The sequence below is a fragment of the Candidatus Nitrospira salsa genome (assembly GCF_965152625.1).
Genome location: NZ_CBCUCO010000002.1, coordinates 1,670,257 through 2,131,629 on the forward strand (window position 1 = coordinate 1,670,257; position 461,373 = coordinate 2,131,629).

Consider the following 461,373-nt stretch of genomic DNA (forward strand, 5'->3'; position numbering starts at 1 on the left):
GCACCAATTTGAATGGACATGCGTCCGGCAATTTCACTCATCGGACGAAGCATTGAGAGTTCTCCGTGAGCCGTTTCCGTTGTTTCATAGGCAATGGCCGTACATCCTGAGGCCATCAACGCCTCAGTCAAAGATTGAGAGGCTGCAAGATGGAGATAGGTAAAAATGGTATGATGACGTTGAATATACTGATATTCTTGAGGCTGGGGTTCTTTAACCTTCAGGATGAGTTCGGCATCGCCGTACACATCTCGAGGTGATTCAACAAACTTTGCTCCGGCCTCACGATACTCGTCATCCCAAAATCCACTCCCCTCGCCCGCCCCTTTTTCCATGAGGACCAGATGGTCAAGCGAGACCAAATGCCGAACGGCACTTGGCGTCACTGCCACGCGAAATTCATGATCTTTCACTTCTTTGGGAACACCGATGACCATTATGAACCCTCCTCGATTTCACGGATGGTAGGCATGACAGCGGCTGGACACCTAGAGGAACCCTCAGGTAAGATCGCTGACCATTGTGAGTTTTTCCATCGATTTTCATTGATATCTTAAAGAAAATGGGAGCTTTCAAACACCACATCTTTATCTGTATTAATCAACGTCCCAAAGGTGATCCTCGTGGATGCTGCGCAGATACAGGGTCGGTTCAACTCCATGCCTTTTTTAAAAAGGAAGTTGAACGATTGGGGCTCAAGGGGATTGTCCGTGCTAATAAAGCTGGATGCCTTGACCATTGTGAATATGGACCGAGTATCGTCATTTATCCTGAAGGCGTCTGGTATTGGGCTGGAACCGAAGCGGATGTGACAGAGATCATGGAGCGCCATATCGTTAAAGGAGAAATCGTTGAACGCTTGCTCATGCCTGGACACGATGCACCCAAACAACTCCTCAATCCCCAATGATCTGACGCTCCGAAATCGATCAATTTTGCCTCCATTCACATGTACCCAAGCATAAAATGAGAGACCGTTATGTCAATTGAAGCCAAATGGAAAGCCAATCAAGACAAGGCCGCCTATCTCAAAAAATTCCCAGGCCTCCTCTCCTCGTGGGAACAGACCGTCGGTCAGACGGTCGAACATGTGGTGCCACTCACATCTGACACTGGCACAGCCATGATTGTGTTTTCCAATGCCACATTCGCGGTCTCTCCTCCAGTAACGCTTGAACCTCGGGACCTCAAAGCCGGGCTGTCCGCAGGACGTGCGATCTTAGAAGCAAAGCTTCCTGAAGCTTTTGCTGAATATGACCGATTGGCGCTATTGGACCAAGAAGCCGGACGGAAAGCTCGAATGGAAAATATTCTTGGCGCCATCACGAATAATCTAGAGCAAATACCTGAATTAAAAGATCATATCCGAACCTTAGTGCAAACCTGGGATTCGTAGGTACATCGCATGAATATGTTTGAACTGTTTTCCCAGGGTTTATTTGAAGGAGTCACTCCCATGATGGTAACTAGAGATCATCTCGTTCGTCACCCAGACCGTTGTGCCCATAATGCCGTCTGTATTCCCGTATGCCCAACCGGCGCATGGCTTTCCACTCCCCCGTTTAAATTCGATTCGTCTCGCTGCTTGGAATCCTGCCGACTCTGCCTTGAGGCCTGTCCGACTCAGGCCATCTACACCGTCTTCAGAAAGGGCGAAAAAGTCCTTCTTCCCCCCCAAGACTAGATTCATGGGTCGCTCGCGTCTGTGCCCTGTAGCGCTTACAGCCTTCGTAGCTACTTCGGCGGAGTAGGCCCGGCGCGCAAGCGTGATTCGTGGCTTGTCGCTCGCAAGAAAAATCAAAACAAGCTTTTCACGAAATACGAGATACGTTTCACGAGCAACGAGATACGTTTTTATCCCTCACACCACACGTTTCCGCAGATAGCCCCAATAGGCGGTTCCAACAGAACCACATCCGCCAGACAATGTCGTCATCGCCATTATTCGATACACTTCCCCACGAGAGACTTTCTGGGAAATAGCTGGATCAAGGATATGGGGTGAGGTAGATAACTGCTGAAGCGTCCGGAGGCCAATCAAAATTGGCCACATACAAGCCAGCCGCAATCGAACTTCAAGACGAGGAATCGCCATCGTATAGCTCCATCCTTGATCTAAGTGCTCAAGAGCGACGGCAATCAATTGCTTGAGAATCGGACGAAGACGCTGAGCATTTCGTTGATCGAACAAATCTTCCGGCTGGAGATGCGCTTCATTCAAAAGATGTTGAGGAATATAGCATCGACCAAGACGAAGGTCCTTGGCCACATCTTTCAAAATATTGACTAACTGCAATCCTTTCCCATACCGAACTCCTGTAGGAACCATCACCGACGAATCCCAATGGGAAAGGCGAGGAAGATGGGCACACATAATCTTCGTCCAAAACTCCCCGACACACCCGGCAACAGCATACGTATAATAATCCAATTCTTTTGTCGTTGGCAGTGCCGTCACACGACCACCAGATTGCTGAGGAAATTGAACAAGGTCAAATTCCATCCCTTCGATAATTGTTGGGAGCAAGTCAGCAATGCGTTGTTGATCTTCATGTGGCAGGGCTTCATACAACGCGAAACAGCGAGGAAGCTCTTCAAGTAAGATCCTCTCACTCGGATCCCGCTGCAGCGAGGCAGCCAAGGCTTGGATCGACTGCACGTCGGCTGCGTGGACTGGGCCATGTCGGAACTGCGCCTTGAATTGCTGCAGACAACGAAGTCTGGCCTCCTGATTGAGTTCGCCCGTATCCGCAATCGTATCAGCCGCTCGAGCAAACAAATACGCAAGACCAACTTGCGAACGAACAGCAGTAGGCAGCACAGCCAGCGTGAGATAAAAAGATCGAGAGACACGCTTGAGAATGGTCTGGAAGAGATAGGTGTCTGCTTGTGACGAATCCATCTGGAGGAAAATCAGCGAACGGTGAGCATGCCTTCCATGCCTTCTTCACGATGGTCAGGGAAAAAGAGCAGCTGTTTATTACAGTAAAAAACATGAGGCCCGCTCTGAGTTGGAGTGAACTGAATCGTGGCCTGCTCTCCACTATCAACATTGGCCTCAATCAGGCGAGTACCATCAGGTGAATCCAACAGAAAATTGTGTGGAACGAGAAACGACTCATTCTTCAGCAGAAATTCAATAGGTTGCCCAACTTCAGCGATCAACGTATGCGGTGTAAACGTATAACTCTCCATGGTAATCGTGATGAATTGCGCTCCTGTCCCAGACATATCCGTCCCCCCGGTTTCATCAGCCCACACAACCTCTTGCCCCAGGAGGAGTCCATTGAGCATGACACACACCACGAATACAATCTCATGAAGCCGGGGCCATGGGAAATATTTCACGAATCCATCTTTCAAGAAAATTGGGGATATTCAAATTTATAGAAACACAGTATAATACCTGCAAGAGGAGTGAGAATCACCTATTTTTGCCAGATTCCCTCTTGACTTGTCAGAAAAAATTATTATCTTTCAACTAGATAGTGCATTTCATTGCAGAGATTCGAGTCACGTTCGATAAGATTCACTATCAAGGCGTATCAGCAAGTATTTCTATAAAGGGGGAGATTCGATGAAAAATCTGAAAGGTATAGGATTGTTGCTCCTCGCCAACATCCTAATTTTTGTCACGCTATCTATTACATTCACGGTGTTGTCTGAATTTATCCTTCCAGCGTTTGGAATTGACATCCGTGGATCAATTGGACAGCAGGATTTGCTGTGGGCGTTTGTCTTTGGTTTTGGCGGCGCCTTCATCAGTTTGGCATTCTCTAAACAAATGGCCAAAAGCATGATGAACTGCCAGCAAATTACCCAACCACGCACACAAGCGGAGATGCTGGTCTTTGATACCGTTCGAAAAATTTCAACACGCTTAGATGTCAAAATGCCAGAAGTGTACGTGTATGAAGGAGAAGATCCTAACGCTTTTGCAACCGGGCCATCCAAAAACAATTCGATGGTGGCCGTCTCAACCGGCTTGCTCAACAACCTCAATGAGAATGAAGTCCGGGCTGTGCTTGCACACGAAATGGGACATGTCTATAACGGTGATATGTTTACCACCACGATCTTAGCCGGCCTCATGAACACCTTCGTCTATTTCATTAGCCGTTGGGTGTATCGGCAAGTCGCGGAACGGAACCCCATGCTCGGCTTTGGAGTCTATATTTTCTTACAAATTGTCTTATCGTTCTTGGCCATGATTCCGATTAGCTGGTGGTCACGTCGACGAGAATTTGTCGCCGATCGCTTTGCCGCCAATACCGTCGGCAAAGAACATATGATTTCCGCCCTGCAATCCATTGATCGTTGGGTCAAAGGCGTCCAATATCAGTATAGTACTGAAGACGCACTTGCCACGATGAAGATCTCGGGACAAACCAGAAGCATGATGCAAATGTTTGCCACGCACCCGCCAATCGAAGCACGGGTGGCCGCTTTGCAACGCTTATAATTTTTGAAAATAGCGTACTGTTCTTCGAAAAAGAGGCTCGGCGTTAGCGAGCCTCTTTTTCATTTCCAACTATTTCTTGCTCCCTTTGGGCAAGTGCGTGAAGGAGATTACAGCATGCTGAACTCTAGCGGTATAAGATTCAAACCTCGTGTACTTCAACGACTATTTGTTGCCAGTTTCTTGATCTGTCTCTATGCCTCCTTGTCGGCCTGTGCCCATGGTCCATGGGACATAGACTCTTATATTCAAGCCCTAGAACGGGCCGAACGCGATGAATACCAAAAACCCGATGAAGTACTTTCAACTCTCAATATCAAACCAGGAATAGCCATCGCCGACATCGGCGCGGGGTCAGGTTATTTCACACGACGTTTTGCTCAAGAGGTTGGAGAGGCCGGAAAGGTTTTTGCCATAGATGTCGAACAAAAGATGCTGGACTACAACCAAAAGGAAATTAATAAACTAGGGCTTTCAAATAGAACTGAATTTATTCTCACACAACCAGGGGATCCATCATTACAAGATCATTCCGTGGACCTAATCTTCTTTTGCAATGCCTATCATCACTTGGAAAACCACTCAGCCTATCTCACAAAAGCCAAATCTGCTCTCAAGACTAACGGCCGAATCGTCATTATCGATTTTTATCACGATGAACGATCCGGCAAACTCAGCTTCCCTAAACACCATCTGGTTCCCAAAGAGCAGGTCATTGAACACATGAAACAAGCCGGTCTCATTCTCTCCAAAGAACACACCTTCCTTCCACGTCAATACTTCCTTGAGTTCGTGCCCGACAAATAAAGACGGCGTGGTAGCCAGCAAAGTATATCGGAAACTCACCCACACGTTTGAGTCCAGCGTTTGCACTGCGCGGAATGGTCCGTGCAACAACGTGAATGATCTGTCTATTTAATGGAGATTCTCTCAAACACTTATATCTCTACGGGACTTTCAGACTCTAAGTTTCGTGCGGATCATGTGCATCAAGCCTCACCTCTTTAAAACGACATAATCACGGGCTCAACAGCGGCGGCGTCAAGGAGCGTTACCCTATATCGGTTCGTTGGGCGCCTCTCATAGGAAGCTTCCGTGATTCCAGTAGGACCTTTCCTTGATAAACACGCACCTCACTGATCGGGACGCGGACACTACGCAGGAGCCCGTCTACGAACTCCTGACATTGTGTTCCCGGAGGCAAGACCTCTGATGGGCGCTCGACACCGTCCGTTACGATGCAAATCTTGATCTCATCGTCCTCATCTCGACCTGCTCCTGCGCGAACTACTGTAGGGTGGCCGATGCTCTCTCTCGGCCCTTTGTCCCAACCACGGGCATCATCATCCTTGATCCAAGGGGGAGCAGGTCGATTCACATGCTTATAGATGTCAATTATCGCGCTGCGCCCAACATCGATCCCCTCGTCTGCTACAGTAGCTTCGGGAAAAAGATCAACCTCTTTAACGAATCAATGCATATAGTCTTTTCTACTCTCAAGGAGCATGGCGACTCTCTGCCAATTTCCCGACCCCCAGTTCAATTTAGGAAGGTTCATTTGTTTTATCGCCTCATTAAGGCGTTTCTTGAAGCTGTATGAGATGGAGTCATCTCCTGTTGCATCCTGGCAAGTAACTTTCAAGTGCAGTCCACACAGACATGACGCACCAGCGAACGTAAGTACCCCGCCGATCCGATGTTGTTGCACGCCTGACGAGCTAAGGATCTGGCGTGCAAAGCGTCAGTCCACACATGCTAGTGAGGCGTCGTGACAATCTTAGAGAATTGAGTCATCTGTGGAAGCCTCCATGTAATAGCAGAGGAGCAGCATTTCCCCCTGAATTCCAGCTCATTAGAAGGGATGAGAAACTTACAGCACTAAGAGGAAGTGGCTTTCGCCCCGGTCTTGCTACTCAAACACAAAGTGACTTCGACGATTATGCTGCCAACATGTCAACGAATGTTGGGAACAAAATGGTTTCGTTTTGCCATAACTCAACACATCCATATTTTCAGGCGGAACGCCAAGATCTGCCAAATAGTCTTTCACTGCTTGCGCTCGTCGCACGCCAAGGGCCAAATTATACTCTTCGGTTCCACGCTCATCGCAATGACCTTGAATAATGAGCTTTTTATTCGGGTAATGACCTAAAAGTATCTTCGCATTGGTTTGCAATGCAATCAGATCGTCAGCCCTGAGTGTGTATTGGTCATAGTCAAAAAAGACATCCGATAATGTATATGGAATGTCCTCTAGATCATCAGGTTTGGCTAATTCAGAAATCGGCACGGATTCTGGGATACTGGCCATAGGTTCTTCCTGTGTGGCCTCACCAGATGAGTTATAGACATCATTGGTATTCCCGGGCTCAACTGGTTGAATAGTCTGCGGCTGACCCTCTGGTTGTCGAGACCGTTCAGTCTCTGGCGTTGGAACTGGTAAAATAGGAAGAGGAGCCTCGATAGATGTTTCCTCAAGCTGAGCAATGGTCGTTTCATTATCTGGCGACAGACTATTCACGCGGGTGTGCTGCCGTGAACTACACCCTGTCATGAGAACCAACAGACTCAAGACGAGCAGCCCTAGACGGATGCGCGATGTCATTTCAGATCGATTTCCCGCACAATGAACCATGACGCTCTCTCTATCATAAAAACTAATAAATTGTCTTCATTTCGCACATGAAAGATCATGGTTGAGGCCTATTCCAATCAGTCATCAATGGCTTGACACGTTCTTTTTCACTTTATCATACTGAAGTGTCGATTCGTATCAAATTTATACCCAACATCGTTTCCTTCAAGGAAGACTTGACGGTATTTTGAGAAGGCCGTTATGATCCATTCGTTCCTCCTTCCATGTAACAGACACGAACAGCGTTAGCCCTTACCAAGAATTCACACACCAAGGCCCGTTGTTATCGATTATGATTGAAGTTCAGCACGTCACAAAACGATATGGCCCGCTCACAGCCATTCAGGATATTTCATTTTCCGTTGCCAAAGGGGAAATTGTGGCGTTTCTTGGCCCAAATGGAGCTGGCAAAACGACGACCATGCGCATTTTGACGGGCTATATGCCAGCCACAAACGGCTCGGTCCGTGTCGCAGACTTTGACTGCCATGAATCGCCACTGGAAGTGAAACGACGGATTGGATATCTCCCAGAACATCCCCCATTGTATCTTGAATTAACGGTTCGTGAATATCTGACCTTCGTTGGACGTATGAAAGGTGTTGAGATGGGACAGGTCGTTCAACGGATGGAGCGAGTCATCGAACAAACTGGCCTAGGTGAAGTCAAGAAACGTGTCATTGGGAATTTATCGCGAGGATACCGCCAACGGGTCGGCTTAGCGCAGGCACTCATCCACGATCCCCCTGTACTGATCCTTGATGAGCCGACTGTCGGACTTGACCCCAATCAAATCATCGAAATTCGTGACCTCATCAAAAGCCTGCGAGGCTCCCATACCATTATCCTGAGCACACACATTCTGCCAGAAGCCACGGCACTGTGCGAACGTGTGATTATTATTCATCGGGGAAAAATTGTCGCCATTGATACTCAAGAACAACTCGCCACTCGTCTTCGCCGATCAGAAAAACTTCGAGTTACCGTTAAAACAGAACTGCCTGACATGGAAGACCAGCTACGAACGGTTCGAGGGGTCATCAATGTCTCTGCCGGGGAATCAGTTAACACCTATCTGATTGAGGCAGAACTCGGACACGACATTCGAGAAGCCATAACTGAATTTGTCATGACCCATCAGTTAGGTCTTCTTGAACTCGCCGTTGTCTCCATGACTCTTGAAGATGTCTTTATTCAACTCACGAAGCAGGATACATCGCCCCCTCATGCAGGAAACGACCAATCACCATGAGACCTGTCACCACCCTCCTCGCGAAAGAGTTGCGCTGCTACTTCGTCTCACCCATCGTGTACGTCATTGCAGCCGTGTTTTTAGGCCTGGTCGGACTGCTGAGTTATTGGGCTGTGGTCAATGCCAGCGGGCAAGCCTTGCGAATGATGCAAGTGTCTAACACCTATGCTCAAATTAACTTGAATGACCTGGTCTTTCGCCCCATGTTCTTCAGCATGAACCTTGTCCTGATGTTTGTCTTACCCCTCTTGACGATGCGAACCTTTGCCGAAGAACGAAAACTCCGAACGTTTGAGTTGCTGCTCACGTCTCCAATCGGCATTAATGAAATTGTTTCAGCCAAATTCCTCAGCGTGTTAGTCATTTATCTGATTCTTCTGGTTTTCACAGGATTGATACCGTTGGTGCTCTCAGCCTACGTCAGCTTCAATTGGGACCCCATTTTGACAGGGTTTCTGGCCCTCCTTCTTCAAGGCGCATTCATGCTCGCCATTGGCGTCCTGGCATCAGCCATGACCGAGAATCAAATCATTGCGGCATTTTTGAGCTTTGGAATCATTTTGCTTATTTGGCTGCTCGGCCTATTTGCCACAGTCCTTGGCGATTCGACATTAGGACACCTCTTCTCGTACCTCTCATTCACCGAGCATTACGAACGCCTGGTTCGAGGACTCGTGAGTATGAAAGATATCGTGTATTACCTCTCAGGCATGGCCTTTATGTGGTTTGCGGCACATCAAGTGATTGACGCTCATCGATGGAAATAAGTCGTTTCATCCCCATTCTCGGTGGTTTCGGGATCATCCTCGCACTTGCAGGCGTGATTGTCCCGCTTCTTATTCCTCAAACCCATTGGATCACGACGGTGTGTGAAATCGTTGCATTGCTGTGCTTAACGATCGTCTGCTTCTATCACATCACATCTATTAAAAACTTTTCACAGCAACGCTCCACACGAATGGGGCTGAACAGCATCGTGGCGGTGATGATAGTTGGAGCGATTCTGGTAATTATAAATTTCCTCGCCGCTCGTCATGCCCCGGAATGGGACTATTCTGAAACCCAACACTTCACCCTTTCCAGACAGACCTACCAAGTCTTGCGAAAGTTAGACCAACCGGTTGCCATTAAGGTCTTTGCTCATGAGCGAAGTCCCAACTTTGCGGCGTTTCGCGATTTGCTGAATACCTATACGAAAGAAACGTCAAAGGTCTCTGTGGAGTTCATCGATCCCGAGCGGCAACCAGACATTGCCAAAACATATGCCATCACGCAGGTTGATACGGCAGTCGTCGAAAGCGGAGCGCAAAAAATCTATCTCAGCGAAGCTTCAGAAAATGAAGTCACCAATGCCTTACTCCGCGTGACCCAAACAGCTAAAAAACGTCTGGTCTTTCTGACCGGCCATGGAGAAAAGGGATTGACCGATCAACAATCATCCGGCCTCTCGCGTGCTCAAGATGCGTTAGAAAAGCAGGGTTATCAGATCGACGCCATTCCCAACATGACGAGTGAACATATCCAGACAACAACCACCGTCATCATGGCCTCACCCCAAGAACCGCTGACGGAAGACGAACAGACCAACCTCCAACTGTATCTTCAGCAAGGAGGCCACCTGCTCTTACTCGTTGACCCTCAGAATCAGGACTCAGTCGATGCCCTCACTCGGCATTGGGGCGTGACACTGGGAAAAGGGATTGTGGTCGATGAAGAACATCGGCTTGGACGCGGCAGTCCCACAGCGTTACAAATTCGAACATTTACCGGTCACGACATTACTGATGAGTTTACGGTACCGATCCTGCTTCCCGTCTCTCGATACATTGACTTTGACATGGAAAAAGATCAAGACTGGGACTTCGTGTCACTCGCGCAAACATCAGAGAACAGTTGGGCAGAAATGAATACGACGAAAACCACTCCAGAACTCAACACCGATGAGGATGTCGAAGGACCGCTCACCATTGCCGCGGCCTTAACAGCAACGACCTCATTCCAGAAGGATAAGGCTCCGGCCAGAATTGTGATTGTCGGCAACTCATCGTTTGCGACAAATGGCTATTTAACGTATCCAGGCAACACTGACTTCTTTTTAAAAACCGTTGCCTGGCTGGCAGATGAAGGACACCTGGTCTCCATCACCCCCAAGGAACCGGCCTTCCGTCCATTTGTTCCCAATCCGTCTCAGGAACAAGCCCTTCTTTTTTTCCAAGTCTTGTTCTTGCCGTTATTTACGTTATTCCTTGGCTTTTCGGTCTGGAAAAAGCGCCGTCAGCTGTAACAACCCATGCAACACTACGCCTTATGACGCTATACCTATTTCGGTCCAATCATCACCACGTTCTGTCGTAGGAAATCATGACCAATGTCATTCAACAATCAACGCAAGGCAAGTGTGAGTTTCGCCAAACCCACGAAATTCGTACGGAGCATGAAAAAGTAACCGTCATCAAATAGGATGCGTATCACCTCAGTAAATGGAGTTTCAGCAGAATGTCTAGCTCTTATCGATTGACGATCATACTCGCGGTCATCCTGCTGGGTATCGGAGGATACGTCTATTTTGTCGATGTCCCGGCATCCGAGCAGGCCATTCAGGTTAAACAAGAAAATCGGAAACTTATTCCATTTGATGACCGTCACATCACCCAGCTCACCTTGAAGACCGCCAAGGAACACATTACCTTTGACCGAGGCGAACGCGGCCGCTGGCTGATTACGACGCCGTTGACAGCTCCAGCTGATGGACGAGAGGTCAGAAAAATTCTCCGTGCGTTAACCCTTGGAAAAATAGAACGCGTCATTCAAGAGCAGGCAACCGACGTTAAACAATACGGCCTTGAACCTCCCCATATGACCGTCACCGTCACAGATGAAGAGCAAACACTCACGCTCGACTTAGGGAACCCCGGCCCATTTTCCTCTTCTCTGTATGTGCGCAAAGAAGCGGATAATAGCGTCGTCCTCACCACTCTCGACGTCTTGACGTTCGCCAAAAAAAACTTGTACACGTTTCGGTTAAAAGACGTGCTCTTTTTTAATCACGCCCAAGTCGAACAACTCGAACTCCAGTCTCAAGATCAAAAAACGGTGCTCTACCGCGTTCCCGGTGTTCATGGAATGAGCCCCAACTGGCAATTTGAACAACCAATCGAAGGACCAGCCGATAAAACAACCGTGGGCATCTTATTAATGGCGCTAGAAGACCTTAAGGCAGAAAAATTTGTGGATACGGAGACGGAAAAGCTTGCCCTCAGACAAAGCTTAGGGAAGCCCGTCGCCACGGCCGTCATGAAAACAGGAAAACACATGCACCCTGTGTCATTTTATCAAAACGCCGAGCAAACCTATGCTCTCACTTCACCAGAGAAACCGCTGTACCTGGTTCACTCACAAATCGTGAAAGAAGTCTCAAAAGGACTGTTTGGGTTACGCGACAAGCGGCTATTAGGCATTCCGGTCGATGAACTGACCATCGTCCGTATTACGACTCCAAAAGAAACCTATGGACTCATTAATCAAAATGAGACATGGTTATGGGAAGAAGGCCCTGCCACACCGCTGAACCAAAAAGTCGTGAAACTCTTAGTCAGTCGCCTCGCAGACTTGCCGGCAGAACATCGTATCGCCAAAGAAGAAACAGCACTTGACCAATATGGGTTAGCTCAACCCACCTTTAGCATTGTCGCAACCGATCAACGTGGACAAGAGCGAGGGCGCCTCCGTATCGGAAATGCGGACCATGGACTCGTCTACGCTACTGGCGCCGGACTTCCCGGCATAGTCCAGGCTCGCTCCACCATCCTTACGCAAATACCCGCCCTAGAGCAACTCATCGAACACGCGCACGATCGCGAGTAACTCCATACGACAGAGGCCAAACACTTGATGATGGACTCTTACCGTGACTCAAGGAGACAAAACTCATGATTTCCAACGAGTAAGAAGAATGCTACCATCAGCACAAGAAGAAAGAGATAAAAACCTATCGCCGAGAACTTCCATGTTCGCCTAGGAGGAATCGAAGGTTTCTCTGCTCAGTCATTGCAGGCAGATTTCTCACAACCCGCATGAACGCATCGTCGTCGTGATCCGTACTTCGATCCCCACATGAATATCATCATTCAATTTTGGCATAGCCTGAAAAATGTATGGTTAAAGTTTTTTTCTGATAATGGTCCATTTTTGGCATCAGGGCTATCATTTGATCTTATCCTCTACTGCCTCCCACTCCCTGTACTGTTTGTCTCAGGATTAGGATACACCCTCATCGGATCAGATCGTGCATTAGAGTGGGCTCAAGATATTATCGAACGTCTGCTCCCGGAATTCCAAGAACCTTTTCTGGGATTGCTCTCCTCATTAATCGATAATCGAGGCATTCTTGGATTCACAGGGTTCTTTTTATTTTTCCTCTTTAGCAGTGCCGTTTTTTCCTCTGCCCGTCATGTGCTCAATAAAGTCTTTCACGTGGGGGAGGGTCGCGGATTCCTAAAAGGCAAAGGCAATGACTTTCTGCTCATGGTGGTCCTGTCGTTACTGATGATCGTGATTGTGTTGGTCAATTCGGCCTTAAGCCTGCTTCAATCATATGGAGAGAGCCTCCCCGCAATCAAAGAGCTCTTAACCCCTCTCTGGTTTGTCATCGGAAAGGTTTTCGGATTTACCTGTCTCGGGGCCCTGTTCTATCTCTTTTATGGTTTTTCAACGCCCACTCGTCTCAGTCAAACGTCACTGCTCGTCGGGTCACTCACCGCTGCCGGCCTGTTTGAAATTTCTAAGTGGGTCTTTTCATTATATGTCGACCTCGCACAGATTCTGACGGCCTTTTATGGTGTACTCAGCGGATTCATTTTCTTTTTTCTGTGGGTATACTATGCTTCCGTGGTGTTTATCTTGGGAGCTGAAGTTGGATGGGAGCATGAACGAAGGAAGAATAATGTAGAAGAGCGGTAGTGTCGGATTCGATTCTGGCGCAGCACTCGCGACGGTTGTGGAGTGTTAGATGTAGTGCCGGTGATGTTATCAGTATTAGGTCTAAACGAAAAACCGTTATTCCAGCTCCAGCCAAGCTCTAACTTTTCCAACACCAAAATTTTCCATTTAGTCCCGCAGACGATTCCGCCTGAGAATTTCTATTTCAATAACGTAAATTCTGAAGATGTCCCTGCTGCACGATCAAATGTGACGGTCGTCAAACAACTATGAGCTTCATTAATTCGACTTAACAGGTAGTCTGCAAAATCTGCCGGCCCATTTCGATAATCTTCCAAAGCTTTCCACACAACATGTGAAGACTCAACTCGTAACTCTGCCACACGCAACAGCTGTTCAAGGGTTTTGATGAGGTTATCCTTCGACTGATCATAGCAGCCGTCTAAAATCCATACCGTTTCACACAAAACTAAATGATTAAGAAATCCAGGGTTCTCCCGAGTACACTCCTTCTCAATAAGGTAAGTGGCTGCTTTAGCCTGGGGTGGGTCATCTTGTACTAAATAGCGCACAAGAACATTGGTATCGATTCCCGTCACCGACGTCTGCCCCGACGACGAATAGCCGCTCGCATGGCCTCAAGCGTCACAGGTTTTTTAGGTTTGGGAATCATGCCTTTCAAAGTCTTGACATCGGAGGTCACCGGCCACACCGTAATGCGTCCGTCAGATCCAACGAGAAACTCTACTCGATCTCCAGGATCAAGCTTGAGTTGGTCGCGAATTTCCTTTGGTAACGTGAGTTGTCCTTTGCTGGTCAGAGTTGCAATAGCCATACTACTCTCCTTACTTTACCATATTCTCCTTACATGAAGTAAGGAGAAAGTCAAGTCTCGACAGCTTTGCTCACATACCTTATTAAGTTTTTTTGACAGATGATATAACAACTTTGTTGAGAAGCGAAGCTCCTCTTACACTGCACTTTTAAGGTGTCGGGCTAGAACACGGTACGGGTCAGTCAACGAGCACACGGTAGGCAACCTCGGTGGAAAATTCATAACCTTACCAACATTTTGATTATAGGTGTGCTAGAACACGGTCCGGGTAAGTCGACGCGCATATGAAAGAACAGCCTTGCGTGGAACCCTTATGTTCAGTACTTAAAACCTGACGCCTACAGGCTCTAGCCGTCCCAATGAAAAGCTATAAATTTGATGTGGGAATATCATTGCTCAAAGAGTCATTCCTTAACTGCACGTTTCAGCCGTGTGAACAGCCCACTTCTTCTGACGATTACCGCAATGGCCTCACCTGTTCGGTGACTTCTTCGTAAATGCTTCGACGATGACCTATGGCAAAAATGCGAATGACCTTCCTTTTTCGATCAATCGCATACACAATCCGAAATCGCCTGACACGATACTTCCATAATCCTTCTAATTCTTTGACCAGAGGCTCGCCTTCAGTTGGCGTCGAACAAAGGGTTCGAACTGCTGACTTGATACTTCGCTTAATATCGGGCGGGAGTCGGCGAATGATTTCTGCAATGTGCGGTGGGATATCGAGTTGAAAGGAAGCCATTACCGCAGACGTTTGGAGGAAAGCGCAAGAGGTTCTCCAAATACATCTTCAAAAGACAACGGTTTTTTCTTGGATACATAAAATGTCTGACTTTTGCGAAGCTGACGCATCAGGTCCGAGTCACTGAGGATATCAATGGTTTCACGCACTCGTTCGTATTCGGCATAATTAATTAAGACGGCTGCCGGCTTTCCATTTCGAGTGACCACGACTTCTTCTTCACGTTCAAGTACGCCGGTGACGAGTTCAGGCAATCTGGCTTTCACTTCAGAAATTGGCAATGTTTTCCCCATAAACTTACACGTACACCCTCCATCTCAAGTTGGTCATAATTTTGGTCATACTCGTACTGTACGAATTCCCCTGAAATCTGTCAAGCGAAAGAAATTTAATGCGAGATAGAGAGCAATGATACCTTGTATGACTTCAGGGCCCTAGTATATGGATCGGGAAGGTCTATCACCTGACGGAAGTAATTAAGTGGAAAGTTCATGACCTTACCAACATTTTGATTACAGGTGTCCGGCTAGAACACGGACCCGGTACGTCGACGCGCACATGGTGGGCAACCTAGGTGGAAAATTCATGCCCTTATGAACACCTTTATTACAGGTGTTCTAGTAAGGGAAATGCTGTTGGAAGCAGTCGGAGCTGCGGATGCCGAGGGACTGATAAATCCTCAATGTCGCTTTGGATTTATTTAACGTATAGAAGTGAATGCCCCGAACTTTGTTATCGATCAAATCGTGAACCTGCTCGGTTGCCCAATGGATTCCGACATGCTCGGCTTGATCGTCAGTTTCCGCACGTTCCATGGCTCGAAGTAATTTACCTGGAAATCTAGCCCCTAACGCCAGCTCGGACATGCGGCCCATACCTTTCCGTGAGGTAATCGGCATAATCCCTGCGATGATTGGGACTTTAATCCCCGCCATTTCACAGCGTTCGCAATAATCGTAAAAATCACGATTATCAAAAAATAGCTGCGTGCAAATGTAGTCGGCTCCGGCATCAATTTTTTTCTTCAAATGATCAATCTCGGTCAATCGGTTTGGCGTTCCAGGATGGCCTTCTGGAAATCCAGCCACCCCCACACCCATGTGTGGAAATTGTGATTTGATGTACACCACCAAATCCGAGGCATAAGCAAACCCATCAGGAGGCGGCTCGGCATGGATTTCTCCCTTGGGTGGGTCGCCTCGCAACGCCATAATATTATCAATCCCATTGGTATCATACTTCGCTAAAATCTGTTTGATTTCTTCTTGGCTTGATCCCACACAGGTTAAGTGAGAAACAATCGTGAGGTCCGTTTCTTTTCGGAGTTTAACCACTAAGTCATGCGTACGCCCACGAGTAGTCCCACCCGCACCATAGGTCACACTGACATACGCCGGTTGTAACGGCATCAACTTAGAAATGGTTTGAAAGAGTTCGTCTGATGCGGCCTCGGTTTTTGGCGGAAAAAATTCAAAGCTGATTGCGGGGTTATTCTGAGCGAGAACATCTGAAATATGCATGAATGATCCTTGAAGTAAGACAGAGGGTACTCCCCTCATACTCGGCAAGATACCGAAAACATTAAGATGTCACTGCACTATTGCGGGATAATGTGACATATCGACCACCGAGATACAACCCCACACCCATAATCCCCACAACACTGATGACCACGAGCCAGGAAAGTTCGACGAATTCTGCTCGACCTCCATTGATACTCATCCAGACTTTCCTGACTTCTTCACGTACCAGGACCATGAACACGATGGTCAAGAGCAGACTTCCTATTCCGCCCCAGACCAATCCCCGTTTGTGTGGAACCATAAGTGACGAATTGAGCAACACCAAGGAAAGGAGGGTTAATGTCAGACTGACAAAAAAGATTAAGGAGACGACAGTCGTTCCATCGACCAAGTGAAATCGCACGTCTGAGGGTAACATCAACATGAACCAAGGCCCCACCACCACTTGAGGGACGGTGCCTCCAAGAACCCACCCCACGCCATATCGGACCAATCTCGTATCATAGGGAGCAGGATCAGCGTCATGGTCTTCTCGACATTGAGGTCGAAGACTTCCATAGATCGTGAGCGCTATTCCAGTGACGGCAATTCCGCTGAGAATTGAATGAAAAAACCGCGGCCAGATTGTTGGCTCATTCAAGTCTTTCGTCGTACCAGTTAACAGCGACTCTGCACTGGAAGAAAGCGCGAGTGTCCCAACATGTGAAGTGACAAATAACGCCGTGATCGCCACCATACACACTATCACAAGGCTCCCCATTGCCCATTGATTTCCTGAGGCATCATGATAAGTCCGCGACATGTTCATAATACCCCAGAACCCAATTAGCAGGAGAGTCACCAGTACAATCCACCCTAACGCTATCGACCCGAGTAACGGCGACAACGTCCAATTATACTGGATGCGAACACTAACCCACACAACAAAACCAAACATCACCGCAAGGGCAAAGGTCATCGGAGCTAATTTGCTCATGCCCTTGGCCAGCCTCAGGTAATAGGCATTTCCATCACCAGAAGATCCACGATAGTAGGTCATCATCAAAATAGGAATTCCACCAATGACCAAGCTCTTCAACACTCCATGAATGAGAAAGCTTGTCGTCAGAAATATTTGCGTGAACGTATCCATGTCTCAAAAACTCTTACACTGAAAGAATAGGGAAAATCTCAAAGTAAATAGATTTGCTCCACAGGGTGTTTTCCCATACCATTTGATTAAAGTGCAAATATTATAGCGAATCCAATTAATTTCCAGCTGGGCATATCAACTAACTCAGCGCAAAATATTCACTTCAAACATACGGAAGTTATAGCCGTTCCTTTTACCTTTTGCTTGTACAATATGGGTGGTTGCGCTGTGTACGTGATGCCAATTCGGCTTCGAGTTATACATTGTAAAACAGAGTCATTTCGCTTTCTCCTATGAATGCGCTTGATTTCATTATTCTCCTTTTGTTTATTCTCTACGCTTTGGCGAATGGACTTCGATCTCGGTCGATTGCCTCCCAAAACCTTGAAGAATACTTTCTGGCAGGACGTACTTTAAGAGGTTGGCAGGCCGGCATCAGTATGGCGGCGACTCAATTTGCAGCAGACACGCCCTTACTGGTCACCGGACTCATCGCCACAGCAGGGATTTTTTCGTTATGGAGACTGTGGATCTACGCCTTGGCCTTTTTACTGATGGGCTTTCTCCTCGCAGCAAGTTGGCGTCGGGTCGGCGTCCTGACTGATGCAGAACTCACTGAAATTCGATACGATAGTCAAGCCGCCCCACTCCTGCGAGGGATCAAAGCCATCTATTTTGGCACAATCATTAATTGTACAATACTTGCAATGGTTCTCCTGGCGGCGACCAGGCTCGCCGAACCGTTTCTCCTCTGGCATGAATGGCTTCCGCCATTTCTGTATGATCCACTCGTCCACCTTGTTCAATGGATCGGCGTCCCGTTTACCCTCGAAAACATCACATCAGAACACCTCTGGATACTCTCCACCAATAATCTGCTTTCGATTGGCATCGTCATCCTTGTCACACTTCTGTACTCAACAACAGGCGGCCTCCGAAGTGTCGTCGCCACCGATATTGTGCAATTCAGCATTGCCATCATCGCCAGTCTTATCTTCGCAGGGTATGTGATTTTCCACGTAGGAGGATTCACAGCGCTTCACGAACAACTCTTGACAATGTACACACCGGTCGGACCAGCCAATCTAACCTTCAAGCAACTCGTCGCCTTTACCCCAACCGAAGCGAAAGATGTATCCTTTGCGGTCCTGCTCGCCTATAGTTTTCAATGGCTCTTTCAAATGAATGCCGATGGGACTGGATACCTCGCGCAACGCTCGATGGCTTGCCGGAGCGATCGTGATGCGAAATATGCAGCCGTAATCTTTACCATCGCACAAGTGTTAGGCAGAAGCTTGATCTGGATTCCACTGGGATTGGGGCTCTTAGTCGTCTTTCCTCCAACCGCAGGAATTATCGACGCCAATTATACGGCAGACAGAGAATTCACATTTGTGCGCGGCATTGCTGAATTATTGCCAAATGGTCTGCGCGGACTCATGCTCGTCGGCATGCTCGCGGCCCTCGCGTCAACCATTGACACTCATCTAAATTGGGGATCTTCGTATTGGACCAACGACATCTACAAACGATTTATCTGCCCACGGTGGTTCAAGCAAACGCCTTCCGACCGCTCTCTGGTCTGGGTTGCCCGAGGGGCCAACCTCCTCATTCTCACGCTGGCATTATTGCTCGTTCCTACCCTCGCGTCCATTCAGACGGCGTGGCAGATGAGTCTCCTCTTAGGGTCTGGAATCGGAGTCACCCTGATTCTTCGCTGGATTTGGTGGCGCATGAATGCGTGGGGAGAACTTGCCAGCATTGCCGGCTCAATGGTGCTTGCCCCGCTGTTACTCTGGAATCCAAATGGCACCGACGAAGCTCAACGTATCCTGATCATGGCACTTGGGGCAACCCTCGTGAGTATTCTCACAACGTTACTCACCAAACCAGAAAGTCGGACACATTTAAAGGAATTTTATCGGAGAGCTTGCCCCCCAGGCTTTTGGGGACCAATCGCCGAGGAATGCGAGGACTCACCACGTGCCCCACACACGAGACTCTGGAGAGCCGCCCTGGCAACAATCCTTGCCGCTTTCTCCATTTTTTGCGTACTGACCGGCATTGGGTCGATCATGGCTCACAGTCCAAGCCCCTCATGGTTCCCATGGGAGACGGGATGGATTGTCGGTATCTTGCTCACAGGTGTTGGGCTCGTGCCTATCTGGTGGCGACTGGCCTTCGCAACCGACCCTCACCTAACACCAGGTTCAACCTGATGGGTAAAGGGGCACAAGGATACATGAGGAACACCCCCCATTCATAAAAAACACAGACTGCTATTCAAGTCGTCATGTGTTAGACGATCGCTGTCAACGGTCCACGCAAGACGTTTCGACTTAACTCACACCGGAATAATAGCGTAAGACATCAGAGACTGACACGACACCAATAATCCGATCATTTTCCGTCACAGCCAAATGACGAGTCGCCTTCTCTTTCATTAACCGCACAGCTTCTACGATTGCATCGCTGCTCTCAATCGAAATAACTGGTTCTCGCATACAAGTTTTGACCGTCGTCGTGTTGGCATCGACGCCATCCCCAACAACCTCTCTCGTGAGTTCGGTCTCTGTAATATAGCCAACAAATTCATCCCCACCCTGGACAAGCAATGATCCAATTTTCCACTTCGTAAACGACTGCCCAGCCTCTTTCAGCGTGGCATCCATGGGAATGGCACGAATCGATTTCGACATATATTCCGCCACGCGAGGACCGGATGAGCGCTTTCGTCGAGCGCCTTGGGTGGCCGCAGACCGACGTGCCTCTAAATCCGCCACGCAACTTTCTAAAATTCGCAAGCGTTGGCGGATATTTTCTCGCTCCGACTCATGGGTCATCCCTTCCGGTGCTTCATCAGGCCAATTCATGAGTCCGGCGGCTTCTCCCACAGTGGCATACTCATACCCTTCGATCATCGGCGAAGAGCTGCCTAAAATGTCACTAATCAGATCTACAGTCTTTGAATCGAACTCCAATAAGTCCTCAGAAGAGGGCTCAGTTCGCAAGTAACCTTTCAAGGTGGTCAATTGGGTTCGTAAGCGCTCAATATCACGATCAAAAGGAACTCCGGTTTCCGTTCGATTGACGACCGACTTTTCCATAAGGCCTCCTCCTGTGGTGATAATAATGAAGGTCAAGATAGTATCTCACCATGTGAGGCACAGGCAACATCCGATTTTTCAAAGTATGTTTCGACCCGTTCCAGCACCAGGAGGGTAAAAAACGCTACGGGGCTTGAGATAGCGCTGTGACACAGATAGAACTAAAACTCGAGAAATTTTGAAAACACCGTCGCCAAACCAAGGAAACTGAAAAACCCAACGATGTCTGTGACGGTCGTGAGGACAATTGAGGATGATTGTGCGGGGTCCTGCTTAAAGGCTTTGAGCGTCAGAGGAATAATCGCACCGGATAATCCGGCGATGACCATCGAGACGATCATCGAAACACCAATGACCAGAGTGAGACCAACGGAATGACTCCAGAGCGCCACCGCCACGCAAGCCGTTAACGCAATCGCAATACTGTTCAAAAATGACACATACACTTCCTTGCCACTCACCGTTAGCCATTGCGAGGGACGGATGTCTCGTAACGCAAGTCCCCGCATCACCACCGCCAGCGATTGCGCACCGGTATTTCCCGACTGCCCGGCCACAACGGGTAGCAGCACGGCCAACGCCGTAATTTTGGCAATAGTCTCTTCGAACATTCCCACCACAAAGGCGGCCACAAAGGCAGTAAACAAATTAATCTGTAGCCACGGAAGTCGTTTTCGAACAGAAAACCACGCCGGTGACAAGGCACGTTCATCCTTACTCGCTCCCACCATAGTCTGCAAGTCAGCCGTGGCGTCTTCTTGGCTGGCCTTCACAATATCTTCATTTCGAATCACGCCTAACAACTTGCCATCAAGGTCCACAACTGGAATGGTAAAGAGATGTCGTTCGCTAAACAGCTCAACAATTTGCTCACGGCTTTCCAGCGGGTGAATGGCCGGCAAATCTTGATGCATAACCGACTGGAGGCGTTCGTCGGGTGAGACCAAAAGAAGATCGCGCAACGACAACTTCCCGACAAGCGTATGACTCCGATCAATGATATAGAGATCATGAAGATCTTTTGAGGCTTTTTTCCGAATCTGAACAATGGCCTCCTCCACCGTAAAGTCTTCGGGAAGGACAAAGGCCGAAGGATCCATCAAACTCCCGACGCTCTCAGAAGGATATTCCATATGCGCCCGAATTTCATTGGCCGTTTTTGACGCCGTACGACTGAGAATGGCAATTTGCAGATCTTCATCCACACGATGAAGCAGCGACGCAGCAATGGCCGGAGATAATTCAGACAACGTTTTTGTAAGAAGATCGCTCGGCATGGCGGTTAAAATTTCCGCGGCGAGCGACGGACTTAAGCAGGAAAGAAGGTTAGCGGAATTTTTTCCACTTGTTGATTGCAACAAGCGGAGAATGTCTGAGACTGTAAAGGTTTCGAGAATTTGTGCCGCTTCTTCATGGTGATCCGTAAAAAAGGCTTCATGAATCACTTGATGCGACATTAGTGCCTGTCTTTCGGATACGTCACCGAGGTGTTGGATTTTTCACCCTCTTGTGTACCCATGGTTTTCACCATATCTGTCATCATGCCAATCCCAGCCAACGAATACACTTCCCACAATTGTATCAAGGCTTGACTCAGCGGACCGGGGTCAGGATTATGAACCTGGTCCTGCTCAATCCCGCGAAGCGTGCGGTATCGCAAGGCTCCTAAGAACGTCCCCCATCGATCAACGACAGGCAAGGTATGAAACCGTTCCCATTGTGGATGTTGGAGAATTTCGTCAATACTCGCCTCCGCAGAAAGTGTCACCACTTTTGCGGTCATCATCGATGCAATTAATTGATCAGTCTCGTTGGCGAGTAACTGCTTCAGTGTGACAAGACCTTCGAGTTTCGTGTCGCGATCAATCACATACACATAATAGGTGGCATGCCGCACGTCTTGCTTCGTACGAACCAAGGCTTCTTCAACCGTCACATCCGGCGGTAACGTAAACACTCGAGGGTCGGCTAAATTCGCGGCCGTATGAGGAGGATACCGCATGGCTCGACGCAAGCTTGCTCCAATGGCCTTTTCCAATCGATCTAACAAATCAAGACGAAGGGAATCATCAAATTGCCGAAGTACGCCTATCGCTGAAGAGGTGGAGAGTTCCGTAATCACATGACACGTCATTCGTAAGGTGAGGTTCGACAACACTTTTGAAGCGGGACCGGGCAAGCAATGCTCTAAGACAGACGCGACATCCTCAGCTGGTAACGGCGCCAGAAGTTCAGCCGACTCATGAGGTTTCATCGCTTCCAACCGTCGAGCGGCTTCTAACGGATGGGACCGGACATAGCCTAAGGTCAAACGATCTGCAGGCTCCATCATGCCTTAGCCTTCTGGCCTTGAGATAATGGCCGTTGTTTCATTGAACTGTGACGCTGGAATGACCACTCGGCCTTCTTCCGTTTCCAGCACAACGGAAACCGGCGTCATCGCGACAACTGTCCCGTAAATCGTTCCCATTCGAACATGAAGCCCCACGCGAACCACCGACTGCAGGTAATGCGCGGCAATCAGATTGGAGACAGCTGCACGTGATCCAAGACCAAATGACAATGCTGCACCGGCAATCAGACCGGCGACAATTAAAATAATGGTATTGTTGAGTAAGCTTGTATCAATGCCTAATTCATTAATGGCCGTGACTACAACGAGAAGAATCCCAGCAACATAAAATGCTTGAGCGACAATGGCCCCTTGCGCAATACCAGCTGAACTACAGGCAAGGAGGATCAATTCTCGAACAAAGTTGGTGGCCATCAACCCTAACACCAAAATAAGAATGGCAATCCCAACCTTGGGAATGTAGTACACCAAACTCGTTAAGGCTTCAGATACGATCCCCAAGCCAACAGACTTGGACGCCGAGATCAAAAACAACAGAAAAATAAGCCAGAAACCGGTGACACCTAATATTTCAGAAATCTGTTTTTTGGTACCTGACCGTTCAAGCAATGTTTGAATCGTCGTCCGCCCCAAGAGTCGATCAAGACCAAAAAACTGAAACAACCGTGTCGCAGCAGATCCCACAACCTTGGCCAGCAAAAACCCTAATACTAACAGCAACATCGCTTCTAAAATCGATGGGAGAAACGACAGGACATCCGACACACTGGCCGCAAACGATTGCGTGATACGTTCAGCCCAATCTGTCATACTTGCCTTTGAAAACTTCAAGAATGTGATCATAGAGAATCATCAACCTTACGAATGTTTCGAGATGAGACAGAAAAGAGACCATCACGCTCTTCCAAGCCTTGGCATACAGTCTGTTATCTTGGCATGTCCTTTACGAGGGTCGCAAGCAACGGCGAAGACATTGACATCAACTCATCGTAGCCTACCACATGTCGCGCGCTAACGGAGTCACACCGTATCACGATGCGGATGAACGGCCTGCATGAATGAACGGATAGACGTACTTCTTCTGAAGGATTCAAACGACTTCGTCAGCCTGAGTTGCCAGGACGGGTACGCCTCAATTTTTGCTCCCGGTAAATTCGGAGCCTCGAATTCCCCCAGAAGATCTTCAAGAGGAATCATCAAGAGTCGACAAGGCGTTTGAGCCAGATAGGTATAGACGGCCTGCACGAAGGTAAACGGAGCATCGAGAGGAAATGATGCTGATACTTCCTTAGGAAGAATTCCCTCGTCCACCAATGCTTCGAGTAACGCCACTCGATCTCGCATGCGGGCCTCGCAATCCTGTTCCATTTGCTGCTCAGTGGTATACAGACCGGCTCGGGCTTTGACTTCGATATCACGACCAGCCCAATAACCGATGAATGTTGGAAGATCATGTGTCGTAAACGACACCATGGCCTGTTGAGGGTATTGCTTGGGAGCACGGAATTTCCCCATGGACGTCTGTTCAAACGGCATGAGTCGATAGGAAAGGATACCGGATTGCGTTAAGCGCGCACGTATTTCCGGCGTGACAGTCCCAAGATCTTCACCAATCACCATCACCTGATGTCTCACACTTTCTAATGCCAAAATAGCCAGGACTTCATCGACATACGTTTGTACATATGTCCCGACCTCTCCTGTTTGCCCCTCAGGAATCACAAACAGCCGAAAAAGGCCGAGGGCATGGTCAATTCGTAACATTCCCCCGAATTGCATATTACGACGAAGCGTCTCAATAAACAGGCGATACTCGGCCGTACGCATTCGCCAGGGAACCGGAGCCATCAACCCCCAGTTTTGTCCTTGAAGATTGATAGAATCCGGTGGTGCTCCCAAGGTAATGCCCGACCCAAACTCCTCATGAAACATCCAGGCATCCGCTCCATCAGGATGCACCCCGACAGGTAAATCATGATACATGCGAAACGCCAGGTTGAGACGCCTTGCCAATCGATCAAGCCCGACTAATTGCTGTTCACAATGCCATTGAACATATTGCACAAATTGGACACGATCCGCGCTTGCGTGCAAGAAGGATTGAACCTCTGGTGAATGTGGCGTGTGATACTCCTCCGGCCACTCACGCCACGCTGATGTCTGGAAATGTTCAGACAACACTTGAAAGAGACTGTACAGTTCAAGATACGGCCCTTGTGTACGACGATAGTTTTCAAATGCTCGAAATCGAGAGGTTTGAGGTTGCACATGCTGCTGCTTAAATGTTTGATATAAGCTCTCTAATACTTCGAATTTCAAAGCTCGGACCCGTTCATACTGAACCAATTGACTCGTCCGTAAGTGCTCTAACGTTTGTTGAAAGCGTCGGCTATGAAAGCGTTGTTGCACGGATGGTGATGAACGAAATTCCGGTATAGACTCGAGGTCTAAAAATAACGGATTAAAAAATAGTCGACTTGACGGTGAATATGGGCTCGTCACTCCAACGGTTGGATCATGGAGAGGACTGACCCCAACTGTTGACACGCGCAAATCATTTCCCGACCACCGAAGTAATCTCTTCAAATCACGAAAATCACCAATTCCCCAATTTTTTGCGGTACGAATATTATATAATTGCACGCTCACCCCGACACTTCGGGATGGGGTGCAAGGGGTATAACATTGACGAGGCGCTACAATGATAAACGTCTTCCCGCTGAACGACTGATGAGCGACTTTGACTGAAAGGGATACCCAGTGATAACCCAAAGATAGAGGAGCCTGAAGAGGAAGAACGACACGCACATAGCGTGTGTGATCAATCACGGTCTCCTCGAGCAATTGGCAATCCTGACATGAACGTGAAAAGACTTGCGTACCGGACTGCTCATCGGTGATTGTCCATGAAACCCAGACATCATCTAACGTGAGAGCTTTCAATGGTATCGACATCACCAGAGAAGGCGTTCGAGTGCCCTCTTCGATCACTTTCACTTCATCCACAACCTGCTTCCACTTTTGACCACGAATCTGCTCTAAGCTTTGAGCCATCGATTCATGCGACTCGGAAGGAACACCCATAGCCGTCAAAATTAAGGCAAGCGTTTCCGACGTCATTGTGCGCGCCGACCCAATTCCGTCGGTATAAGCAGAAGCCATGCCATAGCAGTCAGCTAAATCAAACACATCTGGTTCTCGCTCGTTCGATTTCAGTGTCATGAGAAATACGATGATCTTAGAGCACACAATAGATAATAGACACGTGCCTTTCCGGCAAAATTGACTAAGAAACACATGGGCCTATTCTTGATAACGTGTTGGTTTCCCTGGAAGAAAATCATTCAGTTCCAGATACCACACCCCAGTCCTTACCGCAAGAAAATTTACGTATAAACCAGTATCAAGGCAATCGAATGTTCACTTCGTCCTCCATCATTATGCCAACAAATAGATATGGCATGCGATTTTTCAAAAATGCACTTGACCTTTCTCTCATATTGGAGCAGAATCAAATTCCTTTATGAAATACTTATAAGCCCTAGAGGTGTATTGAGGCTTATCAAATGTCTACTTCCCCCCCTCGTGAAAAAAGTTTTGGCATAACCGCTTCATCAACTACATATGACCGGAGCCAGGGTTCACAACTCGGATCGTATATTTACTTTCTTCCTTTTCTACCTCCTTCTCTTTTCCGCCATTATCTTAACTCATCCAAGTTTCGAAGATTGAACGATCCATTGCCTCTTCTTTTTACCGTAGATGAAGAGTCTGGAGTATCGGAAATGTCTTTACACACAGAGAGGCTTACTGACTCATCTCAGGAGACATTGATGAGACAACAGAAAGCCACATCACTGCCGTTCGATTGCTAACAGACGAGAACATCTCGTCGACAAGACCCGTTGCAATGACTTCGAACGGCCACCGCGAGAGAGGAGAAACGTGACTCTCATTCTCTAACGAAGGGGACATTACTTTCTATGCCCTCTTAGAAAGGAAGTCATCATGCCTACCACGCAACGTCAACAGCTTCCATTATGGTCGGTCATTCTTACTGGGGAAGAACACCATGACGTACCGCCCCTCAGCACCCAATGGCTCGGCTACAATAAGCCAACACCCTTCTGTACATTTGTGGGCTCTCGATCGATGCTTCAACATACATGGGATCGCGCTGACCAACTCAGTCATCCTAATTGTAAAATTACGGTTGTTGAAAAATCATACCTTCATGAAGCCTGCACACAGCTTGGAGGTCGCGTCCCAGGCATTATCATGACCGAGCCACAGCACCAAAGCATGGTTGTCAGTCTGTTCCTGGCCTTGACCTATTTACAAGTCAAAGACCCACAGTCGCTGGTGGTCGCCTACCCCTCTGATCATTTCGTGTATCCCGAAGACCTCTTCCTACGAACCGTTCAACGTATCATTTGGGCAACAGAAGAAAGCGCTGATCATATCTTCATTCTTGAGGCTGCGGAGTCCAACGATCAGCCCTCTGGTTGTAACGTCATTCTTGACCATCAACTTGGCTGGATTCATGGAACTCCGGTATATGGGGTGAAGGACCTCTCTCAAGAACCCGTGCGTCACGAACATGAAAGTCTTTTCTCTCAGACACATCATCTTTCAACGACCTCTATCCTGGTTGCCAAATCAGAAATACTCTGGAACCTCGGATGGCAATACCATCCCCAAATGATGGAGATCTTTGATGAGTTTCAGGATGCTATTGGCACATCTTATGAACGGACGGTTCTGGAAAAAACATTCCAAAAACTTAAACTCTGCGATGCCTCGCTTTTGGCCCTCCTCCAATTGGCACCGAACTTAGCGATTATCGAACTTGAGCACGTACGCTGGAGTCATTGGGGAGAACCAGGACATATTCTGGAAGATTTAGCCGGAATTGGTAAACAACCAGCTTTTCCGATAGAATATGCTTAAGCGTAGAAGATCATTACATTTACTGAAAACCGAGTCCTATTAGGAGGTCTCACAACAAGTCAGAAAGGAGATTCGCGCATGGACACCGATACACGTTATGTTTTATTTGGAGGACTCGCGTTCATCACAGGCCTTGTTCTTGGCACAGGCATGGGAGTATTAATGGCCCCTCAATCGGGCACAAGAACACGTCGAAAATTGCGAAATTTCGCTGAAGATGCGGGAGAACGAGTGAACGAATTCACTGAAGACGCACGTGATGCCGTTGATCATTTGATGGAACGCGGAAAACGGTTTGTTGGAGATCGAGGCTAATTAACTCCGTGAATCGTCGTTCGTGAATCGTATCTCGTAAAAAACAGTAAGGTTTTTTACACGAGATACGAAATGCGAGCGACGAGATTTGTAAGGCCCTGCTAGCGTTTCCGCAAGAGTACAAATCCACGTGAGGAAAGTGCATAGGGATACCCACCTTTAATGAGTTTGCGTCGTTTTTGCGTTTTTTGTTCTGGGGAAATCGAGGTGTCAAACACAACCTCCCACCGTATACCTTTTTTATGAGCTGGCAAGGTAAATGACACATCTTCATGGTGCGCATTGAGCAACAACAGAAATGTATCGTCAACAATCGCCTGACCGCGTGTATCTTTTTCTCCAATCGCATCACCAGCTAACCGAATGCCGATGGTTCGAAACCCCATATCCCACTCTTCATCCGTCATCTCTTTCCCATGCGACCCAAACCACGCCAGATCCTTGACCTCCGAGCCACGGATTCGACGACCTTGGAAAAACCGTCTCCGTCGAAATACAGGATGAGACTTCTTTAAATGAATGAGGAGCCGGGTAAATTCGTATAAGTGTTGTTCCGATTTTGAAAGATTCCAATCAAACCAACTAATTTCATTGTCTTGACAATACCCATTGTTATTTCCGCCTTGAGTTCGCCCGATTTCATCACCGCCACAGATCATCGGAATACCTTGCGAGAGTAACAGCGTCGCCAGAAAGTTTCGTTTTTGCTTCTCTCGCAACTCATGAATGACCACATCATCGGTCGGCCCCTCGACGCCACAATTCCAGCTCAGATTATCGTCGGACCCATCACGATTCTCCTCTCCATTAGCTTCATTTTGCTTCTCGTTATACGAGACTAAATCATGAAGCGTAAATCCATCATGAGCGGTCACAAAATTAATACTAGCGTATGGTTGTCGACCACTCGCGCCATACAAATCACTACTCCCCGACAATCGATGCGCCATCTCACCAAGTAGCCCACCATCGCCCTTCCAATATCGTCGAATATCGTCACGATATTTTCCATTCCATTCGGCCCACCCTGGAGGAAAATTTCCAACCTGATAGCCACCCTCTCCCAAGTCCCATGGCTCGGCAATGAGTTTCACCTGAGATAACACCGGGTCTTGATGGATAATGTCAAAGAATGCACTGAGCCGATCAACATCATGTAACTCACGGGCTAATGCCGAAGCCAAATCAAATCGAAACCCATCGACGTGCATCTCGCATACCCAATACCTCAAACTATCCATAATCAGTTGAAGCGTTCGGGGATGACGGACATTGAGAGTATTCCCACAGCCCGTATAATCCATATAATACCGAAGGTTATCGGGCACCAATCGGTAATAGGAGGCATTATCAATACCTCGAAATGAGAGCGTGGGACCAAGGTGATTGCCTTCACCAGTATGGTTGTACACGACATCTAAAATCACTTCGATCCCTGCGCTATGAAGCGTTTTGACCATCGTCTTGAACTCATACACTTTCCGACCCAAATCTTGATAAGCGGAGTACCGAATATCGGGCGCAAAAAACCCGATAGAATTGTAGCCCCAATAATTGGTCAAGCCCCGCTCCTGAAGAAAGTTATCATTCACAAAATGATGAATAGGCAAGAGCTCCACAGCTGTCACACCCAATGACTGAAAATATTCGATCATCGGTGGTGAGGCTAGACCGGCGTACGTCCCGCGTAACGACTCCGGGACGTCGGGATGCTGCATGGTCAGTCCTTTAACGTGCACTTCATAAATAATGGTTTGCTCCCATGGAATATCCAGAAGCCTATCCCCACTCCACGTGAAGGCCTGATCGATCACGATGCCCTTCGGAACATTCCCGGCATTATTGCTTTTGTCTAATGAAAGGTCTTCCCCTGAATCACCAATGCGATAGCCAAACATCGCCTCTGACCACTTTACGACTCCGCTCAACGCCTTGGCATAGGGGTCAATCAACAACTTCGAAGGATTAAATCGATGACCTTCTTGCGGCTCATAGGGACCATGCACCCGATACCCATAAAATTGTCCAGGTCGGACTTCCGGCAAATACACATGCCACACTTGATCCGTCCGTTCCTCGATGCGAATTCGATGGGTCTCCTGATCCTGCAACTCATGTCCAAAGAGACATAATTCGACACTCGTGGCATTTTCAGAAAACAACGCAAAGTTGACACCCTGACCATCCCACGTCGCACCAAGGGGATACGGGCGCCCCGGCCACATTTTCATAGTTTCGGCTCTCCTGTACGAGGTTATCACTCTACAATGCAGACGGTATGAAAACTGAAATGAGTTTCACTATACTGAAAATTCAAAACTGGCGCAAATCCAAATTCCAAGGCATAATCAGAATGATGGGTACCCACCATATTTAATATATAAGAACAATTATCTCTTAACTCAAGACAAGATGTTGCAAGGACACGAAATTCATTATGACTAACACACGTACAACCGAGCAGAAAGTCACCACGCACGCGTATGACTCCGGAGTCACCATTGTGGATGACTCGACGGCATCATTTAAGGTATGGGCGCCACGAGCCCAGTCAGTCGCTGTCAACATTTTGGACCGCACTGAATCGCCTCTGAGTCTCACCTCGCAACCATTCGGGTACTGGCAGACGACGATTGAAAACGTGCCGCCCGGGACGCGCTACCATTATATCCTCAATGATGAGACCGTGCGTCCAGATCCAGTTTCTCGTTTCCAACCCGAAGGGGTACATGGGCCATCAGAAATCGTCAACCCATACGCCTTTCCGTGGACCGACCAGCAATGGAAAGGTCTCCCACTCCAAGACCTCATTATCTACGAGCTTCATCCCGGCACGTTCACGAAAGCGGGAACGTTCGATGCGATTATCCCATTCTTGTTGTATCTTCGTGACGAAGTGGGCATTACGGCTATTGAACTCATGCCGATTGCGCAATTTCCCGGCGTCCGAAATTGGGGATATGACGGCACCTACTTATTTGCACCACAAAATAGCTACGGAGGACCGGCAGGACTCCATCGCCTAATTAATGCCTGTCATGAAGCAGGACTCGCTGTAATCCTTGATGTCGTCTATAACCACCTCGGTCCTGAAGGAAATTATTGGGGAGAGTTTGGTCCGTTTTTTACCGATCAGTATCGAACACCATGGGGAAGTGCGGTTAATTACGATGGCCCCTATAGCGATGCCGTACGCAACACCATCATTGATAATGCCGTTTATTGGATTCGAGACTATCATATTGATGCACTCCGCTTAGATGCCATTCACAGTATTTTTGATTTCAGCGCGAAACACATTCTCGAAGAACTCACGACAGCGGTTCATATCGAAGCCGCTAGGACTGGTCGAGCCGCGCATATCATTGCAGAAAGTGACCTGAATGACACAAGAATCATTACTCCAACCTCAAAGGGTGGCTATGGGTTAGATGGACAATGGAACGACGATTTTCACCACGCACTTCATAGTCTAGTTACCGGTGAGCGGCGGGGCTACTACTCAGACTTTGGGTCACTCGATCATGTCGCCACGGGATTCAAGAAACATTTTGTCCTTTCGGGACAATACTCACAGCATCGCCACCGACGTCATGGGAACTCTGCGTCCCATCTACCTGCGACCTCGTTTGTGGTGTTTGCCCAGAACCACGATCAAATTGGCAATCGCGCCCAAGGCGATCGACTTTCAACGCTCATCCCGCACTCAGCGCAGCAAGTGCTGATGACCTCGATTCTTCTATCCCCATTCATCCCAATGCTCTTTATGGGTGAAGAGTATGGTGAACATATGCCATTTCAATACTTTATTGATCACGGGGATGAACAGTTAATTGAAGCCGTACGCAAAGGACGATTGGCAGAATTCAAGAAGTTTGGTTGGAAAGAGGTGCCAGATCCCTATGATGTGAAAACATTTGAAGCCTCGCGACTCACACCACTTGACGAACAGACTGACCTTCAGCATCGTATGGCAGCATGGGTGACGCAACTCATCACACTCCGCAAACAACACCTGTCATTAGGCCCTGGCGTCAAAGGACATCAGCTACGTGTATGGACGAACAAAAAATCCAATACTCTTACCATCTATCGCAAACACCCGACCGCACCAGCCATGTTGCTCGTACTTGGATTTAACGACAAACCAACCTCACTGACCTTGCAACAACCTAAAAACCGCTGGTCACTCCTGCTGGACAATGGGGCTCAAGCCTACGCCTCTCCTAATCATGATCGTCCTTCTCCAGCTCCCACGAATTTCGATCTCACAGAACAAAAATATAAAACTTCGCTTCCAGTATTTCCGGCCTGGATCTACCGTCAGGAAAACGTAAACAGCACCTCATAGCTTGAGACCTATAGCCGTGTCAGTTATACCGAAACGATAACGCACTCACTTGTATAATATTGCTAAGCAATACGTGATATAAACGTCAATCATGGCCAGTCAATCCAAGCGGGTATAACCTTTCGATGTTTGAAGTGAGTAATAGCGCACGGTTAGTTGATAGGCCTCAGCTGGACCTGGACACATGTAATTGATACTTCAGGTCGATGGCCGAATCACGCAGTTGAATGCTATGCAAGATTGCACCTTCTTGCATGGTATCGTGTCCAGGCATTCCAACTGGTGGATTCGCTATAGCGCTCAATCAACAATGAGGTTAAGTTCACATTTCCAATGAACAACTGATTGCGAAGAAAAAGAATTTCGTTGAATGACGTCTTCTACCCCTATCTCAACAGACAAATTCCCACTCACGATTTACCAGGCTTTTTCTGGGCTCGACTTGCGTCGGGCTTTCTGGAAACTTGTTCTGCCTTGAGGGTAGACTTGCCGACGAGACCGCCGCGCTCGGTCACACGAACGTGTATAAAGCCGTTCAAATGAAGAGGGCTGTGATTCAAGCAAAGACGATTACGTCGTAGAGGCAATTAGACCGAGCTTCAGAGACGCCTTTTTATATAGAGAAAGGCCGGGGCCTTCTTATTGACCAAGAAGGCCCCGGCCTCGTTATTTCATGAAAATTGAATGACTAAAATTGTCAGGGAGGAGAGGGCGTCAAAACTAAAAAGTAGCGCCCCAACTGTCGCCGATAGAATTCACGACAGGATACGGTCTCCGACGGAAACGCACCGCATATACAGCCAGTTAAGCTCGGACACAAGCTGCCGATCCTGTTGCGACCGGCGCTAATCCTTGCTCGTGAATTTTCTCGATAATTTCTTGCAGTTTTTCATTAGCCCTATGATTCTCTATCTGACACGTTCCCGCATTGTGATGTCCACCGCCACCGTACGTCAGGCAAAGCTCCCCAATATTTAATGTTGCACTTCGGTTAACAATCGACTTCCCAATGGCGAACACCGTATTTTGATTTTTGAGCCCCCACATGACATGAATGGAAACATTGCATTCGGGAAACAAGGCATAAATCATAAAACGGTTGACTGCATAGATCGTTTCTTCTTCACGAAGATCTAAGACAACCAAATTCCCATGAACCGTCGAACATCGTTGTATCTGCTCTTTGGCCAATTCGGCATGCTCTTGAAACAACTGAACCCGCTCTTGAACGTCTGGCAAAGCGAGAACTTCATCGACATTCAGACTTTTGCATTGTTCGATAAGTTCCATCATTAACTCATAATTCGAAATTCGAAATTGACGAAAGCGCCCAAGTCCGGTACGTGCATCCATGAGAAAATTCATCAAAGCCCAGCCACGCGGATTCAAAATTTCATCAATTTCATATTGAGCTGAATCGCCCTTATCCACAGCTTCCATCATCTCATTCCAAGCGGCAGGAAATGTTTTATCGCCACCGTAATATTGATAGACAATCCGCGCAGCTGAAGGAGCATCAGGATCAATGATATGATTGTCCCTCCCACCTGTATTGCGAATGGTCTCACTCAGGTGATGATCAAACGCAAGATGCACACCCTCCACATATGGAAGATTCGTCGTAATGTCACAAGCGGTGACTGCAACCTTTCCATCCTGCATATCTTTGGGATGGACAAACTGTATGTCCTGAATAATCCCCACTTCTTTCAGTAGGACGGCACACACGAGTCCATCAAAGTCACTGCGGGTCACTAAGCGAAATTTACCAGTTTCCATAGCGAGGTCCTTAAAAGTCGAAGAAGGTTCATAAGAGCAGACCATGAACATGCCCATGACTCGCTGAAAGCCCATACACCATAATTTCGGTCTCAACGGCTTGGACATTTTAATACATCCTCTATTTCTCGGCATTACAGCATAGATCTTGAGTTCACAACCTTGAGATTTGTACTTACAAATACGGCATAACCGTGCCCACAAAGAAAGAACCATCGGGACGGCAACGCCTCTACTGGAAGAGCACCAGTTCCTCAGAAATAACCACCCACGACAAAAAGAGAAAAATTTCAGATTAGAAACTGAAGACACTGCAAAAATACAATGCAGGATTGTGTTTAAACGGGCTTGAAAAAAACCACGGAAAGTGGGGGAAGGGTCACGAGAAGGGAATAAGGTTGATTATGATAGGGAGTGGGCTCAGCTTCCACGGCTCCGGCGTTTCCCATATTACTCCCACCATAGATCTCAGCATCACTATTCAGTAGCTCACGATACATGCCTGCCTGCGGAACTCCCATGCGATATTGTAAACGTGGGACAGGCGTAAAATTACACGCACACACGACAAGTTCTTTTTGCTCACGAGCATAGCGAATGTACGTCAGGGTTGAATGATCGCTATCGTGTAAATCTATCCACTCAAATCCTTGCCAATCAAAATCGACTTCGTAGAGAGACGGCTCAGATTGATAGAGGCGATTGAGATCTGCCACATAGCGCTGTAATCCCTGATGAGGTGCATACTCCAACAAATGCCATTGTAAGCTGTCATCATGATTCCATTCCCACCATTGGCCAATTTCGCATCCCATAAACAACATTTTTTTACCGGGATGTCCCCACATGTGTCCATAAAGTGCACGAAGATTCGCCATCCTCTGCCAATTATCTCCAGGCATTTTGTCGAGGAGTGCCTTCTTCCCATGCACCACTTCATCGTGTGAAAGAACCAGCACAAAATTTTCTGTAAAGGCATACATCAGACCAAACGTGACTTTATTTTGGTAATATTTACGATGAACTGGATCCATGCTGAAATATTCAAGCGTGTCATGCATCCATCCCATGTTCCACTTAAAGGTAAAGCCTAGCCCTCCGGCATACGTTGGGCGCGAAACACCAGCCCAGGCCGTCGACTCTTCGGCAATCATGACACTCCCGGGATGCTCCTGATGAACCATGACATTAAGCTCTTTCAAAAACTCCACCGCTTCGAGGTTTTCGTTGCCTCCGAAACGATTCGGCATCCACTCGCCAGACTTTCGTGCATAGTCTAAGTACAGCATCGAGGCCACGGCATCAACTCGAAGACCATCAATGTGATATCGGTCAAACCACATCAACGCGCTATTGATGAGAAAGGTTTTCACTTCCGTCCGACCATAATTAAAAATGCGGCTTTTCCATTCAGGATGGTACCCGAGACGTGGATCTTCGTGGTCGTAGAGATGAGTGCCATCAAACCAGGCTAATCCATGGGGGTCGTCAGGGAAATGAGCCGGGGCCCAGTCCATCAGCACACCAAGATTCGCCTGGTGACAGGCATCAATAAAAGCCATAAAGTCTTCTGGAGATCCAAACCGACTGGTCGGAGCAAAATACCCGGTCGATTGATACCCCCATGAGCCATCGAACGGATGTTCAGTGACCGGCATGAGCTCGATATGAGTAAAGCCCATTTCCTTCACATAAGGAATAAGCGTTTCCGCCAACTCACCATAGGTCATCCATCGCGATTCCTCTTCAGGGACTCGTCGCCACGAAGCAAGATGGACTTCGTAAATCGAGTACGGCGTGGCTAATGGATTTTGCTTGCCTCGCCTTTCCATCCACTCGTGATCCTGCCACTGATAACGAGTGGTGGTTCGGATAACCGATGCCGTCTTTGGCCGAAGCTCGGCCGCTGTGGCATAGGGGTCAGCTTTTAAAAACGGAGCATCTCCATTCTGAGAACGAATCTCATACTTGTAGACCTCTCCCTCTTGCAGCTCGGGAATAAACAATTCCCACAGTCCACATCCTCCACGTGATTCCATGAGATGACGCCGGCCATCCCATTCATTGAAATCCCCGACCACACTCACTCGCTTCGCATTAGGTGCCCAGACAGCAAAACTGACACCTTGAACGCCTTGATGCTGACACACTTGCGCCCCAAGCTTGTCATACGCTTTATACAACTTGCCTTCTCCAAATAAATGGAGATCATACTCTGACAGGACCGGGTCAAACGCATAGGGATCACGACGTTCATGTCGCTCCCCATTCTGCTTCACCACTTGAAACCGGTAACCAACCTTTCGAGCGTCAACGGCGCACTCTAATGCAAACAAACCGTCCGACGTCATCGTCTTCATCGGATGGGATTGCGCCTTTTCGTTATCGAACAACACATTCACGCTGGCAGCTTCAGGAAACAGTGCCCGAATGACACTACGAGTTTTTCCAGTCCCCTCTTGGAGATGAGGACCGAGGTAGGCAAACGGATGGCCTTCTTCTCCGTGAATTAGACGCATGGTTTGTTGATCAAGGGGTGCGGACATGGTAAATAAGTGTAGTAATGTCGAATGTTATTCCGTATTATAACCTATCGAGCCTGAAATTTCTCATGTCATTTGCCTTAATTGCCGCTCTGATGATGGTTTTCTTCGCCGTAGCCTTTTCATTGCAGAATGCAAGCGAAATCACCATCCATTTCTTTGCCTGGACGTTTCAGGGATCATTGGTGATCGTTCTGCTCACCACGCTCGCCCTTGGCGTGATCATCAGCCTCCTGGCCTCCCTTCCCGCACAAATGAAAAAAAGCCGAATGATTGCTCAACAGTCTAAACAAATCGAACAGCTGAAACAATCAACAAAACCTTCTCACTCTCCACGGATCCACACAAAATCGCTATGAATGATCACGACGGTTCCAAACCACGAAATCATCAACGAGAGCGCGTGTCCCAGCGAGTCTTAGCCATGATTATGGCCGGGGGAAAAGGTGAGCGGCTCATGCCCCTCACGGAACAGCGAAGCAAGCCAGCTGTTCCCTTTGCCGGAACATATCGTATCACAGATTTTGTCCTTAGCAACTTCCTGAATTCCGGTGTTCTGGCCATGTATGTCTTGGTTCAATATCGTTCTCAATCTCTGATTGAACACCTACGTCGTGCCTGGCGAAGTGGAGGACCACATCGCCAATCGTTCATTACAGTCGTTCCTCCACAAATGAAAGGGCGAGGCAAGTGGTATGAAGGCACGGCCGATGCGATTTATCAAAACATTAATCTCATACGCGATTTTGCTCCTGGATTAGTGGCAGTCTTTGGTGCTGATCATATTTATCGCATGGACATTCGGCAGATGATTCAGTTTCATCTAGATAATCAAGCCGATGTGACCGTTGCGGCCCTTCCGGTCCCACTTCAGGCCGCAAAAGGATTCGGTATCGTGGAGGTCGACCAGGAGCAACGGATTATTGGCTTTGAAGAAAAGCCCAAATCACCAAAACCAATGCCGACCAATCCGGAAATGGCCTACAGCTCGATGGGCAATTATATTTTCAATGTGGATACGCTCATTCAGGCGCTCGAACAAGACGCCAGTGAATCCGGCACGCATGACTTCGGAAAAGATATTATTCCCTCACTGACAAAGACACACCGAGTGTTAGCGTATGACTTCATGAAAAATGTCGTACCAGGGATTCATCCGTATGAAGAATGGGGTTACTGGCGAGACGTTGGCACAATCGATGCTTATTGGCAAGCAAACATGGATGTCCTCGGGGAAACGCCAATATTTGATCTTCGCAACGTGAACTGGCCCATTCAAACCGATGCATCCCTTGAACCCGTGGCCAGCTTAGTCCGAACCCGAGTCGATGATGCCATGGTTGGGCAAGGGAGTCTTGTTGTTGATGCAAAAATTACACGCTCTCTGATCGGACGCAATGTTCGCATTGGAGAAGGAACCGTCATTCAGGAATGCGTCATTCTCGATGGCACGATCATTGGCCCAAAATGCCGATTACGCCGTGTCATTGCTGATCGATTCAATGTTATTTCCGCTGGGACGGAGTTAGGATTCCACAAGTCCAAGGATTCTCCAATTAGTACGGTTGGCAAATCCGGCTTGATTGTTCTTCCGCGAGGTCAATCGTACGGCGGCCGAGCCGTCATCGATCCGATTAACCCTACGTAAGTTTGCATTCCATGCCCATACCCAGTCGACGCATTCCAGTTTCTACCTATCGCCTTCAATTCAACCAATCGTTTACGTTTAAGAATGCGGCCGATCTTGTTCCCTACCTCCACGACCTCGGCATTACGGACTGCTATGCCTCTCCTTACCTTAAAGCGCTCCCTGGTAGCACCCATGGCTATGACGTCATTGACCCCACCAGACTCAACCCTGAACTGGGCAGTGAAGATGACTACCAGCAATTCATCAATGCCTTAGAGCAGTATCACATGGGTCACATTCTTGATGTCGTTCCCAATCATATGGGAATTGATCAATCCGCTAACCCTTGGTGGCAGGATGTCTTAGAAAACGGTCCCAGCTCAAAGCACGCCAAACTGTTTGACATCGACTGGAATCCCGTCAAACCTGAGCTTGAAAATAAAGTATTACTTCCCATTCTAGGAGAGCAATACGGAATCGCGTTGGAAAATCAGGAAATTGCCCTATCCTATTCGGATGGACGATTTTTCTTTCAATATTATGATCATCAATTTCCGATCGACCCTTCAACCTGGACACTCATTCTCACATTTCGCCAGGATGACCTGGCACAACAGCTCAACCCTGACGATGCCCATTTGCAAGAATTTCAAAGCATCATTACGGCCTTATCGCATCTCCCATCAAGAAATGAACATGACCAGGAACGCATTGCCGAACGATATCGAGAAAAAGAAGTCATTCAGCGTCGCCTTTCCAGCTTATGCCAAGAACATTCCGATATCGCCGAGTTCATCAAAGAAAATATTCGTATTTTGAATGGGGTCAAAGGCTCAGATCGAAGCTTTGACTTACTTGATGCGCTCGTAAGCAATCAAGCCTATCGTCTGGCCTTTTGGCGTGTGGCGGCTGAAGAAATCAACTATCGACGTTTTTTCGATGTGAATCAGCTTGCGGCAATCCGTATGGAAGAACCTCAGGTCTTTACAGAGTTTCATCAGTGCGTATTTCATCTACTCAAAACAGGGGCAATTACCGGGCTTCGCATTGACCATATTGACGGGCTGTTTGATCCGAAAGCCTATCTCGAGCAATGGCAGGCATGGGCTCGCGAAGAACTCAACCTTCCATTTGACGCGCAGAACCGATCAATCTTCATCGTAGTGGAAAAAATATTAGGGAAGTCTGAATCTCTGAGTGAGGAATGGCCGTGCCATGGCACAACAGGTTATGAATTCTTGACCTTGCTCAATAACCTCTTTATTGACACACAACATGTACGAAAATTTGACGATCTCTATAACCGTTTTACCAAACCTTCCGGAACATACAACGACCTCATTTATCACTCCAAAAAACTCATCATGAGTAGTGCAATGTCCAGTGAGATTAACGCATTGGGACATCAACTCAGCCTTCTCTCCGAACGGAATCGCCGTTCACGGGACTTCACCTTAAACAGTTTAATTCATGCCGTTCGCGAAATTATTGCCTGCTTTCCAGTCTATCGTACGTATATCACCTTCGATCCCAGTGAAGGCGTCGCCGATCGTGATCGACTATATATCCGTCTAGCCACGGCTCGAGCCAAACAAAGAAATCCGGCCATTAACAATCTGGTCTTTGACTTCATCCGCGACCTCCTCTTGAAGGTGCCGTTTGACGGATCACATCTTGATTGGCGCGACGTCAATAGTTTCATTATGAAATTCCAACAAACCACCAGCCCGGTCATGGCAAAAGGCGTCGAAGATACAGCGTTTTACATCTATAATCGATTAACATCATTAAACGAAGTCGGGGGAGAACCTGACCAATTTGGCATTTCACTCGACCACTTTTACGAACAAATGCTTATACGAAAGAACACATCACCGTATAGTATTTCTGCAACAGCCACCCACGACACAAAACGCGGCGAAGACGTTCGAGCTCGCCTCAATGTGCTTTCTGAACTTCCCCAACAATGGCGAAAACACGTCAGTCGATGGTCACAGCTCAATAAAAAAGCCAAACAGATCATTGATGAACAAACCATACCTGACCGGAATGAGGAATATTTTCTGTACCAAACGATTCTCGGCTGCTGGCCTTTTACGCCACTTGAGGGACCAGCCCTTGAGAAGTTCACAAACCGTATTCAGGAATATATGCTTAAGGCCCTTCGCGAGGCGAAAGTCCACTCAAGTTGGCTCAACCCAAATGAAGCCTACGAATCAGCCATTCAAGAGTTTATCGCCCACATACTGAAACCCACACGTTCTCGAGCCTTCCTCAAAGACGTCCTCTCCTTTCAACACATCGTCGCACACTATGGCATGGTGAATTCACTCTCGCAGGTGTTGCTCAAGATCACCGCACCGGGCATTCCAGATTTTTACCAAGGAACTGAATTGTGGGATTTCCATTTAGTCGACCCTGACAATCGCCGACCTATAGAGTATGAAAACCACCGGCAAGCACTTGAGGACCTCAACCAGACTCAACAACGCGATGGAACCCTGGCATTACTGCGACAATTGCTTGAGCACCCTCATAATGGACACCTCAAACTCTGGACAACCTTGAAGGCCCTTCAATATCGAAAAGCCCATGCCTCCCTATTTCTAGAAGGCGATTTTCAACCTCTGGAGTCCGATGGGCCACAATCGCCACATGTCTGCGCATTTGGTAGAATAGAAGGTGAGCAGGCTGCAATAACGATTATCCCGCGCTTTATTTCAAGTCTCTGCCCTGAGTCGGGACAATGGCCGCTTGGGAAAGAGGTGTGGGAGGGCACGAATCTTTTGCTTCCCGATACATTGGCTGGTTCGCGATTTACGAATGTACTCACAGGAGAATCGATTGCATCGACGGAACACCATGAAAAAGCTATAGTACCGGTACATGAGATTCTTGAACATTTCCCTGTCGCTTTATTAGAGAGGACCGCATGACAATATTAGAACACAACAGCGAACACATTCCGAAAGAAGACAACGAAGCAGATCAAACGTTTCAACAAGCCAACCTCGGATGGGAAGGGCATGTTCACTTTCCAACGGGCGTCCCACTCTGGGAACGAGTTCTTGAGAGCTGGCCGGAATTGAGAACAGGCCTCGCCTATAGTCTTGTGTTTGGAGCTGGCGTGTTGCTAGGAAGTGCCGTAACGACATTCGTTGGGAATAAACAGCAGAGACACTCATAAATCATACCATATCAAGGGAGAGACCGATCATGGATCATCAAGATTATTCAGACGACTCAGGCTGGGTCAATACGTTCGTTTTTATTGCGGGAGTCGCCCTTGGTGCTGGCGCGGCCTTGCTAATGGCCCCCGAACCTGGAACTTCACTGCGAGGACGATTAGTTCGAGGAGCGAAAACGGCTCAGGAAGAGTTCACAGGAATGGCAACCGACACGAAAAGCACCCTCAACACCCTGACAAAGGATACTCAGCAGACATTAAAACAAGCGGCATCACGTGTCACAGCCGCTGTGGATGCAACCAAACAGTCAGTCAAGTCGCCGTCTAACGAAATTTCGATCGACTCCTGAGGCTCAAGGACGCCGATATCCCTGTCGTCACATACATAATATTAAGACGACAGCGAACCTCCTTGTCATCCAATTGTTGAAAAGAGGGTTTAAGGTTTACCGACAAAGGTCGAATATACGGCCATGGCGTTATGTTCTACGGCGTCTGTTCTTCTCATCGTATACTTGTAGAAAGTCTTGATGAGACAGAGAATGAGAAAAGAACTTAACGCGCTCTTCAAATAAATCTCAGTGTCGACCCCATCACCAAACACAAGAAACGGTACAGCTTTATACAAACGCTTCTGCTCTTCTCATGTTGTCTGACCTTTTGGCCAAGAGAATTCTTCAACGTGAAGGAACATCACGCTCGTGACTGGGTCAACTCAAGCCAATAGCTCTCGCTAATCCGATCCCTCTGTCCGTAGGATCAGTCACGAGTCTTCACCATTTACGGTTCAAGATAGTCGAGCAACAACGGTGATATACTTCCGTTCTTGCGTTTTCTATAGAGCGAATTTCCAAACGCTCAGGACAACACTCACTACACAAATTCCCATGTGAGAGGAAAACACAATACGATGAAGGCCTTACTCCTCACCAATGAATATCCTCCGTATAATTATGGAGGGGCCGGTGTACACGTTGAATATCTCAGCCAAGAACTTGCCAAACTGATGCAAGTGGAAGTGCGGTGCTTCGGTGACCAGAGAGTGACTGAACCCAACCTTCACGTCAGAGGATTTGAATTGGATAATAGTCAGTACGGATGTCCCAAGCCCTTAGTTTCCGTATTTGGAGCCATGCAGAGAGGACTCGACTTCAATTCCTTTGGCATCGATGCTAGCCTGATCCACTGTCACACCTGGTATACCCATCTCGCCGGCATTTTGGCCAAATTGAATTATGGGATTCCACTGGTAATCACCACGCACTCCCTTGAACCCTTACGTCCCTGGAAACGGGAACAACTGGGGGGTGGCTATGATTATTCACTATGGCTAGAACGAACGGCACTCGAAATGGCCGACGCGGTTATTGCGGTCTCTCACGGAACGCAACAAGATATTCTTCGCCATTTCTCCATTGCACAAGATAAGATCAAGGTGATTCATAATGGCATTGATCTCTCAGAGTACACAAAACAGACCTCAACCAAGGCCCTTCTCCGTTACGGGGTTGATCCAGAAAAACCCTACGTGTTGTTTGTGGGTCGAATTACCAGACAAAAAGGCATTGTGCATCTGGTTCAAGCCATTGAGCACTTAAACCCAGAGTTCCAGGTCGTCCTCTGTGCCGGAGCACCTGACACACCTGAAATCGAAGCGGAAATGGAACGTGCCGTTCAAGACGCATCCAAGAAAAGACAGGGAGTGATTTGGATTCGTGAGATGCTCGACAAACCAAGTGTCATTGAATTCTATTCACATGCGGCCATCTTCTGTTGCCCCTCGATCTACGAACCATTCGGCATCATTAATCTTGAAGCCATGGCTTGCGAGACGGCCATTGTGGCATCAGCCATCGGAGGCATTCCAGAGGTAGTCGTGGATGGAGAAACAGGCACACTTGTCTCGCTGCAGCAACATCAAGAATCGCCATTTTCGCCCGTCAACCCGGAACAATTCTCCAATGATTTAGCCACGGCCATTAACGAACTGATGGCCAACCAGAACCAGCGCGAACACTATGCCAAAGCCGGTCGGAGACGAGCTGAAGAATTGTTTAGTTGGTCAGCCATTGCACGACAAACTCAAGCACTCTATGAACATCTCCTGACTCTTTCGTAACATCCAATACTTCATCAATTAAAAGATGACGTCAGAAACGATGATGGTTGATCGGCAAACAATACGCTTGGTTAGAATATCCAACCTCACGCTTCTTGTTCTTGCTCATTCAGCAGGATGATGCGAAACTAACACCATGACGACTCCCACGCTCTCCTACAATCAACTTAAAACTCGATTACGTATTGGCATGGCCATCAATGCCATCATTATCGTGGCAGAATTCATTGGCGGATATGTGATTAACAGCATAGGCCTGATGAGCGATGCCGGCCATAATCTTATCGATCAAGGCTCACTCTTCCTCGCGTTATATGCGCATATTTTAGCAGCCAGACCGGCGACTGAAGATCGAACCTTTGGCTATCATCGTGCAGGAATTGTCTCTGCGTTTGTCAACGGATTAGTGTTACTGCTCACGGCAGGAATCCTCGCTGCTCTGGCCATCCATCGACTCACCGATCCTGTCGTTGTTCCAGGAGGATGGATGATCATCATTGCACTCGTCAGTTTTTTGGCGAATTTATCAGTCGCCTTACTCCTTCAACACGGCGCAAAAGACGATCTGAACATTCGCGGGGCCTTTATGCATATGCTCGCCGATGCCTGGGTCTCACTTGGCGTCGTAGCCTGCGGCATTGGCATTCTCTATACTGGCTGGACAGCACTTGACCCACTCATTAGTCTTCTCATTGTGATCGTCATTGCCAGAGGTGCTTGGCCGATTTTTCGCGAGTCGCTTGACGTCTTGTTAGAATCCACACCACCCAGCATCAATCCCACCAATGTGGTGAAAGCCATCGAACGAATTGGCGGGGTTCAGAATGTGCACGACCTCCATATTTGGGCCGTCGAACCACGCCTCATTATGTTGACCTGTCATGTCTTAGTTGATTCGGAACATGAACAGGAAAAAGATGTTCTTCTGAACAGTATTCAATCAATGATTATCGCCGATTTCGGCATCCACCATCATACCATTCAGCTAGAAACTCACTGTACGGAACCTGATACTGTTCATTGCGATTTGAATCGACTGACGAATGGAGAAATGAGCCCAAGCTTTACGCATTCGCATTCTTCTCATTCTTCTCATTCTTCGTAGAAACCTGAACCTTACGTCGCAGGTACGACGGACGGCTCCTTTTCTCGGCCAAACCACGAAGATTTGGCTACAAGGAAACCTATACTCGCCCCAAGCACGAGACCTAACGTCCATCCGGCAAACACATCAGTGACATAATGCGCCCCCAGATAGACACGTGACAAACCAATGAGCCCGACCAGTGGCCAAGTAATCCATGCCGTGCGTGGGTACAACATATGAAGAAAAGCGGCGGCTGTGGCAGAATTGACGGCATGGTTCGAAGGCATGCTCATCGTTCCTCCACATCCGACCAGTTCATGGATACTCGCCAAAACATGACAGGGACGAGCTCGGTCGATAGCAATTTTCAATTGACCGCCGATGAGATCACTTAATCCAATCAACAGCGCCAATGTCGGCCCCGCAATCCTGGCCTCTCGCCAGTTCGTCCATCCCCAATAGATGACGAGGAGACTACATGGAAAGAGCAAGTTTCCCTCTTGCGAAAATTCGTACATCATCCAGTCCAATATTTCAGAGGCCCCAGCCTGGCTATTAATGCTTCTGAATAATTGCTCATCCCAACTCATGACAGACACCTACACACTCGCATCACATTTCCCATCTAAGTCCGCTCGAGTCCAGACTTCTTTGTTCTCATAAAATATGGTACATTCACGAAACTTTTTTACTTATTGAGGTCGTATGCTCATCGATAGTCACGTTCATTTAGATGATGAACGATACAATCCGGACCGTGCTGAAATATTTGAACGTGCTGAGGAAGCCGGGGTCGAATCCTTTATCACGATTGGCTGTGATTTGGCGACAAGTCGTGCAGCGGTTGAATTGGCTGATCGACATGCCAATGTATATGCCACGGTTGGCGTTCATCCACACGAAGTCAAACATATCCAAGACTCGTGGTATCAAGAATTGAAGGAATTGGCCAAACATCCCAAAGTCGTTGGATATGGGGAAATTGGATTGGATTTTCATTATGACCATTCCCCTCGTGAGATCCAACGACAACGGTTTCGCGAACAAATTCAACTGGCCCATGAACTCCAGCTTCCCGTAGTCATTCATACTCGTGAAGCTCAGAATGACACTATCACGATTTTGCGTGAAGAGCACGCGGCGAAAATTGGAGGAGTCATCCACTGCTTTTCAGGAGATGCCACGTTAGCGAACGATGCCTTAGGTCTCGGATTTTATATTTCGTTTTCTGGAATTATTACATTTCGCAATGCTTCCGAACTTCGAGAAATTGTGAGAACCGTCCCTGATGACCGCCTGTTAATTGAAACCGATGCTCCCTATTTGACTCCGGTTCCCTATCGCGGGAAACGAAATGAGTCGGCCTACATTAAACAGGTGGCAGAAAAAGTTGCAAAAGTGAAGGAGGGAGAAAATCCTGAGGCGTTCGAACGAATTGCAAAAATTACAGCCACCAACGCTAAAAGACTGTTCAACCTCAGTTGAAGATTAAAATTTCTTCAACTTTCTCAGACGCTGCCGTACCGCTTTCGGAAGTTTTCGGGGATTCCCTTTTTTGTCAGGTCGACGCATCTGATTCATGTCAGGATCATCGTGTAATATGGCCGATTCGGCATGACGTGAAGACACTGTCTGTTCTCGGAGTTTTGTTAAGAAAACTTGCGATCGAAGCACCATGGCACCATGCGCTTGAGCCGTGGCTATAATTTCATGATCAGAAGAAACCACAACACAGTTCTGACTCTGTGCTCGTACCATACGCTGAATCACCTGATCGGCTTGTTCACCTTGTTTCGTAAAAATCACTGTCACCCCGGTACGATGTTCATGATGTTGAGTGCCTCCATGTTGCCTCCATGCATCAAAAACCACGGTAATGGTATGTCCGACCCGGTGTTGATACGTCGCCAGATCGTGCAGGAGACGCTCACGAGAGGCCTCTCCATCTTGACCTGTCGTCCGAGAGCCACGTTCTGAAGCGCCCAAAAGATTATACCCATCAATGATGACATGCGTTGCCATGATGAATCACAGGCTATCGAACGATTGCTGTACAGTCAAGAATTCTGGAATCCCATCTTTCTGGAAGCTTGACAAGACCGCAAACTTCTGAGAAATAGTTAGATATAGACTACTATGCCACCACTGTCACGAATTCTTATCATCTGGACCCTCTTTATCGTCTTTGGTCCAATTCCTCTTTCAAGCTCTTTTGGGGTGCCCCAACCCGTCTTCCCTCCAGCAAGTCTTACTGATCCAAAAATACAACCCTTCGTCCACCCTGTTGCAACAAAGAAGTCGTCTCGTCCTCAAAAAGCTCGAAAATCGTCGTCATCGATGGTCCAAAACGTTCGCTTTCATAAATATCCAGACCACACCAGACTGGTGATTGATCTCAAAGGCCACATACATTTCAAAAAGCGAAGCACGACGAAACCAGAACAAGTGGTATTTGAACTAGACAATACCCGTCTCAGCACCCAAGCCTACAAGAAGACTCAACGAAAAGGGTTTCCACAAGTGGTTCAACTCGCTCGACAATGGAATAAACCCGTCACGATCACGGTCGATCTTTCGACGCTCGACAAATATCAAGTCTTGACCTTAAAAAACCCGAATCGTCTGGTCTTAGACCTTTTTCCTTCCTCTGCGCCTCCTCCACCTCAAACTAAACCTGCACCGCCTCAGGTGGTCAAAAAACCTGCGCCAAAACCAAAACGCCTCACACCAGTCAAGGTCGTCCCAACCGCAAAGCCACACAACCCACTGCTCATTGTGATTGATCCAGGGCATGGAGGAAAAGACCCGGGAGCGCTGGGCCGAAAAGGAACGAGAGAAAAAGACATTGTGCTGAAAGTTTCAAGACAACTGAAAGCCATGATTGCCGAACGACTCAATGCGAAGGTCCTCATGACTCGAGAAAAGGATATCTTCATTGAACTGGAAGACCGGGCCAAATTTGCTAATAGCAAGAAAGCCGACCTCTTCGTCTCAATTCACGTGAACTCGCATCCCAAACAATCGGTCAAAGGCTTGGAAATCTATCATTTTGGAAAAGCCAGTGATCCTCGAGCCCTCGAAGTGTCTGCACGAGAAAATGGAACACCGTTAAAAGATAATGGCCCGGCCTGGCAATTTATCCTTGCCGATGTCTTGGCAGATAAAAAAATTGACGAATCCAGAGACTTAGCGTGGATTGCACGCAAGGCCTTAGTCGGAAAATTACGAAAACATTACAAGATCAAAGACCACGGGGTCAAAACGGCTCCCTTCTTTGTTCTCCGCATGACGACCATGCCAAGTATTCTGGCCGAAATAGCGTTTGTCTCCAATCCAACAGAAGAAAAACTCATCACAGGCAAGACCTACCAAAAACGCGTTGCTGAAGGAATTTTTCAGGGCATTAAAGCGTACATTACCCCGCTCCAGACCGTTTCACGGTAACACCGACTCGTCACTCGTACCTGCGCGCTGTGCCGACTCCGCCATAGTAGTTTCGTGGCTACGACGGCCGGGAGCGCACCGGCGCGCAAGCGTGAAGCGTATCTCGTCTTTCGTTGAAGATAGCCAGAGCCGTTGTTTTCTCACAAAACCCGAACGACACATCACGAAATACGCTGCTGGTCTTGTTCGTCCCAAGTTTTGTTACTTCTTACTCTAATAGATTATCTTCATAAGCTGCCTAGTGTTCTTCTGAAAAGACCTATGATAGGTTAGAGTCTTCGATTACAACGCATCATGTTTTCATACAGTGATGGTCAGACATGACGACATACAAAGTGACACTCGAATACGATGGCACGAATTACGCCGGCTGGCAGTATCAACCTCAGCAACCGACCATACAAGCGGAGGTTGAAAAGGCGCTCACCCAAATCACGCAAACACGAACATCGGTTATTGCTGCCGGGCGAACCGACGCTGGCGTGCATGCGTACGGACAAGTAGCGAGCTTTCAATCTGAAAAACCACTGTCTTCTCAGGAATGGGTACGTGGGCTCAACGGCCTTCTTCCAGCAGATATTGCCGTACAACAAGTCGAAGAAGTAACGGACACCTTTCACGCCCGCTACAGCGCCAAAGGAAAAATCTACGAGTATCGAATCGCACAAACCCCGCATCGCTCAGCTCTCGAACGATATCGCCTCTGGCATATATCGAAACCGCTAGATCTGAAGGCTATGCAGGAGGCAGGAGCATTACTAGTAGGCACTCATGATTTTTCATCATTTCAAAATTCCCCGACTGATACAAAAAACCCAGTCTGCATAGTCGAGTCATTCACATTGAAGCAAGAAGACATGCTCATCCGCATTCAAATCCAAGCCAACCGATTTCTGAAACAAATGGTCCGGTCCATAGTCGGCACCATAATGGAAGTGGGGTTAGGGAAGCGTCATCCAAGTGATATCAAACAGATTCTCGAGGCTGTTGACCGTTGCGCGGCAGGAAAAACTGCCCCACCTCATGGACTGTATCTCATTAAAGTGTTGTATGACTGAAGTGATAGGGGCAAATCAGGATAGCATTTTATTCTCAGCATAAGATTCCTTGACAGGAAATAAGGAGATTCCCAGAATCAAGGTATGCCGAACATCGAAACCACTCTGACACCAGAAGAATTATCACAAGTCTGGGCTGACCTTGCCCAGGATCATCAGCTCCCTGATTGGTATGAACTCACCGAACATGGAGAAGTGATTATGAGTCTGAGGCCAGAAACGCGCCATCAGCGCATATGTGCCAGCATTGCCTTTCAGCTTCAGCGGCAACTCGGTGGTGAAGCCGTATACGAAGTGGCTGTCCTCACCGCAACTTCTGGTGTTCGCGTGCCTGATGTCGTCTGGATGCCTCAGGAAAGATGGGATAAAGTCTCTGCCACTGATTAACTTCGGAACCCCGACCTCGTCGTAGAAGTCCTCTCCCTAGGTAATCGTTCAACAGAGATCAACCATAAAAATCAGGCGTAGAAATATTCTGGTAGTCGTCTGAAAAGTTCGTCAGGGGAAGATGCCATTTTCAGCAAGACACAACAAAAAGTTGAATGCCCCTTTTCTACATCTAACAATTGCGAAGAACGGCTCGCTGCTGCCGCTTCGTTCTCGGCACTTTTCCATATCGCGCCCGAGGTCAATTACATTGTTATACCGCTGCCTGCTGCCTCAACTGCTTTGAGGAAAATGAATATACCTCAAAGCAATCATAGAATATAGCTTCGAACGCATAACAGTTATTTTCCTCGTCGAATCGAAGGCGATACTTAAACACCTCCTGATTCTCGCCCCTGATTGGTTCTGGGCCAAGAAACTGTCTGGATACCTCTACAGCATCTAGTGTGGGCTGATGCGGAACAACGTTATCGGACGAAATCCCGCTGAAGAAATTGGGGGATTCAACAATCATCGGCAAGCTCCATTTTCGTTTATAGATGTCAAAGAACAGTGCCCTCGCCAAGTGATCAACGCAAGCATCAAAGCGCCTCCGATTGATCTGCAAGACTTGCATTCCTTCAGTAATCGGCCCTCTATCTTCAGCTAATGATCTGAAGACATGCCCACTCCTGTCTACGGCGGGAATCAGTTTTTCATCAAATTGGTGCATTGCTGCCGAACTATTCGGAGCTGTCACGAGTAGGATAACGTAGCGCAAATATTCATCGTCTTTTGATTTTCTGGAATTGTGGAGATCGCACGATGGAACAGTTACGAGATTGCAGCGCAAGTTTCGACCAATACTGTTGGTTTCAGGAAAGAAGCACAACGGCGGAGCGTGCTCACGCGATGTTGCAGAAGAATCACACATGTAACAGGTCGATTCTAGCGTCATTCCGGCACCCTAGAACAGTTTAGTATCGATCTCTAGGTAGTATCCTATCAAACTGACAAGGACTATTCTTCTGCTAGATCATTGCTTTATTTTTCATTTTTGATTTTGTATGCCAAACACCAGCACAAGAACGCAAATATCTCACATTTGACGACTTTTGAAAAATATTACATTCACACCCATAAATGACATGATATTCATACAAATTATGATCATTTTCAAATAAAAAGTATGCCATGCCGAATATCGATTTGGGCGATCCATACGAGACATATGTGAAAGGGCTGCTTCACACCGGCCTGTATAGTACCTATGCGGAGGTGGGCAAGGATGTAATTCGCCTACACATGAACCATGAAACCAATGCCAAGCGTCTGGCATCGATCAATGCGGCCCTAGCCGATGGAGAAGCCGATATTCAAGCCGGACGTGTCAAAACATATAGCCCTAGATTAATTAACCAATTGACAGACGAAGTTTTACATAAAGAAAAAATATATCGTTCGGCTTTCGGAGCGGGCACAAAAGGACTTCAAGGCTATTCAGCGCTACACGTTCAAACGATACGGTGAAAAACAGGCATTGAAATATTCAAAACTGATTAAATCAGGTCTCGAGAAAATTCCTCAAAATCCTGTGCTGTATGGCCACTTTCGCTACGATATTCCTGAACAGTACAAATCTCATCAAGTTGGCAAACACAGCATCACTTACCGCATAGACGAAAACAAAATATTCATCGTTACTATATTGCATAGAAGCATGGATTTTGAAAACCAGCTTTCATGAAATAATCGCAAGCGCTCATCAATACACAGCACCCACCAATAGAGTCAGGGCAAAATTTCCTGCCTAGCGTTTCTCTGCTTGCGCTTGTCGTGATCACATAAGACTCCACACCGTTGTAAAATGGCTAATACAACCTGCCGTTGTCCTCTTATGTTACGATTGACATAGAACTCTTTAACCTTGGAGGGTCTACATGGAAGGAGCAGCCGTTACTGAATTTGACCACCCCACGTTTCACCTTGCTGTGGCGCAATTTGATCAAGCAGCCCAAGCCATGGAACTTGATCCCAACTTCAGAGAACGACTCAAAGCCCCACAACGAGCTTTGACCGTCAGCCTCCCTGTCCGCATGGACGACGGTTCGGTCAAAGTGTTTATGGGCTATCGAGTACAACATGACTCAGCCCGAGGTCCCTGTAAAGGGGGAATTCGCTATCACCCTGAAGTCAATCTCGGTGAGGTCGCCGCCCTGGCAATGTGGATGACCTGGAAAACCGCCATCGCCGGTCTTCCTTATGGCGGCGCTAAAGGTGGCATAAAAGTATCACCCAGCATCCTCTCTCAGGGCGAACTTGAACGATTAACCCGTCGCTACGCGGCGGAAATCTTTCCGATCATCGGACCTAACAAGGATATTCCGGCGCCTGATATCGGAACCAATGCTCAGGTTATGGCCTGGCTGATGGATACCTACAGTGAACAAGTGGGATTTGCGGTTCCCGGTGTCGTGACAGGAAAACCTTTAGCCATTGGTGGAAGCGCTGGGCGGGAAGAAGCCACTGGTCGAGGAGTGGTGAACGTGACGCTGGAAGCCCTCAAACATCTCAATATCGAGCTATCTAAGACCACAGTCGCCATACAAGGCATGGGCAATGTCGGCTCTCATACTGCTCGAATCATCAGCGAAGCGGGAGCCAAGATCATCGCAATCAGTGACCAGAATGGGGGCCTCTACAATTCACACGGGTTAAATATTCCAGACATTCTGAAACGCTACCAGGAAGAGAAACAATCCCTCAATTCCATGCATACACTGGGCGATCCTCTGACCAACGAAGAATTATTAACAACAGACTGTACAGTGCTCATTCCCGCAGCGGTCGCAGAACAAATCACACAGCACAACGCTCGGAACATTCGCTGTCGGATCTTAGTCGAAGCCGCAAATGGACCAACCACTCTTGAAGCTGATTCACTCTTGGCTGATCGGGATATCTTCATCATCCCCGATATTCTGGCTAATTCAGGCGGGGTCATTGTGTCGTACTTTGAATGGGTACAAGATGTTCAGAGATTTTTCTGGAAGGAGGCGGATATTCACGAACGACTAAAAGAAATCATCGTGTCCGCCTTTCAACGAACCTTGGACTATGCACAGGAGAAAAAGACCACTATGCGGATGGCTGCGCTCATGAACGGAATCGATCGAGTCGCGCAAGCCCATCAGTTACGAGGCTTGTACCCCTAAAGCACAAAACGCATTATATAGAATCGAAAACTTCTAGGAAATGCTATAGATTCGACAACTCCCCTGAACAAATCTTCATCACCGTGGAGAAAAACTCCAGGGCTTGAGGTTTTCATGTTGGAAGAAGTCGCGACCTATGATTAGGCAAGTCAAGATGAGACATCCCTCGCTGGTGAATTTGAGTTGGACGAGTGTGATCGTGGTGAATGAGTAACGTTTAGTATAGATTGATGATTCATCTTCATATATAATTAGGCTTAAGGTTATCGTCCCAGCTCTCCAAAAAATTTAAACAGGTACGGCGCTGTCGCCGGACTCCAGACCTCAAAGGTGGATCTAGCTATGTTCGAACAACAGCTCATGAAGGTTCAAAAAGACCAAGGTTTTATCGGGGCTCTCGATCAGAGCGGCGGCAGCACGCCGAAGGTACTCCGACAGTTTGGCGTCAGTGAGGACGAATACTCTGGTAATGACGAGATGTTCGCCAAGATCCATGAGATGCGAACCCGCATCATGACCAATCCGAATTTTAACGGTGACCGTATTCTTGGCGCGATCTTATTCGAGGATACCATCAATCGCAAGATTGACAGTAAGGGCGTCGCCGAGTACCTGTGGGAAGATAAACGAATCGTTCCGTTCTTGAAGGTCGACAAGGGTCTTGCGGACGAGGCGAACGGTGTTCAGTTGATGAAACCGATTCCAGACCTGGATTCGTTGCTCTCACGCGCCAAGGAACACAACGTGTTTGGCACCAAGATGCGATCTGTCATCAAGACTGCCGACGCATTAGGCATACAGGCCATTGTCAATCAGCAGTTTGAAATCGGGTTGCATATTATTGCTGCAGGCCTGATCCCAATAATCGAGCCTGAAATAGACATCCACTGCCCGCAGAAGGCTGAAGCCGAAGCATTGCTCAAAGCAGAGCTGCTCAACCACTTAAACAGACTAAACTCCAATCAGCAGGTCATGCTAAAACTTACGTTACCCGAAGAAGACGGTTTCTACGCCGAGTGCATCGAGCATCCGAATGTCTTGCGAGTCGTGGCACTATCGGGTGGGTACTCGCTGAATGAGGCATCAGAACGTCTCACACGCAACAAGGGCATGATTGCTAGCTTCTCCCGCGCATTAGCCGAGGGGCTGACGGTGCAACAGACCGAAGAAGAGTTCAGCGCGACTTTGAATAATTCAATCGAGAGAATCTTCCAAGCCTCGAAGACCTAAGAACGTCTGCCCAAGCGATATCCGACTCAGAACCTAGCCACTCGTCTTATTCAGGATTATCGATTCGCTTCCGGAGTTCAATGAGTTCCCGTTCCATCGCCTCAAATCGCTCGGCAATAGGATCTGGAATATTTATATGATCCATCGTCGCCTCAGGAATACGCTCCCCTTCATACTTCACGACACGACCGGGATTCCCAACAACGGTTGAATTGGCAGGCACAGAACGCAGCACCACGGCATTAGCCCCGATTTTCACATTGTCCCCGATCGTGATTCCGCCAAGCACTTTGGCTCCTGCCCCCACCACCACATGATTGCCCAGAGTCGGATGGCGTTTTCCACGTTCTTTTCCTGTCCCGCCTAACGTCACCCCCTGAAAGAGTGTCACGTAATCGCCGACTTCTGTCGTCTCACCAACAACGACGCCCATCCCATGATCGATAAAAAACCCTTTCCCAATCTCGGCTCCTGGATGGATTTCAATGCCAGTCAACCAACGCGCGACTTGGGAGATGAACCGTGGGAAAAATGGGATGTGTCGGCACCTGAGTGAATACGCCACACGATGTGCCAATAACGCATGAAAGCCTGAATACGTCAGAAACACTTCCCAGCGGCTTGTGGCCGCTGGATCACGTTCAAACACTGCTTGTAAGTCTTGCGCAATAAACTTAAACATGGGAAGCCACTGCAAGCTATCTCGATCGTGATGGCTTCAGATTTTATTGAAGGCTTTAGATCTCAATAGTCGGGTTATCGCTGTATCAACATATTGCTTACATTGTCCGTACGAATGGGCATGATATCAGACACTATTATCAGTTGAAACCACAATCATGCCGCCCTACCCGCTATTATGAGGAGGAGGTCCGCACCTCGTCAATGAGACAGACCGCTTGCGTGGCAATACCCTCTTGGCGTCCAATCATCCCAATCCCTTCACCACTTTTGACTTTCACATTCACATGCCCCGAATCAACATGGAGGACTTCAGCCATACGTGCAGCCATTGGCTCAAGGTAGGGACCTAATTTTGGAGATTGTGCCATAATCACCGTATCAAGATTGACAAGATAGTACCCTTTTTGTGCAAGCATCTCTGCAATATCCTGCAACATCGTCAGACTAGAAAGATCTTTAAACTGAGGGTTGGAACTTGGATACCGTTTTCCCAAATCCCCTTCGCCCATAGCCCCCAGCAAGGCATCACAGACAGCATGCACTAGCGCATCAGCATCAGAATGCCCATCAAGGCCATGTGTATGCGAGATCTCGATGCCGCCCAATATCAAACGGCGTCCCTCTTTGAGGGGATGAATATCATATCCTTGACCAATTCTCATTATTGATTTACTGACTTTCTTGGGTTGTTCGACTTAAAAGAATCGATTCGCCTAGCGCTAAATCCTCAGGTCGTGTCATTTTCATATTCAGTGAACTGCCATGGACAATTGTAACTGGATAACCAAGCTGCTCTATAAGCCCGGCATCATCCGTCGCATCAAGATTCTTCTCCTCCGCCATCTTATGGGCTTCCACTAACCACGAATAACGAAACACTTGAGGGGTTTGGGCCAACCACAATTGTTCACGAGGAAGCGTTTCCGTGACAACGCCGCGCTCATTGACTCGTTTGACGGTATCTTTCATGGGAATGGCCACAAGCGACGCGCCATGCATACACGCTGATTTCACCGCCTGTTCAACAATTTCACGTGAGACAAAAGGCCGCACACCATCGTGAACCACAACAAAATCAGGCTGATTCTGAAAGGCCAACACCCCGTTTCGAACTGAATCTTGGCGACGACGTCCACCTGGAACAATGTGCGTGACTTTTTGAATATCAAATCGATCGACAACCGCTTCTTGACAATACTGCCTGTCGGCCTCAGGAATCACCACAATAATTTCGGAAATGCTTTCAACCGCATCAAGCGTTTGTAGGGAATACACTAAGAGAGGAATACCGCCAAGAGAGAGAAATTGCTTCGGCGTGGCTCCTCCCATTCGGACGCCTCGACCGGCAGCGGGAACCACCGCAACCACGTGATGAGGAGCCTGTTCGAGATTAGCGATCGTCACGGGAGAGTGCCCAGTACACGGTACAACCAAATCTTTTCAGTGCATAATAGGACACATGGATTCTGAAAATGGACTCGCCTTACTGCCTATCTCTAATTACAGGTGTCCTGGTGAGTCAGAGGTTTCGATTGTTTGAGGCGAATAGTTGTGCTAGGACACGACACGGCTACATTCATCGCGTGCAACTGCGGGATTCCTTAGCTCTGTATGAGCAACCCCTCTCGAATATAGCAATGACAGGTGTCCCCGTAAACGAAAAGGATCGGAAGATATGGTCAATCCAGTGCGCTCGCAGTAGACCGGTCTAATCTTGGACCGGTTCCTACACACGCGCGAAGCTTAACTCCTCCCGTTCAGTTTCTTCTTTGAGGCGAGTAAAGATCATACGGCCGGCACTGGTCTGCAACACACTCGTGACCAAAACATCGACATTCTTTCCGATGGCACGCTTGGCATGGTCAACCACTACCATTGTTCCGTCATCGAGATAGGCAATGCCTTGTCCCGCTTCTTTGCCTTCCTTCAAGACAAACACTCTCAATGTTTCACCAGGTAGGACGACGGGCTTTAACGCATTACATAATTCGTTAATATTCAGAACTTTGACACCTTGCAGTCCGGCAACTTTATTCAAATTCAAATCATTGGTCAGAATCTTCGCATCAATTTTTTTGGCTAACTCTACCAGCTTGGTATCGACTTCTTTGACGTGAGGGAAATCATCTTCAACAATGTCAATTTTGACATTGGCCATTTTCTGCATGCCATTCAGGATGTCCAGACCACGGCGTCCACGTGCGCGCTTTAAGCTATCGGACGAGTCAGAAATATGTTGCAGTTCTAATAAAATAAACTGCGGAACGACCATCGTCCCTTCAATAAAACCCGTTTCGCACAAATCGGCAATACGTCCATCAATGATCACACTGGTATCTAATAGCTTGAGCGTGAAGTCCGGCTCTTTCGAAGCTTCAGCTTCAGTGGCAGCTTGCTCAGCGGACGATACAGCAATCAATGTTTCCGTTCCATAACGCATACCAACGATCAGGCCAAGATAGGGCAATGTTAACATCATCATCAGTCCACCAAAGTGGCCAATCAAAGATGATGAATCGAGCATCAGACCTGCCATGCGAACGAAGAATCCAGCGACCAGAAGACCTCCTCCCAATCCCACGGCTCCCCACACTGACATCGGAAGCGGAACATTCCCCAGACGCTGTTCCAAACCAATCATTCCTGCACAGACGGCAACCCCCAGACCAGCACCGACCAGAAGATACAAAGGCTCTCCTGCACCGACACTGAATCCCACTCCCATCCCTGAGAGTATTCCCACCACCAAAAAGATGGTACGGAGAATCATAAGCTACCCCTCTTTTTTCCTAAGATTGTTGTTCACGTCCGCATACATTCTTGGACCTGTTCGACATTTTCCCGACTCCCAATCACCAGAGGCACGCGCTGATGAAGCATTTTTGGTTGAATGGAGTTGATGGGCTCAACTCCAGTACTTCCTATTCCACCAGCCTGTTCAATCACAAAGCTTAAAGGAGCCGCTTCATACATGAGTCGAAGCTTTCCCTCTGGTTTATTCATCTCCCCAGGGTAGAGATACACGCCACCTTTGAGGAGAATTCGATGAACATCAGCAACAAGGCAACCTGTATACCGCAATCCATAGGGACGATGAGTCGCTGAATCCGTTTGCTTAATATCGTTGATATATTGCTGCATCCCACGGGACCATTTCTGACAATTGCCTTCATTGACGCTATAAATCTTCCCACGTGAAGGCATTTGAATATTCCTGGCCGTCAAGAAAAATTCACCAAGTTCTGGTTCAAGTGTAAATTCATGAACCCCTTTCCCGCAGGTGTAGACGAATACGGTATTGGTTCCGTATAAAAAATACCCACCACCAACTTGCTCAGAGCCAGCCTTCAGAAGATCTTGCTCTTTATGTCCTGAGCTCTCCTCAGATAAGCGATGGAGAGAGAAAATAGACCCTAACGGTGCATCCACATCAATATTGGAAGAACCATCCAAGGGGTCTAGGTACAGCGCATACTTGCCTGAGCGCTGAGCATCAGAAAAGACATGTGGTTTTTCCATCTCTTCAGAGACCATCGTCTTCACGATCTCATTGGCTTTAAATACTTTTATGAAAATCTCATTGGCCCGTTCATCTAATTTCTGAACTTCCTCACCCTGAATGTTAGTCTCACCAGTTGAACCCAACACATCAATGATTCCAGCATGTCGTAAATCGCGGGCAATCATCTTGCCCGCAATCCCTAAATTCATCATGATATGAGAAAATTCGCCCGTGGCTTCGGGAGGAAAGGCATCTTCTTTCAGAATGTGAGACGTAAGCGATATGGGTTCGTGAATCATCCGTGACTCATTATATATGAGAGGAGCGATGGAATTTTACGTATTATAGACCTTTTCATGGATTGGGGCAACGGATGAGGGGAGATCAACCACGATCTTTCTTCTCAGAATTCTCGAAAACCACCGTCGTGTTGGCCTGGGGCTTCGGGTGAGATAGTCGCAAGGTTAACAATAAGACGATCCGTGAGGAACTGTTTTCACCAAATTTCAGATGATTCGATTTATTGATAGCTGTTCTGGAAAACCGACTCGTTCGTATAATTTGTAGGCTTAAGACTTAAGGGAGTGTTGACAGTCCTTGAGTACTGCTTCGAGAAACGTTCGCATACGTTGAAGGTGTTGAGGAGTGGAAGCTTCAAACCGAAGCACCAAAGCCGGCTGAGTATTCGATGCACGTATAAGCCCCCATCCTTCATCAAATGTTACCCGAATTCCATCAATCGTCAAGATTTTTTGAATGGTTAGCGATGGATCATCAGGGTGGGGTGCCTTCGCAAGATGCTGGATACGCTCAATGACCGCATCAACCAATTGAAACTTCTGTTCATCGGAACACTCGACACGAATTTCTGGTGTGACAGAGGTCTGGGGCACATCAGCCAACAGGCTCGAAAGAGATTGTCGAGTTTTCGCGAGAATTTCGATTAACCGACAGGACGCATAAATGGCATCATCGTATCCGAAATATCGATCGGCAAAAAACATATGACCAGACATTTCTCCTGCGAGGGCCGCCTGCTCTTCCTTCATCTTTGCCTTGATCACGGAATGGCCGGTTTTCCACATAATCCCTCGCCCTCCGCGTTTTTCGATATCATCGTATAACAACTGAGACGCTTTGACTTCCGAAATAAACGTACTGCCAGGATGAGACGCCAACACATCTCTGGCAAAGAGCAATAAGAGTCGATCCCCCCAGAGGATATTTCCCTGTTCGTCAATGGCACCAATACGGTCCGCATCTCCGTCGTACCCAATGCCGACGTGCGCACCATGCTGCCTGACGGCTTGAATCAAGTCTTGAAGATTGTCGACCACAGTGGGGTCTGGGTGATGATTCGGGAAACGCCCATCTAAATCACAGTACAATCCTGTCACAGTACACCCCAACTGCTCTAACGCTTCTTTGGCGACAAGGGAAGCCGCCCCATTTCCACAATCAATGACCACATGAATCCCGCTCCCATCAAGCGAGGCAAAGCTGTCCTTGAGATAGGCCAAATAATCTGAAATGATAGGAGAATCAATCACGGTCCCGTTTCCGCTAGAGTATTTTCCAGAGTCGATGATCTGACGTAAGCGTTGAATACCGTCTCCATACAACGCATTTTTTCCCATACACATCTTAAACCCATTGTACTCGGCTGCATTATGACTTCCTGTGATCATAATGCCTCCATCCACGTCACGCTGGAATAATGAAAAATATAAAAGCGGCGTTGCACAGACTCCAATATCGACGACATTGACGCCTCCAGCCGTTAAGCCCTTGATCAAACGATCTCGTAATTCCGGTGATGTCAGCCTTCCATCCCAGCCAACCGCAACGGTCTTGATACCTTGTTCCTGCCCCAAGGTGGCATACCCTCTCCCCACCAGTTCGGCAGTATCAACCGTCAGATCCTGTCCAACAATGCCTCGGATATCATATTCTCGAAAGATTCGCTGATTCACAGATTTCGCATTTAACACACTCATGTCGTCGCTCCTCTACCAAAATCATCTTGAAAACGCACGATATCATCCTCACCGAGGTATGGACCGTTTTGCACTTCAATAATTTCTAATACATCCTGGCCTGGATTCTCTAAACGATGAGGCGTTTCGAGAGGAATTCCGGTGCTTTGACCGGCATTGAGGTCATACACCTCATCGCCACACGTCACCCGCGCTCTCCCATTGATGACCACCCAATGTTCAGTTCGCTTATGGTGCAACTGTAGAGAAAGCCGACGTCCCGGCATGACGGTAATTCGTTTGACTTTATACCCCGGCGCTTCCTCTAACACGGTATAGGCACCCCAAGGCCGCATCACCGTCACATGCTCCAAATGCTCTGGAGCATTTCGTTTCTTTAACTCCTGAACCACCTGTTTAACGTCTTGCGCTCTGGACTTTGGACAGATCAATGTCGCATCGGGTGTATCAACCACCACCATATCAGACAAGCCTATGGTTGCCACCATCCGACGATCTGCAAACAAAACAGAATTGGTACTCCCAATATCCATAATGTTGCCGTTCAAGACATTTCCTGATCGATTACGAGGCGCGACTTCTTCGAGACTCCCCCAACTTCCAACATCAGACCAGCCAAAATCAACGGGTATCACCGCTGCTTGCGAGGAATGTTCCATGACTCCATGATCAATCGAGACAGACTCTAAACGATGATACTGTTTCGCAATGCCTGCCCTTGCTGCACCATCTTGAATCATGGCCGCAATCCGCTTGAGTCCCTTCACCAGTGCCGGCTTTTGCCGTTCAAGTTCCTGCAACACCACCGATGCCTTCCACATAAAGATGCCGCTATTCCAAAAGAAGTTTCCTGATTGAACATAGCGTTGCGCCTTAGATAAGTCCGGTTTTTCGACAAAGCGTGCCACACGATACCCGGTCATTTTTCCTCGACTCCCGACACGAGACCGCTGATTGGGCTGGATATACCCATACCCGGTTTCTGGCCGCGACGGGTGAATCCCGAATGTCACTAAATTTCCCTGCATCGCCATTTGCGCACCAAGGTTCACAGCTTGCTGAAATATTGCTGGCTTGGCAATCACATGATCAGCCGGCAATACCACCATGACGGCATCAGGATCGCGATGAAGTAGTTGGAGCGCAGCCAGCCCAATAGCTGGAGCGGTATTCCGACCTTCAGGTTCGAAGATAATGTTTCCAGACAATTCATCTTTCCAAGTCGCGAGTTGTAAGGTGATTGAGTCAGCTTGATTTTGGTTCGTGACCACCACAATTCGGTCAGCTGACATAGAACGTAGGAGTCGTCGAACCGTCTGCTGGATAAGAGTTTCCTCTCCAATAATTCGCAACAGTTGTTTCGGAAATCGTTCACGGCTCAATGGCCAAAAACGCGTACCGCTGCCACCAGCTAAGATCACACCATACAAATGAGTGTTTGTCATGAATTCATACCATTTATCTTTCTTTAGTCCTGAGTCATGTTCCACACACGACTTTCATGATTTAACTCGGTCTACTTCCCGGATGAATGAAGAGCTTGCTCCATATTTGAGTTACCGAAATAACGGTTGTGCTCCCCGGGTAGATAAAATAAGATCGGCCACTTCGCGGACAGCCCCGTCTCCACCTCCATGACGACAAATATAATGCACAACCCTTCGAACAGGATCCATACCGTCTGCAGGAGTAGCCGCAAACCCAACATGCCGTAAAGCTTCCAGGTCGTTCACATCGTCGCCCATATAAGCGACTTCACTCAGAGACAGATCATACTTCAACACCAGAGCGTGAAGGACTGACAATTTATCTCGGATACCTTGGTGTACTTCTGGAATGGCAAGCTTTTTGGCTCGCCTTTGGACAATTTTCGTCTGTTCCATTGTGACAATGGCCGTAATAATGTTTTCAGCCTGCAACAGCTTGATTCCCATGCCGTCTCGCGTTTGAAATTTCTTCAACTCCTCTCCGGATTCTCCATAATACATCCCACCGTCAGTCAGGACGCCATCAACATCTAAAGCCACCAAACGAATACGCTGCAAGACCTTTTTTCGCGCAGCGGCAGTGAGGACTTTCTTAGATGGACGACGAGTCGACAATCCTGGCATCAATTCCCTCCCAAATGAATTAACACGTTTTGGCCATAGATACACATTGCCTCTGAGTCAAGCAAACACTCTTACATGCCGCTTGCGACCTCACGTGGCCGAAAACTTTACCAGCGTAACAGACTCTTGCCAAGAGGCAAGACATTTCCCTTGGATAACGACCACCGTATCCAAAAATTATTCAAGAGAGGCTTTCATCTTCCATGAATTCAGAATCAGTGATATGATCAAAGGATACGTCGTTATTCAGATGACTGACTCTGCAAGCTTCGAAAAATTCCTTTGGCATATTTTCCACAAAATTTTCGTATCAAAAGAAAGACATTATGGGGAAATATTTTAGTTGGTTCTTACTGATTGGAACGATGGTTTTCCTTGTTGGCTGTTCATCGCAAGAATCTCGTCATGAATCTCAAAGCAGCTTAGACTCTCTTCTGTGCTGGCTTCGTCCCTCGTGTCTTCCCGCTCAATCATCGTCAACGCCTCCCCCATCCCCTGCCCCACAAAAAAAGTTCCCTAAAGACCGACCCTCACCTCAACAGGTGGCTAAGCCCAAAGTACCACCGCCACCGCCATGCGTCACAACGGTCAAGACCACAATTACGAACCAGAAACCTTCCATTACCATTTCATACGTCGAACCAGACACACAAGTTGATGGAACACCATTGCACAACCTTGCCAAAACCACCATTTACCATAATCAGGGAAAAGGATTTATTAAAACCAAAGACGTGCCGGCAACGAATCCCAAAGGAGGCGGAACCATAACGGAAACGTTCTCCATTGATGTCGGTCCTCGAAAAGAAGTTGAAGCCACAATTTGCGTCACAGCCACCAATCAGTCTGGGAAAGAGGGATAGCACAACCGGGAACCGTCACCAGGAAGATGCTGGAAGACGTGTCGGCGTCCGATCAGACCCATGGGCACCATTATTTCCATAGCATCGGGAAAAGGCGGAGTAGGGAAAAGCGTCATCGCGAGCAATCTCGCACTGCAGTTTTCACGGCAAGGTCAAAAAGTTGTGTTAGTCGACCTTGATATCGGAGGGGCAAATCTCCACATTCTTTTCGGAAATCTTTCTCCTTCCCCTACGCTCTCGGATTTCCTCGAACGCCAAACAGATTCGCTCGATGCCGTCGTCCATACCATTCCTTGGGCGGAAGGCCTTGGATATATTCCCGGTACGGGTAATACCCTGGGAGGCGGAAACCTTCTCCATAGTAAAAAACTACGGTTACTCCGTCACCTGAAAAACCTTGATGCCGATATCGTTATCCTGGACTGTGCCCCAGGCACCAACTATCATACGTTAGACTTTTTTCTGGCGGCAGACTTCTATGTCACCGTCGCCACTCCAGATCCGACCTCCGTAATCGAAGTCTATCGATTCATCAAGTTGGCAGCTATTCGGAAAGTCATGACTCATCTTTCCATCCGGCTTCATGGTGAAATACGACAATCGCTGGTGAATCAGGAATTCTCGAATATCCAAGACGTGCTCGAAGCGTTTGCGCCCACAAACGAGGTACAGAAAACTGAAGCCCTCGCTATTCTTAATACCTTTTACCCTTACTTTATTCTAAATCGTGCGAATACTAACAGTAAGTTTTCAACCTCGTCGCTGCAACAAGTCCTCTTAGAATTCTTGGGTACAGAGTTGGTCGTGCTCGGAGAAATTCCGCAAGATGATGTCGTAACACACTCTATCAGAAATTATTTACCCGTAATCGACTGGGCCCCAACCTCACCCGCATCGACAGCCCTCACTCAAACCTTTTATGCCTTACAACAACGTCTTCTCACGCAGAGCCCACACAGGTCACCGTCTACTAAGATTCTCCAACAACCCATCAAAAATTGACGAGCCAACTTGCGCGTCACTCTGGAACCAGTCTGTACCCGTTTGCCTTCATGCATCGGTTGATTTCCAGCCCTAACGATACGGTATCCTTTGACCATCCGTTTTCTCGTCGAAGCTTTTCTTCAGTACACCTCGCATGAACCACATTCGCATTTTCTTGGCCAGGCTCATCCGTCACCCACACCCCCTGCGTACACTGACCATAGGGATGACAAATTCGTTCAGCCCGATCGCGTCCATATTGGGGAGCGGCATAACTCTGCCACGTGTCTGCAATACATCCGTTTAACGCGAATGCCCCCACTACTACACCGAAAATTATTCGCCACTGTATCTCCATACACCATCCCCCATTACGATCCTCTTTAACGTTGTCAATTCCGTCAGAATTGTTGGCTAACAAACCCGAACATGCCTTCAACTGCTATATCGGATATTTGGCGGAATCAAAAGAGGGGAAAATGCTCTCACATGCAATTTGAGTCTTGACGTCAACATCGTCAAGACCAATTGCACTTAACAGACCCATTAAATTTGACCTTGAAGCCACGCCCATGTCATTCCAAGATATTCATGCATGGCCATATCAGCAAGTCGCAAACCAGAAGACCCTGGAATCCAGGACCAAATGGAAAATGTCCGCTCCGGCTTCCAATGTCCAATGGGAGACGGCACGGGAAACAAATTATATTTTGCAAACAATTTCATGGCTCGCGGCATATGATAGGCGGACGTCACCAGGATAAACGGTTCATCTTTCACTAAAGCAGAAACAAAACGGGGATGATCTTTCGTGTCACGAGACTGAACTTCCAACACAATGTCAGACTTCTTCACCCCGTACGTTTGTGCCACGCGGCTCAACACCGTGGCTTCCGGAACGGGTTGAAAGCCAATCCCCCCAGTCAGAATGAGTTGGCTGCCTGGTAAAAGACGATAGAGACGAATCCCTTCTAATAAACGTTCTCGAGACGCATGCAAAATTTGGAGATGGAGGGGCAACGTCGGATCTCCTGTCAAACCACCGGCAAGGACAACAATCTGAGGAGACTTCGATGATTTCGAAGGAACCGACAACGTTTGAATTTGCGATGACGTCAGAGGAACATATTGAGATTCAAGGGTTTGGAGAATTCGACCAGATATCGCTTCGGTACTCAATGCCGTCAATAACACAAACCCGACACTCACCAATATCTTTCCCAACCACTTCTTCTTCGTTACCCACAACAACAAGAGCCCAATACCAGTAAGCTCTAGACACAGCGGAAGCGGTAAGAGCATTTGCCCAACAATTTTCTTCATCAAAAACATCACGCCCTCACAGTTACTCCCACACAAACCCACAACAACAACTTGCTAAAAACCATTGAGAAATGCCGGACAAACAATGAGATCTCAATAGATCATTATTTTTGCATAGTGAATTCTTCGATGGCCTGCCTCATGCATTTTCGTCTATCCCAGATCCTGATGCAATCACAACATCCCACTGCACTAGAATAGACAAATTAGGAACTTCTGACTATAGCGAATGCGAATAATTGCTCGATGAGGGTCTTCTAGAGCAAGACTCAGGCAAAAGCATCCGTACTTGAAAGGTGGCTCTCTTTATTGAACGTACAGAGACAAGACCTCTATGTCTATTAATGGAAACTGCGGCAAATAACGAGAGGAATTGCCAGAAGAAGAATTTATTCAGGGAGAGAGCAGGCGAGAGTCATATCATTGAGACGTTGTGCAAAATGTTGAGTGGCCTGGGCCAACCTCCTTTGGGCTTGAATGACTTCCTTGATGGCCACCCCTCCATGCGACCGATGGTTCACACAATGAATGGTTCCACCGGCAAACCCACGGTTCCCTTTTCGACAGGTTTCTAATCCATCAGGAAACAGCTTCAACGTTAACTTTGATTGGTACACGCGATTATGTTTCTGCACCACATCTTTTCGTGCTTGGCTGAGTAAGGTCATCGACTCAGCACAGGCATAACTCCAAATTTCCGCACTGAGTAAAGTTGGCATGGCCCACAACATCATAAACAGGAGTGCCGTCAGCATATATTTAATGCGATAACCGGAAAACTTCATATACACACCATATTCATGGTTCATGAGCTTCCACTGGGACAAGCTTTATCCCATTTAAAGGTGTTCACAAGCGAAAAAACCATCCCTCTTTTGAGGGGAATTGCAGCAACAGCTATTTAAGGACAATGGCTGGAGGTGCCACTTGACAAGGATTCTCCCAAAATGCAACCATTGGTTGCATGAAGTCCGAAACACTCAAAAAAATACGGAAGAACCTAGGCTTGACGCAACAAGAACTGGCCGATCACTTACAAACAACCCGTACGACGATTGCCCGCTATGAATGTGGAGATCGACGCATTCCTGGCATGATTGAAGTTGCACTCGCCCAACTCGGTGCTCCGCTTCAGGTTCCCATGGCTGGCATCGTCGCAGCCGGAATTCCCATCGAACCGATTCCGCAAACAGAGTTCGTTGAAGTTCCTCATGCCATGTTGACCAGTGAAAAGACTTTTGCGCTTCGCGTGAAAGGGGAATCGATGAAAGACGATGGGATCTTGCCAAATGATTTAGTGATTATCCGGAAGCAAGAAACGGCACAAAACGGTCAAACCGTTGTCGCACTTCTCAACAACGAAGCCACAATCAAAAGATATTATCGAAGAGACAATCAGATAGAGCTTCAACCGGCGAATTCAACAATGGCGTCTATTTGGGTAAAACCTCAGGACGAGTTTCGGCTTGAAGGTATACTCATCGGTGTGATTCGGTACTGTGAATAATCATTCAACAAAAGGGTATCATGCTATGAGCAACATTTTTGCATCAACAACGTCTCGACACATGTGGATGAACAAATTGCGTTCGCTTTTCTTTCAACAAACTCCGTCACACACACTTCCCAGGCCCAACATTCGCCTCAACTATATTCAACTGACCTTACCCTTTCACTGAGACAGGGGACACGGGCTCTGGATACGGAGACCACCCGCCACCAAGGGCTTTGTACAGCTGCACAATGGAGACGAGGTGAAGGCGGTGCGTTTCTGCAAGGGATAATTCCGCATCAAAGAGACTTCGTTTGGCAATGAGCACATCAATATAACTGGTCACGCCACCCTGATAACGAAGACTAGCCAGACGTAAGGCCGATCGTAAGGCCTCGACTTGTTCAATCTGAGCCTGCCGCTGAACACGAGCGGTCTGAACAGCAATCAACGCATCTTCCACCTCTTTGAATGCAACAAGAATAGTTTGCTCGTATTGTGCAAGGGCTTGCCTAGCCTGAGCTTCAGCCACATCTTGTTGGAACCCGAGTGCTTCAGCATTAAGCAGTGGACCGACGAGATCGAACCCAGCCGCACCAAAATCCGCGTCCGACTGAAAGAGATTCGAAAGACGTGGGCTTGCGACCCCAAGAATGCCGGTGAGTGTCACCTTCGGAAAACGATCAGCCTTGGCCACGCCGATTCTTGCCGTCGCCGCAGCCAGTTCTTGTTCAGCCTGGAGAACGTCTGGACGACGTTGAAGTAGCTCGGAAGGCAGGCCGGCCGGGACTTCCGGCGGAAAGACTTGGTCGGTCAGAATTGTTCCTCGCTCAATTTTAGTAGGATTTCTCCCTAACAGAACACTGAGCTCATTTTCTTTTTGTGTCATTGAGCGTTCAAGCTCAGCAACTCGTGCTGCCGCATTGGCTCGTTCTGCCTCGAACTGATCCGCATCAAGCCTTGAGGTGACTCCTCGCTTTAATCTCGCGCTGGCAATCCTCACAGACTCTTCCCAGGACTCAAGCGTTCGTCTCGCAATATCAAGCTGCATATCGAACTGCAAAACATCGAAGTAGGCTTGGGCCACGCCACTCACAAGACCAAGGACCACCGCTCGTCGATTTTCTTCACGAGCCAGAAGATCCGCCAGGGCAGCTTCTGTCGATCGGCGAATCCGTCCCCAGACATCGAGCTCCCAAGCCAGATCGCCAAGAAGCGAATAATTAAACGTGCCAGGCGCTGCCGGAAAACGAAATCCGCCTTTGGTTCTGCCAAGAGCCGGGAATCGTGCACTACCCGTCACCTGAGGGGCAAAGTCAGTCCTGGCCACGTAAAGACGAGCTTCAAATTCTTCGATGCTCGCAACAGCCTGTTGAAGGTCTCTATTTCCCTCGAGGGCCGTCTGAACAAGTTTCTGTAGTGTGGAATCTTTCAAGAGTTCCCACCATGGCAGATTCGCGAGTGATTCCAGAGAACTCGACGTTTCCGACTGGCGAAAATTCTCAGGCACCTCAAGCTCAGGCTGGGAATAGTCCGGCCCCACAGCACAGGCGCCTAAAAATGTAAAAACGATGACAGCAAGAAACAGCATTTTATATCTCTTCTGGTTCCCGAAGTGGTGGCTCTATCGTCGAGGGCTGACCTTGACGAACTTCACGATTGTCCTTTCGAAACTTCATGATCACCACAAAAAAGAGCGGGACGAAAAAAATAGCAAGAAATGTGGCAGCCAACATGCCTCCAAATACTCCGGTCCCGATTGAATTGCGACTCGCAGCGCCAGCCCCAGAAGCGATGACAAGAGGAACCACTCCCAGAATGAAGGCCATCGACGTCATAATAATAGGTCGAAAGCGAAGGCGAGCCGCCTCGAGTGCGGCATCCACCAACGATTGGCCTTCTTCATACTGTTGATTGGCAAACTCGACGATCAAAATGGCATTCTTAGCCGCCAATCCAATTAACGTGACGAGTCCGATTTGAAAGTAGATATCATTGGTCATGTCACGCATCCACACGGCAGCCAATGCGCCTAAAATGCCGAAGGGAACCGCCAAGAGAACAGCAAATGGGATCGACCAACTTTCGTAGAGCGCAGCTAACACTAAAAAGACCATCAGCATGGCAAAGGCAAATACCAAAATAGATTTCCCTCCTGCTTGCCGTTCCTGAAAGGACATCCCACTCCAATCAATCGCATAGCCCTGAGGGGTTAAAATCTCGGTTGCGACCTCTTCTAAAGCATCAAGCGCCTGCTCAGAACTATAGCCTGGCGCGGCTCCACCCAAGACCAACGCCGTATTGAAACCGTTAAAATGTGTGACGGGATCGGGCCCAGTCGTAAATTCGGTCGTAACAACCGTATTTAATGGGATCATACTGCTTCCTGCTCCATTCTGCGCACGCACATACATCTTGCTGATATCTTCAGGACTCGATCGGTACTCCTGTAACGCTTCTGTCTGGACACGATACACACGACCAAACTTGACAAAATCATTAATATAGAGATTACCAAAATATGCCTGCATCGTATCGAACACCTCAGAGATTGGCACACCCAAGGCTTTAGCCCGGGCCCGGTCTATCTTGGCGTTCAACCGTGGGGCGCTAATACGAAAACTGGTATTCGCCGCTGCAATCGCTGGATGCTCAGCAGCCTTCGTCACAAATTCTTGCGCCACCGCTGCAAACTTAGCGAAATCGCCACCGCTTGGATCTTGTAATTGAAGTGAAAACCCACCTGTCGCCCCGACTCCTCTGATTGAAGGGGGATTGAATGCCAAGATCAACGCTTCGGGGATTTTGGCAAATTCTTGAAATGCGGCGGCAATCAGAGAAGGCGCCTGCTCATGCTCCTCCTCTCGCTCATCCCAATGATGTAATGGGACAAACATCGTTGCCTGATTGGCCCCTCGAGTCTGAAAAATGAAATTTTGACCAGCAAGGGTATCCGTCGAGTGTACAGCCGGAACCGACTTGAAATACCCTTCGACTTTTTCTAAAACTCGTATCGTTCGCTCTTGTGATGCCCCATCAGGCAATTGAACAATCGTAATAAAATAGCCTTGATCTTCTGGTGGAAGAAAACCACCTGGAATACTTGAGAAAAGCCCCCATAACGTGAACAATAGTATGGCAAAAATCGCCAGAGACATCAGGGTACGTTGCACCAACACACCAACAGCGCGCACATAGCGAACCTGCATCCAATCAAAGGATTGATTAAACAGCTTCCAAAAGCCACGCGGTTCGCCATGGCGCGGTTTCAATACGAGAGCACAGAGCGCAGGACTGAGCGTCAGAGCCACAAGGCCAGAAATCGCCACGGAGAGCGCGATGGTAATCGCAAACTGTTTATAGAGTTCCCCGGTGATCCCCCCCAGGAAACCTACCGGAACAAACACGGCAGCCAGTACAAGCACACTGGCAATCACTGGTCCTGTCACTTCCGTCATGGCTCGCTTGACCGCATCTTTTCTGGAAAGCCCTCCCTTCGTCATGAGACGTTCAACATTCTCCACAACAATAATCGCATCATCGACTACAATGCCAATCGCCAAGACCATGCCAAACAGGGTTAAGGTATTGATGGAAAAACCTAAGGCCGCCATGCCCGCAAATGTTCCAATCAGGGAGACTGGGACGGCAACAGCCGGGATAAGAGTCGCACGCCAACTTTGAAGAAACAAAAACACCACCAAAATGACCAACACCATCGCTTCGAAGAGCGTCTTGACAACTTCCTCGATAGATACCTCAATAAACTTGGTCGTGTTATAGGGAATATCGTAAGACACCCCAGAAGGAAAACTCTCCGCTAGTCGATCCATCTCGCTTCGAACCCGTTCGATGGTATCAAGGGCATTGGCCCCAGGAGAAAGAAAGGTGATGAGAAAAGTATTGGGCCTCCCATTCCACCGTCCTTGGAGATCATAGGATTGTGCGCCTAACTCAACGGTGGCCACATCTCGCAATCTCACCATTGACCCATCTGGATAAGCGCGAACGATCATGTTTTCAAATTCTTTCACATCGCTCATTCGACCATGCGTGATAATCGGGATCGTTAACTCAGTGCCCTTGGGTGCAGGTTCGCGGCCTATCCGACCTGCAGGAAAATCTCGGTTTTGCTCTCGAACCACAGCAGCAATATCACTCGGGGTCAAGTCGAGCTGCGCCATTTTGGCCGGGTCAAGAATCAGACGCATGGAATAATTTTGCCCGCCAAAAATTGAGGCATCACCGACACCGGGCAATCGCTTGACATTGTCGAGAATACGCAGCAACGCATAGTTCGAAAGAAAGATTGTGTCGTGATTGGGGTCGTTAGAACTCAACGCGACCACTGCCAGCAGGTCTGGAGACTGTTTCTTCACGGTTATACCTTGACGCACGACTTCTTCAGGCAGCTGCGGTTCTGCAAGCCGTTGCCGATTCTGCGTCTGCACCTGCGCAATGTCGACATCCGTCCCAATTTCAAATGTCAGACGCATCGTCATATGACCATCATTGGTACTCGTGGAGTCGTAGTACAAAAGATTGTCAATACCTGGAAGTTGGACTTCGATAGGACGTGCGACAGACTCGGCCACGACTTCGGCACTGGCACCAGGATAGTCAGCTTCGATTTGGACCATTGGTGGCGTGATCTGCGGAAACTGCGCAATAGGCAATGCCTGTAATGACACCAGTCCAATCACCACAATAATGATAGACAGCACAGAGGCAAAGATTGGACGATCAATAAAAAAGTGCGGACTCACGATTTCTCCGAACGACCTGCGTTAATAGGCGGTGAGACAGAAGAGTCCGCGGGACTCTGAAATGGAATCGGGTTCACCTGAGCTCCAGGCCGAACACGATGAAACCCTTCAACGACAACTTGCTCTCCTGCATTCAATCCCTTTTCGATCAGCCAATCTTTCCCGTGCCAGGCACTGGCCATAATTGGACGGAGTTCCGCTTTATTCTCTTCATCGACCACATACACGAACGTTCCTTGAGGCCCCTGTTGAACCGCACGCTGTGGAACTAGCAAAGCATTCGTTCGCATATAGCCCTTGACACGAATTTGGACAAACTGGCCTGGAAACAGTGCATAAATCGGTCGATCATCACGATCACCAGGAATTGAACGCTGCCGAGTATTGGGAAAGACAAAGCGAGACTGGAGCGAACCCGTTTCGGAACGAAATCCTGTTCCCGCAAAATCCAACGTGCCTTCGTGCGGATAGGTGGTCCCATCTGCCATAGTCATTATTCCCTTAAGTTCAAACAGATCTGGACGCCGTACCAGGTCTTCCGACATCTCTCGTTGGCGTCTCAAAATATAACTTTCAGGAACATTCACATTGACATACATGGGATCCATCTGACGGATGCTGGTAAGTAAATCTGTTTGTGCTGAGACTAGACGGCCTTCATAGAGCTGGCTTCGCTCGATTCGGCCTGACACGGGAGCCACAATGAGTGTGTTTTTCAGATCAAATCGAGCTTTTTCAAAATCAGCCTTCGCCGACACAAGAGTCGATTCGGCTGCCAACTCTTCGGCCACCGCATCATCCACATCTTTTTGACTCACCGCCTGCTCGTCAAGAAGCGGTTTTACACGAGCCAATTCCGCTCGGGCCTGCGCCAAACGCGCCACAGCTTGGCCCACTTGACCTCGAGCACTTCCAGCCGCAGCCTTAAAAGGGATAGGATCAATGAGATACAGCCTATCGCCTTTCTTGACATCACGGCCTTCTGTGAAAAAAACTTTCTTAATAATCCCTGTGACTTGAGACCGAATTTCAACAGGCCGAAACGAATCTGTTTGGCCAATAAATTCCACTTCGTCAGGAATCGTTTCAGGAACAACAGTTATCACTTTGACTTCAGGGGGAGGAGGTGCAGGCGGTGGTGCAGCTTCCTGCTTGCAAGCTCCTAAGCTCAAAAGCACGATGACAACAATGGCGAAGACGAGTTTATGTTTTTGTTGTTGTTTCATGGGGAATTGCCTGTATCAGTAAAATCTCTTGCGCTCATGTACCAAAGCATACTTCTATCGAGGCATGAAAAAATCTTCATATATTCTGAATGAAAACAATTTCCTATTGTTAGCAACTTTTAGACCTATTAGCAATTCCCATGTCTTATGACGATTGGGTGCCCTCCGGGTAGAACAGTGAGTTGAGCTCATTAGAACATTACAAGACAAGTGGTTTAATCGGTGCTAAGACGAGCATCGGATTTTCTTTCCATTGAGATGCTGGATCATCAACATACAACTCCACTTCGTTTCCATCAGGGTCCTTTAGGTACAAACTTTGGCTAACAGTGTGGTCACTCATTCCAGCAATGTCTACTCCTGCACGCTCTATGTCGTGCTTCGCAGAACGAAGTTCATCTAGGCTATTCCCAATCTTTATACCAATATGGTAGAGGCCACGCCGAGTCCCCTGTGAGGGACCGGGCGCATCCCCAACCTCGATCAACAGTAACTCATGGTGAGTCCGACCAGACGTTAAAGCCACAGCCTTCCCTTGAAAAATTCGACCGACTTCTTGAAACCCCAAGAGGTCTCGATAAAACTTCAATGAACGTTCGATATCTTTCACATAAAACACCACATGTCCCAAGTACTGTGCTTTCATGGTGCCTCCTTTCTTCCCAGGGAGTTCGTTATTTCTGAGTGATGATCGCCCGCTGATTTGAAGCTGCGACATCATGCATTTCACTGTGGCTAAAGCCCGCGTTGCGAAACATGCAATCGTATTCGCTAAAAGTATAGGCATCGCCTGAAGGGGTAGTGGCCAACATCACAAGGCTGAAATCAGCCATGGTTGGAGGAGAAATTCTATCCTCATTTGGAACAAACTCCAAGGTGATCATGCGTCCTCCATTCTTCAGACAGCCATGAACTTTCTTTAGGAATGTTTCACACGTAGGCACATCAAAATGGTGAAGAAAGTTTGTCAGAAGTACAAGGTCATATCCGTGACCGAGATCGACGTCAAATGCACTTCCCGGAAGTCTACGGAATCGGTCTTGAATGCCTGCAGCCTCAGCATTTTCTTGCGCCACGGTGAGAACATTTGCCCAATCAAGTGCTGTGATTTCTGCCTCGGGAAGGTTCTTTGCGATTTCTACTCCAAAAATTCCATGGCTTGCGGCAACATCTAAGACTTTTCGTATATGGAGCGACTGCTGACTCACCCAATTGGCAATCCAATTCGCCGGGTTTTTCATCAACGGCACCATTGAACGTGCGAATGTCACCCATTCGGGATGTTCAGGTTCAATAGTGCCTTCATCGTTCACTGCCGTTCCACCTTTTCGTACCGCAGTGGTGAGTTGGTTAAACCCTTCCATGAGAGATGGAGATACTAAGAACTCTATGGTGCCCCCCAAATAGCCTGGTGACCGTCTATCAAGAAACATGGCGCATTCAGGAGTCAATGTGTATTCAGAATTCTCCTTGTTAAGGAAGCCGGCATTGGTAAGAAAATCAGTTAACATGCGAATCCCTCGTTCCGATGCTTCGCAGTGCTGTGCCAAGGACGATGGAGTTCGTTTGCCTTCGGCAATTGCCGTGAACAAATCTAACTCAATAGCCGTCTTGAGTGCTGCAGTCTGTTGATAGGCATTGACCGTTTGAAAGAACAGAGCTGGTGAAGGCCCTTCGGGTTGAGACGGTTTTTCCATTGCTGACCTCATTCGGTTAAGAAAGCGTCAATAAGGTGTGGTACTGGTCATTTCGGGAGCAGCAAAAACGTCAACGGGGTTGGCAAATCTCCGGCAGAACCGGTTGTTCATCATATCCTCTTCACCTTACGACCCTACATTCTCGTTTTCGACGTTGCTGCTTTCACCGAGTGAAACAGCCGCCGGGACTTATTTGTTATCCGGTCTCCACGGAAACGGACCCATCCATTCATCAAGAAGAATACGCCACGCGTTCATGGGCAACCATTCTTTGTACATCGCCCAATCTTTATATTTGGGAAGTTGCACGACAGTCGGAATCATCATCGGATTGGTACCTTTCTTAAATTCCGCAAAAATGGCTCCTCGTAAGTCCTGAATAAATTCCATATAATTTTTCACGTCTTGCTTGGTTCCCCCTAATAGCGGTGTGGCATTATTGTTGTGAGAATAGACTGCTTTGTCGAAATCCATTTGTGCAATGACCTTTAGCGACCGCTCCCATTCTTTAATATTGAAGTCTGGCACAATATTAAACATAACTCGATTCGGGACGACGAGGTCGGCAATGTAGGCAATCTTTTCTTTTGGTAAGAGAAACACCGTCATGCCAAGTCCGTGATTCATGCCCAAATAATGCAATTCAACGACGGTGTCGCCAAGGGTAATATCTTTTCGATTTCCTTCCCAACTTTCGTCGGGCACCACCATGTCTGGGCCTGTGTTCGCCTTCATCCATGTATAGGCTTCCTCATGAGCAATCAGCGTAGCTCCGGCATCACGAAACACTTTTCCGCCACTCGCATGATCCCAATGATTGTGGCTGTGCAGGAGATATCGAATGGGTTTATCTGTTAAATCCTTGATGGCTTTGACCATATCTGCGGCGTGTTGGGAGCTCACGGATTCGATTGCGATGACGCCATCCGTGGTCACCATAAACATGGAAAAATAGCCATTGGCTGGGTTCCCATAGCTATACACGTCAGGCGCGATCTTTGCCGTATTTGGAGGAAGGTCGTTAGCGAAAGCTATGTTGGATGTGAAGAGGGCCATGACAAGCATACCAATGAAATGTTTCATACGATTTAACTCCTTTTCTCAACAGGTGATTTCGGAAACAAACTAACGATTAATCAAGCGTCAATAAGTTTGGCTAGAGATCATCTCGAGACAATGTCACACTTTTCTGTTTTGAATCCTGCAATGCTCTCGCGGTGACCTCTTCTACAATGGATTTGGTCATACATCCAGAAGCGATGAGTGTTCCGCCTTGTTGATACATTCGTAGCAGTAATTGCTTGCCGCAATCATCTACATACGTGACTCCCTGGAGATCCACCCGAGCCCTCTCAGTATCATTTTTGGCTCGGATAGCATTCCAACTTTTCTCTAATTCTGTGACCCATAGGCCTGCAAGTCTACCTTCAAGTTTGACGTTCATCTTGTTTCCTACTGTGTCCACTGTGATCTTCAGCATGAGAGCGTATCCTCATTCTCCCTAGAGAGCCTCAGACTGCAGATGGCGCAACATGTCGAGTAACATGAATTTCTTCTGAAGATTTTGCTGACACCCACCTGGCAATTACACGGTCAACCGACCACTTTCCACCTCCGTTGGCGACCAATGCGAGTGCCATACCGATGACAAGTAAATGAAATTCAAACCCCTCCCCCGCTTGCTGGCCAAACCAATTCATAAAGAGCCCATGCGGCCAATGAACCATGGCTACGGCACCAAGCATAATTACCCCGAGACTGGCAGCAGAAAACCGTGTAAATAAACCAAGCGCTATAGCCAGAGCCCCGACGGACTCTCCCATAATCACCAGAAAGGCAATGAGCCACGGCATCCCCATCTGCTGGGTGAAAAATCCCATGGTTCCCTCAAACCCGTTTCCTCCAAACCACCCCAAGAGTTTTTGTGCACCATGAGGAAGAATTACGAGTGCCAACATAACTCTCAAAATCAATCCAGACCATCGATCATCTGTTTCAAAAAATACTTTCATGATTCTGCCCTCCTTTATGTCGCTGCGTTGCCATTGACTATCAAATGTTACGACCAACGTTGTTCGGTGTTGTAATAAGACATAGCATTAGCCGTACCAAGGCATGAAGGCACTAGAATAATAGGTAACTGGTTGATTTACTTAGAGAGTTTCTTGAGTTGCCGAGAAGGAAAAACGAAGTGTCGAAATAAAAAGTGACGACATATCGACAGGTGACGAAGTGACGACATGCCTAAGGGGAAAAATAGATTCAGTCTTCAGCAAGCCAGCTTGGGAGCTACATTGTGTAATCATGCAGGAGGGTTGCAATCAGGAAGATTCGAATTACCGGCACCCCGATCACGTTTTATTCGTGCTCGCGCCACATCCAGATAACTTAAGAGTCCGACAGGACAACCTTCGGCATTGAGCACAGGAACCTGCTTGACGTCTTTCATGTAAAACACCTGTAACGCATCACGGACGACCTGATGATGCTCAAGACATAGTACCTCCATTGAGGCTATACTCTTCACTGTTTCAGAAAATGGTTGGCGATGAGCTGCCGCTCGATGCAAATCTGTTTCCGTCACCAGACCAGCGACCTTCCCATTAGTAGCAACAAGAATGATCACACTCGGAACGTTGGGACCCAATTTCTGAATGGCCTCGCCAATTGTCGCCAACTCTGGCAAACAGATGATTGACGTTTGCATTAGGTCTGTCACTGGCATCTCTAGAAGTTCTTGGGACCAAACCTCAGGATTCAGCACTTCTTCTAAGGGTCCTCGCATCGCCGTGTCGTTGAGTAATTGCTGTAATGACTGGAACAAATCGACAAAGAGCTTAAACTCCTTTGAAGCAAAGACCACTAGGGTCACTGAAGTCTTCGCCGTCACGGTGACCCGACGCACAACACCATGAAGAAACGAGCCTTCGCCAAAATGCTCACCTTGAATAACCTCATCGGTCCATAACACTTTTCCATCGTCATCATATCTCGTCGCCTCGAGAATCCCTTCTTCCACAATGTAAAATGCCTTGCCGCGCTCGCCTTGATGAAAGACGACGTCACCGGGTTCAAGATGCACTCTCGCCATTTTTTGTGTTTTCCTTAGATCCCAGTAATTAAGGTCTGGAGGAAAAAACAACTCGAAGGTCCAATCGATCACCACACGAAGCTTTCGGTCAATACCCGGCAGCTTTAAAAGATGAACCGTCCGCGTCAGCCACCAGGCGAAAAATCCACTGAATTGAAATCCAAGAATCGAACAGACCCCTTTATGGTGTCCTATCGTGGCCATCTGCCCGAGCATCTTGAATCGAAAAGGGCGAAGCGATGCAGTGGTGAATGTTGCGACAATATTATCCGCTGCCTGCTTACCTAACGGCGTCGCAAATTGCGCCGTAGGCGCGCAGCGATTCCCATATCCATCAGGATTCGCGGCTCCATCGCCAATGGCCCAGACATTCTCATAGCCTTTCACTCGTAACCATTCATCCGTGAGAAGCTTGCCTTTTTCATATTCACCCTCCAGTTCGGCAAGCACAGGATTCGGCGCATTGCCAATCGTGCAAATGACATTTTGGGTTTCAAGACGCGATCCATCGTTCAGGCGAAGATAGTCACTGCTCACAGACATCACACGCTGATTCACTAATACGGTCATTCCACGCTCTTCGAGCGTCTGTTGGGTAAATCCGCCAAGTTCTTCACCGAGCTCCGGGAGTAAATGTGATCCAGAATGCACTAATGAAACTCGTAGATCAGTGGGCTCCAAGGTTCGATAAAACCGCCTGGCCTCATATAGTAGATCCAAGATCTCACCAGCGGTTTCGACTCCGCTATACCCGCCACCGACAATGACAAAATGAAGGAGGCGTTTTCGGATTTCCCCACGTGACTCCACACTCGCTTCTTCAAGACGACGGACAATGTGCTCTCGAAGGGATAAGGCGTCAGCCAGGGTTTTTAAAAAGAGGGCATGCTCCATCATCCCTGGAACCGCGCGAAGATTGGTACTGCTCCCAAGAGCCAGAACTAACTGCTGAGCGTCAAGGAGTTTGACATCAAGACCGTCAGTTGAATCAACTTCGACGTGTTGCTCCTTGAGATGGATTTTTTTCACTTCTGCCCGCATCAGCGTACAATGGCGAAGGACAAAACGAATGGGATTCGTCACATGGCGAGGCTCAATACTCGCTCCAATGACTTCTGGCAAAAATGGCTGGAAGACGAAATAATTCTCAGCGTTAATTAACAAAACTCGATGGGCGGCCTTTGCCTTCCATAATTTCTCTAATTGCTTGGCACACGCCAATCCAGCAAACCCACCTCCGAGAATGACCACATCCCACCGACTTTTCATAGATCCTCACTTAGCCTGACTGGCATCAAATCGGCTAATGAGCCAACCTGACCTACTTGATCATTTTCCTTAAAGGACGTTTACTTTTTTGATCAATGCATGTCTTTCTTCAATCTGCTTGCAATTATAAGAGAAATCGAAAGCCTTCTCCTCTGCATCATTCAAACAACGGATTTGACTAGACCCCTAGGCAGGGAGCATGGTGAAGACACAAGTTGTGTCAGAATAATTTTCAAGACATAATAAAAAAACCGAACGTCTTCAACGATTCGTACCAACATGAAAAGGATTGAATTTCAACCTGCTGGTCCTCCGCCCGTCTACGGCTTCATATTTCTTTTTTCCATTGGCTTGCCTATTTTTTTCATATCCTGGCTGCTCGACCCCTCTTATGCTGTCCCGCGGATAACCGGATGGGGGCTTGTCTGCTTTTATCTCGCAATGGGCTTTTTGAGTGTCGGGTTGTTTGGATTGCTCTCCTTTCTCACTCATTTTTTCTTGCGATATCACAACGCTGCCAGGGAATGGCAATTTGGGGTTGGGGCATTCTTGCTTGCAGGCATAGCTTTGTATGTATCGCTGATTTTGTTTGACGCCGGAAATCTCAATTTCTTGACGCATAGGTTCCCATCTTTTTGAATCCACCGCAATAGCTGTACGATCATTTGGCTGTAGGGGAAGCCGTGTCACGCATAACCACAGTACTCGTTCTGTTCTTCAGTGTGAGTATTCCGGGATTCCTTGCATTTCAGAATCCCGAGGTCACACATGCGTACACTCAAGAATGGGATTTAATCGAACGCATCAGTGCTGGAATTTGGTTCATGGCATCGGTTTGGTGTGCTGCTTCCACTGTTCAGGCCCCAAATCATAAACGAGAATGGATCAGCGGTTCTATATTCTTCTTCTTATTAGGTTTTCGAGAACTTGATGGCCACATTTGGCTATTTGGATGGAATCTCGATAAATTAGCCCTCTACTGGAATCCATCCATTCCCTTCCATGAACGACTTCTAGTTTTGTGTCTTGGCGTGACCTTGTTAAGCTGGACTATCTTTGTATTTCCTCCTCGAAGCTGGAAAACCGCTTGGCGGGCTTATCAAGCAGGCGCACCATGGACCCGAGATATTCTCCTCTGGATCCTGCTAATCATAACTACCATACTAATTGATAAATCTGTGTATCTTCCCATGTTTCGTCAAACTTCCTACCAGTATGTTGATGTGCTTCGAGGTATCATAGAGGAATCTTTAGAATTAACGTTGGGCTTGTACACACTCTTCCTTTTTTTCCCTTTGTGGTCCCGAGCCCTCCTTTTCCCCACTTCTACCATTAAGAGTAAACCAAACTCTTAGATGACTGATACGTACAAACTACTTCTGACGCTCCCGTGTGTCCGCACAACACTCATGCTGGCACATTCACAACCTCAGCTGGAGACATCGTCTCAAATGCCTGTTCCTGTTGACGGCGAATCCACTGGGAAATTTTATGGCCTGGCACGGCCTGGTCAGACAATACCGCTTCGGCTAAATCAATCCCTTTTGGAAAACTCCGAGTCACGACAGCATTCATTCCAAGTAAACCAAACTTTTTTCGCTCTTCATCCGTTTCCACCGAGACCAACCGCCTTAAATTCGGATAGCGTGTCTGGACGATTGGTGTCAGCTCTTTTGAAATTTCATATCGAGCAACGGTAATCACCAGAACTCCAGCCTGCGCGATCTCGATGGTTTCCGCCAAACGTAAATCCGCTAAATCCCCGAACGCCACGGGATACCCATCGGTACGTGCATTGACAAACCGTTGATGGTCGAAATCAAATGCCCGATAGGAAATTCCATGAGCCTCCAGAGCATCAACCACCCGGCGCCCCTCGTCAGTCATACCGAGAATAATGACTTGGGCTGGTCCTTTGTTTTCATTCACATCTTGATCCAACACTTGCATCAAATCTTTATTGGCCATTCGCTCGGCAGCCCAATGACCCAAAGCGACAAGGGGTGGAGTCAGGACCATGCTTCCAGCTATCGCCATGATTAGAATTGAAGAAAAATCTGGACCCACTCCCCCCGCTACGGCAGGCACAGCTATCAAAACAAAGGCAAACTCACTGCCTTGTGAGAGTAAAAACCCAAGTTGGATGGCCGTCTTTAGCGGAGTTCCCATAAGCCATGCCGACAATTGCACCAACAGAGTCTTCGTCCCTATCAAGACTGAAAGCACCAACAACACGGTCATCCAGTTGTCGACAAGTACGGTCGTATCTAATGACATGCCAACCGTGATAAAGAAAAATCCCAAGAGCAGTCCTCGAAAGGGCTTCATCTCTGTTTGCACAAGATGTCTGAAGGGTGTTTCCGAAATAATCATGCCACCTAAAAATGCACCAAGGGTCAACGAGAGACCGACGGCTCCGGTTGCCCCGGCTGTCGCAAGGACAATTAGGAGTGCGAATGCCGTAAAAATTTCTTCACGTTTGGTCTTTGAGAGATACGAAAACAGTGGACTGATCACAAATCGACCCAATACAATTGCAGCCATGAATGCCATGACACTCTTCGCCACGGCGCCGGCCAAGGCACTGCCTAACGATGCATCGTGACCACCCAGGGAGCCAGCCAGAATAAGTAAGAAAATGGCGCAGATGTCTTGAAGAATAAGAACGGAAATTGCGGATTGTCCGACAGGACAACGAGATTGATCATATTCGCTTAACGTTTGAACCGCCACAGCCGTCGAAGACAGGGCCAGAGCCGCGCCGACGAGAATCGCATATTCCGTTGAGAGATTGCTGGTCAATGCAAAGATCGTTGCCAACACAGCCGTACACAAGATCATCTGCAAGGGTCCGAGACCAAGGATATCGCGACGCGACGCCCAGAGGTGTGCAAGTGAAAAGTGCAATCCAATATCGAATAACAGAAATACGACACCAAGCTCCGCGAGCAAATGAGTCGTCCCGCTTTCGTGAATCAGTCCGAATCCATACGGACCAATGATCATCCCAGCAAGCAGATAGCCCACAATGGGACTCATATGTAATGACCGCATCAAGACGATCGACACAATGCCGACAAAGAGCAACAAAATTGCAGGCTGTAGGGCTTCGACTTGTTCCATAGATTATCTATCCAAACGATACATGAACGCTGATCAACCCTGACAGTGAAAGTCTAATCAGAGCCCTTCTCTAAAAATCACAACGATGTCGAGTGCTTCAAGGCCACAATACTTTAGATATTTCTAACGGACATACCATGAGACTGCCAGGCATTTCAGTCAAGAGCTTCGTAAGGAACAGCTCACAATCAAGACGACTTACGGCTCCTGACCTGTCCGCATGGCACTGTGGCGCAGTGGATCAAATTGTCTACCTGACTGCGACTGTCCGAGAGAACGCATATCAAGACCGGAGGGCGCCTGATGCGCGCGCAAATCGAATTCAGTCAAGACGGCGAAGATATGGTCAAAGATGTCAGCCTGTATGCCTTCGTAGTCAATCCAGTCAGTGGTCTTGGTAAAGACATAGATCTCCAGTGGGAGTCCGTTAGGATCGGGGTCCTTCTGGCGTACCATCAAAGTCAATTGCTGGTGAACCCGTGGATGCGCCTTGAGATAGACGGTCAAGTATGCGCGAAACGTCCCGAGGTTGGTGAGCCGCCGGCCATTGATCAGAGCAGACAAGTCTACGCGGGCCTCATCGTTATAGCGACAAATTTCCTGGAATTTTCCATCCAGGTATGGAGACAATAAAGATGACTTGCGGAGCCGTTGCATGTCTTCTTCGAGCAGAAATCGTATGCTGCTGGTATCCAGCAGGAGACTGCGTTTAATGCGACGTCCACCGGACTCAGACATGCCACGCCAGTTTTTAAAAGAATTGGCGATTAACGCATAGGTAGGAATGGTGGTGATTGTCTTGTCCCAGTTACGCACCTTGACGGTAGTCAAGCCGATATCAATCACATCCCCATCCGCGCCATATTGGGACATTTCCAGCCAGTCCCCCACCCGGAGCATATCATTTACCGAGAGCTGAATACCGGCCACGAGTCCAAGGATCGGATCCTTAAATACTAGCATCATCACCGCAGAAATCGCTCCCAGGCCACTGAGCAGAATCAACGGCGACTTCCCCATGAGGATCGAGATAACGAGCAGGACGATGAGTACGGCGGAAAGAAGCTTCACACTCTGAATGACTCCCCGTAGCGGGAACGCGTTCATGGCTGGCTTTTGTTGAGATATACGCAGCACAGCATCAAGCAAAGAAAAGAACGACAACAGGCCATACAGCATGATCCAAAAATCAGATGCCGTCTCAACAAGCGGCAATAATACTGACTCAGAGCTCAGCCAGAGACCTGCCTGAATATGAAAAATGACTCCCTGCAGCGTGAACGCAAGCCGGTTATAGAGCATGCTCTCAAATAGTATGTGGCGCCATAGCTGGCGGGCATTCATGGCCCGCTTCGCTACCCATTTCAGAACCACTCGATGCAAAATCAAGTGAATAGCCAGTGAGATGATGGCGATCCACATCAAAATTGCGGCGGTGTACAAGAGGGTTGAATACTCTGGGATGGTGGCGTTCAGCCATTCCATCAAAAGACTTTTAATATAGGTTCTTGCCTGGTCCATCGCGGGTTCCCGATCTGTCAGATAGTGATGAAATAGATTCAAGCGTTACAAGCTATCTGCGATCTATGCATGTTCTGAACGATCCTCGATATTCGTCTGTGTCATCTTCACTACTATGACCACTAGATCGCCAATAAAAAACCCCTCGATCTGCCCATCAATTGGATAGGAGATCGAGGGGATCAGGTTAGTCACGGATAGTACAAATTTTATCGTTTCAGTCTCTGGATAACACTATGAGCATTCTTAGTGTTTCCCCTCTTCATGCTCACCACGATGCAAGTCGATGACCTTGCCGCCTTCATTCACTTCAACCGTGACGACCGTTCCTTCTTCAATATTTTTGGTTTTGATTTCTAATCGATCTAAAGGAAAAGTTTTTTCACCTTCAGATGTCTCCAACTTAATGTGTTTATCCATTTTCCCCATATGGACTAATTTTCCGGTATAGAAGTGATGATGGCCTTCTTCACCCTTGTGGTGAGCTTCGATAACCGTATTGTTCTCGTCCATGACGAGGGTTACTTCATCGCCAACCTTATATTCTGCATGACCATGTTGCTTGGCGTTTTTCTGATTAAGAGGCACATTGCCTGAAGAGGTTTCCACTGTCACGATGTCACCTTTTATCGTGGCCACCACACCAGAGACCTTCCGATGTCCCTCGCTAACGCTGTCTGCTTGTCCAACACCTGCCATAATGAACATGAAACCCATAAAAACCGACACGGCAACGAGATTAAGATTCATCTTACTATTCATGACTGACTTCCTCCCTTTAGGATTGTTGAATGTACATTCTGTTTCTCTAGCAACGAGTGCAGTTATGTTCCGTCCTGATTACGCTCAATCGTTAGGCATACACCATAAACTTGTCCACGCGCCAGCGATCTGAACCCTGAGCGGAAATGAATGAAAACACAAAGCAATACAAAGCTGCAAGTTCACCACCATTTTCGAGTGAGAGCAGGCCCTTAGTTCCATGAACCATCCCAAACGCTACCATAGTTGCATGGGCCTAAAGATGAAATGCTTATTTGCTTCGCCTCCAGCTTGTGAAAGAAACATCGCCCTTTCCTCCATGAAATTGGCATGCCTTACTTATGGGGTATAAATTTCTGTATACATTAAATCCTTATGGATGCCACCACCGCCAGCAAGATTAGCCCCCACTGACGGCATAAACTTTTTCGTTCACGACACCCACACCAAGCCCATGACGGGAAAATCGCCACAAGAAAGACGAACAGCAAAATATACTTATTATTTCTGAGATCATCTTCTAATTTCCCCTTGCAGGAATGAATATCATCATTGGTAAATATCCGATATGCTTGCAAGAAATTGTCGGCGTCTTATCCGTTGAGAGACCAAAATTTCTTTAGCCATGATAGAAATCTTCTCGTATAACTTTTCCATCTTTCCAGGTTTGAACGGCCACCTGTTGCATCGTCACGCGGTTTCCCCCTTTAAAGGTAAGGTCAAATGTCCATTCGACGGCGGCATGATCCCCATCCACCAGCGTCCGTCCGACCTGTGCTCCATGAAATTCCTGAACATTGCCAATAAATTTCTGCTCATGTTCTCGATTCGCCGCCTTTCCAACGCGTTCATCGGTTCGATTATCACTCATCACAACGTTATCCGCATAATATTCGTCAAACGTTTCCAGAAGCTTCCCAGCTAAAATACCATCGATCACGGCTTGCACTTGGGTTTTAATACTCATGGGGATCTCTCCTTTACCGAATAAATATTTCTAGTAAGTTAATAATTTGGATAGAACTCGGAGCCTCACTCTCATCTATGAAGTTATAGAATTCTCAACGCGATCACCTGGAAACTCATCGAAAACCGATACGGCATAACGGTGAAGATTCAGCTTAGGGTTCAGAACTTTCTCTTTTAAATGAGTGAGAAAACATCGTCGACTTTGACTTCCTATGTGCTCCGAATCCATGCGGGAAGTCATTCTTGGCATCCCGCCTGGGTTCAAGACTATAGCAGGGTTCTGTCTCAGTCCTTATGACTCTTTGGTATCGAGACAAACAATGAATTTCGTTAGGACAAGCGATCAAATCCACCCAATCAATTGGCGTCGCTTCTCGCATCAATCAATTTACCGATACCGATGCCCTTTCTTGTGTCCATAGCTCTTTTTCCCTCCATGCTTTTTGCCGTGTACGGCCTTTTTAAGCATTTGCATGTCAAAGTATACCCGCTGTTCCGGAGTCAACAGGCTCCGCAAGGCGACCTTATAGGCATACTTCTTTTGTAGTTTTTCCTTTTTTAATTTCAGAAGCTCTTCAATTTTCTGCTCAATGGCACTTTGGTCAGAACTGTCTTGAGTGACAAGGGTAGCCAATTCGACCTTTTTGACTTTCATTTTGGCCTTTACTAGAAATTTGACTTTCTTGTACTCTAACCGCATTTTGGTGGCTTTGCTTTTCTGCTCTTCGGTCAGTGTCTCTGTCCAACAGGAAACTTCGTGTCTTCCCTTCCCATGTTTCATTTTCCCATGATGAGATTTTGTCGCGTATTCATGCTCTTTTCCGTGTCCCTTACCAGACATATCTGCCAGTCCGACACTCGGAAGAACACACAACATCCCCACAAGCACTGATGATGCAATAAAGTGAAGATTCAACTGACGATTCATGACTGCCTCCTTGTTAGAATGAGATAGTTGAATGTAGATTCCATATTGATTGAATGAGATTGGAATCTTTTGGGTTCTGATTTCTGGCATCAATTTTTTTGTTTGTTGCCAGGCTCACGAGACACTGTAACACCTAAATATGCGTCACACCTTTCACAATCGTAAAAGTTTGTAACAAATTGTAACGGCGTCAATGAGAAGGTCTTACGCTGATGTTTATTATCCCTAACATGTGACCCTCCATCGTAGAACTCATCATGTCCTCCATTGTCTGATCGTTGAACTTTCATTTCCGTTCCTTGATGACCAAGGAGTGCACTTTTGTGTACTCGAGAAGGCTCCATCATTTAGACACTTTCCCTGGAACCGTCCACACTCCAGATGCCGGACCCTTGAGCAGAAATGAAGAGAAAGACAAAACAATACAGGGCGGCGAGCTCTCCTCCATTCAAGAGAGGAAATAACGCTTTCGTGCCATGAGCCATCCAATAGGCTGCAGCCATGAGACCGCTACACAGAAAAGCCGTCCACCGCGTAAACAGCCCAATCATGACAAGAAACCCGCCAATTAATTCAATTGGTCCAGCCACGTAAATGATAAACCCAGGGACTTCCATAGGCATGGCTGTCGGAAATCCAAATAGCTTCTGCGTTCCATGCCATATAAATAGAAATCCAACCACGATACGCATGAGAGCATAGGTCTGAGGATGAAATTCTTTCATAATTCTGTCTCCTAATTGAATATTGGTCTATGAATGTTCTGCCTTAATATTAATCATTCTTGTCATAGAACATGGCATAAACCATGCCACCACAAGTACATATCACAACTACTCATATCCCTTGAATTCGGTTATAGATTTTTCTGAACAGAAGAAACAGAAGAGAAGGATGAGGCGGTGTGTCGAAATCAGACGTGACGATATGTCGACGAATGATGAAAAGGCGACATTATAGCGAATGATAAAATTTCCAGGCGAACCAACCCTTGAATACGATCGGGCAAAGACCAAGCGTAACTGATGGGCAATCTACCGTGACGATGGTATCCTTTAGATGTCACCATTTTAAGTATTCAAGTAACCCAGCGGAATTCACGACTCCAACCATTGGAAGTTTATTGAATCGGCTCTAAGACGGGCGGGAAATACTAAGCTTTTTCATTTTAGAAATCAGGGTTGTCCGTTTCATTCCCAATCGCATAGCAGCTCCTGACGAACCACCAATGACCCATTTGGTTTCGCGAAGAACGTGTACAATGTGGTCACGCTCTACACCTTCTAACGTGGACTTAGGTTGTCGAGAGGAAACGGCCAAGTATTGAGCACTTTTCAGTTCGGTTAATGGAAGCGAGAGCACGGTCCCTGGCGAAAGGATCACAGCTCGTTCGATCATGTTTTCCAACTCACGAATATTCCCAGGCCAATGATAGCGAGAGAGAACTTCCATCGCCTTCGTTGGTATCGTTTCGATCGTTTTGTTCATACGCCGCGCATAGCGTTGGGTAAAATAGCGGACCAGAATGGGGATATCGACCTGCCGTGTCCGAAGAGCCGGAACCGTAATGGGGAAGACGTTCAATCGGTAATATAAATCATTTCGAAATTGTCCGGCTTCAACCATATTGAGTAAGTCGCGGTTGGTGGCAGCGACTAGCCGGACATCGACTCGAATCGTGCGAGTACTCCCCAGCCGCTCAAATTCCTGTTCTTGGAGAACCCGCAATAATTTGGATTGCATTTCTAAGGGGATCTCCCCCACTTCATCCAGAAAGATCGTTCCCCGATTGGCGAGTTCAAATCTCCCAGCCTTTTGTGCAATGGCCCCCGTAAAGGCCCCTTTTTCATGACCAAATAATTCACTTTCCAATAGACCCGTTGGAATGGCCGCACAATTCAGTTTGACAAAAGCCCCATTCGTCCGGGAACTCAGATGATGCAGCGCCCGTGCGATCAATTCTTTGCCTGTTCCCGTTTCCCCTTGAATCAGCACCGTTGAATCAGTTGGCGCCACAATTTCTAATTGTTGGAGAACATTTTTGAGTTCGGCACTTTCTCCGATAATGTCTTCAAAATTGTGTTCCGTGCGAATCTCGTCTCGTAAATAGACATTCTCCTGTTCAAGCTTTTCTTTTAACTCCCGTATCTTTTCATAGGCCAGCGCATTGTCGAGCGCAATGGCCACCTGCCCAGCAACTTGCATAAGGAGCTCAGAGACTTCTTCACCAAACACCTTATCCTGGGAACTGGCCATGTTCAGGGTCCCAAGCACACGGTCCCGTACAATGAGTGGAGCATAAAAGACCATTTTCATACCGGCAGCCAACAATTGCTGTGCTGTAGGCGATTGGTATTTCTTCAGCTCGACGTCAGATAGCAGCACGGCTTTACGGCTGTGAAAAGCTTGTCCTGCAGGAGTATCCTCAAATCCGACAACGCCTCCGGCTTGGAGCAACCCCGTATCCTTTCCGCTCGGAAAATCTAGGATATGTCTTTTAAAACAGTGAGATTCCGGCACGTACAAGAACAGGCTTGTAATTTCGTGATGAATGACACGGCGTAAGGAGGGGCAAATGGACGTAAAGAGTTCGCCTAACTCTAAATTTGACACCACAGCATTATTTACATTCAGCAGGAGTCGAGAATGATCACGTTCACGCGTGAGATCCTGAAAATTCAGCACATTGTCGACAGCGACGGCAATATGTTGGCCCACTTGATCAAGAAATTCAACATCCGATTCGTGGTACGTGTCTTTTTCACAACTGGCAAACACCAATGCTCCAAGCTTCCGTAAAGACGTCGTTAATGGAAGCACGCACAAGGAACAAATTCCATCCTCTCGCATATGTGAAAATGCCTCAGGATACCGTTGGTCGGTTGAGAGATCAGACACCAAAACAGGTTTCTGTGTCTCGACTGCCGTCCCTGCCGGATGACTCTCCATAGTCCATTCTATTCCTCCTTGAATATCAGCAGGCACATTGGCCTGAATCACATAATCCTGAACGATCTTTCGTTCTGGATGGTACAGAACAAGTCCAAGGAAATCGACAGGCACAATCTGAGGAATACGCTGAGCCAGAACTTCAATAAGCGTTGTGAGGTTCCGATGCGCAGAAATCGCCTGAGAAACACTCAGAAGGGTCTTGTACCTCTGGGCATTTGAATGATCAGATAAAATAGTCACCTCCGGGTGATTATGTGGAAGAAAGAATAAACAGGAACATCGTATTATTGTCAAAAAACAGAATATCCCTATCTTATACAATAAGACGTTTGGAGCTGTCCTCAGAAGGGATATGCAAAGTCTTTGATTATGGATGTTCCTAGCAGTTCATTATATTGCTCCTTCGCCTTCCCACACAGCTTCCGATTTGTACAGGAGACGTCACTCGATAGTTTTTCGCAGCAGAACAAGATTGTCGAGAACCAGATTCGATGACCAGATAAACTCGGCATCCGCCTTCGGATCATCGAAGATATCCGTAAAGTTCATGAATGCTGGCTTGTTATCAACCCCGACCGTATCGTTCGTAAACACAGAAGCATGTGGCCAGGCACGATCATCATAATCCGTGGCAAACCAGTTACTGGGAATAGGCCAATGCGCAGCGGAAAATGAACTTCCATCTTGAACACTTTCCGTCGAACAGGAGGAGCTGTCTCTGCGCTGACCCTCCACCTTCAGACATGAGCGATCTTGGAGCGGCGCGATATAAAATGTCTGAGCCTTCCAGCCCGCATCGGTCAGCGCGACAGTCTTTCCGCTTTCGTCTTTGATCACAGCCACAAACCCGGCGTCCCCTGGATGATAGGTCCGTCCCCTGTTTTTCTCTGAGCCCAAGCCAAGATGTTCTTCCCAATCAACAGCGAGGACAGCTACAGAAAATGGGCGATCGACCTTAAATCGAATGACACTGCTATTAAACGGCGTAAAGGGAACCGCATCGACGGCCAACAACCGGCCGTTCACATAAAACTCGAAATAGTTGTCGGCAAAGATATAGACCGTAAAGATCTCTGACCCGCCAGCGTCCGTCATAGGAACCGTCTTTGGATCAAGCTGGGAAAAACGGCGCAACTGGACGCCATTGCATTGATTGAAAAGATCAGATGCCTTCTCCGCACTCTGGAAGTGCGTTTTTGCCGGAACCATCCACTCCTTGCCGTCCTCGGCGCTGATCTTTCCGACCGCACTCACACGTGCTTGAGTGTCAGGACATACATAAAGGCCGGACTCGACCGTTTGGGCTAATCCTTTCGTGAAAGATGGCATCTCTTCGGCCATAACGTTTTGGGCAAAGATAAATGCCACAAGGGCCACAACGATTATCGTTAATCTGAAAGCCGACTGCTCGCACTTAGGGGCCAGTTTCTTTGCACCCATGGTTTCCTCTTTCTTTTTGTTATCGTCAACAGTCTTGCTCTTGATACTCGAGTAGCATACACAAAGGCCACTCATAGCAATCCCCTTTATCTTATTCACACGCAGTGAAGCCGTCGGCCTATTTGATCAGATTATTAGTGCGTGCCAACGGGAAAAATTTTCACCAATCATTTTCAGGCAGCCGGGAAATATGCAAACGGTGATTACCGAAGTCCCTGCCGGCCCTGGGGTATCACTTGTGCCAAAATGTGCCCGAAGGTTGTATACGGAGGGTTGTGTGTTCATTCCGATCGAGAAACAAAAGCCGTCGATTTCCACAGTCTTGCACTAGCAATCAAAGCCTTCTTTACCAATCGTAAAGAATTTTGTGAAACTCACGATGAAGGCCAAGCAGGATATTCAACGACACATATTGAAGGAGCCAATTTGTCCACACCACTTCATCAGAATAAAAAACGATAGAGTGAGAGCAGAGCTTGAAAACGACATTTCTAGGTGAGATTTCCAGGAGGTTCGATACGGAGTACAACTTTGTCGCACCATCATCCAATGTAAACAGCGTTCTGTGTTCAACATATACAGAAAGCGGCTAACTCTTTATGGTTTCCTTGCACTCACGAGAGAATAATAGGCATACGTTGGCGTCACAGACACATCCAGAAATCCAGCCTCCTGCAGCAATTCATCAAGCTCTTGTGCTGTAAACTGCTTTCCCTTCGTCGCCAACAACATCACCATAGAAAATGTACTCGCCACCAGCGGACCATCCTTCGTATCGTCCAAGAGCATTTCATGGAGAAAGATGTGTCCCCCTATAGGAAGAACATTGAAGGCTTTTTTGGCTAATTCAAGACATTGCTCTCGCGTCCAATCGTGGAAAATATTGGCGAAGAAAACCGCATCATGCCCAGCGGGCCACGGATTTCGAAACATATCGGCCGCATGAGTAGTGATTCGATCTTCCAGTCCGTAGTCTTTCACATACGCATCCACTAGCTTACAGACCGGAGCTAATTCCAAAATGGTACACTGCATCTGCCCATGCTGCGAAGCCAAAGCGATACAGAAACACCCTGATCCACCAGCCACATCCAGTATGCGTTGCACGTTTTTAAAAACAGGCTGCCGTGCCACCCCTGTCGCCGCAGGAAACGAATGGCTATGCATGAGACGGGTAAACTGCTCAGCTCGTACTGGATCGACCTGTCCTTTTTCCCAATCTTCCGTATTTGGTGCATCCTCACCAATTGTGGGAGCCACGTGTTCACGGTCTTTGAGCAAAGCCTCCTTAATACCCTGGGGAGTTGGAAAATTCTCTTTGAATCCATGCAGCACCCCTCCCCAGTAAAACGGCCCATGAGGCAGGAGAAAATTACGAGACGCTTCCGTCAGCGTGAATCGTTCATGATAATGCGCAAGAAAACCCAGGGACACCAACATTCCAAGAAAGGCATTAGCCGCTCGTGGGCCAAGCGCCAGTTCTTCCGCAATCTCATTGCTAGACAGGGGACGAGACTCCAAGAGACGAAACACACCCAACTCATCAGCAACGGTTAAGACGGGAAGACGATACACTGAAAGCCATGTGTCCCAAAGCAGTACGTCGGTACAGGTCGGCGGTTCCAGCCGAGGGCCATGTTCTTGCGCACGTATCGCCAATTCTCCATCCCCCTCTTCCTTTTTGTCTCCTGATGAATTACCCTTTTGTCGGTTGAGCGGCTGGAGCCTTTTTCTCTTGAATCACTTCAATTTCTAGCATAATTTTGACTTCGTCACCGACCATGAGACCACCATTGTCCAACATTTTACTGAACTCCATTCCGAAATCTTTCCGGTTTAACGTCCCATCCCCGGTAAATCCTGCACGCATATTGCCCCATGGGTCTTTCGCCACTCCATTAAAAGTTCCCTCAAGCGTCAATTCTTTCGTCACACCACGTAGCGTGATATCACCAATCGCGGTATAGGTGTCTCCCGTTTTTTTATAACTTTTCATTTTGTACGTCATGGTGGGATATTTCTCTACATTAAAGAAATCCGGACTGCGGAGATGTTCGTCCCGCTTTTCATGGTCAGTAAAAACCGATTTCGTCTGGATCGTCGCTTCAATCGTTTTAAATTCTTTGGCCTCAGGATCCATTTCCACCACACCCGTATAGTCTAGAAACTTCCCTTTTGTACTCGACACGACCATGTGCTTGACCTGGAACCCGACCGTCGAGTGATCATGATCAATTTTCCATTTTGACATCTCAGCCGATGCCCATGTCGCACTCAGGAGAATACTCACAGCTGCGAACATGATCACACGCTTCATTCTCAAAACCTGCTTCATAATAGAACCCTCCTTATTAAAAATGATGATCAGGCACTCAAAACTTTTATTGCAACTTACCGTGACAGATCCCCTGAGGACACATCCGGTTCATCGTGGAGAGCGGAACAACGTGTCACCAGCATCATCCATGAGTCGCTGCTGAATTCAACCATGTTTCAATGATCGGAGCAAGGACGTCGATCGACTGATACCCATGAGTCAGGATGGTCGTTTCCGTGTCCTGCTGCGCAAGGAGTGTCGGAAATCCATTGACCCCCCACTGTCGAACTTGATCAAACTCACTCCACACAATCTTTTTCAACTCAGTACTTCGAAACGATTCAAGAAAAGGCTCTTTCGTCATGCCCTGTGATTGAGCCAGATCGGCTAGCACTGTCTCCTTCGTCACATCTACATTCTTCATATAAAACGCTTCTTGGACATCATGTAAATACGGGAATACTCGAGATGCATCAATTTCCCTCACAGCCACAACAGCACGAGCGGCAGGTTCCGTATCATAGGTAAAGTCTGAGGCCATTTGACATGCAAAATTAAAGGGTTGCCCTGTTCGATCATGGACTGCATGCCAATGCCCAAGGATATATTGCCTTCTTTGTTCATCAAAACGCTCAGTATTCCCCGGTCTCAATCCGCCAACCAACACTTGTATCTCCAGCCGATGCTGATATCGTTGACGCACAGCCTCCATTACAGGAGAAAACCCCCAACACCATGAGCACATGGGGTCAGTGACATAGAGAAGCGATCGTGAAGAAGAATCAGACATTGTCATTGTTAGTGTGCAGGAAAGACTTGGCCAGTTAAACGGCCTTCAACACTTTTGCTGTAGGCCATCGCAACTTTCGAAACGGGAACCGGGATATGCCCTCGGAAAAAAGATCCGATTTTCTCCATTGACTCTTCGACCACTTCAGGACTCACGGCATTGATGCGAATCCCTCTCGGCATTTCAATCGAAGCCCCCAGGACAAACCCTTCAAGCCCAGCATTGACAGTTGTGACCGCAGCACCACAGTAGATCGGATCGTGACGTAACACCCCGCTTGTAACAGTAAACGAGCCTCCATCATTCACAAAGTCACGGCCAATAAGCACAAGATTGATTTGTCCCATTAATTTATGACCAATCCCAATCGCAAACTCTTTTTCTGTTAAGGTCTCAAGTGGCCCAAAGTGCGCACTCCCAGCGGCCGACACGACTGCATCAACATTTCCAATTGATTGAAACATGCGCTGTATAGACTCTGCAGACGTGATATCCACGGTGACATCCCCACTACGATGCCCGACTTTCACAATCTTATGACGCGGTTCCAACTCTTTCACTACGGCACGACCAATTGTGCCACCGGCTCCAATCACCACAATCTTCATTCTCGTAAGGCCTCCTCACCCCCAGAAGTCAATGAGGCGGGGGCGTATCGTTCCACAATTGTAATCGGGGAAAATATTTATCGATTTTGGCAACTATCACGCAAACACACTAACAACTCTTGCAACACATTCACGTCACGTTGACTTAATGCTCGCTCAAAATACGGGCGCATCACTTTGACTTGCGCTGGAAAGCATTTATGGTGCACTGTGGCACCTAACTTTGTCAGTTTCACCTTCATACACCGTCGATCGCCGGGCACCACATGCCGCTCAACCAATCCTTTTTTTTCTAGCCGGTCGATAATTCCTGTCAAACTGGCCTTGGCAAGCAATGTTGAGTGAGAAAGTTCGACAGCCGTCATCCCATTCGTTCCCCACAGCTCTGCGAGAACATCAAACTGCGCCGGAGTTAGTCCCATGGAACGTATATGACGATCACCAACTTCAAATATCGCCTGATAAGCCTCGACCAGAGGCCGAAGGACTTTCAAATACGGATCACCTTGAAGATTATACGTCTCCATTAGTATTTATTTATATAGTTAATACATAAACTATTGTCAAGAACACTCTCCATGACGTGACGAAGCCCACTCAACGCAATCGTCGTCCCCTCATGTCACATTCTCTCATTTCGAGAACGACTCTGCCACTCACTTAAGCATTGACCTCCCTCCCAAAGACTCCGACCTTAATCTGTAGGGTAGTTCCTTCAATAACTACTTTCTGGAAAAGAAGCCATACATAGAACGCAAGACGTTTATCTCATTGATTTTCTCAATTATTTTCTTTGAAATTTCCTCCTGGCATTATCTTTGCTCCCCATAAAAGATTGCAGCATATCCATATATTATTCATTAGGACTGAAAGTCCAGACCTCTTATGTTAGTGCACGAACCATGGAGGGTTTTCATGAAAAAAACTGTAGGCGTACTCACACTATGGAGCATACTGGGTTTGACCACTGCGACTTTGGGACTCAGCGCGTCAAACGCTTTTGGCAATGACCTGTTTTCTCTCGGGTCGAATACATTGGAAGGGACATTACTGACGGTTGAAGAAAATATTTATGTCATTATGGATGAAGAAGGAGACGAACAACGCATCCGCGTGGATGGAAGAACTATCGTCACAGGGAATGTCCAGCCTGGAGCAAAAGTGAAGGCCGAAATTACAAATGATGGCCGTGCCGCTGAACTCGAAAAAGTCGTTGATGAATAGCAACTCCCCCAAATATCGAACTGATGAGCTTGCCCATGACAAGCCAGCTCTTTTCAGAGCTGGCTCATTGCTATGTAGACCGATAGGTCTCCTACATAATAAGTTCGACTAATCCATACACAGGAATACTATTTCCACGGTAGGTGGCCGTTCCCTGAACAATGCCCATTGCAAAACCACCGATCACCCAATTCGCGACACGACGAAACTCTGACAGCTCGAGCTGCACACTTCCACCTCCCTGCGCCGTTACCCAACGAATCGCCCACCCCATAGGCCAACGATAGAATCCTAAGCCTTGACTAAAACTCAGCGGCGTCAACTGTAACACTTGAAAGCGCTGAGACTCTTCTTGGATTGACATAAATCCATCGAGCGTCCCCAACAAGGGGGCTAGCCGGTCACTGTGTTGCCTGTGCACATAAAGATCGCCCACGCCATCAAGTGAAAGGTAGAATCCTTGAAATTCCTTCCAGAGGCTCCAATAGGTTCGAGAAAGACGATTAAAGTCTGGAATCATCAGATATTCATAGATTACTCGCCCCGCCAATGTCCGATCCTTCCATTGGAGTGTGGCCGGAGCTGAGCCCATCCACATTTCTCCGCCATCATGGGTTCGAGATAACGATTTCGAAATGGCAGAGATCGTCAGTGATAGGGCATTGGGTTCACTGATAATAGTGATCCCAGTTTCAGGATTGCCATGAAACTGAAATGTCGAAGAATCAGGAATGGAGAGAAGGTCTTTAGCAAAAGTCTCATACGAGCCACTCCCCCGCATCTCGATCCAACCTTCCCGTTCGTCATGAAGCATCACAAAATGTTCGGCCTGGTAGGCCTCATCATCTTTCCCTCGATTGTTATCCAAAGCCAATGCGACATGCCCATGAACATCCTTGCCAATAAATGAAAAATAATCAGAAACATAGACTAAGGACGTTTCTAAAGCACTTTGTGCGTGCGTAAGACCTTCTGAAGGCTGAACCGCAAACGCGTATGAAGGAAGCCAAGTCACGCTCAACAACAGAGCAATCAAGAGAAGGTGGTGGTGGAGATGACGGAACACGTCACGGTGTTGTGACAAACAGATGTGCAAAAAAGAGATAGACAAAAGAAGAAAGGTGAGGAAATCTTATAGTCGCTTTGACAAATTGCCTTATTAGCAGCCTAGCGGGAATCTCCCCATCCAAAAGGACAGGGAGATGTTACAAATTCACAGTCAACTCACTTAAGTCAGTGAGACGTCACAAAACCCAGACTTACCGTACGACAAAATGCACTCGTCGATTTTCCTGCCAACACTCAGAGGTCGGTTCGGTACAAAACGGTTTTTCTTTTCCCAAGCTCATGACGGTTAAGTTCTCACTTGGGATTCCCATATCAACCAAGTAATCCTTGACGGCTCGTGCGCGACGCTTTCCAAGAATCATATTATAACTCTCGGTTCCTCGCTCATCACAATGTCCTTCAAGCACAATGGTACGACCCGCCAGCTGCGATGACAACACATCCGCATTCGTTGTCAATTCAGGAAACTCATCTGTGCGAAGCCGAAATCGATCATAATCAAAAAAAACATCTTTCAATGTAGGGAGCAGTTCTTCTTTTCCTCCATCAGAAGACATGTCTGGTTCACTGGGCTCAAGCTTTGCGATCTCCATTGGCTCTTCATTCAGTTCAAGCCCTGGCAACGATCCGTCAGGCTCTCCTGACATGCTGTTCTGGCCAGACCCACTCGTCTCTTCAGCCATGAAAGAATCCGAAGATTGACCATGTCCTTCTTGAGGCGTAGCAAAAATAGATTGCGTCTGCCCTTCGTCATGACCCGATGGCTCAATCGGGGAATTTATAGACGAAGCACTCGCTGGATCTGCACCTTTGCTCGCTACCATAGGCGTATCCAAGTCGCCATCCGAAGCCTGAATTGATTCTTGGGGTTGAGCAACATCTGAATGTTCACTCATGACTCGAATTTGTGATTTCGCACTACAGCCACCCATCAATACCATCACGAGACCTAGGCTGAGAATGGCTAAAAAACCCTGCTTCAAATTCATCATACTCTCTTTTCCTCCTAAAAATACTACGATTTTCAACTTAGTGCAGGCTATGGACCCAAAGACTTCCAAGTCAAGACTCTCCGCGTATTTTTCTGTCTTTTATACTTCTTCACTCCCATATTTACATAGAAAAGGGCCTAAGCAAACCCGAAAAATTGTATTCCTCAATCAAACTCACCGCCTCATGGATCGTAATAAAATCATATGTTGAGCCTCACGGCCTCCAGACTTGAGAAAAATACGGGAGCGGGAGACGGAAAGAAGGGAAAATATCTGAGAACAAAGAAGAAAATCAACTAAGAAGGAAGGAGAAATTGACATGTTCCAACAAGTCCATCAGTCAGCACTCCTGTAGGATCCTGCCGGTATTCGACAACAATCTGTTCCCGCTGTTTTGTGTTAATACGCGAGTCATGCAGAATATGATCCTTATCATTCAACTGATGAATCATATCAATATCAGGAAGACCTTGGCCTGTAAAATATGTTTGCGTCACAAACTCTGGGTACCCTTGAGCGCGAATGGAAAAATGTAAATGTGGTGGGCGGTACCAACCATCTGCTGCAGGGTAAAATCCAGGAAGAATCGTTTTAAATTGAAATCGTCCCTGCGCATCCGTAATGGCTTTTCCCCAATATTGAAAAGACTCATCATGCACTCGTTCAATAGTATTTCCTGTCTTAGGATGCCGGAAACGAGCGTGCGCCGTCTCATCTCGCTGATGATTATATCGTCCAGAAAAGTTCGCTTGCCAAAGAAACACCAATGCTCCAGCTAATGGCTGACAGACAGTAGACTGCTTCTGATCTTGAGAAGATGACTGCAGAACCTGTCCCTGAAAATAGATGATCTGTCCGTTGGCAATTCCCTCTTTTCCTTTAATAGAGGTCAAATTATGATCATTGGCTTCAATAAGCGATATGTCTTCATTTTGACTTTCTCGAATCGTGTACGAAACCACATGATCATACGGAAAATAGGGGCCACGGGTCTGACGAGGCGTCGTCACAGATGGACAACAAGCCGCGAATCCAACTCCGGAAGTAACCAGTAAGCCAGCAGTTCCGATACCAACTTTTAACAACGACCGTCGTGTAAGCAGAAAAGAATCAGACGGTACCATGGAGGCACCCTCGGAAGAGTGATTGGCTTCAGGAACAACATGATTTTGTTCAGTCATGTATCACGCTTCACCCAAGCAAGAAAAACACGCTCACTTCCGCACACTATCACTGAGAAAACGAAATATTCAAATCCTGAATCTCACGATATGGAAGTAACCAAATGAGCGACTCATCATGAAGATCACCAACTTGAATTCGATTCCCCCAAGGATCGCGAAAGTCACAGCGAAAATTTGGGAGAATGGATAATCCATACTTTCCAGTAATCTTTTCACGAACTTCAAGAATTTGTGCTTCGTCTCGCACCATAATTCCAAAGTGTTTCATTCGATCAGGCTTGAGCTCTTCAACCTCAAAGATTGCGAGGAATTGATGCTCTCCTAATTTACACCAGGCCGCACCCTCCCCACCCCTAAGCATTTCAAGTTGAAAGACATCACTATAGAAATCGACAGCCTTTTGCGCATCGTCAACTTCAATCACAACATGATTCACTCCATAGACTTGAACAGCCATACACACTCCTCCATTTGAATTTCCCTGTACTCCAGGAACAAAACAGCCTGCTAATAGTTCTCATGATTATTGTCCGTGGTTCTTCCCTCAAGAATCAATTAGGCTATCGTGCATTCCCCCAATAATCCACCTAAAACTTAGGAAACCCTCTAAAGATCATGTACTTTACCAACTACAGTTCTTGTGCTGACTGTACTCCCAACCCTACAGTTTCACTATCACCAATGAGAACAGGTAGATACCTGAAGTCATGGCATCTACATGGAGTGCACCTGTAGGGATCCTCCTACATGAGTCAATTAGAAAATCAAACTTTTCCATACTTCTCTTCATGTAAGGCATTGTTTTATATGAAAATTACCATAATAATCCTGACATGGAATATTTATTGCTAAATTTCTGATTTATAAAGCCGCTCAACCCAGAGCACACAGAGCAGGCTTTTTCCTCAAGGAAGAGGGCTTTTTGGTGATTTACTCAAAGACATTCCAATCCAAACAACGGTACTCTTCAGCTCACAATCTTCCTTCCAGTCTATATATTGGGACTGGATCTGTCGACGGTGCCACAGGTAGTGTATTGGGTCACAAAAAATTCCTTCAGTTCGCAGCCTTTGCTGAAAACCTAACAAAGCAAGAGGGCGTAATATCATGTGGATCTTACTAAAAAATACGTTAGACAGCATTAAGCGTAGAGTGAACTCTCATGAAACTGTGATCCATAAGGCTCACAGCGTTGAAGTTCCGTTTGGACCAATCATGAATGATACACGGGCCATGAGAATTCAATTATCTACCGTGTACGCGTACCAGCTACTGAAATAGGCGGAGGGACTGCACCTACTATGGGGACACCGAGATCTAAGCCGCACCGAGGACTCGGTCTCCTCGTCAGCCACCTTCTCGTTAGTCCCTCCGCCACCATTTGCCTGAACATCATCAAAAAAAAATTAGGCATGTGTGCGTTCAAATGTCGATTCTCTCACCTGCATCTACCACATTAGCTTGGGGAAGGACTTTTCATGCTCTTGCAGACTCAAGAACGAGAGATGGTCGTTCTGAGTGATACGCTCGTGAAGCACATTCTTCTTGTCGATGATGATACCACCATTCGGGAATGTGTTCGTGAGTTCCTCGAACTGCAAGGATATCATTGCACCGAAGCCGATAATGGATTCGCAGCTCTAGAAGAACTTGAGAACAACTCGTTTTCCTTAATCATTACTGACAACCAAATGCCTGTCATGGATGGCATCTCATTTTTAGAAGCTCATCATGCCAATGAAAAGATCTCGACTCCAGTCATCATGGTTACGGGCAATCTAACCCCCTCCCTCCAAACACGCGCAGCCAATATCGGGGTCAAATCTGTCTTTGAAAAACCCTGCCCCTTTGAAACACTTATGAGTGCTATTTCTCACGCGATCGAAAACTGAAGCCCTCAACACGTAATGCTTGGCCATCGTGGCAATTCATAACCAAGGCAGAAAAGCTCAAAATTAACCGAATAAAAAGATACCAACGAGAAATAGCTGCCCACCCAACGATGGGCAGGTCTTCAGCTTAAGAATTGTCCGTCTAAGCACGTCCCTACTTCTTCACCACACAACTCTCAGACTCTCTGGCCATTCATCAACTCACGTCTCGAACGAAAGGTAAGCTCGTCTAACCCTGTCGCAGAAGACATATCACAAAATAGTCTCTCTCACATCAACGACAGAAAGGTGGGAATAAAAATTCATCTTTACAAGGACTCAAAATATCCGCTAGGTTCCTAGAAGTAACAATTTCATAGAGGGCAATGACCGGGGATATCCGCTTCAGGAATCCTGGCGCCATTTACTTAATGCAACATGGAGAAAAATATGAAAACTACGATTCACCTTGCGGCCAGCCTTCTCTTGCTCTTGACGATTTGCGTGTCTCCCGTGTTTGCCAATCAAGATGATGGCTCAACCGTACAAATTACCTCACCTCAAAATGGTGATGTCGTTGACAGCTCATTTGAATTGACGTACGAAGTGGGAAAAGGCACTCACGGAGACCACGTGCACACATACCTTGACGGCAAATACCAAAAAGGTTTTAAAGGTATGTTTCACGATCTCACGCAAGGGAAGCATCAAATTGCGGTAAAAGTGGCGACTCATGACCATGATATCTTGGCTGCATCCGATACTATCGAAATTGAAGTGAAATAGTTTCAACATTTTATCTGCCGAGAAAATATCCCTGGCCATTAACGAAAGGACCACGCAGGAATTCTTGATCGTAAGAAACTTTCCTCCTGTCGCCATCTCTCAAGAGATAGCGACAGGGGAAAAACACGTGATGACGTCACAAGCATAATCTCGAAATTCGTACCTCTTCTGAGAATTCAACGGGCCATCAACCATGCGTATGGATAAGAAATGAATAAAAGTAAAAAACAAGTCTTGACGATAGCCGGCTCTGACTCAGGAGGAGGAGCTGGGATTCAAGCTGATCTGAAAACGATGTCCGCACATGGGGTCTTTGGCATGTCAGTCATTACCTCGATTACGGCGCAAAATACACAGGAAGTTACGTCCGTCCATGATCTCCCCCTTTCGATCATCGAAGCACAACTAGATGCGGTCTTTGTAGACTTTGATGTTGCGGCCGTCAAAATCGGGATGCTGGCAACCGCAGACATTGTTCAAACAGTCAGTAAAAAAATTACGCAATACGAGGGCAAGAATCTCATTGTCGACCCGGTCATGGTTTCCAAAAGTGGCCACACCCTTTTACAAACTGACGCCATCCAAGTTCTGAAAACAGACCTGATCCCCATGGCGCTGCTCATCACACCCAATATCCATGAAGCAGAATTGTTGACGGAGACGAAAATTCAGACGCTCGCCGACGTAAGACTCGCATGTAAAACTCTTCAAGCATTGGGTTGTCAGCATGTGCTCATCAAAGGTGGGCACTTCCTCGAAAAGCCTGCGATGGATGTGCTCTATGATGGACGATTCTTTCGAATGTATCCAGGCGAATATATCGATACTCCCCATACCCATGGCACAGGTTGCACCTATGCCTCCGCCATAGCCGCCAATCTGGCGAAAGGGTTACCCCTCCCAGATTCCATCGAAGCCGCAAAACGATATATTACGGCCGCGATCCGTAACGCCCTCGCCATCGGACATGGACATGGCCCAACAGATCATTTCTATTTTCTTCCCGATTATAGCGAATCCAAATAAGCTCCAATTGAGGCATAGTAACTACCCCCACGCAATCACTCATTTCAAACATGCGGAAGTTAATTGAAACGGCTAATAAGATAAATTTCTACGCCTTGAAGGAAATTGGTAGATCACCACCAGGAAAACAAAGAGAGAGGTCAACAAAACAGATACAAGGGATTATCTAACATAACAACGAAAGCGGGAAGATGTACTTAGAGGCGGAGAAAGGTAAGTGAAACGCTGTATTCATCCTTTTATTTCTTGCGATGCATGAAATAAGAAAGAGGAACGCTACGCCGAATAAATACTGAAAAAATATGGCAGAAGCATAGAGACCGCCGTTCATCATTTCGACACCCTTTCCAAATATGTCACAATCTTATCAAGGGCTCCGGCGCTTAACTTTTTCCCATACCAACGAGGCATCACGCGATCTGGATAGCCAGGAACCACATACGCTCCAGGCTCAAGAATTGACTCCATGACATACTCATGAACCGTTGTCGCCTTGCCGTGGTAATTAGGATCCTTAAGACGTTTAGGACCATTGATCCCAAGAACTAAAGGCGGACCTTCCTGGCCTTTGGCTGCCAGAATTCCAGGAATCGTATGGCATGCCGCACAGCCAGATTGAATGAAGAGTTTGGGAATAGGTTCATCACCAGTTGCCAACGGAACATTGGCCGCGACAACCTTAGATTTCGCGGCAGCAGCTTTTCTTGAACGTTGGTCTTTGGCTTCTGGACCAGACGTCGCTGAATTAGGCTGACCGGAAAAAACAGTAAACACCAACGTCACAAAAATGCCACCACACACCACCAGAAGAATTAACCAGGTTTCACGATCTAAAGACGAATTTGAAGGTTTCTTGTTTGACATAAGGCTCCATCATAACGAGAACACGTTTGAACTGTGAGACGAATTCGATTCACACGATCTAGCCAAAGCTAGATAGTTTATATCGCTGAGTGTGTACGTACAACATGGCGTTGTCCGACGGGCACAAATAGCAAATATTGATGTACTACCTCAGAAAAAAGGTCTTGATAACTGCAAAAAGCCTATGCCGTCTGTATCAGCAACCATAAAGTAAAAGATGCTGACAGCCCAATCACCTTAATACACTTAGAGCTATAGCCGTCCCAATAAAAGTCCTCAATCTGTAGTTCATTATGCGCTGTGCAATCAAGATTGCTTCAGCTGGATATTATTAGGTTTCGCTATAGTCCCCCACAGAATCTGTGGACAACATTGTGAATGAACGCTTCGTAAGCCACATGTTCGGCTTATCGGCTGCGCCTCAATGACAAGTTGCACATTTGTTAGGCATTGTGGCCCTCTGTCGAAGACTACCATATCTCGTATTTCGAGTTTACCCCTAGAAATAAATCCTCATTCGTGAGATATCATTATTTTACGAAACGCCTATTTTGCCACAACGACAGATCAAAACATGACCCGTGTTGAATCGGTCTTATGCTAATCACTCCAGCCTTTATACCACACCCTCTCTTAACTGGCCCCCACCGAATGACGCTCATCCCACGATGGATCCCCAGACCACAGCTCCTCAAAAATGTTCCTGTCACGGATCGTCAGTTTTGGGTGGACTCCGACTCGCAGATCGCAGCAAAGTGCCATTGGCAGGAACAAGCCAACCAACACCCCACCTTGCTCATCATTCATGGCTTAGAAGGTTGTACAGACTCCCATTACATGATAGGCATCGCGCACAAAGCTTGGCATGCAGGCATCAATGTGGTCAGACTGAATCAGCGGAATTGCGGAGGAACCGAACATCTGACACCAACACTCTATCATACAGGAATGAGTAACGACCTCCGTGCCATCATGACTGAGCTCATACACCAAGACCAACTTTCAGATCTGTGGGTAGCAGGATTTTCTATGGGTGGCAACCTCACATTAAAGTTGGCAGGTGAAATTGGAGCAACCATACCGGAAATACATGGCGTCGCTGGCGTCTGTCCCAATATTCATCCAGCGGCCTGCGTCGAAGCCCTTCAACAACCAAGAAATTTGATGTATCATCACTACTTCCTTCCAAGACTCAAAGCTCGGCTACGACGAAAAGCTCAGCACTTCCCCAATCGATGGGACCTATCCAAGCTTTCCGGCATCAGATCCATGAGGCAGTTTGATGACGCCTTCACGGCTCCAGACGCAGGCTATCGAGATGCCGAAGATTACTATGAGCAATGTGGAGCTCGCCATGTGTTACACAATATTCGCATACCCACACTCATTGTCACGTCACAAGATGATCCCTTTATCCCGTATGACACCTTTCTCATTGATGGGATTCAATCCAACCCTTTTATTCAACTCATCGCGACAGACGCAGGAGGACATTGCGGATTCCTCCAACAATTTCAGCCAAATGAAGATTATTTCTGGATTGAGAACCGTATTATTCAGTTTGTCCTGACAGGAACCAGATCGAATACACTTTAACGTTCAATGCAAGCCATAAATATTTTTCTGAAAATTGCTTGCCACACCTGGCCTATGTCACCAATGACCCTTCTCAGCAAATTCCAAGACAACTCTTAGGAAAAGAATTCATGACAATTCTGGAAGATCTCTCATATGGCAATTAATATTGCTCTTGGCTTGACCAGCCTTTTGGTTTACGCTAGAACCAGTTCTCCAATATGAAACATCATTCAGTCGCCATCAATCGCGGAGTACTGCTGTGAGAAGTAAATCACCCATACGACGACCAGAGTTTCTACAGCAAGTTCACGAGCCCACAAAAAAATACCTCGAAGAATGGCTCGATGCTCCGGCGCATATTCATCACATTGCCCATCGTATGGCCAATCCGCCAATCGAACGTCCACTCAGTCGCCGTGAATTCAAACAATTACTCGAGAGCCTTGCTATTCCAGCTCAAACCTCGGTTGTACACGAAAAATTTGGATACGGAGTGCGCACCGCTGAAAATGGAGACCAGCTCGTGGTCACGTGGGAAGCCCATACCGAATATTACAGTTATCAAGTCTGGCACATTCCCGGTAATCCGTCAGCCTTGCTGGAATTCGGTCCCATCACATTTCCCGGCTACCACTTTCCATTTTCGCCCCTCGGCATCGCGATTAACTCTCTCGATATCCTCATTACGCCAAATACTCAAGTCACGCCTCAAGCACTCAAGTTGCGTATGCCCGGGCCTCAACTCCATGGCGGGCGTGTGTTCGGAGAAGACATCTCCGTTGTGGCAAGTTTTACCCCCGATGAGAATGGTCGTGAGCGATACTACGTCTGTGCGGCCTCTCGCGAATTACTGCAACCGAAGATCGCAGGATTAATCGACACGATCGTCTCAATTGAAAACTACACCCACTTAATTCTACTCCCCTATCAGGCGTTCACCACAGCAGTCGATCAAGTGCATCAGTTCGAGCAACGGCATCTTTATCAACGAAATGTCATTACGACACAGCTTGAACAGGCCACCTCACAAAAACTTCAAAAATGGCTGACAGTGCTGACTCAGGATTTTATGAAAGTCAGTCGGTTGGCTGAATCCATGCGCTATAAACTCTCGGCGTCCGTCCCCTACGAACGCATCGTAGAAAGTAACCTTCAGGCGTTACAAGAACAGCCCTTACCCTCTTGCCGACTCATCTCTGACTATATCCATCACAAGACCACAGGTGTCTCGGATGGATATCAACAGTTGATGAAACGGATTGATGCATTAGAAAAGGACTTTGAGGGTACGATTTCCGTCATTCGCACAAAAGTTGATCTACTCTTGCAGGATCATAATATTGCGCTTCAGGATCAAAATCTCAAAATGTTAGCCAGTGTCGATAAAACAACGAAAAGCCAAGCCATTCTGCAACATACCGTTGAAGGATTGTCCGTCATTGTTATTGCCTACTATCTCAGCGGTTTAGGAGGTTATGTGTTTAAAGCTCTCCATGAAGCCGGGATCTTACAGAGCTACGCGTTTGCTTCTGGCATCTTTGTCCCCATTTCTCTTCTCATGTCATTCGGACTCGTCTTTATTGGCAGGAAAATTCTTAACAAACGACTGTTTAATGACCACTAGCATCATAAACGAATACCCGTCTCGACAGAACGCCCCGAAAGATTGACATGCAAGAAACCGATTCACTTGCCCCTTGCCCAGATTCTCCCAATTGTGTGTCGTCACAAAGTCTAGATACCGAACACTATATTGAGCCCTTCTCCTATTCAGGTACCCTCGCAGAATCCAAATCAAAATTGCGTGCCTTATTCAAGGATCAACCTCGAACCCGTATCGTCGCAGATACCGACACCTATCTTCATATTGAAATTTCCTCTTTAGTATTTCGATTCATCGACGATGTCGAATTCCTCATTGATGATGAACAGAAACTCATTCACCTGCGATCAGCATCCAGAACCGGATATTGGGACCTAGGGGTCAACCGAAAACGGATGGAAGCCCTACGGACTCAATTCCTTCAATTACCCTAATCCACCCCCCAACTCGTTTTGCCATTTGTCCGTTATCCAAACATCTTTTAGACAAGGAGGTCTTTCATGGAAGAAATGCTCGATCAAGGAATCAAGTTACTCACTACCTATGGACTTAACGTCATAGGGGCAATCCTCATCCTCATTATTGGTCGGTTCGCCGCCTCGTGGGTATCTCAAGCCGTCGACTCATGGCTTCAAAAGTCTGGGAAAGTCGATGAAACCTTACGACCGTTCTTTTCAAGCTTTGCACGCTACATTGTGCTCATCATTACGGTCCTTGCCGTCCTTTCGCAATTCGGCATTGAGACCACAAGCCTCATTGCCGTTTTAGGCGCAGCCAGTTTAGCGATCGGCCTCGCATTACAGGGAACACTGAGTAACGTCGCCGCAGGAGTCATGCTGCTTATTTTTCGACCGTTCAAGGCAGGAGACTATGTCGAAGCGGCGGGTATTGCAGGCACGGTAAAGTCCATTACGTTATTAGTCACGGAACTTGCGACACCGGATAACGTACAAATTCTTGCCCCCAACAGTCAGGTCTGGGGAACCATCGTCAAGAACTATAGCTTTCACTCAACACGACGCGTCGACTTAGTCATGGGTATCGATTACGGTGATGATATCGACAAGGCTATTCAGACCGTGACATCTGTGGTCAATGCCGACACGCGCATTCACAAAGAGCCGGCACCCATGGTCGTCGTCGGCAATCTTGGAGAAAGTTCGGTGGACCTAACGATACGCGTCTGGTGTAACGCTAGCGACTATTGGGGCGTGAAGTTTGACCTCACGAAATCACTCAAGCAACGGTTCGACGCTGAAGGCATCTCGATTCCATTCCCACAACGTTCCTTACATATGGTAAAAGCCGAAGCATCATCATGATCAATTCTTGAAATGTTTCAACACCTTCATATGCTCCTACGCAATAAAGAAGTCGCACTTCTTTTACCTTAAATACGATGCATATGGTAATGTAATGTCATACACATAAATGAAGGGGCTCTATGCGTACAAATATGGTGATAGACGAACAACTACGTGCAGAGGCTCAACGCATCACGGGAATCAAAACAAAGAAAGGCGTGGTTGAAGAAGGACTCAAAGTTCTTCTTCGACTCCAACGTCAACAAGCCGTCAAGAAACAACGGGACAAGCTCAAATGGACCGGCAATCTAGAAGCCATGCGACGTGACACTCAACAATGATTATCGTCGACACATCAGTATGGATTGATTATGTTAATGGAAAGTTCTCTCAAGAAACGGACAATTTGGATGACATGCTTGTAAATCAGGAAATTCTCCTTAGAAACCTTATCGTAACTGAAGTTCTTCAAGGTTTTCAGGAAGATCGCCATTTTCACGAGGCACAAACGATGTTGAATAACTTCCCTATCCCTTCAATTCTAGGACCCCAACTTGCCATTTAGAGCGTTAAAAATTATCGCACACTCCGAAAACGTGGTGTTATGGTCCGAAAAACTATTGATGTCATAATCGGCACCTACTGCCTGGCACACCACATCCCATTACTCTATACCGATCGAGATTTCGACCCAATGGTTCGATACCTTGGGCTCAAGTCATTGCTGTAAGAATCGCCGGTCTTCCTCCTTCCCAAAACCCAACGACATTGAGCCCTATCTTTAGGCTAGAGGTTTCCAGCCACTCAGCAAAAAATCCAAAGCTATTAGCTCTTAAGACTATTGCATCGTTAAGGCTTTGAATTTTTCACATCAACAATGTCACAAAACATATTCCTGCAACTATTACTAAGCTCTCTCAAAATGACAAAAATATTACCAAGTAACAAAGAAAAGACCCAGCAACAAATCAGATAGTTCACAAGCTAAGTAAAGCACCTGATGATACGACCGAAAAGGGAATAGAGGAATTCTCTGTCCTTTTTAAGGAAAACAGAACACGTCAACCTGTTACTTGTGAAAAACATCAACCTACCTCACGAAAAAATGAATACTCATGGATAGTGCGACGATTTTTCTGGTGATCATGTTGATGCTTTTGGCCGGCGTGATCTTTTGGGTGGTCAGCACCCATAACCAATTAATACTCTATCGAAACCGATTTAAGAATGCGTTCGCCCAAATCGAAGTCCAGCTCACCCGACGATATGATTTAATACCCAATCTCGTCGAAACAGCCAAAGCCTACATGAAACATGAGCGAGAAACATTAGAAGCGGTCATCAGTGCCAGGAATCAAGCCTCCAATGCCGCAAAACAGGCCTCTGCTCAACCAGAGGATGTGATGGCCATTCAAGGACTAGTAGGAGCTGAAGGCATGTTGACCGGAGCGATGGGACGATTGTTCGCCGTGATGGAAAATTATCCTGACCTCAAAGCTAACGAAAACATGATGCAACTCACAGAAGAACTCACGTCAACAGAAAACCGCGTAGCGTTTTCCCGTCAAGCCTACAATGACGCAGTGATGATTTATAACACGGAACGAGAACGATTTCCGACGAATCTTGTTGCTGACGGATTTCACTTTCATACGGCATTGTTACTTGAAATTGAGGACGTTCAAAAACGTGAAGCGCCGCAAGTTGTCTTCGCCTAGCCCAATACTGTGGACTTTTTCACCTACCAAGACCAAGCCAAACGCAACTCCAAGTGGCTGCAAGGCCTCTTTGGCGTCGCGGTCATTATCACAATTATTGGAGTCCATTGGGTTCTGACAGGCACCATTGCGTGGTATGAGTGGTGGTCTGCACTAGAGACTGAACAATCTACTCCCTTTTCCTGGTCCTTCATTTGGAGTTGGGATTGGATGCTTTTCTCATGGGTCACGCTATTTTGCCTTATCATCATCCTACTTGGCTGTGCCATAAAGTTCATGGAACTGCAGATAGGCGGTGCATGGGTGGCCGAACTCCTGGGTGGAAAACCGATCACTTCAATCAGCCATTCGGCTGAAGCACAAACCATCCTCAATGTCGTAGAAGAAATGTCATTGGCTTCCGGCATCGCTCCACCGCCTATCTATGTACTTGATCGCGAACAAGGTATCAATGCGTTTACGGCTGGGTATAGACCTGAAGATGCCGTAATAGGAATCACACGAGGCGCTATGACCCAACTCACACGGGATGAACTTCAGGGCGTCATCGGCCATGAGATGAGCCATATCCTACATGGCGATATACGCCTTAATTTTGAGATGATCGGTCTGCTCAATGGGTTACAAGGACTTGGCTTACTCGGACGGACAATGCTGAATTCGTGCCTTAATTATAGTGCCTACAGAAGTAACTTCTTCACACCAGCCCATGGTCTCAGTATTGTATTCAGCTTCATCGTCGGATCGGCTCTGAGAGTTGTCGGATCTATTGGAGTAATCCTGGCCGGCATGGTCAAAGCGGCGATTTCCCGTCAGCGTGAATACCTTGCCGACGCCGCATCCGTACAATTCACTCGAAATCCGGAAGGCCTTGCCAATGCATTAAAAAAAATTAGGAGAATAAAGAACGGTTCTGCCATCCATCATTTCGAGGCTCCGCAAGTCAGTCATCTGTTTTTTTCGCAGGGTATTTTCATGGGATTAGATTCGCTTTTTGCCACCCATCCTCCACTGGGAAAGCGAATTCAACGTCTTGATCCAATGTTTCCGAACGACTCCAAAATTTCCGAAGCCGTCCATGCACCAAAAACCATACGCATGTCCGGGAACAAACGTTTTCTTGCCGCAGGTGAAAGACTAACGCCGGAATCCCTGGTACAACAAATCGGGAAACGACACCCTGTCCATGTGGACTATATGCACAATCTTCTTACCAAAATTCCAGCCGTCATCCAACAAGCCGTCCGTGAACCATTTGGTGCCAGAGCCGTCATTTATACACTCTTACTTTCCTCAAACCCGAAAATACGAACCATCCAACACAATCGATTGGCCACCTATGCCGACGACGCAGTCTATCAAGAAACTCGTAAATTAGAGCCTGAAATTTTGGAGCTTCACCCAGCCGTACGATTACCGCTTACAGACATGGCCATTTCAGCACTGACACGACTTTCTCCTCAACAATACACAACGTTTAATACTAATGTCCTGGTCATCATTCCAAAGAGTGATCACGAAGCTCTCTTTGGCTGGACCTTGCGGCGAATTCTGTTGCGGCACCTCGCTCCTCATTTTTCTCCCTCCGCAACACCAAGCACGAGACACGGTTCCATCAAAGTTATTGCTCATCATTGCGGCTATTTGCTCTCCGCCTTAACCCACTATGGGAAAGGCAACGACAACGACATCCGACAGGCCTTTCGAGCAGGCCAACGTGTATTAAGAATCTCAAGACTCCCGTTGACGCCTGCGAGTCTTTGCACATTTGCATCTCTGGATTTGACGTTACACACTCTGGCCGAAACCTCCCCACGCCTCAAACGAATCATCATCAAGGCCTGCGCGGCATGCGTGCTAGCCGATCAACAGATCACCATTGAGGAAGCCGAATTACTTCGTGCGATTGCAGATTCTTTAGGATGCCCCATGCCGCCGCTATTGATAACACAGCCTGAGAATACTCAAGAAGGCCAGATATTGCCCAGGCCTCTCTCTTCCAAAGAATTATCAATTCTTTCCGAGGATTGGCCCCAGGAATCCTCTCGCAGCCATATCCACGTACACTAACTGGCTTGCGTCCATACATGAGATTACCGGTATGACATTTTGCTTCTACAAGCTTTTTACGCAATAATTAAACAAACTCTAGCAATCATCTGACTCAACCCAGTAAAGTAGACACGATATGAAGAAAAAAACATCGTATCAATCTTTTCAACCCATCACGTTCATTGGTCATTGTTATGTCATTTGTCCCAACGCATGAAATAAGCCGAACTTCGGCCTCCAAACAACGGCAACGTCTACCTGACTGGTTTAAGATTAAACTTCGGCAAGGACCGGACTATCGAGATATTCGTAAGATTATTGACGAACGCGGCTTGCACACGATTTGCGAAGAAGCTCGATGTCCGAATATGTGGGAATGTTGGAATAACCGCACGGCAACATTTCTTATCTTAGGAGATATTTGCACGCGACGCTGCCATTACTGCTCCGTCGAAACGGGTAGACCGACAAGTCTTGACCTCGATGAGCCGCAACGCGTTGCCGAAGCGGTCGAGGCCATGGCTCTCCGGCATGCGGTCATTACCTCAGTCAATCGAGATGAGTTAGAAGATGGTGGAGCGGCGCTCTTTGCGGAAACCATTCGTCTGATTCATGAGAAGATTCCTACTTGTGGAATCGAAGTCCTCATACCAGATTTTCAAGGCAGCGAATCAGCCCTACGGACAGTCTTGGACGAGAAGCCAGACATTTTGAATCACAATATTGAAACTGTCCCTCGGTTATTTCCATCCATCCGTCCACAGGGAAAATACAACAGGTCCATTCAACTCCTGAAGCAAGCCAAGCAATTGGGAGCAACCACAAAATCCGGACTTATCGCAGGCCTTGGCGAAACGACCGAAGAAATTCGTGAGGTCATGCGAGATTTGCGATCCGTAGACTGCGACATTCTCACTCTTGGTCAATATCTCCAGCCCACCAAAGCCCATATGCCCGTCGCCCGCTTTTATCACCCTGACGAATTCGAAACCTTCAAAGAAGAAGCCCAAGCACTTGGCTTTCACCATGTCGAATCCGGGCCTCTGGTCAGAAGCTCCTATCACGCAGAGCAACAGACGGCTAATACAGCCATTTAACACCCCAACCTAGTCTCGCTGGGAGATAATGGTAGCATAGTTAGATCTACACAAGAGAAGTAGCAAAAGGATGGGACAACCAGACACATCTAATGACCAACATACGGAAAGCAAGTAATTCGTGAGTCAATATGAAAAATTATTAGAGCAAATTTTACGAAAAACTTCTGACGCAAATATTTCATTTACAGATCTCAGGTAATTGCTTATCCACCTGGAATTTACAGAACGTATTCGGGGAGATCATCATATTTTCTCAAAACATGGGATTGAAGAAATAGTCAACCTTCAACCAAAAGGGGTAAAGGCAAAGCCCTATCAAGTTAAACAGATTCGAAAATTAATCGTTCGGTATAAGTTAGGAGTAAACGATGGACAGTAGGTTTGAAATCATTATTTACTGGAGTCAAGAAGATGATGCATTTATCGCGGAAGTCCCAGAGCTCTCTGGCTGCATGGCAGACGGGCAGACCTACCAGGAAGCTGTGACAAATGTGGAAACCGTGATCAAAGAATGGATTGAAACAGCCCAAGAACTTGGACGTCCAATTCCTGAGCCACGTGGTCGGTTGCTATTTGCATAACATTTCACAAGATCAATCACAAAATCCATGGAATAAAATAAAAGACGGAATCCTTGACTTCCAAGTAAATGCATCACGCTTAAAGATGGGCCTCCACAAAAAACAAGCCTTCCCCGTACTTGTTTCCGATCGTCCGTCCACAAGGCAAATATAATCGTTCGATTCAATTCCTCAAACAAGCCAAGCAATTGGGTGCCACTACCAAATCTGGACTTATTGTGCCGGTCTGGGAAAAACCACCGGCGAAATTCCAAAGGTCACGCGCAACTTGCGATCCGTGGACTGGGGTATCCTTACGATTGGCCAATATCTTCAATCCACCAAAGTCCATACGACCGCTTTTAACACACTGATGAATTCGAATTTCCATCTAGATTTTGCGATCTATACAAAGAACGACTCTTCCACATAACGAAGAAAGTCGAAGAAAAAATTCAAGAATATGAGCATGGTATTACTTAAGAGCGTGAAATAAGCCCCGCGGTGTCTCCTATCCTGCACCTTCCACATCCATACTCAACGCAATAGCATAGATGCCAAATTGGGGAACCCAGTGGCTATACTTTTTGTAATCATCCCGCCAATATTGCGGTAACTCCATGTGCGTGACAATATGATTCACGTACATGTTTCGGTAGGCTTCATCTCCTGTCATAGTAAAAAGACTCCAGAACCCCCAGGATCGACTAAAGTTCAACCCAGCCGAATGTGGAGTGAGAACGGTTCCGAGAGGTGAAAGAGATAACGCCTTCGAATGAAATGTTCGATACCAGGCTTCACTCTCCTCAGGTGGTAAAATTGAGAGGATCACTCTCGTCCTCTGAAGAGACGCGGCAAAAAATTCATTGATATTATCGTCATACGACAACTGAAGATTCTTGTCGAGCGGCAATAACTGCTCTCTTGTGAACGACACAAGTTTCTCGCTTAAGATGGATTCATTTTTCCATCGACTCCATTCCCACAGATTCAATACCGCCCAGGATAGATTGCCATATTCTCGGCGAAGCGCATGATGAAGAATCTTTTCGTTCGACAAGGTGAAAATCCACTCTTCTAACCGCCGAACCATGTCCGTTGCGAGTGGCAATAAATCCGTTTCACCCCATCGTTCTCGCTCCTGCGCAAGCTTCAGAAACCAGGCATACCCATATGGCAACTCATGATCCAGATCACCGCGTTGCAGGCAATCAAACTCTCCGGCTAAACGTTCGGAAGCCACAATAGGTTCAACAATATCAGCCCAATGAGATTCTCCAGTAAGCCGTGAAGCCGCCAATAAGGCATACATCCCATGCACACTCGAATGCCAGTCGATACAGCCACAAAAAGCCGGATGCGTGGTGTCCACTCGCGTCATCCCACGTTCGACAACATTCGCAAGTGCACCAAGATATTCTAGTCTCAAGTCACAGAATTTCCTCCAAGTGCTCGAATGCTCCTGGATGTCATGTTTTATAAGCATGTGCTAACAACCTCAACAGATATAATCCAATTCTAAGAGGAGAATTATTAATGCCTGGATAAGTAGAAATCAACAACAGACACCCTAAATTCAAGTAGGGGGTACAATGATTGATATAAAGAAGTGGGGTTCGTGGTGGGAGAGACAGTTGCCAGATTTCCCCATATTGCACTTAAGAATTTTGACCAACGCACACCCAAGGAGGGGCAGTCGTAGGCATGCTGTCGGGGATCGAAGTCACAGCGGCTTACATTATTTGCTTCAGACTTGCAGATCCAACCGCCAACGCTGACCTATGGCTATTTGGATTCAGTTCAGAAGGCTTAGGCCCTCCGGCATGATACTCAACCACTTCATCACCTCGACTGTCAGCCGCTTTACACCCGACCGCCACTTGAGGTGCAAACATGGCCAACAATACTCGGCCACCAAGCGAGAATCGAAATGCGTAATAAACGCAGGAACGCATCACGGAACACCTCCTCCTTTCAGTCCTAGCCTATTGAGCCTTCTGGTGAAAAAATCTCACGGCGACCCTTAAGTCATTTGACGAGAATCAAGTAGCTGCGTCAATGCACGTCTCATTCTTTCTCGTGACAAATGAATGCGGTCGCCGTGACCTGGCAGGACCCATTCGAAGGAAAAGTTGCAAAGGCGTTTCGTTGACGTCCGAAGCTGTTCGGCATTCCACACTAAGCGGGAAGGCATGCCGAGCTCTCCTTTCTCCCGATCCCACCACAAATGGTCTCCCGTAAAGAGGAGTTTTTCTTTATAGAGTAAGGCGAGGCTTCCGGCCGTATGACCAGGCACGGGAATAAATAGAAACTCTGGGCTAGCCTGAATCACGTCATTCCCCTTCACGATCCATTCAGCATCCGGCATCGCCTGATGATCGGCTTCATGAATAATACGGGTCGCGTTAAACTTTTCAGCATATCGATCGGCATCTGCCACGTCATCCTCGTGACTCAAAAAGATATAACGAAGACCTCCAAGATTCTGAAACTCATCCACCAGACGACGAATATATCGGGGAGAGTCAATTAACCAGTTACCGTCGGGATGCGTCACAAAATAACTATTCGCGCCAAAGGATTTCTCTGAATTGAATCCGTTGTAATACACCCCACCTGCGAGTTCGATTGGGAAACTCTCCTGAGCCGTCTTACGAAGCTCTGTATTTTTCGTGACGACACCGATCGACCCAACAGGACAGGCCAACAACGCTTGATACGCGTGAAAGAGATCCAACTCATCCTGAGGTTGATGATACACGGCAGAATACTCATCATCCTCATGAAAGGTCTTCGGAGCTAATTGGCGGCAGGTATCGCAGTTAATACATGTGGCATCAACAAAGAAATTGCCGTCGATATTTGTTGTCAATCGTTTATTCAGGTCAGCCATACATTTCACCCTTCTTCAACGTCTCACTGATGCGGCTCTCTCATTGTATCGCAATACCTGAATACACGAAAAGATACACTCCCATTCATGTGCATACGGGGGCATACTTTTCGCGATAAAAAAAGATTCATGTCAAGTCGTAAATTCAATGCCCATGTAAACCTATTTCCATTTCGCTGAAAATAGGTTTACATGGAGCCCTGAGACCTGCGAAGATAAGAAAACAGTCTCTCCTTACATGAAGGATTAAGCACTTATGACCTCAATGACTCGTGCATTTCTCACATTTGCGGAGGAGGCGCCGATGTCCAGTTTTCGTCTCCAAGTGTTGTCTGTCTTTACGAAATATTCAAGCCTACGCATTTGTCAACGTGTACCAATCTGCAATTGGATGTAAATGTCCAATGGTTAAGGCCTCTTCTGTGAATGACCTATTGTCTCTCTATCGCGACATGCTTCTGATTCGCCGATTCGAAGAGAAGTCTGCTGAAATGTATGCTTTAGCCAAAATAGCTGGGTTTTTACACCTCTACATTGGACAAGAAGCTGTCGCGGTGGGATGTATCGCGGCAACTCAGCCTGAAGATTACATCATGACGGCCTATCGCGATCATGGACATTGCTTAGCGAGAGGGTCAGATCCCAAGCAAGTAATGGCTGAACTGTTTGGGAAAGCGACCGGCCTCTGTAAAGGAAAAGGCGGATCAATGCATCTGATCGATGTAGAGCGGAATTTCATGGGTGGCTATGCCATCGTGGGAGGCCATCTTCCCTTAGCCGTCGGATTGGCTTTTGCCGCGCAATACAAGAAAGAGGACAGAGTCGTTCTCTGCTTTTTCGGAGATGGGGCCATCCCGAGCGGCCAATCACACGAAGCCTTTAATCTAGCTGCTCTGTGGAAGCTTCCCGTGATCTTTATCTGCGAGAATAATCGATACGGAATGGGCACACCGATATCACGTGAAATGGTCCTGTACAAAGATGTCGCTGAACGAGCCAAGGCCCATGGGATACAAGCTGAGCAAGTCGATGGCATGGACGTACTCGTCGTACGAGAATTAATGCAGCGAGTTGTGACCCTGGTTCGAAAAGAACCACAGCCGTATTTCATTGAAGCCTTGACCTACCGTTTCATGGGCCATTCCATGTCTGACCCAGCGCATGGACAGTACCGGACGCGAGAGGAAGTGTCAGACGCCCGAAAAAATGATCCTCTCTTGTTACTCAAAGAAAAGATGAAAAAAGACGAGATGGGAACAGAAGAGCAGTTCGCAAGTGTGGAAAAAGAAATCGAGAAAATTATCGGCGAATGCATCACGTTCGCGGAGCAAAGCCCCTTCCCAGCTCCCTCATCACTACATGAAGATGTCTATGTTGAAGACCAGGAAAAGACCTAGGAAAGTCACGCAATGTCGATGAAGGTTATAACGATGTTTCAAAGTCAGGAAAACGGCTAACATGCTCGTAACGTATCGAGAGGCCCTGAATCAGGCCATGCGTGAGGAAATGCAGAGAGACGATCGCGTATTCTTGATCGGCGAAGAAGTGGGGTATTATCAAGGAGCCTTTAAAGTCAGCAAAGGTTTTGTGGAAGAATTCGGACCAGAACGTGTACGGGATACACCGATTACGGAGGCTGGATTCACCGGATTGGCCGTTGGAGCCGCTATGGCCGGACTTCGCCCGATCGTCGAGCTCATGACATTTAATTTTGGCATTCTCGCCATGGATCAAATTGTGAATAATGCGGCAAAGGTTCGATATATGTCAGGAGGACAGTTTTCGGTTCCCATGGTGATTCGCGGTCCCGGCAGCGCCGCGCACCAATTGGCCGCACAACATTCCCAAAGTCTGGAAGCCTGGTTTTGTCATGTTCCAGGACTCAAGGTGATTGCACCCGCCACACCCCATGACGCAAAAGGGTTGTTAAAGAGTGCGATTCGAGATGAGAATCCCATTATCTTTATTGAAGCCCAACTGTTATACGGCACCAAAGGCGAAACCCCTGAGGACGAATACACCGTACCGATAGGAAAGGCTGATATCAAACGGCCTGGAGAGGATGTCACTCTGGTCGCGTATTCTAAAATGCTCTTGCTCAGCCTTGAGGCCGCCGAAGAGTTGGCGGCGGAAGGTATTGAGGCAGAAGTCATCGATCTGAGAACCCTCCGCCCTTTAGACGTCCCAACATTAGCAGAATCGGTCAAAAAAACCGGACGATTAGTGATCATTGAAGAAGGGTGGAAATTTGCGGGGCTAGGGGCACAAATTGCAGAAACCGTCTATTCGAATGTCTATGACTACTTAGACGGACCCATCGTTCGTGTGACAGGAGAAGACGTGCCGATGCCCTACACGCGTCCACTCGAAGATTTAGCCATTCCAGACAAGGCTCGCATCATCGCGGCCGTCAAGCAGGTACTCTAACATAACAATGAGAAAGGGCGTTCAATGATTACCCGTGTGGTCATGCCAAAACTGACGGACACCATGGAAGAAGGCGTTGTCGTGTCGTGGAAAAAAGCAGAGGGCGATGCAGTCGATGCCGGTGACGTATTGGCCGAAATTGAAACAGATAAAGCCGTTATGGATCTCGAGGCCTTTGGATCAGGATTTTTCCGGAAGGCGCTGGCTGATGAAGGAGACACGGTTCAAGCAGGGTCCCTCATCGCTCTCATTGGTGAATTGAATGACGACATTGAACCCTATGTATCCGAAAAAGAGACAGAGAATACCTCCTCTTCTGATTTAGATCAGAATACGAAAAATTCGGCTGAACCTTCGAAATCAAAAGCGTCCAAGACAAAAGCTTCAGCTTCAAAAACCCCAAACGCTTCAGAATCGTCGCAGGTAAAAACGGAAACTCCTCTAGAAGATCAGGTCTCTACTGAATCGGATCAGAACACAGAGAGTTCGGAAGAATCTACGAAACCAAAAGCACCAAAAAGCAAGGCTCCAACTTCAAAAACTCCGAACGCTTCGGAATCATCTCAAGAAAAAACCGAAACCACGACCGAAGAGATGCAGGAAACTACGGACTCATCACCAAAGAAAATTTCCCCACGCGCGAAGAAGAAAGCCAAGGACAAAGGCATCGACCTCTCCAATGTTGAGGGCTCCGGGCCAGGCGGACGAATTGTTGAACGGGATGTCGTCCGGTTTCCACAGCGGGTACCGCAACCCTCAAATGATGTCATCGAACGTCCGCTGAGCCAAATTCGGAAGGCCATTGCACGTGTCACGACCGAAAGCAAAGCACCTGTTCCACATTTTTACCTGACCGCAGACATCAGTATGACAGAGGCTGAACGGCTACGGGCACAGATGAACGAACTTCAAGATACCTCACTGAGTATTACGACGTTGCTGATTCAAGCTGTGACACTGGCGCTCATCGAACACCCCGAGATCAACGTTTCGTATACGGGCGAAAGCATTCGGCAATATCCCACTATTGATATCGGAGTGGCTGTCGCCATGGAGGAAGGATTAATCACCCCCGTGATACGGGATTGTGGACATAAAACGCTTCGAGAACTCTCTCGAGAAAGTTTTCGTCTGATTCGACTTGCCAGAAATCAAAGACTGAAACCGGAAGAATATTCTGGCGCAACATTTTCAATCTCTAATCTCGGGATGTATGCCATCGAACAGTTTAGTGCTGTCCTCGTTCCTCCTCAAGCGGCCTCTCTCGCAGTCGGCACTATTCAAACCCTTCCGGTCGTTGAAAGTGATGCCGTCATTATCGACCAGCGGATGAAAGTCACACTCTCGTGCGACCACCGGGCACTGGATGGAGCACAAGCGGCCAGATTTCTTCAAAAGTTCAAAGATATACTCGAACAGCCGCTTAAACTCTTCCTTCCGCAAAATACGTGAGCGAGAGGATTCTCTGATGACGCGTTTTACTCCAGATCTTTTCCGTGTCCATACCCCTCTGAATGTCCTGCACTATAGCCGTGTGCGCCCATATCACCATGGCTTCCCTTTCCACCCATACCGTGCATACCGCCATTCATGCCACGATCCATTTGTTGCTTAAGCCGATTACGGAATTGTTGAATTTGGTCAGGAGACAAAACATCCTTCAGTTTCAACAACGTATCAACTCGGTACATCATCAATTGCGTTTGCAATCCACCAATGGCATCGACTTGACTCACGATGGCACTTCGATCCGTCTTCTCTTGATCAAGTAACGATCCTAAATCGATCATGGCAACTCGTAAATCCGCACTATTTTTGATCATCGTTTTTCGATAATCCGACTCCACTGGTTCTAGTTTGCTGACCTGCGCATCCGATAACTTCAGCTCTTTCTTCATACTTAACGGAGAGGCAGACATATGATGTTGCATCCCACCATATGCCGATCCTGAATATTTTTCCATGTCTCCAGAGTGATGAGACTTCCCTTGGCCAGCATGTCCATGGCCTTCATCTGCCAGAGCCAATCCCCACGACAGACAGGTTACAGCCAAGGTCAATTTCATCACATGACAACACACGACTTTCTTGGTCATTGAACACTCCTTTCATACGTTACGAGATACGTCTTTGATGACCAACACCCTAGTCATCTCCTGTAGCATAGCAGTTTCGTTTCCCAGGTTAGGCCTGCCAAAGGTACGGCTATATATAGTATAATCAGATAAATGAATTATTAAATAAAGAGCATCAGCGTCTAGAGAAACACCATGGCCTTTTTCTATGAATCACATCACACCCATGAATAGATAAGAAGGATGTTAACACATGAGAGACTTTTTCCCAGGACTAGCTGGAGTTGTTGCGACGAAATCCAATATCAGTTCAGTGGACGGTCAACAGGGCATTCTGGAATATCGCGGCATTCGTATCGAAGAACTCGCCGCTCACGGCACATTCATGGAAACAGCCTATCTGCTCTTATTCGATGAGCTCCCGACATCATCCGCCCTTCGACAATTTGAAGAAGACCTCTTAATCCACCGGCGCATTAAGTATCGCATCACAGATCTCATCAAATGCCTGCCCGAATCTGGACATCCAATGGATGCCATACAGGCCGCGGTGGCGGCTTTGGGTATGTTTTATCCGGCAACGAATGTCCGTGATCCGGAAGCCCGATACTGGGCGGCCATCCGGTTATTAGCCAAACTCCCAACGATGGTAGCCGCCTTTGCTCGGCTTCGTCATGGCGATGATCAAATCCAGCCCAACGATAATCTGTCCTATTCCGAAAATTTCTTTTACATGCTTTTCGAGCAAAAGCCCGATCCCGCTATTGCCAAGATGTTTGACACCAGTCTCATCCTTCATGCCGAACACACCATGAATGCCTCGACCTTCAGTGGCTTGGTCACGGCTTCCACACTTGCCGATCCATACACGGTGATCTCGTCGGCTATTGGTACACTCAAGGGACCACTCCATGGGGGAGCAAACGAAGCCGTCATTCATATGCTCAGGGCCATCGGTTCGGTTGAACAGGTTGCATCGTTTCTTGATCAAAAAATTGAGGCCAAGGAAAAAGTGATGGGATTCGGCCATCGCGTATATAAAGTGAAAGACCCTCGAGCGCTCATCCTGCAGGAACTTGCACAGCATATGGATAAAGACCAAAAGCCTAATTCATTACTCACCATTGCACGTGCCGTTGAACAAGAAATGGAACAACGCGTTGGACACAAAGGCATTCGTCCGAATGTAGACTTTTATTCTGGGATCATCTACCATCAAATGGGTATTGAAACAGATATGTTTACCCCGATATTCGCGATGTCTCGAGTCGCAGGCTGGCTTGCCCACTGCTTTGAACAGTATCAACACAACCACCTCTTTCGTCCTGATCAAATTTATGAAGGACCACATAATCGTCCCTATGAATCCATCGAATCTCGGAAACCTTCAACCTCTGCCATATAGTCACGTTCTTCTCTCGGGTCGGGAGTGTCGTTCAGCAAAACTTCGTATTTTCACTCTTTCATGACCACCGTTCATACATACGACGTATTAGTGATTGGGGCCGGTTTGGCAGGAATGCGTTCCGCCATTGCTGCTCATGAACAGGGAGCAGCGGTAGCCGTTCTCACGAAAGTCCACCCCGTTCGGAGTCATTCGAATGCCGCACAAGGGGGCATTAACGCCGCCCTGACCGATCGAGGCGATAAATGGGAAGACCATGCTTTCGAAACAGTGAAAGGGAGTGACTATCTGGGAGATCAAGATGCCGTGGAGATTCTTGCACAAGAAGCAGGGAACGATATTATTGCCCTGGAACACATGGGAGTCATTTTTAATCGAAATGAAGAAGGACGCTTAGGGACTCGACGCTTTGGCGGACAAAAACGAGCACGCACCTTCTTTGTCTCTGATTTCACCGGACAAGCCATGCTGCACGTGCTGTTCGAACAAATTCTTCAAGCGAAAATTCCCATCTATGAAGAATGGTTCGTTACATCCATTATTAATGATGATGACGGAAAATGTGCCGGCGTCGTGGCCTTTGAAATACGATCGGGAACATTTGCCTTATTCAAGGCCAAAGCCGTCATTCTCGCTGCAGGCGGCCTGGGACGTGTGTACGAACCCAGCACCAATGCATTGATCTGCACCGGTGATGGCATGGCCCTCGCGTATCGAGCCGGGGCCCCATTGATGGATATGGAAATGGTCCAATACCACCCAACAACGCTCAAAGGTAAAGGCCTACTCATTAGCGAAGCCGCTCGCGGAGAAGGCGCTTATCTCTTGAACAGCGAGGGTGACCGGTTTATGGAACGGTACGCACCCAATATGATGGAACTCGCCTCCCGCGATGTGGTGTCACGTGCAGAACAACTAGAGATCAATGAAGGACGCGGCATCAATGGATGCGTGTTTTTAGACTGTCGCCACCTTGGCAAATCCTTCATCAACGACCGGCTGCGTCAAATTAATGAAGAGGCCAAAACCTTTGCCAATATCGATCTCGCTGAAGAACCCATACCCATACGTCCAGGCATGCACTATCAAATGGGTGGTATCAAAACGGATATTGATGGACGGTGTTGGGATATTCATAAACAATGGAAAGGCGTGTTCGGGTTATTTGCTGCTGGAGAAACGGCTTGTGTCAGTTTGCATGGGGGCAATCGTCTCGGAGCCAACTCCTTGTTGGACACCGTCGTGTTCGGTCGACGGGCCGGAACCTGTGCAGCCGAATATGCAAAGACGATCAATGGGCTCAAAGTTTCAGAGGCTCGCGTCGACATCGATCATGATCTCATCACCTCAATACTTAGAAGACCAACCCACGAGGATACGATCGCCAAGATTCGAACCGAAATGGGACAAACGATGAACCGGCATCTATCCGTCTTTCGCGACCAAGAAGGCATCACCACCGCCCAGCAGATCATTCAAGCACTCAAGAACCGATGGAAATCTGTCGGCATCAAAGATAAAGGTCATGTCTTCAATACTGGCCTCGTCAATACCCTGGAACTAGGATTCATGCTGGACTGCGCAGAAACGATCATTATGAGCGCGCTCACGCGCCAAGAAAGTCGAGGAGCCCACTTTCGAACAGATTATCTGGATCGAAACGACGAGAACTGGCTCAAACACATTCTACTCTATCAAACGGCGAATGGATCACCGGCAATCGATTATCTGCCGGTTCGAATCACCCAATGGCAACCACAAACCCGGGTGTATTAGAGAAAGATAAAAAAGAAACAAGTGAAAACGAAACCTAGGGGTATAGCCACCTGGCTTACGTCTGCTAACATAAAGAACGTATGAACACGACCCTACGTATACGCCGGTTTAACCCGGAACAAAAATCCCCATCACCCTTTTTCCAAGACTACCAGCTTGACCTCGAAGCATCCGATAGTGTCCTTGATGGTCTCATCAAAGTCCGAGAAACACTCGACGATTCTCTCGCACTTCGCTGCTCGTGTCGCGGAGCCATTTGCGGCTCATGCGGAATGCGAATTAACGGTCATGCAGCGTTGGCTTGCAAAACAAAAATTATATCAGCAACCACAGAAAGCCACACCATTCAGGTAGAACCCATGAATAACATGCCCGTCATCAAAGATCTCATCACGGACATGTCACTCTTTTGGGAGAAAATACGCCAAATCCAACCATGGCTCCAGCCCGCCAAACCCATTCCGGAAGCTGAACACCTCGCACCAGCAGAAGCGATGAACCATCTTTCCAGCGTGATGACGTGTATCATGTGTGGGGTTTGCGTATCCGACTGTACCGTGTTGGAAGTCGACTCAACATTCATTGGACCTGCGGCTCTGGCTAAAGCGTATCGGTTTGTGGCCGATCCACGCGATGCGGCAACCAAACAACGACTCACGACACTCAACGAACCTGGAGGCATGTGGGACTGCACTCGATGCATGGAATGTATCCAGGTCTGCCCCAAAGGCGTTGGGCCAATGGATCGCATCATGTCATTACGCGCCATGGGATTCGACGAGCATATCCCCTCGACAAACGGTTCTCGCCATGCCGAATCCTTCACGGACATTATTGAACACAAGGGCATGCTAGATGAGCCCATGTTGGCGATACGGACGTTCGGCTTTCGTAATGTTGGGCGTTTAATTGGCATGATCCCCATTGCCATTCAGTCATTTCGACGCAAAAAAATTGCACCATCAGGCCCATTGCATCGGGCCATTCCTGGCATTGACCAAATAAAGCGGCTCTTCAAACGAGTTAGGAGTCACTCATGAAATATGCATTCTTTCCCGGTTGTGTTTCAAAAGGCGCATGTCCGGAGCTCTACCAATCGGTCATGCAAGTCTACCCGAAGATCGGAATTGACCTCGAAGAAATGACCACAGCCGCCTGCACAGGCGCTGGCGTGCTGCAAGAAAAGGATCTTCGCTTAGGCGACGTGTTAAATGCTCGGACATTTGCCCTTGCCGAACAACAGAACCTGCCGATCATGACTATTTGCAGTACCTGTCAAGGCGTCATGAGTCAGGCCAATCACCGCATGACGACAGATGAAGCCTATTTAGCCGAAATCAATCAGGTGCTAGGAGAAGAAGGACTCGAGTATCGAGGGACAACCAATATTCGCCATTTCATTTGGATCTTGTTGGAAGATGTGGGAGAGGACGCACTGAAGCGTGCCATCAAAACACCCTTAATCGGCCTACGCGCTGCTCCGTTTTATGGCTGCTATCTGCAGCGGCCAACCGACGCACTCCAATTCGACCAACATCCTGATCGTCCGCAAGCCTTAGAGCGGGTCATTGAAATTCTGGGAGCAGAGGTGGTCGACTTTCCAGGAAAAAGTCGATGTTGTGGATTTCCCATTCTGACGATTAATGAGAAAAATTCCCTCAACATGGTGGCGACACATACCAACAATGCCAAAACTCATGGCGCTGACATTATGGTGACCCCCTGTCCCCTGTGCCATCTGAATCTTGACGGTATGCAAGCCAAAGCCGGCAAGCAAGAGGATACGTCGATTGATCTCCCAATCCTTCACCTCCCGCAACTCCTGGGCCTCGCTATGAATCTCGACTCGAAATCACTTGGTCTCAATCGCAATTTCGTATCCGCCGATTCGATATTACAAAAACTTGCCGAGGTTGGATCGTCATAAAAATGAACTCGATTCATTGCACTCAATCTCATGAATGGTTTGACAGAGGGAAGGAAAAGAAGACATGAACTTCGACCCAGCCGTCGCGGCACGACAAGCCCTTCAACAGGCTGAACAACACGGAGAACTCGGAGAGCTGGAAGATGATATTCTTGAAGTGGAAGAAACCTTTTCGTCGGTTCAAGGCCCTGAAGCCACACGTGCCTACAAAGCCTTGCAGCAATTTGGAGAAGAATTGCCTCAGGCTCGATACTTCCAAGAGTTTCTTATCTACATTACCTGGCAGCAGGTTACGGAGGGGCCCTTGCCAGAGTTTTTTCAGCAAGGACTCAAGCTGTCGGATCAATTTCTCGAACGCTTTACGCAAGACATTGTCAATACGCCATCCCACGCGCATGTACTCGCCATTCGACAATCCTTTCAAGCAGGACTTGGTATCGAAACAGAAGAAGTCATCGAAGAACACGAAGAAGACGCGTTTGCCGGTGGGGATTAAGGAATCTGTGTGGGACGCACGATAAGTACACCGCCATCACCAGCGAATATCATGCAACTTGGCATGGCCTTCTGGGGCTCGAAAACCCTCCTTAGTGCCGTTGAACTCGAAGTCTTCACCGAACTTGCCCGTCAACCGCTTGATGCGGAATCTCTACAAAAGCAATTAGGCTTGCACGAACGCAGCGCCAGAGATTTCTTCGATGCACTCGTGGCACTCGGCATGCTTGATCGAAACGATGGGAAATACTTCAACACGCCTGAGACCGAACAATTTCTTGATAAAACAAAACCCACATACATTGGTGGATTTTTAGAAATGGCCAATGCCCGCCTGTACCGTTACTGGGGATCGCTCACAGAGGGACTCCGCACAGGATTGCCGCAAAATGAGACCAAGAACGGTGATGATTTTTTCGGGACATTATACGGTAATCCCACGGCACTCCGTGCCTTTCTACAATCCATGACCGGCATCAGCATGGGAGCCAGTCAGGCCATCGCTCAGAAGTTTCCTTGGAAAGACTACAAGACATTCATTGACATTGGCTGTGCTCAAGGGGGATTAGCCGTTCACATTGCACAAACACATTCACATCTGACAGGAGGAGGATTTGATCTAGCGCCGGTTGGCCCCATCTTTCAGGACTATGTGCATTCGTTTGACTTAAGTGATCGAATACGATTCATTCCAGGCGATTTTTTCAAAGAAGCCTTGCCTCAAGCCGATGTTCTCTGTATGGGTCACATCCTTCATGACTGGAATTTGGAAGAGAAAAAACAACTCATTGAGAAAGCATATGACGCGCTTCCCTCAAAGGGAGCTCTCATCATTTTTGAAGCCTTGATCGATGATGAGCGAAAGCAGAATGCGTTTGGTCTTCTCATGAGCCTCAATATGCTTATCGAGTTAGCAGGAGGGTTTGACTATACCGGTGCTGACTGTTCAGGCTGGTTACAAGAAGCTGGGTTCCGTGAAACTCGTGTCGAACACCTCATTGGACCTGACTCCATGGTCATCGGAATCAAGTAAAATCATTCATACGTCATATTCGAGATCCATAACCTACTACATCTTTTTCATTCCATCTAATGCCTTCACGTCAATCTCCGCCTTCTCGTCTACGAACCTGGCCTGTCAAAATGATTGATAAGCCAAGCCTCATCAATGGGAAAGGGCTCTTTGCGGCAGAACCTCTACCAGCGAGAAGAAAGATCGGTGAATTTGAAGGAGAAGTGATCAGCCAGCGGGAAGCTCGACGACGAGCGAAAACTCAACGTCACATTGCCATTGTCGAAGTCAATAACAAAAAAGCCATTGATGCGGCTCAACAAAAACATGGCTTTCGTTTTATCAATCACTCCTGCTCACCCAACACCTTTATGCGAATCTTTCGTGAACGCGCAGAATTCTACACCTTGCGTCGTATCAAGACGGGAGAAGAGTTAACGTGTAACTATGGGGAAACCCATCACGAAGGCATGCTGCGTTGTACATGCCGCAGCCAAACATGCCGTCAATTTCTTTAAATCATCACACCAAAAAATCAGAAATATTTCGCCAACTGTTGAACGGATACTAATACACGCTTCTCTTCAACAATGAACAATATTCTCCGATCAAGAAATCTGAAAAAACACCGATACTCCCTCTAGACATAACACTTTTGGCAATCTCGAAAGGAGACAACCTATGGATGGACTTGCCGCTCTGAACGCTGCCAACATACAAGCACAAACAACGCTTCCTCTGATTGAGGCTGCAACCAACGTGCAATCCACGAGACAACTGAAAGCCCCAACGTCGGTCTCAATTGATGCTGTGACGATCTCTCCTGAAGCCGCAGCCCTTCAAGATTCTCACAAATAGTTTTCATACCCTGAGATACAGGATCTTCGTTAGCATAATGGACTCTTCCCTTAGGTAGACTTGTCTGTCTGAGGGAAGAGAAATTTCCCTATCCTAACAACCTGACTTCTTCCCAGTTTCTTTTCTTATAGCCGTTTCAAATAACTTCCGACATTTGATGCGTCTTATTTCGCTGTCTAGGCGACCTATAATGAACTCTTAAGAGGCAAACCGGCCTCACCATTGGTAAGCACTTCATTGCTGAGAGAGGGTTACAGCAATCATCGCCTAGGCTACCTTCCTCTTAAACTGAGACTTAATTGGATTCGCTATAATTGTCCACTGATGCATATGAATGCTTGAGTTGAAATTGTCAGTGGATTCTATTCTCACTCCTCACTATATGCTTAGACCATGCATGTGGCATGTCGTGAACACTGAATTCTCGAAATAAATATTAGCAGAATCATCCTACACACATTCCAATAGTGATTGATGATATAGTGAATAAATGATCACATCAGGCAGATTCAAAGAAAATCAATACTCAGCCAAAATAATAACCAGAATAGTCCTTACTCCCAGTAATAGAACATTTCTGAATGCCTGATGCCACAACCTCTACGATCAAGACTGTTACTCCAAATAATCTTGCAGAGTCTTGGCAGTATGTGTGAAAAGCCTTAAAAGGCTTAATTCTGACACATTTCTCACAGTCGACTTCTCGCTTTTCCATCCTTTCTACCCTTCTAAAGATATCGACACCAAGATAATGATAAAGGGCCAAGGAATTTCAAGCGTTTCTTACCATGGTCGAACCGTTTCTCGGTTCGACCATGATGAATTGGTATCATGCATGAATCGTGCTTTTTCTGTATATAGATCCCAATATATTTTTGTTTCACATTTCCTAAAAGGAGGAGGCCAGATGTCACCCCACTAGTCATTATGGCAAACGAAGTTTTTGTTGGATCCGTAATCTCTTTTTCAGCTTGCATTGCCCATAATGTAGTGGCCAATGTCGATGACAAATATGAAATGAGACTTGGGATTGATGGAATTACTGAGATATAAATTGGAGCACGATTGATTAAAGATGTGTCAGCTGTGATATTTTTAAAAAATCTTTGCCGTCATCCTGATCCGCATGACGATTTACCGCTTTGTAAAAGAAATCAAACCTGGCTGCCAGATGAGGAACAGATAGCTAACCTAAACATCGATGGTTCTTTGCCCGATAGGCGAGAATATTAATTCACGGTGAGCCTGGAATGAGGAATTTCACATGACTGAGAAGTTTATACGGGATGCCTTGATTTTATGGACGACGATTGACCCAATCGGGACCTTGGCAATTTTTACGGCAATTACCAGTAAATTAAACACAACCCAGCGAAAAAAAACGGCATGGAAAGCCATCTTGTACAGTGCAGCGATTCTGCTGGGAGCCATCGTGCTCGGTCAAATTCTCCTTTCCTCCATGGGTATTCGACTCCTTTCTTTACAAGTAGCGGGAGGAGTCATTCTATTTTTATTCGGCCTTCAAATGGTTTTTGGAAGCGGAGTCACAAGCAATCAAACAACGGAAGAGCCAGGCCACGATATTGCCGTGTTTCCACTGGCCGTGCCATCAATCGCGACGCCGGGAGCCATTCTTGCCGTCATCTTATTAACGGACAACCATCTCTATTCCATTCCTGTGCAGGCGACGACAGCTGCCATACTTCTTGGCATACTGGCCATAACACTCATCTGTATGCTTGCGGCAACTCCCATACTCAAGGTAATCGGAATGAATGGGGCTTCGATCATGGTTCGGGTCATGGGAATGGTCCTGGCGGCCTTATCGACTGAATTCGTCATGGAAGCCTTACAGATCCCACAGTGGATGGGAGCCGAACCGTAACTCCATACGTCTCACGGGAATCTGCCTAATTCATCTCATGAACTTCATCATCGTTTCTTTGACAAACTTATAAATTTTCAGCATATTGCTCATGACATGTCATTTAATGTTAATGTCATCAAGTAAATGATTGCGAGGGCCTACGTATGATCACATGGGTGATACCAGCGTTAAAAGCCGTTTTTCCACATATCGGCACAATCATTTCGGCCACAGCACCAGCATTCACAAAAAGAGCGTCTGATGCCCCTCCTAATCAATCCCATTTGTTGCAACAACAAATTAGCGAGTTGCAAACGGCCGCGTCTCAAAACGCGACACATGTCAAAGAACTTGCCGAACAATTACAAAGTACGGCATTAGCCTTAGAGCAAGCCGAGTCTTTAGCTATAACATATTATCAGCGTTCATGGCAGGTAAGCCTTGGGGCGTTAGCCATCTCGATCATATCACTCTGTATGGTTATATTTTATGGCCTCAGGCTCTAAGTTCTCCCCTCTCGTCGGGCAAATGCATGCACACCAGTGCGCCCCACGAATCTTCTGGGTCCCACCATACTCAAATACATAAATTCCTCTTTACAATAATCGAATGCGAGAAATCCAAGTCAAAAGCCATAAAGTCAATACACTCGTGGGTATCAGGTAAAGAAGTGGGGAGAGAACAACCAAGTGCATGGGGGGACGACACAGGAAATACCCAAGCAAATTAAGTCCTATCGCCTCAGGAATCTATCCGCCCCTTGCCCATATTGTTGCTGCTTGTTAAGCTCATAGCGTCACAAAATCATTCATGTTATTCGTCAAAAAAGGAGTATCCCCTATGGGAGAAGTCGATACTAGCGCAGCCCCACCACCACCAATGATTGATTTAACAGCCGTTGAGGTCAATCCTGCTATAGGTGAACGGTACTATAAGGCAGCCATTGTGCATTCGAAGCAAGGGACAACTTATCGGATGGTGGCCAAGACTCTACCGGATGGCCGGTTAGATCTCGTTCATTTTGTGTGCGATCTTGGCACAGATGGGACGATGTTCGGAAAACGAAGAGTGCGGCGGATTGAGTCCCAGCCCGTGGCTCGGTTTGATGCAGAAATCGACACCATCAAAAAAGACATCACCGATAATGGGGAAGAAATCCAAGGCGTATGGGAACATGACTTAAACAACATTCAGGATGTTGCAGAGCAAGTCAGCAGCTTGGATGCCTGGATGGTGGCAACAGCCAAAGAAATCGTGCCTGCCTAGAAATTTAGGACTTCTGTTATTTCCCTGGCATCGTCCGGGTTTTCTAACTCCTCCATCCCCCTCCAGGAAAAAGGGGGGGGGGAAGCTTGAAGACTTCGCAAACTTTCGTTTCTGCTCGCTAAACTTGGAAAAACCAAATTTTCATACGCGGAAGACTCCTGGTTGAATAACAGAGGAGACCTGTGTTTTCATCACGACATGTATCCGTCGATGGGCTTCTCGCAAGGATTCTTCTACCTCTTCGGGCCGTGTACCTCTGGCTAAAATAAACCCAAGGTATCGCTTTCCTTCCGGCAAAGGAATAAGCGATTCACCTGGCTTTGCTGACATGACTACCTCTTCAATACCAGGAACACGTTGAGCTTCCTCTTGCCCTTCGACCCTCACTAAAATCCCTTCTTGGGGTATCGGGATCATCATGACTCCTCCCGCACGCTTCACGAGATCCAAAGACGGAAGGTCTTGACCAAGTGCGTGAAGCAGAATGAGTTCCTCTAACGATCTAGCAGTCCCAAACTCCAACATTCGAGAGCATTTTCCGCCAATACTCCGTGCAGCCACTTCAATCACCCAAATGCCTTGACCATTAATCCGTAACTCTCCATGAACAGGTCCTTCTCGAAGTCCAATAGCGCGCGCGGCCTTTGCCAAAGACTCCGTAATTCGTGCTTGTGTGTCAGACGGAAGACGTGAAGGCGTCACATAAATCGTTTCTTCAAAATAAGGACCGTTGAGCGGATCGGGTTTGTCAAACAAAGCCAGAGGATGAAACACATTCTTTGTGAGTAACCCCTCCAGCGCAACTTCGATTCCGGGAATAAAGTCTTCAATAAGGATTTGACGGCTCGCAATTTCGTGTTCGAAATTTGAAAAGGTTTTTAACAGATTGGCAATTCGGATAAAGGCTTGCAGGAAACTCTCCTGATCATCCGCACGTATCACACCACAGCTACCCGAGAGCGTGATAGGTTTGAGCACGCAAGGAAAGGTGACGTGCGGAACCACGTCCGCTGGCATCTCATCGACACTCACCACCATAAAGTTTGGGCACGGGAGCCCTTCTTTCTGCAACAGCCTCCGCATCGTGTGTTTGTTGCTCGCAGCTCGTACCGAATCAATCGAATTGGCAAGGTGTCCTAGAGCTTCGGAAATGATCGATGCCAAAACTGCCGTCTGATCATTCACCCCGAGGACGACATCAATAGGAGAGGTTTTGGCATACGCCACAACGGACGGAACAGCGGTGTCAGGATTATGCAGATCGAGTGGGAGAAAGTTTGGGAAAGATTGTTCAAGACAATCTGGCGGAGCGTCACCCGCAATTGTCAGAAATACACCAACCTTGGTAGCGGCTTCCAGAAAAGCTTCACCTCGATAACTCATGGATGGAAGAAGGAGAAGCAGATGGGCCATGGGAGAATCCGAAATACATTATGTCTAGTCACTGATCTAGAAAAGAATAGTGTCTTAGTGATAAGTCGCACCCTTATCCTGGCCACTCAGGAAGTTTCATGACTTCGAAGAGTATTTGACAGAGTGGGATTGATCCGTCGTCGGCTCCGCACAACAAAACCAGGGTTCGGACATTCGTGGAGGACGTACACGATCCGGATTCATAGAAACGGCTTTGTCCGACAAAGAAAAATCAAGCCCCGCGGTGTCATACACCAATTCCCATAAACGATAAAAGGTCTGTTCCGAATCTTCCTTCGTTTTCGTGCTTTCCTCCACAACCTTTGATACCGATTGCTGTAACGAGTCCATACGTGGATCAGGGTGTGACCACTTGTGCTGAAATTTCTCCTGATCAAGCGACCCGAGAAACTGGGCCATTGGTGTCGGATGAGTCTCGGGTGGGGTTAATAATGCCGAGCCAGGGGGGACCAAGAGTCGAACACTGTATTGAACAGGATCAATACAGTCGATGAGACCATACCGTTCAACCAAATCAAACATTTCGACATAATCGTCTAAGGTTGTCCAGGGTGTAAAAGCGACCAAAGAAGGACGAAGGGTAATCCCGGCAGACTGCAGAATGTCGTGCGCCATAAAAATATCGTTGCGCGAATGTCCCTTTTCCAAATGAAGAAGAACATTTTCACTAAATGACTCCACCGCAGAAATGACAAACAGACAGCCGAGTTGACTGATTTCTTGGAAGATCGATTGGTGCTTCAAGATATGTTCAATTTTAGTTGTGAAATCAAACGTCACCTGAGGAAACTCATCATGCAGAGCCCGAACAATATTCAGAGAATGACCAGGTCCATTCAGAAAGTCGGGATCACCAAAGGTGATATGAACGGCACCAGCTTTAACTTGCTGTCGAATATCCGCCAACACGACTTTTGCCGGAAACAAAAAAAACTTCCCTTGGTACACAGGAACAATAGGACAATGTAAACAGCTATGCAGGCACCCTCGACTCGCTTCCACGTATCCTACGACATGGTCCTCTCCCTGATATTCTAAGCGTGCATACTCACAAAGTGGGGAAAGCGAGGTGCGTGCGGGAACAGGAAAGCCACGACTATCTGCCGAATCTTTCCCGACCATATCGGTCGCTGAAACTCGGGATGGCCAACTGATCCGTTTCAAGAAGGGTGGAGCAATTGAATCCGCACAACTCACCCCAACAACTTGCAAGACAAGGTCCGATGCTATGTCATTGGACTCTTGGGAAGATGATTGGAGATTGGACAATTGATCAAGTAGATTGACCAAAGGCGTTTCATATTCACCTCCAATCACAGAATCGGCCAAGTGACGAAGTAAATACTCCGCGTTCAGAGAGGCATAGAGCCCATAAAAACAAATATGTGCGCCTGGATTAATATGACGAATACGTTTAGCTACTTGGCACCCCAAGGAAAGCGCCGTATGCATCGGGACAGAAATTCCCACCACTTGTGCCTGCTCAACGTACGGCACATTAAAATCCTCTACTGACAAATCTAAAGTAGCCGGAGCATAACCTTTCTGCTCGAGAAACCCGGCAGGCTGAGCTAGGCCAATCGGCTGATGCCCTAATTCATAACAAGAAATGAGAAGGATGGCTCCCGGTTGCTGCAGAGACTCACAGGCTTCATTTAATTGTGGCGAAAGATGGTTCATGACGCTTGATTGTACTCGAAAAATTTCACGATGATTGACGTTTAGGAAATCGACGACCATCAGCATTGGCATAAGTCGCCACACGAGCATTCGCCTCACGCCTGGTCTCGAGTTTGTCAACGACCTCAGCAAAGCGATTTGCTGGAATCGTACAGGTCATTTCATCTGGAGACATGCCAGTGCGGATACGGCTCAGCGTACACCCCGTACTCATCGCAATCTGGTTCTGCTCCTTCGCCAGAGGAATAATATGGCACTGTGGCTTGCCAACAATCGACATGTCACCAAATGCATCATGCAACACCATCCCTTGAAACGCACTCAGACGAAGAAGGATGACGTCGGGATCGATGCCCGTCTCGGATACTGGACCATAGGTGATAAACTGATACCGATTCTTGACGACTGGCAATTGCATCGCTTCTTCAGGAGTGACCCACTCACTCTCTAGGAGCCCCTGAACATCCTCGTTCTGCATGACATCACCAAGCTCCTTAAGACCATGCGTGACGCTCCCAACGCTACAGTTAAAATGATCCTCCGCTTTTGTTGTGAAGGTGCGGTTCTCAGATTGAATCCAAAATACACAGCCAGCCGTCACTTTCCCTGTACGGCCATCTGCACTTGGATCTGGCATCTCACCATCATGGAACGGAACACCTTCCGGGACTTCTTGAGAAAAGGTGATGCCAATGGGCGTATGTGAGAGTCCCAAGGCTTGCTTAGTTCGATTGGCTAATTCTTCCCACTTATTGGTGTCCAAAGGTATTCCTCCAGATATAATGACTACAATTTATGAGCATATACCGAGATAGTGTAACATGCCTCATCTCCAGTCGGGAATAAATACCTCGGTGCCAGCACCAAGCAACAAATCTCACCTAAACATCATTTCCTTCTCTACCCTATTTCTTTCATCATTACGACCCCGTAAACTGGGCTTCTCGAAAAAATCTCTCTACACGCGAAGGGATACTCGCCCATGAACATCATCAGATTTCTGGATTCTACAGGGCAGATCAGCTATGGCGAACGAATTGACGACCAGACAGCGACACTCATTAACGGTGACATTTTGAGAACCTACGAGGTCACAGAAAAGACTACGACAATCCAAAAACTACTGGCCCCGATTGTTCCGCCTACCATTCTTTGCATTGGACTAAACTATCGTGCTCATGCCGAAGAAACCGGAGCGAAGCTTCCTGAACATCCCGTGCTCTTTATCAAGGCCGCCAATGCCCTCAATAATCCAGGAGATCCCATTGTGATCCCAACGGTCGCGCCGGGAGAGGTGGACTATGAATGTGAGCTGGCTATCGTCATAGGGAAACCAGCCAAAAATGTGCTTCGACAAAACGCCCTGAATTATGTGCTCGGGTACACCTGCGCAAATGATGTCAGTGCGCGTCGATGGCAGAAAGACGGTGGAGGAAAACAATGGTGCCGGGGAAAATCGTTTGACACGTTTTGTCCACTTGGCCCGGTACTCGTGACCAAGGACCAAATTCGAAATCCGAATGACCTAAGAATCAGGACCGTGCTAAATGGCAAAACCATGCAAAACTCGACCACGTCCGATATGATTTTCAACATCCCAACACTCATAAGTTTTTTAAGCCAAAGTACGACGTTACTTCCAGGTACGGTCATTCTCACAGGCACCCCTCCCGGAGTCGGCTTTGCTCGAACACCACCCATCTTTCTTCAAGACAGGGATCACGTCACAGTCGAAATCGAGCACATTGGAAGACTGAGCAATCCAGTGATGAAAGAAAAGTAAAGACCGAGGGACGAAGACACTTGAGAGACAAGGCTAACCAGATACAGACGACTCAGGAAAATATATTCCCACATCATGGAGAGAAAAAGAAGTAAAATCTCGAATATTGAATGTCAAGAGGACAGAGACTTCTGCCTTTTGAGCACAGAGGGCAATGACCCAATCATACGTTCTTCCACCACTGACATCTTTACCTGGAGCTTCAAGCACGAGATGTTTGTAGTCGTTCTCATCTAGTGCAATACATTTATATTCATTCAGAAAATTACTTTCAATGAGATTTTTGGCATCATGGGAAGAAAGACGATGTGGAGAAGGAAGACGAGTCAAGACAGCGTAAGTTTCTACAAGTGTTGGAGCAGCCACTATCATGGTCTGCCTTCGTTTCAAACGTCGTTCAATTTCTTCGATAGCAGCTTGATGATGTTCATGCCATGAGCAGACGGCAGCAACCATGACACTGGAATCCAATAAAAATGTTGGCATACCTAAGACGTGGAAGATCGACCGTGTCGTACTTGCTGACGAGTTTGCTTGACAGTCTCGTGGGTGAGAGAGGTTATCGGCTTCTCAGGAACAGCAACTAGGAGCCGTCCTCGCTTGGTTAGTTTGACAGGTATGGGAGATGGTTCTATTTCGACCACCCCCTCGCGCCACCGAACTTCAAGGGGAATCCCAGGCTCTAGCCCGGCAACTCTACGAATTTCTTTCGGAATGACAAGACGACCTGACAAATCAATGGTAGTTTTCATGCCATTATTCTACCATCATATTTACCAAAAGCAAACCCTCGACCAATAAGCCTAGACGATAATGATAAATTAGATATGAATATAGGACAACGGACAGTGGAATGCATTTTACATTCTCGATCTTCACATTCGAACAGAAATAATTCACACGGCAAACATTCCTATTCCGCCCCAACCGTTTTCTCTTGAAAATTTTCAGGGAAAGCCACCTGCATTTTTCTGAGTAGTTCATGCGCCATTATCTCATGTCCCTGTTCATTCCAATGCACATCCCCTTCTATGAAATATTTATCAAGAACTCCCTTAGGATCGTCATCAGGCAAGATAAACAACGGGAAAAAATTGAAAAAGTTTACAGAATGTTTTTGAGCCCACTCCTCCCAAAACGTGACTTGCCGGGAATGCAGGTCCTTGTGAACAATCTGATCCGGCCATGGATACACAGCAATCGTCATCTCTTTATGATGTCGCTGGAGTAATTCATAGAGTAAATCTATATGATGTTGTGCCTTTGCTAATCCGCTTTCCCCATATTCCTGAAAAACTATATCGTCAATTGTCCACAGACTTCTTTGTTGATTGATCCCGTACCGTCGTTCCTCTTCAGAACGCAGATCCTCGTGAGTCGGGGCAAAAGTCTTTTGCATATTGACGGCCAAGGTCCAGATATTTTTCAGCAAGCCGGTATATTCATACACAAATTCCTTTATCTTTGAAGTCTGACTCACCAGCCCGACGACGTGTCCATCCTGGATATCGTAACGTTGGACTTCGTCCTCTACATCAGAAATATCTAGAAAGACGATGAGATGATCGAAGTCTAACTCGATAGTTTCGAGTAAATATTTCACTTTCTTGAAATAGATCAACGGCGAATAGGAAGACACCGCCGCATTGAGTACTTCAATATTCCGGCGCGCCAGTTCTGAATCAATCAGCCCAACAAAGGTCTTCTCGTAGTCAATCCCAATCCCTTCTGTAAACGAATCACCGATAACAAGAAAACGAAAGTTGGACGAGGCTAACGGGATTTCACGAATTTCCCGATCTTTAAACCCAAGCGAATTCGTATAAAGTGGATTGGACAAATGTCCCCATTTTTGTTCTTGCTGCTGACCATTGGCCTTGAGCGTATGATGAAAAATCTGCGAGGGAACTCGCAAGGCTTTTCGGTCAGCATACTTGTGAATCGTCCCATACTTTTGGATGTGATAGACCCCGGTGATAACAAAATCAGCCACAAGGACACCGGTGACCACAATCAGCACTAAAACTGTTTTTGAATAGGTCTCAAATCGATTCGACTTTGCTTGCGCCTCCATCATTTTGTTTAACACGACATCGCTTACATGAGAAACTTCATTGTTGTTTGGTAGAGTGGCAACGTAAAAATCGGGAAGTCTAAAGAAACCTTGCCATTCTATTCACTTGAAAACGTTCATAGAACGAATAAAGGCATGTTTAATATCACCGAATGAGCTTCAAGGCTTCTTGATTATTTTTCTTAACTTCATTCCTCAATGCATGCTTAATGATCCAGCGGGTTTCTTCACTCGCATTTTCCCTCCATCGCTTCAGAACTGAAATTGTCCAGGGATAGTTCTCCTTCAGAAAATCATTAAGATTATTCGCGACTGACTTTCTGACATAGGCCGATCTATCTGATTTGAGATTTTCCAGAATGTTGATGACTGGTGAAGGATCATCTGAAAAAATGGAAATTTTCTTTGCCCAAGGCAATCGCGGCCTGAGACCTTCGCTGGCTAAACGACGAACATGAGCATGTTTGCTCTTCGACCATCGATTCATGACTTTTAGTGTTTTCGAGGAATACGTCACGATAAATGGTCGTATGGCATACTCCCCAGTATGGCGTTTCGTAATCTCTTCAATAAACCGAATCGACTCATCAAAATGTTCTGTTCCGTATTTCTCAACATAACAGGCCACCGGCATCAGCCAATACCCCTCTGTAAACATGCCGGTTTCTTTCTTATTTTCTGGACCAAGGATTTCAGTCAATATATTCACGGCTTCAGAATAATCAACAGGTAACTGTCTTGATAACGCGTCAGCAATGGTTTCCACTCGTTGCTTTAACTCTTGTTCCTTCACAGCTAAGACAATGTCTTTTACAAATTCCCTCTTTCTGAAATCTGGATAGACAGGACAGATTTTATCAGCAAGACTCTCGGCAAGATCTTTATCAAAGTAATATTTCAATTGTTTGTATTCACCCACGATTAACTTAATGCTCCTGCTAAACGAGAGTATCCCACCAAGATGCCCATACTGCGTTTTTCAATAAAATGCTCTAACTTGGTCAGGAGATCCGATGTTGGTTAGGTCTGTTTTGTCCCCATACCTAACGCTGGTAAATGTTTTATTCGATGATACGTGAGAGACAATGTTATGCAATGCTTTAATTCCTCAACCGGAATATCCTCATCTTTATGAAACACAATGGCTCTGTTGCCTTCAAACTTGAACGTATCTCTATAACGTTCTTTGAATGTACGAACTAACTTGGTCTTACAATGAAAAAACAGGTAGTATTTATCTGGTTTTGATTTTTTCCAATCCATTCGGATTGTGCTTCCACATTTTGTGAGATAGCTTGGTTCTCCCCATTTTAGAGATTCTTCCAGCGTACCAACATCTTCCGTTTGAGACGCTGTCTCTATGACTAATTGGCGTAAAAACAATAATTTTGGTCGTATGCGCTTGGGATAATGATTAAATACCTTTGCGACTTCAGGATTGTTAATTTTGTCCATTTTAGTTTGGACCATTTTTTCGCATGACGGGCCTGCGAGAGACGCGGCGCGTCTCACTTTGAGAGTTATATTAGGCGCCACCTTGCGTGAAAAACTCTTCCGCACGCTTGTTGATTTCCTCTGATGTGAGATCTTCTTTATGGGTGCCGAGAAACCACACATGCCCAAAAGGATCTTCTAACGTCCCGTTGCGGTCACCATAAAATTGATCTTCCACGGCCTTTACAACCTTTGCCCCTGCATCAACAGCCTGAGCAAATAGAGCATCTACATCCTTGACGTATACATAAAGACCTATCGACGATCCGCCCAGTGACTTCGGGCTACGGAACGCTCCGGTCTCACACGGATCGGCCAACATGATGACGGAATTACCTATTTTGATTTCGGCATGCCCTATTTCCCCGCTAGGCGAAACGAGACGAAACAATTCAGTTGCATTAAACGCATGTTGATAAAATTTAATGGCTTCAGCGGCACCTTGAATGCTCAAATACGGGGTTACGCTATGATAACCATCAGGTATGGGGTTAACAGACATGTCCATTCTCCTTTCGAGTAGAGATGGATGACTACTTAAAGGTTAAAAGCACTGGCAGGTTTTTTTGATGTGGCAATCAGCCAAAAGAGAATGATTATGAGACGATTTACTTCTTTAGCTGATCCACATTGCGAATAGCCCCTTTGTCAGCGCTGGTCGTTAAGGCGGCATAGGCCCTGAGCGCCGAAGATACCACGCGGGTTCTCTTTTCCGTTGGCATCCACGCGTCGTGACCTTTGGCTTCCATTTGGCTTCGACGTTTGACCAGATCGTCGCTGGAAACGTTCAGGTGAATCGTTCGATTGGGAATATTGATCTGAATTTCATCACCTTCTTGCACAAGACCAATCGCTCCACCTTCTGCAGCTTCCGGTGAGGCATGCCCAATAGAAAGCCCGGATGTTCCGCCAGAAAAACGACCATCCGTGAGAAGGGCACAGGCCGCACCTAAGCCCTTGGATTTGAGGTAACTGGTGGGATACAACATTTCTTGCATACCGGGCCCACCTTTGGGCCCTTCATAACGGATAACGACCACATCGCCAGCTGTAATCCTGTCATGCAAAATTGCTTCGACGGCTGAATCCTGCGATTCAAAGACGCGGGCCGGGCCAGAAAAGACCCAGTTCTTTTCGTCAACCCCAGCTGTTTTCACAATGCATCCATCTTCGGCAATATTGCCATAGAGAACAGCAAGTCCTCCTTGCTGACTGTAGGCATGCTGCATATCGCGAATGCAGCCATTCTCACGATCAAGGTCCAACGTGTCATAGCGCGTGTCTTGACTAAACGCGGTTTGCGTCGGAATACCTGCAGGGCCAGCTCGATAGAACTCTTTCACTTCCTCACTGCTTGTCACCGCCACGTCCCAGTGACGTATCGTTTCAGCAAGTGTAGAACCGTGAATGCTCCGCACCTTGGTATTCAATAAGCCGCCTCGATCTAATTCGCCGAGAATTCCCATCATACCGCCAGCACGATGCACATCTTCCATATGGTATTTGTCTATGGCTGGAGCAGCCTTACAAAGATTCGGCACTTTTCGCGACAATTGATCAATGTCCTTTAACGTGAAATTGACCCCGGCCTCCTGGGCCGCCGCTAATAAATGGAGAATTGTGTTCGTCGAGCCTCCCATAGCAATGTCCATACTCATCGCATTGGCAAAGGCATCATAGGACGCAATACTGCGAGGAAGGACCGATTCGTCATCTTTCTCATAGTACCGCTTCGTAAGTGCCACAATCTGACGGCCAGCTTGCAAAAACAATTCCTTTCGGTCTGCATGCGTGGCTAGCAGAGAACCATTGCCTGGTAAAGCCAGACCTAAAACTTCCGTCAGACAATTCATAGAATTCGCCGTAAACATGCCGGAACACGATCCACACGTTGGACAGGCAGAACGTTCATATTCCTCAACTTCACCATCCGAGAGTTTCTCGTCCGCAGCCATCACAATTGCATGTATAAGATTTGTATGATGTTCAGCCAACTTCGTACGGCCGGCTTCCATCGGACCACCGGAAACAAAAACAGTTGGAATGTTTAACCGCAAGGTCGCATTGAGCATTCCCGGAGTAATCTTATCGCAATTCGAGATACAGACTAAGGCATCGGCACAATGTGCATTCACCATATATTCGACTGAATCCGAGATAATATCCCTGGAGGGCAAACTATACAGCATGCCGTCATGCCCCATGGCAATTCCATCATCAACGGCAATGGTGTTGAACTCTTTTGCGACCGCACCTGTTTTCTCAATTTCCCTCGCCACGAGTTGACCAAGATCATGCAAATGTACATGCCCGGGCACAAACTGCGTAAATGAATTGGCGATGGCAATGATGGGTTTTCCAAAATCATCATTTTTCATTCCCGTAGCTCGCCACAGAGCTCTGGCGCCAGCCATATTTCTGCCTTGAGTGGAAGTCTTTGATCGAAGTGGAGGCATATCACGAACTCCTAATGTGTTAAGAAAGAGTCAAATACTTCATCAGTACATGAATAGGTAATTGATGATTGTAACATCATTATTTCATCAAATGCATAGAGCAACCGTTCCTATCATCCTGGACTATGTGTTTGAATTTTCACAATGTTTCGTTTCTTCATGTTCCCATATTCTGCACGTCATCGCTGTCTAGAGGAATCTCAGCAACTCCTGGTCAGAAAGCAAGCCTTCGTAGGTCATGATTTTGAAGTGGCATGACTGGGATACGATATTTCTAACACGATACATTCCTCATCTGTCTTAAAGGGGCCATGGATCTCTCCTGGCGGTCGGCTGGCATAGTCTCCTGCAGAGAGCCATTGATCAAATGCCGCATCATAAAGTCGACCTTTGACAATAAAAATTTCCTCGGGATAGGCATGGCTTTTCGGCCCAAAGGCCGCGGTATCGGCACCAGGCTTAAATCGAGTTAAACGAGTATAGTCACCTGACTCCTCATCAATGGCTAACGTCAGTTGTTCCAATTGGCCATCGGCACCTTCAATGCCTTCCCATTTCTTACCATTTTCTGGAATGAGTGGATTCCAATAGGTCATAGTTGTTTTGGCCATATCTTCCTTTTTTCCCCTACCCTCTTGGACGTTTGACAAGAACACCCATCATCGTTGCAAATGGTATCGAGAGCCTGGGGACCCTTCGTCATCCCTCGCCGCTCTCATTCCCACAGAAAACTATGCTGCGCTTATCAAATTTTGTCAATGCGCAAATCGTCTCGCCATGAAGCTAAAAGTAGATATTGAGAGAAAAACCAAGTATTAGGCTTCATGCAATTTGATACGTTTCAACCTTCCACAACTATACACGGCTAAACGAGAAACCACCGATGGTCTATCGTGTATCGAATCAGATACCGCAGGTTATCCGTTTGGATAAATCAAACGCACGTACCAGTATCTTCTCTTGCTTCCCATTCAGAAAAAATCTTTCATACATCACAAGTTCTCTTTGAATGAAGGGAATCTTTCATAAATTTCTTGCTGGTACTATTCTTGCGCTATTTGGTTTTGCATGGAAACGTTTCTTCTTGAATATGAACATGAAAAATAAAAGTATAGAAATTAGAAAAATACACAAGAGGGATAAATCAGATGAAGATCAGAAAATCACCCCATTATATCGTCACGGTTCATGGTATTGGTGAACAGGCAGAGAATGTTACTTCAGTGGAAGTGGTCCAACGCTTTGCCGAAGCTCGTCAAAAGAAATCAGTTCCTTTGAGCTATCGGAGTCTTCTTCCAGCCAATTTGTCGTCCTATTCAGTCAGGCGGAAGGGTCATGGGCCTGGATGGTCTGAGTTTTGCGGAATTCCTGTGGATGCAAAAGACAAATATACGGATCCCTTTGACGGCACCCGTGAGTCCAAAACTGCCGGTAAGAATTTTCGCTTTGTCGATCTTCGATGGGCGGATATTCTTCAGGATCATCAGGCCAAGTTTTCCTCTCGTGTCGAAGCCTGGACCGGAGCCCTGCTCAATCGTCTGGAACTGCCATTCACACCGGAAAATTGGAGCGAGCCCTGGATGAAACCATTACTCAAGGAAGTTGAGAACACGGTCATTCCTTTTCAACGAATACTCAAATGGTATAAGCCGGCAATTGCCAACCTCATCTTCGACAATATCCTTGGCGACATTCATTTATATGGGGACTATACCCGGACACGAGGGCAGGCGGTTCGCAGATTCCATTCTACCCTGGACCAGATCCATCTTCGTGACTTTGAACAATGGTGTCGATATGAGCGCACCGATCCCCGCGAGCAGTATGCGTCACCAAAGTACACCATCATTGCTCATAGCCTGGGAAGCATCATGAGCTTTGATGCCTTGGTCTATGCCTTTGCCAACTCAAATATCCGCTCAGGACAAACTACGCATGCCAGCGGATCACTTCCCTTTCCTGGCTATACGGAACAAGAAGACCATGAGAAAGATTCGTGGGAATCACTTATAAAGAATCTTCAAAAAAATCCTAAGAATCCGGACTTGCCCGATGGAAAGGAAAACTTCAAAGCCTTCCAAAACATGTACCCGCAAGTAACAAAAGAGTTTCCAGCCGTGCCCCATCTGCTTTGGCGAACAAACGTGGCAAACTTTATCACCTTAGGCTCACCCATCGATAAGTTTCATGTCCTTTGGCATCACAACTATCGGCACATGGGATTGATGCATCACGACTTCCCCGATGAATGGGCTGAAAACTGGCTGGACCAGGAATTGTTCCCGCAAATACAACATTATAATTTGTGTGATGAACAGGACCCGGTCGGGCACCATCTTGAAGTGGCCCAAGAATGCCAGAACTATAAAAAAATATTCGACACGTCTATACCTGTGGCCTATCGGGATGTTGTCTTTCGACGGTATCCTGTTCCAGGCGCAGCACATACGCAATATTGGAAAGATCAAGAACTCTTTGACATCTTGGTCAACTCGATTATCGACTGCCCGAGAGCCCAGCCTCAACCTCAGGAAACACCCGTTTCACTTGCATCTAAGGGTATGGATAGATTTGCCCAGCCATCATTTATCGAAGTGCCCGGGTTCTATCAAAAGGCGTTGGAATGGGCGTACTTTCGTATTCCATTGATTACGGCAGTGATAACAGGTCTGCTGCTGAGCTATGGGATCATCCAATGGCAACGGGAGGGCTTTGCTCTCGCATACCTTTCCGCCATTCTCAGTGCAATATTACTCTGGGGTATGCCACGTCCGTCAAAAGGGTACCAAAAAGAAGTGAATCCCGTAGAGGACAGAAAGGAGGAAAAGGAAGAGGAAGGCATCTCAGAGCCATTACACAGAGAAGAATTCTCTCCATCGACCGAAAAAGAATACTGGTGGAAGCGCTGGTGGGAACGTTGGAAGCTACGCCCAAGTCTCTTTGCGAACCTTGTGCGCGGAGCCGTGACATGGCGGCGGATATTAATTTGGTTAAATCAACATCCGAATCAGGCATTTACGCTAAATGACGCCTTACGCAATGAGGTTCGCCTTTCTCTTAAAAGTTCAGGAGGGTTTATAGCTAACGTCAAACGGAGAGTGGGGGTCGGATTCATCTTTCTATCCCTTTCGTTTGCCGTAGGTATGTTGGGTTGGTGCCCGCTCGTTGCGCCAAACCAGATTTCACCGTACTTGCCCGGTTGGCTGTATGTCCCAACATTGCTCACCTTCATCATTTCTGCCTGTTATCTTTCCGTCATGGCCTATGTAGGTATTGTGTTTACACAGATGAAACAACATTCGTATGAAAGACAATTAATAAAGGTCGTGAACATGAAGAAGCACCAGGCCAGTCCTCAGAAAATGAACGACACTGTTGATCGCGGTTTCTCGTCAACTCAGCATCAACTTTATCCTAAAGCTCAGGATAGACATGAAGAAAAACCACACACAATGAATGTTTGATCAGGAACCCATTATTCTCGTGCGCTTGGCAGGAAAATGGGAGGTTTTCCATAAGTAACCGAACTCTTCAAGAAGATGATCCTGATAAATGTCTAAGCGGTTCTCAGAGTCATCACAAGATTTCCTCCAAGGTTGACCGCCATGGATCCAAGACATCACCAACATATAGTTCAAAACTTGGTCATGGAATCCATGCATCTTTGCTTTCAAATTTTCCAAGCTCATGGCGTTGGATATCAAAAGTTCCATTGATATGGTTGACCTTCAGAATAATACTCCCAAACTTCCACTAACCAGCATTTTAGCCTTGGTGGCCATGGTCAGCGGCCTCTTAGTCTCTCAAGCTCCGTTGAAAACATCACGGCCCATTGGCAAGGAAGTGGAAAGTCCGGTCTTTGTGAAACATGAGCGTGTAGAATCCCGTCTCTGGCAAGATCCCTTTGAAGCTATTACAACCCACCTGAACAAAGAGCATGCGTTTGAGAAAAAGCCTCATACGCCTTCTCATGACCCTCACCGTTTGAGTGAGTTAGCACACACGATTCTTTCGCTAGCACCAAACAAATCATCCTTTACCATTATGCCGGTCATGGTAGATGGAAGTCCGTATTCCAGCGGAGTGGAGTCGCGCCTACGTCATCGTTATGCCATTGTTTCCGCGCTTGGAGCTGCAGAGTATTTGCCCGAGACGTCGGAATATATTCGTTTTTTCAATTGGACTCGGAAGCCCTGTAATTCCTCACAATGTCCATCATTGGTCGTTCCGGTTGAATGGTATAAACCCAAACCCAGCCTTGGTGAGGAGGCGCCGCAGATTTTAATTGTCTGGCTCAAAGGGCAGGACTTCAATGACCAACCGTTAGAAGGACTCGCTCACCTGGTTAAGAATTTCAAAGAAGATTTTTACCCAGCGAGCAGTCGATTTAAAATTTTAGGACCACGGAGATCTGATGCTCTTCGCACTATGGTTAAGGAAATTAAAAGTTCTTTGCCTGCATTGAATCCGCTACAGGGTGTGGAAATCTTTTCTTCTTGGTCCACTGCAGATGACACCTACTTGATAGGAGATTCGCCCATTAACTCTAGAAAATCGTTGACTTCGATAGGAGATCCCTCGACTTGCTCCAAAGATACGTTGGCAACCTCGGCTACAACGACCACAGCATCCGCTGGAATGAGCAAAGTCGTCGAGAAATTCAAACAAGCAGGCATTTCTCTAATTCGGACCATTGGGACCGATGCCAAATTAGCTAAAGAACTCATTGATGAATTGAAGCTGCGGAAGGTCGATGTCACTGCCCCTTGTACGAAACAGGAATGTTCTCATCATGTCGCATTAATTTCAGAATGGGATTCGTTGTACGGACGAGTATTACCCAGAACCTTTGTTGCTGTTGCCGAAAATATGAAAGAAGATGAATCAGGGTCGAAATTCGAAGAACACATTAATATCCTTCGTCGAAACGTTTGGCCGTGTTGGGCACACCATTACTCTTATTTGGCTGGGTTGGATGGCGAGCTTCCGTTTATGTCCGATGGTAAAAATAAAACAGAAAATCTGTTCAATGAAAAAACAGGCGGAAAAGCGAAACGCATACCGGTAGGCATGGAACGCCCAGAAGGTGGAGGGCAGTTAGATTACCTTCGTCGATTAGCCAAAACTCTTAAAAAGGCTGAAGCCAATATTCCTGGAGAATTTCAGGCCATTGGCGTTCTCGGAAGCGATGTCTACGATAAGCTCTTGATCCTCCAGGCGTTACGAAAAAGTTTTCCTCAGGCTATCTTTTTCACAACTGATCTGGATGCTCTTCTTGTCCACCCAGAACAATGGGACTGGACCCGCAACCTCGTTGTCGCTTCACATTTTGGATTGGAACTTCAACACGATCTTCAGCAAACAATTCCCCCCTTTCGAGACAGTTATCAAACCGCGCTGTTCTTTTCCGTACAGCAAGCCTTAAAAGAGAAAGAGGAAAGACAGTTTATGACTGACGTTCCACCAAGAATTTTTGAGATTGGCCATTACGGTCCATTTGATTTGAGTGCACTGACACCCACTGGGCCCCATCCTAAACGCCCAGACCTAGATCCAGACACAGGTTATCCGAATCTATTCAATTGGCTACTCACCTTTCAGATCATCACAGCAATCATTCTTTTGTTGAGCTGCGCAATTTTGATGAGCAGCCATGTATGGACGATGTTTGTAAGGCTTGTGACTCAACGTACGTTTTGGGTCGCGATGGTGGCGAGCCTTAGTCTCATCATCGGGCTAATATATTGGGCCTTAAGTGATGGAGCGGAGGGCGAGCCCTTTGTCCTGACAGAAGGAATCAGTGTCTGGCCAACACAAGGGTTACGCCTCTGGTCTTTCTTTTTATGCGGAGTCTTTTTTCTATATTCGAGGTGGAGTCTGCGTAATAATGAAATTCAATTGAGAGATACGTTCAGCCTACCAGAGCCACCACAAGATCACCCTCAGGGTTCGTGGCGTCAGCAGTTGATGGGTATTCATCACTGGGTCCCCCAACCATTACGGCATCACGATATTGATCAGTTGTGGACCAACTATTTATCACTGGGGCTCTGGAAGAATCGATGGATGCGATTTGGATTACCAGCCATTCTCTATCTCTGCGTAGGTTCCTTATTGATGCAAATGTTTGATTCACCTCATACCCCTTGTCGTGGTCCGGCTTGCTTTTTGATTAACAAAGTCGTCTTAGCATTGAGTGTATTGAGCATGATTCTCTTGATTTTCTTTGTGGTGGATGCCACGAGTCTTTGCCGGCGATTGATTAAACATCTTATCGAAGAATCGATTCAATGGCCGGACGGTTTATTAGAATTTGAGGCCAAGAAACGAGGTGTAAAAAAATGTCATGTCCATGAATGGCTGATTATTGACTTGATTGCCCAGCGGACAGCGGTCATCGGACATCTCATTTATTATCCTTTTATTATTGTGTTTCTTATGGCTGTGGCTCGGCATTCGGATTTTGATCGCTGGGATCTTCCCGTGAGCCTTGCCATTTTAATAACGTTGAATATTGCCTATGCGTTTGGGAACGCCATCGGGTTACGAAGATCGGCGGAGAAAGCCAGAACAATAGCCCTTGCCACATTGAAGACGAAGCTATTGCCGTTAGATGAACAAATCCCATCTGAAAAAGAATCCCGAAAGCAAATTGAGCGTGCTATCGAGGCGATTACCAATAATCATTCTGGCGCCTTTCTCCCGGTTACGGCACATCCCATATTCGGAGCCATCGCTTTGCCTTCTGGTGGATATGGGCTCGTCCTCCTCACTGAATATCTCGCGAATACCATTTGAACTCAATTGGACGCGTGCAAGATTACGATCTTCGAAAAAAGAGGAACCATATGGACAATGCTTGAATAGGCATCATCACATTCTAAACAACTGCCGCTCTTTCCCATACACAATCTTCTGCAAAAAACGAACAGGCACTTCGTTTTATAATTATGAGAAATCTGTCAAACCGCGGACAGCGATCATGGCTTTTAGGCCCAAAAGCTGAGATGTCCGCACCGGGCTTAAATCGAGTTAATCAAGTATAGTCTCCAGACTCTCCATCGAAGCTAACGTCAGTTGCTCTAGTTGGCCATCGGCACCTTCAATTCCTTCCCATTTCTTATCATTTTCTGAAATGAGTATGTTCCAATGGGTCATTGTCTTCTTTGCCATTATTTAACCTCCTTTGTTCTGGAATTATTTTTCCTCGCCACCTAAGGCTTTAACAATTTCCTGAAATAATCCGAGAAAGAAACATGATAACAAACGCTCGAAGTTCGTAGGAGAAGGGCCACGTGTATACTATTGCCATTCAACCGGATGATGTCCCGCTAGCCAGTGGACGACGTCAATCGTTTTCTCATCGCTGGGTAGAATTGTCACGAGCATCCGGATATAACATTCGAATCGTCGATGTGTACGACGAAGAACATTTATTTTCTCAGCTCCAAGGTTCCGATGCGTTTATGTGGGCATTTTGGAATGCATCAACAAGCCGTGAACTCGGTAAACGTATGATGTCAGCGCTCTATCATACTGGAAACTTGATCACCTTCCCGAACTGGCGAACCTGTTGGTTCTTTGAAGATAAAATTTCTCAACGCTATTTACTGGAGGCACGCGGCATTCCAACGCCAAAAACGTGGGTGTTTTGGCGACGTCAAGATGCAATAGATTTTCTAGGACATTCTAAGTATCCCATCGTACTGAAGCTCGCATTCGGAATATGCTCAGACAATGTGTGCTTACTTCGCAATTTCGAAGACGGCGAATATTGGGTGTCTAAACTTTTCAAAGAAGGGGTAGCGTCGTTAAAAATTCCAAACCCAAGACCCTTACTTCGAGAAATTGCAGCACGAGGACGTGATGCAGCAAAAGCATTGTTAGGGATGGACGCACGGTCATATAGCTTACCGCCGGATATCCAGAGAGGTTGTGTCTTATTTCAAGAATTCATCCCAGGCAATGATCACGACTTACGAATTGTTGTGATTGGATATAGGGCATTTGCGTTTCGACGAATGAATCGACCAGGCGATTTCCGAGCAAGTGGCAGTGGATTAATTGATTGGAATCCGCAAGAGATAAACGAAGCATCAATCCATTTGGCATTGAGCATTGCGAAAAAACTTGGGCAGCAGGTGATTACATTCGACATTGTGCATCGAAACCACGAACCGTACGTTGTTGAAGTAAGCTACTATTACGAAGCTTGGACGGTTTTCGAATGTCCGGGACATTGGACCTTGAAAGAACATACTTCCACCAACACACTTCAATGGATTGAAGGAAAGACGAAACCTGAAGATGCGATATTCATTGATCTTCTCAATGAAATAGAGGAAAATCGCTCGGCCAAGTCAGTCGGGGACCAGGGTAGCGGCTAGCCTCAACTGGCTAGGAGAAAGATTCGGTACAACACAAGAGCATCAAAAACAATGTTACAATGTCATTCATCGTAACTCCATCCAAGGTAAAGTATCTACAATTCTTACAAACGAAAAACTTTTTACTCTACCTGACTAGCGCGTTCCCTCAACAATGGTAGTATGGTAATATCCCAAGTACGGTATGGGAATTCAGTATTTCGGTATACGTTTCGCAATCATACCCCCTCCTCCTACAGCGACGCTATTAACATCGGAGGTTTTCCTTCTCCATGAACTCTTCCTTGCTCAAGAGTACTGGCCTTGCCATATTGATTGCCTTAGCCGGGTTTGTGCTGGCCTATCAGTTTGTAGAACCAGCCCCGCCGAAGGTCATCACTCTGGCCACGGGCAGTGCCACTGGTGCCTACCATGCCTTCGGCCTTGCCATGCAGGATATTTTAGCGGACAACGACATCGAGCTCAAACTCCTGAATACCGCCGGCAGCGATGACAATGCGGCATTACTAGCAGAAGGAACAGTCGATATCGCATTGATGCAAGGCGGCACACCAGTGGACTCGGTGCCAGGAGGCGAAAAATTACGAGGGCTCGCCAGTTTGTATTACGAACCCTTATGGATCTTTCACCGAATAGATCCACCACCAACAAAACTCTCGGAGTTGGCCGAGCTACGGATAAATCGAGGAGTTCCAGGCAGCGGGACGAGGAGACTGACGGATGAACTACTCGCGTTAAACAATGTCGTGGGTGAGAAATTTAGCGAATTGAATAATGCCACGGCCAGTAAAGCTCTCCGGGCAGGTAAATTAGATGCGTTATTTATGGTAAGCGGGGAAAAATCGTCGGAGGTTCAAACTCTGCTACGAGCACCAGGAATTGCGCTGATGAACCTGCCACGGGCAAAAGCCTATCACCTGCACCGTCGGTATTTATCTCCAGTAAGCTTACCACCCGGTGCTATCGACCTTGCCAATGAACGTCCACCAACCCAACTGAACTTAATTGCCGTGACAGCCATGCTGATAGCTCGAAAAGACCTGCATCCGGCGTTAGTCGATCTCCTGCTGTTATCGGCACCCAAAATCGTCGGAAGCGCCGGACTATTTCACGAAGAAGAACAGTTTCCATCGGGAGAGTACCTGTCCATCCCGTTGAGCAAAGAAGCCCAGCGCTTTCACAAACGTGGACCATCGTTCCTACAGCGCTTTCTGCCATTTTGGGCCGCCACCTTAATTGATCGACTCGTGGTGATGCTGATTCCGCTGGCGGCGCTCGTCATCCCTCTATTCAAGCTTTTCCCACCTCTCTACCGTTGGCGAGTTCGTTCCCGCATCTATCGATGGTATGAGGATCTACAACGTATCGAGTCACGTCTAGACACCGGCAGTGCCACGTCAGAGGAACTCGCCGAAGCCGTGGTCAAACTAGAAACAGAGGTCAAGCATGTCGAAACTCCGCTGTCCTACGCCGACCAACTCTACCATTTGCGCGACCACATTGATCTCGTCCGCACACGGATCAATCAGGAAACCTCCAAGAGACAACAGTCCTCATAACGTACTATTAATTCGCTAACCAAGAGTCTGTCCGTGTGCTCGATCGAGCTCCTCCAGGGTCTAGTAGGAAAAGACAGAACCAACATGATTGAACTCCCAATACAGGAGATTACGACTCATACCATGTTGGGCATGCGTCGTAATGACGAGGCTAATCCCGGAGTATATATGCATACCTACATAAACAGCGGATTAGCAGTAAATACTCAGTTATAAATAATTCACGAAGAGCTAATTTCTATGAATAGCTCCCAATTTAATCGAGTCTGACTCCTAAAAATGAATGGCATATTTATTCTTTTTTTAAGGCTTCCATGTTTCAATCGTCGCGGTTGAGACGGGTACGATATTTTCTCGAAGGTACTTATCAAAAAACGCCTTGACTCTAACGTCTGCGGCCGTGTTGAAGTTGCCGTGCCCCGCCCCTTTGACGATGACGAAATAACTTGGCACGCCGGTATTGCGCAACACCGCATCTATTCTCACGGCCTGGTCGTAGGGAACCGTGCGATCCTCTGTCCCATGAATGGTCAAGACCGGCGCGTCATTCGGCGTGATGTATGTGATGGGTGAGGCGGCTTTTGCCTTATCGGTGTATTCACGCAAAGGGCCGCCAATGAGCATTGCCTCCGGGGCGTTCGCTTGGGTCCGGTCAATGTCGCTCGGTTGACCAATGATCGCCATGATCTCCGACACGCCGAAGAAATTGGCAACTCCCTGAACTTTACTGCTTACGCCCCTATATGGGCCAATGTCCCCTTCAAGTTCCGGCACGTCGTCACTCACGCCAAGCATCAGGGCCAGATGAGCACCCGCGCTTCTGCCTAAGACGCCGATGTGGTCGGCGTCGAACCCGTACTTCGCGGCATTAGCCCGAACCCAGCGAATAGCCGCCTTGCTATCGTGAATCTGTGCAGGCCATTGCGCCTCGCCGGACAAACGGTATCCGATCGATACGCCTGCATACTGCCCAGAGCGAAGAAAGGGCATCAGCCTGCCTGCCCCATCGGACTTGTCGCCATGAACCCAACCGCCGCCATGGATAAATACAATCACCGGCAATTCTTCGGTTGCTCGTCCTTTCGGCAGATACACATCGAGCCGATGCCGGGGATTGTCGCTCTTGGCATACGGAACGTCGAACAGGAAGGTGATGGGCTCTCCTTTGCGTTCGTCCACTGACATCGTGCCGGACTTGTCGAATTTTCGCTCGTCCTTTGTAGCCCCCTGAGCTAATAGCGGGGCGGCAAAGAATGTTGAAGTGATGACCAACAAGACGACTATGCGCCTCATGGAGGCCTCCTGGGTTAATTGTGCCAGAACGTGCTACGCAGTAGCTGTCTTCCACTTTGAAAAACTTGCCTGACCGCTGAACGCCAACAACTGGTGGTAATGTAAAATAACTGACAACGGAAATGTGTCAGGATCCTTATTGGCCCAATAATCAACGACAGGCTCAACCTCTAATTCAATTCATGCGGCTAACAATCCAGGCTACTAAGAAAATCACTCGGCAAAACGTGCCAGGATAAAGGTTCGATCCCGTTCTTTTTGGCTTAGAAATTCACTCTTACATCCTGATTTCTTTTTTGCCTTCCTCAGTCGATTGGCTTCTTCACGAAAAAATTCGACTAAAGAATTCACCGCTTTCTGAATCTTCCCTGCCTCACTACTTTCGATAGTCTTTTCCAACAATGAATTAATCACCACTCGAAGAAAGTTTCGATTTCTCCCATTCAGAAAGTCAGAAAGTTCTACAGCCAATTCAGGGTGTAATTGTCTAAATCCAGCAATGTTGGTGTATGGTATTTTGGGAAATTTCTTCAAACGTTGGCTGGGTTCACGGTGTCCAAGAAAATTCAATATCCGAACTAAAGAATAATAAGCCTCTTTCGTGAGATCCCGAGAACGGTATACACCATGCATCTTGAATACCGTATTGACGAACGCTTCCGGGTCTGTTGAATAACAAAGATAGAACACACGGTCGTTATATCCTACGCCAAGGGCGGGATACATGAAGGAAAATGCGCCAGAAATATTGAATGTGGGCTTGAGCTCTTGAATGAGTTGGTTTTCCAATAACAACGCTTCTTTTTCAGATTCAACAACATGGAACGTCAAGGCCGTGGCAACCCGAACCATTTCACGCATTTTTCTATGAGCCTTTTTTCTCGTTGTATTTCTGTACTGCCTGAATCGATCGCGTAAGTTCTTCGCTTTTCCAACATAAATCGTTTTCGCTTCAACTTTGAACTCGTACACACCTGGACTCGAAGGCACGGAACCCAGAAATTCTTTTCCAAAGACCTTGTCGAAGAGATTCATTCCCATAAGAAAAGCCTTGCATTCTAGAATAACTTTACACAACTAGCAAAATTGAGTGAATGAAAAAGACCGCACGAACCTTTTCAACCTAGACTCACCGTGACATCGACTCGATTCAGCCTTTCCGATGCATAAAAAATAGTGTAGCCTGCCTTGCAGGATGATATGAAGCACATTTTCTCTCGATCGTGAAAATATGTCCTAACCAAACGCCTTAGCCTTCCAGCAATTCATAAGTCCTCAAATGTATTGACAGTAATTTATTATGGTGAGATGGTTAGAAATATCGTCATAAAAACGTCAGTAAAACCAGTACACCCGTGATCAAGAATACAACACGACGACCCAACAGCTTGATTCTTTCTGTAGCATGCTGCATGACCACCTTGTGGTGGAGTGCATTTATCATAGAAGCCACACACGCACAAAATGACGTCAATACACACAAGGCGGTAGCTGAATCAGAGAAAACCCCGAAGTCTACGTTCAACAGACCGCTTCCTAACCAAGGAGAGAAGAGGCAGATGAATGCGACTCAGGAATTTTCACAGCATGCTTCACCACTCAATGATGCAGATGGCAGAGTTCAAGACTTGCTCATGGTCGATCGCTTTTCGGGCGTAGGTGAGACTCCTCTCTTTGCTGAATTTGCAGACTACAACGCAAAAGTGACCTTGCCTTTGTCTGTTCATCAGTTTGAAGGACACCATGCTCAACGAGATACCACCCGGCATTTTCTGGTTTCTACTGGTCGCTCTTATGCCATGATGCCGCTCGAAATCAATCGGCCAGTCAAACGTATCCTCGATTATTATCAATATGACATTCACAATAGATTTCAACAATACCTTGACCGATTCGAGAAATATAAAAATTTGGTTCAACGTGTGTTCAGAGAAGTCGGGCTACCGACAGAACTTGGTTATCTCTCATTAGTCGAGAGTGGGTTTAATCCTCGCGCCCTCTCGCGAGCACGTGCATCAGGACCCTGGCAATTCATGAAGCCAACGGGAATAACGTACGGGCTGAACGTGACGTGGTATGTGGACGAACGTCGGGATCCTGTCAAATCCACGGTCGCTGCGGCTCACCACCTCAAGGACCTCTTTGATCAATACCAATCTTGGCCGTTGGCGCTGGCGGCTTACAATGCAGGTGGGCCGAAAATTTCGCAAGCTATTCGAAAAAGCGGCAGTCGAGATTTTTGGGAAATTCGGGAGACAGAGTATATCATGCAAGAAACCAAGGACTATGTCCCCAGTTTTATCGCGGCAGTTCTCATTGCGTCAAATCCGACTCGATATGGATTCAAGGTGAATACGACATCACCGTATACCTATGATGAAGTGTTGGTGCATAAGCGTGCTCACCTGAAAGCGGTGGCAGACACGACGGGAATTTCCTTTAAAAAATTGAAAGAACTTAACCCAGAACTTCTTCAAAATATCGTTCCCATCGTAGAGGTTGGCTATTCGTTAAAAGTTCCTCTGGATAAGGGGCTCCTGGTACGAGAACACCACGATCAAATTCAGAAGTGGACCAAACTTCCACCGGAATCTGCCACCTGGTACCACGTACGGTTTGGTGAGACACTCGATGACGTGGCCGAGAAACTCGGTCTGTCTGTTCAGGAACTCAGACGACTGAATAATTTGAAAGAAGACGATTTGATTTTTTGGAAAGACCGGCTTCGGTTACGAACAGACGACGATAGCGCTCCAATCGCAATCGAGGCTGAACCGGCGCCGCCACCCACCTGGTACCATGTACGATTTGGGGAGACACTTGATGACGTGGCCGAGAAACTCGATCTGCCTGTCCAAAAACTCCGACGACTCAATAATCTGAAAAAAGGAGATTTGATCTTTTGGAACAACCGGCTTCGTGTCAGGGCAGACGAGGATGACGATCCTTCGCTTGTCCCAAAATCTGAACCGGCGCCACCACCCACCTGGTACCATGTGCGATTTGGGGAAACACTTGATGACGTGGCCAAGAAACTCGGCCTGTCTGTTCAAAAGCTCCGACGACTCAATAATCTGAAAAAAGGAGATTTGATCTTTTGGAACAACCGGCTTCGTATCAGAGCAGACGAAGATGACAATCCCTCGCTCATCCTGAAAGCTGAATCGGCCTCGCAAGCCGCCTGGTATCGCGTGCGGTCTGGGGACACGCTGACATCCATTGCGAAGCAGTTCGATCTGTCCGTGGCGGAACTCAAACGACTCAATAACTTGAAGAATGATCGTATACGATCGAACGACCGTCTTCGTGTGAGACCAGACAATGACGATCTGCCAGTCGCCCCTACCCCTTAAAAAACAAACCTTAGCCTGACCTTGTCACCTTCACCACATGAGAACACCATGGATCGGCCTGTAGAAGGACTGGACATAGAGTTTGACCTGTAGCAACTCCGTTGTCCTACTCCCAACAGCTCTATCCTTTGGAAACCACAGTGATCTTGTTCAGATACGGATCAACCCAATGGCTTCTGAATCGATTTTCCAAGATACCCAGCAAGAAGTGACAACGGAGACAATCTAGGCATCCCTAATCCATAAAAAACGATGTCTGCTTTTCCAATGTTGCTCCTGATTTCAGCACATTGTGAAGTTGCTTCTTCAGAAAATTGGCATCTATCGCTAGAGCTAACAATAGACGTATGCCTTAATAGCTAATATGGATGAAATAGACAAAAATCTTATTAAATGCAATATTCATACGGATCTATATGAAAAAACTGACCTTTAGAAATAGTCACGGTGAATTGGTTGATATCCCGGAGGTCGCGGCAACCAAGGTCAAGAACAAGTTTGGCTCGATTTTGGTGCAAGCGTCTCACGGAGGCGCCGTGGCGATCACCCGCTATGACATGCCAAAGGCCGTCCTTCTTTTCTATAAGGAGTTCGAATCGTTAGTGAACAACCAAGCCAACACACTTGATAGGTTAAGTGCAGAGTTCGATGATCTGCTCAACAGCATGCAAACCCCCAAATCCCAAAAAGGCATGAAGACCGAATTCCTGGCTTCGCCAACCCAACTTATCCGCGCTGCCGTTAAGGCTGCACGAAAAGCTCGTTAGGCATTACCCTTCTCATTTTCCTAGACACTGACTGGAACTCATTTGATTAATGTCGAACATATACGTATTGGCTGGTACGAACGGCGCGGGGAAGAGCAGTATTGCAGGTGCAACATTATCGTGAATCTAGAGGATCGTACTTCAATCCCGATGAAGTTTCCCGAACGTTGCTCACGGACAACCCTCAACTGACTCAAGCAGACGCTAACAGCTTAGCCTGCCAGGTGGGAATCAGACTGCTCACTTACGCAATAAAGAAACACCTTGATTTTGCCATTGAGACAACGCTTGCCGGAAACACCATCCCACGACTTTTGAGATAGGCTAAGGCCAAAGCTATTCGCATCCATGTGTGGTACGTTGGGCTCTCCACACCTGCGCTCCACATTGAACGAGTGCAATCGAGGATCCGTCATGGCGGTCATGACATCTCGACGAACGTTATCCGTTGACGCTTTGAACACAGCCGCTTAAACCTCATTACACTATTACCTCATCTCACTACCCTTCGCATGTTCGACAATAGTCATTCTGGAGACCCGTTGTTGGGCCACACACCCAAACTTCAATTCATCCTGCACATGGAAAAAAGAAAAATTCTCGCGCCAGTTGATTTCGCCAATACTTCGAGCTGGGCCAAACCGATTGTAGCGTCAGCGATGAAATTACGTCAGAAATAAATCAGTTGAACTCTGCGAAGTCTGATAGGAATTAGGGATGTAGGGAAGTGAAATCTTGAAAGCTGAACTTTTTATTTCTTAATAAAAACTTAGTTTCATGTCGGACAGGCAAGGAAGTGGGAGTATTATAAAGCAAGCGAACGGCCCCCTTTAGACCCCTTCAATTCCATAGATTGTGTGATATTCTCCTCAATACCTAGCCTTCTTGTTTGCATGCCGGGGTTCGTCCCGGCGGCCGAGGCCCTTTTGTTTCGGCAAAAGGGCCCAAAACCAGTGACGCCCAGGCCAGATTCATCGGATGAGCTGAACACCCTTTGAGGGGCGGACCAACTCGCTGCGCTCAAACAAGCCCCGCCCACGATGAGAGGTGTTCACTCAGGGGACTGGCCTGCAGGCATCTAATAACATGTACCGAGAAAAGGTTGAAACGCTATACGACACATGGAACAAGGAAAAATTCTTGCGCCAGCAGACCTTGCCAATACCCCAGCCTGGGCCAAACCCATTGTGGGTTCGGTGATGAAATTATGTCAGGAATAGATCAGTTGTGCCGGGCGAGACATGATGGGGATTTGGTGTGTAGAGAAGTGATAGCTTGATGCTGAACTTTCTATATTTTTAAAAAATTAGTTTCATGTCGAACGGGCAAGGAATGGAAAGTATTATGAAGCAAGTGAACTGCCCCCTTTAATAGCCATTACCTAGGGACCGAGGTCGAGCTTTGCGGACTTCCAGTCTACTCCTTCATCGTCCAAAAAGGCTTTTAGGTCACCAAGCGATGCTTGCACAGTGGCGACACCCTTTGATCTATTCAAAGCGTCTCTAGTGTCTCCGATTCTCTGTCGCGCGAGTTCCGTGTCCGGTATGATGGTGTGAATGTTCAGCCTGTCCTGCGTGAGTTTCGCTTCGTTATTGTATACGTTGATTGCGGCGATCAGAAAAAACAGCGTCGACAACAACTCGGTGTCTTTGGTCTCGGTGAACAAGCCGCTCGCGATAGCTGCAGCAACAGCGTCACTCTGCAGCACAGGATACACGGCGTACCTACTCAACTCCTCCTTCGTAGCGTCGGCAAATGCCGGTTTAAAAAACTGAGCGCGATTTATCAGTAGTTCCGTGGCTAGTGCCTTGACTATCGCCTTACGCGCGTTATGCTGCCGTTGACTTTCAGCTGCTTCAAGCTCAGTTCGAACGCTACGGGTCGACAGTTCCGCCCAGCCTGCCGTAGCAACGAAAGCTAGCACTGCAATCAGAGCGCTCGAGCCTATGGTCACTAACCACAAGCTCCAGTTTGGGAAACTTGACAACCAAGACATGTTGTTGTCCTCGTCTGGCACCCAACATTGGGCAACGAGCTCGTCGTGTGATGTCGGACTTCGTGGGACCGCGTACGTTGCCAATGCTAGAGCCTGTCGGGCGAAGTTCCGGGTCTGGCAGAAGAAAGACTCTTGCTTTGCTCATCCGAAGCCTTACTTTATACGTCCCTTCTTGCCGCCTAACTAGAAATAGACGGCCCAAATGCCGTATTATCTAACGGCATTTGATAGAATATGCTAGATTTTTCAAATTTCGTCAATGTATAGAGCTTCTCCAGGAATTAGGCTGCAATGACGACAAGTCCTTCTGGTACAATTTTTGACCAGGTACGTCAGACTATTCGCGTTAGGCATTATAGCCTGCGAACGGCGGAGACGTATCCTTACTAAATTTGCTTCTGCCTTTTTCAATTAACACCCCCTCTAAGCCTAGGACAAAGGCTTGTTTGTAAAACAATGATGTAGCACTGCTCTATTTCAATGCAGAATTTTCTCAGATTGTCCTTATTTGAAATAGGGGGTCATGTTACTTGTTTTATGACATAGAACCTAACCCTCTGAATCATTTCCACGAACCCTTATTAGGGGCAAGTCGCATGTTTCGTCATACCTGTTCGACGAATTTCTTTCTCTGGCATGCCCACCATGGATTGATATGTGCATGCTGGAGAAACAGGGTTAGGTTTTGCTAAATATACTACTGGAGTAATCACAGTCTATGTCTGACGAGCTAGAAAAGTATTTCATCAAAATAACTTTCCAGCGGTGTCTTCGCCATTAACTTTTGGTGCATCCAGTGACCTAATTTGGAGGCTTTCGATTTCTTTAAGTGTCCTGCTCCAATCCCTTGGAGGTCGCTATACATACCAAAAGTAGAGAGCATGACTCGATCTATTTGTTCTTCCCATTTTTTCAATGTAAGTTCGCAACTAGACTTTAGATATCGCTTTCTCTACAAAGATAAGAGATATAGCTTGCACTCCTATGAGAGAAGATTTTTACACATTCCCCTAATTTGTCAAGATTGGGTCAGAAGAAAATTGCGAGGAGGTTCTGAGGAGGTAGGATCAAAGGCCATCGGAAATTTCTAATGAACACCCAACGGCCTCATTTTCCTACGAATGCTTGGGAATTCTTTTCGCAAGTCGTTCACGGCTCAGCCCACCCTTGATGATATTCACCCTGGAACGTTTTTTCTGCTTACTTTCCGCAACGAGGTCAACCATCACCCCATCACGAATGACCCAGACTGGCGTATTAGCCTGGAATCCTTGTTGTTGGCCTTGGCCGTAGCCCACTGGAACGCAGATCCGACCTTGGCAAAATCAGAATCAATGACAGAAGGGCGTCTTTGATCATCGATTGCTTTTCCCTCATCCAACAACGCGACAAAACTTCGTAAGGCCTTCGATTTCTTGCAGGGTATTGTAGACGATGCCTCTAAATTGACCTAAGCAATATGGCCAAATCGAACTTGGGTTGCAGTGACCACAACGAATTGATTGGGTAGCTGCTCGGAATACTGTTCAAGCACTTTTCTAATCGTGTCGATTTTGTTCGTCGCCCGTTCATCTTCGAGACGCAGAAAAATGAGACCCCGATGTGGGTGACGTTCCCGATACACTTTTTCTCCAAACCCTTTGTCGTTCGTGATGAGAATCCAGTTCTCGGTATACGCCTTTTGGATAATTTCACTATCCGTCATCCCTCGTGCTTCCTCATAGACTGAGAAAACCTCATGGTGTGAGTTTCGTATCCAGCGGGCTACCACAGGCCCTATACATTCATCCACCAGAAAGCGCACTTACTCCTTCCCTGCCAAGGGCATGAACGCGGTGTCTTCTAAAGACTTGGTGGCAAACAACAAACACGCCTGAATATCTTCCTGTGTAAGGCCTTCGTATTCCTCCACCACTTCTGTGACAGTTGTGCCATGCGCTAAAAGATTGAGAATATACTCAACCGTTAAGCGAGTTCCCTTGATGATAGGTTTACCAACCATGATATTGGGATCAATCGTGAGCCGATCAAGTAATTGTTGGTCATTCATGAGTCAAGCCTTTCTGTACGATATATTGAGTTCCTTTGTCAGAACGAGCCTCAATGATTTTGAGCTTTACCAAACATGCGAGACGACATTCCGCCGATACATCACTGGCTCTTGAAATTCCACAATCCTGTAGGATGTTTTCATCGTTCACCACATGCTACGCAACGTATCGACTTGATGCAAGACACGATTGAACCGACTTAACGGTCAAGAAAACTTATCATCCAAATAACTTACCCCCTGACTCCTCTCCTAAAAGGGGACGCTACCCTTTACCATGTCTTCATTCTGCCGCCGGTCAAAAGGATATCTTCCCGACGGTTGCCCGTTGGGTGATATGTGGGGCATCAAAGACGGTTCTTGTAATTCTGGGCATACAAATATACCATGGCCCTCATAAGGGGTAGCGCCCCTTTTAATAGGATCTTAGATGACCCACATCGGTGTATGGAGTCCTTCTTGCCTAACTTTTCTCTGAACAGTATCTGGTCACGCTAAATTTTGGTGAACGAATCTCCTCCTCAAGATGCCTTCTTGCAGTGCATCTCTGGAGCGTCATAGCCCCAGGTAATCGATGCTTCGCCGTGGTGTTCCCAAAAGGTCTCGTTGCGGCCCTGGTATTTCGCACCGCTTCCGCTTGGCTGTACGAACATCAACGAGATGCTGTCTCCGCGTTCAGCGATTAACGTAGAAGGATCGGTTTGGAAGAACGTGGCAACGACCTCATTGGCGAGATTGCCGTCACAAACGAAGCGCACAGGCTCGTTAGATGGCACCAGTCGGTACTGCGCCTGCAATTCGGCGATGCGGCGTCTATACCCATCTCGAACGCATCCGCGCTTGTCATTGCTCTTCCAGCAATCGTTACGTCCTTTGATCCACCCCCGTTCCTCTGCCTTGAGCACAGAAGGATGCTCGTTCGTCGCTTTCTTCGATGCGGCGGCGTAAACGCCGGAGAATTTGCGGTCAAGCGCCGACAACTCCGTATCCCCGCAAATCATGGCTTCGACGTTATCGTCTGGGACACTATCACAGGAGAACGAGGGACCTGTTGAATTCGACACTTGGTCGAAATCATTATTTTTTGCTGATGATGTAAATCTGCTCTGTACAATCTGATCGATATGACGACACCAAGCTTCGCTGTCCCGATTCGGAACATTCGGCTTGTCCCGAATACCAAGCTTGAACTCAACCACCGACTTCCACTCATCTGACCCAATGTCGGGACCGTGCGCTTGTCCATCGCCCGTTCGCACATTCTCTTCTATGAATTGAGACCATGCGTGAGAACAAAGAACCCTCTCCTCCTCAGTCGACTTCTCAGTACGGCTTACCTCGGCACAAGAAGCCGTAGCCATAAGGAAAATAACTAACCACCTATTCATGAAAGTTCCTTCAAGACCACGGTTCCGCCTGCGCGATAGTAATCCAATCCTGCATCTCGCCATGAATTTCTTTCGTTACAAACTCGATGCGAAAAATTGCCACTCTGGTTCTTTCCATCATCTTTCAACATGTCAAATGTCGAGATTGTTTTATAAAGCCTGTGAAGGCTTCCATAGCATTCGCTCATTTTTTCAGATCGGTCTTATTTGTCAAGATGATTTAGGTGCTACATTGAGAGGAGGGATCGAGGAGGCAAGACCAAAAACCTCATGCTAAACGGAAATTTCAAATGACCACCTAACGGTCTCATTTTCTATGAACGCTTAGGGGTTCTCTTCGCGAGTCGTTCACGGCTCATTCCGCCCTTGATAATATTTACCCTGGAACGTTTTTTCTTCTTACTTTCCGCAACGAGGTCAACCATCACCCCGTCACGAATGATCCAGACTGGAGTATTGGTCTGGAGTCCTTGTAGTTTGGCATTCGCCGCAGCCCGTTCTAGCGCAGCCCCTACCTTGGCAAAATCAGAATCTATAACAGAAGGACGTCTTTTGGTCATCGTATATTTTGGCCTTCCTCAACCCAGATGGGGCGTTCTTGGGAATTCTCATAGAGTATCCACCGATCCACCAACGTTTTATAGGTCTGTTCAAAATGACGAGACCCCGCCCGAAATCGTCTTCGAATGACTTCCTCAGGAAGATCATGTCCACCATGAGCCACGCGTCCGACAACCCTCGCAATAGCAATCTGGGGGTGATCTAACCGAAGAAAAATAAGCTTCACAAGATATCCCTTCTTTTGCCACTGCGGAATAAGCCGCGCATATCTCAATCCGCTCAATGTGCTCTCGAACGCAAAGCTCTCTCTCTTGCGAACAAACGATGTCATTTGCTCTACCATCAACCTTCCGGCGCGGATCATCGCAAGTTCCGGATTGAATGGAGACAAGCCATAGGCAATGAGGTCGGCGTTAATAAACCGTGGACAATTCGCATCCTTCGGCAAAAACTCTCGTGCAAGCGTGGTTTTCCCAGCACCATTTGGACCAGCTAGTATCACAATTTTCTTCTGATCTTTACGCATCAATCAATGAAACTTTCCATTATATATTTTCATCCGAATAACTTCCCACTGGTATCACTTCCTTCATCCTTGGGCGCATCCAACGATGTCAGCTCAAGCCCCTCGATTTCTTGCAGGGTCTTTCCGGCGATGCCTTGGAGGTCGCCATACATGCCGACGGTGGATTGCATGACGCGATCGATTTGCTCCTCACGTTTGGCCCATTGCTTCGTTATCACTTTGCGTTCTTTATCCAGATCTTCCTGCATGGAGGTAAAACCTTCCACAATGGCTTGCACGCGCTGACGGAAGCGTGGTCCCATTAAATACTGATAGACCATTTCCATTTTCGTCTGCTGTCCTTCTGACGCCTGTCGTGCTGACGCGACTTCCATGAGTGTATGACGCAAGACAATGGCCACAGGGAAGGCAGCCTTGGGATGCGTGACCCACACGCCATCAACAAGTTCAAACGTTTCCACACCTTTTGGCAGCACCTGACTGACGATCACGGCGATCTCAGACTTGGCCTGCCGCTGATCTTCGCGTAACTTGGTGAGCCAACCATCGCTCCAGTTTTTCGTTCGTTTCGATTCCCACAAAATCGTACCACATGGCTGACCAAACCCACTCATGACTCGTTGCAGCACATCCCCGCCATACTCGCCCTTCGGAACCGGCTGAATCTGATCCAACGGAAACTTGGTCGATAGCAGCGATTCCAGTTCCAACTCTTGCACTTCCCCCTGCAACTGCTGTGAACCCTGCTCGGCTCTTCGCTTGAGATCTTCGATCTGTTTTTGCATCGATGAAATCGTTTGTTCTTTTTCCCTCACTTTGAGACTCAGCGACTCTTCGGCTTCTTTCTTCGCTTGCTCTCGCGTGACAGTGAGTCCTTCTTGCACCCGTTTCTCTACCGTAAGGTCTAACTCACGCTTCGCGTCATCCAATTCACGTTGTTTTTTGATTAACTCGGCCTGGGCTTTCTGTGCTTCTGCAAGTTTTTCGTCGCGCTGCTTGAGAATGGTCTGTAAGTCAGATAGTTCCTTCGCTTTCTGCTCCAGATCAGTTCCGATTGCCAACTTAGCTTTCTTCGCTTCTTCCGCAGAAATTCGAACACGTTCGTGCTTGAGTTTTTCAGCTACCTGACTATCCAGCGTTTCCCGTTCCTTTGCTATTGCCGCTTCCCGTGCACCTAACGCTGCCTCACGTTTGGCTGAATCGGCATCTTTCTGTGCTAACCGCCGTTCATAATCCTGTTTTGTCGTTTGAAGCAGAGGCGCAGCAAGCGACTCAGTAAGTTTGATTTCGGTCTGACACTTCGGGCAGATAATGGTTGGTTCAGTCATAGCGGGTAATGAGGCTCCTCTGAATCGGCCAGTCCCATAGCCTCTAGTAAAAGTAATTCGGTGTCATTGCCTCAGGATTTTGCTCTACATTCATACCATAAAAAAGACAACGTAGATGAGTCGCATGAAACTTTTGGCCCATCCTAGCCAACCCACAATAAAATGTACAGGTTGTCTTTTCTCGGTTGACAAGTCTGTTTTTTGTTGTTTTGATCAGTGAAAGTCTTACCCCATACGAAACCAAATTCTTTCGTTCATTCATGCCACAAAAAATTCTGATTATTGGCAATTCAGATGGCATTGGCGCTGCCGTCACTCATGCACTCGTCACACAAGGTGATGAGATCGTTGGTATCTCTCGCAGTCCGAGCCCGCTGGGGAACAATGGTCCTCGCCATGAGGTGCTTGATGTTTCCACCCCAGAGTATCCAGATCTCTTACAGCGCTTGATCGCAGAAGAGGGTCCATTTGATACCTGCATTTATTGTGCAGCCATTGGCTCAGAACTTACCCTCCCTGACCTTTCCAGAGAAGCCCAAGTCATTGAAGTGAACCTCACGGCAATGGTGAAAACCTTTGCTGCCCTGACTCCAGGCTGGATCAGTCGAAAACACGGACATTTCATTGGGCTTTCCAGTTTAGCTGACGATTTTTATAATGAAGATGCCCCATCCTATACCGCCTCAAAAGCGGCCTTCAGTAACTATTTGGTCGCGATGGCCTTAAAACTTCGCTCACATGGCGTCCATGTGACCAACATTCGCTTTGGGTATGTTGATACGAAACTTCCGAAGGCCGCACGCAAACCATTGATGATGAGCACAGCCCAAGCGACAGACTATGTTTTGCAATGTATGAACACACGGCCTATTCAGCTCAGTGTGCCGAAATTGGCAGGAGCCATTCTCCACAGCCTCCGCTGGATGCAATCTTTCCGAGTCTGGACGTCATGAATGAGAAAAACTAACAGGCATTCACAGAGAGACGATACAGTTTCAACAGGTTTATTCGTAAAAGGAGAAAGCTGACATGACCGATGCGGAACTGATTCAGAATCTCGGTCCCTTAGGACCCCCTAGCTGGAACATGGGAAGGCGATCAGGGTACGGACCTTGCTCCATCAATCACGGAAGGCCAAAGGAAAACACCCTTTCGAGAACAAATCTTTGAACTATTTGGACCAGTGAGCAATGGCTCACAGACACTCTACGCCTTGCGATATCGAACCACACAGCCTGGCCCATGGGCCTTGAGAGCCCCTTTCATGAGGAAGTCGGGTATTGGTTGTGGGATACAGCAGCTAAACAGGTGTTACGCTGCTTTATTGTTCCGAGAGGCATTGCGGTCAATGCTGGGGGAACGGCCGAGGCAAACGGGAAATCATTCACCATGACAGCCGAGGCGGGATCGGAAACGTACGGGGTGCTCTCAAACCGCTATCTTGATACACATGCGAAGACGGTACGGTATGAACTTGCGGTAACGATTCACAGCGAAGACCGCTTTAGCTATGCAGAAGATACCCAACTACAAATCCATGGACAGACACCTATTTTTCATCACACAGACAACAATACGCTGATACGCTGCAAGTAATTCGTTCCAACGAACCGAAGTCTTTACTTAGATCTCACGTTCCAATTCCAAGAATTCTTTTTTCTCAAAATCATAGATCCACACGGTACCAGATTCAATGGAATAGACCCATCCATGCAGTCGGAGATTCTCTTTTTTTAGTTTTGTGGCGACTGCTGGATGGGTACGAAGATGGTCTAACTGCACGATCACATTTTCTTTGATCGTCGCTTCGAACAATTCGTCTCCAGAGAGATGCGTAAAATGATCATCCATAATCCTCTGAGTTGTCTCAGCCTGTTGTAACCACACTTTGACCGCCGGCAATCCTTCAAGCGTTTCCGGGTGGAGTAAGGCTTTCATGGCGCCGCAATCCGTATGTCCGCAGATAATGATATCTTGGATGTTCAACACGGAAAGAGCATATTCCACGGTTGCCGTACTTCCGCCTATCGCAGCCCCATAGGTTGGGATGAGATTGCCGGCCGTTCGAAGAATAAATAATTCTCCAGGTTCGGTTTGCGTGAGCATCGTGGGATCCACCCGTGAATCAGAGCAGGTGATGAACAGCGCCCGCGGTTCTTGCTGACGAGATAACGTATGAAATAATTCTTGTTTTTCCTTAAATACCTGACGTTGAAAAATTCGAAGGCCATTTAACAGTTTTTGCATAGTGTTCTCCAAAACCTAGACACGGAACAGGGGTATCTCTATGAAGAGTGTAATGTATGATCATGAGCCCATGGCACCATCAACCGCTACCTTATGAACTCAGACAATCACTAATGTCGCTCCGACCGGAACGGTCTCAAAAATATACTCTAGATCTTCATCATTGAGTTGGATACATCCGTGCGTAACATTAAATCCCAGCAAATAGGTATACAGTGCCCCATGAATGAAATATCCATCACCAAAACCCAGAGCATAATCACCTAACACGTTCGGTAGCAGTCGGTGCTCGCTGTTCTCTGGGACAGGGTTCCCCTTCTCAATAAACGCCCAATCAGGCCGAATCCATACTGGATCCTTCAACTTATTCTGAATGGTGAACTTTCCTTTTGGTGTTTCAAATGTCCATTTCCTTGAAGGATCTTGCGGGTCGTGTAATATCTTGCCGCTTCCCGTGGCGGCTAAGGCCGTACGAATCACTCGATCACCCCGCTTGACCTGTAACAAATTTTTGGAAAGATCTACAAGGAGTGAAATTTCTTCGTCCATGCTTGTCGAAGAAGGGAGATTGGGTGCATGTCCCGTTGCTGCGGTCTGGGGTTTTTCTCTGGCAGCATGATGAGTGATTTCTTCTACCGTCGGACGATAACGATTGGACTCAGATGGCCCGACACCCTGTTTAAATGATACGTTCACCGAACTCGGCTGTTCCACTGATTCATTCACGGTACCGGCAAACACAAGCGATAAGGTACACGAACACATGAATGAGAGCGTCAATACCGTGCGCCAATGGGTTCGTTCAATCCAACGTAGTACTCGATACACAACCGTCTCCCGTTATCTTTTCCTCGACAACACTGTTATGTTGCACATGACTGACGATAAGGTCTCTCAAAATATCTCAGTGCCTTCCAACTATCCATGCAACCCACGTTCTTACGACCCCTCTCTTTCGGCCTTCTCTATCGCCTGGAGAATCTGTTCACGCACTCGTGAGGCGACATTGTTGGCCGATTCGGCTTTTTCTCGAGCCATCGCATAGTCTGGAGGCGTCATATCTTTGGGGATTTCAGCAAGTGAGGACTCGGCGGAACGAAGATCAATTTCCATGATCTGCAACACCAACTCGACGTCCTTTCCCTCCGGGGCCCTCGTCAGAAGATCGCTCGCCTGTCTCACCATTCCCCGTGCTTCTGTGATGGCACGAATGATCTCCTCCTTTTCACCCTCCGAATCTTCTGAAACCATTTCAGGCTGGAGACTTGCCTGCGCTTGTCCTTTATTTTTTGCCTCAATGGCTGTCACTTTGGCCTGCGTCAATAGATCCTGCGCCTTGGAGTAGTCGCGAAAAATTCCAAACTGATCACCCTGCGCCTGAATCTCATCCGTTGCCTGTTGAAAAAAATCCTCGGCTTGGCCGAATAGATGAGGAGCGGTGTCCGCAGCACCCGCCTGCCGAGCGTCTTCTAAGGCTTGTTGAGTCTCAGAAAGGGATGTTTGAGGTGCGTCTTCACATCCCCACAACAGAGAGAGTGAGACAAAAATGACACAGATGTGCACATAGGAAAAATGCTTCATATTGATGGTCCTCCATACGGTCATATCTCTAGAAAGAAAAATATTATGAATAGAAAAATTCCACAACCTCCCTGCTCTTCACACCAGAACACGCAAAAATCATGCTACGGAGCATGTCTTGCCAAACATTTAGTGTTAAGCGTAGGGCCTTCAGATGAATTTGGCAACCCTCATGTAGGAAGGAGGCCACACTGGATTCTATCAATTTTGGAATTGTGGATACCGGGACCAGAGGTGTTCAGACATGTGTCTCCGATTCTGAGGAAGGTCTGGCTGAACACCGTACACAATCAAGCAAGGGATAGAAGATCAGATCTTATCTCTACAGAATGACTTCTAGGAGGGTCCTGTACGCAAAAGGACAACCTTCGTACGACAAACAGAAAGGCAGGCTTAGAGAGGGGTGGTCAAGAGGGCTTCAATACTTGGATATTCGAGCAAATAATCTTCTTGGCTTCGCCGAATCACTTCATAGGCTTCTTCTCGTCCATAGACTTCGGCAATTTCACAGTGACGGTGAGTCGAACCCGGAATGTCTTTATAGGTGAGAAAATAATGTTTGAGTCGTTCAATCAATGCAGGGGGACACTGTTCAATTTCGTGCCAATCCTCATAAACCACATCCCCTTTCATCACGGCAATGATTTTGTCATCGGCTTCATCACCATCAATCATGCGCAATCCGCCTATGGGCCTGGCTTCTAGAAGCACATCGCCATGGGTAATGGTTTTTTCTGCAATGACACAGATATCAAGCGGATCGCCATCTCCCACGACATTCGGTCGGTCGGTCCGACTGGCACACAACGTTCCAACCTGTTTTCCACAACACGTTCGAGGAATGAGGCCATACAGCGATGGGCAAATATTCGAGAAACGTTGAGGACGATCGACTTTCAAATGTCCCGTCTGTTTGTCCAATTCATACTTCAACGTATCGCTTGGCACAATTTCAATATAGGCGGTGATGACTCGTGGGGCATCAGACCCAATAGGGACGCCGTGCCAAGGGTGAGACTTACACACACGACTCACTAATTCCCAAATCGACTCCAACTCTGGTTGCCTCATCGTTCTTCTCCTGGAATGTGAATAGTCTTGTTTAATGACAAGATGGGTTTTGTTCTTCAGTCTTCACCGGCATGATCCCATGCTTCTTTATGTCGGGATATTCTCTGAAAATCTCAACCCCAAAATATAAAAGATGCGGCTAAAGTCTGATCACGCAGGAGGGTGGATGAAGCTGGATGATAAGAGGTAACGGTCGAGAAAAGGCAAGTTTGTATATTCCTCTAATTTTCATACCGGAATATTCACGACAATGAAATATGGTCATGCAAATAAAGGCCGCACTCCTACTCAAAGCACATGAAAACTCAAACCCATCTATCTCATTAATAACCCAACACCTGACCCGAACGTCCTCCTCTGAGCATAGCAACCACCACCTATTTCTCTTTTATTGGGAATGCGCACTATTCAAGGGTTTTTATCACGGTTTTGAAATAGGCCAAGAGATCTCGAACTGAAATGACACCCACGATTTTATCATCTTCCGTTACGGCCAAGTGGCGAATATGACGATCTGCCATGAGATCACGAGCATATTGAGGAGAAAGTGTTCTGTTGACCGTAATAATGGGACTGGACATGAGCGCCTGCACCGTCAGTTGCGACATATCACGTTGCTCGGCAACCCCTCGAACGATATCAGTCTCCGTAATAATGCCTGAATAGTCTTGCCCCTTCTGAACAAGGAGTGACCCAATCCGCTGTTTCTGCATCAGATTAGCCGCTTCGTGAATACTGGCATCCTCTGAGATCCTACTCACATCTTTTGTCATGAGTTGGCCGACAGTCGACATAGCGTATCCTCCCTTTACTCGCAAGATGCCGTCAAGACATCTCTGCTCCTACATTATGCTCTCTACCCCCAAAAGCACCAACCTTCTCGACATAGGCATTCGATCATTGCTTACATGGGGAACATAAAAACATGGGGTTCTTCTTTATTGAGTAATACACACGGCACTATTCTAATTGACTTCTCCAAACATATCATCTACAAACGTTGCTTCTTTCATATGAATATTTTTTCATGTAACAATTTTCTTAATACGAATACTACGCGCTAATGAAAAATCACACTCCCACGTGCGCCGACAAACTCAAAGCTCTTGCTGACACAACTCGCTTAGCGGTGCTTGAATCGTTAATGGATCAACCTAGACTTGTCAGTGAACTACTGCAGACTTTAGATATCGAACAAAGCCTTCTGTCCCACCACTTGGCTCACTTGCGAGAAGTCGGACTGGTTGAATCCACTCGAAGCGGGAAAACCGTGCGATATCAACTGTCACCTGATGTTGCCATGTCAACGACAGCCAACGCTCTTGACCTGGGATGCTGCCAACTCTCGTTCCCGATCCAACACAAGAAACACCCACAACGATGATATCGTTTCTCCCACAATCACTGACCGTCGCACTCCTCTTTCTGACACTTTCCGCCTGTCAAGACTCCTCGGCAACGTCGTCTGATCATTTTAAACTCGTGATTACCGGCTCAAGCACCATCGCACCGCTTGTTGCGGAAATCGGAAAGCGGTTTGAGACCCAATACCCCGGTTCACGCATTGATGTGCAAACGGGCGGTTCTTCTCGAGGAATCGCCGATATTCGTCAAGGATTAGCAGACATCGGCATGGCATCTCGTTCACTGAGTGCCAGCGAACACGATCTTCATGGAACCCTCTTAGCCCATGACGGTATTGGAATCATTGTCCATCAATCCAATCCACTGACATCTCTTAATCCCGACGAGATCGTCAAGATTTATACCGGCAACGTCAGTAATTGGGAAGAAGTCGGAGGCATCGACGCGCCCATCATAGTCCTGAACAAGGCAGAAGGGCGGGCAACACTCGAACTCTTTTTGCATCATTTTCACCTCACGAGTTCACAAATCAACGCTCATGTCGTCATCGGTGATAACGAACAAGGCATCAAAACCGTTGCAGGAAATCCAAACGCCATTGCCTACGTATCCATTGGCACCGCAGAATACGATGCCGCCCATGATGTGCCCATTAAATTATTGACATTGGGCGAAATTCCCGCCTCCCTTGAAGAAGTACAAGCTGGTCGTTTTCCGCTTTCACGCCCATTAAACCTTGTCACAAAAACGGTTCCCGTTGACCAGGTAAAAACGTTTATCGATTTTGCAACATCAGAGCGCACTCATGACTTGGTCACGCACCATTACTTCGTCCCCCGCCAAGGGTGATCGCATCCTCTTCCACACTCTCAGGTGTGTTGCAGGAATAGCGGGCATCCTGCTCGTCTGCATTCTGATCTTTCTGATCATTGAATCACTTCCTGCCCTTCAACATATTGGTGTGACCGCCTTTTTTACGGATGCATCGTGGCATCCCACAGAAGGCGCCTACAACCTTCTGCCCATGTTCATTGGAACATTGTTCGCCACGATTGGCGCGGTGGTCCTTGCCACTCCCCTCGGTATTTGTTCCGCACTATTTTGTGAATATTATGCCCCTCAAGCCATGACATCGGGCTATCGCGCCTTCATCGAATTACTGGCAGGCATTCCATCTGTCGTGTATGGACTCTGGGGACTTGTGGTCCTCGTCCCACTCATTGCCAGCCTTCATCCACCTGGGCCAAGCCTCTTAGCCGGTATCCTCATCTTAACGATCATGATATTTCCGACCGTGACATTGGTCAGTCTCTCGGCCTTGCATCAAGTGCCAAAAGAATACATCCAGGGTGCGACGGCATTAGGCTGTACACGTTGGAGCATGATTCACCAGATCATACTTCCAAGTGCGAGGCCTGGAATTCTTACGGGCGTGGTGCTGCAAACCGGTCGAGCTCTTGGAGAAACCATGGCCATCTTGATGGTCTGCGGAAACGTGGTGCAATACCCCTCAAGCATGTTTGATCCGATCCGCACGCTTACGGCCAATATTGCATTGGAAATGGCTTATGCGACTGACATACATCGTTCGTCACTTTTTTTAACCGGTCTTTTCCTTCTCACCATGGTGATCGTGTTGATCATGGGCACTCAACGCGCTCGAGCGAACCAGGCCTATGGATAAACACGTCCCATTCACATACAACATGTGGCCAACAGCAATGATCTGGACCATTGCAGGATTAATCGGCTGCGTGTTTCTCTGGTTGATTGGAGGTCTGATCTGGCAGGGTACCGGTCATCTTTCTTGGGAGTTTCTCACCAACCCTCCCGCAGATGCCGGACGTTCAGGTGGAATCAATTCTATCCTTGTTTCGACTGGGCTCATTCTCTTAGTGTGTATGGCCGTTGCACTCCCGATCGGACTTGGAACAGCCATGTTTCTGGCTGAATTTACATCAGAGTCTCACCCGCTTGCTCAATTGACTGGACGAAGCCTCGATATGTTAGCCAGCGTCCCCTCGATTGTGTTTGGCCTGTTTGGCAATGCCTTCTTTTGCCAATTACTCGGACTGGGGTTTTCCATTCTCTCTGGAGGCTTGACCTTAGCATGCATGGTTCTCCCAATTTTAGTCAGGACCACCGAACAAGGTTTTCGAGCACTTCCACAGGAGTATCGTGTATCTGCTGCAGCATTAGGGCTGACCAAACGAGCCACACTCCTTCATCTTCTCTTGCCAGCCGCCATACCGGCGTTGGTTGTGGGATTAGTACTCGGACTCGGTCGAGCCATTGCCGAAACAGCCGCACTCATCTTTACGAGCGGATATGTCAGTCGAATGCCAGAATCTCTCTTCGATTCCGGGCGTGCATTGTCGATTCATATTTACGATCTCTCCATGAATGTTCCCGGTGGAGACCACGCTGCCTATTCGACCGCTCTTGTCTTAATCATTTGCGTGCTGACCCTCAATAGTCTTTCTCTTTGGATTTCAAAACGTTGGATGCACTCAAGGATCATGAGCACATGAGCTCTCCCTCTCAGTTTCCAAAATCACAAACCGCCTCATCATCCAATAGAAATATTGCACCCTGTTGCGATCCCGATCCCCTCATACAAACGACGGACCTTTCTCTCACGTACGGCAATCGCCCGGCTTTTGAACATATTTCACTCACCATATACCGTGGGTGTTTAACCGCAATCGTCGGTCCCTCTGGAAGTGGAAAAACAAGTTTCCTCCTCTGTTTAAACCGGCTCATTGATTTACTTCCAGAATGTAAAGTTTCAGGACAAGTACACATCGAAAACCTCGACATTTTGTCTCCAACGATTGACGTGCTTCAACTTCGACGTCGAATTGGCATGATTTTCCAAAAGCCCAATCCGTTTCCGATGTCTATTCAGAAAAACCTAGAATTTCCACTCAAAGAACACGGCGTCACCGAAAAAGATCTCATTCTAGAACGTACTCAACAGGCGCTCATGGATGTGGGACTCTGGAATGAAGTAAAGGATCGAATGGACACATCGGCCCTACTCCTCTCCGGTGGACAACAACAACGGCTGTGCATGGCCCGCGCACTCGTCCTGTCTCCTGAAGTCTTGCTCATGGATGAACCCTGCAGTGCACTCGACCCACTTTCCAGTGGAACAGTGGAAGATCTGATTTTTAGCTTACGAGGCCAGTACACCGTTATCATCGTAACGCACAATCTCGCTCAAGCTCATCGAATTGCCGATTATGTGGGAGTCTTCTGGAATCAAAAGCAGGCCGGAGAGTTGATCGAGTTTGGTCCGACTCAAGAGATTTTTGAACATCCTCAACAGGATCTCACCGCTGCGTACATCAATGGCGTTCGGGGTTAATTGTTTTCGATCTCCCCTTTTTCGATCTCCCTTTCCTCAACAACTTCACAATTTACGGCACTTTGACTTCTCTGTAACACGAACGTAACAGGTCTCGTTTATCCTCACGTCCAAGATCACAGAACAATTCTCAGCATTTGAAAATTGAAAATTTTTATATCATCACTAACTTGGAGGTTTGAATGATTCTGAGCAGAATGAAAATTCTCATGCCCATACTCTTGCTGGCTTTTGGAGGTGCGGCTCCATTGCCTGTCTTAGCTGGGGACACTCTAGCCGACGTCCTTCGTGAAAAAGGGACCATCTCAAAAGAAGATTACATTCGTATTCAGGCACAGGAAGAGAAAAAGGCTCACGAGATGAGTCAACAGAAAGACGATTCTTCCGTACTCGTTGGCTGGGATAAGAAAGGGTTCACATTTTCAACAGTAGACGGATTGTTTAAAACCGCCATTCAATGGAGATTCCAAGGCCGGTTTACCTACCCGGAACGGGGAGACCCGGACAGCGTTGGAGATTTTTCGGACAATGAGGAAAGCACCTTTGAACTCCGGCGAGTTCGTATGAAAGTCGGTGGACATGGATATCGCCCCTGGCTCAAATACTACTTCGAAGTCGATTGGCAGCCGACTCGATCGGCTGGCGACGATCCAGTTGACTCCTCTACACGAGTAATAGACTGGCGGATTATGCTTGAAAAATATCAATGGATGCAGTTGCAAATCGGTCAATGGAAAATCAACTACAACCGCGAACGGGTAGACTCATCCGGAAAACAACAGTTTGTCGAACGATCAATCGTCAACAGCGTGTTCACGATTGACCGTCAAGTCGGTGTCATGCTCCATGGACATTTAGCGCCAGGGACACTGCTGGATTCACGGTATTATGCCGGTGTGTTCACGGGTTCAGGACGAGGTGAAGCCAATGACGACGATCAAATGATGTATTTTGGCCGTTTTCAATGGAATTTTTTGGGGAGAGATCTCAAATGGGAACAAAGTGATACGGCCTATCATGAGAAACCCACAGGAAGCCTCGCATTCGCCGGATATACCACGACAGGGAAATGTACACGTTGGTCGTCCAGTGGTTGTGGATCATTAGGAACCAATAACTCCCTTGGGCTCGGCTTTACAAGCGATAGCAACGCCGCCGACGGACAGTTTCGCGTCGAAGGGTTGGTAGAAGAATTCGCCTTTAAATGGGCGGGACTCTCGATTCAACACGAATATCACTGGAAGCAAGTCAAAGATTCAGGTGGTGGCATTGGTGGAGTAGCGAACTCAAAGACCAATTTGATGGGTAGTTATGCACAGATTGGGTACTTTCCGCATTACATCATCCCGGTCATTCCGAAGCCATTGGAATTCGCGTTCCGGTATGCCTTTGTCGACCCCAATGTGTCAGTGAAAGACGACAAACTCCAAGAATTCACGTTCGCGACGAACTGGTTCTTCGCAGGACATCGCAATAAAATCACGATGGATGTCTCTCACTTGACATTAGCTCAGCCAGTCGGAAAAGACCTCACAGAACAGCGCGTCCGATTACAGTGGGATGTTTCATTTTAAAACGGAATCTCCATATACGGCACACTCCTGCGCGTCTCTCTTAGACTGCCTCTCTCCCATTAAGAGAGGCGGTCTTTTTTGTGTGATACGAATCACGATTATGGCAACTCTAAATACTTCACTGCGACATGCCAGGGTTTTCCTTTGAGTGTATCGACCCAATCGTTTTCCTCGAGCGGCATCATGAATTCTTCCGGTTCAAAAACCAAGCGGCCAGGTTCTGGAGCCATGGGTTCCAATGGACTTAATCGTTGCGGCGATTCATATTGATCATTATCCTGCCAAATCGATGTTTTGACTCCGTGATTGCTCATAATAATGTACAAAGCCTGCTCCCTGATAAAGACTCCGCCAGAGGTTGTGGCTTCCTGTAGGTCAGAAATTTCGGCGGTTTCAAAAAATGTGACCACTTCCTCAGGTGTCGCCTGCTCAAGACCTCTGACGAATAGAGGGGCAAAAAATTTGATTTCGGCGTCGCTAAAAGCCCGACGACGCGTACCTGACTTTGAAAATGGTGTATACCCGACCTCTACGTAAAGACCCGTTAACACGCTGGTCATTTGTTCGACAGAAACCGATGTCGGGTGGGAATATCCGCCTCCAGCATCTTCTATAGATTTCGTTTGCAGCCGGACCACACGTTGTGGGCTATCATAGATCGTGATAGTAAAGAACTCAGATCTTGCACAACCTATAACAGACAAAGAGAAAACCAGAACAAACAGAACCCAAATCCTTCGACTCATAACACTCCTTTGTTTATTCGTCATCGTATCAAAAGACGTAAAAATAATTGTATCATTTTGAACGAATCCCTATCTGCACCTAGCACAGTATGTGACATGACTACTATAGGAAACATCCAGGCATCAGGGCAAAGAATGTGGTCATTCCTCAATATATTTTACAGAAAAGACATATGATTGTGCTTTAACGGTAACACTGGCGGTGTAATCTTGATACTAGTGAAAAGACGAAAAGGTCAGTGTAACACACATTTTTCATTAAGAAGGGAGCAAACTATGGTTCACATTCATGAGGTGATGAAGCGGGACTTGATCACCGTCGATGACCGAAAGTCCGTGTCAGTCGTAGCTAATTTAATGCGCATACAACGCGTGGGAAGTGTGTTTGTCGAACGAGATGGCGAAATTATTGGCATCGTAACCGAATCTGACATTGTCAGAAAAGTTGTTTCGCTTCATCGCTTTGCCGAATATACACCCGTCAAACGCATCATGAGTTCTCCGGTGATCTGCATTGATGAAGATAGTCCAATTTTTGAGGCAGCGGACTTGATGGAGCGTTCACACATCAGACACTTGGGAGTCGCCAATGAGTATGACGGGATTATTGGCATCATTTCTGTTCGAGATTTATTGCACCCTGTCGCTGTCGACGACTTTTAACCACGATCGCAACCATCACACACAAGGAGAATAATTTTATTATGGCATTTCTTCATTCAGGCGTGGCGGCATTAGGACGTTCATTCGCCATTGACATGACTCAATTTTGGGTTCAGGGCATTAAGGTCATATTGAGTTTATTGATTCTGACCATCTTGACCGCCCTCGCTGGCGGGGCTCTCATGACCTTTGTTGGATTAGAATTACTCTTTACGCAACCCTTAGAAGTTGTCATGCGTCAAGTCATTGTCAATACGCTCATGCTGTTGGCGATAGTCGAAGTCTTGAAAACCACACTGACATATTTTTCAGAGGGCCGAGTGAAGGTCACCTTTATCGTTGATACCATTCTTGTCGTCATGCTCACCGAAGTAATCTCTCAATGGTTTAAAGAAGCCCACCCCTTTCAGTGGGCGATTCTTGGAGGCATCATTGTGACATTGGCGCTCACACGCGTGATAGCGGTACAATGGTCTCCAACCAAAATTGAAGGATAACAAATCCTCCCGTTTTGTTTTGCATACCTACCCCCAGCTCTGGCTTATTAAACTTTCCCTAAATAGGACACACATCGATCGTTCCCTGAACGAAAGACCCAGAAGGAACGATCGAAATCCTGACGTGATGCTATTGCTCATAATCTGACCTCTGATTAAGAACAATCAAGCATTTCTCGATGAGGAACTTTAAATCATCCGGGTTGGGGTAGACGTTGAAGGTTTTCGTTGAAGGACTTTAGCAAAAGGATATGAAGATTTCGTTAAAAGGAATGGAATGGCAGTTTGCTAAACAGTGAGGAGAGTATGGCGAGCGCTCGTTGTGCAAGCGTGGTCAAAGCGAGAGGATTTTTCACTCAGCTAATAGGTGAAACTCAATCATTACTTTACACCTCATCATGACGTTTCGTTTCTTACAGCCCCCTTCATCTTATTCAAAATCCAAGAGCCACATACCCATCCCAGTACGTTGAGCAAATCAATCCGCTTTTTCACTGGGAAAAATTATCGAACCATAGGCCCATACTCCAACGACCATTAAATTTACCAATCGTGGAATACTCCTCTCCCATGTTAGCGCCTCAGTTATGGGTAAAACACATTGGACCAAATATACGGAGCAGACGCACACCAGCGCAGTAATGACCAGTCCCCATAAATAATGAAAAATCATATTCGGTAACAGTTGGAGTTCTCTAAAAACCTCAATTGTCATTCCAGACATAATAACGGAGCAAATTGTGACCCAAGGCACTCCCAATACCATTATCTTCCGAAAAGCTGTTGGCATGAGGAACAGAAGAATTGAGCCAATACGAAATAAATAGTCAGACCGATACCTTGTTGACACGACGGGAGGGAAAAGTGTGTTTATTGATTTATGAATGCAAACAGAGACAATAATTGAATGAGAGGAACACATGGCAATCATTTCTCACCCAAAGCGACAAAAACTAGATCTTCGTCCACTATCATCATTCCTGTACACAGAGGAAAGGATATGTATGCCGCAAACCTCATTCCTCGCAGTAAGTTCATCTGCATATACGCTCGATCATCCTGAAAGGCAGCCATGAAGATTGGTCAGCTGAGTTACAACCGCTGAAACTCTTCGAACGTGTAATAATGCCAGATCTTTGGCCATCCCATAAAAGCCTAAAACAAATTCACCAAAAAATTTACCAAGGACCACGCTATCCGTCTGACTATAGATAACCCAACAAGATTTCTGTTCCAATGTGGCCAGACTCAACTTACACACGTGCATGACTTGTTTTCAATAAATTCGAAGAACTGGCATCCGTCGTGCCAAGCAAAAGATTATAAAGTTTTATGTGAACGCGCTAACAAGCACGGCGATCACGAGTGCCCATACACCAACTCTTTGGATGGCTAAACCGACAACCGTGAAAATACTAACCATCCTCGCAATCATTTCCGCTTTAGAGACCTTATCAAGGTTTGACTCTTTTCTTAATAAATTCTTAGGAACAAGGCGAATGAGCTAAATTAGCTTTGCAGAGTTAGAACGTACTGACAGGCATCCAGCTTGCTCATTTCCTGCAGACTTACGGAAGTGGGGCGTCCATGATTTGAGGCTCGATTCGAGGTGTCACCGGGTTGGGCTTCTCAAGAACTTGAAAGTTTGGGATCATTTGTTGCAAATATTGGATAGGAAATCCTGGGTCACCAAGAGAGAGATTTTGCTCAAGTTCAACAATTCGTTTAGATACCAACATTAAATTCGGTAATGTTTTCGAACGTATCTGCTGTATTTTAGGAACAGGAGATGGTTCGGCCTCCTCATTGTCACCAACTAACTCTTCTTCAAGTTTTTCTCCAGGGCGAAGTCCGATAAAGGTTATCGGAATTTCCTTTTTCGGCACAAAACCCGAGAGACGAATAAGGTTTCTGGCCAGTTCTACCAACTTTATCTGTTCACCCATTTCCAATACATAAGTGGCGCCCTGCTCGCCCAGAGTTGCGGCCTGCAAGACGAGATGCACAGCTTCCGAAATCAACATGAAATACCGTTTGACTGCGGGATGGGTAACCGTCACTGGCCCACCAGCTTTAATCTGCTCTTGAAATCGAGGGACAACACTTCCATTACTTCCCAAAACATTTCCAAATCGGACGGTCAAAAAGCGTGTTTTACTGCGACGAGCCATATCTTGGACCACAAGTTCGGCAACACGCTTGGTCGCCCCCATTACACTAGAAGGATTCACAGCCTTATCTGTAGAAATAAAGACCAATCGTTCAACACCAGAGTGGTCGGCAGCTTCCACCACGGTGCGAGTGCCTAACACATTATTTTTCAAGGCCTCTCCGGGATTTATTTCCATCAACGGAACATGTTTGTGAGCAGCCGCATGAAAAATGATGTCCGGAGAATACTTTTTCATCGTCGCATATAGATGTGGAGCATCTGTGATGTCACCGATCACGGAATAAACAGGCGATGAAGATTTACGGTCAGCTAGTTCATTCGCAATACTGTACAAACTGTTCTCATAACGTTCAAAAAGAACCAAAACGTGCGGCTGAAATTCAAGAATCTGCCGACACAGCTCTGAACCAATGGACCCTCCAGCTCCAGTAACCAATATACGCTTCCCTTTGATCAGTTGTTGGACCGATTGAGGCTGTAAGCCAACAGGTGGGCGGGAAAGCAGGTCCTCAATTTTCAGATGACGGATTTGGCTCACCGTAACTTTACCGTCTAGGAGATCTTGTAGATTCGGAAGCGTCTTAATGGGAATTTTGAACGTTTCTAGCCCAGAGATAATTTCTCGAAGAACTGCTGGATTGATTCCAGGCATCGCCACCACGACTTCTTGTGGTTGCTCTGTTAGAAGAATAGTTGACAGCTCTTCTCGAGTACCGAGAACTTTCACCCCGTGAATTCGCTGACCCACGAGCGATGGATCATCATCCACAAATCCAATGGGGTCGTAATGATAAGACGGATTGGTCTTCATTTCTCGAACGATTTGTTCTCCAGCATCTCCGGCTCCAAGAACCAATATCCGTTTTTTCCCCGCCCAAAGCCCATGCTCTCGATAGAGACGTGAGGGAAGTCGAATCCCAACCAAGAATCCGATTAATAACACACTGTCAACAACAAAGACCGATCGAGGATATGAAATGACTTCAAAGCCCCAATGAACTAAGGCATAGAATACCAGAGTGCTGCTCAACACTCCGCTGACTATACTTTGCAGATCCCAGATGCTCGTATACCGCCAAAGACCTTCATTTAAACGAAATAGTGAGAACGTAATGCCGCGAATTAACACGACCCAAGGGAGCATTGTCGCGAATACATATTTCGCCTCAATCGGAATCTTTCCATCAAATCTCAACCAAAAGGCTAAATAATTGGCTAGGACAATCAGCACGAGATCCAACATCAGTATGACCGGACGTCGATACTGAAGACTGATGCTCCTCAGGAATGCACCATGGCCGTTTCCATAGCGCGTAGCGTGAGAGTAGACCTCTGGAAGTTCAAAAAGCACCACTCTCACTCTCACAAGTTTTAACAAAGTTTGAACAAGGATAGCGAAATCGAATAAAAACGAAGCATGTTGGAGATAGATGGTCGCCAAACGCAGTTTTTCTGGCAGGATTGTTTGGACATACTCAACCTCTGGTTTTTCGGCCTTTTCCAAAATCTCCGCTTCCTCGATAAATCGCAGTGAAGCTAAATCCGTAAGCCCCGGCGGGACTTCTAAGATCTTTTTATAGCCTTCTTTAAATATCTCGACATAGCAGGGAACCTCTGGCCTTGGACCAACCAAGCTCATTTCACCCTTCAAAATATTGAAAAGTTGAGGAAGCTCATCAAGTTTAAACCGACGGAGTATTTCACCAACCCGTGTAATGCGAGGATCATCTCCTAGGGTAACTAGACCACCCCTCTGTGCCGCATCTGTCGTCATGGTGCGAAATTTATGAGTGTGGAACTGCCGAAAGTTTTTCCCTATTCGAACTTGCGTGAAGAATATGGGTCCCAAAGAATCCAACTTTATGAGAAGCGCAATAATCACAAAAAGCGGAGCGCACGCGACGAGCCCAAAGAAAGCCACGAAGATATCAAAGCTTCGTTTCATTATCGTCGGTATTCCGGAAAGAGAATCACCTTAGTCACCCATATGTCCGATCGGATGACGCAAAGGCAGTAGGTACGTTTCCGATGACTGTACGGGAACAAACTCCCTGGTCAAGAATTGGGAAATAGAGAAGAAAATTCGAAAGATAGGATCCCTAGACGGCGTGAACAGCTTTGTCGAGAATCGCGGTCGTCAAAACGGAAAGCAGGACAATGGCACTTCCGATTAGGAAAGGAATTACATCTATTTCATTTTCATGCATTATCTTGGGAATCCATTCCATCACAGCTAACACGATCACCCCCACCCCACAAGAAAGCCACTCGGCGTTACCTGAATGGCCTCTATTTTGCGCAAAGAATAGATAAGACAATATCCCCAGCGGTGAGAGAACAACGAACCAATAAATCCACAGGTATTTCCACCCAAGGAACGCCTCAAATACCCTCAGTAGATACGTTCTGTCATCGAACGCAAGAGTACTATGCACTTGGCCATTAACATACAGGGTTTCCAATCCATCGCGATAGGTGATGAGTACATGTTGAATATCAGCCGTCAGCAGATCATCTTTAGTTTGTAATTGCGGCCTTGTTCCGTTTGGTCCTGAAACTGGGGTGCGAATCCTGGACACAATGTTTCGCTTTGCTTGACCAAGAGTGAGATTTCTAGCTTCCGAGTCAGCCGAATAAGAAACAATTCGTGCAGGTCCCTTTTGATCTATATGAGCTGGAGAAATCCAAACCTCGAGCGTGAGTGCACTTCGCTTACGAAGATTACTCTCAAATATTTTGCTTGCAGGTTCCAAGGATGAGATGATCGTGTTCGTGAGCAACTCAATGCCATTCGGATGCAACCATTTGATGTGGTCCATGTCGCGAATCTGTAAATCAAGCGGCATATCCCAAGACGAGCGATCATGAACAACCGTCCCTCCCCCTTCAGTGAAATCGTAGTAGACCACGAGGCCCTCTTCCACGCGCGTCTGCATAGTAATCGAGACTGATCCAGCCATCCAATTAGTCAGAACCTCTTGGCGAGAAAGAGCACGATCATACATAGCCAATAAGAACATGCTTCCCAGCCACGGACGATCCAATGTACCTTCATTCCCAATTTGCAAGGTAAAGTTAGGGTCCCAATTGCTGAACTTCTGTCCAAGATGAAACGGCACAGTATGTACCCCAAGAAGTCCAATGATATACATGACCAAGAAGCCTAGAAGCATTGGAGAAGCTTGGAGATTCAACCACCATCGATATACTGATCGACTGATGGGAGCGTACAACCACATTGAGATCAGGGCACCTGTGATACCACCAACAACATTCAAAACCACGTCAACTACAGACGGGAAACGAGGGAGAAATAATTGAGCAACTTCCAGAGAGAGACTCACCAGACACACAGTCGCCCCAGCGAGAAAAAGTTTGGCCACAAACCGATATGTGCGAACACCTGGTAAGGAAACAAAGAGAAAGCCAAATGGAATAAAAAGAAGGATGTTGCTAAAGATATCCCAGAAGGGAATACGCCAAAAGACCGAATGGACATCAAACTTCTGAGCCACGAGATCCAATAAGGAACGCGAAGGGTCAAAAGTAATCGTGAAGGGTGACAGCGTAAAGACACTCAAATACAGCAGGTAGACTATGAACACAACCAACACGCATGAAATTCGACCTCGTTCAAACATAACTTTCGTCCCGCACAGCCTTGCCTTGATTCTCTCTCACCGCACTGGAGTATTCTATCCGCCACTACGCACTCTTTGTCCTTTATTCCTTGAGAAGAAGAAAGATGTCTGTGTTTCACCCCCTCTCGCAGATAGTCAGGACACCATACGGAGTCCATCTGGCGTGACTTCCAAGTCAAGCTCACTTAACCATCGATTCACGATGACCTTCCAACTATAGTCTGATTCGACAAGCTTTCTTCCAATCCGGCCCATGGAATCTCGACTTGTACGATCCGCTGCAAATTGTCTTATCGTGGCAGCCAGCCGCTCGGGGTTTTCCGGTTCGACCGTGATTCCGCAATGATGTTCATGAATGACATCAGCAGCTTCCCCACATCCTGCATAAATAACTGGAACGCCACAACTTAACGAAGGAAAAATCTTTGACAATCTCATCGTCCTCGCAACTTCCACATCACGCAATGTGGCAATAGACGCATAACAGATGGAATATAAATCATCCATTTCTTCATACGGTGACTGATCAAAGATCACGTTCTGCAGCCTTAATGTTCGAGCTAGTTCAATGATTCGCCGGCGCTCTGGGCCACTCCCGATCATGAGAAAAGCCACCTGACGCTCTTCCTGTAGTATATTCGCTGCATTAATCACCGTATCGAGACCATGGTAGTAGGCATGTGTCCCCACATAGAGGAATATTTTTTTTTCGTTCAATTTCCATCGGTTGAGCAGTTCAGAACAAACCGGTTTCGGTCTCAGAAAATTGGTGTCTGCTCCATTGGGAAGAAACGTAATCTGAGGCGGCGGCACCCCACGTTCTTGTAAATGTTTTATAAAACGATGCGTCACAGTTGACACCTTCCAGGACTGCATCAGAAAAATATCTTCTAATTGAGAGGCCAGGCGAAGAAACAGTTCGCTTTGAATAAATCCCAGTTGTCGAGCCACGTCAACTTGCAAATCCGGCACGTTGTAAATATACGGAACCCCTCTTATCCATTTCATAAGCATGGCGATGACCCCCAACGACAAGGGTTGTGATTCGACAAACATGACGTCGGGACGGGGACCGAATAACACAGCAAACAGGGCCGTGAATGTAAAACTGAAATAATTTAACAACCGTACGACAGCGGCCTTCCCACTACCCGCATATACCCACATTCGTTGAACCGGCACACCGTCGATCGTTTCTCGAATACTCCACTTCGAGGTTGAATACCCTGGAAAAATTTCACCTTTCGGGTAATTCGGCATGGCCGTGATCACCTCAACATCAATACCCTGAAGTTGCAACTCTTTCGCCAGATGCCTCAAGCGAATTTGTGGTGCCCCTATCTCAGGAGGATAATATTGCGTAAGAATGAGCCACTTGCTCCCAAGTATTTTTACCATGACATCCCCCTATACTCTTTAAACATTAACCGTTCAGGGTGATCGGTCATGCGGACGAGGTCCAGAATGACAAGCCGTTGCCCAAACTTCTGTATGGCCTCTAGAACCCCAGGGCGTTTCTGGCTAATCACCACCACCTCACACTGAGTGAGCATCTGCTCAAACGAATCACATAAGATGTCATTGATTTGAGGTAACTGGCGACTTAGGTAGGCGAGATTGCTCCCTAGCATCTCAGTAGGATTGACATCCGGATCATAGACAAGGACGTTAAATCCATCTTGCCATAAATCTTGAATAAGACGGATGATGGGACTTTCCCGTAAATCATCTGTTCCTGGCTTAAAGCTTAACCCCAATACGCCCACGTTTTTAAACCCAATCTCTTGAAGTTTTAGACGTGCCAGGGTCACTTGCAAATCATTGCTATATAAAATCGCATCTAAAATGGGAACTTCGATTCCCAGTCGACGAGCATTATAAGTGATGAAACGTAAGTCTTTTGGTAGACACGATCCTCCGAAAGCAAACCCAGGCCTTAAATAGGCTGGAGAAATATTTAACTTTGAATCTTCACAAACCAGCTCCATAAGCCTATGGCTGTCGATACGTAAGTGGTCACAGAGCCGCCCTATTTCATTACCAAATCCAACTTTCAAGGCATGGAACGCGTTATTCGTGATCTTTAATAATTCAGCTTCCTCAAGCGTGACATGCTTCAAGGGGGCATTAATTTTCTGGTACAACCGATCAACGAGTTCACCAGAATGCTTATCGAGTTCTCCTATGATCGTGTACGACGGCGTATGAAAATCATTGACTGCCGACCCTTCACGTAAAAACTCAGGGTTCATGACCAGCCCAAAATCCTCGCCTGCCTTTTTTCCAGACTGCTCCTCCAATATGCTTCTCACCAGATGACGCGACGTTCCAGGGAATACCGTACTGCGGATAACGACTACATGGTAATGAGAGATATGGCGTAACCCTCGACCGATGTCCCGACTCACGTTTTCAATCGCGTCCAATCGTGGACGCCCATTTGCGCCATTAGGGGTCCCCACGCAAATTAAGGAAATATCGGACTGCGGAATAAGATTCAGTCCATCTGTGGTAGCCCGAAAATGACTGGATTCAACAGTCGCCCTGACCAGTTCCTGTAATCCAGGTTCTTTGATTGCACACAGTCCATGATTAATTGCTTTAACCTTGGGGTGATGTGGCTCAACACCAATCACCTCATTCCCTAAATCAGCTAAACACCCCGCAGATACCGTCCCCACGTACCCCAGACCCCAAACAAGTATTCGCATAGTAATCCCTCCCGGATAAACGTTTGAGTAAAGAATCCCCTCTCAAAGGCCAGGGGTGAGAATACTGCTCTCGTGAAATGGCTCTTCGATTTCGGTGAAGAAGAGTCACTGGTTCAATATCTTTTTCAATTCTTCGAAGAAAATCGTGGAATTAAGTAGACGGGCGAATCTAAATGGAAGGAACAAGAGCGGGATAAGACGGATCCCCTGCTTATTACTGAATCGCGTGAGAGCAAGCAACACGCTTTTTTTTGAAGACTATAGTGTTTTAACTTTTTCTCAGTGCATATGACTTGACGTCTGCTGGCTAGTCCGTTGAGCGAACGCCTCCAAAACTGGGCGGGGCTAGTTTGAGCAAAGCGAGTTGGCCCGCCCCACCACTATAGCGAATCCAATTAATTTCCAGTTCATTATTAAGACTGCCACAGCGTAATACTACGCCTCAAACATCGGAATTTGTTTGTAGCGGCTATAGGTGTTCAGCTCATCCGATGAACCTGGCCTGGGCGTCAATGGTTTTGGGCCCTTCTGCCGAAACAAAAGGGCCTCGGTCGCTGGGACAAACCCCAGCATGCAGCAAGAGGGCTCATTATCTGTAAAATGGGAGGTGCTTTTGAGTTAGATACTTTTTGAGATAAACGCTTCCAGACGAATATGTCCTAATGAAAAATTAAAAGACTATAGCGTTAGATGACGGTCCGTTTCAGTGCCCCATCCATAACGGCAACAGCGAAGAATTTCTTCTTCGCGCTTCTAAAAAATTCGAAGAACGCCCGCTTTCATGAATGTGTTCTTGAACGACTTTGGAGTGTTTTTTGTTCGTGAGCGAAGAATATGGTGAGCAGGCTTCGAAAGTTAATATAAACTTCAATTCACTCCGAAATTCATCGTAGGATGTGAACCCCTGTCGGACTATCTGGCGGAGTCACATCTTCCTTCACAGAAAGAGTACCATTGAGATACTCCTCAAGGTTGGTATAACCATCGTGATCAGTATCCCAAGAACCATCGGAACCATCCTCGACATTCAATCCATTCCTTAACTCCCAGGTATCCGGCATTCCATCGTGATCAGTATCAAGGGGCGCCGCCTTCGAAGTAAAGGGAGCATATCCTCCTACCTGCGAAGGATCGTTAATGATTCGACCAGTCCCGTTTAAAACATCGTTCACCAAACGTTGATCGATTGCATCGCGGTTATCCAGGACCAAATCTTCTTCAGTGACCAGTCCATTGGCCCCGGCATAGGCCAACACATCGATCTTAGCTTGGGAAGCATCTGTCGTGGTAACGGGTGGATAATCAAATCTGGCTTGAGCCACTGAAAACCCACCATTGATCAACTTCAGAACTTTCGTTTCAGGTTCCGAGTTGTTTGGTCGGTATAGCGTATCTAAATTACCCTTCAAGTAGATCTCTGAAGATGCACTATATAAAGGCCGTCCCCCAAAGGTTTTGCCTCCATACAATCTCACTGGTGGTTTGAGGGGTGATGAAGGTCCGGGAATATAATAGTTCCCGACGAGATTCATTTTGAGTGGCGCATGATATGGTAAATGAACGGAGGCGTGACTTCCCCAATTGTAAATCACATTATTCACAAAATCATGCTTCCCGCCTTGGATTTCAGCATTCCGATCGTCGTTGTGAATTAGCAGATTATGGTGAAAGGTGATTTGTGATGATCCATTGCCAAGTAACACACCCTTGCCATGGCAACCTTCAGGATGGGATGGAGTAGCACAATGAAGGGCCTCCGAGACAATACTCCACTGAACACTGACATTTGATACTTCGTCGGCATTCCCCCACGTACTGAACACTTCATCAACTCCCCAACTCATTGACACATGATCAAGGATAATATTATGGCTACCAGGTCGCGTAACTTGAATAGAATCTGCTCCCTCTGGATTAGGGGCCCCTGGACCTGGACGAACTCGAATATGTCGAATAATCACATCATGAGTCCTCACATCAAGCATTCCTCCCTTAATGGTGATCCCATCACCAGGAGCAGTTTGCCCGGCGACGGTAAGATATGGCTCAGTTATTCGAATCGAATTCTGGAGTTCAATGATTCCCCCCACTCGAAAAATCACTGTTCGTGGTCCCATAGCGCTAAGAGCTTGACGTAAACTTCCAGGACCAGCATCTTTGAGATTCATCACTTCGACAACCGGTCCCCCACGACCACCTTTTGTCAATCGGCCAAAGCCCTCTGCTCCGGGAAACGCTAATAGAGGTTCCTGCGCAGAGGCCTGCGCGACAAACAGCCAAACGGCCACCATGAAATAGCACCAATAGTGCAGCTTTATGTTTTTTCCTATTATTGCCCATTCGTTGAATGTACCCATTGCTTTTTCTTTTCTGCAATTTAAATCTAGATTAGATTGCCATCGGCAATTAGAAAGAACAAGTTGAAAGCGCTAAGTCGTAGTTCAAGTTGATGGATGTTGATCGACTGTTGTATGGTGAACAGTGTGAAGAGACTTATTCTCATTGGATAGACGACTGAAGTCGCCCACACTATTGATAATCCGATAATAATACATCTCTCCGGTATTTCGAACTTGACCAGAAAACGGTTGCCATCCACATTGCTCATAAAATCGACGAGCAATGACATTACTGGGATATACCGAGAGCCGTAGTGATCGTGCAGCTAACTGCTTTGACTGTGCTTCGAAAGATTCAACTAATCGAAGACCAATCTTTTGTCTTCGAACTGATGGCAAGACCGCGAGACTGACAAGAGACATCGTTGGCTCTGGGATAGTGGGCTCTTGATGTGGACAAGCGGAATAGCCCGATGCAAGCTTGACTCGCTCCTCGACTTTCTTTCTGATCCCCGCCTCGAAACATAGCCATGGTCTCATCATCATTGCTCCCAAACCAACCCAAAACAAATCCCGATTCATTGCCTGGACATAGCCCACGGTAGCACCAACTACGTACCCGAGTGGTTCGCCTTTGGCATTAATAGCGACTAGAGCCACTCCATTTTCTGGGCAACGGAACCAATCTAAAAACGCTCTAACGTAACCCTCGCCAATGCGAGCATGTATATAATCCGCGAAAGTGCTCAGGTGTAGTTGAGTAAGTGCAGCAATTACCTCTTTGTTAACCGGTACAACAGAAACTCCCGATCCTACACTCAGCGGGATTTGGTGATCCTTTACCGGTAATCGCTCTAAGCTTTTCATTATCTTTCTCCAAAGTTATGATTCGTCCTATTCTTCCAGTTGCGTTCACGGTTTCCGCAAATTCCCTCAAGATGCCGTTCGTCATTCTCCTTCATGAACCTCTAACCTTATCTGTGGAACCCAACGACTTATCGAACAATGGTCTTGCTTCTTCGGGTACGTGACAATGTGTATGCTGTCTATCAAGCACTGTGCGATACACGTCATTGAGCTTCCTGGCAACATTTTCTAGGGACAGGTCTTGCATCTTTATCCGTCCTTGGACTCTTGAGAACCCACGAATAGCCAACCGGAGTTTTTCAGCTATGTCTTGGCTATCAGGAAGTGTCAGATAACATCCTTGAATGCCTTGGATCCGTTCCCGAACATCTCCTACATCGGTCGAGACTACTGGACTATTACAAGCTAGCGCCTCTTTAACAATATTAGGAGAACCTTCATGAATAGAAGTCAGCAAGAGAACATTGCTGGCATTGAGCCATAACGGGACTTCTGAATGACTCACTTCAAACAGTAAATGTAATTCGATCTCCATTCCATCGTTTCGAAGTCGTTCGACAGCGCTCTGGGCTAAATCATGCCGTTTACGGATGTGCCCGGGATGTCCAGGCACAACAATATGATAAGCCCTTTCTGACCATCCCAATTGTCGGCGCGACTCAGCTTTATTCAAGGGATAAAATCGATCGAGGTCAATCCCGTTGGGAATGATCCAGACCTTTTTCAAGTCAATCGTCTTTGGAAGCGCATGAACTAAGTTCTCAGATTTCACGATGATGCCGTTGACTCTTTTAGTAGCCAATTGAGAGGCTAACACTCCCAAACGGACTGTCACCCACCTAAGGAATGAAAAAAACGATCCACCCAAAAGATCTGTTCCACAAAATGAAACAATCATGGGCTGCTGAGAGACCAAATACGACACCACCTCTGCCATAAGACCGCCATACATGACATGCACAATATCAGGGTTGAAGGATACCAGCTTCGACTGCACGGCTCGAGGCAACTCCCAATAGACTTTCATACCTTTTTCAACTCGATTAACAAATAATACGTCGATCTCTATCCCGATCCGTCTAAGCCCTTGAACTTGTTGTTCTACAAACGTTCCAGAGAACGGACTGCGGCTCGTGGGGTAGAGATTAGTGACAACAAGTACTCGCATGTCATTCATCCAATTGGTATGGTATTAACCCTGACCATATGACCTCTTTAGTAACACCCCATAGATATGACACACTTGCTCGATCACCTGAGCAGACGCATAGAGGCATTTCGCTCGACGCTGTAATTGTTCTCCAAATACTGCACCTCGCGTCGATCCCTGAAGAAGTCGGGTAAGTGCATCCGCAAGTCGAACCGGTGAACGAGGCGGGACCAATAAACCAGCTTTCCCATTGTCTAAAATTTCCGCGCACTGCCCGACCGATGTCGCAACCACCGGCAAACCAGCCCTTCCATATTCCAACAACGTGAGCGGAAATCCCTCTGAGATCGAACTCAAAACTCCGACATCACATGCATTCAGAATTGCAGGCACATCTCGTCGTACTCCCAAAAGTGAGACATGTGGGTGCAACTTCTGTTGAACAATCTCTTTTTGAATTCGCACGAATTGAGACCGATCTCTCGAATCTCCTACGAGTAACAGATGGGCTTTTGGTGTCCGCCTCACTAGGAGGGCCATGGCCCGAAGAAGTGTCAAGTGGTCTTTCTGAGGACGAAAATTTGCCACACAAATAATTCGGAATCCCGAAACACCGGGCAATCCAGAAACCTCTTTTGTATCTTCTCCATGATCGCGAATACAATTCGGCAGATACCAAACCCGTTGCGCTGGCACATGCAGACAACTTCGAGCCCATTCGGCCAATGCCTCACTCACAGTGATCACCGCTCTGACTCTCGTCGCCCCCAATCGATATAGCCATGTGGGACGTTCTTCTTGCCCATACCGTCCATAATGGTCATGCCAAACAACCAAGGGATAAGGCGGAAAAAGTGAAGCGACTCCAGCGATAAATAGTGAAGCTCCATGTGCATGAAGTATTTGAATCTGTTGTTCTCGAATGAAGGCCACTATACGACTCAGTGCCGTGACATCAAATTGCCTCGTTCGAGTAAGTCGGAGCCTTCCAACGTTTTCCTCAACCTGACTTTCCAGAGGTCCGTCTGACCGAGTTGTACATAAGTAACTTCGATAGCCGTGATTCTTAAGGAGATTAGCTAAATTTACGGCAACGCGCTGCCTCCCCGCGGCATGCAGAGAATCGGTGATTTGCATCACCCGGAGATGGGCTGTAGGAGAGTACGGCACGGCTTGTTCCGCTTTCACGAGGGAAGTGCGGGGACCGACCTCTGCGATGATATTATCGAAGCGTCTTGACAAGAAAGAGTTCGCGTGAGGGACCTGGCTGGCATTCTTCCCTTTGGCCAAATCCAGTAGGAACCTCCAACCATAAGTCCTAAAAGGAGTGAAAACTCCTTGGCATACAGTGTATGGACAAGCATCACCTGCCCCAGAACCGACACCGCAACGCCAACCAGACAAAGAGTAAAGGCGTGGTTCTTATAGAACGAAGGAATGCAGAGATACACTTGCCAGACTAAGATAACAAGAGCAAACAATCCCATGACTCCCCAATAGACAGTTATTTGAGCAAAACAATTATGAGTACCTGTCACTTCATAGTCTTTCCAGAGTTTCGTTTGTCGGCCCCACTGTCCATAAAAGTGAGTGATTCCCACACCCGTCAAGGCATAGTCAGGAAAATGCTTCACCACGGCTGAATAGACCCGAGTTCGTCCTTCCTCTCTGGCACCTATCCGCGTGTCACCTGATAATGTGAATCGTTGAAACACAACATCTGGCACCCAAATTGTCATTCCGAGAGCAAGAATTCCAACGGCAATAAAAATCCTTGGTTTCATGATCCCATGCGCATACATGATCAGGGCACACGACAGTCCCAGAACAAGGACTCCGCCTCTGGACATCGGTAAGAAGGTAGCAATCAAACAGAAAACTCCTAGCCCTAAGAATAATCCTCGCAACCAAAGCGATTTAGCCATCAGACCTAACCCGAGCGCCACAACAGCTCCTTGTCCCGCAAAGAAGGCCATGGTATTGGGATCAGCATCCAAAGGATTCTCATCATAGACACTTTCACGGAGATGAGACGCACTTCTGAAATCGTCTGCTTTGGCGGTATTCAATGTCCCGTAGGTTGTTTGGATGAGAATGAATGATAACCAGACTCCAGCAAAGAGGTATCCATAGATTGCCCAGCGTAAGGCTTTTCGATCTCTGCACAAGGTTGCAATGACGATCGCTCCCAACAGCATAAAAAATATGCGTAAAATTTCTGTAAAGCCAGCACTATGATGAGCAAGCTCCATAAAAATTCCAATGGCCACTAAGGCATATCCAGATAAAAACACGGGATGAAGCAAAATCTTTCGCAACATCCCCAACCGAAAGATGAGAATGTAGCCCGCCGAACACGAAAAAACGATAAACCCGATGCTCATGCCTAAAAAGGTCGGATAATACCATTGCAACGGTAGAACACCGATCGTGGCAAAAAGTAGAAACCGTTCTAAAATATTGCTTGACTTGCGAACCACTTTTTTTCAAAGGCCTTGAAGCATACGACGTGAGTCTGGGAAATTCCCTTCACGTGCACAACCCCTATCTCTTGTGAGTTCTAGCAGGCTTGCGATTGGATACGTACGGTCACGGGTGGCTGTCTCAATGTCTGAGCCGCTTTCAAAATGAAGGCTTTAGTGCGGCAAATCGATGAGGACAGCTGTTCTTCAAAGTGAAGACGTGTTGATCGAATGACCGCTGAGTGAGAAGGAAATGTAAGCTCCAATGCTCTAAGCTGAGTAATATGAACCCTGTGATAGTAAGGGCTTGCGAGTGACCTTGAACTGTCATAGAACGACCAGTATTTCGCGTCGTACGTGGGAAGCGCGATAATCAAGGCTTGTAAACTCGCTTCGAGAGCGTCACGTATCTCCACGTGATCTATCAACAGCAACACATCATAGACACCAAATAAGGCACTAATCCAACCATTGAGTACCGTATTCGTCTGATAACGAGGATATTCCTCTAAAACAAGCCCTGTAACCGTGGAACGACTGGTTCCTCCTTCTTCCATAGGCTTAAGCATAAATCGTAACCCCCGCCAAGCCGCGTCGAGATATCGTTGTTCAGAAGTGCTGGAGAAGGCACGAGCGAGAACCGAAATCGCTTGTCCTTGAGTCAAGGCGTTATACGGCACGGTATAGATTGACTTATTCATTGTTGGCATAAACCATGCCCCCGAAACCTCTTGAGCGGTGACCAGCCAATCCGCAAGTGCAAGAAACGCTTGTCGATGGGCTTCCTCTTGTCGAAAGCTGGTTAACCAACAACTCCAATGTCCCAACGCTTTTTGTGCAAACACGAGTGGATCGTGAAAGGGTTTTCCGCTTGGCTCTCGGACGAGTGGAAATTGTGATTGATCCACATCACCATGCCACACGACTTTCGTAGAATAATCTCGATAGTAATCTTGTAATTGGCCAGGTTGAAAGCAGGGACCTAATCCTTGTGAGGCATGCCAATAACTTTGCCCGCATATCATGTTATACCAATGTCGCAACAGCGCCACCCAAAGATCAGACTTCATCACGATTTCCTCATAATAGGAACTGAAAACAATCTTCGAAGTCAGAAGATTGGCATTCAAGCCACCAGGGGAAAGCCTCTTTTTAGATCAAACGCCTTCTTCACCACCCTTTCACCCAAGAAACACAGCCCAACCATGCAATACGCTTTTAACCCGAAGGGAAACAGCACAATCGCCTTCAAATACGATTCTTGTCCTTTTTTCACATTGCCGTGTAGACAATAAAATGCGCCTAGCTCAAGACAACCATAATAGCCAAAATTCTTTTTGAAGATAGAAAGATTTGTTTCATATTTTTGCAGCATCAAGCATAACCCTTCACTTAATGCTTCAAGATTCGTTCCTATCTTTTTTTCATGGATATGATAGATAAACAAAGATTTAGAGATAGACTCAAACTTAAAGACCTTAGAAATGCGAAGCCATAAGTCATAGTCCTGAGAACTCGGCAAACGTTCATCGAATAAACCCACCCGCTCAAAACATTCTTTTCTGAGGAGAATTGAAGATGTTGAGGTAATGCAATTTTTTCTTAATAGTTTTTGAAACAGATTGCCTCGTTGAGTTGGTGTTTTACAACAAACTATCATTCCACTCTCGCGCTCTATTTTTGTGCACCCGGTATAGACACCTCCCACCTCTTGACGGCTCTGGTTCAAAACCTCAACTTGCAACTCGAGCTTTTCTGGCAACCATTCATCGTCATCATCCAAAAAAGCAATGTACTCACCACGGGCATGCCTTATACCCGTATTTCTCGCCGCACTTCCTCCTTTATTAAATTCATGAGCAATATACTGAATTCGGTTATCATCAAATTCCTTAACAACGTCCAGAGTATTATCTTGGGATGCGTCATCAACAACCATCACTTCAAAGTCAGGAAAGGTTTGGGCCAACACACTTTCAAGTGCTGTGCGTAAAAAAATCGGACGCCGATAAGTTGGAATAATAACGCTTACTTGAATCGACATAGACGTCACATCCCCAGAAAAGAATAGTGAATGCCCACTTGAGAGCATGCCATTAGGTCAATCTTGTGATGACGGGCACACGTGCCGAATCATGCCTTTGCCGATGACGCGTTTCTTTGCCCGTCACTTCTCCACACAACACTCTTTCAAAAATTTTAACCAACTGCTCATTTAATTGATTAATGTTATGATGTTTTTCAACCCATGCACGCCCTGTTTTTCCCATGTTGTCCCGCACCTCTGGATGGCCAGCTAAGTATTCGAGTTTTTCCGCCAAAGCAACCGCATCTCTTTCCTGGACGAGAAAACCAGATTGTCTGTCTTGAATGAGTTCGGGAATACCACTGTGGAATGTGCTGATGACTGGCAACCCACAGGCTAACGCTTCCATAAGTACGACCGGAATTCCTTCCTGATCTCCATCTGCTCCGGTTACGCTTGGCGCTAAAAATATATCTACACTCTTTAACAACCTAGCGACATCTTCCTGTGACTTCCATCCAACAAGCTGAATGTGGCTATAGACTTCTAATTGTTCTATCAATTCCGTAAGCTCGCCTCTTAATTTCCCATCACCGACGATCTGATACTCAACATTCGGGTACTTCTTGACAACCTTCGCAACAGCTCGAATCGCATACTCGAATCCTTTTTTTTCTATAAAACGTCCAACAGACAACACACGCACTTGTTCTCGACTCTCCGCTCTACGCGTGTATGCGATCAGTTGTTTAAGATTTACCCCCATTTTGTGAACGATGATTTTTTCCGTCCTACACCCTAATCGAATGAGTTCGTGCTTCCATCGTTCACTAATCGTGAGAAACAGATCTCCATGCACAAATAAGAAATTGTAGACATCATGTCCGTTTTCTTTTATATAACTAGTAATATCATACCCATGGAAAGTCGTAATAACCTTTCCTTGAAGGACACCTATTTCTTTCAGGGCAGCCGCTATTTCCCCATTCAGTCCGAAATGGCAGTGAACAATGTCGTAGAAACCCTTCCCCATAAGAAGGACGCTCCGGTAAAGCAATTCCAATGAAGCCGCCCTTTTCCCATATTTGACGACATTTAAGGACTTGCTCCATTTCTTTTCCCCAGTTTTCCAACATTCGTAAATGACTCGAATTGCTTTAATCAGACGAATCAGTTTATGGGGCGGCATTTTTTGTAGCCCATGATTCAGATAATATGTTCGCTGTTCAAGAGCGTATCCAATCAAGTCAGAATGAGCCCAAGGAAAATCTCCCTTGCTATTTGCATACACATCGATTTCATGACCCCGGTCCAATAGACCAGTAATCTGATTCAACACAAATGTTTCAGATGAGGACGGAAACTTGTCGACAAAAAATGCAATTTTCACGATTTCCTTTTTTGTCTTCCCATGGTCAAAAGAGAAATTGTTGAAAGGGTATCACCCCCACAACTTGACCTTGTTCCGCAGCCGACGGATTTTGCGAAAATACGGATTTCTGCAAATAAAAAATCTGATTGGGGAATATTGATAATTAAATCTCTTAAAAATCATGTAGTAGAGAACCATCCTTTCAAACGGTGATCGAATGTCATGAGCTCTGTGATAATTGACCCAGGCGAAGAACTTTAGTCCTTTTCGCCTTATCTGTGGTTGTTTGTCATGCGTGAGCTCGCACAGGAGATCGAGCAATTCGAGGGAATCCTCACACCAATCATTAACCTTCGCCGAGACGGTCCTCGTTTCAGAATGGACACGCGTACTTGCCTTTATAGCTTTAACATCGACTCTCCCAAATCGTGCCGCTAACACCATTTCTGCTGTAACATCGTCGAATAGAGAATGTTTCGACTTGAACCCCCCTATTTCCTTCAGTCTTTTAGTATTAAACAGCGTACTGGAAAGGTAAGGCCACGTCTTGCCTGCAAACCATCCAAGAATAAAGTCCTCCATGGAAAGACCTCCAACCATGTTGGCCTTCCTAGCAACAATATTCCCCTGGGAGTCGATATGACGAACCCCCGTCCGAATAATGCCGACATTGGTATCGTGATTAACGGCGGTCATGCAAGTTTCGACAAAGTCAGGATCAATAAGGTCATCATCATGAAACAGCAGAAAATATGAACCCCGTGCTTGGTTCACACAAAAATTGTAGTTGTTCTTTGCCCCAATATTTTCAGCATGACGAAAGTATCTGATACGAAGATCAGAAAAGGCACTTACGAATTCTTGAGTGTTGTCAGTGGAGCAGTCATCGGACACAATAATCTCTAAATGAGTATAAGTTTGGCTCAGCGCACTCTGCAGGGTGTGCGGCAAGTACGAATTCGCCCGGTTATGTGTCGTAATGGCGATAGATACTAACGGAGAGTAAGGTTCAATCATTTTGGAATTTAGACTGCAAAATCTTGCGGCCGCTATTGGAATACAGTTGCATGGCGGTATGCTACAGGATTGAAGCCCACGGCGAATCCATGGAAACTATTCGCTCAACATCCATCGTCGAAGCCATAGAAAAGGATACCAGCACACTTATCGTGGGTTAAAAAACTCTTACTGGCTATGGATCGCTGTCCATTGAGATGAGAAGCAATTTCTCCGCTGCCTAATGGGGATTCGGGACACTGAAATCGGCGAATAATTGTGTCAGGAGTGAAGCATGACGCCCTTTAGGACGTGATGAGGAACTACTGGAAACCATATTAGTCCATTATTCGCAAGGTCATTCACACCCAATCACAAGCGGAATTCGATAAGCTCCAGTAAAAGCAAGTAAACAGTATATATTTCGTCATGCTCTTCATGCTCAAGTCGAACGGAACTTTGTAATCTATATGTATTCCATAACACCCATTTCTTGTAACTCCAGCGACTAGACACTTTTGCTCGTTGAGTCGACAAACCAACGTAAGATGAGCAGAAAAGAGTTAGTGGCATGGCTCAAATGGCACTACGGATCACCTCAGAAAGTTAAAGATCGCTGATTCTCCTTATTCACTCGTTAAGGCCTTTTGAAATATGTCATGCTTCCACAACTGATCCTCATAGAGGTCCCGATATTCATGGACATAGTAGCTCATTGTGGTTTTTACCGTATTGACAGTATCCCATTTAGGTTCCCAACCTAAAAGAGTTTGGGCTTTCGTGATGTCAGGAATTCTCCTATCTGAATCTTCATATCCCTTCCCATAGAATTCTTCAGGAGACACATCCACAATTTCTGGCAGAGGAATACCATCTTGCCGAAATTCCTGGGAGTAAATATCTCTCATCGTATTAGCTAAATCTCGGATAGAAATTTCATTTTCAGGCGATCCGACATTAAAAATTTCTCTATCACAAACTCCATTGGGATTCATAACAATACGATAAATGGCCTCAATGGCATCGTCGATATAGGTGTAACATCGACGATGATGCCCCCCTCCAACTAATTTCATTTGTGTTCCATTTAAAAGAGCATCCATAAAAAAAGAAAAGACTCGAGGGACACCATCAGTCTCATTTAGAAGGTAGTCAATACGAGGACCTATAAAATTAAAGGGTCGAATGATGGTGTAGTTAAATTCATGTTCTATGCCATAAGCGTGAAGAACCCGCTCAAGCAATTGTTTGGCACAGGCGTAAATCCACCGATGCTTATTGACTGGGCCTAGTATGAAATTCGTCGTATCTTCCCCAAATTTTGCGTAAGAAGGATTGTCGGGATCAAGAATATGACCATTAAGAATACTGGTCGGGGTTTTCCCATAAACCTCACATGTGGAAAATTGAATCAACCGTTTGTTAAATTTTTGGCAAATTTGTGCTATTTTGAGATTTTCGGTAAAATTTAAGCGAAACACTTCGAGAGGTATCTTGACATACAATCCAGGATTGGCATAAGCAATCAAGTCAATGATCAGGTCAGACTCCTGAACTAGTTCCGAAAGCCCCCAGGTTTCCTCCCGTATATCCTGTTTGATCACCGTTAACTGTTTATGTCCAATCCATTCCTTAATCTTGTCATCATAATAGTCAACAGCAACAACATTATGGCCTTCAGACAACAGTCGACCCGTCAGATGTGAACCGATAAAACCTGCAGCGCCAAGACATAAGATATTCATAAGATTCGTTCTCCTTAATCTAAAATTGTGAAAAATTTGTGTAAGCTCTCTGAATAAAAGTCACCAGCAACGACGCTAGGGTCTTTAGACAACAGTCGACTCGTCAGATGTGCACCGATAAAACCTGCAGCGCCAAGACATAAGTTATTCATAAGATTCGTCCTCCTTAATCTAAAATTGTGAAAACGTTGCGTAAGCTTTCTGGAAAGATAAAAATTCTGCAAAGAAAACTTTCTGGCAAAACATCCTATCCGGGAGGTTTTCATGTAACCATCGAATTTGACGGAAACACAGATCAGGGTCATCATCAAGGAAGCCTATGCGGTAACGGCAGGCCAAGCAGAGTTTGGTGAAACACGGGATCAACTCGGCCACCTACTACGAACGACTTGTGGATTGGGCTGTCAGAAATGCGACGGCCATGAAGGTTGCCAAAAAATCTGGATCACTAAGGTCATCATTATGAAACAGCATGAAATAAGATCTTCAGGCTCGTTGAATGCAAAAATTTCAATTATGCCTGGTTCCAATATTGGCACGATGCCTAAAACAATTTGATTCGATTGTCTGGGGGTTTTTTAACAATGTGTCCGGTATGGAAGGTAGATCCCTTATCTGAAATGACAATTTCAAGATGAAGATAAGTTTAGCTGCCTACGCTTTAAGGAACTAACGGCAAATACCATCTGCGCGACGATGGGTCAGAATCGCGATGGTCACCAGCGAGTACTTTATGAGTCATGGGATACTCACACGAGCATAGGAAAGGTAATGAAGATTTCCAGCTTCACTGTTATTAGCAGAGAATCATTTTGATGGATGTTCCGGGATATGATTGACGAGTAAAGTGTTTGATGCGTACGCTGCGTAAAGGTCGCCAAGCATGCTTGAGATTTGGCGATGTCCTTGCTTGGCCCAGTGCCAGTCATATTGCTTGTAATCATTCAATTGCAAATAACTCTTCGCTGAAAAAAACGGAATTGTTAACCGGTGACACATCTCGCTAAATTGTTGATCTGGGTAGTGAGGATCGAATCCGTATCCATTTGAGAGTTTTGAGGTGATACTCTTGACCCCACGTTCACTTAATTGCAATTTATTTGGTATGGCCACAATTGCCAACTGAGCTCCAACTTTCCCACACACATCGCGCCCTTCCTTTAATAAATACTCACAGGCAGAATACGTATGTTGCGAAAAAGGACTTGGCGTGCAAAGCTTCGCAAACGTCTCAGCATAGAGAGTCTTCAGAGTCGGATACGGCCACCTTTGATTGCTGACATGGCTCGTGACGATTTCCCAATTCATGTCCCCATTCAGAGATCGGACGAAGGGAGTTCGATAGACATGTTGGGGATGCTGAGAGTTTGGTTTTAAATTGTCATGAAGGTCATTTTCAAGACAAACAAACCACACGACTAATTTATTGGCTAACTCCGGGGAATATTTCTTCATGAGCAACAACTCTTGGACCATGTCATAGCCTGGGGCGCAAATAGCTTTAATCCGCAATTGAGGATTCAGGTTGAAATAGGCCTCTGACACGTCGACTCCATAAGCAAACGCATAGGAATCTCCAAAAACAACCAAATTGCTTTCTGAAAGGCTGGGTGTCCCCACCCACCCCTGAGAATCTGTCATGACATGACAGACATCATCACCGAGAGCTAAGTAATACGTATCTAAATGTGGTTTCACCTTCCACCCGATACTCGAATCAAATTGAATAATGGCATCCCAGGAAGAAGACTTTCGCTGGGCAACACTCGTCATCGCCTGAGTCATGAACGAGACCAACCAAAATGGAAGCGCGACAACGCCAAGAATGACAAGAACCGGCATACACAGAAATGCCAAGAGAACTGCCAAAATATTTCGGACTACCGTGAACATGACTTTTAATAAAGGGTGTAGACACTGCCTGAAACGACAGTCGCTTCCTGGTCCTTTCCGAATATTGAGATGAGAAGGAGAAAGGGTAACAACGCACCCATCCACCAGTTTCCTGATTCTAAAGTCCACCTCAAAAAATTCATTCCCCAAGATTGGTGTGTGGTATTGAGACGCGAGACACCATTACCATTCCCTATAGTCTGATCGCCGAGAGCCACTGATCCCTTAGCTTGCCAAAGAGAATGGGATTCCGGAAGCGATGCCAATCGTAAAGCTGAAGCTTGTCTCCCAACCGCCACTGAAATAATGGCGAAGCACACAGCGACAAGTAAGGTGATAGCTTGTTGGGAAAATACTCTCGATGATTTATTAAACACCCTATAGAGGAAGGACGTCATATCCGGCCAAACCAATCCTGGGAGGAACATAACCATGACGACCCACCCACTCACCAGAAGCCAGTCCAGGGCCATCGCCAGCTGACAGAATATTCCGATGGATAACCCGATCAACAGGCTTACGACGAACCAAAAACATTTTAATCTGACCGTCCCAGGTGGAAAGGGTAACTGAATCATGGTCTCTATCAATCCAAGAAGTTGTCCGTTCTATAGGTTTCAAGATTCGCCAATAAGCCTTGCGGTTGATCTGCTTTCATCAGCAGAAAATTTTCGATGACTAAACAATCCATATCCGTGGCCATGAAGCATTGATAGGCATCCTGTGGATTACACACTAGTGGCTCACCCCGTATATTGAAACTTGTATTCACAATCACCGGGCATCCGGTGACATCATAGAACTTTCGGAGCAACCGATAGAAACGACCATGCCGGTCTTCATCGACTGTTTGAACTCTGGCCGAGTAATCCACATGCGTCACTGCCGGAATGCGTGAACGGGGCACGGCCACTCGAACCCGCAAGTCGGGATCTTGCATGTTTCTCACGTCTTCCGGGGTCAGTGCGAGACGTTGAGTTTCGCGAACGGGTGCCACAAACAACATATACGGGCTGTCTTCATTCAGATCCATTTCAAAGAATGTGTGCACGTGCTCTCTCAAGACAGCTGGGGCAAACGGTCGAAAGGATTCACGAAATTTAATTTTGACATTCATCGTTTGTTGAATCTGAGGAGAGCGGGCATCACCAAGAATACTTCGACAACCAAGAGATCTGGGTCCGTATTCCATTTTTCCCTGAAACCAACCAATCACGAGTTCCTGATCAAGCAGACGTGCCACACGATCAAGGAGAAGGGATTCGTCAGGGATGTGTTCATATCGGGCACCAAGCGCATCAAGGCTGAGTCGAATCCGTTCCTCCCCAAAAGCTGGCCCAAGTAATGAGCCTTTTTGTCCATCTGGCATTGAAATATGCCTTGCTTGATCAAGTTCATGATGCCAGCCAAGCAAGGCTGCCCCGAGAGCTCCTCCTGCATCACCAGCAGCCGGTTGAATCCAAATATCCTTAAATGGACCTTCCCGTTTCAGCCTACCGTTGGACACGCAATTAAGCGCCACTCCACCTGCCATGACCAAATTTGGTGATTTAGTCAGAGAATGAGCATGGCAAGCTGCCCTAAGGACGATCTCTTCACAGATCGCCTGAATGGATGCAGCAAGGTCCATGTCTTTTTGAGTGATAGAACTTTCAGATGCTCTCGGTGGCCCTCCAAACAGCTGATGAAACTTTTCCGAGGTCATGGTCATCCCCTGGCAATAATTAAAGTAGGTCATATCCAGCCAGAGTGAACCATCATCACGAAGGCTCACGAGTTTCTGCAAAATCAGGTCGACGTATTTGGGCTCTCCGTAGGGGGCCAATCCCATTAATTTATATTCACCAGTGTTGACCTTAAACCCGGCATAATACGTGAATGCGGAATACAGCATCCCTAGAGAATGGGGAAAGCGCAATTCATGAGTCAATTGAATCTTGTTGCCTTTTCCAATTCCAATCGAACTCGTTGCCCATTCCCCCACGGCGTCGAGGGTCAGAATCGCAGCCTCGTGAAAGGGAGAAGGGAAAAACGCACTGGCGGCATGCGATTCATGGTGCGAAGACAGGCAGCACTGACCTTTAAATTCATTACCTAACATCGAGGTCATCACTTCTGGAATTCGCAACCGTTGTTTTACCCATAAAGGTAGCGCGCGTTTAAATGAGGTAAACCCCTTCGGTGCGAATGCTGTATAGGTCTCCATCAGTCGATCAAATTTCACCATCGGCCTCTCATAAAACACGACGTAGTCAAGCTGAGAAGCGGTTATCTTTCCTTCTTCGAGACAACAGGCTAAAGCATGAGAAGGAAAATTCGGATCACCCTTGCGGCGGGTAAAGCGTTCCTCCTGGGCCGCGGCCACAATTTCTCCATTACGGATCAATGCCGCAGCGGAGTCGTGAAAAAAGGCCGAAATTCCTAATATATTCATTCGATAAATTATATAAGTGGTATCAGTGAGAGGGGAAACCCGAGCTAGGAATTCATAAGAGTCTTCACATGATCACCCAATCGAATAGCAAGAGCGACGATGGTGAGGGTGGGGTTCGCACAACCACTCGTGGGAAAGAGGGAAGGCCCAGAGATGAATAAATTGGAGATCTCGTGGACCTGAGCGTTTTCATTCACGACACCCATTTTGGAATCCACGTGCATCCGAGTCGTTCCCATATGGTGCCACCCACCATGAAGTTCCGGCGGTGGCGCCCCTGTCTGAAGATCGATTTGCAAACGACCGAGTCCAGCATGCCTCAGTTCTTCATCGATGATCTGTTGAGCACGTACAATCGTATGAACATCCGTGGGGCTCAATTGCCAATCCAACTTCACACGCGGTTGACCAAACGCGTCTCTTTCATCACTAAGCGACACTCGACTCTGGCTATTCGGGACTTGTTCACTCATATGATTCAGCCGAAAAACCTGAAATTTTCTCGATCCGAGCAAAGCATGAAAACTTCTCATGAATTTTCTATAGAGACCTATCGACATATCATTGAGAACCGGGAATAACGTACTTAAATGCCTACTGAAATCGGGGATATCACCACGACATACGGATGAGCATACCTGATGCACATGATCAAGGCTTTTTGTGGCATTGGCACGGATGCTCGGTGTAGGGACAATAGGGCTTGGATGGAGGGCTACACAATAATTCAATAATTTTTCTGATCGTAGTACATCTTCGGAGAGGGCCAAGGCTCCCATCACAGCCGTGTTACGAACGGTATGCAATCGATATAAACCCGTGGTGTGAAACACATGAGGATCAAGAGGGAAATAGTACCCAGACCATAGATGGGGGTGTTCCATAAAAAATCGACCAACCAGATCATTCTGATTACCAAGTCCATCGCGATGGGTCCGATTAGAAAGCAAGAGCAATCGTGGCGTCTCAATCCCTCCAAGTGCCAAAACAAATATTTTGGAAGAAACCCAAAAAGATTTCTTCCCTAATACCCTAACTCGAAGAGAACTGACACGTTGCGTCTCATCATTGGTTTCGATGTTTTCAACAATCGAGTGCAGATACGTGGTGATATTTTCCGAACGCTGTATTTTTTCACGATAATGATTGATAAACACATCACGAGGAACACATTGGAACATGGTGGTTCTGATGCGACTGTTGAGAAAGGGTAGACGAGGAGTGCGCTGGGGATCTTCCCAATCATCGGCCTCATAGGTGTAAGGACCAATCTGACACGTAACTTGGGCACGACTATAATAGGAATCAAGATGAGTCTTGGGGAAAGGCCATCCACTATAGGGAATCCAGTCACGTTTCTCAAAGTCGACTGTATCGAGCGGTCGGAGTCTGGCGCCAATCCGATTTTCACCTAACTCAAGAAGCCAGCGGTGGCTGGAACCTCCAAAACAACGGGCTCGCGTGGTTTCGAGTGGATAATAAGGATGCCCGACACTTTTCCCACAGGCCAACGACTGCGTCTCATAATCCTGTTGAAAACCACCGCTCTCTAATACGCACACGCGAAAGGGCTCATTTCTGAACTCGTGGGCAAGAGAAATCCCCGCAACTCCGGCTCCGACAATACACACATCAGTCTTAATTGTGATTTTATCCTGTAGCGAAAGGGCATCGATGATCATGAGGCTACCAGAGTCCTACGAGTTGAAGACCATACAGGCTCTGTTCACAATTGACGTAGTCTGCGTTGCTAGAGGTTTTTTCTGCCAAGGAAGTAATGGTTTGGAAGACCTTATGAAAAGAGGGCTCTTTTAGCCTGGAGAAACCGTCCTTTCGTATACTTTTTGTCTAGCTCTCTGACTTTTACTCGCCAAGGGTCCGTCAGTTGAAATTTATGGTATTCAGCCATTTTTTCCTCAATTACACGGACGTAATCATGACAACATTTTTCCGCTAGAGGGAGCAACAATTCTCCATAAAAGGGAAACGTAGTTTTGTTCATGTTTATTGCAATCCTGAGTAGTTCTGCAGAAACCTCCTGATGGGGGAATGCATGGGTTTGATTGAGACCACCGCATGCCAACAGTGCCAGCATCGTTCTCACACATTTTTCGCACTTTCCACAGTTCAACATTCCTGATTGGTATCGATGATATTGGTTACATACCCTGAGATGCTTCAGGGCGATATCCCAACCAGCAACTAACTTGGTTTTAGCAAATCGTGATAGACTAATACCTTGATGACAAATCCGCATGTCCCTACTGCTATAGTTTGGGTCTAACAAAGGATGCGAACCATGAGGATGAAGGTTGGGGATATCAAAAGTCGAAGCGATGAATACCATAGAAAGTCGGTTTATGAATGCATGCGCAACGGCCGATAAAGCGGCACCTTCAAATTCATCTACCCAGCACTTAAATTTATTTTTTTTATCCTCACACCTATATTCCGTGTACAGATTTGTGTAGACAGGAATCAAGGTTATGTTAGCTTTTTTTGCGGCAGCTGAAAGCGAATTGACAACGTGGGAAAAAGCGTCAGAAGCATCGAGTTCAAGTCCATAGACAAGCAAGGCATCCTTAATGGATCCGGGATGCTCCAATGGGTAGCCCAGAAGATTAGAACGCAGTGTAGCAAATGAGTCTATCCCCCCAGTAAAAAATAAACCCGCTCTTTTGGGAGTACATGGGGCAGGCCACGTAGATGCCGATTTTGCATCAATACTGACAAGTTTGTAGTCTGGTGGGTAATACCAGTGACGAAGACAACTCATGGCAACTGTCAGACCATCTCGTAATTCCGGACAGATCTTGCCTTCTATTGCAACTCGTTTTTCTCCATAATGCATAGCGGGAATCAGACATGCGATGAGAAAGGCGTGAGGGTTGCAAGATAGGTCTGAAGCAAATTCAGCAGGAGTTTCAAAATACAATTCATATGATGATCGGCCGCAGTCCTCCCAAATCACCTGGGCAGCTATTCGTGCTCTTCTGTCAATGGTTTCTGACCGTAAATTTTCAATTCTCATTTATGCGTTATCCTTGTTGACAAAAGGGGGCATAAGATACTTGGGAATTCCCTTTCATTCTCCTCCGTTCCGGCTGTACCTTGTACTCCATTCAAGGAAAGGCCTGACGACTCCTGACATCCGTCCCGTATAGTCGCCGCGCGCCGAATCACCCTCAAAACTGTCCATGACTTGAAAGGTAACTGCGCTTTCTTCATGAAACTGAAGCAGGAAAGGATTAAGGGTGTTCAGATTGACGTTGACAAACATGATGCCATCCGCCAGGAAATTTCCAGGAATCCTCACGGTGCTGATGTATTTTCCAATCGGACGACCACGACCCCTCCAGGTTGGGTCGAGATCCTGAGATCCAAAGGCACATATTCCCTCTTCAATCCATAAGTAAACATTGGGTAAAAGCTCGAATCCGGACTGAAGAACTTCATACTCCACCTTAATCTTGACCGGCCTTCTGATATCTACACTATCAGCAATTTGATCGTCCTCAGTGAGGACTCGCACGGCACGTAAACGCGCGATTCGTCCTCCTGGTGCATCTGTTGGATCTTTCCACTCACGTGTGGCTTTTGTCCCAACATCCGAGCTGAGGTACGCACTCACGACTTCCCGAGGGTCTCCATCCTTTGTGAGTTGACCTTTCTCCAAGAGAATCGCTCGGCTACACAAGCTCGTAATCGCTGCCATATTGTGAGAAACAAAAAAAATAGTCCGACCATGCTTGCCAACGTCTTGCATTTTACTGACACACTTCTTTTGAAAACGCCTGTCACCAACGGCCAATACTTCGTCTACCAGTAAAATCTCCGGCTCAAGATGGGCAGCTACCGCAAAGGCAAGACGGACATTCATCCCACTTGAGTAATGCTTTACCGGTGTATCGATAAATGCCTCAACCTCAGCAAAATCGACAATCTCGTCAAACTTACGGTCAATCTCTCTCTTCCTCATCCCTAAGATTCCACCATTTAAATAGATATTCTCACGACCGGTGAGTTCAGGATGAAAGCCTGTTCCAACCTCTAAGAGTGACCCCACTCTGCCATAAATCTCGGCATAACCCCGTGTCGGGTCGGTAATACGAGTAAGGATTTTGAGTAAGGTGCTTTTGCCGGCCCCATTCGGGCCAATCAAACCTACCACTTCCCCCGGCTCCACCTGAAAAGAAACGTCCCTCAATGCCCAAAATTCTTTGTAGAGATCAGCCGCTCCTGTGGCTTGCCCACGTACCAGGTTTCTTACTCTCCGAAATGGTGAAACGATTGCTTCAGTCACAACATCACGCAGGGCTCTATACCGCTCCTGCTTTCCGCTGATACAGAACTGTTTACTGAGATACGCAACTTTAATGGCAAGAGCACTCATGAGGTTGAGCGATACAACATCGACAAATATGGTTCTCGAAACATGAAATAGACTGGAAAACCGTAGGTCAGACAGGTGGGGTCCAATACTTGAGAGTGCCTCGTAATCGGCCTATTTGCCGACCATAGAATTGCATCCACTGAAATCGGGTAATGTTTTCACGAATCCCTGGGACGGCACACAGTAGCCCTTTCCATCCTCTCAAGTAATCTCGCCACCTCTGGAGCGTTGAGAGATCGCCCTTCGTCTCACGATATCGTTTGGAAAGGAGCACATTGTATTCCGCATAATCGCGCGACTGGCGATAGGAGCCTAGCAATGAGTCCCGAAACCGGACGTGAATCACCGCATCTGGAACAAAGTGAAGTTTGACGCCAGCCATTTGGAGTTTGAAACAGAAATCCGTATCGTGCAGGATCGGTAACGATTCATCAAACGTCCCAACTGATTCATACAGCTTTCTTTTGACCCCGATTGACCCACCTCCTGCATGAGAGAGGTATGGGGGATACCATACTCGTTGGAGTTTGTCGGCTTGAGGATTGCGCCGCCAATGTTGTGCCCAGGCAGAGTTGAGTCGTTGAGTCTCCCAGCGACATGCGACAAAATCATACTGGCTCAACGCCTCGCCGATCGCCCTGACCCAACCAGAGCCAGTTTCATCATCGGCATCGCAAAACGCCAAGGATTCACCTTTGGCTGCTCGGGCACCTTCATTCAATGCATAAGGCTGACCTCTCTTGGCAGATGCGTCAATCATAGACAAATTCGACATGCAATTTTGAAATTGTTGAATAATCTTCTGAGATTCATCCGTGGACCCGTTCTCAGCCACGATGATTTCCCAGGGCTCAGACCATTCTTGATTAGCGAGAGACGTCAGCTGTATCGCAATTGTCTGATCCGCGTTGTAGCAGGGAATAATCACACTCAATTTCATGCCGATTGCTCCAGTTCCTCGAGCCTCCGTTGAGAGTCACTCATCATTGGGTAAAGATTTTCGACAACCGCTTGGCAAACTCTTCTCCGTTCCAGTTACCAACAAAAGTCCGTGGGAGCAGACAAGGGTTTACGCCTGAGGTCACCGTGCGACCCCCTGTCGTACACGCAGCGTCAAAACCAACTTCGTTGGGTAGCTCAACAGCTGTTTTATTTACATCTCCATAGGGATAACAAAAAGTTGTCACCGGTCGGCCAAGGACTTTTTCCAAACTCCGTTTACTCTCTACCATTTCCTGCCGTTGTATTGTCATCGATTGAGCCGACAGAACCGGATGAGTCACGGTATGCGACCCAATTTCGACAAGACTCCCATTAGCTAACTTAGGAATTTCTTCAAGGGTCAGGGGTCGGTAGGTGGAACGTCCATTTCCAGAGACCCCCATATCTGAGCGGAGCCGTGCAAGCGCAGTTCGTCGCTCCTCATGGGCTAATGGGCGCAGAAGGCAATGAAGATCGGTATACGCTTTGTGGCGGGACGTCAATTTTCCATTTGAAAGAGTCCCCCACTCGCTCACGCCCATATTTCCTGTGATTACTGGACGATCTGCCCACTCAGCCAATTCCCAGGTATATCTCGAGCCTTGCAGTGTCAGCTCTAGAGACTTGGGGAGTTGCGGTGTCAGCAATACGATTCGTTCCAGTTCATCCCACCAAAACTCACGGTTCAACCCGACATACCCTGTCGTGACAAAGACAGTAGCCGGAATGTCAAAATGCTCCAACAGGGGTTTAGCATTCCATAGGTTATCTGCATATCCATCATCAAAAGTGAGAACGACCGCACGTTTTGGTAACTCACTCGTCTTCAATAATCTCACAAGATGCGGTAAGGTCAACACTCGATAATGCCTCCTGAGATGTTCTAAATGTTCAGAGAAATTTTGAGGACTCACACAGAGTTCCCATGGATCGAGTGAAGCTTCAAATATTCGATGGTACATGAGAATGACGGCCTGCGATCGAAACGGCGCCGTCATTCGCCGTACGTACCGCTTCACACGACCTAACCCGCGCACTCTCATGCCGGTGACTCCTGAGGTTTTCGAGCTCGTACCGTAACGGTCATCTCATAGTCCTTATCTCGGTAATCCAACTGCTCCTGACTTAATTCCTCCCGCACAAGTCCGTGCAGAAAGGCTGTCGTGGCCAACACATTTCCGTAAGCCTGGACCGTAATACCATGCTCGGGAAAGACCTCATTGAACAGCTGATGGGCTGCCCGAGTCGTAAAGCGCCAGAATTCGTCGTAGGAATTTTGGCCGGAGTGATCAATTTGTTGAATGCCTGGTAGGGTGGCCAACAACACTCCTCCCGGCTTCAAAACGCGATAACACGTCCGAATTGCTGCCACAATGTCATAGATAAACTGAAGAGTCTGGGTCAGAATGACACAATCGAAGGTTTCGGAAGGGATATGGTCAGCTCGGGCCAAATCACTGATAATCGTTGACTGAGGATTATCTTTTGTCACATGGAGCACATCGGATTGCGTGACTCGATCACCACCAAACTGATGCGTATAGGTATTCTCCTGAATTTCAAGAACATGCCCATGGATGTCCATCGCATGGCGCGTTAAAAAGAGTTCAATGTAGTAGCGATCGATACACTGGCCTTGCCCTAATCCAAAGTTTCGCCTGATGGGCACGAGGCCTCCTAACCGTCCCTTCCCCACCAATTGCCAACACTTATAACGATTCAACTGAGTTCGAAACCAGCGACGCGCCTCTACCGATAAGACAGCTTGAACACTTCGTTTTATAAGCCTCTGCACCTCTTTTGTTGGCTGTCTGGTGAATCGGAGTCCAAAGTTGAGAATCGGATGAGCGTGAGGCCATAACACTTGCTGAAGAATCTTGCCAACTTCTTTTTCTTTCTCATTATCCTTTTGTCTCCTTGTCACATAGGCCGCCAACCATTTCAGGAAGATGAGACGCGCTTCTCCCATTTGCCCTAATCTGAGTACTTTTTCACAACTCCGTTCGGAATGTTGACGATATCGACTTCGCCATTCGGTCTCGACAAACACGGGAGTTTCAAGACAGACCTTTGAGAGCCATACGGCATCCTCGTACATGTCTCGGAAATCCTCCTCAAAATTACCCACTTTTTGGAATACACTGTGCCGCAACAAAGTCGCACAATGGCCAGGTATGGCTTCTTCGTTCTCTATCCAGATAGGTATGAGTCCTGGAGGGTGAACAAGCCTATTTGATGCCACATGCAGGTTTTGTATCCAATCAGTGTGCTCACCATCATCTCTCCAGCTATACCAAGACTGCCAGGGACCAAAAACCAAAGCAGCCTCTGGATATTTCTCTAATATTTTGACCTGGCTCTCAAGCTTATGCGGCAACCACACATCATCCGCATCCAGAAACGCTATATATTCCCCTTTTGCATGACAGACGCCGAGATTGCGGGACGCACTCATACCGCGATTTTCATGGCCAGGATGTTCGAAATACCGAATTTTTTCAGGAAATCGTTCAACATAGTGCTCAGCAATTTCAGTACTGGCATCAGTCGAACCATCATCCACCAATACAATTTCCCAGTGGCTGTATGTCTGATCGATCACACTCTCAATGGCTTCCTGAATGAACTTTTCCTCATTCAGAAAGATAATGATACTGGAAACGAGAGCCCGCACCACAATGCATTCTTGCTCAGTCCCATTCAATTCATTCGAGCTGACTTCCTGGGTTAACGGTGGCGTCGTGTTATTCACTATCTCACGCGTATCGTCTCGACCTAAATTAACTGACGTCCGCTCGACATAGTCTGTCGTAAGAGGAGTTCGCCTATCCATAACACGTTCAAAAGACTCGCTACAGGTGGTTGTGTCTCATGCTTTTCCCTGATTCCACAATTGAAACCCACATAATCGCGTGACTTTTTTTGCTCGAAAACTATCAATTGCGTGTTGATAGACCGCTTCACGTTGTTCTAGTATTTTTTGCGGAGAGAGAAAATTTCGAACGGCTCGCTGAGCATTCGCTCCGATTTCTGCGGCATATTCGGCATCCCGAAGATAAGGCAATAGCGCTTCGGCTAAGGCATCAGCATCACCAGGAGGAACGATACTTCCCGCCTTTTCGGTTTTTATGAAGTCCGCGATCCCTGTTGTCGCAGTCACGACGACTGGCCGCCCTCCTGCCATGGCCTCTAAGGCTGCGATGGGGAAATTTTCAAACCAAGAAGGCATCGCCAACACTCGACATGAAGAAATTAGGTGGATCACTTCCTGATGGGGAACATATCCAACAAATTGACAGCCATTGAGATCGGAGGCCGTTTTTTTTATCCAGTCTACATACGGAAGACCTTCTCGAGTACCAAGGCTGACTCCCGCAAAGACGACATGAGCCTCAGGATATTTTTTCCGAACGATGCCGATGGCTTCGACTAATACTTCTGGAGCCTTATTCTTTCCCAACCATGAGAGGAACAGCACCGTCGGTGGTGAATCACGAATCGAACGTGTAGGACTCCAGTCCGGCCAATGAAGAAACTGAGAAATAATTTGAGGATTCTTCCCTTGAAACCAATTCAGCTCTGTCATCCGTTTCACGAGAAGTCTTGAAGGAGAAGTCACAACCTCAGCCCGCCGTATTGCGATCCGTTCAAAGAAGGATGTCCAACGGAAGTCACGGGGATTTTCTTCGATTTCTTCTGTGGACAACCAAATGGGAATGGGTAGGTGGAGATGGGCGACGAGTGGCGAATGATGTCTCAAGGCAAACATCCACCCTTCGGCTCCAAGGTCTGGATATTCAATCACATCGAATTCAATTCCCAACCGCCGACACTCAATAAAGTTAGAGATTCCCGCACGAACCGCTTCACATGTCATAGGCATTTTTAATATTTTTTTCAGTTGTCGCAAGCCTGGAATGCTCACGACGCCCCGTCGATGAACTGCCACACCACGCTCAAAGTAATCTCGGTGAGATTGCTTCCCCATACACGATAATACATGGACTTCATGCCCACGAGATGCCAGCATGGGAGCTATCGAGGCCACGTAGGAGGCAACCCCCCCACATCCTTCTTCTAATGGGGGATATTCCTCTGTAATAAAAAGCATTCTCAATGTTTCAAAGAACCTGTAGAGACGTCAACAGGTTGGGGAAGAAGCCCGTATATGAAGGGCGATCAATGCCGGAGTGAAGGAGGAATTCGAAGTAAACGTGTTCCTTTTAAACGGGAATAGGTGAAGACCTTGTACGGTCACCAACTAAAAATTACTCTGACTTCAAAGCTTCTGAGGTTTTCCTATAATGCCATTGTGTTTTTAACCAATGGTAAGCCCAAACGGGTAAGAATTTTCGAGCGAGCCCGGCCAACAATGTGTTCCATTGCCTTTTGGCATGTAGAATGAATTGAACAAAACGGTGAAGGGTTGGCCGACGATAAGGAAAGAGTTGCATTTGAAGACTTTCCCAAATCGTTTTTTCGTGGATATTCTTCTTTCTGAGATAGTCCTCTAGCCACTGGTAAAATTTCAGTTTAGCCTCACGATCTTTTCCAGACTTTTCCATGAGGGCACAGCTAGACCCTTCATGTTGTCGATACTTACTTAAGCATTCTCCCCCTACGTAGACGGGGGCTTCCAAATGGACTTTGATCAGAAGAACCAGATCTTCGTAATAGTCCCGGAACGAATCATCAAATCCACCAGCATGAAGAATAACCCTTCGACGCCACAAGGAACCACAATGCCCTGGTATAGCAGAATCCCCTTTCAACCAAAGGGGCACCAATTGGGCCGGCTGAATGACGCTATTGGGTTCGACGCCAAGATTCTGGACAAGATCTGGAGCATGATCATTCTCGACACAACTCAGCCACTCCTGCCACGGGCTAAACGCCGCTGCGACTTCCTGATGAGTTTCTAATATTTCTAGTTGCCGCTCCAGTTTATGCGAGAGCCAAATATCATCCGCATCCAGAAAAGCGATATAATCGCCTATGGAATGATGAACGCCGAGATTTCGTGATGCACTCATGCCTCGATTTTGGTGGTCCTGGTGCTCTACATAGCGCACTTTATTGGGATAATGTGCAACATACCTCTGAGCAATATCTGTGCTGTAGTCGGTTGAGCCGTCGTCCACTAAAATAAGTTCCCAGTTCTTATAGGTCTGACAGAACACGCTCTCAACCGCCTCCTCAATAAATTTCTCTGCATTCAGAAAAATAATGACGCTCGAGACCAGAAGCCTATTGGACTCCCTCGCTTCTTGAACCGAGGCTTTTCGATTTTGGCGAATATCCCTGACGCTCGTATGCATAGCGATTCTCACCGTTTCACACTTTTAGTTGTCCTGACTTCAATTAGACACACCTTCCAATCAGCTCCAGGCATTACAGGAAATACTATCTTGATACATTCCCCACCACATTCATCCGTTGATGACTTTGTCTAAAAATCATCTGAATAAATCATGCGCAGATCCCAATTATCCAGGTCTAATAGACGACGTTCGCCAAAACGCCACTCACCGTTCAATATATCTTGACGGATAGGTTTCGCCAAAATAGAGGGGAGACGAACATCACGGGTTACACTTCCTACGCTATCCAAAAAGTAGAACCCCATACTTTGTAAAAGATCATGGGTTTCATCCGCTAACGTTGCAGACCAAATCGTCAAATGATCAAAATTTCCAAAATGAATAGCTGCTTGCAGCAAGTCTTTGAGGACTTCAGATTGCTTCGCTTCCCAATCCACGATATTCGCCCACCCTCTGCCATTGGTTGGATAAACTTGAGCTTGCAAGGCCAAATACCCTTCCAAACCACCATCATCCCAAAATAAGAACCGGTACTGTGATAGTGGATTCTTAAAGCGCCAGGTGAAGTATTCTTCATCTCTTACGTGCTGCAATCGTTCCTTAGCGTCGATGGCTTGAACTAACTCTGCCATCTCAGCAGAGCGCGGTGATTTTCCGATTGACACATGGGAGTCTATTTTTCGAGCCTGGAGAGTTCCCTTCGCATCAAGGGTATCAAACGAATGACGTGCTTTAGACGAACGGGCAAAGGATAGTATCTCGGTATATCTCTTCAACCGGCGGAATGTTGAATTGATCAAAGATAATTTTTTGGTCACTCCCCCAATCCGTTTGAATCCGGCTTCAGGAGTTACCTGCCAATGCGCCGTTTGAATATAGCCGATCCGACGCCAACCACTTAACAACATACCAAGACCGAAATCCTCTTCGCCCGCGCCAAAGTCAAAGACGTAGGAATATTCAGTATTCGACAGATCATTCAGAGCAAAGGACATTAATTTTCCAGCAAGGCCCTTTTGACGATGGTCCGGGTGGATCACAAAATCAGCGAAATATAAAGCAGACCACAATCCGCACGACTTACCAATCTTCCATTTTGAACCGCACGCCCCCAACATACCCACCATTTGATCACCGCTGAAGGCAGAATAGATGAACGTAGCGTCTAGGTAAGGATTGTTGTCGTATTTCCATTCTAAACAGGCTGCATTCAAATCTTGGTCGTTACTCCACAAGTGTTTTTGCAGTTCTATAATCTGCCTTCTGAATTCAGGCCGATATGTGGACAGCTCATATTGATAGAATTCCATCTCGACTTATTCTAATTTATAAAGGACACGGTTTTAACCTTTGTCTCCGAACGAACATCTAAACCGAGACATCTCTGAACAAACCAAATCACATTACATTAAGAGAAATCAGAAAGTTCACAAAACCCAAACATCACTGATGACCGCCCCCAGCGCACCAACTCCGGCCTTTCCATGGGTATCCAAGTCGGAATAGAAAACGTAAACGGTACCTGAAACACGACGAGTAAATTTCGTATCTCGCCTCATGTTTAAGAGATATAGAGACCTTGTCGTGCTTTAGGAAATACGAAATGCGCTTCATTTGAGATCTGGCTGACGAGCGACGCTTCCAGAAAGTCGATCCAGAAAAGCTACAATACCGACATCTTTCAACTGCCTCTTAGAGTGAAAATGACACCCACAATATTCAACGCTTACGTTTGGACATGGCACCTAGGCTCAGATTTTCATTCAAATCGAGACGAACAAACTCTGGATGAATCCGTGACCGTAGCTCTGTCCACCCTATTAACGTACATCTTTGTGAAACCACTTCGCTCTCAACAATCTTTTCATTCAAGAAAACCGTACCCGTCCATGGGTACTTCGCTGGCTCAATCGTATTATAATTTGAATCGTTCCCTGCTGGGGCTTCATTGATTACTCGAATCACCATACTTGGGCCACGCTAGAATTCCTTCTGTAAGTACTCAGCTGTGCTTTTCGGCCGCTTGCATGCAAAAATTTCGTATCGGCTCAATGTCGACACACAATCTTCCAATCGCAAAAAACTCTGGATGAACTTCCACGATTAACCGAAAGGTGAGGTTTGCCTGAAGCGTTGTTCGCAGTCAACATGTCCCATCTTCTTTTTCCATACAATCCCAAACTTTTTCTTACCAAACCAGATAAAAAGAAACCCCGAAATCCCAACCATCAATTCAATGACTTCGTCAAGAAAATTCACGAGATAATCTAGCTGCTTCTGAATAATATAGAAATCTTGAATGAGATCGATGGATGAGACAATAGTTATGAGGAGAAACCATGGTAAAAGAATCAATGGAGGTGTGATGTGTGGAACCCATGGTCTAGAAGACAGCCACGCTCCTACAAGCCCCCCAAGACCAAATATTAAGGGGAATATTTCAAGATGATGATTAAAAATTTCGAGATTATGGAGCGTCAATTCTTCCTGATTATTGATCTCGTTCCAATATGTAGGCGTCTCAAAACCAAAGAACCACTGTCCCCATGCCACTTCTTCCATTCCCAGAAAAATAAGCCCTGCCGAAAATGCTAAATAGAATCCCGAAACTAATATTGGCTCTCGATGCTCTCTGACTTGCTGAACCAGCACCAACCCTTGAATCCCCCCGACCATTGCGAATAGAAATGTGAGCAGTTCAACCGGTCCATTTTCTTCTAAGGTCCACAAAGCCGCCTCACGAGTTACAGGAAACGCTAGAAAGACACTGTAGAAGAGTAACAGGGCAAAGGGGAAGAGAATGATCACTTTTAATCTGGAGAGAGATATTTGATGGTTCCCCATGTCCGCAACAAGACAAGACTCAACAAAAGAAATCGTTTTACTTACACCGCTTGTCATTACCAAGCTCCTATGGTGGGAGAAATAATGACCGAAATTCCCAACACTTCGCCCAATTTGATTCAGACCAAAAACTCAAACGGTATTAGGAGCAGCAACGAATGCAAGGGTAGGTCAGAATTCACAGATCCTGAAGATTGGAGGTCCAGAGTCCCTGCGATCGCACACACGCAAACAGCGTCCGTCCAAAATTCTGGCTAAAACCTCCTACATTATCTGAATCAGTCCCGAGTGGTATCACATGAGTAAATGATGTATGTCGCTTAATAAAGCTGACAATAAAATCGTTGTTCCACTCACGAAGTGAGTCTCGAAACCATCTCTCATGCGCTTGGCCCGTCTCAAAAAAGAGGACCCGTTCAGTGATCCTGTCAACCTTTTTTAATATGTCGATAGCACTTCCGAAGTCAGACTTAGGGAGAAAGTCTTGCAAAATGCTTAGCAGCAAGACGACATCGTAGGTTCGTTCACACGAATTCAAGAATGTTTGTACGTCTCCCTTTACAAGTTGTTCAGACTGCAAGCCATAGGCAAGTTGTCCAATTTTTAGGGCTGCTGGATTCGGATCTACTCCAAACGCCTGGCATCCGATTTTTGCAAATTGATCGACAAACCACCCATACGAACAAAGCAAATCAAGAACAGACCATTCATGACTGGCTTGCTGATAAGTCTCGAGGAACGTCAACATCATCGAAAGTCGGTCATAGCATTGACGTACGATTGGCCAAGAATCATCAAATTCCACTCCTCCTATTGGCTGGTGAAGTTCAAAGAGTTCCCGTTCTCCCCAACTTCGTGAGACTTTTCCGACAAGAGATTGTATTGCAGTAGGCATGGGTGGGCAGAGAACAATTGCTTTCGCAGTTTTCTGAGTCAACACCCATTTCACCGCAAGCCTATGTAAACCATCATCAATCTGAACGGTATTGGTCGTCCAAGTTTTTCGAACGGCCGGTAAAGATCCACGTTCTGAATGCCCTTCTTCCGAAGGGTATTTGACCTCTAACAAATCCCCTTTCTTTATCCGTTCATAAAGTGTGACGAACGATTTAGCTTGGGCAAGGAGACCATCGATGGTTTTCTGACTAAAATAGCTTCCAACAATTCGAACACAGTCCTCTGCATTCTTAAAATATGTGGTCTGAACGAAATGCTTCTGTAGGAACAGGAACTGGCCCATTTCACGATATTGCTCTAAAAAATTCACATGGGGGGAATCTGCCAAAAGCATTGATGCTCTTCGGATATTCCCGGTCAGGTCCGCCCACGTTTCAGCATCGAATCCTGCTTCTCCTGGCACTAAGGCTCTGGACAGGTCAACCTCTTCAGCACGAAGCGTGTTGCGAAGCCTTGAACCTTGCTTTTTCCATTCTTGATAGACGCGCTGTAATTTCTTCTGTGCAAACCCATTGCCAGGCAGCACTTCAACGTCTCGGCTCAGCTTGAAATCTCTAGACATCATTCTGTCTTATTCCCATGCATAATCGACTAAGACGCCCGGTTGCCCAATGGATGGCAGATACCCCGTTCCGTAGTAGTCACTCATCTCCACATCAAACGCACCGGCGTCTTTGATCCAATCAAGGACTGTGGCATTTTTCTCAGCATTTAAGTCATACGCGTACCGCCCGGCCTTTAGCGGTAATCGGGAAAGATAGCAATCCGTGAAACCTTCACCTGGATGCACGTTTAATTTCATCCCGACGGCTCGACTGTTGCAGCCAAACAAGTGAGTGCCCGTGGAAGTAAACAGGGTAAAACTGATATTGATATCTTCGATAACCTGAGAAGATTGAGAGCAATAGCCAATTCGGATGATGACAGGCTGACCAGAACTCAAGACGGTCCAGGGAATCTTCGTCTCAGGATTGAGAAACTGAACACACGTAAATCGAAAGGGATCTCCACCAATCCGGTCTTCTCGCAAATCGAGTGACTGTGCACGCAGTTGCTCCATTGATCCGAGATATTTGGTCACCACTTGAGCTGTTGTTCCCGAAAAAGACACCATACCATTTTCAATAAACATGGCTCGGTCACACATCGCCTGAATGGACAACATATTATGACTCACGAGTAATACAGTTCGGCCTTCTTTCGCTACATTCCCCATCTTCCCAAGACACTTTCTTTGGAACGCCGCATCGCCCACTGCCAACACCTCATCAACAATCAAGATGTCAGGTTCAAGGTGAGCGGCGACGGCAAACGCTAACCGCACATGCATTCCACTCGAATAATGCTTTACGGGTGTATCGATAAATTTTTCAATCTCAGAAAACGCAACGATCTCGTCAAATTTTCGATCTATTTCTATTTTCTTCATTCCAAGAATCGCACCATTGAGATAGACATTTTCCCGACCGGTTAACTCTTGATGAAACCCTGACCCCACTTCTAAGAGAGCACCAACTCGACCATGAATTTCCACTGAACCATCGGTTGGTTCGGTGATTCGGGAAAGAATTTTCAGAAGTGTACTTTTGCCAGCCCCGTTGCTACCGATAAGTCCAACCACCTCACCATGTGCCACATCGAATGAGATGTGCTTTAACGCCCATATTTTCTCGTCAAGTTCAGCAGCACCCGTCGACTGTCCCTGCAAAATTTTTCGTGCTCGCCGAAATGGTGAGGTCAAGGTATCACAAAGAATGTCCCGCAAGGTTTTATACTGCTCTTTTTTTTTGCCGATGCGATATTGCTTGCTAAGTCCGTCAACCTTGATGGCGATGCTACTCATTCCACACTCACAGACGAAGAATGATAGGCGGAGTATTTTCAAATTACCGAGATGTAATTATCGCCCGATCAAAGAGGATTACAACGCTATTGGCTCTTCGTGGACGACTTCGGAGCAGACGACCTCAGTGAGGTCATGAGGAGTTCCTATATCCACATAGGTACTATCTGGGAAATATACACTCTCCACTGGGCCCCCTCGTCAATAGCTATTTGAGTGACGTCTCCGATAAACAACTCTTGTCGCGCAGACCATGGTACTGAAAGGAGATTCTCATGTATAAATTTGCTGAAGCTCGGGGGTCCAGACTGCAATGATCCACGTGCGTCGGAGATCGGTCAGGGTTGGTTTAAGTTCTATTTTTCTCACTCTGCTATTTTTCTCACATTCCACCTATCACAGCACAGACACTGTATGTAATTTTTTAGAGTTCTGGAATTCGATTGTTGGTTTTCGATTATGAAGCAATTCTGAAAATTTACAGCAACACGTCAAGGTCCTATGCCCCTACATGGATAAGCTGCCGCCCATTCGGTACATCACCGATTCTCGACTCCTCACTTCGACTCCTGATACTTTCCTCACGCTACTACACCTTAAAAAGTGAGTTGCAGCATACTGCTTCAATAGCCTCTCAGCAATACGTCGTCTGTCGTATTCTTGTGGCAGCATGTTCATTTCTTTATTGCGTTTTCCTAAAATTCATCGATCTTTTCCGTCTCCATAGAAATTTCTCATATCCTGTACAGTGAGCCGTACCATGGATGATGAATACTGGCCACCCATGTTGTCGGAAAAGTTAAATACACTCAGTTTTGCCCAGGAAGCATAGGCATTGGCGCTCATTCATTGGACAGAAATTTGTGGATGCTAAGTGAAATCTTCTTCCGTTTATTATCTTTTAACGAAAGGGGCAGAAGATGACTAAGCGAACACGACGGAATCACTTGCCAGTGTTCAAGGCAAATTGTCATTGGCAACCATCAGAAGGAATATACGCTCGCCGAGTTGGCCGAGCAGTTTGACGTGCATCCCAAGTACGTCTCGAATACCCTGGGAGCGAAGCCTGCGTGGAGGAAAGAAAAGGGCGGTGGGTCGACAATATGTACGTCGAACGGCTGTGGCGGAGCATGCAGTACGAGAATGTGTGTTGACGAGCCTATGAAACGCCTGCAATTCTACGAGATGGACTGACTCACTACTTCCAGTTCTATAATACGGATCGCCACCACCAAGGATTGAACCACCGGACACCTGATGCGGTCTATTTTGGTGAATCCCGAAGTCGAGAATGCCGCGCACGGAAGGGCCGAAATTCCATTTAGCGCCCTGTGCAAAAAATTGGAAACCACTTCGCTCTTCAATGCAGTAGGTAAAACGTTAGGATGGAACGAATTGAAGGAGAGCCAGAAATCGCATTTCAGACGTGTTTAACAGGCCGATACGTGACGCCGTTCAATGATCACACGAGCATGATACGATACCGCCTGTAATAAAAGTGCGACCCTCTGCGTTCCAGAGAGTTGTTGCTCAAAAACCGCTTCTAACCCGCAAAAAGGACCTTCTGTAATCTGCAACTTTTGACCAGATTTAAAAGAAGCCTTGGGCTCAACATTCACCCATGAATCATGAATCCTCGTCTTGATCGAGTTGATGATCTCTTCATCAACCCTAGCAGGAACTCCGCCAAACGTGATAACTCTTGCAACACCCAAAGCAAAGTTCACGGTTCGGAATTGACTTCCCCTATCAAACAGTGCAAAAAGGTACCCTGGGAAAAGGGTTTCGATCACGACCTGCTTTTTCCAACGAACGATTTTTGATTGTTTGATGCGAGGACAAAACGATTCCACGCCAAGTCGCTGTACGTTCAAAGCAGCCACATGTTCTTGACGAGGTTTACTTTGGACGAGGTACCACTCCATTTTTTCTCCCCCTCCTTGAACTGTTCACGAAGTCAGACTATTCGGCATCTCTCTCATTTCACGAACTGCTTTGAGTGCTCAATATATCGCCTACCGAAGCATAGAGAGAAAATGGTCGTCACACGACATCCGCAAACGTCCGTTCCATCCGCCTGAAATAGAATGCACCACAAACCAAGATCGTGACGGCTGCGCACGATGAAACAAGAATCATTGGGCCAGGAGCTGTTTCCGTGCCCAGCAGAGCCCAACGGAACCCTTCAACCACACCAACCATGGGATTCAGTCCGTAGAGGATTCTCCATGACTCAGAAAGCAAACTGCTTGGGTAGGCAATCGGTGTAGCAAATAACCAGAACTGGGTGAAAAACGGAATGGTATACCGTACATCTCGGAATTGGACATTCATAGCTGAGAACCACAGCCCTACACCTAACGCAGTCACAAATGCTAATAACAAAAGAAATGGAAGCCATAAGACATTGACCGTTGGAACAATACCGTAAAACAGCATCATTCCCAACAGCACGACGAAGGCCAAGACAAAATCAACGACCCCCGAGAGCACGCTGGATAGAGGGATCACTAAGCGAGGAAAATAGACTTTTTTGAGTAAATTAGCACTGTTGACAAGGCTATTGGACGATTGCGTCAGTCCATTGGAAAAAAAAGTCCATGGGACGAGTGCCGCAAAGGCAAATATGGGGTAAGGGATACCATCAGACGGTATCTGTGCGAGACGGCCAAAAAATATACTAAATATGACCATCGTAAAGAATGGTTGAATGATCGCCCATGCTGCGCCCAAAACCGTTTGCTTGTAACGAACTTTTATGTCTCGCCAGGTCAGGAAATATAATAACTCTCGATATTCCCACAACTCATGCAGGCGGAGTGAGACCCAGCCCAAAGAAGGTTCAATGCGCAACACTCGGACTGACATCGCATCTTCTGACAGATCAACCATGTTGTTTGGTTCACACACCATTTTCACGCTTTGCTTTTTAATCGACATCGGAACTGGACAATTGGATAACCGAGGTGATGAGTATGAATCAATACGTTGTATAGCGTAGAAAATAAATTTTCTATTGCTTTTCTCCTCAATCACTGTCAATATTTCGCTCCCCTTAAACGTATCCTACCTCTGCCTAAATAGGAGCCACCTTGTGGATAGACTGAAGAATGGTCCTATCTTTTTGGTCTCAGAGGCACCTTCTCACCAAGTCCGAATACTACAATCTTGTTTGAACTCTCAAGGCCATGAGGTCCGTGAATTACTCAGCATTCCGGATACCCCTTACCCTATCAACCAAGAGTTCAATACCCTCATCATCATCGTTGACACTTCACAACACTGTGACCCTCGGGGAATAAAAAAAGCCGAACAAATCCGTCAGCGTTACCCACATGTTCCAATTATTTTGATCACTTCACACAGCTCAGAACAGTTGGCCATTGCTGCCCTCAAAACAGGGATCAACGATTACTTTAAAAACCCGTTTTCACTTGAAGAACTTAGTGCGAGTATCAAGCAGTTGCTTTCCCAGCAAAATAGATATGAGTCTTCAATCAAAAATCCTGCAAGAAGGTCTGATCCCGCTGACGACTTGGCGATGATTGGTCGTAGCAAATCCATGCAAAGGATAAAAGCCTCCCTTCGCCAAATCACCCAATCTGACAGTACAGTTCTTATCACGGGAGAGACGGGAACAGGAAAAGATTTACTGGCAAATTTGATTCACAGAAATAGCAGGAGACACGGTCACCCTTTTGTATCTGTAAACTGCGCTGCAATTCCTGAAACTTTATTTGAGAGTGAACTGTTTGGGTATGAAAAAGGCGCCTTTACTGGCGCAGAAAAGTTGCGTAAAGGTACGTTCGAACAGGCTGAAGGTGGGACCATCTTACTGGATGAGATCGGCGATTTAGATGTTCATAGCCAAACCAAGCTTCTGAGGGTTCTTGAGAGCAAAGAAATACATCGATTAGGTGGGAGAAAATATATTCCGTTCAATGCTAGAATTATTGCTGCAACCAATCAAGAACTCGATGAATTGGTTGAAAAAAGAAAATTCAGATCTGACTTATACTATCGGTTAAACGTCGCCAGAATGCACCTACCGCCACTAAGAGATCGTAGAGAAGATATTCCTCTTTTGCTTGACCACTACCTCACAGATGCAAAATTCCAGTCGGACCAGGTTGTCGACGGCTTCAGTAGAGACGCTCTGAAGGCCTTACTAGCCTATAAGTGGCCAGGCAATGTTCGAGAACTCAGAAACTTCCTGGAAGCGACTTTTGTCGGAACACCGCCTAGGATCATTTCATTCGAAGATTTCCCCGAGCACATAAAAGCAAAGCTCGGGGAAAGCCAAAGCTCCATTGAGGCTGAACAGAGAAAGTTGATCCATGCACTAGTCAAAACCCAATGGAACAAGAGTAGAGCAGCCCAGGCCCTGAATTGGTCTCGTATGACTCTCTACAGGAAGATGGACAAATACGGCATTACGAAAGTGTTCCACTGACAATCAATGGTTAGTGAAACTCCCCGTCCTCCCAGGCGGGGCTTTCTCCCTAAGAAACGATTTGCCTCCGCTTCGCTCCAGCCTGCCACTTATCCTCACTCTTCCGTGTGGATCATATTGGCAGATTTTGTAAAGTGTCACATCTTTATATCCCTGTTACATATTGGTACACATGACTTTTCTATTTCCGATCCTACCTCCAAAAAATTTCAATTCACCAGTAAATTCATAGCAATGCTCAGTCTTTTGTATTCCTCTTTTTGCTTATCAAAAACTTGCTAACCTGCATTTGATATGTAACATCATCAGAGTCATTCCGGCCCTAACGCTCAAGCCTTTAAGATCATTTTTTGTACTATCTGCAGACAATTCAACAAATTGGAGGTGGCTTGCCTTCAATAATAAAATCAGGAACAGATTCTGCTTAGTAATCTGACCTTAGGTTGACGTTATCACCCTTATTCTTTCTCAACCCTTGGTGACTGACTCATGACATCGAAAGAACCCAACGGGAAATCTGATACCAGAGGTACCGGAGACATGGGTCCCATTGGGCAATACTCCAACTTTTTCAAAGTTGGCCACTCGGCGTTTGAGTTTGTGCTCGACTTCGGCCAATCGTATTCAGAAGATCAGGCAGAACAATATCACACAAGAATTATTATCAGTCCGTTTTATGCAAGGATCCTGGTTAAATTACTTCGAGACTCCATCAATAAGCACGAACACAACTTTGGTCCCATTCCCTATAATAACGAGATCAAATAGATTTTAATTTCCATGGAGAATCATCCTCACGTCGTAGGGTCGACACGAACTTTTTGACGAAAGTGAAAATGGAGCCCTTAACGATCATTATCTTTCTTCCTGTGGTGACGCAAGGCAACTGAAAGGAATCAAAGATGGAGACACCGGTCAATTCACACAAAAGTCAGAACAATGAGGTTCCTCCAATGAATGATCAACCGTGTTCATCAGATGAACTGTTTCCAACAGTCAAATCCTTTGATTCTTGGCTAGAAACCGAAGCAATGGTTCACACATTCGAACAAAAGGGATTATCTAGGAGAGAGATAGAAGTCTTGACATGGGTAGCACGAGGAAAGACGAATAGCGTCATTGGCATGATCCTTCATATCAGCCCTCGAACGGTCTCGAAACATCTCGAACATATTTATTCCAAGCTCGGAGTTGAGTGTCGTACCGCAGCAGTCGTTGCACTTCTTGAAATAATGCAGGAAAGTGAGAAGAGCGAACAAGGAATGGCTCATGGGGAAGGTTTTAAAACCTCAAGGAATCGAGTTCTTCTGGTCGATGATGATGCCGGGAATAGGATGCTGCTTCGTTCAATGTTTGAATCCTACGGGTATGTCTGTGAAGAAGTCGAACATGGGTCGAAAGCGCTCACGTTCCTCGAAACAGCCTCAGTCGATCTGGTAATCACCGACAATCGAATGCCTGTGCTCGGAGGCATTAAATTTCTTGAGCAACTTTCTACAACCATCGTTGAGAACATCCCCCCTGTGATCATGTTCACCGGGAATGTGACTCATGAATTGCAGGAGCAGGCGTTCAAGGCTGGTGCATATGCCGTAATAGGAAAATCCTCTTCCATGAAAGAGTTACTTTTAACAGCTGTGCAAGCCATTCAACATAGCTCTGTTTCTCCACCAGCACATCATCATCGCACAGTAATAAAAAGCGCCATATAGACAGACCATGACAAAAGCAAACGTGTCTTCCGATCGATGGCATTCAAGATGCTCAACTTAGAAATTCTGACCTGCCGAATTAACGGGAATAGTCTGGCACCCGATCTCTTGGTACCTTCTGCATCACGATACCCAGGAATTGAGCCCCATGCGCTCCAAGCCGTTGAAGCGCTATTTTCGATGCATCAACAGTTGTCTCACCAGAGCTTACAACCAGAAGTACACCGTAGACTTGCTTGGCAATCACTGATACATCGGCAAAGGCTAGTGCCGGTGGTGCATCCACAATGACGTGAAAGCCCTGTTGACGACACCAACTAAAAAACGTGTTTAGTCGTTTTGAGTGAAGTAGCTCTGTCGCGCGATGCTCTTGACCTCCCGACGGAATAACAACAAGATCAGTGACGGTCGTTTGATGGAGAATTTCCCCTACTTCAGCCTCTCCTAACAAGAAGTGCTTCAACCCCTTTGGTTTGTCTTTCTCTCGTTTGATGCCAAAGATTTTATCTACAGACGGTTGGCGAAAATGGGCATCAACTAGGACGACGCGAGTACTTTCCAATTGAGAAATCGAAATAGCAAGATTTACTGCCAGGGTAGTCTTCCCCTCGTGCTCACCGGGGCTGGTGATGACGAAAGACATAGGTTCAGCGCATGGAACGGTCAGGCGCAGCGCAGTTCTCAGGTGGCGAAAACTATCAGCCACTGGACTCAGAGGTTCCGACTCCACGATACGAGCCAGGTTAAGATTGCGCTTCCATGACAATCTTGGAATCCATCCAAGCCAGGTATAATCAGCAAGATGTCGTTCAACATCTTTTGGTCCCTTGAGACTCCGATCCCAATATTCTAAGAAAAATGCAAGCCCAACCGCGGCCCCCATACCAGCAATGAGGGCAAGCAAGGTAATCAACAAGGGCCTCGGTCTAACAGGGGTCGGATTAGGAATGGCGGGTTCAGCTAAATACATATTCGTGGTCTCTATTTGGGCAGAAATATTTTTTTCGCTCATTTGTTTAAGGAAGAGATCATATAATTGACGGTCACTCGTTGCTTTACGCTCAAGGAGTCGATACTGCACCGCAAGTTTCTCTAGGGCCAGTTTTTCTTTTTTTCGCTTCGCAAGCATTGCCTTGGCTGCTCTCTCCCTTGCCAACCAGAGCAAGTAATCCTGCTTTGCTGCATGGTAGATTCCATCAATTTCGTGATCGATCCGAAATCTCAACTCTTTTAACTCCGTCTGACCATGTACCATCGTCGGGTGAAGAGGCCCATACTTTTCTGATAATCTCGCTATTTGTACGGAGAGGGCTACTTCTTTGGCTCGAAGTTCTTGAATGGCCGCATACGTACGAAGTTCGGTGAGGGAGTCTAGCTCTGAACGGTCTAACGTTTGTCCGTCTGCCGAGTCGGCCCGCAATTTCGCCTGTATTGCCTGAATCTGTTGGTACCGAGTCTGAGCTGCAGTGCGGCTGGTCTCCACATTGGCGAGTTCTTTATTTTGCTCAATGAGTTGTTGTTCGGCTACCGTTTGTGCCTCACTCACATCCACAAGACCATTCTTCAGTCTATAGTCATACACGGCTAACTCCGATTTCTTAACGTCTTCTCTCAGACCCTCTAAATGATTTGAATACCATTCAGTGGTTGAGCTGGCTTCCTGGGACCTCTGCCTTGCTATCCGTTCCATATAGACATTGATCAACGAGTTCGCTGCATGTGCAGCAAACTCTGGGGATTCAGACTCTACTGTCACGTTCACCAACTTGCTGCCCTTGACATAGTCAATGAGTATCTTTTTTCCAAAATCTTTTACGAGATCCGGTTGAATACCAGCGGGCTCTGGATTCAGTGCGAAGTTGTCGATTTTTCCTGTAGTCCCGCCAGTAGCATCACCGATCCCGGATATCTTCTGCTTTATTTCCCGAACCCACCCTTTAATCGTGTCAACCCAGACAGGGTTCAGATATCCCATAAAAGTCGTAACAATGGAAGGGGAAGCTTGGTACTCTGCCTGCGCGGCAAGATTGATGCGTCTAGCCGTTTCCTCCAAGACCGGATAACTAATCAACAGCTTCGTATGGGTTTCAATCCGAACACTAAACAGATCAGATTCCCACTCCTCAGGATATTGCGCAGTCTGTAGAACAACCGGATGCAAGGGTTCGATCATAAACCCCGCTATCGCCTGGTAGATGGGATTTTGGCTAAATGTCCACAAAGCCGCTAGGCCAGAAAAGACAACCATAAAGCTCACGATTAACCAAATTCTTCGGCGACAAATCTGTAGGTGTTCTGCCAGATGAACAGTTTTTTCTGGTTCCGCCTGTTCGTATGCCTCTGAATCGATGTTTTTGGTCATCATAAGGGAACCTTGGACAAGATTTAGAAAAAACTCTCCGGTATCATGACGATATCATCGGGCAATATATAAGTTTCCATTTTAGTCGCAAGTCGTTTTGCTTTTCCGTCTATCATGCGAATCACTTTGGTCCCACTTCTCGCCGCCCTATCTGTAAAACCTCCTGCATGGGTAATGGCTTTTAGAACGGTTAGTCCTGTTTGATACGGAAAGGCCCCTGGGTGGTTCACCTCACCATGTACATAAAAATTTCGATATCGAGTAATAGAGAAGGTCACTTTCGGATCTTTTAAATATCCATCTTTTAGCTTAGCCGTCACCAGGGCGTCTGCTTCTTTGAGGGTTTTTCCCCCAATATCGAGTTCTCCAAGCAGAGGTATGCTAATTTTTCCAATACCATTCACCTCCATCTCTTTGGTTAAATCTGGCTCACCAAAAACGGTAAGAGCCACGACATCGTGAGGCCCTAGGCGATACAATTGGTTGGCATTGACAATGTCTTGCAGATCTTGTTCAGTTTCCCATATGAAAAAACTTCCTCCGCATCCCGACATGAACACCATAAGAATAACGAAAATATAAACCTTTCCCCGCATCCATTTTTTGGCTAGTTCCACTTCTACACATCCTTCACTATTTTCTGGGACCATTGCGTCAAAAGAAAAAGGCAGTTTATTTTTGCGAAAGACAACGACGCCAGCTTTTCCCCTCTCAATATCTACGGCATCCAATAATGTTCTAATTAGAGCAATCCCTGGATCGACAACATGATTGTATTGGCAAAATAATCAAACTGATTCGCATTGGAACTCCTTCGCTCAAAACGATAATCCACCCTCAACCCCAGCCACCTAATCGCCTGATAATCAAAGCCAATTGCCCCAAGCACTCGCAAATCACGTCGATTACTTGCAGCACTATCTTCGTCCTCTTCAAACTCGTCCTGTGAAATTCGAAACGTTCCCGTCAGATTGGTGCGAGCCCCGATCCCTTGTCGAGCTCGGATAAACACACCGGTTCGAACAAACGTCGCAGTATTGAATATCGCTGCCTGCTCAATGCTTCGAAATGGACGGATGTTGATACTGGCTCTCGTAGTTGGGTTCCAACGAAGGTCTCCATCAACACTAAATATTTCCTGTTTGTTTCCACCTGAGTTCAATAGTGACCCACTTGGTTGCTTGACGCGAGCACGATCAAAATTCAACACCGCATACCCAGCGCGGATGATCCCAGTGGTCTTGCCGGTAGCGGCCCATCTCAGTCCAGTACTCATTCCGTATGTAAAGCTGTCCAGTTGTTTGTTCTGAGCATAGTTCTCCTTCTCAAAATTAAAATTCAGAAGAACGGAGGTTTTGGAGGCTATTGAACCAAACACCGTAAAATCTGCCGTATGACTCCATCGATCCCGAGTCGGGCCTTGATTATTGTTCTCAAAATTCCACGACAGTGTATTTACCGTCAGGTTGAAGCCTACTGATGAGCTAAACCATTCCATACTTCCAAGGAACGAGTTTGTGTTCCACGTTGTGATATCAGTCTGCTGGATGTCTAGCTCTGATCCTCTAGGATCATACCCTTCTGTATGACCACCCTGGAGATCGACCTTCAGATCTCCCGGAAAATTCAACGCTAATAGACCAATAGCATCTTGACTAAGTACATCGTTGTTAGAAAATCGCTGCGAGTACTGTTGACTGGCTCGGTAATCAACTATCAATCGATGTTGTCCACCTAATCGCAATTGGGCTTGCAGTCCAGGGGCTACAGTGTGGATAAAGTCATTCTTCCTTTTCGTTTTTGTCTTGAAAGCATTATCAGTATAGGTTTCAGCAATCCCTAAAAACGGGTAAAGTCTCATCAGCCCAACTTTTAACTCTTCTCCAGCAAAAATTTTTCGAAAATCCGTTCCTTCTTGGGGTCGGGTGGAACCAGTAAAAGTAAATGTCGCAGGGGAGATTTGCGCATTGGCTCGCCCCAGAAGCCCAAGCACAAACATATATGCAAACAACAGGATAATGATTGAAGGAAACCATTTCGGATACAACACTTTCGCAAGAAGTGCTAAAAACCTCCACATAGTGCTTCACTGGGTTATGTCAAATATCTCAATACCTGAAAAGGGATTTTATACAAACCCTTTTGTTTCTTTCAGAATATGATCTGTTAAGAAATTCAATACTTCTTCTAGGACCATGATGCAATACGTCAGGTGACGTAGAGGTCCCATTCAGGCTTGCTATAACACTCTTCTTTTACAAGCCTCAAAGTATAGAGGCCTATCATGAGAGAACAGGTATGCTAAGAAAACTTTTTCGTATCTATCTCTCATTAAGCATCGAACGAGCTAAGCGCTGAACATCAGAAATCCACAGATTGACCAATCCATATCTCAGGCTACTAATGCGCTTGCCTAAATGGACAACTGCTCCTCTTCCGAGATTTTTGGGGACCATGTTCGTGCGAAGAAACTCGTAACCAATGCCACGCGACCGTGAATACCGAGATTTGTAGTTTCAGATAGGAGAGTAGGCATGTCATCTCAATGTATGGGATATTCGTAGCTTTCAGTCAACTTGGATTAAAACTCGGCCACAAATAATCTTGAAAAAATCAAAGGATTCTAATGATGGTTGTATCAATTGAGAAGAGATAAGATTGGAAGTAGGACGTACTAAAACCTCTCATAAAATTTTTCGATGTGACCGTCTGAACAGCATTTAACATCTGCACACAAACGAAATTTTTCCTTCCACCTTCCCCTATCCTAATTCAACAGCCATACTCCATTCCGATTGAATTGAGACTGTGCTAGACTACCAAAAAGCCGGAATTTGATTGTATGAATTGCATTCTACTCAGACATGGGATTGCGGTTGGGAGAGAAAACTGGGACAGGGCAGACAGCGAACGACCATTAAATCGCGAAGGTATCAAGAAAACCCAGAAGGCGATCGAAGGACTCTCACTGATTGGTAGCCAACCAACCCATTTGCTCTCCAGCCCATACGTGCGAGCACGTGAAACTGCTGAAATTGCTTATAAGGTCTTCAACCTGCATGAACCCATTCAACTGTGTGAGGAGCTTGTCTTTCATCACGCGCCAACCACCATCTTTCCCATACTCACGAAGTTTCCCGAAGAGGCTACCGTCATATGCGTTGGCCACGAACCACATCTTGGACAATTGGCTGCCCTCATGATCTCTGGAAGATATATTCCAGGGCTTTCACTCAAGAAAGCCGGAGCCTGTGCAATTCAATTTAAAGAGAAACCCCAAATCGGGCATGGACGGTTGGAATGGTGGTTACGACCAGCACAACTAAGACAGCTTAGAAAAGCATAGTCATATTCTTGAGAGGCGACCCTCAATATTCTTCTCGTTTAACTTTTGCCCATCTTAATCATGGCGTTGACCTGGACCCCTTGCTCAAAAGAAAACTTGGGAGAAGAGATGGCCCCGTCAACCGTTGCCGGAGCTAATAGTTCTACTTGTTGCTGGGCAATGACATCTCCGCGAATTGGTCCTTGTGAAATAAGCGTACTCGCATGAATATCCGCAACAATGACCGCATCTTTTCCAATTTGTAGTGTCAGATCTGTATGAATTTTTCCTTCAAAATACCCATCAATGCGAGCCGTCCCCTTCACACGAATGACGCCATGGACGTGGGACCCTTTACTGACGTACAGTTCGAGGTTTTGCTCATCGTAGGATTCTATTTTCCCAAAGTCCAGATTGCGAGTCATGACATCACTCATATAAACACTCCTTTTTTGTGGCTCAATGCAGCACGAAAAATTATGAATCGTGCGGAAAATTTCCATAGGCTGAAAAAACGGTTGGGTGAGACTACGTAAGAATAGGGTTGAGGAATATACCAGGGCAATGCCCCATTAGAGGGGTATCAAGTCATCTCCATATATCAATTTTCAGGAAACGTGATGGAAGGGAATGAGAAAATGATTATTCACTATTTGAAAACTGAAGCACAAACTGGACGGGGCGATCAAAAACTTTTTCAAATAATGCTGCGCGCTTCTGAGCAGCCCAGACTTCCAACTCTGGGTCAGCTGAACAATCGAGTTCCAGTTGAATAGTGGGACCAATCGAGACATGAATACCTTGAACGACTGAGAACTGACTCCGATCTAAACCATCCGCGACACGCAACAAGGCACTTAATACTTGGACGATATTTTTCTGTTTACCTGATAATGCGCTAAAAGCTGTATGCTTGCCTTTGGGAGAAGCCCGACGATGATAACGGGCAATATTCGCCACAAGATCAACTTCATCGGCAGTCAGCCCGGAAAGATCACCATGCTTAATCAGGTAGTACGTATGCTTATGATGCTGCCTGCGGCGAATTAAATACCCAACATCATGGAGTAATGCCGCATATTCCAACCATTCCCGCTCTTGATCATCAAGGCTATGCAGCGACTTCAACTGGTCAAATAACTGCAGCGCCAGCTTCGCGACGTGAAAGGCATGCGCTTCAGCATAGTGACACCGTCGTCCAAAAAGAATCACATTTCGACGACGGGTATTCGGAATTTCCTGTTCCGCTTTCAACCCATCTTGATGCCGATCAATAAAGTCATAGATCAGCCCTTCTCGAAGCGCCTTATCACAAATTGTTAATGTTGTTTGCCCGGTGAGTTCGAGTAAACATCGAAAAAACATCACCCCAGGCAAGAGCGTATCCACTCGCTTCGGATCAAGCCCTGGGATAGCCAATCGCGCATCGGTATCCCCTTGAATCAGTTCATCCTCAACAGCACGAATCTCCTCAAGCTGAACGTTGGCTAAATTTAATTGCGGGACAGGTTTTCCCGTTCGCCGAAGATAGATGATTTCGGTAAGGTTTGCCGCCGTACCGGAGGTTGCGACGACCTGTGAAAAGGTCAGATTTCGTGCTGCCTTCAGACATGACTCCAGCCCACGCTGTATCACCTTCTCCAGTTCTTTGAGCATGCCTTTGGTCGGAGGGTCGTGTTTCAAATAAAGATCCTTGAGTCGAATGGTCCCTAGCTTTAAACTTTTGCCTGAAAACACTTTCTTTTGATTGCAGACAATAACTTCGACTGATCCTCCTCCAACATCGGCAATCAGCGCCCGCTCATCTGACAGCGCCATACCATTTCGCACGCCGACATAAATGAGTCGCGCTTCCTCCTTACCCGTGATCACTTGTACGGCTAAGCCAAGTTGCTCTTCGACCATCTGAAGAAACTCTCCTCCATTTCTTGATTCACGAACCGCACTCGTCGCCGTCGCGACAAGACGGTCAAACCCTTTATTTCGTGCTAGCGTAGTTAAATTTCTCAGCGCATCAAGCCCTCGAAGCATCGCGGAATCCGACAGCATATGATGGGTAAAGGTTCCATCACCTAATCGCACCATATCCTTAAAACGATCCATCACTTTGCAGGAAAAATCAGAACTAATTTCCACAAGAATCATATGAATAGAATTCGTTCCAATATCAATAACAGCCAGTTTACTCATGACGGTCCTTTGTATGAATGATGAAGAATGCGAAGAGACATTGGCGAGGGAGCAGAGGGAATATTACTCAGGACAAGATTCCGATATTTCATCTGAGGAGGCATTGGAAACTCGAAGGCGATAGCCCACTCCCCAGATCGTATCTACATGTAGATCCTGTTGGTTCAAATATTGAATCTTCCGTCGAAGCTTCACAATATGCCGGTCAATCGTTCTCAAATCAACAAACACATCACACCCCCAAACATTGGCCAATATCTCTTCACGAGAACAGACTCGACCCTGATCTGCATGTAATTCTAGCAAAATTCCATACTCCTTGCGAGTTAACCGAACAGTCCGATCTGCATATGAGACATCCAGCGTCGCTTGATGGAATTGCAAGGTGTGCTTAGCAGAATATGGGCCTTCTTGTTTAACCAATGTAGCAACAGAAATTGGGATTAAAGACATGAATATCTCATGACAAGGAACTCACTTATACAACCACGGTATATCTCACTCAAAATAGGCCACAAACAATGCTCAATATGGGATCACCACAATTCAGCCATCGATACGAATCATTAAACTGAGATGCGAAAAACAGCATCGTCCTTACTAAGAATTCAGAAAATTTGAGCGAACAATCAAAATGGCTGAGGTGGTAGATTATCAAGGGAAGATTGCTACGAGGTTAGAGGCATGTAACATTCACGTAAATTAGCGATGTCCCATGCAAGACCGTACAACAGACAAAAGCAAGGAAGGTGAATCATCCATCTTCAGGAATAAGCCTGTGCGTTTACATTCCCATGACATTGATCAAAACAAAAGTTTACACACTAGTAGCAACAGAGCAACTCACTCGCAACATCAATAACCGATATTCTTCATATGAGTAACGAACGATAAAAGTCAGGAGGCAATGACCGCGCAACTCGAACAGGAATGCTTTGGAAATTCACCGAGACAGGGAGGTATCCATTGAGCTTATATCGTTCCCGGATGCCTAAGGGCCTATCGGCCGACCGATCAACGCTCTCACAGGCAGAACATCATCACATCGTCGAGACATTTCTCCAAGCATGGTCACAACAGAATAGCGCTTCGGGCGCACATGACCATCCCCTTCCGTTTCATGCGTACGACATGACCGCTGGAACCGAAAATGAATATCAAACGGCCGTGATTGGCTCTAAAGATGCCGTCGACCTTCCGATCAGTCTGGCATCGTCGAATTTTTTTAAAAATATGGTAAGGCAGTCGGCTTCAGGATTGTCGCCCAATACTTCTGCTAGCGAACTTGAACAATACGTCAATGATTCATCTCAGCATGTCTGGGAAAACTCATGGGTCCGTTTTCCACTCAACCGACTCAGTCACTTTTCGAAACAGGTCCTCCAGCATGACCTCTTGGAAGATAAAAGGCATCCGACTGGGCCACGACGAAGCGACGTTTTCAAATTCCTCTTCTCGCATCACGGGGAAGATTGGCTCCGCATTCCGATCAGTTACTTACTCAGGATTGCCCTCGCCGATGTGATCAGTATCTCCCCACAAACTCATCATGTCATTCGCGGCCTCGGGGAGCGATTGATGAATCACTTTCTCAACGACAATACTTCCCCTGAAACGTTCAGTTTTTACGTGGTCAAGATGAATCCTCGCACGCACATGGGACACGCCGTCGGCCGTGAAGCGTCAAAACGATATCTCCTTAGTCAATTACTGATTATGTACGCGAATCACAAGTTCGATTTGCTTGAACTTGGCCAACAAGCCATGGTCTACTTCGCGCCCCACCCGCCAATACGGCAAAAAGAGCTGAATCGTCTCATTTCCGACTCATTTTACCGAGAACTCTTCATGAATCCCTGTTTATCCGGCTGGGACAGCGGAGAAGAAAAACATCATTACATGGCCTTGTGCCACACAGTCCTATCACGGAGCCATGTCAATGCCATCGCCAAATTACAGGGGGCCGGCATTATCAATCGCAATCTCGTCACGTTGCCTACGCCGTCAAACATTAGTCTGGCGAACAACGGCACGCATCTAAGCCTCGGCAGTCAAAGTTTAAGTCGATTATTACAGCACACTACTGACCCCCAAATGCCGAGGGGTGAAAAATATATTGGCGATCTCGTCATCAAAATCACCGAGCATTTCCTGCCGTTATTCGTCGGCACCTACAGCGCTGCTCCCTATCGTCTCGACTTTTGGGACTTTCATCCGGAACAAGTCTTAGGGTTTCTTTCCCATGAGCTCGATTACACCTACCTCCAGCTCTTATGGCAACGGTGGAAACGCAAAGCCGGTCTAAAAATTTTTGGCAATCCGATCACACCAATTGGGCCCTTATGGCTCGATAAAATGATTAGCAAAAATTTCGGACTCAAGGGAGACTTTATCCCCGACTTTCGATTAATTGATTATCTCGCCGTTCTTCCCAGCACTGAACAATGCCCAGCGCTTGACGGAACACTCGGAAATGATCGTAGGCTGAAAAAGGACCTGAGTGAACTCGGGATCTACGATGAACGCATGTCGTTGTATCTGTTGTATAAACTGCGTATCTGTTCAGAAAAGGGGTTTTCAGGATTTGAAGGGCGCTACTATAGCCTCTTTGAAAGTCTGACAGATGATTTGGCCGATGCCGCCAACCTTCAGGCACTCCTGACGGCCCTGGCGTTTCGATATATTGCACATCATGACATCACACATGCCCATATTCCCGACACGCCTGCGATCGAAAGCGAGCGCCGGCAACTCTTTTTTGGAGCCGCACTGAATGTTCCGACATTTTATGTTCGAGCCAATTCCGAAAATCTCTTTTTACAAAAAATTCTTTCAAAAATGAAACACATTCGCCTTAGCCGCCGGTTTCCACAATTTATTCGTGCCCATTACCACGAATACCTCCGAGCGCTCGTCACCATCCTGAGAGAAGATGCCCGCGATCTTATCGAAGAATTTCAACTGGGGGATTTCCTCGATCGCCTGACCTTACGGATTGAGGAACCTGCGGAGTTCTCGACATTCGGAAAATTGACAAAAGGCATACAACGGCAGGCGGGTGTATCATCACCTCTTCACCTGTCAGGGGAAGAATGTAATGCAGCTGCGGAGTCGTATTACCGAACCACACTGAGAACGGATCACATACAGGAAGGCTTGAATGGATTAGAAGATGATCTGAAGCATTTCGATTCAAGTGCCGACCCTCAACTCGATCCGCTTCGTCCGATCGCCAGATCCATCGTTGGACATGCGGAATCCACCACAGCGTTTCTCCAGTCCGTCAAACAAGACATCATCAACGAATGTGGAGATATCCAGACCATCATCAAACTGATTCGGTTAACATTGCTCACCATTCACATTGATAGCGAGTCACATGCCGACTCGCCATCGCCGAACCCGACCCATGAACCACATTGCACACCAGTATATTGACCGGGGAACGTCCTACATCATCACGGAACGATTCTACGGTGATCGTCTTGTGAATTTTCTCTATTCGTCGACGCGCGAGCACACTCCGTGGTTATTTCACGCTCTCACCTCTCCCTACATGTCGCAATTGTTAGGCTATTGGAATTATGATTCATGGCTTTCGACAAAAATCCGCGGCGTTGAGAAGTTCCTTGAAGCTCTGAAGATTGATCTAAGCGAATGTGTCGACCCACCATCGTCACTCGATACTCCAAGAAAAGTGTTCGAACGAAAAATCCGGTACTGGGACTGTCGCCCAATGGCGGAAGCCTCCTCATCGATTGCTTCACCGGCCGACGCCTGCGTGTTGTTTGGATCGTTCTTCGAGTCATCTCTGTTGTTTTTAAAGGAAAAGTTTTTCGACTTCCCCGATCTCTTCGGACACGACAAGAGTGAATGGCAACAAGCATTTACCGGTGGGGACTATGCCATTTTTCGTCTTACTCCGGACAAGTATCATTATAATCATTCACCCGTCAGCGGGACGGTCCGCGATCTCTATGAAATCTCCGGGAAGTATCATTCCTGCAATCCCGGACCAGTCATTTCTGTAGCCACACCTTTTTCAAAAAATAAACGCATTGTGACCATTGTGGACACCGACGTACCCGGCGGGTCAGGCATCGGACTCGTCGCCATGATCGAAATCGTCGCGCTCATGATCGGGACCATCGTGCAATGTTATAGCGCAGAGCAATACCGTAGGCCTCAAGATGTCACTGCAGGGCTCTTTCTTCAGAAAGGACAGCCCAAAAGTCTCTACCGTCCCGGCAGTTCAACCGATGTCGTCATTTTCCAAAAAAACAGGATTGTCCCTTGCCAAGATTTACTCACCAACATGTTTCGCCAAGATGTTCTCAGCCGCTATTCATTAGGCTTTGGGCGTCCGCTGGTGGAAACGAATGTCAAAGTACGATCAACGATTGCAACAGCCCAACACCGTTCTGTAACAAGCGAGCACCACACGGACACAGACGTCGAGTAACGCATGGAGAATATCGTTTTCCTGTTGGGGATAAGTCTGATTCTTGGGATGGTATTTCGATGGGCCTTCCATGCCTTACCACAAGAACAATGGCAAATGCTCGCCATTGTCCCCATACACAAAACACAGAAAACAGTTTGGAAGGGATTAAACTTGACATACTATGGCGCCTTGACCGCTTTCGGCGTCTCGCTTGCCGTGAGCGTTACCTGTATTTTATTAGGCACAATCGGCGTGGCCTTATCGTCTACCATTCATTTGGCGATACTGCTTCTTGGCATTACGGTGCCAACCGCAAAGTTCATTGCAAAAGCCGTAGAAAAAAAGCCCCATACCTTCACGATAGGGGGATCCTCCTTTGTTGGAATACTCATGGCGCCGTGGACCATCTGTTTTCTCAACTGGCTCCAGACAAATGGTGACGCAGAGATTCCTCTCCTCCCGGCATGGGCAACGCTCTGGATTTCACTGGCGTTCGGTGAAGGGGTCGGACGATTAGCCTGCCTCAGTTATGGCTGTTGTTATGGGAAACCGCTTTCCCAGGCCGGCCCATTCGCTCACAAACTCTTTTCGCACGTCCATCTTCAATTTACCGGCCCGAATAAAAAAGCTTCCTATGAATCGAATCTAGAGTCGGTGCCCCTCATCCCCATTCAACCCATGACGGCACTCGTCAATACCTTCACTGGGGTTATCGGTATGCACATGTTTCTCAATGCGGAATTCACCCTGGCCATTGCATGGACAGCCATCGTGACGCAAGGCTGGCGAATCGTCTCAGAGTTTATGAGGGCCGATTATCGAGGCCAGGGAACATGGTCGTCGTACCAAATAATGGCACTCGCCGGGATAGCCTATACGATCGGATTGCTCCCGCTCTGGCCGCATGAACCAATTTCGACCGTAGACATCATGAATGGCTTGCACATTCTCTGGACCCCAGAGTTTTTTTTCTTGCTTCAAATCTTGTGGGTCCTCATATTTTTCTTTACCGGAAGAAGCCAAGTCACCGGTTCATCTATTGAATTTTATGTTCACCCCGACCGGCAATAAGGTCTACTCCGTATTCATTCTGCTGAGTTTGAGCTGTATGTTGTTATTGTCCACTCTCGTATGGGCTCAACGCGACAGCATCCCCAACGGATACCCGCATTCCCTTCACGCAGATCTGACATCGCTGACTGCTGAACTCGCACAGCATACAGACAACGTACCACTCTTGCTTCAGCTATCCGAACTGCACCTCAATATGGGGGATGATCTTTTTACGGAAAACCCGCATCGACTGTCGGCCTATGAGGCAGGGGCACGTCACGCCAAACAGGCCATGGCACTCGAAGCACTCAATGCCGAAGCACACTTTCTCTATGCGGCAAATCTCGGCAATGCCACTCGACTCAAAAGTTACGCAATCGGGATGATAAATATTAAGGAAATTTTATTACATGTCCGGCAAGCACTGACCCTCGACCCCACCCATGCTCCGGCACATCAGATGCTGGGCGGGTTGTTAGCGAAACTCCCCTGGATGCTGGGCGGAGATGAAGAAAAAGCTCAACATCATCTCGAGCAAGCGATCGCCATTGATGAGCGCTACACCAATGCGAGACTGCTTCTGGCAAAACTGTTCATCAAGCAAAACAAACAAGAGGCCGCTCGTAAGCAATTACTTGCCGTCATCCAAGCGACACACCCACATTACCCGTACACGTGGACTCATCACTTTCTTCCTGAGGCTCACAACTTGCTCAGCACATTAGACGCCCGCTGAGTAAACTCTACAAGGTATCGCATTTCTCCATCGTCCCGACGTACCGGTTTTACAAATTAGTAATCTGACTTTAACAGGGCTGTCACAAACCGTCACTATACTTTCAGAATATGATACACAACTCCCATAACACACGCCGCCCCATTCTAAGGAGTATCATGTGAAAGCCCCTTTGCTACCAGATGATCGAGTACTGACAAGGAATCCATCTAATCATAAAACATCTCGCAATGCTCCGATGCATTTTGAAACATGCCCTCGATGTCAGGGACTCATTGTTCGGGAAGAGTATTGCGACATGAAAGATTCATGTCATCCGCTTTGGATTATTGGCGTCCGCTGTGCCAATTGTGGATTTGTCAGTGATCCGCTTATCCACCACCATCACACAATCGAACAAGCAGAAAAACCGGCACCTCAACCACGACGTCGCCGGGGCTATCGTCGAATTGATCCTATACGAAGCCGTTAAGCCAACAGGGCTCGAGGGTTATAATATGAAGATCACTGGGAGACCGAGAGAACGCACAAGAGAGTAGAGTCACAATTCGCTGATTACGAACACCTCGCTAGGGAAGGTCAACATATGACCTCTTGCATCCACAGGATTGATCGGGACGGGTGCCTACACCACCTTCTTCACCTCTCTCGCTCAATCGTGTGCTACCCGGAACGGCGAAACTCACCCTCTCGCCAAGGACCAAGAATCCGCCAGGCTTGGTCATCCGCGTCATGCAGGAGAACATCGATACATTGACCTTCCCTCCATTTTAAGGACAAACACATTGCGGGCAAGACCACGGTCAATTTCGCCTATTGCAATTCAATGTCTGTGTTCTGTCTATTCACGTATTGGCCGTGAAGAAATCCGTCACACCAAGGAAACCTCATCGATTCGACGTCCCAATTATTTGATCATCAACGAAAAGGAGAAAGAATGTACCCATTGAACATTCGTTGCCAATCATTCCTTATCCTTGTCCAGTCTAAAATTGTTCGGATGGCTAACTCTCTGTACCAAGCGATGCGTTTTCACTCAAAATCTCAGGAACATCTTGGACAGCTTCAAGTGACTGAGAAGACAACGTCTCTAGCCACAGTCAACCTGCACGTGCGCACCCACGATATATCTTCACCCAAGAAAGGACACGAGCATTCTTCTCGTGAGAACAACCAGATCGAGCTGTTTCCTGCCAGGCAATGGATCCACCTACGAAAAACATAGTTCCTGAGAAAGGAAATTGACAAGATCAGGATTCCCAAATAACGCATCAACTTTCTCTTTGTTCGCTGACGAACGCATCAGCATCTTTCCGCCTGCTTCTTCAACGAGGACCTGAGTCGCTAGCACATCCCATGGATTCAGGTCAGGATCGAACATGGCGTCAAGCGATCCGCCTACCACCAGAGCATGACCAAAACAATCCGTATACCCTCGTAAACACGAACACAACTCACCAAGCCGACGATACGCCGCGTCACACCTCGCATGGGCAAACTGCAAAGGGTCACCAACAGAAATGATGGCGTCTTTCATGTTAGTGATAGAAGAAACACTCAGCGGTTTCCCCTGACACCATGCCCCTAATCCTCGTGCTGCTGAATATGTGACATTCAGGACTGGAAGATGGATAGCACCGACTAACGCACGCTGAGATTGAATGTCTTCCAGGGCCACGATCGTGCCAAAGAGGGGAATACCGCGGACAAACCCTCTCGTCCCGTCGATGGGGTCAATCACCCAACGAAACCGTGCCCCGGATTCTTCAAACCCATGCTCTTCGCCGAGAATATCGATGGGTTCAGGCGACGAATATTTACCCAAATGTTGCCGAATGTACCGTTCAGCTTCTTTGTCGGCCTTGGTGACGGGAGAATCATCCTGCTTCTTTTCAACGACAAGAGCGGTCTGCTGGAAATAACTCAGGATAATGTCTGCCGGTGCCTGTGCCGATTGAACGGCAACCTGAAGTAACGCCGATAAATCCATGTGATCAGGGATGTCTAGAGAAGCCATTAATTCACTCACTCCCCAAAATTATGCATCGATGCACATGAACGTCTCATAGGAATCGTGCAAGAACGCGTCATTATAAATCTTTTCTGAATGAAAGCCACACATCAGCATTTGCGTGAATTATTCCCGTTCACCATCCTGTGTAATCACCAATGTCATATCATTCCCGTCATCCGCATGCTGCACATTCACAAACATCCTTGTTGGTCCCTGAGGTGGAAAATAAATACCAGAAGCTTCTGCACCACGAGTCGTCATCGTGGCAAATAACACGACAGAGTCCGCTTCTCCATTGCCATCCATGTCCGGAGTCGCCATCCAGATATCATTTTCACCTGCGTTATCTTCGACAATGTAAAGATTTCCAGCTTGATCAGAAGCTAAATTATCCGGGTTAGACAAACTATAGGCTGGCACAGATTCTTCACTGTTCATATTCGTGTTGATTCCGACATACTCCGTGACCACTGGCTGCTCCGAGGACAGTGATACTTGAAAGACCGTGTGTGTCGTCGTCATGGCCACATATAAATGATCCTCGATGATTTCAACATCTTCAGGACGACAGAACTGCGTCACTCTTGCTTCACGTGCGGCCGCTCTCGCATTGTATGCCGGATCAGTCACCACACGACCTCGGCCTGGTGTGAGGGGCACCCACTCGGCGTTCCCAGTCGGGATAAATCCTACACCTGCCGTTTCAGAACACATCGTGATATCATCGGATTGAACATTCAGCGCAAACAGTTGGCCTGATGAAAGATCGCCATAGGTGCCCGAGACAAACTTAAAGATCGACCCGCCATCAAATTCGTCTACCACATACACAGACCCGTCCCGTGTGACAGCGATCCCTTCGTGAGACATACGTCCGACAGCCGGGCGATCAACGCAAGATAACAGCAAACGCTCTACCCGACATTCGAACAGCCGGCCATAGGCGCCGGATTCCTCTGCCGTCAGTAATGTTCCCCATGGCGTCCACTTGATTCCATCCATTCGATTCCAGCCGCCAAATTTTTCACCTCTGTGAACAGCCATCTGCCCAGTCTGTAAGTCCATCACAGATATCGCCCCTCGCCCCTCATCAGTTTCATGGGTGCGATACAGATAGCGTCCAACTTCAGAACCCGTTTCATTCACGGTATTCATGTCCGTCCGATCACTCGTGTCGACAATAACATCAAGAGTACGTCTTGCATTTGAACACAGAGGGCGTTCCTGGATAAGAATCGATTGCGTGAATCCTTCCGGCAGGAGAAATGGGGCACAGGGAGACATGCTCCCTGGCACAGCAGATCGTATGAGCGAGACAAAGGTGAATGATTGCACTGGGCCTGACGCCTGAGGAATCATCGAACACGAAATCAAGAATACCCCAGCAAACCCAAACAGCACGTTGAAAAACACCGCTAATCTAGTCATGGGTCCTGACAGTCAATCGCAACAGAGTTGACTATGTAACACAGAGAACATTTGAGTAGCATCAAACAGGAGAACCTTCACAGGAAGGTTACGTGATTCTGCATTGAAGAAAAATCTTTAATTTTCATGAGTTTAGAATAACATCTAAGATCTGGGATTCTTTCACTCTCAGCGACGAGTGACATGAAATTTCACACTTTTGCCAGAAACCGTTATGATAGAGTATTTGCTTTATTTCCTTCAAATTTCATCTAATACTCATCATATGCTTTCCTCAGTATTTTCATGTGTCTTTCTACATGTAAACACCATCCGGAACAAGATGTCAGACTAGGTGCTCCTGCCGGATTTTGTCTGCCCGAACATCTGACCCATCACGTTCTACATAAACGGGTTTTTACCTCAACATACTACGATACCCAAAATTATGACTTGACTCGACTCGGTATCACGTTACGACGGCGTGTCGAACAGGGCAAGGGCTCATGGCAGTTGAAGATCCCAAAATCCGGGGCAAGCGGTATGCTGGAAATTTCTCATGGGTCACCTAAACTCCCCCCAGAATTAGCTGATCTCTTATTTGCATTCCTTCGAGGGCAAGCCCCAACGGCAATCGCCAAACTTCGAACAGAAAGACATACGTATCAGATACGAGAAGATGATCGTACCCTCGCAGAACTGACGAAAGATCACATTGCGCTTTTAGAGGACCGTCGGATTCGCAAACGCTTGACCGAGCTTCGAGTCATGCTCATCGACGGCACGAACAAACACCTCAAGCACATTACGACACAATTAAAAACGGCCGGGGCAGTTACGAAAAATATCCGTCCACAGCTCTGCCAGGCTCTCGACCTCAAGTACCCTGAACAGAAACAGATACTGGATGCATCAGCTCATCCAGGAGAGCATGTCCAATTACGGCTGAAGCAACAGCTTGACGAAATTCTCCGGCATGATCCGGGCACACGCTTAGGACGCGACCAAGAAGATCTTCATCAAATGCGGGTTGCCACGAGACGGGCTCGGGCTATCCTTCGAACGATCCAGCCTGCCTCAAACTCAACATGGAACCCAACGATACGGAGAGAAATAGGCTGGCTCGCGTCAACTCTCGGTCGGGTTCGTGATTTCGATGTCTTACTTGAGAAACTTCAGCGCGAAACGCAAACTCTGACAGCATCGGAACAAGAAGCCTATACTTCTCTTCTTAACCAGTTAGCCTCACAACGCGCTGAGGCTCACACTACGATGTTAGACGCACTGCGAAGTCCGCGTTATCTTACGCTCCTCGATCACTTACAGTCGTCCATACAACATATGGACATCATGACTCTACATGTTGCGCTTCAAGACCTTGCAAAGAAGGAATTCGACAAACTCGAAAAAGCCGTAGATAATTTACCTAAAGCGTATAACGATGAAGATCTTCACCGTCTCCGCATTCGTGCAAAACGAGTCAGATATGCCACTGAGCTGGCAGAACCGTGCACAGGCAAATCGGCCTCTCAACTCATTCGTCAAGTACGGAAACTTCAAGATCTCTTAGGCGAACACCAAGATACGGTCATGATTGAAGAACAATTACAGACCTTTCTTCGCACAACTCAACACATCAGTTCAGCGTTTACCGCAGGCCTTATTGTCGAACGTCTCCGCCGTCGACGTGTGCAAGCACGGAGGGCTTTCCCCAACCGATGGGGAAAAGTCAAAAAACGCGCCAAGGCTACATTGGGGTAAAAAAGAGTTCACACTCACCCAGTTACCAATAACCCAAGCAGAGCAAACTATGACAGACTCAGATACACAAAACACCCCTAAACCAGAGGTCGATCTCTACGATCCCAAACTCTATCTCAACCGCGAACTCAGTTGGCTGGAATTTAATGAGCGTGTCCTTGAAGAGGCTGAAGACCACAGTCAACCACTCTTAGAACGTGCGAAGTTTCTAGCCATTTTCTTTAGTAATTTAGATGAATTCTTTATGGTTCGGATTTCTGGCCTCCGCGAACAAGTCACCAGCGGAGTCGTCGAAAGCCCGCCAGATGGCATGGCTCCCTCTGACCAATTAAGTGCTGTCCGGCAAAAACTCCTGAGTCAACTCACGCGCATCACCAAATGCTGGGAAAACGATTTGTTCCACAAACTGCATGATGCGAATATTTGCCTCTTTCGGTATGACCAACTGTCTTCGACGCAACGTGAGACCTTACGGCAATACTTTTCACAAGAAATTTTTCCTGCCCTGACCCCACTGGCCTTTGACCCGTCGCATCCATTTCCACACATTTCGAATCTCACACTCAATCTGGCGGTCGTCGCGCACGATTCTGAGCGAGGCGAATGTTTTGCTAGAGTCAAAGTCCCAAACAACTTCCCACGGCTGATCCGTATTCCTCAGGATGACACTCCTCAAAAGAATCAGAAAAATGACACATCCCCCACTTCGAACGCGTATCACTTTGTTTGGCTTGAGGATATCATTACGGCCAACCTGGACTTGCTATTTCCAGGCTTAACGATTCAGGCTTCGTACCTATTCCGTATTACACGTGACGCCGACTTGGCCATCGAAGAAGACGAAGCAGCCGATCTCCTTTCAACCATTGAAGAACAGGTTGACCTGCGCCATTTCGGGTCAGTGGTACGAATGGAATTGGACCAACAAACACCCGATCACATTCGAAATATATTAGTCAGGAATCTCAATCTCGCTCCCTATCAAGTGTTTACCTATGACTTCCCCCCTGGCCTTTCGAGCCTCATGGAATTGCTTCAGATTGACAGACCTGAATTAAAATTCCCTCCATTTCTGAACAATATCCCTGAACGTCTTGCAACCCGAGACAATATTTTTTCTGCGATTCAACAAGAAGACCAGCTGCTCTTTCATCCCTATGACAACTTTCTCCCAGTTGTCGATTTTGTTCGAGAAGCCTCCAACGACCCACATGTCTTAGCCATCAAACAAACCCTCTACCGGGTCGGGGCCAATTCCACGATAGTCGAAGCGCTGATGGAAGCCAGGGAAAATGGAAAACAGGTGGCCGTGCTCTTCGAATTGCAAGCACGTTTTGACGAAGAAAACAACATTGAATGGGCCAGAAAATTAGAAGATGAAGGCGTCCACGTCGTCTATGGCGTTCGTGGATTGAAGACGCATGCCAAGCTCTGCATGGTGGTGCGAAAAGATCATGATGGTCTTCGTCGTTACTTACATTTGGGAACAGGGAACTACAACCCGATCACCAGTCGAATTTATACCGATTTCAGCTTCTTTACGTGCGATAACGCGATCGGCACCGACGTCGCTGATTTATTCAATGCCCTAACTGGTTATTCCCGCAAAGAGACCTACAACAAACTCCTGGTTGCCCCTCATTCCATGCGTAATGAAATTCTCCGCCGAATTGAACGAGAAATCGATCGACAACGTCAACATGGCGATGGCTATCTTGCGTTTAAAATGAATGCCCTCGTTGATCAAGCTTGCATCCATGCCCTCTATCATGCGTCTCAGGCTGGAGTGAAAATTGATTTAGTTGTTCGAGGAGTGTGTGGATTACGTCCCGGTATCCCTGGAGTAAGTGAAACCATTACGGTCACCTCCATCGTTGGGAGATTCCTTGAACATTCTCGCATGTATTACTTTCGCAATGGCGGAGAAGACGAGGTTTTCTTAGGTAGCGCAGACCTCATGGCCAGGAATCTAGATGGTCGAGTTGAAGTGTTATTCCCTATAGAAAATCAGTCACTGAAGAATCTCCTCATCCAAAATATTCTGCACATTCACCTTCGTGATAACACGAAGGCCAGAAAACTTACGTCGACGGGAAGCTATCAGCGTCTCTCACCAAAGTCTCAAGACGATGCCTTTAATTCGCAAGAATGGTTTCTGAATCATTGGAAAGATCGAACCATTTCTATGCCTTGACGGAAAAACTCTTTGCACGTACAGTAATCACATAATTATACGCCTAGCTTTCCCCTATGCATAACAAATTAACTCTTCGGCTTAAATCCAGCACAATTAAGAAAGCAAAGGTTTGGGCGAAACGTCGCCAAATTTCCTTATCTCAAGCTATGGAAACATTTTTTGACCAAATATCCGATGAACACCAGAAAAATCAAACAATGAGTCCTTGGATGAAGCAATTACTCAAGCTCTCTCAACACCCCAGGAATGCACCATCCGATGAACAAACGCGCAAGCAATACCTAGATTATCTGGAACGTAAATATCAGTGACCCCTGTTCTCTTTGACACGAATATCCTCCTGGATGTATTCCTCCAACGCAAGTCACACGTTTCATTCTCCCAGCAAGCCGTTGATTTAGTCGGGAAAAACTTGGTTCACGGCTACGTCTCAGGCCATGCAGTGACAACCCTTTCCTATGTGCTCACAAAGCATATTGACGCCAAAAAGAGTAAGGCTATCCTTACAACCCTGCTCACACGATTCACCGTAGCAGCCGTCACAGATACTGCCATACGTAGGGCACTGGGAAGTCCAATTAAAGATTTCGAGGACGCGGTCGCTCATGCCGCAGCAGAAGAGTCAGAAATAGCAATCATTGTTACTAGAAATATTCGCGATTTCGCTAAAGGTTCCATCCCAGCCATACTTCCTGAAATGCCTGTTCTACAGTTTTCCTCCCATGAGGGAGAAGAGTAAAGTCACTCTTTACCATTTTGAGTACTTTATTGAGAATTTTAAAAATCTCATACTTATCTCATTTCTTGGCCAAGTTCTTCAATTAGCACACACACGAAGACTATCGAATCATCGACTTCTCCCCCACATAGTGGAGCAAAGCTACAAATGTCGGAGTTTCAAATCCGAATGGGACAAACACTCAAGCTCATAATTCATAATTCAGAACATTTCGGAACGACATTTCACGGTGAAGTTGTCTGGCAGAATATGTTTAGCTTGGGGCTACAATTTTCCTCACACGCATCGTAAGCATTCAACGATCATATTTCAAAAGATCTTTCTCCCCTCTACATCCCAGCCATATCCATTCGTCATCAGAAAGTCTCGGACGATTCCAAACCATACGATACTTTGGTAAGCGTGAAGAGCCTCGAGCTCTTACAATGAAAAATGACGGCAACCCAGATCGTGAAAAAGAGAATGTCAGCTAGAGAGACTAGGGTTAAACAGATTCGGCAGGAAGCGTATGTCGAATAATCTTGCCTTCGACTAAATACACCACAAGTTCCGCAATGTTTGTCGCGTGGTCTGCAATACGTTCAATGTACTTTGAAACGAAGGATAAACGAATCGCACGAGAAATCGTCTTAGGATTTTCAATCATATACGAAAGCAGTTCTCGAAACAGTTGCTCGTTCAGCTCATCAATCTCATCATCAGCGTCAAGGACCTTTCGAGCTAAGATAGAATCCCCGCGAACAAACGCATCAAGAGCCTCTCCGACCATTTGTAAACTTTTATTGGCCATTGCAGGAATATCAATATACGGCTTGAGTTGTGGTTCCTCATTCAGCTCAATCGTTCGCTCGCAAATATTTTCTGCTAAATCGCTCATACGTTCTAAGTCAGTAGAAATTTTCATCGCCGTGGTGATGAACCGAAGATCACGAGCTGCCGGTTGATACAAGGCCAAGAGTTGCAGGCAAGCCTCATCGACCTCGACATCTAAGGTGTTCACTCGTCGATCGTTATCAATTACTTGCTGCGCCAAGTCAACATCTCGCTCAATTAACGCATTGGTCGCTTGCCGAATCTGGTCTTCAACCAGTGCACCCATACGCAAGATCTTCTGCCTCAGCTCAGCTAACTCTTCATCAAAATGACGTTGCACCGTGCCTCCTTCATGCACTCTTTATTAGACGACCATTGAGGATGCGAAGAAAACCACATTTCATGTTATCCAAATCGTCCAGTCACATAATCTTCTGTACGGCGATCCCCAGGATTGGTAAAAATCTTTTTCGTATCATCATATTCAATCAGCTCGCCTAATAAAAAGAATCCCGTATAATCAGACACGCGGGCCGCTTGTTGCATATTGTGGGTCACAATGACAATTGTGAGTCGTTCCTTTAGGGAATGCAAGAGCTCTTCAATTTTACCAGTCGAAATCGGATCAAGTGCTGAACAAGGTTCATCCATCAGGAGAATATCGGGATTGACCGCCAATGCCCGAGCAATACAGAGGCGTTGTTGTTGTCCTCCCGAGATACCGAGCGCACTGGCATGCAATCGATCTTTCACTTCATCCCATAGCCCCGCCCCTTGAAGACTTTTCTCAACAATTTCGTCGAGCGCAGACCGACTCTTCACTTTTTGCAACATTGGACCATACGCGACGTTTTGATAAATCGATTTGGGAAACGGGTTCACTTTCTGAAACACCATGCCCACTCGGGTCCGTAAATCCGTGATATCAACCTCCGGCTGATAAATATCTTGCCCATCAATCAAAATTTTCCCATCGACACGCGACCCCAAAACAAGATCGTTTAATCGATTGAGACAGCGGAGCAATGTGGACTTTCCGCAGCCTGATGGACCAATAAACGCGGTTACCCGATGCTCAGGAATAGTCAGGTTCACCTTAAAGAGTGCCTGGTTAGATCCATAGTAAAAATTCATGTGACGAATATCTATTTTGGGTTGTGAAGAGTTCAAGGCCTCTTTCGATTTCTGATCACTCGGCTCTTTCATGAGATTCTGTCCATTGCGTAACACTTCGACTTTTAATGTAGAAGATGATAACGTTGTACGTTGAGAAGACGTTTTCGCTATGTCCATGATTGTACCTGAATTAAATGGTGGAACCAGCATATTTTCTTCGCATCCGATTTCTAATAGCAATCGCTGCCATGTTTAAAATAATCACGACTGCCACAAGAATAAGCGTCGTGACATACACCATCGGCTTGGCCGCCTCCACATTCGGCGACTGAAAACCGACGTCATAAATATGGAACCCGAGATGCATAAACTTCCGATCAAGATGAAGAAATGGAAAGGTCCCATCCAACGGCATCGAAGGCGCAAGCTTGACGACTCCCGTCAACATCAGTGGCGCCACTTCACCCGTGGCTCGTGAGATCGCCAAAATAAGACCGGTTAAGATACCAGGCATCGCACAAGGAATCACCACCCGTAACAACGACTCTAATTTGGTCGCACCAAGTGCCAATGATCCTTCCCGATATTCACGCGGGACTGCCGACAACCCTTCTTCTGTTGCCACAATCACCACAGGAACCGTCATCAGCGCAAGCGTTAAGGAAGCCCACAGCATCCCACCTGTCCCAAACGTCGGATTGGGTAAGGCTTCAGGGAAGAAGAGGGCATCGATCGACCCTCCAACCGCATAGACAAAAAACCCTAACCCAAAGACTCCAAACACAATGGAAGGAACCCCGGCCAAATTATTAACGGCAATTCGCACGACACGTACCAACGTGCCTTGCGTCGCATACTCTTTCAAATAGACGGCCGCCAATACTCCAAATGGAACAACTGCCACACTCATAATTAAGACCATGAGTACCGTCCCAAAGATAGCAGGGAAAATTCCTCCCTCCGTATTGGCTTCCCGAGGTTCTTCACTCAGGACGGTCCAGATATTTTCCATGTATGTCCAAATTTTTTCACCTACCCCCATCGCATTGGGCCTGAGCATGCGAATGATCTGTCCGACCGCCAACTCCTTTTTTGTTCCATTGATATCTTCTAAGACAACCGTGTACTCCTCCAACTGGGCATACAACACACGAAGCTTATCAGCCTCTGCCTCATATTGCTTCTGAAGCTTATTCATCTCCTGCTCAATTTCGGCAACGTCAGACTGACGACTTCTTTCTTCGAGGTCCAAGGACCGGAGACTCAGACGCAGCTCCTCTATCTCGTAATTAATTTCACCAATCACATCCCGTTCGAGATAGTGAATGTCTTCATACATGTCATTCGCACGATCAATCAACGGGAAGAGTGCTGTCGTCGCCTCTTGACTCCCTGAAGCCACAACATCCTCTCCGTGTTTGATCAATTGAGGTCGACCATAGAAGTTACCCCATTCTTGGCGTTCAAGAGAAACGACATCTTCAGGTTTTTCTTGAGCCTGAATTTGACTTTCATCCACCCAGCGAAAGTCCAACCCATACAGATCACGATTTCCGACTTTTAACTGAATGCGGCTTTTCCCTTCTGGAAACTCCGTACCTACGGAATCATGAATGACCTCACGTCCAGTGACTTCACCCAGGACATATGAGCCGTCCTGCAACGTGAGCTGCACGAGATCCTTTGGCCAAAAATAGCCCATGCCATTGACTAGAATGAGAGTCAACAACCCACCGATCATCAACAGGGAAAGCGCTAATCCTGCACCGCAAAACCACACAAACAGAGTGCCGGAATCAAGAAATTTTCGTATTGAGATTGATTGCATGACCGTTAATATTGACTATATTTAGTGCGTAATCGCTGTCGAACGATTTCGGCAATGGTATTAATAAAGAACGTAAACCCGAACAACAGTAACCCCGACAAAAACAAAACCCGATACAGCGTTCCGCCATGTGGGGCTTCTGGCATTTCAACGGCAATATTAGCCGATAACGTACGAAACCCGTTGAAGATACTCCAATCCAGTATCGGAGTATTTCCTGTCGCCATCAACACGATCATTGTTTCACCAACGGCTCGCCCAAATCCGATCATCAAGGCTGAAAAAATCCCGGGACTCGCCGAAATCAGGACCAACCGCGTCAACGTTTGCCATTGCGTGGCTCCCATCGCCAAGGATCCAGCAATTAAATGCTTCGGGACATTGGAAATGGAATCTTCAGAGATACTAAAGATGATGGGGATGACCGCAAACCCCATCGCCATACTGATCACGAGAGCATTTCGCTGATCGTAGTGCAGATCAAAAACAGAGCGAAACCATTGTTTATAATCGGCATCAAACAACCAGGCTTCAATACTGGAATTCGCAGCCAGGCAACCTATAATGGTCGTAAACAGGACAAGAGTCAGCACCCCGAGATCAATGCCAGACTGTCCTCGTATTTGAATTGATCGCGGCATAAACTGCCATCCAATGCAGGCTACTGCAATGGTGACGGGCATCAAAAACACCATAGCTACCACCGCAGGAAACACTTGCTCAAGCAGAGGGGCCAGCCACAATCCGGCTAAAAATCCAAGCACGACGGATGGGAGTGCTGCCATAATTTCAACAATCGGCTTGACGATAGCTCGAAGCTTGGGGCTCATAAACATTCCTGTATACACCGCTCCCATGACGGCCAACGGCACGGCTAACAGCATCGCATAGATTGTTCCCTTTAACGTTCCAAAGATAAGGGGCCACAGGCCAAACTTCGGCTCAAACTCATCTGATCCGCTCGAAGACTGCCATATATATTCAGGATGCGCATATCCTTCATACAACACAGGGCGAAACAGCGTTTCCGTAGTAATCTCGGGATGCGCGTTATCAATGCTAACTGAGTGAAATTTGCCTTGAGCGTTGAACGCCACTGCTCCGTTGGCTTTTGGCGCGAACATTAGTCCATGAACGGGAGAACTTCCCACGTTCATCTCTAACAGCGTTTGGTTGGACGTTGAGTGATGAAGAAACATTTGTCCCGTCGCATCGGCTGATAAAAACCCCTTATCACGGCGAGACGGCGACAATTGGGTCACGGCGCCACTATGGGTTTTAAATGAACGAACCCGCTGATACGGAATGGGTCGTATTGACTCGTCAGAGGGAACCGGCATCCAAATTGAGACCATTCCCATGTTTGTACCAACAGCAAGACTCCGATCCCCTATGAGGAACGAAAGGGCCGTCACCACTCCTGCCGTCTCTGGCAAGTGATAGGTATGACTCAATTCAGGAGCGCTGGGATCTTGCAGATTCCAATGAAGCAGCAGCCCATCCTTGGTCCCGACCATGAGGGTCTCTGCCAGGCTATCTAAGATGAAGGTTGTCACCTCACCTTCTGGATATTTGGCAATCAGCGTCTGAGTCATACTAGGCTCATCAGACAACACCAACCCTTCGCTTTCACCATGGGTGGTGAACCACAATTCTCCAGATTGACTCAACATGACAACCGCCATCCCCGTGTCAGTCTCCTGATAGGCCAATCCGGCAATTCCAGTCTGAGTCGGATCGACAAATATGGCATCACCATGTCTCATGGTTGGGATAATCGTTCGAACACCGTCGTGAAAGGTCGGAGTTAACTCAACATCGACTGGCACAACATGACCATCATCTGTTCCAAAGGCAAAATGATGTCCGCGACCAGATGAATGGGCAACAGCCACAATTTTCTGTGTTAATGGATTGGGGTTGGTCTGAAATGGAATGAGCTCCCCACCGGGAATTTGGAAAAACGCCACATGGCCTTTATGAATGAGATACGCAACTTCTTGATATTGATCAATCCCAATGGCCAAGGCGGGATCAGACGGTTGCTCGGTCAATCGTGTTTGAACAATGGCTTGCGATTCACTTTCAGGAGCAATAAAGAGCGGAGCGACCTCTTTGAATAGATACAGAAAAATACCCATAATACTCACAATGGTCGCCAGACCACCGACCCACACCACCCCCGTCGCCAGGCGATCCAGTAAAGCTCGGAATTTTCTATTGGTTCGGCCGTGGACAATCACTCGAGTCTTAGCGGGGGGCGGGGAAGGCAGATCATCAATGTTGGCAGTTAGATCAGACGGTGGCATATATTTAATGGTCAACGGCGATTCATGACTCGTAAGCTCAGTGGCCGTAGGTCTCTTTTGATCAAGAAGATCTCCGGCTTTGAGTGTATTTCGACGCTATTGTATCCGTTTCAGTTGCGGACCAATGACTTCAGCGGACATTGGGAAATAGCCATCTTTAATCACAACCGCCTGCCCTTCTTTGCTATACACGAACTTCAAAAATTCCTGCATGAGTGGAGGGAGAGGTTTTCCCGGAGCTTTGTTGACATATACATAGAGGAATCGCGCAAGCGGGTACGCGCCTTTGGCGGCATTCTCAAAGGTCGGGTCGACAAAAGGCTTACCTTGCTTGGCTGACAACGGAATGGCTCGCACCCCTGAGGTCTTATACCCAATTCCACTGTAGCCCATCCCGGCGCGATCTTCGGTCACACCCTGCACAACAGACGCTGAACCAGGCTGTTCTTTGACTTGATTCTTAAAATCACCATTCTTTAATACCGTCTTTTTAAAAAACCCATACGTCCCCGATGCCGAATTACGACCGTAGAGACTGACTGGCGTAGCTTTCCATGAACCATTCATTTTCAGGTCACCCCATGTGGCAATATCCCGGTTTAAACCTCTCCGCCGTGTTTTAGAAAATGCGGCGTCGACTTGCTCCATGGTCATCCCTTCAATCGGATTGTCTTTATTCACATACACCGCTAATGCGTCGATTGCCACAGGAAACGCGGTGGGCTTATACCCAAATTTGGCTTCAAATTTATCCTGTTCTTTGCCCTTCATCTTTCTAGACATCGGCCCAAGTTGGGCTGTTCCTTCAATCAAGGCGGGCGGAGCCGTGCTCGACCCCTTTCCCTCAATCTGAATTTTGACATTTGGGTATTGTTTACGAAAACCTTCCGCCCACAGTGTCATGAGATTATTGAGTGTATCCGACCCAATGCTATTGACATTCCCGGACACACCACTGACTCGCTCATAGGCTTTCCAATTCGGGTCATCCATTGATTCGCTTCCGGCCAATGCAGGAGACCCCATTCCGACCAACAATCCCATGGAAAGCCCAGCGACACTGATGGTATTCATGAAAAATTTTCTCGTCATTCGTTGACATTCGAGCCTAGGGCTCATGTTCTGTTCCATACTCTAATTCCTCCAGTTTCTGAATAAGTAATAATAACGAAAGGACATGTCTTCCCTGTAACGCCTATGTTACAAAACTGTTAACTCACCAAACTTTCAGTCCATCTTCGCATTGGATTTCCAGCCTTTTTTGCACAATCGCCTCCCGAAACTGACAGAATCATCAATTGACCTTGGTACTGCTCTAATTCAAGCCGGCCTTCACCCCAAAGCTGACTTACTACTCTCAGGACGTCCATCCATCGGAAGTGAGGAGTTTTTTCGACCAGCTCTTCAACTGGCATCGGTCCGTACAATTGAAGCGACCGTAACACTTTTTCATGAATAGTTGAGTCTTCCGGGTCGGAAGCTTTCTCGAATGGTTCTTGTTGGGCCATTAACAGTTCCATACGAACCTCCATAAAGAGAATGTTGTTCGTGAGCTTGAGGCATGATAGCCCTGGAATATTACAGGCCAAGGTGCAAAACGTTACATTAGTGTAAAATTGCCTGTTTTGAATGTGAAACCGTCACACGTTCACGCCAAGACAGACGATAGATGTGTCGCACCAGTCTAAGCGTCGCACGTGAGAATTCAAGCAATGGAATGAAACCCTTTTTATCTGCGTCGTATCGAAAACGTCTCTACGTGGAGAATTGGAAATGCCTTCCGGCGACTAGGTCCAGGCTTGGCTGGCGTGGGAGAAAATCTCTTAAACGCGTGAGATGGCGTCACATGGGCAAACTAGTAGGTAAAGAAACATCCACAGTGGTTCCCTTTCCTAATTCACTGTCAATTTGAATCGTTCCCCCTTGGACATGGACGAGATGCTTCACAATGGCAAGACCAAGACCGGTTCCACCCTCTTCACGAGATCGAGCTTTATCGACTCGATAAAATCGCTCCGTAATACGAGGTAAATCGACCGGAGGAATACCCTGTCCCGTATCTTGAACTCGTAAGGTAATGTGATTGGTATTCGTTCCCTCTATCGTAGAAAAATTAATTTCGCCAGCCGTTGCCGTATATTTCACGGCATTATCGACTAGATTGATGAGAATTTGCGATAAACGGTCTCGATCTGCCCACACTTGGATATTCGGAGAAACCTGACTGATAATCGTCACGCCCTTTTTGACTGCTTCATTTTGATAAATACCGGCGACCTCGTTGACCACTTCAGTCAATAAAACAGAATCTCGTTTTAAGGTAATTTTACCTGTTTCAATATCTGAAAGATTCATTAAATCATTTACGAGCCGTCCTAATCGATCAGCATGCGTTAACGCCACTGATAAGAAACGTCGATACATCTCAGGGTTTGGAGATGCTTCATCGAGCAAGGTTTCTAAATATCCTTTGATCGCGGTCAATGGCGTTCGTAATTCATGCGACACATTGGCGACAAATTCTGCACGAACTTTTTCTAAACGGCGAAGTTCCGTAATGTCATGCAGCACCAAGACTAACCCACGTTGCTGGTCAGCTAATGCCAATGGCATCGCATTGACCTCAAGCACTCGACGCTGAGGCATCGTGAGAACCACCTCTCGTGTGCAGCGTTCTGATAGATTAAGGGATTGGCACCACTCGACTAAATCAGCCAGCTCACGATTTCGGACAACTTCTAACAATGAATATTCCTCTAACTGGTCCTGAGTGAAATTCAAAATTCGTCGAACACTCGGATTGGCCACTATTATTCGTCTTTGTACATCAAGTGCCATAACCCCTTCCACCATGCTGTCAAGGATGGTGGTGACCTTGGCTCGTTCACCTTCGAGCGTGTGCATTCGCTCACGTACACGCGCAGACAGATGTGTCAACATCCGCCGGAGATCATCGAGTTCGTCTCCACTCTCGGAAATTGGCTCTCGGAAGTCACATGCGAGAGCCAGCTCCTCAGCTGCGCGTTGCACTTCAGAGATCGGGGACAACCATTGCTTCATGAGCCACAGCGCCACTCCAAAGACAAGCGCCAACAAAACGAACACCGCAAGACCAGAAGACATCTTCATGAAGGAGAGTCCCCAGCCAGCACTAATCCCGATCGCCATGACAACAACAAGCGTGACGGCCAGTTTTCTCTGCAATTGGCTTCTCATCTTTTAGTTTTGGCGACGTTTATTCGGTTTCTGCATTGAATCGGTACCCGACCCCTTTTACCGTCACAACCCGCACTTGCTCAGGCCCAAGTTTTTCGCGAAGCCGTCGGACATGCACATCAACCGTCCGCGATTCTATATCTATCGCATTCGTATATCCCCACACTGACTCAAGGATTTGATTGCGACTCAAGACTCGACCATTGGCATCCATGAGGGCACAGAGCAAATTAAATTCTTTCACGGTCAATTCAACTAATTGACCGGCGACTCGAACCTGATGTTTCGCTTCATCAACATCCAATGTCCCGACCTTCTTGACCTGGATTCCGACCGGTTCTCGACCACGTCGCAACACAGCTTTGACTCTCGCAACAAGCTCCCTGGGACTAAAAGGTTTGACGATATAGTCATCGGCCCCCATTTCCAACCCCACGATTCGATCCACTTCTTCAGCCTTGGCTGTCAACATAATAATCGCCATATGTGCCGTTGCGGGATCTTTTCTCAGCATTCGACAAATTTCCAATCCATCGACACCTGGCAGCATGAGGTCTAAAATCAACAGATCCGGCTTTTTCTCACGTGCCAGACGAAGCGCGGACTCACCCTCCATCGCTTCCAAACAATGAAGCCCCTCTTTTTCGATGTGAAACCGGACAAGCTCCAGGATATCGGGTTCATCATCAACAACCAGTACAGATTGTGCCATAACACGGCATTCCTTTCTTAGATTGTTAATTGCTACAGAGATTTCATCTCACGAATTCGACCGTCATCGTCATTGCATACCTCTATCGCCGTAGACTCATCTTCATCTTTCCATCACAATTACAGAAGACCAGGCTATTCCCACAAGAGGGAAAACACAGAGCCCTACGATCATGACTCATTGGCTTTAGACAAACAAGAAGTTCAGCCGAGCAGCACACAATGAAAACACCTGGAATCACCATTCAGCTTCGTTTTTTGTTGAGTGAAGTAGGAGCAATAGATGCGTGAGACGCATGAAATCAGATTATACATGGCCCGTGCAGTGAAGATGGTCATGATTCACACCTCACGTGTAGACTCATGACACGACACTAATGATCAGAAGTGTAGCAGGATCTTTAAAAATGAAAAAGGCTGGAATTTCGTTCTCACGAGAGGTGAGAATCCTTAATGATATGGGCAAATACAAAGGAAAATGCGGAACTCACCCCTATCAATTGTGATATCGGGGATGCCGTTAATTTGACAGGAAGGTCATCGACGCACAGAATCTGAATCAAGAAAATCTCATATCGAATGGAGAATGCCAGCTCTCGTTAATAGTCTCCATCCTCAACACCCGACTGCTCTTCTTCCACAAAGAAATACGTATGACAGGCACGGTCGAGAAGAGCTCGATCAAGCGTCGGAGGAATATCTTTAAACTTCGCAATACTCACAATTTGCTCAACCAAATCACGAGGATGACAGCTTCTCATACTCAGGTGATATTTTTTATAAATATGCTCGAACAGATATTCCACGGCTTCAGACATATACGGAACACCTTTTTGCCCGCACACGACTTTAAAGATATGCGTAAATTGTTCCCGAGAAGGATCGGCAATATATACCTTGTTTCGGATACGTCGAAGAAAGGCTTCATCGGCTAATTTTTGTGGTTCAAGATTCGTGGCAAAAATCACAATCGTATCAAAGGGAATTTGAAAAACCTTCCCACTATGCAACGTTAAATAATCGACCCGTTTCTCTAATGGCACAATCCACCGATTGAGCAAATCCCGCGGACGAACAAGTTGACGACCGAAATCGTCAATCAGAAAAACGCCGCCATTGGCCTTAATGTGAGGCGGAGCCTTGTAATATTTCGCGATGGGGTTAAATGACAAATCCAACATCGCCATAGTCAACTCTCCACCTGCAAACTCCACAGGTCGATGGCATAATTCCCATCGTGCATCGCGTTCAACTTTTGCTTCGATAAACGAATGTGGCGATTCAGGGGGAGCACCAGTAGTCACATGGGAAATCGGATCAAAAACCTGAATAATTTGTCCATCGACTTCAACAGCATAGGGTATATAAATTTCTCCGCCTCCAACCATTTTCAACATCCGTCCGATGGCTTCGGCAATCACGGTTTTCCCATTGCCGGGAGGGCCGTAGAGAAAAATCGGCCAGCCAGAATTAATCGCTTCGCCAATTTGTTCCACCGTTTTTTCAGGAAGCACTAAGTGAGCCGTGGCTTGTTCCACGATCGCTCGATTAATTTTCAGCTTGCCAATCGGTTGACGATTAATCATATTCGCATAATGAGAGAGTGGCACGGGAGCTGGACCGACATACCGACTAATCTCCATAGACGCTTGTCCCCGCCGTCTGCCCTCATCAGTGAGCGTATACCGGTAGAGCACCCCAAGCGGTTCGCCATGACCTCGAACCTCACAGAGCTTGTCTTTTTGAAGAATGGTGAACAGTTCCTTCATCACACTGTAGGGTAATTTCAAGAGTTCTCCCCCGGTCGCTTCTGTCAACTCACCCATTGCAATAAGTGTTTTCAGGAGAAGCTGGGCCAGAAGTTCTTCAGACAGCCCTGTCTCTTTCAGAGACGCAGGAGCGACAGGAGTGTTCGACGAAAGAGAAGAAACTCTATTCACCTCTGGCCTCGATACGAGCCCGACAGCATTACTCATAAATCATCTCCACGTGTTCGATTGAACGGTAAATATTGTGTATCAGAAATATTGATGACTGACTCCGACTTTCCTGGACCCTTGCCTCACGAGTCCATGAGAGTTGGAGAAATCCGTCACATACGGTATCCTTAGATAAGATCCATGGCGTGCGTACTCACTCACAGCAATTTCCCGCAACTCATTGTCTTCAAACATTTGTTGCTCCTGACGATCCTGGCTCTTCTCTTAGGGTGTTCGGAGCCGCCTCCAGATAACACCCTCCGATTTGGACTTGCGAATACTCCAGCAAACTTGGACCCACGATTTGCCACCGACGCCACTTCGGCACGATTGAATCGCCTGCTCTACTCCCGTCTTATCGATTTCGACGAAGCGGCTCGACCAATTCCTTCCCTCGCGACATGGGAGCAAATCTCTCCAACCCACTATCGATTTTCTTTAGAGGGTACTCGACAAGCGTTTCACCATGGACACAAGCTCACCGCCAATGATGTAAAAGCCACCTATGATTTCATCTTAAACCCGAACAACATGTCTCCGCACCGCAGTTCCCTCACGCTGATATCAGACATCCAAACGCCCACGGATGACATCGTCGATTTTCATCTCAACAAACCTGACCAGCTCTTTCCTAGCTATCTTGTTATCGGCATTCTCCCAGCGAACCTTATTCACAGTCGTCACCCCTTCCATGAGCACCCGATTGGAAACGGCCCCTTTACCTTCATCAATCGATCTGATGACACACATTGGCGGCTAATGAGGCAAGTAGATCGTCAATACGTGGAATTTCTTCGTATTCCTGATCCAACGGTCAGAATTTTAAAGCTGTTGGCAGGGGAAATTGATATGATACAAAATGACCTTCCGCCTGAACTAACGAACTTCCTCGAAAAAAACGACAATCTTCACATTCAAAGGCGACCGGGAGCCACATTCTCCTATCTTGGCTTTAACCTGCAAGATCCCGTTGTTGGACAACACGGCGTTCGCCAAGCCATTGCTCATGCCATCGATCGAACCAGTATCATTCATCACCTCTTAAATGATACGGCTCACCCTGCCAATGCATTGTTTCCACCAGAACATTGGGCTGGGAACACCACACTGTCCGGGTACGAATATGATCCACAACGGGCTCGGATCTTGTTACAACAAGCTGGATACAATGATACTCACCCAGCTCGCATTTCGTATAAAACCTCAACTGACCCTATTCGTTTAAGACTTGCAACCATTGTGCAAGATCAACTGGCACAAGTTGGGATTGAAGCCTCTATCCAGAGTCACGATTGGGGAACTTTTTACGGAGACATCAAAACTGGTCGATTTCAAATGTATAGCCTTTCGTGGGTCGGGCTAAAAACACCAGATATTTTTCGGTACGTATTTCACAGTGACTCCGTTCCACCATATGGAGCCAATCGAGGAAGGTTTATCGATGCCCATAGCGATCACCTTATCGAACAGGCACAAGCGACACAGGATCTTCAGGAAAAAGGAGCAATCTATCAACAGCTTCAATCACACCTTCTCCACGTGCTTCCGTATGTACCTTTATGGTTTGAGGAACACGTCTTTATTGCTCGTCGTCACATCCGCGGCTATGTCCTTTCCTCTGATGGAAATTATGATGGACTTCTCACCGTGACACGGTCACCATCAACCATACTCGTCACTCAGCATGACTCTTGACCTGTATGACTAGATTTATTCTTGCGAGGTTCGCTAGTGCTGTCCTGATTATTTTCGGCGTGGCTTGCCTGGTCTTCATTCTCATCCATCTCATTCCAGGAGATCCCGTTGATGTCATGCTGGGTGAAACGGCGCATCCCACGGACAAAGAAGCACTGCGAAACGCGATGGGGTTTCATCTTCCTTTGCACATCCAACTCTTCCAATATCTCCAAGGTCTCTTTCAGTTTGATCTCGGCAGGTCCATTCATTCAGGCCGCGCGATCACTGACATTTTACTCGAACGATTACCTGCCACGTTGGAGCTTGGAGTTGGCGCAATGGGCATTGCCATCCTCATCGCCTTGCCGCTTGGCCTCTTTGCGGCACTGCGTCAAAAAACATTCATCGATGTCGGCGCGATGACGTTCGCACTTGCAGGAATCTCCATTCCTAATTTCTGGCTTGGGCCTCTGTTGATTATGGTCGGGGCCTTATGGTTAGGCTGGTTCCCTGTCAGCGGACGAGACGGATTGCTCTCATTGATCCTCCCCGCGCTGACACTTGGAACGGCCATGGCCGCAATCCTATCTCGGATGATTCGAAGTGCGTTACTCGAAGTCATTCATGAAGACTTCATACGGACGGCACATGCCAAAGGCCTGAGCGAAACTCGGACAGTCTTTCGCCACGCCATGCGTAACGCCCTCCTCCCTGTCCTGACGTTACTCGGACTTCAGTTCGGCGCCCTGCTCAGCGGTGCGGTAATTACTGAAACCATTTTTTCCTGGCCAGGTATCGGATCATTGATGATTGAAGCCATTCAACAGCGTGACTATCCTATCGTTCAGGCAACGATTTTGTGTATCAGCGTGATGTACATCGGCATTAATCTTTTGACGGATTTGCTCTATGCCTGGGCCGATCCCCGCATCCGTCTTCGAGGGACCTCATGACTCGACTGTGGATTCCTCTCTTCATTCTATTCATTTGGAGCAGCGTCGCGATCGTCGGTCCGGTATTACCGATTTCACCCAACCATATCGATTTGACACAAATCTTGACGCCACCCTCTACAACAGTATGGCTCGGGCATGACGATATTGGACGTTCAATCAGCGATCGATTGATTATCGGAGCTCGAACCTCCTTTGTGGTGGCCCTATCAGTTGTCTTGATTGCCTCGATCTTTGGAAGCTGTATCGGAATCGTCGGAGCTTATTGGGGTGGGTGGATGGATCATTTCCTAATCAGAATCATTGATATTTTCCTGGCTTTTCCTGGGATACTCCTTGCCATCGCATTGGCAGGAGTCATGGGCCCGAGTATCATAAATGTGGTCTTCGCTCTGGTCTGCGTCGGCTGGGTCGGCTATGCTCGTTTAGCCCGAGCCCAAGTGCTCGCCCTTAAAGACGCAGATCATGTGATGGCGGCACGTGCACTTGGCGCATCATCTGGACGAATCATGTTTCGCCATTTACTCCCTTTACTCAGTGCTCCCTTAATCATTGAATTGAGTTTTGGCGTCGCCAGTATTGTCGTCGCTGAAGCCGGCCTCTCATTTTTAGGCTTAGGCGTCCAACCTCCCGATGCATCCTGGGGCAGCATGATACGCGATGGAACCCGTTACATGCTCGTCGCCCCACATGTCGTCATGGCGCCGGGCTTCGCACTGATGATCGTCGTCTTCGCGATTAATGTCTTGGGGGATTGGATGCGAGACTGGTTAGACGTCAAATCTCTTTCTCGTAAGAAGTGAAAGAGAAACGCCGACGTGTTACTGTGATCGATTGAAACCTACAGAATTTACAAATGGAACCTTGAGGATCATTCTTCCGACAACCATCACAAACCATATGCAACAATCTATTATTGGCTTCCATCTCGACGACGTTGGCGATTGGGTCGCTGATTTAGCCTGCGGACACGGACAACACGTCCGACATAATCCGCCATGGAGCGTCCGTCCTTGGGTCGTGTCAGAGGAAGGGCGCCGTGCTCATCTCGGGAAACAGTTGAATTGCAAACGATGTGAAGAGGAACCGGAGAAAGGCGATTCAACATGATACGTGCAAGGTCAACAACGAGATTATCTCGCGCATGACTACTTCTTGAATTTTCACATTACCTGTTGCCTTGGAGATTATTCGTCGGGAATCTCCATCACGAGGCGGTACATAACGTCACTGAGTTCTATTAACGAATAGGGTTTCGTCATGACGGCATGAAATCCAAACGATTGATATTGAGCCATGATCGGATCATTGGAATAACCACTCGACACCACCGCTTTGACGTTCGGATCAATTTGCAACAGTTGCACCATCGTCTCTTTTCCGCCTAATCCTCCAGGTACCGTTAAGTCGAGGATGACTGCTGAAAATGGGGCATTTGTTTCTTTGGCTTGTTGATACAACGTGACGGCTTCTTCTCCGTTTTTCGCCATTTCAAAGTGATACCCGCACGTACGGAGCATCTCACTGGCCAGCACCCGAATAGATTCTTCGTCATCCATGACCAAGACTTTTCCTGCTCCGCTCTTCTTCCCAAAAGGAGTCGACGATGCGACAGCGGTTTCCTCGAAACAAGCCGGAAGATAAAACGATACACATGTTCCAACACCTACCTCCGAGTCAATGGTCATATAACCTTGATGCTTACTAATGATAGTATACGCAGAAGTCAATCCCAATCCATGATGATCGGATTTCGTCGTAAAGTAGGGATCAAAAGCGCTTGCCAAGTCGTCAGGACATATCCCCGACCCATTATCGGAAAAAGACATTTTGACGTAGCATCCGGACGGAGCCGGAACGACAGATGAAGGTGAGGATTTGTCAAAGACAAAATTTTCACCATGAACGGAAAGATGTCCAGTATGAGAGAAAGACTCGACCGCATTCGTCACGATGATTTGGACAACCTGACTGATTTGCCCCGCGTCAACCTCGACGAATCGAAGCGGTTCATCATAATACACAAAATCCCGGGCCACGGCCGACCCCGACAATGAAAACTCGACTGTATTCTTGACAAGCCCCTCCAACGACGTCACCTGTTTAATCGGTTCACCACCCTTGGCAAACGTCAAGAGCTGCTGTGAAAGAGCCTTCGCACGAAGGCTCTCAGACTCTGCAACTTGCAAAAAATGATATTCCGAGCTTTTTTCCAATAAGAAATCTTTAGCTAAGGAGATATTCCCGAGCACACCTGTCAACAAATTATTGAAATCATGCGCAATGCCACCCGCGAGTGTCCCGATCGCCTCCATTTTTTGTGACCGTAATAATTGTGAATCCATCTGTCGTCGCGCCTCTTCAACCTTTTTGCGTTCGGTCACATCACGAGTCACGCCAACAAATCCAATAGCTGTACCCTGTTCGTTCCGAATAAAGCTCGCCTGAATTTCCGCAAGAATGCTCGATCCATCTTTACACCGATGTTCAAGTTCCAAGGTTCGAAACCGGAATGGATTGGCCGTGCTCTGTTGTTCAATTGCGAGTTCTTCATCAATCACGATTCTCGCCGCTTCCAAAGCACGCGGCGTCAATAGATCCTTTAGCGAAAGTCCCATGGCCTCTTCTCTCGAATATCCAAGTATACGCTCTACTGACGAACTCATATAACTGAAACGTCTTCCATCCAAGGTCATCACCCAAATCACATCGGTAATATTTTCAGCGAGAAACTGAAATCGAGCTTCCGATATTCGTAAAGAATAAGTACGATCTTCAACCAATTGTTCAAGATGATCGCGATGTTGAACAAGTTCTTGTTCCATCACTTGACAGGCATTGACTTCTTCAGACAGCACGCGATTCAGGTCCTTCGCTTTATTACGTTCATTGGAAAGATGCGCGATCAGACTGGAATTTTCCAAGTGAAGGCGGATCGCATTCATCAGCACCTGATGGTTTCGTCGCATGGTCATGATCATCATCACCAGAAATAAGACCCCGACCAAACCCATCGCGAGATGAAAGTGACTCCCTTCAGATAAGAATCTAAGAATAATTGGAATAATCGATAACACGCTATACGCGAGAAAGACTTCCTTGGAGGCCGCAAAGACCGCCGTCGCACCAGCAACCATGCCACCGAGGATCAAGCCTAAAAATATTTGATGAGGGATAGAGTTATGCGGATAGAGCAAGATGGGGAATGCCCCCCAGACCATACCGGACCCAATACTCCTGGCCAAAAAACGAGAGCCCCAGACCTGAGCCTGCGTCCCTGTCTTTGCGAGCTGACGATACTGATAGGTCAGGACTCCACCGACGAGATTGATGGCGAGCACAAAACCCAACCAGATCAGAATGTGCTGGTTCGAGACGACATCCCATTGAATACCCGCAAGAATAGCGGCATTGACTAACGACGCCACCATGCCAATGGGGGCTTGTGCATACAATTGCTCCACTTGCCGAGCGTACACATGCTCTGGCTCTGCAGAAATACCGTGTTCATCACCCGACATGACAGTAGAAAAAGATTGAGTCGGCATGGCTTACGACAGTGAGGAATCTTAGAAGAAGAACCACTCGCGTGGACACTTCAACCACACAGTATAGTAAAACGAAGAATTGAGCAGTCCCTGTAGTATTTGATATGCCAGATATTCAGATTGCACTCGATCTGACCCAATGTCAAGCAGCACCCAGGAACGTTGAGAGCAAGGAATTCACGAGAGAGCAGAAAAGCTTAGAATTCCAATTTCAACGCGCAATTATTGCATATGATGCTCCGGACCTTTTCACACCTCACGCTTACCTGACACATGACTGTCCATCGCAATAACACACTCAAACATTCCATTTCATATTAAAACCTTGGGATAGACAGCACCATAATAAAAACTAAGCAAAAGGTAGTCCATGCACATCGAGACTAGGACATTGGGGTCTATCGCGCGAAAAATGTCATGTCTCATGGTTGAGAATACTAGGCCTTTTCATTGATCCACCGCATTGAGATTATTGAGCTAGACAGGGAGGCGTCATTCTCGAATTAAGCTCTGCGAAACACATCTCGACATCCCTGCATTGTCGCGAGTAATGAAGCCCGTAGCTTGTCTCATATTAACCTCAAGTGATACGCTATCAATATGATACGTCAACTTTAATATCCAATCGGAGACAAGTCTCACAGAGGTTCACCATAATGACACAGTCGCCAAAACAGTGCGTTCCTTCTTCATGGCGCTGGATTTACACGTTTCTTTTAACCTGGATCATTTCATTGCTCATCTCCCCAACCCTTGTTTCTTCCAATGGCTTTCAATCACCCGAGGAATGCCTAGCCTATGACAATGGCGCTCATTTGAACTGCCTCTACGCCTACATTGAAATTCAACAAGATAAGATTGTGAAATTAGAGACCCAGCTCAATACAGAAAAGCGAAGCTCACAACAGCTGCAGGATGACGTTCATCATCAACACGACCTAAACAATGTGCTTCAGCAACAAATCAAGAATCGTGAAGATCGTTTCAACAATTATCGTTATCCTCGAATACGCAGTTACTCAGGGCTATACTATGGTTTCGGTCCGCCGCGATATTACCGACGTTTCTTTCAACCTCACCTTGGCTTTCATGCAGGACAATTCTACCCAGACTGGTATTGGTAACTGAAACGGTCGCATCGGCTTCACGACACAAAGACATTTCTTGAGTCACACGCTGGTATCGACTCAATACTATGTGCCTACCCCTCACCACCAGACCTCATCTTTCATCATTTCTACTCAAAAAGGTGCTTCACGCGTGAATTCTTGTGTGCGGCATTTGTGCTAATGCTGAACCCAGGACCAGGATGTTCGAGCGCAGAGGAAGCGCCGCATTAGGTGCATTTGACGGAGCCGCCATAGACGCGGGTGGCTACGAGTACAATTTAAAAACACAGAAAGAGCGAATCGATGAAGATCTCAAGAACGGGAAAGTTGATCAGAAGGAATACAATATTCGGCAAGATCAGATCAAGCGAAACCCGTTGATCCAATAACATTTGCCAAATAGCCCTGACGTCATCATAGGTAATCATGACGTCAGGGTGCTCTCTTACTGGATCGAGAAACCGTTCATCTCAACCACTGCACGATACGTTTCCAACTTTCTCGATTATTGACATGCAAATTAAATGAATGCCCGATGGTTGAAAGCGTTTGAACCTTGACCTTGGGGGCACGTGGATAAAAACTTGCTTCTTGATCAGCGAGTCTCGCAGGAGCGATGACATCAAACTCGCCAAGTTGAATCAGAACTGGAACCCGAATCCGATTCGACCGAGAGAAATCCTTGATAAACGCTATGTCGTTGGCATTTCCTCTTGCCATGGCTTCGAGTAATGGAAGGCCTTGCGTGAAAATACCCCTGGGGGTCTGATCTGCGATCTTGCTATTATCAAACATAATCACTGCAGGATCAGCTTTTGGCAAAAAGTAAAACAAATCTTCGCGCAGTTGAGGGGGGAGCTGAACATAAGGATTTTGCAAAGCAGCGGCTAAAAGATCTGGCGGTAGCACAACATGTGGAGCGAAGGCCCATGCCGTCACCACCAGTGCATCCGCAGCTTGAGGAAAAGTCCCCAATGTTGCCACGCTCAGAATTGCACCTAAAGAATGACCAACCACAATCACTTTTTTGAAAGAACGTTGAAGCGGATTTTTCTTAGTTTTCAGACTTAACAGGATTTGTGCGATGGTGAAAGAGGATTCTTTGATATTCAGTAAATCTCCATCTGGCCCATCAGATTTTCCACTACCCAGCAAATCAAGAGCCAAAACCACAAAGCCATTCTTGGCCATAAAACGAGCATATGAATAGCTCCGACCGTTGAATCTCTTGCTAGCCCAGTATCGGTGGTTATAGGTCAGTCCATGAATAACTGTCTGAACTGGCTGCTTACCCCCGTTCTTCTTCATAAGACATGCAATCACCCATTTTCGTTCGGTGTGCGACAAACAGCCCTTGACACGTTCCACCTTAAAGTAAAAAAATCCCACCATCTCAAAACTTTTACCAGTTGAGAGCTTTACCGGGAACTTCATTTTCTTTTTCACAACTTTTCCTATTAATGCAGAGACTCTTTCGGGAGTCCACGTCTGCTCATCGTGAGCCAATGTCACAGCCGACGTTGCCAGAAGAACACAAACAACACACGCTACCACCAACAACATTCGACGAATCATAAGAAACCTCCTTCTGGGAATTAAATGACTAGAATGAAACCACAGAGGGGTATTGTGAATGGAACGGATTGGTGAAAATAGCAAAGAAGAGGGAGTCGTTTCCAGAAAAAAATAAAGAAATGTTATAATTTGAGGAACACTTTACGGAAATTAAAATAATTCTTTTGTTCAATCCAGGCTTGTCGTACGTGTTCTTGAGAATAACTACTATCCGAGGCTCTCGCACAAATCAGGTAAACCTTGATACACTACAACGAATCCAATTAATTTTCCGTCTATGAGCAGAGGATGCTCTGACAACAATTGACCTTGAATATCACGTAGTGAATATTAAAATTTAGCTATTTGGTATTCTACCGATTCGGAATAGCTGAAACGGCTATAGCGACTCTTCATGATTGTTCCTAATAGACATATGCCAGACATGTGCATACTCAAACATCTTTTTGCTATACATCTGGACCGAAACACTCATCGAGGGCGATGGGTCAGACTCATGCTCTGGTGCAGTATCAGCTTGCTCCTCACTTCCAGCTTTGCCTTTTCTTCCGACGTACGCCCCGCGCTCCAACCACATCTGCAAGGGATTGCGTCATTTGCCAAACCATCACCAATGGTGTCGATCCCAGCTGGTCCATTTCTTATGGGAACCGAACGGCGTGATGCCGATGCGTTCAATGTCGATACACAGTACGATGACACCGAATTTCCACAACGTCGTATTTGGATTAAGGCATTTGACATTGATCAATATGAAGTGACACTCGGAGAATTCCTCGCGTTTCATCAACAGCACAACCACATGGTCTCTGACGAATTGCAAGAATTGATCTGGCACTTGATTGACGTTCATTTCATTCCAGACGAAGTTTTGGCACCATGGCCAGCCTTGTACGTCACCTGGGAAGAAGCTTCGGCATTTTGCCAAGCTCAAGGGAAACGGTTACCAACCGAAGCCGAATGGGAAAAAGCCGCACGAGGGTTGGAAGGACGAGCCTTTCCCTGGGGACAAGACCCACCAACTGAGACTCTTGTGGTCTTCGGACAATATCATATGCATCAAATTCCACTGGTCGCCGCAGTCGATAGCTATCCCGAAGGACAGAGTGTCTTTGGGGTGTATCATATGGCCGGGAATGTCGCCGAATGGGTAGAGGATTGGTTCGGATCGGACTACTATCCAATCATGCCGGATCGAAACCCGACCGGCCCTAAGAGTGGTCGCTACAAAAGCGTGCGTGGCGGGTCATGGAAAAGTAAGGTTGTGATGCTCAGGACCGCTACGCGCGGTGGCGCATTTCCGCAACAACGTGAAGCCACCATCGGATTTCGTTGTGCAAAAACGCACCCATAGTTCGTATCTCGTCGTTCGTTGCTCGCATCTCGTTAGACACTCGTCTCTTTGCCTGTTCCGCGATACGCTTCACGCTTGCGCGCCGGATCGTTACAGTGCACAGGCACGAACAACGAGATGCGACTTCATTCTGACGAGGTCGTGTGGCAAGCAGATTCAGGCAGAACCTTTAGGTTCTTTTCAAACGACAGGACTACTCACGGTCATCGAGAGTGTAGATGTGGACAGAGGATGGGGGGAGGAGGACGTCTCGATAACTCCGTCTTTGACTCTGATCAAGCGTTCTGTCTGCCGGGCAATGTCTGGTTCATGTGTGACCAGCACAATGGTAACACCGGATTGATGCAACTGCGTGAAGAGATCCATGACTTCATCCGAAGTTTTCGTATCCAGATTGCCAGTCGGTTCATCGGCAAGAATCACTTTGGGGGATGTAATCAGGGCTCGAGCGATGGCCACACGTTGACGCTCTCCTCCCGATAACTCATTCGGGAAATAATCGGCACGATGGTCTAGCCCCACTCGTTCCAAGTACTCTCGGGCTCGGTCTTGACGAAGAGCCCGTGGAACCCCTTGATAGGACAACGGCAAAACGATATTTTCAAGTGCCGTTTTAAACGGCAATAAATGGAATGATTGAAACACAAATCCTAAGAGTGTGTTGCGATAGATGGTGGCTTGCGATTGCGAAAGATCTTTGATCGGTGTTCCCGCTAACGTGTAGAGGCCAGTATCATAATGATCAAAGATCCCTAAAATATTCAGCAGGGTGGATTTTCCTGATCCTGAAGGACCCATGATGGAAACAAACTCACCCTGCGCAATGGTAAGATCAATACCTCGCAAAACGGGAACCACACTTGAGTGATCCTTGTATGCTTTGCTCACCTGTTGAAGCTGTATCATCGGTTCGCTCATTCAAGCATCCTCTCCAACATAAGCAGAATTTTTCTTCGGTGAAACAGTTGCCCCCACAACACCAGATTGATCAAAAACTCGACAAATGTCTCAACAGCTTACTTTGCAAAAATGATGGATCGTATCCCAGATGGGTGAAAATCAACTTCGCCGAAATCTGAATCACCACGAAATCGCCCGTCAATTCCTAACGGAAACTTCCCTGTTTTTCCATTCGTTAAATGAACGGTCAGTTCGGGCTCCTTGCCATTCGGTTGAACATGAATTTCTTCGATCGAGGAAAATTTTACCTGAATGGTGGCCGCACCTTTTTTGACAGGCACATGGTGCAATTCATGAGGAACAAAGGCGGTCTCATCCAATCGCTCTTCATAATAAAAACGAAAGTTTTGGATCTGACTTTCAACACCTTCCGCATCAATGACGATCGCCTCAAAGGGAGGTGCCCCTTCAACTACAAAAGGTACGCTCAGAACACTACACACGACCATCAGACTACCGATGAGCGACAGACTGGACCAGGACAAGACTGAATTCATGCGACTCATAAGAGACCTCCGTATTAGTAGAACGAATGAAAACATCAATAATGATTAACATCGATACTCTGTGTACGGAGAACCCTCGATGCACACAAAGCCCGCGTTGAACGCATGACCCAAGCACTTCCCGGTACAGCCTCTGACGTATCCACAGACAATTGAAGTGCCTGCCCCCTCGGTTAACGCATTAATTCAATTTATACACAATCGGAAGATCCACCATCACAATTGGATGCTGGATTCGATGTTGTAACGTCAACGGAGACGCCATTTTGATCGTGTTCAGAGCCTCTTCATCCAACAAGTTATGGCCAGAACTTTCGAGGAGTTGCACCTCTTGAATCTCGCCAGCGGCATTAATTAACACGCGTAGCTCAACAGTCCCTTCCCAGACTTTTCTTCGTGCACGAGACGGGTACCGCTTTAACTGTTGCACTCTCTTCAAAAGCGTATCGGCAACCCACCCATAATCAGCGGAAGGTAATGGAGTCTTCTCCAACGCACGCTTCACAATCTCTGTCTGTTTCTTTTTGATCACCGTGCGCTCAACAGATCGGCGAGAGACCGATTTGACTGGAGGCGCCTTCCTCTGAACAGATACAGGAGTTTTCGACACCGAACGCGCAGGAGCAGGAGAGGGCTTCACACGCGGTGCCGATCGGCTGATCGACCCGGTGACAATTGCCGACATATGCTTTAAGCTTGGCGATCGAGCTTCAATGGTACGAGTTGTGGGTTTGGCCCCATTTCGTGACGCCACTGGGATCTGCTGAACCGACGGCTGACTCTTAGCTTCGCGTGCTGGGGTAGCGATCGGCGCGGACTTCACCGCCACCGCACGATGATGAGTAGGCTGAAGGGTTGGCTGTACTTGAGCTTGAGCGACCATCGTCTGCCTCACAGGAGTCGGAGCAATCTTTGGTTGAGGAATCGGAGTTGTCACACTCTTGACAGGTTGCCTGACCGGCTGCTTGATCGGCTGCTTGATCGGCTGCTTGATCGGCTGCTTGATCGGCTGCTTTATCGGCTGAAGCTGAGGGCGTTGCGCCTGAACGACTTTCTGCTTGACCGGCTCTTGTTTAATGGGCGTCTTTGGAACAACCTGTTTCACAGGATTTTGTTCAACAGGCTGTCGTTGAACCACCGGCTTGGACTGAGGAGTTTTTTGAACAGCTTGAGGCTGCTTCACAGGTTCAGGTGGTAGCGTCACGAGTGAAATATCCAATCGAAACGGATCTGGTTTTTTCACTTCCATGACTTGCGACATGGTCAAGACAATACCCGCGATCAGACCGGCATGGATTACAACCGAAAGCAGCCATCCGTGAACGGCTTGCGGGGAATTTATGGGAAACCCGTCACTTCGATCACTCATGACTAGCAGACCTCACGACATCCCAAGTATGAGGCCGATCATGAATGATCATGACAGATACAGCGGCAAGAACAGCGCATATCGAACTTTCTTGTTTCACAAAATACGAATGTGTCTATGAAGGATGAAAACACGCAGAGGTGTTTATGTAGCTTGATAGCTGAGGCCTGACGAACCCACACACGCTCCAAACATCCCTTTTCGCAAACAGTCAGAAGGGCCCACCAATATATACTCACCCCCACATAAACTAAGACGAATGAAACAACGTTTTCCTGCCCTCTAAAATACATTTATTTTTTCATAAACTTCCCGTAAATAGGTGTAAATACGTATAAATTCGCCGAAAACAATTGAATTGTTAAAGAAAATAAATATTCAAATTTCCGCACACGCAAGGTGTCTCCACGACAGAGACAACGCACACCTACTATATTATACCTATCAACATTCCTCCAACTCTCAACCCATAAAAACACACATGGGCACGTACTAATCACCAGGGATTTCGTGATTGCAAGAAAGTCGCACGAGTAAAACCGCAGGCATATGGGATCAGAGAGTCACATAGATATAGGATCAGACATGATTCTTGAATTTTAAAAACACGTCGTAACCCTTCTGCAAATAAAACCAATACACGCAACATGCATTCACACGTACATTGCGAACGCCTCGACAATTTAGTGGGATAAAGTGAGAGTAAGATGTTGAAAGGCTTGACATGACAACCTCGTCTAGCACAATCAAATTGACCTATGAGGACTATCTGGGCTTTCCTGATGATGGGAAACGCCATGAACTCATCGGTGGAGAACACCACGTGACTCCTGCCCCCATCACAAAGCACCAGCGTATTGCAAGCAATCTACATGGTTATATCTTCCAGCATTCTCAACATACCAAGCAAGGCCGCATCTTCTCGGCTCCGACCGATGTTGTCCTTACTGACACTGATGTCGTGCAGCCCGACATACTCTTCATCCGTTCAGAACGGCTATCCATCATCACCCGTCAAAACATCCAGGGAGCGCCTGATCTGGTCATCGAAATCCTGTCCGAAACCACGCGTCAACGGAATGAACGCTTAAAGCGCACCCTTTACGAACAGCACGGCGTCAACGAATACTGGATTGCCGACCCGGAACTCGACAGCATCAAAATATAACGCCTCCAAGAAGGCCGCTATGGCCCCTGCCAAGAATTTACATTGGAACACCCACAAACAACTCTTACCACGTCGCTCCTTCCAGGCTTCTCTCTGCCTCTACCCAACGTATTTGAGTAACGACTTAAAGCTTCCTTGTATTCAACAACACCTAAGGAAGATAGACTGAATTTGCAAACGTTATATTAATGATCATAAGGCAGCATAGTCGACAGGGGGTTTCAATCAAGGGTAAGCGCCCGACTCATCGGTTGAGCACATGATAGGCAAGCCCACCCACGGACAGTCGAGGACGATGTGGCATCTTTGCTTGCACTCGACCAACCCGAGAATTCGAAAAAAGACTCCCGACCCCTGATACCAACACGATCACGTTAATGGCACAGAACCCCTAGAACACCAGACTCGTCAGGTTGCCGGATGTGTGTAAGGCCCGATTAATCAACGCTAGCAACCCCGCTCCACCAAGCCCGCTGACGACACCAGCCTAACCAGCCAGCACCACCTTGCCCCACGAGGCGCGTAAGAGAAACAGGATTACCTGCATTGACCTGCTCACATATTCGATTCCATCAAGATTGATATCACCATTCTATTCCGCTTGAGGATAAGACGAAGCATGGACCGAATTCCTACCCATTTCGCTTCACCCTTCACGAATAACGCTTCACTCGTATTTTTCATCTTCCTCCGCTTTACCTTTCACGAATAACGCTTCACGCTTTTCAATCCGCCCACGGCGGGGTCCATTCTAGATCTGGATCAAACTTCACACGCAGCGTCCCGAAGACGCTTACTGGAGCGCCGAATTGGTTGAATGCATTTGCGAATCCTCCGCTTTCGATATAGGTTGCATCCAGCAGATTGCGTACATTAATGGTGAACTCATAGGCCTTCCGAGGCGGCCGGTAGAACACTACCGCATCGACCCGTTCGTAGTCGTCCGTCGAAGGAAACGGCGGAGCGTCAAAGGTTTCCAACACAAACCCGCTCTGAAAGAAGACGCCCCCGCCAAAGCCGAATCCTTGCAAGGGGCCTGATTGTAATTCGTAAGTCGCGAAGACCTTCCCGACATACGACCGAGGAATTCCAACTGGATGGGACCCTTCGTAGAACCCACCATTGTCGTCGGTGACCTTGGCATCGATAATCGAAAACTGCCCCAACAGGTTCAGGCCTGGCCATGGCTGCCCGTTAATGTCAAACTCGACACCTTGATGCCGCTGCTCACCAACGGCTCGCGCAAATCCTGGGTTACCAAGATCCGCAGTCTGGATATTTTGCCGATAGTTTCGGAAGACGGCCGTTGTCAGACGAACGCGCCCGTCCAAGAGATCTATCTTGGCGCCCACCTCGTAATTCTCCCCCGTTTCAGGAGGCAAGAGCGAGCCGTCTGCCTGAACGCCAAAGAAATTTACGGTAAAGGACTGGGCAAACCCTCCATAGATTCGTATGCCGGGAAATAGTTCATAAATTGCTCCTACACGGCCGGTAAGCTCGGAATCATCACCCTTACTCGTTCTATCTCGCCTAAAATCTTCAGCTGTCGTCTCAGCCCAATCCTGTCGTAATGCGCCAACCAGCGTCAACCGCGGAAGAGGACGGGCTACGACCTGGCCAAAAACCCCCGTTTGCTTGAAGTCTATCTGTCGATTATTAAAAGCAAAAAGACTATCGTCTGGCAGTACATTAAATGCATTAACGGGGTTAAAGATATTATTACTTCCGATATATGTACTGGCAGCAAAAATATCGACCTTGTGGTCACGATGATCGACCCCCACCAACACCTCGTGTTTCTGCCCCAGTGCCTCGAACTCATGACTAAGAAAGATCTCTCCAGCATAGGTTTCCCATTCGTTACGTTGTAAGCCAGAGTAAATAGGCATGTCACCGCTCGGGGGGAGTTCTGGCGAGGGATAGGCATACAGAGTTCTGTCAACTTGGTCGGAAAGCGAATATTTGCCTTTCATTGACAGTTTCAAGTTATTGACGAAGTCGTGCACATAGTGAGCTTCATAATTTTGCCCGTCAAAGTCCAAATCTGCCCCGTTGGAAGTCCCGCCACTAATGTTGTGAGTGCGCGGAATATCGGGAATTTCGACATTCGCCAGAAGCGGAATCCCTTTATAGTTTGAGCCATCAAATTTTTGATAGTGACCAGTGAGCAGTAGGATGCCGGCTCCGTCAAACAGATCGATTTCTACGGATGGCGCAATCGTGTATTGCCGGACATCGATATCATCTACGAAATGCCCGCCTTCTTCGACTGCAAAGATAAAACGTCCGCGTACATTTTTATGCTGAGGCAAGACGCCATTCGCGTCGATAACCCCGCGATAAAAGTCGAAGGAGCCCGCCTGAAAATCGGAGGTAGCAAAATTCTCATCTTGCGGGCTTTTCGTCACACGGTTGACCAATCCGCCTGGACTGGATGCCCCACCTGCGATGGATGCCGGGCCTTTAATAATCTCATAGCGCTCAATGAGTGCGGGGTCCGGGGAAAATGCCATGCCGACTGGCAACCCGTTCGACCTGAGGGCACCTAATGAACCAAACCGATTGTTCGAGCCAAACCCTCGAATACTGAACTGTTCAGATCGCCCCAGACGAGTGGTGTTACGACGCGTCACACCGCTGACATGCTCAAAGGCTTCGCTCTGCGAGCGGGAAAAGGTGTCTTTGATGACATCACGGGTCACCACTCCGATGGACGTGGGCGTTTCGTTAATTGGCAGCGCCGTGCGAGTGCTGCTTGTTGTTTGATCTGCTTTGTAGCCATCCACGGGCGGCAAAAACCCCGTAGGCCGTGTGATCGTATCCGTCACTTCTACCGGCTCTACTTGGACAACAGGAGCGTCAGACTTCTGTGTAGTTCCCGCACCCGCCGCCGCTCCTGCGATTCCGGCAACTCCTGCCGCACCGGTATCGTCCTGTGCAAACAATGTAATGGTGTCGACATCGGAAAAGCGGTACTGCAAACCTGTGCCTTGCAGCAATCGTTGCAATGCTTCTTCGGAGGTATACAGCCCTTCGAGCCCTTGTGTTTCACGCCCCGTGACTAAATCCGAGGGATACAAGAGCTGCACTCGGCCTTGTTCCGATAAGGCCAAGAATGCTGGCTGTAATGCTCCGGCTGGAATCTTCAGTGACAGTCGCGCAGGCTCCCCTTCTTCCTGGCGCGCGGCAAACATTGGATGATGGCGACCACCAATGGATAGCTCGGGATCTTGTTGACGGGAATGACGGGATGGCAACGATTTTCCTTCTTTCGCCAATGCAGGGTGATAGGTCCCCACGGCTAACGAGGAAAGTCCGACCATGATTCCCCATGCCATCCGCTGAGTCCTTCCAGCCGTTACGGAATTCGTCGCACTTTCAAAAACTGCATGAACTGCTTTAGCAATTGCCCGTCTTGCGAGCTTTCGCCGCTGTGACTTCATACGCTTTCTTTTCATGTGTCTCTACTAAGCCTTTCAAAATAAAAAGGTGGGATCGGGAATCGACGTTCTCTGTCCTCTGCAATACCCACGATAAATAAAGAGTAAAATGTATGGATAATTTCACACGAGCGATCAAGTCGACTGTACACATTTCACCGCTCGATAGAGAGAAGACGCCCCAAATCCCCATACCCTGACGTTTCAATTGAATTTATTTTTCTAAAAAGGGGTCAGACTCGAATAACAGCTTCTCGAGGCTTTCTGGTATCTGCTCCATGCTGAGCACAGACCCTGTCAGGAAAAATATGACGATTAGAGGTGGGGTTGGCGGGCGAGGAGAATGAGGTTCTCGTTACGACTGACGACACGGATCGAGAAGGTATCTTCCAATGCCTGTAAAAATCCCTTGATGTTATCAAGATGAAAGGTGCCACTGATCGGTAAGTCTCTCAGTTTCGGATCGTCAATTCGAATCTCATCGGCTCGGTAGCGAGACCATTCCTTCAGAACATCCTTGAGCGACTTTTCAACAAAAACTAATTTTCCCTTTGCCCATGCAGCGGTTGCTTTTTCATTAAACGGTTCAACTGCAGACAGTCGTCCTTGCGCCGTATAAAACAGATGTTCCCCCTGTCGAAGAACGGTTGGATGCGTTCCCGCTCTTGATTGCTCTGCGTGATTGAGGGCCACTTCGACTTCCCCCTCAAGAACGGCCACGTTCACCTTCACAGAGGATTGACGGACAAGAAATTCTGTGCCGATATCGTGAATAACGCCATTGGCCACATAGACATCAAACGGTCGTTGCGAATCGTGCGCGACAGTAAACAAAGCTTCTCCGCGTTTCAACGTGACCCGACGTTCGTCAGTGGAAAGACGAACCGACAACTGTGAATCGGTATTCATCAGAATCGTTGACCCATCCGCTAAGTGAATCGTACGTTGTTCGCCTTTAGCCGTTTGATACGATTCGTGTACTACCAAGGCAAACGGCTGCCACCACAGCAGCAGGCCAATCATAAGGGCGGCAAACCCCATGACCGAGACCACGTGCCCCCCATGCGTTTTCCAGCCTACCGAATCGGTTGATGGTCCATCTCTATGCTGAGACCAATAGATGTCAGCTTCGGCTAGCTCTTTAACTAATAGCGGGGAAACATGGTCTAGTTTGTCCCATACCTCCACAGCCTGCTCAAATTCCTGTTGATGCATGGGATCCGCGCTAATCCATTGCTCAAATTGGAGACGATCAGCCGGCGTCGCATGCCCTGACTGCAGACGAACCTTCCAGGCCATCGCTTGATCACGAACAGAAGGCAAAGTTGGCTGGTGAAGATCGTCAAACATCATTCGTTGTCCACATATGCGTGAGGGATTATTGTAGCATAACAACAGGACTCATCCTGCATGGTCATCGAGCGACTCTTTGCTCAACTGCCCTTCTCGATCCTCCTGTGGAACATTTCCAGCAATTGACCACGACCTGCAGATCAACTTACAGTGCACTCAAGATTATGACGTATGGAACGGAACTATCCTGACCTTTGACAGTTATTTTGCCTAGATTGGGAAGGAGATAGAGGGATTGGAAGAAAAAACCGACTGCCTGACACAAATCTCTAGCAGGTCAGTATGCAGATGCTTGCGAAGCGACGATCCAGTCGTTCAGACTGACAGGACCCAGTATTATTGCAAGTTATGAAGCCTCTGCCGACAATGGGCCATCCCTTTGATAATATGTTTTTCGACCATGTTTTGAGAGATACCCAAATGAGCGGCAATTTCACGGTGTGACTTTCCACGAACTTTATGCAGAAGAAATACGTGGCGGCATTTAGGCGGTAATTCCGCGATGGCGTGACTGAGTATTTGCACGTCTTCTTTTCCAACCACAACTCGCTCTGGGTCGGCATGCCGCGAAGGCAATTCATGCGCGTCATCTAAATTCACACTCCGGATGGATTGCCTCTGGTCCCGACGAAACAGATCGATCGTGATATTCGTCGCCGTTTTATACAGTAGCGCGCGAACATTCATGATGGGTTGTGATGACGAAATTGTTAACACTCGCAAAAAGGTTTCTTGCACCGCATCTGCGGCTTGATCGCGCGACCGAAGTCGACTGGTTAAAAACGTGAAGATTTCCCCGTAATATTCTTGAACCAGGGCATTGATCGTGGGACTAGAACTCATACATCACAGACAACAGAGTTGCAAAAATTAAAATCAATAATAAGATTCATTCTCAATAATATAATAAATGTAACGCACTCGTGAACCATAAATGATCGTCTTTCCATTTGGCCATGTTCAAATTCTAGATAAACATGCGTGACGATCAGATAACCACCTCAAAAATTTCTGTGACCACCTAGCTTTCCTTTTCAAGATACAGGCGGCAAGACTGGAGGGCTTTACGTAGATGCTTCTCAACCATATTTCGGGAAATGCCAAGCTCCTGAGCGATCGCGTGATATTCCATTTGTTCAAATTTCCGCATAATCAAGACTTCCCGGCAGCGAGGGGGCAACGCATCAATCGCGTTGAGGAGGAGCGCCAGGCGTTCACGACCTTCCACCACACGATATGCGGACGGCGCTTCGTACGGAATACACTCCTCTAGCGGTTCAGCGATGACATGCTTGGCTCGTATTTGTTCTTTTCGATACAAGTCCGTGGCAAGATTATTCGCAATCCGGTACAGGTAAGCTCTCGGATTCGCAATAGTGAGCTTCTGACTGATTTTTTCTACTCGAAGATACGTTTCATGAATGACTTCAAAGGCAAGCGAAGAAGAGCCCAGTTTTTTGGTGAAATACCCGACGAGTTCCCCGTAGTAATATTCGACAAACCCTGGAAGGGTCGACGAATTATGTTCGACCATCATAGGCGTTTTCACATCAACTCGCTGCGCACCCATCACAGATGATCCATGTTCATTCGTTTCGCAAGCACGACACTCACCTCACCGAAGAATCTCAAATGGCAACCGTAAAGTCCCACTATAGCCGCGTCAAGTAACTTCCAATGTTTGAGACTTAGTCATACGTTGTCTAGGCGACCTACAATTAACACTTCAGAGGCAACTCGGTCTTACTATTGGCAATCCCTTCAACCCTGTGAAAAGAACGCAACAACCGTCGCCTAGGGCTCCTTTCCACATACAACTGGAAATTAATTAGATTCGCTATAGTTTACAAAAGAATCACAACGCATCAATATGTTCATTTGCCAGATTTCCATGTTCATTTACCAGAAGGCACGATTGACTTACGGCTGAAACAACAGCGGATTGTTTCTAAGAAAATAGGAGTACGGACAAACTCAAAGGTAGGGAGAAACACTGGAGTGGAACCCGAGAACCATCGTCATCACAGCCTGGATCAAGCACGAATGACTGAACCTGAGGCGGCTCACTGATCATTCAGTCACAGGGAGAATACGAAAACGCTCCTCTTCCTGCAACCCGTCTTGGACTTCAATCACTAACCCATCGGAAAGACCGAGAGTTAACATGCGATCTTCAAACTTCTTCGGCTGAATTTCTACAGGCACAAATGGCTGACCATCCTTGAACAGAAGATTTCGCTCAGAAATAGCGAGCACCTGCTCACGACGGGCCACGACAATGTTGGCCACCGCACTATAACCAGCCCGGACAAACCGATCGGCTCTCAACGTGACGCTACTGCGCACTTCGAACGTCGTCCGTCCATCTTTGACCAGGGCTTTGGGTGAGAGAAACTCAATGGCCCCGGTGAACGTCGCCTCCGGAAACGCACCCACGGTTAACGTGACAGGCATGCCAACCGCAAGCAAGCCCGCATCGGGTTCATCCACTTGCCCTTTAAAGAGTAAGTCTGCCATGTCGGCAATCGTCACAATACTTGTCCCGACATTAAACTCATTGGACTCAATAACAAACGCCCCCACTTCCACTGTACGCTCTAAGACCAAGCCGCTGACCGTGGCCCGAATTTCCGACGCACTTTGATCGAGTTCCGTGGAAGCTCCGGATCGAACAATTTCCACATTCCGTTGGGTAGCGCCTAAGTTCTGTTTAGCCAGTTGAAGTTCCATATGTGATTCTTCGAACTCTACACGCGGGATATACCGCTTCTTATAGAGTTGCTTCGTCCGCGTAAATTCCCGCTGTTGATGCTTGAAACGAATTTGTGCATCCCGAAGTTTGGACTCCGCCTCACTCACATCAATCGGATCGGGATAGGGTTGAATCAATGCCAGAAGATCATTCTGCGTCACGGCATCGCCCGGCATCACATAGATCTCCTTAATCACGCCGGAAATGTGTGGTTTGATCACCACTTCCTGACGAGGAGTAATCGTTCCATTCGCCACAATCGTCCGTTCAATATCGGCGAAGAACGGCACCGCCGTTTGATACTCATCCGACGTACTGGCTGACCTGGTATACAGAAAATAGCCAGACACCGCCGAGAACACAAGAACCGACACGACCAGCAAGAGGCCACGCATCATCGCCGCACCTCAAAGTGCCTCATCGCACTCTCACCGACAACAGAATGTTGCTCGTCGCGTTCACTCATGCCGCAAGGCCTCAACAATATTAATCCGGGCAGCTTGCTGCGCCGGAATATAGCCAGCTCCCACTCCTCCCAAAACCAGGACCGTCAACGCCCAAAGCGCCACACCAAGATCGACTTCAGGGTCTCGAAAATACTCCAACTCCACGCCCAACGAACGAATGATCTCAATCCCGACCACCCCCGCCAGCAACCCAAGATACCCTGCCGACAACGTCAGGACCAACGATTCCGACAGGATCATCGATAAAATCTTGGGAGGCGTGGCGCCGATGGCCTTGCGAATACCGATTTCCCGTGTCCGCTCTCGAACGGCAATAAACATCACGTTGGTCACCCCAATTAGCCCGGCGCACAACGTCCCAAGACCGACAATACCCACAAAGATATGAATGCCGAAAAAGAGCGATTGAAACTTGCGATAGGTTTCCATCGAATTATACACATAAACCGCGGCAAAATCCGTGGGGGCAAAACGAAAGTGACTCGCGAAGATGGTGCGAATCGAACGATCAAAATCCACAGCATGAAACCCGTCCTTAATCGTAAAAATAATCGTCTCTAATGTTGGATTGGGATCGACCGAGCGCACATACGCTGTGTACGGAATATAAATTCGACGCAGTTCGTTTTCCCCGCCCACGTCCGTAAACGTCCCCACCACCAAATAATTCATTCCATGAATCGTGATATGCTTGCCAATCGGATCGTGTCGATCCCCAAACAGCAAGCCCGCGACACGAGCGCCGATAATCGCCACCCGACGCGACTCCGATACATCCAGTTCATTCAGAAGCCGTCCCGACAACAATTGCGTTTGCTCTACGACATGATACCCTGGGGCAATCGCTAAGACGGGGAAGACCCCGCTTTGTCGCTCAAACACAATCGGCTCCGTCGTATTCAACCGAATACGCGGCGTGACATTTTCAATGCCGGTCAGGGCTGTACGTAACAAGTCCAGATCCTGAAAGGTTAACGTAATCTGCCGTCCCGGGGTTAAACCGTCAAAGGGCACCGACGTTTTCCCGCCCTCAATCCACACACTATTGAACGCATCATCCTTGAAGATTTGAGTCACCCCACGTTCCAACCCTTTTCCAACACCAAGCAGCAGCACCACCATAAAAATTCCCCAGAAGACTCCGAACGCCGTCAGAAATGCACGGAGTTTGTGTCGACGGACACTCAGAAAAATGTCTTCCCAATGGTCAAGGACGCCCATCATCAACCGCACACTCCTCTCAACCAGCCCACAACACGTTCAGCGTCAATACCAAAGGTATGGACCACAGATCAAACCTGCCAGGGATTACAACATTCAGCAACAGAAGGAGAAAAACTCAGCAATGGCCCATAAGCCGAGAGGGAGGATGAGCGGAAAGACGTCACACCGACATACGGTCGTCGTGGAATCCGGCAAACGCCGCATCCAAATCTGGGAGGTATTCCTGGTAAGTTTTCCAACGCTCAACCGAACGCGTGTAGATAGGTTGCCGCACTTGCCACCGGCTTGGCGTCTGCACAGCACGATCCACCTGATGAAAATCAAGGCACCGTTCATCCCATGGCACGCCAAGAAAATCCGTCAGCCGCCGCGCCTGCCCTTCAAGATCAGCCACCGTCTCTTCATACTGTACATCAAGAATGGAAAGTGGGAGTGCCGCATGCCAATGCTCCATCAGTCGCCGAGACTCTTCAGTAAACCAGGCCAAATCCGAAAAGTCCGTCGAATACCGTTGAGTAGGATTGAAGTTTTCCAACCAGATCGACAGCGCATTATCACGAACACCACGATGACAGTAGATCACTCGTGCATTGGGAAACAGTATCGCAGCAAACGCGAGCTGGAAAAAATTCAACGGCTGTTTATCGCTGATCCGCAATCGTCCTCTAGGCGCACCTTGGCGCAGCGCGTCAAGATAGCGGTAGGAAAACTGCCGACTCTTCATTTCCGTGAGCCGGAGCGCCGCTTGCCACGGAGCGTCCCCTTCGTCATGAAGCGCCTGCCCGGCCAACCGAGCAAGATCCGGCAATTCACCCGTTCCATGCATCTGCGGATGCGCCGACAATATTTGCTCCGTCAAGGTCGTTCCAGAACGCGGCAACCCGACAATGAACACCGGTTGATCAGTCCCCACACCGTAATGCTGCCGTGCCTGAAAAAACTCTTTGGTATAGGTCTGCATAATGTGATCCACGCGTGCCGTTAACGCGTCGCGATCGAGGGGACCTGCTTTCTTACGACGAGCCGCATTGCCCAGCATGCCCGCTTCAGCCGCGAGCCGAAATTGACGACGGCGATCATGATATTTCGCCAACCCATAACCCAACAACGCCTTCGCTTCTTCAGGCGTCTGATCGCTGCCGAGCGCCTTATGCGCATGAACCAACCACATCCCACTCTGTTCATCTTCCTCATCTTTCACTAAACTCAAGTATTGTCCCAGCGCCAAGGCATTTCCCGGATACCGGCGCAGGACGTTCCGATAACACCCCAACGCGGCTTCAGCCTGACCAAGGTCTTCTAACGTACGGCCTAACCCAAACCAACTGGAAATATCATCGGGGTCCAACCCCAGCGACTGCCGAAACAAGGCCTCAGCTTGCTTAACATTACCTTGTTGAGATAACTCCTGCGCCAACCGGCTGCGGGCACGGGACATCGACGGATCGTGTACGGCTGCCCATTGAAAACACTGAATAGCATCTTCAAGCTGCTCGGCCTCAACCAATAAGTTTCCAAGCGTGAGATAGGTCTCGGCACGAGTCGCATCAATTTTGAGCGCCCGCTTGAGTGCATCAAACGCACGCTCACGATCGCCAGTTTTTTTCAGTGCGGACCCAAGATTATGCCAACCATCGGCATACTGAGGATCGAGTTCAACCGCTTTCGAAAAAGACTCGATAGCCTTGGACCACGCTTGCCCCCGGATATAGACCCGACCAAGATCCGACCAGGTGCGGGGATCTTCGGGAGCCAATTCAGTCGATCGAATGGCCGATTGCAGCGCTTGCTCCCGTTCACCCATGAGAGAATGGATTTGCCCGAGATACCGGTAGGCATCGGGGTCATTTAAATTGATCTCCAATTGTTCCCGGCACAACTGCCTGGCGGCAGACCAATTCTGTTCTTCAAGGGCTTTTTGAACTTCTTGTAACAAAGGAGATTGAGGGCGCACTGGTTTGATTGCAGTAGAGGTGGTCATAGGTAGTACACAGCCTTTGGCAGAAGAGGATGATGGTAAAACACAAACACATCGATTCACCTGGGGCGTGAAGGTACTTCGCCCTCCTACACAATAAGACGATTACAAACACCAAATCCTGACCCCCCAGGCAAGATTTTTACAAATTCAAAAATTCCACGTCCAATATGCACAACTCACGCTATCCCGTGCCTTTCTAAGCAAGCAGTATGAGTAGGTAGGGCCTGACTCGATAGTAATGACATGCCTGGGCAGGGTATCGCCTGAACGTCAAGAATGCAGACTTCTCAACTAGAGTCACAACATTTCTGTTAATTTTGCTATTTGCTCAGTACATACAAAAAGTGTACATTATCATATATAATGAAATATGAATGGGATCCTCAGAAAAATGAACTCTTAAAAAAGGAAAGAGGTGTTTCGTTCGAACAGGTTATTTTTCATATCGCTCAAGGTGATGTCTGGAAAATTGCTGACCACCCAGATCAAAAGACCTATCCTGGGCAAAAAATCTATTTCGTTGTGATTGAAAAATATGTTTATCTTGTCCCATATGTATACGACAAACACCAAATTTTTCTCAAAACAATCATTCCGAACAGGAAAGCCACCAAAGAATATCTGCGTGAGTCCGGAGGTGTCACATGAAATATAATCAAGAAGAAAAACTCATTATCGATGCATACGAAGCAGGGAAAATGCCAACCACGACCCCTTCTAAAAAAGAACGATTAGCCATGCAAGCTGCAGCTCATAGTACATTCAAAAAAGACAAACGAATTACAATACGCCTGTATGATCACGATTACCAAGGCATTCAGAAAAAGGCAATGGAAATGGGCATCCCTTATCAAACGCTCATTTCCGGTGTCATCCACCGCTACATCGAGGGTGAGCTAGGACCAAAATGAATGGGAAATCAAAGAGAAAGACATGCAGGCAGTTTTACAGAACTTCTGACAGTTGAGATGACGGGTTGCGAATGAAACAAACGACCTCAGAACAATGAGAACCATTCTGAATAGGTTTCGACATTACCGTATACAACCACACCACAATTCCCTCCACACATAATCGGTAACCGCTCCTTTGTATTCAAACCTCACCAAAGATTCAGCAGTCTAAAATTCACCTTCACAAGTCTTAAATCATGCCTAACCCCAATGGCTAAAATAAAGATTACTTCAAAATCCCAATTCAAACGTTCGTTCACTTTGTAATTTTCAATTTGCCTTTCCCCACACTTTTTTTGCCATTTTCATTTCCCCATTTTGTCACTAGCTCGCTTCACGCTTCACGAACGACGCTTCACTCGCCCTTCGTCTTCCGCTTCACGCTTTTCAATCCGCCCACGGCGGCGTCCATTCCAAATCTGGGTCAAACTTTACGCGCAGGGTGCCAAAGACACTGACTGGTGCGCCAAATTGATTGTACGCCGCTAAACCTCCAGGACTTTCAATATAGGTCTTATCCAACAGATTGCGCACGTTGATCGTAAAATCATACGCCTTTTGCGGCGGTCGATAGAACACGACAGCATCCACGCGTTGGTACGGATCCGTCCCAAAGCGGTTCGGTGCCGTCAATTCGAAACCACTATGAAAAAAGACGCCGCCGCCAACTCCAAAGCCTTGCAACATTCCCGACTGCCACTCGTACGTTCCAAACACTCGCCCCACATAGGACCGCGGCACTCTTGTCGGCACGCTCCCTTTCAGATTGGCATTCGTATCTTTCGTGATTTCCGCGTCAATATATGAGACATTGGCTGTGAGGTTCAATCCGGGTACTGGTTGTCCGTTGACGTCAAACTCGATGCCTTGATGCCGCTGCTCCCCAACCGTGAGGGAAAACCCGGGATTGTTTGGATCGAAAGCGGCCACATTTTCTCTATAGGCGCGAAATACTGCAGTGGACAACAATAGTTTCCCATCCAAAAGATCGAGCTTCGCGCCAACCTCGTAACTGTCACCGGTCTCTGGTTCGACTAAAACACCATCCAACGTACGCCGAAAGGGAGTGACCTGAAAGGATTGTGCATAGCCCACATAGACATGCAGACCCGAGACAATCTCATAAGTGGCTCCGACACGGCCGGTAAAATGAGAAAATTCACCATTTCGTGTTTCGTTGGTGCGCACATCTTTATTTGTCAGATCTGCCCAATCGTACCGACCGGCCGCCACCAACGTCAGCGGAGCGAGAGGACGCACCACGACTTGCCCAAACAATCCCGTTTGAATCAAATCCACCGTCCGCGGATTGAATCCGCCTCCGCGAGCTAATAAGTCTGCGTCTGAAGAAATCTGAAAATTATTGGCCGGATTAAAGACATTATCAATACCTAATTCGGTGTAAGAAAATGCGTTAAAAAAGTCTTGATTCATATCGCGATGATCAGCCCCAATCAACACTTCATGGCTTTGCCCGAACGCTTCAAATTCTTTACTGACAAAGATCTCCCCAGCATAGGTTTCGATATCGTTTATCCGCAACGTGTCGGTGATCCTGGCATCGCCATTCAATTGAATACCATCAAAACCAACCACATCATATGCATAGACACTCTTGTCACGCACATCGGAATGGCCATACTTCCCTTTGATTGAGAGGGTCAAGTTATCGACAAATTCATGAAGATAGTGCATTTCATAATTCTGTCCTTCAAACGTCAAATCGGCACCTGTCTTCGTTCCACCACCGATATTCCGGGTCCGTGGAATATCCGGCACCTTGCCATTGACTAACAACGGAAACCCTAAATAACTGGAGCCATCAAACTTTTGATACTGGCCGGTCAGCAGCAAGGTCCCGGCCCCGTCGAAGAGATCAATTTCAAGCGACGGCGCGACGGTGTATTGCCGGACATCCACATCATCCACAAAGTTTCCGCCTTCTTCTACCGCAAAGATCAACCGCCCTCGCACATTCGGTGTCAGCGGCAAGACCCCGTTGGCATCCACCACGCCTCGGTACAGTCCAAAGGAACCGGCTTGAAATTCTGAAGTAGCGAAATTAGCCGCTTGCGGCGTTTTCGTAATGCGGTTCACGAGACCACCCGGGCTGGACGCCCCTCCAGAAATCGAAACCGGCCCTTTGATGATTTCATACCGCTCAATCAAGGCCGGATCCGGCGCAAAAGCGCCATCCGTCGCCAACCCATTTTGCCGAAGCGAGCTGAAGGCATTGGCGAAATCCCCAACGAAGAAGCCTCGGATATTGACACCTTCGGCCCGGCCCATACGACTTGACGACCGCGATACCCCACTGACATGCTCCAGCGCATCACCCTGCCGTAGCGAATACGTGTCTTTAATAACATCTCTCGTCACCACACCGATCGACGTGGGCGTTTCAGTAATCGGCAAGGCTGTGCGTGTGCTACCAGTTGTTTCGTCCGCCTTGTATCCATCGACTGGAGGCAGGAAGACTTTATTCCGTTTGATGGTATCCGTCACTTCCACCGGCTGGACTTCGATAACAGGGACCTCAGACTCAATGGCTGCTCCCGCCACCGCTGCGGCTCCTGCGGCTCCCACCGCACCGGTATCGTCCTGCGCAAACAGCGTCACGGTATCGGCATCCGAAAAGCGGTAGATCAACCCCGTCCCATCCAGTACGGCTTTTAAGGCGTGTTTCGGCGTCATCTTGCCTTGTACGCCACGCGTCTGTCGTCCGGTTATGAGAGCCGGTGGGTACAGAAGTTGTAAGTTCGTTTGCCGCCCCAACGTCAACAACGCCGGGTGTAAGTCTCCGGATTGAATATCCACTGACAAGGCTGGAGCGTTCAGAGAATCTTGGTTCGCTACCATACGTGGGCTGACATCGCGAGCCTTCGCTGTGCCCTTCCGTATATCCCACGCGTCTTCAGCAAGAGCGGGACTGTATGCAGTCAGCGCAAAGGATGAGAGGCCGACGATGAAACTCCAGGTCAAACGTTGCCGGTGCGGGTACACACCGGTGCGCTCGCGCGCAATTACGCGTTGCGCAGTCAGACGTATCGAGGATAACCGCTCTTCACCTGAACGCTGAGACTGCTTGGTGTGTCGAGGCCCTGTTCTTCTGTCGCGCATTCGGTGTGTCCTTCCTTATTCGACTCGACAATAAAAAAATTATGAGTGCTACTATGGATAGGGTGGGCTCCCTATTCGTGTTCCTTTCCTCCTCACCCATGAGACCGACATAGCTTGCAGCCCGTATCCGTGATGACGAAAGACTGCCTGCACACCTGACCTCTACATTGTCTTTTGTGCAGTCGAAAATCCAAAATGGAACGATTGTGAGGATTGAGCCGTGACGAGAGGCGGCGAAACGGAAACAATCAGGAGGAAGACTTGCGGTCTAAGACGACCAACTGCGGATTGATCTGCGTAGCCGTAATGGGAAAGGCTTCTTGCAGTGCCTGCGGGAAACGTCCAAGATTCTCAAGGTTGAAGATACCACTGATGGGCAAATCCGCCAGAGTGGGGTCCAGCAAGCGAATTTCACCTGGTGCGTAGCGGGCGAGTTCGTTGAGTACGGTGTTCAAGGGTTGGGCATGAAACACTAGCTTGCCTTCGGTCCAGGCACTGGCAATGTGCTCTTCGAACGGCTCAATGGATGACATATGCCCTTCAACGGTATACCGCACCTGCTGGCCTTGCGTGAGCAGGCGGCGACCTGACGCTGTAGCCGAGGACACCGGCTGGAGCACACCAACCTCCACCGTGCCTTCAAACACGAAAATCTCCACCTGGTCCGACAGATGTTTGACGATGAATTGCGTGCCAAGATCGTGAATCATGCCATTCCCCGCCTTGACATGAAACGGTCGGTGTTCATCATGCGTGACGGTGAACCTGGCTTCACCCTGTTCCAGCTCGACCACCCGTTCCTGATTGGACAGGAGAACCGAGAGCATGGTGTCCGTATTCAGCATGACGATTGATCCATCAGCAAGCGTGACAGTCTGTTGCTTGCCCTTCGCGGTCTGATAATGGGTGACATTGGCGCCGACTCCGACCCACCACCACATGACCAGCACTATCACTGCCGCCAACGCACTCCAAGCCCCAAGGTTTAACGGCAGAACGGACCACCTGCTGATGGACTCCGACCGCGGCGTACGGGAGTGGGCGAACCAAAAGGCTTCGGCTTCCTCCAACTCTTGCGTGAGCAGAGGTTTCACGCCATCGAGTTCCTTCCATACCTCATGAAACTCCGGGGAAATGGGATCTCGCCGTTCAGGCGCACTCATGCATGCGCTCCTTTCCCTCTGCGCCTTGGCCCCGTGGTATTCATAGATGCCACAAAATATTCCTTTCACTATATTATGATGACGCAACAAACCCACCGAACCTGATGCGTCACGTTTCACGGATTCACTCGCTGACTCCCGTCAACCATCCCCCTTCGACCCGTTGTTCGATCGCTCGCGAGGAATAGAAGACTCATACCTCCTCAGGCTGGTTCGCGTCGAACGGCTCGACGCGGAAACCAAACTGGAGTCGTCCAACCGTCGCTTACAATGGGCCAGGGCTTTCATGACATGTTTTTCCACCATATTCTTCGAAATACCCAATTGTATGGCAATTTCCATTTGAGAACGTTCTTGAAATTTATGCAACAAAAACACGTGCCGGCATTTCGGCGGCAACTCTTGGATGGCCAGATACAACCGATGCAGACGCTCCTTGCCTTCAACCCTCTGCTCCTGATCAGGCTCAACGGTCAGCGCCGATTGAATATCGTCTGATTCCAACGACACATGGGTATGCTTTTGCTCTCGTCGAAACATATCGATGGTTAAATTTCTCGCGGTTTTATAGAGAAAGGCACGTGGATTGTCGATAGGGTGTGACGATTTCTGGCTCAACACGCGCAGGAATGTTTCCTGGATCGCATCTAAAGCTTGCTCATGCGACCCCAATCTCCGAGTAAGAAATGTCAGCAATTCATCGTAGTATTGACGGAAGTGCAACAACGCGACCTTGGATTTGGAATCAGACATAGACGCATTTTGATAATCCCCGCCAACCAATGCCGGCTAAAGCGAGGAGTAACCAACCGTGAATAAACTGCATGCGTCAATAGCATACGGCAACCGCACATGACCATGCTCATTTTCCAGTTGCGCATACAAGCATGGCCTCACAACAAGAGAAGAACACGTCAAAACACAAACCTTGCGACTACCTTTTTTTCAAGAAAGTACAGCACAACCCGAGAACCAGCCCACGCCCAAGACCTCAAACGCCAATGGGGTCAGCCTGAGGTGGCCCCATTATTTCTTTGTACAAATACTTGAAGCTGTTTCTCATACACCACATCCGGCTGACTAAAAATTCCGTGGTGTTCTTCTGTAAAAAATATAGGGAAATCACTTCATGGTTTACCTAAGTTTGTCGAATATTGACGATATTTGATCATATAGGCATAATAAGTACATGAAGAGGGAAAGGAAATACTCATGAGTAGTAGTCTTAATGTGACATTAACCGATGAACTTCGCGCATTTATTGATCGAAACTGTGGAGATGGGACGCTTTTCTCCACGCCAACTGAATTTATGCGCGATGTATTGCGAGAAAAAAAAGAACGGCTCGAGGCCGCTGAGGTACGAGCCGGGATTCTCGAAGGATATCAGGATGCCATTGCGGGCCGAACCACGAAATTTTCCGGAGACCTCAAAGCCGATATGGCTCAATTTAAAAAGCGTAGTTCCTAATTGTGCCGATCTCCATCAAACTCACGGACAGAGCCCATTATGATCTTCAGACGATTGAAGCCTATTCTTTCCAAAAGTGGGGACGGACCGTCACTAATCGCTATCTTGAAGATATCCAAACGGCCTTGTCGCTTCTTCAAGAAAACCCTGAATTGTTACGGAACAAACTCGATATTTCTAAACACTTTCAATTTTATCGTGTTCGCGAACATTTGTTAGTCTGTCTCCAACTGAAAGACGTTCTTCTGGTTCTCACCATCAAACACGGACAGATGGACTTATCTCGTCGGCTGGGAGAGTTAGAACCCACGTTGATTCAAGAGGCCGACCTTCTGTATCAAAGACTCGTCACTGCCGAAAAAAAACGTCACAAGTCCCGCCACACAAAGTAGTTGGCCTTGCCTAACCAATGTGACCATACTCTTTTTCTCGCGAGTGCCTCAACGAGAAAGATGTATCACAAACGTACATTTTCACAGAAATACGCATAGCACCCCCAGAATAGAACCAATCGGGTATATAGCCCACTCTGCACTTCACGGCACGTTTCCTCCGCTCACCTTCCATGTCTCATCTGTGACGTTTCACACTTCACGCTTTTCAATCCGCCCATGGCGGTGACCAATCCAGATCCGGATCGAACTTCACGCGCAGGGTGCCGAAGACACTGACTGGTGCACCGAATTGGTTATAAGCGGTGGGTGTCCCGGGACTTTCAATATAAGTCGCATCTAAGAGATTACGAACATTGATGGTGAAATCATAGGCTTTTTGTGGTGGACGATAGAACACCACGGCATCCACTCGCTGGTAGGCATCGGTCGAATACCTGTTGGGAAGCTCTAATTCAAACCCGCTCTGAAAGTAAACCCCTCCTCCAAATCCCAAACCTTGTAGTGGGCCTGACTGCAGTTCATATGTGGCAAAGACACGACCAACATAATGCTGCGGGATCTGGATTGGAGTACTACCTTCATTTGCCGTCGCGTTGTCTTTGGTGATCTCTGCGTCGAAATAGGTGAACGCTCCGATCATGCTCAAGCCCGGTAACGGCCGGCCGTTCACATCGAATTCCACACCCTGATGACGTTGCTCGCCCACCGCTCGTTGAAATTGTGGATTGGCAAGATCCGTCGTTGCGACGTTCTGTCGATAGGTGCGGAACAGCGCCGTCGTGATGCGGAGTCGGTTATTCAGCAGATCAAATTTGGCGCCAATTTCGTAATTTTCTCCTGTCTCAGGTGGTAGCAGTGAGCCGTTCACGGTCGTGGAAGTGGTATTGACTTGGAAAGACTCTGAATAGCCGGCATAGATCCGCATCCAGGGAAACAGTTTGTAAGTTCCTCCAACCCGGCCCGTGAATTCGGAAAAGTTTTCATTCAGAGTCTCATTTGTTCGCAGCGTCGTATTGTCCACATCCGCCCAGTCGTACCGACCAGCTGCCACCAAGGTGAACCGCTCGAAGGGACGGACCACCACCTGACCAAAGATACCAGTTTGTATAAGCGTGCTGCTTCGCGGACTTCCTGCGTTGCCTTCAAGCACCTCATCAGACGGGGCCTGAAAAGTATTGGCTGGGTTGAAAATATTGTCGGTTCCAAGATAGGCATAGCCGAGCAAAAAATCATCCTTCTGATGGCGAAAATCGGTCCCAACCAACACTTCGTGTTTCTGGCCAAGCGCCTCGAACTCCTTGCCGAGGAAGACTTCTCCGGCATAGGTTTCAACATCTATTTTACGCAACCCCGAATACACATAGGAAAGACCGCTACTCGGAATACTCCCTCCATAGTTATAGCCATAAATGGTTTTATCGGTAAGATCGGATTTGGAATACTTTCCTCGCACAGAAAGGGTTAAATTATCAATAAAGTCGTGATTGTAGTGCAGTTCATAATTTTGTCCCTCGAAGTTGGTGTTGGCTCCGTTTCTGCTGCCACCGCCGAAGTTGCGAGAGCGCGGGATGTCTGGAACTTTTCCATTCTCCATGAGCGGAAACCCGATATGACTCGAGCCTTCAAACTTCTGATAATGGCCGGTCAGAAGCAAGGTACCGGCACCGCCAAAGAGACTCATTTCCAATGAAGGAGCTACCGTGTATTGCCGGACATCGACCTCATCCACAAAATTGCCACCGTCCTCAACCGCAAAAATCAACCGGCCGCGTAGGTTCTTGTTCTGTGGCAACACGCCATTGGCATCCACCACCCCTCGCAACAAGCTGAAGGAACCGGCTTGAAATTCCGACATGGCAAAATTGTCATCTTGTGGAGTTTTCGTGACCCGGTTGACAAGCCCCCCGGGGCTGGAAGCCCCGCCGGTAACCGAGGCTGGGCCTTTAATAATTTCGTAGCGCTCAATGAGGGCTCGATCCAGCGAGAATAGGCTGTCAGCTGCTAACCCGTTCTGCCTAATCGAACTGGCATTATTCGCCCCACCCATATTAAATCCACGAATATTGAATGATTCTGACCGACCGAACGCTAAGTTGCCACGCGATATGCCACTGGTCTGTTCAAAGGCGTCATTCTGACTGCGAGAAAGCGTGTCTCGAATAGCATCCCGAGTGACGACACCGATGGAAGACGGGGTTTCACTAATGGGCAAAGCCGAACGTGTGAGCCCCGTCGCTTGATCCGCTTTATATCCATCGACGGGAGGCAGGAAAACCTTCGGTCGTGTGATCGTGTCGGTCACCTCTATGGGCTCGACTGATACCACGGGAATCTCAGACTCCGTGGAAGCTGCGGCCACTCCAACCGCGGCCGCAGCTCCGACAGCACGTTCGGCATCCTGCGCATACAGCGCGACCGTGTTGGCATCTGAAAAACGATAGGTGACACCTGTATCTGTTAACAATCGTCGTAACGCTTCCTGATTCGAATGCGTGCCATGCACGCCTGGGGTTTGAAGCCCTGCCACAAGGTCGGACGGATACAGCAGCTGCCATTTGACCTGACGTGCATAGGCCTTCAACGCCTCTGCAAGGTTCCCTTCGGAAATATCGAATGACTGCGTGGTCGCAATCGGCCGATCTTGATCGGCCACAAGCTTTACGGCGCCCGATTTGGCCTTCTGGGACTGAGTGATCGGCCTCGCAAGCGGATCTGCCTGAATCAACCCAGAGGGATGGCGGTCGGCAGCCACGCCATCGCTTGGCCTGGGCGGGGCTTCGCGCCAATCCTGTGCCAAGGCCGGATGATAGGCCCCCAACGCCATTGAAGAAACTCCAACGAAAAATCCCCATACCAAACTGTGTCGATGATAGCCCGTGACGGTATCCGCCGTCGCGTTCACAACCTGATTGAGACGCTCGATCATCGCCTGACGGCGATGTGTTCGTCTCCGTTGCTTGACCTTTTTTTGCCGCATACGACTCGTCCTTCCGTATATGGTCTCAACCATTGCCCACCGGCTGGCATCAATGGAGGAGACAAAAAAGGGGATCGGGAATCAGCGTTCTCTGTCCTCGTTAAAGTATTGTGAGAATGAAGATGAATGAATGATACCGTAGGGGCCTGTGTCGCGATACATTCCACCCTTATGGGCGACAGAACAATGTTCAGTGATCATGAACTATGACGAGTTCAATTCAAAAAACGGGACCTGGTCTTGAGATTTTTTCAGACAGGAGGATCAGTGGTGCCCAAACCAACCTCACGATCACAACAGATAAAGGGCACGACACAATTGAATATGGAGAGATTTTTTAGGTGTGAGCCTTGCGTTCTAAGATGACATGCTGAGGCGTGATGTAGCGTGCGCGAATGGAAAGCGTCTTATCCAAGGCTTGAAAAAAGCTCTGCAGGTGATCAATACGAAATTTTCCACTGACCGGTATGCGGCCAAGGCTGGGATCCTGCAATCGAATGTCTGCGATGCCATAGCGCGACCATTCGTCAATGACTTCCTTGAGGGGTTTTGCCTCAAAGTAGAGTTGCGCTTCCGTCCAGGCCAGGACCATGTCCCGGTCGAACGATTGGATGGAAGACATCAGACCTGAAGCCTGGTACACCAACTGATCACCCTGCCTGAGAATTTTTGATTTCTGAGTTGAGCGAATGTCCGTCCCTTCTTTAATCTCCACCTCAACAACCCCTTCAAGCACTGCCACGTTGACATTCGTGGAAGACTGTCGGATAAGAAACTGCGTGCCGATATCTTGGATCATCCCGTTTCCAGCATACACCGTGAAGGGTCGTTGCTGATCATGCGCGACGGTAATGAGGACTTCTCCTTGCTGCAATTTGACGACACGTTCATCATCGGAGAGTTGGACGATGATCTGCGAATCGGTATTCATGAAGATGGTCGAGCCATCCGCGAGATTGATGGTCCGTTGTTCGCCTTTGACCGTGAGATACGATTCTTCAGAGACAAATGAGTACGGCCACCACCAAACGCTCAAGACAAAGACCACCAGCGCCACAGTCAGGGCTGCGGGCAATCGCCAACTTCGAGTCATGCCCAGTGAAGGCAAGGCCCAGCCCTTCCGGATCTGAGCTCGCGGTCGCGATGAGACACGATATTTCTCCATCACTTGAGGACTCAACTGATCAAAGTCTTTCCACATGGCTGAAACCTGCTCATATTCCTTGCGATGCACGGGATTTTCCCGTAGCCAGGATTCATGACGCTGCAGGTCGTGAGCCGTCGCTTCCTCGGATTGGAGATGAAGAAACCAGCTAATCGCTTGATCCCGTGGCGATTGAGGATCCCGTTGTTCTTGGCCTTCGTTCATACGTGTTCGAGCGAAAACGAATGTTGCATTAACTAAGAATGCTCTATCTGTATGACGAATGAATCCGTCGAGATCTACCACAACAGAGAGAGTATTTTTGACTTTCCTTGAGAAACCTTTCGTCATTTCCTCCTTTTACATCTAAAAACAGATAGACTTTAAATCTTAAAAATTTAAATAAATCAATACCTTAAATGTCTCAATTCATTAATTTTGATAAAGATATCCATTATCATTGTTTTTTCATAGCATTGCATATATAGTAGCGGCTCATTTGATGAAATATCATAAAATCGGCAACCGATTCGTTTTTTCTTTCGTTCAATTTACTCATTCATATTCAACATTTTCATACATTCACCTTTTCATGAATTCATCTTTACCTCTTTATGAACCAGGCAACTCTACGTTCCGATAATCGGCAGCACCAAAGATCCACGATTCGAGCACGATCTCGACGACGCGCACACATGGCTTGGGTTCTTTCGCTCTTGGCTCACGGCTGCGTGTTAACCGCGATCGGAATCTTGCTGAACATTGAATGGGTCAATCCTACGCAATCATCCTTCGCCTGGAAGGTTCAATTTGTTCAACCTGATCTGCCAGCACCTCTGGACACACCCAAACAGCCCTCCTCACAGCTTGTCCGCAAACGAACGGTTGATGCAGCACCACCTCCACAACACCTGGTTCAAAGAAAACGGCACACGTCACACCGTCATCGTCAAATGCGTGCCCGATCGGGACAACAAGGTTCAGTGCCAATCCCCTCGCCTGCTCGTCCCACGTTTAGCGACACCTCAACTTACGCCCAAATTCCCCATGAGACAGTGAGGCCTTCTCCTCCGGCACGATTCAAAAAAGAAGCACAGTTGACTGCACATCTCACGTCGCCCCGCCCCACCTCAAAACCGGGCCTTCTTCCTCAAACTGATAGACCTCAACCCGACAAAATCCTATCGCAATCATCTAGAGCTACCACAGATCATTCATGGAGTGAAGGGACACGTCAGGCAACACAGCAAGCCCCAGACTTTTCCGTAACGGGACAAAAGGCTCTCGCTCCTGCAACCGATCCTCAAGTCTTGAAACCGGCACCGACTCGGGCGCACACCCCGCAACAAGCTGATTTTGGGTGGCTGGTTGCGACCCTGCATGAAAAAGTTCAACGGTTAAAACAGTATCCCACTCGCGCCAAACGTCGAAGCCTGGAAGGGCAAGTGATGATCCGCGCGACCATCACAAGCAGCGGACTCCTCGGCAACCTGATGATTGAACAATCATCAGGCCATCACCTTTTGGATGAAGATGCGCTGCAGACCGTCAAGCAAGCGTTTCCCCTTCACCTTCAGCACCGATTGTATCAGCCTCAAATCGTCCTGCTTCTGCCCATCAATTACACACTCCAAAATCTCTAGTTTTTCAACTTTTTCTAACCGTTATTTTCGAAAAAAGGTCAGGATTTGGCCGACTCCTTCGTCTTCTCTATAGAGGTGTTCTGTGCACCCGCGCCTTTCTTCAGACATCCATCCATGGTGAACCAATCATGATACGCCGCCCGACATGGCTGCTGATCCATCGCTACATTGGGCTTGTGATGGCCTTTTTCTTGATTATTTCTGGCATCACCGGCAGCCTCTTGGCATTCTACGACGAGTTGGATGTCGCGGCGAATGCGCAGGTCATGACCATCACACCGCCATCTCCTGACGCTCAACCGTTGGACCCCTTACTCCTGCGTGAACAAATTCAAGCGCGTTATCCAGCAAACTTGGTTTACTGGGTGACTCTTGCTCTCGAACCAGGTCAGACGTGGACCTATTTTTTGGAAGGCCTCCCTGATCCGGATACCGGCGAACGTGTAGACGTCGAAAACGACACACTCTTCGTCAACCCGTATACCGGAGAGGTGCTGGGCGCACGAAGGTGGGGGGACATCAGACAAGGGCTCACCAATCTGATGCCCTTTATTTACCTCCTGCACTATAGTTTAGCACTGGGCACGGTTGGGGAGTATCTCTTTGGCATTGTCGCCTTGCTGTGGACGTTGGATTGCTTTGTCGGAGCCTATCTCACCTTCCCCGCCCCGGCGCGTGCGCATGGGAACCTCAACCCTCAGATCCCTTCCTCTAGGAACTACCGCAAAAAACACTGGTTGGCCCGGTGGTGGCAATCCTGGACCGTTCGGTGGAAACGCGGCACCTACAAAGTGAACTTTGATCTGCACCGCGCCGGTGGACTGTGGCCATGGGCGATGCTGCTTGTGCTGGCCTGGTCCAGCGTCGGCTTTAATTTAATTGAAGTGTATAAACCTGTGATGGGCGTCTTCTTCACCGGCCAGACGCGGACGGAACACATACCCGATCTCGCCAAGCATCAACCGACCCCTCCCATTCCATGGACTCAGGCGTTGGTGATCGGGCAAGGACTGATGGCGACGGAAGCCCGCCGTCAAGGATTCGAAGTGCTGACAGCCAAGGCTTTGTCGTATGACCCTGAGAAGGGTTTATACCGGTATATCGTCAAGAGTGACCGAGATATTGCTGATCATGGCGGTGCCACTTCGATCTGGTTCGATGCCACGACAGGGAATCAGCGAGCCATCTACCTCCCCACTGGTGCAGCAAGTGGCGACACCGTCAGCAATTGGCTGTTTGCGCTGCATATGGCAAAGGTAGGCGGGGTGGCCTTTCAAGTTTTTGTGAGCGTGATGGGAATAGCCGTCGCGATGCTTTCCATCACCGGCGTCGTCATTTGGTGGAAAAAGAGAACCTCACGGCAGCAGTATCAAATCCGTCAGACAAAAACCTCTCCCCTTGAGTCTTCACATCCAAGTCACCCATCAATTGAATGGGAATCAAGTGTCGCGAGAAAACAATCACTGCTGTAATCTCCATCCGTCCGTGCTGGTGACTCTTATTTTTTTCAATAAGGTCGTGTGGCGAGAAGATTAAGCCAGGAACCTTTGCGTTCTTGATGTTTCACGCGCTCAATGGAGACAATGTTCCAGGCGGCCGTTTGGACCACGCGCTTCAACTCTGACTTATGCCATTTCGCGAGATACCGGCCAGCAATCCACTGCTTTTGAGGAACACCCACTTCACGACCATACATGACGGTGATCGCCAGCCAGCCGCCCGGCTTGGTCAAGGACAACAATCTTCGGAATAAGGTCCGGGCCTGTGCTTTGGGTAGATGAATGACCGACGCTGCTGCCCAGATTCCATCAAAGACTTGTGACGGAAATGGCAACCGTCGCATATCCGCCTGAACCACCGGTAAGCGGGGGGCGCGTGCTTTGGCGGCTTGAAGAAACGACCAGGTGAGATCAGCTCCACACACATGAAACCCTTGCCGACGTAGATAGCGAGTGTCCTGACCCGGCCCACACCCGACATCTAATAGCAATCCGGCCTTCGGCATGCGAGCGATCAAAGTATGTAAGTGTGGCGGTACCTTGTACCGACGGGCGTTCCATTCGTGAAGATAGATATCGTGCTGTGCTTCGTAGGCTTGGACTGTTCGCTGCGTTGGAGTCAGTCGAGTGGCCATGACATCTGAAACAGGAAGGAAACGTAAAGGAATAAGGATGGATGGACTGCAAAGCCACTGTCGCTCGCATCTCGTGAAAGACTGTGTAGCCTTTCGACGAGATACGGTTCACGCTTGCGCGCCGGAGCGCTGCAGCGCGCAGGCACGAGCGACAAACCTGACAGCCCTTACGGCTTAATGTAGATGTACCCTGCCTTTTGCAAGTCAGCAATACGCTTCACCGCCACGGGATGTTCCGTTGGGGTAAACCCTGCCACCAGTTTTTCCAGTGGGGTGCCAAAGAGTTTCATCGACACTTGGCACATTTCTGCACCGACTCCTTGGTCGATTACAGTCTTGAGCTTCGCCTTAAGATCCGGATCTACAGTATCCGCTTCAAAAAGCGGGAGCGCAGGCCCATGAACGACGAGTTTGATATCGATCTTATCCGGCCCACCTTCCGCCTCAATATGTTTATTGATAAGGGCCAGGGCATACTTGGCCGTTGCCAAGTCATGTCCATCAACATGATAGACCACTTTGGTCTTCTCCGTTTCTGCAACGGCCACACTCGAGAATACGCCCGGACTCAGCAACAGGATGCTGAGACTCAGCAATACGAATGAATACATTCGCCGCCGTTGTAAGATTCCCATGATCGCCTCCTTCACCATAATGTAGAATAACCGTCTAACTGCATGCATGCTGCCTCCATTATCACAGCTTTATCAAGACATGAGCAAACAGCGACGACTTGCCGGAAGGATGACTGCCTTTGCTACAATTTCTTACACGTTCATCCCAAGCCATGAGGAGAACACGTATGTACATGCCACTTGCACAATGTAAATATCAAATTCTTTTAGTCAGATTCCTGAGATACACAATGATAAGTGTCTCAACCATTGCATGGCTTGTGTGTTCTGCCACTTTCACCTTTGGCAACGAAAAACATGCTCACACACCCCCACTCACGACAACGACCACCGGCCACCATGTTCCAGGAGCCACGTTTCAAGTGTTTCTCCAGCCTGGCAAAGGTGCCGCCGAGGACATCGTATTGGACAAATCGGTTGCTGACGATGCCGTCCAAACATTAGTAGATGCCTTGGGCACCATGATCCAACAACGCCATCACTATCCAAGATTCGATGAAGCCGTTAAAAAAAACGTTCTCAAGAAAGTCGTCATCGAACCCAAAGTCTTTAATCGTTTTGTCAAAGAATTTCCGTTTCTCGTAGCACGGACAAGCCAACCAAAACAGGTCGTCCTACTCGTCAACGCTTTGAAGCTTAAAGAGGAAGGCTATCTCAATCATTTCGAAAAGCTCATCCCGCGTCTTGAACGAGAGTTTCAATGGGTCTTGAGCAAAGCCGCTACGCAACCAAAACCGAAAAAAGTCTCCATTCAACGAGACCTCGTCCATGCCCCAATTGAGACAGTCAAAGAAATCAAATCGATGTCCGGGGATGAACGGGAACAAGCGATTCAGGCGCTCTTTGAATCGTATCTCGTCACGATCGATGACTATCAAAGCCTCATGCACCAACCGGCCTACGATGTTGGCTCGACACAACTCATAAAACCTGCCCAGCCAGATTCCACCGTGAAGCTCTATGACATTCGGATTCGCGAAGCGCTTCAGTTACTCGTTCGCGAGCCTTCCTTTATCGAGCATACACCTAAAGCAGTGAGGAATTTATTAAATGGCCGAATCTGGAATGTGTCGTTTGTGAAAATCGACTCACGTGAGTGGGCGACAAGAACGCGAGTGGCACCAAAAGATAAGTCCGTGGTGGTTGGAAAGAATGAGACCTCTATTCAACCGGCAAAAATCTTAGTGAATTACCATCGGAAAGCCATACCGGAAGATCCGTATTATACGGAAACACAAGGTCTGCCCATGGGTGCGCTATCAGCCCATCAACTCGCTCGCGTCATCGCCCTGGAAATCGAAAAGAACATCACCGATAAATCCATGCGCGGCCATGTCGCACAAGATGAGCAGACAGCACCGGAGTAGGTAACCCTGCGCCAGCAATACCAACATACGTGCCAAAATTCACGCTAATCACATCAACTGGCAGCTGGCAGGGAAGAGTGTAAATTCGAGTCTGACCCCTAAAAAACTATAAATAACAAAGCTCCAACGTCTTTCTTCGATTCCTGACGAATGATGACCCACAGAAGGCTAAACGTGCCGAAGCCCTCTTTCGCAAGGCCATCAGAGGAGAAATTGTTTTAGCAACCAGCCTTTTATTCGTCACCGAAATCGTCTGGACTTTAGAGTCGTTTTATTATCTCGACAAGCAAGAGATTGCATACAAGGTAGAGAAATTTTCAAACACTCCGCATCTAGAGTGCACCGATTACACCATAAAATTTGCGCACACAACAGCTGATTTTCATAATAGGCCTCATAATCAATATCTCCTTAGCGCCTCAAACTATGACTTTCGTTTATGGATGATGAGGCCATTGCCATCGGGGTCGGCAATCACCGCCATATGACAGACTTTGGTTTCAAATGGTTCAATGCTAAACGTCACATGCTGAGTTTGTAACTCTTGTATGGCTTGCTCAAAATCCTCGACTTCTAACGAGACGGATGGCCCGTCAGCTGAAGGCTGCCATTCTTTGGCTACATTACTCAACGCTAAAACTGATTGTCCGATTTGGTATTCCACCCAAGCCGTTTCTTCCGTACCATTCACCCAGGATGGAACAAGTCCTAAGACTTCTTCATAGAACGTTCGTGCGCGAGGTAAATCGGTCACAGGGTATCCCGTAAACGCTATTTCGATTACCTTCATAAATCTCTCCTCAGTTGAAGATTCATTGATAATAAACAACTCTACACTGCACTATAGGATAGGCAATTTGATTAGGTATAGCCATAGCTCCTCTATCCTATTGGGTTTACAAGTTTGTCTCAATGGAGGAATTGATCGACGGCGTCTCATCAGTTATGGTTCAGAGATATCTGAATAATGCACTCTTTGACACAAATCAACCAGCTCTCATTCACACGTCACAATATCGATACGATCATCTATGCATATTGAAAAAGGCACCTGCTTAGCGATATTTGCCTATGATATCGGAACCGCCATTGACTTAGATCAAGCCGACCAGCGTATCACGGCTACCAAAAAACGCGATCGACTCAAACGACAACGTTCTGCCCCGCAGTATTTTGATTATCGGCCTCCACCACTCCGCATCAGCGAAGATGTGGAATCCTTGCAAATTGGAGATGCCTTCACACGACCTTCTGTCGATGTCGTCTTGTATGACTTTGGTGCCGTTTCTGTTATCTACTCTATTCCTCTCCAGGGTTCATTTGAGGCGCTGCTCCCACTCAGTGAAGCACTCTATGAAAATGCGCTGCTGCTCGATGAGTCTCGGCAACGAGTCAATCTTCTTGTCAAGACCATTGCCTCGGCCGTTGAAAAACCAAGTATTGCTTCCTTTGTCGAAGATTACTTGATCTTTCACATCGAGGCGACTCAGCCGATCTTCACCGCAACCGATATCGTCACGACTTTGAGTCCAGCGATCGCTCAAATTCTTCGCTGTGAACGCGAGCCCTTATCCGAACAAGAAGTGCATGACTCAACTTCATACCATATTGCATTTGGGAAAAATGACATTTCCTTCATTGATTGGAATGGCGCGTTGATCTATGGAGAGGAGATGGAGGATGTCTGTGCCGTGCTCGAATTCGCCAATGTTGAACTTCTTGAACGACGATATCTGGACGACCAATTGGATACGGCATTGGATCAAGTCTATGAATCGCTCACCAAATATCAGTGGCAACACTTTCGCTGGCCAGGCTCTTTTCATACCGATCTTCGTGGAATCGGACAACTGCAAGTTGATAGTGCCATCCTGTTTGAACGTGTCACCAATGCGTTAAAATTGCTCGGCGATCAATATCTGGCGCGCGTGTATCGTCTGACCTCTCAGCGTTTCCATTTAGAGGGATGGGATGCCGGCATTCATCGAAAACTCGAAACTATTGCCAGCGTGTACGAAAAACTGGCTGATCAGACCGGGAACCGCCGCATGGAGGTTTTAGAATGGATCATTATTATTCTGATTGCGGTATCCATCCTTCTCCCGTTTATTCCAGGATTTCCAGGATACTAAATTGATGCTGCCCATTCCTGACTGGACGATTCTTACCATGACCTTTTTGGCCGGAGCATGCGTCGCCTGGCTCATTACGAGTACACGAGTGAAAGCCTCGATGACGTCTGCCCTGAGCCACGAAGAGCAGCAACGGGCAGCCGCAGAGTCACGAATTGAGGAACTGCGTCAACAACTCACGGCGATTCACACTGAATGTCATCAGACTCGTGAACGCTTTATGGACAGTGAGGCTGCGAAAATTTCTGCTGAGACCAAGTATGAAGAAGCCACTCGTCATCTTGCTCAGCAACATTCGCTCCTGGAAGAAACAAAATCCACACTCTCAAATACCTTTCGCTCACTGGCCGCAGAAGCTCTGGCAGGAAATAACACCGGGTTTTTGACCTTGGCGGAAGAGAAATTCAAGGCCTTACGAGAAGAAAGTTCCAATGATCTCGAACAGAAAAAAATGTCGATCGACGCACTTGTTCAACCTCTCACACAACTGCTCTCCACGTATCAACAGGAAACCAAAGCACTTGAAGACAAGCGACTTCGTGAACTGAGTACCGTAGGCGAACAATTACGACAAGTGGCGCTCACTCAGTCAACCTTACATACCGAAACCGCAAAACTCGTCAACGCACTCCGTTCACCACAAGTCCGAGGTCGGTGGGGTGAAATTGCCCTTCGCAAAACAGCAGAACTAGCGGGCATGTCTGCACATTGTGATTTCATTGAACAAAAAAATGTCACAACCGCCACCGGTCATCTTCGTCCTGACATGGTGGTCAAACTTCCAGCACAACGGGAAGTCGTGATCGATTCTAAAGTACCATTTAGCGCATTCCTCGAATCGCTTGAAGCCACAAACGAGGATGAACGCAACCGTGCGCTCTCGCGCCATGCGGCGCAAGTGAAACATCATGTCAATCAACTGTCTTCTAAAGAGTACTGGGACCAGTTTCAGGCCTCTCCAGAATTCGTCGTTTTGTTCATCCCTAACGATTCATTTCTGGCTGCGGCGGCTGAACGAGACCCCTCACTCATTGAATCCGCCATCAGTAAAAATATTGTCATCGCGACGCCAACGACGTTTATCGCATTACTCAAAGCCATCGCCTATGGATGGAAGCAGGAACAAATCACGGAAGATGCCGAACGCATTAGTACCCTAGGGCAGGAGCTTTCAGAACGCTTGGGAATCTTAGTGGATCATTTCTTGAAAATTGGTGGATCGCTTGGCAAGGCGGTCGATGCCTACAATGCGTCCGTGGCATCCCTGGAAAGCCGCGTACTGCCTACGGCACGAAAGTTTCAACAGCTAGGAGCCGGCAGCAAAAAAGACATCGATGACCTTCGACCCATCGATCATATTCCTCGCACCGTGGCATCGACACAACACGAGACAGAGGTTCCAGACCGATACACACCGTAACTGTTTCACTTCTTATGAAGGGAGGATCGTGAAGCGTCCTTCTTGTCTCGCAAGAATCCTTTTTGTATTGATACGGAATACGAGATACGCTTCACGAGAAACGAACCTTATGAAAGCCATGCTCCTTAAACAAGAAGATGATGTCTCCGGAGCACCTCTTCGCCTTACGGAACTTCCTGATCCTCACCCCGGCTCAGGGCAAGTTCGAGTCAAAGTCCAGGTATGTGGCGTGTGCAGGACCGATCTTCATATCGTTGAAGGCGAGTTACCACGTTCAACCCGCCCCATTATCCCAGGGCATGAGACGATTGGCATTGTCGATCAAGTTGGCCCACAGGTTCACCACCTGAAAGAGGGAGACAGAGTCGGCATTGCCTGGCTTCAAGACACCTGCGGACACTGTGAGTTTTGCTTGAACAACCGGGAAAATCTTTGTTCACAGGCTCTCTTCACAGGCTATCACGTCCATGGCGGCTACGCGGAATATGCGTTGGTTTCGGAACAATTTGCGTATCCCATCCCCTCTATATTTAGCGATGAAGAAGCTGCGCCATTACTCTGCGCTGGCATAATTGGGTATCGCGCGTTACGTCGCAGTCACATCAAGCCCGGTCAACGTCTCGGACTCTATGGATTTGGTGCATCCGCGCATATCACCATTCAAATTGCCCGGCACTGGGGTTGTTCAGTCTATGTCTGTTCGCTTCGCGAGGAACATCGTGCCCTTGCTCGTCAGCTGGGAGCGGTTTGGGTTGGCGAAGCCGCAGAAGGTCCTCCTGATACTTTACACGGCGCAATCCTATTTGCACCCGCAGGGGAACTTGTCCCGCCAGCTCTTCGGGCTCTTGAGAAAGGCGGCACACTCGCGTTAGCCGGCATTCATATGAGCGCGATTCCACAGCTTGACTATATACAAGACTTATTTCATGAACGGACGATTCAAAGTGTCACGGCAAATACGAAACAGGACGGGTTAGATCTTTTCCAAGAGGCGTCAGCCATTCCCATCAGAACGCATACCCAAACATTTCCATTAGAGGCTGCCAACCTCGCCCTACAAAAATTGAAAGCTGGAACCATTCAAGGTGCAGGAGTCTTGACGCTGCCATAATGCAGAGGTATCTTTTCAGCAGAAATCGCTCAATGTCCAAACATATCGAAATCGGCTATGATTAAAAAAATGGATGTTTCGGTTAAGACTGGAAGGGGGAATCAAATGGGTGATCGACAGTTTCAATGTTTCTCAATACCAAGCACCAGCAATCAAACTAATTTCATGACCAGAGAACCGGACTACCTTTGGATGTTGACCTTCAGTTTTTTGAGTTTCATGATCCTGTTTTCCTATACGCAATCTTTCGCCGATGACGCCGCAACGGATGTCACAGAATCGACATTGATCGTGCCATACACTGGCTCCATCCTCAAAGGCCCGCTTAAATTTCCTCTCTATAAAGGCAAAGGATTTGAATATTTCACCGCCGGGGTCGGCTTGGAAGAACGCCAGGTGACCTATCCATCGTATCCGGTCAAGTTGATTCTTGTGCAGGATGGAGGAGCATTTTTATCAAACGTTGCAATTACCGTCCATCAGCTGGATGGACCGGTGACATTTGATATCCCTGCGACTCATGTCGAAGGCCCATGGGTCTTCCTCAACATTCCCACTGGGACCTATGTGCTCAAGGCGATGAATTCTCAACAGCAACTTATTGAAAAACAGATTGACGTTGTAAATAATCAACAGAAGATTATCCACCTACGCTGGTAAGATTGGCCGCGCACATAGGCGTGGGATCCAACTTGTACCAGCTCCACACATCTCCGAGATCCGCGACCATCATTACCTGCAGACTCGGCCTGACTCTCTGAACGAAAGAGTATGCTAAACTCCTTCACATCGGTCATCCGCGCACGTTAACTCACCCCCTGCCCTCCCTGACACCTCGCGCCTCCCGTTCATTAGAAATTTTTAATGTGGGTCTAATCTGAAACTTAGATCTCATTGATAGGATCCACCCATAAGCTAAGGAGGCAAGCATCATTATGATTAACGATACAAACAAAGCAAATGTGAGTCAGTATACGTGTTCACGGTGTCAGGGCCTCATGGCTCCAGAATCATGCTTCAATTTGCATTACGATGCAGGAGAAATGGAGATATTGACTTGGCGTTGCCTGCAATGCGGAGAGTTGATCGATCCGGTCATCCTCCAAAATCGCTCAAACCCTCTTCCCAACGCCGAAAGAAGAAAACCGCGTCCGATGTTACCAAGCGTACAACGAACATCAAGATCGAAATCGCTGACGGCTCACCCGTGTGAGAAATCATAGTGTGCAGTGAAAGATAAACGTTAAATAGTCATAACGACATTGAGAAATAGAATGGCACATCGCATCCTTATAATTGATGATAATGCCGACATTCGATGGATATTATCTGACCTACTGGAATCGCACGGATTTCGTTGCGAAAAGGCTCAAAACGCGATAACAGCACTCTCGATGGTTCAAAATTCTGACTTTGACCTCATTTTGACCGACTATCAGATGCCGAAGATGAACGGATTGGAGTTGCTTCAGCAACTTTCCGCATCGTCGAGGACTTCATCTATACCCGTGATCATGATTACGGCGTTTGGGAGTGAGACACTTGAGTCTGACGCACAACAGGCAGGAGCCTGCGCTGTGCTTCGGAAACCAATCGATTCGCGTGAACTTCTGACAACCGTCACGCAAACAATCGAAAAAACACTACCGCCTCACTCTAGCCCATGTCAGTGTCGATAACATGAGAAAGAGAGCCGGAAATGTTTCCCTGAGTCGCTTCGGGATACCATCCCACCACAATTGGTTACCCACGACCAAAGATTTAGGCAAGCGCTTCCGCCTCTCCCGTTTTCGGGCAAGGTTTTATAAAACTTCGATTGACGCCTGTCGCTATTTCAACCGCTCAAAGGCCGAACGATTTGAATATGAAAACCAGACTATTCAGACAGAGACGCATTAATCATCGTCCTCTCGCGCGTTCTATCTTGCTATCATTTCTCATATTCTTCCTCTCCCCATTAATGATTGAAGTTGTGTTCTCCCAAACGATGCTCACCTCTACACCGATGAGTGAGGATGAGGCCATTCAGCTAGGTGAAGAGTTTGGACTGATCGTTGGCGAGGTTGATGAAGAACTTCGAGCATACCTCGGGCTTGAACGAGCAGAAGGCGTCGTGGTGTTTGAAGTGATTGGGGGAAAACCCGCAGATCTCGCGGGAATCAAAGCGCGATCACTCATTAAAGAAATCGACTCCCATGATATTCATACCTTAAAAGAGTTTGGCACGGCCCTCAAAATAGCACTAACAACAGAGAATTTCAGCTTAGCCACATATGAACCAGCTGACCCGACAAACCAAGGCCTCACTGGTGGTGTCCACTTTCACTTCGTCCGCGTCAAAAAAACTTAATCCCTGACATTTACGCCTCGTTGCCCATCAAGGCGTGTCTTCCCATACGACTTTCCTTTCTAGTACGAAGTTTTCTCAAGTCAGAGTATTCTTTAAATCTCTTGCAGAGAAAGAACAATTGCCTCGAGCCCTGCAACACACTACACTATAGCGAATACAAATAAGTACCAGCTGAGGGATGTCAACCAACTCTGCGCGATTACTCATTTCCAACATGTGGAAGGTTATACCCGCTTGGATGTACTGATAATGCTTGACGACTCATATCACGTATTGGATATCAACATTGGACAAGTTGAAGCTTTATCGTTTCGGTATAACTGAAACGGCTATTGTGTGAATGCACATTCTTTTTTTGAATGTAACCGGGTTTCCCCACCCGACTCTCATGGAGGACTGTCATGATCGAACCTCGACTCATCCTGAGCCTCTTACTGTGCCTTATTCCAAATATTTCTTTTGCGCAATTCGATCTCTTGGACAGCCTGAAAGAAAAGACAATCGAACAGCTCGGATCGTCAAGTAACAAGACTCTAGGAAATGACAAGATTATATCAGGCCTCAAAGAAGCCTTATCCGTTGGTACGGATAATACCATCAATCTCACGGGCAACCTTAACGGGTATCTCAAGAATGACGCCATCAAAATCTTACTACCAAAACAATTACAGGCCATGGATAAAGGGCTGCGCGTCGTCGGGCTTGGGCCTCAAGTCGATGAATTCGTCGTTGGGATGAATCGTGCCGCCGAGGAAGCCGCACCATTAGCCAAACCTATCTTTCAGGATGCCGTCAAAGAGATGTCGGTAGAAGACGGAAAAGCCATCTTAAATGGCGGAGACACCGCAGCGACTGATTACTTCAAAGGCAAGACCAAGGATAAGCTGACCGAAGCATTTACCCCAAAAGTTCAAGAAGCCATGGACAAGGTGGGAGTGGCCGCGCAGTACAAAGCACTCGTTGGCCGCTATACATCCTTACCTTTTGTTAAGGCTGAACAGTTCGACCTCGATCAGTACGTGGTCGGAAAAAGTTTGAATGGTTTGTTCTATACGCTTGCGCAAGAAGAACAAAAAATTCGAACCGATCCTGCAGCCCGCGTCACCGATCTATTGAAAGACGTATTCGGGAAACAGGGAAACTAGATTTGAGCGATCGACTCCGTCCTGCGTTCCTAGTCTCGGATTGCGCAGAAGAATGTTAAGGCTCAATCATACGAAACGGAGTTAATTGTGTTCAGGCGAAGAAGAATCGGAGTCCGCTGGATTAAAATTTTTGAGGCGGTCAACAAGAGGTTGAGCTTCCGGAGTTGACGATCTTGTTGGCTCGCTCGGGGGATGGCTCCACGCAATGTGCGTGATGTGATGCTCTTCAAACGTTTGACGAATGACGATAACCATGGCATCGAGCGTGACTTCATCACTTTCACGAAGATCAAGGCGACGTTCTTCACTCTTCTCAGGCGGAGGAGTTTCGTGAATCAAAGCCCAACAACGGTTAAATAATGTTTCTCGAACAGCGACCGGGATTGTAAGTGATTCCAGATCAGACGTGGACAAAGCTAACACCATGAGCACGAACTGCAAGTCAGGTAAGCCGGGGTTTTGAACGTCGAGTGTTTGCATTGGGTTATGTTATCGTTGATCGTCCAGTTTTGACAAGAGCCCAAATCACGAAATTCTGAAATGGAATCAAAAAAACTCTCCTATATACTTGATCGTATCGGTCCACACCATGCGAGTAGACGCCTCGAACTTCAGACAATCCATTCGGCCATTCATTCCGGCCCCACGGGATTACACATAAGCTTTGAAAATTTGGATCAGGTAGGACCGTTACTGAAAGGTCTACTCAAAATCAGTGGACTATGGACCAGAGCTGTACGTAATTCGCTTGATTATGAGGTCGTTGAAAATCCCGTCAGCTTACCGCACTTACCTCAGTTATTTCATGGATTCCGGATTCTTCACCTTTCAGACCTCCACCTTGAGGGCATCGCTGACCAAGGCAAAGCCCTGCACGAAACGATCACGCAACTCGAGTACGATCTCTGCGTCATCACTGGAGATTACCGACTGTTAACCTACGGGGATTATCAAACGACCCTGGACTGCCTGACCCCGCTGGTGAAACACATTCAGTGCCACCATGGCATCATCGGGATACTGGGTAACCATGATTTTCTAGAGATGGTTCCCGGATTAGAAAATCTTGGCATCCAAATGCTGCTCAATGAAGCCATTCCCATTCAGCGTGGCACGGAAACCATCTGGATGGCGGGAGTTGATGACGCACACTGGTATGAAGTGGCCGATCTCCCCAAAGCCTTACAATCTGTGCCAAAGGACAATCACCTCGTTCGAATTCTCCTAGCACATTCTCCAGAGATTATTGAAGAAGCCGCTCAAGCTGGCATTGAGCTCTATCTTTGCGGTCATTCACATGGAGGACAAATCTGTCTGCCCGGAGGAAGGTCAATCATTGTCAATAGTCGATGCGCACGAGAATACACTTCTGGAAAGTGGAAGCACCAACAGATGCAAGGCTATACCACTCGAGGGGTTGGGACGTCATTACTCCCCGTTCGTTTGTCTTGTCGACCTGAACTTGTTATCCATCGTCTCATCTCCGATGATTCCCCTCGCAACATTTCTGGACAACCTTAAAACGGTAACTTAATCCCACCCGGAAGGATAGACTTCGGCACGCTCTTCTTCAGAAGGTCTTCTAACACACTGTTGTATTGGGCGACACGAGTAGTTAAGTCACCACCAATTGAGCCAAGGCTTCCAAGATTTTGTTGTAATTGCTGAATCGGTTCTTTGGTTTTGGCTATGAGAGCGGCTTGGAGATCTTGTTTAAAGCGAGCCGCGACATCATTCACCATTTTCCCTGCCGCGTTCTGTACAATCTTATCAAGGTCAGACTCGAGTGCCACATTATAATGCTCAACCGTACCGGTCACATTAGCCTTGATAGATAACTGAGAAATATCCGAAATTGCCTTGCGTAATGACTGCGTGAGTGGACGAGTATCCTGTTGAGAACCCGCAGAAATCTTCAAGCCTGTCAGCTGTCCCGTCCCTTGGGCATCCAAAGCCTTTCCTTTCAGGGAAGCCGTCACCGTGATATCTGCAGCACCGTCGTTCAACGATACCGGTAACTTCTCATCCTTCGATAAGACAATGTCTTGAAGCCTAAAGTCTTTCGCGGCAAACTTCATATGGTCTGAGGATTGAGCCGGCTGACGGTGATCAAGCGTCCCTTCCAGCATGAGAGACGTCACACCTTTCAACTGTTCTCCGCTAAACGCAAACGTCAGCGGCTGACCAAATATCGCCTGTTCAGGCGTGATATTGCGAACTGTTCCGGCAAGATCTCCAACATCAAGCTGTAGCGACACCTTGGCAAGACGAATCAAAAAGTCCACGCCCGGGTCGTCAGCAGACGCTGGAGTCTCAGATTCTTTGGCTTCTTGACCCTGTTCGAGATACGGTTTCAATCGTTCATACCATGACACTCCCTGCTGCACCCACGCTCCAATATGCGATCCGAGAAGTGACTGACTCAGATTGGCAAGTCCTTCCGGAGAGAGATTATATTTTTCCTGAAGATGCTGAATATCACGTTGTGGTGCAGATTTAATCTGAGCCAACCGTGCTTTCAACAGTTCAGCCTTCTCTTCAAATTGCTTTTTGGCACTGCGAACTTGTCGAACGTCCACTTCAAGCTCTTCCTTCAAAGATTGAACTTTTTCGACCCCACTCAACACTCCGCCTATTCCACCTTTCACAGACTTTTTTACTTCTTTGACGCGTTGCTTATACTTCGACACCTGTTTTTTCCCCGGTAATTTTTGTAACCGTTCTTTCCAAATCTCTCGTTCTTGCTGAATATCGGCTTTCAACGCTTCAATTAGTTTCATCGTCTCCAAATCTTCTTTTTCCAAAATCTCTTTCACATTGGGAATTTCAAGGGCTGGTAACGAAATTGCGAACTGACTATCCATGGCATTCGTGACTGTGGCATTCCGAATGGCACCAGAAGTTGATCGTTCTGTCCCGAACCTCACTCCCTCAACCGCCATTTCATCGATGATCACCTGACGCCACAACAATGGCAACACATCCAACCCCATGGCCATTCGAGCAATATCAACAGCATTCGTCATCGGCTTATCAGGATTCGTCACTTGCAAGCGAGTCAGTGTTAAGCCAGAAGGAAACACACTCAAATCCGCTTCATCAAGCTCGACCATCGCTCCAACAATTTCTGTCCCTTTGGCTTCAATGATGTTTTCAACAATCATATCAACAAAAAATATCCAAAAGACGACAAGAAGCACGGTCAGAATGAATACGAACCCGAGACTCCATTTCATGAACTTCTTCATCCGTTCATACTCCCTGGTAAAATCAATCCTTCAAACATGTTGTAATGTAAATGGACACTGTGATAATCCGTGATACCCAATGTCCCCCAAGTCGGTCTAAGCAAAACAGCCTACCGTGACTACCGCGTCAGACTCGAATGAGCCATGCCTTTAATTATAGCGAATCCAATGGCTGGAAAGCCTTACACCCTTCACTGGCTTCCACCCTCGTTCTTTCAATAATCCATCTGACCTAGGGCTTAGATGTGTCCAAGTCCAGTGAATGAGGAAAGGAAGCCTAGGCGACGGTTGTTGCTCCCCCTCAGATGATTGAAGCAGCAACAAAGGTTCCTTCTTTGGTTCCTCTTAACGTCTTGTTTACAAGTCGCCTAGGCGACGGTTGTTGTGTAACCAAGTGCACCCCAATAGGCAACTTTGCTTGAAAGCCGTGCTGTCTCTGAGATATAGGTAGAAGGTCGCCTCGCAGCATAAGACTACGTTTCAAACATCTGAAGTTATGTGAAAAACGGCTATAGGCCACGACCGCTCTACTCCATCAGAATACCGCTCAAATACGTACCTGTCCAATATCATTTGCACAAATTTACGCACACGATAATCTAAAAGACCGCACGTACCCTGGAAACCCAGGGCACGTGCGGTCAAGCCCTCCGTACCTATGGACAAATGGAGTCCATACTCCAAGTCGCCTTAGGCAGGAAATGTATACTGTATTCACCTCTTACTTTAACGTGAAAATGTGAAAAACAAGCCTCGGAACGCCTGGAGAAGCCAGGCGCTTCGACGTATAATGGTTTCAGGTATAGACCCGCGCGTGATCCAGTCCAAAGCAGTACCATAACGTTCGAAACGGTTGAGCTCTTTTCAGAGGCTCAACCATTTTTCAGAAGCCAGATGAATACGCTATGAAGTTTGAAAAGTATCCTATTTCAGAAACCATCAAACAGAATCTCGCCCAACTGGGATTTGTACGAACCACAGACATTCAATTCAAAACTATTCCTTCGATCATGGACGGTGAAGATGTGTTGGCCATTGCACAAACTGGAACAGGAAAAACCGCCGCCTTCGCCATCCCTATCATTCATCAAATCGATTACAGGAAGAACAGTAAACGCTCGTATGGTATTCAATGCATCGTCATGGTTCCAACCCACGAGTTGGCAATGCAAATTGGTGACGTGTTCACGAAGCTCTCGAAACAAACCAAAGTAAAAACATTCGCCATGTATGGCGGGATCGAACAAGACCCGCAGATTCAAAAATTGCAAAGTGGCCTCGACGTGCTGATTACCACACCAGGTCGATTATTTGATCTCATCCATCAAGGATACGTTGACGTCAAACGCGTCGAAACTCTGGTCCTTGATGAAGCCGATCATATGCTCGACCTCGGCTTCATTAAAGATATTCACGCCATCAAACGAATGCTCACCCAACAGCATCAGACCTTGTTTTTCTCAGCCACGATAAATAAAGACATTAAAAAACTCGCTTATTCGCAAATCAGGCATTCGGCAATCCGAATTCAAGTTTCGCCCGAAAATCGTGTTTCTAAAAATGTCACGCACTATGTGATGTTTGTCGAAATGGATGACAAACGGTTTTTCCTTGAACGATTTATGACCGATAATCCAGAAAGTCGGGTGATCGTATTTGTGAGAACACGAGTCCGCGCCGAACGGGTCGCCAAAGCAATGGGACGTGTTGGGATCGAAACGATGACGATTCATGGAGACAAGGATCAACACGATCGTGCCGAAGTGATGAACGCGTTCAAGGCGGGATCCTGCCGGACGTTAATCGCCACCGATGTCAGTGCACGGGGCATCGATATTCCGGACGTTCATTATGTCATTAACTATGATTTACCCGATAAGGCGGAAAACTACGTCCATCGCGTTGGGAGAACCGGTCGAGGCATCAACAAGGGCATTGCGCTTTCGTTCTGTAGCAAAGAAGAAAAAGTCCGTCTTGAGGAAATCCAAGGGTTCCTCGACAAACCAATCGACGTCATCAAAATTGCAAAAGAAGATTACGCCTTCACGCTTCAACACCCGAGTGGGGAGCATAGCTTAGAAGAATTGATGGAAGAAATGAACGAATGGGAAAAGAACAAAAAGAAGAGGAGAAAGAAAAAAGCTTAAGAAGAAAAGTGTAAGATCAATAGCACCACATGTGTTCAGAAAATTTCCTTTAATAAGTTATTGTCAATTCTAATAACTTCCAAGGTTTGAAGTATTAAATACCGCGAAGATAATCTGAATGGAGCACATGGATAGTAATTGGATTCGCTATCATGTCTGAATGGTGGCTGGACAAATCGATTCGATTCAAACGCATTGTCCATCGTGACAACAGGACAACAGTCCATACCTTTAAACACCAGCTTTCTGCAGTTGCGTTTTCGGTAACCACTTCATGACCATATTCGCTAATTCTTGAAAATTGATTGGCTTTGTCACATAATCATCCATTCCAGCAGCAAGACACTTATCACGATCACCTTGCATCGCATTGGCCGTCATCGCAATAATTGGCACGCCCTGCGTGCCGCGTTGCTCGACGCTCATCTCTCGTATCTCGTCTGACGCTTCACGTTTCACGTTTAACGCCTCGCGCGCGCGAATTGCCTTCGTCGCTTCATAACCATCCATTTCCGGCATCTGACAGTCCATCAAGACCAGGGTATAGGGCACTCGTGATACGGCTTCGACAGCTTCGTGTCCATTCCCCACGACATCAGTCCGATATCCCAAACGCTCTAACATCATGACGGCAAGTTGCTGATTCACACGATGATCATCAGCCACGAGAATCCTCACGGCACCTCGAACGATCGCGTCTGTCGATTTTTTTGAATCGGCAAATGGGACGAGCACAGACTCAGGCTCTTCCTGTTGATAGCCCATGACCGTGGCCAAAGAGTCATGGAGTACTTGCTTACGAATGGGTTTGGTCACATAGCCGTCGAACCCAGCATCACGAGAGGCAATACCATCATCTCGTTGTCCCATAGAAGTCAACAGGAGCAAACGCACAGACCTGATGGATGGATTGGCCTTGATGGTCCGTGCGAAGGTCAAACCATCCATTTCAGACACCTTCATCCCTACGATCGCGAGATCGAATGGATCGTTCTCCCGTTCTGCCTCCTGCAGAACACTCAATGCATCCGTCGATGTTTCGACCGTCACACACTGTATTCCCCATTCTTCGGCATATTTCGCCAAAAGGTCACGACTGCCTCGATGTTCATCGATGATACACAGACGAAGCTTTTGAAATTCGACTTGGTGAGAAAGAGCCGCTTGTTCTGGTTGGGTCTCAAGTTGGATCGTCATCCAAAACGTACTTCCCTCATTCAGAATACTCTCAACTCCAATCTCACCGTTCATCCGCTCGATAAGCTGTTTGCTGATAGCAAGACCAAGGCCTGTCCCCCCGTATTTCCGTGTGGTCGAACTATCCGCCTGACTAAATGAAGTAAAGAGTTTGGCTTTGCCCTCAGGACTGATGCCGATTCCTGTATCCGATACTTCTATACGAAGGACGACAAATTCTGTCGTTTTTTGAAGAAGCTGAACCTGCAATGAAACTTCTCCCTGTTCAGTAAACTTAATGGCATTGCCAATCAGATTCAGCAAAATTTGGCGCAGACGACCAGGATCTCCACGAAGATCAACAGGAACATTCACAGAAACATGCCCAAAGAGTTCCAGGTTCTTTTCTGCCGCTTTGCTTGAGACTAATTCCAACGTTTCTTCAATGGACGTTCGAAGGTTGAAATCGATCGTTTCTAATTCAAGCTTCCCGGCTTCAATCTTCGAAAAATCAAGAATGTCATTGATAATCGTCAACAATGCTTCACCAGAACTCCGCACGGTGTCAGCCAGATGATGTTGTTGAGAAGTGAGCGCTGTCTCAAGTAACAGTCCTGTCATACCAATAACCCCATTCATCGGAGTTCTGATCTCATGGCTCATGGTCGCAAGAAATTCACTCTTCGCTCTCACGGCGGCTTCCGCCCGGTCCATGGCCTCAAGAAGTTCGAGTTCGCTACATTTGCGTTTCGTAATATCAATAGAATACACACGAATGGCTTCAAAATCTGGCATATAGGTAATTTCTTGCTCATAGATGACATGATCCATGTAGATTTCGCGAACATATGACTGTTGCTGACCTGACTTCAATTTCCCAATAATTGATGGCAAGTCATGAATCAGTGGATGTGTCTCTGCATCATGACTCTGCTCTTCAAAAATGGTTCGCGCAGCAGGATTCATGTACCGCATGTGCCCATCGCCATTCACTTCGATGATAGGATTGGGATTGCTTTCAGGAAATGAAGCCAAGCGCCGTAGCTGGGCTTCTCCTTCCAACTTAGCCTTCACGGCCTGTTGAGCTTCCTCTCGTGCTCTCTTCAGTTCCTGTACTTGGGAAGAGATCTTCTGTGACAAGACCATAGCCACACACAGAAAGATGAAGACTCCCATTCCTCCAAGGCTCAGCACTTCGTTCCATCTGTTGGCTAAGGACTCCTCAACATTGTCAAAGAGGCGATCAACTTCCTCCTGAATGAGAGCATGAATCTTTGCTTGAGATTGATAGATATCTTCAAAGACAACGTCTATCTTATCTTTGAGCATTGCACGTTCCTGAAGCAGACGTAACAGATGCTCGCGACGATCTGCTTGGACAGCATTTTGATATTCAACTTCCCATTTATCTGCTAGGACGACAAAGGCCTTAAGATCTGCAGACACGGCTTCTAACCCAAGCAACGTGTTCCGAAATTCAGGCTGTTGACTGGCCTGAGATTGCACTCGAAGAAAACCCTGCAGTTTGTCAATGGCATCGACCTTCCCATTCTTTATATCTTGAATATCGAACAGTGAGATCATTTGTATTCGCACGTCTGTCAAATGTTTCTGAATGTTCTCCCTGGATCCATGTAAGGCATTCTCTTGGGCTTTCACTTGCGTTCGAGCATCTTTCACTTGCCCAAGCGCAAAGTGAATCAAGCTCACAGCATAAAGACCAAACGCAAAAGCCAACCCCACGAGTACCCACACCATCAAGTGAATTCGATATTCATCTTTCAAAACGTTCATAACGTGCTGCATCCTGAATTCACAACCCAACGAAAGACATCACACGATATTCATTGAAATCATACGAATTCGTAAAACGTGAAGTACGTAAACTTCCAATGTAGGATTTTTCAATGACAAGACGGCTCTCGGGCAATGCGCAAACCGGTCAATTATTCATATGGCCAAAAGCACATAACCGTTCTCTGACTGTTCGTCTGAGTCAAGGGAACATTCATTAGTCATTATCGAAACAATAGCGTCAAAAATTAAGTCTAACTTTTTGAAAGGTAATAGAATTCCTTTCGATTTCCTTATCCATTCCACCTTCACTATGGCTAACGCAGTCTATTCCGGCCAAAACCCTTACATCTTCGCCATTACAGCAACACACCCAACTATAACGAGCTACAACACCGAGAAAAGACAAATTTCGACACATAACGTTTAACAATCTCACGCCGTCGTGCAGAGCCGTCAGTAAACGCACGGGACACAAAACAAGAAAAATCTTTCAGACAAGGCCTCGGCTTGAGAGTCATGTGCTGACATCATTCCGGAAAACTTACACACACAATACATGACAGTGTGATCTCGACATATCAGCTTCCTGCTCCAGGAACACTAAAATGTGAGGCAAGGGATTTTCTTTACCTTTGTGACATGGAGTCTTGGTTTTTCCTATCACAGACTTAATTAGACTTCACTCAACCAGTATTTTATGAACACGAATAATAGGTATCACCCGTCACCTACACCAAGTACAACAGCAAATCACTGAGAACCTTTTGCGTACTAAGGGTTTAGAGCGGCATGACTCACCTGAACCATTTACTTCGAATGAGGCTTTCGATCAGAAGATAGGTAAACCGTCAATCAGGTGAGCAAACCAAGAGGACCCTGTTCAGGGTTTGGATGAGAAAGTTGTGGGTCAGGTACTCGTTCGGACGTTCGATGCGACTCAATATATTGAAAATTAGCGTTGGAAGACTCGCAGAACATTGGAGTAAAAACGAAACCACTCCAGGGAGACACGGCTCTAAGAAAAATCAAAAGAACGGAGGAGCCTTCGGCATAGTTAGCTGAAAAGAAGCATCAAACCTTCCTGAAGGTGTCAAAGTCTAATTTTTCTTTTAGAAAAACTCAAAGCACAGTAGATTTTCCTAACTCCACACCCTCAATTACCCACTGTAAATTTATTGAGTCAGCTTGTTATAGGCATCATATGCCGCCACTTTATAACATTCAGCTAGAGTGGGATAATTGAATACAGTATTCAGAAAGTAGGATAGTCCCCCGCCTGTCCCCATCACCGCCTGGCCAATATGGATCAACTCGGTCGCGCCCGTTCCAATTGCATGGACGCCAAGGAGCTTTTGATCGTAACGATGAAATAGCAGTTTTAATAATCCGCTGTCGTCACCTAAAATAGCGCCTCGCGCGATTTCTCTATATCGAGCCATTCCAACTTCATATGGGACCTTTAAATTCGTCAACTCCCGTTCTGTTTCGCCAACCATAGAAATTTCGGGAATGGCATAAATGCCTATGGGAAGATGCGAGAGCTTTGATTCAGTATCAACACCAAATGCATGACAGGCAGCTAAACGACCTTGTTCAGCTGATGTCGCTGCCAGGCCAGGATGTCCAATGACATCCCCCGCGGCAAAGATATGCGGAACCTTGGTGCGAAACTGCTTGTTAACTCTCAGACGCCCTCGAATATCGGCGGCCAACCCTGCTGCTTCCAAGTTGAGAGATTCTGTGGCACCCAAACGCCCTACAGAAAATAACGCGACATCTGAGACATGCCGCTTGCCTGATTCTAAATGAATCACGACCTTGCGTGGAGTTCCTGAAGATACCTCAAAATGCTCCACCGCTTCGCCGAGACGAAAGACCACATTTTTGTTCCGCATTTGATGGATAAGTTCATCGATAATTTCATAATCAAGAAATTCCAAAGGTCTTTCACGTTTGTCTATGACTGTCACTTCCGTGCCTAATGCCGAGAACATCGAAGCGTATTCAATACCAATAACTCCAGATCCAATCACAGCCATCGTTCGAGGTATCTGTTTGATTTGGAGGATACCATCACTATCAACAAGCCATTCACCGTCCGGATTCTTTCCTGGGGGAGGAGCTGGAATTGTGCCGACCGCTATCAAAATATGATCGGCTTCAATGAGGCACTCTTGATTTAAGTCATTAACAATAGTGCTGTGATCACTGATAAACCGTGCCGATCCGTGTACGACCGAAATGCCATTACGCCGAAGTTGTGACTCAACAACCTCTGATTCTTTCTGAACAATCAAACCTACTCGTGCCATCAATTGCTCCATGGTTGGAACAGATTCCTCAAGAAATCCCTGGCGTGCCACCCTCAGGTCCATGGAAGGCATCAAAGAAAGAATCGCCTCACGAAATGTTTTACTTGGAATAGTCCCTGTATCCACACAGACTCCTCCGACGATTCGCCTTTTTTCAATCACGGCAACCTTTCGCCCCAATTTGGCCGCTTGCACTGCTGCACGTTGACCGGCTGGACCACTCCCAATGCATAAGAGATCGAACTTGCGTGAAGCGGTCATAGGTCAAGCCCTTCCTTACGAACGTCATCAGTGATTTGTGACATACGAGAATTTTTGCTATGAGTTCTCACCATAGGCATATCCGCTCTTTTCATTTTGAATATTGGACAACTAGTTCCGTAAATACCAGTGATGGTCTGAGTACTAGAAATCGGAAATACATCACACACACTTTGTAACAAAACGATGTATTACTCGAGCTCGACATTCGTCATTCCTCACATAGCCCCACCCTGAGGGGAGTAGAGGAATACGATGGTGACGCAGTATAATGACCAAATGCAATAGACCATGAAATTAGGGTCAAGGACCGTATACTGCTGGAGAAGACGTTTAGTAACTTATGACATGATCGGAGGCATTATGGCAATCGACAAAGAAGCTCGGGCCGCGCTTCGAGCAAGCAAATTTGGGCAACTGACTGTCGGCTCATTAATGGAAACAACAGTTCGATCCGAAGAGGAAGATGCGAGTGCCGAGCTGGTGGCGTCTTTTCTTATGGAAGGATTTGGATCGGTACCCATCATTGATCCGACCAACCGCCTGGTTGGTCTGGTTTCCGAATTTGACCTTTTGAATGCTATTCGACAAGGGAAACGACTTGCGGATATCACGGCTGGAGAGATTATGACGGACAATCCGATCTCTGTCACACAAGGTACCGACGTGCTTACAGTAATCGATGTTCTACACAACAATCATCTTATTCGAGTCCCAGTAGTCGATGCTTCAGGTAAACTTGTTGGAATATTGGCACGACGCGATGTCCTGCGCGGATACCTTCAGTCTAGCCCCTAAATTGACTCTCTGTTGAATGGAATACTTGAAGAGAAAACATGGACATCCAGGTCGATTAGGCTCTCTCAAGAATTGTGAACCGGAGCGGTAACAGTGTTAACTGGCCGTGCATTGCTCAAAGGAAGAGCAACGTTGTCTTCTCTGAATGCTGGAACATTAGAAACTCTCATTATTGAGATGGCATTGAAACACCTTACAAAATCAAACTGTCTTCACTTGTGTTGGACAGTCCACAAGCGAGGATTCACCAATTTTCTACCATAAGACGATAGACGGTGGAACTATGGCCTTGTTGGCCATGCCACGGTCAGCTTGCTCCCCTAAGAGTGTCCTGCGACACGTCTCTTAATCAGCCCTTGTGACTGTATCAGTAGTATGAACCTTACTCTGATACAGTCTATGCCTGGCGTGAAAAGACCAGGACTATGCGCCTTAGTATAAAGGAAGCACTTGATAATGGACAGCTTCCGGAAACGTTGCCGCAGGCGTTGAGTCCGGCTCTAAACGCTCACTCACATAGGTATTGACGACTACGAGAGCATTACTATCTTTCGACAAATACCGTGCCTTCATGAGCAGAATGGTTGATGAAGTGAATCTAAATTTACACGATACCTTCCTTAGAAATCTCCTTTACCGTAGCCGGGAAAACTTTGTCTATGGTTTACGGAATATAATTTGCCTAGAGGTGGGGGTAGCTGATTTAGTTGCAGAGGAAGCACAATGTCATTGCCCCGCGCGCTGCCATGACCATAACCATTTTTGCGATGTATAGACATTACGAATGCACTAGTTTTTTTAAGACCAAAGCCATTCTTATGACGATGACTCATGTGATTGTATCGATCAGCATTCTCATTATTATGAATGCATGCGATTACACAGACCCCCACACTTTAAATGTGGGTAAGACCGGGATCGATTCAGATATGAGTGCAATAAAGGAAAGCCGAGAAAACACGCAACAGGTTAACACCATATATGGGTTAAGCCTGTTTGACATCGACGAACAGACAGTTTCTTTGAGCACATATCAGGGAAAAGTTCTTCTAGTGGTAAACACGTCTAGTAGGTGCGGGTACACTCCGCAATATGAACAACTGCAAGAACTCTACGAAAAATATCAGTCAAGAGGTTTGGAGGTTCTAGCCTTTCCTTCGAATGACTTTGGCGGACAAGAATTGAAAACGAATGAAGAAGTCGCCACATTCTGCTACACACGTTACTCCGTTGACTTTCCTCTCTTCGCAAAAACTAAAGTCCGTGGCAAAAATAAACACCCGCTGTACCAATTTTTAACAGAAAAGACCTCTTTTCCAGGAGAGGTGAGGTGGAACTTCGAAAAGTTTCTCGTAAATCGTAATGGTACAGTTATTGGGCGGTATTATTCCAACGTCCTACCACTCTCTGATGAGATTATTTCGGACGTGGAACGTGCGACCTCTCTCTAGTTGAATGACCGCACACCTCATTGATATCCCCCTTTTTTCATCTCTCAAAATTACTAGACTCTTGAAAAGGTATTTTTTTCAATAAGACTTTTCTGACGATCGATCCGAAACAGTTGCCATAGTGCCTACTGCTCGCGAGTATTTTGGAAACACGTCAATGCACGATTCCCCAATATGAAAGTTCGGCCCATCATAAAGGATTTGCGGTATCACAAGCAGAAGGGTTACATGACTCTCAATCCTGGAATCGATGATTGAACTATCAAAAATGCAACAACTTTCCAATCTTGGTAGTATAAGTTCTTTCATAGGTCAGATTTTTTATCACCATGGTATGAGCCAAGTGTGACCATAACCTGACGGTAACCTGAGGTGATGGCGAGGGTTTTGTTTTTATTGGTCAAATACTCCATACAAAGGATGTCCCACGGTAATGGAAGAACCAGCGCTCGGTCCCGAATACGAGGGTGAGGAGTCATCGTCCCTAGAAACTGAAGATTCCCTTTCTCTTCGAATTCGACGACTCGTGGACGCGCAACCCTTTGCCGTGTTGTGCACACAGGGGACACAGCATCCTTACGGTTCCCTTGTGGCCTTTTCGACCACAGAAGATTTGACCCGAGCTGTCTTTGCCACCCCCGTCACGACACGAAAATATCAACTTCTGACTCAATGTAACGGGGTCGCACTCCTGATCGATAATAGAGATCAGCATCCCGACAACCTCATGGATGTGGAAGCGGTCACGGTTACAGGTCAGGCGAAACGAGTTGAAGGTCAACTAGACGTCGAATATTGGTCTCGATTGTTGACTGCTCGTCATGGCTATCTTGCCGGATTTGTCCAATCACCGACCGTTGCCCTCTTCTGTATCGAAATCGTGAGGTATTTCCACGTAGTACGTTTTCAGGAGGTCCAACAGTGGATTCCCCAAAGCATACCTGGATAATTTCTCTCAACGATCCTTCTGGCGTTGACAGCAACTTGGTTGGAGGAAAGGCGGCTTCTCTTGCCGAGTTGATCTCGGCAGATGTTCGTGTTCCATCGGGGTTCTGCCTTACAGTTTCTGCGTATCATCATTTTGTCGCTCAATCCCACCTCGCCAGCGTGATACAAATGGAATTGGGACGAAAACCGCTGGACAAGATGCGTTGGGAAGAAATTTGGGATTCGGCCTTACGAATCCGATCTTCGTTTCTCAGAGCTTCTATACCGCCAGAGCTTGAGAAAGCTGTCTTTGAAGCTTTAGGTCAGCTTAATCCGCAGTGCTCACTGGCGATTAGATCCTCGGCTCTTGGCGAGGACTCTGCTCAACGTTCTTTTGCCGGGCTTCATGAATCAATTATCAATGTGAAAGGTGAAAAATCCGTTCTTCAAGCTGTCCAGACAGTTTGGGCATCACTCTGGTCCGATGCGGCCTTACTGTATCGAAAAGAATTGGCTCTCGACCCACACAACAGCTGCATGGCCGTAATCGTTCAGGAAATGGTTCCCGCCAATACTTCCGGCGTGGCCTTCGGGCGAGACCCGAGAAACCAAGCTGTGGACAGAGAGATCGTAGAGGCGGTGCCGGGTCCCTGTTCAAATTTGGTTGATGGGCTTTTAGAGCCTGACCGATGGATAGTACGAAGCAGCTCTGGGGAGGTGATCGAGTGGCATGCGGGTGAACGAGACGCCGTACAGACCGACTTGCCCTTATTGAATGAAGCGGATCTAGGAGAACTTCACGCAAAACTGACACAAGTGGAGAAATTGTTTGGGTGGCCGCCTGACATGGAGTGGGCCAAACAAGGTGGTAGCCTTTCAGTGCTCCAGGCCCGTCCTATTACCTCCGGGCTGTCCGTCAAACAACCGGATGAACGTCAATGGTACTTGACCCTCCGTCCTAAGCTTTCGCAACTTCGCCGGCTGGCGGACAAGGTTTCAAACACATCAATTCCCGAGCTTGAACTCCTTGGGAAGCATTTGGCCGGGCAGGATATTGACAACCTGGATGACCGCGATCTTGCGAACTGCATCGAAGAAAGACTTATGACACTCACGTCCTGGCGGGAAATTTATCATAAGGAATTTATTCCTCTTGCTCACGGGGTCAGGTATTTAGGTGCCTATTACAATGACGCACTCCAACCACAAGATCCGTACGAATTCATGAATCTTCTCGGTGGGCAAGACTTTCTTGCCTTACATCGCAATGCGGCCCTGTTGGACCTTGCACGACAAGTCCAGAACAACCGCGCCCTTCAGCACCTATTATCGAAAGGTGTCATGGTCGTGCCTCACTCGCCTTCTGAAACTTGGACGTATCTGCAGAGGCGGATAGCCAAGATTCGCGGAGGACCCGACTTTTTGAAAGAGTTCGAGGGATTCCTTACGACCTTTATGGACACATCCTACAATGGTAAGCGTCTTCTTGATCAGCCAGACTCTTTGCTCACCCTCATCTGTCAGTTAGGGAATCCATCAATTAAAAAGACCCCGCAAAGTGATCAAAACACCATGGCCAAGGCCAAGGATTTTGAACAACGTTTGATCGACACGGTAGGCCAGTCAAGGGAGCAGGAAGCCCGAGAAGTTATCACGATTGGCCAATTAAGCTGGCGCCTCCGTGACGATGACAACATTCTTTTGGGACGAATCGAAAGCCAATTTCTTCGTGCATTACAGATCGGTGGCAAACGATTACATGAAGTCGGACGGCTCACCGGACATCTTCCCAGCGAGAAATCTACACCTCTTGTTCTACAAGCACTTCGAGATAGCCAGCAGAACTCCATCCACATCGACGAAGATGGTCAGGAACCAAGCCGGAGTCGGACCCCTACGACTATTCATCCCCGTCAACTCATTGGTCAACCTGCGTCTCCAGGACTATCAGAAGGCCCTGCACGTGTGATCAACGACATCCAAGACTTTAGAAATTTCACACAGGGTGACATTCTGGTATGTGAGTCAATCCAACCAACAATGACCCATCTCGTGCCACTCGCCTCAGGAATTGTTGAACGACGAGGAGGCATGCTGATTCATGGAGCGATTATCGCCCGCGAACTTGGCATTTCCTGTGTGAATGGCATTTCAAATGTCACCGAAATCATTTGCGATGAGGATCAATTGACTGTGGATGGGTACCTCGGAATCGTAACGCTTGGAACACCAGAATTTGGGTTAGAGGAACAGATTTTTTCTAAACAACCGCACACGACCCCATGGCCATCCAAATCGAATAACTTTGATGAACGTCAACAGTGACGACTTCGGGTTAGTCAACACTACTTTCCAAATGGCCTTTCCAAAGATCATCAGAAGAAATTTGAGAGGTACACGAATCTTTTTATAGGAGCTCCTGGAATTTTGCAGCGAATATGAAAGGGGAATCCACACCATGATTCAAATCACCTACTTGAGTTCGGCCACACGAGCCATGTCGCAGGAGGACTTAGAAGACATCCTGAACACATCACGAGATAACAACGCACGCTTAGGCATCACCGGCATGTTGCTCTATGGCAATCACACCTTTATTCAAATCTTGGAAGGTGAAGAGGACGTTGTTCAGGAATTAGTCAACACCATCAAACGCGATCCGCGGCATACCAATTTTCACATCGTCAAGAAAAAGACCGTCGAACGGCATGAATATGCCGACTGGAGCATGGGGTTCAAACGTGTCGGCGGTGCCGACTTTAAGGCGGTCAAAGGACTCGAGCCGTTTGAGGAAAAGGACTTTAATACGAAGTTTTTGAGCAGTCATACGAGTTTGGTCGATTCCTTGATGGAGCATTTTCAGAAGGAACGACAGAAAAAAATTGGCCAGGAAGAACTCTCGCTGGATGAAGAAGATCGGCTTATGAACATTCTTCATCGGACGATTCGCGGAGCCGTGAAGGTTGTGGCTGTATTGATGGTTTTTACGATTCTCTGGGGCGTGCTTGATGTCGTGTATATCCTCTATCAAAACCTACTGGCCCCCACTTTTACGACGTTTAGCATTCGAGATATTGTCACCACCTTTGGTGCGTTTTTGGCAGTCCTCATTGCCATAGAAATTTTCATTAACATTACCCTCTATATTCGAAAAGATATTATTCATGTCAAATTGGTGGTGGCTACGGCCCTCATGGCGATTGCCCGAAAAGTCATCATCTTTGACTTTTCTAAAATCACTCCACTCTACATCTTCGCCACGGCGACCGTGGTGTTAGCCTTAGGAATAACCTACTGGTTGATAGATAGACCGATGCCCACTGGTGAGCAAGAAAATGAATAAATCCCCATGCACCCACAGGGGTGATGTCGTGAATTTCGAGCTTCGTTTATCTTGCCTAAGGGTGGTTTATCCATGACTCGTGGACAGATGGGAAGCATGCGAATCCGCGAAGACTCGCACACATTTTGGAAAAGATCTTTCTGCGAAAACCGGTACGGATATAGCAATGACGGTAGGCGACGATGAAAGGTTGCGACGCCCCCGACCCTTTTGAGACCGTACGAGCCATGTCACAGGAGGACTTAGAAGACACCCTGAACACATTACGAACTAACAAAGCACGGTTAGGCATCACCGGCATGTTGCTATATGGCAATCACACCTTTACTCAAATCTTGGAAGGTGAAGAGGCTGTTGTTCAGGAATTAGTCAACACCGTCAAACGCGATCCGCGGCATACCCATTTCACATCGTCAAGAACACACCCATTGAACGCCATGGATATGCCGCCGGAGCCTGGGGATGCTACGAGCAAGCCAGAGATGCCAGCACCGACAACACTACATGAGTCGATTTTTATTGGTTGGGGCCCATGGATCCGACCTAGCTGTAAGTCACGAGGGGTGTGAACAAGAAAAACTCGTTTCCGTGACCGTTACGAATCGATTTCAAATGTCTCAAACATAAGAACAGGGCATCGCATCTGCTAGAAATGCGACACCGACCTATCACAGAAGACCCTATACCCAAAGCCCTTGCTCGACGATATGTTGCACGAGTCATTCATAGGTGTGCTTGACCCGAAATAAGTCAGACATGTACGAAGGTTTCGAAACAGATGGATCCTAAGGGACTCATTAAGAAAACTGGTCATCCGGTTTGACGAGAGCCGATTGGCACCCAGCCTTTCTTTTCTGGATCGTACTGGAGCCCGCTTAATCCAAAGGTGCCCGTGAAAGCGATGATCTTCCAAATTTCATCTTCAGAAAGGTTGCCTTTAAAGCCTCCCATACTGCTGTACGGGACCCCCTCGGCAATTCGCCAGAGCATACGCGAATCCGAATATTGTTTCATAGTGTCCGTGTTTCGGAAGTCTAAGGCTCCACGTTTCACGGGTCTCCCTGTCTTTCCGTGGCATCTTGCACAGTTAACACCAGGCTTCTCGATTCCGCTGTACAGCTGACGACCCTCTTCGATGATGGCGTCATTGCCCCACCAGCCTTCGGGCATGTGTTGACCTACATATTGTGGAGGTATGTCGCCATCCCCCTGGGGCGGCGCTGGGACGCCACATGCCCCAATCACCATAATTGTCATTGCCAGTCCTGCAACCCACTTCGACTGTACCCACTCTGAATAGTTCATACATGTCTCCATTTTCATCGCTCAAAGTAGTTTTCAGATGGGGGTTGGATCTTCGATCGGTTGAGCCTTGGCCTCAGGAACCTTTCGATAAGGCTGCCACCTTAAATTATCGACTCACTAAAAATTCTATCATTCCATTGTGTGCAAACGACTCTATTTGTCTAAGGATAGAAAGATATTCCATTTTGGGATATGTAGGAGCTTTTAGCCATGGCATATCGTCATGCGAATAGCAGCCGTGAAAGCTTACCCCAACGCCCCAACTGGTCTCAGCGAAACGCAACTACGGGTTACACAGGAAAACTTTCAACCAATTACCAGTTCATAATTGATTGGATCGATGTGTCAAAAGGGCACTTCTAAAAACGTACGAGTTGACTTGGGTGCCCTGCCGTGAACAAGCCAGGCCCCGGATTCGGGATCACAACCAGAAGCAAGAGGGGCTCGCTCCCATCATGTTGCGGCGCCCTGGTCGTCCTTGGTCCCATGATTACGCAGGTTGCCCTCTCACGACAGTCGTCAAGACCAAGAACCGTTGAAAGTTATAGGTGAGATTCTTCAACCCGATTTTCGCACGCGCCCGAACTCGGCCAATGGTCCGAATGAGGTTGCCTCCCATCGCGGTGACCTGATGGCCGAACACATGTTCAACACGGGCCCGGACACGGGCCCGGCGCTGATTGGTGTGCGTTTGCTTCGGCGTCAAGGGCTTGTCTCGATAGCCCTTATACTGAATCCGCGAACGTAGTTTCCGCTTCTTGAGCTGAGTTTCGATCTCTTCTGACCGATAGGCGGCATCGGCCCACACGTCCCGGCCCGCGGCCTTGGGCTGCAAGACCTCCTCAAGGACTTGACTGTCATGCACAGCGGCATCGGTGACCGTATACCGGCGAATGAGTTTGTGCTGTTTATCGACGTTCACATGATTCTTATACCCATAGTGACTGACGCCTCGTTTGACGGTCCAGCGGGCCTCGGTATCCTTCTGCCGCCGTTTCGCCGGCTGAGCCTCCCAGTCCGCTGGGCAGGCGCCGGCCTTAATTGTCGCGTTCTCTTCACGGGTATTCCGTTGTTTGGGCACGGGGATCAGGGAAGCATCAAGCAGTTGGCCGCCGCGAGCTTGCAACCCTTGGCCCGCCAGATAGGTATCAAATTGGGCAAAGAGCGTGTCCACGACCCCAGCTTGGGCCAACGTCTCGCGGAATAACCAGATCGTCTTCGCATCGGGAATCCGTTGATGCAGGTCAAGGCCCAAGAAGCGCATGAAGGAGAGTCGGTCACGAAGCTGATATTCCGTTTGGTCATCAGACAAGTTATAGAGAGCTTGCAGCACCAGGACTTTGAACATGAGCACGGCATCAAACGGGGGCCGGCCTCCCTTCGAGCGTTTGGCGCGACGCAAGCTTTTCTCCAGCGTCTTGCGAAACCGAGCCCAGGGAATGTGCTGGGCGAGTTGCTCCAAGGGATCGCCTTTCTGAGTCAGGGCGTCGTAGCGGTGCGTGAGATCAAAGAATCCAAGTTGGCCCGGTGTGTCCATGAGCAGTCCTCCTTGGAAGAACCTTATGCCAGAACCCAACAGAATTGTCAGTAGTTTTTAGAGATGCCCAAAAGAAAAAAATTGCTTAATTAGGTGATTCAAGAACTATGGAAGCTGACGGGTGAAAGCGACTGAAGATCAAACATTCTAGCTGGAGGAGAAGAACAGGTATTCATTATTCACTAGCAATTCTAGCTAGCTAGGTCACTTGACACACATACTGAATTCTAAAGACAAGCAAGACCATATGAACTCAGAGAAGATCGCTTCAATCTCCTAACCAATAGATTTCGTTATACGATTTTATTCGTGGATCAGATAAGCATTCCAACACACACCCCTCAAAATTGAGACTCTCCCGTTGTCTAAGGTTTAGACTCGTTCTCTGTTTAAACTCCTTAACACCCTGTACCATGAAATATGGAGCAAGAGAAACCCAGTTTTACCATTTGCCGGATTTCTAATGACGCATCCACAAAGAATTAAATGGGGAAAGAGAAAAAGTCCACAAGAAGTTTAACCGATCAAACAGGAGATTATCATGTATATCTTTTATCCGATGGCGCTGTTAGCAGGTTTTCTGACGTGGATTCTCATTAGTTACATGGACAACAACGATGAGGTACAACCTTCAAGAACGTCGAAACACCAATAGACGAATCTGAGTGGGGAGCATTGCCATCTGGTTGGTAAATGCTCCCTTACATTTCCATTCCTTTCTCGGCCCTCTTCTTTAACTTCCTGTCTAAGCTTTACACACTTAATTTATTTCCATCTCACTAGCGCGCGTTAAGATGAATAAGGCGTAATGACGAAGACAGTTTTATTTTCACTGATTGATCCACTTAAATCTTTCGAGAGCCAAAACTTGAGATCTTTTACCACAACATTCAAGATCACAAAAGTCGACCTGTTCTTAGCAATCGTGAGCGTTCTCGCTTTAACGTTCGGGAACTCATGGATGGACAGAAGCTGGGCAGATGATCAGACTCTATCGGATGACAATCAAGATTGGTTGCGGGAAATTGAAAGAATTTTTATACCTTCGAAGCAATGCAAGCAATGCCATGATCGCCACTTTGAGGAATGGAAAGGTATGCGCGAGCGCACGGAGGACCTCAAATCCTTCGGACGAGTCGATGGCGCTCTTCTCCATGGAAATGCACTGAAATCCCCAGTTTTTAAAACAGTCCTTGGATTGTGGCTCTCGACCAACCCTACCAACGAACAAAAAACACAATGTTTGGCCTGCCATGTACCTGCAGTCACTGTATTCCCAGAGCATACAGACCGCATTATCGAACAAGTCATCTCGGGATCATCGCACGTGAAGGTGGAAGGCATCGGGTGTACTTCATGTCATCTTATCAGTGCAATAGAGGATACGAAAGACTCCTATCCTGCCTTTAATCTGAGCGCAGGCCGAACAATGTTCGGACCTTACCCAGAGGCCGAAGAAAATCTGGTTCACCCCTCAAAGCAAGCAGATATTTACGAAGGAGCTCATTATTGTACAACGTGTCATTTCGATAAAGTGAAGGATGTGGCTCAAGCCCATCTGGGTGATGGGACCCTGAGTGGTCTGGTGTGTCAGGATTGTCACATGGAACAATCAACTGGTAGTTCCACCAACGAGCGAGGCAGGCTATCACGTCCCATAGGCCGTCATTGGTTCCTAGGTGTAGTCACACCGGATATCATGCTGAGTAATCGAAACATTCAGGCTGAATGGTCCTCACGAGTGGACATAGAAGCGCAGAAGATTGCGAACTCGGTAACAGGAACCGTTCACATTTTAAATGGTAACTTGACCCATATGTTTCCTGGTGGCGATCCCACCCTCAAGCAATTCTTCGTCAAACTCACTCTGAAGGATGAAACCGGGAAGGTCATTGGTCATGATCTCAAAAAATATGGTCGCTCATATGCAGAGCTGATGACAGGACAAACTCCGCAGCCACTTATTAGCGGCGGTACAACGAGACACATTCCTTTTAGCATTCCAGTGAAAGAGGGCCACTCTCCATCATTCATAGAGGCCAGTATTAGCTATGCATTGATTCCGGAGCCTGGGGCGACACTGAAGAACCGTTTTCTCGCTTCATTATCTGAAGAGAAGGACCGCAAAAAAGCGGAAGAAATCATTACAGGGTATACATCCCGTCGTTTGTTGACCTTTCGAACCAAGGCATTAGAAACGTCCGATCAACAATCAAAAGAATCATGAGACAACGTCTTTCCAATCTCCCTCAAAACAAAACGCTAGTTTTAAGCGCATCGTTATTATCCGCAGCTCTAACAATGGGTCTCATTCTTGTTGAGGAAGGAATGAATTCCTTCGAGGCTCTGGCGGCAACCAAAACGACTACACCACCCAAGCCATTGCACAAGGCCTTTCCGCATTCAAGTAAATGTAAGCGCTGTCATTTGCGAGTCTATGAAGAATGGGAAGTGTCAGCACAGTCCCGGTCAATTCAATCTGCAGCATTCAGAGTAACCCTAGACCGTTTTATCAAAGCAGCGCCGCAAAATCAGCAGACTATGTGTTTTCAATGCCATGCTCCTCACATTTTGGAATACGGCCACATGGCCAATCATTTCATTGATGAGGTCAAATCAAGAGATCCCCAAATAGACGGAGTTGGCTGCACACAATGCCATCTTATCAGTGGGGTCGACTCGAGGATGACACCACCACATCCCCAATTTAGTTTGGGCAAAACTGTTTTCGGCGGGTACAAGAACGCGGGGGAAAATCTCGCACATCAATCACAAGATCTCAAGTTGTATAAAAGTTCCCAATACTGCGTGACATGTCATGACTCTCTACCCAATGCCAGGAATTCAAATCAATTTTCGGATTGGTTAGGGAATTGGAAAAAGACAAAGGCCGAAAAAGGTGAGAAAAAATCCTGTCAGAGTTGTCATATGCCTCAGGCATTCGGTCAATCGGCCAACGGAGAGCGGGCCAGAAATATCGCTAACCATAGTTTTCCTGGGAGATTTGGAAAAGTCCGAGCCAAAGCGGTTGAATTGGAATTCACAACGAAAGTAGACGGTGAAAAGTCTACGGTGGAGGTTACTATTCAAAGTCTCGTTCCGCACAATCTACCATTGCCACACCCTGCTTGGTCACGATTAGTCCTTGACCTGACGATACTGGGGAAGAATCTGAAGAAGTTCTATGGAGAACAACGTTTTTACGAACGAGTATACGCCGATAAGAATGGTTCCGAAACCGTGCTTGATTTTGAAGCCGTCAAAATCTTGAAGGATACGTTGCTGGCACCAGAGGAAAAGCGAATAGAGACGTTCACATTCGACACTCCCTCCGATGCACCCTCCATGGATGTGACTGTCTCTTTAGGGTATGCACCCGTTCATGGGCCGGATGACTTGTTAAAGGCGATAGAAGATGAAGCCACTCTCGGCAAAAAAGACCAAGCATTTCGAAAGGTGCAAATTATAAAGAAAAAACAAAATGTCACGCTCTAGTATGAGCTAATTTATTGGAGTGCTAAATAATGGACTATGGTGTGTCGCGCTACACATCAAACTTCATATGATGATTACCTCAACCACATGCATAGCCTGAAAAAGAGGTTAACTGGAGTACTGGGGAAACCTATCACTATATCGCCTACCTGATACTTTTCAGTACCGCGATTTTGATAATTGTCACGGCATGCAATCAGCCAGGCACATCTCATCGACCGACCCTTGATGTTCCTATAGAGTATGTGGACATGCATATGCCACAGGGCTGGTGGAACGATCCCAAGATTTTGTCAGAGGGTAGACTTCTCTACCAAGGAGTCACAAAGCCCTTCGTAAAATATGACAAATGTCATGGAAGGGATGGGAAGCCCGTTAAGAGAGGGGCGCCAAATTTCACTGATGCCAAAAGGGTAGCACGATTTTCGGACTCTTATTGGTTCTGGCGCATCTATGAAGGCGTTCGTGGAACGTCGATGAAACCCTACGCGAAAAAGCTCTCAGAACAAGAGATCTGGAAGATCATAGCGTACCAGCATAACTTTGGGTTACGGGGTCAAGTTTATGACCTAATAAGCGACAGATGGAAAGACCCGACAATCGCAAAGGAGGGCGAGACGTCCCCGACATCATAAAATGATATGACACTTCAAAAATGACTGGAACAAAAAGCCACAACCATTGTCGTTATGGCCGAATTGAACAAAAAGGACGAATTCGTGCAGCAATGTTTGGACTTGAAACACCTGCCGAAAGTTCCGCCTTATTGGCCTCGTATGCGAAAAATGAATACCGAAGGGCCTACGGTGCTCGGTATGATGCCTGAACCCGAAGCGCTCTCGCCGGATGAGTTTGAAGGAAAACAACAGGAAGGCGCTCTCGTCCTTGATTGTCGGCAGCCCGAAGCGTTTGGCGTTCATATACCAGGTGCTCTCAATGTGGGCATGGGTTCCTCGTTTCCCACGTGGGCTGGGACGGTTCTGCCCCCTGATACCCCCCTAGTGTTGGTGTTAGACAATCCGAACGATCTATGGAAGGTAACTTGGGAATTGCTGCGTGTTGGATATGACCCGCCGACAGGGTGGCTGGCGGGAGGAATGTTTGCGTGGAGAACGGCCGCGAAGCCGCTGACGATTTTGCCACAATACACCGTGTGGGACCTGAACGACCAAATACACAAGGACCCAACGTTGCAAGTTTTGGATGTTCGGCAGCCGGGAGAGTGGGATGCCGGACATATCGGGAAAGCAGCCTTTATCTCGGGCAGCGAACTCCCACATCGTTTTGAAGAAATTGATCGAAAACGTCCGGTCGCTGTCGTGTGTGGAAGTGGTTATCGTTCGTCGGTATCAGCCAGCCTTTTGCAACACCACGGTCATCAGCAAGTGTTCAACGTCATAGGTGGCATGAGTGCATGGAAAACAGCAGACCTCCCTCTCGAGAAAGGCTAAATCATTTTCGGTAAATTTTCTGCTCGGGGTCTACGTTCGGCAGAGAACAGAAATTTCGCAAAACTATTGCAACTAAAACTCTGCCAACATAGAGCCAGCCGACGGAGAAGAACAAGTGGATATTGGGGTCTCATTCGATACATCTGAGTCTGTAGAAGGGACTCCTAACATTTGAACAGTGGATTAAGCTGGTGGAACACCAAATGTAATCCTTTAATGAAGGAGTGGCACGTGCTCTGTCTCAAAAACGAAAACGACACCATGCGGACTTTGAGGCGGAGATCGGGATGGAAACGATCAAGTACGTTTAACCCTAGTAGCAATAGGCCAAAGAGTCCCAATTATCCGACCCAGAGGACTATCTGGGAGAGTCCGGTGAGCAGCCAAGTGGCCCAGCTCTTTAATCGGAGTCCTGAGAAATCCAGTAACGACGTAGAAAGAGCCTGGCGACAGGCGTATAAAAAATTGGCCGATCAGATATCAAACTGGGTTGACTAAACAAAAAAGGACCCTGGCTACTGAAGAGAAACGCCAGCGACAAGTTAGAAACAAAGATATGACAGAAAGAATCTAGACCAATGTCATCTTATTTTCATGAATGAATTGTCTTCACCATGGGATCCACCAAATTTTTTTGAATTGCTCGCAAGTGCGTTCTATTTCTAGGGTACTAGAAATCCCATTGCTAAAGAGAACGGGACAGATGATCGGCCTCAGATAGCGATCAGACTTAAATTCGAACTATCCAAAAAATATTTGTATTGTCGAAACAGTGTTAGCCGCTACCATGAATAAATACATCGTCCCTTACACTAGAGACAAAGTATGCAGAAATATGCCTATTGCTGTAGACTATACGAAGTGACTCTCGAATCTGACCGTCATACCTAAACTCAACAATTCAAGTAAGGAGGTCACGATGGATGCGTTGGTCATTTTAGGCTTTCTGGCATTGCTGTCGGGAATTATCGGTATCGTGGTAATGCTCAGGGGGAAACGACCTACCAAACGTCCTACCAACGACCAATCTTAGGGAAAGTGACGTATGAGTAAGGGCACCGGTTATAAAAAAGACGTGAGTGACTCACTGACAATAATCACATGATCGTCGGCTCAGAAAACACTTCATTTTCGGATATTGCAGTGAGAACACTGTTTTTCGTTTTTACATCCTGTGCGACGGTCGTGTTTCCACCTAGCAAATTCTTGTCATTTTAAACTAAGTCAACAATCTAACAAGCACTACAGGTGTCATGCTCGCTGGAGAATCTGTCTTGGGGAATGTAGTTAGAGAAATCAGTTCATCGACCTAAAGTCCAACTCTTGAGGGAGTGACATCAAGCTCAGAATATAGCGCTCACTGAGGGATCTTGCGTTTCCCTTCAGTATTCAACGCGTAATGCTCAAGATCAAAGTTATTTCAGTGATGGTCTTTGCGACCGATTGCGTTAAGAAAAAGATAACGGACATTATGGAAGCAGACGCCATCTTGCTAGAAACTCTACGGAAGGCCTGATGCATGACGAGGGAAAACGCACCCATACTACTCTGGTTTCGCCAAGATCTACGGCTGAAAGACAACCCAGCTCTTCTGGCTGCCCATCAAACTGGATGTCCTATCGTTCCAGTATTTATTTTGGATGATGAAAATAGCAAAGAGTGGAAGATGGGTGCTGCCAGTCGATGGTGGCTGCATGAAAGTCTCAAGGCACTCAGTAAAACTGTGCAGAATACTCTCTGTCTCAGAAAAGGCCCAGCCCAAAAGGTTATTAACGAGATAATTCACGAGCTGGGAGCAACGGCACTATACTGGAATCGATGTTACGAACCCTGGCGAATCAAACGAGATCAGGACATTCAAGAGACCCTGAGTCACCAAGGCATTGAGGTTCACACGTTCAATGGTTCTCTACTCTTTGAGCCGCATACGACGAGAAAAGAAAACGGCACGCCGTATCGGGTCTTTACCCCCTTCTATAAAAATGGCTGCCTTGGTCAAGACGATGAACCCCGACGTCTAGAAAAGGCTCCGAACAACTTGTTTTTTGTCTCACACAAAGGTGTCACACTCAAGGATTTGGAACTACTGCCGACCATTCCTTGGCACAAGAAACTCAAAGAATATTGGGAGCCGGGAGAAGCTGGCGCACAAGCGCGGCTGAAAGAATTCCTTAAAAAAGGTCTCAAGGATTACCAAGAAGGTCGAAATCATCCGGCAAGAAACAATGTTTCACGGTTATCACCACATCTGCACTTTGGGGAAATCTCACCCAATGAAGTGTGGTATGCCGCAAAAACTAAAATGACTGCAACAGGATGGCGAAAGGATGGAGAAACCTTTTTGAGTGAGTTGGGTTGGCGAGAGTTCTCCAATAATCTACTCTTTCATTTTCCCGACCTGCCTAGAAACAACCTTCAACAAAAATTTACTGCCTTCCCCTGGCGCAAATCCCCGAAGGATTTAACCAGTTGGCAACAGGGTCAAACAGGCTATCCCATCGTGGATGCCGGCATGCGTGAGTTGTGGGAAACCGGCTACATGCATAATCGAGTGAGGATGATCGTCGGATCGTTTTTGGTCAAGAACTTGATGTTACATTGGCACCATGGAGAAGACTGGTTCTGGGATACGCTGGTTGATGCGGACTTAGCCAATAACAGTGCCAGTTGGCAATGGGTTGCTGGCTGCGGAGCTGACGCCGCACCCTACTTCCGTATATTTAACCCCGTGACGCAGGGACAAAAGTTCGATGAGGAAGGCAAGTACGTTTTACGGTTTGTACCTGAACTCGCACACATGCCGCTGAAATACCTTCATCGTCCTTGGGAAGCTCCAGAAAAAGTTTTGAAGGAGGCTGGAGTTGAACTCGGCGTAGATTATCCTCTACCGATCGTCGATCTCAAAAATTCCCGAACTCGAGCTCTTTCAACGTTTTCAAGACTGACCAAAGGTTAGAATGAGTATTCCGACACAAGGGTCGACTAGACTGAGAAATACAAGCCTAGTTGAGAGTCACAACGAGTTATTGTCAAATCTAGTGCACGAAACGTTGCTCACGCGGCGACTGAGTTTGGGCTTGTGTCTTCCATGCCATCAGTAAATTGAATACCTGCGATGACTTTGGGTAACTCTCTAAATCCTCGCAACCGTCGCCAAGTTTTCTCTGCACACTGCCCCAACTTAAACATCATGTGCAGCATCCCATCACGGGTCAGGCATCCCTTGGTGCGGGCCGTCCGATGGCGAATCGTTCCAAACGTCGATTCGATGGGATTCGTGGTGCGCAGACTCGGCCAATGAGCCGCTGGAAACGTATAGAACATCAAGAGCTCTTCTCGATCCTTCTGCAAACACGCCGTGGCCTTGGGATATTTGAGCCCATACGTGTCGAGAAACACGTCAACGGCTTTCTCCGCCAGCCCTTTGCTCTCCGCCCGCCAGATCTCTTGTAAGGCGTGTTTGGCTTTTGGGTGCACGCTTTTCGGGAGTGCATTCAAGACATTCTGCGTCTTATGACACCAACAACGTTGGTGGCGTGTGCCGGGAAAGACTTCTTCCAACGCCGCCCAAAATCCAAGGGCCCCATCACCAATGGCTAACGCGGGGTTGGTGAGCCCTCGTGCTTTCAGATTCAACAGCACTTCGCGCCAACTCTGGGTCGACTCACGCATCCCGTCTTCCATGGCCAACAGATGCTTCTCCCCATGGACATTCATGCCGATCATGACCAAGGCACACAAGCGTTGCGTCTCCGCTCGCAAGCCGCTATAAATCCCATCCACCCAGATATAGACCCATTGGTCAACATCGAGTCGCTGGTGCCGCCAACAGTCATATTCTTCCCGCCAGATCTGCTTGAGCCGCGCCACCGTACTGGCCGACAACCCTTCGGCCTCAGGGCCGACGAGGGCTTCCAGGGCGGGCTGCATCTCTCCCGTGGAAATGCCTTTCAAGTACAACCACGGGATTGCGGCTTCCAGGCTAGCCGTCTTACGCACATACGGAGGAACCAGCGCCGAATGAAATGTAACCGGGGACCCCAGGCGACTTCGCACTTTGGGGACCTGCACCGTCACGGGCCCAATGGCCGTTTGAATGTCGCGCGCTGGATGATGGCCACTGAGGACGACCCTGGCATTTCCCTGCTCATCTCGTTGGTTCGCATAGGTGGCCAAGAGGTCGGCGACCTCCGCTTTCAGTGCCTGGGCAATCAGCTGTTGGGCGCCCGTCCGAATTAAGTCCGTCAGCGAATCTTTCGTGTCTCGATCTTTTTGCTCCGTCTTGGTACGCTCTTGCATCGTGGCGTCTCCTTCTTTTGAGGTTGTGTGTGGATGTCTCGCAACACCCATTGCAACCCGAGACGCCGCGTCTTTTCAACTCACTCCATGCACTACTTTCAAATATAACTCTCTTATTATTACCATCATGCCTTGTCTTCTCTTGAGCCCGCGCATTCCCCAATTGCGCTACCCGTGAACAATCTCAGGACATTCTCCATTTTCTGAATTTTCTTCATACATATTTTCTTCATCGTTTTCTCTAACTCCTCACGAACATAAGATTTCGTAAACGTTAAGCCCACGTCTAATGTTTGTATAACTTTTTTTGCGTCTTAAAACTTTATGGGGCTACATTGGAAAGAGACTAAAAAGTGTTTAGTTACTCATGAATCCGCAAGATACTGAGATCGTGCACTAACACCTACAAATTTTGCTCTATGGCACTCATTACCCAATTAGCGCTTTCCTTAACCAATCGTGGCGTCATTCCAGATCCACTAATACGTTTAGGCATTAGACACCTGGTACGCCAACGGTTGGAGGAAATCTCCAATGGAAATGATCAGTCTCTGGTCTCTCGTAAGAAAGCCTTCATTGAAGCAATGGCTCGCTCATCGGTTGCACTCGATCCAGAAAAAGCCAATTTCCAACATTACGAAGTCCCCACCGAATTTTTTCAAAAAGTCTTAGGGCCGCACTTGAAATATAGCAGTGCCTATTGGCCACTGGGAGTCGAGTCATTAGAAGAAGCCGAGGAAATCAGCCTACTTGAGACAAGTGTGCACGCTGATCTTCGCGACGGCCAATCGATTCTGGAGTTAGGATGTGGGTGGGGGTCACTCACACTCTGGATGGCCGCGCACTTTCCTCACAGCTGTATCACGGCAGTTTCAAACTCTCTCACACAAAAAACCTACATTGAATCAGAAGCTTGTGAGCGAGGGCTGAGCAATGTTCGCGTCCTCACCTGCGACATGAATAAATTTGATATCGAATCCGGACAATTTGATCGCGTGGTCTCAGTCGAAATGTTTGAACATATGAGGAACTGGCAGTATCTATTTGGCCGAGTGCATCAGTGGCTCAAGAGGAATGGACGGTTTTTCATGCATATCTTTGCGCATCGAACCGTGCCGTATGTCTTCGAAGTGCGAGATGCCAGTGACTGGATGAGTGAGCATTTCTTCAGCGGAGGCATGATGCCGAGCGATGACCTGCCAGTGGCTTTTCATCATCCCCTCAGACTAGTTCGTCGTTGGAGGTGGAACGGAACTCATTATGAGAAAACCGCCAATGCCTGGCTTGCCAGAATGGATGCACAGCATGAGACCTTAATGCCTCTCTTTATCGATACGTACGGCGAAAAGCATGCACAAACCTGGTGGATGCGCTGGCGAGTATTCTTTATGGCCTGTGCCGAACTCTTCGGCTACCGACAAGGTCGGGAATGGTGCGTTAGCCATTATCTTTTCGAGAATTCAGATGCAAATACGTTGGGGCGTTCATGAGCAAGACCATCATAAATCTTCTTCTTTTTCAGGTTGGATGGTTTGCCTGCGTGTTAAGCGGGGCAACTCAATGCCCATGGATCGGGGCGCTTGTCGCTATCTGCATTGTGGTCTTTCACTTGTTCCGTGCGCACACTCGAGAGGCGGAATTGAAACTGGTGTTGATTGCCGTCGTCATCGGGGCCGTGTGGGATAGCCTGCTTGTGTGGCTGAACTGGCTGCAATACTCCTCTGGCATTCTAATCCCGCACACGGCCCCCTATTGGATCGTTCTGATGTGGGCGTTGTTCGCCACCATATTGAATGTCTCGCTTCGTTGGCTGCGCGGGCGCTGGCTGATTGCCGCTCTAGCCGGTGCGATCGGAGGTCCATTGGCCTACTACGGCGGCTTCCGGCTCGGCGCTCTCGAATTTGGAGACCAGAGCGCTGCGTTGATTGCCTTGGCCGTCGGTTGGGCCGTTATCACACCAATTTTGATAATTGTGTCCGAGAAATTTGATGGATATGCCTCGGTCTTGACAGGGAGAGTCACATGAGTTTCTCCATCTATCTTTCAGGTCTTTATGCGATTCTGGCCCTTGCCACAATCACATGGGTTGCCAGCATGTTTAAGAGAGATGTGAGTATCGTGGACAGCATGTGGTCCATGATGATTTTCACATCTGCATATATCTATTCGAGCAACGCAGAGCCTTACTGGTCACGCTCCTCTCTAATATTGACTCTCATTCTTCTTTGGGCATTGCGGTTGACTCTGTATGTCACCTGGCGAAATTGGGGTGAGCCCGAAGACTCTCGATATCAAGCCATTCGTCAAAAGTATGAGCCAAACTTTGCCTATAAAAGCTTGGGGATCATCTTTCTATTTCAAGCGTTCCTGGCCTGGATTATCTCCATGCCTTTATGGGTTGCTTTGACCGTTCCATTTGAAAGTAGCATCTACGACACAGTGGGCCTCACCTTCTGGACCATTGGAATGGTGTTTGAAACAGTGAGCGATTGGCAGCTGGCTCGTTTCAAGGCGGATCCCGGTAACCACGGCAAGGTCATGAATCGCGGATTATGGCGATATACACGCCACCCCAACTACTTTGGGGAATGTCTGATCTGGTGGGGATTTTTCCTGTTCGTGATCCCAACCGGTGCATGGTGGACCATAACATCCCCCCTGCTATTGACCTTTTTGTTGCTGAAATTCTCCGGAGTGACGATGCTCGAAAAAGATATTGTCGATCGTCGCCCGGCATATCGTGACTACATCGCAAGCACGAACGCGTTCATTCCTGGACTTCCAAAGAATCGGGAAGATTCGACACAGGCGGACCAAGTATGACGATATTTTCTCCAATCTTGAGCTTGGTTGTCGCTGTGGGGCTTTGCACGCTGTTCAGCCCCTTGGTCAATGCACAGTCCAACACAGAAAAGACCTACAGCTTCAAGGTTTTTCTGGAGGATGAAGAAATTGGACAGCAAAATTTTGTGGTCTCTTCGAATGAACCGGACACCAAGATCGAGATTGATGCTCGTTTTGAAGTGAAATACTTGTTCATCACGGCCTATAGCTATCGCCATATCAACACCGAAGTGTGGAATGGCAAATGCTTGCAGATGATTCGCTCTCAAACCAATGACAATGGTAAGTCGCTATTTGTTCAAGGGACGTTCACTGATAATCAGATGAAACTCTTGACGCATGACGGGATCCGTACTGTGAGTGGATGCACTAAAACCTTCGCATATTGGGATCGAGATTTTTTATTGAGCCAATCACTACTGAATTCTCAAACTGGAGAATTGAATCAAATCAGAGTGAAAGAGTTAGGTGAGGAAGTGATCTCCGTTAGGTCTCAGCCTACACCCGCCACTCATTACGAAGTTGAGGCAGACAAGTTTTCTATCGATATTTGGTACGCATCAAACGGCGAATGGGTTTCTTTGCAGTCCACGACAGAAAATGATTCAAAGCTTATCTATGTCCTTCAGTAAGGAGGCCTAATCGTGAAGCTTATAACTATTAGTGTTCTGGGGCTGCTCGTCAGTCTGTGGGGCTGTAGCAGTCCGTCTCCTATTCGGACAGCCAGTCAGGTAGACCTGAATCGATTCATGGGAGATTGGTATGTGATCGCGAATATTCCAACCTTCATTGAAACAGAGGCCTTTAACGCGGTGGAATCTTATCGGCTTAATGATAATGGGACCATCGCCACGACGTTTACCTTTCGTGAGGGCAGCTTTGAAGGCGAGGAGAAATCGTATCATCCCACGGGTTTCATAGTCGACCAGGAATCCAATGCGATCTGGGGCATGCAGTTCCTCTGGCCTTTTAAAGCAGACTATCGGATCGTGTTTGTCAATGATGACTATACCCAGACCATCATTGGTCGTCTTGAACGCGATTATGTCTGGATCATGGCCCGAACTCCGAGCATTGCCGAGGATGACTATCGACGCTTACTCAATATTATTTCAGGACAAGGCTACGACATTTCTCAAATTCGAAAAGTTCCACAACAGTGGAAAGAGGTACCACGTGGATAATGGGAGAGAAGACAACTACATGTCACGGAAACGAAACATCGTGGTTCTCCACTTGCACCCCTTTCGTCCTTGGGTCAGAAAGCGCCATCGGGAAAACGTCTTTGTGCGATCAGGAGGGGTGAAGACCGACTGATGAAAATCGCCATTGTGGGAACCGGCATTGCAGGTAACGTCGCTGCCTATCACTTGAGTCGGGAGCACCAGGTCACAGTCTTTGAAGCCAATCCTTACGTCGGTGGCCACACACATACACATGACATCGAGTGGAATGGGCGGAACTATGCTCTCGATAGTGGGTTTATCGTCTTCAATTACAAGACCTATCCACACTTTACCAAGCTTCTCGCAGACCTCGATGTTTCAGTTCAGCCTTCATCGATGAGCTTCAGCGTGAGATGTGAACGCTCTGGACTGGAATACAATGGAACGACGCTGAACACATTATTCGCGCAACGAAGAAATCTATTACGACCATCCTTTTATCGAATGATCAGAGATATTCTGCGTTTCAATCGAGAAGCGCCACAGTTTCTTTCGCGGCCAGATATGACAACAACGTTAGAGCAGTATCTGACTCAGGGTCGTTATTGTGACGAATTTATCGATCGATATTTGATCCCTATGGGCGCAGCTATTTGGTCAGCTGATCCCTCGCAGATGTCGGTCATGCCAGCGCAGTTTTTCATTCGCTTCTTTCACAATCATGGCATGCTGAGTGTTGATAATCGTCCGGCTTGGCATGTCATTCAGGGTGGGTCGAAAGAATACGTGAGAAAACTCACCGCGTCCTTTCGCGATCGCATACGCACCAACTCTCCGGTAGAAAACATCAAACGAAATCGAACTTATGTCACCGTAAAAGTCTTACACCAGCCTCCTGAGCGATTCGACTCCATCTTCTTGGCCACGCATAGCGACCAGGCGCTTCGATTGCTATCTGATGCTACGCCGTTGGAGAAAGAGGTGTTGCAGCCCATGACCTACCAGCAAAATGAAGCGGTCTTACACACAGACGAAGCGATGCTCCCAACACGTCGGCGAGCGTGGGCAGCCTGGAACTATCATATCCCAGCTCACGCGCAAAGCCGAATTGCGATGACTTACAACTTGAATATTCTCCAAAACATTCACGCTCCTGTTCAATTTTGCGCCACCCTCAATGACAATCAGAAAATTTCTCCTAGAAAGATCTTAAAACGCATGATCTATGACCATCCGGTTTTTACTACTAAAAGCATAGTGGCACAGCTGCGGCAGGCTGAAATCAACGGTATCAATCGTACGTATTTTTGCGGTGCATACTGGAGATATGGATTTCATGAAGATGGAGTCGTGAGTGCACTGAACGCCTTAGAGCACTTTAGGAGATCACAACATTATGCACAGTTGTCTGTACGAAGGACGGGTACGGCATCGGCGATTTGAACCCAACGCCCATTCCTTCACCTACCCGGTAATCTATGCTTATCTCGACCTTGAAGAGCTAGACACGATGTTTGAGAGTCGATGGCTTTGGTCCACCACTCGGCCTGCTCCTATCAGGTTTCGAAGGAAGGATTACTTGGGTGATCCCAAGGTCTCTTTACATTCTGCTGTTCGTGAACACATAGAGCGCGAAACCGGTCAGTCACATAATGGACCCATTCGGTTGCTGACGCACCTCCGTCATTTTGGTTTCTCGTTTAACCCTGTGAGCTTTTATTACGCCTTTGACTCCACAGATGAACATGTTGAAACGATTGTCGCTGAGATTACCAATACTCCCTGGAACGAGAAACATCCTTATGTCTTGCCACGGAACCTCAGTATTTCTCAATCCAAAGATTTACACTTCCGCTTTGAAAAAGCTTTTCATGTGTCCCCTTTTATGCCCATGAACCTTCAGTATGACTGGGTTTTGGGAACACCCAATAAGCGCCTCATGATACACATGAGAAATTTGGACCAGAAGCGGACCATGTTTGATGCCACCCTGACATTAGAACACCAGTTAATTAACAGCTTTAACTGCGCCCGTGCACTGACGCGTTATCCCTTGATGCCATTGAAAGTTATGAGCGCAATCTATTGGCAGGCACTGAAACTCTTTCTTAAACGCACCCCTTTTTATACGCATCCTTCAATACCCAAGCATAAGACCAATGGAGGAGCCGATCGGCAAACATCCTATGACCACTAAACCTCTCTTTCTTGAATCAACCATACCTGCCGAGAGTTACCCCAAACCAAGATTTCTGGACACATTCGCCAAACAGGCTCTTGAGCGTCGTCTTCGACACATCACTGTTGGCGAAATCATTCTTGGTGATGGCACAACAGAGACCCGGTTTGGCCAGTCGACCTCGCGATGCCCGATGAGCGTCAGGCTCACCGTTAACAATCCGCAGTTTTATTCGGAGGTCGTGTTTGGAGGATCTATTGGGGCAGGAGACGCCTACATACGGGGTTATTGGCAAGCCAATGATCTGACGGCCCTGGTTCGAATCTTCTTGTTAAACCGTCAGCTTCTCGATGGAATGGATGGTGGGTTCGCCTGGTTAACCCTTCCCTTCCAAAATCTTCTCCACCGATTGAACCGGAACACTACAAAAGGGAGTCGACGGAACATCTCAGCTCACTATGATGTGGGCAATGATTTCTTTGCCCTTTTTTTGGATAAAAGCTTGATGTACTCCAGTGCAATATTCACCGACCCTACGATGAGTTTGCATGAAGCTCAAATGGCACGCCTCAAGCTCATCTGCGAAAAACTTGAGCTGAAACCCACGGATTATCTTCTCGAAATAGGGTCTGGGTGGGGCGGGTTCGCCTTATATGCGGCCGCTCATTATGGTTGTCATGTGACAACCACGACAATATCTCAACAACAATATGACTTGGTCTGTCAGCGCGTTGCTGCGGCTGGATTGAGCGATCGGATCACCGTGTTGGTCTCCGATTACCGTGACCTCACCGGCCAATACGATAAACTGGTCTCCCTGGAAATGATCGAGGCAGTTGGGCACCAATATTTCGAATCGTATTTTGCTCAATGCAGTAAGCTGTTAAAGGATGAAGGCATGATGCTGCTACAATCCATCACCATTGCAGACCAACGGTATGAGGCAGCTAAACGCTCAGTCGATTTCATCCAACGGTATATCTTTCCGGGAAGTTGCATACCCTCGGTGACAGCCATGACGCATGCCATCACCCGCGCAACTGACATGCGTCTGTACCATTTAGAAGATATTGGCCAATATTACGCCACGACCCTGCAAGCTTGGCGAGATAACCTCTATAATCATAGAGAACAAATTCATGCGCTGGGCTACTCCGAGGAATTTTTTCGGATGTGGGAATTCTATTTTTGTTATTGTGAAGGAGGATTTATGGAGCGCGTTATTAGTGATGTTCAGATGTTGCTTACTAAACCAAAAAACCGGCGTGCTCCAATTCCTTCTCACGTGATAGGATGAGATAGGCACTGATGACATCAACGGGAGGGCACGGTGAAAAGATATTTCGGAGAGTTTGGTGGCGTTTTCATTGTCGTGATAACACTGTTAATGATTTCTCCTGAAGTCCTTATCCATACCCTTTTCGCACAAGACAGACCCGTTAAAGTATTCTCTATAACTGTGCAAGAAACGACCATCACCCTTTTAGAAGATCCCAAGAAAGAGGTATCGGTTTGGGCCTATGTCCTTAAAGGTGAAAAGCCTTCCGTTCCTGGCCCCGTTATTCGCGTACACAAAGGTGATTTGGTCAAGGTCCACTTCACCAACACCCACCACCTCCCACACACCATGCATTTTCATGGTGTCCATCCTTTTAATATGGATGGAAACGGCCAGCGAGATATGGGACGCGAGCAACTCCAGATGCCTGGTGAATCGTATACCTATGAATGGGTGGCGAAAGAGCCCGGCTTTTATTTATATCACTGCCATTTCGACACGGCTAACCACCTTGACCACGGAATGTATGGGCTGTTTATCGTTGAGGACCCTTCTTGGCCTCAAGTAGATCGTGAACTCGTCACCTTTTGGGACGAGTGGGATACGGATGGGGATAGCACGTACGAGACGCATACCATCAACAGTCACTCTGCACCGAGCGATGCTCCACTGAAGGCTAAGGTCGGTGAACGCGTTCGACTCGTTCTGGCCAATGTCGGTTTCGAATTCCATACACCTCACCTGCATGGTCATACGTGGAGCGAAGTCAATCCCGGCACGCTTGAGCGGCCAGGATGGAATAATCCCAATGGAGTGGTCTCAATCGGCCCGGCAGAAATCAAGGTCGTGGAGTTTGTCGCCAAACATTTGGGGACATGGTTATTGCATTGTCATATACTGCCGCATGTGACCGATGATGAAAAATATCCTCGTGGAATGTTGACCCGGTTAGAAGTCAAAGACAACGAAGTAAAAGAAACAGGTAAACCCTTGATCGAAAAAGATCCACAAATTGAAGGAAAGCAGCAATCTCAACAGACTCAAGTGGCTTCAATCCAAGATTTTCAACCTTTTGACTATCCCGATGGTATGGCGGACCGTGGTCATGATGTCTACAAGAAAAACTGCAAGGCTTGTCACGGCGACTTTGCACAGGGCGACTATGGCCCAACATTAGAACAGAATCCTATTCTTCACAACGACGATCAATTTTGGAAGACTTTGTTAAAGGGACGTGCAAACATGCCGGCTTGGGAGGGACGTTTGAGTTTCCAAAAGATTGCTGATGTCCACGCCTACCTCAAAACGCTCAGTCCAACAGAGCCCTAATGTGCGTTCTTGTCTATATATGAGACAAACTGGACTTATTTATTCATGAGTAGCGATGTTCGATTTAGAAGAGAGACGCGGGGAGAATTAAACGAATTGCACGAATCGTATGCAACCCTCCCACGCCGATTGAATGCCACAAGCTCCGCGTCGATACCGAGATAAGACGTCTTAGCGCAGGCGAACTTTTTATTGGACCTCGCACCCGGTACTGATATGGATAATTTACTTGCAGCACGGACTCTCATGGCGATGTCCCTGGGATTTCACATCATCTTTGCAGTGGTGGGCATGGCCATGCCCCTGCTCATGGTCATTGCAGAATGGCGGTGGTTAAAAACCAGCCAGGAGGTGTATCTGACTATTGCTAAACGATGGGCGAAGGGAACCGCCATCTTCTTTGCCGTCGGGGCCGTATCTGGAACAGTCTTGTCCTTTCAACTAGGACTACTCTGGCCGAAGTTCATGGAATGGGCTGGTCCGATGATTGGACTGGCATTTTCCATTGAGGGTTTTGCGTTTTTTACGGAAGCCATCTTTCTCGGTATCTATTTATACGGATGGCAAAAGGTCAACCCACGCGTGCATCTGGCAGCGGGCATCGTTGTCGCACTCAGCGGAATCCTCTCGGGAGTGGTCGTCGTGATGGCCAATGGGTGGATGAATACCCCCAGAGGATTTACTCTGGTCGATGGAGTCCCATCGAATATCGATCCCATCGCCGCACTGTTGAATCCTTCTGGTCTTTTGCAAGCCCCGCATATGATTTTAGCGGCCTTTGCTGCTGCGGGATTTGCCGTCGCTGGCATTCATGCCTTTCTGTTACTCCGCCATCCTGATCATCCCTTTCATCAACACGCCTTTAGTATTGCGTTGGCCGTAGGTTGTGTAAGCGCAATTCTTCAGCCTCTAAGTGGAGACCTTCTTGCTAAACGCGTGGCAGAACTTCAACCGTTAAAGTTGGCTGTCTTTGAGGGTCAGGTGCACACCCAACGGGGAGCCCCCTTCCGCATAGGAGGCATATGGAACTCTGAAAAAGAGGCATTCGATTATATCTTAGAAATCCCCTATCTTCTCAGTCTGATGGTCCATTTCGATCCCCAGGGTGAGATCCAAGGTTTCACGGATTTTCCTAAAAAACATTGGCCGCCCATTATGATTGTCAGAACGGCGTTTCAAATGATGGTCATGATTGGCTTTACTATGATGTTTCTTGCCCTCTGGGCAGCGTGGCTCTTCTTCATAAAAGGAAATACGTTTCAATCGAAACTCTTCTTAAAAGCCATGGTATTAGCAACTCCCCTAGGATTTATCGCAACCGAAATTGGATGGGTCACAACAGAAGTCGGGCGGCAACCCTGGGTCGTAGTGGGTTATTTGAAAACAGCAGAAGCGGTGACTCCTATGCCAGGCCTCAACATACCACTGATCTTTTTTGCTGCGCTGTATGTCTTTCTGGCCTTTATCGTCACCTGGCTCATGCTCCGCCATGTTTCAGCGACTCCTGGAGAATATGAGATGAAACCACGTTCTGAAAAGACTCAACTCGCATGATTGATCTTGAAGCCACACTTGCCATTGCGCTTCTTATTTCACTGACGTTCTACGCCTTGCTGGGAGGCGCTGACTATGGAGCCGGAGTGTGGCATCTTCTCGCTCGCGGGCCTACTCGTGGTGAACAGCACAAATTGATCGGCGAAGCCATCGGTCCTGTTTGGGAAGCGAATCACGTCTGGCTGATTCTTATTGTCACCATATTGTTCACAGCATTTCCAACCGCCTATGCTCGCATTTCCGTGACGCTTCACATTCCTTTGACCTTGTTAGTCATTGGTATTGTACTCCGAGGCTCGGCGTATGCGTTTCGACATTACGATATTCAAGATGATGAACTGCATGTGCGGTGGGATCAATTGTTTGCGATATCTAGCTTAATTAGCCCCTTACTTCTAGGTATCACCATGGGTAGCATTACGATGGGGCATTTCCCCCTGAGCCCAGATAATTTTTTTGCAGGATACGTATCGAATTGGATCCAGCCATTTCCGTTAGCCATAGGACTCTTGACATTAGTGTTATTTGCGTATCTCGCAGCCGTCTATCTCATTCTCGAGACCCAGGATGTCACTCTTCAGGACAAATTTCGAAAACGTGCCATCACCGCCGCCATGCTTGCAGGTGTGATCGGCGAAATCGTGTTCTTTTTAGGTCAATCATATGCTCCGTATTTATGGGGTAATCTCATCAGCAATACATGGGGAGTCACGATCATTCTAGGGACGATCCTATTCACCTTTGCTGCTGTGTGGTTTCTGTATACCCGGCGTTATTGGTGGGCACGCACCTGCGCCATTGTTCAGGTCACATTGAGCATTTGGGCATGGGGCATCGCACAATTTCCGTATTTAGTGCCACCCCACCTGACCATATACAATTCTGCTTCCCCAACAATTACTCTCCAGTTTATGCTCCTGGCTTTGTTTGTTGGCGCTCTGCTCTTATTTCCCTCGTTATATTATCTATTTCGTATTTTTAAAGGCGGACCTCTTTTAGGATTTAAACGAGACCATGAGTAAGCAGTCTTCCCGCGAGCATTCCCCCCCCATACTTGCCATTCGACCAGATGAGAAAACTTTTTTACAGGTTCCTCCACCCTACCCATTCACCGTCTACTTTGATGGTGAGTGCCCAATCTGCCGTCGAGAAATCGATCTGATCAAATGGTTGAACCGAAAGAAACGGCTTCGGTTCATTGATTTCTCCACCTCGTCCTATCGCGAACAAGAGCACGGTCTAAAGACCTGTGATTTGGGACAGGTGATTCATGCCCGTTGGGCAAATGGAACAACGATTACCGGGGTGGAGGTGTTTAGAAGGATGTGGGAAGCCATTGGGTTAGGTTGTCTCACACGGCTGAGCAGGTTCTCGCCGTTTGATAAACTCTTGATTAAGGCTTACGCCTGGTTTGCCAAAAATCGCTTAAAACTTACTGGTCGTGCCTGAGTGACTTCAATAAAGGGAAATTTTCGAAGAAATTGACGCCGGAATGGTTGGAGTGTGTTCGTGGTGACTGTCCCATTGTATGTTAGAAAAACCGTGCTCTCTCATATGAACGGTTCTAGAATTTTCCAGGCCATGCATCAGAGTGGTTGCGAGCGACTCAAATCCATCATATCACTCACAATAATGCCTGTGGGATACACATTGCTCACGAAGATGCCGAGACTGAATGTACCAGACAAATAAAATGAATTCATGGAATGTCCTTCTTTCTGTTTCACATGAATGACAATACGATATCTCTACTAAGCATGGGCGACACCCATAACGTTCATGGGACGCAGGTAATGTGAGCAGCTCCAGTTTTTACGAACACCATCAAGTACATCTTCCATCCAACCTCTAGTCGCTGTACTCAAGGATAGGATGCTCAGGCCGTTCTTTCTCCTGCAGCATGATCATGCTAGGAATCCCAACAATCATCGATAGGATTCCCAACAGTTCCATCGCTTAACTGCTCCTAGGCAACCAAATCATTGAATTAGACTGAAACCTTTCTTTTAGATAAGCCCTTACTCAAGAGCCAGAAAAGCCCACGAAAAGCCGATAGAATAATGGATGAGCAGATTTTTATACCATAGAAATGCACCCAGCTTAAGTACGAATACCTTGGAACGGGGGGCTGCGTCGATCGTTAGGGACGCACCCTCAGAATGGAAATTAGCGTACAAGATTGATGAGGCATTCAACCTCACAAGATCGTTGTGTTGAATTAGGAGTTGACCATTGTTGATGGAATGGACAAGCGAGGGGTTGGTATAATGTAAGAAAGTCAACATGTGGGTTAACAGTTCGGTTTGTAGAAAAAGAGAAAGAAGCACTTGATCGGATTCAAAGCCATAAGCGGTTATTCAAATTGGGCTTTGCGACTTGGATGGATCATGTGCACTTGCGGTATGTTTTTGACCGGTTGCGTCGGCATACCCGAGAAAGCCTCACCCGAGGCGATAGGTCAAGAGTCCATGGTGGTGGGATTGATCAAAGTTGTGTCATCTGGTCCCTATTCCCGAGGTTATGAAACACAACTCCGGTTTTTTCATCTATTAAACCTTGCGACAGGGGAACGATTTCGGGTCAACGTACAGTCTGCGGGGAAGGCCTTTTTTGTCGCGCTGAATCCTGGAGACTACGAAGTGATACGAGTTCAGATTAATGAAGGTCCTATGATGATGGAATCTCATGTCAGCTTACAATTTCACGTAGCGCCCAACGAAACGATTTACCTTGGGACTTGGCATTTTGATGTGGATACACCCCGGACCCAGAGGATGCTTCGTATGAACATTTCACCTGAGCAACCTCATTGGGAAAATTTTACTTCTCTGGTTAGATCTAAAGAGAAAGAAATAGTGAAGACTTCTCTTCCTACTACTCTTAAAGATGAAGTGAGACTTTTTACGGTCGCACCGAATCCCAAAATCAGTTACTTTTACCGGTAATGACGACATAGTTGGCAGTCAGCCTAGGGAGTCTTTAGAGAACACTGACCCACTGAATCATTCTTCCCCTTAGTTTGTTGATTACGGCCTTTAGTTATAAAAACCCAGGGGTTATTCCTGTCCCCTGGTTATCTCGTCAACATGAGAAAGCTGAGGTCGTACTACTGATGGTCATTTGGCGGCATACTTAACCTCACAGGGAAACAAGTGACGCTGATCGCTGAGAGTTGTCTGTTTCACGCTGCCTAGTCGTCAACGCGGAATTGTATGACCGTGTCGGTCTGACTTACGGGCGGAAGGTTCGAATATTCATGGTTTCATAACGGGAATCAAAACCTCATTTCGTCTCAGAGTTGGAATGGTAAAGGGTGGATTGTATCCAGCTGCCTTCGCCTGTCCGGCCTTGCGATAGCCTTTTTACATCATCCATTTTTCAAGAAGTGCTTTGTGTTGATTGATATTGTCCTGGCCCAATGAACCGCTGAAAGTTATGGTGGCTACGAGATAATCCGTTATGTGTTCGAGCTTCACTGCAGGGTCTTGTGGTTGGGGTACCTCTTCAATTGTGAAGCTTGTCGGCAAAACAAACGCCATAGTTTCTGTTTTTTGACCGGCCTGATTCATAAAGACTGGGGTCGTCATCGGAATTTCCCGAGTATCTTGGTTTTTACCTGAAAGATAATCAAAAAGTTTATAAAACGGCGCTTTCTGATCCTCCAGGCCCTCTGGCGTGGGTGTACCGACTAGAAGTAAGCGTTCATAATAACGCAGCTCAAGATTGTCTTCCTTCTCGACAACGGTATAAGGGGCAATCTTTGTGCTACTGTGACCAAACACGGAACATCCTGATATAGCTAAGGAGCTAAAGCAGACGAGCAATCAAAATGGACGTATTATGAAGGTAAAAAAATTAAGCGAAACATTGGGCAAGATATGAACCCTCCTCACGAACTGTTTAGTATGCCTGTGTTGTATCAGAGAGAATATCGGTCCGATTGATTTGCATTAACCATAACAGACGACTGGTGACCTCACAATTAATCCCCAATTCGAACCTCGGGTGGTATTGATGAAGGTTCGCTTTCAGAAGACGAAAGAGGTTCAATAATTGTGCCTTTGAGAGTCGTTGGCGGATTACGTGTTTCTCGTTGGGCCACTGTTTGGTTGATGCAGAATTGAAGTTGTCGTAAGCGTACCATTGTTATAGAGTATGGGTCTTCTGCAAAGTCCTGAGCCAACTGTTGGCATCTTGCTTGCTCTTTTTCTGTTGTCGCGGCATGGGTCAGATCAGCAAACAACATTAATCCCAAAAATATCGCCTGAAATAGAGCTTTCATGTTCTCCCTCTGGGATTGGGTTAATAGAACGTAAACTTTTATTGTATAGGGTACTGTAGCACATTGAAGGAATGAGGCGTAAAAGACGACACAACTCCTCATTCACATGAGCATCTTTTCTTCAATTGAACCTTTCTTATCTCGTAAGTTAGGCACGACGTTCTGCGATGAATAATGTGCCGTCGGCTTAATACCGGAGCCTAAGCGAGAGAATTTCCAGACTCACGCTCCGGATCTAAGTTGCAAGTTGCTGAGAAAAGGATTACGGCCCTGTCCGACTACCAAAAGGGCTTGGCTCTCTATGCATGAACCATCGATGGCTGCGTAAATGGGGCGTCAGTGACTCGCAAAGTCAATCTGAATAGTTACAAACGTATATCTACATTTCCACTGAATGTTTTGAAGAGAAGCAATGATGAGTCAATTTTAGGAAGTTTCATCATTCTATACATCCGATACATCTGCAAGCATGCTGTTCGAATCAAATTGATCACCGTGAAGGTCTTGATAGTGTTCCCAAATGAAGACATTATATTCGATTTCAAAAAAATCACTCCATCTATACTTTCAACGGCTGCGGTCGTGTTGGGGTTGAGTGTATTAGATATTTTCACAATATGGCTGATAGACTGTAATACGCTCTCTATAATGCGTACTTAGACCTAACATGTGTCTGATAGTCTCTTCACGTTTTTCAATCCGAAAGCTTTTTGAATATTCGCCATGGTTTTACGTCTTGTTCTCGGTGATCAGCTTAGCCATAACATTTCTAGCCTTTCAGACGTTGTTCCTAAAAGAGACGCCATCCTCATGTGCGAAGTCTGGGAAGAAGCGACGTACGTCAAACATCACAAAAAGAAGATTGCCTTTTTGTTTTCCGCCATGAGGCATTTTGCAGAAGAGCTGACAGACAAGGGTTTTCGGGTTCACTATATCAAGCTTGATGATCCGAAGAATAAAGGTTCGTTTCGAGGTGAAATTAGACGAATCACGCACATTCATAAACCGGATCAAATCATTATCACTATGCCATCCGAATACCGTGTTTTAAAAGACATACAAGATTGGGAGTCCGAATTAGGCATCTCTGTTGAAATCCGTTCCGACAATCGATTCCTGTGCACACCGGAAGAAATGGCCGATTGGGCCAATGGTCGCAAGCAGCTCCGCATGGAGTATTTCTACCGCGAGATGCGGAAGAAATACAATATTCTTATGGATGGCAATCGACCGGTCGGAGGAAAATGGAACCTTGACACACAAAATCGAAAGCCTCCCTCAAAAGAGCTAAGACCTCCATCCCCAACAACGTGTGTGCCGGATGTTACGACCAAGAGCGTATTCGATCTCGTGCACAGGAAATTCTCTACTCATTTCGGTGACCTTGAGCCATTTCATTATGCGGTGACGCGAAAACAAGCCCTCCAAAAACTCAAAGACTTTTTGAATTTGCGATTGCCCCATTTTGGCGAATATCAGGACGCCATGCTTCAAGGCGAACCATGGATGTATCATTCACATATAAGTCACTATTTAAATTGCGGCCTACTCGAACCCTTGGAGGTCATTCAGGCTGCAGAATGCACTTTTACTGAGGGACACGCCCCCTTAAATGCCGTAGAAGGATTTATCAGGCAAATATTGGGTTGGCGTGAATATGTCCGAGGAATTTATTGGCTAAAAATGCCGGAATATTCTAAAGAGAATTTTTTTAATGCTCAGCGCAAGCTTCCCTGGCTCTACTGGTCTGGTGACACAAAAATGAATTGTCTTCGTCAATGCGTTCTCGACACTAAACAGAATGCCTATGCCCACCATATTCAACGTCTCATGGTCTTGGGGAATTTTGCGCTACTTGCCGGCATTAATCCGAAAGAAGTAAACGAATGGTATTTGATTGTTTACGCCGACGCATATGAATGGGTAGAGCTACCAAATGTTTCAGGAATGACGTTGTTTGCGGATGGAGGCTATCTGGCAAGTAAGCCGTATGCTGCAGGAGGTTCGTATATTAACCGTATGTCTGATTATTGTAAAAGCTGCACGTACAACGTGAATAAAAAAACTGGACCACAAGCGTGCCCGTTCAACTATCTTTATTGGAATTTTTTTATTCGCAATGCGGATAAGCTTAGAGGAAACCCACGTCTCGGCCATTCTTTTCGAACGCTGGAGAATATGGGTGTAAAAAAACTGAAACCGTTAAGGCAGATGCCAAGAGGTTCTTAAAGAAATTAGATCGTGATGAACAGGTGTGAGAGAAATAACAACACCTGAGTGGCTTTGTGGATTCATCAGTCTAACCCAAAGGTATGCTGTAGAGATTTGATAGAGAGATCTATCGTTGTCGCCCTCATCCAAGACTATAATTGACAGAACAGAAAATCGTTATGTGGTACAAAATTCTTCTCACAGTTCTAGGAAGTATCATACTTGGGGAAGTATTTGTCATCTGCTGGGCTATCTGGGCCATTCTGACCATCGAATAACAGATTCACATAGTTGCCCCACTCCGATGAATCCTAAGAATCATATGAGTGACCATTGAGATGAATGGATAAAGTAGGACAGGTCAAAGTACCGTGAATGAGCAGGCATTACGCGTGCCACCAAGCCCTCGATATCTGGTAGACTCTCTCTATTCAGGCAATGAGCAAAGACGGCGAGCAGTGTGCTCGTCACCCATTGATACGTTGTCCAATCACAAATCAATATTTGGTTTTCTTGAACGACACAAATCGGTATGAACGAAACCCTCGACTCGGAAGCCGCAACGACTGCTCGAAGATGAAGATTTCAGTGAGTTAAAGAAATTTTCTATTGTAAAAATAGTGTTGGAGAAGAATCAGGCACTCCCTCCTGAACATACTGGAACGAGACTAACATCTCGTGGAAAACCAGAAGGCCAGAAAACAATAAACTCAATCTTTGTCACATAAGATCACTCAAGAAATCCATCAATGTCGAAAATAACGCTCATCGTTGTTTCTCACTCGTTCACCAGACTACGAAGGTATTTCTATAATATCTTGAGGACCGATTAAAAATATTCGGTCGTCTACATCTCGCGTGATGTTATATCCACCAGTGAATGTACCAAACGCCGGCAACACGGCCATATGTGAACGAAACCAAAAGACTGGAGTACGAATGCGGTCGTGTCGAGTAGCTAATACGAAAGTTGGATGAATATGACCGGAGAGGACAAAGAGCGACTCGTGTGCTATCGGTTGATGGGCATAAGCAAAAGGTGGAGCCAGATAGGGTTCTGATAACCATTGCACACGTAAATCGATCTTTCCCCGACCTGACACATGATCGTGATTACCACCTACCACGGCCACGGTGACTCTTGGATAACGATCGAGCCATTGCGAGAGTTCTGTCGGCCAAGTATCCGCATTCTTTGGTATGGCGTGCATGAAATCACCAAGCACAATAAGCCGATCAGGCTCATAGGTTTCTAGCAGTATTGAAAGACGCTGAAAATTGGAAACGCTGATTCCGTAGGGCGTGGGCAGACCTGCACGACCAAACTCAGCATCTTTACCAAGATGTAAATCTGCAATGAGAACGGTGCGAGTATGAGGCCGATACACCGCTCCCAAGTTGTTCAATAATAGCATTTCGCCTTGGCATTCGACTGCGAGGTCGGTCACGTAAGTCGTGTCCTTCGCGTTCATAAGGACTACCTTGTCTTCGATTTAGCTTTCACATGGATTCGTTCACGTCGAGCCGCACGTTTCTCCAGAGATTGAACCATCTTCAGAACTCGTCGACGCCAACTTTCGCTGGAGACGGTTTGACTTTGCACACGTTCTGCCCAGAGAGGAAACGCCAGTGGGGTGAGTCGTGTCGGCTCTTGAATAGAAATGTTTTGGACAGTAATCCGCTCAAGTATTCTCCGAAGACGTTCTGCCTGAAGTTGATTGTCTACGACCTCTTGCCAGGCCTGTTCAAGTAACAAGTTCGTTCCATCGTATTTTTTCAATACATCGTACATGAGGCTACTTGAGGCTTGTAATTGCTTCGTGGATTTGTTTTTCCCCGGATAACCTTGAAACACGAGACCCGCAATTCTTGCAATGTCACGAAATTGACGACGTGCGAGCTCTGTCGTATTCATACACGCCTTGAGATCCTCCTCTAAATGTTTATCAGAAAACGCTGCATGCAATATGGGTTCAGTGATTGGGGGCTTCTCTTGAGAGAGTAATTCAAATCCATAATCGTTGACGGAGATCTTAAAAGTAATCGGGCATAGACGTGAGAGTCGGTACGCCAACAAGGTGGCAAGCCCCTCATGCGTGAGACGTCCACCGAATGGATAACAAAATACACTATGCCCTTCTCGACTTTTAATGTATTCGACTAGCAGAATAGACGGAGCGGGGACTTTCGACCAACGAGACTGCAACGTCAAAAGATCGTCGATCGCTCTGATCTCGGGTTCGGAGACATTCGTCGTCTGCGTTTTGCCGAAAAGTGACACCACACTGTCAGCAAGCTCTGTGGTGAGAGGCATACGCCCCCCTTGCCAGCGTGGAACGGTCCGCTGACCTCGCATTGCTTGTTGGACATATGCCGTCATATCTCTGACCTGCACAAGTCTGACCAGTCGTCCTGCAAATAAAAAATTGTCACCCTTGTTGAGTTTAGCAATAAAACTTTCCTCAATATGGCCGAGCATGCCTCCTCGCAACCACCGTACATTCATGGAAGACTGACTCGAAATCGTGCCAATGCTCATGCGATGATGGGAGGCTATACGTCGGTCTGTGACACGATACAGTCCTTGCTCCACAGTGACTTTTTGATATTGAGGGTAGCCTTGCAGTGCCTGACCGCCACGAGTAATAAAATCTAACGCCCACTGCCACTGCTCATCACGCATTCCAGAAAATGCAGATGTCGACTCAATTTCCTCGCGCATCGTGGACACGGTAAATCCGCTCCCCAACGCCATCGTGACTAAGTGTTGAACTAGCACGTCAAGGCACATCCTTAACGGTTTTTTTGATTCTATCTGACCCTTTTCTGCGGCAAGACGTGCGGCGGCGATCTCTACCAACTCGAAGGCATGGGTCGGAACACACTCAATCCTTGAGATCGCGTTTGGAGCGTGTCCGCTTCGACCGGCTCTTTGAATCAATCGTGCAACACCTTTAGGACTTCCGACTTGTATGACTTGGTCAACAGGACTGAAATCCACCCCAAGATCTAAAGATGAGGTGCATACAACGCAGCGTAGCGCTCCAGTGCGTAAGTGTGTCTCGATATGATGGCGCAACGTGTGGTCAATTGAGCCATGATGGAGTTCGACCTCATCAAGCCAGTCCGGTCGGGCTTTCAGTAAAGCTTCAAACCATTGCTCAGCCTGCGATCGAGTATTTGTAAATACTAAGGAGGTACCCCCTCGCTCGAGTAGGCTAAGCACCTGAGGTAACAACACAAGGCCCAAATGGCCTCCCCAAGGAAATCGTCCGACGGAGCGGGGAAGTAATGCGCGAATCTCGGTAACTTTTGGCGTCACGCCTGAGATCAATATTCCTTGACGATTCGGTCCGATTAAAGTTTCCATAGCCTGCTTAGTATTGCCTAAAGTCGCGGATAACCCCCAAGTTTGAACGGCAGGGCGTAACGCCCGCAATCGAGCAAGACAAAGTTCAAGTTGGACACCACGTTTACTGCCAATGAGCTCATGCCACTCATCAACGACAATTGACTGCAGGTCCGCAAACAACTGATTAGTCTCAGCATATATAAGGAGTAACGACAGACTTTCAGGGGTGGTGATGAGGGCATGCGGCGGAGCACGTCGCTGACGAACTCGTGTCGAAGCCCCTGTATCGCCCGTTCTCACGTCTACGCGCCAAGCTAATTCAAGCGCATCGACCGCGCACTGAAGATTTTTAGCCGTATCATGGGCCAATGCGCGCAACGGAGTGATCCAAAGGACTTTAAGACCTCGACTTGTATCGTGTGCATCAATGGCACGGCTGACCGGACCAAGCCAAACGGCGAGTGACTTCCCACTTCCCGTTGGTGAGTGAATGAGACCTGACTTTCCTCTCTCGTAGGCCTTCCAAGCCTCACGTTGGAACGGTAAGGGACTCCAAGCATTTTGTTGAAACCACTGCTTGACGCGTGCAGCCGCAATCATTTTAAGACCTGCTGAACCTGAGCCTGTAAGTCAGCAAGGGTATTCGCATCTTTTGCGTTGAGATCACGTCGCCATCGCGCAATCCGTGGGAAACGAACAGCGACACCTGATTTATGACGTGTTGAACGATTAAGGCCCTCAAAGGCAAGTTCAAAAACTTGTTCAGGCATCACCGACCGCACAGGACCAAAACGTTCGGTTGTGTTTTTTCGAATCCATGAGTCTAATTCATGAATCTCCTGACTATCGAGACCAGAATAGGCCTTGGCGATCGGGACTAGTTCATCATCACGCCAGACGGCGAACGTATAGTCAGTGTATAAATTGGCACGTCGACCATGACCAGGTTGTGCATAGAGCATGACCGCATCGATAGTGAACGGAGTCACCTTCCACTTCCACCATTGGCCCCGTCGTCGACCCGTTTCATACATAGCCTTTCGATGTTTCAGCATCAAACCCTCAACCCGGCGTTCACGAGATTGTTCACGGTGAGAGGCCGCATTCTCCCAACTCGATATGGGAAGCAATGGCGAAATCTTCAAAAGAGGATGACCCGGTGGGCAAGCCTCCTCGAGTAACGCTCGGCGTTCTTCGGTCGATGTTTCACGGATGTCCTTGTTACCAGACTCAATCAGATCATAGGCCATGAAACAGATCGGTATCTCTCGTAACATTTTCGGGCTGACATGTTTGCGATTAATACGACGTTGTAATGATGTAAATTCCATGACGCCTGTGTCTTCTGACCACGCAAGTATTTCTCCATCGAGAACAGTGCCATCGGGTAATACCGCGCAAGCGTCGCGTACCTCGGGAAAGTGCTCCGTGACCAGTTCCTCTCCGCGAGTCCAGATGAAACATTCTCCCTGACGACGCACAACCTGGGCACGAATACCATCCCACTTCCACTCAATGTTCCAATCTTGTATATCACCCAATTGTTCGCTTATAGCTTTCACCGTCACTCCCTGATCGAGTGGACTCGCCAAACAGAATGGATAGGGTTGCGAGAAATGCGTCTGACTAATTTCTGAATCGATAAGCCCTTGATAGAATTCTTTCGTTGGTTGCCAGTGTCCCGTCATGCGATGCAGGATAACTGAGGACGGTAATCCCGCATATTCCGCAACGGCTCGGGCAACAAGAAGTTGTGATACGCCGACTCGGAACGAGCCGGTTAACAGTTTCGTCACCAAATAGTTCATGTCATAATCCAAACGACCCCACCAGCCCATAATTTGAAGGCGTTGCTCTTCAAGTGATTGATCGCGAAGCGCTAATATCTCGTGATGCATCCACTCAGACAGGCGGCGGTCAGCAAACTCGTCCTGCCGACCAGTTGAATCAGTCAAGAGAGCAGCTGTTTCGGCCAAATCACCCACATTGGCATACACCTCTTCAACCAACCATGCTGGAAGCTTTGAGGATTCGATCATCCATTGTCGTAGATTTGCAGCCCCCACCAATCGCTTGATTCGTCGACCCGATAAGAGGTACAGCGCCCAGGCTGAATCCTCTGCATCCGCAGCATCGAAATACTGTCGCATCACTGCCATCTTCCTCTTCGTAGAAGTAGTGTGATCAAGATCTCGATATAGCTTGGCAAATCGTTTCATTCGGGATCAGATTCCATTTCAGCAAAAGGAGCGCCCAACCCCTCAGCATGCACTCCCTGCTCACATAAATACCGAACCAAAATATCAGAATATCCATGGTGAAGTTGTATGTGACGCGCTTGGCTCTCAGAAAGAGTTTGTAATAACGATGGCCAATCGGCATGGTCAGAGAGCACAAAACCTCGATCGTAACCACGTCGTCGACGTTGACCTCGTACTCGCATCCAGCCCGAACAGAAGCCAGTTTGCGCCCGCTTAAAACGACGCATCCATAGAGAGCCGGCGGCACTAGGAGGAGCAATGATCATTTCACCGGAGTAATCGCGTTTCGTCTGTAAATCAACCCTGGAAGTGGGCAGCATTTGAACGCCTGCCTCTCGATAGATCTCTGTGATGGGCACAACAGCTCCATGCAGCAAAACACTGCGATCGGTCAGGCTGGCAAGCTCCGCCAACACACGCTGCGCCTTGCCAAGTGCATAGCAAAACAATACCGATACCTGCTGCTCTGAAATATTTTTATCCCACCACCTGAGAATCTCTAGGGCGACGTCCCTTGCAGGTTTCCATCGATAGATCGGAAGCGCAAACGTGGCTTCGCTGATCAATGTGTCGCAGGGTACAACTTCGAACGGGGCACAAGTGGGATCATGATCACGTTTGAAGTCTCCGGTCACAACCCAGACCTCTCCGTTGGCTTCAACCCTGATTTGTGCCGAACCAAGAATATGTCCTGCAGGATGAAAACTTACCTTTGTCGTGCCGAGGGTGATTGTGTCACCATAATCTGTCAAAGTTAAATCAATGTCACAACCCAAACGCTTACGCAAAATCGGCTCAGACATCGAGGTCGCGTAATAGAAGTTCGAAACACCACGTGCGTGATCGGAATGTCCATGAGTAATCACCGCATGTTGAACCGGCCCTCTGACTGGATCGATATAAAAATTACCTTCTTCACAAAATAGACCGCAATCGGTCATGCGAATAAGTGGATGTGAAGCATGAGAAATTTTCATTATACAATTTTCTTCTTCAAGACCTGGTGACGTTTCAGTTAGAGGAACGGGTGCTTAACGCTTCGTTGACAATACCTTGTAACATTCCAGGGAATATCAATTGATGGGCGGGATAGGTCACATACCAATACAGGAGCCCGAGCACTCCCAGCGGATCAAAGATAGCGGTCTGTCGAATCGTGGAACCTTCGTCCTGTTTTTGGACTTCGAAATCTAGCCACGCACGACCGGGAAGTTTCATTTCTGCCCTAAGGCGCAGTCGCTTATTGGGTTCAAAACATTCCACTCTCCACCAATCAAGCGTATCCCCAACGCTTAACCATTCAGGGTCACGACGACCACGGCGAATTCCTATCCCACCAACTAAGACGTCCATCAACCCTCTCAGTCGCCAGAGATATCCTGCATAGTAATACCCCGTACGCCCACCAATCCTTCGAATTGGGCCAAAGGCCTCTTCCGGAGTGACGTCAACATATGCTTCACGCGTATCCACCAGACGGTTTCCAAAGCGCGTAGGTTGATTGTCGTCCATCAATCCCCCGACTGATGTAGCATCGGACCATCGGGTGGCCGCGAGAGCTTGGTCTTCGTTGCGTAACGCAGAAGCAATAGCCTCGCTCACACCTCGCGGGCGAATGGGGAAGCGCTGCAAGGCAGAGTCATCCTTCACTATAGTCGGGAAACGAATACCATCGATGAGCTTGCGACCCACACGCGCATAGACTGGAGTCACGAGGCCTAACCATAAACTAGACAACCGTGGAGTCAGGAAGGGGACAGGGATCATGACACGACGTAATTTACGCTGCCGGGCATATTCCTTCATGAGATCACCGTAAGAAACCTGATCAGTTCCACCGATTTCGAAGATAGCATGACCTTCAACGTCGACGTCCAAACCGGCCATCAGATACTGAAGAAGATCACCGATGGCGATGGGTTGGGTTAGAACAGAAACCCAACGAGGCGTGATCATCAAGGGCAACCGCTCCACTAGCGCTCGCACCATCTCGAAGGAAAGACTTCCCGAACCGATGACGACAGAAGCTCGAAATTCAATCACTTGAACATTGAATGTGCGTAGCTCCTCCCCGACTCGATGACGACTTCGGAGATGAGCGGATAACTTGGTGCGATCATCACCGAGCCCGCCGAGATAAATGATTCGATGAACACCGGCTTGCTCAGCGGCTCGCCCGAAATTTTTAGCGGCTTGACCTTCTTCTGCTTCGAAGGATTTACTTGAGCCCATGGAATGAACAAGATAATAGGCGGTGTGAACTCCATCCAAAGCAGGCGCCAACGATTGCGGCTTGAGAAGATCAGCTCGCACACATTCACTGTCCTCCCCTACTCGAGCGCGCGCATATTCAGGATTTCGAGCCAAACACCTGACTGAGCATCCTACCCTTATCAGCTCTCCGACAAGCCGTCCGCCGATATAACCGGTGACTCCTGTGAGGAGAACAAGTTTGTCGTCTCTCCAGTGTTTCGATTCCATAATTCTGAATTGTAGTTAGGTATGCAAAGAAAGTGACGATTTTTGTAGATATTAAATTTCTTGGGATATCTCAATTATGGATCAAGTAAATGTGTAATGTTTCTAACATTGAATAGCATCAAAAGCTTCAAAGAACGATTTCAGAATGCATTCCTCGCTGCAAGGCTCATCAAGAATTGTGCAATCGCTGGACAGACAATAACGAATCATGTGAGTTGGACGATATTTTTTAACAGACTAATGATTAGTCAGTGTCAACAAATGAATCTCTACATCCCTGAGTGTTCGAAACACGACAATTTTTTCTTTTTCAAAGACCGATTCATAATCAACGACCCCCTGCCCTCCGATTCCAACCGGAGATATGCGTGTAAGCTGGGCCGCGAGAGCACTCGCTAGAGACTCGGCTTCCTCATCCGAAGGCCGCATGGTGATAGAGAAAAAAATGATTGATGGACGAAGTGCATCACAATAACCTGCTAACTCGTCAATTGGCATACGCGGTCCAAGGTAATGCGTCCGACAACCACGCGACGCACACAGATATGCGACTGTCATGGCTCCTATCGAGTGCAACTCATTTTGCGGGCAAGCCACAACAACCTTGGGTCCGTTTTCGATCACACGCAATTGATTCATCGCGGAAAAGACTTTCTGTTTCACGAGATTCGACACATAATGTTCTTGGGCCACACTAATCTTTCCTTCGTGCCACAGATCACCAACTCGTTCAAGCAATGGAAATAAGAATCGCTGCAAGGCTTCTTCGAATGGTATGACCGCTAGGGCACCATTGAGTTTTCGTTCAAACACATCAAGTGCATGTTGCTGTACAGCGCTGATCAGCTCCAAAACCAGTTGGTCGGCGGGAGCTTCGACCTGGGACAACTCTATTAATGCCACTTTCGATCGCTTCAAAAGTTCTTTCCTTCCAAGTTCTGCCAGAGCTCCTATTGCCTGACCTTTATCCACCTCCTCTTTCAGGTAGCGAAAAAACTTTACATCTTCATCGGTGTATTGGCGATACCGGTTCTTCCCACGTGTAGGCGAAACCAAGTCGTACCGCTTTTCCCAAGCACGAATAACGTGTGGGGAAAGGCCTGTAAGCTTTGAGAATCTATGGATCCTGTAGATTGCCATTAACTATTTCTACCATCTTGTCTAATGTACGTCAAAAATAATTTCGTATAACCATTGACAAACATTAATTTACTATATTATGTTTAGACATACCTTAGACAAACATTAATCTCAAAAAAGGATTAATTCACATGTTAAACCATCCCACATATAATCACCCGTTAGAAATTACGAGCAACACAGCCACAATCGACCGCATGCTCCGAGATGAACATTGTCATCGTTGCGGCGGTCTCATGATTCACGATTACTGCCTTGATGTCGGAAGCGACAATGCAGAAGTAGAGGTGACCGTCAAGAGATGTTGCATGTGCGGAGAGTTAATAGATCCAACGATTCTTCGAAACCGCATGAAGGCGATCACCGATGGGGATGGTGAGAATGACCCAACAAAACAAGTCTCCACCGAGCATCAGGAGCCCGCCATTCAAAATTCGCTAGCAAGAGAAGTGCTTCATACCTGGTACGCCACAATGCGTAGTGAAATACGGGAAAATCTTCCCATTCATCAATCAACCACCAACACAAAGGAGACCAAGTTATGACAAACCTACCGACCTCGGTTACCACCGCACTATTGGCAAGCACTTTTTTATTAAACCCACTGGGTATTGCCTTCGCAGAAGACACTAAAAATATGGCACATATTCCCAGAGGTGAGTTTACGATGGGAAGCAATGAGCATGGAGACGAGAAACCTCATCAAGTTGTTCTCGATGCATATCACATCGACAAATTTGAGGTGTCCAATAAGGATTATAAGGAGTTCTTGAAAGACACAGGTCATACGTCGCCAGCTTATTGGGACGATCCTCGTCTCAGTGGGACCGACCAACCGGTGGTAGGCGTAAACTGGTATGACGCCAGCAAATTTTGTGAGTGGAAAGGCAAACGGCTCCCCACCGAAGCTGAATGGGAACGCGCAGCAAAAGGTAAGCAAGGCAGCCATTATCCCTGGGGACATGAACTTAGCAAAGAGAAAGCAAACTATGGACAAAATGTAGGCAAGACCACGGCGGTTAATTCGTATCCAGAAGGTGTAAGCGAATATGGCTTGTATAATATGGCTGGCAATGTCTTTGAATGGGTTTCAGATTGGTACGACCCCAAGTACTACGACGACAGTCCCGCGATGAATCCTCAAGGACCAGCAACAGGAATCAACTTCGCCAATCAGGGAGCTGTCAAAGTACTAAAAGGCGGTTCCTGGCTCGCTCCATCCACTTCGCTTCACACCAGCCATCGCTTTTGGAATCAACCTGAAAACAACTCGTATGGAGTGGGGTTAGGGTTCAGATGTGCGAAGTCGGAATCTCGTGAAATGGCGAAGAATGTACAGTATGACTTCATGCATGCCTTGATCAGCATGGGCAAAGAAGAGTGGAAGGACGCACTCACATCCATTGATAAGGCACTAGAAGGTGATAAAGAAAACATAGAATATCAGCAGACCCGCGACATCATTATGAAACAAATGAATAAATAATTACTCGATAGCACCACTTGGATCTTACATGTATTGATTCATGGAAATGCTAGTTTTACGAGAATGGCGAGAGGCACATGGTCAATCGAAACAAGCAACACAATTGGTGAAGGTGAGATGGATAAGAGAATCTCAATCCTCATAGTAGTGGTCTTTTTGATCGTCGCCCTTGCGAGTTGTTCGCAAGCAGATCTATCTGCAGATTCTCGAAAAACGGAATCGACCCCTGTTGGGAGGGCACATTTTAATAATGGTAAGTCCGACAACTCTTATCTAGACCATGTGCCACCTGTCACATCCAATGTCGACCTTCTTGAAGTGACCAATAAGCCATTCAAAGTATTCATAAGAGTGACCGGACATCCTGCTCCGACTTACTGGCACGCCCCCCGCTTGAGTGAGTCGGAGCAGCCCGTGGTCAGGATCAATTGGTTCGACGCTAAAACCTATCGCGATTGGGAAGGCAAACGCCTACCCGCTGGATTCGATCGGAAGCGAGAGTACCAGATTCCGACAGCCACACAACCATCAGAACAGGAAAGTGGAGACCTGAGCAATCAAACACATCAACACCAAAATACAGAAGCGGCAGATTCACCATTCTCGGGAAATGTAGGTACCACTGCCGATAGTCTTAATCATACGTCTTTTAGTTCCTCGGAATGGCTTGAACACTGGACCGAATTAATGGACAGGCGTGACACTTTTAAACACCTATGGACCTCCAGACGCGCCGATTCTCTAAATTCTGGCGAAGATGAAGCCATGGGAAACGATCAAACAAACGACTTACCATTACTCTCATATGAAATTACCTTCATCAGGTAAGGAGGCTGAAATGAGCTGGAACTTTCTATCAAACCACCAATGGAAATTTTCCAACGTACGCTATGCGACGGTAGGCGCCACGATGGCTCTCGGAGGGTTTCTTCTCTTGACCGGCGGAGTTATCTCGCACGCGAAGGACAGTCCTATTCCTGAAGATATGGTTTATGTGCCATTCGCGGCGACCATTATGGGTATCGACAAAGAAAAGTCAGCGACTACACCTCGAAAGGGGGAAACACAAACGATGAGCCAAAAAAGAAGCGGCATGCCCTGGTCCAGAGAATCGTTTCACGATGAAGGACCAGCACATTGGGTAGCGATGGATGCGTACCTGATAGACAAATACGAAGTGTCCAATAAGAAATTCGAAAATTTCATCAAGGCCACCGGATATGCGGCCCCAGCCTATTGGGATGACCCTCGATTGAATAAGCCAAAACAACCCGTCGTTGGAGTGAATTGGTTTGATGCCAAAGCGTTCTGTGAATGGGAAGATAAACGCTTGCCCACTGAAGCAGAATGGGAGCGGGCCGCACGAGGTTCACAAGGTTACAAATACCCTTGGGGCAACGACCTCGACCCATCAAAAGCGAATTATGGGAAACGCAATGACGCAACCCTCCCAGTGGACGCTCTTCCCAATGGAGTCAGTCCGTTTGGTCTTCATCACATGGCAGGAAATGTCTTCGAATGGGTAGAAGACTGGTATGACCCGACCTTTTATCAAAAGACTCCCCATCCCGTGAATACCAAAGGACCACTGAAACCGATTTGGCTTGGTGGGACCGGGACGTATGTGGATCGCCTCACGACTGGTGAAAAACGTGTGATTCGTGGAGGTTCTTGGATCGCTGCGGAGGCCAGCGTTACGACCACACACCGTTTTTGGAATAATCCCATGAATAATAGTTACGGTGTAGGCCTGGGATTCCGTTGCGCCAAGTCAGCTCCTGTGACAATCGAGAATGAAGTTCGCGCCCTTACCGTCAGCGCTATGAAAAACATGGGAATTGAGAAATTTGACGACGCCAAGAAAAATCTCGATCAGGCGTTGAAACTGGATCCGACAAATCAAGAACTCGAACAAATGCAGAAGTTACTCCATTAATCAGTTCTTTCTGAGTATGAAAAATCATTTACCAATATCTGTGAAGCTAGAGGCCTTGAGCATGCAATTTCATAATTTCCAAAGACCTGTTTTATTGATCTACTTGACCGTAATGCTCTGGTCAGGGCCTCTAGGCATAGTGCTTGGGGGATCTGGCCTGGCGAATGCGATGGGGGAAGGATCTGAACAAGTGGATTCCCCGAAACGCATATTAGATGCCGCGAGGTCTGTCGATGAAGCATGGGAAGAATTCCACCGTTCCGCAATAGAAGGAACTCTAGCTTCACCCGAAATTCAAACGCAAATCGAACAACAATTACATGATGCACGTGGCCTCTTAATGAATGCCCGAAAGGCCAATCGGAAGGGTGATCATCGATCAGTTGTCAATATTACTGACCAGGTTATCGCTTTATCGAAGATTATCATCGAGTCGAGTCGGGAGAAAAAACAATGAAGACGTGGCTGAATGCTCTTTTCACGATTGTGTTGTTAATGGCAATGCCTTGCCTCGCGGTGGCTGCCGATCGGATGATCGAAAAAGATCCGGTGGACATGGTCACCATCCCCGCAGGTCCTTTCATCCGAGGAAGCGCAGATTCTGAGGGTCGACCAGATGAACGACCACGCCAAAAGATTACCTTGAAAGCCTTCGCGCTGGACAAATATGAAGTCACAAACCGTCAATATAAAAAGTTTATTGAAGAAACATTACACAAACCTCCATTGAATGTGTACGACGATGGAAAACCATTTGATATTTCTAACGTGGAAGAGCGGCCAGTTGTGCAAGTCACCTGGCATGATGCCGTAGATTATTGTTTTTGGGCAGGCAAGCGCCTGCCCACAGAATCCGAATGGGAAAAAGCAGCGCGGGGGACGGATGGACAGATGTACCCGTGGGGAAATTCCGAGAAAGCAACTTCTCGAGCTAATTTCGACGGAGAATGGAAAGGCACTGAGACCCTCATGGATGTCACATCGCTGCCAGAAGGGGCCTCTCCCTACGGCATCCTGCACATGGCAGGAAATGTCAGAGAGTGGGTCGAAGACTGGTACGACTCCGACTTTTACAAGGTTTCACCAGATCGAAACCCGAAGGGACCAGATAAGGGGATCTTAAAGGTTATACGAGGAGGCTCGTGGCGCAGCTTTCTTCCCGATCTCCGCACCGCTTCGCGGGGAAAAGGAGGATTTGCCTTAAAGACCCACGGAATAGGATTCCGGTGTGCTCGAGACATTAGCGTGAGCAAGAGTACCAAAAGCCAGACCTCAAATTGATGAAATCATCATTCTTTCAGTACGATGAAGTGAGGGCGTTATGCGAGTTAAAAAACTAATTCCTACAGTCCTTATAATGGTGATTTTAAGTTTCGTACTGATCAATACTGCATTTCCTCAGGATTCTAACCCTGCATTTGCGGGGATGCAGCCGCAGGTTGTTGCTGATCTTATCTATTCGGTAATCGAAGCAGACCGAACCCTCTATTCTCGATATGTAGTGGATCGGATGCAGGACACGGGAACCGTCATTGCATCTGAAAGCTGGGTGCACAGAAATGCCCTTCCCCTCCCCGCACAGCTGCTAATGATGGCCGGTGAACGAGTCGAGGGCAAGGGGCTTGGACTGAAGTATCGACTTGTGAGTTTATGGCCTATCTATGAAAAAAATGGGCCCAGATCTGACTTTGAACGAAAAGGATTAGAAGCGGTTCAACAGTACCCTGAAAAACCTTTTTCAGCTATCGTCAAGCGAGGTAAACATCAATATTTTCAAGCTATTTATTCTGACAAAGCCGTCTCTAAGGCTTGTGTGAACTGTCATAACTCTCATGTGTTGAGCCCGAAACGTGATTACCAACTGAATGATGTCATGGGCGGGGTTAGTATTTCGTTTCTATTACCATGAGTGCACCTCGCATACACATGTTACGACTTGATTTCTATATCCGAGTAACGAAGAAAGAAGTTCTTCTTTATGCACTATACAGTCCTTCGTAAAGTTCGGCGTGTCTCATTGGTTGGCCTTGTTGTCCTCATGTTGATCATGATTGCAACTTCGCGAACTCACGCTGATTCTCATTCGGGCACGGTAGGGAATCTGTCGGGCAGTATTACTTTTGTCGGGAAGCTTCCTCAGATCCGCAAGTTTAATCTTGCGACCTACCCAGATCCTTATTACTGCGGACGAGTCTCGGATGGCAACGGCTGGAGAATTGGCTCAAAAGCCACTGTGAGCTCCGATTCTCGTTTTGCGGGAGCTATTGTTTATATTAAGGGTCTCAAGACGAACGCTCTAACCGAAACCCGAACCACAACGGTAAAATCTCTTGACTGTCGTTTCACGCCTTTTATCAGCCTGCTGAAAACAGGTGATGTACTCAAGTTTGAGAATTGGGATCCAGTCGTACACCAGATAGAAGTTTTTCAAGCGACCTCTCAAGGCGGTCGTTTACTGCTTCGTGAAAATAGTACTCCTCATCGCAACTCGTTAAAAAGTGACTTTCTGCAGTCAGAAGGAAAGGGAATTCACGAAGCCGGGCCCTCACTTACTTTTAAAGTCCAAGATGAGGGGGTTTTGCTCATTCGCTGTCCTATTCACGAGTATATGGAGGCCTGGGCTCTATCTCTTCCCCATCACTATGTTGCAATTTCCGATAAAGACGGTAAATTTTCGATTTCCGACATTCCGACTGGCACCTACACACTGGTCGTCTGGCATCCAATTGGTCAAACAGAACAAACTGTTCACATCAATGAGCAAGACACACTACAACTCAATCTAAATTTTCAACCAACACGATCCACTTTTTACCAGGAACCCGAAGTGAAAACGAATCCATTTGGGATCGAACTGTTAGGAGATTCACAGATCATCCCTTCTGTCGAACTACAGAAAGAATAAGAGTCAGTTAAGACATGGCACGTTGTAAAAGAAACAATGAAATACGATTTCAAACGCGTCTCTCTGTCGAGATGTATAATACTGTAGGGTCACAATAAATGACACCAATGCCAATCGGTGATAGGAACAAGCCATGAACATTGTCCTTGCAGGTGGAACAGGATTTATAGGCCATCATGTTTGCCAAACATTGATTGAAAATCAGCACGATGTGACAGTGGTGTCAAGGAACCCAGAGCAAGCTCGTGCTCACATACATCAAAAGGCATCGACGACAGAGTGGGGGACTCTCTCCAACAAAATGGAACATACCATTGGGGGAGTGGATGCGTTTATCAATCTAGCGGGAGCTCCCATTGCAGATGCGCGATGGACATCTTCACGAAAACAATTGTTGATCGATAGCCGCGTGGAGACCACTCGTCAACTGGTTGAGGCAATAGGAAGTGCTTCTATCAAACCAAAAGTCTTAATCAACGCTTCTGGAATCGGTTTCTACGGCGCCGACAAAGGTGTCACGATGACAGAATCCTCTCCACCTGGCGAAGGATTTCTAGCGAAACTCAGCCAAAAGTGGGAACATGAAGCTAATCGAGCCACTGATTACGGGGTGCGGGTCATCTGCCTGAGAATGGGCATGGTACTCGGCTCCAACGGTGGAGCCTTAAGTAAAATGAAGACTCCCTTCAAATTATTTGTCGGTGGGCCAATTGCTCCTGGAACTCAAAAGATCTCATGGATACACCTAGACGACCTTGCGGATCTGATGATGTGGCTTCTGGACAAATCATCTTTATCTGGACCTATCAACGCCGTCGCCCCTCAGTGTGTCACGATGTCTGAATTTTGCAAGCAACTGGGAGAAGCCTTGGATCGACCTTCCTGGCTACCTGTACCCGCCCTTGCTCTTCATGTGATGTTGGGAGAACTGGCAGAAATGTTGACGACCGGTCAACAGGTAGAACCTCAAGCGATCACACAAGAGGGATTTTCCTTCAGGTACCCAAATCTTAAAGGGGCACTGCACTCATTATTTGTCAATCAGTAATTATTGTGTCGTTTTATGTACAATAAGGAGATGTGGTCATGACAACGACTATTCCCAATCAGTATCAGCCATTATATTTGTGCGTGGTCCTGAGTCTCGTTTTCACTTTTTTCACTCAATCTGTTTTGGCCGACAATATAATTCCTCTTGAGAGAGGCCAAACACTTCCCAATGCCAGACTTGTGGATAAAAATGGTTCCCACGTTCATCTGAAGCAACTCAAGGGTCGGATCAAAATTTTGAGTATGGTTCCTCAACTCAATACACCGGTCTGCGATGAACAAACGCACCGATTCAGTGAACAAAATGGTGGATTGGATAAAGAAGTTGACATTGTCACTATTAGTACCAACTCTTTCGATGATCAAACACATTTTGCAGACAAAGCCGACATCGGCAATGTGACGTTTCTTTCCGACTCCCCAGACTACGACTTTGGCAAAACCACAGGCTTGCTCCTTCCATCCCATAACATTCTCAGTCGCACCGTTGTTGTCGCAGACGAAGACAATGTGATTCGTTATATCGAAAATGTTCCAATGAGCCAATTACCCAATTTTGAAACGGCATACCAGGCCGCAAGAAGGCTACTCGCGCGCCAAGGGCAATAAGGAGAATGGCCATGCTGCAACAGACTCTTGCATATCTCCATTTGCTGGCTCTTGCCGTACTCGTCGGCAAAGTCGTATTCCTTTCATTTGTTACCGCTCCGGTTCTTGCACGCAATCTTGAACCTGATTCGTTTGCTCGGGTCGTTCGACAACTGTTCCCGCGATATTACGCGCTCGGGATGATCAGTGCTGCAGTGGGATGGGCCACAATCACCGCCTTGGCAGTCTTGCGAGGTTTTGGTCCTTTTGACTTAGTTTCGTCTGCGTTATGGCTCGGCATTCTCGCGATTGAGAACTATTGCCGTACACCTCTGACACCTCAGATCAACAAGCTAAGTGACACACTCACAGCGAATAGAGAGCGGGGGTTGAATACTCCATTCATACAGAAAAAAAGAGATTCACTTCATCGTCTCTCAGTCCAACTGAATAGTGCGGTACTGGTCATGGGTCTCTGTTTAATTGGATTGGTGTAGACGAGATAACGATCAAAGAAGACACAGTAATGATATTTCCATTCACTCTTTATAGATGAAAGGACCATACTATGCGAATGAAAATTTTTCTCATTACCTGCGCGTCTGTCTGCGTATTTGGATTGCCTCTTGCTCTGGCTGATACAGGTCACCTCTCGAACTCTCAAACCGATCCACATGAAGGGTACAGCCAGGCAGAATTACCGAAGGGAATTATCGGCGTCGCGCTGCAAGTCTCGGCTCATCGAGTCGGAGACCCAGCCGTACTGTACGTCAGAGCCATACATCCAGAGGGACCTGCCGCAAAGGTTGGATTAGCGCACGGAGATGAAATTCTCACCGTCAACGACAAGTCCCTCGCTGGAAAAACTTACCAGGAAGTCGTCGCAATGATTCGAGGGGAAGTAGGGAAGTCCGTCAAACTCAAGATTAAAGGAGAACGAGGAATACAAGAGATCTCGATCATCCGAATTTCTGAAGAAACCTTGATGGAAGAAAAACACTTGTAATTCTGGACGGCAATTATTGGTTGATCTATGAATGTGAGAACAAGCTTCGACAGATGATGACCTTCTTGTACAATCATACTTTACGTTGAAACAATCGAAGGAAAGACGGGATGCCTCGTACAGCCACGAACAATCAAGACGAACAGGCTCTTGAGCCACTCAGTCGTAAAGCCGCAAAAAATCTGATCGCTGAAAATCTACCTCGGATTGGAATCAGTCAATGCTTGTTAGGAGACAACGTTCGATACGACGGTGGACATAAACGCAACCATTTTTTGACTCAAATCTTGGCGCCATGTGTTCAGTGGGTTCCCGTGTGCCCGGAGGTTGAAGTAGGGCTTGGAACTCCAAGAGAATCGATGCGGTTGGTGGGATCTCAGGAGCGACCACGGCTCCTCACGATCAAGACAAAGAAAGATCACACGGCCTTGATGAATCGTTTTGCCTCGAAGAAAATTCGCGAGCTCAAGGAAATACAGCTCGACGGGTATGTGTTTAAAAAGGATTCGCCGAGTTGTGGGATCAGACGGGTTCGCGTGTATAACGCATCTGGAATGTCAAACTCGAATGGCGTTGGGCTCTTTGCTCAGGCCTTTCAGCAAGCATTGCCGGCTATACCGATTGAAGATGAAGGAAGACTGAACGACGCCTCGATCAGAGAAAACTTTATCGAACGAGTGTTTTGTTACCATCGCTGGGCTAGCATGTGTCGGCGACCCCTCACCCGCGGCGCGATCGTGACGTTCCATACACAACATAAATATCTGCTGCTCGCGCACAGCCGACCCCATTATCAGGAGCTAGGCCGCTTGGTCGCATCGGCCAAACAATATACACCGACGCAATTAGGCATGGACTACAGTTCCATTTTTATGGAAGCCCTCAAGGTAAAAGCGACTGTCAGAAAACACGTCAACGTTCTTCAACATCTTTTCGGACATTGTAAAACTTTGTTAAAGCAGGTCGAAAAAGAGGAAATACAGGAGGTGATATCTGATTATCACCACGGGTTAACACCATTAGCCGTCCCACTGACATTAATCAGTCACTATGTTCGCGTATTTAAAATTCCTTATTTAGCTGATCAGGTATATCTTCATCCCCACCCTAAGGAGCTGATGCTGAGAAATCATGTTTAAAACCATTCAAGCGTCTCAAGGTTATCGAATAAAGACGGTCTCCGACCTAACAGGTCTTAGCACTCATGTCATTCGCAAATGGGAGGAACGCTATCTGCTCCTCACGCCCATTCGAGAACATAATGGATATCGTCAGTATTCTGAAGATGACATTCAACTGCTTATGTATCTTCAATGGCAAATCAGCAATGGGGAAACGATCGGACAGTTGGCAAATATTGGCGTGACACAACTCCAACAGGCCATGAATGATGGGCCTATAGACATGCCTTCACTGCCACCAGAATTTCAGCCGAGTGCACTCACGACGATCACAGCCGCACGCCGCTTGGATCGAAAGGCAACTGAATCTTCAGTTCATACGCTCGTCAACCAGCTCGGCATTGAAGACTCCCTCTATCGCGTGCTTTTTCCTGTCCTCAAAACGATTGGTGATCTTTGGCATCAGGGACGATTCAGCATGACTGGCGAACATCTCGTCACACAAGCCATTCGTCACCAACTAGCCAGCTCATTGCGAAGGAGTCATCACATCAAAAACCCGACGGCTATTCTTGCCTGTGCTCCAGACAATTTTCACGAAATTGGAGCGATGACGGCTGCCATGCACCTTCAAAATAATGGATGGAACCCTGTATATTTAGGAGTCAATTCCGATATCGATCTTATTCGTTTGGCCTGCGAACGCCGACAAGGAAGACTCATCGTTCTTTCAACGGTCCTTGAACAACCAGAGAAAGAATTTATGTCGATGATTCACAAAATCAAGAAAAAACTCTTATGTCTCTGTCCAGTTCTTATTGGGGGACAAGGAGCACTGAAGTTTTTGTCATTTTTAGAGGAACAGGGCATCATGTATGTTGAACACGTTCACCAATTACAGACATTGAGGCCGTCAAGCTTACATAGTAACCTTGACATTCATAACAATACGACAACATCTTAAGAAGGAGTCAGAACAATGAATACCGGAGAACATGGAGTAGTCCTTGTTGGTCATGGAGGCATTCCCAAAGACTATCCGGCCGACCTCGTTTCCAAATTAAAACGGCTTGAAGCTCAACGACGAGCGGCAGGACAACCTATGTCACAAGAAGAATATGAGCTTGACACGAAAATTCGGACATGGCCTCGCACCCCGTCAACCGATCCATATCAAGCAGGTCTTGAAGCTCTTGCAAATCACATGAAACCCATGCTGAATGGAGCTCAATTTTCAGTTGCGTATAATGAGTTCTGTGGTCCTACCCTGTCGGAAGCAGTGAAAGATCTCATTGCGAAAAAGGCCAAACATATTACGGTTGTCTCAACAATGTTTACACCCGGTGGCTCCCATTCTGAATTTGAGATTCCAGAAGAAATGGAAGAGCTAAGAGCCAAACATCCAGATGTCCAACTACATTATGCCTGGCCATTTGATCTGAATCAGGTGGCCAAAATGTTGACAGACCATATTCATCAATTCGCATAGCAACATTTACGCTGTCTTCGTTAGAATGAGTCATGCCGAAAAACAAAAATTTTCCAAAATATCGGACGAAGGCTTCACCAAACCCATTAGATGCCATTCATCACATTGCCGTCGTCGTACCTGAAATCGGAAAGGGAGTAGCATGGTACACCGATAACTTTCATTGCACTGTCGAATACGTTGACGAAACATGGGCTTTGCTGAACTTTTCTAATACCAAGCTCGCGCTGGTGCTGCCCGATCAGCATCCCGCTCACTTTGCCGTCACGCGTCACGATGCTGAAAAATTTGGCACGCTGACCGTACATCGTGACGGACTTGAGTCTATTTACATCGAAGACCTAGCGGGAAACCCCCTTGAAATTCTGAAGGACAACACAACCCAGCCATCTGATGAATAAACACCCACATCCCCACACAACCCTGAACAGCAGGGGTTAAAACAGACCTCATGACGCCCGATGTCGTCATTATCGGAGGAGGCCTTGCAGGGTTATCCTGTGCCAATACACTCACTCAGCAAGGCATAACGAATAACATTTTAGAGGCTGCCGACGAAGTAGGTGGACGGGCACGGACTGATCGACTTGATGGCTTCTTACTCGACCGCGGATTTCAAGTCTTTTCAACGGCCTATCCTGAAGCCAAACGCATTCTTAAGTATGACGCTTTGAAGCTCCATACATTTTACCCAGGAGCGCTCGTCAGGTTCGATGGGCAGTTTCATCGTATCGCTGATCCGTATCGTCATCCCCTTCATGCCCTTCAATCAGTCTTGAATCCAATTGGAACCATGAAGGATAAAGTTCGCGTCGCGACATGGCGCCATCAAGTGCTAAAAGACCCTCTCCAAGAACTACTGTCCAGGCCAGAGACATCCACGATCGACCATCTGCAGTCGATGGGGTTTTCTCAGTCGATCATCAATCGATTTTTTCGTCCGTTTCTGGGCGGTGTATTTATGGATCAAGAACTGACAACTTCGAGCCGAATGGCTGATTTCGTTTTTAGAATGTTTGCAAGTGGAGATAGTGCCTTGCCAGAAGAAGGCATGGGGGCTCTTGCGCAACAGCTCGCGCACAATCTTCAGTCCGAACAAATTCAATTGCGTAAAAAGGTCGTCAAGGTTCAAGGTACGACTGTGACACTTGAATCAGGCGAAACGTTACCTGCTCGACGCGTGGTCATCGCCACAGAAAGGTCCGCGGCTACACAACTCGCCCCTGAAGTTCCTCCTCATCTATTTCGTGGGACAACCTGCCTATACTTCCATGCGCCTGAACCGCCTCTGAACGGGCCCCATCTTATCCTCAACGGCGAGACACGTGGAGTTATCAATTCACTGTACCTACCCACAGAAGTCACTCGATCCTACGCCCCACCAGGTCAACACTTAATATCGATTACGACGAACGAAAACAGCCTTAGCGATAAAATGACCATTAAAGAAGCGGTGCAAAATCATCTGATTGAATGGTTTGGGACTCAAGTACACACGTGGCAACACATTAAAACCTATTTCATACAAAGCGCTCAATCCGTTCAAACTCCTCCTTTCTATCCTGGCACGATAGCAAGCTCTAAAATTCGTGATGGCTTGTACATCTGTGGAGATCATCGTTCTACAGCGACCATTGATGGCGCGATCGGTTCTGGCCGACGCACGGCCGAGGAAATTGCCAGCGAGATAATGAATTAGTAAAAAGATACTTCATGAGGAGAGTGGGAGAACATAGCATCGTGGTCGCTAGGGACTACTTCTGCTTTCGACAAACCCATGAAAAATCAATTCGCATTTTTTGAAAAAGCTTTCCTTTTCCGAGTTAACCGTTTCTCACACACAGCGTTTTGCCCTCACATACACAACAGCTGCGTTGATCTACCTACGAATTTTCGCTTTCAAGCTCCTCTGGTCGTGCCTCACTAGTGGCAACAATATTTTCAATACACGTATTCATGTGATAGCACGTCCTCGCCGTATATGGACTGTGTATGTGGACATAAGAAAGAATGATGAATGCTTGTTTCTCCAAGAGGGCTAATACTATCGCTGTAAACCACAGCTTCGTCGCATGTCTAATGTTTGTCAATTTATCTTTGACCACATCGATGGGCCACTCGATACAATAAAATAAAGACATTGCACGATTCCGATAACACTGATTCTCCAACTGAAGGACTAACCTCTTAGGTACACTATGACAATCGCTACCCGGACATCTCCAGTTGAATTGTCGAGCCTGCAGCTTCACTTAGTCGAACATAGTTTTGAATGGCTGACAGAAAATTACACAGATTTTTCGCAAAAACTGCGCAAGCGCCTGATTAGTCATCATCCAAGCTTCGTTGATATGTTTGAACACCTGCCAACATCTCATTTTCAATTTTTGGCTATGACCAGCGTGACACTCTTACTTCACAGCCTGCAGAATCCTGAGCATTTAAGAGTGATCGTTCAATTGTTGTATGATCAAAAATACCCCCCTGTCAAACAGCGAGAACTGTATAATGCATTCTATGACTCATTCATGCACGTCATGTCTCAATTGGCGGAGGATGCCTGGAGTCCTGCACTAAAGGGGGCCTGGGAATCAACTCTAGACCTCACACGAAACCGGATCTTTCCCTCCTTAGATGAATCGATTCCCACAACACAACAGAACTCTCCGATCAAGCTCGCGACTCGTCGTATTCATAACTGGGCATTAATTGTCGACGACAATGCGCATACAAGAAAAACCTTGATCACCTACCTCAAAGCTCGGGGTTACGGTTGCTATGAAGCCGAAAATGGGATGATGGCTCTGCATTATTTAAAAGGTACACTTGCCATTGATATCGTCGTTTCCGACTATCATCTGCCCGTGATGAATGGACTCCAATTCTTGCAAACTCTTGGCGATAGTTCGTCTCATCACTACCCGCCTGTTGTCCTCTATAGCCATAATCTCAGTCGAGATTTAGTCGACGGAGCTCGAGCGGTTGGAGTTTGGGCCGTCGTGGGAGAACCTTATTCGTATGAGGAGCTACATACCACAATGGTACAGGCCATACATGCACATGCGTCTCGCCGGACACATCGTTCACACAAGGAGAATCAATGATGAATAAAAAGAAAGTGTTCGCAATACTCGGGCTGAGCATTCTTCTCAGTCTGGGGCTCACGATCGGTCAAATTCCATTAGCCGTTAGTCAGCCGGTAACGATACCCGTGACTGTCGTTGACGGAGACCTGCCTATGGATGGAGCGAATCCGTTATGGGAAAATGTCCCCGGTGTCATCGTGCCATTGAGCGGGCAGACCATCACCACGCCCATGCATCCCAATATCTCCGTGAAGACGGTCATGATTAAGATGGCGACCAACAGCAAAGAATTCGCCGTGTGGGCAAATTGGGGAGATCAAACATTGAATAATACGACGATTGGTCCACAAGATTTCAGGGATCAAATGGCCGTACAATTTCCTGTTCAAACATCAGGATCCACGCCGTTTCAATGTATGGGACAGTCAGGTGGAACCGTCAACATCTGGCGGTGGAACGCCGAATGGCAAAAAGATCTCGGGACCGGGATTGCTGGCATGTGGGACGTCGATCAACAATACCCTTCGATCGCCTGGGACTTCTACTATGAAGAACCAGCAGGAGGAGTCACCTATCCTGACCGGATCGGTCGAAGCTCTGGGCCTTTCAATGAAGGAATCTGGTCCGGTAATATCATGTCAGATCCAACACTCCGAATCAGCTCAGTGGAAGACTTGAATGCCAACGGGTTCAGCACTCTCACGACACAGAAAGAACAGCATGTGCTTGGTAACGGGCTCTGGGAGTCCTATGGCGCTCTCAAGGGCGGATGCTGTAATGGCCCGACATGGAGAGTGGTCATGAAGCGAGCGCTCACGACTGATGATGCCAATGATGTGCAATTTACAGCGGGAACCTCAATTCCTGTGGCCTTTGCTGTCTGGGATGGCTCTAATGTCGAGCGCAATGGCATGAAAGGCATTTCAACCTGGTTCACAGCACGACTACCGGAGAAACTCTAGGACAGCCAAGAGGCTCTCATGACCAACTGTTGTTCATTTGCCTAATACCCAGCCAGATGATTACACTAGTTAGGTGAAAACAGTCTTTCAACCCATTCGCAAATAGGGAGAATTCACTATGCCAATTCCCATCAAGGTTATCATATCCCTAATGTTTTTCTTTTTCGTCGCGACTGTCGTCACCATGGCTAGTAGCCACAACACCCTCGTTCCAACTGTGCAAATAGCGACCGCAAAAGATGCTGTGTTCAATAAGTCAAATACCGACCACATGGCCAAGACAACAGCTGCCCAAAGTAGCGGGCAGTCAGGCATCTTCGCCTATACTATGGATGATATCGACGGGAAGCCTCGCCCTTTGAGCGAATTCAAGGGACAAGTGATCATGGTCGTAAACACTGCTAGCTTTTGTGGTAATACCCCTCAATACGAAGGCCTGCAAACTTTATATGAACAGTATCGCGATCAAGGGTTTACCATTCTTGCGTTCCCGGCCAATGACTTCGGCAAACAAGAACCTGGTAATAACAAAGAGATTGCTGAATTTTGCTATACAAAATACTCACTGGAATTCCCGTTATTCAGTAAAATCACCGTCGTGGGCGACAACAAGCATCCCCTCTATCGACACCTCACCGAAGAAACTGATTTTACAGGGGAAATTACATGGAATTTTCAAAAGTTTCTTATTAACCGAAAAGGCGATGTCATTGCCCGATACCGACCCAGTACCAAACCTCTCACACCAAAAATTGTGGAGGATGTAGAAAACGCCTTGAGACAGACGTAACCACTTGCGAGTCGGGGCACTAGTTGTGCCTCGACTTTGAATGCTGCCAATCAATTTCCCAAGCCAGCACCAACCCCTCCTGCATAGTTCAAACCAGTAATCAATACCTAAGTCATACAACCGATACCATTCCCCTCGCTTTGTTGAGCACACGACCACAATCGTTCCTAGAACCCCGCCTATCATAATTAGTCGTTAATAATTTTCCCCAACAAACCGAAAAGTCACAAGATAGCGATTTTATTGAAACATTTCAGGGTGTGGAGCCCTATTCATCAGAGGTGGCACATCATGTGTACAGCTCGAAGCCTATTAGTGTCCAAAAGTGAGGCTTAAGCAATATCGGTACATGATTAAGTACAACGAACGGCCCGACCTTTTCCTAAAGGAGAAACCATTATGAAGGGAATCGTGTTTACAGAGCTCTCGGAAATGATAGAAGAACAGTTCGGTGATGACATGATGGACACGATTATTGAAGCATCACAATTACCATCCGGAGGAAGTTATACAGCTGTCGGAACCTATGATCACACAGAAATCTTACAACTGGTGACGGCACTCAGCGCTGAAACCAATTTGGCAGTACCGAAGCTCGTCTTTTCATTTGGAGAACATTTGTGCAAATATTTTTATTCGCATTACCCCGCTTTCTTTAATGAATCCACGAACGCGTATGATTTTCTAGCGAGCGTGGAAAATCACATCCATGTAGAAGTCAGAAAACTGTATCCTGATGCCGAGTTACCAAGTTTTGATTGTCGCAGGATAGACCCTGATCAATTTGAAATGATCTATCGATCATCGCGTCCATTTGAAGACGTGGCTGAGGGCTTAATTACGGCAAGCTGTCGACATTATCATGAATCCATCTTGATTCAGAGAGAAAACATTCAAGACGAGAATGGACCAGGTGTTCGTTTTCTTTTAACCAAACAGTAACGTACGGCATTACGATGAGCGACCTAGAAAGACTCCAACGCAAAGTTACCCGCGAGAAAACCGCCAGACAACAGGCGGAAGCTTTGCTCGAAGCTAAAAGCCGAGAGGTTTATCAGGCCAATGTTCAACTTCAGAAGGTCACAGAAGAATTAGAAGAACGTGTACAAGAACGAACCAGAGAATTAGCGTCCGCGAACAATCAGCTTGAAAATCACATGCGGGCACGCAGTCGAACTGCCAGCAGACTCTCGGCACTCTTTCAAACATCTCAACTACTTACCGAAGCCGACACTTTATCCGATGCTGCACTCAAAATTTTGGAGTCAGTATGCTCAAGTCTTCACATGCAGATTGGAGAATATTGGACTCTCAACCAGGATGCACAGGTCATGCAGCTCATGGAAACCTGGCGCCTACGTCATCGTTCATTCAAGATATTTGATGAATCCAGTCGAAAGACTGATTTTGCACTCAATGTCGGACTCCCTGGGCGAGTGTGGGCTAAAAAAGAATCGATTTGGATTCCCGACATTACGCAGGATGAAAACTTCCCCCGCGCTCATGCTGCCGTACAGGATGGATTGCATGCAGCGTTCGCATTCCCAATCCAACTCGACAATGAGGTGGTTGGGGTGATGCAATTCTTTTGCGACGATATTCGTGAGGTCGATCGCCAAATCCAAGACATGCTGCAGTCGGTCAGTATACAAATCGGACAGTTTTTAGAAAGGAAATCTGCGGAAACCAATTTAATTCACGCACGGGACGAAGCACTCGCTGCCGCCCGAGCCAAGAGCGAGTTTCTTGCGACCATGAGTCATGAGATTCGAACACCTATGAATGGCGTCATCGGCATGACAGGCCTCCTTCTCGAAACAGAGCTGACCACATCTCAACGACAATTCGCTGAAACCGTACGATCCTCAGGCGATGCGCTCTTGACCATTATCAATGACATTTTAGATTTCTCAAAAATTGAAGCGGGCAAACTTGATATTGAAACCATAGATTTTGATATTCGGATCGCCATGGAGGAAACACTCGAACTGTTGGCGGAAAAGGCGCATGAAAAACACATTGAGCTCATCGGTCTCGTCTCAGCCAAAGTCCCGACAGCCCTACGAGGTGACCCAGGAAGAATCCGCCAGATTTTAACGAATCTCATCGGTAACGGCATCAAATTCACATCTCAAGGTGAAGTCGCCGTACACATTCACCTCATAGAAGAAACTCCTGACTCTGTCAAGATTAAAGTGGAAGTCTCAGACACGGGCGTGGGTATCCCACCTGAGGTACAGAAGCGTCTCTTTACACCCTTTACACAAGCCGACAGTTCGACGACTCGTCGATATGGAGGAACCGGGTTAGGCCTCGCGATCTGCAAACAACTCGTTGAACTGATGCAAGGTGAAGTTGGGATTGAGAGCGAACCTAGCAAGGGAAGCACATTTTGGTTCACGATCAAGCTGGAGAAGCAGCAAGTTCAAAAAGAAACCAACTCACAGTCAAAGGTTGCGCTCCAAGGTCTCCGTATCTGCTGTGTTGACGACCATGAGACAAACCTTTTGCTTCTCCAACAGTATGTGAAAGATTGGGGGATGCAGGGTACATTCGTCTTGACTCCGGCAAAAGCCATTCGAGTGTTTGAAGAATCAGAACAACGCAACGAACTCTTTGATCTGGCTGTCCTCGACTTAGAAATGCCCAACATGGATGGGATGGAGCTCGCTCGCACCATCAAAGCCAATCCTCGACTTGCAGGCGTCCCTCTCGTATTATTGACATCACTCGGTCAACGCGGTGAAGCGTCCGCTGCACGAGATGCTGGCTTCGATGCCTATCTGACAAAACCACTCCGGAAATCTCAACTTGAATCCTGTCTCATGACCGTCATGCGTCAGGCACAACCGGAGGCCCCTGTCGGAACGTTTGATCTCATCACACGTCACAGTCTTAAGGAAGTCGCGCCCAAACGAGGCGGAAGGATCTTGGTCGCCGACGACCACCGTGTCAATCAACAATTAGCTGTACTCATGCTTGAAAAATTAGGGCATCGCGCAGATGTTGTAGCCAATGGCCTTGAGGTCATTGAAGCCTTAAGTCGAAAATCTTATCACCTCATCCTGATGGATGGGCAAATGCCGGAAATGGACGGATATGAAGCCACGAAAGAGATTAGAAGACGTGAAGCGTCAGACGAAACACGAGAAACGAGCGGCGAGATACGCGGCACGCGTCGCGTGCCGATCATTGCACTAACAGCCAATGCCATGCAGGGTGATCGAGAAAGATGTTTAACGGCAGGAATGGATGATTATTTAGCCAAACCCATGAAACCAGATCAACTTGCTGAAATTCTTACAAAATGGCTCCCCAATATTGAAGAAGAGGGTTTAACGACAAACGAAATTCCCGAATCACCGACGGCAAGTCAGTCGACGAAGACCGATTCACGTATTGATTTTTCTGTGTTAAACGACCTTCGGGAAATGGGTGGCTCAGCCTTGGCCTCAAAAATGGTCGCACAATTCATCAAAGATGCTCTGGTTTGCGTGCAAAGAGTCGAAGAATCTGTAGAATCAGCAGACCAAGCCTCGCTGGCAGAATCGGCACATGGTCTCAAAGGTATCTGCGGAAGCATGGGAGTCACAGCCATGAGAAATCTCGTGTGTCAATTAGAAAGTCACGGCAAAACTCGTTCGTGGGAACAAGCTCAGCAATTCCTACAATCCATCAAAACTGAACTCGACCAGATTATCTGCTTACTACAAGAAGCCACGAAATCCTAACGCAACGTTTCATCGTCCCTTGGCTCAACCTCTTGAACTGTCAACCCATCGACTCGTTGTCAGAAAACCATCGCACACTCAGATTACTCTCAAAAAAACCTTCGACAGCTCGAGACAGCCTTCACTATAGCATTAATTCTTTGAATTAATGCACACCCCGCTATCTTATCATATAGAGAAAGCTACAAAGGTCCTCTTCTCTCTGCCACGAATATGATAGGGTACAAGAAGTGCGAAACCAATTTAGAAAATTTTTCACGAACGGTCGGGACATTAGAATTCTCGGCGTGCTCTTTGTCATTTCTGGAACGATTGATCTGTTCTGGATTATGTCATATCCCGATTATGCACTCAAAGTGTATGGAACGACATTCGATGGGTGGCGAGGTGCATTCGTGAAATACCAGCACCCGATGATTCATTGGGCCATTGGTTATGGGTTTTGGTATCATCAGCGATGGGCTTATTGGGCGTATCTCGCCTATTTGATGCTCGCCTGTTTAAGCGAAATCACCACGCAATTGCTCGAGGGCTACCACCCGACCAGAATGACCATGATCATTGTGAGTGTACTGTTCGGGGCGTATATCATTTCTCGAAGAAATGTTTTTCAGGCATCGAACACCGTGACGGCGAACATCGCATAATCTTCACAGCTTACCTCAGTATTTCCACATGATAATGTATGGCACGACTCGAGAAAACATTCGCAAGATTGTCGTCCTAATCATTGTCCTGATGTGGAGTCTCTGCCTCACCAGCTGTAGCACTCTGTCACTGTCCTATCGTTATGCAGATTGGCTATTGTATTGGAAAATCGATGGCTATATTGACCTCACCTCTGATCAACAGCCTTTCCTTCAAGAACAATTAGCCACGCTACAACAATGGCATCGAGACGAAGAATTGCCCCGCTACGTTCTTTTTTTAGACGACGTGAAGGAAAAATGGCAAGATGGTCTGACCCAAGCTGAACTCAAATCGATATTTCAACAGTTCACATCACTTTGGAAAACTCTAGGACAACGATTTGTTACGGAAGGGACTCCGTTTCTCATTAAGATAAACCCGATCCAGATCCAGAATTTGGAACAAGCCATGCACGAGGACAACCAAGAGCTACTGAAGCGTATAGGACAGACGCGTCTCGAGCGCATGGAGAAACGATTGGAAAGGGTCTTTGAAGAGTTGGAGGATTGGCTAGGCCCGCTCACATCAGACCAGAAATTTCACATTGCTGGGCTTATTCGGAAATTTCCAGATACGACACATGAGTGGCTTCTGAATCGTCAACGCCGTCAAGCCAATTTCCTTGCCCTGCTTCAATCGAAAATCGCTCCATCCAGACTTGAGCAACAGATCTTCCGCTTGTTGGTCTCACCTGAGAAAGGAGCCTCGCAAGCATACCTCACAGCAACGCAACAGAGAACCTCGGCTCTTCTCTCTACTATCCTTGAGCTTGATCATATGATCAAGCCACAACAGCGCGAGCACGCCTTACAACGGCTTGAAGCCATTATTCAAGAATTACAAAATATTTCTCAACACTAGAGAACCAACTACATTTTACCCTGAACATGTCGAAGGTTTTTGTGTTTTTTTATTGCTTCAACACAAGTCGTTATTAAATAATTTCAAGCATCCTTAAAATAGATTTTTACAATAGTCTAGGGTTTTACTAAAGATACAATCATCACTGTGATTGTCATCATCGCCATTGATTAAGGAGGGCTGTTATGCGCACCTTGCCGTATCGTCACAATCGGTTCGTGTTAGGCGTTCTTCTCTCGGCCGTCGTGGTGGGTGGGTTATTGACGTTAGGGCAAATACCCTTAGCGGTCTCCCAACCTGTGACGATACCGGTCGGGGCGATCAAAGGCCCCATTCCTATGGATGCCGCCAACCCGGTTTGGGAATCCGTGCCTGGGATTGTGGTGCCATTGAGCGGGCAAACCATTACAACCCCCATGCATCCCAACATTTCGGTTAAAACCGTCATGGTCAAAATGGCCAGCAACGGCAAAGAGATCGGAATCTGGGCGAACTGGGGTGATCAAACCTTGAACAATACGACCATTGGCCCTCAAGATTTTCGGGATCAAGTGGCCGTACAATTCCTTGTTCAAACCTCCGGGGCGCCTCCGTTCCAATGTATGGGACAATCGGGCGGCACGGTGAACATTTGGCGGTGGAATGCGGAGTGGCAACGGGACCTGGGAGCCGGCGTGGCTGGCATGTGGGATGTGGACAATCAGTATCCCTCCATTGCCTGGGACTTTTACTATGAAGAGCCGGCGGGGGGCGTGATCTATCCAGACCGTATTGGTCGGAGCTTAGGGCCCTTCAATCCTGGCATCTGGTCAGGGAACATTATGTCGGACCCAACGCTGCGGAAGAGTTCCGTGGAAGACTTGAATGCGAATGGGTTTAGCACGTTAACGACGCAAGCCTCGCAGGATGTGATCGGGAACGGGCTGTGGGAGCCGTATGGGGCCTTAAAGGGCGGCTGCTGTTCCGGGCCGACCTGGCGGGTGGTCATGAAGCGGAGCCTGACGACGAATGACCCGAACGATGTGCAGTTCAAAGCCGGGTCGAGTTTACCCATCGCCTTTGCGGTGTGGGATGGCTCGAATGTCGAACGAAATGGCATGAAGGGCATTTCCACTTGGGTTACGGCCAAGATGCCATAAAACAAGCAATCGAGAGTTGAAAACAGATGTCGCTTATCTATGAAGCATTCACGGATAGGCGGCCCACCCTCATGTTCTTCTGAGAGAGGTAAACCGTTATGACCTGGCTAAAACTGGTGGAAGGCTACATGCCGATGCAAATGATCAGCGAGCTAGCGATTTGCATCCTGATCATGGCAGGGATCAACTTCACGCTCAAGAAGGCGGGGATTGGGATCCCGAAGTTCTGGGCGGGGATCGGCGTCTGGATCTTCATCCTACTTTATCTGAAGTACCGCATCTATCCGCCGATTCCGTTTAGTGTGCGAGCGATCTATGGCGTCGTCTCGGCCTGTGGGATCTTCATGTGGGTGTCGGGCTCGCAAGGGGAGTGGGAAGATTTCAAACGTCCGATCATGAACGTCTTGGATGGAAAGACGGGCTTTCATAAACTCATTCGGACGGTGGCGTTGATTGTCCTGCCGCTGTTGTTAGCGGGCTATGCGTATCAATCGTTCCTGCCGAGCTTTGATGAACCGATTGAGCTGCGGACCGTGCATCCCGCGCCGCCGGCGACGACGAAAGTGCATGGGAAGACGTTTGTGCTGCAAACCGCGTCCAATCCCTATCGGGTGAACCCAGAGGGGAAATACGATCAGAAGTATTCGGACGCCCATATTGTCGTCCAGGACATGGGGCGGTTGATGAAGGATGTGAATAGCAAAGAAGATAACCCGTGGGACCCGAACGCCGAGGGTTATATTAAGTACGTGCGGGAAGGGGGCGAGATCTTCTTTCAAAACTGTCACTTCTGTCACGGGGATAACTTGAATGGTCGGGGGTTGTGGGCGTATGCGTTTAACCCAATTCCAGCGAACTTTACGGACGCCGGGACGATCGCGCAGCTCCAAGAGACGTTTGTGTTCTGGCGGGTGGCGCAAGGGGGCATCGGCTTACCGCCGGAAGGCTTCCCATGGGCGTCGGTGATGCCGCCGTGGAAGGAACATCTGACGACGAATGAAATTTGGAAAGTGGTGATGTTTGAATACTGGCATACGGGCTATTATCCACGGACGTGGGACTAGTGTGAGGGAAAAAACCAAGAAAGTGTCACATCAATTGTCGTTTCTTGAAAATCGAATGAAGAAACACATGTTTGGAACATAACCGTAGCACGTTGTACCGTTTGAAACACGAGTGAGGCCGTGGCCATGATGAACACAACCTTTACTGAGCAACTGACGCAGAAGAAGAGGGAGACGATGAACAACGGAATGCAGGCAGGACAACGACGTTGGCTGAACGGCGGGCTGATGGCCATGAGTGTCGGGCTGCTGCTGTGGGGGAGCTCCGGGACCGCGCTCGCGCAAGATGCGATTCCCGAGGGGTTTAATAAGCAAAGCCTCCCGGCCCAGCATTCAGCCGAAGAGATCGAAGCGGGAAAACGCGTGTACTTCACCAAGTGTGTGTGGTGCCATGGCGTGGATGGCTCCGGGGACGGCCCTGGGGCCGATCGCTTGTGGCCGCGCCCGCGGAACTTTAACGCCGGCACCTTTAAAATCCGGCACACGGCGAGCGGGGAACTGCCGTTGATCGACGTGGACTTGTTGCAAACGGTCACGCACGGGCTGCCGGGCTCGGCGATGCCCTCCTGGGAAGGCATTCTGACGAACAAACAAATGCGGAATGTCTTGGCCTTTGTCACGGAAGAACTGGTGAAGGACCGGGACTGGCAGGATGACGAGTTTGAAACGCTGACGGTCCTGGATATGGGGAAAATGACGCCGACGGCCAATAGCGCGGAGTCGATCAAGCATGGCGCAGAGCTCGTGGTGGAGAAGAAGTGTATTGAATGCCACGGGGTGGAAGGCCGCGGGGATGGCAATGCGTTTAACCTGAAAGATGACTGGGGCTTTCCGATACAACCGGCGGACTGGCATAAGTGCTGGAACTTCCGGGGGAGCCGGCAGGACCCGTATAACGTGAAGAATATTTTCCGCACGTTCTCGACGGGGATCAATGGGACGCCAATGCCGTCGTTTGCAGACAACACGTCGATAGAAGACCGGTGGGATATAGCCAACTACGTGAACTCGCTGTGCGAGCGGGAAGCGGAGATCAATATCGATGGCGGGCAGGTGACGGAGGAGATTGCGACCACCCTCTCGACCAGCAAAGCCTTGCCGGTGGACAAGCTCACGGATAAGCCGAAGGCCAACTTCGTGGTGCCGTCGAAGTACTTTGAAGGGGCGCTGCCGACGGATGAATTGGATGAACGCTGGCAGACGGCCCCACGCCGCTGGATTGCGTTAGGGGGGCAGATCACGCATAAGCCCCGGAACTTTGTGAATCGGATTGACGATGCGTGGGTGCAGTCGATGTACAATGAAACCCATATTCAGTTCCTGTTCCAATGGGATGACCGGACGAAGAGTGTGGCGGAAGAGGAACCGGAGTGGTACCACACCGAAGTGAACCTGGAAGACTACGGAGTAGAAGAGCAGGCGCCGGGCGGGACGAAGTTTGAAGATGACCCCGATCATCCGGAATCGATCGCGTCGGCCCAAAATCAATACACCGTGTATAACGACGGGATAGCGTTTGAGTTCCCAATCAAGTGGCAAGAGTTGCCGTTCCCACGAAAGCCGCGGTATCTGTGGGGCGATGACAAGTTCTCCATGGATATCACGAAATGGATGGCCGATGGGAGCCTGCGTGCCTATGAAGGCACGGGCTGGGATCAAGAATTTGGGGAACGGGAGGATATGCAGGATGCGCTGAAGCTGGTCAAAGCGGAGTGGAAGCATGGGCGCTGGACGGTACTCATTGAACGGCCGATCAAGCTGGATTATGAATCCGATGCCTATCTGGAAGCGGGGAAATATGTGCCGATGGTGTTCTTTGCATGGGACGGGCACAATGGGGATGCAGGGCGGAAGATGGCGGTCTCGGCGTTTTACTACCTGGTGATGGAGCCGCCGGTGCCGCAGGAAGCGTATATCTATCCGGTGTTGATGGGGATTGGCCTGGTGGGGATTGAAGGATGGGTGCTCGCGCGCCGCCGCAATCGTCGCGAGGGCAAACTCGAGAGCTAAGGAATCGACGCCTCACCACGAGGCGAAGTGAGCGGCAAGGGGGTGGGACGATAAAACCCACCCCCTTTTTTTATGTCCAGGCACGGGGGCTCGGGTTAGCGAATGATTGGATTTACGTCCAGGAAAATGCAGAAAGGATACATGCTTCCCCTTGCTATTTCCTAAAACTGAAAGACGAGATTATTTGGCAAGACGTGATCAATATCAAAGACATGTCATGTCACATTGGAAGCATTATAGCGAATCCAATCAATTTTCAGTTGAATTATAAAAGGAACCCTACGCCTCAAGCATCAGAAGTTATTTGAAACGGCTATAACGTAGAGCTGTATCGTTATCAAAATTTGGCTTCATTTGTGCTCGAATCCAATCGTACCACTGTTGCAACCCTTCTCCCGTTGTCGCAGAAACTTGGAACACCAGTAAGTGGGGATTGACCATCTTGGCATATTCCAGACATTTGCTCACATCAAATGTCAGATAGGGAAGGAGATCAATTTTATTCAGGATCATGACCGCTGAAGATTGAAACATATGAGGATATTTCAACGGTTTATCTTCCCCCTCGGTTGTTGAGAGAATCGCGACCTTGGATTGTTCGCCAAGATCAAACAGTGCAGGACAGACGAGATTCCCCACATTTTCAATAAACACAAGTGAATGGGAAGGAGGCCTGAGTTCTTCCAAACCCCTCGCGAGCATATCGGCTTCAAGATGACATCCGGCACCAGTATTAATTTGAACAACCCGGCATCCCGTTCGCTGAATACGTTCAGCATCATGCAGCGTCTCCTGATCGCCTTCAACCACTGAGATGGCCATGCTGTCGTGCAAATCACGAATGGTGTGTTCGAGTAGTGTTGTTTTCCCAGACCCAGGAGAACTGACTAGATTGAGCGCAAAAATGTTTTTCTCTTCGAACCATTCCCGGTTTTTTGCTGCTAATCGGTCATTCTTGCTGAGAATGGCCTCTTCAATGAGCACAGTGTGTTCATGGTCATGCGAATGAAGATCGCCATGTGAGTGATGGTCGTGAACATGATCATGTTCGCCATGCACATGGGAATGATGCTGACTCACAAGAGAATTCGTTTGCCCTGTCTCCAGATTTGTGACTCGAGGACTTGCCGTATCAGAACACCCACAGGTCGTACACATCAGGCCGTCACCATTTGTTTAATGTTCAGCTCCGAACCCGTGCGACGAATGATGTCAGTTGAGCCGCACGGACAGGGATCAAACATTTGTTGGAGTGAAAATTTTGTACCACAGGTAGCACATACTCCTGTGCCAGGCGTTTCAATGATTTCTAACTCTGCTCCCTCGGCGACCGTGCCTTTCGTCACAATATCAAAACAAAACTGAAGAGCATCTGGCAGAACGGCGCTGAATTTTCCGATTTCCAACGTCACCTGCGTAACCTTGGCCCCTTGGGCTTTCTCAGACACGATAGAGACGATATTGCGCGTCAAGCTCAATTCGTGCATTGATTCGCTTCTCGCGGAATAGGATTAAGGACGTCCGTACTATAAAAAATTTCTTCGAGTGGTCCCATCAAAACTTTCGTCGTCAACTCTTCCTTTAATTCTTCAAGTTTAGATTTGTCATCAGCCTTTTCTTTGGATGATCCTACGCGATCAACGAATTCAAAGAATTGCTGAGGAACAAACCCATGACAAAGTTCGATCTCCACGCATTGAGAAGAATCACTTACCCACCAGCGAAACTCCATGTTTCCATGGCACCCAGTCGATTGAGTCGGGTCAAGCAAGTGAAAGCGGTTTCGGCTCGCACAATGGGTGACATATTCAATGGCACCGAGCACTCCTGGCCCAGGGTGAGCACTCATCACTGAGAGAAACTCTCGATCCCACAGGCGAGTCCTGGACAAAACCAATCCTGCCGTTTGCATGGCCCTGAATCCTACGCTCGCACCCCAAATCGCCTCACCCTGTTGAAAAGACAAGAGCCCTCTATACGTGAGATGTTCAACATGACCGTTGTCTGCAATGTCAACGGTGTGTTCGGTGAAAGTCCTCATCACGTGTCTGGTCTAGCAAATCCTGGGCAACTGCTCTCCTACCAACGTATCGACAATACGTGTACCGCCAAACGTGGTCGATAACAGCACCGTGCCTACGGGTGATACCTTGACCGTTCCAATGATAGCACTGTGTGTCCCTGCTGGGTGTCGTTGCATAGTCGCCACAAGTTGCTCGGCCCTCTCCTGCGGAACAATCGCTACAAGTTTCCCTTCGTTGGCCAGATAAAGGGGATCCAGGCCTAATATTTCACAGGCTCCCCGAACAGGTTCTCTCATGGGTATGGCTGATTCATGCACATACATTGAAACTCCGGCCGCAGCGGCAAACTCATTTAAGACCGTGGCAACTCCGCCACGTGTGGCATCCCGCATACAACGGATATCAGGGCATACCGTTAACATCTTGGCAATCAGGTCATTGAGGGGTTGCGTGTCACTTTCAACATTAGATTCTAAAGCTAATTCATTCCGGGCGAGAAGGATGGCCACACCATGGTCGCCAATGAATCCATTCGTCACAATCGCATCGCCTGGTCGAGCTCCGTGCACAGAAATACAGATACCCTCAGGGATGATCCCAATGCCTGCCGTATTAATGAAGAGTTTATCCGCTGAGCCTCGCTCGACAACTTTGGTGTCTCCCGTCACAATCGCCACGCCGGCTTGATCTGCAGCCTGTTTCATCGAAAGCACGATTTGGGCAAGTGATTCCATGGCGAGCCCTTCTTCCATAATCATGCTGCACGAGAGATAGAGTGGACGCGCCCCGCTGACAGCCAAATCGTTCACCGTACCATTCACCGCCAGTTCACCAATATTGCCGCCAGGAAAAAATAGCGGATGAACGACATAACTATCGGTCGTAAAGGCCAGTCGATGACCATGCTGCGATAATTCCTGTAAGGGAAACACGGCTTGGTCTTCTAAGGCCTCGAGGACAGGATTATTGAATGTCCTGACAAACAGGGTTTCAATAAGACCGCGCATCGCTTTTCCACCTGACCCGTGCGCCAGGGTTATCCGTTGATCTCGCATTTTTTTCGTCAGAGATGTTTTGGCCTCCGAAGAAACTTCATCAGGTAAGAGCATCGAGGGTTTCATAGAACTGAGTACTTTCGTTAAATCGAAACGCTGACGGATTGAATGTCGTTCCGGTCAATCCAGCCGTAGTTGTAATACGCAGCACATGCGCCTTCAGTGGACACCATGAGTGCGCCTAACGCATTCTCTGGCGTACAGCTTGTTCCAAAAACTTTGCATTGATTGGGCTTGATCGCTCCGGTTAGGACTTCACCACATTGACAGGCAGTAGGATCAGCAATGGTCACATTCGGAACCGAAAACTTTCGTTCAGCATCAAATACCGAGAACTCCTCACGAACCCGCACGCCTGAATGATCAATCGACCCTAAACCACGCCATTCAAAAAATTTCCGTAATTCAAAGACTCTCTGAATCGCTTCGAGTGCTTGAACATTTCCTTGTTGTGGCACAATGCGCTGATATTGGTTTTCAACTTCACATCGTCCTTCGGCCAGTTGCTTCAGCACCATCCAGACTGATTGCAAAATATCGAGCGGTTCAAATCCGGCAATCGTCAGGGGTTTTCTATAGCGTTTGGCAATAAAAGAATATGGGGCTATGCCAATCACCATACTGACATGACCTGGACCAAGAAACCCATCGAGCTGTAACCCTGGAGAATCCAAGACCGCCTTGATCGTGGGAATGATCGTGATGTGATTACAGAAGAGCGAAAAGTTTGTGAGGTTTTCCTCCTGAGCCCGAATAATCGTCAGTGCCGTACTGGGCATCGTGGTTTCAAACCCAAGACCGAAAAACACAACTTCTTTGTCTGGGTGGGCCCTTGCAATCTGTAACGCGTCCAATGGCGAATAGACCATGCGCACATCGGCACCTTCAGCCTTGGCTTGAAGCAAGTTTTTCTTCGACCCGGTCACGCGCATCGCATCCCCAAAGGTAGTCATAATGACATCTGGTCGTTCAGCGAGGGCGACACAATCGTCGACCCTTCCTCGTGGTAACACGCACACAGGACAGCCCGGTCCATGAACGAATTCCACTTCCTCGGGGAGCATCTTGTTGAGTCCATATCGAAAAATCGTGTGCGTATGACCACCGCAGACTTCCATGATACAGACCGGCCGGTGTCGACAGGTGTCAATGCGTTTGACTAATGCTTGGATTTCTTGGAGCAGCACCTGGGCTTTTTGAGGATCACGAAATTCGTCCACAAATTTCATTGAGGCACCTTTGTTGACGTGACAGCTCCACGCTCATCGGCAAGCAGTGTATGCACGAGATCCCAGATAATGTGATAGATGAGAACGTGACATTCCTGAATTCGGTGAACACTATCCGTCTCGACAACCAAACAATGGTGAATAGCGCTTGAATTCGCCATAAGTCCGCCGGTGCCACCTGTGAAGGCGATGGTCGTCATGCCCATATCATGAGCTTTCTCAAACGCTCGAAGAATATTTTTTGAATTGCCGCTTGTCGAAGCCCCGACAATTCCGTCCTCTCGTCTTCCTTGCGCGATCAGTTGCCGGACAAATATCTGGTCGAAACCCACATCATTGCCCACAGCCGTCATCATCGCTTGATCTGCCGCTAAATTAATGGCTGGGAGGGAGGGCCGACCTGTCGTGACCGGATGCAAAAATTCCACGGCGATATGTGCGGCATCGCAACTTGATCCACCATTCCCCATCGTCAAGAGCCGACCATCGTTCCGATAGATCGAGGAGATAGCATGCGCTGTGGCTACGACCTGTTGAGCGTGCTTAGCAAAGAAGGCTTGGAGGACCTGAATGCTGTCCTGAGATTTCTGAAAAGTCGATTCTAATAATTCACGATTAAGCCGAGCAGGGTCCTGCGGCTGGGTTGACTGCAAGAAGGGATACAAGGAAGAAAGGGTGTCCTGTGTAGACATAGCTTGTGTCGTCTTACGACGTATTAGATTCTCGCATGGCTTGAAGTTCCGCCTGGACCTCCCCCATTTCAGTCAGAAGTTTAATCGTGCGTTCGGCTTCCTCTTCATCAATCCGGCTCATGGCAAATCCTACGTGCACGAGCACCCAAGCGCCAACGCACGAAGCAGGTGGGTGCTCGTCGTCGACAATACAGGCAATATTCACTTGTCGTCGCACGCCCCCAACATCCACTATAGCGAGCTTCTGTTCTTTGTCATCGATTTCAACAATTTGTCCAGGAATACCTAAACACATAATCAATGTACCTGGTAATGGGTTAGAACGCGCGCTGCTGCGATGGCGGCTTGCCCCAAGGCTAGGCCTCCATCGTTCATTGGAACCTGGCGGTGCGATAGCACAGTAAATCCGTCATCGCATAACTGTTGATGCACTAGCTCAAACAAAATCTTGTTTTGAAAGACGCCTCCAGAAAGTGCCACGGTCTGATACGCACATTGACCTTCAGAAGTTTGACTACAAACCTTGACCATGGAACAGATGACGTTTGCGAGTCCCTTATGAAAACGGGCGGCCATGACGGGTCGTGGGGTGTCTAACAGCAAATCACCTAAGAGAGCTTCCCACATAGCCAATGGTTCGACATAGCGGAGCTGGGAGTGCTGAAGCCGGGGAATAGAAAATGGATAGGCCAAAGCTAGATGTTCCGTTTCGAGAGCAGTGCGATCCACCATTGCCTCCAATTCCATCGCGGCTTGCCCTTCATACAGGACACGATCCTGGCAAATCCCCAGAGCAGCAGCAACAGCATCGAACAGTCGGCCGCAAGAGCTCGCAAGCGGACTATTCACCTGTTCGCTCAGCATTTGATCTAGTATGGCACGAGGTTTCTGCTGAAGATAGTGAAACAACGGCAACTCATGATAATTCATCTTAAACTGTGCCCAGCCCATTTCTGCAACCACATGCGCATACGTATTTCGCCAAGGTTCTCGACTCGCCTGATTGCCCCCAAGCATCGCAATTGGCTTAAACGTTCCTAAACGAGTAAAGTCACAATAATCACCGGCAAGAAACTCTCCTCCCCAAAAAGTTCCGTCTTCCCCTACCCCCAGTCCATCCAACAGCACCCCAAGGATAGGAGATGTATTGAGCGGAATGTCATTATCAGCCAAACACGCAGCCAAGTGAGCATGATGATGCTGGACCTCGCTCATGGGCAGCTTGTGATGATCGGCAAGTTCTCGCCCAAGCTTGCTTGACAGATATTCAGGATGACGATCAATGGCCACAACCTCGGGCGTCTGTCCAAATAACCCCTGATACTGTGCCAGCGCAAGCTGATAATCAGCGTAGGTCAAAGCATCTTCTAAATCGCCAATGTGGTGAGACAACAGCGCCTCTCCATTTTTCAGAAAACAGAATGTATTCTTTAGTTCCCCACCCATCGCTAATATTCTCGGCGCCTGCCCAAAGCTCTGTGGAAGAGTGATGGGAGTCGGAGCATAGCCACGACTCCGGCGGAAAATACGAGGGACGTTCAACATTATTTTGACCACCGAATCATCAACGCGCTGAGTGATTTCCCGATCATGCAAAACAAAGTATTCCGCAATGTGGCCTAAGTGCTCCTTGGCTAATTCGTTGTCGATCCATTGTGGTTCTCCCGCTCGATTTCCACTCGTCAGTACGATAGGCCCATTCATTCGTTTGAGGATGAGATGATGGAGCGGAGAATTAGGAAGCATAAAACCATACATGTTCACGTTGGGTGCCACACTGGGAGCCAACGAGTCGTGGCTTACAGAGGAAAGCAGCACGATCGGTGCAGCTGGACGTTGGAGCAGAGCGGCCTCCTGATCATTAACTGGACAATATCGTCGAATGACGTCCAGGTCACGAGCCATGAGTGCAAACGGCTTTCTTTCCCGTTGTTTGAGTGTTCGTAGTCTACTGACGGGTTCTTCCTGGGTGGCATCACAGGCTAATTGAAATCCACCGAGTCCTTTAATAGCGACAATATGACCGCGTTTCAATAGGGTACAGACCGCATCCATTTCATCCAGCATGCTGAAGGAATCGATGGCAATAGGTTTCTGGTCTGCCCGTTCTAGCCAGACTTTAGGTCCACAGGCATAACAGGCAATAGACTCTGCGTGAAACCGTCGGGTGTGAGGATCGCCATATTCATGAGCACAAACGTCACAGAAGGGAAAGGGGGCCATAGAGGTGTGCGACCGGTCGTAGGGAATCTGTCGCTGAATGGTGAGTCGTGGGCCACAATGCGTGCAGTTCGTAAACGGATAACGAAAATGACGGACATACGGATCAAAAATTTCTTTGAGACATGCCGAACACGTCGCGGCATCGGGTATAATTCCAGTTGCCTTTTCCGTATTTTCGGTATTTGCAATGAGAAATTCTCGTTCGGGTATGGCATAGGTCGAAATTGGTTGCCACTCAACATGACTGATTTTGGCAAGCGGTGGAGGATGATTGGTCAACTCTTTCACAAAACTCATCATATCGGGGCTTTTTCCTGCTACCATAATTTGCACACCCTGTCCATTATTCAGAACCCGTCCTCTCAAGTGATAGCGCTGAGCCAGAACCCACACAGCCGGACGAAACCCCACACCTTGGACGAGCCCTTGGATTTGAATGTGCCATGCGGCATCGTCAGTTGAAAGTCCATGTGACGATGTACGAATCATATTTCGAGTGTTGGATTAACAGACCATAATTGAATACGATTGTTTCCAGAATCGGCCACGACGATCGTCTTCCCACAGGCCTGGACACTATACGGCCAACACAGACTCCCTCTCTTGACAAATTTCCATTGATTGTCACCTTTAGCATTGAACGTCGGTTGTCCTGCCAAGGCTTGAGCCTTACCGCCAGTCAGGAGGTGCGATAATGGCCACCCTAATAATCGGGAATTCGCTGTGTCAGCCGTGAGCAACCATGATCCACAGGTGGTGATGCTATAGGGCATGTTCAAAGTTTCGGCTCTGGGCCAATACAAACTGGCGTTGTGGTCCACCAGGCGCGAGTTGCATTGGCCAAGAATCCATTGACAATCAGCACCGTGATGCATAGGCATTCCATTCCACACCATGATTCGATTATTCCCAGCATCAGTCACACACAAATTGCCGTTCCATTTGGTGATACCATGGGGCCACCGCATGCTCATGGCATTGGGCTCTCCACCAGCATTTTCATTTCGGCATGTGAATGTCTGCTGCCCAAGGACTAGATCTGCCGGTTGGCCATGACAAGTTGGAAAGGTGTGCCATATGAGAACACGACGATTGCCACTATCCGCCACCATCAACGATTCTCCCTCGGACCAGACACCATACGGCCAATGCAACGTTACCGCACTAGGAACAGCAGAGCCTCTATTGGCATCAATGGATATCATGTCGTTTTGACCTAACACCACATCCGCAGGTGTGTGACTATCTTGTGGAACGGTCTTCCAAAGAAGCACACGATTGTTCCATGCATCGGCTACCGCTAAACCGTCCTTATACGGCACTATTCCTGTTGGAACGTTGAGTGTATGAGGGCCTGGAGATGTTTTGGCATTGCGTCCTTCAGCCCCAAAATGCAGTTGCCCAAGAATCCAATCAGCGGGTGCATGATCTTCAGTTGGGAGATGCTTCCAGCCTAGGAGGCGATGATGACCAGTATCGGCAACCCAAAGTGGACCATGGGGTGCCAACAAACAGGCTCCACGTGGACCGAATAGGTTCGAGGCAGATGGGGTTATGGGGATGGGGAGCCCTCCAGAATCATGGCATTCTCCCAACACGACCGTAGGGCCAGATTCTTGGAATAACGATTCCGAAGTCTCGGCACATATTTCTTCTGGTTTCAAGGCTGGAACTGGAGAGATATGCACAACCGTGCTCATGAAGGATTACTCCGAAAACTTGATCTCCACCGTTGTTCCGGTCACGCGAACGGCATGCGGTAACAATTGCACCTCAGAAGCCGTCAAGCATTCACCACTCGTTAATGAATACTGAAAACCATGATACGGACAGGTGATAATGCCGTCGTTGACTTCTCCCATGTCCAACGGCATCCCCATATGCGCACAGGAATTTTCAAAACAGGTCACTTGATGTCCTTGTCGGCTGAATAAGAGTGAATGACCGGAGACCTCGTTCACCGTCACACCATTTTCCGGGATATGTTCCACGTTCGTCACAGATTGCCAACCTTCTTCTGCTGTTTTGGCAAATGGACTGACAAAATGTAAGGGAACCCCATGCTCTCCCGTCAAGGTCGCAGCCCCTTTGACGGTGTGAATGCTCGTGATTTCAGGACAAGAGTCTTTAATGGCTTTTTCCACCCCTTCTGTTAGGGTAAGACTAGAAGACGGGCACCCATGACAGGCGCCTAGCAGTTGAATGTCAACCGTATCCGGAGGTCGTACGGCCACAAGCTCAACATCGCCTCCATGCGTTTGAAGAGAAGGACGAACAGAAGCGAGTGCATCTTCTATCCGTTCATGTAATGAGGGCTTGATTAGTTGGAAATGTCGTAGGACAGCGTAAACAACTTCATCCGAGACGGCTTGTCGAAGACCGGGTTGCGCGGCTGGATGAGACTTGATCTCACGAATCAATCGAGAAAAGGCTTCAGTATGAAGCCGATCAATAGCCTGGCGTAAAGCCTGCACGGTATGTTGTTGAGTTTCCTCCCATCCGTCAACGATCGTTTCTAAACGTTCAATATCCCGGACAAGATCCCCTAACGCTGGCTGAGTTGGGTTAGGTTGTTGGGAATGTGGAGCAACCTGTGAGGACGACGTCATTACGTCAACCTTTACCATCTATTCTACTGAAATTTTAAATCACGAAAGAGACGTGGTTGCAATGCGCCAGACAATCCACTGGCTATCATCACTGCCACCCACATATTCACACCAACCTTAACCAGTGCCACCAGCATGAGAGCCGCCAGTACTGCACCAAACACCACCAGCATCATGACCTTGTTGAGATCCTTAAATAATTTACCTTTACAAAATAGCAGGATTGAATGCCTGAACATGTCAATCATGATGTATCTCTCTCGCACTCACACGACCACAAGAAGCAGCAAGCCTACAACCACACCTGGAACAGCGGCAAGAGGTCCGAAAAATGCCCCCATCATAGCGGCTAGTTCATACCCCAAATCCTTTCCTCCAACGAACATACCGCCAACAGCACCCCCAATTGCCCCCATGACACAGGCCATCAGAAAGAGGAGGAGGCATTTCACGACGGTGAACTCTCCAAATGTCAGCGTGTCAATAACAAAGATCTCCTAACACAACTATGGGTTACATCGTCGTGCGATAAATGGAGTCGCTTGGTGAGAAATCTTCGGCATCTTGCAGTTCTTGATCAATGTCTGCCATCACTTCTGATGTCATGAGGACTTTCGTGCTTTCTCCAAACTGTTGAAAAATAGTAATGGCTTCATGGTAATACGCATACGCACGTCTGAGGTTACCACGATTGCTTCGTTCTGGATACTGAGGATCATCAGGTAAGCTCCGCAAGGCATTGGCCTTGTTTGAAATAGTATTGGCATATTCTAATGGAGTGTCTTTTGGATTTCGAACTTTCAGGGCTTCGTCGTAGGCCTCCAGCGCTCGAAAAATGTTTTCAACGACATGACTACTAGAGGAATATTGCAAGGCATTTCCCAAGTTGTTTTGAAGCATTGCGTATTCCGTCGGATAATCAATCAGTGTGACAACACGTAGGGCTTCTTCAAACGACTGCACCGCGAGCGCTTCTCGCATCTTTCCATTCTGCTCCGTAATGGTCATCGATAAATAAGCTGTGGCCAGATTGTTATGAAGAATGGCAAATTCTGCCGGATAGGCATCGCGCGTAAAAATACGGAGTGACCGCAAATAGGCATTGATCGCGTCAGTGATGTGTGCGCAGCCATAACTAGCCAAGGATTGAATGGTCAGGCCAAGATTCATCTCAGCTTCTGCAAGTTCTTGCATAGAGCCGTGCTGCTTTAAAATTATGATAGCTAATTCAAAAGCGGTATGAGCTTGCCGGAGAAACTCAGGTCCGTCATGTGGAATCGCATTTAGTGCCGTCCCCATCCGAGCTTCCACTCTAGCTAGGAGCAGCGATTCAGCCGGACATAGCGAGATCGCCTTGCGGTAGAGCGAGACGGCATGATGAAGATCTTGTGCTGATTTGGGTTTCTGCTGGAGACTCATGGCGATTTCCATGAGCATCTCTACTTTTTCTGGGTGGGTAGCATCGGCGGATTCAACAGCTGCAAATGCGGCTTTGACGCGTTCATCGGAAAGACTAGAAGTGACCATTTGATCCACCATCGTTTGGCTCCTCTATGTGTATGTTACGCATCCCATGCCATGCTCATTCAAACGATCAACATAATTCTTCTAACAACAAAGATACTCGGAGCTTTTAGGGTTTTCGGACCGGACTTTCAGGAAAACTGTACGATGTCATAGCAATAGATTTATTCATTCTAAACATTTGAGACAATGCTTTTTTAGAAGATTCAAATGCGATGTGTGCTTGCATGAGGTACTCCGGCCCCTCGTGTGGAATGGCATTCAATACCATCCCCATTCGAGCTTGCAATCGAGCCGTCAGAAGCGGCTCTGTCTCACATAGCGAGGCAGCCTTTTGATAAAGAAATACCGCCTGATAAAGATCTTGCACAGATTTGGGGTTTTGCTGGAAACTCATGGCCATTTCCATAAGCTTCTCTACTTCAGCGGCTGAGGTAGCAGAGGTTGATTTAGCTGCAACTACGGCGGCGTTGACGCATTCATTGGAAAGACTAGAAGTGACTACTTTATCAACCATCCTTGGCTCCTGTGTAGATTTCACTCATCTTATTCGCAGGCATCTTATATGTCAATTTGTTTTTCTAATTGCAAAGTTACTATGCATATTTACACTTAAATCGCCACTTAAACGTATTTATACTTAATTTATTCAGTTTATATCGTTAGTAAATGAAACCTGGGATTGCAAGTACGCCAAACCACTGTAGTCCATGATTCAAACAGTAGAAATGGTCTGCAGAAGAGTCTATGCCGAATGATGGGGGCGAGAGAAATGCCCTATGCCTGCAGAACAGAACAGGTCATATTGATCGAGGGTTTATGCAAGAAACATCAAAGACCAATCCGCACGTGGTGTTATCCCATGAAACAGGAATACGATAATCAACAAGGTCTTCGAGGCCATGTTCTCGAAGAAACTCTTGTGCATGAATCACCCGGTCTCCATGCGAATTTCTGATTTTGAGTAGGAGCCCCCCTCCCCCTTCATGACGAATAGGGAGGATGAGAATCTGGTTGTCCCGTTTGACAAGAGCGATGTGCTGAAGATTCTGGAAATACCTCTCTGAGATTGACGCATCGACATAGAGGCTGCCTTTATGAATTCGAATATGAAGCGGCGACTCAGGTTCACTGCTGTGGGATTCTGGCAACTCAGAATGAATCCATGCTAACGCTTGCGTACGAATATGTTCGCACACGATTTCTACTGATTGTTCTACGGGAGGGGTTAACTCAAGGCCAAAAGACGTATCAGCAGCTTCAATGAGATACACCGTGACATCTTTGGGAAATTCCTCCTTAAAGATTTGCTGGCCAGCATAGAGCGCATGGTCCCAACGAAAGTCATGCAAACTATAACTTGAGTTTGGGCGATTCGTGACATCATCACCTCGGAGTTTAAAAATGGCACCGGATTCTGAGCCACTCACACACGCATCGATAATAATGAGAGCACGAGCTCCTCGGGCATGAAACATGACATCCATTCCGCCTGTACCCGCATCAAAAACGTGAACATTCGGTTGAGCGTGTTGAGAGAAAAATGCTTGCAGACGCTGAGCAACCACAACTCCTACACCATCGTCACGTCGGTTGAGATTGCCGCACCCAATGATCACATACATATTTTCAATCGTGTCGCACGCACGTTTTACAAGAAAAACGAAGCAAGAAGTGATTATATGACTTTGGCGGGAAGAATAGAAATCATTCGACAATCACAAAAATGAAACACCATCCCTAAATTCGCCAAAGCCGGCACGACCAGTCTTTTTCGACAGGAATGGATAATTCAGGAAGCTCACAGAATCGGCGATGCAGGAGGTAGTACATGCAGGTCTCACAAGATTGGACAAGATCGTCTTCATCATCAAATGGGTGGTATGGCTGTAATGTAAATCCGGCAATCTTGATTTTTTCATCAAGCTGATTGTCCATTAACGATTGCAGCCTCGCTATAATGACTTGAACGTCTTCACTGGAATACGCACGAGGTTCAACCTCAGTCGGAACTCCAGACTCTAAGAACTGGAACACCTTCTGTCGAAGAAGGTCATCGTTATCCATCTGAAGATAGGCGGGAAAGCTGTGCTGAAAACCTACCGCGTCAACATCTAACCGAAAATAAGCTTCTGCTGGCAAAGACTAACGACGAGATTAGAAATAGGTATGCTTAGATACGCCACAATCGACAATACCAGTCCGGCTCAACTGGCACGGCCAATTCCGGCAAATCGCACCATTTTCTGTGGACTAAATAATACATGCATTCTAAACATCGCATTTGATCCGGTCCATACGGCTGATCCGCAAATCCTCCTATTACGAGTTTGCCCTCTAAGTCATCTGGAGAAAGGTTTCGCAGCTCATCAAGAAGTTTCGCAAATTCGACATGCGTTTCAGGAAATGGTTCGAGCATCGTCTTGAGCCCGTTGGACAACAAGCCTTCAATCTGTTGTCGAACTTTTTCTTCTTCCTCATTACGCATAATACGAAGATCCTGGCACTTCGCCGAAAAGGGTGAAGCGTGAAGGTTCGAGCACCCTCCTATATGAATTCACATAAATTCGTGTATTCTCGGCATTGTCATTACTCAAATTCGCGATCGTTTACCCTATTCGAAATCGTGATAATTCCTTTCCAGACTTGGCATCATGCGCATGGACGGTACAGACGAGACAGGAGTCAAAAGAACGCGCCACATGACCAACCTCGACAGGATCAGTCGGATCAGCAATCGGGGACCCTATGAGCGCTTCTTCGATGGGCCCTCGATTACCTTCGCTGTCACGTGGTCCCACATTCCAAGTCGTGGGCGCAATGATTTGGTAATTTTTTATTTTCCCACCTTGAACCTCAATCCAATGGCACAACGCACCGCGAATGGCTTCAGTCGCACCCCATCCCCGACCATCCACTTCCTGCGGTTTAATATACCAAGGATCATTCAATTTGAATTCGCGCAGGCACCGTTCGGCTTGACGATAAAGTGTCACGGTTTCATGCATTCGGGCGAGTTGCCTGAGGTGAAGACTAGGGCCACTCATATTTTTATAGACATCTAAAATGAACCCATCAGTATGTTGCCAGTCTTCGCCATGTTTGCCCCCTGCAATCATTTGCCTGGCAAAAGGACCTGCTTCGAGCCGTCCAAACTGTTCATGACTGACCGCGGTACACCAGGAATACCGACCAGTAAAATCGGTGGAGTTGTTTAGGATGGCTTTGGTTGTTCGGTCGAAGGGATGCACATCGTCGTTACTTTCGTCATACCATGAATGCGTCGTGTTTTCACGTGCGAATTCCTGACTCATTAAGCTATGCGCATCTGTGGCGCCATTATAGACACCGCTCTTCATCATCACAGATGTTTGTCGGCCGTCGATTGTTGGTTTTTGGTATTTATCTTCATGGGGGAGATAACCCCATGAGAAATATTTGCCTATTCCTCCACCATATTGATGCAACCCAATGTCGACTCCCATCCGCCAATAAAAACCCAAATCCGAATTGGCATGTGCAGGACTTTCGTCCAGCCAAACCATAAAATCATCATAGGTTTTGATTTGCTCATACCGTTCGAGTGAGCATCCTAACCACACCGGCTCAAGCCACGTCTTTTTGTAATATTCTAATATCGACCAGGCACGGGTGACATCGGAAAGAGTTGGCGCACACATGACTCCGCCTGGCACCATATACGACGAATGCGGCCATTGCCCGCCGAGTAATGCATAAATTTCTACCGGTTTACCAGAGATCGTCACGCCAATTTCATAGGATTTTCCAGAAAAGGGGGCAAAGCGTTTACAGGCTTCTTCATAATATTGATTATTTCGATATTGTTTGTTGGTGAGATCAATCGCATACAACCCATAAAAGTATCGAGGCTGACTTTGCAAACTTTCCACAATCTGGCCAAGGTTTCGAGCCAAGATGGCATTTCGGGGAACAGTCGTCTTCCAGGCGGTATCCAGCGCCCAAGCGGCACAGGTGAGGTGCGACGCCCCACATATTCCGCATGCACGTGGAGTGACGACCAGGCCAGCTTGGGGGTCTTTGTCGCGAAGGATAATTTCAAACCCCCGAAACAACTCGGCTTGAGTCCAGGCATTCGTCACCACGCCGTTATCGATATCAACTCGGACATCGAGGTCCCCCTCGACTCTTCCTACCGGAGAAATATCTAATGTTTGTACAGCCATGGTCCTGCTCCTCTTATGTAGAAACTTTTGTCTAGATGCTTTACACCACGAAGATGTCTTCCTCCGCCCAGGCCGGAGAGGCATTTTTGGCTGCAGCAGTCAGAGTCACATACCCCTTCTTTTCAACTCCTGATGGGAGAACTTTAGGAACACCCATCACCGTTTGAGTCTTAAACACTGTCCCTGGTGCCAAATCAAAGTGTGGAAACTCTGGTTCAGTACAACCTAGACACGGCATGCCAGAACGTGTCTTGGAGGATTGACGATTCCACAGGATCCGATTGCAGGGAGAATGAGTCATGGGTCCCCGGCACCCGAGGTCGTAGTAGAGACACCCTTTACGTTGCCCAAACTCGGTCGCTGAAACCTTGTAGGCAAAGTGCATATTTCTCGTACAACCGGTTTGGGTAAAGCTCTGGAAAAAGGTTTTGGGTCGCTGGAACTCGTCCAAAGAAATATCGCTAGCTCGCCCTGTCGCGACGGCCACAACAATTTGAGTGATCCAATCAGGATGCGCCGGACAGCCTGGAATGTTGATCACCGGAAGACCGGACTTTGAACGAAAATCTATCCCTAAAAACCCACCATGGTTTCGTTTGAGAAATTGAAGCCCCTGGGACTCACTCGGATTCGGTACCGTAGCTGGAATACCGCCCCATGTTGCACAATCCCCGATTCCTACCACATATTGTGCGGATCCACACAAGTCCTGCACCCACTGCTTCATCGCCCGTCCGGCAAATCGATTCCATTCGCCAGTACCATTAGGAGCATTGACCACCGTTCCTTCAAAGACAAAAATGTCGAGTTGAATTTCTCCCGACACACAGTCGCGAAGTAATTTTTGTAAATTATCTCCTAATTCCACACCCAAGGATGGATGCCAGAGAATGTTGATTCCAAAATCCGTCACAAGGTCACAAGCACTGGGTTCCTCCGCATTAAGAAACGACATGGTGTTACCCGAACATGCACCACCTTGTAACCAGAGTAAATTGGCCATAACGGTTCCTTTATTTAATAACGTCTTACTGAATACAGGATCACAGAAAATTTTTAAGGGGCAGGTAATGGAGAAGAAAAATCCTTTGAAGTCGTCACGGTATACATTCCATTAATTATGCCGTTAACAAGCAAATGCGATGCCATTAACCGTTTTTGTGCCAACATGATTAGCGAATATTCATCTTTCCTGTAGAACAAAAGGAATATTCTATCGACGTACTTATCATGAGATTGATAAGACCCACGACAAGATGAAAAGAAGAGTTACACAATTAAGAACAATAGCAAGGAAGAAGTGTAAGTCAAGTTTGCAAGTAACTTTTCGAGAAGGTAGGAGAGAGAAATCATGGCTCAACAACATAGCCTTCATCTTCAGAGATAACCTTATAGCCGATTCGGTTATACCGAAACGATAACGCGCCAATTTGTACAATGTTGAGAGCCAATACGTGAGATAACACGTTAATCATTATCAAGACAGCCAAGCGGGTATAACCTTCCGAACGTTCGAAGTGAGTATTTGCGCGGGCTTGGCGATCTCAAGCCGACACCTCAGGAGCAGACCCGCGTTGAACGTCAGTTATCTATTGAGGTTACGCAGGATAACTCAACAATCGTCGCCAAGGTCACACCTTAAACTTATTTGGATTCGCCATAGTGAAAAGAAAATGAGTGAAGCTTCACGAGGGTAGGTCCTATGAGGTCGTAATCTTCAAGAGTTCTCCCGATCTGATTTCCCATACGAAACATTCAGCTTGAAGGGTGGAAACAAACCAAATACTTCAGCAACGACAATGCCAAGACCCATGGCTTTCTACTTCTGACAAAGCTCACTATCTGGCCAGTGGAGATGATACCAAGTTTTTTCGGTTCAGACGTGGGATTTAGTTGAGGCAGAGCTTCATGATAAAAGGATTCACACTAAAGCCTCGAGAGCCAGTCGTCTGGGTAGGTTCGATTTCGACCGTGGGTTTGGTCCACACATGGGATTTCACGATTTCCCAACGGCAATTAACTGATACCGTTTAATCTTGTTCGCCAGGCCAACTCGTGATAGCCCTAACTCCTTGGCTGCCTTACTTTGATTCCATCGGTGACGCGTGAGGCATTGAGTCACAATTAATGCCTCTAACCGCTCGACCTTTTCTTTGAGAGTACCAGCTTCATTGATATAGGATTGCTCTTTTATGCGGTCGTCCACCGGAAGGGCTTGCGCAATTTCTGAAGACAAATGCTCAATCGACACAAACTCGCCATTACTTGTTAAGGCGACCATCCGACGAATTTCAGTTTCTAATTCTCGAACATTGCCTGGGAAAGAATAGGCTTGCATATGTCGTATCACTTGCCCTGATATACCTGCAATTTTTCGATTGAGGGTTTCGGCATAGTTTCGAGAAAGATATTCTGCCAAAACAGGAATATCTTCCACCCGTTCCCGAAGTGGGGGAATATTGATCTCAAACCCATGAAGACGGTAGTACAAGTCCTTTCGAAATGTCCCGGCTTCTACGCGCTCTTTGATTGGGTGATTAGACGCGACCAAAATACGAACATCCGCATACCCAACCTTATCGGCACCTAAAGGTTTGATTTCTCCCTCCTGAAGAAATCGTAATAGGCTGACCTGAAACGCGGGAGAGACTTCGGAAATTTCATCAAGAAAGACCGTTCCGCCATCGGCTGCGGAAAAAAGTCCGAGTCGGTCACTAACGGCACCAGTAAAGGCTCCTCGTTTATGCCCAAATAATTCTGATTGTAATAACTCATCTGGCAAGGCGCCACAATTTTGAACTAAAAACGGAAAAGCTTTTCGTGAACCAAACCCATGTATGGCTTTGGCCATTAGTTCTTTCCCCGTTCCAGTTTCGCCTTGAATGAGAACTGGGAGATCGGTCGGTGCCGCTTTTCTTGCTAAATTACAGACATTTAACATGGCATCACTGGCGAAGACCAATTTGTCGAACTCATAGCTTTCTCGTAACAATTTTACCATGTGGTCTTTGGGGCTACGAAAAGCGTTATCCGAAAATTTGAGCTCACGACTCAAGAATCGATGACGGCGAGCCAATTCACGACTTTCCAAGGCACGATTGACTAACAGCCGCAAATGCCAAGGCGGGCAGGGTTTGGGGATGATTTGATAGACGGCTCCAGCTTTAAAGATTTCCATGACTTTCTGATCATCCCTGGATTCACTCATAAAAATACGAGTGATATCAGGGTATCGAACACGTGCTTCTTTGAAAAAACTTTCGCCACTGATATCGCCGATGTCTTCATCAAACAAAATAGCATCAATCTCGTTCAGTCTCAGCAGTTCGTAGGCCTCTTTTCCTGTCTTAGCTGACAACACTCTGTAATCTTTGGAAAGATAACTGAGGATCTCGCTTCCATTCGTAGTATTCCCTCCAACTAAGAGAAGGGTTTCTTCTTTCTTTTCAGTCACAAACATCCCTTTCAATATGAAAAGAAAGTTTACACCCCTCAAGGTCGTTTCACAAGTATTGATTATTGCCATAAAAATACGTGAGTTTCCCGACTGCAATTCATGTCGTCATCTGTATTCATTTATAATCAATTTTGACCACCGCACTATTCAGAAAATGGACGCATGAGGACTCCATATCAGCACAATTTTCAAAATGAGGTACATCTCAGCTCTTGTTGGAGCAGGTCAGTGATTTAAAACATCTGTTCCTTAATCTATATTGCTCCCTTCAATTTATGACAGCATTGTGATGGTCTAGGTAGGCAAGCCCATCATTCTGGCCAGCCTCATCGGCGCCAGCTAGACCTCCTTTTTGATAACAGAGACCTTTCTGGCAGTTGACTGACTTTTTATCGTGCTTGCTCCATTCGTATGAAAAAGTGCCAGGCCCTTAAGGGATCGACTATTGGCTTTTAATAGCCAGTTGATATTCAATCCCTCTAAGGAAATCAACTTCCGTTGCCCCTTCGTAAATAATTCCCTTGAGAACGCGGTAGAGCGCCAACTTGAAGTGAAAAAAGATAAAAGAATCTTAAAATTTATTTGATTACTCTGGAAAGCGGGTAAGGCGTAAGAGATTCAGAGAAAGGAGTTTACTAAAAGTACACAACTTCTTTGGTAAATTCCCGACTTTTCATCACACAACAGAACGTCCTAGATCGGACTTGAGAACTGAGCTGGATGAGAGGAAAGAAATGAGTTAAGAAAAGAATGTCCTGCCGCTCACTCACGACTAAAACGACTTCGTGTAGACAAAATTTTCACGAACGGCAACTTCTTCCTTTACCTGAGTCGAAGATTTACCCTGCGGTAAAGGAGGAAGATTTCCGTGAGTAGCCTTTGTCCAATCCCCTTCCTTTTGAGGATTTGCAGTATTTTTCGCGAGTGGAACCTCCTGCTTCGCGTCTACCCGCTCCACAACAGAATCCTGACCATCTTGCACTTTTCCAGTCAGATGCCTTGGCTGACAGACAACATGAAAATTTGCAGCTGGCGCAGAATTGTCAATTCTCCACAGTTCTAGTTCTGCACAATAAAAACTTACATCATGTCGAGACATCGTATTGAGCCAATTAATTGCGTTCCGGTATTCAATGGGAATGTTTGAGGCAACCCAGACTATAGAGGAAGCATTCATCTCAGCCGCACATGAAATCAACTGACCAAAATCATTATGTGTAAGATCAAGTAACTGCCCCTGAATAAATATGATATCAGCATTTTTCGCGTTTTTGGCAATCACACCGCCCTGAGGCAGGCTCACAGAATTATTCTGTTTAGTCGGAATTAGCTTAAGGTCAATACCTTCACCAATCATTTCTAGAATATCTTCTTGAATAAGCCATGATGAAAACTTCCCGAATTCTTCACCCCAAAACTCCTGAAGGTTATATCGTTGTAATTTACCAAGAGACATGGCCATAACACCCTCTATCTATTGTTGAGAATTTCACGACAAGATTTCACATAAAAAGCCTTTGCAATCAAGACAAAGCTCTCTCTTATCGACAGTTTCTTCAGAAAATTGAGTGAAAGAAACACGATGGACGATCAGAAACTTATCCGCAATACTACCAACCAACTTTGAAGTGAAAAGAAATTTAGATGAACAGTTTCTTGATCATTACACGTCTAACAAATAGGCTCTCGGATCAAAGTAGGTGGAGACGATGTGGTCTTTACGAAAAAGGATCAACGAGCAAGAAGATAACGCCATCTTCCCTTAACAGTCATACTGTCAGAAACGCTTCCTTCTCATTGACGATTCTTGGAGGAAAGTATTCTTTTTTCCATGAAAATATTGAACATAGGATGAATTTCATTATGTGAAGTCGTCAACATTTCTATCGACGTTTGATGTCCAGCACGAAAAATTCTTCCTCAGCAACTCAAGCATCTCAGGCAGATGCATCCATTGATTGTAGTACAGTGCGATCATGTCGAATTGGTGCACGAAAAATTCTTTGGCAACGCTTTTGCTCTATCAGCGGACATGACCGTTCATGGTTAAGGATTCACATGATTCACCTTCTTACGTGGAGAGTAATGATGAACAACATTCTAATCGCCAACGCCCTCGTCACAACGAATCAAACAGAAACCTCATCAACCCCTAAAGCAAACGACGGAGGAACCCATACTCGATACTTAGACAAAGATTATATTGTTCGAGCCAGAGAAGCAGAAGTAAAGCATCACCTTCACTCAATCGGTGAATTACAAAAGAAAATGGAAAAACTGGCAAATGAATTAGCGTGGGAACTTGAACAACATCATTCGAAAATTCATGAGTTGTATCAACTTGAAATACCACTTCAAGCAAATCAAAAAACCGAGTCAGTGAACATTCATCAAAGTAAAAAATCTACGGTACAACCAAAAGAGAATCAAACATTCGACCTTCCTCTTATTGGAAAATCCCTTTGCGAAACATTTGCGTAGCATATTGCGATGTCTTCTCCAGGGCACGGCCGAAGGCCGTGCCAATGGCCTACACGACACCGATGGAATCCTAAATCACGTCAAATACAGAAATGCTGACTTGCCTACCAATCCTTCAATCGAGAAATTGTTCATCATCTGCAATTGTTCTAAGACATTTCCAAAAGTGTAAAGCCTTAACTGTTTCCATAACCATTCAGACAAGTACTGAATCACTCTCGGCAGAAGATATAACGTTGGGAAACCCGATGAAATATTTATTGACCTTTCACACGAATGCTCTACAATAAAAAGAGAATTCATTTCCGTAAAACGATCGTACTCACACTCGCCCCAACGGAATGACAGGTCTATTCCTCCCCTCAGAGATCCACTGTCAATTGGCAAGAAGCCGCGAGAGAGGATCTATTCAACTCTTTACAACAACCAACAGGAGGTTCGGCATGAAATATCAGTACACAACCCTATGTGGAATTTTTGTACTTAGCTTCGTCATGGGCTGCGGGGAGGGGTCTGAAGGCCCTGGCGAAAAAGCAGGCAAGGCCGTTGATAATGCGGTAAGTAGTGCTAGCAAATCACTTAACGAGGCCGCCGAAGATACCGGCGAAATGCTAAGTGATGCAAAAGAAAGTTCCAGCGATGGTATGAACGAGATGGGAGAGGATATACAAGAAGGCTCAGAAGAAATGGCAGAAGGAGCGGAAGACATGGCCGACGAAGCCACGGGACATTAAGACCATCTAGCCGAATAAGTTACTCTGCAAGAAAGCTGATGTTCCTCGGCACGAAAGTAGCCTTGAGTCAAAACAATTAGTACATTCTACGCCTTAGGGTATGCGACACCTGGAACTCTCGCATCTGCGCTTCTCACCAGTACTGCACGAAAGGAACAAGGGATCATGCCTTCATAAAGCACGACTCCTTGTTCCCCTATCATTTCTGACAAACACCCAAACTTTTGGCAAACAACCTAATTTAAAATTTTGAAAAGAAAGGGTTAAGAAAGGCTAACTACATCTCAGACCAACACATGACGAACTGGACAACATTTCCTAAGAGACCATACCCCTCACATACTTATAAAACGATTATAGCGAATCCAATTAATTTCCAGTTGAGTGAAAAAAGGAAACCTAGACGACGGTTGCGGCAAACCTCTTCTAGGATTGAAGCAGTTGCCAATGGTGCGACCAGTTCGCCTCTGGAGGGTTGATTATAGGTCGCCTAGCAGCGTAATACTATAGCGAATATGAATACGTCCCAGTCGAGCCAGCTTGAGTCACCCAGCGTCATTACTCACATCAAACATTGAAAGTTCATTGAATCGGCTATAGGCCTCAAACATCGGAAGTTATTAAAAACGGCTATAAGCAGACTCTTGTTCAAGGAGTAAACGCATCTGTTCTAATTCCGCTTGTTCAGACTTATTGAGCTTGGGATACCGCAGGCCGAGTCGTTCAAATGTTTTCACTAAAATTTCTGCCACCGCTAACCGCATAAAAGGTTTATGATCTGCTGGGATAGCATACCACGGTGCCCAGGGACGCGAGGTGGCATTGACCGCTTGCTCGTACGCTCCCATATACTCGTTCCAATATCCACGCTCCTTGATATCACCAGAGGAAAATTTCCAGTTTTTTTCTGGAACTTCAATGCGCGAGAGAAATCGACGTTTCTGCTCTTTTTTGGAAACATTGAGCCAAAACTTTAAAATGACAGTCCCGTTTCGAGCGAGATGCTGTTCATGTTCTCGAATAGATTCAAACCGTTCCTTCCAGATAGATTTGAGATTATAGGGTTCTGAAAGCCTTTGAGATTGCAAATACTCGGGATGGACACGAACCACAAGAACTTCCTCATAGTAACTGCGATTAAAAATCCCAATCCGTCCTCGTTCAGGAAGACACCGAGTTGTACGCCAGAGGAAGTCGTGCTCCAACTCACGACTCGAAGGTTGTTTGAACGAAAACACCTGACAGCCGGCTGGATTAATTCCACTTGTCACGGCTCGAATCGTCGAATCCTTCCCTGCTGCATCCATCGCCTGAAAAATGAGAAGGATCGCATGGTGATCATGAGCGTACAGAGTCCGTTGATAGTCGCTCATCTTCTCAATAAGCTTCGTGAGATTTTTATGATACTGTTTTTTGGAAGGGACCTTCCCCTTGTGCTTCGTTGAAACTTTCTTAATTGAAAACGTTCCATCAAACGGCACAAGAAACGAACTCTCGACAGCTTCAAACATACCGTCTCCTCAGGCAAAGAGATTTGGAACACCGCTTCATAAAGGATGGAAGGGAAAGAAATAAACGTGAGGGGATCACATTTCTGCTCGAATGCTTATTAGACACAATACAATGCATGCTGTGCATTGTTATAAAGTATCTCGAGCGATTGTCAGAGAACGCAGCATCGGACGAAATCTTATAAGGAAATTCGAATTGCCTCCATCACAACTTACCTAACGGAGACATTATTTCCCAAGTGGAACATTCACTTTTTTCTTCACGACTTCGACCGTTTGGAACGCACGATCTTTCGTCCCAAGGCTTGACTCAGCTTCAACCGCTTGAACAAATTCCTCAGGCCCATGAATTGGGGCATAGGTCAACGTCACAATAACATCCATCGATGGTGCATTGGGCGGAGTTGGAAAGGTAAACGACTCTACTCGTTTTTCCTCAGGCTTAAGCAACGTGTCGCTCAAGACCTTAACCGCTTCAAAATCTAAGACGGTTTTCTTTCCATTCTTATCGCCATATACCCGTTCATAATACCGTTGATCACCATGAACTTTTCTTAAATTTTTCCCTAGTATGGTTAAGTCGACGACCACTCGATACCAACCTGGGTGAGGCATTGGAAGATTGTGTGGAACAAGACTTTGAATCGTGACATCAACGGTTGAAGTTTCTCCTTGAACCTTGGTGGTAAAGTCTAACTCAACAGCCTTGGCTCGAACTTTTCCAAACCTTCCAGGAAAACTATGATTCGCAATTTTCCGATTTCGTTCACCGTTGGCTGATTCACCAAATGCTCCTGGCATATGACATGACTGGCACGTTTTACCATCTTTTTCCGCTTTTGATTCTTTCCAGTTTCCCATCCAATCCGGTAATGGTCCCATTTGGGCTCCCTTTGGCAGCGAATCATGGCATGTCACACAGAATGCAGAACTCTTGTAGAGCTCGGAAGTCTCCGATTGGTGGGCCAAATTTTCCACTGGATTTTTATAACCACCGAATACGGTTTTTTCTAATTGATAAGATGGAAGCGGTGGATGCGTTTCTGAATTAATATCTTTAATAAGATGACACTGAGCACAACCGACCCCATCAATCTGCGGATCTTTTGACTGCACTTCATCAACAAACATCTTCGATTGATGTTTGTATTCCAAAATATGCGGAGCATGACAGCGCAGACACATTGACGGTTCTTTTTCAGGGCCGGAGGCTAAGAAACGATCTAGCGTCACACGGAATGCTGAGCTGACAATTGAACGAGACTGTGCCGAGGCTTCCCATTCTTCAAATACTCGAATATGACACCGCTTACACTTCTGGGAATGGGGAAAGGCTTTTTCTAATGGCTTTGAAGGCTTTTCAGTTCCCGCAGCAGAAACCAGAGTAGAGGGCCCACCCATCCATAACACTAACGCACTCAGAACACACAGAGTAAACCCTCGCGGCATCATGTTCCTCGTCATAAGTATCCCCTGGATAAGTTTGCCGTCAGGCAAATTATAAATGGTTATAACGTCATCGTGCGAAATGTCAGTAATCGAGTCGAAGAATAATCAATAATGACTTTTTCTGCAGCTTGTCGTTCTTTATCATTGTCCAGAGTCTTCAAATATCGATCCTTGAGGGCAGAGGATGGTTCGGGAATGAGGGCATAACTTAAGCTCGCCTCAACTAACACCGACTCTTGTCCTTCAGGTATCTGCAGAGTAAACGGCACGCGTCTCGTGATACCGCCATTGACAAATGCTTGTGGAATCGGTCCTCGGAGCAACTCCTCAAAGGTCCGTCCAAATCGCTCTTGTTTTTCATCGAGAATGTTTCCGTGCTTATCTTTGACGGTGACTTTCACGAAAAATTGCTTGAGTACAGGATCCCCTCCAGGAAACATGTGCGGCAGACTCCCATTTCTCACTAACACGGTCCCTTCCACTGACCCCTCTTTTTTGTTGGCTTCAATGTCAACCCGTGGAAACCATTCCGCTTGCAGATTTCGATTACTGAGCATAATGCCGGGAATGACAATGCCTTGAAACCAATGGCGCCCAATCGGCCTTGTTAACGACCCTCGCTTAGAAGTTGAACTTCCCGTAGACCGTTCCATATGACAATCTTGGCAAATCGTTCCCTTAAGAATTTCTCCAGGAAGATCCGATCGAGTCACATCTTTTACCTTACTAAAATGGCAAGCCGTGCAAAATTTTGCTTCCTTATAAATGTCCGCTTGCTGTGAGGAGTGAACGAGATTTTCCTCAGGTTCAGCGTAGGGGCCATAAAATTGTTGATCAGCATTGATCTTAAACGTCGGGTACACCTTGTCATTCTCTTGAATATCATTAATCAAATGGCAGGAGGAACAGCTAATCCCTTCAACGGTCACATGCTTTCCTCCAGCCATGACCTGCTGGATAATCCGATCGGCATGCTGCGGAAAAACAGTGACCGCGGGAGCATGACAAGCCAAACAATCGGCACGTTCCTGTTGAGTCGGTTCTGTTTGTAACCACAGACCAAGGACGGTTTTAAATACATGAGACTTTAGTGCTGTACCGTGTAGTAACGCGCCATCGACTCGACCAAAGGTCTTCAGGTCAGGAGTTTGTTCGCGCATGCCTTTCCATTCTTCATAATGACGATCATGGCATTGCTTGCACTGTTCAGAAGGAACAAACACTTTCGTAATTTCTTTAATCCATGATGTTTCTTTTTCAGAATCCGAGGCTTCTTGGGCTAAGGCCACTGGACTCATACCATCGTGCCAAAAGAAGCTCAGCCCTAATAGGAGACTAACTCCTATTACCAGGCTCAGCTTTATAGTTCCTCTGGATGTGATACAAGACATAATATGCGAGCAATTAATCCTGCTTAATACGCACAAAATGAAAATTGAGACCGCCAGTGACACCCTGATCACTTGGATCGGATGGCTCGTAAGTCGCTACAGTAAAATTCTGAATGGGAAGTGTCGCTTCAAGAGCAACCCCTAAATCTATAAGGGTCTTGATTTCGAACCGATCAACTTCTTTAATAATCGCCTTAACTTTTACCCCCGCTAAATCAGCTGGGGTCCCACCAATCACGGCAAAAACAACAACCCCTTCTGCACGAGTTAAGCCGAGAAATTCTTGAATTTCTTCGTCAACTTCTCCAACATCCACGCCAAACTGCTCGGCAAGCTCCAAGGCCCGCTCTTCCGTCATTTCTCCATTAGAACTTTGCGCATCAACGCGAGAAGGATTGGCTATAACACTCACCAATGAACAGAAAGAGACCAAAAACACAACTTGTGTCATGATTCGCATTGCGTAGCACATTTGACAAGATACAGATTGAGACGAAATTTTATGCATCACCAATTCAACCATAGCATCGCATCACGATCAAACATGTGCTTATGAAGATTGTACAATGGGATCGATAAGCAGTTGCATCCACGAGGCTACAGCTTTTTGTCCATTTCGCTCTTTATTTTCTCCATTCCATATGGCAAATGCGACAGCTTGCAACCGTCCAGCTTGAAGTAAGGCTTCATTTTCCAAATCATCGCCAGGAGCCGTGAGTGGCCGCTTCATGACCACACGCCAAAACCCACGTTTCCATTCTGCTTGCCCTTTGATTCGTCCTTGCCGCTTTTTGCTGGTTAAAGTGCTGAACCCTCCACCAATCAAGTCTTCCACCGAAGATGGTCGACGTGGAATCACTTCAAATCGACGAATCCCACCACGCTTTTTTCCTTTTTTCTTTGTCCGTGCCGCACGTCGGTCGACATCGCTTTGCCAATCGGCTTTCCAGTGCCAGATATTCAGATAATGATCAAGTTGTCCCATGCAAAAAAATGCTGGAGCATTTCCAAGAGGGAGCGCAATGGCCGCACCATCTCGAAAAACTCCTGGGGTCAGTCGTTCGTTTTTAGTGGCATCCTGCCACTCCAACAGAAACGCCACTTCTTTCCCATTATGAATTGAGCGAATCGATAAGGCCGTCGCACTAGGCTCCGGCCAAACAGGGCGGGTGATGACTTGTCCACTTAAGGGAACCGGCAAAGCAGCAATGGATTCCCAAGCCGGGTCACTGGGATGAGAAGGCGTATCGCCTGTGGCAAAGTGGGATCGAATGACGATTCCATGAGAACTAACCGTCGTGACTTGAAACCATGTTAAAGCAATTGCCGCTGTAACAACTAACGCTCCGGCTAACACAAGTCGTCGAGGGACACGCCTCAGTCCAGGCTTGTGACAATGCGCGAGATCTTGCTCACCCGATAGTGCAGCCATTTCCACCTTTACCGTACGTTCAATACGCGATTGACCATCAACGACGCCGGCCGATAAACGATTAAGCAATCTTCAGACGACGAATCTTATTTTCGTTCCGTTCACAGATGTAGAGGAATCCTTGCGAGTCCAATGCTAGACCAGCCGGTGAATTGACAACCGCCTCAACAGCCAATCGGCCATCTCCGTGCTTGAGCATCGTCGCGTCTTCTTTAGCCACAAATCGAGCAGCCCCACACCCTCCCATATTTTTGTCGTCATATCCACTATCACCATTTCCGGCGATTGTGGTAATGATCCCAGTCGTGGCATCAACTTTTCTCACACGATGGTTCATTGAGTCTGCAATATACACATGCCCATCATCATCAGCCACCGCCCCTTCTGGCACGTTGAGCATCGACTTCACAGCTAATTTATCATCGCCGTCATATCCAAACCGACAAACACCAGCGATTGTCGAAACCACGCCGGTCGTCTGATCCAGCCTGCGAATCCGGTTGGTGCCTTTATCGGTGATTAAGAGATCGCCATTTTTAAAGACGTCTAAACTCACCAGATCATAAAACCGGCATTCCAAGCCAGGCTTTCCATCATCCAAATACGGAGACATGTCCAGACCATCCGAACATTGAGGACGGAGCCAGCCTTGATCATCACTAAAATCGATTCCAATGGCATCACCGGAGAGCACAATGAGATTTTGGGCCGTTAAGGGACTGACTCGCTCGTCATCTTCATTGGTCCAAGATCCGGCTATCGTCGTGAGAAGGCCTGTACGAGGGTCATATTTACGTATACGATGCGCCTGTGTATCCGCGATATATAAATTGTCGTCCGGATCAAATGCAATGGAGGCAGGATAGGTTAAATTCACTTCTAAGGCAGGGCCGTCTCCATTAAATCCCCATTGTCCCGTACCAACGACGGTTGTAATAATCCCGGTCTCCCGATCAACCTTGCGAATTCGACTACTTCCCGAATCACAGATATAGATGTTGTTTTCAGAATCACTCGCAACATCCAACGGTAAATACAAGCCTGCCTCTCCACATGGCCCATAATCACCGCTGTAACACGTCTCTCCATTTCCAGAAAAATTATGGAGTCGCCCAGACTCGAAATCAATTCGACGGACTCGATCAGATCCACATTCCGCAATGTATAAATATCGTTCTTCTCGATCGAGAGTGACATGATTTGGAAGGGGAATTCCAGCTTTAATGGCGCGTTTGCCATCGCCTGTACTTCGAGACTTGCCATTACCGGCAAAGGTCTCAATGACGCCGACTTCAACTAATGTTTCGGTACTCATCGTCCACACCTCATACTCACTCGACTATCAATTAATATATTCACGATCGCGATAATAACCTGATCACCATTTCGTCTACGCATTAATGGTTAAGCCTTGGAAGCCGAAACGGGTTGAGGGCTAGGAGGACTGTCCATTGCCGCAACGGTTGGTGGCGGCGGAGGAGCTGTGGCAACCGATTCTTGTTGAGGAATTTGTGCAGGCGCGGGCGCTTCTGTTGTTGCAGCGTTCTGCGCGGCTTCTTGAGCTTCAGCATCCATGGCTTCAACCTCATGAATTGACTTCTTAAATCCTTTGATCGCTTTACCGACCCCTTCTCCTAACTGTGGCAACTTTCCTGCCCCGAAAATTATTAAGACAATGGTCAAAATTAAGATCAGCTCTGTAAACCCAATGCTTCCAAACATAATGAGACTCCTCTCTGCAGCAATGAATTTTTGCTTCCGGCTAGGTGGCTTTTCCCTGTTCCCGGGTGCGTTTGGAAAAGCGCTCCTTTAACCGTTTTCTGGTTTCTTCGGCTTGTTCAAACATTTGACATTTTTCATACGTGTTAATCAAATTGTAGTAAGCCAACGGTTCATCTGGATTATTTTCGACGGCTTCCTCCATCACGTTCATCGCCAAGTCTGGCTTCTTTAAATTGAGTGCCATTTCCATGAGCTTATAGCTACATTCCAGATGATTGGGGTCAAATTCGAGAACTTTCATGTAGGCTTGCATGGCCATATCAAGCGTGTTGAGGTCAGAGACCTGTGGATTATCTAATTGTTCATACACATTTGCCAGATTATACCATGCAATAGGATCCTCCGGCGTCAGCTCTATAAGCCGTTCAAAATAGTCTTTCGCCTCTCGATACTTTCCTTTTTCACTGTTCAACCGGCCTAAATTAAACAAGGCCAGCACATCGTATTTATTCAGCTCAAGAGCACGTTCAAATTGGCTAGAGGCATCATCAGCCATCCCCTTGGTCCCATAGATCGTCCCAAGATTCGAATAATACATGGCTAAAGATCGATCCATTTCCACCTTTAACCCCTCAGCCATTTCGATGGATTTTTTAACTTCTGTTAAGGCTTCATCCAAGCGCCCTTTGTTAAAGTACAGCTCCCCAAGTCGACAACGTGCTTGAAAATCATCCGGTTCTTCAGTGAGAAGTTTTTCAATTTCAACAATTTCTTCATCTGGGTTGAGCGGTTGGTCTTCTACGCTATCCTCAGGAGTCAACTCTTCTGTTTGGGTGAGCGTATTCTGTTCTTCCATAGTTCTGCTCTCTCTTATGGTGTCTGCCCATACACGGGCGTCACAGGTTGATAAACCATCTTTTCATGAATCTTGCCACGAAGCTTTCCGAGTGTTCCTCGTTTATCGATCGTTAATAGGAGCAATCCTAATACGACCATCAACGTCAAATGCGACAATTGCAGGGCATAACCTGCCATAAACATCAGTCCCAATCCATAACCCGCCAGCCTTCCAATCATGACTAATTTAATGACGGTGTAGGACCAGCAAATAAACCCAGCCATGTAAAAGGCAAAGGGAAGGTAGAACGTGTACCCCATCCCCATTTGAAAAATCCACCCAACACCCTCTCCAGCTTTTCGAAGATCTTCAGCAGCCGCAAGGCTATAGAGGGAAACAAAGTAATCCATAAAGAGTAGGAGGAAAAAAATCACCCCTCCACTCACGAGCAGGGTCAATCCCCATTTTCGTTGTTGCTTATTTTTTGTCAAAAACGAGGTACTTCCATAAGCCCAAAACACGAGGATGCTGGATAACACCATCAGCGCCTCACCCAGTCGATTGACTTCATGCACGAGCGGCGGAGCGGTGACAAGACCAAGCAGACCGTAACTGGTCGTCATGGTTTGGTAATAAATCCACCCACATATGCCAAGGAAAAAACAACCAACCGCAATACGTTGCATCAGCAACTTGTTCGATATGAAATATTCCAGCATAAGAAAGACAAGAAGCGCCAAGGAAATGACGTTATAGACAATGGAGCCCAACATCGCTGGAGGGAAAAGAAGATAGCCAATCGTCACCATGACCAGAAGACAGAGTAACGGAATGACCACCTTGTCATAGGTGCCTTTCCATAGAGTCGATGTCATTTTTTGATAGACCAAAATGAAAATGAGAAGAAAGGCCAAAATTGAGGTGACATTCAACAGCATAAAACCTAACGACGAAAGTCCCGTAAACGCAATGCGGACTGCCTCATATTTTTCAGCGAGTTTGCTGATATGCATACCCAAACGAGAGACAAGTCGATACAGCACCAGCTCCATAAATGCGGCAATAAGAAGGCATTTCAACGAATACTCGAAGAGGATCCCTTGCTCATTCGCTTTTTCAGATAGAGTCGTGGAGGTTCCCATAACCAATCTGTTCATTGCTCCTTAGGAAGTTGAATGTAAGTACATATCTCATGATTGTTTTGTCAGTGCGTATTCGTTATTCGAAACGCCAGACTCACACCTTACGATACGCCCGTATGCTCAAGAACCTTTTGCTTGTTTCGTCGAGCAATGTAAAGCAACCCATCCCCCATCGAGTAATTGAAGGGGAGTTCGCAAACAACTTCACTAATTTTTTCATACACATGCTGATAGACTTTTTCGCACTGCTCCGGCGTCATGCCTTCTTTCACTTCATAAAAGAACCCCAAGCTCAAATCTTCTGCTGCAGGCCGCATAATACGTTGAATGCCGTATCCACCAGGGTCATTCATGATTGGGGCTTCTTTTTCTAAGTCAAACAAGCAAGGCTGGCAGGAGAACCCATACGAGGAATTCAGGGAGTGGTTATTCACGACAAAGTTCATCGTTTCAAGAGCTTCTTCCTCAGTTTCAGTTGGGAATCCCACAATGACATAACAATGCACAGCTATTCCCAGGTCAACACAGTCAGAACAAATACGATCCACGCTCGCTTGCGTGATACCCTTCACCATAAAATCCATCATCCTGGCATTATAAGTCTCCAGCCCAAATACAATCTTCTGACAACCCGCGTCCTTCATCAAGGAAAGTAATTCTCGAGAGAGGTTTTTTTCAAAACGAAGCTCCGCAGTCCACTGCAAATCGAGACCACGATTAATCATTTCCTTACAGAGACGCCGAGTAGGCGATAAGGCTAAACATTCGTCTGTGAAGAAAAAATAGGGTGTCTGATAATTCTTGGCAAGATATTCAAGTTCATCAACAACTTTGACAGGGTCTTTCTGTCGAAAGTTTTGATGATCGAGAGTTAAGGCACAAAAGGCACAATCTTTATAGTAACAACCTCTAGAAAATTGAACGGGTAATACCGTATGAGGGGCCAGGTATTTATCCAATGGAAATCCATCATAATTTGGCGCCGAGTGTTGTGCTAAATTTTCTGAATAAAACGGTTGATTTACAGTAATTTTCCCATCTTGACGATAAATAAGATTAGGAACTTTACGGAAATCTTTTTTGCCCTCAAGTTGATTAATTAATTCTAAAAAGGCTGTTTCGCCTTCAAAGACAATAAAGTCGTCCGTCACTTCAAAGAGTCGTTCACAACGACGCAAATTATCAACCAACCGAGTAAAAATACTCCCGCCAACTGTGACATGTATATCTGGATTCGCCTCCTTAATGAGTCGACACAAGGTCAATCCAGGAATGATTTGTGAAGTCGCCGTAATGGAGACACCAATTAGTCCAGGACCATCCTCCATAATCGAAGGCAAAAAGTAGTTCCGATACAAGTCTATGTAAGGGTTTTGCGTTTCATCACGAATCGCTTTCATAATATCTCGCGATGAATATATGGAGTAAGACAATTGATTATCAACAACGGTGATTCGAGTTGGGAAATATAGCGATGAGACCACTTCAAGCCATCGATCAATTAAGAAAAGACATTCACGGTAACGATCAAGATCAAAAAACTCTTGGCCTCGCAAAGAATCCTTGGCCGGTTCAATTTGATCAATGAGATAAGGGAAACGGTCCAACGCTTCTAGGACTCTTGCATAATGCTCTCGACTTCCAGGACCCTCATCACCACTCATCGAATGCTCTAATTGTTTTCCGAGATCTATTAGTTTTTGATACACTTCCAACCCATACGTCTTTGTCAGAATGGTATCGAGAATTTCAATATTCAGGTCTCGCTGCGACTTATCAGAGATACCGGCTTGATCTAAAAATGCAGTCAAACATGGAAGACTTAAGTACGGTTGAGAGGGATGCCAACTTGGAGGGAAAAGTAGAGAAACTTTCACGATATTTTCTCCAGATCAATACTCATGAGTTGTGAATTCTTTTCAATAGATAAAGACTTACACCCAATTTTCTTATACATGTCACACAAGCATGATTGCAACTATTGGCTTAGCGCAGTTCCCTGGGTAACTAGAGAGCCCAATGCCCTACCCTACCACGAGAGCAATGAGAAAGGTAAATGATAAAAAATATATACAACTAAAGTAAATTATTTACGCAGCGCATAGTTTTTACTACGTCTAAGGTTTAGATGATTTTTTTAAAACTGAAAAAATTTATTATAGGGAATCCAATTAATTTCCAATTGAATATTCGAGGATGAACCGCGTAATAGTACTCCTCAAACATCGGATGTTATTTAAAACGGCTATAACTCTAATATGCAGGATGAAAAAAACCTCAGGCAACCCACACCACCGTGCAAGTCACCTGAGGTCTATTTCTAAGGCACACTAATATTCTTTAGTCTTACTACACGTAAGACCTCATGAATACGAAAAAGGCTTTATGGCATCTTGGCGGTAAACCAAGTAGAAATGCCCTTCATGCCATTTCGTTCGACATTCGAGCCATCCCACACCGCAAAGGCGATGGGTAAACTCGACCCGGCTTTGAACTGCACATCGTTCGGGTCATTCGTCGTCAGGCTCCGCTTCATGACCACCCGCCAGGTCGGCCCGGAACAGCAGCCTCCCTTTAAGGCCCCATACGGCTCCCACAGCCCGTTCCCGATCACATCCTGCGAGGCTTGCGTCGTTAACGTGCTAAACCCATTCGCATTCAAGTCTTCCACGGAACTCTTCCGCAGCGTTGGGTCCGACATAATGTTCCCCGACCAGATGCCAGGATTGAAGGGCCCTAAGCTCCGACCAATACGGTCTGGATAGGTCACGCCCCCCGCCGGCTCTTCATAGTAAAAGTCCCAGGCAATGGAGGGATACTGATTGTCCACATCCCACATGCCAGCCACGCCGGCTCCCAGGTCCCGTTGCCACTCCGCATTCCACCGCCAAATGTTCACCGTGCCGCCCGATTGTCCCATACATTGGAACGGAGGCGCCCCGGAGGTTTGAACAGGGAATTGTACGGCCACTTGATCCCGAAAATCTTGAGGGCCAATGGTCGTATTGTTCAAGGTTTGATCACCCCAGTTCGCCCAGATTCCGATCTCTTTGCCGTTGCTGGCCATTTTGACCATGACGGTTTTAACCGAAATGTTGGGATGCATGGGGGTTGTAATGGTTTGCCCACTCAATGGCACCACAATCCCAGGCACGGATTCCCAAACCGGGTTGGCGGCATCCATAGGAATGGGGCCTTTGATCGCCCCGACCGGTATCGTCACAGGTTGGGAGACCGCTAAGGGTATTTGCCCTAACGTCAATAACCCACCCACCACGACGGCCGAGAGAAGAACGCCAAACACGAACCGATTGTTACGCGTCTGCACCACTCTCATAATGACGCATCCTCCTTTGATAAAAGATTAAAATCGAAAGGACTGCTCACTAACAAAATCTCGAGAAACGAAGAACACATAAGACTCTACACTACTCCTTTTCTGAATCGCCTACACCTTTTGTTTCTTTATCAAGATAGGACTGAGCCCCAACCTCATTCATTAAGAGATCAAGCTCGTTACCCTGATCTTGAGCTCCACATTCAAATGTTTGTCCTTCAGGACTTGTATAGTTTGCCGGACGATAGTCTGTCTCTGAATAAGGTTGTGGAGTGACATCCAAATAATCTACTTCAAAAGCAACCCAGTCAGACGTAAAGTCAGCTAGTGCCTTATAGAAACCAAAATCAGCTTTTCTTTTTAACATGCCCGAGAACAAAGGTACCCATCGACCCACATGCTCTTTCACAAATCTTTTCTCTGCATCTACAACCATTTTGAGTTTTTCAGGTCCATCATGAATAAGAGCATAGGACTCTTTGTAGGCAAGGTAATGGATAAATTCAAGTTCAACACTTAGATGATCAATTCGTTCATGAATGTCACTGGAAAGTTGAAGACCAAATGCACTGTAGTACCCTGCGATGTCTCCCATCGTGTAGGATTGACCAAAAACATGATCATTTCCAAAAAGCGTCTCATAAGGAGGACAGTCTAATGATATAACATTACTAAATACACGACGGTGATCATCTCGAAGGTCCTGTAAATTCCAACTCGATCCTTCAGAGCTAACCCACTCTTCAATGTTATCAAGATGCTGAGAGATAGCCTGAAGCCTTTCTTTCGCCTCTGGTCCACCTTTACCTTCTAAAGACTTGTTCAAATTCTCTAATGCCGCCCTTCCATCTTCCACAAATTCACCACTTTGAAGATATTCTAAAAATTCATCATCTTCGGGGTAGAGGTAACTCCAGGAAAGGAGGAGGTATAGTTTACTTCTGGCTAAGGCACGCTCTACGGAAGGAGCATCTTTGGGAGAAATTTTGACAGCAGAGGCAACAGCCGTTCCACCTGTGCCATTACTATGTTCTTTTGTAAGTCCCATATTAGTCCACCATTACCATTTATTTGTCAGTCATGGCCAAATTACACTAGCTTCATTTTTTGTAAAACATTTGACCGGAAAAGACAAATCATTGGCTACAATTTTCCCATGTAGAGGGGCATGATGATAGGATAACTGGCAATCGAAGTCAAGCGGTAATTCGCCATCTTCACTAGCTCAATAAAATTGCCATTCAAATCCCCATCGTTAATGGTACAACAGTTCATCTGACTCCTAAACACCTACAAACACGGACACGCAAAACACTCAATGGACACCTCCTTTCACCGCCACACAGTTAACGCAACAGCATTCGAGCCGGCACAACTTTTATAGCCACTCGGTCATTGACAGCCTTACAAATCTGTTGACAAATACCGCACCCGACACAATGACCATCAAGAACTGAAATTTGAAACATCGAAAAGTTCATATCAATCGCCTGTTGAGGACATTTAGACACACAAGCATTACAACCGTGAGCTGCCGTACATTCTTGGGAAGACAACTTTGCAATTCCCATATCTACATCCGCGACCTGGGAAACAGGTAACAATGCCTCCGTCTCACAGGCATCAATGCAAGGGAAATCTTCACATAGTTGACAAGGACTTTCCTCTGGAAGAATTACTGGAGTCTGGTCTATACGATGACTACGAATAGCATCAAACGGACAGGCGGTCACACAATCACCACACTTCGTGCATCGGTCAAGAAAGTCAGCTTCTTCAACAGCACCTGGAGGACGTAACCAGTCTGTTCGCTCTGTAATCGTTGCCGCCTTTTTTGCTTCAACTGGAGCATCACTATGCTTGATATATTCCTGAACGGTCACACCTAGTGACACAACCGATTGACGGATAAAGTTCCGTCGTCCTAATGAAGCACCATCAGGCGACTGTTGTTGATGAGAAGATTCTGCCATTGCGTTCTATATCCTACGTTACGTTACAGAACACCATCTCAGCTACCTATTTCAACCCTGAATGTTCATTGTTTACACGACACCGGCAGCACGAAGCTTATAGACCTCAAAGCACCGGTCACAGGCTCCATACTCCGTTTCCCAGCCTGGATGATTTTCCTGAATATACTCGAGTACAAAAGATTCCATTTTTTCTTCAAGATCTTCAACCCAAGAATAGGTAGGAAATCGACAAAGGGGACATGGAAACCCAGGCATTAACAGTGGTTTCGTCGGAAGATCGGGAATATCTCCTTCTTCCACGTCGATAGCCCGATCCATGACCCGAATAGTATCCGAGGCCATTTCAAGTAATTCTGCATGCGTCAGATGCTCAGTTTGCCAGAGCCCCTCAAAGACAGCCTCAACTTGTCCCGGCAAAATTTTGCGATACCATGTCCGAAACTCTCGGAATCGATACTCCTTGGAAAACATCGGTTCCTTTCCTGACCGGGTAATGCGACTGTCGACATGCAGGCTCCAGAGAACTCGGTATCGATTCAGGATGAGGTGTTCTTCCCCAGGATTAAATCCAACCTTGGTATCAGCGTCATAGCCAAATGTCTCATCTAACATATCTGAGATATGTGTTAACTCGTGCCGAAGATATCGATTAATGGCAGGATCATAGAAACGACGAGGGATGAGCTTAATACCCACACCCCTTAGTCCCTTTTCTTCAAATTGCTTCGCCAGTTTTTCTTCAACCGACCCCCACTTCCGTAGGATATCAACTCCTTCTTGATCCTCTTTTAAAACCCCTCGAACAAGCACAATCCCAATTTTAGCCTTGAGTACAGGGAATTCATTAAACGATTCCTCTAAAATATCCGCAAATCCCCACTTCCCAAAAAGCTGCTGATAGAGCTTCTTAAATTCTGGCTCGCGTTCATCTAAGGAGAATTTCTCATAAATGGGATCAGCCATCTCATGAAACTCGTTGTAATAGGTCGGGTCACCTTCACGTTCAGTTTTCTCCGAAAACGAGTCGATGACTTCCTGTAGAAGTGCTGGCTGAAAACGAGTTTCCATAAATCCTCCGTGGCAAACTTAGAACGTAAAAAGGCAACCGGTCGTTCGGTGCCTCGATATCATCGTGGAACACCCCATGAACCTCACCTTGACTCCCGAACAAAGTGAAGTTTAGTATCAAAAACGTATAAACAATAAACAACTCATTAGATTATAGAAAGCGCTCCGTTGCAATGGCAAGGGAGACTTTCCCTCGGGCCATTCAGAATTATTCAATTTTGCCACTGACGAAGGAGTGAAGTATGAGCAACCCCATGAGTCCCGTAGCCCCTCCCAGTGTTCCTGGCGGGGAGCCAGGCCTCGACGCAGGCCACATAGATGAACTGAACTCACTAGACTATTGGGAAGGGGGAGCCAAAGAGCTCAAAACATTCCGAGGACACACACAGGGTCTATGGAGCGTTTCCTTTTCACCTGATGGACTGACCCTGGCCAGTGGAGGCAGCGACCGATACGTCAGGATTTGGGACATCGAAACGGGGCGCCTCCTTCGATCGCTGCGAGGTCACACACACGATATTCGCCAAGTCGCCTACAGTCCAGACGGACAAACGCTGGCAACAGCCAGCGAGGACCGAACGATTCGCCTGTGGAATCCAACGACCGGAGAAACCACACGGTTGCTGTTTACACGCTACGATCATGGAGTCACCAGCATCTCCTTCTCACCTGATGGCCTCATGCTCGCAAGAGCCGGACAGAACAAAGACATTAAGATATGGGAAGTCACGACTGGCACAGAACTCATGACCTTACTAGGCAAGGATCAATACGATCATAACTGGGCAGTCTGCACAGCCTTTTCTCCTGACGGCATTCACTTGGTGGCCGGCAGTGACATTGGAAAGCTTCGACTCTATGAGGTCCTCCCCAGTGGCGAAGAAAAATGCCTACACAATGGGCATTGGAAAGACGAAGAAGAGGAAGATGAAACAGAAGTCCGAGGATACTTCGTCGAAGACGTCGGCGGCTTTCAAAAGCCTATGGAATATTGGATTGGGGCACTCACCTTTACCCCTGATGGTAAAACGTTATTCTCTGGAAGCCGAGATCAGACCATTAAACTCTACGAAATGCCGGCCTTTCGAGAGTTTCGAACCTTACGTGGACACACAGGCTGGGTGCGATGCCTCCTGGTTACAAAAGACGGGAAAGTCCTCATCAGTGCCAGCGATGACGGAACCGTAAAAATGTGGGATATTCAAAGCGGACGTGTCATTCGCACACTCAAACCTCACAATGGTGCTGTTCGAGGCATCGCGCTCTCCGCAGATGAACGTTTTCTTGCGACAGCATCAACAGACCGCACCATTAAGCTCTGGGAGGGTGGTGGGGAATAACAGAAAAGGCCAAGTGAAAAAGTTAAAAAGCAAAATGAAAGAAACGTAATCGTTAGGTACGTTTTGGATTTAACACTTTTCAATTTACATTTTTAATTTTTCATTGGCTTGTTGTTTACGGCTTCGCCTCCTCTTGTGGTTCATCGGCACCAGAAATATCGTATCGCTTACATTTTTCCCACAACGCCTTTCGTGAGAGACCGAGTACTTTTGAAGCCATCGTCTTGCTCCAGCCAGTACGATTAAGAATACCCAAGATATGGGTACGCTCAAATCGTTCTCGAGCAACAGCCAGCGTTTCCCCGCTCCCAGCCTGGGCTTTTCCCTCAGGGTGAAGTTCCTGACAGAACCCGCATCCGGCTTGCGGCTCTCCAGAAACAAAGGAGCAGCGACTTTGCCCACAAAGATCCCAGGCCTGAATTTCATCAGAATGTTGAGCCAGAGCAACCGCTCGCTCAACGGTATTTTCGAGCTCGCGCACATTCCCTGGAAACGAATACTGCATCAGCACTTCTTGCGCCTGCCGTGAGAACACCTTCGGAGACTGCTGCATACGTGTCGCTAACGACTGCAATAGATATTCAGCAATCACAAAGACATCTTCTTTTCGTTCTCGCAATGATGGAATCTGAACAGGAACAACATTCAAACGATAGTAGAGATCATCTCGAAACCGCCCCTGTTCGACTTCTCGCTTCAGATCTTTTTGCGTAGCACAAACTAAACGGACATCAACCTCGATCGTTTCATTGCCGCCCACGCGCTCAAACTGACGCTCTTGCAAGACTCGAAGCAATTTCACTTGAACGAGCGGGGAAATTTCCCCAATTTCATCGAGAAACAACGTGCCATGATTCGCGAGTTCAAAACGACCTCGTCGTTGCTTCAACGCCCCGGTAAACGCACCTTTTTCATGTCCAAATAATTCAGCTTCCAGAAGCGTCTCGGGAAGTGCCGCGCAACTGACCTTAATTAATGCATGCTGGGAACGAGGACTATTACGATGAATGGCATTGGCAATCAACTCCTTCCCGGTACCGCTCTCACCAAACACCAGAACGGTGGCATCGGTTGCCGAGACGAGTTTGACTTTTTCTAAGACTTCCTGCATGCGTCGATTTTTTCCGATAATGCCTTCAAAACTAAACTTACTTGCCAACTCGTCACGAAGCTCACGATTTTCCCGTTGAAGCACGACGACTTTACTGACCCGCTCCACAATCATGAGCAATTCATCCATCGAGAATGGCTTCGTAATATAATCGTATGCTCCCCTCTTCATAGCCTGCACAGCCGTATCAACCGATCCATGGGCTGTAATCAGGATCACCTCCGTACTCGAATGCTGATCCTTACACGCCTGCACAATCTCCAATCCATCTGCGCCAGGAAGACGGAGATCAGTAATCACCACATCAAATTTTGCCGCGCGAAGTTTTTCCAACCCCTCAGTACCCGTGGAAGCCTCTTGTACTTCATAGCCAATGGCATGTAACGCATCGACCATCGAGAGTCGCATCAACGGCTCATCATCAATCACGAGAATGGCCCCAAGACTCATAAAACCACCTTTACTGGAGTCGTCGCTGGAATGAGTGGGAGCCGGACGGTAAATGTCGTCCCTTTTCCCACTTCACTGTCCAGCAACACTTCTCCTCCATGACGTTCAACAATACCCAGGCTGACCGATAATCCTAATCCTGTCCCTTCTCCGGTTCGCTTGGTCGTAAAAAACGGATCAAAAATTTTAGATCGAACTTCTTGAGCAATTCCGCACCCCGTATCTTCGACATCTATTTCACACACGCCATTGATCTGTCGAGTTCGAACAGTCACGTCCCCTCCCTCCTGAGTCGCTTGCCCGGCATTTAACAGCAAATTGGTCAAGACTTGTTCGATCATGTGCGGGTCCACCATGATTTTCGGCAATTCATGATCAAATTGCTTCTTTAAATCTATTTGCTTGGCCACTAAGGTATGGCTTGTCAAAGCTAACACTCGATCCACAAGCGGATTGATCTCCGTTTCGACAAGCTCAGGTTGATATTGCTGAGAAAAGTCCAATAACTGCCGAACAATTTTTTGTACGCGTTGAAGCCCATCTTCCATAAAGTGCATATATTCTTGAGCCCGCGCCTCGCTCAGCGTCCCTTTCCGAATGTTATACAGACAATTCAATATCCCGCCGAGGGGATTATTAATTTCATGAGCGACGCCAGCAGCCAACTTCCCAACAGACGCTAACCGTTCAGCATTTTGAACTTGTTGTTCTAAAGTTTTTCGTTCGGTAATATCCCGCGCAATGCCTAACATCCCTAACGGTTCACCCTGCTGATCAAACAGAGGAGAGACACTCACCAGAACAGAACGATGATCTCCACTACGACTCGCCATCTCGACTTCATAGACTTCCTTGACTCCGACATCCAATGTTTCTTTTAAATGACGACCACGATATCGCTTCGAGAGCACGGTCAGAAAGGGACGACCGATCAGCTCGTCTTTCGTATAGCCCCATGATTCAATCATGCTATTCACATACGTAAAACATTGATCACGATCCAAGGTGTAAATCACATCATTGGCATTTTCCAACAGACTTTCAATATATTGTTTCGCCTGTTCAATTTCCTGAGTTCTTTCTTGGACCTTTTCCTCAAGGGCTTCACTATACCGGTGCAGTTGATCCTGCAGCCGCTTGCGCTCCGCAATATCTCTCAATTGCACCATGACGGATGAATGGCTTTCCATATCGACACGAATAACATCAATTTCTACATAGCGATGTTGCCGATTCACATCATAAACCTCAATCTCCTGAGTCGGTACCTTATGAGCGCCCTCTCTCATCCTCTGTAATAGCTCAACGATATTGTCACGTTGTTCAGGCACCACAAAATCCAAGAGCGAACGACCAAGGAGCGCCTCATGAGCATGACCTAACATATCGTGTTCTCGTTCATTCACCGCTTCAATCAATCCGTCTTGATTCACCACAAAAATTGAATCTGCCGCAAGGTTAAAAATCGCTTTATAGCGACCCTCAGACGCCGAGAGTTGCTGCGTGCGATCGGTCACTTCTTGCTCTAATCCGATCGTGTATCGTTCAATTTCTCGCTGAAGAACTTTCCGTTCAGTTATATCGCGGACAAAACCCCGTGAGTACACTAACGCGCCAGTCTGAGCGTCCACTAATGCAGTCGAATGAATCTCAACATCGATAAAATTTCCGGCTTGCGTCACAAACACCGTTTCAATCGTTTGGTTGTCTTGAGTCCCTAACCCTTCAACATAGCGCTTGATTGTCAACTGATGATCGGTAGGCACAATATCCCACAATGACATGTTGAGCATATCCTGAAGCGTATATCCAAGCTTGCGTAACTCGGTTTGGTTGACATGGACAAACTTCCCTGAGGCCTGAACTTGATGAATCATTTCAGGAGAATTTTCAATGAGATCTCGATACTTTTCTTCGAGACTCCCAATTTCAGCCACCTTTTGATTTAACTCGGTGAACGAATGCTGCAGATTACTCGCCATCCCATTAAACGCATTCGCGAGTTGTTCAATCTCATCGCCGGTTTTGATATTCAGCTGATGCTCAAGACTGCCGCGCCCAAGTCGTTGGACTCCTTCATGAAGAGATTGAATCGGCTTCACAATTCGGCCAGCAACCAAGACGCCAGCAATCCAAAGAATGACAAAGACGGCAAGTCCATAGGAAGCCACCTTGATCAATAACTGCTCCAACGGCGCATACGTCTCTTCAGGGTCTTGACGAACCAGCATATACCATTGCTGTCCTCCAAAGCTTTCGGGAGCCAAGGGAATTCCGAGACGGAGCGGTGCAAAACCGACAATGGAATTCTTTGAACCATGAGAGTCGGGATTGGCCATAATCCAACCTGGCTGATGCGCCTTCATCGCCTTGACCAATTGGGGCGGCGAACCATGCTCCTCTAAGGACAACACTGGACACAACAGCGGCATGCCATCCGCAGTCACCAACATGGCATGTCCTGTCGCACCAGCCGTCACTTCGGAAATTGACCGGAACAATGAATTCCGTCGGAGAAGAATACTGATGGCGCCAACCCGATGCTGACGCTGCTCGTCCCAAATTGGCACGGCCACATTCAGCACATGTGTTCCAAATGAGGGATCAAAAAACAGTTTACTCACATATGCTTGCCCCTGATCATGACGAAACATGGCCTTCCACCACGAACTTTCCCCATAAAAAAACTTCACCGGTGGAAATGAACTCAACACTAACGCACCACGATTATCTGTCACCAGAATGGCCAGATAGTCTGATTTTCGTATCTCGTGCCACTGGATCAAATAATTCGTCGCGTATTGATTGATGAAGAGGGGGAATTGATCCTGATGAGCCCGTTGCCGCCACCGTTCTTGCCATTGCTGAATGAGATCCGAGACCTGCTCGGGATTTTTGTCTTCATAACTTCGATTCGAGTCCGTCACCGCACTCGTGATGAAAGGCAGAGTCGCCAACTGTTGCGCTTCATTGATTCCCCGAGTGATCTGGGTTTCAACTTTTCGGGCCACCTCAACGGCCATGCCTTTAAAATTAATGCCAGCCGCTTCACGCAAAGCGCGTTGTTCCTCGAAGTACGTAAGCAAAAGAGACAGGACAAGCGGAAGCAGACCCACCAGTACCATCGCCAGAATCGTCTTGCCTTTGAGACTTAAAGGTGGAAGCAAGCGTTTCATTTACGTAACAGTCTCACGAGTGAACATAAAATCATAAACATCTAAGATTATAGGATATTTTGTTGCCTCACTCCCTTGGATGTCAAGGAACGGTAACATTCAAACTCAAAATATTCTGGTCGATCGGTTAAATAACGAGGGTTGGCATCGTATGAGAGAATCACCGTGACAGCGGCGAATGACAGAAAGAAACAGACCTGAGACCAGAAGCCACGTGCAAACGCTTCTCAGTCAATCCGCCCGTCAAAGTCGATATGATCTACGAGCCCAATGCCTTATCAATGTGGCCATGGCTCAAACCAGAGATGAAGATCACAATATGGTTCAAAGCCCAGGGCCTAGAAATGGCCTATCATATGTCATGCCGGCTCAAGACCATTCCTCGTCATCGCCTACTCACATCCACAAACAATGCCAAAAGGTATTTAAGTAAAACACAATAGTCTGGTTTACTGGACAACATGAACAGCACAGGGCTAGTCAGACGGTCAGGAGAGCGCAGCACTCTCGACGAGAGCGAAACCAAAGATTGAAAGTCGGTATGCTAGGTCACGATACATGCAAGACCTCGCGTTTCTCACATACATCCGACATCGTTATTCAATAATCCAACTGATCTCTGTTTGACAGGTGTCCAAGTCCAGTCGATTCATATTCACCAACTCAGCGCGAACCACCGATTCATACGGACGGAAATGAATTGGGAACGACTAGAGCGCATCCACTGGCACAACGAGCTCAGCGAGAGGTCATCACGGGGAACTGACGGAAGACTGGCATCTATGCACCCCACTCTACCATTCGAAACCCATCGATCCCCTGAAGGAGAACCAGTCATTCGGCATGGCGTTCACTGGCGTGTCACTTCAGTGAGCGCCAAGGCTCACCTGTGTTGACACGTCACCGTTGCAGACGGAACAACGGGTGAAGTCGGCCTACGGAACTTTCTGAATAGTCCTAACCTTGCCGGAACAATGTTTGAGCCCTTACGGGATGAAGAGGCTTTTTCGAAAATTGGCGTGGCTCTGGGGGCAGTCCAGTGGGCAAATGGAGCCGATCTCGCTCCCGATATGATGGACGACGCAATCAACTCTCAAAGTCGGTGAATGGTCGAGTAAAATAAGATGAATTGTCGGCAGATGAACAGTGACGAAACAGATCTTCCCGCAACACTCGTTGCGACACACGGACATCCAAAACATTACATTAATTCGAGTCTGACCCCATAAAAAAGGAGAAGTCAGGATCGCTCTCGAAATCATGTATTTATTGGCAAAACCAGACTCCGTGAATTTTCAGAATTGTCCGTGATGCGAAGTGACGTTCCATCTCACGAATTCTTCTCAGTTCATCCACCATCCTAAGCCCTTCGCCCTTCCCCGCCTTCCTCGTCCCAGACAGCCGTCATCGGGCATCCACCTTCATTTCATGGTTTCGATCGTGTCTGCCGAAGATTTTGATCGTCCGACCTTGAGACTGAGTCGAGACAGGTCTCCAGCATGGTTCGTCTTGAAGATCAGGAGCCCTGGTAAAGAGGAAACTCGACGGGACATTATCCCAATGCCTGAGATCGGGACGGAGAGCATATCGAAGCACATGGGGAGATTCCTGCATCACGGCCACGCCCCCTAGTATGGATAACTGACACAAGGCACCATGGCCCTCCGAGGCCATATCGACAAAACAGCCCCCAACCATAATGCCCGCCCCCGCAGAAAAGGTGATGAGGCTGTAGGCCACCCCGAAGGGCAATCTGAGCCAGCTCTGGGCATGTAACAAGGGATGATAGCCCTGAGCATGGCGCAACGCGATTTTCTGAAACCAACTGTGGGTCGAAATGCGCACCCCGCTCTCTGAAAAACAAGCAGGAAGAAAGCGGTGTTGGGGCTTCACCGAAAAGTACCCCGTGGAGGAGTCCTGGAAGTCAATATCCCAATCAATGCCAGGAAAGCGCCCTATGGCATACACACGCCAATCTGCAGAGGAGCCCTCCCTCCCTTTCAACTGGTCCAGGCGATGCGACGCAAAGGTCCGAACCGCCTCATCCTGGCCTTCTTGTCCTTGCAGACGGTTCCAATCAACCCACGCTTCAGACGGTTCACCAAGCATTTCCCAGAGGACGGCGCTAAAGAGCAGATTGATCGGATCGGCCCCGTAGTTATACAGCGGCGTGAAAATTTCATGGTCCAGCCTTCGCAATTCCACTTGAGAGGCTTCGAAATTGTGCTGACGATAGTAGCTGATGGCCAGGAGCACACTCAGAAACCCACGCTCGTAACTTTCCAGGACGTAGTCGATCAACGTCCCATCAGGCAAAAAGATGTTACTGGCTTCCTTGAGCACCCGAAACGTCTTGTATTTGTACGTATCTTGGGCCTGTGTGCCATACGTAATGACCGTGTCGTCACATCCGGCAGAGAAGGCCTGGTACATATCGCGGAGGGTAGTGATCCGATCTGGGAAACTGATATGCGTCGCGATTGCCTCACAGGACAAAGAGGGATCCAGGTGGGCATCCGGTGGACGGGGCGGTGCCGTTGACTGGCAGCCAACCCATAGAAAGCCCCCGAGCAGGAGAAGAATCACGATCATCCGAGACGTGGCACAGCCCAGAGAGAAGGACGCGCGTAAGCCAGACCAAGCGGCCCACGACTTCCACCCCGCGCGTCGACGCATCTTCACGCACGCCTCATGCGGACTGTCACCATCGCGAGTCGACGCACCATGGAACACACGATCTGAGGTCCTATGGTCAAAACACGCATACGGCCTTATCGTGGGAGTCGTTCACCAGACCATCCGATCTTTCCCGAGTACGAAGCGAGTCAAGCCCCCATGCCTTCGTGGGACGCCCACCTCCCCAGCACGCCATGGTCTTTTCTCTCATGATCCAGTCCCCCATGGTGAGGATAGAGTATGGGTGATCAGTGCGAGAGAAGACAAGAGGACGGAGCGGGCTGAGGCTTAGGGGACAATTCCGAAAACCGATCGTTCGTGCAGCAATCGGCCGCCCCTCTCTGCGGTCATCCCCGACAACGGTTCTCGAAAAACGATCTTTCCCTCTCGTCATTCCTACGTTCTGTACCAGGCATCCGTCTTTTGAGCCTTCGCACCAGCAGTGGTAATCGGAAATCTGCCCCGTCAATCACAACATTGTTAGTCGGGAATTTATATATCGATCCTACCTCCGCACCAAATCTACGGAATGCCCGCCTTCCCACCCACACCATGTCGTCAACAAAAATTCTGTACATTATTCGAAGGGTTGGGTAGCATGGCAAGAGAGAAACGACTGAGGCCGTTGGCTGGAAAAATAGAGAAGGATTCCCTTATAACAATCTCGCTCTATCATCATTAACAACCCTGCAATTATCTTGTAAAATTCAGGGTGGCATAGAAACATAACCATGCCCACTATTAGCGTCTTTTATGGTATCGACATTGAAATGTTCTGGAAGGAACATAACCCGCCTCACTTTCATGCACTCTAAGGTGAACATGAAGCGTTGATCGATGTGCGAGAGCTTCGCGTATTGCGAGGCTCGCTACCTCGTCGGGCCATGGCCTTAGTGCTAGAGTGGGTAACAGATCAACGCGAGGAACTGATGGAGGACTGGAATCTATGCAACCAACTCAAACATCCGAATCCCGTCGAACCCCTGAAGTAGAACCAGCCATCCGGCATGTCGTTCCCTGGCGTGTCACTTCTGTGAGCGCCAAGGCTAACCTGTGTTTACACGTCACCTTTGTAGACGGAACAACGGGTAAGGTCGACCTGCGGAACTTTCTGAATAGTCCTAAAATCGCTGGAACAATATTTGAGCCCTTACGGGATGAAGAGGCTTTTTCGAAAGTAGAGGTCGTGATGGGGGCTATACAGTGGGCGAATGGAGCCGACCTCGCTCCCGATGTCATGTACGACGCGATCAAGTCTCAGGGGCAGTGGATAGTCGAATAAGGGTGGTTTGTGGAGATATGAGCCTTGACGCAATACATCGCATCACGACACTCGTTGCGACACACGGACATCCAAAATCTTATATTTATTCGAGTCTGACCCCTATATTTTGGAGGTATCAATCAGATAGAGTTCTTGGTTTGAACATGCCATAACACTTCATTCTACTTTGCTTATGGGAAATGGCCTAGAAATGGCATATCCATAATTTGACCTCAAGACAATCATTGCTAGTCATATCCACAAAAAGTTGCTAAAAATATTTGAGTAAAGAACAATAGTCTGATTTTTATTGATATAAATTGAAGACCGTCGGTCATAGATCGACCGGTTCCCAAAAACGGAAGTTCGCAAATCGATTGAATGGCTCAAAACATGGGCGGGCAGGATTGTGCGCAATCGCGCAAAACCAGTCGAGCGAAATGGCACGACGAAGTCATTGATCCAAACAAACGCTCGCCCTCAATACTTCTGGATTTGTTTGGAAGGGTTGGGTATTCTCGCTTTTGAAAATAGCGGGATATCCACGGGACACGACATGGCACGACAAGCAAAATCCAAAACCAAAAAAGCACAGAACGGCGCGACAGTCGGATTTGAGCAGAAGCTCTGGCAAGCCGCCGACGCGCTGCGCAACAACATGGACGCGGCGGAATACAAACACGTCGTCCTAGGCCTCATCTTTCTCAAGTACATCTCCGATGCCTTCGAAGCGAAACACGACGAACTGGTAGCCCAGGAGGCACAGGGCGCCGACCCGGAAGACCCGGACGAGTACAAAGCCGCCAGCATCTTTTGGGTGCCGAAGGAAGCCCGCTGGACACAACTGAAAGCAAGCGCGCCACAATCAACAATTGGCACGCTGGTGGATGACGCCATGAGCGCCATCGAGCGAGATAACCCCTCGCTCAAAGGGGTGCTACCGAAAGACTTCGCCCGCACAGGCCTCGACAAACAACGACTCGGGCAGATCATCAATCTGGTCAGCGACATCGCACTTGAAAGTACCGCCGACCGCGCCAAGGACACCCTGGGGCGCGTCTATGAATATTTCCTCTCCCGCTTCGCCAGCGCCGAAGGCAAAAGCGGCGGCCATTCTACACGCCCTCCAGCGTGGTGCGCGTGCTAGTGGAAATGCTGGCCCCCTACAAAGGGCGCGTCTACGATCCCTGCTGCGGATCAGGCGGCATGTTCGTTCAAAGCGAAAAATTCATCGAGGCCCACAGCGGCAAACTCGGCGACATCTCCATCTACGGCCAGGAGTCCAACTACACCACCTGGCGCCTGGCCAAAATGAATCTGGCCATTCGAGGCATCGACGCGCAGATTGCCCACGGTGACACCTTCCACAACGATAAACACCCCGACCTCAAAGCCGACTACGTGCTGGCCAACCCGCCCTTCAATGACAGCGACTGGCGGGGTGAACTCTTAAAGGACGACAAGCGCTGGGACTACGGTAAGCCGCCTGCGGGTAACGCCAACTATGCCTGGGTCCAACATTTCATCCATCATCTTTCTCCCATTGGCCTCGCAGGCTTCGTGCTCGCGAACGGCTCAATGTCGTCCAATCAATCGAATGAAGGCGTCATCCGCAAGGCGATCATCGAAGCCGACCTCGTGGATTGCATGGTGGCGCTGCCAGGGCAACTGTTCTACTCCACGCAAATTCCGGTGTGTCTCTGGTTCATTGCCCGCGATAAGCGCGGGCACCCCTCACCCCTGCCCTCTCCCAGCGGGAGAGGGAGAGAGAGTCGTTTCCGGGATCGTCGCGGCGAAACGCTCTTTATCGACGCCCGAAAAATGGGAACGCTCGTGGACCGCGTCCATCGTGAACTTTCCGATGAAGACCTTGCCAAGATCGCCGGCACCTACCACCTATGGCGAGGGGACAACATCGTTCACCCTGAGCCTGTCGAAGGGCGAACAACCTACGATAATATCCCCGGCTTCTGCAAATCAGCCACCCTCGACGAAATCCGCAAACACGGCCACGTGCTCACCCCCGGCCGTTATGTCGGAGCGGAAATCGCCGAGGCCGACGGCGAACCGTTCGACGAGAAAATGAAACGACTCACCGCGACACTGCGTGAGCAACAGGCCGAAGCCGCAAAACTGGACGCCGCCATTGCCGCCAACCTGAAGGAATTGGGATATGGCGAGTAAGAAATCCCTTGTGGCCATAGAGACCATTGAGTCGCAGATAATTTTGGTTCGAGGGCACAAAGTCATGCTCGATGCAGATCTGGCAGCCCTATATGAAGTAGAAGTGAAAGCATTGAATCAAGTGGTCAAACGGAATAGTGATCGATTTCCAACGACTTGATGATCCAACTGACCATTGAGGAAACTGTACGTTTATAGCCGTTCCAATTAACTTCCGCACGCTTGAAATGAGTCGTAGCGCGAGGTTAGTTGATATGCCTCAGGTGGAACTTATTTTGATTCGCTATAAGGTCACAAACTGTGACCTTAAAAAGCGGCCGTGGGCGCCATCGAAAATACCGAGCCTACGTCTTCACCGAACAGGGGGATGCCATGCTCTCAAGCGTGTTACGGAGCGACCGCGCCATTCAGGTCAATATTGAGATTATTCGGACCTTCGTTCGGCTTCGCCAAATGTTGGCCTCGCATAAAAACCTCGCTCGCCAATTTGCGGCGCTGAAGAAAAAGTACGATACCCAGTTCAAAGTCGTGTTTGAAGCCATACGCGAATTGAAGACACCAACCGCGTCGAAAAATCCGCGACCAATCGGATTTACCTCGGGAGAGGAGAAGAAAACATGAAGCGCCTCATCGGAACTTGCGTGCCCCAAACGGAGCCTGCCTGGCAGATCGCCGCCAATTTAAAGGAACTGGGACATGGCGAGTGAACCCTTACCCAACGGTTGGCGATTGGCAAAGCTAGGTAACCTAGGCGAGGTGAATCGTGGGCGTTCACGCCATCGCCCCCGTTACGCGGAACATCTTTACGGTGGTCCCTATCCATTCATCCAAACTGGCGACATCAAGAACTCTGGCGGTCGCCTGACAACCTACCAGCAAACGTATTCAGAAGCCGGTCTTGCGCAGAGTCGGCTGTGGCCGAAGGGAACGATGTGCATCACAATCGCGGCAAATATTGCAGAGACAGCAATTCTTGGATTTCCTGCTTGTTTCCCTGATTCTGTTGTTGGATTCATAGCCGATGAATCAAAGTGCGATTTGCATTTCATCGAGTATGCATTCCGACACCTTAAACTGCATCTACAGCATGAGGCTTCGGGTAGCGTGCAAGATAACATCAATCTGGCAACCCTTGAGCAGCTACGATTTCCGCTTCCACCGTTGGCTGAACAACGTACCATCGCCAACATCCTTGGCACGCTGGACGACAAGATCGAACTGAATCGGCGGATGAACGAAACGCTGGAGGCCATGGCGCGGGCACTGTTTAAGTCCTGGTTCATTGATTTTGACCCGGTGAGAAGAAACATGGCTAGGAAGATGGGTCAAAATCAACCCTCACCCCCGGCCCCTCTCCCAAAGGGAGAAGGGGGTAAGACGAATTATCGCGGGGGATACGATTTCTCAGGTTTACTGGAAACTGCCCGAGCACTACGGCGCAAGCAGACGTCTGCTGAAGACCTGTTCTGGGAGCTGGTACGGGATCGTCGTTTTCTGGGGCGCAAATTCCGACGCCAACATCAATTAGGTGACTATATTGCCGATTACTACTGCCACGAGCATCGCTTGGTCATTGAGCTAGATGGCGGCATTCATTCAACCACACGCAAGAAGGATCACAAACGAGATGCGTGGATGGAATCAAAAGGCTACAAAGTCTTGCGCTTCACGAACAACCAAGTACTCGATGACCCAGAATCCGTCCTGACCACCCTCGCCAACGCATCTTCACACCCTCTCCCGCTTGGAGAGGGACGGGGCGAGGATGTGGACGAAGCATCCGCACCCCCTCTCCCGCTGGGAGAGGGATGGGGTGAGGGTGTGGGCGAAGGCAGCGCCTTCGACCACTTGTTCCCCGACTCCTTCGAATCCTCCGAGCTGGGCGAAATCCCGAAGGGGTGGAACGTACGTTCACTGTATGAGACAGCAGCGTTCATCAATGGAGCAGCTTTCAAGAGTGCAGACTTTTGCGAACCGGGCTTTGGCTTGCCAATCGTGAAGATCGCGGAACTCAAAGACGGCATCACCGCACAAACAAAATTCTCTGGTCGTTTTCTTGATCAGAAGCAAATGATTGATACAGGCGAACTTCTCTATTCGTGGTCGGGAAGTCCCGATACTTCGCTTGATGTATTCCTATGGACGAGGGGGCCTGGGTTACTGAACCAGCACATCTTCAAAATCGTAACGCCTACGATTGCCGAAAAGCGATTCGTTTATTACTTGCTTAATTTTCTGAGGCCAACGCTCGTTGAGATTGCACGAAATAAACAAACAACAGGACTTGGACATGTAACGGTTGCAGACATGAAGAGGCTTAATGTGTCCTCATCACCTCTAAGAGTGCTGGAAGTATTCGACAACCTAATTGCGCCGCTTTTCGACAAAACTTTTCAGAACACGATTGAGAAACAAACCCTCGTTAACCTTCGAGATACACTCCTGCCCAAACTCATCTCCGGCGAACTACGGGTTCCTGGAACGCCCACACCCATGGAGACTATCATATGCCAGCACCCGACGACTTAACAATTCTTCGCAAAAAACCATTTTCACAAGGAGTCGAGAAGTTCGAAGACCTTTTCGTGCAAAGTAGGCGTGCGTTCCTAATCGGAGCTGGTTGCAGCAAGTGCGCTGGGCTTCCCCTAACAGCCGAGCTCACGGATATGACACTACAAAGCACTGAACTCGAAGAAACCTCCAAATCAATCCTGACCTCCGTAAAGAAACTTTTTGACGGTGCCCCTAATGCCCACATTGAAGACTACCTAAGCGAACTAGTAGATCTTCTTGCAATCGCCAAGCGGAGAACCGAGCGAGAAGCGGCGCAAACTCAGGTGCCCCTTGACGGGAAACAATATTCAGCGGCGCAACTTAAAACTGCTGCCGAACAAATCAAGATAGCTATTGCAAAGATCATCAATGAACAAGTCAATATCGAAACACACCAAGCATTCGTCTCTGCTGTGCACCGTCCTATTCGCGTCGGTAAGGTAGCCCCCACCCTCCTTGTCGACTATCTCGTGCTCAATTACGATACGGTCATTGAAGACGCTTTGGCTCTTGAATGTGTCCCGTTTTCCGATGGAATTGACGGTGGCGTAACAGGGTGGTGGAACCCTCAAACGTTCAACCGTGATGGTTTGGCGGCACGTGTTCTAAAACTTCACGGATCTATCAACTGGTGTGAGGTTCCTGGTAATTCCCTTCCAAGACGAATTGCGTCGACTCTCCGTATGCCAGCCACGCAGGATAGAAGGATCTTAATCTGGCCGGCTTCAACTAAGTACCGCGAAACGCAGTTGGATCCCTTTGCACAGCTTGCAGAGCAAGCACGTTGCGTTATGCGCCCCACCCAAGGTTCTCAACTAGTCCTGGTTATTTGCGGTTATTCCTTTGCAGATTCGCATATCAATATCGAAATCGACAGGGCACTACGCGAATCTTCCGGTAATTTAACCGTAGTAGCCTTCGTGAGTGAGGACAAACCTACAGGACAATTGAAAACCTGGGCAGAAGACGAAAACATTCGAGAACAAGTCCTGGTCTTTGCCAACCGGGGGTTTTTTCATGGTGATGTCGTAGAGAGATCTGAGAGAGATCTCCTGTGGTGGAAATTTGAGAACATCACACGATTGCTTGGGGGTGAGCGATGAACACAAAAAAACGTAGCCCCGGGGAGCCGATCGAAAATCTGGCTATCGGCAAAATCATCGAGGTAGACGGCTCACACATCATTGCCGAACTTGAGCCAGGGCTAATGGAGCTTTCTCGGGTCTACGCTGGAGAGACCTATCCCATTGGGCAGTTCGGGTCCATCGTGCGAGTTCACTTTGGACGACGCCTGATCTACGCACTCGTCGGCAGGCTTCGAATGAAAACAGAATATGAGGCTGAGCGTGGAATAACTCCTCGAGCTGGAACAGATGAGCGGATCGTCGAGGCTGATTTGTTCGGGGAGGGCGAGTGGACGCGTGATGCATCAGGGACCGCGAATCTGGAATTTGAGCGAGGCATAGCTACTTATCCCTTGCCTCAACAAACAGTCTACCTGACGCCCAAATCAGAATTGCGCTTCATCTATGGACACGCGAAGGGTGCTGTGATTCGACTTGGCGAGCACGTTGGAGCGGGCGGGGCACCGTGCTATGCCGACATGAACGAGCTTCTCGGGAAGCACACCGCGATTCTTGGCTCCACTGGGTCCGGCAAATCCGGGGCGGTGGCGGCGGTCATTCATTCCATTCTACAAAGAGGTAACGAAGCAGGCCACGCGGCATGGAAACCAGAGGTCGTCATTCTTGACCCACACAACGAGTACGAAAATGCGTTCCTTGGGCATAGGCGACTGTCAACCGACGAGGGAACGTTGTCTCTGCCTTACTGGCTACTCGATCTCGAAGAGACAATTGGTCTCTTGATCGGCAAGACCGAATATGCAGCCACGTCACAAGCAAACATCGTCAAAAACGCCTTGCTTATGGTCCGAACACAGGCTGCGAGAGATGTCCTGAGCCTGGACCCCACAAAACTCACTGTCGATGCGCCCATTCCATATGTCCTGGGGGAGCCAGCGGGGCTCGACGAATTCGGTGAGGTCGGAGACAAAAAATACGAGACGGGATTCGTCGGTGCCATCAATACTCAACGACCTAACAACAAGAACAAGAAGGATCATGAAGATTACAACAAGATTCTCCGAAAACTCGACTCATTGATGAAGGACGGGCGATTGGCCTTCATGATGAAGCCGTGGGACAACACGACTGATCCGATGCCATCGGTTATCACGCAAATCCTGGGTGAGGGTAATGCAATAAGAATCGTTGATCTATCTGGAGTACCCAATGAGGTAGCAGGCATTGCAAGTGCAGCTATTGCACGCATCCTTTTCTCCCTGAAGGTGTGGCAGACATCGAAGGAAAGGAAAGCCACCCCTGTCGCATTAGTTTGCGAGGAAGCTCACCGCTATGTCCCAGATAGTGGCGAGGCCCAATATAGCGCAGCTCAAAGCGCTATCAGGCGAATTGCCAAAGAAGGTAGAAAATACGGTATCGGGCTCTTTCTCGTTTCACAGCGTCCGAGCGAGGTGGAGGCGACCGTGTTGTCCCAATGCAATTCATGGCTTGTCCTTCGAATCACCAATGAGAAGGACAGAGAACATGTTCGTGGTGTGCTGCCAGATTCCATGGTCGGCCTAACCAAAATGCTCTCTGGGCTACGGCGACGAGAGGCTATATTTGTCGGCCAAGCAGCGATGCTTCCGTCCCGAGTGATGATTCGAGAACTCTCGGATAATGAATTGCCAAGGTCGAGCGACATTGACTTCGACAGGGGATGGCAGAACTCCGGAATATCCGAAGAGAAGGTCAAGACTGTTCTTGGCCGATGGCGGTATCAGAAACGATGAGGAACACCTTCACCAAATCCATCGTCGAAGACGCCGCGCTGGCCTGGCTCGAAGCCTTGGGCTATGCCGTTCTGCACGGCCCTGACATATCGCCTGCTGGCGATACCCTCACCCCAGCCCTCTCTCTCCCAGCGGGAGAGGGGAAGATCGCCTGCTGGCGATACCCTCACCCCAACCCTCTCCCAGAGGGAGAGGGGAAGATCGCCTATCGGCGATACCCTCACCCCAGCCCTCTCCAGAGGGAGAGGGGAAGATCGCCTATCGGTGATACCCTCACCCCGGCCCTCTCCCAGCGGGAGAGGGGGAGCTATACCGATGTTGTACTGAAAGGCCGGTCTATAACATTGCAATTAGCCGACATTAAACATTGCAATTAGACGAACAACAAGCTTACGATTAGCCGATGCCCAACTCCCCACTTTACCCCCGGTATGCCGAACCGCTCCTGCTTGAGGCACTGGTCGATTCCCCGGCGGTGTTGATCTACGGCCCGCGTCAATGCGGCAAGACCACACTGGCCCAACAGGTCGGAGAGCGTTTGGGCTATGCCTATCTCAACTTCGATGACGATGTGGCCCGTGCGGCCGCAGAGGCTGATCCGGTAGGCTTTGTGGCCGACTTGCCGAACCATGTGATTCTGGATGAGGTGCAACGAGTTCCAACACTCTTTGCCGCGCTCAAGACGGCCATCGACCGTAAGCGAACCCCAGGCCGTTTCATCTTGACCGGCTCAGCTCATGTTCTGTTCGTTCCTAAACTGGTGGATTCACTGGCGGGTCGACTGGAGATGCTTCGGTTACATCCGCTTGCACAGTGCGAGCTGGAGCGCCGTGAGCCTGTATTTCTGGACACGCTGTTTGCTGCGGGCTTCAAAACCCGAAGCGGCGAACGATTGGCTGGCGAGCTGGCCAAGCGGATTGTGGCGGGAGGTTATCCGGCCGCTCTGGCTCGACCTGCCGAGCGACGACGCGTGACCTGGTACCGCGACTATCTGGATGCGCTCGTTCAGCGTGACGTGCGCGATTTGACCCGCATCAGTGCACTCGATGCATTACCTCGTCTGCTCGCCTTGGCGGCAGCTCAGACGGCGAGACTCTTGAACGTCTCCGACCTGGCCGCACCGTTTCATCTCAGCCGCCCGACCATCCAGAACTACGTGACGCTCCTCGAGCGGATCTTCCTACTCGAAACGTTGCCGCCCTGGCATAGTAATCGCTTGAGCCGACTCGTCAAAACCCCCAAACTGCATGTGGGAGATACCGGGCTGGCCACAGCCCTGCTCGGGATCAACGCGGCCGCGTTGGCAGCAGACCGGACCCTGCTGGGTCAGCTCCTTGAAACATTTGTGTTCCAAGAGCTTCGACGGCAGGCGAGCTGGTACCACGAATCACTGATGTTCTTTCATTTCCGGGATAAAGATGGCGCCGAAGTGGACCTCGTCATTGAACAGGGCGCGCGTGTGCTCGCCGGGGTGGAAGTGAAAGCTGCCGCCACGGTTACCGCAGCGGATTTCCGCGGGTTGCGCAAGCTCAAGCAGGCTGCAGGATCACGCTTTGCCTGTGGGGTGGTGCTGTATGATGGCGAGACCTGCGCAAGTTTTGGCGATGGAATGCATGCGGTCCCATTGATACAACTTTGGGAGTCGACATGAGCTTTACCTTCACCGAATCTGTCGTCGAGGACGCCGCGTTAGCCTGGCTGGAAGCCTTAGGCTATACCGTTCTGCACGGCCCTGACATATCGCCTGCTGGCGATACCCTCTCCCCAGCCCTCTCCCAGAGGGAGAGGGGAAGATCGCCTGCTGGCGATACCCTCACCCTAGCCCTCTCCCAGAGGGAGAGGGGAAGATCGCCTATCGGCGATACCCTCACCCCGGCCCTCTCCCAGCGGGAGAGGGGAAGATCGCCTGCTGGCGATACCCTCACCCCGGCCCTCTCCCAGCGGGAGAGGGGGGAGCTATGTCAATGTCCTTCTATGAAAGACCGACCTCTAACATTTCAATCAGCCGAGACCAAATCCATTTTTTTACCCAGCTTATCCCAAATAACATCCGATAGAGACTACAATGAGAAAACATTAGTATGAGTACATCGAAAGATACACCCGGTGGCGAGGTCATCCTCTATGAAGCCCAGGATGGCCAAGTGCGGGTTGACGTGCGGCTCGAACGGGAGACGGTCTGGTTGTCCCTGACCCAGATGGCCGAGCTGTTCGGACGTGATAAGTCCGTAATCTCACGGCATTTACGGACTGTGTTCACTTCCGGGGAGCTGGAGCGTGAGGCAGTTGTTGCAAAAAATGCAACAACTGCGGCAGATGGTAAGACCTACCAAGTCGAGTTCTTCAACCTCGACGCTATCCTTTCGGTCGGCTATCGCGTCAACTCCAAACGTGGCACGCAATTCCGCATCTGGGCCACTCGGACTCTGCGGGACCACTTGCTGCGGGGCTATACATTTAACGAGCGGCGGTTGGCCGAGCGGGGCCTCGACGAGATGAAGCAGACCCTCGATTTGCTGGCCCGAACACTACAAAATCAGTCCTTAGTGGACGAAACCGGTGGCGCGGTGTTGGATCTGATCGTTGGCTACGCGGACACCTGGCGTCTGCTGCTGGAATACGACGAAGACCGGCTTCCCCTGCCGCCCGGCGTACACCCCTCTTCCGGCGTGCTGGATTACGACCGGGCCAGCCGTGCGATTGCCGATTTCAAGAGGGAATTGTTAGCCCGGAATGAAGCCACGCCGTTATTCGGGAACCCCCGTGGGGAGGCCTTGGAGGGCATACTCGCCAGTCTTGAGCAGACGATGTTCGGCGATTCGTTATACCGGTCACGAGAAGAGAAGGCGGCCCACCTACTCTATTTTATCGTCAAAGATCATCCCTTCACTGACGGAAACAAGCGCATCGGCTCTTTTTTGTTCATGCTCTACCTCCAGCAGGAAGGCGTGCCCCACCGACTCACCCCGGAAGGTTTGACGGCACTCACCCTACTTCTCGCAGAAAGTGCGCCGTCCAACAAAGATTTAATGATCCGGCTGATTATCAATCTGCTGGTGGAACCACAGACATGAAGACCTTCACCGAATCCATCGTCGAAGACGCCGCGCTGGCTTGGCTCGAAGCCTTGGGTTATACCGTCCTCCACGGCCCTGACATATCGCCTGCTGGCGATACCCTCACCCCAACCCTCTCCCAGAGGGAGAGGGGGAGTTATACCGATGTGGTTCTGGAAGGTCGCTTGCGGCAGGCACTCGTTCGGCTGAATCCCGACTTGCCCGCCGAAGCGCTAGAAGATGCCTATCGCAAGCTGACACGGATCGATGCCCCTTCGCTGCTTGAACGCAACCGTGCTGTCCATCATATGCTCGTGGACGGCGTCACCGTTGAATACCGTCGGCCGGATGGTTCAATTGCAGGGGCGCAGGCTCAAGTTCTCGACTTTCACCAAGCCGACAATAATGACTGGCTGGCCGTGAATCAGTTCACGGTCGGCGAGAAGGGCAACATCTGCGCCGCCCGGATGTGGTGTTATTTGTAAACGGACTTCCGCTGGCCGTGATCGAATTGAAGAATCCTGCCGATGAGGACGCCACGGTCTGGAGCGCCTATCGCCAACTCCAAACCTATCAGGCTCAGATTCCCTCGCTTTTCGCAACCAACGCGGCGCTGATTGCCTCCGACGGAGTACAGGCCCGTATCGGCGCACTTGGGGCAGGCAAGGAATGGTTTAAACCTTGGCGCACGGTTACGGGGCGCGAAGATGCCTCGGCCACGCTAGCGGAATTGCAGGTCGTCCTTGAAGGCGTTTTCGACAAACGCCGGCTTCTCGATCTGGTGCGGCACTTCATTGTGTTCGAGGACGAAGGCCGTGGCAAACTGATCAAAAAGATAGCGGGGTACCATCAATTCCACGCGGTGAACGTCGCCGTCGAAGAAACCTTGCGGGCAGCCCGCCGAGCTCAGGAACACCAATCTGCGGAGGCTGTGGGACATTACGCGGCGGGACACCAGCCAGGCGGTGAAGCGGGAGATCGACGCGTTGGTGTAGTGTGGCACACACAAGGTTCTGGCAAGAGCTTAACCATGGCGTTTTACGCGGGTCGAGTCATCCTGCATCCGACGATGGCCAACCCAACCATTGTCGTCCTGACTGACCGCAATGACTTGGACGATCAGCTTTTCGGTACCTTTGCCCGTTGCCACCATCTGCTTCGCCAACCACCGGTGCAAGCGGAAGATCGTGCCGACCTTCGGGAGAAACTGAAGGTCGCATCCGGTGGGGTCATTTTCACGACTATTCAAAAATTTATGCCGCCAGCGGCGGCGGCACCCTCACCCCAACCCTCTCCCAGTGGGAGAGGGAAGAGCGAAGCGGAGGGTGAGGATGACTGGCGAATGCCAGTGTTGTCGGACCGCCGCAACATCGTGGTGATCGCAGATGAAGCGCACCGCAGCCAGTATGATTTTATCGACGGCTTCGCCCGGCATATGCGCGACGCGCTGCCGAACGCGTCCTTCATCGGATTTACGGGAACACCCATCGAAAAGACCGATGCCAACACCCGGGCGGTCTTCGGCGACTACATCAGCGTCTACGACATTCAACGGGCGGTCATCGACGGGGCCACCGTGCCCATCTACTACGAGAGCCGACTTGCCAAGCTGGTACTGAAAGACTCCGAACGCCAGAAGATCGATTCTGAATTTGAAGAGGCTACCGAAAGCGAAGAGGTTGCCCGCAAGGAAAAGCTCAAGACCAAGTGGGCGCAACTCGAAGCGGTGGTGGGTTCGGAAACCCGTATCCAGTTGATTGCGCAAGATCTGGTCGATCATTTTGAGACACGGCTTGGGGCCATGGCGGGAAAGGCCATGATCGTCTGCATGAGCCGTCGCATTTGTGTCGACCTGTATCGTGAAATTGCGGCCTTACGCCCGGCGTGGCATGGCGAAACAGATGACGCCGGTTCGATGAAAGTCATTATGACCGGGTCGGCCTCCGATCCGATGGAATGGCAGGAGCATATCCGCAATAAGAAGCGGCGCGAGGACATGGCGCTCCGGTTTCGGAACCCGAAGGACTCTTTTCAAATTGTGATCGTACGGGATATGTGGCTGACGGGTTTCGACGCCCCCAGTCTTCACACGATGTACGTGGACAAGCCGATGCGTGGACACGGACTGATGCAGGCCATCGCGCGGGTAAATCGCGTGTTCAAAGATAAACCCGGCGGCCTCGTGGTGGATTACCTTGGCCTGGCCGATGAGTTAAAAAAGGCCCTGGCGACGTATATTAGGGGTCAGACTCGAATTACAAGAAGTTGCAAAATTATTCGTATATCATTGTATATAGTTAACCGTTTTGTTTCTCTACCCGTACTACGTCTGCGCTTCCCTCATGAAATCTGGCACGGAGTTACGCTATTTCCTAAAATATCATCGAAACCTGATGCCCGATCGCCGAGCGCCTTCTCTGCCGATGGTCAGAACCTTCAATACATTCAATTGGATTGGAGCCATGTGCCAACTCACGTACCATTCTCGGTAAATGAGTTCGACTTTCAGCGTATGCAAGAAGCTTTCTGTGACGGCGTTAGTGTCGCAGATGGCCTTCCGTCCCATGCTACAGCTTAGCCCGTGGTTCTTGAGCAATCGCGGATCTCGCTTAGAACAATACTGGCTGCCACGTCAAAATGCAGAATGATGGTAGATCACCCACGACAACCGAATACCCAGTCTACACGATCTGTTATAGCTATAATCGCACGATTTTCTGGAGAGCCTGGCCCGGCATGGCCTTCTAAAACCACAGTCCACCGAATAGGGTCAGCAACGAGAGCATGAGGGATATCACCCCGACCCGAGAAAGAATTCCAGGAGGCGAGAATTGTGTTTTCATTCAGCAACACCCGGGTTCCATCTTCCCGATCATAGTAAACAGAGCCAGTTCCAACAAAATTCAATGCCGCAGGGATTGTCCCTTGTACTCTGAAGTTACCGTTAGGTTCCGAGGGATGAGGAGTCGAAATACACTCCTGCATAGGATGTGGTGTGAGAGTGCCCTCCACAGTGAAATCCTGGAAGGTAATATCCAATTCTCCGCGAAAAAAATAATCTAAGACAGCAGCAGAATAGCCCACGGCGCGGGGAATGAGGTGGTGCGCTTGCGCGTCATAGACCGCGTCATCTAACTGGAGTTGGCTTAAGAGATCGAGTTGTTCATTGACAAAGACAAATTTGGCCGCGGCTTGACCGCCAGTAAGTTTGGCGGCACGTGCACCTGGAAACACGGCACTTCCCAATCGAGGAAGCGTCAAATAGGGAGAGGACTGAGACGCGGCAACCAATTCAGTAACGGAAGGATACGCGATGGTGGTACTGAACAAACCACCCTGCCCGGGAATCGTGTCATCGCTGAAAAAATTCGCACTGGCAATTTCGGTAATGCCGATATTCGTCCCAAGTGTCGCGACGGGATTATTCCCCAAATACACATTACGATCGAACAGGTTCGAAAAGGGTTCCGAGCGAACCGCACCAGCTTGTTCCAACATCGAGACATCAGGCCGGACAATTCCGTTGCCCAGATAGAATGCCACACGACGGCTAGCCATATAGTCGTGCAAGCCTTCATCAAAGGGATGGGGATCATTGCGCACATGCGAGGGATTGGCCGAATCTTGGAGCAAATGCATCACCTGGCCCAAAGCCCGGAACATCTTCGCCCAATTCCAGTCCCGTTCCGCTTTAGTTTTAGAGGTCAGGGCCTTGTAGTAATATTCGCGGGCATCGTTCCAGGAGTAGGAATCTTCACCATCTTGCACTCCTACAGCTTGTAAACTCCAATGAATGGATGAAATACCACCAAGCACGGGAATTTCCAAACCTTTATTCTGAATCGACTCATGAAAATGATTGAGAGGTCTGGTAATTGATCCACCTTCTCCATCCTCCAAATCACTTCCTTCTATCATCCATTGTGTAGCCGTCATTCCATCGAATGACGCGTTTATTCCCCCTTCGAGTCCTAGGTTGTCGGTTAGATAGGTGTTAAGGCTTGGCACCACCGATTCAATGGCTTTTTCTGTGAGTTCTCGATGAGTATTTCGTTCCCATCCACTAGCTGGACTCTCGAACCACATGTTACCAGCAATAACCAAAACTCCTAGAAATAAAATTCGTCCAAACTGCGGGCAAACAGGAAAACGCTTTTTCGTTAATATTCTATCCGTCCTTAAAAATTTTGAAAGCATAAGCTTACTCCATCAAATATTTTCTGAAACATGAGTTATTTTCTTTTACAGACTACCTGAATATTTAATTAAATTTTTCTTACGTAATTTTTCTCGAACCATGCCATTAGAACCCATCCCAATGTGGCATATATCAAAAGTCCAGCAAAAATACACTCAGAAAAAAAATGCTCCCACGTACCAGACAACCATTCAGCTAAGATAAAAATTGGAAAATTTGCATATATATAAATTAATGCTCCCCCACCTTCTGCCGTTAGCATGGAAATACCTAAAAGACCAGCATTCAGAACCAACCCAATTGCAGCACCCACAATTCTGAATTTATATTTTTCCCAAACAGGATTCATGTAATTCACCTTCCAATTCAATGATAAAAGCAAATCCTTTATCCAATCCTCCATCTAACTCATCAATAAGAACTAGAGGAACTACGACGACCAGGAAATGAAACGTCCCGCCAATCAGAGCATACACGGTGGATCGCTTATAGTTTGAGGAAATTCGGCTCACGGCCCTCTCTCACTCAATTTGACGTTTTTCATTTCACCTAAAAACCCTTTACCCGCCATTGCCCGTCGGTATCGACAACAAACTCTACTTCCAGTGGAAACTGCATCGTTCCCATCGCAATCGGCGTGACAGACTTCATGATCACGCGGGTCCCTTGGCCATCAGCAAGCTGCAAGGGCACATTCAACAGGTCCGTAAGCTCTTTGAGGTGACCTTTCATCACCGTCCAGTCGTGGCGCATCACCTCCCGTTTTGTTGTGAAGATGAAGAAGAGTGCTCGATCAATATCACCTTGCGCTAACGTGGTCATCATCTCCGACCATTTGGCGTTGAGTGTCGCTTCGAAATCCGCCGGCTCTTCCACCACGACGACAGCCGTGGATTCAAATGTTTCCCCATCCTCATCGGTGACGATAACTGTAGGCATATACAGGCCGGGTTGTATAAAAGTCACAGTTTGTCCGGCAAGGTCTGGGCCTTGGGTATCGATTGTGCCATCGCCTTGAAAATCCCATTGATAGTGAACAACCGGCCGTTCGAGTTCAACAGACGCCCGAAGCGTGACCTCGCTCGGCGTAATATTCCGATCTGGCGATGCTCGTAATCTGACTTGTTCCGTCGTCACCTCCGTTGTCTGCACTTGGCGGGACGTTGAAGCGCGTTGCCCACAGGCATTGACTGCTTCAGCAACGATAGTCGTTGGCCCTAACGTTTCCGTTCCCCCACGTACGAAGACTCGATCGACGGCGTACACCGTCCCGGCTACTTTGGCGGCTTGTTGATTCACCACGACCCCTATCGGACTGACACTGCTACTGGTGATCGTACCCTTCACCATCATGGTGAATTGGTTGATTGTCTCATTTGCCAACGGAGAGTCAATGCTCAGGCTGAGACAATTGGCAGTACAGGTAATAAAGGCTTGTACCTGTACCCCGAAGGGCCCATTGAGCCGCACCTCTAAATCATTCGTCGCTTGCACGACAACCGGTTGATTGACTTGACTCTGAGCAGCCGTAAGGTCCAGCGCACTGACGACTTCCACGCCATTCAAGACGACAGTGCCTTGCGCGACTCGATTACCCCCACCAGATGTTCCATTGATAATGACTAGTTGGTATTGAGCCAATGGTTCACAATTGGCAAAGTTTGCTGTAAAGACTTCTTCGTTGGAAGTCTGCTTAACCCATTCAATAGGTCCCCACAACGGATCTAAGTGGAAGGGCGAAGCAGAAGCCAACGTGACCTGCTCACTGACCTGATTCGTGTGATCTTCGCCATCAGTTCCAATCACCGTAAGCGTGTTGCGACCCTCTTGCAAAACAATACCATCAGCCAGAAAAACGCCTCCCGTGACAGTAGCAGGTATACCGTTGACACTTACTGTAGCTGTTGGGTCACTCACTACACCCGATACGGTAATCGGATTGACAGTTATCACGGTGCCGCTTGAGGGATTCGTTATGAGAAGTTCTGGCATACCCGCTGGAGGAGTATCTTGAACCATGATGACAGTGGTATCTGGAAGACTCAAGCTCATGCCATCCGAAACGCGCAACTGCACCACATAGGTTCCAGGTAAATCCGGAATCATTGTGGGCTCAGCAAAGGTAGGATTTAAAAGGGTAATCCCACTTCCTACAGGTTGACTACTGAGGGTCCACTGGAACGTCAGGGTACCCCCATCAACATCTTGAGAATTGGTTCCATTAAGTGAGACCAACGAATGGACAGAGACAAGCTGATCCTCTCCAGCTTCAGCAATTGGAGGAATATTCCCTGCGGTGATCGTCACCGTAGCTGGATCGCTATCTTCAGCCCCATCATTGACGATCAACTGGGCCACATAGATTCCTGGAAGATCGAGAACAAACGCAGGTTGCGCGAGAGTTGGATCTGCAATCATTGCATCACTGCCTGTCGGGCGTGCGGTGAGTGACCACATATATGTCAATGATTGACCATCCACGTCACTGGAAGCACGGCCATCCAGTTGGACGATATTTCCAACTGCTACCGTCTGATCAGATCCCGCAACGGCCACAGGTTTAGAGTTTTGTGTATTGATGACGACCGTTTCAGAGACACTGCCATCCGTTCCATCATTGACCGTAAGCTGGACTTCATAGGTACCCGATCTGTCCACTGAGAAGCTCGGAGTAGGTGATGCTGGCTCTGACAACGTGGCCGTACTCCCACTCGGCATAGAAACAAACGACCACAAAAATGTGAGCATATCGTTATCCACATCACTCGAATTGGTTCCATCAAGGAACACCGTTTGGGTCACAAAAACTGTTTGATCCGATCCCGCATCGGCAACAGGAGGAGAATTGAGAGTCGTAATCTCTACAATATCGGGGTGGCTATCCTTTGCCCCATCACGAACAATCAGTTGAAATTCGTAGGTTCCTGGAACGTCAATCGCAAATGTCGGCATAACGGCTGCTGGATCGGACAGCGTTGCCGCACTGTCAACAGGTTTCGACACGATAGCCCAGGTAAATGTAAGAAGGTCGCCATTCACATCCGTTGATCCACTACCATCTAGCTGCACAACGTCTGTTACTTGCACAGTTTGATCAGGTCCAGCATCAGCCACCGGAGACACATTGCTTTCCTCAGAACCTAACCCAAATCCCCCTTCCAGCGTTATCGTGCTTTCTGTACCCATCCGAACCCATCTCCCCACAAAAGCACCCTTTGCCGTACTGTCTTGCTTAACCCAGAGTGTGCCGTTGGGAGCGTAGACATTAGCGCGTAGAGTATTATTCACACCAAATTTGACGGCTTTCGGCGTTGAGCTAAAGTTTCCTAAAGTACCATTGATCGCAATTCCAGTGATCTTCACATCTGCAGCAGTCAAAGTCGTGGCATTGGGAGCAGGACCTATCAACACCTCACTCCGTGTTTCAAGATGTTCTGCTACACGAATATCCACGGAAGCTGTAGCATAGACCTTAGCCTCTCTACGAATGTTCCATTTGCGAAAATGATATTCCCCTCCCGTCAGTGTAACGGTAGCGCGTTTTCCGACTGTCAGGAACCCATAGTGCCCCGCATCGAGACTCAGTATTCCATCATTCGACACATCAATATCCTGTGTCCCTGGTGCCACTGATGGGATGAGAGGAAGTGATGAGACGAGTGGTAAATCCACGGGTGAAGTGAGGGTACCAAAGACTTGGCCTGGCCCTTTTAGCGTATTAGCCGAGACATCCTGAACCTGAGATCCACGCTTGAGTCGCATCGTATCACCCATGATACGACTTGTCGGATTTGTAAATCGGGCATCCAAGCCAATCGTCACTTCATAATCCCCCGTAAAGTAAGGACCGCCGCTAGCGACATTGGCCCCCACGTCGCCGCTGAGTACGGTGCTATCCCGTTTAATCCAGACTCCCTCCTTACCAAATACAACAAAATCGTTTGCCGCCTGAACTCGTTCAATCACTGCCAAATTGAATATCGTTGTCACGAGACAGGCTACCAACAGAGGGGTTGTCCATTGTGAGCGGAATGCGTGAGAACGGATCATCACTGTTACCTCCTCAGAACTCATACCAGAGTGAATGGATCAATCATGGTCGACTGCATCAAATCGTTTATAAAATTATCGGTGTTTCTGCAAAACTTGGAGCATAAAGGTACTCGCTAGCCATTCGGTGTTACTTGAAGCTCCCACTTCGGCCAGCGTACGCATGAGCAGCATTCTTTTCCTATCACCCAATTGAGGGAGGGTTCACGACTTCAATATGCTTGATCTACAAAAAAGACGGAACCAAGATTTGAAACAGGAAAAGAAATCCAACATCCATTTCAGACAGTCAAAAACAGACAGACAGAAATCTCAAGATTAATAAACTAAACGAAGACAACGTGAATAATTTCACTCAGTTTAAACAGACAATCCCTGATCGCGTATAGCGTAATATTGAAACCATTGGTCAGAGTTCTGTGTAGAGACCGTCTCGAGGTGTGTCCCGTCCTATCGGAACGTAAAAGAAAACATTGATCGAGTAACTGAAAACCTAGGATCATCTTAAAATTTGCAGAAACATCGAGGTCTACGGAAGCGGCAAATACAAAGTACTGACCGATCCATCAGAAAATGGTCACGCCATTGATTCACATCGTTCACCGTCGGCGCGCCAGTGTTCATGACGAAGAACAGAATTTTTACAAAATAAGACAGCCGCCTGTTAAGGACCTCCTCTATCTAGTATTTTGAGGAAAAAATTCTCTAAGGAAGAACAGTCTTCTCTGTGACGTCACTACTTCATATGAACCAACCCGACATCCACAGGAAAAGTCCTGGCAGGCCGCACAAGTTAGGCCAATAGTTTCAATCACCAAGGCTGATCCTTCGAACGAAGAGAGGCGGACTGTTTGCTCCTCACCATTGATA

Annotated in this window: 398 protein-coding genes and 6 pseudogenes (1 of these 404 only partly in view); 183 read left to right on the forward strand and 221 right to left on the reverse strand. The window is 47.5% G+C overall.

What is annotated here, in order from left to right; genetic code table 11:
* On the reverse strand, window positions 1-437 hold the 5' portion of the coding sequence (ald, locus tag ACWQXP_RS09490) for an alanine dehydrogenase (RefSeq protein ID WP_454062576.1). The gene continues 664 nt to the left of window position 1, outside the view; the window shows 437 of its 1,101 coding nt (coding positions 1-437); the start codon lies at window positions 435-437; its stop codon lies beyond the left edge, outside the window.
* A 125-nt stretch (window positions 438-562) separates the two neighbouring features.
* Here ald and ACWQXP_RS09495 point away from each other — a divergent pair, with 125 nt between their 5' ends.
* From ACWQXP_RS09495 to ACWQXP_RS09505, 3 genes are all read left to right on the forward strand, one after another.
* Window positions 563-910 (forward strand): (2Fe-2S) ferredoxin domain-containing protein, encoded by a 348-nt coding sequence (locus tag ACWQXP_RS09495; protein ID WP_454062577.1) that lies wholly within the window; start codon window positions 563-565, stop codon window positions 908-910.
* Window positions 911-979: 69 nt separating this feature from the next.
* Window positions 980-1,396 (forward strand): hypothetical protein, encoded by a 417-nt coding sequence (locus tag ACWQXP_RS09500; protein WP_454062578.1) that lies wholly within the window; start codon window positions 980-982, stop codon window positions 1,394-1,396.
* 60 nt (window positions 1,397-1,456) lie between these two features.
* Complete coding sequence (locus tag ACWQXP_RS09505; RefSeq protein ID WP_454062579.1) at window positions 1,457-1,684, forward strand: hypothetical protein; 228 nt, start codon at window positions 1,457-1,459, stop codon at window positions 1,682-1,684.
* A gap of 177 nt (window positions 1,685-1,861) precedes the next feature.
* On the opposite strand, the gene ACWQXP_RS09510 is transcribed toward ACWQXP_RS09505, so the two are convergent.
* Together ACWQXP_RS09510 and ACWQXP_RS09515 are read right to left on the reverse strand one after the other, a co-directional pair.
* Window positions 1,862-2,902 (reverse strand): phytoene/squalene synthase family protein, encoded by a 1,041-nt coding sequence (locus ACWQXP_RS09510; protein WP_454062580.1) that lies wholly within the window; start codon window positions 2,900-2,902, stop codon window positions 1,862-1,864.
* An 11-nt stretch (window positions 2,903-2,913) separates the two neighbouring features.
* The gene (locus ACWQXP_RS09515) at window positions 2,914-3,294 is read right to left on the reverse strand and encodes a cupredoxin domain-containing protein (RefSeq protein ID WP_454062581.1); all 381 of its coding nucleotides are present in this window, start codon (window positions 3,292-3,294) and stop codon (window positions 2,914-2,916) included.
* A 283-nt stretch (window positions 3,295-3,577) separates the two neighbouring features.
* On the opposite strand from ACWQXP_RS09515, the gene htpX reads away from it, so the two are divergent.
* Together htpX and ACWQXP_RS09525 are read left to right on the forward strand one after the other, a co-directional pair.
* A complete protein-coding gene (gene htpX / locus ACWQXP_RS09520) occupies window positions 3,578-4,462 on the forward strand; it encodes a protease HtpX (protein WP_454062582.1) in 885 nt (294 codons plus the stop codon).
* 114 nt (window positions 4,463-4,576) lie between these two features.
* Entirely contained in the window at window positions 4,577-5,266 is a 690-nt protein-coding gene (locus ACWQXP_RS09525; protein WP_454062583.1) for a class I SAM-dependent methyltransferase, read from the forward strand.
* A gap of 1,102 nt (window positions 5,267-6,368) precedes the next feature.
* Here ACWQXP_RS09525 and ACWQXP_RS09530 read toward each other — a convergent pair.
* Window positions 6,369-7,094 (reverse strand): OmpA family protein, encoded by a 726-nt coding sequence (locus tag ACWQXP_RS09530; protein WP_454062584.1) that lies wholly within the window; start codon window positions 7,092-7,094, stop codon window positions 6,369-6,371.
* 292 nt (window positions 7,095-7,386) lie between these two features.
* On the opposite strand from ACWQXP_RS09530, the gene ACWQXP_RS09535 reads away from it, so the two are divergent.
* The 5 genes from ACWQXP_RS09535 (at window position 7,387) to ACWQXP_RS09555 (ending at window position 13,305) form a co-directional block, all read left to right on the forward strand.
* Window positions 7,387-8,346, forward strand: a complete 960-nt coding sequence (locus ACWQXP_RS09535; RefSeq protein WP_454062585.1) for an ABC transporter ATP-binding protein — start codon at window positions 7,387-7,389, stop codon at window positions 8,344-8,346.
* The gene (locus ACWQXP_RS09540; protein WP_454062586.1) at window positions 8,343-9,113 is read left to right on the forward strand and encodes an ABC transporter permease; all 771 of its coding nucleotides are present in this window, start codon (window positions 8,343-8,345) and stop codon (window positions 9,111-9,113) included. The genes ACWQXP_RS09535 and ACWQXP_RS09540 overlap by 4 nt, the downstream gene beginning before the upstream one ends.
* Entirely contained in the window at window positions 9,104-10,630 is a 1,527-nt protein-coding gene (locus ACWQXP_RS09545; RefSeq protein WP_454062587.1) for a GldG family protein, read from the forward strand. The genes ACWQXP_RS09540 and ACWQXP_RS09545 overlap by 10 nt, the downstream gene beginning before the upstream one ends.
* A gap of 212 nt (window positions 10,631-10,842) precedes the next feature.
* Window positions 10,843-12,210 carry a DUF4340 domain-containing protein gene (locus ACWQXP_RS09550; protein WP_454062588.1) on the forward strand — a complete coding sequence of 456 codons (1,368 nt, stop codon included), beginning with the start codon at window positions 10,843-10,845 and terminating at the stop codon, window positions 12,208-12,210.
* Between the two features lie 249 nt (window positions 12,211-12,459).
* Entirely contained in the window at window positions 12,460-13,305 is an 846-nt protein-coding gene (locus ACWQXP_RS09555) for a YihY/virulence factor BrkB family protein (RefSeq protein ID WP_454062589.1), read from the forward strand.
* A gap of 179 nt (window positions 13,306-13,484) precedes the next feature.
* On the opposite strand, the gene ACWQXP_RS09560 is transcribed toward ACWQXP_RS09555, so the two are convergent.
* The 6 genes from ACWQXP_RS09560 to ACWQXP_RS09585 form a co-directional block, all read right to left on the reverse strand.
* Window positions 13,485-13,883, reverse strand: coding sequence for a PIN domain-containing protein (locus tag ACWQXP_RS09560; RefSeq protein ID WP_454062590.1), 399 nt, complete (start codon window positions 13,881-13,883; stop codon window positions 13,485-13,487).
* A complete protein-coding gene (locus ACWQXP_RS09565; RefSeq protein WP_454062591.1) occupies window positions 13,880-14,119 on the reverse strand; it encodes an AbrB/MazE/SpoVT family DNA-binding domain-containing protein in 240 nt (79 codons plus the stop codon). The genes ACWQXP_RS09560 and ACWQXP_RS09565 overlap by 4 nt, the downstream gene beginning before the upstream one ends.
* Window positions 14,120-14,576: 457 nt before the next feature.
* The gene (locus ACWQXP_RS09570; protein WP_454062592.1) at window positions 14,577-14,864 is read right to left on the reverse strand and encodes a type II toxin-antitoxin system RelE family toxin; all 288 of its coding nucleotides are present in this window, start codon (window positions 14,862-14,864) and stop codon (window positions 14,577-14,579) included.
* Window positions 14,864-15,157: a type II toxin-antitoxin system Phd/YefM family antitoxin gene (locus tag ACWQXP_RS09575; protein WP_454062593.1), complete on the reverse strand. Its 294-nt coding sequence runs from the start codon at window positions 15,155-15,157 to the stop codon at window positions 14,864-14,866. The genes ACWQXP_RS09570 and ACWQXP_RS09575 overlap by 1 nt, the downstream gene beginning before the upstream one ends.
* A 324-nt stretch (window positions 15,158-15,481) precedes the next feature.
* Window positions 15,482-16,384: a methylenetetrahydrofolate reductase [NAD(P)H] gene (metF, locus tag ACWQXP_RS09580; protein ID WP_454062594.1), complete on the reverse strand. Its 903-nt coding sequence runs from the start codon at window positions 16,382-16,384 to the stop codon at window positions 15,482-15,484.
* Window positions 16,385-16,445: 61 nt separating this feature from the next.
* On the reverse strand, window positions 16,446-17,519 hold the full coding sequence (locus ACWQXP_RS09585; protein WP_454062595.1) for a hypothetical protein: 1,074 nt from the start codon (window positions 17,517-17,519) through the stop codon (window positions 16,446-16,448).
* A 293-nt stretch (window positions 17,520-17,812) separates the two neighbouring features.
* Between ACWQXP_RS09585 and ACWQXP_RS09590 the strand changes: the two genes are divergently transcribed.
* A complete protein-coding gene (locus tag ACWQXP_RS09590) occupies window positions 17,813-19,738 on the forward strand; it encodes a sodium:solute symporter family protein (protein WP_454062596.1) in 1,926 nt (641 codons plus the stop codon).
* Between the two features lie 120 nt (window positions 19,739-19,858).
* Here the strand turns inward: ACWQXP_RS09590 and ACWQXP_RS09595 are convergent, their stop codons facing one another.
* The 5 genes from ACWQXP_RS09595 to malQ all read right to left on the reverse strand — a co-directional run bounded on the left by ACWQXP_RS09595 (window position 19,859) and on the right by malQ (window position 26,201).
* A complete protein-coding gene (locus tag ACWQXP_RS09595; protein ID WP_454062597.1) occupies window positions 19,859-20,626 on the reverse strand; it encodes a CBS domain-containing protein in 768 nt (255 codons plus the stop codon).
* Between the two features lie 161 nt (window positions 20,627-20,787).
* The gene (gene mgtE, locus ACWQXP_RS09600) at window positions 20,788-22,083 is read right to left on the reverse strand and encodes a magnesium transporter (protein WP_454062598.1); all 1,296 of its coding nucleotides are present in this window, start codon (window positions 22,081-22,083) and stop codon (window positions 20,788-20,790) included.
* The gene (locus ACWQXP_RS09605; protein WP_454062599.1) at window positions 22,083-22,958 is read right to left on the reverse strand and encodes a magnesium transporter MgtE N-terminal domain-containing protein; all 876 of its coding nucleotides are present in this window, start codon (window positions 22,956-22,958) and stop codon (window positions 22,083-22,085) included. The genes mgtE and ACWQXP_RS09605 overlap by 1 nt, the downstream gene beginning before the upstream one ends.
* Window positions 22,959-22,961: 3 nt before the next feature.
* On the reverse strand, window positions 22,962-23,822 hold the full coding sequence (locus tag ACWQXP_RS09610; protein ID WP_454062600.1) for a mechanosensitive ion channel family protein: 861 nt from the start codon (window positions 23,820-23,822) through the stop codon (window positions 22,962-22,964).
* A gap of 177 nt (window positions 23,823-23,999) precedes the next feature.
* Entirely contained in the window at window positions 24,000-26,201 is a 2,202-nt protein-coding gene (malQ, locus tag ACWQXP_RS09615; RefSeq protein ID WP_454062601.1) for a 4-alpha-glucanotransferase, read from the reverse strand.
* A gap of 786 nt (window positions 26,202-26,987) precedes the next feature.
* Here malQ and ACWQXP_RS09620 point away from each other — a divergent pair.
* Entirely contained in the window at window positions 26,988-27,929 is a 942-nt protein-coding gene (locus tag ACWQXP_RS09620) for a hypothetical protein (protein ID WP_454062602.1), read from the forward strand.
* A 78-nt stretch (window positions 27,930-28,007) separates the two neighbouring features.
* Complete coding sequence (locus ACWQXP_RS09625) at window positions 28,008-28,244, forward strand: YtxH domain-containing protein (RefSeq protein WP_454062603.1); 237 nt, start codon at window positions 28,008-28,010, stop codon at window positions 28,242-28,244.
* Window positions 28,245-28,345: 101 nt separating this feature from the next.
* Here ACWQXP_RS09625 and glgX read toward each other — a convergent pair whose 3' ends face one another.
* Window positions 28,346-30,475 carry a glycogen debranching protein GlgX gene (gene glgX, locus ACWQXP_RS09630; protein ID WP_454062604.1) on the reverse strand — a complete coding sequence of 710 codons (2,130 nt, stop codon included), beginning with the start codon at window positions 30,473-30,475 and terminating at the stop codon, window positions 28,346-28,348.
* A 206-nt stretch (window positions 30,476-30,681) separates the two neighbouring features.
* On the opposite strand from glgX, the gene treZ reads away from it, so the two are divergent.
* Window positions 30,682-32,595 (forward strand): malto-oligosyltrehalose trehalohydrolase, encoded by a 1,914-nt coding sequence (gene treZ / locus ACWQXP_RS09635; protein WP_454062605.1) that lies wholly within the window; start codon window positions 30,682-30,684, stop codon window positions 32,593-32,595.
* A gap of 804 nt (window positions 32,596-33,399) precedes the next feature.
* Here the strand turns inward: treZ and ACWQXP_RS09640 are convergent.
* Together ACWQXP_RS09640 and glgB are read right to left on the reverse strand one after the other, a co-directional pair.
* Window positions 33,400-34,374 carry an exopolyphosphatase gene (locus tag ACWQXP_RS09640; RefSeq protein WP_454062606.1) on the reverse strand — a complete coding sequence of 325 codons (975 nt, stop codon included), beginning with the start codon at window positions 34,372-34,374 and terminating at the stop codon, window positions 33,400-33,402.
* A gap of 338 nt (window positions 34,375-34,712) precedes the next feature.
* Window positions 34,713-36,893 carry a 1,4-alpha-glucan branching protein GlgB gene (glgB, locus tag ACWQXP_RS09645; protein ID WP_454062607.1) on the reverse strand — a complete coding sequence of 727 codons (2,181 nt, stop codon included), beginning with the start codon at window positions 36,891-36,893 and terminating at the stop codon, window positions 34,713-34,715.
* A gap of 92 nt (window positions 36,894-36,985) precedes the next feature.
* Here glgB and ACWQXP_RS09650 point away from each other — a divergent pair, with 92 nt between their 5' ends.
* The 7 genes from ACWQXP_RS09650 to ACWQXP_RS09680 all read left to right on the forward strand — a co-directional run bounded on the left by ACWQXP_RS09650 (window position 36,986) and on the right by ACWQXP_RS09680 (window position 44,958).
* Window positions 36,986-37,276, forward strand: a complete 291-nt coding sequence (locus ACWQXP_RS09650; RefSeq protein WP_454062608.1) for a LapA family protein — start codon at window positions 36,986-36,988, stop codon at window positions 37,274-37,276.
* Window positions 37,273-38,565 (forward strand): glucose-1-phosphate adenylyltransferase, encoded by a 1,293-nt coding sequence (gene glgC / locus ACWQXP_RS09655; RefSeq protein ID WP_454062609.1) that lies wholly within the window; start codon window positions 37,273-37,275, stop codon window positions 38,563-38,565. Before ACWQXP_RS09650 ends, glgC begins: the two co-directional genes overlap by 4 nt.
* A gap of 11 nt (window positions 38,566-38,576) precedes the next feature.
* Window positions 38,577-41,483 (forward strand): malto-oligosyltrehalose synthase, encoded by a 2,907-nt coding sequence (gene treY, locus ACWQXP_RS09660; protein WP_454062610.1) that lies wholly within the window; start codon window positions 38,577-38,579, stop codon window positions 41,481-41,483.
* Window positions 41,480-41,734: a hypothetical protein gene (locus tag ACWQXP_RS09665; protein WP_454062611.1), complete on the forward strand. Its 255-nt coding sequence runs from the start codon at window positions 41,480-41,482 to the stop codon at window positions 41,732-41,734. The genes treY and ACWQXP_RS09665 overlap by 4 nt, the downstream gene beginning before the upstream one ends.
* Before the next feature lie 29 nt (window positions 41,735-41,763).
* A complete protein-coding gene (locus tag ACWQXP_RS09670; RefSeq protein ID WP_454062612.1) occupies window positions 41,764-42,084 on the forward strand; it encodes a YtxH domain-containing protein in 321 nt (106 codons plus the stop codon).
* A 560-nt stretch (window positions 42,085-42,644) separates the two neighbouring features.
* The gene (glgA, locus tag ACWQXP_RS09675) at window positions 42,645-43,853 is read left to right on the forward strand and encodes a glycogen synthase (protein ID WP_454062613.1); all 1,209 of its coding nucleotides are present in this window, start codon (window positions 42,645-42,647) and stop codon (window positions 43,851-43,853) included.
* Window positions 43,854-43,989: 136 nt separating this feature from the next.
* Window positions 43,990-44,958: a cation diffusion facilitator family transporter gene (locus ACWQXP_RS09680; RefSeq protein ID WP_454062614.1), complete on the forward strand. Its 969-nt coding sequence runs from the start codon at window positions 43,990-43,992 to the stop codon at window positions 44,956-44,958.
* Between the two features lie 11 nt (window positions 44,959-44,969).
* Here the strand turns inward: ACWQXP_RS09680 and ACWQXP_RS09685 are convergent, their stop codons facing one another.
* Window positions 44,970-45,530 (reverse strand): phosphatase PAP2 family protein, encoded by a 561-nt coding sequence (locus ACWQXP_RS09685; protein WP_454062615.1) that lies wholly within the window; start codon window positions 45,528-45,530, stop codon window positions 44,970-44,972.
* A gap of 115 nt (window positions 45,531-45,645) precedes the next feature.
* Here ACWQXP_RS09685 and ACWQXP_RS09690 point away from each other — a divergent pair, with 115 nt between their 5' ends.
* Entirely contained in the window at window positions 45,646-46,425 is a 780-nt protein-coding gene (locus ACWQXP_RS09690) for a TatD family hydrolase (protein WP_454062616.1), read from the forward strand.
* Window positions 46,426-46,428: 3 nt separating this feature from the next.
* Here ACWQXP_RS09690 and ACWQXP_RS09695 read toward each other — a convergent pair whose 3' ends face one another.
* Window positions 46,429-46,962 carry an NYN domain-containing protein gene (locus tag ACWQXP_RS09695; RefSeq protein ID WP_454062617.1) on the reverse strand — a complete coding sequence of 178 codons (534 nt, stop codon included), beginning with the start codon at window positions 46,960-46,962 and terminating at the stop codon, window positions 46,429-46,431.
* A 114-nt stretch (window positions 46,963-47,076) separates the two neighbouring features.
* Between ACWQXP_RS09695 and ACWQXP_RS09700 the strand changes: the two genes are divergently transcribed.
* The 3 genes from ACWQXP_RS09700 to ACWQXP_RS09710 all read left to right on the forward strand — a co-directional run bounded on the left by ACWQXP_RS09700 (window position 47,077) and on the right by ACWQXP_RS09710 (window position 49,829).
* On the forward strand, window positions 47,077-48,384 hold the full coding sequence (locus ACWQXP_RS09700) for an N-acetylmuramoyl-L-alanine amidase (protein WP_454062618.1): 1,308 nt from the start codon (window positions 47,077-47,079) through the stop codon (window positions 48,382-48,384).
* 320 nt (window positions 48,385-48,704) lie between these two features.
* Complete coding sequence (truA, locus tag ACWQXP_RS09705) at window positions 48,705-49,442, forward strand: tRNA pseudouridine(38-40) synthase TruA (RefSeq protein ID WP_454062619.1); 738 nt, start codon at window positions 48,705-48,707, stop codon at window positions 49,440-49,442.
* A gap of 84 nt (window positions 49,443-49,526) precedes the next feature.
* Window positions 49,527-49,829, forward strand: coding sequence for a hypothetical protein (locus ACWQXP_RS09710; protein ID WP_454062620.1), 303 nt, complete (start codon window positions 49,527-49,529; stop codon window positions 49,827-49,829).
* 253 nt (window positions 49,830-50,082) lie between these two features.
* On the opposite strand, the gene ACWQXP_RS09715 is transcribed toward ACWQXP_RS09710, so the two are convergent.
* Window positions 50,083-50,742: a hypothetical protein gene (locus ACWQXP_RS09715; RefSeq protein WP_454062621.1), complete on the reverse strand. Its 660-nt coding sequence runs from the start codon at window positions 50,740-50,742 to the stop codon at window positions 50,083-50,085.
* A 260-nt stretch (window positions 50,743-51,002) separates the two neighbouring features.
* Here ACWQXP_RS09715 and ACWQXP_RS09720 point away from each other — a divergent pair, with 260 nt between their 5' ends.
* The 4 genes from ACWQXP_RS09720 to ACWQXP_RS09735 all read left to right on the forward strand — a co-directional run bounded on the left by ACWQXP_RS09720 (window position 51,003) and on the right by ACWQXP_RS09735 (window position 54,253).
* A complete protein-coding gene (locus ACWQXP_RS09720; RefSeq protein ID WP_454062622.1) occupies window positions 51,003-51,338 on the forward strand; it encodes a type II toxin-antitoxin system ParD family antitoxin in 336 nt (111 codons plus the stop codon).
* Window positions 51,307-51,555, forward strand: a complete 249-nt coding sequence (locus ACWQXP_RS09725; RefSeq protein WP_454063018.1) for a type II toxin-antitoxin system RelE/ParE family toxin — start codon at window positions 51,307-51,309, stop codon at window positions 51,553-51,555. The genes ACWQXP_RS09720 and ACWQXP_RS09725 overlap by 32 nt, the downstream gene beginning before the upstream one ends.
* A 193-nt stretch (window positions 51,556-51,748) precedes the next feature.
* Entirely contained in the window at window positions 51,749-53,023 is a 1,275-nt protein-coding gene (locus ACWQXP_RS09730; protein ID WP_454062623.1) for a Glu/Leu/Phe/Val family dehydrogenase, read from the forward strand.
* A 342-nt stretch (window positions 53,024-53,365) separates the two neighbouring features.
* On the forward strand, window positions 53,366-54,253 hold the full coding sequence (locus ACWQXP_RS09735; protein WP_454062624.1) for a fructose bisphosphate aldolase: 888 nt from the start codon (window positions 53,366-53,368) through the stop codon (window positions 54,251-54,253).
* 46 nt (window positions 54,254-54,299) lie between these two features.
* On the opposite strand, the gene epsC is transcribed toward ACWQXP_RS09735, so the two are convergent.
* The 8 genes from epsC to ACWQXP_RS09775 form a co-directional block, all read right to left on the reverse strand.
* Complete coding sequence (epsC, locus tag ACWQXP_RS09740) at window positions 54,300-54,935, reverse strand: serine O-acetyltransferase EpsC (protein WP_454062625.1); 636 nt, start codon at window positions 54,933-54,935, stop codon at window positions 54,300-54,302.
* Between the two features lie 175 nt (window positions 54,936-55,110).
* Entirely contained in the window at window positions 55,111-55,602 is a 492-nt protein-coding gene (gene ispF, locus ACWQXP_RS09745; protein ID WP_454063019.1) for a 2-C-methyl-D-erythritol 2,4-cyclodiphosphate synthase, read from the reverse strand.
* 4 nt (window positions 55,603-55,606) lie between these two features.
* Window positions 55,607-56,341: a 2-C-methyl-D-erythritol 4-phosphate cytidylyltransferase gene (gene ispD / locus ACWQXP_RS09750; protein ID WP_454062626.1), complete on the reverse strand. Its 735-nt coding sequence runs from the start codon at window positions 56,339-56,341 to the stop codon at window positions 55,607-55,609.
* Window positions 56,342-56,663: 322 nt separating this feature from the next.
* The gene (locus ACWQXP_RS09755; RefSeq protein ID WP_454062627.1) at window positions 56,664-57,707 is read right to left on the reverse strand and encodes a TRAM domain-containing protein; all 1,044 of its coding nucleotides are present in this window, start codon (window positions 57,705-57,707) and stop codon (window positions 56,664-56,666) included.
* 32 nt (window positions 57,708-57,739) lie between these two features.
* Window positions 57,740-58,738, reverse strand: coding sequence for a class 1 fructose-bisphosphatase (gene fbp, locus ACWQXP_RS09760; protein ID WP_454062628.1), 999 nt, complete (start codon window positions 58,736-58,738; stop codon window positions 57,740-57,742).
* Window positions 58,739-59,008: 270 nt separating this feature from the next.
* On the reverse strand, window positions 59,009-60,436 hold the full coding sequence (locus ACWQXP_RS09765; protein ID WP_454062629.1) for a phosphomannomutase/phosphoglucomutase: 1,428 nt from the start codon (window positions 60,434-60,436) through the stop codon (window positions 59,009-59,011).
* Entirely contained in the window at window positions 60,433-61,881 is a 1,449-nt protein-coding gene (locus ACWQXP_RS09770; protein WP_454062630.1) for a mannose-1-phosphate guanylyltransferase/mannose-6-phosphate isomerase, read from the reverse strand. Before ACWQXP_RS09770 ends, ACWQXP_RS09765 begins: the two co-directional genes overlap by 4 nt.
* 111 nt (window positions 61,882-61,992) lie before the next feature.
* Window positions 61,993-62,547 carry a KdsC family phosphatase gene (locus tag ACWQXP_RS09775; protein WP_454062631.1) on the reverse strand — a complete coding sequence of 185 codons (555 nt, stop codon included), beginning with the start codon at window positions 62,545-62,547 and terminating at the stop codon, window positions 61,993-61,995.
* A 326-nt stretch (window positions 62,548-62,873) separates the two neighbouring features.
* On the opposite strand from ACWQXP_RS09775, the gene ACWQXP_RS09780 reads away from it, so the two are divergent.
* A complete protein-coding gene (locus tag ACWQXP_RS09780; protein WP_454062632.1) occupies window positions 62,874-63,410 on the forward strand; it encodes a hypothetical protein in 537 nt (178 codons plus the stop codon).
* A gap of 60 nt (window positions 63,411-63,470) precedes the next feature.
* Entirely contained in the window at window positions 63,471-64,412 is a 942-nt protein-coding gene (locus ACWQXP_RS09785) for a P-loop NTPase (RefSeq protein ID WP_454062633.1), read from the forward strand.
* Between the two features lie 16 nt (window positions 64,413-64,428).
* On the opposite strand, the gene ACWQXP_RS09790 is transcribed toward ACWQXP_RS09785, so the two are convergent.
* From ACWQXP_RS09790 to ACWQXP_RS09800, 3 genes are all read right to left on the reverse strand, one after another.
* Window positions 64,429-64,752 (reverse strand): hypothetical protein, encoded by a 324-nt coding sequence (locus ACWQXP_RS09790; protein ID WP_454062634.1) that lies wholly within the window; start codon window positions 64,750-64,752, stop codon window positions 64,429-64,431.
* 188 nt (window positions 64,753-64,940) lie between these two features.
* Window positions 64,941-65,717: an ElyC/SanA/YdcF family protein gene (locus tag ACWQXP_RS09795; RefSeq protein ID WP_454062635.1), complete on the reverse strand. Its 777-nt coding sequence runs from the start codon at window positions 65,715-65,717 to the stop codon at window positions 64,941-64,943.
* A gap of 389 nt (window positions 65,718-66,106) precedes the next feature.
* Entirely contained in the window at window positions 66,107-66,502 is a 396-nt protein-coding gene (locus tag ACWQXP_RS09800) for a hypothetical protein (protein ID WP_454062636.1), read from the reverse strand.
* Between the two features lie 179 nt (window positions 66,503-66,681).
* On the opposite strand from ACWQXP_RS09800, the gene lexA reads away from it, so the two are divergent.
* The gene (gene lexA / locus ACWQXP_RS09805; protein WP_454062637.1) at window positions 66,682-67,224 is read left to right on the forward strand and encodes a transcriptional repressor LexA; all 543 of its coding nucleotides are present in this window, start codon (window positions 66,682-66,684) and stop codon (window positions 67,222-67,224) included.
* A 157-nt stretch (window positions 67,225-67,381) separates the two neighbouring features.
* Here lexA and ACWQXP_RS09810 read toward each other — a convergent pair whose 3' ends face one another.
* The 10 genes from ACWQXP_RS09810 to ACWQXP_RS09855 form a co-directional block, all read right to left on the reverse strand.
* Window positions 67,382-68,800: an efflux transporter outer membrane subunit gene (locus tag ACWQXP_RS09810; protein ID WP_454062638.1), complete on the reverse strand. Its 1,419-nt coding sequence runs from the start codon at window positions 68,798-68,800 to the stop codon at window positions 67,382-67,384.
* A gap of 1 nt (window position 68,801) precedes the next feature.
* A complete protein-coding gene (locus ACWQXP_RS09815) occupies window positions 68,802-71,975 on the reverse strand; it encodes an efflux RND transporter permease subunit (RefSeq protein WP_454062639.1) in 3,174 nt (1,057 codons plus the stop codon).
* Window positions 71,972-73,201, reverse strand: a complete 1,230-nt coding sequence (locus tag ACWQXP_RS09820) for an efflux RND transporter periplasmic adaptor subunit (RefSeq protein WP_454062640.1) — start codon at window positions 73,199-73,201, stop codon at window positions 71,972-71,974. The genes ACWQXP_RS09815 and ACWQXP_RS09820 overlap by 4 nt, the downstream gene beginning before the upstream one ends.
* Before the next feature lie 199 nt (window positions 73,202-73,400).
* Window positions 73,401-73,847 carry a VOC family protein gene (locus ACWQXP_RS09825; RefSeq protein ID WP_454062641.1) on the reverse strand — a complete coding sequence of 149 codons (447 nt, stop codon included), beginning with the start codon at window positions 73,845-73,847 and terminating at the stop codon, window positions 73,401-73,403.
* Between the two features lie 28 nt (window positions 73,848-73,875).
* Window positions 73,876-74,898 (reverse strand): class I SAM-dependent methyltransferase, encoded by a 1,023-nt coding sequence (locus ACWQXP_RS09830; protein ID WP_454062642.1) that lies wholly within the window; start codon window positions 74,896-74,898, stop codon window positions 73,876-73,878.
* A 189-nt stretch (window positions 74,899-75,087) separates the two neighbouring features.
* Window positions 75,088-75,981: an MBL fold metallo-hydrolase gene (locus ACWQXP_RS09835; protein WP_454062643.1), complete on the reverse strand. Its 894-nt coding sequence runs from the start codon at window positions 75,979-75,981 to the stop codon at window positions 75,088-75,090.
* A 73-nt stretch (window positions 75,982-76,054) separates the two neighbouring features.
* Entirely contained in the window at window positions 76,055-76,378 is a 324-nt protein-coding gene (locus ACWQXP_RS09840) for a hypothetical protein (RefSeq protein ID WP_454062644.1), read from the reverse strand.
* A gap of 31 nt (window positions 76,379-76,409) precedes the next feature.
* On the reverse strand, window positions 76,410-76,913 hold the full coding sequence (locus ACWQXP_RS09845) for a DoxX family protein (protein ID WP_454063020.1): 504 nt from the start codon (window positions 76,911-76,913) through the stop codon (window positions 76,410-76,412).
* A gap of 287 nt (window positions 76,914-77,200) precedes the next feature.
* Window positions 77,201-79,258, reverse strand: a complete 2,058-nt coding sequence (locus ACWQXP_RS09850; RefSeq protein ID WP_454062645.1) for an FAD-dependent oxidoreductase — start codon at window positions 79,256-79,258, stop codon at window positions 77,201-77,203.
* Window positions 79,259-79,519: 261 nt separating this feature from the next.
* Entirely contained in the window at window positions 79,520-79,879 is a 360-nt protein-coding gene (locus ACWQXP_RS09855; RefSeq protein ID WP_454062646.1) for a hypothetical protein, read from the reverse strand.
* 62 nt (window positions 79,880-79,941) lie between these two features.
* Here ACWQXP_RS09855 and ACWQXP_RS09860 point away from each other — a divergent pair, with 62 nt between their 5' ends.
* Window positions 79,942-80,613: a hypothetical protein gene (locus ACWQXP_RS09860; RefSeq protein ID WP_454062647.1), complete on the forward strand. Its 672-nt coding sequence runs from the start codon at window positions 79,942-79,944 to the stop codon at window positions 80,611-80,613.
* Between the two features lie 52 nt (window positions 80,614-80,665).
* On the opposite strand, the gene ACWQXP_RS09865 is transcribed toward ACWQXP_RS09860, so the two are convergent.
* The 8 genes from ACWQXP_RS09865 to ACWQXP_RS09900 form a co-directional block, all read right to left on the reverse strand.
* On the reverse strand, window positions 80,666-82,381 hold the full coding sequence (locus ACWQXP_RS09865) for a cation:proton antiporter domain-containing protein (protein ID WP_454062648.1): 1,716 nt from the start codon (window positions 82,379-82,381) through the stop codon (window positions 80,666-80,668).
* A 198-nt stretch (window positions 82,382-82,579) separates the two neighbouring features.
* Window positions 82,580-83,881, reverse strand: a complete 1,302-nt coding sequence (locus ACWQXP_RS09870; protein ID WP_454063021.1) for a mechanosensitive ion channel family protein — start codon at window positions 83,879-83,881, stop codon at window positions 82,580-82,582.
* 267 nt (window positions 83,882-84,148) lie between these two features.
* Window positions 84,149-84,664 carry a hypothetical protein gene (locus ACWQXP_RS09875; protein ID WP_454062649.1) on the reverse strand — a complete coding sequence of 172 codons (516 nt, stop codon included), beginning with the start codon at window positions 84,662-84,664 and terminating at the stop codon, window positions 84,149-84,151.
* A gap of 619 nt (window positions 84,665-85,283) precedes the next feature.
* Window positions 85,284-85,631, reverse strand: coding sequence for a nuclear transport factor 2 family protein (locus ACWQXP_RS09880; RefSeq protein WP_454062650.1), 348 nt, complete (start codon window positions 85,629-85,631; stop codon window positions 85,284-85,286).
* 390 nt (window positions 85,632-86,021) lie between these two features.
* Entirely contained in the window at window positions 86,022-86,561 is a 540-nt protein-coding gene (locus tag ACWQXP_RS09885) for a hypothetical protein (RefSeq protein ID WP_454062651.1), read from the reverse strand.
* 347 nt (window positions 86,562-86,908) lie between these two features.
* Window positions 86,909-87,286, reverse strand: coding sequence for a DoxX family protein (locus ACWQXP_RS09890; protein ID WP_454062652.1), 378 nt, complete (start codon window positions 87,284-87,286; stop codon window positions 86,909-86,911).
* A 409-nt stretch (window positions 87,287-87,695) separates the two neighbouring features.
* Entirely contained in the window at window positions 87,696-89,753 is a 2,058-nt protein-coding gene (locus ACWQXP_RS09895; RefSeq protein ID WP_454062653.1) for a sigma 54-interacting transcriptional regulator, read from the reverse strand.
* 201 nt (window positions 89,754-89,954) lie between these two features.
* On the reverse strand, window positions 89,955-90,953 hold the full coding sequence (locus ACWQXP_RS09900) for a hypothetical protein (protein WP_454062654.1): 999 nt from the start codon (window positions 90,951-90,953) through the stop codon (window positions 89,955-89,957).
* 133 nt (window positions 90,954-91,086) lie between these two features.
* Between ACWQXP_RS09900 and ACWQXP_RS09905 the strand changes: the two genes are divergently transcribed.
* Window positions 91,087-91,284 (forward strand): hypothetical protein, encoded by a 198-nt coding sequence (locus tag ACWQXP_RS09905; protein ID WP_454063022.1) that lies wholly within the window; start codon window positions 91,087-91,089, stop codon window positions 91,282-91,284.
* A gap of 266 nt (window positions 91,285-91,550) precedes the next feature.
* Here the strand turns inward: ACWQXP_RS09905 and ACWQXP_RS09910 are convergent, their stop codons facing one another.
* From ACWQXP_RS09910 to ACWQXP_RS09930, 5 genes are all read right to left on the reverse strand, one after another.
* Window positions 91,551-92,612, reverse strand: a complete 1,062-nt coding sequence (locus ACWQXP_RS09910) for a methyltransferase (protein WP_454062655.1) — start codon at window positions 92,610-92,612, stop codon at window positions 91,551-91,553.
* 37 nt (window positions 92,613-92,649) lie between these two features.
* Complete coding sequence (locus tag ACWQXP_RS09915) at window positions 92,650-93,288, reverse strand: YceI family protein (protein WP_454062656.1); 639 nt, start codon at window positions 93,286-93,288, stop codon at window positions 92,650-92,652.
* Window positions 93,289-93,412: 124 nt separating this feature from the next.
* Complete coding sequence (locus ACWQXP_RS09920; RefSeq protein ID WP_454062657.1) at window positions 93,413-94,066, reverse strand: DsbA family protein; 654 nt, start codon at window positions 94,064-94,066, stop codon at window positions 93,413-93,415.
* 2 nt (window positions 94,067-94,068) lie between these two features.
* The gene (locus tag ACWQXP_RS09925) at window positions 94,069-94,668 is read right to left on the reverse strand and encodes a short chain dehydrogenase (protein WP_454062658.1); all 600 of its coding nucleotides are present in this window, start codon (window positions 94,666-94,668) and stop codon (window positions 94,069-94,071) included.
* A 77-nt stretch (window positions 94,669-94,745) separates the two neighbouring features.
* Complete coding sequence (locus ACWQXP_RS09930; protein ID WP_454062659.1) at window positions 94,746-95,195, reverse strand: MarR family winged helix-turn-helix transcriptional regulator; 450 nt, start codon at window positions 95,193-95,195, stop codon at window positions 94,746-94,748.
* A gap of 388 nt (window positions 95,196-95,583) precedes the next feature.
* On the opposite strand from ACWQXP_RS09930, the gene ACWQXP_RS09935 reads away from it, so the two are divergent.
* The gene (locus ACWQXP_RS09935) at window positions 95,584-95,892 is read left to right on the forward strand and encodes a hypothetical protein (protein ID WP_454062660.1); all 309 of its coding nucleotides are present in this window, start codon (window positions 95,584-95,586) and stop codon (window positions 95,890-95,892) included.
* A gap of 91 nt (window positions 95,893-95,983) precedes the next feature.
* Here the strand turns inward: ACWQXP_RS09935 and ACWQXP_RS09940 are convergent, their stop codons facing one another.
* From ACWQXP_RS09940 to ACWQXP_RS09955, 4 genes are all read right to left on the reverse strand, one after another.
* Window positions 95,984-96,958, reverse strand: coding sequence for a hypothetical protein (locus tag ACWQXP_RS09940; protein WP_454062661.1), 975 nt, complete (start codon window positions 96,956-96,958; stop codon window positions 95,984-95,986).
* Between the two features lie 193 nt (window positions 96,959-97,151).
* On the reverse strand, window positions 97,152-97,952 hold the full coding sequence (locus tag ACWQXP_RS09945) for an OmpA family protein (RefSeq protein WP_454062662.1): 801 nt from the start codon (window positions 97,950-97,952) through the stop codon (window positions 97,152-97,154).
* Between the two features lie 296 nt (window positions 97,953-98,248).
* Complete coding sequence (locus tag ACWQXP_RS09950) at window positions 98,249-99,133, reverse strand: dioxygenase family protein (protein WP_454062663.1); 885 nt, start codon at window positions 99,131-99,133, stop codon at window positions 98,249-98,251.
* Window positions 99,134-99,182: 49 nt separating this feature from the next.
* Window positions 99,183-99,593 carry a VOC family protein gene (locus ACWQXP_RS09955; RefSeq protein WP_454062664.1) on the reverse strand — a complete coding sequence of 137 codons (411 nt, stop codon included), beginning with the start codon at window positions 99,591-99,593 and terminating at the stop codon, window positions 99,183-99,185.
* Window positions 99,594-100,614: 1,021 nt separating this feature from the next.
* Between ACWQXP_RS09955 and ACWQXP_RS09960 the strand changes: the two genes are divergently transcribed.
* The 3 genes from ACWQXP_RS09960 (at window position 100,615) to thiD (ending at window position 102,819) form a co-directional block, all read left to right on the forward strand.
* A complete protein-coding gene (locus tag ACWQXP_RS09960) occupies window positions 100,615-101,028 on the forward strand; it encodes a response regulator (RefSeq protein ID WP_454062665.1) in 414 nt (137 codons plus the stop codon).
* Window positions 101,029-101,457: 429 nt separating this feature from the next.
* Entirely contained in the window at window positions 101,458-101,793 is a 336-nt protein-coding gene (locus ACWQXP_RS09965; RefSeq protein WP_454062666.1) for a hypothetical protein, read from the forward strand.
* 210 nt (window positions 101,794-102,003) lie between these two features.
* Window positions 102,004-102,819, forward strand: a complete 816-nt coding sequence (gene thiD, locus ACWQXP_RS09970; protein WP_454062667.1) for a bifunctional hydroxymethylpyrimidine kinase/phosphomethylpyrimidine kinase — start codon at window positions 102,004-102,006, stop codon at window positions 102,817-102,819.
* A 330-nt stretch (window positions 102,820-103,149) separates the two neighbouring features.
* Here thiD and ACWQXP_RS09975 read toward each other — a convergent pair whose 3' ends face one another.
* Window positions 103,150-103,683, reverse strand: coding sequence for a c-type cytochrome (locus ACWQXP_RS09975; RefSeq protein WP_454062668.1), 534 nt, complete (start codon window positions 103,681-103,683; stop codon window positions 103,150-103,152).
* Between the two features lie 597 nt (window positions 103,684-104,280).
* On the opposite strand from ACWQXP_RS09975, the gene ACWQXP_RS09980 reads away from it, so the two are divergent.
* The 10 genes from ACWQXP_RS09980 (at window position 104,281) to ACWQXP_RS10025 (ending at window position 113,619) form a co-directional block, all read left to right on the forward strand.
* Complete coding sequence (locus tag ACWQXP_RS09980) at window positions 104,281-105,279, forward strand: YheT family hydrolase (protein ID WP_454062669.1); 999 nt, start codon at window positions 104,281-104,283, stop codon at window positions 105,277-105,279.
* Window positions 105,280-105,520: 241 nt separating this feature from the next.
* On the forward strand, window positions 105,521-106,885 hold the full coding sequence (locus ACWQXP_RS09985; protein ID WP_454062670.1) for a DUF3422 family protein: 1,365 nt from the start codon (window positions 105,521-105,523) through the stop codon (window positions 106,883-106,885).
* Window positions 106,886-106,932: 47 nt separating this feature from the next.
* On the forward strand, window positions 106,933-107,298 hold the full coding sequence (locus ACWQXP_RS09990) for a DUF1499 domain-containing protein (RefSeq protein WP_454062671.1): 366 nt from the start codon (window positions 106,933-106,935) through the stop codon (window positions 107,296-107,298).
* A 66-nt stretch (window positions 107,299-107,364) separates the two neighbouring features.
* Window positions 107,365-108,186, forward strand: a complete 822-nt coding sequence (locus ACWQXP_RS09995; protein ID WP_454062672.1) for a mechanosensitive ion channel family protein — start codon at window positions 107,365-107,367, stop codon at window positions 108,184-108,186.
* Between the two features lie 122 nt (window positions 108,187-108,308).
* Complete coding sequence (locus tag ACWQXP_RS10000) at window positions 108,309-108,509, forward strand: type II toxin-antitoxin system VapB family antitoxin (RefSeq protein ID WP_454062673.1); 201 nt, start codon at window positions 108,309-108,311, stop codon at window positions 108,507-108,509.
* Window positions 108,510-108,772: 263 nt separating this feature from the next.
* Window positions 108,773-108,898, forward strand: coding sequence for a hypothetical protein (locus tag ACWQXP_RS10005; protein ID WP_454062674.1), 126 nt, complete (start codon window positions 108,773-108,775; stop codon window positions 108,896-108,898).
* A gap of 385 nt (window positions 108,899-109,283) precedes the next feature.
* A complete protein-coding gene (locus ACWQXP_RS10010; RefSeq protein WP_454062675.1) occupies window positions 109,284-109,886 on the forward strand; it encodes a LemA family protein in 603 nt (200 codons plus the stop codon).
* A gap of 9 nt (window positions 109,887-109,895) precedes the next feature.
* Window positions 109,896-111,956 carry a M48 family metalloprotease gene (locus tag ACWQXP_RS10015; RefSeq protein WP_454062676.1) on the forward strand — a complete coding sequence of 687 codons (2,061 nt, stop codon included), beginning with the start codon at window positions 109,896-109,898 and terminating at the stop codon, window positions 111,954-111,956.
* Between the two features lie 176 nt (window positions 111,957-112,132).
* Complete coding sequence (gene lipA / locus ACWQXP_RS10020) at window positions 112,133-113,035, forward strand: lipoyl synthase (protein ID WP_454062677.1); 903 nt, start codon at window positions 112,133-112,135, stop codon at window positions 113,033-113,035.
* Between the two features lie 371 nt (window positions 113,036-113,406).
* Window positions 113,407-113,619, forward strand: coding sequence for a type II toxin-antitoxin system HicB family antitoxin (locus ACWQXP_RS10025; RefSeq protein WP_454062678.1), 213 nt, complete (start codon window positions 113,407-113,409; stop codon window positions 113,617-113,619).
* A 490-nt stretch (window positions 113,620-114,109) separates the two neighbouring features.
* Here the strand turns inward: ACWQXP_RS10025 and ACWQXP_RS10030 are convergent, their stop codons facing one another.
* The 3 genes from ACWQXP_RS10030 to ACWQXP_RS10040 form a co-directional block, all read right to left on the reverse strand.
* Window positions 114,110-115,027 carry a DUF2891 family protein gene (locus tag ACWQXP_RS10030; RefSeq protein WP_454062679.1) on the reverse strand — a complete coding sequence of 306 codons (918 nt, stop codon included), beginning with the start codon at window positions 115,025-115,027 and terminating at the stop codon, window positions 114,110-114,112.
* 304 nt (window positions 115,028-115,331) lie between these two features.
* The gene (locus tag ACWQXP_RS10035; protein ID WP_454062680.1) at window positions 115,332-115,553 is read right to left on the reverse strand and encodes a hypothetical protein; all 222 of its coding nucleotides are present in this window, start codon (window positions 115,551-115,553) and stop codon (window positions 115,332-115,334) included.
* 68 nt (window positions 115,554-115,621) lie between these two features.
* Window positions 115,622-116,491 carry an MBL fold metallo-hydrolase gene (locus ACWQXP_RS10040; protein WP_454062681.1) on the reverse strand — a complete coding sequence of 290 codons (870 nt, stop codon included), beginning with the start codon at window positions 116,489-116,491 and terminating at the stop codon, window positions 115,622-115,624.
* A gap of 422 nt (window positions 116,492-116,913) precedes the next feature.
* On the opposite strand from ACWQXP_RS10040, the gene pdhA reads away from it, so the two are divergent.
* From pdhA to ACWQXP_RS10055, 3 genes are all read left to right on the forward strand, one after another.
* On the forward strand, window positions 116,914-117,888 hold the full coding sequence (gene pdhA, locus ACWQXP_RS10045) for a pyruvate dehydrogenase (acetyl-transferring) E1 component subunit alpha (RefSeq protein WP_454062682.1): 975 nt from the start codon (window positions 116,914-116,916) through the stop codon (window positions 117,886-117,888).
* 61 nt (window positions 117,889-117,949) lie between these two features.
* A complete protein-coding gene (locus ACWQXP_RS10050; RefSeq protein WP_454062683.1) occupies window positions 117,950-118,918 on the forward strand; it encodes a pyruvate dehydrogenase complex E1 component subunit beta in 969 nt (322 codons plus the stop codon).
* 24 nt (window positions 118,919-118,942) lie between these two features.
* Window positions 118,943-120,370 carry a 2-oxo acid dehydrogenase subunit E2 gene (locus tag ACWQXP_RS10055; protein WP_454062684.1) on the forward strand — a complete coding sequence of 476 codons (1,428 nt, stop codon included), beginning with the start codon at window positions 118,943-118,945 and terminating at the stop codon, window positions 120,368-120,370.
* Window positions 120,371-120,396: 26 nt separating this feature from the next.
* Here the strand turns inward: ACWQXP_RS10055 and ACWQXP_RS10060 are convergent, their stop codons facing one another.
* On the reverse strand, window positions 120,397-121,014 hold the full coding sequence (locus tag ACWQXP_RS10060) for a Spy/CpxP family protein refolding chaperone (protein ID WP_454062685.1): 618 nt from the start codon (window positions 121,012-121,014) through the stop codon (window positions 120,397-120,399).
* Window positions 121,015-121,246: 232 nt separating this feature from the next.
* On the opposite strand from ACWQXP_RS10060, the gene ACWQXP_RS10065 reads away from it, so the two are divergent.
* From ACWQXP_RS10065 to ACWQXP_RS10115, 11 genes are all read left to right on the forward strand, one after another.
* Window positions 121,247-122,398, forward strand: coding sequence for a citrate synthase (locus tag ACWQXP_RS10065; protein ID WP_454062686.1), 1,152 nt, complete (start codon window positions 121,247-121,249; stop codon window positions 122,396-122,398).
* Between the two features lie 60 nt (window positions 122,399-122,458).
* Window positions 122,459-124,174 carry an FAD-binding protein gene (locus ACWQXP_RS10070; protein WP_454062687.1) on the forward strand — a complete coding sequence of 572 codons (1,716 nt, stop codon included), beginning with the start codon at window positions 122,459-122,461 and terminating at the stop codon, window positions 124,172-124,174.
* Between the two features lie 80 nt (window positions 124,175-124,254).
* Window positions 124,255-125,214 carry a succinate dehydrogenase/fumarate reductase iron-sulfur subunit gene (locus ACWQXP_RS10075; protein ID WP_454062688.1) on the forward strand — a complete coding sequence of 320 codons (960 nt, stop codon included), beginning with the start codon at window positions 124,255-124,257 and terminating at the stop codon, window positions 125,212-125,214.
* Window positions 125,211-126,101: a CoB--CoM heterodisulfide reductase iron-sulfur subunit B family protein gene (locus tag ACWQXP_RS10080; RefSeq protein ID WP_454062689.1), complete on the forward strand. Its 891-nt coding sequence runs from the start codon at window positions 125,211-125,213 to the stop codon at window positions 126,099-126,101. The genes ACWQXP_RS10075 and ACWQXP_RS10080 overlap by 4 nt, the downstream gene beginning before the upstream one ends.
* A gap of 64 nt (window positions 126,102-126,165) precedes the next feature.
* A complete protein-coding gene (locus tag ACWQXP_RS10085) occupies window positions 126,166-126,597 on the forward strand; it encodes a hypothetical protein (protein WP_454062690.1) in 432 nt (143 codons plus the stop codon).
* Window positions 126,598-126,606: 9 nt separating this feature from the next.
* A complete protein-coding gene (locus ACWQXP_RS10090) occupies window positions 126,607-127,629 on the forward strand; it encodes a methyltransferase (protein ID WP_454062691.1) in 1,023 nt (340 codons plus the stop codon).
* A 110-nt stretch (window positions 127,630-127,739) separates the two neighbouring features.
* Window positions 127,740-128,126 carry an SET domain-containing protein gene (locus tag ACWQXP_RS10095; RefSeq protein WP_454062692.1) on the forward strand — a complete coding sequence of 129 codons (387 nt, stop codon included), beginning with the start codon at window positions 127,740-127,742 and terminating at the stop codon, window positions 128,124-128,126.
* A 163-nt stretch (window positions 128,127-128,289) separates the two neighbouring features.
* Window positions 128,290-128,466, forward strand: a complete 177-nt coding sequence (locus ACWQXP_RS10100; protein WP_454062693.1) for a hypothetical protein — start codon at window positions 128,290-128,292, stop codon at window positions 128,464-128,466.
* Window positions 128,467-129,730: 1,264 nt separating this feature from the next.
* Window positions 129,731-130,351, forward strand: a complete 621-nt coding sequence (locus ACWQXP_RS10105) for a MarC family protein (protein WP_454062694.1) — start codon at window positions 129,731-129,733, stop codon at window positions 130,349-130,351.
* Between the two features lie 146 nt (window positions 130,352-130,497).
* The gene (locus ACWQXP_RS10110; protein WP_454062695.1) at window positions 130,498-130,839 is read left to right on the forward strand and encodes a hypothetical protein; all 342 of its coding nucleotides are present in this window, start codon (window positions 130,498-130,500) and stop codon (window positions 130,837-130,839) included.
* Between the two features lie 334 nt (window positions 130,840-131,173).
* Window positions 131,174-131,599 (forward strand): hypothetical protein, encoded by a 426-nt coding sequence (locus ACWQXP_RS10115; RefSeq protein WP_454062696.1) that lies wholly within the window; start codon window positions 131,174-131,176, stop codon window positions 131,597-131,599.
* Window positions 131,600-131,740: 141 nt separating this feature from the next.
* Here the strand turns inward: ACWQXP_RS10115 and ACWQXP_RS10120 are convergent, their stop codons facing one another.
* From ACWQXP_RS10120 to ACWQXP_RS10130, 3 genes are all read right to left on the reverse strand, one after another.
* Window positions 131,741-133,012, reverse strand: a complete 1,272-nt coding sequence (locus ACWQXP_RS10120) for an ATP-grasp domain-containing protein (RefSeq protein WP_454062697.1) — start codon at window positions 133,010-133,012, stop codon at window positions 131,741-131,743.
* A gap of 96 nt (window positions 133,013-133,108) precedes the next feature.
* Window positions 133,109-134,671, reverse strand: coding sequence for a CUAEP/CCAEP-tail radical SAM (seleno)protein (locus tag ACWQXP_RS10125; RefSeq protein ID WP_454063023.1), 1,563 nt, complete (start codon window positions 134,669-134,671; stop codon window positions 133,109-133,111).
* 67 nt (window positions 134,672-134,738) lie between these two features.
* On the reverse strand, window positions 134,739-135,476 hold the full coding sequence (locus ACWQXP_RS10130; protein ID WP_454062698.1) for a DUF169 domain-containing protein: 738 nt from the start codon (window positions 135,474-135,476) through the stop codon (window positions 134,739-134,741).
* Between the two features lie 219 nt (window positions 135,477-135,695).
* On the opposite strand from ACWQXP_RS10130, the gene ACWQXP_RS10135 reads away from it, so the two are divergent.
* Complete coding sequence (locus tag ACWQXP_RS10135; RefSeq protein WP_454062699.1) at window positions 135,696-136,496, forward strand: fumarylacetoacetate hydrolase family protein; 801 nt, start codon at window positions 135,696-135,698, stop codon at window positions 136,494-136,496.
* A gap of 33 nt (window positions 136,497-136,529) precedes the next feature.
* Here the strand turns inward: ACWQXP_RS10135 and ACWQXP_RS10140 are convergent, their stop codons facing one another.
* The 8 genes from ACWQXP_RS10140 to ACWQXP_RS10175 form a co-directional block, all read right to left on the reverse strand.
* On the reverse strand, window positions 136,530-136,982 hold the full coding sequence (locus ACWQXP_RS10140) for a PIN domain-containing protein (RefSeq protein ID WP_454062700.1): 453 nt from the start codon (window positions 136,980-136,982) through the stop codon (window positions 136,530-136,532).
* 2 nt (window positions 136,983-136,984) lie between these two features.
* Window positions 136,985-137,248, reverse strand: coding sequence for an AbrB/MazE/SpoVT family DNA-binding domain-containing protein (locus tag ACWQXP_RS10145; protein WP_454062701.1), 264 nt, complete (start codon window positions 137,246-137,248; stop codon window positions 136,985-136,987).
* 161 nt (window positions 137,249-137,409) lie between these two features.
* Window positions 137,410-138,585 carry an SGNH/GDSL hydrolase family protein gene (locus ACWQXP_RS10150; RefSeq protein WP_454062702.1) on the reverse strand — a complete coding sequence of 392 codons (1,176 nt, stop codon included), beginning with the start codon at window positions 138,583-138,585 and terminating at the stop codon, window positions 137,410-137,412.
* Window positions 138,586-138,715: 130 nt separating this feature from the next.
* The gene (locus ACWQXP_RS10155; RefSeq protein WP_454062703.1) at window positions 138,716-139,489 is read right to left on the reverse strand and encodes a DNA alkylation repair protein; all 774 of its coding nucleotides are present in this window, start codon (window positions 139,487-139,489) and stop codon (window positions 138,716-138,718) included.
* Window positions 139,490-139,590: 101 nt separating this feature from the next.
* Window positions 139,591-140,025, reverse strand: coding sequence for a DUF1801 domain-containing protein (locus tag ACWQXP_RS10160; RefSeq protein WP_454062704.1), 435 nt, complete (start codon window positions 140,023-140,025; stop codon window positions 139,591-139,593).
* A 70-nt stretch (window positions 140,026-140,095) separates the two neighbouring features.
* Window positions 140,096-140,566 (reverse strand): VOC family protein, encoded by a 471-nt coding sequence (locus ACWQXP_RS10165; protein ID WP_454062705.1) that lies wholly within the window; start codon window positions 140,564-140,566, stop codon window positions 140,096-140,098.
* Between the two features lie 106 nt (window positions 140,567-140,672).
* Window positions 140,673-142,520: a dihydroxy-acid dehydratase gene (gene ilvD / locus ACWQXP_RS10170; RefSeq protein WP_454062706.1), complete on the reverse strand. Its 1,848-nt coding sequence runs from the start codon at window positions 142,518-142,520 to the stop codon at window positions 140,673-140,675.
* Between the two features lie 236 nt (window positions 142,521-142,756).
* Window positions 142,757-143,131, reverse strand: a complete 375-nt coding sequence (locus tag ACWQXP_RS10175) for a cupin domain-containing protein (RefSeq protein ID WP_454062707.1) — start codon at window positions 143,129-143,131, stop codon at window positions 142,757-142,759.
* Window positions 143,132-143,668: 537 nt separating this feature from the next.
* On the opposite strand from ACWQXP_RS10175, the gene ACWQXP_RS10180 reads away from it, so the two are divergent.
* Both ACWQXP_RS10180 and ACWQXP_RS10185 read left to right on the forward strand, forming a co-directional pair.
* A complete protein-coding gene (locus tag ACWQXP_RS10180) occupies window positions 143,669-145,984 on the forward strand; it encodes a hypothetical protein (RefSeq protein ID WP_454062708.1) in 2,316 nt (771 codons plus the stop codon).
* Window positions 145,985-146,237: 253 nt separating this feature from the next.
* Window positions 146,238-149,318: a hypothetical protein gene (locus ACWQXP_RS10185; RefSeq protein WP_454062709.1), complete on the forward strand. Its 3,081-nt coding sequence runs from the start codon at window positions 146,238-146,240 to the stop codon at window positions 149,316-149,318.
* Between the two features lie 234 nt (window positions 149,319-149,552).
* Here the strand turns inward: ACWQXP_RS10185 and ACWQXP_RS10190 are convergent, their stop codons facing one another.
* On the reverse strand, window positions 149,553-149,693 hold the full coding sequence (locus ACWQXP_RS10190; protein ID WP_454062710.1) for a hypothetical protein: 141 nt from the start codon (window positions 149,691-149,693) through the stop codon (window positions 149,553-149,555).
* A gap of 122 nt (window positions 149,694-149,815) precedes the next feature.
* Between ACWQXP_RS10190 and ACWQXP_RS10195 the strand changes: the two genes are divergently transcribed.
* Window positions 149,816-150,907, forward strand: coding sequence for an ATP-grasp domain-containing protein (locus ACWQXP_RS10195; RefSeq protein ID WP_454062711.1), 1,092 nt, complete (start codon window positions 149,816-149,818; stop codon window positions 150,905-150,907).
* Window positions 150,908-151,179: 272 nt separating this feature from the next.
* Window positions 151,180-152,466 carry a TAXI family TRAP transporter solute-binding subunit gene (locus tag ACWQXP_RS10200; RefSeq protein WP_454062712.1) on the forward strand — a complete coding sequence of 429 codons (1,287 nt, stop codon included), beginning with the start codon at window positions 151,180-151,182 and terminating at the stop codon, window positions 152,464-152,466.
* Window positions 152,467-152,769: 303 nt separating this feature from the next.
* On the opposite strand, the gene ACWQXP_RS10205 is transcribed toward ACWQXP_RS10200, so the two are convergent.
* Both ACWQXP_RS10205 and ACWQXP_RS10210 read right to left on the reverse strand, forming a co-directional pair.
* A complete protein-coding gene (locus tag ACWQXP_RS10205; protein WP_454062713.1) occupies window positions 152,770-153,759 on the reverse strand; it encodes an alpha/beta hydrolase fold domain-containing protein in 990 nt (329 codons plus the stop codon).
* Between the two features lie 213 nt (window positions 153,760-153,972).
* Window positions 153,973-154,800, reverse strand: a complete 828-nt coding sequence (locus ACWQXP_RS10210; RefSeq protein WP_454062714.1) for a nucleotide excision repair endonuclease — start codon at window positions 154,798-154,800, stop codon at window positions 153,973-153,975.
* Between the two features lie 518 nt (window positions 154,801-155,318).
* Here ACWQXP_RS10210 and ACWQXP_RS10215 point away from each other — a divergent pair.
* Window positions 155,319-157,112, forward strand: coding sequence for a LysM peptidoglycan-binding domain-containing protein (locus ACWQXP_RS10215; protein ID WP_454062715.1), 1,794 nt, complete (start codon window positions 155,319-155,321; stop codon window positions 157,110-157,112).
* A 416-nt stretch (window positions 157,113-157,528) separates the two neighbouring features.
* On the forward strand, window positions 157,529-157,879 hold the full coding sequence (locus ACWQXP_RS10220; RefSeq protein ID WP_454062716.1) for a type II toxin-antitoxin system prevent-host-death family antitoxin: 351 nt from the start codon (window positions 157,529-157,531) through the stop codon (window positions 157,877-157,879).
* Window positions 157,880-159,260: 1,381 nt separating this feature from the next.
* Here the strand turns inward: ACWQXP_RS10220 and ACWQXP_RS10225 are convergent.
* The 8 genes from ACWQXP_RS10225 to ACWQXP_RS10260 form a co-directional block, all read right to left on the reverse strand.
* Window positions 159,261-159,875 carry a hypothetical protein gene (locus ACWQXP_RS10225; protein ID WP_454062717.1) on the reverse strand — a complete coding sequence of 205 codons (615 nt, stop codon included), beginning with the start codon at window positions 159,873-159,875 and terminating at the stop codon, window positions 159,261-159,263.
* Window positions 159,876-160,990: 1,115 nt separating this feature from the next.
* Window positions 160,991-161,173 carry a hypothetical protein gene (locus ACWQXP_RS10230; RefSeq protein ID WP_454062718.1) on the reverse strand — a complete coding sequence of 61 codons (183 nt, stop codon included), beginning with the start codon at window positions 161,171-161,173 and terminating at the stop codon, window positions 160,991-160,993.
* Between the two features lie 152 nt (window positions 161,174-161,325).
* Window positions 161,326-161,679 carry a DUF5615 family PIN-like protein gene (locus ACWQXP_RS10235; protein ID WP_454062719.1) on the reverse strand — a complete coding sequence of 118 codons (354 nt, stop codon included), beginning with the start codon at window positions 161,677-161,679 and terminating at the stop codon, window positions 161,326-161,328.
* Window positions 161,680-161,925, reverse strand: a complete 246-nt coding sequence (locus ACWQXP_RS10240; RefSeq protein ID WP_454062720.1) for a DUF433 domain-containing protein — start codon at window positions 161,923-161,925, stop codon at window positions 161,680-161,682.
* Window positions 161,926-162,446: 521 nt separating this feature from the next.
* Window positions 162,447-163,313: an MliC family protein gene (locus ACWQXP_RS10245; protein WP_454062721.1), complete on the reverse strand. Its 867-nt coding sequence runs from the start codon at window positions 163,311-163,313 to the stop codon at window positions 162,447-162,449.
* 314 nt (window positions 163,314-163,627) lie between these two features.
* A complete protein-coding gene (locus tag ACWQXP_RS10250) occupies window positions 163,628-163,873 on the reverse strand; it encodes a hypothetical protein (RefSeq protein ID WP_454062722.1) in 246 nt (81 codons plus the stop codon).
* Window positions 163,870-164,400: a zeta toxin family protein gene (locus ACWQXP_RS10255; RefSeq protein WP_454062723.1), complete on the reverse strand. Its 531-nt coding sequence runs from the start codon at window positions 164,398-164,400 to the stop codon at window positions 163,870-163,872. The genes ACWQXP_RS10250 and ACWQXP_RS10255 overlap by 4 nt, the downstream gene beginning before the upstream one ends.
* Window positions 164,401-164,429: 29 nt before the next feature.
* Window positions 164,430-165,728 (reverse strand): DUF2130 domain-containing protein, encoded by a 1,299-nt coding sequence (locus ACWQXP_RS10260; protein WP_454062724.1) that lies wholly within the window; start codon window positions 165,726-165,728, stop codon window positions 164,430-164,432.
* A gap of 260 nt (window positions 165,729-165,988) precedes the next feature.
* On the opposite strand from ACWQXP_RS10260, the gene ACWQXP_RS10265 reads away from it, so the two are divergent.
* On the forward strand, window positions 165,989-166,681 hold the full coding sequence (locus ACWQXP_RS10265) for an SDR family NAD(P)-dependent oxidoreductase (protein WP_454062725.1): 693 nt from the start codon (window positions 165,989-165,991) through the stop codon (window positions 166,679-166,681).
* Between the two features lie 265 nt (window positions 166,682-166,946).
* The gene (locus ACWQXP_RS10270; RefSeq protein WP_454063024.1) at window positions 166,947-167,324 is read left to right on the forward strand and encodes a heme-binding beta-barrel domain-containing protein; all 378 of its coding nucleotides are present in this window, start codon (window positions 166,947-166,949) and stop codon (window positions 167,322-167,324) included.
* A 27-nt stretch (window positions 167,325-167,351) separates the two neighbouring features.
* Here the strand turns inward: ACWQXP_RS10270 and ACWQXP_RS10275 are convergent, their stop codons facing one another.
* From ACWQXP_RS10275 to ACWQXP_RS10295, 5 genes are all read right to left on the reverse strand, one after another.
* Window positions 167,352-167,975, reverse strand: a complete 624-nt coding sequence (locus tag ACWQXP_RS10275) for a carbonic anhydrase (RefSeq protein WP_454062726.1) — start codon at window positions 167,973-167,975, stop codon at window positions 167,352-167,354.
* A gap of 99 nt (window positions 167,976-168,074) precedes the next feature.
* Window positions 168,075-168,803 (reverse strand): L,D-transpeptidase, encoded by a 729-nt coding sequence (locus ACWQXP_RS10280; protein ID WP_454062727.1) that lies wholly within the window; start codon window positions 168,801-168,803, stop codon window positions 168,075-168,077.
* Window positions 168,804-168,914: 111 nt separating this feature from the next.
* A complete protein-coding gene (locus tag ACWQXP_RS10285) occupies window positions 168,915-169,556 on the reverse strand; it encodes a hypothetical protein (RefSeq protein ID WP_454062728.1) in 642 nt (213 codons plus the stop codon).
* A gap of 393 nt (window positions 169,557-169,949) precedes the next feature.
* Window positions 169,950-170,627, reverse strand: a complete 678-nt coding sequence (locus ACWQXP_RS10290) for an inorganic pyrophosphatase (protein WP_454062729.1) — start codon at window positions 170,625-170,627, stop codon at window positions 169,950-169,952.
* 404 nt (window positions 170,628-171,031) lie between these two features.
* Complete coding sequence (locus tag ACWQXP_RS10295) at window positions 171,032-171,421, reverse strand: CBS domain-containing protein (RefSeq protein WP_454062730.1); 390 nt, start codon at window positions 171,419-171,421, stop codon at window positions 171,032-171,034.
* Window positions 171,422-171,690: 269 nt separating this feature from the next.
* Here ACWQXP_RS10295 and ACWQXP_RS10300 point away from each other — a divergent pair, with 269 nt between their 5' ends.
* The 6 genes from ACWQXP_RS10300 (at window position 171,691) to ACWQXP_RS10325 (ending at window position 176,936) form a co-directional block, all read left to right on the forward strand.
* On the forward strand, window positions 171,691-172,011 hold the full coding sequence (locus ACWQXP_RS10300) for an ArsR/SmtB family transcription factor (protein WP_454062731.1): 321 nt from the start codon (window positions 171,691-171,693) through the stop codon (window positions 172,009-172,011).
* Complete coding sequence (locus ACWQXP_RS10305; protein ID WP_454062732.1) at window positions 172,008-172,841, forward strand: phosphate ABC transporter substrate-binding protein; 834 nt, start codon at window positions 172,008-172,010, stop codon at window positions 172,839-172,841. The genes ACWQXP_RS10300 and ACWQXP_RS10305 overlap by 4 nt, the downstream gene beginning before the upstream one ends.
* Window positions 172,798-173,676 carry a phosphate ABC transporter permease subunit PstC gene (pstC, locus tag ACWQXP_RS10310; protein ID WP_454062733.1) on the forward strand — a complete coding sequence of 293 codons (879 nt, stop codon included), beginning with the start codon at window positions 172,798-172,800 and terminating at the stop codon, window positions 173,674-173,676. Before ACWQXP_RS10305 ends, pstC begins: the two co-directional genes overlap by 44 nt.
* Window positions 173,669-174,523 carry a phosphate ABC transporter permease PstA gene (gene pstA / locus ACWQXP_RS10315; protein ID WP_454062734.1) on the forward strand — a complete coding sequence of 285 codons (855 nt, stop codon included), beginning with the start codon at window positions 173,669-173,671 and terminating at the stop codon, window positions 174,521-174,523. The genes pstC and pstA (ACWQXP_RS10315) overlap by 8 nt, the downstream gene beginning before the upstream one ends.
* Window positions 174,520-175,362 carry a phosphate ABC transporter ATP-binding protein gene (locus ACWQXP_RS10320; protein WP_454062735.1) on the forward strand — a complete coding sequence of 281 codons (843 nt, stop codon included), beginning with the start codon at window positions 174,520-174,522 and terminating at the stop codon, window positions 175,360-175,362. Before pstA (ACWQXP_RS10315) ends, ACWQXP_RS10320 begins: the two co-directional genes overlap by 4 nt.
* A gap of 197 nt (window positions 175,363-175,559) precedes the next feature.
* A complete protein-coding gene (locus ACWQXP_RS10325; RefSeq protein ID WP_454062736.1) occupies window positions 175,560-176,936 on the forward strand; it encodes a porin in 1,377 nt (458 codons plus the stop codon).
* A 98-nt stretch (window positions 176,937-177,034) separates the two neighbouring features.
* Here the strand turns inward: ACWQXP_RS10325 and ACWQXP_RS10330 are convergent, their stop codons facing one another.
* Window positions 177,035-177,682: a hypothetical protein gene (locus ACWQXP_RS10330; protein WP_454062737.1), complete on the reverse strand. Its 648-nt coding sequence runs from the start codon at window positions 177,680-177,682 to the stop codon at window positions 177,035-177,037.
* 276 nt (window positions 177,683-177,958) lie between these two features.
* Between ACWQXP_RS10330 and ACWQXP_RS10335 the strand changes: the two genes are divergently transcribed.
* On the forward strand, window positions 177,959-178,345 hold the full coding sequence (locus tag ACWQXP_RS10335; RefSeq protein WP_454062738.1) for a CBS domain-containing protein: 387 nt from the start codon (window positions 177,959-177,961) through the stop codon (window positions 178,343-178,345).
* Window positions 178,346-178,386: 41 nt separating this feature from the next.
* A complete protein-coding gene (locus ACWQXP_RS10340) occupies window positions 178,387-178,842 on the forward strand; it encodes a phosphate-starvation-inducible PsiE family protein (RefSeq protein ID WP_454062739.1) in 456 nt (151 codons plus the stop codon).
* A 927-nt stretch (window positions 178,843-179,769) separates the two neighbouring features.
* On the opposite strand, the gene ACWQXP_RS10345 is transcribed toward ACWQXP_RS10340, so the two are convergent.
* The 34 genes and pseudogenes from ACWQXP_RS10345 to ACWQXP_RS10510 form a co-directional block, all read right to left on the reverse strand.
* Window positions 179,770-179,916, reverse strand: coding sequence for an oligosaccharide flippase family protein (locus tag ACWQXP_RS10345; RefSeq protein WP_454062740.1), 147 nt, complete (start codon window positions 179,914-179,916; stop codon window positions 179,770-179,772).
* Window positions 179,897-180,343 (reverse strand): annotated as a pseudogene (locus ACWQXP_RS10350) (oligosaccharide flippase family protein). Before ACWQXP_RS10350 ends, ACWQXP_RS10345 begins: the two are co-directional and overlap by 20 nt.
* 67 nt (window positions 180,344-180,410) lie before the next feature.
* Window positions 180,411-182,960 (reverse strand): polysaccharide biosynthesis protein, encoded by a 2,550-nt coding sequence (locus tag ACWQXP_RS10355; protein WP_454062741.1) that lies wholly within the window; start codon window positions 182,958-182,960, stop codon window positions 180,411-180,413.
* A gap of 154 nt (window positions 182,961-183,114) precedes the next feature.
* A complete protein-coding gene (locus ACWQXP_RS10360) occupies window positions 183,115-184,656 on the reverse strand; it encodes a LamG-like jellyroll fold domain-containing protein (RefSeq protein WP_454062742.1) in 1,542 nt (513 codons plus the stop codon).
* Between the two features lie 135 nt (window positions 184,657-184,791).
* Window positions 184,792-186,054: a glycosyltransferase family 4 protein gene (locus ACWQXP_RS10365; RefSeq protein ID WP_454062743.1), complete on the reverse strand. Its 1,263-nt coding sequence runs from the start codon at window positions 186,052-186,054 to the stop codon at window positions 184,792-184,794.
* Complete coding sequence (locus ACWQXP_RS10370; RefSeq protein ID WP_454062744.1) at window positions 186,048-187,367, reverse strand: nucleotide sugar dehydrogenase; 1,320 nt, start codon at window positions 187,365-187,367, stop codon at window positions 186,048-186,050. The genes ACWQXP_RS10365 and ACWQXP_RS10370 overlap by 7 nt, the downstream gene beginning before the upstream one ends.
* An 884-nt stretch (window positions 187,368-188,251) precedes the next feature.
* The gene (locus ACWQXP_RS10375) at window positions 188,252-189,724 is read right to left on the reverse strand and encodes a hypothetical protein (protein ID WP_454062745.1); all 1,473 of its coding nucleotides are present in this window, start codon (window positions 189,722-189,724) and stop codon (window positions 188,252-188,254) included.
* An 84-nt stretch (window positions 189,725-189,808) separates the two neighbouring features.
* Entirely contained in the window at window positions 189,809-190,573 is a 765-nt protein-coding gene (locus tag ACWQXP_RS10380) for a GNAT family N-acetyltransferase (protein ID WP_454062746.1), read from the reverse strand.
* 91 nt (window positions 190,574-190,664) lie between these two features.
* Entirely contained in the window at window positions 190,665-191,741 is a 1,077-nt protein-coding gene (locus tag ACWQXP_RS10385) for a glycosyltransferase (RefSeq protein ID WP_454062747.1), read from the reverse strand.
* A gap of 24 nt (window positions 191,742-191,765) precedes the next feature.
* Window positions 191,766-192,893 (reverse strand): glycosyltransferase, encoded by a 1,128-nt coding sequence (locus ACWQXP_RS10390; RefSeq protein ID WP_454062748.1) that lies wholly within the window; start codon window positions 192,891-192,893, stop codon window positions 191,766-191,768.
* A 14-nt stretch (window positions 192,894-192,907) separates the two neighbouring features.
* Window positions 192,908-194,203 carry an O-antigen ligase family protein gene (locus tag ACWQXP_RS10395; RefSeq protein ID WP_454062749.1) on the reverse strand — a complete coding sequence of 432 codons (1,296 nt, stop codon included), beginning with the start codon at window positions 194,201-194,203 and terminating at the stop codon, window positions 192,908-192,910.
* An 80-nt stretch (window positions 194,204-194,283) separates the two neighbouring features.
* Entirely contained in the window at window positions 194,284-195,255 is a 972-nt protein-coding gene (locus ACWQXP_RS10400) for a D-glucuronyl C5-epimerase family protein (protein WP_454062750.1), read from the reverse strand.
* Between the two features lie 56 nt (window positions 195,256-195,311).
* Window positions 195,312-196,229 (reverse strand): glycosyltransferase family 2 protein, encoded by a 918-nt coding sequence (locus ACWQXP_RS10405; RefSeq protein WP_454062751.1) that lies wholly within the window; start codon window positions 196,227-196,229, stop codon window positions 195,312-195,314.
* 52 nt (window positions 196,230-196,281) lie between these two features.
* The gene (locus tag ACWQXP_RS10410) at window positions 196,282-197,601 is read right to left on the reverse strand and encodes a glycosyltransferase (RefSeq protein ID WP_454062752.1); all 1,320 of its coding nucleotides are present in this window, start codon (window positions 197,599-197,601) and stop codon (window positions 196,282-196,284) included.
* A gap of 51 nt (window positions 197,602-197,652) precedes the next feature.
* Complete coding sequence (locus ACWQXP_RS10415) at window positions 197,653-198,600, reverse strand: glycosyltransferase family 2 protein (protein WP_454062753.1); 948 nt, start codon at window positions 198,598-198,600, stop codon at window positions 197,653-197,655.
* A gap of 605 nt (window positions 198,601-199,205) precedes the next feature.
* Entirely contained in the window at window positions 199,206-200,324 is a 1,119-nt protein-coding gene (locus tag ACWQXP_RS10420; RefSeq protein WP_454062754.1) for a bifunctional UDP-4-keto-pentose/UDP-xylose synthase, read from the reverse strand.
* Window positions 200,325-200,338: 14 nt separating this feature from the next.
* Complete coding sequence (locus ACWQXP_RS10425; RefSeq protein WP_454062755.1) at window positions 200,339-200,476, reverse strand: hypothetical protein; 138 nt, start codon at window positions 200,474-200,476, stop codon at window positions 200,339-200,341.
* A gap of 655 nt (window positions 200,477-201,131) precedes the next feature.
* Entirely contained in the window at window positions 201,132-202,217 is a 1,086-nt protein-coding gene (locus ACWQXP_RS10430; protein WP_454062756.1) for a hypothetical protein, read from the reverse strand.
* 5 nt (window positions 202,218-202,222) lie between these two features.
* A complete protein-coding gene (locus tag ACWQXP_RS10435; RefSeq protein WP_454062757.1) occupies window positions 202,223-202,795 on the reverse strand; it encodes a hypothetical protein in 573 nt (190 codons plus the stop codon).
* 8 nt (window positions 202,796-202,803) lie between these two features.
* Window positions 202,804-204,651, reverse strand: a complete 1,848-nt coding sequence (locus ACWQXP_RS10440) for a carbamoyltransferase family protein (protein WP_454062758.1) — start codon at window positions 204,649-204,651, stop codon at window positions 202,804-202,806.
* Window positions 204,652-204,695: 44 nt separating this feature from the next.
* Entirely contained in the window at window positions 204,696-206,333 is a 1,638-nt protein-coding gene (locus ACWQXP_RS10445) for a GMC oxidoreductase (protein ID WP_454062759.1), read from the reverse strand.
* 110 nt (window positions 206,334-206,443) lie between these two features.
* Entirely contained in the window at window positions 206,444-207,682 is a 1,239-nt protein-coding gene (locus ACWQXP_RS10450) for a hypothetical protein (RefSeq protein WP_454062760.1), read from the reverse strand.
* A 54-nt stretch (window positions 207,683-207,736) separates the two neighbouring features.
* Window positions 207,737-209,044, reverse strand: coding sequence for an ABC transporter ATP-binding protein (locus ACWQXP_RS10455; protein ID WP_454062761.1), 1,308 nt, complete (start codon window positions 209,042-209,044; stop codon window positions 207,737-207,739).
* Between the two features lie 67 nt (window positions 209,045-209,111).
* Entirely contained in the window at window positions 209,112-209,984 is an 873-nt protein-coding gene (locus ACWQXP_RS10460) for a glycosyltransferase (RefSeq protein WP_454062762.1), read from the reverse strand.
* Between the two features lie 43 nt (window positions 209,985-210,027).
* Complete coding sequence (locus ACWQXP_RS10465; RefSeq protein WP_454062763.1) at window positions 210,028-211,068, reverse strand: polysaccharide deacetylase family protein; 1,041 nt, start codon at window positions 211,066-211,068, stop codon at window positions 210,028-210,030.
* On the reverse strand, window positions 211,065-212,858 hold the full coding sequence (locus ACWQXP_RS10470) for a glycosyltransferase (protein WP_454062764.1): 1,794 nt from the start codon (window positions 212,856-212,858) through the stop codon (window positions 211,065-211,067). The genes ACWQXP_RS10465 and ACWQXP_RS10470 overlap by 4 nt, the downstream gene beginning before the upstream one ends.
* A gap of 36 nt (window positions 212,859-212,894) precedes the next feature.
* Complete coding sequence (locus ACWQXP_RS10475) at window positions 212,895-214,136, reverse strand: glycosyltransferase family 4 protein (RefSeq protein WP_454062765.1); 1,242 nt, start codon at window positions 214,134-214,136, stop codon at window positions 212,895-212,897.
* A 157-nt stretch (window positions 214,137-214,293) separates the two neighbouring features.
* Complete coding sequence (locus tag ACWQXP_RS10480; protein WP_454062766.1) at window positions 214,294-215,343, reverse strand: glycosyltransferase family 2 protein; 1,050 nt, start codon at window positions 215,341-215,343, stop codon at window positions 214,294-214,296.
* Window positions 215,344-215,474: 131 nt separating this feature from the next.
* Window positions 215,475-216,656 (reverse strand): GNAT family N-acetyltransferase, encoded by a 1,182-nt coding sequence (locus ACWQXP_RS10485; protein WP_454062767.1) that lies wholly within the window; start codon window positions 216,654-216,656, stop codon window positions 215,475-215,477.
* 793 nt (window positions 216,657-217,449) lie between these two features.
* Entirely contained in the window at window positions 217,450-218,247 is a 798-nt protein-coding gene (locus ACWQXP_RS10490) for a hypothetical protein (RefSeq protein ID WP_454062768.1), read from the reverse strand.
* 121 nt (window positions 218,248-218,368) lie between these two features.
* Complete coding sequence (locus ACWQXP_RS10495; protein WP_454062769.1) at window positions 218,369-219,712, reverse strand: class I SAM-dependent methyltransferase; 1,344 nt, start codon at window positions 219,710-219,712, stop codon at window positions 218,369-218,371.
* Window positions 219,713-219,718: 6 nt separating this feature from the next.
* The gene (locus tag ACWQXP_RS10500; RefSeq protein WP_454062770.1) at window positions 219,719-220,990 is read right to left on the reverse strand and encodes an ABC transporter ATP-binding protein; all 1,272 of its coding nucleotides are present in this window, start codon (window positions 220,988-220,990) and stop codon (window positions 219,719-219,721) included.
* Between the two features lie 1,430 nt (window positions 220,991-222,420).
* Window positions 222,421-222,915 carry a transcription termination/antitermination NusG family protein gene (locus ACWQXP_RS10505; protein ID WP_454062771.1) on the reverse strand — a complete coding sequence of 165 codons (495 nt, stop codon included), beginning with the start codon at window positions 222,913-222,915 and terminating at the stop codon, window positions 222,421-222,423.
* Window positions 222,916-223,033: 118 nt separating this feature from the next.
* The gene (locus ACWQXP_RS10510) at window positions 223,034-223,903 is read right to left on the reverse strand and encodes an ABC transporter permease (RefSeq protein WP_454063025.1); all 870 of its coding nucleotides are present in this window, start codon (window positions 223,901-223,903) and stop codon (window positions 223,034-223,036) included.
* A gap of 181 nt (window positions 223,904-224,084) precedes the next feature.
* Here ACWQXP_RS10510 and ACWQXP_RS10515 point away from each other — a divergent pair, with 181 nt between their 5' ends.
* The 3 genes from ACWQXP_RS10515 to ACWQXP_RS10525 all read left to right on the forward strand — a co-directional run bounded on the left by ACWQXP_RS10515 (window position 224,085) and on the right by ACWQXP_RS10525 (window position 227,155).
* Window positions 224,085-225,443, forward strand: a complete 1,359-nt coding sequence (locus ACWQXP_RS10515) for a sigma-54-dependent Fis family transcriptional regulator (protein ID WP_454062772.1) — start codon at window positions 224,085-224,087, stop codon at window positions 225,441-225,443.
* Window positions 225,444-225,932: 489 nt separating this feature from the next.
* Window positions 225,933-226,211 carry a DUF3467 domain-containing protein gene (locus tag ACWQXP_RS10520; protein WP_454062773.1) on the forward strand — a complete coding sequence of 93 codons (279 nt, stop codon included), beginning with the start codon at window positions 225,933-225,935 and terminating at the stop codon, window positions 226,209-226,211.
* A gap of 185 nt (window positions 226,212-226,396) precedes the next feature.
* On the forward strand, window positions 226,397-227,155 hold the full coding sequence (locus tag ACWQXP_RS10525; protein ID WP_454062774.1) for a response regulator: 759 nt from the start codon (window positions 226,397-226,399) through the stop codon (window positions 227,153-227,155).
* Window positions 227,156-227,234: 79 nt separating this feature from the next.
* Here ACWQXP_RS10525 and ACWQXP_RS10530 read toward each other — a convergent pair whose 3' ends face one another.
* From ACWQXP_RS10530 to ACWQXP_RS10540, 3 genes are all read right to left on the reverse strand, one after another.
* Entirely contained in the window at window positions 227,235-229,520 is a 2,286-nt protein-coding gene (locus ACWQXP_RS10530; protein WP_454062775.1) for a GumC family protein, read from the reverse strand.
* A gap of 20 nt (window positions 229,521-229,540) precedes the next feature.
* Window positions 229,541-230,134 (reverse strand): polysaccharide biosynthesis/export family protein, encoded by a 594-nt coding sequence (locus tag ACWQXP_RS10535; RefSeq protein ID WP_454062776.1) that lies wholly within the window; start codon window positions 230,132-230,134, stop codon window positions 229,541-229,543.
* 125 nt (window positions 230,135-230,259) lie between these two features.
* Window positions 230,260-231,597, reverse strand: a complete 1,338-nt coding sequence (locus ACWQXP_RS10540) for an outer membrane beta-barrel protein (RefSeq protein ID WP_454062777.1) — start codon at window positions 231,595-231,597, stop codon at window positions 230,260-230,262.
* Window positions 231,598-232,359: 762 nt separating this feature from the next.
* Here ACWQXP_RS10540 and ACWQXP_RS10545 point away from each other — a divergent pair.
* Window positions 232,360-232,863 carry a SixA phosphatase family protein gene (locus tag ACWQXP_RS10545; protein ID WP_454062778.1) on the forward strand — a complete coding sequence of 168 codons (504 nt, stop codon included), beginning with the start codon at window positions 232,360-232,362 and terminating at the stop codon, window positions 232,861-232,863.
* 38 nt (window positions 232,864-232,901) lie between these two features.
* Here the strand turns inward: ACWQXP_RS10545 and ACWQXP_RS10550 are convergent, their stop codons facing one another.
* The 3 genes from ACWQXP_RS10550 to ACWQXP_RS10560 all read right to left on the reverse strand — a co-directional run bounded on the left by ACWQXP_RS10550 (window position 232,902) and on the right by ACWQXP_RS10560 (window position 235,485).
* Complete coding sequence (locus ACWQXP_RS10550) at window positions 232,902-233,279, reverse strand: bactofilin family protein (RefSeq protein WP_454062779.1); 378 nt, start codon at window positions 233,277-233,279, stop codon at window positions 232,902-232,904.
* A 205-nt stretch (window positions 233,280-233,484) separates the two neighbouring features.
* On the reverse strand, window positions 233,485-235,032 hold the full coding sequence (locus ACWQXP_RS10555; RefSeq protein WP_454062780.1) for a Ppx/GppA phosphatase family protein: 1,548 nt from the start codon (window positions 235,030-235,032) through the stop codon (window positions 233,485-233,487).
* Window positions 235,033-235,095: 63 nt separating this feature from the next.
* Entirely contained in the window at window positions 235,096-235,485 is a 390-nt protein-coding gene (locus ACWQXP_RS10560) for a winged helix-turn-helix domain-containing protein (RefSeq protein WP_454062781.1), read from the reverse strand.
* A gap of 513 nt (window positions 235,486-235,998) precedes the next feature.
* Between ACWQXP_RS10560 and ACWQXP_RS10565 the strand changes: the two genes are divergently transcribed.
* The 5 genes from ACWQXP_RS10565 to ACWQXP_RS10585 all read left to right on the forward strand — a co-directional run bounded on the left by ACWQXP_RS10565 (window position 235,999) and on the right by ACWQXP_RS10585 (window position 241,737).
* Window positions 235,999-238,470 (forward strand): hypothetical protein, encoded by a 2,472-nt coding sequence (locus ACWQXP_RS10565; protein ID WP_454062782.1) that lies wholly within the window; start codon window positions 235,999-236,001, stop codon window positions 238,468-238,470.
* Complete coding sequence (locus tag ACWQXP_RS10570; RefSeq protein WP_454062783.1) at window positions 238,442-239,494, forward strand: phosphatidylserine decarboxylase; 1,053 nt, start codon at window positions 238,442-238,444, stop codon at window positions 239,492-239,494. Before ACWQXP_RS10565 ends, ACWQXP_RS10570 begins: the two co-directional genes overlap by 29 nt.
* Window positions 239,495-239,497: 3 nt before the next feature.
* The gene (locus ACWQXP_RS10575; protein ID WP_454062784.1) at window positions 239,498-240,547 is read left to right on the forward strand and encodes a prolipoprotein diacylglyceryl transferase family protein; all 1,050 of its coding nucleotides are present in this window, start codon (window positions 239,498-239,500) and stop codon (window positions 240,545-240,547) included.
* A gap of 37 nt (window positions 240,548-240,584) precedes the next feature.
* Entirely contained in the window at window positions 240,585-241,265 is a 681-nt protein-coding gene (locus ACWQXP_RS10580) for a TRAP transporter TatT component family protein (protein WP_454062785.1), read from the forward strand.
* Between the two features lie 160 nt (window positions 241,266-241,425).
* Window positions 241,426-241,737: a hypothetical protein gene (locus tag ACWQXP_RS10585; RefSeq protein ID WP_454062786.1), complete on the forward strand. Its 312-nt coding sequence runs from the start codon at window positions 241,426-241,428 to the stop codon at window positions 241,735-241,737.
* Between the two features lie 738 nt (window positions 241,738-242,475).
* Here the strand turns inward: ACWQXP_RS10585 and ACWQXP_RS10590 are convergent.
* The gene (locus ACWQXP_RS10590; protein ID WP_454062787.1) at window positions 242,476-243,282 is read right to left on the reverse strand and encodes an inositol monophosphatase family protein; all 807 of its coding nucleotides are present in this window, start codon (window positions 243,280-243,282) and stop codon (window positions 242,476-242,478) included.
* A 120-nt stretch (window positions 243,283-243,402) separates the two neighbouring features.
* Window positions 243,403-244,707, reverse strand: coding sequence for an alkaline phosphatase PhoX (locus ACWQXP_RS10595; protein WP_454062788.1), 1,305 nt, complete (start codon window positions 244,705-244,707; stop codon window positions 243,403-243,405).
* A gap of 285 nt (window positions 244,708-244,992) precedes the next feature.
* Between ACWQXP_RS10595 and ACWQXP_RS10600 the strand changes: the two genes are divergently transcribed.
* Genes ACWQXP_RS10600 through ACWQXP_RS10615 form a run of 4 tightly spaced genes read left to right on the forward strand, consistent with a single transcriptional unit; the run spans window position 244,993 to window position 249,383 of the window.
* Window positions 244,993-246,447: a CHAD domain-containing protein gene (locus ACWQXP_RS10600; protein ID WP_454062789.1), complete on the forward strand. Its 1,455-nt coding sequence runs from the start codon at window positions 244,993-244,995 to the stop codon at window positions 246,445-246,447.
* Between the two features lie 49 nt (window positions 246,448-246,496).
* Window positions 246,497-248,641 (forward strand): polyphosphate kinase 1, encoded by a 2,145-nt coding sequence (ppk1, locus tag ACWQXP_RS10605; protein ID WP_454062790.1) that lies wholly within the window; start codon window positions 246,497-246,499, stop codon window positions 248,639-248,641.
* Window positions 248,642-248,697: 56 nt separating this feature from the next.
* Window positions 248,698-248,955, forward strand: a complete 258-nt coding sequence (locus tag ACWQXP_RS10610) for a DUF6364 family protein (protein WP_454062791.1) — start codon at window positions 248,698-248,700, stop codon at window positions 248,953-248,955.
* Window positions 248,952-249,383 (forward strand): PIN domain-containing protein, encoded by a 432-nt coding sequence (locus ACWQXP_RS10615; protein ID WP_454062792.1) that lies wholly within the window; start codon window positions 248,952-248,954, stop codon window positions 249,381-249,383. Before ACWQXP_RS10610 ends, ACWQXP_RS10615 begins: the two co-directional genes overlap by 4 nt.
* 484 nt (window positions 249,384-249,867) lie before the next feature.
* On the opposite strand, the gene phoU is transcribed toward ACWQXP_RS10615, so the two are convergent.
* The 9 genes from phoU to ACWQXP_RS10660 all read right to left on the reverse strand — a co-directional run bounded on the left by phoU (window position 249,868) and on the right by ACWQXP_RS10660 (window position 261,352).
* The gene (gene phoU / locus ACWQXP_RS10620; RefSeq protein WP_454062793.1) at window positions 249,868-250,536 is read right to left on the reverse strand and encodes a phosphate signaling complex protein PhoU; all 669 of its coding nucleotides are present in this window, start codon (window positions 250,534-250,536) and stop codon (window positions 249,868-249,870) included.
* Window positions 250,537-250,601: 65 nt separating this feature from the next.
* Window positions 250,602-251,402, reverse strand: coding sequence for a phosphate ABC transporter ATP-binding protein PstB (pstB, locus tag ACWQXP_RS10625; protein WP_454063026.1), 801 nt, complete (start codon window positions 251,400-251,402; stop codon window positions 250,602-250,604).
* A 100-nt stretch (window positions 251,403-251,502) separates the two neighbouring features.
* Window positions 251,503-253,140, reverse strand: coding sequence for a phosphate ABC transporter permease PstA (gene pstA, locus ACWQXP_RS10630; protein WP_454062794.1), 1,638 nt, complete (start codon window positions 253,138-253,140; stop codon window positions 251,503-251,505).
* Between the two features lie 5 nt (window positions 253,141-253,145).
* Window positions 253,146-255,449 (reverse strand): ABC transporter permease subunit, encoded by a 2,304-nt coding sequence (locus ACWQXP_RS10635; RefSeq protein WP_454062795.1) that lies wholly within the window; start codon window positions 255,447-255,449, stop codon window positions 253,146-253,148.
* Window positions 255,450-255,545: 96 nt separating this feature from the next.
* Window positions 255,546-256,523: a PstS family phosphate ABC transporter substrate-binding protein gene (locus tag ACWQXP_RS10640; protein ID WP_454062796.1), complete on the reverse strand. Its 978-nt coding sequence runs from the start codon at window positions 256,521-256,523 to the stop codon at window positions 255,546-255,548.
* 137 nt (window positions 256,524-256,660) lie between these two features.
* Window positions 256,661-256,969, reverse strand: coding sequence for a hypothetical protein (locus ACWQXP_RS10645; protein ID WP_454062797.1), 309 nt, complete (start codon window positions 256,967-256,969; stop codon window positions 256,661-256,663).
* 322 nt (window positions 256,970-257,291) lie between these two features.
* Window positions 257,292-258,653, reverse strand: a complete 1,362-nt coding sequence (gene pnpS, locus ACWQXP_RS10650; RefSeq protein WP_454062798.1) for a two-component system histidine kinase PnpS — start codon at window positions 258,651-258,653, stop codon at window positions 257,292-257,294.
* Window positions 258,654-258,684: 31 nt separating this feature from the next.
* Window positions 258,685-259,377, reverse strand: a complete 693-nt coding sequence (locus ACWQXP_RS10655; RefSeq protein WP_454062799.1) for a response regulator — start codon at window positions 259,375-259,377, stop codon at window positions 258,685-258,687.
* Window positions 259,378-259,975: 598 nt separating this feature from the next.
* On the reverse strand, window positions 259,976-261,352 hold the full coding sequence (locus tag ACWQXP_RS10660) for a hypothetical protein (RefSeq protein WP_454062800.1): 1,377 nt from the start codon (window positions 261,350-261,352) through the stop codon (window positions 259,976-259,978).
* Window positions 261,353-261,496: 144 nt separating this feature from the next.
* Here ACWQXP_RS10660 and ACWQXP_RS10665 point away from each other — a divergent pair, with 144 nt between their 5' ends.
* The 4 genes from ACWQXP_RS10665 to ACWQXP_RS10680 all read left to right on the forward strand — a co-directional run bounded on the left by ACWQXP_RS10665 (window position 261,497) and on the right by ACWQXP_RS10680 (window position 265,095).
* A complete protein-coding gene (locus ACWQXP_RS10665) occupies window positions 261,497-263,050 on the forward strand; it encodes an ABC transporter substrate-binding protein (protein ID WP_454062801.1) in 1,554 nt (517 codons plus the stop codon).
* A gap of 5 nt (window positions 263,051-263,055) precedes the next feature.
* The gene (nikB, locus tag ACWQXP_RS10670) at window positions 263,056-263,985 is read left to right on the forward strand and encodes a nickel ABC transporter permease (protein ID WP_454062802.1); all 930 of its coding nucleotides are present in this window, start codon (window positions 263,056-263,058) and stop codon (window positions 263,983-263,985) included.
* On the forward strand, window positions 263,982-264,788 hold the full coding sequence (locus tag ACWQXP_RS10675) for an ABC transporter permease (RefSeq protein WP_454062803.1): 807 nt from the start codon (window positions 263,982-263,984) through the stop codon (window positions 264,786-264,788). Before nikB ends, ACWQXP_RS10675 begins: the two co-directional genes overlap by 4 nt.
* 97 nt (window positions 264,789-264,885) lie before the next feature.
* Window positions 264,886-265,095 (forward strand): DUF3565 domain-containing protein, encoded by a 210-nt coding sequence (locus tag ACWQXP_RS10680; protein WP_454062804.1) that lies wholly within the window; start codon window positions 264,886-264,888, stop codon window positions 265,093-265,095.
* A gap of 77 nt (window positions 265,096-265,172) precedes the next feature.
* Here ACWQXP_RS10680 and ACWQXP_RS10685 read toward each other — a convergent pair whose 3' ends face one another.
* On the reverse strand, window positions 265,173-267,533 hold the full coding sequence (locus ACWQXP_RS10685) for a PAS domain S-box protein (RefSeq protein ID WP_454062805.1): 2,361 nt from the start codon (window positions 267,531-267,533) through the stop codon (window positions 265,173-265,175).
* 656 nt (window positions 267,534-268,189) lie between these two features.
* Between ACWQXP_RS10685 and ACWQXP_RS10690 the strand changes: the two genes are divergently transcribed.
* Complete coding sequence (locus ACWQXP_RS10690) at window positions 268,190-268,657, forward strand: hypothetical protein (RefSeq protein WP_454062806.1); 468 nt, start codon at window positions 268,190-268,192, stop codon at window positions 268,655-268,657.
* A 185-nt stretch (window positions 268,658-268,842) separates the two neighbouring features.
* Window positions 268,843-269,031: a hypothetical protein gene (locus ACWQXP_RS10695; RefSeq protein WP_454062807.1), complete on the forward strand. Its 189-nt coding sequence runs from the start codon at window positions 268,843-268,845 to the stop codon at window positions 269,029-269,031.
* Between the two features lie 76 nt (window positions 269,032-269,107).
* On the opposite strand, the gene ACWQXP_RS10700 is transcribed toward ACWQXP_RS10695, so the two are convergent.
* Entirely contained in the window at window positions 269,108-270,217 is a 1,110-nt protein-coding gene (locus ACWQXP_RS10700) for an alpha/beta hydrolase (protein ID WP_454062808.1), read from the reverse strand.
* A 394-nt stretch (window positions 270,218-270,611) separates the two neighbouring features.
* On the opposite strand from ACWQXP_RS10700, the gene ACWQXP_RS10705 reads away from it, so the two are divergent.
* Entirely contained in the window at window positions 270,612-271,571 is a 960-nt protein-coding gene (locus ACWQXP_RS10705; RefSeq protein ID WP_454062809.1) for a formylglycine-generating enzyme family protein, read from the forward strand.
* A gap of 180 nt (window positions 271,572-271,751) precedes the next feature.
* Here ACWQXP_RS10705 and ACWQXP_RS10710 read toward each other — a convergent pair whose 3' ends face one another.
* The 3 genes from ACWQXP_RS10710 to ACWQXP_RS10720 form a co-directional block, all read right to left on the reverse strand.
* Window positions 271,752-272,477 carry an ABC transporter ATP-binding protein gene (locus ACWQXP_RS10710; protein WP_454063027.1) on the reverse strand — a complete coding sequence of 242 codons (726 nt, stop codon included), beginning with the start codon at window positions 272,475-272,477 and terminating at the stop codon, window positions 271,752-271,754.
* Between the two features lie 110 nt (window positions 272,478-272,587).
* Entirely contained in the window at window positions 272,588-273,037 is a 450-nt protein-coding gene (locus tag ACWQXP_RS10715; RefSeq protein WP_454062810.1) for a hypothetical protein, read from the reverse strand.
* A gap of 181 nt (window positions 273,038-273,218) precedes the next feature.
* Window positions 273,219-274,406: a TonB family protein gene (locus ACWQXP_RS10720; protein ID WP_454062811.1), complete on the reverse strand. Its 1,188-nt coding sequence runs from the start codon at window positions 274,404-274,406 to the stop codon at window positions 273,219-273,221.
* A 724-nt stretch (window positions 274,407-275,130) separates the two neighbouring features.
* On the opposite strand from ACWQXP_RS10720, the gene ACWQXP_RS10725 reads away from it, so the two are divergent.
* Window positions 275,131-275,574 (forward strand): Uma2 family endonuclease, encoded by a 444-nt coding sequence (locus ACWQXP_RS10725; protein WP_454062812.1) that lies wholly within the window; start codon window positions 275,131-275,133, stop codon window positions 275,572-275,574.
* Window positions 275,575-276,299: 725 nt separating this feature from the next.
* Here ACWQXP_RS10725 and ACWQXP_RS10730 read toward each other — a convergent pair.
* The 7 genes from ACWQXP_RS10730 to ACWQXP_RS10760 form a co-directional block, all read right to left on the reverse strand.
* The gene (locus tag ACWQXP_RS10730) at window positions 276,300-279,017 is read right to left on the reverse strand and encodes a TonB-dependent siderophore receptor (protein WP_454062813.1); all 2,718 of its coding nucleotides are present in this window, start codon (window positions 279,015-279,017) and stop codon (window positions 276,300-276,302) included.
* Between the two features lie 312 nt (window positions 279,018-279,329).
* Window positions 279,330-280,367 (reverse strand): FecR family protein, encoded by a 1,038-nt coding sequence (locus tag ACWQXP_RS10735; RefSeq protein ID WP_454062814.1) that lies wholly within the window; start codon window positions 280,365-280,367, stop codon window positions 279,330-279,332.
* 336 nt (window positions 280,368-280,703) lie between these two features.
* On the reverse strand, window positions 280,704-281,210 hold the full coding sequence (locus ACWQXP_RS10740) for an RNA polymerase sigma factor (RefSeq protein WP_454062815.1): 507 nt from the start codon (window positions 281,208-281,210) through the stop codon (window positions 280,704-280,706).
* A 178-nt stretch (window positions 281,211-281,388) separates the two neighbouring features.
* Window positions 281,389-281,937: a sigma-70 family RNA polymerase sigma factor gene (locus tag ACWQXP_RS10745; RefSeq protein ID WP_454062816.1), complete on the reverse strand. Its 549-nt coding sequence runs from the start codon at window positions 281,935-281,937 to the stop codon at window positions 281,389-281,391.
* Between the two features lie 500 nt (window positions 281,938-282,437).
* Window positions 282,438-283,517: an efflux RND transporter periplasmic adaptor subunit gene (locus tag ACWQXP_RS10750; RefSeq protein WP_454062817.1), complete on the reverse strand. Its 1,080-nt coding sequence runs from the start codon at window positions 283,515-283,517 to the stop codon at window positions 282,438-282,440.
* 60 nt (window positions 283,518-283,577) lie between these two features.
* Window positions 283,578-284,810 (reverse strand): ABC transporter permease, encoded by a 1,233-nt coding sequence (locus tag ACWQXP_RS10755; RefSeq protein ID WP_454062818.1) that lies wholly within the window; start codon window positions 284,808-284,810, stop codon window positions 283,578-283,580.
* Between the two features lie 160 nt (window positions 284,811-284,970).
* Window positions 284,971-286,791 carry a tetratricopeptide repeat-containing sulfotransferase family protein gene (locus ACWQXP_RS10760; protein WP_454062819.1) on the reverse strand — a complete coding sequence of 607 codons (1,821 nt, stop codon included), beginning with the start codon at window positions 286,789-286,791 and terminating at the stop codon, window positions 284,971-284,973.
* A 644-nt stretch (window positions 286,792-287,435) separates the two neighbouring features.
* On the opposite strand from ACWQXP_RS10760, the gene ACWQXP_RS10765 reads away from it, so the two are divergent.
* Window positions 287,436-287,702, forward strand: a complete 267-nt coding sequence (locus ACWQXP_RS10765) for a hypothetical protein (RefSeq protein ID WP_454062820.1) — start codon at window positions 287,436-287,438, stop codon at window positions 287,700-287,702.
* 429 nt (window positions 287,703-288,131) lie between these two features.
* Here ACWQXP_RS10765 and ACWQXP_RS10770 read toward each other — a convergent pair whose 3' ends face one another.
* The 3 genes from ACWQXP_RS10770 to ACWQXP_RS10780 all read right to left on the reverse strand — a co-directional run bounded on the left by ACWQXP_RS10770 (window position 288,132) and on the right by ACWQXP_RS10780 (window position 292,780).
* Window positions 288,132-290,864: a TonB-dependent siderophore receptor gene (locus ACWQXP_RS10770; RefSeq protein WP_454062821.1), complete on the reverse strand. Its 2,733-nt coding sequence runs from the start codon at window positions 290,862-290,864 to the stop codon at window positions 288,132-288,134.
* Between the two features lie 248 nt (window positions 290,865-291,112).
* Complete coding sequence (locus ACWQXP_RS10775; protein ID WP_454062822.1) at window positions 291,113-292,027, reverse strand: FecR family protein; 915 nt, start codon at window positions 292,025-292,027, stop codon at window positions 291,113-291,115.
* Between the two features lie 141 nt (window positions 292,028-292,168).
* Window positions 292,169-292,780 carry an RNA polymerase sigma factor gene (locus ACWQXP_RS10780; RefSeq protein WP_454062823.1) on the reverse strand — a complete coding sequence of 204 codons (612 nt, stop codon included), beginning with the start codon at window positions 292,778-292,780 and terminating at the stop codon, window positions 292,169-292,171.
* A gap of 459 nt (window positions 292,781-293,239) precedes the next feature.
* Here ACWQXP_RS10780 and ACWQXP_RS10785 point away from each other — a divergent pair, with 459 nt between their 5' ends.
* A complete protein-coding gene (locus ACWQXP_RS10785) occupies window positions 293,240-293,497 on the forward strand; it encodes a ribbon-helix-helix domain-containing protein (protein ID WP_454062824.1) in 258 nt (85 codons plus the stop codon).
* A 2-nt stretch (window positions 293,498-293,499) separates the two neighbouring features.
* Window positions 293,500-293,889, forward strand: coding sequence for a type II toxin-antitoxin system RelE/ParE family toxin (locus ACWQXP_RS10790; protein WP_454062825.1), 390 nt, complete (start codon window positions 293,500-293,502; stop codon window positions 293,887-293,889).
* Window positions 293,890-294,097: 208 nt separating this feature from the next.
* Here the strand turns inward: ACWQXP_RS10790 and ACWQXP_RS10795 are convergent, their stop codons facing one another.
* Entirely contained in the window at window positions 294,098-296,869 is a 2,772-nt protein-coding gene (locus tag ACWQXP_RS10795) for a TonB-dependent siderophore receptor (protein WP_454062826.1), read from the reverse strand.
* Between the two features lie 337 nt (window positions 296,870-297,206).
* The gene (locus tag ACWQXP_RS10800) at window positions 297,207-298,238 is read right to left on the reverse strand and encodes a FecR family protein (RefSeq protein ID WP_454062827.1); all 1,032 of its coding nucleotides are present in this window, start codon (window positions 298,236-298,238) and stop codon (window positions 297,207-297,209) included.
* A 470-nt stretch (window positions 298,239-298,708) separates the two neighbouring features.
* Between ACWQXP_RS10800 and ACWQXP_RS10805 the strand changes: the two genes are divergently transcribed.
* Entirely contained in the window at window positions 298,709-299,656 is a 948-nt protein-coding gene (locus ACWQXP_RS10805; protein WP_454062828.1) for an energy transducer TonB, read from the forward strand.
* 128 nt (window positions 299,657-299,784) lie between these two features.
* Entirely contained in the window at window positions 299,785-301,128 is a 1,344-nt protein-coding gene (locus ACWQXP_RS10810) for a PepSY-associated TM helix domain-containing protein (protein ID WP_454062829.1), read from the forward strand.
* Window positions 301,129-301,163: 35 nt separating this feature from the next.
* Here the strand turns inward: ACWQXP_RS10810 and ACWQXP_RS10815 are convergent, their stop codons facing one another.
* Window positions 301,164-301,790, reverse strand: coding sequence for a class I SAM-dependent methyltransferase (locus ACWQXP_RS10815; RefSeq protein WP_454062830.1), 627 nt, complete (start codon window positions 301,788-301,790; stop codon window positions 301,164-301,166).
* A gap of 37 nt (window positions 301,791-301,827) precedes the next feature.
* On the opposite strand from ACWQXP_RS10815, the gene ACWQXP_RS10820 reads away from it, so the two are divergent.
* Window positions 301,828-301,968, forward strand: a complete 141-nt coding sequence (locus tag ACWQXP_RS10820; RefSeq protein ID WP_454062831.1) for a hypothetical protein — start codon at window positions 301,828-301,830, stop codon at window positions 301,966-301,968.
* Here ACWQXP_RS10820 and ACWQXP_RS10825 read toward each other — a convergent pair.
* Complete coding sequence (locus ACWQXP_RS10825) at window positions 301,958-302,425, reverse strand: DsrE family protein (protein ID WP_454062832.1); 468 nt, start codon at window positions 302,423-302,425, stop codon at window positions 301,958-301,960. The genes ACWQXP_RS10820 and ACWQXP_RS10825 overlap by 11 nt on opposite strands.
* Window positions 302,426-302,592: 167 nt before the next feature.
* Between ACWQXP_RS10825 and ACWQXP_RS10830 the strand changes: the two genes are divergently transcribed.
* Window positions 302,593-303,792, forward strand: a complete 1,200-nt coding sequence (locus ACWQXP_RS10830) for a hypothetical protein (protein WP_454062833.1) — start codon at window positions 302,593-302,595, stop codon at window positions 303,790-303,792.
* A 424-nt stretch (window positions 303,793-304,216) separates the two neighbouring features.
* Here ACWQXP_RS10830 and ACWQXP_RS10835 read toward each other — a convergent pair whose 3' ends face one another.
* Entirely contained in the window at window positions 304,217-304,582 is a 366-nt protein-coding gene (locus tag ACWQXP_RS10835; RefSeq protein ID WP_454062834.1) for a VOC family protein, read from the reverse strand.
* Between the two features lie 241 nt (window positions 304,583-304,823).
* Between ACWQXP_RS10835 and ACWQXP_RS10840 the strand changes: the two genes are divergently transcribed.
* The 7 genes from ACWQXP_RS10840 to ACWQXP_RS10870 all read left to right on the forward strand — a co-directional run bounded on the left by ACWQXP_RS10840 (window position 304,824) and on the right by ACWQXP_RS10870 (window position 311,950).
* Entirely contained in the window at window positions 304,824-305,924 is a 1,101-nt protein-coding gene (locus tag ACWQXP_RS10840) for a hypothetical protein (RefSeq protein ID WP_454062835.1), read from the forward strand.
* A gap of 4 nt (window positions 305,925-305,928) precedes the next feature.
* Entirely contained in the window at window positions 305,929-307,344 is a 1,416-nt protein-coding gene (rmuC, locus tag ACWQXP_RS10845; protein WP_454062836.1) for a DNA recombination protein RmuC, read from the forward strand.
* Window positions 307,345-307,453: 109 nt separating this feature from the next.
* Window positions 307,454-308,455 carry a zinc-dependent alcohol dehydrogenase family protein gene (locus tag ACWQXP_RS10850; RefSeq protein ID WP_454062837.1) on the forward strand — a complete coding sequence of 334 codons (1,002 nt, stop codon included), beginning with the start codon at window positions 307,454-307,456 and terminating at the stop codon, window positions 308,453-308,455.
* Between the two features lie 57 nt (window positions 308,456-308,512).
* Window positions 308,513-309,115, forward strand: coding sequence for a hypothetical protein (locus ACWQXP_RS10855; protein ID WP_454062838.1), 603 nt, complete (start codon window positions 308,513-308,515; stop codon window positions 309,113-309,115).
* A 614-nt stretch (window positions 309,116-309,729) separates the two neighbouring features.
* Window positions 309,730-310,134, forward strand: coding sequence for a response regulator (locus ACWQXP_RS10860; RefSeq protein ID WP_454062839.1), 405 nt, complete (start codon window positions 309,730-309,732; stop codon window positions 310,132-310,134).
* Between the two features lie 293 nt (window positions 310,135-310,427).
* Window positions 310,428-310,805, forward strand: coding sequence for a hypothetical protein (locus ACWQXP_RS10865; RefSeq protein WP_454062840.1), 378 nt, complete (start codon window positions 310,428-310,430; stop codon window positions 310,803-310,805).
* Window positions 310,806-311,206: 401 nt separating this feature from the next.
* A complete protein-coding gene (locus tag ACWQXP_RS10870) occupies window positions 311,207-311,950 on the forward strand; it encodes a DUF4197 domain-containing protein (protein ID WP_454062841.1) in 744 nt (247 codons plus the stop codon).
* A gap of 81 nt (window positions 311,951-312,031) precedes the next feature.
* Here ACWQXP_RS10870 and ACWQXP_RS10875 read toward each other — a convergent pair whose 3' ends face one another.
* The gene (locus ACWQXP_RS10875; RefSeq protein WP_454062842.1) at window positions 312,032-312,430 is read right to left on the reverse strand and encodes a hypothetical protein; all 399 of its coding nucleotides are present in this window, start codon (window positions 312,428-312,430) and stop codon (window positions 312,032-312,034) included.
* Between the two features lie 60 nt (window positions 312,431-312,490).
* On the opposite strand from ACWQXP_RS10875, the gene ACWQXP_RS10880 reads away from it, so the two are divergent.
* On the forward strand, window positions 312,491-313,471 hold the full coding sequence (locus ACWQXP_RS10880; protein WP_454062843.1) for a metallophosphoesterase: 981 nt from the start codon (window positions 312,491-312,493) through the stop codon (window positions 313,469-313,471).
* Here the strand turns inward: ACWQXP_RS10880 and ACWQXP_RS10885 are convergent.
* Window positions 313,468-315,186, reverse strand: a complete 1,719-nt coding sequence (locus ACWQXP_RS10885; RefSeq protein ID WP_454062844.1) for a TIGR03545 family protein — start codon at window positions 315,184-315,186, stop codon at window positions 313,468-313,470. The genes ACWQXP_RS10880 and ACWQXP_RS10885 overlap by 4 nt on opposite strands.
* 917 nt (window positions 315,187-316,103) lie before the next feature.
* Here ACWQXP_RS10885 and ACWQXP_RS10890 point away from each other — a divergent pair.
* Window positions 316,104-317,345 (forward strand): DEAD/DEAH box helicase, encoded by a 1,242-nt coding sequence (locus ACWQXP_RS10890; protein ID WP_454062845.1) that lies wholly within the window; start codon window positions 316,104-316,106, stop codon window positions 317,343-317,345.
* A 231-nt stretch (window positions 317,346-317,576) separates the two neighbouring features.
* On the opposite strand, the gene ACWQXP_RS10895 is transcribed toward ACWQXP_RS10890, so the two are convergent.
* Window positions 317,577-320,315 (reverse strand): response regulator, encoded by a 2,739-nt coding sequence (locus ACWQXP_RS10895; RefSeq protein ID WP_454062846.1) that lies wholly within the window; start codon window positions 320,313-320,315, stop codon window positions 317,577-317,579.
* Window positions 320,316-321,490: 1,175 nt separating this feature from the next.
* Window positions 321,491-322,891: a Si-specific NAD(P)(+) transhydrogenase gene (gene sthA / locus ACWQXP_RS10900; protein WP_454062847.1), complete on the reverse strand. Its 1,401-nt coding sequence runs from the start codon at window positions 322,889-322,891 to the stop codon at window positions 321,491-321,493.
* 363 nt (window positions 322,892-323,254) lie between these two features.
* On the opposite strand from sthA, the gene ACWQXP_RS10905 reads away from it, so the two are divergent.
* Window positions 323,255-323,689 carry a CBS domain-containing protein gene (locus tag ACWQXP_RS10905; protein WP_454062848.1) on the forward strand — a complete coding sequence of 145 codons (435 nt, stop codon included), beginning with the start codon at window positions 323,255-323,257 and terminating at the stop codon, window positions 323,687-323,689.
* Between the two features lie 432 nt (window positions 323,690-324,121).
* On the opposite strand, the gene ACWQXP_RS10910 is transcribed toward ACWQXP_RS10905, so the two are convergent.
* On the reverse strand, window positions 324,122-324,262 hold the full coding sequence (locus ACWQXP_RS10910) for a hypothetical protein (protein WP_454062849.1): 141 nt from the start codon (window positions 324,260-324,262) through the stop codon (window positions 324,122-324,124).
* Between the two features lie 356 nt (window positions 324,263-324,618).
* On the opposite strand from ACWQXP_RS10910, the gene ACWQXP_RS10915 reads away from it, so the two are divergent.
* The 5 genes from ACWQXP_RS10915 (at window position 324,619) to ACWQXP_RS10935 (ending at window position 329,979) form a co-directional block, all read left to right on the forward strand.
* Entirely contained in the window at window positions 324,619-325,140 is a 522-nt protein-coding gene (locus ACWQXP_RS10915; RefSeq protein ID WP_454062850.1) for a glutathione peroxidase, read from the forward strand.
* A gap of 433 nt (window positions 325,141-325,573) precedes the next feature.
* Window positions 325,574-326,089, forward strand: coding sequence for a pyridoxamine 5'-phosphate oxidase family protein (locus tag ACWQXP_RS10920; RefSeq protein ID WP_454062851.1), 516 nt, complete (start codon window positions 325,574-325,576; stop codon window positions 326,087-326,089).
* Window positions 326,062-328,392, forward strand: a complete 2,331-nt coding sequence (locus tag ACWQXP_RS10925) for a PEP/pyruvate-binding domain-containing protein (RefSeq protein WP_454062852.1) — start codon at window positions 326,062-326,064, stop codon at window positions 328,390-328,392. Before ACWQXP_RS10920 ends, ACWQXP_RS10925 begins: the two co-directional genes overlap by 28 nt.
* Before the next feature lie 133 nt (window positions 328,393-328,525).
* Window positions 328,526-329,410, forward strand: coding sequence for a phosphate-starvation-inducible PsiE family protein (locus ACWQXP_RS10930; protein WP_454062853.1), 885 nt, complete (start codon window positions 328,526-328,528; stop codon window positions 329,408-329,410).
* A gap of 182 nt (window positions 329,411-329,592) precedes the next feature.
* Window positions 329,593-329,979 (forward strand): BLUF domain-containing protein, encoded by a 387-nt coding sequence (locus ACWQXP_RS10935; RefSeq protein WP_454062854.1) that lies wholly within the window; start codon window positions 329,593-329,595, stop codon window positions 329,977-329,979.
* A gap of 241 nt (window positions 329,980-330,220) precedes the next feature.
* Here ACWQXP_RS10935 and ACWQXP_RS10940 read toward each other — a convergent pair whose 3' ends face one another.
* Both ACWQXP_RS10940 and ACWQXP_RS10945 read right to left on the reverse strand, forming a co-directional pair.
* Entirely contained in the window at window positions 330,221-330,715 is a 495-nt protein-coding gene (locus tag ACWQXP_RS10940) for a c-type cytochrome (RefSeq protein WP_454062855.1), read from the reverse strand.
* 490 nt (window positions 330,716-331,205) lie between these two features.
* Window positions 331,206-332,252, reverse strand: coding sequence for an IS5 family transposase (locus ACWQXP_RS10945; RefSeq protein ID WP_454062856.1), 1,047 nt, complete (start codon window positions 332,250-332,252; stop codon window positions 331,206-331,208).
* A 961-nt stretch (window positions 332,253-333,213) separates the two neighbouring features.
* Between ACWQXP_RS10945 and ACWQXP_RS10950 the strand changes: the two genes are divergently transcribed.
* The 5 genes from ACWQXP_RS10950 (at window position 333,214) to ACWQXP_RS10970 (ending at window position 340,154) form a co-directional block, all read left to right on the forward strand.
* Window positions 333,214-334,479, forward strand: a complete 1,266-nt coding sequence (locus ACWQXP_RS10950; protein WP_454062857.1) for a multiheme c-type cytochrome — start codon at window positions 333,214-333,216, stop codon at window positions 334,477-334,479.
* Between the two features lie 101 nt (window positions 334,480-334,580).
* Window positions 334,581-335,747, forward strand: coding sequence for a multiheme c-type cytochrome (locus tag ACWQXP_RS10955; RefSeq protein WP_454062858.1), 1,167 nt, complete (start codon window positions 334,581-334,583; stop codon window positions 335,745-335,747).
* Between the two features lie 257 nt (window positions 335,748-336,004).
* Window positions 336,005-336,382, forward strand: a complete 378-nt coding sequence (locus ACWQXP_RS10960; RefSeq protein ID WP_454062859.1) for a c-type cytochrome — start codon at window positions 336,005-336,007, stop codon at window positions 336,380-336,382.
* A gap of 54 nt (window positions 336,383-336,436) precedes the next feature.
* On the forward strand, window positions 336,437-337,198 hold the full coding sequence (locus tag ACWQXP_RS10965) for a rhodanese-like domain-containing protein (protein WP_454062860.1): 762 nt from the start codon (window positions 336,437-336,439) through the stop codon (window positions 337,196-337,198).
* A gap of 1,519 nt (window positions 337,199-338,717) precedes the next feature.
* Complete coding sequence (locus ACWQXP_RS10970) at window positions 338,718-340,154, forward strand: cryptochrome/photolyase family protein (protein WP_454062861.1); 1,437 nt, start codon at window positions 338,718-338,720, stop codon at window positions 340,152-340,154.
* A gap of 98 nt (window positions 340,155-340,252) precedes the next feature.
* On the opposite strand, the gene ACWQXP_RS10975 is transcribed toward ACWQXP_RS10970, so the two are convergent.
* Window positions 340,253-341,497 (reverse strand): IS256 family transposase, encoded by a 1,245-nt coding sequence (locus tag ACWQXP_RS10975; RefSeq protein ID WP_454062862.1) that lies wholly within the window; start codon window positions 341,495-341,497, stop codon window positions 340,253-340,255.
* Between the two features lie 419 nt (window positions 341,498-341,916).
* Here ACWQXP_RS10975 and ACWQXP_RS10980 point away from each other — a divergent pair, with 419 nt between their 5' ends.
* From ACWQXP_RS10980 to ACWQXP_RS11040, 13 genes are all read left to right on the forward strand, one after another.
* Window positions 341,917-342,987: an SAM-dependent methyltransferase gene (locus tag ACWQXP_RS10980; protein WP_454062863.1), complete on the forward strand. Its 1,071-nt coding sequence runs from the start codon at window positions 341,917-341,919 to the stop codon at window positions 342,985-342,987.
* Window positions 342,984-343,523, forward strand: coding sequence for a DUF2878 domain-containing protein (locus tag ACWQXP_RS10985; protein WP_454062864.1), 540 nt, complete (start codon window positions 342,984-342,986; stop codon window positions 343,521-343,523). Before ACWQXP_RS10980 ends, ACWQXP_RS10985 begins: the two co-directional genes overlap by 4 nt.
* Window positions 343,520-344,320 (forward strand): DUF1295 domain-containing protein, encoded by an 801-nt coding sequence (locus ACWQXP_RS10990; RefSeq protein ID WP_454062865.1) that lies wholly within the window; start codon window positions 343,520-343,522, stop codon window positions 344,318-344,320. Before ACWQXP_RS10985 ends, ACWQXP_RS10990 begins: the two co-directional genes overlap by 4 nt.
* Window positions 344,317-344,973, forward strand: coding sequence for a DUF6134 family protein (locus ACWQXP_RS10995; protein WP_454062866.1), 657 nt, complete (start codon window positions 344,317-344,319; stop codon window positions 344,971-344,973). The genes ACWQXP_RS10990 and ACWQXP_RS10995 overlap by 4 nt, the downstream gene beginning before the upstream one ends.
* 9 nt (window positions 344,974-344,982) lie before the next feature.
* Window positions 344,983-345,525 (forward strand): lipocalin family protein, encoded by a 543-nt coding sequence (locus ACWQXP_RS11000; RefSeq protein ID WP_454063028.1) that lies wholly within the window; start codon window positions 344,983-344,985, stop codon window positions 345,523-345,525.
* A 132-nt stretch (window positions 345,526-345,657) separates the two neighbouring features.
* Complete coding sequence (locus ACWQXP_RS11005; RefSeq protein WP_454062867.1) at window positions 345,658-346,950, forward strand: NAD(P)/FAD-dependent oxidoreductase; 1,293 nt, start codon at window positions 345,658-345,660, stop codon at window positions 346,948-346,950.
* On the forward strand, window positions 346,904-347,704 hold the full coding sequence (locus tag ACWQXP_RS11010; RefSeq protein ID WP_454062868.1) for a DUF1365 domain-containing protein: 801 nt from the start codon (window positions 346,904-346,906) through the stop codon (window positions 347,702-347,704). The genes ACWQXP_RS11005 and ACWQXP_RS11010 overlap by 47 nt, the downstream gene beginning before the upstream one ends.
* A complete protein-coding gene (locus ACWQXP_RS11015; RefSeq protein WP_454062869.1) occupies window positions 347,694-348,983 on the forward strand; it encodes a class I SAM-dependent methyltransferase in 1,290 nt (429 codons plus the stop codon). The genes ACWQXP_RS11010 and ACWQXP_RS11015 overlap by 11 nt, the downstream gene beginning before the upstream one ends.
* Window positions 348,984-349,016: 33 nt before the next feature.
* On the forward strand, window positions 349,017-350,294 hold the full coding sequence (locus tag ACWQXP_RS11020; protein ID WP_454062870.1) for a multicopper oxidase domain-containing protein: 1,278 nt from the start codon (window positions 349,017-349,019) through the stop codon (window positions 350,292-350,294).
* 216 nt (window positions 350,295-350,510) lie between these two features.
* Complete coding sequence (locus tag ACWQXP_RS11025; RefSeq protein WP_454062871.1) at window positions 350,511-351,848, forward strand: cytochrome ubiquinol oxidase subunit I; 1,338 nt, start codon at window positions 350,511-350,513, stop codon at window positions 351,846-351,848.
* A complete protein-coding gene (locus tag ACWQXP_RS11030; RefSeq protein WP_454062872.1) occupies window positions 351,845-352,870 on the forward strand; it encodes a cytochrome d ubiquinol oxidase subunit II in 1,026 nt (341 codons plus the stop codon). Before ACWQXP_RS11025 ends, ACWQXP_RS11030 begins: the two co-directional genes overlap by 4 nt.
* Complete coding sequence (locus ACWQXP_RS11035; RefSeq protein WP_454062873.1) at window positions 352,863-353,297, forward strand: thiol-disulfide oxidoreductase DCC family protein; 435 nt, start codon at window positions 352,863-352,865, stop codon at window positions 353,295-353,297. Before ACWQXP_RS11030 ends, ACWQXP_RS11035 begins: the two co-directional genes overlap by 8 nt.
* Window positions 353,298-354,235: 938 nt before the next feature.
* Window positions 354,236-354,793 carry a hypothetical protein gene (locus ACWQXP_RS11040; RefSeq protein ID WP_454062874.1) on the forward strand — a complete coding sequence of 186 codons (558 nt, stop codon included), beginning with the start codon at window positions 354,236-354,238 and terminating at the stop codon, window positions 354,791-354,793.
* A gap of 417 nt (window positions 354,794-355,210) precedes the next feature.
* Here the strand turns inward: ACWQXP_RS11040 and ACWQXP_RS11045 are convergent, their stop codons facing one another.
* Together ACWQXP_RS11045 and ACWQXP_RS11050 are read right to left on the reverse strand one after the other, a co-directional pair.
* On the reverse strand, window positions 355,211-355,630 hold the full coding sequence (locus ACWQXP_RS11045) for an SOUL family heme-binding protein (protein ID WP_454062875.1): 420 nt from the start codon (window positions 355,628-355,630) through the stop codon (window positions 355,211-355,213).
* 200 nt (window positions 355,631-355,830) lie between these two features.
* Window positions 355,831-356,130, reverse strand: coding sequence for a hypothetical protein (locus ACWQXP_RS11050; protein WP_454062876.1), 300 nt, complete (start codon window positions 356,128-356,130; stop codon window positions 355,831-355,833).
* Between the two features lie 723 nt (window positions 356,131-356,853).
* Between ACWQXP_RS11050 and ACWQXP_RS11055 the strand changes: the two are divergent.
* Window positions 356,854-358,388 (forward strand): annotated as a pseudogene (locus ACWQXP_RS11055) (cryptochrome/photolyase family protein).
* Between the two features lie 747 nt (window positions 358,389-359,135).
* On the opposite strand, the gene pdeM reads toward ACWQXP_RS11055, so the two are convergent.
* From pdeM to ACWQXP_RS11085, 6 genes are all read right to left on the reverse strand, one after another.
* Window positions 359,136-359,813 (reverse strand): ligase-associated DNA damage response endonuclease PdeM, encoded by a 678-nt coding sequence (pdeM, locus tag ACWQXP_RS11060; protein ID WP_454062877.1) that lies wholly within the window; start codon window positions 359,811-359,813, stop codon window positions 359,136-359,138.
* Between the two features lie 5 nt (window positions 359,814-359,818).
* A complete protein-coding gene (locus ACWQXP_RS11065) occupies window positions 359,819-362,293 on the reverse strand; it encodes a ligase-associated DNA damage response DEXH box helicase (RefSeq protein WP_454062878.1) in 2,475 nt (824 codons plus the stop codon).
* Window positions 362,290-363,912, reverse strand: coding sequence for an ATP-dependent DNA ligase (locus ACWQXP_RS11070; RefSeq protein ID WP_454062879.1), 1,623 nt, complete (start codon window positions 363,910-363,912; stop codon window positions 362,290-362,292). Before ACWQXP_RS11070 ends, ACWQXP_RS11065 begins: the two co-directional genes overlap by 4 nt.
* Complete coding sequence (locus tag ACWQXP_RS11075; protein WP_454062880.1) at window positions 363,909-364,931, reverse strand: ligase-associated DNA damage response exonuclease; 1,023 nt, start codon at window positions 364,929-364,931, stop codon at window positions 363,909-363,911. The genes ACWQXP_RS11070 and ACWQXP_RS11075 overlap by 4 nt, the downstream gene beginning before the upstream one ends.
* Window positions 364,932-364,965: 34 nt before the next feature.
* Window positions 364,966-366,435: an SDR family oxidoreductase gene (locus ACWQXP_RS11080; protein WP_454062881.1), complete on the reverse strand. Its 1,470-nt coding sequence runs from the start codon at window positions 366,433-366,435 to the stop codon at window positions 364,966-364,968.
* A gap of 237 nt (window positions 366,436-366,672) precedes the next feature.
* Window positions 366,673-367,575 (reverse strand): MerR family transcriptional regulator, encoded by a 903-nt coding sequence (locus tag ACWQXP_RS11085; protein ID WP_454062882.1) that lies wholly within the window; start codon window positions 367,573-367,575, stop codon window positions 366,673-366,675.
* A 131-nt stretch (window positions 367,576-367,706) separates the two neighbouring features.
* Here ACWQXP_RS11085 and ACWQXP_RS11090 point away from each other — a divergent pair, with 131 nt between their 5' ends.
* From ACWQXP_RS11090 to ACWQXP_RS11220, 27 genes are all read left to right on the forward strand, one after another.
* Complete coding sequence (locus ACWQXP_RS11090; RefSeq protein ID WP_454062883.1) at window positions 367,707-368,120, forward strand: hypothetical protein; 414 nt, start codon at window positions 367,707-367,709, stop codon at window positions 368,118-368,120.
* The gene (locus tag ACWQXP_RS11095) at window positions 368,117-369,061 is read left to right on the forward strand and encodes a formylglycine-generating enzyme family protein (RefSeq protein ID WP_454062884.1); all 945 of its coding nucleotides are present in this window, start codon (window positions 368,117-368,119) and stop codon (window positions 369,059-369,061) included. Before ACWQXP_RS11090 ends, ACWQXP_RS11095 begins: the two co-directional genes overlap by 4 nt.
* A 117-nt stretch (window positions 369,062-369,178) precedes the next feature.
* The gene (locus ACWQXP_RS11100; RefSeq protein ID WP_454062885.1) at window positions 369,179-369,889 is read left to right on the forward strand and encodes an SUMF1/EgtB/PvdO family nonheme iron enzyme; all 711 of its coding nucleotides are present in this window, start codon (window positions 369,179-369,181) and stop codon (window positions 369,887-369,889) included.
* A gap of 10 nt (window positions 369,890-369,899) precedes the next feature.
* The gene (locus tag ACWQXP_RS11105; RefSeq protein ID WP_454062886.1) at window positions 369,900-370,997 is read left to right on the forward strand and encodes a formylglycine-generating enzyme family protein; all 1,098 of its coding nucleotides are present in this window, start codon (window positions 369,900-369,902) and stop codon (window positions 370,995-370,997) included.
* A 61-nt stretch (window positions 370,998-371,058) separates the two neighbouring features.
* Window positions 371,059-371,454, forward strand: a complete 396-nt coding sequence (locus ACWQXP_RS11110) for a hypothetical protein (RefSeq protein WP_454062887.1) — start codon at window positions 371,059-371,061, stop codon at window positions 371,452-371,454.
* Window positions 371,451-372,278 (forward strand): formylglycine-generating enzyme family protein, encoded by an 828-nt coding sequence (locus ACWQXP_RS11115; protein WP_454062888.1) that lies wholly within the window; start codon window positions 371,451-371,453, stop codon window positions 372,276-372,278. Before ACWQXP_RS11110 ends, ACWQXP_RS11115 begins: the two co-directional genes overlap by 4 nt.
* Window positions 372,279-372,318: 40 nt before the next feature.
* Window positions 372,319-372,906, forward strand: a complete 588-nt coding sequence (locus ACWQXP_RS11120) for a Tll0287-like domain-containing protein (protein ID WP_454062889.1) — start codon at window positions 372,319-372,321, stop codon at window positions 372,904-372,906.
* Window positions 372,907-372,975: 69 nt separating this feature from the next.
* Window positions 372,976-373,902 carry a hypothetical protein gene (locus ACWQXP_RS11125; protein WP_454062890.1) on the forward strand — a complete coding sequence of 309 codons (927 nt, stop codon included), beginning with the start codon at window positions 372,976-372,978 and terminating at the stop codon, window positions 373,900-373,902.
* A 133-nt stretch (window positions 373,903-374,035) separates the two neighbouring features.
* Window positions 374,036-374,950, forward strand: coding sequence for a TIGR01777 family oxidoreductase (locus ACWQXP_RS11130; protein ID WP_454062891.1), 915 nt, complete (start codon window positions 374,036-374,038; stop codon window positions 374,948-374,950).
* 38 nt (window positions 374,951-374,988) lie between these two features.
* Window positions 374,989-375,561: a redoxin family protein gene (locus ACWQXP_RS11135; RefSeq protein WP_454062892.1), complete on the forward strand. Its 573-nt coding sequence runs from the start codon at window positions 374,989-374,991 to the stop codon at window positions 375,559-375,561.
* A gap of 11 nt (window positions 375,562-375,572) precedes the next feature.
* Complete coding sequence (locus tag ACWQXP_RS11140) at window positions 375,573-376,037, forward strand: DUF4149 domain-containing protein (RefSeq protein ID WP_454062893.1); 465 nt, start codon at window positions 375,573-375,575, stop codon at window positions 376,035-376,037.
* Between the two features lie 71 nt (window positions 376,038-376,108).
* Window positions 376,109-376,546, forward strand: coding sequence for a PDZ domain-containing protein (locus ACWQXP_RS11145; protein ID WP_454062894.1), 438 nt, complete (start codon window positions 376,109-376,111; stop codon window positions 376,544-376,546).
* Window positions 376,547-376,656: 110 nt separating this feature from the next.
* Entirely contained in the window at window positions 376,657-377,685 is a 1,029-nt protein-coding gene (locus tag ACWQXP_RS11150; protein WP_454062895.1) for a YbgA family protein, read from the forward strand.
* Entirely contained in the window at window positions 377,678-378,631 is a 954-nt protein-coding gene (locus ACWQXP_RS11155) for a MerR family transcriptional regulator (RefSeq protein ID WP_454062896.1), read from the forward strand. Before ACWQXP_RS11150 ends, ACWQXP_RS11155 begins: the two co-directional genes overlap by 8 nt.
* Before the next feature lie 15 nt (window positions 378,632-378,646).
* Window positions 378,647-379,156, forward strand: coding sequence for a sirohydrochlorin chelatase (locus ACWQXP_RS11160; RefSeq protein WP_454062897.1), 510 nt, complete (start codon window positions 378,647-378,649; stop codon window positions 379,154-379,156).
* 32 nt (window positions 379,157-379,188) lie between these two features.
* Window positions 379,189-379,557 (forward strand): VOC family protein, encoded by a 369-nt coding sequence (locus ACWQXP_RS11165; RefSeq protein WP_454062898.1) that lies wholly within the window; start codon window positions 379,189-379,191, stop codon window positions 379,555-379,557.
* A 50-nt stretch (window positions 379,558-379,607) separates the two neighbouring features.
* Window positions 379,608-380,855, forward strand: coding sequence for an NAD(P)/FAD-dependent oxidoreductase (locus ACWQXP_RS11170; protein WP_454062899.1), 1,248 nt, complete (start codon window positions 379,608-379,610; stop codon window positions 380,853-380,855).
* A 499-nt stretch (window positions 380,856-381,354) separates the two neighbouring features.
* Window positions 381,355-382,260: a response regulator gene (locus ACWQXP_RS11175; protein ID WP_454062900.1), complete on the forward strand. Its 906-nt coding sequence runs from the start codon at window positions 381,355-381,357 to the stop codon at window positions 382,258-382,260.
* The gene (locus ACWQXP_RS11180) at window positions 382,257-383,204 is read left to right on the forward strand and encodes an ethylbenzene dehydrogenase-related protein (RefSeq protein WP_454062901.1); all 948 of its coding nucleotides are present in this window, start codon (window positions 382,257-382,259) and stop codon (window positions 383,202-383,204) included. The genes ACWQXP_RS11175 and ACWQXP_RS11180 overlap by 4 nt, the downstream gene beginning before the upstream one ends.
* Window positions 383,205-383,322: 118 nt before the next feature.
* Complete coding sequence (locus tag ACWQXP_RS11185; RefSeq protein ID WP_454062902.1) at window positions 383,323-383,994, forward strand: glutathione peroxidase; 672 nt, start codon at window positions 383,323-383,325, stop codon at window positions 383,992-383,994.
* Between the two features lie 399 nt (window positions 383,995-384,393).
* Window positions 384,394-384,936, forward strand: coding sequence for a heme NO-binding domain-containing protein (locus ACWQXP_RS11190; RefSeq protein ID WP_454062903.1), 543 nt, complete (start codon window positions 384,394-384,396; stop codon window positions 384,934-384,936).
* A 14-nt stretch (window positions 384,937-384,950) separates the two neighbouring features.
* Window positions 384,951-387,725 carry a response regulator gene (locus tag ACWQXP_RS11195; protein WP_454062904.1) on the forward strand — a complete coding sequence of 925 codons (2,775 nt, stop codon included), beginning with the start codon at window positions 384,951-384,953 and terminating at the stop codon, window positions 387,723-387,725.
* Window positions 387,726-387,955: 230 nt separating this feature from the next.
* Complete coding sequence (locus ACWQXP_RS11200) at window positions 387,956-388,372, forward strand: hypothetical protein (protein ID WP_454062905.1); 417 nt, start codon at window positions 387,956-387,958, stop codon at window positions 388,370-388,372.
* A gap of 28 nt (window positions 388,373-388,400) precedes the next feature.
* Window positions 388,401-389,276, forward strand: coding sequence for a DUF6279 family lipoprotein (locus ACWQXP_RS11205; RefSeq protein ID WP_454062906.1), 876 nt, complete (start codon window positions 388,401-388,403; stop codon window positions 389,274-389,276).
* 185 nt (window positions 389,277-389,461) lie between these two features.
* A complete protein-coding gene (locus ACWQXP_RS11210) occupies window positions 389,462-390,415 on the forward strand; it encodes an ethylbenzene dehydrogenase-related protein (RefSeq protein ID WP_454062907.1) in 954 nt (317 codons plus the stop codon).
* 98 nt (window positions 390,416-390,513) lie between these two features.
* Window positions 390,514-391,479 (forward strand): c-type cytochrome, encoded by a 966-nt coding sequence (locus tag ACWQXP_RS11215; RefSeq protein WP_454062908.1) that lies wholly within the window; start codon window positions 390,514-390,516, stop codon window positions 391,477-391,479.
* A gap of 126 nt (window positions 391,480-391,605) precedes the next feature.
* Complete coding sequence (locus ACWQXP_RS11220; RefSeq protein WP_454062909.1) at window positions 391,606-393,489, forward strand: c-type cytochrome; 1,884 nt, start codon at window positions 391,606-391,608, stop codon at window positions 393,487-393,489.
* A gap of 300 nt (window positions 393,490-393,789) precedes the next feature.
* Here the strand turns inward: ACWQXP_RS11220 and hypB are convergent, their stop codons facing one another.
* The 21 genes and pseudogenes from hypB to ACWQXP_RS11325 all read right to left on the reverse strand — a co-directional run bounded on the left by hypB (window position 393,790) and on the right by ACWQXP_RS11325 (window position 413,969).
* Window positions 393,790-394,647: a hydrogenase nickel incorporation protein HypB gene (gene hypB, locus ACWQXP_RS11225; protein WP_454062910.1), complete on the reverse strand. Its 858-nt coding sequence runs from the start codon at window positions 394,645-394,647 to the stop codon at window positions 393,790-393,792.
* On the reverse strand, window positions 394,647-394,976 hold the full coding sequence (gene hypA / locus ACWQXP_RS11230) for a hydrogenase maturation nickel metallochaperone HypA (RefSeq protein ID WP_454062911.1): 330 nt from the start codon (window positions 394,974-394,976) through the stop codon (window positions 394,647-394,649). Before hypA ends, hypB begins: the two co-directional genes overlap by 1 nt.
* Window positions 394,964-395,530 (reverse strand): hypothetical protein, encoded by a 567-nt coding sequence (locus ACWQXP_RS11235; RefSeq protein WP_454062912.1) that lies wholly within the window; start codon window positions 395,528-395,530, stop codon window positions 394,964-394,966. Before ACWQXP_RS11235 ends, hypA begins: the two co-directional genes overlap by 13 nt.
* A gap of 12 nt (window positions 395,531-395,542) precedes the next feature.
* The gene (hypE, locus tag ACWQXP_RS11240; RefSeq protein WP_454063029.1) at window positions 395,543-396,622 is read right to left on the reverse strand and encodes a hydrogenase expression/formation protein HypE; all 1,080 of its coding nucleotides are present in this window, start codon (window positions 396,620-396,622) and stop codon (window positions 395,543-395,545) included.
* Between the two features lie 29 nt (window positions 396,623-396,651).
* Window positions 396,652-397,797: a hydrogenase formation protein HypD gene (gene hypD / locus ACWQXP_RS11245; RefSeq protein ID WP_454062913.1), complete on the reverse strand. Its 1,146-nt coding sequence runs from the start codon at window positions 397,795-397,797 to the stop codon at window positions 396,652-396,654.
* A complete protein-coding gene (locus tag ACWQXP_RS11250; protein WP_454062914.1) occupies window positions 397,794-398,489 on the reverse strand; it encodes a D-sedoheptulose-7-phosphate isomerase in 696 nt (231 codons plus the stop codon). Before ACWQXP_RS11250 ends, hypD begins: the two co-directional genes overlap by 4 nt.
* A gap of 13 nt (window positions 398,490-398,502) precedes the next feature.
* On the reverse strand, window positions 398,503-398,784 hold the full coding sequence (locus tag ACWQXP_RS11255) for a HypC/HybG/HupF family hydrogenase formation chaperone (protein WP_454062915.1): 282 nt from the start codon (window positions 398,782-398,784) through the stop codon (window positions 398,503-398,505).
* 2 nt (window positions 398,785-398,786) lie between these two features.
* The gene (gene hypF / locus ACWQXP_RS11260) at window positions 398,787-401,201 is read right to left on the reverse strand and encodes a carbamoyltransferase HypF (RefSeq protein ID WP_454062916.1); all 2,415 of its coding nucleotides are present in this window, start codon (window positions 401,199-401,201) and stop codon (window positions 398,787-398,789) included.
* Complete coding sequence (locus tag ACWQXP_RS11265; RefSeq protein WP_454062917.1) at window positions 401,198-402,412, reverse strand: hypothetical protein; 1,215 nt, start codon at window positions 402,410-402,412, stop codon at window positions 401,198-401,200. The genes hypF and ACWQXP_RS11265 overlap by 4 nt, the downstream gene beginning before the upstream one ends.
* Window positions 402,413-402,418: 6 nt before the next feature.
* Entirely contained in the window at window positions 402,419-403,321 is a 903-nt protein-coding gene (locus ACWQXP_RS11270) for a NifU family protein (RefSeq protein WP_454062918.1), read from the reverse strand.
* 23 nt (window positions 403,322-403,344) lie between these two features.
* Window positions 403,345-403,569 (reverse strand): hypothetical protein, encoded by a 225-nt coding sequence (locus tag ACWQXP_RS11275; RefSeq protein ID WP_454062919.1) that lies wholly within the window; start codon window positions 403,567-403,569, stop codon window positions 403,345-403,347.
* Window positions 403,570-403,587: 18 nt separating this feature from the next.
* The gene (locus ACWQXP_RS11280) at window positions 403,588-403,773 is read right to left on the reverse strand and encodes a hypothetical protein (protein WP_454062920.1); all 186 of its coding nucleotides are present in this window, start codon (window positions 403,771-403,773) and stop codon (window positions 403,588-403,590) included.
* A 61-nt stretch (window positions 403,774-403,834) separates the two neighbouring features.
* Complete coding sequence (locus tag ACWQXP_RS11285) at window positions 403,835-404,860, reverse strand: hypothetical protein (RefSeq protein ID WP_454062921.1); 1,026 nt, start codon at window positions 404,858-404,860, stop codon at window positions 403,835-403,837.
* A 94-nt stretch (window positions 404,861-404,954) separates the two neighbouring features.
* Complete coding sequence (locus tag ACWQXP_RS11290) at window positions 404,955-405,362, reverse strand: hypothetical protein (protein WP_454062922.1); 408 nt, start codon at window positions 405,360-405,362, stop codon at window positions 404,955-404,957.
* A gap of 667 nt (window positions 405,363-406,029) precedes the next feature.
* Window positions 406,030-406,470, reverse strand: a pseudogene (locus tag ACWQXP_RS11295) (hydrogenase maturation protease); the annotation flags it as partial.
* A 115-nt stretch (window positions 406,471-406,585) separates the two neighbouring features.
* Window positions 406,586-406,987 carry a hypothetical protein gene (locus tag ACWQXP_RS11300; RefSeq protein WP_454062923.1) on the reverse strand — a complete coding sequence of 134 codons (402 nt, stop codon included), beginning with the start codon at window positions 406,985-406,987 and terminating at the stop codon, window positions 406,586-406,588.
* 31 nt (window positions 406,988-407,018) lie between these two features.
* Window positions 407,019-407,333, reverse strand: coding sequence for a hypothetical protein (locus ACWQXP_RS11305; protein ID WP_454062924.1), 315 nt, complete (start codon window positions 407,331-407,333; stop codon window positions 407,019-407,021).
* A gap of 121 nt (window positions 407,334-407,454) precedes the next feature.
* On the reverse strand, window positions 407,455-409,050 hold the full coding sequence (locus ACWQXP_RS11310; RefSeq protein WP_454062925.1) for a nickel-dependent hydrogenase large subunit: 1,596 nt from the start codon (window positions 409,048-409,050) through the stop codon (window positions 407,455-407,457).
* A gap of 40 nt (window positions 409,051-409,090) precedes the next feature.
* Window positions 409,091-410,053 (reverse strand): NADH-quinone oxidoreductase subunit B family protein, encoded by a 963-nt coding sequence (locus ACWQXP_RS11315; RefSeq protein ID WP_454062926.1) that lies wholly within the window; start codon window positions 410,051-410,053, stop codon window positions 409,091-409,093.
* Between the two features lie 993 nt (window positions 410,054-411,046).
* The gene (locus tag ACWQXP_RS11320; RefSeq protein WP_454062927.1) at window positions 411,047-412,504 is read right to left on the reverse strand and encodes a sigma-54-dependent transcriptional regulator; all 1,458 of its coding nucleotides are present in this window, start codon (window positions 412,502-412,504) and stop codon (window positions 411,047-411,049) included.
* A gap of 775 nt (window positions 412,505-413,279) precedes the next feature.
* Window positions 413,280-413,969 carry a hypothetical protein gene (locus ACWQXP_RS11325; RefSeq protein ID WP_454062928.1) on the reverse strand — a complete coding sequence of 230 codons (690 nt, stop codon included), beginning with the start codon at window positions 413,967-413,969 and terminating at the stop codon, window positions 413,280-413,282.
* A gap of 623 nt (window positions 413,970-414,592) precedes the next feature.
* On the opposite strand from ACWQXP_RS11325, the gene ACWQXP_RS11330 reads away from it, so the two are divergent.
* Together ACWQXP_RS11330 and ACWQXP_RS11335 are read left to right on the forward strand one after the other, a co-directional pair.
* Entirely contained in the window at window positions 414,593-414,988 is a 396-nt protein-coding gene (locus ACWQXP_RS11330) for a hypothetical protein (RefSeq protein WP_454062929.1), read from the forward strand.
* A 443-nt stretch (window positions 414,989-415,431) separates the two neighbouring features.
* Entirely contained in the window at window positions 415,432-415,722 is a 291-nt protein-coding gene (locus ACWQXP_RS11335) for a hypothetical protein (protein ID WP_454062930.1), read from the forward strand.
* 620 nt (window positions 415,723-416,342) lie between these two features.
* Here ACWQXP_RS11335 and ACWQXP_RS11340 read toward each other — a convergent pair.
* From ACWQXP_RS11340 to ACWQXP_RS11405, 14 genes are all read right to left on the reverse strand, one after another.
* Window positions 416,343-417,233 (reverse strand): polyphosphate kinase 2 family protein, encoded by an 891-nt coding sequence (locus ACWQXP_RS11340; RefSeq protein ID WP_454062931.1) that lies wholly within the window; start codon window positions 417,231-417,233, stop codon window positions 416,343-416,345.
* Between the two features lie 228 nt (window positions 417,234-417,461).
* Window positions 417,462-418,697 (reverse strand): multiheme c-type cytochrome, encoded by a 1,236-nt coding sequence (locus ACWQXP_RS11345; protein WP_454062932.1) that lies wholly within the window; start codon window positions 418,695-418,697, stop codon window positions 417,462-417,464.
* A 44-nt stretch (window positions 418,698-418,741) separates the two neighbouring features.
* On the reverse strand, window positions 418,742-419,980 hold the full coding sequence (locus ACWQXP_RS11350) for a multiheme c-type cytochrome (RefSeq protein ID WP_454062933.1): 1,239 nt from the start codon (window positions 419,978-419,980) through the stop codon (window positions 418,742-418,744).
* A 106-nt stretch (window positions 419,981-420,086) separates the two neighbouring features.
* Complete coding sequence (locus tag ACWQXP_RS11355) at window positions 420,087-420,533, reverse strand: hypothetical protein (protein ID WP_454062934.1); 447 nt, start codon at window positions 420,531-420,533, stop codon at window positions 420,087-420,089.
* A gap of 90 nt (window positions 420,534-420,623) precedes the next feature.
* Window positions 420,624-421,505, reverse strand: coding sequence for an ethylbenzene dehydrogenase-related protein (locus ACWQXP_RS11360; RefSeq protein WP_454062935.1), 882 nt, complete (start codon window positions 421,503-421,505; stop codon window positions 420,624-420,626).
* 61 nt (window positions 421,506-421,566) lie between these two features.
* A complete protein-coding gene (locus tag ACWQXP_RS11365; protein ID WP_454062936.1) occupies window positions 421,567-422,820 on the reverse strand; it encodes a hypothetical protein in 1,254 nt (417 codons plus the stop codon).
* 89 nt (window positions 422,821-422,909) lie between these two features.
* Complete coding sequence (tatA, locus tag ACWQXP_RS11370) at window positions 422,910-423,227, reverse strand: twin-arginine translocase TatA/TatE family subunit (RefSeq protein WP_454062937.1); 318 nt, start codon at window positions 423,225-423,227, stop codon at window positions 422,910-422,912.
* Between the two features lie 40 nt (window positions 423,228-423,267).
* Window positions 423,268-424,083, reverse strand: coding sequence for a tetratricopeptide repeat protein (locus ACWQXP_RS11375; RefSeq protein WP_454062938.1), 816 nt, complete (start codon window positions 424,081-424,083; stop codon window positions 423,268-423,270).
* 14 nt (window positions 424,084-424,097) lie between these two features.
* The gene (locus ACWQXP_RS11380; protein WP_454062939.1) at window positions 424,098-425,222 is read right to left on the reverse strand and encodes a hypothetical protein; all 1,125 of its coding nucleotides are present in this window, start codon (window positions 425,220-425,222) and stop codon (window positions 424,098-424,100) included.
* A gap of 86 nt (window positions 425,223-425,308) precedes the next feature.
* Complete coding sequence (locus ACWQXP_RS11385) at window positions 425,309-427,084, reverse strand: B12-binding domain-containing radical SAM protein (protein ID WP_454062940.1); 1,776 nt, start codon at window positions 427,082-427,084, stop codon at window positions 425,309-425,311.
* 506 nt (window positions 427,085-427,590) lie between these two features.
* Complete coding sequence (locus ACWQXP_RS11390) at window positions 427,591-428,544, reverse strand: ethylbenzene dehydrogenase-related protein (RefSeq protein WP_454062941.1); 954 nt, start codon at window positions 428,542-428,544, stop codon at window positions 427,591-427,593.
* A gap of 91 nt (window positions 428,545-428,635) precedes the next feature.
* On the reverse strand, window positions 428,636-429,592 hold the full coding sequence (locus ACWQXP_RS11395; protein ID WP_454062942.1) for a TorD/DmsD family molecular chaperone: 957 nt from the start codon (window positions 429,590-429,592) through the stop codon (window positions 428,636-428,638).
* Window positions 429,593-429,890: 298 nt separating this feature from the next.
* On the reverse strand, window positions 429,891-430,517 hold the full coding sequence (locus ACWQXP_RS11400; RefSeq protein WP_454062943.1) for a 4Fe-4S dicluster domain-containing protein: 627 nt from the start codon (window positions 430,515-430,517) through the stop codon (window positions 429,891-429,893).
* 72 nt (window positions 430,518-430,589) lie between these two features.
* Window positions 430,590-431,588: a hypothetical protein gene (locus ACWQXP_RS11405; protein ID WP_454062944.1), complete on the reverse strand. Its 999-nt coding sequence runs from the start codon at window positions 431,586-431,588 to the stop codon at window positions 430,590-430,592.
* A 242-nt stretch (window positions 431,589-431,830) separates the two neighbouring features.
* On the opposite strand from ACWQXP_RS11405, the gene ACWQXP_RS11410 reads away from it, so the two are divergent.
* Entirely contained in the window at window positions 431,831-432,928 is a 1,098-nt protein-coding gene (locus tag ACWQXP_RS11410; RefSeq protein WP_454062945.1) for a WD40 repeat domain-containing protein, read from the forward strand.
* A 115-nt stretch (window positions 432,929-433,043) separates the two neighbouring features.
* Here the strand turns inward: ACWQXP_RS11410 and ACWQXP_RS11415 are convergent, their stop codons facing one another.
* The 3 genes from ACWQXP_RS11415 to ACWQXP_RS11425 all read right to left on the reverse strand — a co-directional run bounded on the left by ACWQXP_RS11415 (window position 433,044) and on the right by ACWQXP_RS11425 (window position 440,347).
* On the reverse strand, window positions 433,044-434,489 hold the full coding sequence (locus ACWQXP_RS11415; RefSeq protein WP_454062946.1) for a sigma-54-dependent transcriptional regulator: 1,446 nt from the start codon (window positions 434,487-434,489) through the stop codon (window positions 433,044-433,046).
* Complete coding sequence (locus ACWQXP_RS11420; RefSeq protein ID WP_454062947.1) at window positions 434,486-437,665, reverse strand: PAS domain S-box protein; 3,180 nt, start codon at window positions 437,663-437,665, stop codon at window positions 434,486-434,488. Before ACWQXP_RS11420 ends, ACWQXP_RS11415 begins: the two co-directional genes overlap by 4 nt.
* A 1,404-nt stretch (window positions 437,666-439,069) precedes the next feature.
* Window positions 439,070-440,347, reverse strand: coding sequence for a hypothetical protein (locus ACWQXP_RS11425; protein ID WP_454062948.1), 1,278 nt, complete (start codon window positions 440,345-440,347; stop codon window positions 439,070-439,072).
* Between the two features lie 821 nt (window positions 440,348-441,168).
* Here ACWQXP_RS11425 and ACWQXP_RS11430 point away from each other — a divergent pair.
* The 12 genes and pseudogenes from ACWQXP_RS11430 to ACWQXP_RS11485 all read left to right on the forward strand — a co-directional run.
* Window positions 441,169-441,333: pseudogene (locus ACWQXP_RS11430) on the forward strand (DUF4160 domain-containing protein); the annotation flags it as partial.
* On the forward strand, window positions 441,288-441,623 hold the full coding sequence (locus ACWQXP_RS11435) for a DUF2442 domain-containing protein (protein ID WP_454062949.1): 336 nt from the start codon (window positions 441,288-441,290) through the stop codon (window positions 441,621-441,623). The pseudogene ACWQXP_RS11430 and the gene ACWQXP_RS11435, both read left to right, overlap by 46 nt.
* 538 nt (window positions 441,624-442,161) lie before the next feature.
* Window positions 442,162-443,789, forward strand: a pseudogene (locus ACWQXP_RS11440) (class I SAM-dependent DNA methyltransferase).
* Window positions 443,779-443,949 (forward strand): ORF6N domain-containing protein, encoded by a 171-nt coding sequence (locus tag ACWQXP_RS11445; RefSeq protein WP_454062950.1) that lies wholly within the window; start codon window positions 443,779-443,781, stop codon window positions 443,947-443,949. The pseudogene ACWQXP_RS11440 and the gene ACWQXP_RS11445 overlap by 11 nt, the downstream one beginning before the upstream one ends.
* Window positions 443,950-444,089: 140 nt before the next feature.
* Window positions 444,090-444,410 (forward strand): hypothetical protein, encoded by a 321-nt coding sequence (locus tag ACWQXP_RS11450; RefSeq protein WP_454062951.1) that lies wholly within the window; start codon window positions 444,090-444,092, stop codon window positions 444,408-444,410.
* A gap of 75 nt (window positions 444,411-444,485) precedes the next feature.
* On the forward strand, window positions 444,486-446,318 hold the full coding sequence (locus ACWQXP_RS11455) for a DUF559 domain-containing protein (RefSeq protein WP_454062952.1): 1,833 nt from the start codon (window positions 444,486-444,488) through the stop codon (window positions 446,316-446,318).
* Window positions 446,297-447,445, forward strand: a complete 1,149-nt coding sequence (locus tag ACWQXP_RS11460) for an SIR2 family protein (protein ID WP_454062953.1) — start codon at window positions 446,297-446,299, stop codon at window positions 447,443-447,445. Before ACWQXP_RS11455 ends, ACWQXP_RS11460 begins: the two co-directional genes overlap by 22 nt.
* Window positions 447,442-449,199 carry an ATP-binding protein gene (locus tag ACWQXP_RS11465; RefSeq protein WP_454062954.1) on the forward strand — a complete coding sequence of 586 codons (1,758 nt, stop codon included), beginning with the start codon at window positions 447,442-447,444 and terminating at the stop codon, window positions 449,197-449,199. Before ACWQXP_RS11460 ends, ACWQXP_RS11465 begins: the two co-directional genes overlap by 4 nt.
* A 403-nt stretch (window positions 449,200-449,602) precedes the next feature.
* Window positions 449,603-450,850 carry an ATP-binding protein gene (locus tag ACWQXP_RS11470; protein ID WP_454062955.1) on the forward strand — a complete coding sequence of 416 codons (1,248 nt, stop codon included), beginning with the start codon at window positions 449,603-449,605 and terminating at the stop codon, window positions 450,848-450,850.
* The gene (locus ACWQXP_RS11475) at window positions 450,847-451,284 is read left to right on the forward strand and encodes a hypothetical protein (protein WP_454062956.1); all 438 of its coding nucleotides are present in this window, start codon (window positions 450,847-450,849) and stop codon (window positions 451,282-451,284) included. The genes ACWQXP_RS11470 and ACWQXP_RS11475 overlap by 4 nt, the downstream gene beginning before the upstream one ends.
* Window positions 451,281-452,273: a RhuM family protein gene (gene rhuM, locus ACWQXP_RS11480; RefSeq protein ID WP_454062957.1), complete on the forward strand. Its 993-nt coding sequence runs from the start codon at window positions 451,281-451,283 to the stop codon at window positions 452,271-452,273. The genes ACWQXP_RS11475 and rhuM overlap by 4 nt, the downstream gene beginning before the upstream one ends.
* Window positions 452,270-454,491 (forward strand): annotated as a pseudogene (locus ACWQXP_RS11485) (type I restriction endonuclease subunit R); the annotation flags it as partial. The gene rhuM and the pseudogene ACWQXP_RS11485, both read left to right, overlap by 4 nt.
* Before the next feature lie 419 nt (window positions 454,492-454,910).
* On the opposite strand, the gene ACWQXP_RS11490 reads toward ACWQXP_RS11485, so the two are convergent.
* The 4 genes from ACWQXP_RS11490 to ACWQXP_RS11505 form a co-directional block, all read right to left on the reverse strand.
* Window positions 454,911-456,452 (reverse strand): hypothetical protein, encoded by a 1,542-nt coding sequence (locus ACWQXP_RS11490; protein WP_454062958.1) that lies wholly within the window; start codon window positions 456,450-456,452, stop codon window positions 454,911-454,913.
* A 68-nt stretch (window positions 456,453-456,520) separates the two neighbouring features.
* Entirely contained in the window at window positions 456,521-456,802 is a 282-nt protein-coding gene (locus ACWQXP_RS11495) for a hypothetical protein (RefSeq protein WP_454062959.1), read from the reverse strand.
* Complete coding sequence (locus ACWQXP_RS11500) at window positions 456,777-456,965, reverse strand: hypothetical protein (protein WP_454062960.1); 189 nt, start codon at window positions 456,963-456,965, stop codon at window positions 456,777-456,779. The genes ACWQXP_RS11495 and ACWQXP_RS11500 overlap by 26 nt, the downstream gene beginning before the upstream one ends.
* 37 nt (window positions 456,966-457,002) lie before the next feature.
* Window positions 457,003-460,503 (reverse strand): PKD domain-containing protein, encoded by a 3,501-nt coding sequence (locus tag ACWQXP_RS11505; protein WP_454062961.1) that lies wholly within the window; start codon window positions 460,501-460,503, stop codon window positions 457,003-457,005.
* Window positions 460,504-461,373: the final 870 nt, after the last annotated feature.

What these genes read in the sequence shown, in the direction of transcription:
- ACWQXP_RS10570 (WP_454062783.1), top strand. Translation starts at nt 238,442, where the DNA reads ATGAACCACATTGCACACCAGTATATTGACCGGGGAACGTCCTACATC.
- ACWQXP_RS11495 (WP_454062959.1), bottom strand. Translation starts at nt 456,802, where the DNA reads ATGAATCCTGTTTGGGAAAAATATAAATTCAGAATTGTGGGTGCTGCA.
- ACWQXP_RS10850 (WP_454062837.1), top strand. Translation starts at nt 307,454, where the DNA reads ATGAAAGCCATGCTCCTTAAACAAGAAGATGATGTCTCCGGAGCACCT.
- ACWQXP_RS09680 (WP_454062614.1), top strand. Translation starts at nt 43,990, where the DNA reads ATGACGACTCCCACGCTCTCCTACAATCAACTTAAAACTCGATTACGT.
- ACWQXP_RS10200 (WP_454062712.1), top strand. Translation starts at nt 151,180, where the DNA reads ATGAACTCTTCCTTGCTCAAGAGTACTGGCCTTGCCATATTGATTGCC.
- ACWQXP_RS11135 (WP_454062892.1), top strand. Translation starts at nt 374,989, where the DNA reads ATGACAACGACTATTCCCAATCAGTATCAGCCATTATATTTGTGCGTG.
- hypA (WP_454062911.1), bottom strand. Translation starts at nt 394,976, where the DNA reads ATGCACGAATTGAGCTTGACGCGCAATATCGTCTCTATCGTGTCTGAG.
- ACWQXP_RS11175 (WP_454062900.1), top strand. Translation starts at nt 381,355, where the DNA reads ATGACAATCGCTACCCGGACATCTCCAGTTGAATTGTCGAGCCTGCAG.
- pstA (WP_454062794.1), bottom strand. Translation starts at nt 253,140, where the DNA reads ATGCAATCAATCTCAATACGAAAATTTCTTGATTCCGGCACTCTGTTT.
- ACWQXP_RS11205 (WP_454062906.1), top strand. Translation starts at nt 388,401, where the DNA reads ATGATAATGTATGGCACGACTCGAGAAAACATTCGCAAGATTGTCGTC.
- ACWQXP_RS11195 (WP_454062904.1), top strand. Translation starts at nt 384,951, where the DNA reads ATGAGCGACCTAGAAAGACTCCAACGCAAAGTTACCCGCGAGAAAACC.
- ACWQXP_RS10385 (WP_454062747.1), bottom strand. Translation starts at nt 191,741, where the DNA reads ATGCGAGTACTTGTTGTCACTAATCTCTACCCCACGAGCCGCAGTCCG.
- ACWQXP_RS10145 (WP_454062701.1), bottom strand. Translation starts at nt 137,248, where the DNA reads ATGAAAACTACCATTGATTTGTCAGGTCGTCTTGTCATTCCGAAAGAA.
- ACWQXP_RS10555 (WP_454062780.1), bottom strand. Translation starts at nt 235,032, where the DNA reads ATGAGTAAACTGGCTGTTATTGATATTGGAACGAATTCTATTCATATG.
- ACWQXP_RS10970 (WP_454062861.1), top strand. Translation starts at nt 338,718, where the DNA reads ATGACGAGGGAAAACGCACCCATACTACTCTGGTTTCGCCAAGATCTA.
- ACWQXP_RS10890 (WP_454062845.1), top strand. Translation starts at nt 316,104, where the DNA reads ATGAAGTTTGAAAAGTATCCTATTTCAGAAACCATCAAACAGAATCTC.
- ACWQXP_RS10915 (WP_454062850.1), top strand. Translation starts at nt 324,619, where the DNA reads ATGAGTGCAATAAAGGAAAGCCGAGAAAACACGCAACAGGTTAACACC.
- ACWQXP_RS10050 (WP_454062683.1), top strand. Translation starts at nt 117,950, where the DNA reads ATGCTCGTAACGTATCGAGAGGCCCTGAATCAGGCCATGCGTGAGGAA.
- ACWQXP_RS09570 (WP_454062592.1), bottom strand. Translation starts at nt 14,864, where the DNA reads ATGGCTTCCTTTCAACTCGATATCCCACCGCACATTGCAGAAATCATT.
- ACWQXP_RS10400 (WP_454062750.1), bottom strand. Translation starts at nt 195,255, where the DNA reads ATGAAGTCTGATCTTTGGGTGGCGCTGTTGCGACATTGGTATAACATG.
- ACWQXP_RS10525 (WP_454062774.1), top strand. Translation starts at nt 226,397, where the DNA reads ATGAATGATCAACCGTGTTCATCAGATGAACTGTTTCCAACAGTCAAA.
- ACWQXP_RS11465 (WP_454062954.1), top strand. Translation starts at nt 447,442, where the DNA reads ATGAACACAAAAAAACGTAGCCCCGGGGAGCCGATCGAAAATCTGGCT.
- ACWQXP_RS11070 (WP_454062879.1), bottom strand. Translation starts at nt 363,912, where the DNA reads ATGAAACGATTTGCCAAGCTATATCGAGATCTTGATCACACTACTTCT.
- ACWQXP_RS10165 (WP_454062705.1), bottom strand. Translation starts at nt 140,566, where the DNA reads ATGTCTGTTAACCCCATACCTGATGGTTATCATAGCGTAACCCCGTAT.
- ACWQXP_RS09800 (WP_454062636.1), bottom strand. Translation starts at nt 66,502, where the DNA reads ATGAAGTTTTCCGGTTATCGCATTAAATATATGCTGACGGCACTCCTG.
- ACWQXP_RS10375 (WP_454062745.1), bottom strand. Translation starts at nt 189,724, where the DNA reads ATGGGTACATTCAACGAATGGGCAATAATAGGAAAAAACATAAAGCTG.
- ACWQXP_RS10330 (WP_454062737.1), bottom strand. Translation starts at nt 177,682, where the DNA reads ATGAGTCGAAGGATTTGGGTTCTGTTTGTTCTGGTTTTCTCTTTGTCT.
- ACWQXP_RS11010 (WP_454062868.1), top strand. Translation starts at nt 346,904, where the DNA reads ATGCACAGTTGTCTGTACGAAGGACGGGTACGGCATCGGCGATTTGAA.
- ACWQXP_RS10255 (WP_454062723.1), bottom strand. Translation starts at nt 164,400, where the DNA reads ATGCGTAAAGATCAGAAGAAAATTGTGATACTAGCTGGTCCAAATGGT.
- ACWQXP_RS09620 (WP_454062602.1), top strand. Translation starts at nt 26,988, where the DNA reads ATGCCTACCACGCAACGTCAACAGCTTCCATTATGGTCGGTCATTCTT.
- ACWQXP_RS10345 (WP_454062740.1), bottom strand. Translation starts at nt 179,916, where the DNA reads ATGGCTGCCTTTCAGGATGATCGAGCGTATATGCAGATGAACTTACTG.
- ACWQXP_RS10245 (WP_454062721.1), bottom strand. Translation starts at nt 163,313, where the DNA reads ATGAATAGGTGGTTAGTTATTTTCCTTATGGCTACGGCTTCTTGTGCC.
- ACWQXP_RS09790 (WP_454062634.1), bottom strand. Translation starts at nt 64,752, where the DNA reads ATGGAGATACAGTGGCGAATAATTTTCGGTGTAGTAGTGGGGGCATTC.
- ACWQXP_RS10995 (WP_454062866.1), top strand. Translation starts at nt 344,317, where the DNA reads ATGACGATATTTTCTCCAATCTTGAGCTTGGTTGTCGCTGTGGGGCTT.
- ACWQXP_RS10220 (WP_454062716.1), top strand. Translation starts at nt 157,529, where the DNA reads ATGAAAAAACTGACCTTTAGAAATAGTCACGGTGAATTGGTTGATATC.
- ACWQXP_RS10795 (WP_454062826.1), bottom strand. Translation starts at nt 296,869, where the DNA reads ATGCGGCAAAAAAAGGTCAAGCAACGGAGACGAACACATCGCCGTCAG.
- ACWQXP_RS10025 (WP_454062678.1), top strand. Translation starts at nt 113,407, where the DNA reads ATGGACAGTAGGTTTGAAATCATTATTTACTGGAGTCAAGAAGATGAT.
- ACWQXP_RS09965 (WP_454062666.1), top strand. Translation starts at nt 101,458, where the DNA reads ATGAAAACTACGATTCACCTTGCGGCCAGCCTTCTCTTGCTCTTGACG.
- ACWQXP_RS10930 (WP_454062853.1), top strand. Translation starts at nt 328,526, where the DNA reads ATGATTCAAATCACCTACTTGAGTTCGGCCACACGAGCCATGTCGCAG.
- ACWQXP_RS10190 (WP_454062710.1), bottom strand. Translation starts at nt 149,693, where the DNA reads ATGGCAAAGAAGACAATGACCCATTGGAACATACTCATTTCAGAAAAT.
- ACWQXP_RS10600 (WP_454062789.1), top strand. Translation starts at nt 244,993, where the DNA reads ATGTGTCTTTCTACATGTAAACACCATCCGGAACAAGATGTCAGACTA.
- ACWQXP_RS10855 (WP_454062838.1), top strand. Translation starts at nt 308,513, where the DNA reads ATGATTAAAAAAATGGATGTTTCGGTTAAGACTGGAAGGGGGAATCAA.
- ACWQXP_RS10960 (WP_454062859.1), top strand. Translation starts at nt 336,005, where the DNA reads ATGCCACAGGGCTGGTGGAACGATCCCAAGATTTTGTCAGAGGGTAGA.
- ACWQXP_RS11190 (WP_454062903.1), top strand. Translation starts at nt 384,394, where the DNA reads ATGAAGGGAATCGTGTTTACAGAGCTCTCGGAAATGATAGAAGAACAG.
- ACWQXP_RS10695 (WP_454062807.1), top strand. Translation starts at nt 268,843, where the DNA reads ATGTTCGAGCGCAGAGGAAGCGCCGCATTAGGTGCATTTGACGGAGCC.
- ACWQXP_RS11120 (WP_454062889.1), top strand. Translation starts at nt 372,319, where the DNA reads ATGCGAGTTAAAAAACTAATTCCTACAGTCCTTATAATGGTGATTTTA.
- ACWQXP_RS11090 (WP_454062883.1), top strand. Translation starts at nt 367,707, where the DNA reads ATGTTAAACCATCCCACATATAATCACCCGTTAGAAATTACGAGCAAC.
- ACWQXP_RS10160 (WP_454062704.1), bottom strand. Translation starts at nt 140,025, where the DNA reads ATGGACAAAATTAACAATCCTGAAGTCGCAAAGGTATTTAATCATTAT.
- ACWQXP_RS10715 (WP_454062810.1), bottom strand. Translation starts at nt 273,037, where the DNA reads ATGAGTCGCATGAATTCAGTCTTGTCCTGGTCCAGTCTGTCGCTCATC.
- ACWQXP_RS10360 (WP_454062742.1), bottom strand. Translation starts at nt 184,656, where the DNA reads ATGTTTGAACGAGGTCGAATTTCATGCGTGTTGGTTGTGTTCATAGTC.
- ACWQXP_RS09555 (WP_454062589.1), top strand. Translation starts at nt 12,460, where the DNA reads ATGAATATCATCATTCAATTTTGGCATAGCCTGAAAAATGTATGGTTA.
- ACWQXP_RS11155 (WP_454062896.1), top strand. Translation starts at nt 377,678, where the DNA reads ATGTTTAAAACCATTCAAGCGTCTCAAGGTTATCGAATAAAGACGGTC.
- ACWQXP_RS10590 (WP_454062787.1), bottom strand. Translation starts at nt 243,282, where the DNA reads ATGGCTTCTCTAGACATCCCTGATCACATGGATTTATCGGCGTTACTT.
- ACWQXP_RS10965 (WP_454062860.1), top strand. Translation starts at nt 336,437, where the DNA reads ATGGCCGAATTGAACAAAAAGGACGAATTCGTGCAGCAATGTTTGGAC.
- ACWQXP_RS09885 (WP_454062651.1), bottom strand. Translation starts at nt 86,561, where the DNA reads ATGAATCGTCAGTTGAATCTTCACTTTATTGCATCATCAGTGCTTGTG.
- ACWQXP_RS09545 (WP_454062587.1), top strand. Translation starts at nt 9,104, where the DNA reads ATGGAAATAAGTCGTTTCATCCCCATTCTCGGTGGTTTCGGGATCATC.
- ACWQXP_RS10540 (WP_454062777.1), bottom strand. Translation starts at nt 231,597, where the DNA reads ATGTGGAGGTTTTTAGCACTTCTTGCGAAAGTGTTGTATCCGAAATGG.
- ACWQXP_RS09595 (WP_454062597.1), bottom strand. Translation starts at nt 20,626, where the DNA reads ATGGAAAAGTCGGTCGTCAATCGAACGGAAACCGGAGTTCCTTTTGAT.
- ACWQXP_RS09960 (WP_454062665.1), top strand. Translation starts at nt 100,615, where the DNA reads ATGCTCTTGCAGACTCAAGAACGAGAGATGGTCGTTCTGAGTGATACG.
- pstC (WP_454062733.1), top strand. Translation starts at nt 172,798, where the DNA reads ATGACTTGGTCACGCACCATTACTTCGTCCCCCGCCAAGGGTGATCGC.
- ACWQXP_RS10355 (WP_454062741.1), bottom strand. Translation starts at nt 182,960, where the DNA reads ATGAAACGAAGCTTTGATATCTTCGTGGCTTTCTTTGGGCTCGTCGCG.
- ACWQXP_RS09605 (WP_454062599.1), bottom strand. Translation starts at nt 22,958, where the DNA reads ATGATGGAGCCTGCAGATCGTTTGACCTTAGGCTATGTCCGGTCCCAT.
- ACWQXP_RS09780 (WP_454062632.1), top strand. Translation starts at nt 62,874, where the DNA reads ATGGGGAAATATTTTAGTTGGTTCTTACTGATTGGAACGATGGTTTTC.
- ACWQXP_RS09850 (WP_454062645.1), bottom strand. Translation starts at nt 79,258, where the DNA reads ATGAAAAGTCGGTGGGATGTGGTCATTCTCGGAGGTGGGTTTGCTGGA.
- ACWQXP_RS10875 (WP_454062842.1), bottom strand. Translation starts at nt 312,430, where the DNA reads ATGCAAACACTCGACGTTCAAAACCCCGGCTTACCTGACTTGCAGTTC.
- ACWQXP_RS10610 (WP_454062791.1), top strand. Translation starts at nt 248,698, where the DNA reads ATGCATAACAAATTAACTCTTCGGCTTAAATCCAGCACAATTAAGAAA.
- ACWQXP_RS11145 (WP_454062894.1), top strand. Translation starts at nt 376,109, where the DNA reads ATGCGAATGAAAATTTTTCTCATTACCTGCGCGTCTGTCTGCGTATTT.
- ACWQXP_RS10120 (WP_454062697.1), bottom strand. Translation starts at nt 133,012, where the DNA reads ATGGCCCATCTGCTTCTCCTTCTTCCATCCATGAGTTATCGAGGTGAA.
- ACWQXP_RS10770 (WP_454062821.1), bottom strand. Translation starts at nt 290,864, where the DNA reads ATGCGCGACAGAAGAACAGGGCCTCGACACACCAAGCAGTCTCAGCGT.
- ACWQXP_RS11030 (WP_454062872.1), top strand. Translation starts at nt 351,845, where the DNA reads ATGATTGATCTTGAAGCCACACTTGCCATTGCGCTTCTTATTTCACTG.
- ACWQXP_RS10205 (WP_454062713.1), bottom strand. Translation starts at nt 153,759, where the DNA reads ATGAGGCGCATAGTCGTCTTGTTGGTCATCACTTCAACATTCTTTGCC.
- ACWQXP_RS10785 (WP_454062824.1), top strand. Translation starts at nt 293,240, where the DNA reads ATGAGTAGTAGTCTTAATGTGACATTAACCGATGAACTTCGCGCATTT.
- ACWQXP_RS10500 (WP_454062770.1), bottom strand. Translation starts at nt 220,990, where the DNA reads ATGAGTAGCATCGCCATCAAGGTTGACGGACTTAGCAAGCAATATCGC.
- ACWQXP_RS10000 (WP_454062673.1), top strand. Translation starts at nt 108,309, where the DNA reads ATGCGTACAAATATGGTGATAGACGAACAACTACGTGCAGAGGCTCAA.
- ACWQXP_RS11165 (WP_454062898.1), top strand. Translation starts at nt 379,189, where the DNA reads ATGCCGAAAAACAAAAATTTTCCAAAATATCGGACGAAGGCTTCACCA.
- ACWQXP_RS09625 (WP_454062603.1), top strand. Translation starts at nt 28,008, where the DNA reads ATGGACACCGATACACGTTATGTTTTATTTGGAGGACTCGCGTTCATC.
- ACWQXP_RS09495 (WP_454062577.1), top strand. Translation starts at nt 563, where the DNA reads ATGGGAGCTTTCAAACACCACATCTTTATCTGTATTAATCAACGTCCC.
- ACWQXP_RS10040 (WP_454062681.1), bottom strand. Translation starts at nt 116,491, where the DNA reads ATGGCTGACCTGAATAAACGATTGACAACAAATATCGACGGCAATTTC.
- ACWQXP_RS10010 (WP_454062675.1), top strand. Translation starts at nt 109,284, where the DNA reads ATGGATAGTGCGACGATTTTTCTGGTGATCATGTTGATGCTTTTGGCC.
- ACWQXP_RS11110 (WP_454062887.1), top strand. Translation starts at nt 371,059, where the DNA reads ATGCAATTTCATAATTTCCAAAGACCTGTTTTATTGATCTACTTGACC.
- ACWQXP_RS11005 (WP_454062867.1), top strand. Translation starts at nt 345,658, where the DNA reads ATGAAAATCGCCATTGTGGGAACCGGCATTGCAGGTAACGTCGCTGCC.
- ACWQXP_RS11140 (WP_454062893.1), top strand. Translation starts at nt 375,573, where the DNA reads ATGCTGCAACAGACTCTTGCATATCTCCATTTGCTGGCTCTTGCCGTA.
- ACWQXP_RS09685 (WP_454062615.1), bottom strand. Translation starts at nt 45,530, where the DNA reads ATGAGTTGGGATGAGCAATTATTCAGAAGCATTAATAGCCAGGCTGGG.
- ACWQXP_RS11255 (WP_454062915.1), bottom strand. Translation starts at nt 398,784, where the DNA reads ATGTGTTTAGGTATTCCTGGACAAATTGTTGAAATCGATGACAAAGAA.
- ACWQXP_RS09810 (WP_454062638.1), bottom strand. Translation starts at nt 68,800, where the DNA reads ATGCTGTTTCTTGCTGTCATCGTTTTTACATTTTTAGGCGCCTGTGCT.
- ACWQXP_RS09720 (WP_454062622.1), top strand. Translation starts at nt 51,003, where the DNA reads ATGCCGAATATCGATTTGGGCGATCCATACGAGACATATGTGAAAGGG.
- ACWQXP_RS10095 (WP_454062692.1), top strand. Translation starts at nt 127,740, where the DNA reads ATGATTGATAAGCCAAGCCTCATCAATGGGAAAGGGCTCTTTGCGGCA.
- ACWQXP_RS11100 (WP_454062885.1), top strand. Translation starts at nt 369,179, where the DNA reads ATGGATAAGAGAATCTCAATCCTCATAGTAGTGGTCTTTTTGATCGTC.
- ACWQXP_RS10810 (WP_454062829.1), top strand. Translation starts at nt 299,785, where the DNA reads ATGATACGCCGCCCGACATGGCTGCTGATCCATCGCTACATTGGGCTT.
- ACWQXP_RS11250 (WP_454062914.1), bottom strand. Translation starts at nt 398,489, where the DNA reads ATGTCTACACAGGACACCCTTTCTTCCTTGTATCCCTTCTTGCAGTCA.
- ACWQXP_RS09930 (WP_454062659.1), bottom strand. Translation starts at nt 95,195, where the DNA reads ATGGAGACGTATAATCTTCAAGGTGATCCGTATTTGAAAGTCCTTCGG.
- ACWQXP_RS11150 (WP_454062895.1), top strand. Translation starts at nt 376,657, where the DNA reads ATGCCTCGTACAGCCACGAACAATCAAGACGAACAGGCTCTTGAGCCA.
- ACWQXP_RS09830 (WP_454062642.1), bottom strand. Translation starts at nt 74,898, where the DNA reads ATGGAAAAACCGTCTCAACCCGAAGGGCCTTCACCAGCTCTGTTCTTT.
- ACWQXP_RS10910 (WP_454062849.1), bottom strand. Translation starts at nt 324,262, where the DNA reads ATGAAGGCACGGTATTTGTCGAAAGATAGTAATGCTCTCGTAGTCGTC.
- ACWQXP_RS09530 (WP_454062584.1), bottom strand. Translation starts at nt 7,094, where the DNA reads ATGGTTCATTGTGCGGGAAATCGATCTGAAATGACATCGCGCATCCGT.
- ACWQXP_RS09755 (WP_454062627.1), bottom strand. Translation starts at nt 57,707, where the DNA reads ATGATTCTCCGTACCATCTTTTTGGTGGTGGGAATACTCTCAGGGATG.
- ACWQXP_RS11290 (WP_454062922.1), bottom strand. Translation starts at nt 405,362, where the DNA reads ATGGTTGATAAAGTAGTCACTTCTAGTCTTTCCAATGAATGCGTCAAC.
- ACWQXP_RS10225 (WP_454062717.1), bottom strand. Translation starts at nt 159,875, where the DNA reads ATGTCTTGGTTGTCAAGTTTCCCAAACTGGAGCTTGTGGTTAGTGACC.
- ACWQXP_RS10685 (WP_454062805.1), bottom strand. Translation starts at nt 267,533, where the DNA reads ATGCCGACTCAATCTTTTTCTACTGTCATGTCGGGTGATGAACACGGT.
- ACWQXP_RS10105 (WP_454062694.1), top strand. Translation starts at nt 129,731, where the DNA reads ATGACTGAGAAGTTTATACGGGATGCCTTGATTTTATGGACGACGATT.
- ACWQXP_RS10420 (WP_454062754.1), bottom strand. Translation starts at nt 200,324, where the DNA reads ATGAATATCTTATGTCTTGGCGCTGCAGGTTTTATCGGTTCACATCTG.
- ACWQXP_RS11355 (WP_454062934.1), bottom strand. Translation starts at nt 420,533, where the DNA reads ATGCGAATCATGACACAAGTTGTGTTTTTGGTCTCTTTCTGTTCATTG.
- ACWQXP_RS10465 (WP_454062763.1), bottom strand. Translation starts at nt 211,068, where the DNA reads ATGAGAGTGCGCGGGTTAGGTCGTGTGAAGCGGTACGTACGGCGAATG.
- ACWQXP_RS09820 (WP_454062640.1), bottom strand. Translation starts at nt 73,201, where the DNA reads ATGAAACAACAACAAAAACATAAACTCGTCTTCGCCATTGTTGTCATC.
- ACWQXP_RS10985 (WP_454062864.1), top strand. Translation starts at nt 342,984, where the DNA reads ATGAGCAAGACCATCATAAATCTTCTTCTTTTTCAGGTTGGATGGTTT.
- ACWQXP_RS09610 (WP_454062600.1), bottom strand. Translation starts at nt 23,822, where the DNA reads ATGATCACATTCTTGAAGTTTTCAAAGGCAAGTATGACAGATTGGGCT.
- ACWQXP_RS09665 (WP_454062611.1), top strand. Translation starts at nt 41,480, where the DNA reads ATGACAATATTAGAACACAACAGCGAACACATTCCGAAAGAAGACAAC.
- ACWQXP_RS09715 (WP_454062621.1), bottom strand. Translation starts at nt 50,742, where the DNA reads ATGTGTGATTCTTCTGCAACATCGCGTGAGCACGCTCCGCCGTTGTGC.
- ACWQXP_RS11040 (WP_454062874.1), top strand. Translation starts at nt 354,236, where the DNA reads ATGTGCACTTGCGGTATGTTTTTGACCGGTTGCGTCGGCATACCCGAG.
- ACWQXP_RS10060 (WP_454062685.1), bottom strand. Translation starts at nt 121,014, where the DNA reads ATGACCAAGAAAGTCGTGTGTTGTCATGTGATGAAATTGACCTTGGCT.
- ACWQXP_RS11345 (WP_454062932.1), bottom strand. Translation starts at nt 418,697, where the DNA reads ATGACGAGGAACATGATGCCGCGAGGGTTTACTCTGTGTGTTCTGAGT.
- ACWQXP_RS11285 (WP_454062921.1), bottom strand. Translation starts at nt 404,860, where the DNA reads ATGGTGGATCAAATGGTCACTTCTAGTCTTTCCGATGAACGCGTCAAA.
- ACWQXP_RS10990 (WP_454062865.1), top strand. Translation starts at nt 343,520, where the DNA reads ATGAGTTTCTCCATCTATCTTTCAGGTCTTTATGCGATTCTGGCCCTT.
- ACWQXP_RS10895 (WP_454062846.1), bottom strand. Translation starts at nt 320,315, where the DNA reads ATGAACGTTTTGAAAGATGAATATCGAATTCACTTGATGGTGTGGGTA.
- mgtE (WP_454062598.1), bottom strand. Translation starts at nt 22,083, where the DNA reads ATGTCGCATCAAGTGATTCATGAAGCCTTTTTTACGGATCACCATGAA.
- ACWQXP_RS10920 (WP_454062851.1), top strand. Translation starts at nt 325,574, where the DNA reads ATGGAAGAACCAGCGCTCGGTCCCGAATACGAGGGTGAGGAGTCATCG.
- ACWQXP_RS10645 (WP_454062797.1), bottom strand. Translation starts at nt 256,969, where the DNA reads ATGGAACTGTTAATGGCCCAACAAGAACCATTCGAGAAAGCTTCCGAC.
- ACWQXP_RS10210 (WP_454062714.1), bottom strand. Translation starts at nt 154,800, where the DNA reads ATGGGAATGAATCTCTTCGACAAGGTCTTTGGAAAAGAATTTCTGGGT.
- glgX (WP_454062604.1), bottom strand. Translation starts at nt 30,475, where the DNA reads ATGAAAATGTGGCCGGGGCGCCCGTATCCCCTTGGTGCGACGTGGGAT.
- ACWQXP_RS11365 (WP_454062936.1), bottom strand. Translation starts at nt 422,820, where the DNA reads ATGAGTACCGAAACATTAGTTGAAGTCGGCGTCATTGAGACCTTTGCC.
- ACWQXP_RS09975 (WP_454062668.1), bottom strand. Translation starts at nt 103,683, where the DNA reads ATGTCAAACAAGAAACCTTCAAATTCGTCTTTAGATCGTGAAACCTGG.
- treY (WP_454062610.1), top strand. Translation starts at nt 38,577, where the DNA reads ATGCCCATACCCAGTCGACGCATTCCAGTTTCTACCTATCGCCTTCAA.
- ACWQXP_RS10880 (WP_454062843.1), top strand. Translation starts at nt 312,491, where the DNA reads ATGGAATCAAAAAAACTCTCCTATATACTTGATCGTATCGGTCCACAC.
- ACWQXP_RS10300 (WP_454062731.1), top strand. Translation starts at nt 171,691, where the DNA reads ATGAAAAATCACACTCCCACGTGCGCCGACAAACTCAAAGCTCTTGCT.
- ACWQXP_RS09980 (WP_454062669.1), top strand. Translation starts at nt 104,281, where the DNA reads ATGCTAATCACTCCAGCCTTTATACCACACCCTCTCTTAACTGGCCCC.
- ACWQXP_RS11435 (WP_454062949.1), top strand. Translation starts at nt 441,288, where the DNA reads ATGCAACCAACTCAAACATCCGAATCCCGTCGAACCCCTGAAGTAGAA.
- ACWQXP_RS09525 (WP_454062583.1), top strand. Translation starts at nt 4,577, where the DNA reads ATGCTGAACTCTAGCGGTATAAGATTCAAACCTCGTGTACTTCAACGA.
- ACWQXP_RS09920 (WP_454062657.1), bottom strand. Translation starts at nt 94,066, where the DNA reads ATGACAATGTCTGATTCTTCTTCACGATCGCTTCTCTATGTCACTGAC.
- ACWQXP_RS10380 (WP_454062746.1), bottom strand. Translation starts at nt 190,573, where the DNA reads ATGAAAAGCTTAGAGCGATTACCGGTAAAGGATCACCAAATCCCGCTG.
- ACWQXP_RS09515 (WP_454062581.1), bottom strand. Translation starts at nt 3,294, where the DNA reads ATGCTCAATGGACTCCTCCTGGGGCAAGAGGTTGTGTGGGCTGATGAA.
- ACWQXP_RS10830 (WP_454062833.1), top strand. Translation starts at nt 302,593, where the DNA reads ATGTACATGCCACTTGCACAATGTAAATATCAAATTCTTTTAGTCAGA.
- ACWQXP_RS10035 (WP_454062680.1), bottom strand. Translation starts at nt 115,553, where the DNA reads ATGCGTTCCTGCGTTTATTACGCATTTCGATTCTCGCTTGGTGGCCGA.
- ACWQXP_RS10520 (WP_454062773.1), top strand. Translation starts at nt 225,933, where the DNA reads ATGACATCGAAAGAACCCAACGGGAAATCTGATACCAGAGGTACCGGA.
- ACWQXP_RS11390 (WP_454062941.1), bottom strand. Translation starts at nt 428,544, where the DNA reads ATGAGAGTGGTGCAGACGCGTAACAATCGGTTCGTGTTTGGCGTTCTT.
- ACWQXP_RS09565 (WP_454062591.1), bottom strand. Translation starts at nt 14,119, where the DNA reads ATGGCTATTGCAACTCTGACCAGCAAAGGACAACTCACGTTACCAAAG.
- ACWQXP_RS10860 (WP_454062839.1), top strand. Translation starts at nt 309,730, where the DNA reads ATGGCACATCGCATCCTTATAATTGATGATAATGCCGACATTCGATGG.
- ACWQXP_RS10260 (WP_454062724.1), bottom strand. Translation starts at nt 165,728, where the DNA reads ATGACTGAACCAACCATTATCTGCCCGAAGTGTCAGACCGAAATCAAA.
- ACWQXP_RS11025 (WP_454062871.1), top strand. Translation starts at nt 350,511, where the DNA reads ATGGATAATTTACTTGCAGCACGGACTCTCATGGCGATGTCCCTGGGA.
- ACWQXP_RS10675 (WP_454062803.1), top strand. Translation starts at nt 263,982, where the DNA reads ATGACTCGACTGTGGATTCCTCTCTTCATTCTATTCATTTGGAGCAGC.
- ACWQXP_RS10820 (WP_454062831.1), top strand. Translation starts at nt 301,828, where the DNA reads ATGGATGGACTGCAAAGCCACTGTCGCTCGCATCTCGTGAAAGACTGT.
- ACWQXP_RS11325 (WP_454062928.1), bottom strand. Translation starts at nt 413,969, where the DNA reads ATGGCCATGTCTCTTGGTAAATTACAACGATATAACCTTCAGGAGTTT.
- ACWQXP_RS09770 (WP_454062630.1), bottom strand. Translation starts at nt 61,881, where the DNA reads ATGACAAACACTCATTTGTATGGTGTGATCTTAGCTGGTGGCAGCGGT.
- ACWQXP_RS10700 (WP_454062808.1), bottom strand. Translation starts at nt 270,217, where the DNA reads ATGATTCGTCGAATGTTGTTGGTGGTAGCGTGTGTTGTTTGTGTTCTT.
- ACWQXP_RS11415 (WP_454062946.1), bottom strand. Translation starts at nt 434,489, where the DNA reads ATGAGTCTTGGGGCCATTCTCGTGATTGATGATGAGCCGTTGATGCGA.
- ACWQXP_RS10710 (WP_454063027.1), bottom strand. Translation starts at nt 272,477, where the DNA reads ATGATACAGCTTCAACAGGTGAGCAAAGCATACAAGGATCACTCAAGT.
- ACWQXP_RS09695 (WP_454062617.1), bottom strand. Translation starts at nt 46,962, where the DNA reads ATGGCAACGCATGTCATCATTGATGGGTATAATCTTTTGGGCGCTTCA.
- ACWQXP_RS10305 (WP_454062732.1), top strand. Translation starts at nt 172,008, where the DNA reads ATGATATCGTTTCTCCCACAATCACTGACCGTCGCACTCCTCTTTCTG.
- ACWQXP_RS11375 (WP_454062938.1), bottom strand. Translation starts at nt 424,083, where the DNA reads ATGGAAGAACAGAATACGCTCACCCAAACAGAAGAGTTGACTCCTGAG.
- ACWQXP_RS10415 (WP_454062753.1), bottom strand. Translation starts at nt 198,600, where the DNA reads ATGATTGAACCTTACTCTCCGTTAGTATCTATCGCCATTACGACACAT.
- ACWQXP_RS10690 (WP_454062806.1), top strand. Translation starts at nt 268,190, where the DNA reads ATGACACAGTCGCCAAAACAGTGCGTTCCTTCTTCATGGCGCTGGATT.
- ACWQXP_RS10275 (WP_454062726.1), bottom strand. Translation starts at nt 167,975, where the DNA reads ATGCAAAAACTGTTAAATGGCCTTCGAATTTTTCAACGTCAGGTATTT.
- ACWQXP_RS10115 (WP_454062696.1), top strand. Translation starts at nt 131,174, where the DNA reads ATGGGAGAAGTCGATACTAGCGCAGCCCCACCACCACCAATGATTGAT.
- ACWQXP_RS10290 (WP_454062729.1), bottom strand. Translation starts at nt 170,627, where the DNA reads ATGAGGCAACCAGAGTTGGAGTCGATTTGGGAATTAGTGAGTCGTGTG.
- ACWQXP_RS10935 (WP_454062854.1), top strand. Translation starts at nt 329,593, where the DNA reads ATGAAAGGTTGCGACGCCCCCGACCCTTTTGAGACCGTACGAGCCATG.
- fbp (WP_454062628.1), bottom strand. Translation starts at nt 58,738, where the DNA reads ATGATTCACGAACCCATATCGCTTACGTCTCACATTCTGAAAGAAGAT.
- ACWQXP_RS10435 (WP_454062757.1), bottom strand. Translation starts at nt 202,795, where the DNA reads ATGATTCAGTTACCCTTTCCACCTGGGACGGTCAGATTAAAATGTTTT.
- ACWQXP_RS11360 (WP_454062935.1), bottom strand. Translation starts at nt 421,505, where the DNA reads ATGGCTGCACTATCGGGTGAGCAAGATCTCGCGCATTGTCACAAGCCT.
- ACWQXP_RS11270 (WP_454062918.1), bottom strand. Translation starts at nt 403,321, where the DNA reads ATGACGTCGTCCTCACAGGTTGCTCCACATTCCCAACAACCTAACCCA.
- ACWQXP_RS10325 (WP_454062736.1), top strand. Translation starts at nt 175,560, where the DNA reads ATGAAAATTCTCATGCCCATACTCTTGCTGGCTTTTGGAGGTGCGGCT.
- ACWQXP_RS09690 (WP_454062616.1), top strand. Translation starts at nt 45,646, where the DNA reads ATGCTCATCGATAGTCACGTTCATTTAGATGATGAACGATACAATCCG.
- ACWQXP_RS11085 (WP_454062882.1), bottom strand. Translation starts at nt 367,575, where the DNA reads ATGGCAATCTACAGGATCCATAGATTCTCAAAGCTTACAGGCCTTTCC.
- ACWQXP_RS10955 (WP_454062858.1), top strand. Translation starts at nt 334,581, where the DNA reads ATGAATTCCTTCGAGGCTCTGGCGGCAACCAAAACGACTACACCACCC.
- ACWQXP_RS09855 (WP_454062646.1), bottom strand. Translation starts at nt 79,879, where the DNA reads ATGCGTCAAGAAATTGAGATTTCCGGCGTCAAACAAAATCAGCGATAC.
- ACWQXP_RS11420 (WP_454062947.1), bottom strand. Translation starts at nt 437,665, where the DNA reads ATGAAACGCTTGCTTCCACCTTTAAGTCTCAAAGGCAAGACGATTCTG.
- ACWQXP_RS09550 (WP_454062588.1), top strand. Translation starts at nt 10,843, where the DNA reads ATGTCTAGCTCTTATCGATTGACGATCATACTCGCGGTCATCCTGCTG.
- glgA (WP_454062613.1), top strand. Translation starts at nt 42,645, where the DNA reads ATGAAGGCCTTACTCCTCACCAATGAATATCCTCCGTATAATTATGGA.
- ACWQXP_RS09950 (WP_454062663.1), bottom strand. Translation starts at nt 99,133, where the DNA reads ATGACTGAACAAAATCATGTTGTTCCTGAAGCCAATCACTCTTCCGAG.
- ACWQXP_RS10110 (WP_454062695.1), top strand. Translation starts at nt 130,498, where the DNA reads ATGATCACATGGGTGATACCAGCGTTAAAAGCCGTTTTTCCACATATC.
- ACWQXP_RS10660 (WP_454062800.1), bottom strand. Translation starts at nt 261,352, where the DNA reads ATGAGTAATGCTGTCGGGCTCGTATCGAGGCCAGAGGTGAATAGAGTT.
- ACWQXP_RS09535 (WP_454062585.1), top strand. Translation starts at nt 7,387, where the DNA reads ATGATTGAAGTTCAGCACGTCACAAAACGATATGGCCCGCTCACAGCC.
- ACWQXP_RS09955 (WP_454062664.1), bottom strand. Translation starts at nt 99,593, where the DNA reads ATGGCTGTTCAAGTCTATGGAGTGAATCATGTTGTGATTGAAGTTGAC.
- ACWQXP_RS10735 (WP_454062814.1), bottom strand. Translation starts at nt 280,367, where the DNA reads ATGATGTTTGACGATCTTCACCAGCCAACTTTGCCTTCTGTTCGTGAT.
- ilvD (WP_454062706.1), bottom strand. Translation starts at nt 142,520, where the DNA reads ATGCCTCCACTTCGATCAAAGACTTCCACTCAAGGCAGAAATATGGCT.
- ACWQXP_RS10100 (WP_454062693.1), top strand. Translation starts at nt 128,290, where the DNA reads ATGGATGGACTTGCCGCTCTGAACGCTGCCAACATACAAGCACAAACA.
- glgC (WP_454062609.1), top strand. Translation starts at nt 37,273, where the DNA reads ATGAATGATCACGACGGTTCCAAACCACGAAATCATCAACGAGAGCGC.
- malQ (WP_454062601.1), bottom strand. Translation starts at nt 26,201, where the DNA reads ATGACACTGAAATCGAACGAGCGAGAACCAGATGTGTTTGATTTAGCT.
- glgB (WP_454062607.1), bottom strand. Translation starts at nt 36,893, where the DNA reads ATGCGTCTAATTCACGGAGAAGAAGGCCATCCGTTTGCCTACCTCGGT.
- thiD (WP_454062667.1), top strand. Translation starts at nt 102,004, where the DNA reads ATGAATAAAAGTAAAAAACAAGTCTTGACGATAGCCGGCTCTGACTCA.
- ACWQXP_RS10655 (WP_454062799.1), bottom strand. Translation starts at nt 259,377, where the DNA reads ATGGCACAATCTGTACTGGTTGTTGATGATGAACCCGATATCCTGGAG.
- ACWQXP_RS11065 (WP_454062878.1), bottom strand. Translation starts at nt 362,293, where the DNA reads ATGATTGCGGCTGCACGCGTCAAGCAGTGGTTTCAACAAAATGCTTGG.
- ACWQXP_RS10640 (WP_454062796.1), bottom strand. Translation starts at nt 256,523, where the DNA reads ATGAATACCATCAGTGTCGCTGGGCTTTCCATGGGATTGTTGGTCGGA.
- ACWQXP_RS09935 (WP_454062660.1), top strand. Translation starts at nt 95,584, where the DNA reads ATGAAAAAAACTGTAGGCGTACTCACACTATGGAGCATACTGGGTTTG.
- ACWQXP_RS10800 (WP_454062827.1), bottom strand. Translation starts at nt 298,238, where the DNA reads ATGAACGAAGGCCAAGAACAACGGGATCCTCAATCGCCACGGGATCAA.
- ACWQXP_RS11125 (WP_454062890.1), top strand. Translation starts at nt 372,976, where the DNA reads ATGCACTATACAGTCCTTCGTAAAGTTCGGCGTGTCTCATTGGTTGGC.
- lipA (WP_454062677.1), top strand. Translation starts at nt 112,133, where the DNA reads ATGTCATTTGTCCCAACGCATGAAATAAGCCGAACTTCGGCCTCCAAA.
- ACWQXP_RS10720 (WP_454062811.1), bottom strand. Translation starts at nt 274,406, where the DNA reads ATGAGTGATCGAAGTGACGGGTTTCCCATAAATTCCCCGCAAGCCGTT.
- ACWQXP_RS11310 (WP_454062925.1), bottom strand. Translation starts at nt 409,050, where the DNA reads ATGGCTGTACAAACATTAGATATTTCTCCGGTAGGAAGAGTCGAGGGG.
- ACWQXP_RS11235 (WP_454062912.1), bottom strand. Translation starts at nt 395,530, where the DNA reads ATGAGGACTTTCACCGAACACACCGTTGACATTGCAGACAACGGTCAT.
- ACWQXP_RS11330 (WP_454062929.1), top strand. Translation starts at nt 414,593, where the DNA reads ATGATGAACAACATTCTAATCGCCAACGCCCTCGTCACAACGAATCAA.
- ACWQXP_RS10495 (WP_454062769.1), bottom strand. Translation starts at nt 219,712, where the DNA reads ATGATGTCTAGAGATTTCAAGCTGAGCCGAGACGTTGAAGTGCTGCCT.
- ACWQXP_RS11210 (WP_454062907.1), top strand. Translation starts at nt 389,462, where the DNA reads ATGCGCACCTTGCCGTATCGTCACAATCGGTTCGTGTTAGGCGTTCTT.
- lexA (WP_454062637.1), top strand. Translation starts at nt 66,682, where the DNA reads ATGAAGTCCGAAACACTCAAAAAAATACGGAAGAACCTAGGCTTGACG.
- ACWQXP_RS11220 (WP_454062909.1), top strand. Translation starts at nt 391,606, where the DNA reads ATGATGAACACAACCTTTACTGAGCAACTGACGCAGAAGAAGAGGGAG.
- ACWQXP_RS10870 (WP_454062841.1), top strand. Translation starts at nt 311,207, where the DNA reads ATGATCGAACCTCGACTCATCCTGAGCCTCTTACTGTGCCTTATTCCA.
- ACWQXP_RS10140 (WP_454062700.1), bottom strand. Translation starts at nt 136,982, where the DNA reads ATGCCAACATTTTTATTGGATTCCAGTGTCATGGTTGCTGCCGTCTGC.
- ACWQXP_RS11490 (WP_454062958.1), bottom strand. Translation starts at nt 456,452, where the DNA reads ATGCTTTCAAAATTTTTAAGGACGGATAGAATATTAACGAAAAAGCGT.
- ACWQXP_RS09765 (WP_454062629.1), bottom strand. Translation starts at nt 60,436, where the DNA reads ATGAGTGTGTTAAATGCGAAATCTGTGAATCAGCGAATCTTTCGAGAA.
- ACWQXP_RS11130 (WP_454062891.1), top strand. Translation starts at nt 374,036, where the DNA reads ATGAACATTGTCCTTGCAGGTGGAACAGGATTTATAGGCCATCATGTT.
- rhuM (WP_454062957.1), top strand. Translation starts at nt 451,281, where the DNA reads ATGAGTACATCGAAAGATACACCCGGTGGCGAGGTCATCCTCTATGAA.
- ACWQXP_RS10320 (WP_454062735.1), top strand. Translation starts at nt 174,520, where the DNA reads ATGAGCTCTCCCTCTCAGTTTCCAAAATCACAAACCGCCTCATCATCC.
- ACWQXP_RS11400 (WP_454062943.1), bottom strand. Translation starts at nt 430,517, where the DNA reads ATGGCAGAATCTTCTCATCAACAACAGTCGCCTGATGGTGCTTCATTA.
- ACWQXP_RS10405 (WP_454062751.1), bottom strand. Translation starts at nt 196,229, where the DNA reads ATGTCGATTCAAGTAAGCGTTATTATTCCAACTTATCGGCGTCCGATT.
- ACWQXP_RS10185 (WP_454062709.1), top strand. Translation starts at nt 146,238, where the DNA reads ATGGTTGACCTTCAGAATAATACTCCCAAACTTCCACTAACCAGCATT.
- ACWQXP_RS10835 (WP_454062834.1), bottom strand. Translation starts at nt 304,582, where the DNA reads ATGAAGGTAATCGAAATAGCGTTTACGGGATACCCTGTGACCGATTTA.
- ACWQXP_RS11505 (WP_454062961.1), bottom strand. Translation starts at nt 460,503, where the DNA reads ATGATCCGTTCTCACGCATTCCGCTCACAATGGACAACCCCTCTGTTG.
- ACWQXP_RS09915 (WP_454062656.1), bottom strand. Translation starts at nt 93,288, where the DNA reads ATGAAGCAGGTTTTGAGAATGAAGCGTGTGATCATGTTCGCAGCTGTG.
- ACWQXP_RS09505 (WP_454062579.1), top strand. Translation starts at nt 1,457, where the DNA reads ATGATGGTAACTAGAGATCATCTCGTTCGTCACCCAGACCGTTGTGCC.
- ACWQXP_RS10470 (WP_454062764.1), bottom strand. Translation starts at nt 212,858, where the DNA reads ATGGATAGGCGAACTCCTCTTACGACAGACTATGTCGAGCGGACGTCA.
- ACWQXP_RS11170 (WP_454062899.1), top strand. Translation starts at nt 379,608, where the DNA reads ATGACGCCCGATGTCGTCATTATCGGAGGAGGCCTTGCAGGGTTATCC.
- pdeM (WP_454062877.1), bottom strand. Translation starts at nt 359,813, where the DNA reads ATGAACGCGAAGGACACGACTTACGTGACCGACCTCGCAGTCGAATGC.
- metF (WP_454062594.1), bottom strand. Translation starts at nt 16,384, where the DNA reads ATGCATATTTCAGATGTTCTCGCTCAGAATAACCCCGCAATCAGCTTT.
- ACWQXP_RS11160 (WP_454062897.1), top strand. Translation starts at nt 378,647, where the DNA reads ATGAATACCGGAGAACATGGAGTAGTCCTTGTTGGTCATGGAGGCATT.
- ACWQXP_RS10485 (WP_454062767.1), bottom strand. Translation starts at nt 216,656, where the DNA reads ATGGAATTCTATCAATATGAGCTGTCCACATATCGGCCTGAATTCAGA.
- ACWQXP_RS11340 (WP_454062931.1), bottom strand. Translation starts at nt 417,233, where the DNA reads ATGTTTGAAGCTGTCGAGAGTTCGTTTCTTGTGCCGTTTGATGGAACG.
- ACWQXP_RS10505 (WP_454062771.1), bottom strand. Translation starts at nt 222,915, where the DNA reads ATGGAGTGGTACCTCGTCCAAAGTAAACCTCGTCAAGAACATGTGGCT.
- pstB (WP_454063026.1), bottom strand. Translation starts at nt 251,402, where the DNA reads ATGAAAGAGCCGAGTGATCAGAAATCGAAAGAGGCCTTGAACTCTTCA.
- ACWQXP_RS09840 (WP_454062644.1), bottom strand. Translation starts at nt 76,378, where the DNA reads ATGCTGAAGATCACAGTGGACACAGTAGGAAACAAGATGAACGTCAAA.
- sthA (WP_454062847.1), bottom strand. Translation starts at nt 322,891, where the DNA reads ATGACCGCTTCACGCAAGTTCGATCTCTTATGCATTGGGAGTGGTCCA.
- ACWQXP_RS10215 (WP_454062715.1), top strand. Translation starts at nt 155,319, where the DNA reads ATGAATGCGACTCAGGAATTTTCACAGCATGCTTCACCACTCAATGAT.
- ACWQXP_RS10940 (WP_454062855.1), bottom strand. Translation starts at nt 330,715, where the DNA reads ATGAACTATTCAGAGTGGGTACAGTCGAAGTGGGTTGCAGGACTGGCA.
- hypF (WP_454062916.1), bottom strand. Translation starts at nt 401,201, where the DNA reads ATGATTCGTACATCGTCACATGGACTTTCAACTGACGATGCCGCATGG.
- ACWQXP_RS10475 (WP_454062765.1), bottom strand. Translation starts at nt 214,136, where the DNA reads ATGCTTTTTATTACAGAGGAATATCCCCCATTAGAAGAAGGATGTGGG.
- ACWQXP_RS09825 (WP_454062641.1), bottom strand. Translation starts at nt 73,847, where the DNA reads ATGAAAGCACAGTACTTGGGACATGTGGTGTTTTATGTGAAAGATATC.
- ACWQXP_RS09540 (WP_454062586.1), top strand. Translation starts at nt 8,343, where the DNA reads ATGAGACCTGTCACCACCCTCCTCGCGAAAGAGTTGCGCTGCTACTTC.
- ACWQXP_RS10750 (WP_454062817.1), bottom strand. Translation starts at nt 283,517, where the DNA reads ATGATGCGTGGCCTCTTGCTGGTCGTGTCGGTTCTTGTGTTCTCGGCG.
- rmuC (WP_454062836.1), top strand. Translation starts at nt 305,929, where the DNA reads ATGCTGCCCATTCCTGACTGGACGATTCTTACCATGACCTTTTTGGCC.
- ACWQXP_RS09510 (WP_454062580.1), bottom strand. Translation starts at nt 2,902, where the DNA reads ATGGATTCGTCACAAGCAGACACCTATCTCTTCCAGACCATTCTCAAG.
- ACWQXP_RS10580 (WP_454062785.1), top strand. Translation starts at nt 240,585, where the DNA reads ATGTTGTTATTGTCCACTCTCGTATGGGCTCAACGCGACAGCATCCCC.
- ACWQXP_RS10430 (WP_454062756.1), bottom strand. Translation starts at nt 202,217, where the DNA reads ATGTTCACGGTAGTCCGAAATATTTTGGCAGTTCTCTTGGCATTTCTG.
- ACWQXP_RS11095 (WP_454062884.1), top strand. Translation starts at nt 368,117, where the DNA reads ATGACAAACCTACCGACCTCGGTTACCACCGCACTATTGGCAAGCACT.
- ACWQXP_RS11115 (WP_454062888.1), top strand. Translation starts at nt 371,451, where the DNA reads ATGAAGACGTGGCTGAATGCTCTTTTCACGATTGTGTTGTTAATGGCA.
- ACWQXP_RS11015 (WP_454062869.1), top strand. Translation starts at nt 347,694, where the DNA reads ATGACCACTAAACCTCTCTTTCTTGAATCAACCATACCTGCCGAGAGT.
- ACWQXP_RS10755 (WP_454062818.1), bottom strand. Translation starts at nt 284,810, where the DNA reads ATGATGGGCGTCCTTGACCATTGGGAAGACATTTTTCTGAGTGTCCGT.
- ACWQXP_RS10005 (WP_454062674.1), top strand. Translation starts at nt 108,773, where the DNA reads ATGGTCCGAAAAACTATTGATGTCATAATCGGCACCTACTGCCTGGCA.
- ACWQXP_RS10295 (WP_454062730.1), bottom strand. Translation starts at nt 171,421, where the DNA reads ATGTCGACTGTCGGCCAACTCATGACAAAAGATGTGAGTAGGATCTCA.
- ACWQXP_RS10085 (WP_454062690.1), top strand. Translation starts at nt 126,166, where the DNA reads ATGAACTTCGACCCAGCCGTCGCGGCACGACAAGCCCTTCAACAGGCT.
- ACWQXP_RS09835 (WP_454062643.1), bottom strand. Translation starts at nt 75,981, where the DNA reads ATGAAACATTTCATTGGTATGCTTGTCATGGCCCTCTTCACATCCAAC.
- ACWQXP_RS11335 (WP_454062930.1), top strand. Translation starts at nt 415,432, where the DNA reads ATGAAATATCAGTACACAACCCTATGTGGAATTTTTGTACTTAGCTTC.
- ACWQXP_RS11080 (WP_454062881.1), bottom strand. Translation starts at nt 366,435, where the DNA reads ATGGAATCGAAACACTGGAGAGACGACAAACTTGTTCTCCTCACAGGA.
- ACWQXP_RS10775 (WP_454062822.1), bottom strand. Translation starts at nt 292,027, where the DNA reads ATGAGTGCGCCTGAACGGCGAGATCCCATTTCCCCGGAGTTTCATGAG.
- ACWQXP_RS10250 (WP_454062722.1), bottom strand. Translation starts at nt 163,873, where the DNA reads ATGACCAAAAGACGTCCTTCTGTTATAGATTCTGATTTTGCCAAGGTA.
- ACWQXP_RS09640 (WP_454062606.1), bottom strand. Translation starts at nt 34,374, where the DNA reads ATGGAAACTGGTAAATTTCGCTTAGTGACCCGCAGTGACTTTGATGGA.
- ACWQXP_RS10760 (WP_454062819.1), bottom strand. Translation starts at nt 286,791, where the DNA reads ATGACCACCTCTACTGCAATCAAACCAGTGCGCCCTCAATCTCCTTTG.
- ACWQXP_RS10950 (WP_454062857.1), top strand. Translation starts at nt 333,214, where the DNA reads ATGGACAGAAGCTGGGCAGATGATCAGACTCTATCGGATGACAATCAA.
- ACWQXP_RS09585 (WP_454062595.1), bottom strand. Translation starts at nt 17,519, where the DNA reads ATGGATACGTTCACGCAAATATTTCTGACGACAAGCTTTCTCATTCAT.
- ACWQXP_RS11035 (WP_454062873.1), top strand. Translation starts at nt 352,863, where the DNA reads ATGAGTAAGCAGTCTTCCCGCGAGCATTCCCCCCCCATACTTGCCATT.
- ACWQXP_RS10560 (WP_454062781.1), bottom strand. Translation starts at nt 235,485, where the DNA reads ATGTCTTTAATCCCAATTTCTGTTGCTACATTGGTTAAACAAGAAGGC.
- ACWQXP_RS11180 (WP_454062901.1), top strand. Translation starts at nt 382,257, where the DNA reads ATGATGAATAAAAAGAAAGTGTTCGCAATACTCGGGCTGAGCATTCTT.
- epsC (WP_454062625.1), bottom strand. Translation starts at nt 54,935, where the DNA reads ATGTTTAAGTTTATTGCGCAAGACTTACAAGCAGTGTTTGAACGTGAT.
- ACWQXP_RS09670 (WP_454062612.1), top strand. Translation starts at nt 41,764, where the DNA reads ATGGATCATCAAGATTATTCAGACGACTCAGGCTGGGTCAATACGTTC.
- ACWQXP_RS09735 (WP_454062624.1), top strand. Translation starts at nt 53,366, where the DNA reads ATGTTCGAACAACAGCTCATGAAGGTTCAAAAAGACCAAGGTTTTATC.
- ACWQXP_RS11475 (WP_454062956.1), top strand. Translation starts at nt 450,847, where the DNA reads ATGAGCTTTACCTTCACCGAATCTGTCGTCGAGGACGCCGCGTTAGCC.
- ACWQXP_RS11410 (WP_454062945.1), top strand. Translation starts at nt 431,831, where the DNA reads ATGAGCAACCCCATGAGTCCCGTAGCCCCTCCCAGTGTTCCTGGCGGG.
- treZ (WP_454062605.1), top strand. Translation starts at nt 30,682, where the DNA reads ATGACTAACACACGTACAACCGAGCAGAAAGTCACCACGCACGCGTAT.
- ACWQXP_RS10740 (WP_454062815.1), bottom strand. Translation starts at nt 281,210, where the DNA reads ATGAGTTCTAGTCCCACGATCAATGCCCTGGTTCAAGAATATTACGGG.
- ACWQXP_RS09890 (WP_454062652.1), bottom strand. Translation starts at nt 87,286, where the DNA reads ATGAAAGAATTTCATCCTCAGACCTATGCTCTCATGCGTATCGTGGTT.
- ACWQXP_RS09650 (WP_454062608.1), top strand. Translation starts at nt 36,986, where the DNA reads ATGTCATTTGCCTTAATTGCCGCTCTGATGATGGTTTTCTTCGCCGTA.
- ACWQXP_RS11185 (WP_454062902.1), top strand. Translation starts at nt 383,323, where the DNA reads ATGCCAATTCCCATCAAGGTTATCATATCCCTAATGTTTTTCTTTTTC.
- ACWQXP_RS11315 (WP_454062926.1), bottom strand. Translation starts at nt 410,053, where the DNA reads ATGGCCAATTTACTCTGGTTACAAGGTGGTGCATGTTCGGGTAACACC.
- ACWQXP_RS09990 (WP_454062671.1), top strand. Translation starts at nt 106,933, where the DNA reads ATGCAAGAAACCGATTCACTTGCCCCTTGCCCAGATTCTCCCAATTGT.
- ACWQXP_RS10440 (WP_454062758.1), bottom strand. Translation starts at nt 204,651, where the DNA reads ATGAATATATTAGGAATTTCGGCCTTTTTTCACGACTCCGCTGCGGCA.
- ACWQXP_RS11265 (WP_454062917.1), bottom strand. Translation starts at nt 402,412, where the DNA reads ATGAGCACGGTTGTGCATATCTCTCCAGTTCCAGCCTTGAAACCAGAA.
- ACWQXP_RS11395 (WP_454062942.1), bottom strand. Translation starts at nt 429,592, where the DNA reads ATGGGACTTACAAAAGAACATAGTAATGGCACAGGTGGAACGGCTGTT.
- ACWQXP_RS09700 (WP_454062618.1), top strand. Translation starts at nt 47,077, where the DNA reads ATGCCACCACTGTCACGAATTCTTATCATCTGGACCCTCTTTATCGTC.
- ACWQXP_RS10265 (WP_454062725.1), top strand. Translation starts at nt 165,989, where the DNA reads ATGCCACAAAAAATTCTGATTATTGGCAATTCAGATGGCATTGGCGCT.
- htpX (WP_454062582.1), top strand. Translation starts at nt 3,578, where the DNA reads ATGAAAAATCTGAAAGGTATAGGATTGTTGCTCCTCGCCAACATCCTA.
- ACWQXP_RS10530 (WP_454062775.1), bottom strand. Translation starts at nt 229,520, where the DNA reads ATGATGACCAAAAACATCGATTCAGAGGCATACGAACAGGCGGAACCA.
- ACWQXP_RS10510 (WP_454063025.1), bottom strand. Translation starts at nt 223,903, where the DNA reads ATGGTGTGTGAACCAAACAACATGGTTGATCTGTCAGAAGATGCGATG.
- ACWQXP_RS10945 (WP_454062856.1), bottom strand. Translation starts at nt 332,252, where the DNA reads ATGGACACACCGGGCCAACTTGGATTCTTTGATCTCACGCACCGCTAC.
- ACWQXP_RS10595 (WP_454062788.1), bottom strand. Translation starts at nt 244,707, where the DNA reads ATGACTAGATTAGCGGTGTTTTTCAACGTGCTGTTTGGGTTTGCTGGG.
- ACWQXP_RS10425 (WP_454062755.1), bottom strand. Translation starts at nt 200,476, where the DNA reads ATGAATAACTTATGTCTTGGCGCTGCAGGTTTTATCGGTGCACATCTG.
- ACWQXP_RS10705 (WP_454062809.1), top strand. Translation starts at nt 270,612, where the DNA reads ATGATTGTTCCTAATAGACATATGCCAGACATGTGCATACTCAAACAT.
- ACWQXP_RS10080 (WP_454062689.1), top strand. Translation starts at nt 125,211, where the DNA reads ATGAAATATGCATTCTTTCCCGGTTGTGTTTCAAAAGGCGCATGTCCG.
- ACWQXP_RS11405 (WP_454062944.1), bottom strand. Translation starts at nt 431,588, where the DNA reads ATGGAAACTCGTTTTCAGCCAGCACTTCTACAGGAAGTCATCGACTCG.
- ACWQXP_RS09945 (WP_454062662.1), bottom strand. Translation starts at nt 97,952, where the DNA reads ATGATGAATTTGAAGCAGGGTTTTTTAGCCATTCTCAGCCTAGGTCTC.
- ACWQXP_RS10490 (WP_454062768.1), bottom strand. Translation starts at nt 218,247, where the DNA reads ATGACAAGCGGTGTAAGTAAAACGATTTCTTTTGTTGAGTCTTGTCTT.
- ACWQXP_RS11275 (WP_454062919.1), bottom strand. Translation starts at nt 403,569, where the DNA reads ATGATTGACATGTTCAGGCATTCAATCCTGCTATTTTGTAAAGGTAAA.
- ACWQXP_RS10285 (WP_454062728.1), bottom strand. Translation starts at nt 169,556, where the DNA reads ATGAAGCATTTTTCCTATGTGCACATCTGTGTCATTTTTGTCTCACTC.
- ACWQXP_RS10545 (WP_454062778.1), top strand. Translation starts at nt 232,360, where the DNA reads ATGAATTGCATTCTACTCAGACATGGGATTGCGGTTGGGAGAGAAAAC.
- ACWQXP_RS10340 (WP_454062739.1), top strand. Translation starts at nt 178,387, where the DNA reads ATGGCATTTCTTCATTCAGGCGTGGCGGCATTAGGACGTTCATTCGCC.
- hypB (WP_454062910.1), bottom strand. Translation starts at nt 394,647, where the DNA reads ATGTGTACGACCTGTGGGTGTTCTGATACGGCAAGTCCTCGAGTCACA.
- ACWQXP_RS09795 (WP_454062635.1), bottom strand. Translation starts at nt 65,717, where the DNA reads ATGAAGAAAATTGTTGGGCAAATGCTCTTACCGCTTCCGCTGTGTCTA.
- ACWQXP_RS10065 (WP_454062686.1), top strand. Translation starts at nt 121,247, where the DNA reads ATGAGAGACTTTTTCCCAGGACTAGCTGGAGTTGTTGCGACGAAATCC.
- ACWQXP_RS10975 (WP_454062862.1), bottom strand. Translation starts at nt 341,497, where the DNA reads ATGCAAGAGCGTACCAAGACGGAGCAAAAAGATCGAGACACGAAAGAT.
- ACWQXP_RS10575 (WP_454062784.1), top strand. Translation starts at nt 239,498, where the DNA reads ATGGAGAATATCGTTTTCCTGTTGGGGATAAGTCTGATTCTTGGGATG.
- tatA (WP_454062937.1), bottom strand. Translation starts at nt 423,227, where the DNA reads ATGTTTGGAAGCATTGGGTTTACAGAGCTGATCTTAATTTTGACCATT.
- ACWQXP_RS09500 (WP_454062578.1), top strand. Translation starts at nt 980, where the DNA reads ATGTCAATTGAAGCCAAATGGAAAGCCAATCAAGACAAGGCCGCCTAT.
- ACWQXP_RS10825 (WP_454062832.1), bottom strand. Translation starts at nt 302,425, where the DNA reads ATGGGAATCTTACAACGGCGGCGAATGTATTCATTCGTATTGCTGAGT.
- ACWQXP_RS11105 (WP_454062886.1), top strand. Translation starts at nt 369,900, where the DNA reads ATGAGCTGGAACTTTCTATCAAACCACCAATGGAAATTTTCCAACGTA.
- ACWQXP_RS10745 (WP_454062816.1), bottom strand. Translation starts at nt 281,937, where the DNA reads ATGGGTGCGCAGCGAGTTGATGTGAAAACGCCTATGATGGTCGAACAT.
- ACWQXP_RS09865 (WP_454062648.1), bottom strand. Translation starts at nt 82,381, where the DNA reads ATGGAACAAGTCGAAGCCCTACAGCCTGCAATTTTGTTGCTCTTTGTC.
- hypE (WP_454063029.1), bottom strand. Translation starts at nt 396,622, where the DNA reads ATGCTCTTACCTGATGAAGTTTCTTCGGAGGCCAAAACATCTCTGACG.
- ACWQXP_RS10980 (WP_454062863.1), top strand. Translation starts at nt 341,917, where the DNA reads ATGGCACTCATTACCCAATTAGCGCTTTCCTTAACCAATCGTGGCGTC.
- ACWQXP_RS10680 (WP_454062804.1), top strand. Translation starts at nt 264,886, where the DNA reads ATGCAACAATCTATTATTGGCTTCCATCTCGACGACGTTGGCGATTGG.
- ACWQXP_RS09575 (WP_454062593.1), bottom strand. Translation starts at nt 15,157, where the DNA reads ATGGGGAAAACATTGCCAATTTCTGAAGTGAAAGCCAGATTGCCTGAA.
- ACWQXP_RS11215 (WP_454062908.1), top strand. Translation starts at nt 390,514, where the DNA reads ATGACCTGGCTAAAACTGGTGGAAGGCTACATGCCGATGCAAATGATC.
- ACWQXP_RS09590 (WP_454062596.1), top strand. Translation starts at nt 17,813, where the DNA reads ATGAATGCGCTTGATTTCATTATTCTCCTTTTGTTTATTCTCTACGCT.
- ACWQXP_RS10135 (WP_454062699.1), top strand. Translation starts at nt 135,696, where the DNA reads ATGAACATCATCAGATTTCTGGATTCTACAGGGCAGATCAGCTATGGC.
- ACWQXP_RS11455 (WP_454062952.1), top strand. Translation starts at nt 444,486, where the DNA reads ATGGCGAGTGAACCCTTACCCAACGGTTGGCGATTGGCAAAGCTAGGT.
- ACWQXP_RS09900 (WP_454062654.1), bottom strand. Translation starts at nt 90,953, where the DNA reads ATGGGTGCAAAGAAACTGGCCCCTAAGTGCGAGCAGTCGGCTTTCAGA.
- ACWQXP_RS10840 (WP_454062835.1), top strand. Translation starts at nt 304,824, where the DNA reads ATGCATATTGAAAAAGGCACCTGCTTAGCGATATTTGCCTATGATATC.
- ACWQXP_RS10075 (WP_454062688.1), top strand. Translation starts at nt 124,255, where the DNA reads ATGAACACGACCCTACGTATACGCCGGTTTAACCCGGAACAAAAATCC.
- ACWQXP_RS10905 (WP_454062848.1), top strand. Translation starts at nt 323,255, where the DNA reads ATGGCAATCGACAAAGAAGCTCGGGCCGCGCTTCGAGCAAGCAAATTT.
- ACWQXP_RS10335 (WP_454062738.1), top strand. Translation starts at nt 177,959, where the DNA reads ATGGTTCACATTCATGAGGTGATGAAGCGGGACTTGATCACCGTCGAT.
- ACWQXP_RS09880 (WP_454062650.1), bottom strand. Translation starts at nt 85,631, where the DNA reads ATGAGTATTAAAACCCAAGTGCAAGCCGTGATCGATGGTATTTTAGCT.
- ACWQXP_RS10635 (WP_454062795.1), bottom strand. Translation starts at nt 255,449, where the DNA reads ATGCCACCGTCTGATCTAACTGCCAACATTGATGATCTGCCTTCCCCG.
- ACWQXP_RS10885 (WP_454062844.1), bottom strand. Translation starts at nt 315,186, where the DNA reads ATGAAATGGAGTCTCGGGTTCGTATTCATTCTGACCGTGCTTCTTGTC.
- ACWQXP_RS09775 (WP_454062631.1), bottom strand. Translation starts at nt 62,547, where the DNA reads ATGCCAGGATTGTCGACTCGTCGTCCATCTAAGAAAGTCCTCACTGCC.
- ACWQXP_RS10665 (WP_454062801.1), top strand. Translation starts at nt 261,497, where the DNA reads ATGGCGTGCGTACTCACTCACAGCAATTTCCCGCAACTCATTGTCTTC.
- ACWQXP_RS10240 (WP_454062720.1), bottom strand. Translation starts at nt 161,925, where the DNA reads ATGAATGACCAACAATTACTTGATCGGCTCACGATTGATCCCAATATC.
- ACWQXP_RS10070 (WP_454062687.1), top strand. Translation starts at nt 122,459, where the DNA reads ATGACCACCGTTCATACATACGACGTATTAGTGATTGGGGCCGGTTTG.
- ACWQXP_RS11050 (WP_454062876.1), bottom strand. Translation starts at nt 356,130, where the DNA reads ATGAAAGCTCTATTTCAGGCGATATTTTTGGGATTAATGTTGTTTGCT.
- ACWQXP_RS10180 (WP_454062708.1), top strand. Translation starts at nt 143,669, where the DNA reads ATGAAGATCAGAAAATCACCCCATTATATCGTCACGGTTCATGGTATT.
- ACWQXP_RS09730 (WP_454062623.1), top strand. Translation starts at nt 51,749, where the DNA reads ATGGAAGGAGCAGCCGTTACTGAATTTGACCACCCCACGTTTCACCTT.
- truA (WP_454062619.1), top strand. Translation starts at nt 48,705, where the DNA reads ATGACGACATACAAAGTGACACTCGAATACGATGGCACGAATTACGCC.
- ACWQXP_RS10455 (WP_454062761.1), bottom strand. Translation starts at nt 209,044, where the DNA reads ATGAGTGCTCTTGCCATTAAAGTTGCGTATCTCAGTAAACAGTTCTGT.
- ACWQXP_RS10780 (WP_454062823.1), bottom strand. Translation starts at nt 292,780, where the DNA reads ATGTCTGATTCCAAATCCAAGGTCGCGTTGTTGCACTTCCGTCAATAC.
- ACWQXP_RS10445 (WP_454062759.1), bottom strand. Translation starts at nt 206,333, where the DNA reads ATGATCATCGATGCCCTTTCGCTACAGGATAAAATCACAATTAAGACT.
- ACWQXP_RS10805 (WP_454062828.1), top strand. Translation starts at nt 298,709, where the DNA reads ATGGCTTGGGTTCTTTCGCTCTTGGCTCACGGCTGCGTGTTAACCGCG.
- ACWQXP_RS10480 (WP_454062766.1), bottom strand. Translation starts at nt 215,343, where the DNA reads ATGCATACGAGCGTCAGGGATATTCGCCAAAATCGAAAAGCCTCGGTT.
- ACWQXP_RS09710 (WP_454062620.1), top strand. Translation starts at nt 49,527, where the DNA reads ATGCCGAACATCGAAACCACTCTGACACCAGAAGAATTATCACAAGTC.
- ACWQXP_RS10725 (WP_454062812.1), top strand. Translation starts at nt 275,131, where the DNA reads ATGACAACCTCGTCTAGCACAATCAAATTGACCTATGAGGACTATCTG.
- ACWQXP_RS10370 (WP_454062744.1), bottom strand. Translation starts at nt 187,367, where the DNA reads ATGCGAATACTTGTTTGGGGTCTGGGGTACGTGGGGACGGTATCTGCG.
- ACWQXP_RS10055 (WP_454062684.1), top strand. Translation starts at nt 118,943, where the DNA reads ATGATTACCCGTGTGGTCATGCCAAAACTGACGGACACCATGGAAGAA.
- hypD (WP_454062913.1), bottom strand. Translation starts at nt 397,797, where the DNA reads ATGAAATTTGTGGACGAATTTCGTGATCCTCAAAAAGCCCAGGTGCTG.
- ACWQXP_RS11380 (WP_454062939.1), bottom strand. Translation starts at nt 425,222, where the DNA reads ATGAACAGATTGGTTATGGGAACCTCCACGACTCTATCTGAAAAAGCG.
- ACWQXP_RS09875 (WP_454062649.1), bottom strand. Translation starts at nt 84,664, where the DNA reads ATGAATAGTAAGATGAATCTTAATCTCGTTGCCGTGTCGGTTTTTATG.
- nikB (WP_454062802.1), top strand. Translation starts at nt 263,056, where the DNA reads ATGACTAGATTTATTCTTGCGAGGTTCGCTAGTGCTGTCCTGATTATT.
- ACWQXP_RS11460 (WP_454062953.1), top strand. Translation starts at nt 446,297, where the DNA reads ATGCCAGCACCCGACGACTTAACAATTCTTCGCAAAAAACCATTTTCA.
- ACWQXP_RS09785 (WP_454062633.1), top strand. Translation starts at nt 63,471, where the DNA reads ATGGGCACCATTATTTCCATAGCATCGGGAAAAGGCGGAGTAGGGAAA.
- ACWQXP_RS11305 (WP_454062924.1), bottom strand. Translation starts at nt 407,333, where the DNA reads ATGCGTAATGAGGAAGAAGAAAAAGTTCGACAACAGATTGAAGGCTTG.
- ACWQXP_RS10460 (WP_454062762.1), bottom strand. Translation starts at nt 209,984, where the DNA reads ATGAAATTGAGTGTGATTATTCCCTGCTACAACGCGGATCAGACAATT.
- ACWQXP_RS11445 (WP_454062950.1), top strand. Translation starts at nt 443,779, where the DNA reads ATGGCGAGTAAGAAATCCCTTGTGGCCATAGAGACCATTGAGTCGCAG.
- ACWQXP_RS10815 (WP_454062830.1), bottom strand. Translation starts at nt 301,790, where the DNA reads ATGGCCACTCGACTGACTCCAACGCAGCGAACAGTCCAAGCCTACGAA.
- ACWQXP_RS11470 (WP_454062955.1), top strand. Translation starts at nt 449,603, where the DNA reads ATGCCCAACTCCCCACTTTACCCCCGGTATGCCGAACCGCTCCTGCTT.
- ACWQXP_RS09995 (WP_454062672.1), top strand. Translation starts at nt 107,365, where the DNA reads ATGGAAGAAATGCTCGATCAAGGAATCAAGTTACTCACTACCTATGGA.
- ACWQXP_RS11075 (WP_454062880.1), bottom strand. Translation starts at nt 364,931, where the DNA reads ATGAAAATTTCTCATGCTTCACATCCACTTATTCGCATGACCGATTGC.
- ACWQXP_RS10730 (WP_454062813.1), bottom strand. Translation starts at nt 279,017, where the DNA reads ATGAAGTCACAGCGGCGAAAGCTCGCAAGACGGGCAATTGCTAAAGCA.
- ACWQXP_RS09925 (WP_454062658.1), bottom strand. Translation starts at nt 94,668, where the DNA reads ATGAAGATTGTGGTGATTGGAGCCGGTGGCACAATTGGTCGTGCCGTA.
- ACWQXP_RS11350 (WP_454062933.1), bottom strand. Translation starts at nt 419,980, where the DNA reads ATGAGTCCAGTGGCCTTAGCCCAAGAAGCCTCGGATTCTGAAAAAGAA.
- ACWQXP_RS10450 (WP_454062760.1), bottom strand. Translation starts at nt 207,682, where the DNA reads ATGAGAATTGAAAATTTACGGTCAGAAACCATTGACAGAAGAGCACGA.
- pstA (WP_454062734.1), top strand. Translation starts at nt 173,669, where the DNA reads ATGGATAAACACGTCCCATTCACATACAACATGTGGCCAACAGCAATG.
- ACWQXP_RS10365 (WP_454062743.1), bottom strand. Translation starts at nt 186,054, where the DNA reads ATGGTAAAAATACTTGGGAGCAAGTGGCTCATTCTTACGCAATATTAT.
- ACWQXP_RS10550 (WP_454062779.1), bottom strand. Translation starts at nt 233,279, where the DNA reads ATGAGTGATGTCATGACTCGCAATCTGGACTTTGGGAAAATAGAATCC.
- ACWQXP_RS10765 (WP_454062820.1), top strand. Translation starts at nt 287,436, where the DNA reads ATGAAATATAATCAAGAAGAAAAACTCATTATCGATGCATACGAAGCA.
- ACWQXP_RS10175 (WP_454062707.1), bottom strand. Translation starts at nt 143,131, where the DNA reads ATGGCCAAAACAACTATGACCTATTGGAATCCACTCATTCCAGAAAAT.
- ppk1 (WP_454062790.1), top strand. Translation starts at nt 246,497, where the DNA reads ATGACAGACTCAGATACACAAAACACCCCTAAACCAGAGGTCGATCTC.